This is a genomic window from Bradyrhizobium sp. LA6.1, assembly GCF_040547805.1.
In the GTDB taxonomy this organism is placed as follows: domain Bacteria; phylum Pseudomonadota; class Alphaproteobacteria; order Rhizobiales; family Xanthobacteraceae; genus Bradyrhizobium; species Bradyrhizobium barranii.
Genome location: NZ_JBEPQK010000003.1, coordinates 1 through 452872 on the forward strand (window position 1 = coordinate 1; position 452872 = coordinate 452872).

At 63.8% G+C, this 452872-nt stretch carries 441 protein-coding genes, 2 tRNA genes, 3 pseudogenes and 2 riboswitches (1 of these 448 cut by a window edge); of the genes and pseudogenes, 271 read left to right on the forward strand and 175 right to left on the reverse strand.

Annotated features, from left to right (window positions below; all coding sequences use genetic code 11):
• Positions 1-223: 223 nt before the first annotated feature.
• The 7 genes and pseudogenes from ABIB99_RS07075 to ABIB99_RS07105 form a co-directional block, all read right to left on the reverse strand.
• Positions 224-775: an ATP-dependent DNA ligase gene (locus ABIB99_RS07075; protein WP_354175302.1), complete on the reverse strand. Its 552-nt coding sequence runs from the start codon at positions 773-775 to the stop codon at positions 224-226.
• Positions 776-1364: 589 nt separating this feature from the next.
• Positions 1365-1745: a hypothetical protein gene (locus ABIB99_RS07080; protein ID WP_247302648.1), complete on the reverse strand. Its 381-nt coding sequence runs from the start codon at positions 1743-1745 to the stop codon at positions 1365-1367.
• A gap of 283 nt (positions 1746-2028) precedes the next feature.
• Positions 2029-2280: a hypothetical protein gene (locus ABIB99_RS07085; protein WP_439711427.1), complete on the reverse strand. Its 252-nt coding sequence runs from the start codon at positions 2278-2280 to the stop codon at positions 2029-2031.
• Between the two features lie 14 nt (positions 2281-2294).
• On the reverse strand, positions 2295-2618 hold the full coding sequence (locus ABIB99_RS07090) for a hypothetical protein (protein WP_247302650.1): 324 nt from the start codon (positions 2616-2618) through the stop codon (positions 2295-2297).
• A gap of 70 nt (positions 2619-2688) precedes the next feature.
• Positions 2689-3148: pseudogene (locus tag ABIB99_RS07095) on the reverse strand (Hsp20 family protein).
• Between the two features lie 180 nt (positions 3149-3328).
• A complete protein-coding gene (gene ligD, locus ABIB99_RS07100) occupies positions 3329-4249 on the reverse strand; it encodes a non-homologous end-joining DNA ligase (protein WP_247302654.1) in 921 nt (306 codons plus the stop codon).
• A 2-nt stretch (positions 4250-4251) separates the two neighbouring features.
• The gene (locus tag ABIB99_RS07105; protein WP_354175304.1) at positions 4252-4599 is read right to left on the reverse strand and encodes a hypothetical protein; all 348 of its coding nucleotides are present in this window, start codon (positions 4597-4599) and stop codon (positions 4252-4254) included.
• Positions 4600-4703: 104 nt separating this feature from the next.
• On the opposite strand from ABIB99_RS07105, the gene ABIB99_RS07110 reads away from it, so the two are divergent.
• Complete coding sequence (locus tag ABIB99_RS07110) at positions 4704-4934, forward strand: hypothetical protein (protein ID WP_039151958.1); 231 nt, start codon at positions 4704-4706, stop codon at positions 4932-4934.
• A gap of 8 nt (positions 4935-4942) precedes the next feature.
• Here ABIB99_RS07110 and ABIB99_RS07115 read toward each other — a convergent pair whose 3' ends face one another.
• Complete coding sequence (locus ABIB99_RS07115; RefSeq protein ID WP_247302659.1) at positions 4943-5167, reverse strand: hypothetical protein; 225 nt, start codon at positions 5165-5167, stop codon at positions 4943-4945.
• Between the two features lie 202 nt (positions 5168-5369).
• Here ABIB99_RS07115 and ABIB99_RS07120 point away from each other — a divergent pair.
• The 7 genes and pseudogenes from ABIB99_RS07120 (at position 5370) to ABIB99_RS07150 (ending at position 8614) form a co-directional block, all read left to right on the forward strand.
• Positions 5370-5755, forward strand: a pseudogene (locus ABIB99_RS07120) (DUF1236 domain-containing protein).
• Between the two features lie 439 nt (positions 5756-6194).
• Positions 6195-6401 (forward strand): hypothetical protein, encoded by a 207-nt coding sequence (locus ABIB99_RS07125; RefSeq protein ID WP_038937313.1) that lies wholly within the window; start codon positions 6195-6197, stop codon positions 6399-6401.
• A gap of 38 nt (positions 6402-6439) precedes the next feature.
• Positions 6440-6685, forward strand: a complete 246-nt coding sequence (locus tag ABIB99_RS07130) for a hypothetical protein (RefSeq protein ID WP_014494419.1) — start codon at positions 6440-6442, stop codon at positions 6683-6685.
• A gap of 127 nt (positions 6686-6812) precedes the next feature.
• Positions 6813-7118, forward strand: a complete 306-nt coding sequence (locus tag ABIB99_RS07135) for a hypothetical protein (RefSeq protein WP_247302665.1) — start codon at positions 6813-6815, stop codon at positions 7116-7118.
• A gap of 107 nt (positions 7119-7225) precedes the next feature.
• Positions 7226-7660: a response regulator gene (locus tag ABIB99_RS07140; protein WP_354175307.1), complete on the forward strand. Its 435-nt coding sequence runs from the start codon at positions 7226-7228 to the stop codon at positions 7658-7660.
• A gap of 292 nt (positions 7661-7952) precedes the next feature.
• Positions 7953-8171, forward strand: coding sequence for a DUF6894 family protein (locus tag ABIB99_RS07145; protein ID WP_247302673.1), 219 nt, complete (start codon positions 7953-7955; stop codon positions 8169-8171).
• 170 nt (positions 8172-8341) lie between these two features.
• A complete protein-coding gene (locus tag ABIB99_RS07150) occupies positions 8342-8614 on the forward strand; it encodes a hypothetical protein (RefSeq protein WP_247457575.1) in 273 nt (90 codons plus the stop codon).
• A gap of 54 nt (positions 8615-8668) precedes the next feature.
• On the opposite strand, the gene ABIB99_RS07155 is transcribed toward ABIB99_RS07150, so the two are convergent.
• Positions 8669-8878: a hypothetical protein gene (locus ABIB99_RS07155; protein ID WP_247302677.1), complete on the reverse strand. Its 210-nt coding sequence runs from the start codon at positions 8876-8878 to the stop codon at positions 8669-8671.
• Positions 8879-9599: 721 nt separating this feature from the next.
• Positions 9600-10151 carry a DUF4142 domain-containing protein gene (locus tag ABIB99_RS07160; RefSeq protein ID WP_247302692.1) on the reverse strand — a complete coding sequence of 184 codons (552 nt, stop codon included), beginning with the start codon at positions 10149-10151 and terminating at the stop codon, positions 9600-9602.
• Positions 10152-10351: 200 nt separating this feature from the next.
• Here ABIB99_RS07160 and ABIB99_RS07165 point away from each other — a divergent pair, with 200 nt between their 5' ends.
• On the forward strand, positions 10352-10507 hold the full coding sequence (locus tag ABIB99_RS07165; RefSeq protein WP_247302682.1) for a hypothetical protein: 156 nt from the start codon (positions 10352-10354) through the stop codon (positions 10505-10507).
• Between the two features lie 738 nt (positions 10508-11245).
• Positions 11246-11437: a cold-shock protein gene (locus tag ABIB99_RS07170; protein WP_247302684.1), complete on the forward strand. Its 192-nt coding sequence runs from the start codon at positions 11246-11248 to the stop codon at positions 11435-11437.
• A gap of 706 nt (positions 11438-12143) precedes the next feature.
• On the opposite strand, the gene ABIB99_RS07175 is transcribed toward ABIB99_RS07170, so the two are convergent.
• The 4 genes from ABIB99_RS07175 to ABIB99_RS07190 are packed head-to-tail and all read right to left on the reverse strand — an operon-like array spanning position 12144 to position 15918.
• A complete protein-coding gene (locus ABIB99_RS07175; protein WP_354175311.1) occupies positions 12144-12821 on the reverse strand; it encodes a hypothetical protein in 678 nt (225 codons plus the stop codon).
• Positions 12822-12881: 60 nt separating this feature from the next.
• Positions 12882-13496: a hypothetical protein gene (locus ABIB99_RS07180; protein ID WP_354175312.1), complete on the reverse strand. Its 615-nt coding sequence runs from the start codon at positions 13494-13496 to the stop codon at positions 12882-12884.
• The gene (mauJ, locus tag ABIB99_RS07185) at positions 13459-14271 is read right to left on the reverse strand and encodes a methylamine utilization protein MauJ (RefSeq protein WP_354175314.1); all 813 of its coding nucleotides are present in this window, start codon (positions 14269-14271) and stop codon (positions 13459-13461) included. Before mauJ ends, ABIB99_RS07180 begins: the two co-directional genes overlap by 38 nt.
• Positions 14272-14301: 30 nt before the next feature.
• Complete coding sequence (locus ABIB99_RS07190) at positions 14302-15918, reverse strand: hypothetical protein (protein ID WP_247457578.1); 1617 nt, start codon at positions 15916-15918, stop codon at positions 14302-14304.
• Between the two features lie 38 nt (positions 15919-15956).
• On the opposite strand from ABIB99_RS07190, the gene ABIB99_RS07195 reads away from it, so the two are divergent.
• The 6 genes from ABIB99_RS07195 to ABIB99_RS07220 all read left to right on the forward strand — a co-directional run bounded on the left by ABIB99_RS07195 (position 15957) and on the right by ABIB99_RS07220 (position 19293).
• Positions 15957-16154, forward strand: coding sequence for a hypothetical protein (locus ABIB99_RS07195; protein WP_247457579.1), 198 nt, complete (start codon positions 15957-15959; stop codon positions 16152-16154).
• A 215-nt stretch (positions 16155-16369) separates the two neighbouring features.
• Entirely contained in the window at positions 16370-16975 is a 606-nt protein-coding gene (locus ABIB99_RS07200) for a hypothetical protein (protein ID WP_247457580.1), read from the forward strand.
• The gene (locus ABIB99_RS07205) at positions 16962-17822 is read left to right on the forward strand and encodes an ATP-dependent DNA ligase (protein ID WP_354175316.1); all 861 of its coding nucleotides are present in this window, start codon (positions 16962-16964) and stop codon (positions 17820-17822) included. The genes ABIB99_RS07200 and ABIB99_RS07205 overlap by 14 nt, the downstream gene beginning before the upstream one ends.
• Before the next feature lie 16 nt (positions 17823-17838).
• Entirely contained in the window at positions 17839-18138 is a 300-nt protein-coding gene (locus ABIB99_RS07210) for a hypothetical protein (RefSeq protein ID WP_354175318.1), read from the forward strand.
• 397 nt (positions 18139-18535) lie between these two features.
• Positions 18536-18730 carry a DUF4145 domain-containing protein gene (locus tag ABIB99_RS07215; RefSeq protein ID WP_247457582.1) on the forward strand — a complete coding sequence of 65 codons (195 nt, stop codon included), beginning with the start codon at positions 18536-18538 and terminating at the stop codon, positions 18728-18730.
• A 314-nt stretch (positions 18731-19044) separates the two neighbouring features.
• On the forward strand, positions 19045-19293 hold the full coding sequence (locus ABIB99_RS07220; RefSeq protein WP_247457583.1) for a hypothetical protein: 249 nt from the start codon (positions 19045-19047) through the stop codon (positions 19291-19293).
• A 264-nt stretch (positions 19294-19557) separates the two neighbouring features.
• Here ABIB99_RS07220 and ABIB99_RS07225 read toward each other — a convergent pair whose 3' ends face one another.
• Positions 19558-19818 (reverse strand): hypothetical protein, encoded by a 261-nt coding sequence (locus tag ABIB99_RS07225; RefSeq protein ID WP_247457584.1) that lies wholly within the window; start codon positions 19816-19818, stop codon positions 19558-19560.
• Between the two features lie 460 nt (positions 19819-20278).
• Between ABIB99_RS07225 and ABIB99_RS07230 the strand changes: the two genes are divergently transcribed.
• Positions 20279-20581, forward strand: coding sequence for a hypothetical protein (locus ABIB99_RS07230; protein ID WP_247304867.1), 303 nt, complete (start codon positions 20279-20281; stop codon positions 20579-20581).
• Between the two features lie 67 nt (positions 20582-20648).
• A complete protein-coding gene (locus tag ABIB99_RS07235) occupies positions 20649-21761 on the forward strand; it encodes a hypothetical protein (RefSeq protein WP_247304870.1) in 1113 nt (370 codons plus the stop codon).
• 38 nt (positions 21762-21799) lie between these two features.
• Here the strand turns inward: ABIB99_RS07235 and ABIB99_RS07240 are convergent.
• The 4 genes from ABIB99_RS07240 to ABIB99_RS07255 all read right to left on the reverse strand — a co-directional run bounded on the left by ABIB99_RS07240 (position 21800) and on the right by ABIB99_RS07255 (position 24988).
• Positions 21800-21876, reverse strand: a tRNA-Asp gene (locus ABIB99_RS07240).
• Positions 21877-22035: 159 nt separating this feature from the next.
• The gene (locus ABIB99_RS07245; protein WP_028149044.1) at positions 22036-22239 is read right to left on the reverse strand and encodes a hypothetical protein; all 204 of its coding nucleotides are present in this window, start codon (positions 22237-22239) and stop codon (positions 22036-22038) included.
• 142 nt (positions 22240-22381) lie between these two features.
• Positions 22382-23677, reverse strand: coding sequence for a spinster family MFS transporter (locus ABIB99_RS07250; protein ID WP_354175321.1), 1296 nt, complete (start codon positions 23675-23677; stop codon positions 22382-22384).
• 120 nt (positions 23678-23797) lie between these two features.
• On the reverse strand, positions 23798-24988 hold the full coding sequence (locus ABIB99_RS07255) for a Rieske 2Fe-2S domain-containing protein (protein ID WP_354175323.1): 1191 nt from the start codon (positions 24986-24988) through the stop codon (positions 23798-23800).
• 183 nt (positions 24989-25171) lie between these two features.
• Here ABIB99_RS07255 and ABIB99_RS07260 point away from each other — a divergent pair, with 183 nt between their 5' ends.
• From ABIB99_RS07260 to mtnK, 26 genes are all read left to right on the forward strand, one after another.
• Positions 25172-25687: a MarR family winged helix-turn-helix transcriptional regulator gene (locus ABIB99_RS07260; protein WP_038943030.1), complete on the forward strand. Its 516-nt coding sequence runs from the start codon at positions 25172-25174 to the stop codon at positions 25685-25687.
• Between the two features lie 175 nt (positions 25688-25862).
• Entirely contained in the window at positions 25863-28115 is a 2253-nt protein-coding gene (locus ABIB99_RS07265) for a TonB-dependent siderophore receptor (protein WP_208089450.1), read from the forward strand.
• Positions 28116-28137: 22 nt separating this feature from the next.
• A complete protein-coding gene (locus ABIB99_RS07270) occupies positions 28138-29274 on the forward strand; it encodes a PepSY-associated TM helix domain-containing protein (RefSeq protein ID WP_354175324.1) in 1137 nt (378 codons plus the stop codon).
• Positions 29274-29504 carry a hypothetical protein gene (locus ABIB99_RS07275; RefSeq protein ID WP_063982974.1) on the forward strand — a complete coding sequence of 77 codons (231 nt, stop codon included), beginning with the start codon at positions 29274-29276 and terminating at the stop codon, positions 29502-29504. Before ABIB99_RS07270 ends, ABIB99_RS07275 begins: the two co-directional genes overlap by 1 nt.
• Before the next feature lie 248 nt (positions 29505-29752).
• Entirely contained in the window at positions 29753-30118 is a 366-nt protein-coding gene (locus tag ABIB99_RS07280; RefSeq protein ID WP_007603535.1) for an NADH-quinone oxidoreductase subunit A, read from the forward strand.
• A complete protein-coding gene (locus ABIB99_RS07285) occupies positions 30109-30696 on the forward strand; it encodes a NuoB/complex I 20 kDa subunit family protein (protein ID WP_247304887.1) in 588 nt (195 codons plus the stop codon). The genes ABIB99_RS07280 and ABIB99_RS07285 overlap by 10 nt, the downstream gene beginning before the upstream one ends.
• A gap of 11 nt (positions 30697-30707) precedes the next feature.
• Entirely contained in the window at positions 30708-31319 is a 612-nt protein-coding gene (locus ABIB99_RS07290) for an NADH-quinone oxidoreductase subunit C (RefSeq protein WP_166342015.1), read from the forward strand.
• A 2-nt stretch (positions 31320-31321) separates the two neighbouring features.
• Positions 31322-32518, forward strand: a complete 1197-nt coding sequence (locus ABIB99_RS07295; protein WP_354112915.1) for an NADH-quinone oxidoreductase subunit D — start codon at positions 31322-31324, stop codon at positions 32516-32518.
• Complete coding sequence (locus tag ABIB99_RS07300; RefSeq protein WP_028149051.1) at positions 32518-33480, forward strand: FkbM family methyltransferase; 963 nt, start codon at positions 32518-32520, stop codon at positions 33478-33480. The genes ABIB99_RS07295 and ABIB99_RS07300 overlap by 1 nt, the downstream gene beginning before the upstream one ends.
• A gap of 10 nt (positions 33481-33490) precedes the next feature.
• Positions 33491-34102, forward strand: coding sequence for an NADH-quinone oxidoreductase subunit NuoE (nuoE, locus tag ABIB99_RS07305; protein WP_282523428.1), 612 nt, complete (start codon positions 33491-33493; stop codon positions 34100-34102).
• Positions 34102-34302 carry a hypothetical protein gene (locus ABIB99_RS07310; RefSeq protein ID WP_354175327.1) on the forward strand — a complete coding sequence of 67 codons (201 nt, stop codon included), beginning with the start codon at positions 34102-34104 and terminating at the stop codon, positions 34300-34302. The genes nuoE and ABIB99_RS07310 overlap by 1 nt, the downstream gene beginning before the upstream one ends.
• Before the next feature lie 15 nt (positions 34303-34317).
• A complete protein-coding gene (gene nuoF / locus ABIB99_RS07315) occupies positions 34318-35643 on the forward strand; it encodes an NADH-quinone oxidoreductase subunit NuoF (protein WP_014494861.1) in 1326 nt (441 codons plus the stop codon).
• 5 nt (positions 35644-35648) lie between these two features.
• Positions 35649-37724, forward strand: a complete 2076-nt coding sequence (nuoG, locus tag ABIB99_RS07320; RefSeq protein WP_063982980.1) for an NADH-quinone oxidoreductase subunit NuoG — start codon at positions 35649-35651, stop codon at positions 37722-37724.
• 4 nt (positions 37725-37728) lie between these two features.
• Positions 37729-38796 (forward strand): NADH-quinone oxidoreductase subunit NuoH, encoded by a 1068-nt coding sequence (gene nuoH, locus ABIB99_RS07325; protein ID WP_063982981.1) that lies wholly within the window; start codon positions 37729-37731, stop codon positions 38794-38796.
• Between the two features lie 14 nt (positions 38797-38810).
• Positions 38811-39299 (forward strand): NADH-quinone oxidoreductase subunit NuoI, encoded by a 489-nt coding sequence (gene nuoI / locus ABIB99_RS07330; RefSeq protein ID WP_027529879.1) that lies wholly within the window; start codon positions 38811-38813, stop codon positions 39297-39299.
• A gap of 9 nt (positions 39300-39308) precedes the next feature.
• Positions 39309-39947 carry an NADH-quinone oxidoreductase subunit J gene (locus ABIB99_RS07335; protein WP_028149057.1) on the forward strand — a complete coding sequence of 213 codons (639 nt, stop codon included), beginning with the start codon at positions 39309-39311 and terminating at the stop codon, positions 39945-39947.
• Positions 39944-40252, forward strand: coding sequence for an NADH-quinone oxidoreductase subunit NuoK (gene nuoK / locus ABIB99_RS07340; RefSeq protein WP_008547737.1), 309 nt, complete (start codon positions 39944-39946; stop codon positions 40250-40252). The genes ABIB99_RS07335 and nuoK overlap by 4 nt, the downstream gene beginning before the upstream one ends.
• A gap of 8 nt (positions 40253-40260) precedes the next feature.
• The gene (gene nuoL / locus ABIB99_RS07345) at positions 40261-42339 is read left to right on the forward strand and encodes an NADH-quinone oxidoreductase subunit L (RefSeq protein ID WP_063982982.1); all 2079 of its coding nucleotides are present in this window, start codon (positions 40261-40263) and stop codon (positions 42337-42339) included.
• A complete protein-coding gene (locus ABIB99_RS07350; protein WP_135216787.1) occupies positions 42340-43848 on the forward strand; it encodes an NADH-quinone oxidoreductase subunit M in 1509 nt (502 codons plus the stop codon). It begins immediately after the preceding gene.
• Positions 43849-43870: 22 nt separating this feature from the next.
• The gene (nuoN, locus tag ABIB99_RS07355) at positions 43871-45307 is read left to right on the forward strand and encodes an NADH-quinone oxidoreductase subunit NuoN (protein ID WP_063982984.1); all 1437 of its coding nucleotides are present in this window, start codon (positions 43871-43873) and stop codon (positions 45305-45307) included.
• 1 nt (position 45308) lies between these two features.
• Positions 45309-46115, forward strand: coding sequence for a biotin--[acetyl-CoA-carboxylase] ligase (locus tag ABIB99_RS07360; protein ID WP_063982985.1), 807 nt, complete (start codon positions 45309-45311; stop codon positions 46113-46115).
• On the forward strand, positions 46115-47785 hold the full coding sequence (locus ABIB99_RS07365; RefSeq protein ID WP_354102437.1) for a ribonuclease J: 1671 nt from the start codon (positions 46115-46117) through the stop codon (positions 47783-47785). Before ABIB99_RS07360 ends, ABIB99_RS07365 begins: the two co-directional genes overlap by 1 nt.
• 41 nt (positions 47786-47826) lie before the next feature.
• Positions 47827-48231, forward strand: a complete 405-nt coding sequence (gene mce / locus ABIB99_RS07370; RefSeq protein ID WP_028149063.1) for a methylmalonyl-CoA epimerase — start codon at positions 47827-47829, stop codon at positions 48229-48231.
• 11 nt (positions 48232-48242) lie between these two features.
• Positions 48243-48518: a DUF1467 family protein gene (locus ABIB99_RS07375; protein ID WP_063982987.1), complete on the forward strand. Its 276-nt coding sequence runs from the start codon at positions 48243-48245 to the stop codon at positions 48516-48518.
• Positions 48519-48554: 36 nt separating this feature from the next.
• Positions 48555-48902: a hypothetical protein gene (locus ABIB99_RS07380; RefSeq protein ID WP_014494873.1), complete on the forward strand. Its 348-nt coding sequence runs from the start codon at positions 48555-48557 to the stop codon at positions 48900-48902.
• A gap of 89 nt (positions 48903-48991) precedes the next feature.
• Positions 48992-50278 (forward strand): S-methyl-5-thioribose kinase, encoded by a 1287-nt coding sequence (gene mtnK, locus ABIB99_RS07385; protein WP_354175330.1) that lies wholly within the window; start codon positions 48992-48994, stop codon positions 50276-50278.
• A gap of 13 nt (positions 50279-50291) precedes the next feature.
• Here the strand turns inward: mtnK and ABIB99_RS07390 are convergent, their stop codons facing one another.
• Positions 50292-51167 carry a hypothetical protein gene (locus ABIB99_RS07390; protein ID WP_354175331.1) on the reverse strand — a complete coding sequence of 292 codons (876 nt, stop codon included), beginning with the start codon at positions 51165-51167 and terminating at the stop codon, positions 50292-50294.
• A gap of 252 nt (positions 51168-51419) precedes the next feature.
• Between ABIB99_RS07390 and ABIB99_RS07395 the strand changes: the two genes are divergently transcribed.
• The 6 genes from ABIB99_RS07395 to ABIB99_RS07420 all read left to right on the forward strand — a co-directional run bounded on the left by ABIB99_RS07395 (position 51420) and on the right by ABIB99_RS07420 (position 57259).
• On the forward strand, positions 51420-53009 hold the full coding sequence (locus ABIB99_RS07395; RefSeq protein ID WP_094184000.1) for an ABC transporter substrate-binding protein: 1590 nt from the start codon (positions 51420-51422) through the stop codon (positions 53007-53009).
• 60 nt (positions 53010-53069) lie between these two features.
• Positions 53070-53993 (forward strand): ABC transporter permease, encoded by a 924-nt coding sequence (locus ABIB99_RS07400; RefSeq protein ID WP_063982990.1) that lies wholly within the window; start codon positions 53070-53072, stop codon positions 53991-53993.
• The gene (locus tag ABIB99_RS07405) at positions 53990-54811 is read left to right on the forward strand and encodes an ABC transporter permease (RefSeq protein WP_135216793.1); all 822 of its coding nucleotides are present in this window, start codon (positions 53990-53992) and stop codon (positions 54809-54811) included. Before ABIB99_RS07400 ends, ABIB99_RS07405 begins: the two co-directional genes overlap by 4 nt.
• Positions 54808-55788, forward strand: a complete 981-nt coding sequence (locus ABIB99_RS07410; RefSeq protein WP_135216794.1) for an ABC transporter ATP-binding protein — start codon at positions 54808-54810, stop codon at positions 55786-55788. The genes ABIB99_RS07405 and ABIB99_RS07410 overlap by 4 nt, the downstream gene beginning before the upstream one ends.
• Complete coding sequence (locus ABIB99_RS07415) at positions 55781-56833, forward strand: ABC transporter ATP-binding protein (protein ID WP_354175333.1); 1053 nt, start codon at positions 55781-55783, stop codon at positions 56831-56833. The genes ABIB99_RS07410 and ABIB99_RS07415 overlap by 8 nt, the downstream gene beginning before the upstream one ends.
• 207 nt (positions 56834-57040) lie before the next feature.
• Entirely contained in the window at positions 57041-57259 is a 219-nt protein-coding gene (locus ABIB99_RS07420; protein WP_028149073.1) for a hypothetical protein, read from the forward strand.
• Between the two features lie 1059 nt (positions 57260-58318).
• On the opposite strand, the gene ABIB99_RS07425 is transcribed toward ABIB99_RS07420, so the two are convergent.
• On the reverse strand, positions 58319-58825 hold the full coding sequence (locus ABIB99_RS07425) for a methyltransferase family protein (RefSeq protein ID WP_135217340.1): 507 nt from the start codon (positions 58823-58825) through the stop codon (positions 58319-58321).
• Between the two features lie 258 nt (positions 58826-59083).
• Between ABIB99_RS07425 and ABIB99_RS07430 the strand changes: the two genes are divergently transcribed.
• Positions 59084-59359 carry a hypothetical protein gene (locus ABIB99_RS07430; protein WP_167767920.1) on the forward strand — a complete coding sequence of 92 codons (276 nt, stop codon included), beginning with the start codon at positions 59084-59086 and terminating at the stop codon, positions 59357-59359.
• 108 nt (positions 59360-59467) lie between these two features.
• On the opposite strand, the gene ABIB99_RS07435 is transcribed toward ABIB99_RS07430, so the two are convergent.
• Positions 59468-60094 carry a LysR family transcriptional regulator gene (locus ABIB99_RS07435; protein ID WP_354175334.1) on the reverse strand — a complete coding sequence of 209 codons (627 nt, stop codon included), beginning with the start codon at positions 60092-60094 and terminating at the stop codon, positions 59468-59470.
• A gap of 20 nt (positions 60095-60114) precedes the next feature.
• On the opposite strand from ABIB99_RS07435, the gene ABIB99_RS07440 reads away from it, so the two are divergent.
• The 4 genes from ABIB99_RS07440 to ABIB99_RS07455 all read left to right on the forward strand — a co-directional run bounded on the left by ABIB99_RS07440 (position 60115) and on the right by ABIB99_RS07455 (position 63467).
• Entirely contained in the window at positions 60115-61092 is a 978-nt protein-coding gene (locus tag ABIB99_RS07440) for a VOC family protein (protein WP_244623056.1), read from the forward strand.
• A gap of 1 nt (position 61093) precedes the next feature.
• A complete protein-coding gene (locus ABIB99_RS07445) occupies positions 61094-61480 on the forward strand; it encodes a RidA family protein (RefSeq protein WP_063982996.1) in 387 nt (128 codons plus the stop codon).
• Positions 61481-61521: 41 nt separating this feature from the next.
• Positions 61522-62211: an L-2-amino-thiazoline-4-carboxylic acid hydrolase gene (locus tag ABIB99_RS07450; protein ID WP_354175336.1), complete on the forward strand. Its 690-nt coding sequence runs from the start codon at positions 61522-61524 to the stop codon at positions 62209-62211.
• A 212-nt stretch (positions 62212-62423) separates the two neighbouring features.
• Positions 62424-63467, forward strand: a complete 1044-nt coding sequence (locus ABIB99_RS07455; RefSeq protein ID WP_354175338.1) for a medium chain dehydrogenase/reductase family protein — start codon at positions 62424-62426, stop codon at positions 63465-63467.
• Between the two features lie 250 nt (positions 63468-63717).
• Here ABIB99_RS07455 and ABIB99_RS07460 read toward each other — a convergent pair whose 3' ends face one another.
• From ABIB99_RS07460 to ABIB99_RS07475, 4 genes are all read right to left on the reverse strand, one after another.
• Entirely contained in the window at positions 63718-64746 is a 1029-nt protein-coding gene (locus ABIB99_RS07460) for an ABC transporter permease (RefSeq protein WP_354175339.1), read from the reverse strand.
• A 12-nt stretch (positions 64747-64758) separates the two neighbouring features.
• Positions 64759-66261: a sugar ABC transporter ATP-binding protein gene (locus tag ABIB99_RS07465; RefSeq protein ID WP_071913405.1), complete on the reverse strand. Its 1503-nt coding sequence runs from the start codon at positions 66259-66261 to the stop codon at positions 64759-64761.
• A 6-nt stretch (positions 66262-66267) separates the two neighbouring features.
• A complete protein-coding gene (locus ABIB99_RS07470) occupies positions 66268-67290 on the reverse strand; it encodes a sugar ABC transporter substrate-binding protein (RefSeq protein ID WP_063983001.1) in 1023 nt (340 codons plus the stop codon).
• 139 nt (positions 67291-67429) lie between these two features.
• Positions 67430-67834, reverse strand: a complete 405-nt coding sequence (locus ABIB99_RS07475; protein ID WP_166341995.1) for a globin — start codon at positions 67832-67834, stop codon at positions 67430-67432.
• A gap of 498 nt (positions 67835-68332) precedes the next feature.
• Between ABIB99_RS07475 and ABIB99_RS07480 the strand changes: the two genes are divergently transcribed.
• From ABIB99_RS07480 to ABIB99_RS07530, 11 genes are all read left to right on the forward strand, one after another.
• The gene (locus tag ABIB99_RS07480; protein WP_175618088.1) at positions 68333-68707 is read left to right on the forward strand and encodes a DUF2946 domain-containing protein; all 375 of its coding nucleotides are present in this window, start codon (positions 68333-68335) and stop codon (positions 68705-68707) included.
• Between the two features lie 84 nt (positions 68708-68791).
• Positions 68792-71197 carry a TonB-dependent receptor family protein gene (locus ABIB99_RS07485; protein ID WP_354175341.1) on the forward strand — a complete coding sequence of 802 codons (2406 nt, stop codon included), beginning with the start codon at positions 68792-68794 and terminating at the stop codon, positions 71195-71197.
• Between the two features lie 26 nt (positions 71198-71223).
• A complete protein-coding gene (locus ABIB99_RS07490; protein WP_354175342.1) occupies positions 71224-72435 on the forward strand; it encodes a sialidase family protein in 1212 nt (403 codons plus the stop codon).
• Entirely contained in the window at positions 72432-72929 is a 498-nt protein-coding gene (locus ABIB99_RS07495; protein WP_166341994.1) for a TlpA family protein disulfide reductase, read from the forward strand. The genes ABIB99_RS07490 and ABIB99_RS07495 overlap by 4 nt, the downstream gene beginning before the upstream one ends.
• A gap of 28 nt (positions 72930-72957) precedes the next feature.
• Entirely contained in the window at positions 72958-73479 is a 522-nt protein-coding gene (locus ABIB99_RS07500; RefSeq protein WP_354175344.1) for a copper chaperone PCu(A)C, read from the forward strand.
• Positions 73479-73913: a hypothetical protein gene (locus ABIB99_RS07505; protein ID WP_283016678.1), complete on the forward strand. Its 435-nt coding sequence runs from the start codon at positions 73479-73481 to the stop codon at positions 73911-73913. Before ABIB99_RS07500 ends, ABIB99_RS07505 begins: the two co-directional genes overlap by 1 nt.
• Positions 73914-73933: 20 nt before the next feature.
• Positions 73934-74452 (forward strand): YcnI family copper-binding membrane protein, encoded by a 519-nt coding sequence (locus ABIB99_RS07510; protein ID WP_354175346.1) that lies wholly within the window; start codon positions 73934-73936, stop codon positions 74450-74452.
• Positions 74452-76014, forward strand: coding sequence for a copper resistance CopC/CopD family protein (locus ABIB99_RS07515; RefSeq protein WP_063983009.1), 1563 nt, complete (start codon positions 74452-74454; stop codon positions 76012-76014). Before ABIB99_RS07510 ends, ABIB99_RS07515 begins: the two co-directional genes overlap by 1 nt.
• 151 nt (positions 76015-76165) lie before the next feature.
• On the forward strand, positions 76166-77485 hold the full coding sequence (gene proS, locus ABIB99_RS07520; RefSeq protein WP_354175348.1) for a proline--tRNA ligase: 1320 nt from the start codon (positions 76166-76168) through the stop codon (positions 77483-77485).
• A 73-nt stretch (positions 77486-77558) separates the two neighbouring features.
• Positions 77559-78839, forward strand: a complete 1281-nt coding sequence (locus ABIB99_RS07525) for a lipoprotein-releasing ABC transporter permease subunit (protein ID WP_014494909.1) — start codon at positions 77559-77561, stop codon at positions 78837-78839.
• Positions 78840-78846: 7 nt separating this feature from the next.
• Complete coding sequence (locus tag ABIB99_RS07530; RefSeq protein WP_166096967.1) at positions 78847-79551, forward strand: ABC transporter ATP-binding protein; 705 nt, start codon at positions 78847-78849, stop codon at positions 79549-79551.
• A gap of 130 nt (positions 79552-79681) precedes the next feature.
• Here the strand turns inward: ABIB99_RS07530 and ABIB99_RS07535 are convergent, their stop codons facing one another.
• A complete protein-coding gene (locus ABIB99_RS07535) occupies positions 79682-80761 on the reverse strand; it encodes an alcohol dehydrogenase catalytic domain-containing protein (RefSeq protein ID WP_247305027.1) in 1080 nt (359 codons plus the stop codon).
• Positions 80762-80870: 109 nt separating this feature from the next.
• On the opposite strand from ABIB99_RS07535, the gene ABIB99_RS07540 reads away from it, so the two are divergent.
• Positions 80871-81650: a helix-turn-helix transcriptional regulator gene (locus ABIB99_RS07540; RefSeq protein WP_085400303.1), complete on the forward strand. Its 780-nt coding sequence runs from the start codon at positions 80871-80873 to the stop codon at positions 81648-81650.
• Positions 81651-81733: 83 nt separating this feature from the next.
• Here ABIB99_RS07540 and ABIB99_RS07545 read toward each other — a convergent pair whose 3' ends face one another.
• Positions 81734-82033, reverse strand: coding sequence for a hypothetical protein (locus ABIB99_RS07545; RefSeq protein ID WP_354175351.1), 300 nt, complete (start codon positions 82031-82033; stop codon positions 81734-81736).
• Between the two features lie 206 nt (positions 82034-82239).
• Positions 82240-83673: a DUF1254 domain-containing protein gene (locus ABIB99_RS07550; protein WP_354175353.1), complete on the reverse strand. Its 1434-nt coding sequence runs from the start codon at positions 83671-83673 to the stop codon at positions 82240-82242.
• A gap of 981 nt (positions 83674-84654) precedes the next feature.
• Here ABIB99_RS07550 and ABIB99_RS07555 point away from each other — a divergent pair.
• From ABIB99_RS07555 to ABIB99_RS07570, 4 genes are all read left to right on the forward strand, one after another.
• The gene (locus tag ABIB99_RS07555) at positions 84655-85320 is read left to right on the forward strand and encodes a hypothetical protein (protein ID WP_354175354.1); all 666 of its coding nucleotides are present in this window, start codon (positions 84655-84657) and stop codon (positions 85318-85320) included.
• A gap of 194 nt (positions 85321-85514) precedes the next feature.
• On the forward strand, positions 85515-85976 hold the full coding sequence (locus tag ABIB99_RS07560) for a YybH family protein (RefSeq protein ID WP_247305030.1): 462 nt from the start codon (positions 85515-85517) through the stop codon (positions 85974-85976).
• Positions 85977-86037: 61 nt separating this feature from the next.
• Positions 86038-86553 carry a hypothetical protein gene (locus tag ABIB99_RS07565; protein WP_208071132.1) on the forward strand — a complete coding sequence of 172 codons (516 nt, stop codon included), beginning with the start codon at positions 86038-86040 and terminating at the stop codon, positions 86551-86553.
• A 333-nt stretch (positions 86554-86886) separates the two neighbouring features.
• Positions 86887-87480, forward strand: a complete 594-nt coding sequence (locus ABIB99_RS07570) for a DUF6647 family protein (protein ID WP_354175355.1) — start codon at positions 86887-86889, stop codon at positions 87478-87480.
• A gap of 327 nt (positions 87481-87807) precedes the next feature.
• Here the strand turns inward: ABIB99_RS07570 and ABIB99_RS07575 are convergent, their stop codons facing one another.
• Complete coding sequence (locus tag ABIB99_RS07575) at positions 87808-88809, reverse strand: Bug family tripartite tricarboxylate transporter substrate binding protein (protein ID WP_354175356.1); 1002 nt, start codon at positions 88807-88809, stop codon at positions 87808-87810.
• A 287-nt stretch (positions 88810-89096) separates the two neighbouring features.
• On the opposite strand from ABIB99_RS07575, the gene ABIB99_RS07580 reads away from it, so the two are divergent.
• A complete protein-coding gene (locus ABIB99_RS07580; protein ID WP_354175357.1) occupies positions 89097-90710 on the forward strand; it encodes a winged helix-turn-helix domain-containing tetratricopeptide repeat protein in 1614 nt (537 codons plus the stop codon).
• 51 nt (positions 90711-90761) lie between these two features.
• Here the strand turns inward: ABIB99_RS07580 and ABIB99_RS07585 are convergent, their stop codons facing one another.
• Positions 90762-91184, reverse strand: coding sequence for a hypothetical protein (locus ABIB99_RS07585; protein WP_354175358.1), 423 nt, complete (start codon positions 91182-91184; stop codon positions 90762-90764).
• A gap of 155 nt (positions 91185-91339) precedes the next feature.
• Here ABIB99_RS07585 and ABIB99_RS07590 point away from each other — a divergent pair, with 155 nt between their 5' ends.
• Positions 91340-91552 (forward strand): hypothetical protein, encoded by a 213-nt coding sequence (locus tag ABIB99_RS07590; protein WP_354077690.1) that lies wholly within the window; start codon positions 91340-91342, stop codon positions 91550-91552.
• A gap of 95 nt (positions 91553-91647) precedes the next feature.
• Here the strand turns inward: ABIB99_RS07590 and ABIB99_RS07595 are convergent, their stop codons facing one another.
• Positions 91648-91896, reverse strand: a complete 249-nt coding sequence (locus ABIB99_RS07595; protein WP_354077692.1) for a hypothetical protein — start codon at positions 91894-91896, stop codon at positions 91648-91650.
• 138 nt (positions 91897-92034) lie between these two features.
• Positions 92035-93444 (reverse strand): MocR-like pyridoxine biosynthesis transcription factor PdxR, encoded by a 1410-nt coding sequence (gene pdxR, locus ABIB99_RS07600; RefSeq protein WP_354175359.1) that lies wholly within the window; start codon positions 93442-93444, stop codon positions 92035-92037.
• A 109-nt stretch (positions 93445-93553) separates the two neighbouring features.
• Between pdxR and ABIB99_RS07605 the strand changes: the two genes are divergently transcribed.
• Both ABIB99_RS07605 and ABIB99_RS07610 read left to right on the forward strand, forming a co-directional pair.
• The gene (locus ABIB99_RS07605) at positions 93554-94015 is read left to right on the forward strand and encodes a carboxymuconolactone decarboxylase family protein (protein WP_354175360.1); all 462 of its coding nucleotides are present in this window, start codon (positions 93554-93556) and stop codon (positions 94013-94015) included.
• A gap of 50 nt (positions 94016-94065) precedes the next feature.
• Complete coding sequence (locus tag ABIB99_RS07610; RefSeq protein WP_166341989.1) at positions 94066-94704, forward strand: HD domain-containing protein; 639 nt, start codon at positions 94066-94068, stop codon at positions 94702-94704.
• Positions 94705-94711: 7 nt separating this feature from the next.
• On the opposite strand, the gene ABIB99_RS07615 is transcribed toward ABIB99_RS07610, so the two are convergent.
• Positions 94712-96019, reverse strand: coding sequence for an MFS transporter (locus tag ABIB99_RS07615; RefSeq protein WP_354175362.1), 1308 nt, complete (start codon positions 96017-96019; stop codon positions 94712-94714).
• 665 nt (positions 96020-96684) lie between these two features.
• Between ABIB99_RS07615 and ABIB99_RS07620 the strand changes: the two genes are divergently transcribed.
• The 4 genes from ABIB99_RS07620 (at position 96685) to ABIB99_RS07635 (ending at position 100808) form a co-directional block, all read left to right on the forward strand.
• On the forward strand, positions 96685-98562 hold the full coding sequence (locus ABIB99_RS07620) for an adenylate/guanylate cyclase domain-containing protein (RefSeq protein ID WP_135213824.1): 1878 nt from the start codon (positions 96685-96687) through the stop codon (positions 98560-98562).
• A 49-nt stretch (positions 98563-98611) separates the two neighbouring features.
• Positions 98612-99454, forward strand: coding sequence for a phosphatase PAP2 family protein (locus ABIB99_RS07625; RefSeq protein ID WP_354175364.1), 843 nt, complete (start codon positions 98612-98614; stop codon positions 99452-99454).
• Positions 99455-99567: 113 nt separating this feature from the next.
• Positions 99568-100128, forward strand: coding sequence for a papain-like cysteine protease family protein (locus ABIB99_RS07630; protein WP_063983025.1), 561 nt, complete (start codon positions 99568-99570; stop codon positions 100126-100128).
• Positions 100129-100157: 29 nt separating this feature from the next.
• A complete protein-coding gene (locus tag ABIB99_RS07635) occupies positions 100158-100808 on the forward strand; it encodes a hypothetical protein (protein ID WP_166341987.1) in 651 nt (216 codons plus the stop codon).
• A gap of 72 nt (positions 100809-100880) precedes the next feature.
• Here the strand turns inward: ABIB99_RS07635 and ABIB99_RS07640 are convergent, their stop codons facing one another.
• Together ABIB99_RS07640 and ABIB99_RS07645 are read right to left on the reverse strand one after the other, a co-directional pair.
• Positions 100881-101135 carry a DUF3551 domain-containing protein gene (locus ABIB99_RS07640; protein WP_354175366.1) on the reverse strand — a complete coding sequence of 85 codons (255 nt, stop codon included), beginning with the start codon at positions 101133-101135 and terminating at the stop codon, positions 100881-100883.
• A gap of 1 nt (position 101136) precedes the next feature.
• A complete protein-coding gene (locus tag ABIB99_RS07645) occupies positions 101137-101457 on the reverse strand; it encodes a DUF3551 domain-containing protein (protein ID WP_063986338.1) in 321 nt (106 codons plus the stop codon).
• A gap of 254 nt (positions 101458-101711) precedes the next feature.
• Between ABIB99_RS07645 and ABIB99_RS07650 the strand changes: the two genes are divergently transcribed.
• From ABIB99_RS07650 to fabZ, 15 genes are all read left to right on the forward strand, one after another.
• The gene (locus ABIB99_RS07650) at positions 101712-102431 is read left to right on the forward strand and encodes an outer membrane protein (protein WP_063983028.1); all 720 of its coding nucleotides are present in this window, start codon (positions 101712-101714) and stop codon (positions 102429-102431) included.
• 499 nt (positions 102432-102930) lie between these two features.
• Complete coding sequence (dnaE, locus tag ABIB99_RS07655; protein WP_208073848.1) at positions 102931-106434, forward strand: DNA polymerase III subunit alpha; 3504 nt, start codon at positions 102931-102933, stop codon at positions 106432-106434.
• Between the two features lie 326 nt (positions 106435-106760).
• Positions 106761-107531 carry a carbonic anhydrase gene (locus tag ABIB99_RS07660; protein WP_354175368.1) on the forward strand — a complete coding sequence of 257 codons (771 nt, stop codon included), beginning with the start codon at positions 106761-106763 and terminating at the stop codon, positions 107529-107531.
• A gap of 174 nt (positions 107532-107705) precedes the next feature.
• A complete protein-coding gene (locus ABIB99_RS07665; RefSeq protein WP_354096072.1) occupies positions 107706-110207 on the forward strand; it encodes a caspase family protein in 2502 nt (833 codons plus the stop codon).
• Positions 110208-110426: 219 nt separating this feature from the next.
• Positions 110427-111422: a 30S ribosomal protein S2 gene (locus tag ABIB99_RS07670; protein ID WP_028151700.1), complete on the forward strand. Its 996-nt coding sequence runs from the start codon at positions 110427-110429 to the stop codon at positions 111420-111422.
• 134 nt (positions 111423-111556) lie between these two features.
• Positions 111557-112480: a translation elongation factor Ts gene (gene tsf, locus ABIB99_RS07675; protein WP_028169462.1), complete on the forward strand. Its 924-nt coding sequence runs from the start codon at positions 111557-111559 to the stop codon at positions 112478-112480.
• Between the two features lie 60 nt (positions 112481-112540).
• On the forward strand, positions 112541-113257 hold the full coding sequence (gene pyrH, locus ABIB99_RS07680; protein ID WP_028151698.1) for a UMP kinase: 717 nt from the start codon (positions 112541-112543) through the stop codon (positions 113255-113257).
• 63 nt (positions 113258-113320) lie between these two features.
• Positions 113321-113884, forward strand: a complete 564-nt coding sequence (gene frr, locus ABIB99_RS07685) for a ribosome recycling factor (protein WP_014494937.1) — start codon at positions 113321-113323, stop codon at positions 113882-113884.
• A 10-nt stretch (positions 113885-113894) separates the two neighbouring features.
• Positions 113895-114653 carry an isoprenyl transferase gene (locus tag ABIB99_RS07690; protein ID WP_354096071.1) on the forward strand — a complete coding sequence of 253 codons (759 nt, stop codon included), beginning with the start codon at positions 113895-113897 and terminating at the stop codon, positions 114651-114653.
• On the forward strand, positions 114650-115492 hold the full coding sequence (locus ABIB99_RS07695; RefSeq protein WP_354096070.1) for a phosphatidate cytidylyltransferase: 843 nt from the start codon (positions 114650-114652) through the stop codon (positions 115490-115492). Before ABIB99_RS07690 ends, ABIB99_RS07695 begins: the two co-directional genes overlap by 4 nt.
• Positions 115493-115496: 4 nt before the next feature.
• Positions 115497-116720, forward strand: coding sequence for a 1-deoxy-D-xylulose-5-phosphate reductoisomerase (gene dxr, locus ABIB99_RS07700; RefSeq protein WP_028151695.1), 1224 nt, complete (start codon positions 115497-115499; stop codon positions 116718-116720).
• Between the two features lie 44 nt (positions 116721-116764).
• On the forward strand, positions 116765-117916 hold the full coding sequence (gene rseP / locus ABIB99_RS07705; RefSeq protein WP_028151694.1) for an RIP metalloprotease RseP: 1152 nt from the start codon (positions 116765-116767) through the stop codon (positions 117914-117916).
• 174 nt (positions 117917-118090) lie between these two features.
• A complete protein-coding gene (gene bamA / locus ABIB99_RS07710) occupies positions 118091-120631 on the forward strand; it encodes an outer membrane protein assembly factor BamA (protein ID WP_135213814.1) in 2541 nt (846 codons plus the stop codon).
• A 128-nt stretch (positions 120632-120759) separates the two neighbouring features.
• A complete protein-coding gene (lpxD, locus tag ABIB99_RS07715) occupies positions 120760-121827 on the forward strand; it encodes a UDP-3-O-(3-hydroxymyristoyl)glucosamine N-acyltransferase (protein ID WP_071913468.1) in 1068 nt (355 codons plus the stop codon).
• Entirely contained in the window at positions 121824-122285 is a 462-nt protein-coding gene (gene fabZ, locus ABIB99_RS07720) for a 3-hydroxyacyl-ACP dehydratase FabZ (protein WP_166341978.1), read from the forward strand. The genes lpxD and fabZ overlap by 4 nt, the downstream gene beginning before the upstream one ends.
• A gap of 24 nt (positions 122286-122309) precedes the next feature.
• On the opposite strand, the gene ABIB99_RS07725 is transcribed toward fabZ, so the two are convergent.
• A complete protein-coding gene (locus ABIB99_RS07725) occupies positions 122310-122633 on the reverse strand; it encodes a KTSC domain-containing protein (RefSeq protein WP_166096947.1) in 324 nt (107 codons plus the stop codon).
• Between the two features lie 277 nt (positions 122634-122910).
• On the opposite strand from ABIB99_RS07725, the gene lpxA reads away from it, so the two are divergent.
• From lpxA to lpxB, 3 genes are read left to right on the forward strand one after another with little or no spacing between them, the layout of a single operon-like run.
• On the forward strand, positions 122911-123705 hold the full coding sequence (gene lpxA, locus ABIB99_RS07730; protein WP_166341977.1) for an acyl-ACP--UDP-N-acetylglucosamine O-acyltransferase: 795 nt from the start codon (positions 122911-122913) through the stop codon (positions 123703-123705).
• 19 nt (positions 123706-123724) lie between these two features.
• Positions 123725-124582: an LpxI family protein gene (locus tag ABIB99_RS07735; RefSeq protein WP_049807903.1), complete on the forward strand. Its 858-nt coding sequence runs from the start codon at positions 123725-123727 to the stop codon at positions 124580-124582.
• Positions 124579-125772, forward strand: a complete 1194-nt coding sequence (gene lpxB, locus ABIB99_RS07740; protein ID WP_354175373.1) for a lipid-A-disaccharide synthase — start codon at positions 124579-124581, stop codon at positions 125770-125772. Before ABIB99_RS07735 ends, lpxB begins: the two co-directional genes overlap by 4 nt.
• Before the next feature lie 86 nt (positions 125773-125858).
• Here the strand turns inward: lpxB and ABIB99_RS07745 are convergent, their stop codons facing one another.
• The 9 genes from ABIB99_RS07745 to gltX all read right to left on the reverse strand — a co-directional run bounded on the left by ABIB99_RS07745 (position 125859) and on the right by gltX (position 135634).
• Entirely contained in the window at positions 125859-126626 is a 768-nt protein-coding gene (locus tag ABIB99_RS07745; protein ID WP_063983037.1) for an SDR family NAD(P)-dependent oxidoreductase, read from the reverse strand.
• Positions 126623-127732, reverse strand: coding sequence for an ABC transporter ATP-binding protein (locus ABIB99_RS07750; protein WP_354175374.1), 1110 nt, complete (start codon positions 127730-127732; stop codon positions 126623-126625). The genes ABIB99_RS07745 and ABIB99_RS07750 overlap by 4 nt, the downstream gene beginning before the upstream one ends.
• A gap of 10 nt (positions 127733-127742) precedes the next feature.
• Positions 127743-128600 (reverse strand): carbohydrate ABC transporter permease, encoded by an 858-nt coding sequence (locus ABIB99_RS07755; RefSeq protein WP_014494951.1) that lies wholly within the window; start codon positions 128598-128600, stop codon positions 127743-127745.
• Positions 128593-129513: a carbohydrate ABC transporter permease gene (locus ABIB99_RS07760; RefSeq protein WP_063983039.1), complete on the reverse strand. Its 921-nt coding sequence runs from the start codon at positions 129511-129513 to the stop codon at positions 128593-128595. Before ABIB99_RS07760 ends, ABIB99_RS07755 begins: the two co-directional genes overlap by 8 nt.
• Positions 129510-130796 carry an ABC transporter substrate-binding protein gene (locus ABIB99_RS07765; protein WP_014494953.1) on the reverse strand — a complete coding sequence of 429 codons (1287 nt, stop codon included), beginning with the start codon at positions 130794-130796 and terminating at the stop codon, positions 129510-129512. Before ABIB99_RS07765 ends, ABIB99_RS07760 begins: the two co-directional genes overlap by 4 nt.
• Before the next feature lie 59 nt (positions 130797-130855).
• Positions 130856-132034: an ROK family transcriptional regulator gene (locus tag ABIB99_RS07770; RefSeq protein ID WP_175627358.1), complete on the reverse strand. Its 1179-nt coding sequence runs from the start codon at positions 132032-132034 to the stop codon at positions 130856-130858.
• A gap of 123 nt (positions 132035-132157) precedes the next feature.
• Positions 132158-132658, reverse strand: coding sequence for a GFA family protein (locus tag ABIB99_RS07775; RefSeq protein WP_231142081.1), 501 nt, complete (start codon positions 132656-132658; stop codon positions 132158-132160).
• Between the two features lie 74 nt (positions 132659-132732).
• Complete coding sequence (gltA, locus tag ABIB99_RS07780) at positions 132733-134037, reverse strand: citrate synthase (protein WP_071913479.1); 1305 nt, start codon at positions 134035-134037, stop codon at positions 132733-132735.
• 169 nt (positions 134038-134206) lie between these two features.
• Positions 134207-135634 carry a glutamate--tRNA ligase gene (gene gltX / locus ABIB99_RS07785; protein WP_354175377.1) on the reverse strand — a complete coding sequence of 476 codons (1428 nt, stop codon included), beginning with the start codon at positions 135632-135634 and terminating at the stop codon, positions 134207-134209.
• A 143-nt stretch (positions 135635-135777) separates the two neighbouring features.
• On the opposite strand from gltX, the gene ABIB99_RS07790 reads away from it, so the two are divergent.
• On the forward strand, positions 135778-137454 hold the full coding sequence (locus tag ABIB99_RS07790) for a glutamine--tRNA ligase/YqeY domain fusion protein (RefSeq protein WP_354175378.1): 1677 nt from the start codon (positions 135778-135780) through the stop codon (positions 137452-137454).
• A gap of 13 nt (positions 137455-137467) precedes the next feature.
• The gene (locus ABIB99_RS07795; protein ID WP_354175379.1) at positions 137468-137854 is read left to right on the forward strand and encodes a nuclear transport factor 2 family protein; all 387 of its coding nucleotides are present in this window, start codon (positions 137468-137470) and stop codon (positions 137852-137854) included.
• 4 nt (positions 137855-137858) lie between these two features.
• On the opposite strand, the gene ABIB99_RS07800 is transcribed toward ABIB99_RS07795, so the two are convergent.
• Positions 137859-138311, reverse strand: coding sequence for an ion channel (locus ABIB99_RS07800; RefSeq protein WP_354175381.1), 453 nt, complete (start codon positions 138309-138311; stop codon positions 137859-137861).
• Positions 138312-138510: 199 nt separating this feature from the next.
• On the opposite strand from ABIB99_RS07800, the gene ABIB99_RS07805 reads away from it, so the two are divergent.
• Both ABIB99_RS07805 and ABIB99_RS07810 read left to right on the forward strand, forming a co-directional pair.
• On the forward strand, positions 138511-138744 hold the full coding sequence (locus ABIB99_RS07805; protein ID WP_028149639.1) for a DUF2171 domain-containing protein: 234 nt from the start codon (positions 138511-138513) through the stop codon (positions 138742-138744).
• Positions 138745-138839: 95 nt separating this feature from the next.
• Entirely contained in the window at positions 138840-141134 is a 2295-nt protein-coding gene (locus tag ABIB99_RS07810; RefSeq protein ID WP_354175382.1) for a ComEC/Rec2 family competence protein, read from the forward strand.
• Positions 141135-141143: 9 nt separating this feature from the next.
• Here ABIB99_RS07810 and ABIB99_RS07815 read toward each other — a convergent pair whose 3' ends face one another.
• From ABIB99_RS07815 to ABIB99_RS07845, 7 genes are all read right to left on the reverse strand, one after another.
• A complete protein-coding gene (locus ABIB99_RS07815) occupies positions 141144-141977 on the reverse strand; it encodes a GAF domain-containing protein (RefSeq protein WP_354175383.1) in 834 nt (277 codons plus the stop codon).
• Positions 141978-142309: 332 nt separating this feature from the next.
• Positions 142310-142744, reverse strand: a complete 435-nt coding sequence (locus ABIB99_RS07820) for a hypothetical protein (RefSeq protein WP_063983046.1) — start codon at positions 142742-142744, stop codon at positions 142310-142312.
• A gap of 645 nt (positions 142745-143389) precedes the next feature.
• Positions 143390-144091, reverse strand: coding sequence for a transcriptional repressor LexA (gene lexA / locus ABIB99_RS07825; RefSeq protein ID WP_014494969.1), 702 nt, complete (start codon positions 144089-144091; stop codon positions 143390-143392).
• A gap of 176 nt (positions 144092-144267) precedes the next feature.
• Positions 144268-145479, reverse strand: coding sequence for a molybdopterin molybdotransferase MoeA (locus ABIB99_RS07830; protein WP_354175384.1), 1212 nt, complete (start codon positions 145477-145479; stop codon positions 144268-144270).
• Positions 145480-145710: 231 nt separating this feature from the next.
• The gene (locus tag ABIB99_RS07835; protein ID WP_354175385.1) at positions 145711-145905 is read right to left on the reverse strand and encodes a hypothetical protein; all 195 of its coding nucleotides are present in this window, start codon (positions 145903-145905) and stop codon (positions 145711-145713) included.
• 154 nt (positions 145906-146059) lie between these two features.
• A complete protein-coding gene (locus tag ABIB99_RS07840) occupies positions 146060-146686 on the reverse strand; it encodes an HAD family hydrolase (RefSeq protein WP_354175386.1) in 627 nt (208 codons plus the stop codon).
• A gap of 13 nt (positions 146687-146699) precedes the next feature.
• On the reverse strand, positions 146700-147833 hold the full coding sequence (locus ABIB99_RS07845; RefSeq protein ID WP_071913496.1) for an alpha-hydroxy acid oxidase: 1134 nt from the start codon (positions 147831-147833) through the stop codon (positions 146700-146702).
• A 307-nt stretch (positions 147834-148140) separates the two neighbouring features.
• Here ABIB99_RS07845 and ABIB99_RS07850 point away from each other — a divergent pair, with 307 nt between their 5' ends.
• Complete coding sequence (locus ABIB99_RS07850; RefSeq protein WP_028149630.1) at positions 148141-149478, forward strand: S41 family peptidase; 1338 nt, start codon at positions 148141-148143, stop codon at positions 149476-149478.
• 90 nt (positions 149479-149568) lie between these two features.
• On the opposite strand, the gene ABIB99_RS07855 is transcribed toward ABIB99_RS07850, so the two are convergent.
• Entirely contained in the window at positions 149569-152301 is a 2733-nt protein-coding gene (locus ABIB99_RS07855; RefSeq protein WP_063986344.1) for a bifunctional diguanylate cyclase/phosphodiesterase, read from the reverse strand.
• A gap of 312 nt (positions 152302-152613) precedes the next feature.
• Here ABIB99_RS07855 and ABIB99_RS07860 point away from each other — a divergent pair, with 312 nt between their 5' ends.
• On the forward strand, positions 152614-152778 hold the full coding sequence (locus tag ABIB99_RS07860) for a Flp family type IVb pilin (RefSeq protein WP_028149628.1): 165 nt from the start codon (positions 152614-152616) through the stop codon (positions 152776-152778).
• Here ABIB99_RS07860 and ABIB99_RS07865 read toward each other — a convergent pair.
• Together ABIB99_RS07865 and ABIB99_RS07870 are read right to left on the reverse strand one after the other, a co-directional pair.
• Positions 152759-154015 (reverse strand): MFS transporter, encoded by a 1257-nt coding sequence (locus ABIB99_RS07865; RefSeq protein WP_063983052.1) that lies wholly within the window; start codon positions 154013-154015, stop codon positions 152759-152761. The genes ABIB99_RS07860 and ABIB99_RS07865 overlap by 20 nt on opposite strands.
• A complete protein-coding gene (locus ABIB99_RS07870) occupies positions 154012-155427 on the reverse strand; it encodes an amidase (protein WP_354175387.1) in 1416 nt (471 codons plus the stop codon). The genes ABIB99_RS07865 and ABIB99_RS07870 overlap by 4 nt, the downstream gene beginning before the upstream one ends.
• Positions 155428-155566: 139 nt before the next feature.
• On the opposite strand from ABIB99_RS07870, the gene ABIB99_RS07875 reads away from it, so the two are divergent.
• Positions 155567-156160, forward strand: a complete 594-nt coding sequence (locus ABIB99_RS07875; protein WP_063983054.1) for a CGNR zinc finger domain-containing protein — start codon at positions 155567-155569, stop codon at positions 156158-156160.
• A gap of 12 nt (positions 156161-156172) precedes the next feature.
• Here ABIB99_RS07875 and moaC read toward each other — a convergent pair whose 3' ends face one another.
• Genes moaC through ABIB99_RS07895 form a run of 4 tightly spaced genes read right to left on the reverse strand, consistent with a single transcriptional unit; the run spans position 156173 to position 160445 of the window.
• Positions 156173-156691, reverse strand: coding sequence for a cyclic pyranopterin monophosphate synthase MoaC (gene moaC / locus ABIB99_RS07880; RefSeq protein ID WP_354096066.1), 519 nt, complete (start codon positions 156689-156691; stop codon positions 156173-156175).
• A gap of 1 nt (position 156692) precedes the next feature.
• Positions 156693-157511: an indole-3-glycerol phosphate synthase TrpC gene (gene trpC / locus ABIB99_RS07885; RefSeq protein WP_231142079.1), complete on the reverse strand. Its 819-nt coding sequence runs from the start codon at positions 157509-157511 to the stop codon at positions 156693-156695.
• Between the two features lie 7 nt (positions 157512-157518).
• A complete protein-coding gene (gene trpD / locus ABIB99_RS07890) occupies positions 157519-158532 on the reverse strand; it encodes an anthranilate phosphoribosyltransferase (protein WP_354175390.1) in 1014 nt (337 codons plus the stop codon).
• Positions 158533-158546: 14 nt separating this feature from the next.
• Positions 158547-160445 (reverse strand): SurA N-terminal domain-containing protein, encoded by a 1899-nt coding sequence (locus tag ABIB99_RS07895; RefSeq protein WP_354130219.1) that lies wholly within the window; start codon positions 160443-160445, stop codon positions 158547-158549.
• Between the two features lie 222 nt (positions 160446-160667).
• Between ABIB99_RS07895 and tpiA the strand changes: the two genes are divergently transcribed.
• From tpiA to pyrG, 3 genes are all read left to right on the forward strand, one after another.
• Complete coding sequence (tpiA, locus tag ABIB99_RS07900; RefSeq protein ID WP_354175392.1) at positions 160668-161423, forward strand: triose-phosphate isomerase; 756 nt, start codon at positions 160668-160670, stop codon at positions 161421-161423.
• Between the two features lie 140 nt (positions 161424-161563).
• Positions 161564-161950 (forward strand): preprotein translocase subunit SecG, encoded by a 387-nt coding sequence (gene secG, locus ABIB99_RS07905; protein WP_063983061.1) that lies wholly within the window; start codon positions 161564-161566, stop codon positions 161948-161950.
• A gap of 166 nt (positions 161951-162116) precedes the next feature.
• Positions 162117-163748 carry a CTP synthase gene (gene pyrG, locus ABIB99_RS07910; RefSeq protein WP_014494987.1) on the forward strand — a complete coding sequence of 544 codons (1632 nt, stop codon included), beginning with the start codon at positions 162117-162119 and terminating at the stop codon, positions 163746-163748.
• A gap of 4 nt (positions 163749-163752) precedes the next feature.
• Here the strand turns inward: pyrG and ABIB99_RS07915 are convergent, their stop codons facing one another.
• From ABIB99_RS07915 to ABIB99_RS07925, 3 genes are all read right to left on the reverse strand, one after another.
• Positions 163753-164415 (reverse strand): class I SAM-dependent methyltransferase, encoded by a 663-nt coding sequence (locus tag ABIB99_RS07915; protein WP_354096062.1) that lies wholly within the window; start codon positions 164413-164415, stop codon positions 163753-163755.
• Positions 164416-164524: 109 nt separating this feature from the next.
• A complete protein-coding gene (locus ABIB99_RS07920) occupies positions 164525-165901 on the reverse strand; it encodes a sensor histidine kinase (RefSeq protein WP_354175394.1) in 1377 nt (458 codons plus the stop codon).
• Positions 165898-166572 carry a response regulator transcription factor gene (locus ABIB99_RS07925; protein WP_063983064.1) on the reverse strand — a complete coding sequence of 225 codons (675 nt, stop codon included), beginning with the start codon at positions 166570-166572 and terminating at the stop codon, positions 165898-165900. The genes ABIB99_RS07920 and ABIB99_RS07925 overlap by 4 nt, the downstream gene beginning before the upstream one ends.
• A gap of 184 nt (positions 166573-166756) precedes the next feature.
• Between ABIB99_RS07925 and ABIB99_RS07930 the strand changes: the two genes are divergently transcribed.
• The 5 genes from ABIB99_RS07930 to ABIB99_RS07950 all read left to right on the forward strand — a co-directional run bounded on the left by ABIB99_RS07930 (position 166757) and on the right by ABIB99_RS07950 (position 171504).
• On the forward strand, positions 166757-167083 hold the full coding sequence (locus tag ABIB99_RS07930) for an NIPSNAP family protein (RefSeq protein WP_085404601.1): 327 nt from the start codon (positions 166757-166759) through the stop codon (positions 167081-167083).
• A 127-nt stretch (positions 167084-167210) separates the two neighbouring features.
• Positions 167211-168062 carry a 3-deoxy-8-phosphooctulonate synthase gene (kdsA, locus tag ABIB99_RS07935; RefSeq protein WP_354175395.1) on the forward strand — a complete coding sequence of 284 codons (852 nt, stop codon included), beginning with the start codon at positions 167211-167213 and terminating at the stop codon, positions 168060-168062.
• Positions 168062-169273 carry an MFS transporter gene (locus ABIB99_RS07940; protein WP_354175396.1) on the forward strand — a complete coding sequence of 404 codons (1212 nt, stop codon included), beginning with the start codon at positions 168062-168064 and terminating at the stop codon, positions 169271-169273. Before kdsA ends, ABIB99_RS07940 begins: the two co-directional genes overlap by 1 nt.
• Before the next feature lie 137 nt (positions 169274-169410).
• On the forward strand, positions 169411-169776 hold the full coding sequence (locus ABIB99_RS07945; protein WP_354175398.1) for a hypothetical protein: 366 nt from the start codon (positions 169411-169413) through the stop codon (positions 169774-169776).
• A gap of 108 nt (positions 169777-169884) precedes the next feature.
• On the forward strand, positions 169885-171504 hold the full coding sequence (locus ABIB99_RS07950; protein ID WP_354175399.1) for a methyl-accepting chemotaxis protein: 1620 nt from the start codon (positions 169885-169887) through the stop codon (positions 171502-171504).
• A gap of 73 nt (positions 171505-171577) precedes the next feature.
• Here ABIB99_RS07950 and ABIB99_RS07955 read toward each other — a convergent pair whose 3' ends face one another.
• From ABIB99_RS07955 to ABIB99_RS07975, 5 genes are read right to left on the reverse strand one after another with little or no spacing between them, the layout of a single operon-like run.
• Positions 171578-172483: an HpcH/HpaI aldolase/citrate lyase family protein gene (locus ABIB99_RS07955; RefSeq protein WP_014494995.1), complete on the reverse strand. Its 906-nt coding sequence runs from the start codon at positions 172481-172483 to the stop codon at positions 171578-171580.
• Positions 172480-173742: a CaiB/BaiF CoA transferase family protein gene (locus ABIB99_RS07960; protein ID WP_028156065.1), complete on the reverse strand. Its 1263-nt coding sequence runs from the start codon at positions 173740-173742 to the stop codon at positions 172480-172482. The genes ABIB99_RS07955 and ABIB99_RS07960 overlap by 4 nt, the downstream gene beginning before the upstream one ends.
• The gene (locus tag ABIB99_RS07965; RefSeq protein WP_063983069.1) at positions 173726-174829 is read right to left on the reverse strand and encodes an ABC transporter ATP-binding protein; all 1104 of its coding nucleotides are present in this window, start codon (positions 174827-174829) and stop codon (positions 173726-173728) included. The genes ABIB99_RS07960 and ABIB99_RS07965 overlap by 17 nt, the downstream gene beginning before the upstream one ends.
• Positions 174822-176561, reverse strand: a complete 1740-nt coding sequence (locus tag ABIB99_RS07970) for an ABC transporter permease (protein ID WP_063983070.1) — start codon at positions 176559-176561, stop codon at positions 174822-174824. Before ABIB99_RS07970 ends, ABIB99_RS07965 begins: the two co-directional genes overlap by 8 nt.
• Complete coding sequence (locus ABIB99_RS07975) at positions 176551-177669, reverse strand: ABC transporter substrate-binding protein (protein WP_224517275.1); 1119 nt, start codon at positions 177667-177669, stop codon at positions 176551-176553. The genes ABIB99_RS07970 and ABIB99_RS07975 overlap by 11 nt, the downstream gene beginning before the upstream one ends.
• Positions 177670-177771: 102 nt before the next feature.
• Between ABIB99_RS07975 and ABIB99_RS07980 the strand changes: the two genes are divergently transcribed.
• A complete protein-coding gene (locus ABIB99_RS07980; protein ID WP_063983072.1) occupies positions 177772-178446 on the forward strand; it encodes a GntR family transcriptional regulator in 675 nt (224 codons plus the stop codon).
• Positions 178447-178509: 63 nt separating this feature from the next.
• On the opposite strand, the gene ABIB99_RS07985 is transcribed toward ABIB99_RS07980, so the two are convergent.
• From ABIB99_RS07985 to ABIB99_RS07995, 3 genes are all read right to left on the reverse strand, one after another.
• Positions 178510-179307, reverse strand: coding sequence for a substrate-binding domain-containing protein (locus tag ABIB99_RS07985; RefSeq protein ID WP_354175401.1), 798 nt, complete (start codon positions 179305-179307; stop codon positions 178510-178512).
• Positions 179308-179323: 16 nt separating this feature from the next.
• Entirely contained in the window at positions 179324-179800 is a 477-nt protein-coding gene (queF, locus tag ABIB99_RS07990) for a preQ(1) synthase (RefSeq protein ID WP_041960296.1), read from the reverse strand.
• Positions 179801-179912: 112 nt separating this feature from the next.
• Positions 179913-180890 carry a Vgb family protein gene (locus ABIB99_RS07995; protein ID WP_354175403.1) on the reverse strand — a complete coding sequence of 326 codons (978 nt, stop codon included), beginning with the start codon at positions 180888-180890 and terminating at the stop codon, positions 179913-179915.
• Positions 180891-181064: 174 nt separating this feature from the next.
• On the opposite strand from ABIB99_RS07995, the gene eno reads away from it, so the two are divergent.
• The 17 genes from eno (at position 181065) to ABIB99_RS08080 (ending at position 199343) form a co-directional block, all read left to right on the forward strand.
• Positions 181065-182348: a phosphopyruvate hydratase gene (eno, locus tag ABIB99_RS08000; protein ID WP_085404746.1), complete on the forward strand. Its 1284-nt coding sequence runs from the start codon at positions 181065-181067 to the stop codon at positions 182346-182348.
• A 34-nt stretch (positions 182349-182382) separates the two neighbouring features.
• Positions 182383-183522, forward strand: a complete 1140-nt coding sequence (locus tag ABIB99_RS08005) for a zinc-binding dehydrogenase (protein ID WP_085404612.1) — start codon at positions 182383-182385, stop codon at positions 183520-183522.
• 110 nt (positions 183523-183632) lie between these two features.
• On the forward strand, positions 183633-184628 hold the full coding sequence (locus ABIB99_RS08010) for an MBL fold metallo-hydrolase (RefSeq protein WP_354175405.1): 996 nt from the start codon (positions 183633-183635) through the stop codon (positions 184626-184628).
• A 190-nt stretch (positions 184629-184818) separates the two neighbouring features.
• Positions 184819-185370, forward strand: a complete 552-nt coding sequence (locus tag ABIB99_RS08015) for an NADPH-dependent FMN reductase (protein WP_135213772.1) — start codon at positions 184819-184821, stop codon at positions 185368-185370.
• Between the two features lie 172 nt (positions 185371-185542).
• Positions 185543-185860, forward strand: coding sequence for an FtsB family cell division protein (locus tag ABIB99_RS08020; RefSeq protein WP_028149600.1), 318 nt, complete (start codon positions 185543-185545; stop codon positions 185858-185860).
• A gap of 216 nt (positions 185861-186076) precedes the next feature.
• A complete protein-coding gene (locus ABIB99_RS08025) occupies positions 186077-187036 on the forward strand; it encodes a helix-turn-helix domain-containing protein (RefSeq protein ID WP_167767909.1) in 960 nt (319 codons plus the stop codon).
• A 156-nt stretch (positions 187037-187192) separates the two neighbouring features.
• On the forward strand, positions 187193-188710 hold the full coding sequence (gene adh, locus ABIB99_RS08030; RefSeq protein WP_166096853.1) for an aldehyde dehydrogenase: 1518 nt from the start codon (positions 187193-187195) through the stop codon (positions 188708-188710).
• Between the two features lie 206 nt (positions 188711-188916).
• Positions 188917-190269, forward strand: coding sequence for a glycerophosphodiester phosphodiesterase family protein (locus tag ABIB99_RS08035; protein WP_354175406.1), 1353 nt, complete (start codon positions 188917-188919; stop codon positions 190267-190269).
• 254 nt (positions 190270-190523) lie between these two features.
• Complete coding sequence (gene pdhA / locus ABIB99_RS08040) at positions 190524-191546, forward strand: pyruvate dehydrogenase (acetyl-transferring) E1 component subunit alpha (protein WP_063983080.1); 1023 nt, start codon at positions 190524-190526, stop codon at positions 191544-191546.
• A gap of 29 nt (positions 191547-191575) precedes the next feature.
• On the forward strand, positions 191576-192976 hold the full coding sequence (locus tag ABIB99_RS08045) for a pyruvate dehydrogenase complex E1 component subunit beta (RefSeq protein WP_354175408.1): 1401 nt from the start codon (positions 191576-191578) through the stop codon (positions 192974-192976).
• Positions 192977-192979: 3 nt separating this feature from the next.
• Entirely contained in the window at positions 192980-193282 is a 303-nt protein-coding gene (locus ABIB99_RS08050; protein ID WP_028149595.1) for a DUF5076 domain-containing protein, read from the forward strand.
• Between the two features lie 2 nt (positions 193283-193284).
• On the forward strand, positions 193285-193737 hold the full coding sequence (locus ABIB99_RS08055; protein ID WP_014495015.1) for a nucleoside deaminase: 453 nt from the start codon (positions 193285-193287) through the stop codon (positions 193735-193737).
• A gap of 57 nt (positions 193738-193794) precedes the next feature.
• Positions 193795-195138, forward strand: a complete 1344-nt coding sequence (locus ABIB99_RS08060) for a pyruvate dehydrogenase complex dihydrolipoamide acetyltransferase (protein ID WP_354175410.1) — start codon at positions 193795-193797, stop codon at positions 195136-195138.
• An 8-nt stretch (positions 195139-195146) separates the two neighbouring features.
• A complete protein-coding gene (locus ABIB99_RS08065; protein WP_085404620.1) occupies positions 195147-195380 on the forward strand; it encodes a hypothetical protein in 234 nt (77 codons plus the stop codon).
• A 17-nt stretch (positions 195381-195397) separates the two neighbouring features.
• A complete protein-coding gene (gene lpdA, locus ABIB99_RS08070) occupies positions 195398-196819 on the forward strand; it encodes a dihydrolipoyl dehydrogenase (RefSeq protein ID WP_354175412.1) in 1422 nt (473 codons plus the stop codon).
• A gap of 183 nt (positions 196820-197002) precedes the next feature.
• The gene (locus ABIB99_RS08075) at positions 197003-198244 is read left to right on the forward strand and encodes a threonine synthase (protein ID WP_038933082.1); all 1242 of its coding nucleotides are present in this window, start codon (positions 197003-197005) and stop codon (positions 198242-198244) included.
• A 127-nt stretch (positions 198245-198371) separates the two neighbouring features.
• Positions 198372-199343 (forward strand): tripartite tricarboxylate transporter substrate binding protein BugD, encoded by a 972-nt coding sequence (locus ABIB99_RS08080; RefSeq protein ID WP_354112900.1) that lies wholly within the window; start codon positions 198372-198374, stop codon positions 199341-199343.
• A gap of 79 nt (positions 199344-199422) precedes the next feature.
• Here the strand turns inward: ABIB99_RS08080 and ABIB99_RS08085 are convergent, their stop codons facing one another.
• The 3 genes from ABIB99_RS08085 to ABIB99_RS08095 all read right to left on the reverse strand — a co-directional run bounded on the left by ABIB99_RS08085 (position 199423) and on the right by ABIB99_RS08095 (position 202997).
• A complete protein-coding gene (locus ABIB99_RS08085; RefSeq protein WP_063983087.1) occupies positions 199423-199809 on the reverse strand; it encodes a response regulator transcription factor in 387 nt (128 codons plus the stop codon).
• A gap of 87 nt (positions 199810-199896) precedes the next feature.
• The gene (locus ABIB99_RS08090; RefSeq protein WP_063983088.1) at positions 199897-200574 is read right to left on the reverse strand and encodes a response regulator transcription factor; all 678 of its coding nucleotides are present in this window, start codon (positions 200572-200574) and stop codon (positions 199897-199899) included.
• Positions 200571-202997 carry a PAS domain S-box protein gene (locus ABIB99_RS08095; protein ID WP_354175413.1) on the reverse strand — a complete coding sequence of 809 codons (2427 nt, stop codon included), beginning with the start codon at positions 202995-202997 and terminating at the stop codon, positions 200571-200573. The genes ABIB99_RS08090 and ABIB99_RS08095 overlap by 4 nt, the downstream gene beginning before the upstream one ends.
• 701 nt (positions 202998-203698) lie before the next feature.
• Between ABIB99_RS08095 and ABIB99_RS08100 the strand changes: the two genes are divergently transcribed.
• The 3 genes from ABIB99_RS08100 to ABIB99_RS08110 all read left to right on the forward strand — a co-directional run bounded on the left by ABIB99_RS08100 (position 203699) and on the right by ABIB99_RS08110 (position 204653).
• Positions 203699-204097 (forward strand): hypothetical protein, encoded by a 399-nt coding sequence (locus tag ABIB99_RS08100; RefSeq protein ID WP_014495024.1) that lies wholly within the window; start codon positions 203699-203701, stop codon positions 204095-204097.
• Entirely contained in the window at positions 204094-204282 is a 189-nt protein-coding gene (locus ABIB99_RS08105) for a hypothetical protein (RefSeq protein WP_084795121.1), read from the forward strand. Before ABIB99_RS08100 ends, ABIB99_RS08105 begins: the two co-directional genes overlap by 4 nt.
• Positions 204283-204350: 68 nt before the next feature.
• The gene (locus ABIB99_RS08110; RefSeq protein ID WP_175618423.1) at positions 204351-204653 is read left to right on the forward strand and encodes a hypothetical protein; all 303 of its coding nucleotides are present in this window, start codon (positions 204351-204353) and stop codon (positions 204651-204653) included.
• Positions 204654-204743: 90 nt separating this feature from the next.
• Here the strand turns inward: ABIB99_RS08110 and ABIB99_RS08115 are convergent, their stop codons facing one another.
• Complete coding sequence (locus tag ABIB99_RS08115; RefSeq protein WP_231142075.1) at positions 204744-206930, reverse strand: lytic transglycosylase domain-containing protein; 2187 nt, start codon at positions 206928-206930, stop codon at positions 204744-204746.
• Positions 206931-207255: 325 nt separating this feature from the next.
• Here ABIB99_RS08115 and ABIB99_RS08120 point away from each other — a divergent pair, with 325 nt between their 5' ends.
• From ABIB99_RS08120 to ABIB99_RS08155, 8 genes and pseudogenes are all read left to right on the forward strand, one after another.
• On the forward strand, positions 207256-208992 hold the full coding sequence (locus tag ABIB99_RS08120; protein ID WP_354175415.1) for an adenylate/guanylate cyclase domain-containing protein: 1737 nt from the start codon (positions 207256-207258) through the stop codon (positions 208990-208992).
• Between the two features lie 126 nt (positions 208993-209118).
• A complete protein-coding gene (locus tag ABIB99_RS08125; RefSeq protein WP_166341944.1) occupies positions 209119-209295 on the forward strand; it encodes a hypothetical protein in 177 nt (58 codons plus the stop codon).
• 152 nt (positions 209296-209447) lie between these two features.
• Entirely contained in the window at positions 209448-209660 is a 213-nt protein-coding gene (locus ABIB99_RS08130; RefSeq protein WP_063983092.1) for a hypothetical protein, read from the forward strand.
• Between the two features lie 487 nt (positions 209661-210147).
• Positions 210148-210369, forward strand: a complete 222-nt coding sequence (locus ABIB99_RS08135; RefSeq protein WP_063986347.1) for a hypothetical protein — start codon at positions 210148-210150, stop codon at positions 210367-210369.
• A 75-nt stretch (positions 210370-210444) separates the two neighbouring features.
• A riboswitch (cobalamin riboswitch) is annotated at positions 210445-210658 on the forward strand.
• A 114-nt stretch (positions 210659-210772) separates the two neighbouring features.
• Positions 210773-211852, forward strand: a complete 1080-nt coding sequence (locus tag ABIB99_RS08140) for a TonB-dependent receptor (protein ID WP_354175417.1) — start codon at positions 210773-210775, stop codon at positions 211850-211852.
• Positions 211849-212889: a TonB-dependent receptor plug domain-containing protein gene (locus ABIB99_RS08145; protein WP_354175418.1), complete on the forward strand. Its 1041-nt coding sequence runs from the start codon at positions 211849-211851 to the stop codon at positions 212887-212889. The genes ABIB99_RS08140 and ABIB99_RS08145 overlap by 4 nt, the downstream gene beginning before the upstream one ends.
• Positions 212890-212906: 17 nt before the next feature.
• On the forward strand, positions 212907-213917 hold the full coding sequence (locus ABIB99_RS08150; RefSeq protein ID WP_354096045.1) for a DUF6925 family protein: 1011 nt from the start codon (positions 212907-212909) through the stop codon (positions 213915-213917).
• Between the two features lie 62 nt (positions 213918-213979).
• Positions 213980-214548: pseudogene (locus ABIB99_RS08155) on the forward strand (hypothetical protein).
• Between the two features lie 86 nt (positions 214549-214634).
• On the opposite strand, the gene ABIB99_RS08160 reads toward ABIB99_RS08155, so the two are convergent.
• Positions 214635-215702 (reverse strand): LysR family transcriptional regulator, encoded by a 1068-nt coding sequence (locus tag ABIB99_RS08160; RefSeq protein WP_354175420.1) that lies wholly within the window; start codon positions 215700-215702, stop codon positions 214635-214637.
• Here ABIB99_RS08160 and ABIB99_RS08165 point away from each other — a divergent pair.
• From ABIB99_RS08165 to ABIB99_RS08210, 10 genes are all read left to right on the forward strand, one after another.
• Complete coding sequence (locus ABIB99_RS08165) at positions 215675-217036, forward strand: MFS transporter (RefSeq protein WP_231142073.1); 1362 nt, start codon at positions 215675-215677, stop codon at positions 217034-217036. The genes ABIB99_RS08160 and ABIB99_RS08165 overlap by 28 nt on opposite strands.
• Before the next feature lie 38 nt (positions 217037-217074).
• Positions 217075-218268: an L-talarate/galactarate dehydratase gene (locus tag ABIB99_RS08170; RefSeq protein WP_063983097.1), complete on the forward strand. Its 1194-nt coding sequence runs from the start codon at positions 217075-217077 to the stop codon at positions 218266-218268.
• A gap of 12 nt (positions 218269-218280) precedes the next feature.
• The gene (locus ABIB99_RS08175; RefSeq protein ID WP_231142072.1) at positions 218281-219060 is read left to right on the forward strand and encodes a ribonuclease activity regulator RraA; all 780 of its coding nucleotides are present in this window, start codon (positions 218281-218283) and stop codon (positions 219058-219060) included.
• 1 nt (position 219061) lies between these two features.
• Positions 219062-219511 carry a nuclear transport factor 2 family protein gene (locus ABIB99_RS08180; RefSeq protein ID WP_063983099.1) on the forward strand — a complete coding sequence of 150 codons (450 nt, stop codon included), beginning with the start codon at positions 219062-219064 and terminating at the stop codon, positions 219509-219511.
• Between the two features lie 12 nt (positions 219512-219523).
• Complete coding sequence (locus ABIB99_RS08185; RefSeq protein WP_063983100.1) at positions 219524-219811, forward strand: MerR family transcriptional regulator; 288 nt, start codon at positions 219524-219526, stop codon at positions 219809-219811.
• Positions 219812-219898: 87 nt separating this feature from the next.
• Positions 219899-220116: riboswitch (cobalamin riboswitch) on the forward strand.
• A gap of 122 nt (positions 220117-220238) precedes the next feature.
• The gene (locus ABIB99_RS08190; protein WP_354175423.1) at positions 220239-223142 is read left to right on the forward strand and encodes a ribonucleoside-diphosphate reductase subunit alpha; all 2904 of its coding nucleotides are present in this window, start codon (positions 220239-220241) and stop codon (positions 223140-223142) included.
• 10 nt (positions 223143-223152) lie between these two features.
• A complete protein-coding gene (locus ABIB99_RS08195; protein ID WP_063986348.1) occupies positions 223153-224307 on the forward strand; it encodes a ribonucleotide-diphosphate reductase subunit beta in 1155 nt (384 codons plus the stop codon).
• Between the two features lie 75 nt (positions 224308-224382).
• A complete protein-coding gene (locus tag ABIB99_RS08200; protein WP_063983102.1) occupies positions 224383-224841 on the forward strand; it encodes a GNAT family N-acetyltransferase in 459 nt (152 codons plus the stop codon).
• Positions 224842-225253: 412 nt separating this feature from the next.
• Positions 225254-226978: a dihydroxy-acid dehydratase gene (gene ilvD, locus ABIB99_RS08205; RefSeq protein ID WP_063983103.1), complete on the forward strand. Its 1725-nt coding sequence runs from the start codon at positions 225254-225256 to the stop codon at positions 226976-226978.
• Positions 226965-227795 (forward strand): tetratricopeptide repeat protein, encoded by an 831-nt coding sequence (locus ABIB99_RS08210; RefSeq protein ID WP_063983104.1) that lies wholly within the window; start codon positions 226965-226967, stop codon positions 227793-227795. Before ilvD (ABIB99_RS08205) ends, ABIB99_RS08210 begins: the two co-directional genes overlap by 14 nt.
• 82 nt (positions 227796-227877) lie before the next feature.
• Here ABIB99_RS08210 and xth read toward each other — a convergent pair whose 3' ends face one another.
• Entirely contained in the window at positions 227878-228675 is a 798-nt protein-coding gene (xth, locus tag ABIB99_RS08215) for an exodeoxyribonuclease III (protein ID WP_014495040.1), read from the reverse strand.
• Between the two features lie 133 nt (positions 228676-228808).
• Here xth and ABIB99_RS08220 point away from each other — a divergent pair, with 133 nt between their 5' ends.
• Positions 228809-231139 (forward strand): hybrid sensor histidine kinase/response regulator, encoded by a 2331-nt coding sequence (locus ABIB99_RS08220; protein WP_354175426.1) that lies wholly within the window; start codon positions 228809-228811, stop codon positions 231137-231139.
• Positions 231140-231216: 77 nt separating this feature from the next.
• Here the strand turns inward: ABIB99_RS08220 and ABIB99_RS08225 are convergent, their stop codons facing one another.
• Together ABIB99_RS08225 and erpA are read right to left on the reverse strand one after the other, a co-directional pair.
• Positions 231217-232119 carry a hypothetical protein gene (locus tag ABIB99_RS08225; RefSeq protein ID WP_354112891.1) on the reverse strand — a complete coding sequence of 301 codons (903 nt, stop codon included), beginning with the start codon at positions 232117-232119 and terminating at the stop codon, positions 231217-231219.
• 241 nt (positions 232120-232360) lie between these two features.
• Complete coding sequence (gene erpA / locus ABIB99_RS08230) at positions 232361-232690, reverse strand: iron-sulfur cluster insertion protein ErpA (protein WP_014495044.1); 330 nt, start codon at positions 232688-232690, stop codon at positions 232361-232363.
• 123 nt (positions 232691-232813) lie between these two features.
• Between erpA and ABIB99_RS08235 the strand changes: the two genes are divergently transcribed.
• From ABIB99_RS08235 to surE, 12 genes are all read left to right on the forward strand, one after another.
• Positions 232814-234022 carry a deoxyguanosinetriphosphate triphosphohydrolase gene (locus tag ABIB99_RS08235; RefSeq protein WP_155795184.1) on the forward strand — a complete coding sequence of 403 codons (1209 nt, stop codon included), beginning with the start codon at positions 232814-232816 and terminating at the stop codon, positions 234020-234022.
• Between the two features lie 9 nt (positions 234023-234031).
• Entirely contained in the window at positions 234032-235822 is a 1791-nt protein-coding gene (gene argS / locus ABIB99_RS08240) for an arginine--tRNA ligase (RefSeq protein ID WP_354175428.1), read from the forward strand.
• A gap of 141 nt (positions 235823-235963) precedes the next feature.
• Positions 235964-237565 carry an SPOR domain-containing protein gene (locus tag ABIB99_RS08245; protein ID WP_354175722.1) on the forward strand — a complete coding sequence of 534 codons (1602 nt, stop codon included), beginning with the start codon at positions 235964-235966 and terminating at the stop codon, positions 237563-237565.
• A 46-nt stretch (positions 237566-237611) separates the two neighbouring features.
• Entirely contained in the window at positions 237612-238640 is a 1029-nt protein-coding gene (gene nagZ, locus ABIB99_RS08250) for a beta-N-acetylhexosaminidase (protein ID WP_354175430.1), read from the forward strand.
• Positions 238637-239476, forward strand: a complete 840-nt coding sequence (locus ABIB99_RS08255) for a segregation and condensation protein A (protein WP_063983110.1) — start codon at positions 238637-238639, stop codon at positions 239474-239476. Before nagZ ends, ABIB99_RS08255 begins: the two co-directional genes overlap by 4 nt.
• 21 nt (positions 239477-239497) lie before the next feature.
• The gene (gene scpB / locus ABIB99_RS08260; RefSeq protein ID WP_063983111.1) at positions 239498-240247 is read left to right on the forward strand and encodes an SMC-Scp complex subunit ScpB; all 750 of its coding nucleotides are present in this window, start codon (positions 239498-239500) and stop codon (positions 240245-240247) included.
• A gap of 167 nt (positions 240248-240414) precedes the next feature.
• Positions 240415-240651 carry a twin-arginine translocase TatA/TatE family subunit gene (locus tag ABIB99_RS08265; protein WP_028156107.1) on the forward strand — a complete coding sequence of 79 codons (237 nt, stop codon included), beginning with the start codon at positions 240415-240417 and terminating at the stop codon, positions 240649-240651.
• Between the two features lie 86 nt (positions 240652-240737).
• Positions 240738-241283: a Sec-independent protein translocase protein TatB gene (gene tatB, locus ABIB99_RS08270; RefSeq protein ID WP_354175432.1), complete on the forward strand. Its 546-nt coding sequence runs from the start codon at positions 240738-240740 to the stop codon at positions 241281-241283.
• Complete coding sequence (gene tatC / locus ABIB99_RS08275) at positions 241280-242092, forward strand: twin-arginine translocase subunit TatC (protein ID WP_063983113.1); 813 nt, start codon at positions 241280-241282, stop codon at positions 242090-242092. The genes tatB and tatC overlap by 4 nt, the downstream gene beginning before the upstream one ends.
• 193 nt (positions 242093-242285) lie before the next feature.
• The gene (gene serS, locus ABIB99_RS08280) at positions 242286-243617 is read left to right on the forward strand and encodes a serine--tRNA ligase (RefSeq protein WP_063983114.1); all 1332 of its coding nucleotides are present in this window, start codon (positions 242286-242288) and stop codon (positions 243615-243617) included.
• Positions 243618-243814: 197 nt separating this feature from the next.
• Positions 243815-244177, forward strand: coding sequence for a hypothetical protein (locus ABIB99_RS08285; RefSeq protein ID WP_063983115.1), 363 nt, complete (start codon positions 243815-243817; stop codon positions 244175-244177).
• Between the two features lie 104 nt (positions 244178-244281).
• On the forward strand, positions 244282-245049 hold the full coding sequence (gene surE, locus ABIB99_RS08290; protein WP_063983116.1) for a 5'/3'-nucleotidase SurE: 768 nt from the start codon (positions 244282-244284) through the stop codon (positions 245047-245049).
• Between the two features lie 3 nt (positions 245050-245052).
• On the opposite strand, the gene ABIB99_RS08295 is transcribed toward surE, so the two are convergent.
• Positions 245053-245424 (reverse strand): response regulator, encoded by a 372-nt coding sequence (locus ABIB99_RS08295; protein WP_028152469.1) that lies wholly within the window; start codon positions 245422-245424, stop codon positions 245053-245055.
• 237 nt (positions 245425-245661) lie between these two features.
• Between ABIB99_RS08295 and ABIB99_RS08300 the strand changes: the two genes are divergently transcribed.
• From ABIB99_RS08300 to ABIB99_RS08330, 7 genes are all read left to right on the forward strand, one after another.
• Positions 245662-246312 (forward strand): protein-L-isoaspartate(D-aspartate) O-methyltransferase, encoded by a 651-nt coding sequence (locus ABIB99_RS08300; protein WP_028152470.1) that lies wholly within the window; start codon positions 245662-245664, stop codon positions 246310-246312.
• A gap of 109 nt (positions 246313-246421) precedes the next feature.
• The gene (locus ABIB99_RS08305) at positions 246422-247804 is read left to right on the forward strand and encodes a LysM peptidoglycan-binding domain-containing M23 family metallopeptidase (protein ID WP_135213743.1); all 1383 of its coding nucleotides are present in this window, start codon (positions 246422-246424) and stop codon (positions 247802-247804) included.
• A 465-nt stretch (positions 247805-248269) separates the two neighbouring features.
• A complete protein-coding gene (locus ABIB99_RS08310) occupies positions 248270-249196 on the forward strand; it encodes a formylglycine-generating enzyme family protein (RefSeq protein WP_354175435.1) in 927 nt (308 codons plus the stop codon).
• A gap of 126 nt (positions 249197-249322) precedes the next feature.
• The gene (locus tag ABIB99_RS08315; RefSeq protein WP_354175724.1) at positions 249323-250993 is read left to right on the forward strand and encodes an arylsulfatase; all 1671 of its coding nucleotides are present in this window, start codon (positions 249323-249325) and stop codon (positions 250991-250993) included.
• A 242-nt stretch (positions 250994-251235) separates the two neighbouring features.
• The gene (locus ABIB99_RS08320; RefSeq protein ID WP_354175726.1) at positions 251236-252882 is read left to right on the forward strand and encodes an arylsulfatase; all 1647 of its coding nucleotides are present in this window, start codon (positions 251236-251238) and stop codon (positions 252880-252882) included.
• Positions 252883-253106: 224 nt separating this feature from the next.
• A complete protein-coding gene (locus ABIB99_RS08325; RefSeq protein ID WP_208089440.1) occupies positions 253107-254756 on the forward strand; it encodes an arylsulfatase in 1650 nt (549 codons plus the stop codon).
• A 130-nt stretch (positions 254757-254886) separates the two neighbouring features.
• On the forward strand, positions 254887-255867 hold the full coding sequence (locus ABIB99_RS08330; protein ID WP_404979567.1) for an HAD family hydrolase: 981 nt from the start codon (positions 254887-254889) through the stop codon (positions 255865-255867).
• Between the two features lie 54 nt (positions 255868-255921).
• Here the strand turns inward: ABIB99_RS08330 and ABIB99_RS08335 are convergent, their stop codons facing one another.
• Entirely contained in the window at positions 255922-256134 is a 213-nt protein-coding gene (locus ABIB99_RS08335; protein WP_354118124.1) for a hypothetical protein, read from the reverse strand.
• A 346-nt stretch (positions 256135-256480) separates the two neighbouring features.
• On the opposite strand from ABIB99_RS08335, the gene ABIB99_RS08340 reads away from it, so the two are divergent.
• Genes ABIB99_RS08340 through ABIB99_RS08350 form a run of 3 tightly spaced genes read left to right on the forward strand, consistent with a single transcriptional unit; the run spans position 256481 to position 258692 of the window.
• Positions 256481-257101, forward strand: a complete 621-nt coding sequence (locus ABIB99_RS08340; RefSeq protein WP_354118125.1) for a ParB-like protein — start codon at positions 256481-256483, stop codon at positions 257099-257101.
• Between the two features lie 4 nt (positions 257102-257105).
• Positions 257106-258026: an MIP/aquaporin family protein gene (locus ABIB99_RS08345; RefSeq protein ID WP_354175437.1), complete on the forward strand. Its 921-nt coding sequence runs from the start codon at positions 257106-257108 to the stop codon at positions 258024-258026.
• A 12-nt stretch (positions 258027-258038) separates the two neighbouring features.
• Positions 258039-258692, forward strand: coding sequence for a MarC family protein (locus ABIB99_RS08350; protein ID WP_071913630.1), 654 nt, complete (start codon positions 258039-258041; stop codon positions 258690-258692).
• Positions 258693-258898: 206 nt separating this feature from the next.
• Here ABIB99_RS08350 and ABIB99_RS08355 read toward each other — a convergent pair whose 3' ends face one another.
• Positions 258899-260338: an outer membrane protein gene (locus tag ABIB99_RS08355; protein WP_354175438.1), complete on the reverse strand. Its 1440-nt coding sequence runs from the start codon at positions 260336-260338 to the stop codon at positions 258899-258901.
• An 849-nt stretch (positions 260339-261187) separates the two neighbouring features.
• Here ABIB99_RS08355 and ABIB99_RS08360 point away from each other — a divergent pair.
• Complete coding sequence (locus ABIB99_RS08360) at positions 261188-262306, forward strand: SphA family protein (protein ID WP_354175440.1); 1119 nt, start codon at positions 261188-261190, stop codon at positions 262304-262306.
• 279 nt (positions 262307-262585) lie between these two features.
• Here the strand turns inward: ABIB99_RS08360 and ABIB99_RS08365 are convergent, their stop codons facing one another.
• Entirely contained in the window at positions 262586-263578 is a 993-nt protein-coding gene (locus ABIB99_RS08365; protein WP_063983126.1) for an ATP-binding protein, read from the reverse strand.
• Positions 263579-263759: 181 nt separating this feature from the next.
• Between ABIB99_RS08365 and yajC the strand changes: the two genes are divergently transcribed.
• Genes yajC through ABIB99_RS08395 form a run of 6 tightly spaced genes read left to right on the forward strand, consistent with a single transcriptional unit; the run spans position 263760 to position 269411 of the window.
• Positions 263760-264134, forward strand: a complete 375-nt coding sequence (gene yajC / locus ABIB99_RS08370; RefSeq protein WP_063983127.1) for a preprotein translocase subunit YajC — start codon at positions 263760-263762, stop codon at positions 264132-264134.
• A 47-nt stretch (positions 264135-264181) separates the two neighbouring features.
• Positions 264182-265786, forward strand: a complete 1605-nt coding sequence (gene secD / locus ABIB99_RS08375; RefSeq protein ID WP_063983128.1) for a protein translocase subunit SecD — start codon at positions 264182-264184, stop codon at positions 265784-265786.
• A gap of 11 nt (positions 265787-265797) precedes the next feature.
• Positions 265798-266817 carry a protein translocase subunit SecF gene (gene secF / locus ABIB99_RS08380; RefSeq protein ID WP_063983129.1) on the forward strand — a complete coding sequence of 340 codons (1020 nt, stop codon included), beginning with the start codon at positions 265798-265800 and terminating at the stop codon, positions 266815-266817.
• Positions 266818-266877: 60 nt separating this feature from the next.
• Positions 266878-267261: an Mth938-like domain-containing protein gene (locus ABIB99_RS08385; protein ID WP_028152342.1), complete on the forward strand. Its 384-nt coding sequence runs from the start codon at positions 266878-266880 to the stop codon at positions 267259-267261.
• On the forward strand, positions 267258-268121 hold the full coding sequence (locus tag ABIB99_RS08390; protein ID WP_063983130.1) for a phytoene/squalene synthase family protein: 864 nt from the start codon (positions 267258-267260) through the stop codon (positions 268119-268121). Before ABIB99_RS08385 ends, ABIB99_RS08390 begins: the two co-directional genes overlap by 4 nt.
• A gap of 45 nt (positions 268122-268166) precedes the next feature.
• On the forward strand, positions 268167-269411 hold the full coding sequence (locus tag ABIB99_RS08395) for a threonine ammonia-lyase (protein WP_063983131.1): 1245 nt from the start codon (positions 268167-268169) through the stop codon (positions 269409-269411).
• Positions 269412-269424: 13 nt separating this feature from the next.
• Here ABIB99_RS08395 and ABIB99_RS08400 read toward each other — a convergent pair whose 3' ends face one another.
• Entirely contained in the window at positions 269425-270603 is a 1179-nt protein-coding gene (locus ABIB99_RS08400; RefSeq protein WP_063983132.1) for an aminotransferase class V-fold PLP-dependent enzyme, read from the reverse strand.
• A 201-nt stretch (positions 270604-270804) separates the two neighbouring features.
• On the opposite strand from ABIB99_RS08400, the gene ABIB99_RS08405 reads away from it, so the two are divergent.
• The 5 genes from ABIB99_RS08405 to ABIB99_RS08425 all read left to right on the forward strand — a co-directional run bounded on the left by ABIB99_RS08405 (position 270805) and on the right by ABIB99_RS08425 (position 275976).
• Positions 270805-271761 (forward strand): LysR family transcriptional regulator, encoded by a 957-nt coding sequence (locus ABIB99_RS08405; RefSeq protein ID WP_354175441.1) that lies wholly within the window; start codon positions 270805-270807, stop codon positions 271759-271761.
• Positions 271762-271874: 113 nt separating this feature from the next.
• Positions 271875-273068, forward strand: a complete 1194-nt coding sequence (locus ABIB99_RS08410; RefSeq protein WP_063983134.1) for a CaiB/BaiF CoA transferase family protein — start codon at positions 271875-271877, stop codon at positions 273066-273068.
• A complete protein-coding gene (locus tag ABIB99_RS08415; RefSeq protein ID WP_231142066.1) occupies positions 273065-274006 on the forward strand; it encodes a hydroxymethylglutaryl-CoA lyase in 942 nt (313 codons plus the stop codon). Before ABIB99_RS08410 ends, ABIB99_RS08415 begins: the two co-directional genes overlap by 4 nt.
• Positions 274007-274045: 39 nt before the next feature.
• The gene (locus ABIB99_RS08420; RefSeq protein WP_063983136.1) at positions 274046-275380 is read left to right on the forward strand and encodes an MFS transporter; all 1335 of its coding nucleotides are present in this window, start codon (positions 274046-274048) and stop codon (positions 275378-275380) included.
• Between the two features lie 122 nt (positions 275381-275502).
• Positions 275503-275976, forward strand: a complete 474-nt coding sequence (locus tag ABIB99_RS08425) for a VOC family protein (protein WP_063983137.1) — start codon at positions 275503-275505, stop codon at positions 275974-275976.
• 12 nt (positions 275977-275988) lie between these two features.
• Here the strand turns inward: ABIB99_RS08425 and ABIB99_RS08430 are convergent, their stop codons facing one another.
• The 4 genes from ABIB99_RS08430 to ABIB99_RS08445 form a co-directional block, all read right to left on the reverse strand.
• Positions 275989-276552 (reverse strand): CAP domain-containing protein, encoded by a 564-nt coding sequence (locus ABIB99_RS08430; RefSeq protein ID WP_063986353.1) that lies wholly within the window; start codon positions 276550-276552, stop codon positions 275989-275991.
• 91 nt (positions 276553-276643) lie between these two features.
• Positions 276644-277738, reverse strand: a complete 1095-nt coding sequence (locus tag ABIB99_RS08435; protein WP_354175444.1) for an AMP-binding enzyme — start codon at positions 277736-277738, stop codon at positions 276644-276646.
• Positions 277739-277746: 8 nt separating this feature from the next.
• A complete protein-coding gene (trmFO, locus tag ABIB99_RS08440; protein ID WP_063983139.1) occupies positions 277747-279174 on the reverse strand; it encodes a methylenetetrahydrofolate--tRNA-(uracil(54)-C(5))-methyltransferase (FADH(2)-oxidizing) TrmFO in 1428 nt (475 codons plus the stop codon).
• 126 nt (positions 279175-279300) lie between these two features.
• Complete coding sequence (locus ABIB99_RS08445) at positions 279301-279453, reverse strand: DUF1127 domain-containing protein (protein ID WP_007590701.1); 153 nt, start codon at positions 279451-279453, stop codon at positions 279301-279303.
• A gap of 640 nt (positions 279454-280093) precedes the next feature.
• Here ABIB99_RS08445 and ABIB99_RS08450 point away from each other — a divergent pair.
• The gene (locus ABIB99_RS08450; protein WP_028152352.1) at positions 280094-280420 is read left to right on the forward strand and encodes a hypothetical protein; all 327 of its coding nucleotides are present in this window, start codon (positions 280094-280096) and stop codon (positions 280418-280420) included.
• A 60-nt stretch (positions 280421-280480) separates the two neighbouring features.
• On the opposite strand, the gene ABIB99_RS08455 is transcribed toward ABIB99_RS08450, so the two are convergent.
• Together ABIB99_RS08455 and ABIB99_RS08460 are read right to left on the reverse strand one after the other, a co-directional pair.
• A complete protein-coding gene (locus tag ABIB99_RS08455; RefSeq protein ID WP_063983140.1) occupies positions 280481-281305 on the reverse strand; it encodes a lytic murein transglycosylase in 825 nt (274 codons plus the stop codon).
• 136 nt (positions 281306-281441) lie between these two features.
• On the reverse strand, positions 281442-282350 hold the full coding sequence (locus tag ABIB99_RS08460; protein ID WP_063983141.1) for a DUF2189 domain-containing protein: 909 nt from the start codon (positions 282348-282350) through the stop codon (positions 281442-281444).
• 332 nt (positions 282351-282682) lie between these two features.
• Between ABIB99_RS08460 and ABIB99_RS08465 the strand changes: the two genes are divergently transcribed.
• Positions 282683-283081 carry a DUF3597 domain-containing protein gene (locus ABIB99_RS08465; RefSeq protein WP_028156132.1) on the forward strand — a complete coding sequence of 133 codons (399 nt, stop codon included), beginning with the start codon at positions 282683-282685 and terminating at the stop codon, positions 283079-283081.
• Between the two features lie 56 nt (positions 283082-283137).
• Here ABIB99_RS08465 and ABIB99_RS08470 read toward each other — a convergent pair whose 3' ends face one another.
• On the reverse strand, positions 283138-283407 hold the full coding sequence (locus tag ABIB99_RS08470; protein ID WP_028152356.1) for a GNAT family N-acetyltransferase: 270 nt from the start codon (positions 283405-283407) through the stop codon (positions 283138-283140).
• A gap of 104 nt (positions 283408-283511) precedes the next feature.
• On the opposite strand from ABIB99_RS08470, the gene ABIB99_RS08475 reads away from it, so the two are divergent.
• Both ABIB99_RS08475 and ABIB99_RS08480 read left to right on the forward strand, forming a co-directional pair.
• Positions 283512-284447, forward strand: a complete 936-nt coding sequence (locus tag ABIB99_RS08475) for a tetratricopeptide repeat protein (RefSeq protein WP_354175447.1) — start codon at positions 283512-283514, stop codon at positions 284445-284447.
• A gap of 202 nt (positions 284448-284649) precedes the next feature.
• The gene (locus tag ABIB99_RS08480) at positions 284650-285048 is read left to right on the forward strand and encodes an SPW repeat protein (protein WP_063986354.1); all 399 of its coding nucleotides are present in this window, start codon (positions 284650-284652) and stop codon (positions 285046-285048) included.
• Positions 285049-285097: 49 nt separating this feature from the next.
• Here ABIB99_RS08480 and ABIB99_RS08485 read toward each other — a convergent pair whose 3' ends face one another.
• From ABIB99_RS08485 to ABIB99_RS08495, 3 genes are all read right to left on the reverse strand, one after another.
• Entirely contained in the window at positions 285098-285373 is a 276-nt protein-coding gene (locus ABIB99_RS08485) for a GNAT family N-acetyltransferase (protein ID WP_063983144.1), read from the reverse strand.
• Between the two features lie 11 nt (positions 285374-285384).
• Positions 285385-285900, reverse strand: coding sequence for a DUF3828 domain-containing protein (locus ABIB99_RS08490; protein WP_063983145.1), 516 nt, complete (start codon positions 285898-285900; stop codon positions 285385-285387).
• Between the two features lie 92 nt (positions 285901-285992).
• Positions 285993-286355 carry a hypothetical protein gene (locus ABIB99_RS08495; RefSeq protein WP_014495092.1) on the reverse strand — a complete coding sequence of 121 codons (363 nt, stop codon included), beginning with the start codon at positions 286353-286355 and terminating at the stop codon, positions 285993-285995.
• A 94-nt stretch (positions 286356-286449) separates the two neighbouring features.
• Between ABIB99_RS08495 and ABIB99_RS08500 the strand changes: the two genes are divergently transcribed.
• The 3 genes from ABIB99_RS08500 to ABIB99_RS08510 all read left to right on the forward strand — a co-directional run bounded on the left by ABIB99_RS08500 (position 286450) and on the right by ABIB99_RS08510 (position 289530).
• The gene (locus ABIB99_RS08500) at positions 286450-286947 is read left to right on the forward strand and encodes a hypothetical protein (RefSeq protein ID WP_063983146.1); all 498 of its coding nucleotides are present in this window, start codon (positions 286450-286452) and stop codon (positions 286945-286947) included.
• 105 nt (positions 286948-287052) lie between these two features.
• A complete protein-coding gene (locus ABIB99_RS08505; RefSeq protein WP_063983147.1) occupies positions 287053-288660 on the forward strand; it encodes an acyl-CoA synthetase in 1608 nt (535 codons plus the stop codon).
• A 9-nt stretch (positions 288661-288669) separates the two neighbouring features.
• Positions 288670-289530 (forward strand): PCC domain-containing protein, encoded by an 861-nt coding sequence (locus ABIB99_RS08510; protein ID WP_063983148.1) that lies wholly within the window; start codon positions 288670-288672, stop codon positions 289528-289530.
• A gap of 16 nt (positions 289531-289546) precedes the next feature.
• Here the strand turns inward: ABIB99_RS08510 and ABIB99_RS08515 are convergent, their stop codons facing one another.
• Positions 289547-291619 (reverse strand): DUF1217 domain-containing protein, encoded by a 2073-nt coding sequence (locus ABIB99_RS08515; RefSeq protein WP_231142064.1) that lies wholly within the window; start codon positions 291617-291619, stop codon positions 289547-289549.
• Between the two features lie 265 nt (positions 291620-291884).
• Here ABIB99_RS08515 and ABIB99_RS08520 point away from each other — a divergent pair, with 265 nt between their 5' ends.
• The 3 genes from ABIB99_RS08520 to ABIB99_RS08530 all read left to right on the forward strand — a co-directional run bounded on the left by ABIB99_RS08520 (position 291885) and on the right by ABIB99_RS08530 (position 295133).
• The gene (locus ABIB99_RS08520) at positions 291885-292652 is read left to right on the forward strand and encodes an AAA family ATPase (RefSeq protein ID WP_063986355.1); all 768 of its coding nucleotides are present in this window, start codon (positions 291885-291887) and stop codon (positions 292650-292652) included.
• 955 nt (positions 292653-293607) lie between these two features.
• Positions 293608-294177 carry an SRPBCC family protein gene (locus ABIB99_RS08525; RefSeq protein ID WP_063983150.1) on the forward strand — a complete coding sequence of 190 codons (570 nt, stop codon included), beginning with the start codon at positions 293608-293610 and terminating at the stop codon, positions 294175-294177.
• Positions 294178-294179: 2 nt separating this feature from the next.
• On the forward strand, positions 294180-295133 hold the full coding sequence (locus ABIB99_RS08530; RefSeq protein WP_063983151.1) for a YVTN family beta-propeller repeat protein: 954 nt from the start codon (positions 294180-294182) through the stop codon (positions 295131-295133).
• Positions 295134-295222: 89 nt separating this feature from the next.
• Here ABIB99_RS08530 and ABIB99_RS08535 read toward each other — a convergent pair whose 3' ends face one another.
• The 9 genes from ABIB99_RS08535 to ABIB99_RS08575 form a co-directional block, all read right to left on the reverse strand.
• Positions 295223-296146, reverse strand: a complete 924-nt coding sequence (locus ABIB99_RS08535; RefSeq protein ID WP_063983152.1) for a nucleoside hydrolase — start codon at positions 296144-296146, stop codon at positions 295223-295225.
• Positions 296147-296181: 35 nt separating this feature from the next.
• Entirely contained in the window at positions 296182-296823 is a 642-nt protein-coding gene (locus ABIB99_RS08540) for an HAD-IA family hydrolase (protein ID WP_063983153.1), read from the reverse strand.
• A 144-nt stretch (positions 296824-296967) separates the two neighbouring features.
• On the reverse strand, positions 296968-297300 hold the full coding sequence (locus tag ABIB99_RS08545; RefSeq protein ID WP_187387690.1) for a hypothetical protein: 333 nt from the start codon (positions 297298-297300) through the stop codon (positions 296968-296970).
• Positions 297301-297345: 45 nt separating this feature from the next.
• Complete coding sequence (uvrA, locus tag ABIB99_RS08550) at positions 297346-300324, reverse strand: excinuclease ABC subunit UvrA (RefSeq protein WP_063983155.1); 2979 nt, start codon at positions 300322-300324, stop codon at positions 297346-297348.
• Positions 300325-300628: 304 nt separating this feature from the next.
• On the reverse strand, positions 300629-301384 hold the full coding sequence (locus ABIB99_RS08555; RefSeq protein WP_063983156.1) for an outer membrane protein: 756 nt from the start codon (positions 301382-301384) through the stop codon (positions 300629-300631).
• Positions 301385-301529: 145 nt separating this feature from the next.
• Positions 301530-302294 (reverse strand): outer membrane protein, encoded by a 765-nt coding sequence (locus tag ABIB99_RS08560; RefSeq protein WP_063983157.1) that lies wholly within the window; start codon positions 302292-302294, stop codon positions 301530-301532.
• A gap of 189 nt (positions 302295-302483) precedes the next feature.
• Positions 302484-303230 carry an outer membrane protein gene (locus ABIB99_RS08565; protein WP_063983158.1) on the reverse strand — a complete coding sequence of 249 codons (747 nt, stop codon included), beginning with the start codon at positions 303228-303230 and terminating at the stop codon, positions 302484-302486.
• A gap of 224 nt (positions 303231-303454) precedes the next feature.
• Positions 303455-304144, reverse strand: a complete 690-nt coding sequence (locus tag ABIB99_RS08570) for an outer membrane protein (protein WP_354175450.1) — start codon at positions 304142-304144, stop codon at positions 303455-303457.
• Between the two features lie 233 nt (positions 304145-304377).
• Positions 304378-305139: an outer membrane protein gene (locus ABIB99_RS08575; protein ID WP_028153431.1), complete on the reverse strand. Its 762-nt coding sequence runs from the start codon at positions 305137-305139 to the stop codon at positions 304378-304380.
• Positions 305140-305588: 449 nt separating this feature from the next.
• Here ABIB99_RS08575 and ABIB99_RS08580 point away from each other — a divergent pair, with 449 nt between their 5' ends.
• The 3 genes from ABIB99_RS08580 to gyrA all read left to right on the forward strand — a co-directional run bounded on the left by ABIB99_RS08580 (position 305589) and on the right by gyrA (position 309600).
• Positions 305589-306089 carry a single-stranded DNA-binding protein gene (locus ABIB99_RS08580; RefSeq protein WP_212451249.1) on the forward strand — a complete coding sequence of 167 codons (501 nt, stop codon included), beginning with the start codon at positions 305589-305591 and terminating at the stop codon, positions 306087-306089.
• A gap of 202 nt (positions 306090-306291) precedes the next feature.
• The gene (locus tag ABIB99_RS08585) at positions 306292-306690 is read left to right on the forward strand and encodes a DUF2306 domain-containing protein (RefSeq protein WP_063983161.1); all 399 of its coding nucleotides are present in this window, start codon (positions 306292-306294) and stop codon (positions 306688-306690) included.
• 168 nt (positions 306691-306858) lie between these two features.
• The gene (gene gyrA, locus ABIB99_RS08590) at positions 306859-309600 is read left to right on the forward strand and encodes a DNA gyrase subunit A (protein ID WP_063983162.1); all 2742 of its coding nucleotides are present in this window, start codon (positions 306859-306861) and stop codon (positions 309598-309600) included.
• 88 nt (positions 309601-309688) lie between these two features.
• Here the strand turns inward: gyrA and ABIB99_RS08595 are convergent, their stop codons facing one another.
• The 5 genes from ABIB99_RS08595 to ABIB99_RS08615 form a co-directional block, all read right to left on the reverse strand.
• Complete coding sequence (locus ABIB99_RS08595; RefSeq protein ID WP_063983163.1) at positions 309689-309883, reverse strand: hypothetical protein; 195 nt, start codon at positions 309881-309883, stop codon at positions 309689-309691.
• Positions 309880-311043, reverse strand: a complete 1164-nt coding sequence (locus ABIB99_RS08600; protein WP_063983164.1) for a PepSY-associated TM helix domain-containing protein — start codon at positions 311041-311043, stop codon at positions 309880-309882. Before ABIB99_RS08600 ends, ABIB99_RS08595 begins: the two co-directional genes overlap by 4 nt.
• 4 nt (positions 311044-311047) lie before the next feature.
• Entirely contained in the window at positions 311048-313063 is a 2016-nt protein-coding gene (locus ABIB99_RS08605) for a TonB-dependent siderophore receptor (RefSeq protein WP_187387691.1), read from the reverse strand.
• A gap of 757 nt (positions 313064-313820) precedes the next feature.
• The gene (locus ABIB99_RS08610; protein ID WP_063983165.1) at positions 313821-315674 is read right to left on the reverse strand and encodes a potassium transporter Kup; all 1854 of its coding nucleotides are present in this window, start codon (positions 315672-315674) and stop codon (positions 313821-313823) included.
• 192 nt (positions 315675-315866) lie between these two features.
• Positions 315867-316124 carry a hypothetical protein gene (locus tag ABIB99_RS08615; RefSeq protein ID WP_063983166.1) on the reverse strand — a complete coding sequence of 86 codons (258 nt, stop codon included), beginning with the start codon at positions 316122-316124 and terminating at the stop codon, positions 315867-315869.
• A 250-nt stretch (positions 316125-316374) separates the two neighbouring features.
• Between ABIB99_RS08615 and coaD the strand changes: the two genes are divergently transcribed.
• The 5 genes from coaD (at position 316375) to queA (ending at position 319583) form a co-directional block, all read left to right on the forward strand.
• Positions 316375-316872: a pantetheine-phosphate adenylyltransferase gene (gene coaD, locus ABIB99_RS08620; RefSeq protein ID WP_063983167.1), complete on the forward strand. Its 498-nt coding sequence runs from the start codon at positions 316375-316377 to the stop codon at positions 316870-316872.
• A 37-nt stretch (positions 316873-316909) separates the two neighbouring features.
• The gene (locus ABIB99_RS08625) at positions 316910-317485 is read left to right on the forward strand and encodes a peptidylprolyl isomerase (protein WP_063983168.1); all 576 of its coding nucleotides are present in this window, start codon (positions 316910-316912) and stop codon (positions 317483-317485) included.
• Positions 317486-317494: 9 nt separating this feature from the next.
• Entirely contained in the window at positions 317495-317905 is a 411-nt protein-coding gene (locus ABIB99_RS08630) for a UCP034077 family protein (RefSeq protein ID WP_063983169.1), read from the forward strand.
• Positions 317902-318366, forward strand: coding sequence for a peptidylprolyl isomerase (locus ABIB99_RS08635; protein WP_071913717.1), 465 nt, complete (start codon positions 317902-317904; stop codon positions 318364-318366). The genes ABIB99_RS08630 and ABIB99_RS08635 overlap by 4 nt, the downstream gene beginning before the upstream one ends.
• 143 nt (positions 318367-318509) lie before the next feature.
• The gene (queA, locus tag ABIB99_RS08640) at positions 318510-319583 is read left to right on the forward strand and encodes a tRNA preQ1(34) S-adenosylmethionine ribosyltransferase-isomerase QueA (protein WP_354175455.1); all 1074 of its coding nucleotides are present in this window, start codon (positions 318510-318512) and stop codon (positions 319581-319583) included.
• A gap of 98 nt (positions 319584-319681) precedes the next feature.
• Here queA and ABIB99_RS08645 read toward each other — a convergent pair whose 3' ends face one another.
• The 4 genes from ABIB99_RS08645 to ABIB99_RS08660 all read right to left on the reverse strand — a co-directional run bounded on the left by ABIB99_RS08645 (position 319682) and on the right by ABIB99_RS08660 (position 323828).
• Positions 319682-320719, reverse strand: a complete 1038-nt coding sequence (locus ABIB99_RS08645) for an aspartate-semialdehyde dehydrogenase (protein WP_063983172.1) — start codon at positions 320717-320719, stop codon at positions 319682-319684.
• A 218-nt stretch (positions 320720-320937) separates the two neighbouring features.
• Entirely contained in the window at positions 320938-321540 is a 603-nt protein-coding gene (locus ABIB99_RS08650; protein ID WP_354175456.1) for a PepSY domain-containing protein, read from the reverse strand.
• A gap of 251 nt (positions 321541-321791) precedes the next feature.
• Entirely contained in the window at positions 321792-322538 is a 747-nt protein-coding gene (locus ABIB99_RS08655; protein WP_166353116.1) for a TetR/AcrR family transcriptional regulator, read from the reverse strand.
• A 135-nt stretch (positions 322539-322673) separates the two neighbouring features.
• On the reverse strand, positions 322674-323828 hold the full coding sequence (locus ABIB99_RS08660; RefSeq protein ID WP_354175458.1) for a patatin-like phospholipase family protein: 1155 nt from the start codon (positions 323826-323828) through the stop codon (positions 322674-322676).
• Between the two features lie 243 nt (positions 323829-324071).
• Between ABIB99_RS08660 and tgt the strand changes: the two genes are divergently transcribed.
• Positions 324072-325220 carry a tRNA guanosine(34) transglycosylase Tgt gene (gene tgt / locus ABIB99_RS08665; protein ID WP_354175459.1) on the forward strand — a complete coding sequence of 383 codons (1149 nt, stop codon included), beginning with the start codon at positions 324072-324074 and terminating at the stop codon, positions 325218-325220.
• Here tgt and ABIB99_RS08670 read toward each other — a convergent pair whose 3' ends face one another.
• Positions 325221-325439, reverse strand: a complete 219-nt coding sequence (locus ABIB99_RS08670) for a hypothetical protein (protein ID WP_085404705.1) — start codon at positions 325437-325439, stop codon at positions 325221-325223.
• A 224-nt stretch (positions 325440-325663) separates the two neighbouring features.
• On the opposite strand from ABIB99_RS08670, the gene cysK reads away from it, so the two are divergent.
• Entirely contained in the window at positions 325664-326641 is a 978-nt protein-coding gene (gene cysK, locus ABIB99_RS08675) for a cysteine synthase A (RefSeq protein ID WP_085404706.1), read from the forward strand.
• Between the two features lie 3 nt (positions 326642-326644).
• Positions 326645-326884 (forward strand): BrnA antitoxin family protein, encoded by a 240-nt coding sequence (locus ABIB99_RS08680; protein ID WP_028152108.1) that lies wholly within the window; start codon positions 326645-326647, stop codon positions 326882-326884.
• A 43-nt stretch (positions 326885-326927) separates the two neighbouring features.
• On the opposite strand, the gene ABIB99_RS08685 is transcribed toward ABIB99_RS08680, so the two are convergent.
• The 5 genes from ABIB99_RS08685 to solA form a co-directional block, all read right to left on the reverse strand.
• On the reverse strand, positions 326928-327680 hold the full coding sequence (locus tag ABIB99_RS08685; RefSeq protein ID WP_085404707.1) for an amino acid ABC transporter ATP-binding protein: 753 nt from the start codon (positions 327678-327680) through the stop codon (positions 326928-326930).
• Between the two features lie 11 nt (positions 327681-327691).
• The gene (locus ABIB99_RS08690; protein WP_473316284.1) at positions 327692-328534 is read right to left on the reverse strand and encodes an amino acid ABC transporter permease; all 843 of its coding nucleotides are present in this window, start codon (positions 328532-328534) and stop codon (positions 327692-327694) included.
• Complete coding sequence (locus tag ABIB99_RS08695) at positions 328531-329274, reverse strand: amino acid ABC transporter permease (RefSeq protein ID WP_354175461.1); 744 nt, start codon at positions 329272-329274, stop codon at positions 328531-328533. The genes ABIB99_RS08690 and ABIB99_RS08695 overlap by 4 nt, the downstream gene beginning before the upstream one ends.
• A 98-nt stretch (positions 329275-329372) precedes the next feature.
• Positions 329373-330185, reverse strand: a complete 813-nt coding sequence (locus ABIB99_RS08700; protein WP_354175462.1) for a transporter substrate-binding domain-containing protein — start codon at positions 330183-330185, stop codon at positions 329373-329375.
• A 76-nt stretch (positions 330186-330261) separates the two neighbouring features.
• Positions 330262-331431 (reverse strand): N-methyl-L-tryptophan oxidase, encoded by a 1170-nt coding sequence (gene solA, locus ABIB99_RS08705; RefSeq protein ID WP_354175463.1) that lies wholly within the window; start codon positions 331429-331431, stop codon positions 330262-330264.
• A 125-nt stretch (positions 331432-331556) separates the two neighbouring features.
• Here solA and ABIB99_RS08710 point away from each other — a divergent pair, with 125 nt between their 5' ends.
• A complete protein-coding gene (locus ABIB99_RS08710; RefSeq protein ID WP_063986358.1) occupies positions 331557-332516 on the forward strand; it encodes a LysR family transcriptional regulator in 960 nt (319 codons plus the stop codon).
• Between the two features lie 67 nt (positions 332517-332583).
• On the opposite strand, the gene ABIB99_RS08715 is transcribed toward ABIB99_RS08710, so the two are convergent.
• Together ABIB99_RS08715 and ABIB99_RS08720 are read right to left on the reverse strand one after the other, a co-directional pair.
• Positions 332584-334011 carry a caspase family protein gene (locus ABIB99_RS08715; protein WP_063983182.1) on the reverse strand — a complete coding sequence of 476 codons (1428 nt, stop codon included), beginning with the start codon at positions 334009-334011 and terminating at the stop codon, positions 332584-332586.
• 204 nt (positions 334012-334215) lie between these two features.
• Positions 334216-335091 carry a DMT family transporter gene (locus tag ABIB99_RS08720; protein WP_063983183.1) on the reverse strand — a complete coding sequence of 292 codons (876 nt, stop codon included), beginning with the start codon at positions 335089-335091 and terminating at the stop codon, positions 334216-334218.
• A gap of 147 nt (positions 335092-335238) precedes the next feature.
• On the opposite strand from ABIB99_RS08720, the gene ABIB99_RS08725 reads away from it, so the two are divergent.
• Positions 335239-335637 (forward strand): RidA family protein, encoded by a 399-nt coding sequence (locus tag ABIB99_RS08725; protein WP_038955466.1) that lies wholly within the window; start codon positions 335239-335241, stop codon positions 335635-335637.
• A gap of 58 nt (positions 335638-335695) precedes the next feature.
• On the opposite strand, the gene ABIB99_RS08730 is transcribed toward ABIB99_RS08725, so the two are convergent.
• From ABIB99_RS08730 to ABIB99_RS08740, 3 genes are all read right to left on the reverse strand, one after another.
• Positions 335696-336241 (reverse strand): hypothetical protein, encoded by a 546-nt coding sequence (locus tag ABIB99_RS08730; protein WP_063983184.1) that lies wholly within the window; start codon positions 336239-336241, stop codon positions 335696-335698.
• Positions 336186-336530 (reverse strand): hypothetical protein, encoded by a 345-nt coding sequence (locus ABIB99_RS08735; RefSeq protein WP_014495138.1) that lies wholly within the window; start codon positions 336528-336530, stop codon positions 336186-336188. The genes ABIB99_RS08730 and ABIB99_RS08735 overlap by 56 nt, the downstream gene beginning before the upstream one ends.
• Positions 336531-336726: 196 nt before the next feature.
• Complete coding sequence (locus ABIB99_RS08740; RefSeq protein WP_063983185.1) at positions 336727-337314, reverse strand: formyltransferase family protein; 588 nt, start codon at positions 337312-337314, stop codon at positions 336727-336729.
• A 189-nt stretch (positions 337315-337503) separates the two neighbouring features.
• On the opposite strand from ABIB99_RS08740, the gene ABIB99_RS08745 reads away from it, so the two are divergent.
• Positions 337504-337788 carry a hypothetical protein gene (locus tag ABIB99_RS08745; protein ID WP_063986359.1) on the forward strand — a complete coding sequence of 95 codons (285 nt, stop codon included), beginning with the start codon at positions 337504-337506 and terminating at the stop codon, positions 337786-337788.
• A 337-nt stretch (positions 337789-338125) separates the two neighbouring features.
• Positions 338126-338359, forward strand: a complete 234-nt coding sequence (locus ABIB99_RS08750) for a hypothetical protein (protein ID WP_063986360.1) — start codon at positions 338126-338128, stop codon at positions 338357-338359.
• Positions 338360-338364: 5 nt separating this feature from the next.
• Here ABIB99_RS08750 and ABIB99_RS08755 read toward each other — a convergent pair whose 3' ends face one another.
• Positions 338365-338667 carry a hypothetical protein gene (locus ABIB99_RS08755; protein ID WP_063983186.1) on the reverse strand — a complete coding sequence of 101 codons (303 nt, stop codon included), beginning with the start codon at positions 338665-338667 and terminating at the stop codon, positions 338365-338367.
• A gap of 425 nt (positions 338668-339092) precedes the next feature.
• A complete protein-coding gene (locus ABIB99_RS08760) occupies positions 339093-341138 on the reverse strand; it encodes an acetoacetate--CoA ligase (protein WP_063983187.1) in 2046 nt (681 codons plus the stop codon).
• A gap of 204 nt (positions 341139-341342) precedes the next feature.
• Here ABIB99_RS08760 and ABIB99_RS08765 point away from each other — a divergent pair, with 204 nt between their 5' ends.
• Positions 341343-341843 carry a hypothetical protein gene (locus tag ABIB99_RS08765; protein WP_187387692.1) on the forward strand — a complete coding sequence of 167 codons (501 nt, stop codon included), beginning with the start codon at positions 341343-341345 and terminating at the stop codon, positions 341841-341843.
• A 66-nt stretch (positions 341844-341909) separates the two neighbouring features.
• Here ABIB99_RS08765 and ABIB99_RS08770 read toward each other — a convergent pair whose 3' ends face one another.
• The 3 genes from ABIB99_RS08770 to ABIB99_RS08780 form a co-directional block, all read right to left on the reverse strand.
• Positions 341910-342137 (reverse strand): hypothetical protein, encoded by a 228-nt coding sequence (locus tag ABIB99_RS08770; RefSeq protein WP_063983188.1) that lies wholly within the window; start codon positions 342135-342137, stop codon positions 341910-341912.
• A gap of 152 nt (positions 342138-342289) precedes the next feature.
• Positions 342290-342955, reverse strand: a complete 666-nt coding sequence (locus ABIB99_RS08775; protein WP_231142044.1) for a hypothetical protein — start codon at positions 342953-342955, stop codon at positions 342290-342292.
• Between the two features lie 4 nt (positions 342956-342959).
• The gene (locus ABIB99_RS08780; protein ID WP_063983190.1) at positions 342960-343349 is read right to left on the reverse strand and encodes a hypothetical protein; all 390 of its coding nucleotides are present in this window, start codon (positions 343347-343349) and stop codon (positions 342960-342962) included.
• A gap of 229 nt (positions 343350-343578) precedes the next feature.
• On the opposite strand from ABIB99_RS08780, the gene ABIB99_RS08785 reads away from it, so the two are divergent.
• The 3 genes from ABIB99_RS08785 to ABIB99_RS08795 all read left to right on the forward strand — a co-directional run bounded on the left by ABIB99_RS08785 (position 343579) and on the right by ABIB99_RS08795 (position 346070).
• On the forward strand, positions 343579-344304 hold the full coding sequence (locus ABIB99_RS08785; RefSeq protein WP_063983191.1) for an outer membrane protein: 726 nt from the start codon (positions 343579-343581) through the stop codon (positions 344302-344304).
• Positions 344305-344494: 190 nt separating this feature from the next.
• Positions 344495-345580 carry an AI-2E family transporter gene (locus tag ABIB99_RS08790; protein ID WP_063983192.1) on the forward strand — a complete coding sequence of 362 codons (1086 nt, stop codon included), beginning with the start codon at positions 344495-344497 and terminating at the stop codon, positions 345578-345580.
• 97 nt (positions 345581-345677) lie between these two features.
• Positions 345678-346070 (forward strand): NUDIX hydrolase, encoded by a 393-nt coding sequence (locus ABIB99_RS08795; RefSeq protein ID WP_028152127.1) that lies wholly within the window; start codon positions 345678-345680, stop codon positions 346068-346070.
• Positions 346071-346207: 137 nt separating this feature from the next.
• Here the strand turns inward: ABIB99_RS08795 and ABIB99_RS08800 are convergent, their stop codons facing one another.
• The 3 genes from ABIB99_RS08800 to ABIB99_RS08810 form a co-directional block, all read right to left on the reverse strand.
• Complete coding sequence (locus ABIB99_RS08800; protein WP_063983193.1) at positions 346208-346450, reverse strand: hypothetical protein; 243 nt, start codon at positions 346448-346450, stop codon at positions 346208-346210.
• A gap of 201 nt (positions 346451-346651) precedes the next feature.
• Positions 346652-346894 carry a hypothetical protein gene (locus ABIB99_RS08805; protein ID WP_028152129.1) on the reverse strand — a complete coding sequence of 81 codons (243 nt, stop codon included), beginning with the start codon at positions 346892-346894 and terminating at the stop codon, positions 346652-346654.
• A 671-nt stretch (positions 346895-347565) separates the two neighbouring features.
• On the reverse strand, positions 347566-347736 hold the full coding sequence (locus ABIB99_RS08810) for a hypothetical protein (RefSeq protein ID WP_167541702.1): 171 nt from the start codon (positions 347734-347736) through the stop codon (positions 347566-347568).
• A 213-nt stretch (positions 347737-347949) separates the two neighbouring features.
• On the opposite strand from ABIB99_RS08810, the gene ABIB99_RS08815 reads away from it, so the two are divergent.
• A complete protein-coding gene (locus ABIB99_RS08815) occupies positions 347950-348318 on the forward strand; it encodes a hypothetical protein (protein WP_049807936.1) in 369 nt (122 codons plus the stop codon).
• A 101-nt stretch (positions 348319-348419) separates the two neighbouring features.
• Here ABIB99_RS08815 and ABIB99_RS08820 read toward each other — a convergent pair whose 3' ends face one another.
• Positions 348420-348590, reverse strand: a complete 171-nt coding sequence (locus ABIB99_RS08820; protein ID WP_354175467.1) for a hypothetical protein — start codon at positions 348588-348590, stop codon at positions 348420-348422.
• A 278-nt stretch (positions 348591-348868) separates the two neighbouring features.
• On the opposite strand from ABIB99_RS08820, the gene ABIB99_RS08825 reads away from it, so the two are divergent.
• The gene (locus ABIB99_RS08825; protein WP_354175468.1) at positions 348869-349531 is read left to right on the forward strand and encodes a hypothetical protein; all 663 of its coding nucleotides are present in this window, start codon (positions 348869-348871) and stop codon (positions 349529-349531) included.
• Between the two features lie 1001 nt (positions 349532-350532).
• On the opposite strand, the gene ABIB99_RS08830 is transcribed toward ABIB99_RS08825, so the two are convergent.
• Positions 350533-350820, reverse strand: coding sequence for a hypothetical protein (locus tag ABIB99_RS08830; protein WP_063983198.1), 288 nt, complete (start codon positions 350818-350820; stop codon positions 350533-350535).
• Between the two features lie 188 nt (positions 350821-351008).
• A complete protein-coding gene (locus tag ABIB99_RS08835) occupies positions 351009-351281 on the reverse strand; it encodes a hypothetical protein (RefSeq protein WP_063983199.1) in 273 nt (90 codons plus the stop codon).
• Positions 351282-351716: 435 nt separating this feature from the next.
• On the opposite strand from ABIB99_RS08835, the gene ABIB99_RS08840 reads away from it, so the two are divergent.
• Positions 351717-351953: a hypothetical protein gene (locus tag ABIB99_RS08840; protein WP_085404758.1), complete on the forward strand. Its 237-nt coding sequence runs from the start codon at positions 351717-351719 to the stop codon at positions 351951-351953.
• Positions 351954-352317: 364 nt separating this feature from the next.
• Here the strand turns inward: ABIB99_RS08840 and ABIB99_RS08845 are convergent.
• The 3 genes from ABIB99_RS08845 to ABIB99_RS08855 all read right to left on the reverse strand — a co-directional run bounded on the left by ABIB99_RS08845 (position 352318) and on the right by ABIB99_RS08855 (position 356201).
• Positions 352318-352393, reverse strand: a tRNA-Lys gene (locus tag ABIB99_RS08845).
• A 327-nt stretch (positions 352394-352720) separates the two neighbouring features.
• Complete coding sequence (locus ABIB99_RS08850; protein ID WP_354175470.1) at positions 352721-355390, reverse strand: glycosyltransferase; 2670 nt, start codon at positions 355388-355390, stop codon at positions 352721-352723.
• Positions 355391-355604: 214 nt separating this feature from the next.
• Entirely contained in the window at positions 355605-356201 is a 597-nt protein-coding gene (locus ABIB99_RS08855) for a beta-1-3, beta-1-6-glucan biosynthesis protein (protein WP_166341254.1), read from the reverse strand.
• A 222-nt stretch (positions 356202-356423) separates the two neighbouring features.
• Between ABIB99_RS08855 and ABIB99_RS08860 the strand changes: the two genes are divergently transcribed.
• Entirely contained in the window at positions 356424-358088 is a 1665-nt protein-coding gene (locus tag ABIB99_RS08860) for a glycoside hydrolase family 17 protein (RefSeq protein WP_175627350.1), read from the forward strand.
• Here the strand turns inward: ABIB99_RS08860 and ABIB99_RS08865 are convergent.
• Entirely contained in the window at positions 358048-358428 is a 381-nt protein-coding gene (locus tag ABIB99_RS08865) for a hypothetical protein (RefSeq protein WP_028147889.1), read from the reverse strand. The genes ABIB99_RS08860 and ABIB99_RS08865 overlap by 41 nt on opposite strands.
• Before the next feature lie 146 nt (positions 358429-358574).
• Positions 358575-359945: a hypothetical protein gene (locus ABIB99_RS08870; RefSeq protein WP_354175471.1), complete on the reverse strand. Its 1371-nt coding sequence runs from the start codon at positions 359943-359945 to the stop codon at positions 358575-358577.
• Between the two features lie 171 nt (positions 359946-360116).
• Between ABIB99_RS08870 and glmU the strand changes: the two genes are divergently transcribed.
• On the forward strand, positions 360117-361484 hold the full coding sequence (glmU, locus tag ABIB99_RS08875) for a bifunctional UDP-N-acetylglucosamine diphosphorylase/glucosamine-1-phosphate N-acetyltransferase GlmU (RefSeq protein WP_354175728.1): 1368 nt from the start codon (positions 360117-360119) through the stop codon (positions 361482-361484).
• Positions 361485-361496: 12 nt separating this feature from the next.
• Positions 361497-361682 carry a hypothetical protein gene (locus ABIB99_RS08880; protein ID WP_354118179.1) on the forward strand — a complete coding sequence of 62 codons (186 nt, stop codon included), beginning with the start codon at positions 361497-361499 and terminating at the stop codon, positions 361680-361682.
• Positions 361683-361691: 9 nt separating this feature from the next.
• On the opposite strand, the gene ABIB99_RS08885 is transcribed toward ABIB99_RS08880, so the two are convergent.
• Positions 361692-361910: a hypothetical protein gene (locus ABIB99_RS08885; protein WP_028158733.1), complete on the reverse strand. Its 219-nt coding sequence runs from the start codon at positions 361908-361910 to the stop codon at positions 361692-361694.
• A 219-nt stretch (positions 361911-362129) separates the two neighbouring features.
• Between ABIB99_RS08885 and glmS the strand changes: the two genes are divergently transcribed.
• The 3 genes from glmS to ABIB99_RS08900 all read left to right on the forward strand — a co-directional run bounded on the left by glmS (position 362130) and on the right by ABIB99_RS08900 (position 365779).
• Positions 362130-363956 carry a glutamine--fructose-6-phosphate transaminase (isomerizing) gene (gene glmS, locus ABIB99_RS08890; RefSeq protein ID WP_063983209.1) on the forward strand — a complete coding sequence of 609 codons (1827 nt, stop codon included), beginning with the start codon at positions 362130-362132 and terminating at the stop codon, positions 363954-363956.
• An 89-nt stretch (positions 363957-364045) separates the two neighbouring features.
• On the forward strand, positions 364046-364816 hold the full coding sequence (locus tag ABIB99_RS08895; protein WP_354175473.1) for a DUF502 domain-containing protein: 771 nt from the start codon (positions 364046-364048) through the stop codon (positions 364814-364816).
• 105 nt (positions 364817-364921) lie between these two features.
• Positions 364922-365779, forward strand: coding sequence for an NAD(P)-dependent oxidoreductase (locus ABIB99_RS08900; RefSeq protein WP_038955477.1), 858 nt, complete (start codon positions 364922-364924; stop codon positions 365777-365779).
• Between the two features lie 28 nt (positions 365780-365807).
• Here ABIB99_RS08900 and ABIB99_RS08905 read toward each other — a convergent pair whose 3' ends face one another.
• Positions 365808-366098, reverse strand: coding sequence for a P-loop NTPase family protein (locus tag ABIB99_RS08905; protein ID WP_354175475.1), 291 nt, complete (start codon positions 366096-366098; stop codon positions 365808-365810).
• A gap of 445 nt (positions 366099-366543) precedes the next feature.
• Between ABIB99_RS08905 and panE the strand changes: the two genes are divergently transcribed.
• On the forward strand, positions 366544-367473 hold the full coding sequence (panE, locus tag ABIB99_RS08910) for a 2-dehydropantoate 2-reductase (RefSeq protein ID WP_354175476.1): 930 nt from the start codon (positions 366544-366546) through the stop codon (positions 367471-367473).
• Here panE and recG read toward each other — a convergent pair.
• Entirely contained in the window at positions 367470-369578 is a 2109-nt protein-coding gene (gene recG, locus ABIB99_RS08915; protein ID WP_354175478.1) for an ATP-dependent DNA helicase RecG, read from the reverse strand. The genes panE and recG overlap by 4 nt on opposite strands.
• A gap of 186 nt (positions 369579-369764) precedes the next feature.
• On the opposite strand from recG, the gene ABIB99_RS08920 reads away from it, so the two are divergent.
• The 3 genes from ABIB99_RS08920 (at position 369765) to ABIB99_RS08930 (ending at position 374997) form a co-directional block, all read left to right on the forward strand.
• On the forward strand, positions 369765-370055 hold the full coding sequence (locus ABIB99_RS08920) for an FAD assembly factor SdhE (protein WP_354175480.1): 291 nt from the start codon (positions 369765-369767) through the stop codon (positions 370053-370055).
• Positions 370052-373570, forward strand: coding sequence for a transcription-repair coupling factor (gene mfd / locus ABIB99_RS08925; RefSeq protein ID WP_354175481.1), 3519 nt, complete (start codon positions 370052-370054; stop codon positions 373568-373570). The genes ABIB99_RS08920 and mfd overlap by 4 nt, the downstream gene beginning before the upstream one ends.
• A 296-nt stretch (positions 373571-373866) precedes the next feature.
• Positions 373867-374997, forward strand: a complete 1131-nt coding sequence (locus ABIB99_RS08930; RefSeq protein WP_166353125.1) for an acyl-CoA desaturase — start codon at positions 373867-373869, stop codon at positions 374995-374997.
• A gap of 54 nt (positions 374998-375051) precedes the next feature.
• On the opposite strand, the gene ABIB99_RS08935 is transcribed toward ABIB99_RS08930, so the two are convergent.
• The 3 genes from ABIB99_RS08935 to ABIB99_RS08945 form a co-directional block, all read right to left on the reverse strand.
• Positions 375052-376275 (reverse strand): GGDEF domain-containing protein, encoded by a 1224-nt coding sequence (locus ABIB99_RS08935; RefSeq protein ID WP_354175482.1) that lies wholly within the window; start codon positions 376273-376275, stop codon positions 375052-375054.
• Positions 376276-376359: 84 nt separating this feature from the next.
• Positions 376360-377862 (reverse strand): AMP-binding protein, encoded by a 1503-nt coding sequence (locus ABIB99_RS08940; protein WP_354175483.1) that lies wholly within the window; start codon positions 377860-377862, stop codon positions 376360-376362.
• A 4-nt stretch (positions 377863-377866) separates the two neighbouring features.
• Positions 377867-379714 carry an extracellular solute-binding protein gene (locus tag ABIB99_RS08945; RefSeq protein WP_354175485.1) on the reverse strand — a complete coding sequence of 616 codons (1848 nt, stop codon included), beginning with the start codon at positions 379712-379714 and terminating at the stop codon, positions 377867-377869.
• Between the two features lie 270 nt (positions 379715-379984).
• Between ABIB99_RS08945 and ABIB99_RS08950 the strand changes: the two genes are divergently transcribed.
• Positions 379985-380809: an invasion associated locus B family protein gene (locus tag ABIB99_RS08950; RefSeq protein ID WP_166096620.1), complete on the forward strand. Its 825-nt coding sequence runs from the start codon at positions 379985-379987 to the stop codon at positions 380807-380809.
• Positions 380810-380906: 97 nt separating this feature from the next.
• On the opposite strand, the gene hspQ is transcribed toward ABIB99_RS08950, so the two are convergent.
• Positions 380907-381239, reverse strand: coding sequence for a heat shock protein HspQ (hspQ, locus tag ABIB99_RS08955; RefSeq protein WP_014495177.1), 333 nt, complete (start codon positions 381237-381239; stop codon positions 380907-380909).
• Between the two features lie 106 nt (positions 381240-381345).
• Here hspQ and ABIB99_RS08960 point away from each other — a divergent pair, with 106 nt between their 5' ends.
• Positions 381346-382299, forward strand: coding sequence for an AEC family transporter (locus ABIB99_RS08960; RefSeq protein WP_283016531.1), 954 nt, complete (start codon positions 381346-381348; stop codon positions 382297-382299).
• Between the two features lie 6 nt (positions 382300-382305).
• Here the strand turns inward: ABIB99_RS08960 and ABIB99_RS08965 are convergent, their stop codons facing one another.
• Positions 382306-383490 carry a UbiH/UbiF family hydroxylase gene (locus tag ABIB99_RS08965; protein ID WP_085398991.1) on the reverse strand — a complete coding sequence of 395 codons (1185 nt, stop codon included), beginning with the start codon at positions 383488-383490 and terminating at the stop codon, positions 382306-382308.
• A gap of 87 nt (positions 383491-383577) precedes the next feature.
• On the opposite strand from ABIB99_RS08965, the gene pcsA reads away from it, so the two are divergent.
• The 3 genes from pcsA (at position 383578) to ABIB99_RS08980 (ending at position 386132) form a co-directional block, all read left to right on the forward strand.
• Positions 383578-384345 carry a phosphatidylcholine synthase gene (gene pcsA / locus ABIB99_RS08970; RefSeq protein WP_085399014.1) on the forward strand — a complete coding sequence of 256 codons (768 nt, stop codon included), beginning with the start codon at positions 383578-383580 and terminating at the stop codon, positions 384343-384345.
• The gene (locus ABIB99_RS08975) at positions 384342-385076 is read left to right on the forward strand and encodes a TerC family protein (RefSeq protein WP_063983222.1); all 735 of its coding nucleotides are present in this window, start codon (positions 384342-384344) and stop codon (positions 385074-385076) included. Before pcsA ends, ABIB99_RS08975 begins: the two co-directional genes overlap by 4 nt.
• Before the next feature lie 81 nt (positions 385077-385157).
• Positions 385158-386132, forward strand: coding sequence for a quinone oxidoreductase family protein (locus tag ABIB99_RS08980; protein WP_014495182.1), 975 nt, complete (start codon positions 385158-385160; stop codon positions 386130-386132).
• Between the two features lie 115 nt (positions 386133-386247).
• Here ABIB99_RS08980 and ABIB99_RS08985 read toward each other — a convergent pair whose 3' ends face one another.
• Together ABIB99_RS08985 and ABIB99_RS08990 are read right to left on the reverse strand one after the other, a co-directional pair.
• Entirely contained in the window at positions 386248-387438 is a 1191-nt protein-coding gene (locus tag ABIB99_RS08985) for an acetylornithine transaminase (protein WP_085398992.1), read from the reverse strand.
• 285 nt (positions 387439-387723) lie between these two features.
• A complete protein-coding gene (locus ABIB99_RS08990) occupies positions 387724-388875 on the reverse strand; it encodes a tetratricopeptide repeat protein (RefSeq protein WP_354175489.1) in 1152 nt (383 codons plus the stop codon).
• Between the two features lie 124 nt (positions 388876-388999).
• Between ABIB99_RS08990 and ABIB99_RS08995 the strand changes: the two genes are divergently transcribed.
• From ABIB99_RS08995 to ABIB99_RS09010, 4 genes are all read left to right on the forward strand, one after another.
• Positions 389000-389941, forward strand: a complete 942-nt coding sequence (locus ABIB99_RS08995; protein WP_063986364.1) for a hypothetical protein — start codon at positions 389000-389002, stop codon at positions 389939-389941.
• 81 nt (positions 389942-390022) lie between these two features.
• Positions 390023-390751: an SH3 domain-containing protein gene (locus ABIB99_RS09000; RefSeq protein ID WP_354175491.1), complete on the forward strand. Its 729-nt coding sequence runs from the start codon at positions 390023-390025 to the stop codon at positions 390749-390751.
• A 142-nt stretch (positions 390752-390893) separates the two neighbouring features.
• Positions 390894-391325 (forward strand): MerR family transcriptional regulator, encoded by a 432-nt coding sequence (locus ABIB99_RS09005; protein ID WP_071913796.1) that lies wholly within the window; start codon positions 390894-390896, stop codon positions 391323-391325.
• A complete protein-coding gene (locus tag ABIB99_RS09010; RefSeq protein ID WP_014495189.1) occupies positions 391258-391677 on the forward strand; it encodes a carboxymuconolactone decarboxylase family protein in 420 nt (139 codons plus the stop codon). The genes ABIB99_RS09005 and ABIB99_RS09010 overlap by 68 nt, the downstream gene beginning before the upstream one ends.
• Positions 391678-391915: 238 nt before the next feature.
• Here ABIB99_RS09010 and rimO read toward each other — a convergent pair whose 3' ends face one another.
• The gene (gene rimO, locus ABIB99_RS09015) at positions 391916-393241 is read right to left on the reverse strand and encodes a 30S ribosomal protein S12 methylthiotransferase RimO (protein ID WP_166341298.1); all 1326 of its coding nucleotides are present in this window, start codon (positions 393239-393241) and stop codon (positions 391916-391918) included.
• Between the two features lie 111 nt (positions 393242-393352).
• On the opposite strand from rimO, the gene ABIB99_RS09020 reads away from it, so the two are divergent.
• The 5 genes from ABIB99_RS09020 (at position 393353) to ABIB99_RS09040 (ending at position 399304) form a co-directional block, all read left to right on the forward strand.
• Positions 393353-393943 (forward strand): ANTAR domain-containing response regulator, encoded by a 591-nt coding sequence (locus ABIB99_RS09020; protein ID WP_027559205.1) that lies wholly within the window; start codon positions 393353-393355, stop codon positions 393941-393943.
• Complete coding sequence (locus ABIB99_RS09025) at positions 393940-395103, forward strand: CmpA/NrtA family ABC transporter substrate-binding protein (protein WP_354175493.1); 1164 nt, start codon at positions 393940-393942, stop codon at positions 395101-395103. Before ABIB99_RS09020 ends, ABIB99_RS09025 begins: the two co-directional genes overlap by 4 nt.
• 333 nt (positions 395104-395436) lie before the next feature.
• Positions 395437-397218, forward strand: a complete 1782-nt coding sequence (locus tag ABIB99_RS09030; protein ID WP_063983230.1) for a NirA family protein — start codon at positions 395437-395439, stop codon at positions 397216-397218.
• Positions 397215-398822 carry a sulfite reductase subunit alpha gene (locus ABIB99_RS09035; RefSeq protein ID WP_063983231.1) on the forward strand — a complete coding sequence of 536 codons (1608 nt, stop codon included), beginning with the start codon at positions 397215-397217 and terminating at the stop codon, positions 398820-398822. The genes ABIB99_RS09030 and ABIB99_RS09035 overlap by 4 nt, the downstream gene beginning before the upstream one ends.
• Before the next feature lie 329 nt (positions 398823-399151).
• Complete coding sequence (locus ABIB99_RS09040; RefSeq protein ID WP_014495196.1) at positions 399152-399304, forward strand: hypothetical protein; 153 nt, start codon at positions 399152-399154, stop codon at positions 399302-399304.
• Here ABIB99_RS09040 and ABIB99_RS09045 read toward each other — a convergent pair whose 3' ends face one another.
• The 3 genes from ABIB99_RS09045 to pxpB are packed head-to-tail and all read right to left on the reverse strand — an operon-like array spanning position 399305 to position 401873.
• Positions 399305-400075 (reverse strand): LamB/YcsF family protein, encoded by a 771-nt coding sequence (locus ABIB99_RS09045; RefSeq protein ID WP_063983232.1) that lies wholly within the window; start codon positions 400073-400075, stop codon positions 399305-399307. It lies immediately after the preceding gene.
• A gap of 32 nt (positions 400076-400107) precedes the next feature.
• On the reverse strand, positions 400108-401145 hold the full coding sequence (locus ABIB99_RS09050; protein ID WP_063983233.1) for a 5-oxoprolinase subunit C family protein: 1038 nt from the start codon (positions 401143-401145) through the stop codon (positions 400108-400110).
• Positions 401142-401873, reverse strand: coding sequence for a 5-oxoprolinase subunit PxpB (pxpB, locus tag ABIB99_RS09055; protein WP_063983234.1), 732 nt, complete (start codon positions 401871-401873; stop codon positions 401142-401144). Before pxpB ends, ABIB99_RS09050 begins: the two co-directional genes overlap by 4 nt.
• 258 nt (positions 401874-402131) lie before the next feature.
• On the opposite strand from pxpB, the gene ABIB99_RS09060 reads away from it, so the two are divergent.
• Together ABIB99_RS09060 and ABIB99_RS09065 are read left to right on the forward strand one after the other, a co-directional pair.
• Positions 402132-402830, forward strand: a complete 699-nt coding sequence (locus ABIB99_RS09060) for a ribonuclease activity regulator RraA (RefSeq protein WP_063983235.1) — start codon at positions 402132-402134, stop codon at positions 402828-402830.
• An 18-nt stretch (positions 402831-402848) separates the two neighbouring features.
• Positions 402849-403253: a (R)-mandelonitrile lyase gene (locus tag ABIB99_RS09065; RefSeq protein WP_063983236.1), complete on the forward strand. Its 405-nt coding sequence runs from the start codon at positions 402849-402851 to the stop codon at positions 403251-403253.
• 142 nt (positions 403254-403395) lie between these two features.
• On the opposite strand, the gene ABIB99_RS09070 is transcribed toward ABIB99_RS09065, so the two are convergent.
• Both ABIB99_RS09070 and ABIB99_RS09075 read right to left on the reverse strand, forming a co-directional pair.
• A complete protein-coding gene (locus tag ABIB99_RS09070) occupies positions 403396-403752 on the reverse strand; it encodes a hypothetical protein (protein ID WP_063983237.1) in 357 nt (118 codons plus the stop codon).
• Positions 403753-403931: 179 nt separating this feature from the next.
• The gene (locus tag ABIB99_RS09075) at positions 403932-404807 is read right to left on the reverse strand and encodes a DUF2147 domain-containing protein (protein WP_354175496.1); all 876 of its coding nucleotides are present in this window, start codon (positions 404805-404807) and stop codon (positions 403932-403934) included.
• Positions 404808-405124: 317 nt separating this feature from the next.
• Between ABIB99_RS09075 and ABIB99_RS09080 the strand changes: the two genes are divergently transcribed.
• Entirely contained in the window at positions 405125-406018 is an 894-nt protein-coding gene (locus tag ABIB99_RS09080; protein WP_354102518.1) for an alpha/beta hydrolase family protein, read from the forward strand.
• A 16-nt stretch (positions 406019-406034) separates the two neighbouring features.
• Here ABIB99_RS09080 and ABIB99_RS09085 read toward each other — a convergent pair whose 3' ends face one another.
• Positions 406035-406817: a transporter substrate-binding domain-containing protein gene (locus ABIB99_RS09085; RefSeq protein ID WP_063986365.1), complete on the reverse strand. Its 783-nt coding sequence runs from the start codon at positions 406815-406817 to the stop codon at positions 406035-406037.
• Between the two features lie 114 nt (positions 406818-406931).
• Between ABIB99_RS09085 and ABIB99_RS09090 the strand changes: the two genes are divergently transcribed.
• Positions 406932-407435: a DUF1993 domain-containing protein gene (locus ABIB99_RS09090; RefSeq protein ID WP_028158770.1), complete on the forward strand. Its 504-nt coding sequence runs from the start codon at positions 406932-406934 to the stop codon at positions 407433-407435.
• Here ABIB99_RS09090 and ABIB99_RS09095 read toward each other — a convergent pair.
• The 6 genes from ABIB99_RS09095 to ABIB99_RS09120 all read right to left on the reverse strand — a co-directional run bounded on the left by ABIB99_RS09095 (position 407432) and on the right by ABIB99_RS09120 (position 413570).
• Complete coding sequence (locus ABIB99_RS09095) at positions 407432-407932, reverse strand: hypothetical protein (protein WP_063983240.1); 501 nt, start codon at positions 407930-407932, stop codon at positions 407432-407434. The two genes, ABIB99_RS09090 and ABIB99_RS09095, sit on opposite strands and share 4 nt — an antisense overlap.
• Before the next feature lie 168 nt (positions 407933-408100).
• Positions 408101-409090, reverse strand: a complete 990-nt coding sequence (locus ABIB99_RS09100) for a hydroxyacid dehydrogenase (protein WP_063983241.1) — start codon at positions 409088-409090, stop codon at positions 408101-408103.
• A gap of 34 nt (positions 409091-409124) precedes the next feature.
• The gene (locus ABIB99_RS09105; protein ID WP_063983242.1) at positions 409125-410225 is read right to left on the reverse strand and encodes an ABC transporter ATP-binding protein; all 1101 of its coding nucleotides are present in this window, start codon (positions 410223-410225) and stop codon (positions 409125-409127) included.
• Positions 410226-410231: 6 nt separating this feature from the next.
• Complete coding sequence (locus tag ABIB99_RS09110) at positions 410232-411143, reverse strand: carbohydrate ABC transporter permease (protein ID WP_063983243.1); 912 nt, start codon at positions 411141-411143, stop codon at positions 410232-410234.
• Positions 411143-412081 carry a carbohydrate ABC transporter permease gene (locus ABIB99_RS09115; RefSeq protein WP_063983244.1) on the reverse strand — a complete coding sequence of 313 codons (939 nt, stop codon included), beginning with the start codon at positions 412079-412081 and terminating at the stop codon, positions 411143-411145. Before ABIB99_RS09115 ends, ABIB99_RS09110 begins: the two co-directional genes overlap by 1 nt.
• A gap of 148 nt (positions 412082-412229) precedes the next feature.
• Complete coding sequence (locus ABIB99_RS09120; protein WP_063983245.1) at positions 412230-413570, reverse strand: ABC transporter substrate-binding protein; 1341 nt, start codon at positions 413568-413570, stop codon at positions 412230-412232.
• A gap of 484 nt (positions 413571-414054) precedes the next feature.
• Between ABIB99_RS09120 and ABIB99_RS09125 the strand changes: the two genes are divergently transcribed.
• Both ABIB99_RS09125 and ABIB99_RS09130 read left to right on the forward strand, forming a co-directional pair.
• Complete coding sequence (locus ABIB99_RS09125; RefSeq protein ID WP_354175500.1) at positions 414055-414867, forward strand: Spy/CpxP family protein refolding chaperone; 813 nt, start codon at positions 414055-414057, stop codon at positions 414865-414867.
• A gap of 111 nt (positions 414868-414978) precedes the next feature.
• Entirely contained in the window at positions 414979-415356 is a 378-nt protein-coding gene (locus ABIB99_RS09130) for a response regulator (protein ID WP_063983247.1), read from the forward strand.
• Positions 415357-415451: 95 nt separating this feature from the next.
• Here ABIB99_RS09130 and ABIB99_RS09135 read toward each other — a convergent pair whose 3' ends face one another.
• The 3 genes from ABIB99_RS09135 to glk all read right to left on the reverse strand — a co-directional run bounded on the left by ABIB99_RS09135 (position 415452) and on the right by glk (position 417083).
• The gene (locus ABIB99_RS09135; RefSeq protein ID WP_166096600.1) at positions 415452-415607 is read right to left on the reverse strand and encodes a hypothetical protein; all 156 of its coding nucleotides are present in this window, start codon (positions 415605-415607) and stop codon (positions 415452-415454) included.
• 146 nt (positions 415608-415753) lie between these two features.
• Positions 415754-415957, reverse strand: coding sequence for a hypothetical protein (locus tag ABIB99_RS09140; RefSeq protein WP_014495215.1), 204 nt, complete (start codon positions 415955-415957; stop codon positions 415754-415756).
• Between the two features lie 139 nt (positions 415958-416096).
• Positions 416097-417083, reverse strand: coding sequence for a glucokinase (glk, locus tag ABIB99_RS09145; protein ID WP_063983248.1), 987 nt, complete (start codon positions 417081-417083; stop codon positions 416097-416099).
• A gap of 257 nt (positions 417084-417340) precedes the next feature.
• Between glk and pncA the strand changes: the two genes are divergently transcribed.
• The 9 genes from pncA (at position 417341) to ABIB99_RS09190 (ending at position 428002) form a co-directional block, all read left to right on the forward strand.
• Positions 417341-417967, forward strand: coding sequence for a bifunctional nicotinamidase/pyrazinamidase (gene pncA / locus ABIB99_RS09150; protein ID WP_063986366.1), 627 nt, complete (start codon positions 417341-417343; stop codon positions 417965-417967).
• Positions 417968-417983: 16 nt separating this feature from the next.
• On the forward strand, positions 417984-419099 hold the full coding sequence (locus ABIB99_RS09155) for an alpha/beta fold hydrolase (RefSeq protein ID WP_283016514.1): 1116 nt from the start codon (positions 417984-417986) through the stop codon (positions 419097-419099).
• A 151-nt stretch (positions 419100-419250) separates the two neighbouring features.
• Positions 419251-421284 (forward strand): NAD(+) synthase, encoded by a 2034-nt coding sequence (locus tag ABIB99_RS09160; RefSeq protein ID WP_063983250.1) that lies wholly within the window; start codon positions 419251-419253, stop codon positions 421282-421284.
• Between the two features lie 472 nt (positions 421285-421756).
• Complete coding sequence (locus ABIB99_RS09165; RefSeq protein WP_354175502.1) at positions 421757-422572, forward strand: sugar phosphate isomerase/epimerase family protein; 816 nt, start codon at positions 421757-421759, stop codon at positions 422570-422572.
• Positions 422573-422602: 30 nt separating this feature from the next.
• Positions 422603-424240: an ABC transporter substrate-binding protein gene (locus tag ABIB99_RS09170; RefSeq protein ID WP_208086863.1), complete on the forward strand. Its 1638-nt coding sequence runs from the start codon at positions 422603-422605 to the stop codon at positions 424238-424240.
• A gap of 3 nt (positions 424241-424243) precedes the next feature.
• Positions 424244-425227, forward strand: a complete 984-nt coding sequence (locus tag ABIB99_RS09175) for an ABC transporter ATP-binding protein (RefSeq protein ID WP_354175731.1) — start codon at positions 424244-424246, stop codon at positions 425225-425227.
• The gene (locus ABIB99_RS09180; RefSeq protein ID WP_354175503.1) at positions 425224-426216 is read left to right on the forward strand and encodes an ABC transporter ATP-binding protein; all 993 of its coding nucleotides are present in this window, start codon (positions 425224-425226) and stop codon (positions 426214-426216) included. The genes ABIB99_RS09175 and ABIB99_RS09180 overlap by 4 nt, the downstream gene beginning before the upstream one ends.
• On the forward strand, positions 426216-427145 hold the full coding sequence (locus tag ABIB99_RS09185; protein WP_014495224.1) for an ABC transporter permease: 930 nt from the start codon (positions 426216-426218) through the stop codon (positions 427143-427145). Before ABIB99_RS09180 ends, ABIB99_RS09185 begins: the two co-directional genes overlap by 1 nt.
• On the forward strand, positions 427142-428002 hold the full coding sequence (locus tag ABIB99_RS09190; protein ID WP_354175504.1) for an ABC transporter permease: 861 nt from the start codon (positions 427142-427144) through the stop codon (positions 428000-428002). The genes ABIB99_RS09185 and ABIB99_RS09190 overlap by 4 nt, the downstream gene beginning before the upstream one ends.
• A 47-nt stretch (positions 428003-428049) precedes the next feature.
• Here the strand turns inward: ABIB99_RS09190 and ABIB99_RS09195 are convergent, their stop codons facing one another.
• Entirely contained in the window at positions 428050-429426 is a 1377-nt protein-coding gene (locus ABIB99_RS09195; RefSeq protein ID WP_354175733.1) for a SagB/ThcOx family dehydrogenase, read from the reverse strand.
• Between the two features lie 95 nt (positions 429427-429521).
• A complete protein-coding gene (locus tag ABIB99_RS09200) occupies positions 429522-431768 on the reverse strand; it encodes a TOMM precursor leader peptide-binding protein (RefSeq protein ID WP_354175506.1) in 2247 nt (748 codons plus the stop codon).
• Positions 431769-432673: 905 nt separating this feature from the next.
• Between ABIB99_RS09200 and ABIB99_RS09205 the strand changes: the two genes are divergently transcribed.
• The 3 genes from ABIB99_RS09205 to ABIB99_RS09215 all read left to right on the forward strand — a co-directional run bounded on the left by ABIB99_RS09205 (position 432674) and on the right by ABIB99_RS09215 (position 436142).
• The gene (locus tag ABIB99_RS09205; protein ID WP_247309920.1) at positions 432674-433543 is read left to right on the forward strand and encodes a VOC family protein; all 870 of its coding nucleotides are present in this window, start codon (positions 432674-432676) and stop codon (positions 433541-433543) included.
• Positions 433544-433744: 201 nt separating this feature from the next.
• Complete coding sequence (gene ilvD / locus ABIB99_RS09210) at positions 433745-435595, forward strand: dihydroxy-acid dehydratase (protein ID WP_354175507.1); 1851 nt, start codon at positions 433745-433747, stop codon at positions 435593-435595.
• Between the two features lie 223 nt (positions 435596-435818).
• A complete protein-coding gene (locus ABIB99_RS09215) occupies positions 435819-436142 on the forward strand; it encodes a hypothetical protein (protein WP_014495230.1) in 324 nt (107 codons plus the stop codon).
• Positions 436143-436491: 349 nt separating this feature from the next.
• Here ABIB99_RS09215 and ABIB99_RS09220 read toward each other — a convergent pair whose 3' ends face one another.
• Complete coding sequence (locus ABIB99_RS09220) at positions 436492-437013, reverse strand: GNAT family N-acetyltransferase (protein WP_354175510.1); 522 nt, start codon at positions 437011-437013, stop codon at positions 436492-436494.
• A gap of 151 nt (positions 437014-437164) precedes the next feature.
• On the opposite strand from ABIB99_RS09220, the gene ABIB99_RS09225 reads away from it, so the two are divergent.
• Genes ABIB99_RS09225 through fabI form a run of 4 tightly spaced genes read left to right on the forward strand, consistent with a single transcriptional unit; the run spans position 437165 to position 442384 of the window.
• Complete coding sequence (locus ABIB99_RS09225) at positions 437165-439387, forward strand: DUF3141 domain-containing protein (protein ID WP_354175511.1); 2223 nt, start codon at positions 437165-437167, stop codon at positions 439385-439387.
• Positions 439388-439416: 29 nt separating this feature from the next.
• Positions 439417-440379, forward strand: coding sequence for a phosphate acetyltransferase (locus tag ABIB99_RS09230; RefSeq protein ID WP_354175513.1), 963 nt, complete (start codon positions 439417-439419; stop codon positions 440377-440379).
• Positions 440380-440384: 5 nt separating this feature from the next.
• Entirely contained in the window at positions 440385-441599 is a 1215-nt protein-coding gene (locus ABIB99_RS09235; RefSeq protein WP_354175515.1) for an acetate/propionate family kinase, read from the forward strand.
• Positions 441596-442384: an enoyl-ACP reductase FabI gene (gene fabI / locus ABIB99_RS09240; RefSeq protein WP_354175516.1), complete on the forward strand. Its 789-nt coding sequence runs from the start codon at positions 441596-441598 to the stop codon at positions 442382-442384. The genes ABIB99_RS09235 and fabI overlap by 4 nt, the downstream gene beginning before the upstream one ends.
• Positions 442385-442390: 6 nt before the next feature.
• Here the strand turns inward: fabI and ABIB99_RS09245 are convergent, their stop codons facing one another.
• From ABIB99_RS09245 to ABIB99_RS09265, 5 genes are all read right to left on the reverse strand, one after another.
• Positions 442391-442849 carry a MaoC family dehydratase gene (locus ABIB99_RS09245; RefSeq protein WP_354175517.1) on the reverse strand — a complete coding sequence of 153 codons (459 nt, stop codon included), beginning with the start codon at positions 442847-442849 and terminating at the stop codon, positions 442391-442393.
• Positions 442850-442862: 13 nt separating this feature from the next.
• Positions 442863-443513 carry a 3-oxoacid CoA-transferase subunit B gene (locus ABIB99_RS09250; RefSeq protein ID WP_354175518.1) on the reverse strand — a complete coding sequence of 217 codons (651 nt, stop codon included), beginning with the start codon at positions 443511-443513 and terminating at the stop codon, positions 442863-442865.
• A gap of 4 nt (positions 443514-443517) precedes the next feature.
• The gene (locus ABIB99_RS09255; RefSeq protein ID WP_063983266.1) at positions 443518-444165 is read right to left on the reverse strand and encodes a CoA transferase subunit A; all 648 of its coding nucleotides are present in this window, start codon (positions 444163-444165) and stop codon (positions 443518-443520) included.
• A 93-nt stretch (positions 444166-444258) separates the two neighbouring features.
• Positions 444259-444855, reverse strand: coding sequence for a hypothetical protein (locus ABIB99_RS09260; protein WP_354175519.1), 597 nt, complete (start codon positions 444853-444855; stop codon positions 444259-444261).
• The gene (locus ABIB99_RS09265) at positions 444852-445778 is read right to left on the reverse strand and encodes an alpha/beta fold hydrolase (RefSeq protein WP_354175520.1); all 927 of its coding nucleotides are present in this window, start codon (positions 445776-445778) and stop codon (positions 444852-444854) included. The genes ABIB99_RS09260 and ABIB99_RS09265 overlap by 4 nt, the downstream gene beginning before the upstream one ends.
• Before the next feature lie 132 nt (positions 445779-445910).
• Between ABIB99_RS09265 and ABIB99_RS09270 the strand changes: the two genes are divergently transcribed.
• From ABIB99_RS09270 to ABIB99_RS09300, 7 genes are all read left to right on the forward strand, one after another.
• Positions 445911-448418 (forward strand): alpha/beta hydrolase, encoded by a 2508-nt coding sequence (locus ABIB99_RS09270; protein WP_354175521.1) that lies wholly within the window; start codon positions 445911-445913, stop codon positions 448416-448418.
• Positions 448419-448427: 9 nt separating this feature from the next.
• Positions 448428-449294 (forward strand): alpha/beta fold hydrolase, encoded by an 867-nt coding sequence (locus ABIB99_RS09275; protein WP_354175523.1) that lies wholly within the window; start codon positions 448428-448430, stop codon positions 449292-449294.
• Between the two features lie 27 nt (positions 449295-449321).
• On the forward strand, positions 449322-449672 hold the full coding sequence (locus tag ABIB99_RS09280) for a phasin (protein WP_354175524.1): 351 nt from the start codon (positions 449322-449324) through the stop codon (positions 449670-449672).
• Between the two features lie 49 nt (positions 449673-449721).
• Positions 449722-449898, forward strand: coding sequence for a hypothetical protein (locus ABIB99_RS09285; protein ID WP_354175525.1), 177 nt, complete (start codon positions 449722-449724; stop codon positions 449896-449898).
• A 16-nt stretch (positions 449899-449914) separates the two neighbouring features.
• Positions 449915-450049, forward strand: a complete 135-nt coding sequence (locus tag ABIB99_RS09290; protein WP_354175526.1) for a hypothetical protein — start codon at positions 449915-449917, stop codon at positions 450047-450049.
• Between the two features lie 24 nt (positions 450050-450073).
• Positions 450074-450763 (forward strand): MarC family protein, encoded by a 690-nt coding sequence (locus ABIB99_RS09295; RefSeq protein ID WP_354175527.1) that lies wholly within the window; start codon positions 450074-450076, stop codon positions 450761-450763.
• A 677-nt stretch (positions 450764-451440) separates the two neighbouring features.
• Positions 451441-452872, forward strand: the 5' portion of a protein-coding gene (locus ABIB99_RS09300; protein WP_354175529.1) for an NAD(P)-binding domain-containing protein. Its footprint extends 182 nt past the window's final position; the window shows 1432 of its 1614 coding nt (coding positions 1-1432); the start codon lies at positions 451441-451443; its stop codon lies off the right edge, out of view.

Sequence of the window (452872 nt, forward strand, 5' to 3'; positions counted from 1 at the left end):
AGCTCCGACGACCCGAGCGCTACCAGCAGAGCACGCCGATCAAAGGGGTCCCTTTTGGATGCCGCTAGGGGGTCCCAGTCGAACGCCGATTGACAGCCGATGTCGCCTTGGGGTCAAAAGGGGAAAGCCCGACTGATTTAGCGTAGGTCTGCTTCAGCCCGACAAGCGGCCGTAATCCGGCATTCTAAAAACTCCCTGGACATAGCCGGGTGTGTTCGATTCTTCACCTTGATCCATTCCTTCGTGCGACCAGCAATGTAGCGGCGATCTCGCCGTTTCGAGACCAATCCCTCCAGGCCGATGCCACAGGCTGCCTTGAAGAGGTCGGCCCCATCTCTCCGCCCTCAAATGGTGCGACAAAGATCCCGTCCGGCCGGCCGCGTAACAGGCACGCTAGGTTGGTCTTGCGCATAGTCAACGGCAGCTGGCGCAGATCCTCGCCGCCGAGCGCCAGAATGTCGAACGAACAGAGCTGAACCTCGTCATCGTGCCGGCGCGAGTGCAGGGCGTTGAAGTCTGAGACGCCGTCCACGCCGAGCACTACAGCCTCTCCGTCGATGACGAACTGCTGCTCACTGTTCTTCAGCACTGCCTCGACGATCCAGGGGAAGCGGTCCGTCCAGTTGTGGCCGTTCTTGGTGAGCAGCCGAACGTCGCGGCCTTTGCGCTCGACGCGCAGGCGGTAGCCGTCATACTTGATTTCGTGGATCCAGTCGGGCCCGGCTGGCACCACCTTGGCGGCGGTCGGCAGGCAGAATTCGAACGCGGTACGCATGGGGCTCAGATAGGGGGCGTGAGCGATTTTTGAAGTCCACAAGTCCCGCGTAGGAACCGAAAGCCCACAAACGAATCCTATTGGCAGCTTTACTTGCCTGGGGATTTCCATGCGATATGCTGCGTATGCGGTAGATATCTCCGGCGTCGCTCGCGCAGTCTATGAAATCGATTGCCCAACTGACAAAGACGCCGAAGATCGAGCTGAGAAATTTTTGAATGCACACCCTGTTGTAGAGGGGTGGGCGGGTCCCCGCAGGATTGCCCGGTTGGTCCGTGAGGGTCGTCCAAGTGGACAGGAAAACGAGGGTCACGGAAGGCGCGCGAGCTAGGCGTCTATCCAATGGCCGCGGGCGGTCGTGGTCGTCGGTAAGTCTCTCAGTGCCGCCAGCCGTCCTTGTCGACGTCGACCCGAAAGCCTTCCGGCATGCGGGGCACCTCACCTTCGCCAACAGCGTTGCAGGCCGGGCAGGGCGCGCCAGCGCCGCCACAGGGGCAGGCGCGCGGGCCGTCCCAAGGGCGGTCCGGGTGGTTCTCGCAAACCAGCCGAGATCGTCGCAGTTAACGCACGTCGTGGTCGTGGCACCGGCTTACCCTCGCTGGACATCAGGCGACCCAGTGCAATGGCAGCGCGCTAGCTGCATGTCGAAGCGCCTTGTGGCGTTGGCGGCGATGAAGTCTTGCGGCGCAGATGAGATCTCGGCGTCCGTATCGGCCGCGCGCCGGGCCAACGCATCGGCTACATCGGAAGTCGCATCCCGCGACCACCCCTCGACGGGATTGAAGGATACAATTCGGACCGGATAGGCGTACTGGCCGGACAGCAGATTTTGCAGGATCGTCTCGAGGTCGGTGTCAGCCTCGTCGGTCTCGCGCCAGGCGCAACCGGCGCGCGCGCCGAAGTCTTCAAGCACCAGATAGATGGCGCGGTCGAGGCGGTCGGCCGGCACGATCGACGGCGACGAACGCATACGCTACTCCGATCGACAAGGGCGGAGAGACGGCCCCGGCTGCAGCCGCCCAGATGAGACTTCGGAACATTTGTTCACTTTGATACTTAGGAACATCGACATGTCACGCGGGTGGTTCGATGCTCCAAATGATTTTGATAATGGCAGGGCTCGGTACAGCTCTGATGGGCATCATAGTCATCGCCTTCGAGTGGCGCGCGTTGGTCGGGTACTGGCGCGTCAAGAAGCGCCCGCACACCCGATGGACGTGAAGTAAGACCCCTCGGTTGGCGGCCTCTTTCAGTTAGAGCGTGAAGTCATCCTGCGGCACGAGCAGCAAACCTCTCGTTGGCAGTGGTCGACCAGGCCGTGGCTCCTTGAGGACGATTGGGAAGGTCGAAGCGGAAAGGCTTTGCAGAGCAGCCTCCTCCTCGGAAAGTCGCCGCTCGATGAACTGGCGCTCCAAAGGCGAAAGGTTGGTACGCAGGAGCCGGCGGTAGCGGCTGATGTTGTTGTGATGGGCACGAAGGCGCGCCAGGTTCTCGTCCATCATCATCTGGGCCTCCGAAACTACGCCGCGACGGCCGCTCGTTCCGTCGAACGGAGACGGTAAGGCTTTCCGCCGGGTGGCGTCCGGGGGCCACCGTCCAAGGCGCGCAACGCGTCCAAGATCTCGTCGATCGAAACTGGCTTCTTGAGGCCGGCAGGGGCGCGCATGGACGGGCAAGACGCGATCGCGGATGCGTCGGACGCCCATGATGCCAGGATTGCGCGCTTCTCGGCCAACGTCAGGGCCGGATGATCCAGCACGTCTCTAGGTGCTTCAAACACCGTGCCGGGATGAAGAAGAGCGTTGAAGTCGAAAACATTGTCGTCAGCGGTCGTCGGCCGCATGGTCCTCTCCTTTCATTGACAATGGATGGAGCCGCACGATTTGTCGCGCGGCTCCAATGGGTCTGGGCGGCTAGGCGGCGGCCTTAGCTTCCAGCTTTCGCATGTTGCTGGCCGAGGCATCACCGATGGCAATTCGGCGCGGCTTCATGGCTTCCGGGATCTCGCGAACAAGCTCGATGGTCAGCAAGCCGTTGTCGAACGCGGCGCCTTTCACCTGAACATATTCTGCGAGGTTGAACTGCCGCTTGAAACCGCGGTGCGAGATACCGCGATAGAGGAAATCACGCTCGGTCTTGTCGGATTTGCTGCCTTCGACCGTCACCACGTTCTGCTCGGCGGTGATGACGATATCCTCGGGCGCAAAACCCGCAACCGCCAAAGAGATTTGATAGTGATCGTCCGCCAGCCGTTCAATGTTGTAAGGCGGGTAATTGTCCTCGCTGGCCCGCTGAGCGGTTTCTGCGAGGTCGAAAAGGCGGTCGAAACCAATTGTCGAGCGCCAGAGGGGGGGCGAAATCGTAAGTGCGCATAGCCAAATCCTCCTAAGAGCAAGATGTCTACGAGCGGCACCGGACACAACCGGTGCCCGTCTCTTGGCCCGGGCCCATGAGGCGCCCGGACACCATCGTCAGATGGCGACAAAAAAATTAGCAAAGCCGGTTTTGGTTTCAAGAGGGCGTGGAAAAAAATTTGGCCACCGATCGCCGCCGTTATAGGTCCTCGCGCAACCCCTTGAAGAACGGGTGCCGCACCTTCCCTTCGGCGGACTTGGCGCGGTATTCGATCTCGGCAAGCAGCTTCGGCTCGACCCAGATCCCCCTGTGCGCGATCCGCTTGGCATATGGCTGAGTCTTGCGGACGAGCGGTTGAAGCTTCTTATGCAACTCGGCCGCCGATGTCTTATCGAAGCCGTGGTCGACCTTGCCGGCATAGATCAGGTCGTCGCCCTTGCGCCGTGCGAGATAAATGCCGTCCCATTTGCCATCATCGAGCGCGAAGCCGGCAATCGTCAGCGTCTCGCGTTGGGCGCAGGTCTTCTTGACCCAATTGTTGCCCCGGCCGCTCGCGTAGATGCTGTCACGCACCTTCGAGACCACGCCTTCGAGCCCCACCTTGCAGGCGTGCGTGAACATCTCGCGGCCGTCGATCTCGAAGCTTTCGCTAAATTGGACGTCGCTGCCGGCGATGATCTTCTTCAGCGCGGCCTTGCGCTGGAGCAGGGGGACTTTCCGTAGATCGCGGCCGTTGAGGTAGAGCAGGTCGAATGCGACGAGCACGATCTTGTTCGAGTTGCCCCGCAGCTCGTTCTGCAAGACGGAGAAATCGGTGCTGCCATCGGCGGCCGGCACGACGATTTCGCCGTCGATGATCGCGGCACTGGCCTTGAGGTGCCAAGCGTCGTTGGCGACCTTCCGGAAACGATTGGTCCAGTCGTGACCCCGCCGCGTGAAAACCTTCGCCGCTTCGTTGGCGAGATGCACCTGAACACGATAGCCGTCGAACTTGATCTCATGAATCCAACGCTCGCCGGATGGCACTCGGTCGATCGAGGCTGCTAAGGCCGGCTCGATGAAGCCGGGGAAGGGCGCCTTGACGCCCAGCGCTTCCGGCTTTTTTCGCTGGAATGCCATCGCTACACCAGACGCAGACTGAATTGCTGCAGGTCTTGTGGTGAGTAGCGATCCACAAACTCCTGCAGGTACGACGGCACGTCGCTCAGTTGCAAATTGCAACGACGCTGGATCTCGCGGGCGATGGCCCCGGAAACATCTTCCGACCACCTCTCTGCTGGGTTGAAGGCGACAACCCGTATCGGCTTGCGATATTCTCCGGCAAGCAGATCCTGAATGACGGTTTCCACCGCCCCCTCCAAGTCTGCTTCGCACCAGGCGCTGCCATTGCGGCCGGAGTTGTCAGCGACCAGGTAGACAGTCTCGTCGCTGTTCGGGGCGATCGACAAAAGCCTTCGGAATTGACGCATAAGCAACTCACGCAACGGAACCGGGATTCAATTTGACGAAGGCCGATTCGTTCCTCAAGCTAGGAAGCAGCACGGGTCCGGTTTAGTGGCCTCGGGGAGGAAACATGGCGGTCAATAAGCCCACTGGCGACAATGCGCGCAAGGGTGCGGTCAAGAAGCGTTCGCAGACAAAGACGACGTTGGGCGGAGCTTCGGCTTTCACCAAGCGCGACAAGACGTCCGGCGAGTTCATGGGTGTCAAGAAGCCTGCGAAGGGCAAGAAGGCCGCAAAGAAATTCAAGGGCGTGCGGGTCGAGAAGAAAGCCGCCAAAAAGAAGAAGGCCAAGAAGAGCTAGACGCCTTTTCACGTGCGGCAAGATTTGGACGTTCGCTTAATCCTGATCTCGACAAAGCCGTTCAGAATACTGCGAGCGGACAGCGGGTTGCCGGGAGGAATCGCCCGAACCCATCCTTCTTCAGGATTTGCCGCGGTGTATTCGATTTGCTCCGCACCGTTCAGGAAAACGCGGATCGCGAATCCGTCGAGCAAAAGGTTGCAATAATTGCGAAAGCCTTCTTCGTCGCACATTCTTGCAACCGGCCCATGATACTGCGGCTTTCCAATCAAGAGCTACCCGTCTTAGCAACGCATGCCTGACAGCAACGCTGCGCCGCCGCGGCCTGAACTGTAACGCAGTAACATTCTCCAGACTGCCTTTCATCGGAGGAACCGGAACAATGCTCCGGCCCAGCGGTTGACGGCGCATCAACAACCACTGGAGAGAGTGGACATGAAAACCCGTCTTTCGATTTCATTGGCTGCTGTGTCGCTGCTGGCGGCGTCGAGTGCAGCCTTTGCCCAGTCGACGACCGAACAGGGCGCTAGGGACGGCGCGCGTGCGGGTGGCGAAATCGGTGGCCGGTCGGCGCGATGGTCGGCGGCACCGTCGGTGCGGCCGTTGGCGCCGGCCTCGAAATTCCGAATGCCGTGCTCGGCGGAATTCCGCGCGACGACTCCGTCGTGATCCACGAGCGCGTCGTCGTCGGCGAGCCCTTGCCCCCGACCGTGGTCTTGCGCCCGGTGCCGAACTACACCGAGTATCGCTACGCGGTCGTGAACGACCGCCGTGTCATCGTCGAACCGCGCACGCGCCGGGTCGTGAAAATCGTTGACTGATCGGTCAAGGCGTGTAGGCGTTTAAGAGCCAAGGCCCCGCGGAGTGACGCTCCGCGGGGCCTTAGTTCGTCATTGCCGAATTGGCGCGAACCGCCGGTGCGGTTGGGAGATCAGTCGTTGCGAGAAGGCCGCCAGGCAACTGTGGCGGGCTTCTCGTGCTCGAGGCCGCCGAGCCGGGTGTACGATAATGGCGGAGAGACGGCCCCGGCTGCAGGGGTCAAGGGGGTAGGCCGAGGCCGCTGCGCCAGCTCTGCCGGCCAGCGACGACTCAAATAATTGCCCGCGCTCGTCGTTCCTATTGGGACCATCATTCCAAAAATGGGCACTGGCTTGTGTCCGACCTTAGGCGCTGGCCGTACTTATTTGGTGCGGGAACAAGTGGCAATTCCACGGGTTTTCGAACCGTCTGTGTTGCATGGTTATGCGCGCCGAGGCATCGATGAAGACCAAGCTATCCGGGAAGTTGTCGCACTACGATAAGATGGCCGCCTCCGCTCAGCAATTTTTCACGGAGGCGACGGCCTGTCGCGAGGAGGCGGCTCGGAGCCTCGACCAGGTCGATCGAGAAGGCTGGTTGAAGCTTGCGCGCGAATGGACTGAGCTCGCGCTCGCGGCCGAGCGGGGCCAGATTTTCCGCCGGGATTAGTGGGGCCGTCTCACACCGTTGTCATATCGGAGTAACGTATGCGTTCCTCGCCCTCGATCGTGCCGGCCGGCCGCCTCGACCACAACATTGCTGAGTGCCGCGAACATGCGGATCACTACAAGAGACTTTCTGACCACTACAAGAGACTTTCTTCCGCGAGCGGCATCTCCAAGGACCGCGCCACCGCACTGAGAAACATCGCCCGAACCTATGTCGGTTTGGCCGGCCAACTGGATAGACTGGCGTCTCTCGCGAGGAACGAGCAGACAATGGAGGTGAAGTGAGGCGGCACTGGCCTGCTTGCAACTTCACGGGCGCTGTTCGTATTTCAAAATTGCCAAGTTTTCCCGAATTAGTTACGTCCTCTTAGTTGGTTGGGGATACAAGGCGGGATAGGTTCGGGTTTGCCAAATGCCGACAGAAAAAGAGCAAGAAGGCCGCTGGGTCGCCTTCGAGCATCCATTGCCCGCGCAGATGATGGCTATCGACGGCACTTGGCGTCGCGCCTGCATGCTTAAGGATGTTTCAGACGTCGGAGCCAGACTTCGAGTTGAGACCTCGATTGAGGGATTGACCCTCAACGAGTTCTTTCTTCTGCTTTCCTCCACCGGACTGGCCTACCGCCGTTGTCAGCTCGACCGGGTCAACGGCGAAGAACTGGAGGTCAGCTTCCTCCGTCAAAAAGCTAAGGCCATGAGATCCTCTGACAGGGACTGAACCATCGTCTCTGGAGTTTGCCGAATTTTCCCGGTAGCTCGGGAACTTTCTCCTTGTGTGCACTTTGTAACATCCAGTGCTCGTGCGCCAGGGGAGACTTTGCCGAAATGCTACCTATAGTCCTGGTGATTGAAGACGACGATACGATCCAGGGCATCGTCGAAGATGCTTTGAGCGAGGGGGGCTTTGAGGCCGCCATCGCCACGACCGGCGAGGAAGCGGTGACGCTGCTCAAGGGGCGGCTTGTCGCCTACCGCGCCCTTGTCACAGACATCAATCTCTTGGGAAGGTTCAGCGGCTGGGAGGTCGCGCGGGCGGCACGCGATGTCGATCCCAATTTTCCCGTAGTCTACATGTCGGGCGTAGCAGCCCACGAATGGCCGGCACAAGGTGTTCCCAACAGCATAATGCTCCAGAAAGGGCGCCAGGGGCAGGCTCGCGATCGGCGACAAGAAAGAGATCGACCGCGCCGTGTGGCAAAAGCCACGTGCGGTGCGCCTGACGGCAACATCACGCTTTATTCGCGACCGGCTATTTCCTAGAAAATCGAAACGGTGAATTACGGGCCGAGGCTGGGCGGCCTTTCGAGGAGCAGATAGAGGCAGACGCCGCATTCAATACGACGTTCTGGAGTAGGCCGTACCGGCGGGCTTCTTTTTGCGCACTCTGCACAACATTTGTGCTCAACGATCGGCGCGCAAGGGCGTTCATAGTTCGTGCGGGTCCTTGGTGCGACACCTCGTTCGCGCGAGCCTCGCGCCATCCATCCGCGAGCCCCCGCTCCCTAACGGTGGGCGGGGGCTTTGCTTTGGCATCCGTTGGACATCATGTTCCATGCCCCTGTTTTCGTTCAAGCTCATCAATTCCCACTTTGTCGCGGATTTTGGAGTGCATGACCTGCCGAGCGAAACGGACGCACAGATAGAGGCAATCAGGCTTGCTCGGTCACTGCGCGAAACTCGCCCGGAGCTGGTCGGCCTTCGCTATTCGATCTTCGTCAGTGACGATGATGGCAGAGCCGTGTGCACCATTCCCCTGGATGTTATCTTATGACGGGGCTGATCGGGCCCGCCAGCGTGAACGGGCGGCCGTCTTTAGCCCCTGAAGCGGCCGCTTCCACCTGAATTTGTAGGACAGATTTTTTTCTAACCTGAGTTAGTTTTTTCGATGCCCAGTGTCGACTAACCCCAATTTTTCTGCGCGTAGAGCAAGGGGTCGGCCTGGTGGTTCAACAACTGAGACTGGAGGATTGGGCCTGGCAAATCGCCGCCGACGTGTATCGCTTGAATCTGTATAGCCGACTCACGGGACGAGCGGCCCCGGGGGGCGCCATATCAGACGAACAGCTTGCCAGAGCAATCCGCGAAAGCTTCACTCAAACGAACGACGCTGCTTATCGCGAAATGGTTGAGTTGGCGACCGATGCCGCTATATCGGCCTACGATCGCGTCGTCTCACGCAATGTCAAACAGGCGCGCGCTCAAGTAGCGAACTAACGGCTCGTCGGCGGGCGTGGCTTCTGGTCGCTTGGGAGACGCGCTTTTCATGCGTCAATCCCGCTCCCGACCGGGCCGCTGCGGGTTACTTCGCGCTTGGCTGGACTTCATGGCTTGCTCAACCTGATCGGCGAGCGTGATAAAGTGTTCGTGCAGCTTGCCGTACAAGTCGCGCTTGACGCTATCTGTCGCAAGATCACGGATAAGCGCCGCCTCTGCCGCGTCTTTCCGGAGCTTTTCGAGTGAAGCGTGGAAGTCCTTCATTTCGGTGGTTGCAAGCCGGGAGACCGGGCCCAATCGTCTAAGTGGTTTGCCACCTCGGCTTGTCGCGCCTTCTTAACGAGAACGTCACGCTCTGCACCCGGCGGGAGTTTAGCGGCTCGATCTTCGAGCCGCTTCGCCCATGCGGACAGGCGATCTTGAAGCGTAAGCTGTTGCTTGAAACGTCGCCGCTTTTGCATGGCGCGCTCCTTTCCATGGGGAGGAAGGCGGGAGCGCTGTGATGGGCGATCTCATCACAGATGAAAGCCACGGGTCCGTTCTGTGATGGCGGTAAAACTACAACCTCCCGGCTTCGGTTTCACTATCAAATGTTAACCTTGGATGGGCCCGCCAGCGTGAACCGGCGGGCCTCTTTGGAGCAACCTGAGCAATATTGAACAGCGAGACCTTTCGCGGTGTGCTCGGCTTTTGTCTGGACGCCCTGCGAAGCCTTCTCGCGCTGCGTTCTTCCTCCAAAGGTGGCCCTGGCTCTAGCCCCGGCCGAGGCCACTTTGCATCGACCGGTGTTTCGGTATTTCCTTTCGCTGTTGAAGAGGCCAGCAAAGCCGCAGCAAGCGTCGCGCTTGCCGCGTGGACGACGCGCCGCCGCGATATCGAGGTTTTGGTTTCCATGATGGCCTCCGTGACTTTGCGCAACGCGCGGAGCAAGGCCATCGTTGCTAAAACCGAGGACGCCGGTCCTGCCGACGTCGTTGAAAGATACTTATTTGGACTGACCAACACTCGGCGCCTTGCCGAGCTCCTTGGCCATGTCGAGGTGATGCTTGAGCGCCGGCAGCGTTTTGCCGGCCCAATCCTTCAGTTCGGCACTGTCGCCGCCCTTGGCATAGCGTTCGAACAGCGACACTGCATCTTCGTGCGCGCTGACCTGGTATGAGGCGTAGTCCGAGCTAAAGTCCTTGCCGTTCGCGTTCTTCAGCTTGTCGAGCTTGCTCTGGTGGGAGCCGTCGAGCGTCGTCGGTACGGTAGCCTGAACTTTGCCGTCGCCGACCAGGCCTTTCAATTCGCCGCTGGTCTTGGTGTGGTCGGTCACCATCTTCTGCGCAAAGGATTTTTCCCGCGCGTTGCCCTTTTGTTCGGCGAGCTTGCTCGACTCGATCTCGAACATGTCGCTGATCGCGACTTCCTTCACAAAATCGGCGGTAGTCGGCGCGACGCCCAGCGTCGAATTGACACCAGTCTTTTCACCGAGCGACTGGGCTAGCGCGGGGCCTGCGAGAAGCATGCAAGCAGCGGCGATGATGGTTCGTCTCATGGTTCTGTCCCTCCAGATGGATGGTGGCCCAGCCGATGGGGGCTGCGCGACGCTGCCCCAACACGCCCTTAAGGGCGTTGTTCCAATCGGCTCATTCAAGCTAGATGCCCAGGGGACACGCCTGTTCGAGCCGATTAGTTCCGGCTTCAGGAACGCTTGTGGGCTGAAAGCTTTTCTTTCAGCACACGGGAGAGAGAGACATGAGCAAGGAAACACACAAAGACGATCCGCGGCAACAAGCCGAGCAGACGACGCACAAGCAGACCGACAAGCCTTGGAAGGGCAATCCGGAGAAAGAGCAGCGCAACGAAGCCGACCTCGATCTCGAACATTGGCAGAAGACCAACACACACTAGGCACGCTTATGGCAGTCAACGCGGGAGACTTATAATGAACATACGCCTATCGATAGCAACAGCGGTGCTCGTCTTTTCGACTGCCAGCGCAGTTGCGCAGCCCGCCGGCGCTCCAAGCGGACGAGGGGCGACCACGGGTGACCCCGCGGCAAGCTCGGCGGCGCCAAGTAAAGATCCGCGCGGCACCACGGGCCTGTCCCCTGGTTCGAGCAGCGGAGGTGGTACGTCCACTTCTGGCGGAAAGGACGACAACGGCGATCAGGGTCGCGACAGAATGCCCGACAGCAGCATGACCGTTAGGCCCCAAAACCAGCGGCCGGAACGGCCGCGCTAACGCCTATGAGACCAACGACGGGGCAAAGCATCCGATGGCCGAAAACTTGGGTGTAGGGTTCGGTCCCCGGTCAGCTTCTTCAGTAGTCATCGATCACGGAGTCACCTGCCTTCACTTGTGGGAATCGTCGAAAATGCTATGCTCGGTTCGGCCTGCAAACTTGGCCTTGTACCGCGCTCCGACTAGCGACGAGAAGACCAGGCGAGAGCTCCAGACATCCTACCTAAGCGACAACGGTCCAGGTCGTCGCTCGCTTCCAAGGAGAAGCTCGTTAGATACGAGCGCACTTGGATCTCTGAGCAAGCATTCATCCAGGCACATGAGGGATTTCGCATCATTGAGCGAAGCCCGGATCCCACCGAGCGCGGCACGCAACAGTTCATCTTCGTGCGAGGCTAACTTTCATGTCAAAGTGGTTCAACCCGACGAAGGGCTACGGGTTCATTCAACCTGACAACGGCGGCAAAGATGGGTTTGTCCATATCTCGGCCGTCGAGAGGGCTGGTTTCACCTCACTCGCAGAGGGAGCCAAGGTTAGCTTCGACGTCGTGAACAATCGCGGAAAAGACTCGGCGGAAAATCTGCGCGTCGGTTGATAATCCGACCTTCGTTCAACGCGAATTCCTAAACAGAAAAGGCCGCAGCGGCGAACCACTGCGGCCGGCCGGGTCAAAATGAAGACGTGATGCTCCAGCCCCGGCGAGATGTAGCCTACAGCGCGAGTGCCGGGGCGCTATGTCGTCGAAGTTACACCTCGGGACAATTAAATGCGTCAACTTTACTGACTGAGGAGGGCCCGCCGGGGCTGGCGAAGGCGAGCCCTCAACCCAAGGCCGCGAAAGCTCCGGCAGCCTTGACGGACGCAGTGGTCTGCAGCTGATCGGCGCAGATGCGAGCGTTAAAACAATATCGGAAATTGGCGGCTCCCCCCGACGAAGCCAGCGTCAATTTAACCGCTAATGCCCCAGGCCGATACCCAACACGATCGCCTTCTGACGTAGCGCGCCCTCGGTTCGCTTGGTCATCTTGGCGATTTTGACGACCGTCGTCCGAGCCTTGGAGTGCGCCTTAAGTTCCTTGATATCCGCAACAGTTCACTCGCGACGAACAGTCTTCTTTGTCTTCTTGGCCAAGGCGGCGCTCCATCAATGTTGATGGCGCGGTCTAGCACATGGAAGGTACGACCGTCACGCGGGATGGTGTGACGCAACGCGCGGTGCACACCTGGCCTGAGGATAGAGCGGGAAGGCCGGTGAGGCCGCGACGAGCGGTGAGGGCGAGGAGGGCGGCGCGCAAAGTTGGTCAATCCTGTCGGGAAATTAGGAAAGCCATCGGAACGCTAGCGAGATGGTGCTCGGAGCTTGACATCAGCAGAAGACGATTAACGTTGTTATGTTGTATGCCGCCTGACGGAAACGCGCTGGTGATCTGCGAAGCGATCGGCCATTCCATTTTTTTCCCAAACGATGTTTGTGCGGTCGAATGCAATCGCGAAAACCGCGCAGCGAGGCGATCTTCCACGTTGGGCTTTGGCATGCCGCTATTGTTCGCTCTGAGTAGATATTTGAAGATATCAGCCATCAGAGCCGGATAGGTTGCGGTAGCTCCTTGATCTATCGAGTTTACGGCATCGACTACCGTTGTTGGCATCTGGAACGTGGTGCTTTTGAAGTTGGATGAAAGCTTAGCGAGCCGACCGAACACACCGAGTGGACGGAGCCATCTGCGACGCTTTTCAAGAGCAGCTTGCACCTGCTGCCATTTCCGGTCCCGCTCGTGTGCCGTGTGGTCCTCCGGCAGCGGGAGGTCATTCTCTTCGGCCCAGATCAAGTCCTCCAAGGCCGACCGCGGTATCGGCGGTGGTTGAGGAGGCGGCTGTTTGATGTTGAGCGGGCTATCGCGCTTAGGTCTGCGTATCCCCATCACGAGCAGGATCGCTATCCCCAACGCGATCAGCGTGCCGCCAACAATCTCGATCATGGTGTGCTCCCGGAGATTATTGGCGCCTGTTCACTGGCTGCAACAGCCTATTCGCTCGACTCACGCGAGCCTAACAGGCCTTACGTCGTAGCCCATCGAGTGGCGTGCGATTTCATCCGCATATCGCGCATCGCGCTCGCGACGTTCTGTAGCAAAAGCTTTCCAGCGCGCTATCTCAGCATCGGCGGCTTCGTGGTCCAAATACATGTTCATCGGGAGGAAGGCGTCTTTCCGCGCTATCAGTTCGCCGGTCTCTGCATCCACAATGCGAAGTTGGCCGTTGCCGAAATACTCTTTGTTAAATCGGGAAAGTTCCGCCATTGCTTCGGCACTATCGGCATCGCCCATGTCCTTATGGCCAAGATCCCGCTCCCAATCAAAGACGAGTCTTTCGTTCGGAAAGTCCAATCGAAATCGGATTTGCGTTCGCTTGTCGGGCGACTCGAATATCAAGAGAACGGAATGCAGGGTGTCGCGGTGCATTTCCTTTATTGTTAGATTCGACAGGGGCGCGAACGGTGGGTGCCGCCGGAGTTGAACGCTAACGATGGGGATATCCACCATTGGTGCGCAACTGGGCTCTTCGCCGCGAACGAGATGGTTGACCCGTTCGTGGCCGAAAATGCGCTTGAAACCCTCAAGTTCGTATAGGTGTTTGGAATACTGCGTCGTCATGCGCTCGACGCCAAAAAAATTCCTCGATGGCTATCTCGGCAAGCGTCAGCATAATAGGACGTTCCGACCACAGCCGCCGAGCATCAGCCGGATCGTCGGGATCAATAACGGGGTCGCCGCTCGCGTGTGCCATGGCGCATCGACCCGACGCATAGAGATGCGCACCGATATCAACGATGCCTTGCTTCCGAAGCTGCTCAAGCGCGTCCTTCGCACGATGGTGGAGCCCGCCAGCAATCTTAGTGTTGATCCACGCTACCTGGCGCTGCGAGCCGCGCCCCAGCGCGACTTCGAGAATTCTATACAACGATAGGAAAGAATATCCCGGATGGTTTAGGCCGCGCCCCTCGCGCATCAACGCCAACGCAAGCATCGCTCGGTCGCCGTTTGGTTCTGGGAAATATGATAGGTCGAATTCGTCGCAAATGGAGAAACCGCCTGACTTGTTACGGCCCATGGGCCGCGGCAAGCCGCCTCCGCTCATTTCATCGACTAGAAAGCCTCCCTCCAGCACCCACGATAGCGTGCTGATAAATTGCATTATCAGACGTTCGCATTCCTGTTGAGTTCGTCCGGATGGCACCATCATCGCGACCGCTGGGAAGTGATCGGTCGTAACCGGCATGATCCAGATCGTCTCACCCCGGTACTGAATTTTTTGGGAGTGCACTGGCCACGTCGCACCAGTTTGGATATTAGCTACAAGCCAATAGCCACGGACGGCAAGTTCGCCGACGATGACTTCCTTGACTTCAGGAATTTTCAAATTCAACATTGCAATTCGCTCAGAAGGCCAGTCGTCGACTTATGTCGGCAAGCTGGCGGGGTGGCCCGCCGCAGCGGTGCCAGTGAATGCTGGCTGCGGCTCGAACAAGTTCAGCGTGACCGTTGGTGGCACCAAGTCGAGCCCAGCTTGAAACGTCTTCACGAGCTGCTTCTTTTCCTTGTCGAACGACAACGTGCCGATCAGAACCGCGTCCGCTATTTTGTGCCGCCGTTCAACTAACGCGAGATAGTTCTTTTGCGCAAAAGAGATGACGGCTTTTCGCAGCGGATATTCGTCACGCCGGTGATCTCCCCTGCGGCCGGCATTCAGGCCAAGCACATTGAGGCAGTAGCCAAGATAAACCGCGTTTGCAAAATTGGGATGCTCTTTGACCCCTTTAATTTCTTCGTACAGCAACCGCCGTACCTTGAAGAGCACGATCTTTCTCGTCCTGCTAGAATCCGAATTGAACATTCTGCTCCACACCGAGCTGTAGTGAATCGTCCACCCTTCAAATTCTTTGGTCTTGACCCAAGTCGCGTAACCAATGACTTCGACAATCAATTGGGCGATTTTATCGTAGAAATGTTCGTAATGCCACTTGTACGACTCGCCGCGCCTTCGCAGTTTCGTCTTTTGAACACCGCATTCTTCCATCGCTTCAATTGCATCGTCGATAAATCCTACAACGGCTCTAAGCCGGTCGTGGATGTCGCTCTTTTCTTGGGGGCTTAGCGGATCGTTTAGCTTGTAGAGGTCCGAGCAGCCATGTTCGATGATGCCAAAGGCGCGAGCGAGTGCGTAGGAATGTCGGGAGAAATTGCCCTTGCCAAGCGCCGCTTTGAACGTTGTCAGCGTTGCTCGGCTATAGGCTTCTAATTGCTGGCCATCGAACTTCGATCTAACGTCCAGATCAATATCAAGCGGTGAACTTCCGTTGGCCGCCAAGGCCTCCACAAACTCGAAATCACCAAAGATTGTGTTCGTGAACGGTCGCGCATAACCAAAATAGCCCGAAACGTATCCGGCGTCTTCGTGATACAGCATGGAATCCTTGTTCAGGATTGCTTCAGTCGCGAGAGACGACGCAAACTGCGACATTGGAACGTTGTATTGTTTCCTGTTGGCGACCGCGCGAAAAAGAGCAATCGCCGTGTTCGGCGCGTTTCCTGCGACATGCCGGCAGAACCGTCTATTTCCAAGGATGAGAAGCAGGTGATAGGCGCAGTCTTCCGGTTCCGGTTCGTCTCGGTCGCCGTCGCGGTGTGGACGACGGTTTGGCTCTGAGGCGGCCGAAGCAAACCTAATGATCGGCTCCGCGGAGCGTCGAAGTTCGTCAGCAACGATTGAAAGATCGCTATCGACCCCTTGCATGACGTATTGATAGACCGCGCCGGTGAATCTGTAGGCGTTCCTTTTTCCGAATTTCGGCGGTCGGACGAAAGCATACCAAAGCCACGTCATTGCGAGCGAGAGAAACAGCAGGCCTAGTATGGATTGCCAGTAGGCCTGACTTGAGAGAAACCGCGGTATTGGATAGCGCTGAGCAAACCACAAATCCGAAAGAAGGGCAGCCGAGCCAATCGCGCCTGAACTCCAATAGGTCAATTGCCAGAGCGGGATTGGGGCAGTGTCTACGCGAAACTGGTAGCGCATTCCGCTGACCGTAAGATCAGCACAAGGAGGGCGAATGCTTGTATGAATTCCGCGAAGCCGAATATGCCGCCTTTGCCCTCTGGCGGGACGACGAAGCAGGCTCCGAGAAACGTCGCATAACACTCTTCCGTCGTCTGCAAAGCCGTGGGGGGCGGTGGGCGATGAATGAAGGGCAGCCCTACAAACAGCCACACCGCGAGTGCGAGCAAGCCAACAACAGCAATTCTCTCGTCTGAAAATCTTTTCATGTCACTAACTTGCGGCAGGAATCGGTTGGCCGTAACGTGACACAATGCAGGGTAGCAACGCGAGGATTGGGTAGCTTGTCCCGGTTATTCACAGGCAATAACCGGGACGTGCCCTGTCATGCCATGCCTTTTGCTCGCAAGGCTCACGACGCGGCTTAGCTGACTGCGTAGCCATGTCGGCCGATTGACGGATAGGGGGGCAAATGTTTGGACGGAAAAAGACGACCGCTAACACCGTGGAGAAACAACGGCCCTGTTGGGATGAAAAGACGCAAGCTTCCTTTGCGGAAAGGGACCGCTTCGACGTCTACATCACCAGCGTGACAAAGCGGACCGGCTTCGGCAAAAGCACGACCCACGACCTCGCTGGCACCCGCGGATACGAAATCTCCGGGTTGGTGTTCTACCCACAGTGGCGGGCCGAGCTGAACTTCGACGAGAGCGACGGCGAGTTCGGGGTCTGGTTCTATCACAGCTACGGCCGTCACAATGAAGCCCGGCAGCCGTTTCTTGAAATCTGGGTCAGCGACCGCGACTACAGCATCCGCGAAGCCATCGCGAGCGCTCATCAGGCTGCGCTCGTCAGTGGGCAAAAGCGCTCGCTGGTCAGGTTCTGGAAGCAGAAAGGCCATGGGATTTTCACGGCGGAGGAAGCCGCAGCCGGCTGGTCCTGCGACAACCGCTATCCATTGAACGGCATGTATGTGTGGGAGCAATTTGAATCCGTGCATTTGCCAAGGTGGGCGCTGCCCATGTCGAATGAACGTTTTTCGGCTGACGGAACCCCCGGCTGGTATGATCATTTTTAGCGGCCGACAGCCGCTGGATTCGCGTTTGGGATTGCCTATCTTTCCTGGAATGCTGATATCCCCATTCGAGCCCTGTATTCCGACCCGCGGCGCCAAGGTGCCTACCGGTCCGGACTGGATTCACGAAATCAAGCACGACGGTTATCGCCTCATCGTTCAGCGCGACGGCGACTGCGTGCGGCTGTTCACCCGCAATGGCCATGACTGGTCGGCGCGCTATCCGCGCATCGCCGTGGCTGCGCTGCGGCTGCGCGCTACGTCCTACGTGATCGATGGCGAGGCGGTGTTGCTCGGTGCCGACGGCGTCTCCGACTTCGAAGGGCTGCACTCCAGGAAGCATGACGCCAGCGTGCAGCTCTATGCCTTTGACGTCCTGGTCGCTGACGGCGAGGATCTGCGCAAGCTGCCGCTCAGCCTGCGTAAGACCAACCTTGCAAGGCTACTGGCCCGCCGGGTCGACGGCATCCACCTTGCTCCGTTCGAGCAGGGCGAGGTCGGCCCGGAGCTGTTCTGGCATGCCTGCAAGCTCGGCCTGGAGGGGCTGGTCTCCAAACATCGCGAGTTGGTACCGCGCCGGCCGCAGCGAGCAATGGATCAAGGTAAAGAATCGAAGCCATCCGGCGTTCAGCCGGGTAATGGAAGCGTTCGGCTGAGCCCAAATGAATTGATTGAGTTGAGACAACAGATATACTCGCCCTGGGGTGGGGTACATGTCTCAAGCTGTCGAAGCATTTCGCCAGATTTCCTGGCTGATTTTCAAATGGATTCTCATCGCGAGCGGCTCGCTCATCGGGCTCGCGCTTATTATCTGGGCCGGCATTTACGGATTCGGTTGGTACACGCATGATCGGCACGTTCCGAACGTGCAGTTTATCGTTTCGACAGACCGCAAGGAATGCGTCGACGATAAATGGCCGATACATCTTATCATCGGCAACGGTTCGGAGCGCACCATCGACAAGGTTTCCTTCGCGTTTGTCGCCCGACGCCCGGAGCGGAGCACTGATCTCGCGCGCTATCACTCCTACAGTGATGATCACATCATTCCACCGCAAAAAGGCTACGGCATATGCTGGGCAGCGCCCGAGCTTTCTGAGAAGGTCGACGAGGTGCGAACGCTCGAATGGACCATCGGATCCAAGTCGATCACGTTCCGGGACTGATGTGCCCGCCTTGGGGAATAGAATGGATTGGCTTCAGTTTACTTCATCGATTGTGCAGTCAGTTGTTTCGCTAGCGTGGCCTGCAGCGTTCGTCGCGGCGGTTTGGCTTTTCCGAGAGAAGTTGACGGAGCTGCTGCCGCAGCTTCGTGCGAGATATAAGGATGTGGAAGTATCCTTCAGGCTCGATCAAGCGGAGAAAGAGGCGGCTCAACTACCGCCGCCCCCGCCTGGGGCGGAGCCAGCGAAGGCGTCCCCAGAAGAACTCAGCAAATTCGAGAAGCTCGTGGCCATCTCTCCGCGAGCTGCAATTCTCGACCTCCGCAGTTCCATCGAAGAATCCATCCGTTCACTCGCGGACGCGCGATAGCCAGGAAAGCCATACCGCGGAATGTGGACGATGATTCGCGAACTTAAGAATGTGGAAGCAATCGATTCCAATACTTTCGGGCTACTCGACGACTTGCGTATCATCGGCAATGCCGCTGCGCACCCGAGCAGAACAACATCATTCTCTGCTGAAGATGCGCACCGATTTCGCAAACTGGCGGAGCAGATAATTCCGCGACTACACCTTGCTTTGATGATCAGCTAGGTCTCGCTCTGCAAATGCGGGCAGTAAAGCCGGGGGCGAGAAAAGCCGCGGCCCCAGCTGCTGCCGGGCGGCTGGGGCCGTCGGGTCCGCTCCGGCTGGCAGGGGGACCAAACACCAGAACACAACAACAAACCGGTCATTTGCCACTTGTTCCTACGTACAGAGCGGCCGGCCCCAATGCCTCGATAGTCCAATCCAAAAAGCCGGTCGCCTGACACGATCTTTCCGCCGTAGCGCGCCTCACTCGCGAGAGTGGGCGCTTTACTTGCTCTACTTGCCTCCCGACGCTAACCTGTACCGGCAGGGAACGTCACATGTCAGACAAGGCCCGCGAGTTTATCGATTTCTGGGTGGAGAACAGCATCCACGCTGTGGAGCAGCACCAGACTGCGGGCGCGTCGCAGGATGTGGCAGAACTCACGCGGCGTCTCATCGAGGCTGCCAAGGGGCAGGGCATTTCGGAGGCCGACTTGCGGGAGGCGATTGGCGACATCGCCCCCTACATCGAGGAGCTCTTACGGGCGGCCAACAGGGCTGAAAGCGAGCTACGTCAGCCTACGTAGGCTTCGTCAACCTATACACATCACCAGGCTGAAGGTTAAGCTCTTCGAACATTCGCTGCTGCTCTGCGGTGATCGGGACATCCAACATTCCCGCGGTCCAGCCTTCTGGAACGGCAGCGAGAACCAATGTCAGGGCCTGCCCCGGTTTAGCGAGTGCGATCCAAATTTGCGTTGTTGTGTCGTCCGCCGTCACTTGAACGACCGAAAACGAACTGCCAAACGACTCTGCCATTTCGTTCAATGCGGCAACTAACGCTCGGGTTTCTAATCCGAGGCGACTCGATCTCGCTTTGCCGGTCGTCCTACCTGCATATTATCCAGCGCCTTAGGCGGCTGCAGACCAGGAGAGGTCAACCATTCATTGATGTGCGCGGCAGTATCGGCCTGGCGAGCGCGCCTGAGGTAGAGCTCCCGCTGGGTGCCGGGCGGCAACTGTGCTGCGGCTTCCTTGAAGCGCGCAGCTTCCTCGGCCAATCTCTCTTGGAATGTCTTAGTATGTTTGGTTCGGTTACGACGCTTGATCATGCGCTGCACCTTTCCGTCAGAGGAAGGCGGGAGCGCATTGTCGCGTTCTCATCACCGATGTTTGCCACAATACCGCGCGGTGATGGCATTAAACTAACCAGGGTCCTGGTTGCTTTCTATATCCTTTGTTAAGTAATTGATTTATTTTGAGAACTACTCAATTGTGCTAACTACTCATTTTGCTAGAAACACAACATTACCGCGCCCCACACCGCCCTGGCCCGCTCACGAAAGAGGGGCGGGCGCTCTACTTCCCGCCGTTCATGGCGTGCGCCATAGGGGCTGGGCCGCCTCATAGGGCACCGGCTCTTTTCTTTGGCATCGCCGCAGAAATTTACGGCTTTTGACTGGGATCCAGGCGGAAACGTCGTACAATAATGATGTAGCTCGCCATTTAGCGGCTTGTTCGTCGGTTCAGGCCGGCGAGGTTTGCGATTAGTTCATTCTCAGGGGCCCGCTTTTGCCCAACATCGCCAACGACAACTTTCGGGGAAGCGCCATTCGCTTTCCCGTCGACCCGCGCCTCGTGCCGCCGCAGAAGGCCGCGCGGCGCCTGCACCTAACTGAATCGGACTTCTTCACCAAACTGTCGGCCCTGCAGCGTATCGGCTTTCCGGCCGCTTGCCCGGTGACGGGCCACTACGATCTGCAGGCCATTGACGCTTGGCTGGATCGACGCGCCGGTCTTGGTGCATCATCTGGTGTGGCCGTAGATGCCCGTGTCGTGTTTGAGGAGCGGTTGGCGAGCCTTGGGAAACATTAAGCTCAAGCATTACGTGGTCCGCAAAGGGAAGCATGGGTATTGGCTACCCACCGCGAAGATGCGCGCCATGGGCTTTCAGATCGTGTCCTGCGGGCACGACGGCCCTGATGCTTGGGCCATCGCGCGCGAATGGGAGGACCGATACCAGCGCGCCCGCAAGGGGCTGGAGAAGCCGCCGGCCCGCTTCTATCCTTCTGGGAGCGTCGGCGACGGATTTGAGCGATTCCGTCGAAGCAACGAGTGGAAATCAAAACCGACCCGGACACGTGAGGATTGGGACCGTGGCTGGAAGTATATCGAGCCCGTTTTCGGCGACGTCGATCCAAAGACGGTCACCTTCGAAATGCTGGATCGGTGGTACGGCCTGCTCAAGGCCACGAAGGGCGATGGCGAGGCCGGACGCGCGCTCAAGATCTGGAGGGCGCTATACAACGTCTTGGCTGGCCTTAAGCTCTGTATCCCCGAGGCGGACCCGTCACAGGTCATCCGAAAGACTGGAGTTCCTGGGCGCACCGAGACTTGGCGCGAGGGCGAGGTTGTTCGCCTAGTCAAGGAAGGATGGCGCACTGGCTATCGAGGGCTGGCCTGTATCATCGCCATTGCGTGGGATACGGGCTTTGCCCCGGTGGACGCCCGCACCTTGACACCCGCTCAGGCCGTTACCAGCGGCACCGACATGGCGTTTACCAGCGATCGGGCTAAGACCGGCGAGCCGGCGATAGGTACGCTCACAGCCCGCTCGCAGCGGCTTGTCGAGGCCTACGTTGCCGGGCTGGACTATGACCTGCACGACGATGCGCCGATCTTCCGCACCAAGGGCTTCAAGCCGACTGGCAAGGGCGGCCGTCCTCGCGTCCCGGTTCCGTATACCAAGGACTCGCTGATCGACGATTTCGCGGACCTGCGACGGGCGGTTTTCGGCAAGGGCGAGATGCGGCGGCTGATGGACATGCGGCGGACGGGTGCCGTCGAGGCGAATGCCGGAGGAGCGCCGGTCGAGGCCATTGCCGCGAAGATGGCGAACAGCATCGACCAGAACCGGAGGTTGCAGAAAACCTACATGCCGGTGAACATCGCGGCGGTTAGGGCTGCGGATGAGGCGCGCAGAATCGGCCGGAGGCTGCTCGGTTCGGAACAGAACAAGCTCAGAAAGTTGAAACTCGGTGGCGGAAAAAGTTGAAACTGACGGGGCTACCCACCGCTAAGCCATTGAAACAATGGCGCGAGAGACGGGGCTCGAACCCGCGACCTCCGGCGTGACAGGCCGGCGCTCTAACCAACTGAGCTACTCCCGCGTGGTTCGCTGAAAGCGCGCGGAACGAGGGGGGACTTAAAGGCGGGGCTTGGTGAAGTCAAGGACGTTGCGCTTTGTCAGGACGCATCGGCTAAGCATTGCTCTGGAAAACGAAAAAGGCCGCCAGGCGGCGGCCTCTGTCAGCCCGAAACACGGCGTGTCAGCGAATCTCCGACGTGCCTGCGCTGGTCACGGCCACGGGCTTCCCGGCCTTGATCACGTGGGCCGATTGGGCGGTCTGGCTGTAATCGGCATTGGTGCGGGCTGCTATCCCGAAGCCGGCGACCAGAATACCAGCAACCAGCGCCACCACCACGATCTTCAGGTGGGTGCCACGATCAGCCGAGTGAATTGAGTGGTTCATATAAGCCTCCCGACGGGCTTAGCCGCCGTCTATGGGCTCATGTCTTAAGGACCATCTGTTTCCGGATGGTTTCGCGGGTTCCGCAAAATGGTTTCATTAATACGCCCGCTTGGTTTCGCCGGGCTGGCGGCCGGAACGGGTCTCAGGCCGCCGCTCGGCCGATATCGCCCCTGATCGTGCGGGCCGCCCAGACGAACAGCAGGGCGCCCAGTGTGGTCGTGACCGCCGCCGAGAGCAGGGAATAGCGCACGGCGTCCGCGCCATAAGTGCCCTTGAGGGCGTCGTTGACCATGCCGACGGCAAGCGGGCCGACGCCCTGTCCGAAGCAGGTGGCGGTGAGCGCGATCAGGGCGGAGGCGAGCGCCCGCATGCTCGGCTTGGCCACCGTCTGCGCGATCGCGAAGATCGGTCCGAGATGGAAGCCGACCAGGAACGAGGTCAGCGCCAGCATCGCGACCATCATCGCGAAATCCTGCGTCAGCATGCACAGCGCGAACACCGGGCCGGCCAGCCCTGAGGTGATCGCCGGCGCCCACAGCTTCCAGCGGTCGTCGCGGCGGCTGATCTGCGCCACCACGAAGCCGCCGAGCAGGGTGCCGGCCATGCCGGCGAGCCCCTTGAAGGTGCCGGCATAGGTGCCGATCTCGGCGCTCGACAGATGGTGCACGCGCGCCAGGAACGGCGGGATCCAGGCCGCGGTTGCGTAGTTCGTGTAGGTGGTGAGGCAGAAGCCGATCAGCACGATGATGAAGCTTTGCTGCGAGGCCAGGAAGCGCAGTGTCGGCCCGAGCGGCTCCGGCACGAAACTCTCCTGCATCGCGCCGCGCTTCGGCTCGGAAATCGTCAGCCACAGGATCAATGCGAGCAGGATGCCGGGCAGGCCGGCGACGTAGAACGCCATCCGCCAGCCATAGTGCTGGTTGACGTAGCCGCCGATGAAATAGCCGAGGAAGACGCCGAGATAGGTGCCGATGGCGTAGATGCCGAGCGCGCGCGGCCGCTCGTTCTTGGTGAAGAGATCGGCGACGATCGATTGCGAGGCGGGCGAGCCCGCGGATTCGCCGATGCCGACGCCGATGCGCGCCAGCGCCAGCGAGGTCACGCTCGAAGCCGCGCCGCACAGCGCCGTCATCGCGCTCCAGAACGCAAGGGCCACCGCGACGATGTTGCGCCGGTTGAGCCGGTCGGCGACGCGCGCGATGGGGATGCCGAGCAGGGAATAGAACAGTGCGAAGCCGAAGCCCGCGAGCAGGCCCATCATGGTGTCGCTGAGCTGAAACTCCTTCTTGATCGGCTCGATCAGGACGTTGAAGATCGTGCGGTCGAGGAAGTTCAGCGCATAGATGATAGTGAGCAGGCCCAGCACGTAATAGCGCCGCGCCGGGGGTTTTGCCGCCGCAGTCGTCTGCACCGACATCTGTGACGTCACATCGACCATCGCATCCCCCCAATTTGTCTTTGTTATCGTTGCCGGTCCAGCCCTTCGTGAGGCTGGTCGAGAGCGTTTTCGAGCGAAGTGGATACCGGTTCGCGTGAAGAAAACGCGCCAAACAAAAACTCAGCCTTCGCGGATGTAATTCCCCGCTTCGAATTCGACCGGCGCAGCACTTGCGTCGAACGACACGCCGATCGGATCGCGGTCTGCCTCCATCGCCTCCAGTTGCTCGCTCAGCATGCGCCGGATCATCAGGATGCCGCGGTCGCTCTGGCCGAAATGCTCCTCGGAGTGGATGGTCTGCGGGCCCTGGCCGACCTGGGCCTCGTAATCGCCGGGGAATTGCTGGTGCTCGGCTTCCGTCATGTCCCACCAGAATTTGCCGTTGAACTTCGAGCGCATGCGGCCGATGTCGCCGGAAGCCTTGACGCGGCCGGCGACGTAGATGCGGAACGAGGTGTCGTCGATCGGCAGCGTCCAGCCGATCGACTCGACGCGGGCGAATTGCGCCACGCGCGGATTGGGCACGACGCGCAAGGTGGGAAGGGCGGCTTCGGTGACGCGATAAAACACCTTGCCGTCGTCCTGCTTGCGGATCGAGCGCACGGCGATGCCGCGCGGCGTCTTGTCGAACTTCACCTCCGGCATCGAGGCCATCATGTTGGTGAATTGCGGCCCCGAGAACGAGCCGTGCAGCACCGGCACGTGATAGGGATCGACCACGTTCTCGAAATGCTGCAGCCAGTTGCAGGGGATGATCGCGGGGCCGCCGCCGCCGATCGAGGAATCGTCGGCCTCGACGAACTCGCCGTCGTCCATGTTTTCCAGGCATTCGTAAGCCGGCAGCACCGGGCGTTTCTCGGCCGGTCCCATATAGGCGAAGATCAGCCCGTAGCGCTCCTCGACCGGGTACCAGGGCTGGCGCACCTTGTCCTTGAACTGGCCGCCGTCGGGCTCGCAGGGCTGCTCGAGACAGTGGCCTTCGGCGTCGAACTTCCAGCCGTGATAGCAGCAGCGGATGCCGTCCTCTTCGACCTTGCCATAGTAGAGCGTGGTGCCGCGATGGCAGCAGCGCGCGTGCAACAGGCCGGCGCGGCCGTGCTTGTCGCGGAACAGCACCAGATCCTCGCCGAGCGCGCGGACCTTTTTCGGCGTGTCGGTGGCGTCGCTGACGAGCCCGACCGGATGCCAGTAGCGGCGCAGCAATTCTCCCATCGGTGTGCCGCGCACGACTGAGGTGAGCTCGATGCGCGTATGCGCCGGCTTCATCGCATAGGCGGTGCCGAGATCGCGATCCCGCTGGGTCATCGTCATGCTGTTCCTCCCGCCGCGGGCCTTGGGTGGCCGGGTCGTTTTGATGCGGTGACCCAGTGAAAAATAATTCGATGACAATGTCAACGATATTCCAGAATGCCTCTTAATCGCATTTGGAATCAGGTTGGGGAGGTTGCGCTACCAGCGCTTGGCACGCCCCGGCTTTCTTGGCAGAGGTGGATCATGAGCCAGACATCGAGCAGGGACGGGCACGCATCGCCCGATGCGGACGAAAGCCACTCGCCGGCGCCGATCACCGTGATGCTGTCGTCACGGCTGATGGTGCTCGCCAATTTGCTCAAGCGCGGCGCGATCCTGCGCTACAAGCGCCTCGCCGGATTGTCCTCGGTCGAGTTCGGTCTGGTCGCCTCGCTCGGTCGCCGTCCGCCGATGAGCGTGGCGCGGCTCGCCGAAGCCGTCGGCCAGGACAAGGGCCAGATCAGCCGCGCGCTCGCGGAGCTCGTCTCGCGCAAGCTGATCGCGAAGTCGGCGAACCCGAAGGACAGCCGCGAGGTGCTGGTCGCGCTGACCGCGGCAGGGCTCGCTGCGCATGATGCGATCGTCGAAGGCGCGCAGGAGCGCAATCGGCAATTGCTCGAACAGTTGAGCAAGGACGAGTTCGAGACGCTGCTGGCGCAGATCGACCGTCTCACGGCGACAGCCGAGAAGATGCTCGAAGCCGAGAAAGTTTCACGCTGATCTCTCGGAAATCTCCGGGAATGTTGGATCATTTCTAAGAACCCTTCTAAGAGGTTTTCAATTAGGGAATTCGCGCGCGCTCACCTAAGCGTCACTGCAAGCGCCTGCCGTTGGGGGAACGACGGCATGACGCAAGCAAACAGACATGTTGGGGTGCGCGTTGAACAGTCTTCGTATGCTGCGGTCGGTCGTCTTGGCGACCGCGTCTGCTTTCGCAGTGGTACCGCAGGCATCGCTTGCGCAGTCCTCGGCGCAAGGCGGTGCGCAAAACCTGCCGTCGGTCACCGTCAACGCGCCGGAAGCACGACGCCGCGCACCTGCTGCGGCCGCCCGCCGCGTGGCGCGGCCGTCGGTAGAGACCGCCGCCAGCCGCAGACCGCTTCAGCAGCGCAATGTCGGCTTCGTCGAGACGCCGCGCGGTCCGGTGAACGGCTACGTCGCCAACCGCAGCTCGTCGGGCACTAAGACCAACACGCCGATCATGGAGACGCCGCAATCGGTGTCGGTGATCGGCGCGGACCAGATCCGCGACCAGAAGGCGACCAAGCTCGACGAGGTTCTGCGCTACACCGCCGGCGTGCGGGCTGGCACCTTCGGTGCGGACACGCGCAACGATTGGTGGCTGATCCGCGGCTTCAAGTCCGACGACATCGGACTGTTTCTCGACGGCACGCAGCTGTTCTACACGGCTTATGCGAGCTGGCGGCTTCCGCCGTCCAATATGGAGCGAGTCGAGGTGTTACGCGGCCCGTCGGCGGTGCTCTATGGTGGATCGAGCCCGAGCGGCATCGTCAACGTCATCAGCAAGATGCCGCCGACCGAGCCGATCCGCTACATCGAGACCGGCGTCAACAATTTCGGCAACGCCTATGTCGGCTTCGATGTCGGCGGGCCCGTTGCAACGCAGCCCCAGGACGGCAAGCTGTTCTACCGCGTCGTCGGCGAGATCAGGAACGGCGACACGCAGGTCAACTTCACGCCGGACAACAACTACTTCATTGCGCCGTCCTTCACCTGGAAGCCGGATGCCGATACGACTTTCACGGTTCTGGCGTCGGCATCGAAGACCGACACCCGCGGCATCAACTTCCTGCCTTACCAGGGCACGGTGACCAACGCGCCGTTCGGCAAGATCCCGACCAGCTTCTTCGCCGGCGATCCCAGCGTCGACAAGTTCACGCGCGAGCAGGAGATGCTCGGCTATCAGTTCGAGCGCAATGTCACCGACGATCTAACGTTCCGGCAGAATGCGCGATTTGCGCATATCGACCTGACCTATCGCGGTTACATCGGCAACGGCTGGGACAATATCAATGCGGCCTCTCTCGGTCGCTACAATTGGTATGCGAAGGATACCGCCAACCAGGCCGATCTCGACAACCAGCTGGAATATCGCTTCAACACCGGACCTGTCCGGCACACGATGCTGTTCGGTGTCGATCTGAAGGGCTATCAGATCGACGACTATCAGGCCTTCAACTTCGGCACCGTTCCTCCGATCAATGTGCTCAATCCGGTCTACGGCATTAACATCCCGCTCACAGGCCCGCCGTTCCGTAACTTCCTGATCACGCAGAAGCAGGCCGGCACCTACCTCCAGGACCAGATGAAGCTCGGTAACTTCACGCTGGTGCTGAGCGGCCGCAACGACTGGGTCGAGACGACGCAGGCCGCCCGTGACACTGGGGCGACGCTCGCCAGCAACAATGACAGCCAGTTCAGCGGTCGCGCAGGCTTGATCTACAATTTCGACAACGGCATCGCGCCCTACATCTCCTACGCGACGAGTTTCAACCCGATTATCGGGCTCAACGCACAAAATCAGCTGTTCCAGCCGGAGACCGGCCAGCAGGCCGAAATCGGCGTCAAGGTCGCCCCCAAGGGATTTGATGGCTACTTCACTGCCTCGGTGTTCAACCTGAAGCGCCAGAATGTACCCACTACCGATCCGATCATCACCACGCTGCAGAACCAAACCGGCGAGGTGACCTCGCGCGGCATCGAGCTCGAAGCGGTCGCAAATGCGACGAAGGAGTTAAAGTTCATCGGCGCCTTCACGGCCTATCATCTCTTCACCAGCAGGGACCTGAACCCGGCGCTGGTCGGCAAGACGCCGACCAACACGCCTGAGCTCCTGGTCTCGGGCTGGGCCGACTACACATTCAAGGACGGACCGCTTGCGGGATTCGGCTTCGGCGGCGGCGTGCGCTATGTCGGCGCCTCCTGGGCGGACGCCGCCAACACCCTCGAGGTTCCCGCGGTCGTGCTCGGCGACCTCGCGGTCCACTACGAGTGGCAGAACTGGCGCACGGCAATCAACGTGATCAACCTGACCGACAAGATCTATGTCGCAAGCTGCGCGGCGGCCTCGTCATGCTTCTACGGCGACCGCCGGCGCGTCACCGCCAGCGTCTCCTACAAGTGGTAGGCACCGGCGAGGGGAGGGCCTCGTGAAGGCGCGCACGGTCAGGCTCTGGTCCGTGGTCCACACCTGGACCAGCCTGATCTCGACCGTCTTCCTGCTGCTGCTCTGCCTGACCGGCCTGCCGCTGATCTTCCATCACGAGATCGATGAGCTCCTGGGCTATGCCCCCCAGCCCGAAGCTCATGCGGGCGCGGCGCGTGCGATGACGCAAGCCGTCGTCGACGCCGCGCTCGCAGCCGATCCCGGCCGGGTGCTCCAATATATCGCCTGGGACAAGGACGAGCCCGGGATCGTGACTGCATTCACCAACAGCGCCGTCGACGGGCTGCCTGACAACACGACCGTGCGCGCGTTCGATGCGGTGTCGACCAAGCTGCTCGGACCGGTCGGCGTCGGGCCGATGCTGATCATGCTCAAGCTGCATACCGACATGTTTGCCGGCCAGCCCGGAAAACTGTTCCTCGGCGGGATGGGCCTGCTGTTCGCAATCGCCATCATCTCCGGCGTGGTGCTGTACTGGCCGTTCACCCGCCGGCTGCGCTTTGCCACCATTCGCGGCCACGCCTCGCGCCGCGTGCGCTGGCTCGACTGGCACAATCTGATCGGCGTCGTGACGGTGGCCTGGGCACTGGTGGTTGGCCTCACCGGCGTCGTCAACACCTGGGCCGAGCTGATGCTCAACCAGTGGAAGGCCACCGAGCTTGCCAGCATGGTCGCGCCCTATGCCGGCAAGTCGCGGCCGTCACATCTGGCTTCGCTCGACGACGTCGTGGCGCGCGCGAGGCAGACGGCGCCCGGGATGGAGGTTGCCTTCATCGCGTTTCCGGGAACGCCGTTCACGTCGTCGCACCACTTCGCTGCCTTCATGCGCGGCGACACGGCGCTGACGGCGCGGCTGCTCAAGCCGGTCCTGCTCGACGGCGAAACAGGGGAGGTCGCCGACAGCCGGGCGCTGCCGGTCTATCTCCAGGCGCTCCTGATCTCGCAGCCGCTGCATTTCGGCGATTATGGCGGGTTGCCGCTCAAGGTGATCTGGGCCGTGCTCGACATTCTCACGATCGTTGTGATCGGCAGTGGCCTCTATCTCTGGCTGGCACGGCGGCGCAAGCGCGCGCCCGCCCGGACCGACGCATTCGCCAGACGAACCCCGGTCCCGTCGTGATGCATGGCTCCTCTGACCGCTCGGGCCTGTGGATACGTGTCTTTGCTGCACCCATCCTGCTCGCGGCTGCGACCATCACCGGCCTGCTGGCTGCGCTGCTCTGGGGAACGGTCGGCCAGTATGTCGCCTGGGTGACGGTGGGAGCCCCGGTGCTGGTCATTGCCTGGGTCTGGGTGCGCTGCCGCACCCAAAAAACCGGGCAATTATCGCGGACGACACGCGGCAAATAGCTGCCTCGGCCCATGTGCCGCAATCCTCGAACGGCTGCCCTGCAAAACTGTGGCCGCCCTTGCTGGGATTGGCGATCTGCTCCATACCAGCCGCGGGGCGATTCCGGGATTTCTATCGTTCTGGGGGCGGTAAAGGGCCTAAAAAGAGCGTGTCTTGCGCCCATTGGTGCACTGCGCTAAGGCTCAGAACAATTCCAAACTGGACGAATCCGTGGCTGTTCCGAGGCTGCGGGAAAAAGGGCTCGTCAATGAGCGGCATTCTGCAGAACTATCTTCCACTCGTCGTCTTTATAGGGGTAGCGGGCCTCATCGGCCTCGTGCTGCTGATCGCGCCCTTCATCGTGGCGTTCCAGCAGCCGGACCCGGAAAAACTGTCGGCATATGAGTGCGGCTTCAACGCCTTCGACGACGCTCGCATGAAGTTCGACGTCCGCTTCTATCTGGTCGCCATCCTCTTCATCATCTTCGACCTCGAGGTGGCGTTCCTGTTTCCCTGGGCGGTGGCGTTCGGCAAGCTTGGCGCGACCGGCTTCTGGTCCATGGTGGTGTTCCTCGGCGTGCTCACGGTCGGGTTCGCCTATGAATGGAAGAAAGGAGCACTGGAATGGGATTGAACCCTGCAGCGTCCACGGGTCCGGTCGTCGCGCCGGCCCCCAAGGGCATCCTTGATCCGTCGACCGGCAGGCCGGTTGGCGCCAACGATCCGTTTTTCCTCGAGGTCAACTCCGAGCTGTCCGACAAGGGCTTCTTCGTGGCCGCGACCGACGACCTCATCACCTGGGCCCGTACCGGCTCGCTGATGTGGATGACCTTCGGTCTCGCCTGCTGCGCGGTCGAGATGATGCAGGTCTCGATGCCGCGCTACGACGTCGAGCGCTTCGGCTTCGCCCCGCGTGCCTCGCCGCGCCAGTCCGACGTGATGATCGTCGCCGGCACACTGACCAACAAGATGGCGCCTGCGCTGCGCAAGGTCTACGACCAGATGCCGGAGCCGCGCTACGTCATCTCGATGGGCTCGTGCGCCAATGGCGGCGGCTACTACCACTATTCCTACTCGGTCGTGCGCGGCTGCGACCGGATCGTGCCGATCGACATCTACGTGCCGGGCTGCCCGCCCACGGCGGAAGCGCTGCTCTACGGCGTGCTGCTGCTGCAGAAGAAGATCCGCCGCACCGGCACCATCGAACGCTAAGGTTTTACGTCATGGACGACGCCAAGCTCGACGCCCTGGGGCAGACGATCGTTAGCGCGCTTCCGGGCGCCGCCATCGGTCATTCGGTTGCCTTCAACCAGCTCACGGTGGATGTCGAGGTCAGCAAGATCGTCGAGGTGGTCAAGTACCTCCGCGACGATCCGAAATGCCGGTTCATCAACTTCACCGACATCACGGCCGCGGACTATCCGTCGCGCGAAAAACGCTTCGACGTGATCTATCACTTCCTGTCTCCGACCCTGAACGCGCGGATCCGGCTCAAGGCCCAGGCCGACGAGACCACGCAGGTGCCGTCGCTGATCGACGTGTTCCCCGGCGCGGACTGGTTCGAGCGCGAGGCCTACGACCTCTATGGCGTGTTCTTCGTCGGTCACCCCGACATGCGCCGCCTGCTGACCGATTACGGTTTCGAGGGCCATCCGCTGCGCAAGGATTTCCCGACCACCGGTTTCGTCGAGGTCCGCTACGACGACCAGGAGAAGCGGGTGGTGTACGAGCCCGTCCGGCTCAACCAGGAATTCCGCAAGTTCGATTTCCTCTCGCCGTGGGAAGGGGCGGACTATCCGCTTCCCGGTGACGAGAAGGCGGGACCGAAGGTCTGATCATGAACGAGCAACCCGAACAGCTTCGCAATTTCACCATCAACTTCGGGCCCCAGCATCCGGCTGCGCACGGCGTGCTGCGTCTGGTCCTTGAGCTTGACGGCGAGATCGTTGCGCGCGTCGACCCGCATATCGGCCTGCTTCACCGCGGCACCGAGAAGCTGATCGAGCAGAAGACCTATCTCCAGGCGATCCCTTATTTCGACCGGCTCGACTACGTCGCGCCGATGAACCAGGAGCACGCCTTCTGCCTCGCCGCTGAAAAGCTGCTCGGCATCGAGGTTCCGCGCCGCGGCCAGTTGATCCGCGTGCTCTATTGCGAGATCGGCCGCATCCTCTCGCACCTCCTCAACGTCACCACGCAGGCGATGGACGTCGGCGCGCTGACCCCGCCGCTGTGGGGCTTCGAAGAGCGCGAGAAGCTGATGGTGTTCTACGAGCGCGCCTCCGGCAGCCGTATGCACGCAGCCTTCTTCCGCGTCGGCGGCGTGCATCAGGACCTGCCGCAGAAGCTGGTCGACGACATCGAGGCCTGGTGCGATCCGTTCCTGAAGGTCGTGGACGACCTCGATCGTCTCCTCACCGCCAACCGCATCTTCAAGCAGCGCAACGTCGACATCGGCGTGGTGCCGCTCAAGGAAGCCTGGGAGTGGGGTTTTTCGGGCGTCATGGTGCGCGGCTCGGGCGCGGCCTGGGACCTGCGCAAGTCGCAGCCCTATGAATGCTACGCTGAGATGGATTTCGACATCCCGATCGGCAAGAACGGCGACTGCTACGATCGTTACCTGATCCGCATGGAAGAGATGCGCCAGTCCGTGCGCATCATGAAGCAGTGCATCCAGAAGCTGAACGCAGCCGACGGGAAGGGGCCTGTCGTCGTCGAAGACAACAAGGTCGCGCCGCCGCGCCGCGGCGAGATGAAGCGCTCGATGGAAGCGCTGATCCATCACTTCAAGCTCTACACCGAAGGCGTCCACGTGCCGGCCGGCGAAGTCTACACCGCGGTCGAGGCGCCGAAGGGCGAGTTCGGCGTCTATCTGATCTCCGACGGCACCAACAAGCCGTACAAGTGCAAGATCCGCGCGCCGGGCTTTGCGCATCTTCAGGCGATGGACCACATCTGCCGCGGCCATCTGCTCGCCGACGTCTCGGCGATCCTCGGCTCGCTCGACATCGTGTTCGGAGAGGTCGATCGGTGATGGCGCAGGCGCCAATCCAGTTTGACCGTGCCTCGGGGGCCCTCGAAGGGGCCAACCTGTGGGAGCGGACGGCTGCCTTGGCGCTGGTGACGGGATCGAAGATCTCCTCGCACTTCTCGCACATGGGCTACATCGCCTGCGCGAACCTGCTGCGGAAAACGCTGCCCGAGCGCAACATCGCGATCAGGCTCAATCCCGACGCCGTGTTCGAGTTCCCCTACGGCGACGGCTATTGGAGCAAGCTGCTCAACCGCTCCTACAATTACGAGGACGAGCTGGAGGTCCTGTTCGCCGACTCCATCGACGTCGACTACACGCTGCTCGATTGCGGCGCCAATTACGGCTACTGGTCGGTGCTGGTCTCGAGCAAGCCGTTCGGATCGCACAAGGCGATCGCGATCGAGCCGTCGGGGCAGAACTATCCGAAGCTTGCCAACAACGCCCGTGTCAACGGCAACCGCTTCGAGACGCTGAAATGCGCGATCGGTGCGGCGCGCGGCACCGCGCGGCTATCAGGCACCAAGCATGAGGCCTTCAGCATCGCCGGCGCACCGTCGGCGGGCGGCGAGGACGTGCCTGTTCTCGCGCTCGACAATCTCATCGACGACGGCAAGGTGGCGGCCCACGGCAAGTACCTGATCAAGCTCGACGTCGAGGGCGTCGAGATCGAGGCGATCAAGGGCGGCGCACGGCTGCTTGAGACCGACAGCGTCATCATGTGCGAGGAGCACGGCAGCGACCGCTCTCATGCGGTGTCGCGCTTTATCCTCGAACAGACGCCGCTGAAGCTGATCGTGTTCGATCCGCGCAGCAACCGGATGGAGACCGTGACCGAGCTGTCGATCCTCGACCGCATCAAGGTCTCGACCCACGTCGGCTACAACGTTTTCGGCACCGCAAGCGCATTCTGGCAGGACAGGATCGATGCCCTGAATGCGAAAACCGCGCGCCGTATGCAGTGAGAGATAAGAGATGTCCGTTCGCCGATTAGCACCGAAGGAAGTCCAGCCCGCGAGCTTTGCGTTCACGGATGAGAACCTCGCGTTCGCCAAGCAGCAGATCGCGAAATATCCGGCCGGCCGGCAAGCCTCCGCTGTCATCGCCATCCTCTGGCGCGTCCAGGAACAGCACGACGGCTGGGTGTCGGAAGCCGCGATCCGCGCCGTCGCCGATCTGCTCGATATGCCCTATATCCGCGTGCTCGAGGTCGCGACCTTCTACACGATGTTCCAGCTCGCTCCCGTCGGCAAGAAGGCCCACGTCCAGGTCTGCGGCACCACGCCGTGCCGCCTGCGCGGCGCCGAGGATCTCATCCACGTCTGCGAGCACCGCATCCACCACGAGCCGTTCCATCTGTCCAAGGACGGCAATTTCAGCTGGGAAGAGGTGGAGTGCCTCGGCGCCTGCGTGAATGCGCCGATGGTGCTGATCGGCAAGGACACCTATGAGGATTTGACCAAGGAAACCTTTGGCAAGGTGCTCGACGGCTTCGCCTCGGGCAATCCGCCGAAGCCCGGTCCGCAGAACGGCCGCCAGTTCTCGGCGCCGACGGGTGGGCCGACCACGCTGAAGGAGATCACCTGATGCGCGATCTCCCCGCAATTGGAGGGAACGAGGCCGTGAACATATGGGGCTTCGTCGCCATGCACGCCGCGGTCGCGGCCGCCTTCATGTTCCTGCTGCAGCGCTTCGTGATGAACGCGACGCAGGAGAGCAGCCTACTCTGGGCGCTGACCTTCGCCGTCTGCGCCGCCGGACTCGCCTACAAGCAGTCCAATCGTTGATCGGAAAGCACTGAAATGCTCGAGGACAAGGACCGCATCTTCAAGAACCTCTACGGCCTCCACGACTGGGGGCTCGAGGGCGCGCGGCGCCGCGGCGCCTGGGATGGTACGAAGAATATCATCGACAAGGGCCGTGACTGGATCATCAACGAGATGAAGGCCTCGGGCCTGCGCGGGCGCGGTGGCGCCGGCTTCCCGACCGGCCTGAAATGGTCGTTCATGCCGAAGGAATCGACCGACGGCCGGCCGAGCTATCTCGTCGTCAACGCCGACGAATCCGAGCCCGGCACCTGCAAGGATCGCGAGATCATGCGGCACGATCCGCATCTCCTGATCGAAGGCTGCCTGATCGCGAGCTGCGCGATGAACGCGCATGCCTGCTACATCTATGTCCGCGGCGAGTTCATCCGCGAGCGCGAGCATCTCCAGGCCGCGATCGACCAGGCCTATGAGGCGAAGCTCGTCGGCAAGGACAATGTCAACGGCTGGCCGTTCGACATCTACGTCGCGCACGGCGCCGGCGCCTACATCTGCGGCGAGGAGACCGCGCTGCTCGAAAGCCTCGAAGGCAAGAAGGGCCAGCCGCGCCTGAAGCCGCCGTTCCCGGCCAATGTCGGCCTGTTCGGCTGCCCGACTACCGTCAACAACGTCGAGTCGATCGCGGTTGCGCCCGACATCCTGCGCCGCGGCGCGGCCTGGTTCGCCGGCATCGGCCGTCCGAATAATGTCGGCACCAAGCTCTTCTGCATCTCCGGCCATGTCGAGCGGCCCTGCAACGTCGAAGAGGCCATGGGCATTCCGTTCCGTGAGCTGATCGAGAAGCATTGCGGCGGCATCCGCGGCGGCTGGGACAACCTCAAGGCCGTGATCCCTGGTGGCTCCTCGGTGCGCATGGTGCCGGCCGAACAGATCATCGACACGCCGATGGATTTCGATTCCCTGAGCAAGCTGCGCTCGGGCCTCGGCACCGCGGCGGTGATCGTGATGGACAAGTCGACCGACCTGATCCGCTCCATCGCCCGCATCTCCTATTTCTACAAGCATGAGAGCTGTGGCCAGTGCACGCCATGCCGCGAAGGCACGGGCTGGATGTGGCGCGTCTTGACCCGCATGGCCGACGGCCGCGCCCACAAGCGCGAGATCGACATGCTGCTCGAAGTCACAAAGCAGGTCGAAGGCCACACCATCTGCGCGCTCGGCGACGCAGCCGCCTGGCCGATCCAGGGCCTCATCGCGCATTTCCGTCACGAGATCGAAGCGCGCATCGACCAGTATTCGCACAAGGCTGACATCGACGATATCGGCGTCCGCGATCCCGTGAACATGGTCGCGGCGGAGTAGAGAGAATGACCAAGCTCATCATCGACGGCAAAGAGATCGATGTCCCCGCCGAGTACACGCTGCTCCAGGCGTGCGAAGCCGCGGGCGCCGAGATTCCGCGCTTCTGCTATCACGAGCGGCTGTCGATCGCCGGCAATTGCCGGATGTGCCTCGTCGAAGTGAAGGGCGGCCCGAAGCCGGTCGCAAGCTGCGCCTGGGGCGTGCGCGATTGCCGTCCGGGCCCCAAGGGCGAGCCGCCGGAAATCTCCACGCGTTCGCCGATGGTGAAGAAGGCGCGCGAAGGCGTGATGGAATTCCTTCTCATCAACCATCCGCTGGACTGCCCGATCTGCGACCAGGGTGGCGAGTGCGACCTTCAGGACCAGGCGATGGGCTATGGTGTCGACACCAGCCGCTTCGCCGAGAACAAGCGCGCGGTCGAGGACAAGTATCTCGGCGCGCTGGTCAAGACCTCGATGAACCGCTGCATCCAGTGCACGCGCTGCGTCCGCTTCTCGGCGGAAGTCGCCGGCGCGCCCGAGATGGGCGCCACCGGCCGCGGCGAGGACATGGAGATCACGACCTATCTCGAGCACGCGCTGACGTCCGAATTGCAGGGCAATCTCGTCGATATCTGCCCGGTCGGCGCGCTGACCTCGAAGCCCTATGCTTTTGCGGCGCGCCCGTGGGAGCTCGGCAAGACCCAGTCGATCGACGTGATGGACGGCATCGGCTCGGCGATCCGCGTCGACACCCGTGGCCGTGAGGTGATGCGCGTGCTGCCGCGCATCAACGAGGCCGTGAACGAGGAGTGGATCTCCGACAAAACCCGCCACGTCGTCGACGGCCTGCGCACGCAGCGTCTCGACCGGCCCTATATCCGCGAAGCCGGCAAGCTGCGGGCGGCGAGCTGGCCGGAAGCCTTTGCCGCGATCGCCGCGAAGGCGGCGCGCACCGACGGCAAGCGCATCGGCGCGATCGCCGGTGACCTCGCCGGCGTCGAAGAGATGTTCGCGCTGAAGGACCTGCTGGCCAAGTACGGCTCGGGCAATCTGGCGGTGCAGGGCGGCGACGCCTTCGATCCCGCGCTCGGCCGCGGCTCCTACATCTTCAATCCGACGCTGGTCGGCGTCGAGCAGGCCGATGCGCTGCTCATCATCGGCGCCAATCCGCGCAAGGAAGCGGCCGTGTTCAACGCCCGCATCCGCAAGCGCTGGCGCGCCGGCGGCTTCAAGGTCGGCGTGATCGGCGCCAAGCTCGACCTGACCTACGACTATGATCATCTGGGTGCAGGCACCGACACGCTTGGCGAGCTCGCGGCCGGCAAGCACTCCTTCATGGACGTGCTGAAGAACGCCAAGAACCCGATCATCCTGGTCGGCGCGGGCGCGACCTCCCGTCACGACGGCGCCGCCATTCTTGCCGCCGCCGGCAAACTCGCGCTCGATGTCGGCGCGGTGAAGGACGGCTGGAACGGCTTTGGCGTGCTGCACGAGACCGCCTCGCGCGTCGGTGCGCTCGATGTCGGCTTTGTCGCCGGTAGCGGCGGGCTGAACGCGGCGCAGATGACGACCTTCGGCACGCTGGACCTGTTGTTCCTGCTTGGCGCCGACGAGATCAAGCCGTCGGACGGCACCTTCGTCGTCTATATCGGCACCCATGGCGACCGCGGCGCGCATCGCGCCGACGTCATCCTGCCGGCGGCCGCCTACACCGAGAAGTCCGCGATCTACGTCAACACCGAAGGCCGCGTGCAGATGACCGGCCGTGCCGCGTTCCCGCCGGGCGAAGCCCGCGAGGACTGGGCGATCGTCCGCGCGCTGTCGGAGGCGCTCGGCAAGAAGCTCGGCTATGACTCGCTGTCGGCGCTCCGCCAGGCGATCTTCAAGGCCGTGCCGCACCTGATCCGTCTCGACCAGATCGAAGCCGGCGCCGCCGACCAGATCAAGAAGCTGGCGGGGAAGGGCGGCTCGCCGGAGAAGGCGCCGTTCAAGCCGGCGATCGAGGACTTCTATTTGACCAACCCAATCGCGCGTGCGTCCGCCGTGATGGCGGAATGCTCGCGGCTTGCCTCCGGGCAGATGCTGACCGCAGCGGAGTGAGCCGATGGAATTCTTCGAAAGCGCATTCTGGACCGGTTTCCTCTGGCCGCTGATCATCATGGTCGCGGAGAGCGTCCTGGTGCTCGTCGTCCTGCTGGTCGCGATCGCCTACATCCTGCTCGCCGACCGCAAGATCTGGGCGGCGGTGCAGATCCGCCGCGGCCCGAACGTGGTCGGCCCCTGGGGCCTGCTGCAGTCCTTCGCTGACCTGCTGAAGTTCGTGCTGAAGGAGCCGATCATCCCGTCCGGCGCCAACAAGGGCGTGTTTCTCCTTGCTCCCTTGGTCTCATGCGTGCTCGCGCTCGCGGCTTGGGCGGTGATCCCGACCAATCTCGGCTGGGTGATCTCCGACATCAATGTCGGCGTGCTCTTCATCTTCGCGATCTCGTCGCTGTCGATCTACGGCATCATCATGGCCGGCTGGTCGTCGAACTCGAAATACCCGTTCCTGGCCGCGCTGCGCTCGGCGGCGCAGATGGTGTCCTACGAGGTCTCGATCGGCTTCGTCATCATCACCGTGCTGCTCTGCGCCGGCACGCTGAACCTGTCGGCCGTGGTCGAGGCACAGCATGCCCGCGGCCTTGCCAGCCTGATCGGGTTGCCGCAGCTCACCATCCTGAACTGGTATGTGTGGCCGCTGTTCCCGATGTTCGTCATCTTCTACGTCTCGGCGTTGGCGGAAACCAACCGTCCGCCGTTCGACCTCGTCGAAGCTGAATCAGAGCTCGTCGCCGGCTTCATGGTCGAGTACGGCTCGACGCCGTATCTGCTGTTCATGCTCGGCGAATATGTCGCGATCGTCACGATGTGCGCGCTGGCGACGATCCTGTTCCTCGGAGGCTGGCTGCCGCCGGTGGATCTGCCGCCCTTCAACTGGGTGCCGGGGATCATCTGGTTCTCGCTCAAAGTGTTCTTCATGTTCTTCCTGTTCGCGATGGCAAAGGCGATCGTGCCGCGCTACCGCTACGACCAATTGATGCGCCTCGGCTGGAAGGTTTTCCTGCCGCTGTCGCTGGCGATGGTGGTCGTGGTGGCCGGTGTGCTGCATTTCGCCGGCATCGCGCCGAAGTGAGGGCCGTCATGGGTATCAACATCAACGCCACCGCACGCTCGCTCCTGCTGTCGGAATTCGTCTCGGCGTTCTTCCTCGCCATGCGCTATTTCTTCCAGCCGAAGCCGACGCTGAACTATCCCTTCGAGAAGGGCCCGATCTCGCCGCGCTTCCGCGGCGAGCATGCGCTGCGCCGCTATCCGAACGGCGAAGAGCGCTGCATCGCCTGCAAGCTGTGCGAAGCCATTTGCCCGGCGCAGGCCATCACCATCGAGGCCGGCCCGCGCCGCAACGACGGCACCCGCCGCACCGTGCGCTACGACATCGACATGGTGAAGTGCATCTATTGCGGCCTCTGCCAGGAGGCCTGTCCGGTCGACGCCATCGTCGAAGGTCCGAACTTCGAGTTCGCGACCGAGACCCGCGAGGAACTGTTCTATGACAAGGCCAAGCTGCTCGCCAATGGCGACCGCTGGGAACGCGAGATCGCGAAAGCGATCGAGCTCGACGCGCCGTACCGGTGAGATGAGAGCATGATCCTTCCCGCGCTGTTCTTCTATCTCTTCGCCGGCGTCTGCGTCGCCTCGGCGGTGATGGTGATTGTCTCGCGCAATCCCGTGCACTCCGTGCTGTACCTGATCCTGGCCTTCGTCAACGCCTCCGGCCTGTTCGTGCTCATGGGCGCCGAATTCCTCGCGATGATCCTGATCGTCGTCTATGTCGGCGCCGTCGCGGTGCTGTTCCTGTTCGTGATCATGATGCTCGACGTCGACTTCCTCGAGCTGCGCGAGGGCTTCATCGAGTACCTGCCGGTGGGCCTCGTGATCGGCGGCATCTTCCTGTTCGAACTGCTGCTCACCGTCGGCTTCTGGGTCATCAACCCCGGCGTCTCCAAGACGATCACGGCGGCGATCCCGACCAATGTCAGCAACACCGAGGCGCTCGGGCTCGTGCTCTATACGAAGTACATCCACTACTTCCAGCTCGCGGGCATGGTGCTGCTGGTCGCCATGATCGGCGCCATCGTGCTGACGCTGCGCCACAAGGCGAACGTGAAGCGGCAGGACATCAACGTTCAGAATGCACGCACGCCCGAGATGGCGATGGCGATGCGCAAGGTGGCGTCGGGGCAGGGGCTCCAGGACAGCGACGCGGCGGAGTGGGTGAAATGACGATCGGGCTCGGACATTATCTGGCGGTCGGCGCAATCCTGTTCACGCTCGGGATCCTCGGCATCTTCCTGAACCGCAAGAACATCATCGTCATCCTGATGTCGATCGAGCTGATCCTGCTCTCGGTCAACATCAACCTCGTCGCGTTCTCGACCTTCCTCGGCGACATCGTCGGCCAGGTCTTCGCATTGCTGGTGCTGACTGTTGCGGCCGCGGAAGCCGCGATCGGTCTCGCCATCCTGGTGGTCTATTTCCGCAACCGCGGCTCGATCGCGGTTGAGGACGTCAATCTGATGAAGGGCTGAGCTCAGTCATGGTTCAGGCGATTGTCTTTCTGCCTCTGCTGGGCGCCATCCTTGCTGGCCTGATCGCGCTATTCGGCGCGCATGCCCGCAACCCCTCGGGCGATGAGGTCGAGCATCACGGCGATCATGGCCACGGCGACGCGCACGCGTCGGCGGCCCATGACGACCATGGTCACGACGATCACGGTCATGATGACCACGGCCATGGCCCGGTCGAGCCGCCGGCCGCGGGCTCGCGCGGCGCCGAGCTGATCACGACCGCGCTGCTGTTCGTCTCGGCGGCGCTGTCCTGGATGACGCTGGTCGATGTCGGCTTCATGCACCACGACATGCGGATTCCGCTGTTGCCCTGGATCATGTCGGGCGACCTCCAGGTCTACTGGACGCTGCGGGTCGACACGCTCACCGCCGTGATGCTGGTGGTGGTGACGACCGTGTCCTCGCTCGTGCACCTCTATTCCATCGGCTACATGGACGAGGATCCGTATCGGCCGCGCTTCTTCGGCTATCTCTCGCTGTTCACCTTCGCCATGCTGATGCTGGTGACGGCCGACAACCTCGTGCAGCTGTTCTTCGGCTGGGAAGGCGTGGGTCTCGCCAGCTATCTCCTGATCGGCTTCTGGTACCAGAAGCCGTCGGCGAACGCGGCGGCGATCAAGGCCTTCGTGGTCAACCGCGTCGGCGATTTCGGCTTCGCGCTCGGCATTTTCGCGATCTTCATGCTGACGAGCTCGACCGATTTCGAGACCATCTTCCATGCAGCTCCGAGCCTGACCGGCAAGACCATCGACTTCCTCGGCTGGCACGCCGACGCGCTGACCCTGACTTGCCTCCTGCTGTTCATGGGCGCGATGGGCAAGTCGGCGCAGTTCCTGCTGCACACCTGGTTGCCGGACGCGATGGAAGGCCCGACCCCGGTCTCCGCGCTGATCCACGCCGCGACCATGGTCACCGCCGGCGTGTTCATGGTGGCGCGCCTGTCGCCGCTGTTCGAACTCGCCCCGAACGCGCAGGCCGTCGTGATGTTCTTCGGCGCCACCACGGCGTTCTTCGCCGCGACCATCGGTCTCGTCCAGAACGACATCAAGCGCATCGTCGCGTACTCGACCTGTTCGCAGCTCGGCTACATGTTCGTGGCGATGGGAGCAGGGGCCTATTCGGTCGGCATGTTCCACCTGTTCACGCACGCCTTCTTCAAGGCGCTGCTGTTCTTGGGTTCCGGCTCGGTGATCTACGCGATGCACCACGAGCAGGACATCCGCAACATGGGCGGCCTCTGGCGCAAGATCCCCTACACCTATGCGGTGATGGTGATCGGCACGCTGGCGCTCACGGGCTTCCCGCTCACGGCGGGCTATTTCTCCAAGGACGCGATCATCGAGTCCGCCTACGCCTCGCATAATCCGTTCGCGATGTACGGCTTCCTGATGACGGTCGTCGCCGCCGGCCTGACCTCGTTCTACTCCTGGCGCCTGATCTTCAAGACCTTCCACGGCGAGCCCCATGACGAGCATCACTACGAGGCCGCGCATGAGGCTCCGCTCTGGATACTGATCCCGATCGGCGTTCTCGCGGTCGGCTCGATCGTCGCGGGCTTCCCGTTCAAGGAGCTGTTCGCCGGTCACGGCGTCGAGGAGTTCTTCCGCGAGTCCGTGAAGATGAACCCGCACATCATCGAGGAGATGCACCACATCCCCGAGACCATCGCCATCCTGCCGACGGTGATGATGGTGCTGGGCTTCCTGGTGTCGTATCTGTTCTACATCCGCCGGCCGTATCTGCCGGTCGAGCTCGCGAACACGCAGCCGATGCTGTACCAGTTCCTGCTCAACAAATGGTACTTCGACGAGCTCTACGATCTCATCTTCGTCCGCCCGGCGAAGTGGATCGGCTATCAGCTCTGGAAGAAGGGTGATGGCTTCATCATCGACGGTCTCGGTCCCGACGGTATCTCGGCCCGCGTGCTGGACGTCACCCGCAACGTGGTGAAGATCCAGACCGGCTATCTCTATCACTACGCGTTCGCCATGCTGATCGGCGCCGCCGGCCTGATCACCTGGTTCATGTTCGGCTTTGGAGGCCAGTAAATGACAACCTGGCCAATCCTTTCGGTCACGACGTTCCTGCCGCTGGTTGGCGCGCTGATCGTCTATCTCAGCCGAGGCGATGACGAGGCGGCCCGGCGCAATGCGCGCTGGATCGCGCTGTGGACCACGCTGATCACCTTCGCGGTGTCGGTGATCCTGGTGATGCGCTTCGATCCGTCGAGCGCCGACTTCCAGTTCGTCGAGAAGGCGAACTGGCTCGCCACCGGCATCACCTACCACATGGGCGTCGACGGCATCTCGCTGCCGCTGGTGATCCTGACCACCGCCATCATGCCGTTCTGCATCATCGCGAGCTGGAAGGCGATCACCAACCGCGTCCGCGAATACATGATGGCGTTCCTGATCCTGGAAACGCTGATGATCGGCACCTTCTCGGCGCTCGATCTCGTGCTGTTCTACCTGTTCTTCGAGGGCGGCCTGATCCCGATGTTCCTGATCATCGGCGTCTGGGGCGGTCCGCGCCGGGTCTACGCGTCGTTCAAGTTCTTCCTCTACACGCTGCTCGGCTCGGTGCTGATGCTGCTCGCCATCATGGCGCTGTACTGGAACGGCGGCACCACCGACATCCCGACCCTGATGCACACCGCCGTGCCGCGATCCCTGCAGACCTGGGCGTGGCTCGCCTTCTTCGCGTCGTTCGCGGTGAAGATGCCGATGTGGCCGGTGCACACCTGGCTCCCCGACGCCCACGTCGAGGCGCCGACCGCGGGCTCGGTGGTTCTGGCCGCGATCCTGCTGAAGATGGGCGGCTATGGCTTCCTGCGCTTCTCGCTGCCGATGTTCCCCCTGGCCTCGCACGACTTCGCGCCGCTGATCTTCACGCTCTCCGCGATTGCGATCATCTACACCTCGCTGGTGGCGCTGATGCAGGAGGACATGAAGAAGCTGATCGCGTACTCGTCAGTGGCGCATATGGGCTTCGTCACCATGGGCATCTTCGCCGGCACTATGCAGGGCGTCGCCGGCGGCGTGTTCCAGATGATCTCGCACGGCATCGTCTCCGGCGCGCTGTTCCTCTGCGTCGGCATCGTCTACGACCGCATGCACACCCGCGAGATCGCGGCCTATGGCGGCCTCGTCAACCGGATGCCGCTCTACGCGCTGACCTTCATGATCTTCACCATGGCCAATGTCGGTCTGCCCGGCACCTCCGGATTCGTCGGCGAGTTCATGACGCTGCTCGGCACCTTCAAGGTCTCGATCCCGACCGCGTTCTTCGCGACCTTCGGCGTGATCCTGTCGGCCTGCTACGCGCTGTGGCTGTACCGCAAGGTCGTGTTCGGGGCGCTGGTCAAGCCGTCGCTGGCGAGCATGAAGGATCTCACTTTCCGCGAGTGCGTGACGCTGTTCCCGCTGATCGCGCTGACGATCCTGTTCGGCGTCTATCCGAAGCCGGTGCTCGACATGTCGGCAGTCTCGGTCCAGCAACTCGTCAATAATTACAACACCGCTGTGACGGCCGTGAAGGCCGCCGCACTGCTCCAGTGATCGGGCAGGTCAGGATATCGCCATGAGCTTTGAGACTGCAGGTTATCAACTGGCGCCGGTGCTGCCCGAGATTGTGCTCGCGGTCGGCGCCATGGCACTCTTGATGCTGGGGGCCTATCGCGGGCAGGAGACCACCAAGACCGTCACGACGCTTTCGGTCCTGCTGCTGGTCGTGGTCGGCGTGCTCGTCTACGCACAGCCTGCGGGCAAGCACGTCACCTTCGGCGGCAGCTTCATCGTCGACGATTTTGCCCGCTTCATGAAGATCCTGGCCCTGATCGGCTCGGCGGTGACGCTGGTGCTGTCGACCGAGTTCCTGTCGGACCCGTCGCGCCGGATCTTCGAATACGCGATCCTGGTGCTGCTCTCGACGCTCGGCATGATGGTGCTGATCTCGGCCGGCGACTTGATCTCGCTCTATCTCGGCCTCGAGCTGATGTCGCTCGCGCTCTATGTCGTGGCGGCCTCGAACCGCGACAACGCCAAGTCGACCGAAGCCGGCCTGAAGTACTTCGTGCTCGGCGCGCTGTCCTCGGGCATGCTGCTCTACGGTTCCTCGCTGGTCTACGGCTTCACCGGCACGGTCAGCTTCACCGGCATCGCGGCGGCCGCGACGGTCTCGAATATCGGCCTGGTGTTCGGCCTGGTCTTCCTGCTCGCCGGCCTCTGCTTCAAGGTCTCGGCCGTGCCGTTCCACATGTGGACGCCTGACGTCTACGAGGGCGCGCCGACGCCGGTCACCGCCTTCTTCGCCTCGGCGCCGAAGGTGGCCGCGCTCGCCGTTTTCACGCGCGTCACGCTGACCGCGTTCCCCGGCATCGTCTCGCAGTGGCAGCAGATCCTGGTGTTCGTGGCGATCGCCTCGATGGCGCTCGGCTCTTTCGCCGCGATCGGCCAGTCCAACATCAAGCGCCTGATGGCTTATTCCTCGATCGGCCACATGGGCTTTGCCCTGGTCGGCCTCGCCTCCGGCACGGTCGAGGGCGCGCAGGGCGTCTTGATGTACATCGTGATCTATGTGGCGATGACGCTCGGCTCGTTCTCGGTCATTCTGGCGATGAAGCGCAACGGCCAGGCCGTCGAGAAGATCAGCGATTTCGCCGGTCTGTCGCGGACCAATCCGCTGCTCGCCTTCATGTTCGCGATGCTGCTGTTTTCGCTCGCCGGAATCCCGCCGCTCGCCGGCTTCTTCGCCAAATGGTACGTCTTCGTCGCCGCCATCAAGGCGAACCTGTTCACGCTCGCCGTCATCGGCGTGTTGACCAGCGTCGTGGGCGCCTACTACTACCTGACCATCGTTAAGACGATGTACTTCGACGAGCCGGCCGGTCAGGTCGATCCGGTGCGCGTCGAGGTGAAGACTGTGCTGGCTGTCTTTGGCCTGTTCAACATCCTCTTCGCGCTGTTCGCGGGCCCGGTGGTGAGCGTCGCCTCCGCCGCGGCAAAGTCGCTGTTTTAGGATGGGGTTCGCGCTCGGTCCTCGCGCACTCTCGGCGGGCTACAAGCTCGCAGCTTTCGAACGGACCGGCTCGACCAACACCGACGCCATCGAGCACGCGCGGGCCGGCGAACGCGGCCCGATGTGGTTCGTCACCTCCGACCAGACCGCCGGCCGCGGCCGCCGCCAGCGCGCCTGGATCGCGCCAAAGGGCAATCTCGCCGCCAGCGTCCTCGAGGTCCTGGATATTGCGCCTGCAGTCGCCGCCACCATCGGGTTTGCGGCGGGGCTTGCGGAAGAGGCGGCGCTGGAGAAGGTCAGCCTCGAGGCCGCGTTGCGGCTTGGTCCTGAGCGGCCCAGATACGCCCTGAAATGGCCGAATGACGTCCTCGCGGGCGGCAAGAAGCTGGTCGGCATTGGCCTCGAAGCCGAGGCTATCGGCGATCGTCTCGCCGTCGTCGTCGGCATCGGCACCAACGTCGTGGCGGCGCCGGAGGGGACGCCGACGCCGGCCGTTTCGCTGGCCGCACTCGGCGTCCAGATCAGCGCGGAAGAGCTGTTCTCGGCGCTGTCGGACGCCTGGGTCGAGTTCCTCGGCATCTGGAACAATGGCCGCGGCTTTGCGGAGATCCGCAAACTCTGGCTGGAGCGCGCCTGCGGCCTCGGCGAACGGGTCGCGATCAACACGGGAACGATGACGCTGGAAGGCATTTTCGACACCATCGACGACACTGGCTGCCTGATCGTCCGCACCGTTGACGGCCGACGCCTGCCGGTGGCGGCCGGCGAGGTGTTCTTCGGCTCGGCCGCCTCCGTGGGAGCTGCGTGATGGCGAAGCCTGACGAACTGGTATTTGCGCCGCTCGGCGGCGTCGGCGAGATCGGCATGAATTTGTCGATCTACGGCCTCGGCAACCGCCAGCAGCGCGCCTGGCTGGCGGTCGATCTCGGCGTCTCCTTCGGCGACGAGGAGCATCTGCCGGGCATCGACCTGATCATGCCCGACATCAGCTTCCTGGAGAAGGAACGCAAGAATCTGATGGGCCTGGTGCTCACCCACGCCCATGAGGACCATTTCGGCGCCATCATCGACCTCTGGCCGAAGCTGAAATGCCCGATCTATGCCACGCAGTTCAGCGCGGCGCTGTTCGAGGCCAAATGCGCCGCCGAGCGCAACGCGCCGAAAATCCCCGTGACGGTGGTGCCGTCGGGCGGCCGCGTCGATATCGGCCCGTTCAACGTCGAGTTCATTCCCGTCGCGCATTCGATCCCGGAAGCGCACGCGCTGGCGATCCACACTGACGTCGGCACGGTGCTGCACACCGGCGACTGGAAGATCGACCCGACCCCGACGCTCGGGAGCCCGACCGACGAGAAGCGGCTGCGCGAACTCGGCGAGGAGGGCGTGCTCGCCCTGATCGGCGATTCCACCAATGCCGTGCGTGACGGCCGCTCGCCCTCGGAAGCCGAGGTCGCGCGAACCATCATCGATCTGGTCAAGGGCGCCAAGGGTCGCGTCGCGGTGACGACCTTCGCCTCCAACGTCGCGCGCATCAAGGCCGTCGCTGCCGCGGCCAGGGCTGCCGATCGCGAGGTCGTCGTGGTCGGCCGCGCCATGGAGCGCGTGGTGCAGGTCGCGCGCGAGACCGGTTATCTCGACGGCGTGCAGAACTTCCGCTCGCCCGAGGTCTACGGCCATCTTCCGCAGGACAAGGTGCTGGCGCTGTGCACCGGCAGCCAGGGCGAGCCGCGCGCGGCACTGGCGCGCATCGCCAATGACGACCATCCCGAGATCACGCTCAACCGCGGCGACAGCGTGATCTTCTCCTCGCGCACCATCCCGGGCAACGAGAAGGCCGTCGGCTCCATCATCAACAATCTGGTGCTGCAGGGCGTCGAGGTCCTTACCGACCGCGACCATCTGGTCCACGTCTCCGGCCATCCCCGCCGCGACGAATTGCGCGACATGATCGCCTGGACCAAGCCGCAGCTCCTGATCCCCGTCCATGGCGAGGCGCTGCACCTGAACGAGCATGCCAAGCTCGCGCGCGCCGCCGGCGTGCCGCGCGTCCTGGTCGTTCGCAACGGCGACCTGATCAAGCTCGGCCCGGGTGATCCCGGCATCATCGGCGAGGTGCCCTCCGGCCGGATCTACAAGGACGGCACGATCTTGGAGGACTCCAAGTCCCGCGCCGTGGTCGAGCGTCGCCGCATGGCTTTCTCCGGCTGCGCCTTCGTCGCGGTCGCGATGACGGAGCAGGGCGAGCTTGCCGACGATCCCGAGGTCGATCTCGTCGGCATTCCCGAGAAGAACCGGGACGGCGAGCCCTTCGACGACATCGTCTTCGACGCCGTGGTCTCCACCATCGAGGGCCTGCCGAAGGCGCGCCGCCGCGATGCGGATGCCCTGGCTGAGTCGGTGCGACGCGCTGTCCGGGCCGTCATCAACGAACATTGGGGCAAAAAGCCCCCCTGTCTGGTACACGTCCTGACGGTGTAGTTGAGCATGGTCTTCGGATCATGCGCTGAGGGAGAAGAAACATGCTGGGTCGCCTCAACCACGTCGCGATCGCGACCAAGGACGCCGTCAAGTCCGCCAAGATCTATGGCGCCGCGTTCGGGGCGCAGATCTCGGAGGCGGTCGCGCTGCCCGAGCATGGCGTCACCACCGTGTTCGCGACGCTGCCCAATACCAAGATCGAGTTCATCGAGCCGCTCGGCGAGGCCTCGCCGATCGCGAAGTTCCTCGAGCGCAATGCCGACGGCGGCATCCACCATATCTGCTACGAGGTCGTCGACATCATCGCCTCGCGTGACACGCTGGTGAAGGAGGGCGCGCGGGTGCTCGGCGACGGCGTGCCGAAGATCGGCGCCCACGGCAAGCCGGTGCTGTTCCTGCACCCGAAGGACTTTTCCGGGGCGCTGGTCGAAATCGAGCAGGCGTAGGGCGCCGGATCATGGCCATCCAGATATCGACCGCGCTTGCGATCTACTTCGTCATCTGGTGGATCGCGCTGTTTCTGACGCTGCCGTTCGGCGTGCGCAGCCAGCACGAGGACGGCGTCGGCGCGCCCGGCACCGACCCCGGCGCACCGGTCCTGACGCGGATGAGAGGCAAGCTGATCTGGACCACGATCATCTCGGCGATCATCTACGGGATCGGCATCGCGGCCTATCATGCCGGCTATCTTTCGATCGAGCGCTTGTCCAGATTGATGGGAATGCCGTTCTAGACGTTTTTGCCGACAATATTGCTTTGGGGGAAACGAATGACTTTTCAGCGGATCGTCATCGCGCTTCTGGTGCTGATCGTCGCCGGCCTTGGCGCCATCGGCTATTTCGAGTGGAAGATGGCCGTGCAGGTCCGAACGCTGAAGGCGTTCGTCGAGGGCTCTGTCTTCAACGAAGCCGTGATGGCCTGCGAGCAGGCCAAGAGTTCGACGCCGTTCAAGTGGAACGGGGGCAAGAGCACCTCGGTGATCGGCCTGAACTCGGTCAAGCTGGACAAATACACCGTCAGCGCCAGCTACACGCTGGTGGCGGACAGCGTCTATTGTGATTACGATCCCATCAAAAGAAAGGCCGAGATCGGCTCAAGCTTCCTGGAGCGGGAGTAACGATCCGGCCATGCCAAGAGCATGATCCGGAAACGTGCGAAGCGGTTTTCCGATAAGATCGTGCTCAAATATCATGGGGTGGGATCGTCATGGCCGACGCGGGGGACTACCGGATTCTGCATGAGGCGGCCTTGCGGGACTATCTCGCGGGCATATCCGACCTGAAGGCACTGCTCGGTGGCGAGCCGGCCGCCTGGGAGATCACCGAGGTCGGCGACGGCAATCTCAATCTCGTCTTCATCGTCAAGGGCACGCGCGGCGGCGTCGCCGTGAAGCAGGCGCTGCCCTACGTTCGCCTCGTCGGCGAGAGCTGGCCGCTGCCGCTGTCGCGGGCCCATTACGAATATCTCGCCTTGTCGAAGCAGGCCCAGCTCGCGCCCGGCCTCGTGCCGGCCCTGCTGCACCACAACGAGACGCTGGCGCTGACGGTGATGGAGCTGCTCGAGCCCCACATCATCATGCGCAAGGGGATGGTCGCCGCAACGCAATATCCCGGTTTCGTGGACGACATCACCACCTTCATGGCGCGCACCCTGTTCTTCACCTCCGACCTCGCCCTGTCGGCGGCCGAGAAGAAGCAGGGCATCGCCGCCTTTGCCGGCAACCACGCGCTGTGCAAGATTACCGAGGATCTGATCTTCACCGATCCCTACCGCATTGCCGAGCAGAACCGCTGGACCGCGCCTTATCTCGACGGCCTGGCCGCAGAGCTGCGCGATGACATGGAGCTGCATGTCGCGATCTCCCGGCTGAAGCTGAAGTTCATGGCAGGCCCCGAGGCGCTGCTTCACGGCGATCTCCACACCGGCTCGATCATGGTGACGGAGAGCCAGACGCGGGTGATCGACCCCGAATTCGCGTTCTACGGCCCGATGGGATTCGACGTCGGCGCCGTGCTTGCGAACCTCCTGATTGCCTATTTTGCCTCCGCCGGCCACGAGCGCGCGCCGGGCGAGCGGCAGGCGTTCGAAAGCTGGGTGCTGGAGACGGTCGAGCAGGCGTGGAGCGAGTTCGCCCGCAAGTTCCTCGATCTCTGGCGCGCTGGCGCCACCGGCGATGCCTATCCGGTCACGCTCTTCGCCGGCGAGAAGGGCGCCGCACGCCTGGAAGCCGAGCGGCAGGCTTACATGCAGCGGCTTTTCACTGACACCGTCGGCTTCGTCGCCGCCAAAACCCTCCGCCGTATCTTCGGCCTCGCCCACAACATCGATTTCGAGCTGATCGAGGACCCGCGGAGGCGGGCGATCAGCGAGGCGCGCGCGGTGCGGCTGGCGAGGGCGATGATGGTGGAGGCGGGGGCATTTCCGAACATCTCGGACGTCACCGGCGCAGCGCGAAAACTGCGCGATTGGCAGCCGGAGTTTACGAACGGCTAGAGCCCGATGCGCTTCAATAAAGCCGCATCGGCAGCAGGACGCCGTCCGTGCCGGCCAGCAGACCCCAGGTCTCGTTGGCCGCGACCTCGAACTCCCGGCTCTGCGTCGTGCCGCCCTCGACCTTGAGGGTGACCTTGTACTTGCCGGGCGGCAGATCGATCTTTTGGCCGTCAGGTATTTCGGCTGCGGCGGAGTCGGAGTGCGCCAGTTTCTCGCCGGCGTGCGCCGCCAGCTTGATGGTCTGGTCGGCGACGGTGATGACCGCCGCCTCGTCCGACTTGTTGCCGAGCATCAGCTTTACCTGCCTCGGCCTCGGCAGGAGGCCAGCATTCGCGATACCCGGCTTGCGCAGCGAAAGTTCGGCGATCGTCCTGTCGTCCTGACGGGAAAGCCGGAGCAGGACCGGTCCACGGGCCGTCGTGAAGGTGATCACGGCCCGGTCCGGTTCGACCACCGTCTCGATCCAGCCACGCTTGCCGAGCTCGGCGCGATAGAAGCCGAGCACAGCCGCGAGATCGCGCGGGGTCTCGGCGTAGACCGACGTGATGAACGGCGAATTCTTCGCCGTAGCGATGCTCCAGCTCTCGGGCAGTGGCAGGCCGGTGCCCTGGGAAACCCTGGCTTCGAAACCCGTACCTGCGCCCCGTGCGACCGCTCTGACGGGGATGCTGAGCAGTCGTTCGACGAAATTATCCGGAGTGTCATGGCCCCGGACCGCCCACCACGTTTCGTCAAGATAGTCGTTCACGCCGGTGGTGCGACTCCAGCTGAACCGGATGCTGTCCGCCTCGCTGTACCGGCCGAGGCTGGCCGCGACCGGGCTTGCCAGCACGGCCGTGGCGGCGAGCAGTCCGCCCGCGAGCAAGATACCTAGCGTTCGGCGATTCATTTTTTCCGCAATCCCTGGGGCTCAGATAACGATCCTGAGCTTGGTCGCGTTGATCACGAAAAATGTTCACTGCTCTTGGTCGCTCATGATGCACCGCAATCGGCGGCTTGCACCGCTTGGGACGCAACCTGGCCTCCGAGGGTCTCGCGAGCGCCGCGTTCCGGAACCCGTCGCCATCAAAACGAAGCTTGCGTTCGACGGGCTACGAATGATCAAATCCCTGATCGAAATACCTGCGTTGTTGGGGGACACATGATGTTCAGGATGATCGCGATCGTCGCTGGTTTGGGGCTGGCGCTCGCCACCTCGGCGGAGGCCCAGGCGCCGCGCAAGGGCGGAACCATCCGCATGACGGCGCCCTACGGTTCGAGTTTCACGAGCCTGGACATTCACACCACACAGCGCGCCCAGGACGAGATCTACGCCAAGGCGCTGCACCGGTCGCTCTACATCTGGAATTCCGCGGAGGGCAAACCGGTTCTGGAGCTCGCCAAGGAGGACGTGGTCTCGGGCGGCGGTCTCGTTCACACCTTCAAGCTGCGCGACGACGCCTATTTCCACAACGGCCGCAAGATGACCGCCGACGACGTCATCTGGTCCTACAACCGCATTATGGACGGCACCAAGGCCTATCCCGGCGCGCGCTTTGTCCGCATGATCGAGGGCGCGGCCGCGGTCGAGAAGGGACAGGCCAAGGAGATCTCCGGCCTGAAGAAGATCGATGACTTCACCCTCGAAATGAAGCTGACCGAGAAAGTTGATCCGGGCTTCTATTTCTTCACCGCGCTGACCTCGATCTATCCCGCCGACGAGGCCGCCAAGGAGAGCTTCATCCAGAAGCCGATCGGTCTCGGGCCGTTCAAATTCGTCGAGCACGTGCCGGGATCGCGCATCGTTCTGGAGCGCTGGGACCGGTTCTACAAGCCGGGCAAGCCCTACGCCGACAAGGTCATCGTGTCGATCATGGGTGAGGCCGCGGCGCGCGATGTCGCCTTCCGCAACAAGGAGATCGACACGTCGGTGCTCGGGCCCGCGCAGTATGTCGCCTATCAGTCCGACGCCGACCTCAAGGGCACCATCGTCGAGGTCGCCGAGGTCTTCACGCGCTATATGGGCATGAATCCCTCGTTCAAGCCGTTCACGGACAAGCGCGTCCGGCAGGCGATCAACTACGCGATCGATACCGACCTCATCATCAACAAGCTGGTCAAGGGCAAAGCCTATCGCGCCACCAGCTGGCTGCCGCTGACTTCGCCCGCCTACGACAAGGCGATGAAGCCTTACCCCTACGATCCCGCCAAGGCCAAGCAGCTGCTCGCGGAGGCCGGCTATCCCCAGGGCTTCGAATTCGAATGGACCACCAGCCAGAATGAAAGCTGGGGCCTGCCGATCGTCTCGGCCGTGATCCCGATGCTGGACAAGGTCGGCATCAAGGCGAAGGTCAAGCAGGTCGAGACCGCGGTGCTGGCCGAGGTGGTGCGCAGCGGCGACTACCAGGCCTTCATCTATTCCCAGGCGACCGGCCCGGATCCCCAGGCCGCGCTCAAATGCTTCCACTCCTCGACGCCGCAGCCGGCCTGCAACTACATGAACTACAAGAATGCCGACTTCGACAAGCTGATCGATGCGGCAGGGCAGGCCGACGATCCCGCAAAGCGCACCGAGCTGCTGCAAAAGGCCAATGCGCTGCTCTATGAGGAAGCGCCGGTCTGGTTCTTCAACTACAACAAGGCGGTCATGGCGGTGCAGCCGTGGCTCAAGGGCGTTCAGCTCAATGCGACGGAGCTGACCCATCAGAACGTCGAGGACCTCTGGGTCGACGAGACCTCGCCCGCGAAGTGACACGCGCTCTCGCGCTCCCTCCATCGCGACGAGCGGTGGAGGGAGAGAGGAAAAGCCTGGATGCTCTCGTTCCTGCTCCGCCGTCTGCTGCAAACCATTCCGACCGTGCTCGCTGTCGTGCTGCTGGTCTTTGTGCTGTTCAGCGTCGTTCCCGGCAGCATTGTCTCGAGCATGAGCGACGACAGCGATCCCCAAGTCGAGCTGCGCATGAAGAAGCAGCTTGGCCTCGACGATCCCCTCTATTGGCGTTTCGGCGCCTACATCGCCAAGCTCGCGACCGGTGACTTCGGCACCTCGTTCCGGACCCGCGAGCCTGTCACGACCATGATCGCCAAACGGGCCTGGCCGACGCTGCAGCTCATCTTCACGGCCATGACGTTTGCGATTTTGATCGGTGTTCCCCTTGGTTTCATCGCAGCGCTAAAACCCGGGGGCATCGTCGATACGCTTGCCATGGTGCTGGCGGTGTCGGGCCTTTCCATTGCCAAATTCTGGCTCGGATTGGTGCTGATGTATCTGTTTGCGTTGAAGCTCGGCTGGCTGCCGAGCTTCGGCTATGGCGATGGAGGGCTGAAATATCTGCTTCTGCCGGCCGTGACGCTTGGCGTCTCGCCGATGGCGCTATTTGCCCGCACGACGCGCGCTGCGGTCCTCGAGATCATGACCGCTGATTTCGTCCGCACCGCGCGCTCGAAGGGCATGAGCGAGACGCGTGTCGTGAAGTGGCATGTGATGCGCAATGCGCTCGTCATCATTCTCACCACCGTCGGCCTTCAGTTCGGCGGGTTGATGGGGCAGGCGGTCGTGGTCGAGAAACTGTTCTCCTGGCCGGGCATCGGTTCGCTGCTGGTCGACAGCGTGCTCCAGCGTGACATTCCCGCCGTCCAAGGCTCCATTCTCGTGGTGGTGCTGGCCTTTCTCGCGATCAATCTGCTGATCGACGTGCTCTACGGCGTGATCGATCCCAGGATCAGATACGCATGAAGCTCCGCGCCAATCTCATCATCGGCGGCGCGCTGTTCGCGCTTGCGATCCTGGTCGGCCTGCTCGCGCCCTGGCTGGCGCACACCGATCCCGTCCTCGACGCTAACCTCATGAACGCGGAGGAGCCTCCGAGCTGGACCTGGTGGTTCGGCACCGACGACCAGGGCCGCGACATCTATTCCCGCGTCGTCTACGGCGCCCGCGTCTCGCTGACCGTTGGCATCGTCTCGCAGCTCATCAACAGCGTCATCGGCGTCGCGCTCGGCTTGAGCGCGGGCTATTGGGGCGGCTGGTGGGACGATTTCGTCAACGGCCTGACCAATCTGATGCTCGCGATCCCCTCGCTGATCTTCGCGCTCGCCATCATGGCGGTGCTTGGCCCCGGCCTCACGAGCCTGCTGATCGCGCTCGGCCTGACCAACTGGTCCTTCACGTGCCGGATCGCCCGCGCGTCGGCGCTGTCGCTCCGGAGCCAGGGCTATGTCCAGGCGGCAACCGTGCTCGGCTACGGCGATCTGCGGATCATGATCACGCAGCTGCTGCCGAACATGCTCGGCCCCATCGTCGTCATCGGCACGCTGGGCATGGGCAGCGCGGTCCTGTCGGAAGCCGCATTGTCGTTCCTCGGCCTCGGCGTCCGCCCGCCCTTTCCGAGCTGGGGCAGCATGTTGTCGGACGCCCGCGACCAGATCACGACGGCGCCGTGGCTCTCGGTGTTTCCGGGCCTTGCCATCTTCCTGACGGTGCTCGGCCTGAACCTGCTCGGCGACGGCCTGCGTGACATTCTCGATCCCCAGTCGCGGAGCCGGCGGACATGACCGGCGCGCCGCTGATTGAAGTCGAGGATTTGCGCATCGATCTCGACGACGGAGCAAGGCGCGTTGCGGCGGCCGAGGGCATTTCATTCCGGATCGATCGCGGCGAGACATTCGGGCTGGTCGGCGAATCCGGCTGCGGCAAGAGCATCACGGCGCTCGCCTTGATCGGCCTGTTGCGGCAGCCGTTGTCCATCGGCGGCGGCGTCATCCGGTTTGAGGGACGGGAGATCCAGCACCTTTCCGCGGCCAGGCAGCGGGAGCTGCGCGGCAATCGCATCGCCATGATCTTCCAGGAGCCGATGACGGCGCTGAACCCGGTCTCGCCGGTGGGGCGGCAGATCGCCGAGATGTTCGTGCTGCACAAGGGCAAGAGCTGGCGGGAAGCCAACCAGCTCGCGGTCGAGGCGCTGGCGAGCGTCCGCGTCCCCGCACCGGAGCGGCGCGTCAACGATTACCCGCACCAGCTGTCCGGCGGCATGCGTCAGCGCGTCATGATCGCCATCGCCCTCGCATGCGGTCCGGACCTCCTGATCGCCGACGAACCGACCACCGCGCTCGACGTGACCGTGCAGGCCGAAATCATCGAGCTGATGCGCAATCTGTGCGCCGAGAGGGGGACGGCGATCCTGATGATCAGCCACGATCTCGGCCTCGTGGCCAATGTCTGCCGCCGTGTCGCCGTCATGTATGCCGGCCGCATCGTCGAGGAGCGCGGCTCCGCCGATATTTTCCGGGCGCCTTCGCATCCCTATACGCAGGGCCTGGTCGCCTCGCTGCCGCGGCTGGGCAGTCGGGCCGCGCTTGGCCGCACCAGGCTCAAGGAGATCGCGGGCGTGGTTCCAGCCATCACGAATTTCCCGGATGGCTGCCGGTTCAATCCGCGCTGTACGCAGGCCACCGAGATCTGCCGCACGGTTGCGCCGCAGACGGATTTGCTGGAGGCCGGCGGTTTCGTCCGGTGTTACCACCATGCATGAGCCGCAAGCCATGCAGGGGGAAGCGAGGCCGGACGACGACCTCATTCTCAGCATCGAGGATCTCGCGGTTCATTTTCCGATGGGGGGCGGCTGGCTCGGCCGCGGCCGGCGGGTGCTCCGTGCCGTCGACGGAGTCGATCTCAGGCTGAGACGAGGCGAATGCCTCGGCCTTGTCGGCGAGTCCGGCTCGGGCAAGTCGACGGTCGCATTGTCGATCCTGGGTCTGTTGACGCCGACGCGCGGTCGCATCGTGCTGGACGGGCAGGTGGTGACGAACAGGCAATCCGGCGACCGAAAGTCGCTTGCCCGCACCGTGCAGATCGTCTTTCAGGATCCCTACGCCTCGCTCAACCCACGCCAGACCGTCCGCCGCACGCTGGAAGATCCCCTGCGTGTGCATGGTGTGACCGCAAAAAGCGAGATCGAGGACCGCGTTGCGACGATGCTGCGGCATGTCGGCCTGCGGCCGGAGCAGGCCGACCGCTATCCGCATGAATTCTCCGGCGGCCAGCGCCAGCGCATCGGGATTGCGCGCGCCCTGATCCTCAATCCCAGGATCGTCATCTGCGACGAGCCGGTATCGGCGCTCGACGTCTCGATCCGCGCCCAGATCATCAACCTGCTGCTGGAATTGAAGGACACGCTCGGTCTTTCCTACATCATGATCAGCCACGACCTCGGCGTCGTCGAGCACATGAGCGACCGCGTCGCCGTCATGTATCTCGGCCGGATCGTCGAGAATGGCCACTGGCGCGAAATCTTCGAACGGCCGGCGCACCCCTACACGCAGGCCCTGATCGCCGCCATCCCCGATCCGCTGCGTCATGCGCCGCTAGCAACGACGGGGGGCGACCTTCCCAATCCGCTCAATCCGCCGAACGGATGCGCCTTCAGCCCGCGTTGCCGGTACGCGGAGGCCGTGTGTCGCCACGAGCCCGGTCCGGTGCTGGAAACGCGCGCCGATGGACATGAGGTGAGGTGCTGGCGGGCTGACGAGGTTGCGGGGCAGACGCAATTGGCTTCGACCGAGGGCGGGCATCCCTAGGGATGGAAGGCGCGTCCGTCGCGGTCAAAAGCGTCGCTCCAGCGGCCCGCTAGCCACGTCCGGTTTGTCCTGACAGGCGGACGATTTTTGGGATCCGCCCATGGGCAATCGCCTGGGGTTGATCCTTGGCGCGGTCCAATCGCGTACCGCCCTATTTTCATGTGTGCTACATGGTTGGGTAGCAAAATGTAGCAGGAAAGGCAGATCATGACTGACGATCAGGTCAATCTCGTCGTTCGGCACCTTTGCGAGCAATTGCACTTGGCGCTCCGGTTGAAGGGCAGCGAAGCACATCCACCAAACGCCAAGGATATTGGATTCGATCCGGCCTCTGTGAGAACCGTATTGCTGACCGGCTTGCGTTCGGCGGGTGTCACGACCCACCACGAGGCGGTCGGGAAGAGCGAAGAGCCGCCGTGGTCCTAAACACAAAACGCGGGACAGAGGCCCCGCGCCGATGTCTCAGCTGGGTCAGCAGCAGACAAATCCACGACAGCGTCCATAGGTCCGTTAAGGGCCAACAACCGACGTTCGATATATCGTCCGTTCGCATCTCGGAACCGCGTTGCGGACGCCGTAGTTAACTGCTCGATTGTATTCGCTTGACAAACGGCGGTCTCCACTGACCATCGAGGATATTGCTCTCGCCCAGTGGACGCGGATGTAAAGCGAGAACTGGCCACTCGCAGGCGGCCAGTTGCTCTCTTTGTCTACTTGTCTACGCTCTGTGATTTTGGCACCAGCGCGCAGCGTCAACCAACCGTCCCGACATCGAACGTTCGCTTCGCAGGGAACGTTGGCGGCATCTTGCCGCTCGCCTCAGCGCCAGGTTGCCGGTTCGCAGGGAGGCTTATTAAACGGACCTCCGGCATAACTGCCAACGTCTGGAGCCCGGACACAGTGAACGACGTTAGAGGTGGGGACGACTGCACCGGTTTTGTCGCGCCACGCCGACCTACGCCAGCTTGCCGGTTCGCAGGGAGGCTTATTGAACGGCCCTCCGGCAAAACTGCCAACGTCTGGCGCCCGGATGCAGTGAACAACGCGGGACGGATGGACGGCTGCGCCGTTTTGGTCGTACCACGCGGCCATGGCCGGACTAGCGAACATGGCCGCGGCGATCAATCCTACCGAAGCAAGCTTCCTCATTTGCGCGTCTCCTTATGTGTCAATGATTGAACGACTGACTATCCTTTGCGGCTCATTCCTACCGAAGAGACTGCAAGCAACATTTTGCGGTATCGACTATGCACATCATCAAGGTTGATCTATATCAACTTCGCCCGAATACGGCGGCTGATGACCGCTCTGGGTCAAACTACGAAAAACTCAACCTGAGCAAATTCAGTCCGCTATGCCCTATTTGATCGGACCTCAATGAGGCGTGCCGCCACTTCGCTGATGGGCCCAATTGCAGACAAACTTTGTTGAGGAGCCTTCGAGAAGCTCATCAAAAATCAGCGCCGAGGTCATGCGCTACGGCAGCTACCGACCGCCTCGCCACGCAGTTAGGCGCGGGATCCAACGCGGCACATTGATGCAGAACGCTTCGTATTCCGCGCCGAATGACCTTTTTAGCGTCGGCTCTTCGTAGCCCACGACAAAAAGGTGGAAGGCGAGCCAGACGACTGCGCCGTAGGCGAACAGCCCCCAATCGCCGAACAGGAGCGCCTGGCCGAAAATGACGGCGGCGACCGCCACGTAGATTGGATTGCGCACATAGCGATAGAGGCCGGTAACGACGAGATGTTGGGTCGGGGCGATCGGCGCCGGCGTGCCGAGCCCCTGCAGTGCGAAACGCGCGAATGAATCCACGAGCCCGGCTAAGCCGGCAAGAATTAGCGCGGCGCCGACGAAGCGCGTGAGCTCGACGCCGAGAAACGGCAACCTGAACTCCCAGCGTGAAATCCACCACGGGACCACCCCAGCCACCACGCAGGGCGCGAACACGAAGAAGATGGCGGTGCCGATGACAGCAGCAGTTCTTGGCATAGACACGATCCGTTCCCTGCTATTTTAACACACCGCACCGGGAGCGCGTCAGGTCCGCCTTGGGTCATGAACGACAAAGCTTGAACTGAGCACAATAGGTCTGCTTTCGGGCAAATTGCTACCAATCCGCGCTCGTTGTCCTGACAATGAGTGCAGCTAGCGCGCTACGGCGCGGAAGGCCCGGCGCGGACAACACCGGTGTTTCTGCTATAGTGCGATGTTCGAACTTGCGGGGCGGCTGCTTCAAGGGTTGAAATCATGCACAGAGCATCTGGATCATTACTACTTGCCTTCGTTTTTATTCTATTTGCTCCGCAAGTGCGGGCGCAGCAGATTCCGGCCGAAACCGTTCAGGGAATGCTTGCGGCCCAGATACGCACGCAAGGCTTCACTTGCGAAAAGCCACTCGGCGCAAAGAAGAACACGAAGGCGTCTCGACCTGATCGCGACGTTTGGGTTCTTAGATGCAGCAACGCCATGTATAAGATCACGCGGGTTCCCGATATGGCGGCGAAGGTCGAACCGCTGCCGTGAGCTCGGTGGTCTCTACGGGACCAGCGCCATGATGGACTTGTGCCGGTGTTTTGCCCGACGTCTCAAACGTCCTAGCGGCGAGGGCTCAAGCCATGCCTCACGGTCGCCTTAGCTTCCGCTGATGCCGACCAGACGCGGGCGGCGGTTTGCGAGCGGGTTCTCGGCTGGCAGGGCGCGCAGCCAGTCGCGGAAGCTGACGATCTCGGGGCAATCCGCGGTGCCTTCAGGCGCGATCAGCCAATCACCGAGGCCTGATCCCTCATTGACCCGGTCGCAGCGATAGCCCGGATAGCGGCCGAGACCGCGGGCGATCAGCAGCTCGACCTTGCCCTCGACCAACTCGTGCAGGCCGGCCGGCTGCAGCACCCGCAAACCGATCTCCGCATGCGCGCTGCGAAACTCCGCCAATTCGAGCCGGCGCAGGTCGAAGCGGCCATGGACCCCCAACTGCAGCAGCACCGCGCCCGCCGGCTTCAATTGCGAGGTCGCCTCCGCAATGTGGCGAAAACCTTCGGAGACCCCGGGCAGATAGGCCTGACCGGCCGCGGTGAGAATGAGCTGCTTATGCAGCCGCTCGAACAGCTGCACGCCGAGGCGTGCCTCCAGCGCCTTCACCTGCTGTCCCACGGCGGCAGGTGTCACGTGCAGCTCGTGCGCGGCCAGCTTGAAGCTGAGATGCCGGGCGGCGGCCTCAAAAGCGCGGAGCGCGTTGAGCGGGGGAAGGGCGTAGGTCATCGCACCGCAGTTTGACACCGATGGGCCTTGGCCTTGCAATAGATTTTCTTGCGCTGAACCGCAGCAACAATGCTTTGATCGGCGCCGTCATCGCCGGATACGGTCGGCCCGCAATCCGGAGACCCCCCATGCCCCGTCGTTTAGATCATCTCGTCATTTGCGTCCGCGATCTGGAACAGGCCGCGCTGGATTGGCAGCGGCTCGGCTTCAACCTCACGCCGACCGGTGTGCATCCGTTCGGAACCAGCAACCGCCTGGCGCAGTTCGCCGACAATTTTCTGGAGTTGCTGGCCGTCACCGACAATGCGTTGGTGCCGCCAGCCACGCCGGGCCATTTCAGCTTCGCGGCCCACAACCGCGATTTTCTTGCGACCGCCGAGGGAATGTCGATGCTGGTCTTGCACAGCACCGACGCCCATGCCGATGCAGTGCGTTTTAGGGCCGACCGCATCGGCGACTATGCGCCGTTCGATTTCGGCCGCGACGCGGTGCTCCCGGGCGGAGGCACGGCGCGCGTCGCGTTTTCGCTGGCCTTTGCCACCGATCCCGCCATGCCCGGGATCGCGTTCTTCACCTGCCAGCAGCGTCACCCGCCGGAACTGTTCTGGAAGGCGCAGTATCAGCGTCATCCCAACGGCGCGCTCCGCGTGGTCGAGGTGGTGATGTCGGCGGCGGAGCCGGCGGCGCATCGCGATTTCCTCGAGCGCCTCACGGAAGGCACGGCCGAGCTTGCGCCGGGGCGGCTGACGATTGGTGAGCGCGGCAATCATATCACCTTGCTTGGCCCGTCCGAGCTGGCGCGCCGGTTACCGGGCCTCGCGAACAGCGCTTCGCCGCGCTTTTGCGCGGCGCGTCTGGCGGTCGCTGATCTGGATGCGACAGGGCGAACACTGAAACACAACGGCGTCGGCTTCGCGATGACCGGTGCCGTGCTGTTGGTGCCACCCGCCACCGCGCATGGTCTGGCGCTCGAATTCGTCGAACAGGAGGCAAACTGACATGGCTCACATCGTCAACCACAATCCCGCAACGGTCCATCCTCCCGCCGGCGGTTACAGCATGGGACTTGAATTGACGCAGCATCGCCGCCTGTTGTTCGTCAGCGGCCAGGTGCCCGAGAAAACCGACGGCACCGTGCCCGAAGGTTTCGAGGCGCAATGCGAGCAGGCCTGGCGCAACGTGATCGAGGTGCTCGCCGCCGCGGGGCTTGGCGTCGAGCATCTGGTCAAGGTCACCACGTTCCTGACTGACCGGACTCAAGTCGTGACCAACCGCACCATTCGCAGCAAGGTGCTCGGCGAACATCGGCCGGCGCTGACGGTCGTGGTCGTCGAGACCGTCGACAGCAAATGGCTGCTGGAGATCGAGGCGATCGCCGCGGAATGAAACCGGCTTCGCCAACCCTGCAATGAGCCCTCAGGTGTCCAATGGCTGAGAACATCCATCCCTTCTACCAGACGCATCGGAGCGCCATGGAGACCGCCATGCGCGATCGGCTCGACCTTGCCGAAGCGATGCTGCGCGAGCGCACGCTTCTCACCGACATCGACGGGATCAGGCGGGAGGCGATGGGCGAATTCGAGATTATCCTCACCCAAATGCCCTATGTCGGCGGCGCGGCAAGCCGCATGAGTGATTTCTTCATGCGTCTCATGGGCTTTATGGCCATCAGCCGGGTGCTGCGACGACACGGCGTGCCGGTGCCTGTGATTGGCGAGATCGAGCGAGACACCTACAAGGCGCAATTGCTGACCGTATCAGAAGCGGAGCGTCTCGCCTCAGGGCGGCAATTCATGTCGCCGGAGAACCAGGACTTGCTGCGCGAGCAGGCGGCAGGGAGCGTCACAAAAGCTCATCAGGAAGAGTTTCCGGAAGACTTCGTCTACGATTTCGTAGAGCCGGGTCCGCAAGACAGATTCGAATTCGGCATCAACTACAAGGCCTGCGGCTTCTGCAAGCTCGCAGCGCGCCACGGGGGCAAGGACATCCTGCCGAATATCTGCGGCCTCGATTTCGTTGCCTACGCAGCGCGCGGCATCCGCCTGGAGCGCACACAAACATTGGCGGGCGGCGCGAGCCACTGCAATTTCCGCTTCTCGCGGCACCCCCCGGATTAGGCCTTGAACCCATAAATCGGCTGCGCTGGCGGCTCGCGAAAGTCCGCTATGCCCCGGTAGCGATCAAATTGCGCATCGCATGCTTTGAGCCAGATCAAGGTAGAACTTCAGGCCGGCCATATCCTCAATGCTTGCCGACGTGGCGATGCAAAGTAGTTTGCGGCAGTGTGCCCGTCCTTGCGCTGGATCACGACATTGCAAGGAGATCGCCGATGATGGAGCCGCGCAATCGAGTTGTTCAAGTCAGCCTCTTCGGTGATCCCGAGAGGCTGGAGGTGGTCGACGCTCCCTTGCCGACCGCCAGCCGGGGCGAGATACGGGTCCGTGTACTTGCGTCGAGCCTCAACTACACCGAGGTGTTGATCAGGCGCCATCTATACCCGCAAACGATGGGCCTCCGGCCGCCGTTCGTAATGGGCTACGACGTGGTCGGGGCAATCGATCAGCTCGGTGAAGGCGTGCACGACTTTCAGATTGGCGACCGCGTGGCCGACATGACGGTGGTCGGGTCAAACGCCGACTATCGCACGCTTCGAGCGAACGACGTGGCCCGCGTGCCGGAGGGCGTAGACGCGGCGGAGGCGGCCACACTGATCTTGAGCTGGACGACCGCGTACCAGCTTCTGCACCGCGCGGCCCGGGTCCAGCGAGGCCAGCGCGTGCTCGTGCACGGCGCCGCCGGCGCCGTCGGCCAGGCGCTGCTCATGCTCGGGAGATTGGCCGGCATCGAGCTGTGGGGCACCGCGCGCGGCGAGCACATGGCGCTCGTCCGAGAGCTAGGGGCAACGCCGATCGACTACAAGCATGAGGACTTCACGCGGGTCCTGCCGGGCGGGTTCGACGTTATCGTCGACGGCGTTGGCGAAGACGGCTATCGCCGCTCATACGCGGCGCTCAAGCCAGGCGGCCTGCTCTGTGCCATCGGTTTCTCGGCGAGCGTGCAAGCACAGCGTCGCATGCTCCCTATCGTGATGGAGATCGCGCGCCTTTACCTGTGGAGATTGTTGCCCGGCGGCAAGCGGGCCCGGTTTTACTCGGTAAATGCCATGCGGGCGCGACATCCCACCTGGTTCAAGGAGGACTTGGAGCGTCTGTTCGGGCTTTTGGCAACTGGTGCCATCCGGCCGCGCATCGCCGAGCGGATCTCCTTCGACGAGGTCGCCGATGCTCACCGTCGCCTCGAGACTGGTGGCCTCGAGGGCAAGCTCGTGCTGTGCCCGGATCTCTCGTCGCGACACAACCAGCGCGCCGCCTGAAACGGCGCTCCAGACATGTATCCGCGGATAGATTCCTGGATTGCTTCGCTGCGCTCGCAATGACGGAGTTTGGGTCGCGGTCCTGAGCCCATCGGCCTTAAAGGCACGGCGCCATGATGACGTTGTGCTCCTGTTTTGCCCGACGTGTCAAACGTCGTTGCGGCGGGGCGGCAAGCCACCTCGCGCCAAATTCTTCAATGATTTGTACTGTGCATGGGGTTGTTTTCACGTTTTTTGTTTTGAGGGCCGTCTACTCCGCCGTTTTTTCCCTGAGCCGCTGCGCGTAGACGTTGATGACCAGCGCCGCCAGCAGGATCAGGCCGCGGATCAGGATCTTCAGGAAGCTGTCGATGTTGACGTGGTCGAGGCCGTTATTGAGGACACCGAGAACGAACAGCCCGACGATGGTGTTGCCGATGCCGCCGCGGCCGCCGAACAGGCTGGTGCCGCCGACGACGACGGCGGCGATGGAGTCGAGCAGATAGGTGTCGAACTCGTTCTGCTGCGCGCTGCCGAAATGGGCGACGCCGAGCATGCCGCCGATGCCCGAGCACACCGCTGAGATCACCATGACGGCGCCGAGGATGAGCTTGACGTTGAGGCCGGAATATTCGGCCGCCTCGCGGTTGCCGCCAACCATGTAGACGTAGCGGCCGAAGCGCGTGTAGGTCAGCACCAGATGGCCGCCGAGCAGCATGATGGCCGCGACGATGACGATCCAGGGGATGCCGCCGATCGAGCCCGAGCCGAGCGTGGTGATCAGGCCGGGCACCTTGTAGGCGATCTGGCCGCGCACCAGCAGCGCCGAGACGCCGGCCGCGATCTGCATCATGGCCAGCGTCATGATGAAGGAGGGGATGCCGATCACGGTCAGGCCGAGCGCGTTGACGAGGCCGAGCAGCGCGCAGAGCAGGATCGACAGGATGATCGCGACCGCGCCGGGCAGGGGGATGTTGGCGATGTTGACGTAGGATTCCTGCAGCGTGAAGTAGGCGACCGCGATGCCGGTGACGTTGGCGATGCTGGCGATCGAGAGGTCGATCTCGGCGCAGAGGATCACGAAGGTGAGGCCGACCGCGATGATGCCGGTCACCGACACCTGCGTCAGGATGTTGCCGAGGTTGTCCAGCGTCGCGAAGGAGGGGCTGGCAAGGGCGAAGAAGGCGGAGAGGAAGATCAGGGTGAGGAACGGCGCGATGTTGCGCATCTGCGAGCGCAGGAAGGGCGCAACGCCGCGCGGCCGCCGACCCGCCGCCAAAGCCGTCTCACTGCTCGCCATGGTGCTTCTCCGTCACGCCGCTTCCAGCAGGCGGTCCTTGCTGACCGGCTCGTTCTTGAATTCCCGCACCAATGCGCCGCGCTTGAGCACGAGGATGCGGTCGGCCAGCGACAGCACCGTTTCCGGCTCGGTCGACAGCACGATGACCGCAAGCCCCTTGGCGCGGAGATCGCGGACGATGTTGATGACGTCGTTCTTGGCGCCGACATCCATGCCCCGGGTCGGCTCGCACAGCACCAGCAGCTTCGGCGGATAGGTCAGCCATTTTGCCAGCGCGACCTTCTGCTGGTTGCCGCCGGAGAGCATGCCGAGGTCGAGACCGACCACCGGCGGCCTGATCTGCAACTGTTCGACCTGGCGTTTGGCGATGTCGCGCTCCTGCGCCGGCTTGAGCAGTAGCGACGAGATGCGGTCGAGAATGCTGATCGAGATGTTCTTGTAGACCGGCTCCTGATGAAACAGCATAGCGCGCCGGCTCTCCGGCACCAGCGCCACGCCGGCGCGCCGCGCCGCCGCCGTGCTGGCGAAGGTTTTTGGCTTGCCCTCGACGGCGAGCGTGCCGCCGTCCGGCTTCAGCTTGCCGAACAGGATGCGCGACAGCTCCTGCTGGCCGCAGCCCATGAACCCGTAGATGCCGAGCACCTCGCCGGCGCGCGCCTCGAAGGAGATATCCTTCAGGCTGCGGGCCAGCGACAATTGGTCGACCTTCAGGACCACGGAGCTGTCGCTCGGCCGTGGCAGCATGAGGTCATCGGTGTAGCTGTGCTCGAGCGCTTCGCCGCCGCGGCCGATCATGGCCTCGATCAGCGCGCCCTTGCTGGTCGCAGCCGCGGCGGTCTCGGCGACCTTCCGCCCGTTGCGGAACACGGTCACCGTGTCGGACACGAGCAGGATGTCCTCGATGAAATGCGAGATGAAGACGATTGCCGTGCCTTCCTCGCGCAGCCGCCGGAGCGTCGCGAACAGCCGCTCGACCTCGGGCGGGGAGAGGGCGGAGGTCGGCTCGTCCAGGATGACGATGCGGGCGCCGGAGAACAGCACCCGAGCGATCTCGATCAGCTGCTGCAGCCCGATCGGGAGGTCGCCGAGCCTAGACATCGGATCGACGTCGATGCCGAAGCGGGCGAGTTGCTCGCCGGCCTCGCGCGCCATGCGCCGCCACTGCACGAGGCCGAACCGGTTGGTCGGCTGGTTGCCCAGGAACACGTTCTCGGCGACCGTGAGATCGGGTGCGACGCTCAGCTCCTGATGCACCATGGCGATCCCGGCCGCGTGCGCATCGCGGGCGGAGCGGAAATGCGTCTCCTTCCCGTCGATCAGGAAGCGTCCGGAGAATTCGCTGTGCACGCCGGCGATGATCTTCATCAGCGTGCTTTTGCCGGCGCCGTTCTCGCCGACGAGACCGTGGATCTCGCCGGGTGAGAGCGCGAAATCAACACCACGAAGCGCTTCGACGCCGCCGAAGCTCTTCGTGATGCCTTGCAGTTCCAGGATGGGCGAACGAACCTCAGGCATGGAGGCTCAGATCAGGAAGTGATCTTCCATCCATTGCATGCCGGCGGCGTTGGCCTTGGTCACGACCGGGCCGTCGGTGATGACGTGCTTGGGAATGCCCTGTCCGCTCTTCTCGCCGCCGACCACGGCGGAAACGCCCGCGATGATGGCGCCGCCATGGATGCGGCAGGACGGATTGCGCACGGTCGCGAACATGCGGCCCTCGCTCACCGCCTGGATCGCCGGTGGCATCGCATCGACGCCGCCGATCAGGATGTTGGTGCGATTGCGCGCCTTCATGATGTTGGCGGCGGCGAGCGCCATGTCGTCATTGTGGAAGAACGCTGCGTCGATCTGCGGGTATTTGGTCAGGTAGGTTTCCCAGAGGCGCGCGGTTTTCGACACGTCCCAGTCGGCAGGCTGGGTGTCGAGCACCTCGATGTTCGGGAACTGCTTGACGACCGTATTGAAGCCCTTCGCCCGGCCTTGCGCGCCGGTATGGCCGAGCGCGCCCTGCGTCATGATGATCTTGCCTTTGCCGCCCATGGCGTTGCACAGCGCCTGCGTCACCGAGGCGCCCATGAACTCGTTGTCGGGGGCAAGGAAAGAATGGACGTTGATCTGATCGAGCGGCGCGATCAGCGTGTCCATGTCGATCACCGGCGTGCCGGCATCGATCATCTTCTGCACGGGCTGGGTGAGGGTGCCGATACCGAAGGCCTGGATCGCGACGAAGTCCCACTTTTGCGAGGCCATGTTGTCGATCGCCGCGCGCTGCTTCACCGCATCGAGCTGGCCGTCGAACCAGGTCACCTCGACATTGAACAGCTTGCCCCAGAATTCCGCCGCCTGCTTGCCCTGGGCGCACCAGGTGGCCTGGAGGCCCGCATTGGAGAAGGCCGCCTTCAGCGGCTTCTCGGATCGTCCGACCTCGGCTGCAAGGGCGGGGTTTATGCCCATGCTGCCGAGAAGGGCAGTGGCGGCGCCGGCGGTCGCCGCCGCCTGAAGAAGATCGCGCCTCGTCGTCGAGAAATCTTTCGTCCCGGACATCGCTCGCTCCCATAAAATTTTCGTCGGCGCGTCATTGATTGCGCGACCGATGTTCGAAAGTCTCTCACAAGAGTTCCTGCCACTCAATCTGCAATCGATCGCGAGATCGCCGCAGCTCGTGTTGGTGCAGCGCAAAGCGTCAGGCCGGAATAGTGGCGAAGGCGTCGATCTCGACGAGCAGCTGGTCCCAGGCCTGTGCGATTTCCGGCGACCATTCGTCGCCGAGGAGGTCGCGCAGCGTATCCCTGATGACGACGAAGAACGCGATGAACAGCTCGCGCGGGGTGCCGTAGCCATCGTGCGAGGCGACCTCGCAGGCGATCAGCCTGAAATGGCCCCGACGCTCACCGGCGAAGTCGAGGATCGCCTCGATCGTCAGCGCAAGCATTGATCCCATCACCAGCTCGCTGCCCTGCGAGCGGAACATGGTCTGCGTTTCGGGATGCTGTTCGAACAGCCGTTGGTAGACGAGTGGCGTGAGATCCGCGCAGCGCGAGGCTGCGAGTTCGAAGCTGTTTTCGATTGGATTAGAGGGAGCGCTCATCGGCATCGAAGCCATGCGGGCAAAAGAAGCCTTGCGGGCAAAAAAAGAGCGGGGCCCTAGCCCCGCTCGAAAATTGTGTCGACCCTATTATCCCCGATTCTAAGATTTGCTCTTGATTGACGGGGCGACGCTGCGTTTTGCGCGCCAGGGGCTCCTCCCGAGACTTGGACCACCAGACTTCGACCTCGCGGCCAGCCTGAGCAAGAGGGATGCTAGATCAACTTTTCTCACTTGTCATCATTTTCGGCAACGATTGTTCAAAATTAGAGCAGCTGACGAAATGATCGGGCTGTTTAGCCCGTAAGCATATGACAAATATAAGAAATCTGTGGACGGGGCGGGGTTACCGGACTGCCTCAAATGCCGGACGTCCTAGCCCATGGGGCGGCGGGACCACAGTTTTCGAGAAATTTGCGCTGGGCCAAGAAGCCGGCGGAACTGACCTCGACTCAGGTCTCGCCGAGGTGTTTAGTTCGTAGGCGACGAATGGCTCGGCGGATGCGCGCACGGCTGCAAAAATTCCTACCCCTGGTCCTGCTCGCTTTGGCGATGCAGGTGCTGGCGCCGATTGCCGCCTGTCTGGCGGCCGGTCAGGCCGTGGCCGATCCGTTGTCTGCCGGCGTCATCTGCCACAGCGCCAGCGAGCAGGGCGGTCTGGACGACCAGACCGGCGCGCCGACCGCACATGGCGCCGCGTGCGCGCTGTGCTGCCTGGCTCAGGCAGGCGCATCGCTCGATTCGCCGCCGCACGTTGCGCTCGCCATTCCCTTCCGCCACGCCGCGCGCGTGGTGTGGCATGCGGCGGATGTATCCGCCGTCGCAATCCATAAGGGCACGAGCGCCCAGGCGCGCGCACCACCTCAATTTTCCTGACGACCCTCGTGATTGCCGCGGTCCGTCCGCTGGCGATCGATACTGTCGAAGGGCCGGAGAGAAAGCCGGCGTCAGGAATGCCCCATGTTACGTTGTCATGCCCGCCGTGGCGTGAGCGCCGTCGCGGTTCAGGCCGCGCTGCTTGCGTCGTCGAGCGGAGTCTTTGCCCAAAGCACGAACACGGAGCTGCCGGCGGTGACCGTTGAGGCGCCGCAGACTGCCCGTGCCAAACCAGTCACTCGGCCTGCGCGGCCGCGAGCCGCTTCGGCCGGCCGCGCGGCGAGGCCCGTTGCGCCGAGTGCGAGCGTCAGCGCATCGACCCCAAACGGGGCCGTGACGGCCGGTGCGGCGCGAGACGGTCTCAATCAGGCGCCAACCGGCCAGACCGAGACGACCATCTATCGCAGCCAGTTCGACAACCGGCCGGCGGTTACCGTGGCCGACGTGCTGCGCGAGAGCCCCGGCATATCGGTGAAGCAGGGCAACGGACCCCGCGATATCGGTATCTCGATCCGCGGCTCCAACGCCCGCAACGGCTTCGGCATCCGCAATCTCGTGATCTTCGACGACGGCTTCCCGGTCACGCAACCGGACGGGCTGTCCCGCAGTGACCTGATCGATCCGCGGGCCTACAGTGCGATCGATGTGATCCGCGGCCCGTCGTCGGCGCTCTACGGCAATTACGCGACCGGCGGCGCGCTCAATTTCCGGACACGCCCGGGCGACACGATCGACGGCGTCGAATATGGCGTCGACGGCGGCAGCTACGGCTATCTCAACAATTATCTCGCGGCCGGCAAAAAGGTCGGGAACTTCGAGGGCTCGCTGTTCGCAAGCGACACGCGAGGCGACGGCTATATCGGCAATAGCTGGTTCAATACGCAGACCGTCAACTTCCTCGGCACGCTCAAGGCGACGCCGGACGATCGTTTCACGGTCAAGATCATCAACAACGATCTCAGCACGCGGCTGCCGATCCGGCAGTCGCTGAACCAGTACTATCAAAACCCTTTCCAGCAGGGCTGTGCGACCGGCGTCTCGGCCGCCGCCGGATGCGGCACGGTCACACTGTTCAACAACGGCTTCAATGCAACCGCTGGAACCGACAAGGAGACGGCCGTGCAGGCCGGGCTTGGCCGCAACGACCGCCGCACCATCGTCGGCGGCCGCTGGGAGCACGATTTCGACAACACCACGACCTGGCGCAACCAGTTCGTGTTCGACGACAGGAACATCAATCAGCCGACCGGCACGACCAGCGCGATCGGAGATTTTCCCTCGTACAATTTCATGAGCGACGTCACCAAGCGGGGCGAGATTCTCGGGCTGGAATCGACCACGTTCTTCGGTGCCTTCTACAACACCCTGACGGCCTCGAGCGACACGCGGAACGTCATGCCGGGGGGCAATGCCACACTCGGCAGTCTGTCGAGCAATCTTTATAGCCAGACGACCAATTACGGCGTTCGCGCGCGGGAAGAGCTCAAGCTGACGACATCCTTGACGGCTGTCGCAGGCATCGGCTGGGAAACTACCGTTCTCAAGGGGATCAACACTGCGTATGCGTACGCTGGCCCCACTGGCATTACCACGACGACGCTGACGACCGCGGACAGGCAATTCCAGAACACTGCGCCTGAACTAGCGTTGCTCTATACGGTGAACAACGAGTGGGTGCTGAGGGGGCGGGTTGCTACGGGGTACGGCACTCCGCAGGTTTCGAACCTGTTTGTCCTGCCGAGTGGGCTGTCGGGCAACAATACCCAGCTCCAGGCTCAGAAAAATCTGGGCTACGACCTCGGTTTCGACTGGACACCGAACAACACGCTCAAAGTCAGCGCGACAGGCTTCTACGAGTTCTTTCGCGACGAACTTGTATCGCAGGCAACACCTGTCAATTCACCTAACACGAGCTACACGTTCAATGCGCCGCGCTCGGAGCATCGCGGCATCGAGCTTGCGGCCGACTGGAAGTTCTATCCGGGCTGGCGGTTTATGGCGGCGTACACCTACCTCGACGAGGTCTATACCGAGTATGTCGAGAACATCACCAATGGCGCAGTGTTCAGCTTCAACCGGGCCGGCAACAAGATCCCCGGCATTTCGCCCAACGAGCTGACAGCCCGCGTTGGCTACGACGAGTTTGCGGGGCCACTGGCAGGTCTCGGTGGCTTTGTTGAGGTCCAGTGGAAGGACTCCTTCTACATGGACAATGCAAATCTGTTGAAGGCGCCGGGTTATGAGCTGGTCAATCTGAACGTCCACTACAAGACCGATCTGGTGTCCGACACTTTCAGATCCCTGAACCTGTTCCTCGAAGTCAGGAATGTTTTCGACCGCACCTACGTCGCGTCGGCAAACAACATCGCCAATACGGTGACGGCGGCCGGCCTTCAAAATCCTGCGAGCGTGCTCGCAAACACGACGGGATCGATCTACGCGGGCTCGCCGCGCCTGTTCGTTGCGGGTATGAAGGTGGCATTCAGATGATCCGGGCTCTCGAAGGGAATAGGGCCATGGTCCGAAGTGGCTTGCTTGGGATAGTCGCTCTTGCATTCCTGCAAGGGGCGGCGCTCGCGCAGATGCACGGTCAACATGCCTCCGAAGCGGCGTGCGAGGAGCCGACGCTGCGCTGCGCAACCAAGGTGACGCCCGCATTCGGACCGGACGGAACGCTGTGGCTGGTCTGGATGGCGGGCGGGCACGTGTCGGTTGCGAGCTCGCCGGATGCGGGGCACAGCTTCTCGGTGCCCATCCAGGTCACGACGAAGCGGCTGAACCTTGATTGGGGGCCGGATGCGCGGCCCAAGATCGTGGTCGACCGCAAGGGCGGCATCGCGCTCGCATTCTCGATCTTCAGGGATGAGGCTTTCAACGGCCAAGTGCTCTACACACGCTCGGCCGATGGCGGAAAGAGCTTTGCGGAGCTGAGGCCCATCACCGCCAACAATGAGAGCCAGCGCTTTGAGGCGCTGGCGCTCGATCAGGACGGAACGGTCTTTGCGGCATGGCTGGACAAGCGCAATCGCGTTCCCGCGAAGGAGGCGGGACGGAAGTACGAGGGAGCGGGGCTGTTTTTTGCCTCGTCCCGCGATGGCGGCGCCACCTACGCGGAGGCGAAGCTTGCGCGTGACAACACTTGCGAATGCTGCCGGTTGGGACTGACATTCGCGGCGCCAGGGCGGCCGGCCGTGATCTTCAGAAATATCTTTGAGGGCGGCGTGCGCGATCACGCGGTCATGACCTTCGCCGACGTCTCGACGCCGGGTGAGATCCATCGGGTCAGCAATGACGACTGGCAGATCAACGCCTGCCCGCATCACGGACCGAGCCTCACGGTTGCGCCGAACGGGACCTATCACATCGCCTGGTACACGAACGGCAAGGCGCGCAAGGGACTGTTCTACGCCCACTCGCGCGACGAAGGCCGCACCTTCTCTGCGCCCATGGCGCTGGGGCAGCCGGGCCGCAATCCGACGCGTCCTTACGTGCTCGCAAGTGCTGTGGGAACGGTGATGGTCTGGAAGGAGTTCGACGGCGAGAAGACCTCGGTCCAGATGATGATTTCCCGCGACGATGGCGAGAGCTGGTCGCCGCCGAAGACGATATCGAGCACGACTGACACGTCCGATCATCCCTTGCTCGTCTCCAATGGCCGGCAGACCTACCTGTCATGGATGACGAAAGCGGACGGCTATCGGCTCACAGCAATCGAGGACCAGCCATGAGACGTCGATTTGCAGGCATTCTGGGTCTGGGTATCCTGATCGCGTCAACGGCTACGCTGGGAGCAGCGCCGGCCCTGAAACCGTTCGAGCGCGGCACCTGGCAAGGCGTCCTTAGGGGTCATGCGGGCCGCCCGACGCTCGTGCATTTCTGGGGCGTGACCTGCGGGCCCTGCAAGGTCGAGCTGCCGTTGCTCGGGCAGTTTGCGAAGGACCATCCCGGGATCGACGTGGTCACGATCAGCGCCGATCTCGTGCCGAACTTGCCGGCGGCAACGCAGTCGATGCTTGACAAGGCGGGGCTGTCGTCGACCGAGAACTTCATCTTCAACGACGGTTTTGTCGAGCGTTTGAGGTTCGAGATCGACCCCGCCTGGCAGGGCGACATTCCCCGGACCATGCTCATCTCCCGGGACGGGACAATCACGACGATCGAAGGCTCGGCCGAGATGGCCGATCTCGAAAAATGGTCGGGCCAACAGCTCGCCACACACTGAAATTCAATCTGCAAACGGGAATACTGATATGAAGACCATGTTGAAAGATGTGCTGCTCGCAGCGTTCGCTCTCGCGCTCTGCGCAGCACCAGCGGCGGCCGAGGACGTCAAGGCCGGCGATCTCGTCATCTCGCAGGCCTGGAGCCGGGCGACGCCCGGCGGCGCCAAGGTCGCCGGCGGCTATCTCACCATCGAGAACAAGGGGACAACAGCGGACAGGCTGGTCAGCGTTTCCGCCGAAATCGCGGGGAAGACCGAGGTCCATGAGATGGCGATGGACAACGGTGTGATGAAGATGCGTCCGCTCGACAAGGGGCTCGTGATCGATGCCGGCAAGACGGTGAAGCTCGCGCCCGGCGGCAATCATCTGATGCTCCAGGAGCTGAAGGGTCCGTTCAAGCAGGGTGACAAGGTACCGGTGACGCTGGAATTCGAGAAGGCCGGCAAGGTCGCCGTCTCCCTCGACGTCCAGGGCGTCGGTGCGCAGGCGCCCGGTGACGGCGGGCACATGATGAAGAAAATGCCGGATCATTCGGGAATGAAGATGTGATGAAACAGATCAAGTCTCCGATGACCTCGCGTCGATCCCTCACAGGCCTTGCGCTCGCGATGGCTGCGTTGCTGTCGGTTGCCGCCACACCGCTTGCGGCGGCGACGGACGACGACAGCTTTTTCACGCACCTGCACACCGAGAAGGCCATGGCCAATGTCACGGTCTCGCCGGGCCGCGCCGGCCCGGTCGAGATCGCCATCCAGCTCGAAACCACGGACGAGACGCCACTCACGGCCAAAGCCGTGTCGGTGACGCTCGTGGACACGCAGTCCGGCCGGAAGCTCGCGCCGGTCGAGGCTTCGCGCGACGGCGAGGACGGCTGGCACGTGAAGGTCGCGCAATTGACGCCCGGACGCTGGATGCTGGGTCTCGGAATTTCGATCTCCGAGGCCGATCATGTCAACGTGGAATCGCCGATCCTGATTAAATGACGTTGTCGAAGGGGCCAAACATGTCGAAGAAATCCTGCCTGTTCGTGATCGCCGCGCTGGCCGCGTCGCCTGCATCGGCGCATATCACGCTCGAGACCAAGCAGGCGACGGTTGGTTCCTACTATAAGGCCGTCTTCGCCGTGCCGCACGGCTGCGCGGGTTCGCCCACGGTGAAGATCAGGGTGCAGATTCCGGAAGGCGTGATTGCGGTGAAGCCGATGCCGAAGGCGGGCTGGAGCGTCGATGTCTTCGAAGGCAAGTACGCCAATGAATACGACTATCACGGCAACAAGCTTGCCTCCGGCGTCAGGGAGGTGGCCTGGTCCGGCGGCAAGCTGCCGGATCACAATTACGACGAGTTCGTCATCAGCAGCTTCCTGACCAACAGTCTGAAGCCGAACACGACGCTGTATTTCCCTGTCGTCCAAGAGTGTGAGACTGGCGTCAGCCGCTGGATCGAGATCCCGGCGGACCGGGAAGGGCATTCGCACGAGGGCAAATCGCCGGCACCGGGCGTGAAGCTCCTGCCAAAGCCCTGATGCGCCTGCTCGCCGCGCTCGCGACGCTCCTCTGCGTTGTCGGCTTCACGACCGGCGCGTCTGCGCATGCAGCGCTCGTCGCGGTCGAGCCGGCGAGCGGCAGCATGCTTGCGAGCGCGCCGAAGGCGGTGGAGTTGCGCTTCAACGAGGCGGTGACGCCAGGCGCAATCCAATTGATCGACGGCGCGGGCAGGGCGCGGGACGATGCGCGCGTCAGCGCGTCGGGCGAAACGATCTCGGTCGCGATGCCGCCCGACCTGCCGCAGGGCACTGCGGTCGTCAGCTATCGCGTGATCTCGCAGGACGGCCATCCCGTCGCGGGATCGGTGATCTTCTCGATCGGCATGCCGACGGGGACGCAACCTCCCGCCAATGCCGATCGCGGGTTGAACGTGCTGATCTGGTTGGCGCGGGTTGGTCTTTATCTCGGGCTGTTCGTCGGTGTCGGAGGCGTGTTCTTTGCGCGCTGGGTTGCGTGGTCGACGACGGGCATGACCGTGCCACGCGTCGCGCTCGCCATCGGCATTCCGAGCGCCGCTGTCTCTCTCGGGGTGTTAGGCCTGGATCTTCTCGGGCTGCCGCCAGCGGCTCTCGCGACGGCCGCCCCCTGGAAAGTCGCGTTCGCGACCAGCGCCGGTCCCGCGCTGCTGGTTGCGATTGCTGCGATGCTGTTCGCGTTGATGGCGCTGCGCAGCGCATGGTACGCGCGCGCTCTTGCGATCATCGCGCTCGTCGGCGTCGGCCTGTCGCTTGCCATGACCGGGCACGCCGCAACGGCCCCGCCGGAGGCGTTGACCCGGCCGGCGATCTTTCTCCACGGCCTCGGCGTCACCATCTGGATCGGTGCTCTCGCGCCGCTGGTCGCGCTGGTGTCGAGTCCGACGACTGCGACGCTTCCCGTCGTGAACCGCTTTTCCCGCATCGCTGCGCTGGCGGTCGGCGTGCTGGCCTTGACCGGCCTCGCACTCGCGATCGTTCAGCTCGAAAAGCCGGTCGCGCTGGTCGAGACCCGCTACGGACTCATCCTCTCGATCAAGCTTGCATTGGTCACGGGATTGCTGGCGCTCGCCGCGCTCAATCGGTTCAGGCTGACACCGGCCCTGGCCCGGGACGGGAATGGGACGCCCGCGCTCAAGCGCTCGATCCTGCTGGAAGGCGCGATCGCACTCGCCATCCTTGCCGTCGTCGCCGGCTGGCGCTTCTCCCCGCCGCCGCGGACGATCATTCCCGAGACGCCTTTGGCGATCCACATCCACAGCGACAAGGCGATGTTCCAGGTTCTGGTGTCTCCTGGGAAACCCGGCGTCGACGATTTCGTGCTTCAGCTCATGACCGGCGAGGCCACGCCGCTGATCGCGAAGGAGGTGACGCTGACCCTGAGCCTGCCGGAGCGCGGCATCGAGCCGATGGAGCGGGGCGCCTCGCTCGAGCCGGACGGCTACTGGCATGTGCGCAAGGTCGAGCTTCCCTTCGCCGGCCGCTGGCATGTGCGGATCGACGCGCTGGTGACCGATTTCGAGAAGGTCACGCTGGAGGACGAGCTCGATGTGGGGCTACCTTAAAGCGCGCCGGTGCAGTTCATGCTGAACCTGAAGGCAACGGAAAAATGACAGGAATTTCGCCGCCTTAGCGGCTTTTCCTCATTCCCGGTCTTGTGTTTTCGCTCCCAATCCGCTTTCACTGCAGGCGATCACTGATTCTCAGAGTATTACCATGCGGTTGTCGCGATTCTTTCTGCCCATCCTGAAGGAAAATCCGAAAGAGGCGGAGATCGTCTCGCATCGGCTGATGCTGCGCGCCGGCATGATCCGGCAGGAGGCGGCCGGCATCTATGCCTGGCTGCCGCTCGGCTTCCGCGTGCTGAAGAAGATCGAGCAGATCGTGCGCGAGGAGCAGGACCGCTCCGGCGCGCTGGAACTGTTGATGCCGACGCTCCAGCTCGCGGACCTCTGGCGCGAGAGCGGCCGGTATGACGCCTATGGTCCGGAGATGCTGCGCATCGCCGACCGCCACAAGCGCGAGCTGCTGTATGGGCCGACCAACGAGGAAATGATCACCGAGATCTTCCGCGCCTACGTCAAGTCCTACAAGAACCTGCCGCTGAATCTCTATCATATCCAATGGAAATTCCGCGACGAGCAGCGTCCGCGTTTCGGCGTGATGCGTGGCCGCGAGTTCCTGATGAAGGACGCCTATTCCTTCGACCTCAACGAGGCCGCAGCGCGCGTCTCCTACAACAAGATGTTCGTCGCCTATTTGCGCACCTTCGCGCGGATGGGGCTGAAGGCGATCCCGATGCGCGCCGAGACCGGCCCGATCGGCGGCGATCTCAGCCACGAGTTCATCGTACTTGCGGAGACCGGTGAGTCCGGCGTTTTCATCAATCGCGACGTGCTGGACCTGCCGGTGCCGGGCGAGGACGTCGACTATGACAGCGACCTGACGCCGATCATCAAGCAATGGACGTCGGTCTATGCGGCGACGGAAGACGTCCACGACGCCGCGCGCTTCGAGCAGGAAGTGCCTGCGGACAAGCGGGTGAACACCCGCGGCATCGAGGTCGGGCAGATCTTCTATTTCGGCACGAAGTATTCCGACGCGATGAAGGCACTGGTTGCGGGCCCCGACGGCGTCGACGTGCCGATCCATGGCGGCTCCTACGGCGTCGGCGTCTCGCGCCTGCTGGGCGCCATGATCGAGGCCTGCCATGACGATGCCGGCATCAAATGGCCGGAGGCGGTGGCCCCGTTCCGCGTGTCGATTCTCAACCTCAAGCAGGGCGATGCCGCGGTCGATGCGGCCTGCGAGAAGCTCTACGCCGAGCTCACCGCCAAGGGCGTCGACGTGCTCTACGACGACACCGACCAGCGCGCCGGCGCCAAGTTCGCCGCTGCCGACCTGATCGGCATCCCCTGGCAGATCATGATCGGGCCGAAGGGGCTCGCCGAGGGCAAGGTCGAGATCAAGAAGCGCAGTGACGGCTCCCGCGAGACGATGTCGCCTGCGGACGCGGTCGCCCGGCTGGTCGGCTGAATATTGTTCATCGCGCGATATCGCGGCCGCCAATCCGGCCACAATTGACCCCGAATCATGGGATTATCGAGCGATGGATGAGACCATGACCGAGACCAAGCAAACCGCGCCTTTTGCGCCATTCGAGTGGATGCTGTCGGCGCGCTATCTGCGGGCTCGCCGCAAGGAGGGATTCATCTCGGTCATCGCCGGCTTCTCCTTCCTCGGCATCATGCTCGGCGTGGCGACGCTGATCATCGTCATGGCTGTCATGAACGGCTTCCGCAAAGAGCTGCTCGACAAGATTTTGGGCCTCAACGGCCATATCCTGGTGCAGCCGCTGGAATCGCCGCTGACCGACTGGAAGGACGTCGCCGACCGCCTCAGCCAGGTCCAGGGCATCCGGCTCGCAGCGCCCGTGGTCGACGGCCAGGCGCTGGCGTCCTCGCCGTGGAACGCCTCGGGCGTCCTGGTGCGCGGCATCCGCTCCGATGACCTCAACAACCTCACCTCGATCGCCAAGAACATCAAGCAGGGCTCGCTCGAGGGCTTTGACGACGGGCAGGGGGTCGCGATCGGCCGCCGCCTCGCCGACCAGCTGTCGTTGCATGCCGGTGACAGCGTGACGCTGGTGGCGCCGAAGGGCGCAGTCACCCCGATGGGCACGACGCCGCGCATCAAGCCCTACAAGATCGTGGCGGTGTTCGAGATCGGCATGTCCGAATACGATCTTGGCTTTGTGTTCATGCCATTGGCCGAAGCTCAAGCCTATTTCAACCGCAGCAACGACGTCACCTCGATCGAGGTGTTCACCACCAACCCCGACAAGATCGACGCCTTCCGCAAGGCGGTGACGGAGGCCGCGGGCCGGCCGGTCTTCCTGGTCGACTGGCGGCAGCGCAACTCGACCTTCTTCAACGCGCTCCAGGTCGAGCGCAACGTGATGTTCCTGATCCTGACCATGATCGTGCTGGTCGCCGCACTCAACATCGTCTCCGGCTTGATCATGCTGGTGAAGGACAAGGGCAGCGACATCGCGATCCTGCGCACGATGGGCGCCTCGCAAGGCTCGATCATGCGCGTCTTCCTGATCACGGGCGCCTCGATCGGCGTGGTCGGCACGCTGGTCGGCTTCTTCGTCGGCCTCGTGATCTGCCTCAACATCGAGTCCATCAGGCAATTCCTGTCCTGGCTGACCAGCACCGAGCTGTTCTCGCCGGAGCTCTACTTCCTGTCGAAACTGCCCGCCGAGATCGACGTCGGCGAGACCACGGCGGTCGTCATCATGGCGCTGACGCTGTCGTTCCTTGCGACGCTGTACCCGTCGTGGCGCGCCGCGCGCCTCGATCCCGTCGAAGCGCTGCGGTACGAGTGAGGGCCTGATGGAGAGCCAGCAGGGGGCGGAAGATGTACCGGTCATTTATCTCCACGAGATAAAGCGGCAGTACTTGCAGGGCGAGGTGCCGCTGACGATCCTCGACAACGCCAAGCTCGCGCTGTGGGCCGGGCAATCGGTGGCGCTGGTCGCGCCGTCGGGCTCGGGCAAATCGACGTTGCTGCACATCGCAGGGCTGCTTGAAGCGCCCGATTCCGGCGAGGTCTACGTCAACGGCGCGCCGACCTCGCAGCTGCCCGACATCGAGCGTACCCAGCTCCGCCGCACCGATATCGGCTTCGTCTATCAGTCGCACCGGCTGCTGCCGGAGTTCTCGGCGCTCGAGAACGTGATGATGCCGCAGATGATCCGCGGCCTGAAGAAGTCGGAGAGCGTCAAGCGCGCCAAGGAGATTCTTGGCTATCTCGGCCTCGGCGACCGCATCACCCATCGGCCCGCGGAACTGTCGGGGGGCGAGCAGCAGCGCGTCGCGATTGCGCGCGCGGTCGCCAACGCGCCGCGCGTGCTGTTCGCGGACGAGCCGACAGGCAACCTCGATCCGCACACGGCCGATCACGTCTTCCAGGCCCTGATGCAGCTGGTCAAGGCGACCAAGGTCTCCATGCTGATCGCGACCCACAACATGGAGCTGGCCGGCCGCATGGACCGGCGCGTGTCGCTGTCGAACGGCCAGGTCATCGAGCTCGAATAATAAAAATTGCGAAAACAACCCCATGCACAGTAGCCGGCCTTGGCCGGCTACGATCGGGGTGACGCCTTCCAACCATTTGGCATGTCGGGCCTATCGGCTGCGACGGCGCATCGCCGCAGCGGAGGGGCCATTATGGCCTGATCACCGTCAGCTTGAACGGTCCGCCATTGGCCGCGGCGTGTTCCACCGCCTCGTTGACGTGGTCGAGGTCGAACGCCGTCGCCTCGTATTCGTCCAGCCGTAACAATCCCGCGCGCACCAGCGCGATCAGGCGGCTCGCCGCATCCGGCGGATACATCCAGACGCCGTGGATGCTGATGCAGTTGCGCATGATCCAGGGGTAGGGCAGATCGAGGCCCGCGCCGCCCGCCATGCCGACGCCGCCCATCAGCACGACGCGGCCGTAAGCGCGCACCGTCATGATCGCCGCGCGTACGACGGTCGTGCTGACCGAGGGCGGCATGATGTCGAACACGCAGTCGATCGGTCCCGGTGCGGCGCGCTTCATGCTTTCGCAGTCGTCGCTCTCGTTGCCGGTGAGTGTCACCGGCTTCACCCGATCGCCGAAGCGGCGGACGAGGTCGGCCAAAATCCTGTCGTTGCGACCGGGCGCGACCACGCAGGCCGCGCCCATCGCGAGCGCGACCGAGACGGCCGCGCTGCCGAAATTGCCGGTGGCGCCGCTCACCAGCACGGTCTCGCCGGGCTGAAGGTTGGCGGCGAGGAAGCCGCCATAGGGCACCAGCGCCGTCCCCAGCGCGCACCATTGCGAGGCTTGGTCGGACGTGATCGCGCCAAGCCGCTTCACATTCTCGGTCGGCACGCGCATCCGCTCGGCATAGGAGCCGTGGCGAAAATGCCGTTGCAGGCGCATACCGCCGGGGCCGGCGGCCGTGAGCCCTTGCAGGGCGATATCGGGCGCCACTATGTCATCGCGCGAACGCACCGTCGGGTCGCAGAACACCCAGTCGCCAACGGCGAGCTTGGTCGCGTCCGGGCCGATCGCGCGCACCCGGCCGATGCCGCCGGGACCCGGGATGATCGGCAGGTCGAGCGCGTAGTTTCGTTCGCCGCTGAAAACCTCGTTCATGTAGGACAGGACGCGCGTGGCGACGACGTCGACGATGACCTCGCCGGTGCCGAGCACCGGCTCCGGCACATTCTCGATCACCAGCGGCGATCCGAAGGATTTGAGTACGGCAGCTTTCATGATGTTCACCTCAAAGTCGGGTGAAAGGGCATATGCGCCGCCTAGGAAAGGTCAGGAAGGCCTGGTATTATCCTAGTATTACGAAGGCCCTCCATCGGAGCGCAACATCATGGCCGACCCGCGCCGCATCGAATTCGGCGACTTCCTGCGGTCCCGCCGCGAAAAGCTGACGCCGAAGACGGTCGGTCTTCCCGCGGGCAGCCGCCGGCGCACCGCGGGCCTGCGCCGCGAGGAGGTCGCCCAGCTCGCCGGCATCGGTGTCGACTGGTACATCCGCCTCGAGCAGGGCCGCACCGTCAGCCCGTCGGTCACCACCGTCGATGCGCTCGCCCGTGCGCTGCGGCTGAGCAAGACCGAGCATGCGCATCTCAAGGCGCTGGCGCGCGACGGCGACAAGCGGGCGTTCACGCGCGAGATCGTGCCGCCGCCGATCCTGCGGCTGATCGAGAGCCTGCCGCATCCGGCCTATATCACCGGGCGGCGCTGGGACGTGCTGGCCTGGAACGAAGCCGCCGAGCAGGTTTTTGCGTTCGGCCGGTTGCCGGAGGAGGATCGCAACACGATGCTCCTGATGATGACCAACAAGCAGACGCGCAAGGCTTACGGCGCGGGCTGGGCGGAGGTCGCCAAGCGTATGGTCGCCATGTTTCGCGCCACCCACGACGTCTGGGCCGGCGATCCCGCCTTTGCGGAATTGCTGACGCGGCTGCGGCAGGGCAGCCCGGAATTCGTCAAATGGTGGGAAGCCCACGAGATCCGCAGCACCGCCTCGGGCCTCAAGACGATGTCTCATCCAACTCTGGGCGTGCTGCATTTCGAGCACACGAGTTTTCAGGCCAACGACGATCCCGCGCTGAAGCTCGTGATCTATACGCCGGTCGGGGCGTAGAACGCAGTCATCAGATCGGGAAGGCCACCGGCATATGTCCGGCGGCCTCCGCGCTTATTGTGGTTTGCGGGGCGGCGCCCCGACTAGAGATCGATGCTGACGGCGATGTTGCGGCCCTGCAGTTCGGCAATCTTCATTCCATCAGCCTGCAGCTGCGCGAACTCCGGGTCCTTTGCCACGGCCTCCTGCACCTTGCCGTAGACTTCCCAATTGGAGTAGCGCGTCGTAACCAGCAACTCTCCTGCCCATTGACCGGTGTGGAAACGGGAGAGCCGAAGAAACTCGGCACCGTGTTTTTCAAAGATTTTCTTCGCCTGCCGGATGATCTGGACCGTTTCCTCGACCTTGTCGGTTTTGAAGCGAGTAAATTGAACGATCGGCATGGGCTACCTCCATAGCTGTGTAAACTGTCCAAGAGGCATGTATCGAGCGACGTTTGAGGAGCGAACCTCCCGTTCGATCTCGATGAAGGTTCGTCTTCGGCGGCGTGATCCTGGTTCAGGCTTCGCGAGCGGAATCAACTCTGCCCCTTCTCGGGCGCTTTAAATGCGCCGCGCGTGCCTTGCCCAGCCGGGCTCCCTTGGCATTGTCATTGCTGCCGGCCAACGGTTTCACTATCGACCCGCTTGATGGCGGGTGGATTCCACACGCCGGTCAATGCCTCCGACTTTGGCGCATAAAGACGCATGGTGAGGTTGAACGGGCTTTTGGGCGCGGGCAGCCAGTTGGCTTCGCGATCGCCGCCCGGATTGTCATTCTGGACGTAGAGCGTGAGCGATCCGTCGGCGTCGCGCTTGAACGGCATCCAGCTGCTCACCGCAAAGCGATTGAGTGGATTGGCAACCTGGAAGCCTTCATCGTCATACAGGGTGATTGACCAGAATGCCTCGACCGGCGGCACCGCGTCCTTGGCAAAGCGGACGATGTATTTGTTTGCGCCGTCGAGCGGCTTGCCGTTTTCATCGCCAACACTGTTCGGGTAGATCGCGTCCTCCGGCAGATTAGCGCCGAGTCCGAGCTGCGCGACGATCGCGCGCTTCAAGTAGTAGTTCCCGTAAACGCCCATCGTGTCCGTGTTCATGGACCAGTGATTTGCGACGCGCGCCAGCGTTGGGATTTTCCATGCCATCAGTTTTTGCGCCTGAGCCGGCGCATCCTCGATAGCTTTCCGTACCGTGGCATCGGCTTTGGTCATATCGAAGTTCTTGCCCGGTTCGAGACCTATCCGCGCCATGCGCGCGATGATCGGCTCATCTGTGATGTGTGGCGGGTGGACTTTGGATAGCTCCGCCGCATAGGCAAAAAACTTATCGCCTGCCATCGTGTCGACTTGCAGCTTCGGCGGCGTCTTGACGTCAACGTTGGGATCGATGGTCTGTGTCACTGCGACCGGGGGCTTACCCCACCCAGATAGCGGTGTGATCTTGTACCCCTTCTGCACCTCGTGAACCGGAGCATAGTCGGCAGGACCATCGGTCTTGGTGCGGCCGATGATCCAGACATAAGGCGTCGGCGCGTCGATACGTGCGAAGCCCGCCGGCACGTTTCCGTTCCAGCCCGGCGGCACGACCAGGAAATTCGCTGCCTTGGTGCCTGTCGTACGCCATCCCGGCGACGCGAACACATCGGTCCACATGTCGAGCATCGGCAGCAGGTAGTAGCGGCCACCGGAATCGGGAACCGAAACGACCATGGGTTCGCGGGTCAGGTCGAGCCAGGCGCTCGAATACAGCGTGTCGAAATTGGGCCGCACCACCGCCTTCATGTCTGCGGTCGGGTAGGCCTGGATATTGTCGAACGTGTTCGGAGGACCGCCTATTGCCGCAGTTTTGGGATCGGAATTGATGAGCTGCTTGCGCGTCAGGTCCATCGTCACGAGCGGATAGAAGTAAACATAGGCCTCCGCAGCGATCGCTTGTGCCTCTTCCGCAGAAATCGATTGAGCGGCGCTCGGGGTCGATGTCGACACGATGAGACTCAAGCCCGACAGGATCGCAGCAAGCGACAACAGATGCTTTTGCATAAGGGTTCTCCAGAAATTCGCTGCATTGGCCGAGTGGGGCGATGTAGTGCCGCCACTGCGGGTGTTTTCCTATTCCCTCCAACTCAGGCAAAGGAGGATGAGCCAGCTAAGCGGCGAAGCGCCGCGTTCTGGTTGATCTAGATCAAGGGACGTCCGCCGACGGGTCACGAGCGGCGTTGCTCTGACGGATCGCTGCGCTCCGCTTGGCCCTCAAAAGCTGACGCCAGGCGATCGTGAGCCGACGCCCGAGACCGGCGTTTAGATGACGAGCTTCAGCGCCGGATCGTCATTGGATTGCAACCTCGTGTGCTCGAAATGGAGCAGCCCTTCATCCGATGATTCATCGTCTTGAGGTCGGACGCTGACGATGTGAGCCCATCTGCCGAGAATAGCTCGATGAATACTCCGGCGTCTGCGCGCTGCCGATTGTGATAGGCACAGGGATCGTCACGTTGCCCGGTGAAATACGGAGTGGCGATGCGGGCGAGGGCGCGGCCGACGGACGCGCGACGGCGCGATCGGGCGATTGTCGCCGATGAGCTTGCGGCGAACAGTCGCGGCTTGTGACCTATGACAAACGTCTGCGGCCTCAGAGTGGTGTTCGCGGCGAAGCGCGATCGAGTGATCGCAATGCACGCTGGTGGGCGGAGTTGCTGATTGTACCGAGGGACTCGTGGTGCTACGTTTGAGCACGTCATTCCGTTTCGGTTTGATGCGGCGGGCGATCGGGCTTACGGACCGCCGCCCGTTCATTTGAAGTTGGAATAGTTGAGCCAATCGTGTCCCGCCTCCGGCCCCCCTTTTGAGTGCGGTCGGACGATGTTTTTCATTGGCCTCCGTTCTTCCCATTGACTCGGAGGCGGGCTTTTTTCAGTTGAACTTTGCAGCAAGTCGATCTTCGACATGTGCATTCTGACAAGCCACGCGGATCGTGCCGCACCACATCACCATCTGAACGCGAGGTGGGGCAGCCATTGCTTGATGGTTGCATTGCTCTGTGCCGCTTCTTTGTTTCAGTTCGCGCCCAGGGCGTGGGGACAATGCTCGGCGCGCGACGTGTTACAGAATCAACTGAAACTCGGCAAAGTTCGTGCAGTTGATTTGCCGCAAAAACTCGTCGGGTCCGCCCGCGACGTTCCGACTTGGAAGACGATTGCGGTCGGCACTTTTGGCAACTCCTTCGCGTTGCGCAATGCATTGGATGCCGTGGGTTGCAATATCGGCGGGTTGGCCGCGGAAGTTCTCGCTCGACCGGCATTTACCGTCAGTTCTAACAAGATGGACGTGGAGCTTTTGGCGGTATCCGCGGTCCAGCTCGGCTTCAAAACCGATAGCGTGCCTCTGGCCGTCATTTACGCGCGGGCCCGGCAACTTGGCTTTGAACTTGCGGCAGCGGAGGTCGGTCCGCAATTGCGCCTTCAATATCTCGATCAGCCCATGGGTGAATTCCTCATCGTGGGAATGCAGCCGATCAAGACGTGGAGCGGAGAGCCCGTGGTTCTCAACGTGGCAAATGGCGGAGCCGGATTGATCCTGATCGGCCAGGACGGCCGAGATGACGCTGAAATACCGGCGACCTCCCGTTTTCTTTTCGTGCGGCCGCCTGACCTTAGCGGGGGAATCGCGGCCGCTCTGCTGCCACCATGAAGACGAACAACCAAGTTTCGAGCAGCGCTGACTGCGGAGAAAATTCCTTGCGTCAGATCAAGGGAGACTTCCTGTCCATGGAGAACAACGAGGCTGCCGGCTCAAATGCAGCGGCGTCGGGAGTTCACGGGGGATGGAAGTAAGCCTGGTCTCAAGTCTCGTCTGGAGCAGCGTCAACAGTAGGGAGTGACATCATGCGCGGATTCGGAGCTGTATGTATCTCGCTGTTACTATCGGCAATTCCTGCGACTGCGTCAGATCAAAATCTCAAGGAAGAACTTGGAAAGATAGGTTCAGCATACGAGCAGTACTTCAGCAACAAGGACGCTGCCGGGATTACTTCGCTTTACACCAAGAACTATATGCGTGTGACGGAAGACGGCGTCGTGGACAATGCCAGATACTATGAGAACGCTTTCAAGGCGGGAGTTAGTCGCCTCGAGGTCAAGACGACCGAGGTTCAGTCATTGTCAGAAAGCATGGCTCTGGTCACCGGCGAATCTCGCGTTACCGGCAACAGCGAGACGGGCGCTCCCATAGACTTCACCGTTGTTTGGACCGCTCTCGATGTTCGTGAGGACGGGCAATGGAAAATTCGCATGCTGACGTCGGTCCCCAAACCGCCGCCGCCCCAGCCGCAGCAGGCAGCAAAGTGACGCAAGGCAAAGCCTGCTCTGCTCGCAATCGTTCTCTGCACCACCTCCAAGGGAGCCAACGATGGCCATTTTGCACGCAAGCGTCGCATTGCTTTCAGTCGCATCAGTTCTGGCAACGACGAGTGTCCAGGCTCAGAGCATGCCGCCGGAGGGCCCCGTCTCGGTCATATTCACCGCGACGCCGATTCCTGCTCTCAAGCCGATGGCGATCGGCGGCGGCAGAGAGTTTGTTCTCATGAACCAGGCCATGGCAGCCTCAAACGAAGCGGGAAATCCTGTACTCAACAACATGGGCGGACGTTGTCAGCTCAGCCGCCTGACGGATCCGTCGGCGAAGACCGCCGAGCTTCACGGATTCTGTACTTACGTCGACAAGGACGGCGACCAGTTGTTCGAGCAATGCGACTGGTTGCCCGCATCCCCCAACAATTGCAACATAACGGGTGGGACCGGCAAATTCGAAGGTCTCCAGGCCGCGCTCGTCGTCACCATCGACCCTCTCAAGAGCAACTTCGATGGCATCAGTCAGGTCATTGGCCACAAGAAGGGGACGTACAAGTTCGTCAAGACGAACTAGGCTCGTCCGCCGAATTCCAGCAGCCGCGCACGGCCTCGATTGCTGCAGTTCGGGATGCCAAGGCAGCAACGTCTTCTGAACGGTTTGCCCTGGCGCTCATGTCCGCTGTCACGCCCTAGCGACGTGGTTCCGTCTGCTGAACGGCCGGCCGGTGTCCCGGTGAAGTACGAGGTACGCCGCTCGCCAGCATGTTCGGTGACCGGCGGCGTTGTGAGTTCTTTGGGTGTGAATGGGTTCACAACGACGTCGCCAGGCAAGTGCTATGTTCCAGCCATTCTACTGCCGACTGATTTTCTGAAGAGTGTTTTTCGAACAGCCTCTGAGGAGAGGGTCATGTTCAAGCAATTCCTCATGGTCGCGGCGATAGCCTCCCTAACGTTAGCCACATCCTCTAAAGCCGATTGCGAATATGCTTTGGAGCGCAGCGCGGCCGCCGGGTCGCGTTCGGTTTCGTTGCATTCTGATGCAGCTCAACTTGCGGAAGCCCTGTTGGATGACATTGTGATTTGGCTCTCATCGAATTTCGACCTGCCTGCCATCAAGCAGCGTCCCGTCATTGAATTTGCGTCGAAGATGGAGCTTGCGAGGTTGCGTGCAAGGGACCGTACTTCTTCGCAAGGCTTCATGGAAAGCGATGGGCAACTAGCTCAGCGCGAGGTCGTTGCACTTTACGACAACGAGACGAGAACGATCCTGCTTCCTGATGATTGGGGCGGCACTTCGCCGACCGACCAATCGGTCCTGGTACACGAAATGGTCCATCACCTTCAGAATGTTGGAAGGCTCAAATTTGTTTGCCCACAGGCGCGAGAGAAGTTGGCCTACCTGGCTCAGGATAAATGGCTAGAGCGGTTCGGACTTAGCTTGGAGAACGAGTTCGACGTCGACATGTTCACGGTGCTGATTACTTCAGCATGCATGTATTGATTGTGATCGGTCGATCCCAGTCGCTGTCGAACGATTGCCGTTCCAAAGGAGCGCAAAGCCAAGATCATCTCGTACGTACCAACAAGATCTTCAGCGGATTTGATTGATGGCCAGACTCCTGGCGGTCCTCGCAGTTGCATTGGCAATCCTGGCGATGGCTCCGGGGCAGCAGAACCAGTTTGTGCCGCTGCCAACAGGACTAATGCCAGCGGTGCTTGTTCCCTGAGTTCTCCTGAGGTGACGGGTTCATCCATCGAGCCGGTGGCGCACAGGTCCGCTCCTGGCCCGCGGCGATCTGCAAGGCGGACGGGCGCCGGCATCTGCACGCTATTCAGGCGTCAGCCCCAATGCCTTCACGGCAGCCACCAAGGGAGGCGTTTCGCTGTCGTACAGCTTTCTGAACGCGATATGTCCTTGAGCGGACTCATCGATGCCGTACGCGTCGAGCAGCTTCTGTATCTTGTCAGTCTTGCCGGCTTCTACCATCAGGCCGGAAACACGCTCCACGATGTCCTGCGGCATGCCGATGGGACCGGCAAGAAAGGCGTAACCGGTCATAGCAAAGAGCTCGGACTCGGCACCCTGCTCGAAAAATGTGGGAACGTCGGGAAGCTTTCTGCTCCGCGTCCTCGTCTGCACGGCGATTGCCCTCCCAACTCCGGATTCCAGCGCGTTGACGGCATTGGCGTAGCTCCCCATCGCCGCCTGGAGCACGCCGGCCGCGAGGTCCTGCCACATCGGCGCTTCGCCGCGGTAGTGCACGGCTTTCATCTGCAGCCCGTACTGCTTGTTGAGCTCTGCAACGACGATATGAGGGTAGGAGCCTGCGCCGAAGGTCCCGACGTTGGTCACGTTCCTGCGGGCGTATTCGACGAACTCCTTTAAATTGGTGGCATTGGTCGCCTTATAGGCGACCAATGGCAGATATCCTGCCGACATGCTGGAAATGAGCGCGAAGTCCCTGTCGGCGTCGTATGGCAAAGTCTTAAATAGCACGCGGCTTTGCACCAGAGTTGCGGTGATGGCGAGGAGTAACGTGTAACCGTCCGGTGGCGATTGCTTCACGGCTGCTGCAGCGATCGAACCGCTGGCACCCGCCTTATTCTCAACTATCACCGGCTGGCCGAGCTTCTGGGAGAGGTATTCGCCGTAGACGCGCGCGAGGGTGTCCGCAAGTCCGCCGGCGGGATAGGCGCAAACAATCTTGATCGGCCGGGAGGGCCAGGTCTGCGTCCACCCGCTATCATGATACGACAAAGCGACGGTGGCTGCGCCGGTTGCGATGAAGGCGCGGCGCGTGATCTTCAATGCCATCACGGTCTCCATCATGTTTGTATTCCGAGGACGCGCGTCGTGGCGTTGCTGCCAGTCCTTCAAGCGGACGGCCCTACGTTGAATCCTGAGCCGCTGCTCGGGGCACTGCTGCGCGGTACGGCAAGCCGTTGGTCGTGCTCATGGATTGCTTCCTGAGCAAATTGTGCCGTCCCGAGGACGGTAGCAGGCCATGGGCGGGCGCTCTTGACATTCTGCTTACATTCTCTTCACCGCCGGCTTATTCTTGCGCTGCAACCGGCGCGAGAGACCGACGGGGGAAAGCCACCCAGGGAATTGCCAGCTTGCGGTATCTCTTCGACGAGTACGCATTCGACACCGACCTTCGCGAGCTTTACCGCGGGGCGCACGTGGTCTCGGTTGCGCCGCAGGTGTTCGACCTGCTCGACTACCTGATCCGCAACAGGGAACGGGTCGTAAGCAAGGACGACCTCATCAAGACCATCTGGAACGGCCGTGTCGTGTCCGATGCGGCACTGACGACGCGGCTGAACGTCGCTCGGAGTGTGATTGGCGATTCCGGCGAAAAACAGCGTCTCATCAAAACCCTGCAGCGCAAGGGCTTCCGTTTCGTTGGAACGGTGCAGGAAGTGCAGAGGCCCGCAGACGCGGCGCCCACAGCCGATTCTGGTGAACAGTTTCAGGGTACCGCTGATCCAGATCGGTCCGATGCCGCGACAGTTGCGATGTCGATTCCTGCGCCACGCCTTTCCATCGTCGTACTGCCGTTCGCGAACTTCGGAGGCGATCCCGAGCAGGACTATTTCGTTGATGGCGTGACCGACAGCCTGACCACGGACCTTTCGCGCATCAGTGGCTCATTCGTGATCGCGCGTAACACCGCTTTCACCTTCAAGGGCAAAGCCGTCGATGTAAAGCAGGTCGGGCGCGAGTTGAACGTCCGCTATGTGCTCGAAGGTTCCGTGCAGCGAGGCGGCAATCGGCTTCGGGTGAATGCTCAGCTGATCGATGCCGAAACCGGTGATCACCTGTGGGCCGAGCGGTTTGAGAAACCCGTCGCCGACCTGTTCGACATGCAGGACGAGATCGTATCGCGGCTCGCAAACACGCTAAATGCCCAGCTCATTCAGGTTGAAGCGCGGCGAGCGGAACGTTCAACCCATCCCGATGCAATGGACCTGTATTTCCAGGGCTGGGCTTACGAGAACAATGGGACGACCCCGCAATACATGACACAAGCGCAGGCCTTTTTCCACCGCGCCCTGGCACTCGATCCCGACAATATCGAGGCGCTGGTCGGCTCGGCGCGGGTTGAAGCGGCGCTTGGGGCCAATCTTGTCACCGACGACTGGAAAGCGCACTTGGCGGCGGCCGAGGCAGCCTCAACCAGGGCTCTGTCCCTTGCGCCAAACCATGCTCGGGCCCGTAGCATCCTGGGTCTGGTCCAATCATTTAGCAACCCGGCCCGAGCCATCGCTGAATGCGAGCGGGCGTTGGCACTGGATCACAATTTGGCCGATGCTCATGCCTTCATCGGTCTCGCCAAGTTTTTTCTCGGTCGCAGTAGCGAGACCGAGGCCCATATCCGCGAGGCGCTTCGCCTCTCTCCTCGCGATTCCTACGCCTACCGGTGGTTCATGTTTGTCGGTCTCGCCAAATTGTTTCTCGGCGCCGATGTGGAAGCGGTTGCCTGGCTGCGCCGGAGCATCGAGGCCAACCGAAATCATCCCCTCCCGCATTACTATCTCGCCGCTGCACTGTCGCTGCTCGGCTCACCGGACGAGGCGCGGGCCGCCGCGCAGGCGGGTCTTGTGCTCAATCCGACCTTCACTCTCCGCCGCTACCGGGCCCGCGTGACGAACGACCATCCGGCTTATCTCGCCGGACGCGAGCGTGTGTATGAGGGCATGCGCATGGCCGGGGTGCCGGAGGGATGAACGGCAGGAGGTTGCCGGTGCGCGCCCAACAAGGATCGGGCGCTCCTGGGCTTACGGCGACGGCACGGTCGAAGGCGGCGCGGTGACGTTCGGCAGCGGAGTTGCTGGCCAAGGGCTTGCCGGCCAGGGACCTTTCGGCTTGGCCGCGACCGACGAGCACGCCGCCGCAAGCTGCGTCCGCATCGACGCCAGGCCCGTCAGGTCGATGTCGAATTTCGCGACGTCCACCTTTTCGTCCGGCATCGGCGTGGTCCGCCGGACATGGAGGGAGCGGGACGCCATGATCGCCTTGACCATGTCAGGGTCGATGCTGCCGCTCCACATCTCGTACTTCGCGGCCCGCACCGGAAACCCTCCGGCTTCCTGGTCCTTGTCGGCGTCCGCCGTCATCATGATCGTACTTTTGCCGACGCTCGCCTCGTCGATCTCGCCCGCGAACAGCAGCGGCACGCGATCCCTGGTTTCGCAAAACATACGCCATTCCACGTCCCGAACGAAGAGCCGCTTTCCTTCTTCATCACCGCGATCTTGCTGATGAACGGCCGCGTTGCCTTCTCCAGCCTCCACATTCCCTCGGCAAACGGTCGCGTGTCGATTCCGAAACGATAGAGCTCGGCTCGCGTCAGCATATGCAGGTTTTCGAACTTCACCGTACGGATGAGATTGTCGAACTCGCGGCTGATCCCCATCGCCGCGATGAACGCAGCGCGGTCGCGGTCGGCGTTCGCGATCCGGCGCTGCCTGTATTCCGCGACCGCCTGCGGCGCCGGATGCCCGTGAAAGACGAGGACCAGCCTGGAGTTATGGACCGCCAGGGCGGCGTCGGGAGCGACCTCGCGTGATGTCGCGCCGAGAAACAGATAACCGCAGGCCGAGTTGCACATCGCATGGTAGGTCGTGAGCTCCGCCTCGACCTCGCCGCCGGCGGCCTTGGTCTTCAGGCAATCGGACGCTGGGTGTCCTTGACGCCGGCCAGGAAGCGGCGAATGCGCTGGCTGGCGTCCCCATCGATCTCGCCCTCGATGGCGATCCAGTGGTCGCAGCCGGGCCCGCACGCGTCCGGTGCCCCCTTGGCAAGATAGATCGTCAGCCTGCGCGCAAATCCGGCATTTTCGGCAGGCGTTTCCTCGGCGTGCAGTGCGCATGGAAGCAGCATGGCCACGAGAAACAAAATACGGGCAAGCATGTAACGACTGGGCCACGCGCGGTGAAGATGGACGCTGACGCTACATGATGATCCGCGCGCCTACAACTTTCGGTGGCATGCGGACCCGCGTTTATTGCGCCGGGCGGCGCATCGTGCTTTCTCGAAATACAGCGTTCGTCACGTCAGACGATCGATGATTTCGAAGAGCCTGTCGCAGGACGCCTCGATCCGCTTTTGCGGCGACGTGGCGATACCCAGCAACAGACCGGGGCGCGCCGAAGCCGTGGACGCATACCACAGCGACAGCGGTGTCGGCGCCAGCCCGAACGATGCCGCTTCCCTGGCGATGGCGAGATCGGGCGCTCCATCCGGCAGCCGCAGGACCGCTGCCAATCCGGCAAGCGCAACGTTGGCGGTGCGTGTCCGAAGCTGTTTCAGCAATGCATCGCCTTGCGCGGCGTAGACCCGCTTCGTGCGCCGGAGATGCCGCAGATAATGGCCCTCGCGCATGAAATCGGCGGTCGCGAGCTGCACCGCGGGCCCGGGCGCCGGTGCGAGGCAGGCCGCGGCTTCGGCAAATCGCGACGCCAGAGCCGCCGGCGCAACGACAAAGCCGAGCCGCAGGGCAGGGGTGACGGTCTTGCTGAAGGAGCCGATATGGATGACGCGGCCCGCGCGATCGAGCGAGGCGAGCGCCGGCGTGGCCCGGCCCTTGAGCTGAAGCTCGCTGAGATAGTCATCCTCGATCACCCACGCCTTGCGTCGGGCGGCCCAGTCGAGCAGGCGCGAACGCCTCGCCAGCGACAATGTGGATCCGAGTGGCGCCTGCTGCCCGGGCGTCACGACAACAAGCGCCGCGTCGGGAGCATGTTTCAGGCCGTAATCGACATCGATGCCGTCAGCGTCGACCGGGATCGGCGCGATCGACAGTCTGGCAAGCGCGAGACCGTGCCGCGTGAAGGGAAAGCCCGGATTCTCCATCCAGACCTTCGTCTTTGGCTCGAGGCCGAGGACACGGAGCGCCAATCCGAGGCCGCCGCTGAAACCGCTGGTGATGATGATCTGCGACGGCGTGCACGCGATGCCGCGCGCCAGCGCAAGGTAGGCTGCGATCTCGCGTCGCAAGTCGAGCTCGCCGCGCGGATCCGGATAGATCGCCGGCGCGCTCATTTCGACGCGGACCGCCTGCGCGCGCATCCTTGCGAGCAGCGTCGCAGGAAAGGTCTCTTGCGCAGGCACGCCCATCTGGAAGATTGCCGGCCCCGCCGTGAGCTCCTGGTACATCTCCATGAACGAGCCGGGCGCCGGGGCCTTGTCCTTGCGAACGGGAAAGGACGGCCGATCCGCGACATGCGTGCCGGTCGCGCGTGACGCGACGATCAGTTGGGCGGAGGCCAGCTTTTCATAGGCCGCGCGCACGGTGCCCCGCGCGACGCCAAGCTGGGCTGCCAGGTCCTGCCAGGAGGGCAGGCGCGCTCCGGGTGCGAGCACGCCGTTCGCGATGGCGGCCCTGATGCCCCCATGGATCTGCTCGGCCAGCGGCGTCTTCGCAGATCGATCCAGTTCCAGCCGGAGCGGTTTGGTCATGCCCCTTGGTACACGATTTTCATGCATTCTTGGTGCTTTTTTGTGGACCAGGGCAGGGCCATTTAAGGCGGAGACAAGGGCCGGGCATCGATCATCAAGGAGCAGGACAATGACAGGGCGTCTCGACTACGACCGTATCGCGCCGGCGGGTGTGAAAGCCTTGGGCGGTGTCTACGGCTACATCATGCAGAGCAATCTTCCGGCGGCGCTGATCAACCTCGTCTATCTGCGCGTATCCCAGATCAACAACTGCGCCTACTGCCTCGACATGCATATGCGCGATCTGCTCAAGAGCGGGGTGAAGATCGAAAAGCTCGCTCTGCTGCAGGCGTGGGAGGAGGCCGGCCATCTGTTCGACGCGCGCGAGCGCGCCGCCCTCGCATGGGCCGAAACGGTGACCCGCGTCGCGGATACCGGCGTGCCGGATCAGGCCTATGAAGCCGCGCGCGGGGTCTTCGAGGAGCGCGAACTCGTCGATCTCACCATCGCGATCGGCCTGATGAACACGTATAATCGTATGGCGATCAGCTTCCGTAAGACGCCGCAGGCCGCCGTCGAGAAGACAGCCTGACGGGCCACGAACGGCATCGGCCGACGTCAATGCTAGGCAGGAGTTAGAAAATGACGAGCGTGATTTCCGGCGTGAAAATTCCCGACAGCAAGCTGGCGCGCGAGGCCGCCGAGCTGGTGCGCAGCTACGAAGACGAGATGCTGTTCAACCATTCGGTCCGCGTCTACGTGTTCGGCGCGATGAAGGGGCTGCGTCAGAAGCTGAAATTCGATTCCGAGTTGCTTTATGTCGCGGCGCTGTTTCACGACCTCGGCCTGGTCGATCACTACCACACCGAAACAAAGCGATTTGAGGTCGACGGTGCCGACGCCGCGCGGGACTTTCTCCGGGCACGCGGCATCGCCGAGCCGCAGGCCGATCTGGTTTGGGAGGCGATTGCGCTGCACACCACACCCGGTATTCCGGAATATATGAGACCGGAAATCGCCCTCACGAGGGCAGGAGTTGTGGTGGACGTCGGAGCCGTTGGATATGACGAGTACACGCCGGAGCAGCGCGATCAGGTGATCGCTGCGTTCCCGCGCGGCGATTTCAAGAACGAGTTTTTGAAGGTGCAGACCTGCTCAGCGCTGAAGAAGCCGCAGACGACATTCGGGACCGTCAATTTCGACTATATCCAGGATCACGATCCCAGCTTCCACAAGCCGAACGTGTGTACGCGCATCCGCAACACACCCTGGCAAAGCTGAGCTGCCGCTAAGCCACCGGATCCCTGACGGCATCCGAACGGCTTCGGTCATCCGGCGCCAGCGGTGGCGCCGGCCGCGCGGGAGCGTCCTTCAGCAAGGCGGCGTCGCTCGAGGCGTCCTCGACTGGCGCGGCTCGGGCCTCGCGCGCGGCGACGATCCAGATCAGGAAGCCAAGAAGTGCGAGCGCGGCTCCGACGGGACCGGTGGAGGTCCAGCCCAGCCCCTCGCGAATGGCAAGGCCGCCCAGGAACGGGCCGAGCGCATTGGCGGTGTTGAACGCCGAATGATTGAGCGCAGCAGCGAGCGCTTGTGCGTCTCCCGCGACGTCCATGAGCCGCGTCTGCAGGACGGCGCCGAGCGAGACGCTGGCGCCGATCGCGAAGACGTCGGCCGCGAGCAGCCAGGGATTGCCCGCGGCGAGCGGAAACACCAGGAGCGCGACTGCAGCAAACAGCAGGATGACGCCCGCCGTCGGCATCAAGGCGCGGTCGGCAAAGCGCGGCACGAACAGATTGCCGAGCGTGGCGCCGATGCCGAACACGGCGAGGAAGAACGGGATGACCGCGGTGCTGACCTTGGTGACCTCGATCAGCGTCGTCGCGAGATATGTATAGACGGCGAACATGCCGCCGAAGCCGATGGCGCCGATCGCGAGCGTGATCCAGACGCGGCCGCTTCTGAGCGCCCCGAGCTCGCGCAGCGGATCGGACCTGCCGGCCTGGTCGCGCGGCGCGAACAGCGCGCACAGCAGGACCGTGATCAACGCCAGCACCGACACGAAGCCAAAACTCGCGCGCCAGCCGACCGCCTGGCCGATCAGATTGGCCAGGGGCACGCCGATGATCGTGGCAGAGGTCAGCCCGAGCATCACCTGGCCGATCGCCTGCGAACGGCGATGTTGCGGAACGAGCGATGCCGCGGCCAGCGCGGCGATGCCGAAATAGGCGCCATGCGGCAATCCCGACAGAAATCGAGCCGCGATCATCCAGCCGAAGCCCGGCGCGAGCGCGGTGAGCGCGTTGCCGAGCGCGAACACGGCCATCAGGGTCAGCAACTGGGTGCGCCGGGCGAACCGCGCGCCAAGCACGGCGATCAGCGGCGCGCCCAGCACTACGCCGAGCGCGTAGGCACTGATCGCGTGCCCCGCGGTCGGCTCGTCGATCCCGAGGTCGGCGGCGAAGAACGGCAGCAAGCTCATCGATGCGAATTCGGTGGTTCCGATCGCAAAACCACCCATCGCGAGCGAGAACAGGACGATGGCGAGGTGAGGGGGCGCTGAGGCGCGGGGCGAGGTCGCGTGAGGCGAGGTCGTCATGTGTCCTGCATTGGTGGCGGCAACGGGAATCAGCCCAGCGAACGTCGCCACCCCTGCAAGATTTGTCGTCGTACTTAAACCCGCGCCAGCCCGCGTCAACATCGGAGGCGCGATGCAAGGCATGCCGCATATCAGCGTCCCGATTTAAGTGTGGCGCCATCCGGACGCGTCGCGCACCAGCCTGTGGCTTCATCGGTGCGCTTCGGCCTTCCCGCGACTTTCGCTATCTACTCTACAGACGGGGTCGACACGCCTGAGGGCAAACCAGTTGCATAGCTGCAGCAAAGTGTATTGGCGGTTGAAGCGGTCGGCGCGACCTTTTGCCATCGCGCCCGGCGCGAGGGCTTCCACTTCGGGGCCGGCGCAAGTGAGGAATTCGCGAATGCTGTCGAAATTCAAAAGGAATTCATAAGGAATTCAAAAGGAATTCGAAAGGTAGAGTGCATTGATTGGGTGCCTTATTCCAGTGCGAGCCGCTCATTGCCAAGAGGAGGTAATCCGAAGAACCCCTTTTACTCTCCGCCGCGACTTGTTGTGGCGCTGCCGCTCCGAGCCATTCGGGTGATTTTGGTAGCGCCTCAACCGAATTGCGTTTAGCGTGTTGCAGATTGGTTCAACGACGAGACTCTGCTCGGCAAGAGGCTTTATTCGCCGCTGAGGGATCAATGAAGTCGGAGCCTACGAGCGTCCCCCCGTCGTCGCCGAACACCGCCAACGACAGTGGTGCGAGGTTGGTTGGTGCTGCCGAACAGGACTTTAATTCCCAAGTAGGTACGATCCTCGAATTCGAAAGACCTTTCCGCGCCGTCCTCGTGGCGGACGTCGTCAGCTATACCAGACTTATGGAAGCTGCTGAGGTCGAGACGCATAGTCGCTATCGGGCTCTTCGCGTGAGCGTCATCGATCCGGCCTTGATCGGTCGACGAGGCGAGATTGTGAAGAACACCGGCGACGGCTTCGTCGCGGTGTTCGAGAGCCCGCTCGATGCCCTTCGCTGTGCCTCCGAGTTGCAGCGTGAAGTCACCGGGCTTGAAACCTTGCAACCTCCCGAGCGCCGCATAGCCTTTCGCATCGGCGTCCATTGGGAGCCTGTCATCTTTGATCTGAACGATGTCTACGGCCATGGCGTCAATATCGCAGCACGCTTGCAATCTGTCGCTCCCGCGGGCGGCGTTGTGGTGTCTTCGGCCCTTTTGCGAGTAGTCGCCGATCTGAGCGAATTCAAGTTTGACGACCTGGGTGAGCTTCATCTCAAGAACCTGTCGCGGCCGGTTCATGCCTTTCTCCTGCTCTCGCCGGGAGTGGACCGCCGCACGGTAATCGGCGCTTCCACCAAATCCTCGAGACGAACCAAACTGCCCTCGATCGCCGTTCTTCCGTTTGCGAACAGCTCTTCGGAGGTCGACGATAGCTATTTTGCCGAAGGCTTCGTCGAAGACATCATTGTCAGCCTGAGTAATATTCAGGAGCTCCTGGTGGTGTCTCGCGGGTCGACGATGCCGTTTCGTCAGCGCGAGATCGATCCCGTCGAAATCGGCGAGAAGCTTGGCGTTCGCTATTACGTCAGCGGTCACGTTCGCCGATCGGGCAAGCGATTCCGGTTTTCGGTCGAGCTGGTCGATGTTGCGACTGGCTCCGTGGTGTGGGCCGAGAAATACGACACGGACCTCGCGGACGTTTTCGAAGTCCAGGACGAGATCGCCATTGGTGTCGTTGAGAAGATCGCCGCCTATGTGCGTCGCGCGGAGATCAAGCGGGCGCTGCGAAAGCCGCCGAAGAGCCTCAATGCGTATGACTATCTCCTGCGGGCGCTTGAGCTGCTCTACAAATTCGATTTCGCGAGCTTCTCGCGCGCCAAAGGGCTGCTCGAGAAAGCCAGCGAGGAAGACCCCGAATACGCGGCGCCGTACGCGTTCGCTGCGAAGTGGCACAATTTCAAGATCGCGGAGGGGTGGTCGTCGGATTTCGATGCGGATTCGGCCGACGTGATCCGGTTGTCCAATTGTGCCATCGAAAGAGACCCGCAAAATGCTCTCGCGCTCGCGATACAGGGGCACGGCAAGAGCATGTTCTTTCGAGACTACGACAGCGGATTGGACTTGTGTGAGCGGGCTCTTGCCATATCCCCCAGCAATTCGTGGGCATGGGTGTTCGGGAGCGGGACCCCCGGGTTCATCGGCGATGCTTCAACCGGAATCGCTCGTGCGGAGCGCGCCATCCGGCTTTCACCACTTGGCCAACAGGCCTTTTTCAATTTCTGCCTGCTCGGCCAAAATCATTATCTGAACGGAACGTTTGACGATGCCATTCGCTGGTCGAAGAAGTCTTTGACCCTCAGCCCGCGTTTTGGAAACGCCGCGCGCGTCCTCGCCGCAAGCCTCGTCGCGGTTGGTCGCCTGGAGGAAGCGCGGCAGGTGTCGCAGCACCATAAGAACATCCTGCCCGGCTTCAGGGTATCGGACTATGCGCGCCGTTGTCCGTTCAAGGAGCCCCAGGGGTCTTTGTATGTCGAGCGATTAGGAGCAGCTGGGTTGCCGGATTGATGGGGCCAGGAGCCCGGTTCAAATTATTAGCCCCTCGATGGAGAGCACAATGCCTGGTATTGCAGGAGGAGGAGGCGGTGGCGGCGGCGGTGGCGGCGGCGGCGGTGGAGGCGGCGGCGGTGGTGGCGGCGGCGGTGGTGGCGGAAACGGCGCAGTCAGCGGCGGTTACGTTGGCGGTGGAATTCCCCCGCGTCCTTTCCCGATCTTCGAGAGTTTCGTCGGAGTCCTGCCCGGTGGCTTGAATTACGGGGCGACATTTCCGCTGTCTGCCTGGCGCCCTGACTTTTTTGCTCAAATAGCATTGCTCGAATTTGCCAGAACCGATTGGCAAACCATCACTGTCGCCGGCCCGCCAACGGATCACGATGTCATTTTCGGGGAGATCGACGAACTGCTCGGGGCGTCGATGGATAGTCGCAAGAGGTTGGCAGATGAGATCGTCGATCAGGACGTGAGACTTGTCGGCTATTTTGCGCAGGTCCTCATGCTTTCGCCGTCGGCGCATCCAAATACGATCAAGATTCTGGAGATGGCCGATCATGTTGGGCTGATGGTCGCCGTCTACTACAAGCTCAGGTTCAATCGCGGGCGGCCGCAACAGGTGTGGCCGGGGCTTTTCCCAATGGTCGCTTCGCCCTGGCACGCCTCCTATCCGAGCGGACATTCGCTGGAGAGCCACCTGATGGCACTGGCGCTGGGAGAGATTATCCCCGGTGCCAAGAGTGCGCTGAGGGCGCTGGCCGCGCGGATCGGGAAGAATCGCGAGATCGCTGGCGTCCACTACCCGAGTGACACGGCTGCCGGGAAGGCCATTGCTGAAGCCGTGTTTCCGTACCTCCAGCAATGCGGCACCTTCCATGCGGTGACCGAGGCAGCAAAACAAGAGCATTGAACAATGCCTAATGCCGCAGCCGAGATCGCATCCTTGGATTTTGCAAGGATGCGCTCCGCACGGCCACAAGGAATTGAAGTTGGACCAATCGATCTCAACCACGAGGTATTGCAATGGGTGTGGAAGAAATTTCCGTCATCGAAAGGACACGGATTCAGTTGGCGCCAGATTTCACGATGCAACATCAGTGTCACATCAATTGGTGCTGGGCAGCCGTCGCTTCCAGCATCTCGCGCTATTACGACGAGACCAGCATTTTCACGCAGTGCCACATCGCCGACCTTGAATTGAACCGGCATGATTGCTGTGATTTCCCTTGCGGCACGCCGGGCCTGGAATTCGATGTGACGCATACTCTTGGATCACCGCTCAACCGAGTTCGCTGCCTCGCCCTGTTGGCCTACGACCAACGAGCGACACGAATGGAGGTGCAGCAGGAGATCAGTGCAGGGCGACCCATTTGTGTTCGCACGGTCTGGTCGGGAGACGAAGATGAGGAGGGACCGGCGCACTTCGTCGCGATCGTCGGATATCTGGAGGATACCGACAGCCTGGTCATCGAGGATCCCCTTTTCGGCCTAACACCAGAGATCCAGTTTAATCGATTTTGCTCAAACTATCGGGACGCCAAAGGTGTCTGGACGGACACTTACTTCACCAAGCCCCCGGTCTAGAACCTCGCCACCGTGAAAGGAGAGAAAAGATGGCAATTCATCCCAGCGATCCTCCGGCGGCTGCGGTCGTAGCTGTGAAGCGAGCGGTGGCCATCCGGGTGGGCAACCCGAAATTCCCGCGATCAAGGCTTTCCACTGCCAACCGCGACGCGGTCTTCATTTCCCTGCCGCATCGCATTGCCTATCTGGCTTTTGGCAAGATCCGTCGCGCGGACGACCTCAGAGCGGCTGCGGCGATAGGCAATTGGAGATTTCTTGTGATTGAAGCGAAGCGGCGCACCGCCGCTGATGATGGTGGAGGGGAGGAACAGGAGCCGATCGCTGCCGCGACAATCGTGGAGTCGGCAGCGACGACGTATGAGACGACGTATGAACTGGGTGACCTGAACGAAGGGCCGTTTGTGGCGGCGACGTCGGAGGCGATCCGTCGCGCCGAGAAGCTTCCTGAGGTTCGAAATGGAGCCTTCGAGGCTTTCCTGCTCACCGTGCCGGCGGTCCATGTGACAGCGCTCTGGCTGCAAGATTGTCAAGATTATCGTGGCGATGCGGACCTGCTGCTGACGTTGCCGCCCTCGGACCTCGCCTTGGAGCCGTACCGGCCGATGGCGTCGGCTGCGTTCTTGACTGTCGTGCAAGACCTCGCTCGGAAAGTAACTTCCGAATACGCGACGAGGGGGTGAGCGGGCAATGTCGGCGCGATGGAAAAGCTCGCAAGGGCGTCAAAGTTGGCAAGTCCCGGCATGGGAGCACGCCTAGTCGGCGTGCTTCGGCCGCCGGGGAGCCTTTGACCTCTTCTGCGGAAAGTACGGGTTCACGGCGCAGCTCGCGGAGCGGCCGACGGCGAGAAATCTGCACTGTTCGAGCGAAGTGTAGCGGCAGTCGAAATAGCCGACCGGGCCGTAGATCTGCATGCAGACGGGATAGCTGGGATCGTAGGTCTGCGCGTGCGCCGGCACGCCCGAGAAGAGCAGGCCGGTGGCGACGAGCGCGAAGCGGGCGCGGCGCATCTCAGCGCGGCGGGTAGTAGCCGGGTGAATAGCCCGGTGTCTGCGCGCGCGGACGATTCTGATAGGCGTAGGGATCGTCGCTCTGGCCAGTGAAATACGGATTCGCGATGCAGGTCAGCGCGCGGCCCGACGAGCTTGCCTGACACTGTGCGTAACTGTCGAATGTGCAATTGCTCAGCCCCGGCCATTCCTGGCCGGTCAGGCAGAACGCGTGATGCGTGCCGAATGCGCGTGCGGGCGTGCTTGCACTCAGCGTGAGCGCGAATGTGGCGATTGCGAGCGAAAATGTGGCGACAATGGGGAGGGCAATCTGTCTGCGCATCTCAATCTCCAATCACACAATCGTGCGTGCATCAGGTGTCCAGGCACAGATGCAACATACGTCGTGTAGTCGACATTGGAACTCATGAAAACCCTTGTTTCAAAGGGTTTCCCGCGCGCGCTGCTAAACATTCATTAACGCAGCACAGCCCTTTGGCCCCGACTGTTGCGTCGGGGTTACAGCAATTCCGTCGAGCGCTGATATGACGGCCCTACGGCCCGGGGGCCTAACGACGAAACTGGAACGGGAATCAAATGAACAAGAATCTGTTGCTTGCTGCTGTGAGCCTTGTCGCGCTGAGCGCGACTGCGCCGGCGCTGGCTGCTGACCTCGCTGCGCGGCCTTACACCAAGGCGCCCGCGATGATCGCGACCGTCTATGACTGGAGCGGCTTCTACATCGGCATCAACGGCGGCGGCGGTTCGTCGCACGCGACCTGGGATTTCGTTGGCGTGGGCCGCGAAGGTTCGCACGATGCGACGGGCGGCACGGTCGGTGGCCAGATCGGCTATCGCTGGCAGTCCGGCCAGTGGGTGTTCGGCGTGGAAGGCCAGGGCAACTGGGCCGACTTCTCGGGCGACAACACCAGCGCGCTGTTCGCTACCCGCAACCGCACCAAGATCGATGCGTTCGGTCTGATCACCGGTCAGGTTGGCTACGCCTGGAACAACGTCCTGGTCTACGTCAAGGGCGGTGCGGCTGTGGTCAGCAACAAGTACGAGATCTCCAGCACGGCGGGCGCGCTGCTCTCCTCGTCCAGCGACAGCCGCTGGGGTGGCACGGTCGGTGCCGGCCTCGAGTACGGCTTCGCGCCGAACTGGTCGGTTGGCGTCGAGTACAACCACATCTTCCTGTCCGACAAGGACGTGACCTTCGCTGGCTTCGCCGGCTCGGAGCGCATCCGTCAGGACGTCGACATGGGTCTCGTCCGCCTGAACTACAAGTTCGGCGGCCCGATGATCGGTCGCTACTGAGACTGGTCGCTCATTTCGAGCGATCGTCGAAAAGCCCCGGCCTTGCGCCGGGGCTTTTTTGTTGCGTGAATTCAGCGAGTTAACCATCACTTTTCGAGAAAGCTCACACGGCTTGACTCTCGAGAACGAAATGAGAACAATGTTCTTCATACGTTCTGGTGATGGAGCAAGCCATGTTCAGGATTTTCGTGGAAGAAGCCGCCGCACTCGCCTCGATCTCGCTGTTCGTCGGGATGATCGCAATCTGGGCGCAGGTGATTCCGCAGCTCTAGAGCCTCGGTTTTGTAAGCCGATGCTCGGGAACCCGACTTGCCCCCTCAGGAGTGCCCTTGGGGAAAAGCGGGACGACGCGGCCGTTTCGTGGCTCCGGCGTGGACTCTGAAGCGGTGACGCCCCACCATTGTGAGGCGAGTCGGCTGGGTGGGCGGAAGATGTCCTCATGATCCCCCCTGGAGCCGGCGACCGCTCCATCTCATCTGCAAGAGGCCGTCACGCGACCATGCCGAGCGCCGGATTTGTCCACCTTCACGTTCACTCGGCCTATTCGCTGCTCAAGGGCTCGATCAAGATCGCCAAGCTCGCCGAGCTTGCGAAGAAAGACCACCAGCCCGCACTGGCGCTGACCGACACCGACAACATGTTCGGCGCGCTGGAGTTCTCCGACAAGATGGCGGGCTCCGGCATCCAGCCGATCGTCGGCTGCGAGCTCGCGATCGATTTCGGCGACCAGGATCCCAACGCGCGCAATGCGCTGCTGCCGTCGCGTGTGGTGCTGCTGGCGGCCCAGGAGCGCGGCTATCGCAGCCTGATGCGGCTGAACTCGCGCGCGTTCCTTGAATCGCCTGACAGCCACGCGCCGTTCATCAAGTTCGATTGGCTCGACGGTGAGACCGAAGGCTTGATCGCACTCACGGGCGGCCCTGACGGGCCGATCTCGCTCGCGCTTGCCAGCGGGCAGGCCGAAATTGCGGCGACGCGCTGCGAGCGTCTCGCCGGCCTGTTCGGCGACCGCCTCTATGTTGAATTGCAGCGCCACAACATCGACAAGGAGCGCCGCGTCGAAAGCGGGCTGATCGACATTGCCTACGCAAAAGGCCTGCCGCTGGTTGCGACCAACGAGCCGTATTTCGCTTCGAACGACGATTACGAGGCGCACGATGCGCTGCTCTGCATCGCCGGCGGGCGGCTGATCGCCGAGACCGATCGCCTTCAGCTCACGCCCGATCACCGCTTCAAGACCCGCGCCGAGATGGCGGTGCTGTTCGCCGACATTCCGGAGGCGCTGGCCTCGACGGTGGAGATCGCCGAGCGCTGCTCGTTCCGCCCGATGACGCGCAAGCCGATCCTGCCGTTCTTCACGGTCGGCGCGGCCGCAAGCTCCGACGCCGCGTCAGTCGAGGCGGCCGAGCTCAAGCGCCAGGCGGAGGAGGGGCTCGCCAACCGCCTGCGCGTGCACGGCCTGTCGCAGGGCACCACGGAAGAGGACTACGACAAGCGCCTGGCGTTCGAGCTCGACGTCATCATGCGGATGAAATACGCGGGCTACTTCCTGATCGTCTCGGACTTCATCAAATGGGCGAAGGGCCAGGGGATTCCGGTCGGACCGGGGCGCGGTTCGGGCGCCGGCTCTCTGGTCGCCTGGGCGCTGACCATCACCGACCTCGACCCGATCAAGTTCGGCCTGCTGTTCGAACGCTTCCTCAATCCGGAACGCGTCTCGATGCCGGACTTCGACATCGATTTCTGCCAGGACCGCCGCGGCGAGGTGATCAGGTACGTCCAGGAGCGCTACGGTCGCGACCAGGTCGCGCAGATCATCACCTTCGGTACGCTGCAGGCGCGCGGCGTGCTGCGCGACGTCGGCCGCGTGCTGCAGATGCCCTATGGCCAGGTCGACAAGCTGACCAAGCTGGTGCCGCAGAACCCGGCCGCGCCGGTGACGTTGGCCGCCGCGATCGAGAGCGAGCCGAAGCTTCAGGCGTTCCGCGATGAAGACCCGGTGGTGGCGCGCGCCTTCGACATCGCGCAGCGTCTCGAAGGCCTGACCCGCCACGCCTCGACGCACGCGGCCGGCATCGTGATCGGCGATCGCCCCTTGAGCGAACTCGTGCCGATGTACCGCGATCCCAAGTCGGACATGCCGGTGACCCAGTTCAACATGAAATGGGTCGAGCCGGCCGGGCTCGTGAAGTTCGACTTCCTCGGCCTGAAGACGCTGACCGTGCTCGACGTCGCGGTGAAGCTCCTGAAGCCGCGCAACATCGATATCGATCTCGCGACGCTGCCGATCGACGATGCCGAAAGCTACCAGATGCTGGCGCGCGGCGAGGTGGTCGGCGTGTTCCAGGTTGAAAGCCAGGGCATGCGGCGCGCGCTGGTCGACATGCGCCCCGACCGTTTCGAGGACATCATCGCGCTGGTCGCGCTCTATCGCCCGGGCCCGATGGCGAACATCCCGACCTATTGCTCGCGCAAGCACGGCGACGAGGAGCCGGAATATCTGCATCCGGTGCTGGAGCCGATCCTGAAGGAGACCTTCGGCGTCATCATCTACCAGGAACAGGTGATGCAGATCGCGCAGGTGATGTCGGGCTATTCGCTCGGTGACGCCGACCTGCTGCGCCGCGCCATGGGCAAGAAGATCCGCGCCGAGATGGACAAGCAGCGCGACATCTTCGTCGCCGGTGCGGTCAAGAACGGCGTGCCGAAGGGGCAGGCCGAGACCATCTTCGAGCTGCTCGCAAAGTTCGCCGACTACGGCTTCAACAAGAGCCACGCGGCGGCCTACGCGCTGGTGTCCTACCACACCGCCTATATGAAGGCGCATTACCCGGTGGAGTTCATCGCAGCGTCGATGACGCTCGATCTCAACAACACCGACAAGCTCTCCGAATTCCGTTCCGAGGCGCAGCGCCTCGGCATCAAGGTCGAGCCGCCGAACATCAACCGCTCAGGCCCGACCTTCGAGGTCGGTGACAAGACGATCTACTACGCGCTTGCCGCGCTCAAGGGCGTCGGCATCCAGGCGATCGAGCAGATCATCGAGGAGCGGACCAGGCGCGGGCTGTTCACCTCGCTCGCCGACTTCGCCGCGCGGGTCAATCCGCGCGCGATCAACAAGCGCATCATTGAAAGCCTCGCTGCCGCCGGCGCCTTCGACACGCTGGAGCCGAACAGGGCGCGGGTCTTTGCCGGCGCGGACTCGATCCTGGCCGCCTGCCAGCGTGCGCATCAGGCCGAGACCATCGGCCAGAACGACATGTTCGGCATGTCGGCGGACGCACCGACCATCATGCTGCCGCAGATCGAGCCCTGGCTGCCGGCCGAGCGGTTGCGCCGCGAATATGACGCGATCGGATTCTTCCTGTCGGGCCATCCGCTCGACGATTACGCGATGGTCCTGAAGCGCCTGCGGGTGCAGAGCTGGGCCGAGTTCTCGCGTGCGGTGAAGACCGGCGCCACCGCCGGCAAGGTCGCGGCCACCGTGGTGTCGCGCATGGAGCGGCGCACCAAGACTGGCAACAAGATGGGCATCATGGGGCTGTCTGATCCCACGGGCCATTTCGAGGCGGTGCTGTTCTCCGAAGGCCTCGCGCAATACCGCGATGTGCTCGAGCCGGGCGCCGCCGTGCTGCTCCAGTTGGGCGCGGAATTGCAGGGCGAGGACGTCCGCGCCCGCGTGCTGCATGCCGAGCCGCTCGATGACGCGGCCGCCAAGACGCAGAAGGGCCTGCGCATCTTCGTGCGCGACACCAAGCCGCTGGAGTCGATCGCCAAGCGACTGGCCGGACCCGACATGGCGGCCTCGAACGGCGCCGCGCCAAAAGTCGGCAGTCCCGGCATCGCGCCGCGCTCGAACGGCGACGGCGAGGTCTCCCTGGTGATGATGCTCGACCTCGAGACCGAGGTCGAGATGAAGCTGCCGGGCCGCTTCAAGGTCTCGCCGCAGATCGCCGGCGCGATCAAGGCGGTCGCGGGCGTGGTGGACGTGCAGCAGCTGTAAAGCGCGATGATATCCGGAAGAATCGTCATCGCGCTTGGGATCGGCGTTGGCGTATGACCTCACCACAAACGCGTGCCGCGTTTGTGGTGAGTGAGAATTGCTGCCCTTTTTCCGGATCATGCTTTGGCAGCCGATCTCGAATATATGCAGATGGACGCAGCTCTGTGCGGTCGTTGCGCGTGTGGCGAGCGATCGCTTCGGCTTTGCAGCATGGTTCGCGTTGCAACAATCATCAGTTGCATCATTTATCATTGGTGATTTCTTCACATCGATGCACCTATCATCGCGACGCTTCCATTCGTCCACTGTACTTGGGGAAACGTCACATGTGCGACAAGTGCTCTGAATCTCTGCATCATGAATCTCTGCATCGAGACATCGCGCCGTCGCGGCGATCCGCGATGCTGTTTGGCGCCGCTGCGTTCGGCATGGCCTTCGCCGGCGGAGCTTTCGCGAGCGGCGCCTTGGCAAAGGAGGCCAAGCAGCCACCCAAGCCGCAGAACGTGTTGTCGCCCGACGCATCGCTGAAGCGGCTGATGGAGGGCAATGCGCGCTATGTCGACGGTGTGGCGCGGCGCCACGATTTCAAGCACGAGCGCGAGGCGCTGGCCGGTGGACAGAATCCGTTCGCGGCGGTTCTGAGCTGCGCCGATTCACGCATCGCGCCGGAATATGCCTTCGACAGCGGCCGCGGGGATCTCTTCGTCTGCCGCGTCGCCGGAAATTTTGCCGGCATCGAAACCATTGCCAGCATGGAATATGCGGTGGCCGTGCTCAACGCACCGCTGATCCTGGTGCTTGGCCATGATGCCTGCGGCGCGGTCGATGCGACGCTGAAGGCAATCAAGGACAATACGTCGCCGCCGGGACACATTCCCTCGCTGGTCGATGCGATCGCGCCCGCCGCAAAGGCTGCGATGCAGCAGGGCGGGGACGTGCTCAACAAGGCGATCCGGCAGAACGTGATCGACAACGTCGCGAAGCTGAAGTCGGCCGCGCCGATCCTCAATGCGGCCGTGGAGCAGGGCAAGCTGAAGGTCGTCGGTGGCATCTACCGGCTCACCACGGGAACAGTCGATCTGATCGCGCAGGGCTGAGCGAGGTTCGCGCCACAGCGCGGTCGCGAGGCTTACGCGGGCCTGACGCAGGGACGTGATGGGGCGGGGCGCCATGCCGCCGCCTCAATCCGCGCTTTTCGTTCAAGAGCCATTCAGCCGGCCGCGCGTCTCATGTACGGTGGCAGCTCAACAACGATAGCGGGCAAGCAAGCCATGCGTGGGACCTACAAGGCCTTCATCTGTTTTCTCTTGCCGATCCTGGCGTTCGCTGCGGCCGCGCCCGATCCGGCGCGCGCGCAGCAGCAGGAAAAGCGCATCGCGCTCGTGGTCGGCAACGGCGCCTACGCCAAGTCGCCGCTGGCGACGACCGCGAACGATGCCGGCCTGATCGCGCAGACGCTGCAAGCGGCGGGCTTCGACGTGGTCGGCGCGCGCGATCTCGACGGCGACACGCTGCGCAAGAGCTTGCGCGATTTCATCCAGAAGGCGCAGGCCTCGGGTCCCGGCACCGTCGCGATGATCTATCTTGCCGGCTTTGGCGTCCAGCTCGCGGGCGAGAACTATTTCATCCCGGTCGATTCCAACATCATCCGCGACACCGACATTCCGACCGAAGGCTTGCGCATCAGCGACTACGCCCGCCAGCTCGCGTCCATTCCGCTCAAGGCCAACATCGTCGTGCTCGATGCGGCGCGCGCGCAGCCCTTCATCGAGGGCGGCCAGCAGATCGCGAGCGGACTGGCGCTGGTCGAGCCCGATCCGAACATGCTGATCGCCTTCAACGCCGCGCCCGGCACGGTCGCGCCGGAAGAGCCCGGCCCGTACGGCATTTATGCGCAATCGCTGGCGGAGATGATCCGTACCGGCGGTCTGCCGCTGGCCGAGGTGTTCGACCGCGTCCGCCTCCGCGTCAACGAGGCCAGCAAGGGCGCGCAGGTGCCGTGGAACGAGGCGAAGATATCGGCGCCCTTCTCGTTCTTCGAGCGCGGGCCCGATGCGCCGCCGCCGGAGGCAGCGCCCGACCAGGTTGCCGCGATCCGCAACAAGCCGATCCGCGATCTCGGCGTGCAGGACGCCTATGCGGCCGCGCTCGAGCGCGACACGTTGCCGGCCTACGAAGAATTTCTCGCGGCCTATCCCGGTGACCCGATGTCGAAGCGCGTGATGGCGATCGTCGCGGCGCGCCGCGAGGCGATCACCTGGCGGCGGACCTACCGGAACGATACGCCGGAGGCCTATTGGTCGTATCTGCGTCGTTATTCGCGCGGTCCGCATGCCGGCGATGCACGGCGCAGGCTTGCAATCCTGACCGCGCCGCTCGAGCCGCCGCCGACTTTCGCGATGATGGACTATGACGTGCCGCCGCCGCCGCCGGAGGAGATCGTCTATGTCGACCGTCCCGTGCTGCTGTTCGGCGACCCCGTGTTCGGCTTCGCGCCGCCACCGCCGCCGCCGGTCTATTATCTGCCGCCGCCGCCGCCGGATTTCATAGTGCTGGAGCCGCCGCTGCCCGTGGTCGGCCTGTTCGTGCTGCCGCAGCCGCTGTTCGTGCCGATCCCGGTGTTCGTCAGGCCGCCGGTCTATGTCGCGCCGCCGCCGAACAACATCGTCTTCAACAACATCCATAACACCACGGTCATCAACACCGTGATCAACCGGCCGCCCGCCCCGCCCGTGGGAGCGGGAGGAGGGACCGGGCCTGGCAATCTGAGGCCGGCGATTGCCGACCGCGCCAACCCGGTAGCGCCAATGTTGCCGCAAGCCGCTACGCAGCGCGCCGCGCTGATCCAGCAGGGCAAGGCGCCGATGCCGCCGAGCGCGACGGTCCAGCCGACGGCGAGACCGGGGATACCTCCGGGGACGCCGGCCAATGTCGCGCCGACCGGCACGCCCCCCGCCGCACCGCCGACCAAGCTGCCACAGACCAACACGCTGCCGGTTCCCGGCGCCCAAGGCGGGCCGCCAGCGCCGCCGGCCGGGGCAGGGACGTCGCCTGGCGGCAGGCCCTTGGCGCCGACGGCAAATGCACCCGGTGCGCCCCCGCCGACGCATCCGGGGGCGCCGACCACGGCTGTGCCCGGCACAACGCTGCCGTCCCATCCTGGCGCGCCAACGGCCGGCACTCCGACGACCGTTGCGCCCACCGCGAATCCGGCTGCGCCCGGCCAACCGGCGAAGCCGCCGGTTGCTCAGACCCCGCCTGTCGGCGCGCCCGCTGGCGGCAAGTCTGCAACCCGTGAGCCGGCTGGCGCTGCGGGCACACCGCCCGGCACGCCCTCGGGCGCCGCGGGCAAGCCGGTCACGCCGCCGCCCTCGGCCGCGCGCGAGCCGGTCAAACCGCAGAACTTGCCCGCGACCCCTCCAGCGCAGGCCGCCCGGCCGTCGCCGTCAACTCCAGCATCGCGGCCGCAGGCCGTGGCGAGGCCGACGCCGCCACCGCCCGCCGCTCGCCCGGCACCGCCGCCGCATGTCGCATCGCCTCCGCCAGCCCGCGCGGCTCCGCCTGTGGCCGTTGCACGGCCGGCGCCTCCGCCCATGGCCCGGCCTGCACCTCCACCCGTGGCGCGGCCCGCGCCGCCACCGCCGGTCGCCCGGCCAGCACCACCGCCGCCGCCGCGGATGGCCGTCGCGCCCCCGCCGCGTCCAGCGGCACCTCCGGCGCGCCCAGCGGCGCCGGCGGCGAAAAAGTGCCCGCCGAACCAGCCCAAGTGCTAGGTCTTTGCGGGCTGGCGTGGTCTTTACGGAAGAGGGCCTTCGGGAGGCGAAAACAGCCCCCGAAAGGCCCTTATTTCCTTGCTTCTGGCCGAAATGGCGCTATATAGCGCCCCATCTCACACGGAAACATGGCTCACAAGGCCGTCCGGTGGCAACCGGGGCGAGAACGCTCCGTTTTGCTCACACGTTTCCGGAGGAACCAACCGGAGAATTGAAACTATGGCGCTACCCGATTTCACCATGCGTCAGCTCCTCGAAGCTGGCGTGCACTTTGGTCACCAGTCTCACCGCTGGAATCCGAAAATGGCACCGTTCATTTTCGGCGCCCGCAACAACATCCACATCGTCGACCTCGCGCAGACCGTGCCGTTGCTGCACACCGCCTTGCAGGCGGTCAGCGACACCGTCGCCAAGGGCGGCCGCATCCTGTTCGTCGGCACCAAGCGCCAGGCGCAGGACGGCGTCGCGGACGCTGCCAAGCGCTGCGCGCAGTATTTCGTCAATTCGCGCTGGCTCGGCGGCACGCTGACCAACTGGAAGACGATCTCGGCCTCGATCAAGCGCCTGCGTCATCTCGATGACGTGCTGTCCGGCGGCGACGCCAGCTCCTACACCAAGAAGGAGCGCCTGACGCTTCAGCGCGAGCGCGACAAGCTCGATCGCTCGCTCGGCGGCATCAAGGACATGGGCGGTCTGCCCGACCTAATCTTCGTGATCGACACCAACAAGGAAGACATCGCGATCCAGGAAGCCCAGCGGCTCAACATCCCGGTCGCCGCGATCGTCGACACCAATTCGGACCCGAAGGGCATCACCTATGTGGTCCCCGGCAATGACGACGCCGGCCGCGCCATCGCGCTGTATTGCGACCTGATCGCACGTGCGGCGATCGACGGCATCTCGCGCGCCCAGGGCGATTCGGGCATCGACATCGGCGCCTCGGCTCGTCCGGTTGCCGAAGAGCTGCCGGCCGCTTCCTCGAGCGGCTTCCAGGGCCTCGCCGGTCCGCGCGGCACCGCCGACGACCTCAAGAAGCTCCCGGGCGTGTCGGGCGCGATCGAGAAGAAGTTCAACGACCTCGGCATCTTCCACTTCTGGCAGCTCGCCGAGCTCGATCACGACACCGCGCACAAGATCGGCGAAGAAGTCGGTCTGCCGAGCCGTGCGGATGCCTGGGTGGCCAAGGCCAAGGCGCTGACCGCAGAAGCGGAATAGTCAAAAAGAGCGATGGGTTGGCCGGATATAAGTCCGGCCACCATTTCAGTTGACGCGAATTCCTGAGATGGACCGCGGCGGGGCTGTTTGATGCCACGCCGCGGCAAACCGGCAGGCAAGAAGGATTTTCAACGATGGCAACGATCACAGCTGCGATGGTCAAGGATCTGCGCGAGTCCACCGGCGCAGGCATGATGGACTGCAAGGCCGCGCTCACCGAAAACGACGGCAACATGGAAGCGGCGCAGGACTGGCTGCGCAAGAAGGGCCTGTCGAAGGCCGCCAAGAAGTCCGGCCGCGTCGCCGCGGAAGGCCTGATCGGCGCGCTCACCAAGGGCACCAAGGGCGTCGTGGTCGAGGTCAACTCCGAGACCGACTTCGTCGCGCGCAACGGTCAGTTCCAGGGCCTCGTCAAGATGGTCGCGCAGGTCGCATTCGACGTCGGCGCCGATGTCGAGAAGATCAAGGCCGCCAAGGTCGGTGACGTCACGATCGAAGCCGCGATCAACGACGCGATCGCCACCATCGGCGAGAACATGACGCTGCGTCGCGCAGCTTCGCTCGAAGTGACGCAGGGCGTCGTGTCGAGCTACGTCCACGGCGCCGTCGTCGAAGGCGCCGGCAAGATGGGCGTGATCGTCGCGCTCGAATCGCCCGGCAAGGCCGATGAGCTCGCAGCCCTCGGTCGCCAGATCGCGATGCATGTCGCGGCCACGAACCCGCTCGCGCTCGAGCCGTCCGGCCTCGATCCGGCGGTCGTGAAGCGCGAGAAGGACGTGCTCGCCGATAAATATCGCCAGCAGGGCAAGCCCGAGAACGTGATCGAGAAGATCGTCGAGTCCGGCCTCAAGACCTATTACAAGGAAGTCTGCCTGCTCGAGCAGGCCTTCATCCACGACACCGGCAAGTCGGTGGCGCAGGCGGTGAAGGAAGCCGAAGGCAAGGTCGGCGGCGCGGTGAAGATCGCGGGCTTTGTGCGCTATGCTCTCGGTGAGGGAATCGAGAAGCAGGAAAGCGACTTCGCGGCCGAGGTCGCAGCGGCCAGCGGCAAGAAGTAAGCGCCGGTACGTTCCTTCCGGCTTGCCGCCGGAAGCGGCGCCCGGACGGGGAAAGTGCTCATGACTGATCCGGTCTATCGTCGCGTCGTGATCAAGCTGTCCGGCGAGTATCTCGCGGGGCAGCAGGGTTTTGGCATCGATCAGCCGACCCTCGACCGGGTTGCGGACGATCTGATCGCCGCCCGCCAGCTCGGTACCGAAGTTGCGGTGGTGATCGGCGGCGGCAACATCGTGCGTGGCGTCGAAGTGTCCTCGCAAGGGGTGTCGCGCACCACCGGCGACACCATGGGCATGCTCGCCACCATGATGAACTGCCTCGCGCTGGAGGCGACGATCGAGCGCAAGGGCACGCCGGCACGTACGCTGTCGGCCTTCGTCATGCCCGAGATTTCCGAGCTGTTCACCCGCACCGCGGCGCACAAATACCTCGCCGAGGGCCGGATCGTGCTGCTCGGGGGCGGAACCGGCAATCCGTTCTTCACCACCGATACGACCGCGGTGCTGCGGGCCGCCGAGATCGGAGCCGAGGCTGTGCTGAAAGCAACCAATGTCGACGGCGTCTACTCGGCCGACCCCAAAAAGGATCCGACCGCCACGCGATTCGACCGGCTGACGCATTCGCAGGCGATCGAGGGCGGCTACAAGGTGATGGATGCGACCGCCTTCGCGCTTGCCCGCGAGACGTTGCTGCCTATCATCGTATTCTCGATCGCGGAGCCGGGTTCGATCGGCGCTGTGCTGCGTGGCGGCGGCCACGGAACCGTCGTCGCCGGCTGACGGCTCGTCGGTCGCGCCTGAAGGGCGCGGAGTGGGTCGCCGGGATTTTGAAGGAGAAACGTGATGGCCACGGGTAATTTCGACCTCAACGAAGTGAAGCGTCGCATGCAGGGCGCCGTCCAGGCCCTCAAGCACGAGCTTGGCGGCCTGCGCACGGGGCGCGCGTCAGCCTCGATGCTCGACCCGGTGCAGGTCGAGGCTTATGGCAGCCACATGCCGCTCAACCAGCTCGCCACCGTCAGCGTGCCGGAGCCGCGGCTGATCTCGGTGCAGGTCTGGGACAAGTCGATGGTCAAGCCGGTCGAGAAGGCGATCGTCGATTCCAATCTCGGCCTGTCGCCCGCGACCGAAGGCCAGGTGCTGCGCCTTCGCATCCCCGAGCTCAACGAGGAGCGTCGCAAGGAGCTCGTCAAGGTCGCGCACAAATACGCGGAAGCGGCCAAGGTCGCCGCGCGTCACGTCCGCCGCGACGGCCTCGACGTCCTCAAGAAGCTCGAGAAGAATCACGAGATGTCGGAAGACGATCAGAAGCGTCACGCCGACGAGGTGCAGAAGGCGACCGACGGCACCATCTCCGAGATCGACCAGTTGCTGGCTGCCAAGGAAAAAGAAATCCTCACCGTCTAAGGCTGCCCTCATGTCCAACGCCGCCGCGCCAGTAACCGAAGGACCCGACCGGTCCGACGCGCCTGCGCATGTCGCCATCATCATGGATGGCAACGGGCGTTGGGCCGCCGCGCGCGGCCTGCCGCGGGCCGAAGGGCATCGCCGCGGCGTCGAGGCGTTGCGCCGGGTGGTGCGTGCCTCGCACGAGCTCGGCATCCGCTATCTCACCATCTTCTCCTTCTCTTCGGAGAACTGGTCGCGCCCGGCGAGCGAGATCGGCGATCTGTTTGGTCTCCTGCGTCGCTTCATCCGCAACGATCTCGCGAGCCTGCACCGCGATGGCGTCAAGGTCCGCATCATCGGCGAGCGCGACGGACTCGATAGCGACATCTGCGCACTCCTCAACGAGGCCGAGGAGCTGACGCGCGACAACACGCGCCTGACGCTGGTCGTCGCCTTCAATTACGGTTCGCGGCAGGAAATCGCGAAAGCCGCGCAGAAGCTCGCGCGGGAAGTCGCAGACGGCAAGCGCGCCCCTGAAACGATCGACGCCGAGACGATCGGGGCTCATCTCGATGCGCCCGACATTCCCGATCCCGATCTCATCATCCGCACCAGCGGCGAGCAGCGGCTGTCCAACTTCCTGATGTGGCAGGCCGCCTACAGCGAGCTGGTCTTCGTGCCGATCCACTGGCCCGATTTCGACAAGGCGGCGCTGGAAGGCGCGATCGCCGAATTCGCCAGACGCGAGCGCCGTTTCGGCGGTCTGGTCGCGAAAAACGCCTCGTGAGCGAACCCGACGCCGCATCGGCGGGCGCGAAGCCTGCCCCGAGCAATCTCGTGATGCGAGTCCTCGCAGCGCTAGTGCTGGCGCCGCTCGCTATTGCACTCGCTTATGCCGGCGGCTGGCTGTGGGCGCTTCTCGTCACCCTGGTGTCGATCGGGCTGTTCGCGGAATGGCTGATGGTGGTGGGCGCGGGGTCTGCCGCACTGACCGGGGCGGGGACCATCGTCATTGCCATGATGGGGGCCTGCGTCGCCTTCGGCGCGCTCAAGACCGCAATCATCACCGGCCTCATCGGCGGCGCGATCGTGACGGTGATCGCACGGGGCAAGTTCATCTGGGCGGCCACCGGCTTCGCCTACGCATCGGCGGCGCTGCTGGCCTCGATCCTGGTGCGGCAGGATCTCGTCAACGGCTTCGCCGCGCTGATGTTCGTGCTGCTCGTGGTGTGGGCGACCGATATCGGCGGCTATTTCGCCGGACGCAGCATTGGCGGGCCGAAACTATGGCCGCGCGTGAGCCCGAAGAAGACCTGGTCCGGGGCGCTCGGCGGCTTTGCGGCGAGCCTTTTGGTTGCGGCCGGCTTTGCGGCGTGCGGGATCGGAAAGGCGGTTCCACTGCTGCTCGTCAGCGCCATCCTGTCGGTGGTATCGCAGGCGGGCGATCTGTTCGAATCCGCGGTGAAGCGGCGCTTCGGCGTCAAGGATTCCAGTCACTTGATTCCCGGCCATGGCGGGCTACTGGACCGTCTGGACGGTTTTGTTGCCGCCATCCTGATGGCATGGATTATCGGCTTTCTCCGCCATGGTGTGCATAGCGCCGGAAGCGGTCTTATGGTTTGGTGAGGATATGAGCGCGGTCCCATTGCGTAACAACAAGGCTGCGGCGTCGACCGTCCGCAGTGTCACGGTTCTCGGCGCCACCGGCTCGATCGGCGACAGCACGATGGATCTGCTGCGCGCCTCTCCCGAGCGCTATCGCGTCGAAGCCTTGACGGCGAACGGCAATGTCGAAGCGCTGGCCAAGCTCGCCAAGGAGTTTTCCGCGCGCTACGTCGCGATCGCCGACACGTCCAAGTTCGCCGAGCTCAAGGCTGCGCTCGCGGGAACGAGCACGGAATGCGGCGCGGGCGAAAGCGCTGTGATCGAAGCCGGCGCGCGTCCGGCCGATTGGGTGATGGCCGCCGTAAGCGGCGCCGCCGGACTGAAGCCGGCCCTGGCCGCGGTCGATCGCGGCGCGCATGTCGCGCTCGCCAACAAGGAATGTCTCGTCTGCGCCGGCGATTTCTTCATGCAGCGCGCGGCGAAAGCGGGCGCCTGCATCCTGCCGGCCGATTCCGAGCACAATGCGCTGTTCCAGGCGCTCGGCTCAGGCAACCGCGACGAGCTCGTCCGCGTCATCATCACCGCCTCGGGTGGGCCGTTCCGGACCTGGAAGCCCGCCGACATCGAGCAGGCGACCCTCGAGCAGGCCCTGAAGCATCCGAACTGGAGCATGGGCCAGAAGATCACGATCGATTCCGCCTCGATGATGAACAAGGGCCTCGAGGTGATCGAGGCATCCTATCTGTTCGCGCTCTCGCCCGACGAGATCGACGTCCTCGTGCATCCGCAGTCGATCATCCACGGCATGGTCGAGTTCTCCGACCGTTCGGTGGTGGCCCAGCTCGGTTCTCCCGACATGCGCACGCCGATCGCGCACTGCCTCGGCTGGCCCGATCGCATCAAGGGGCCGGCGGCCAAGCTCGATCTGGCCAAGATCGGCCAGCTGACCTTCGAGGCGCCGGACTTCGAGCGCTTCCCTGGGCTTCGGCTGGCCTTCGATTCGCTCCGGACCGGGAAGGGGGCGACCACCGTCTACAACGCCGCCAACGAGGTTGCGGTCGCCGCTTTCATTGCCGGCAAGATCCGGTTTGGCGCGATCGCGCGGCTGGTCGAGGCGACGCTGGACGACTGGATTCGCGGCGGGAACCAGGCTCCCCTGACGTCCGCCGACGATGCAATCTCTGTTGACCATGTTGCGCGAAATAGAGCTGCCGCCCTATTGCCTCAAATTGCCTTAAAGGCATCCTAGATGGCACGGGGCCAGGGCCTTGCGGCGCTGGATGAGGGAATTCGATGATCGACTTTTTCGTCCATAGTTTCAATACGTTGAGCCATGGGCTCCTCGGCTACGCGGTTCCCTTCCTGTTCGTCCTGACGATCGTCGTGTTCTTCCATGAGCTCGGCCATTTCCTGGTCGCGCGCTGGGCGGGCGTTCGGGTGCTGACCTTCTCGCTCGGTTTCGGACCGGAGCTGGTCGGCTTCAACGACCGCCATGGCACTCGCTGGAAGATCTCGGCGATTCCGCTCGGCGGCTACGTCAAGTTCTTCGGCGACGAGAGCGAGGCTTCGACCCCGTCGGCCGAGACGCTCGCGGCCATGACGGCCGAGGAGCGCGCCGGCAGCTTCCATCACAAGAAGGTCGGCCCGCGCGCCGCCATCGTGGCGGCCGGACCGATCGCCAATTTCATTCTGGGCGCGCTGATCTTCGCCGCCATGGCGCTCTATTACGGCAAGCCGAGCACGATCGCCCGCGTCGACGGCGTCGTCGCCGACGGCGCTGCGGCCACGGCCGGCTTCAAGATCGGCGACGTCGTCGTGCAGATCGACGGCAAGCCGATCGAGAGCTTTGCCGACATGCAGCGAATCGTTGCGATGAATGCGGGTTCGGCGCTTGCCTTCCAGGTCAAGCGGGACGGCGCCATCGTCTCCCTGACCGCGACGCCGGCGCTGCTCGAGCGCAAGGATCCGTTCGGCAACAGCCACCGCCTCGGCGTGCTCGGCGTCGAGCACAAGTCCCAGGCCGGCGAGGCCTCGACCACGCCGGTCGGCGTCGGCGAAGCGCTCAAGATCGGGGTCGAGCAGGTCTGGTTCATCATCACCAGCACCTTCAAGTTCCTTGGCTCGCTGTTTGTCGGACAAGGCAATCCCAACGAGGTCAGCGGCGTGCTCGGCATCGCCAAGATGTCGGGGCAGGCGGCCAGCGCCGGGTTCCAGTTCGTGATCAATCTGTGCGCGGTGCTGTCGGTGTCGATCGGGCTGTTGAACCTGTTCCCGATCCCGCTGCTCGATGGCGGTCACCTGATGTTCTACGCGGCGGAGGTGGTCCGGGGCCGCCCCCTGTCCGAGCGGACTCAGGAGATGGGGTTCCGAATCGGGCTCGGTTTGGTGCTGATGCTGATGGTGTTTGCCACCTATAACGACATCTTGCGGATGGCAGCTTCCTGATACGGGCTTTTTTGTGGCGTTGCTCATGAGCAACGTCTTGGAATGAAATTGAAATTACGGTGTCAGCGGCCGTTTGCGACATCGGGGAAATTGGCTACAAGCGGCTTCGAACTTGGGGAATCTCCCGGACCGGCGTTGGGGTTGGGTCTGGTACTGATAAGGGCGCGTTGCGCAATGAAGTTTGGACTGCGACTCCGGGGGGGCTTGCTCGCATCCCTGATCTTGTTCGGCGCGCCGGTGCTTGCCCCGGTTGGGGCTGGTTTTGTGTCTTCGTCTGCGCTTGCTCAGACCGTCCAGTCGATTTCCGTCGAAGGAAATCGCCGTGTCGAGGTGGAGACGATCCGCTCCTATTTCAAGCCGGGCCCGGGTGGCCGCCTGGATCAGGGCGCCATCGATGACGGCCTGAAGGCCCTGATCGAGACCGGCCTGTTCCAGGACGTGCGAATCAATCGCGGTTCCGGTGGCCAGATCATCGTCTCCGTGGTGGAAAACCCGGTGATCGGCCGCATCGCGTTCGAAGGTAATAAGAAGGTCAAGGACGAGCAGCTCACCGCTGAAGTCCAGTCCAAGGCGCGCGGCACCTTCTCCCGCGCCATGGTGCAGTCCGACACCCTGCGAATCGCCGAAATCTACCGCCGCTCGGGTCGCTATGACGTCCGCGTCACGCCCGAGATCATCGAGCAGCCGAACAACCGCGTCGACCTGATCTTCACGGTCGAGGAGGGCGCCAAGACCGGCGTCAAGTCGATCGAGTTCGTCGGCAATAACGCGTTCTCGTCCTACCGCCTGCGCGACGTCATCAAGACGCACGAATCGAACCTGCTGAGCTTCCTCGCCAGCAACGACCTCTACGATCCCGATCGCGTCGAGGCCGACCGTGACCTGATTCGCCGTTTCTATCTCAAGAACGGTTTCGCCGACGTCCAGGTGGTCGCCGCGCTCACCGAATACGATCCGGAGAAGAAGGGCTTCAACGTCACCTTCAAGATCGAGGAAGGCTCGCAGTACCGCGTCGGCACCGTCGACTTCCGCTCCTCCATTCCGAACTTCGATCCGACCACGATGCGCAACTATTCGCGCGTCAATGTCGGCGCGCTCTACAACGTCGAATCGGTCGAGAAGTCGGTCGAGGAAATGCAGATCGAGGCGTCGCGTCGCGGCTATGCCTTCGCCGTGGTCCGTCCCGGCGGCGACCGCAATTTCGAGGCGCACACCGTCGCCGTCGTGTTCAACATCGACGAGGGCCCGCGCACCTATATCGAGCGCATCAACGTCCGCGGCAACACCCGCACGCGCGACTACGTGATCCGCCGCGAGTTCGACATCTCCGAGGGCGATGCCTACAACCGCGCGCTGGTCGACCGTGCCGAGCGCCGCCTGAAGAACCTCGACTACTTCAAGAGCGTGAAGATCACGACGGAGCCGGGCTCCTCCAGCGACCGCGTGGTCCTGATCGTCGATCTCGAAGAGAAATCGACCGGCGACTTCTCGGTCTCGGGCGGCTACTCCACGACCGACGGCGCGCTCGCCGAAGTCTCGATCTCCGAGCGCAATTTGCTCGGCCGCGGCCTGTTCGCCAAGGCGTCGGTGACCTACGGCCAGTATGCGCGCGGCTATTCGCTGTCGTTCGTCGAGCCGTATCTGCTCGACTACCGCGTCGCGCTCGGTCTCGACCTCTATCAGCGTCAGCAGCTCTCCAACAGCTACATCTCCTACGGTACGAAGACGCTGGGCTTCAGCCCGCGCCTCGGCTTCAGCCTGCGTGAAGATCTGTCGCTCCAGCTGCGCTACTCGATCTACCAGCAGGAAATTACGCTGCCGTCCTACCTGGCGAACTGTAACAACGTCCTCGGTTCGTCGGCCTTCAACCCGAGCCCGGCCTTTGCCGCATCGCAAACGCCGCCGATCGATCTGACCTCGACCGGCGGTCTCGGCTGCTACTCCGACGGCGAAGCCTCGCTGCCGGTCCGCAAGGAGCTTGCCGGCGGCAAGACCCTGACCTCGGCGCTCGGCTACACGCTGACCTACAACACGCTGGACAACAACAAGAACCCCACCGACGGTCTGCTCGTCGACTTCCGTCAGGATTTCGCCGGCGTGGGCGGCGACGTCACCTACCTGAAGTCCGTCGTCGACGCGAAGTACTACGCTCCGCTGGTGTCCGACATCGTCGGCCTCGTTCACCTTCAGGGCGGCATGCTGAACAAGATCGGCAACAACGATATCCGCATGCTGGATCAGTTCCAGATGGGCCCGAACTTGGTCCGCGGCTTTGCTCCGAACGGCATCGGTCCGCGCGATTTGAATCCCTTTGGCACGCAAGACGCGCTTGGCGGTACCAAGTATTGGGGCGCTTCGTTCGAATTGCAGATGCCGTTCTGGTTCCTGCCGAAGGAAGTGGGTCTGAAGGGCGCGGTCTACGCCGACGCCGGCGGCCTCTTCGACTATCAGGGCCCGACGACGTGGTCGCTGACCAACGAAATGACCACGACCAGGAACTCGAACTGTACGCCGTCGACCGTCAATCCGCCCTCGGCGGGAACCTGTACCGGCCTGGTGTATGACAACGGCAATGTCGTCCGTTCGTCGGTTGGTATTGGCCTGATCTGGCAGTCGCCGTTCGGTCCGCTGCGGTTCGACTACGCCGTGCCGCTCACCAAGGGCCAGTTCGATCGCGTGCAGCAGTTCAGGTTCGGCGGCGGCACCTCGTTCTAATTCGATCAGCAGGGCATGAGCCGGCCCCTTGTTGGGGCCGGTTTCCAAAAAGATCGTGCTCAATCCGTGAGATAAGGCATGATGCGGCCTGACCGCTTCATGCCGAAGCCGGACCGCGATGGGGTGGAATGGCGCAGCCGACCTTCTTCAAAAAGCCGCCGGCCTCGGCGCTGGCTGACATTGCAGCGCTGACCAAGGCGCAGCTCGTCGACCCTGCCAGGGGCGGTCACGTCATTACCGGTCTTGCTTCGCTCGACGAAGCCGGCCCGATGCATCTGGCGTTCTTCGACAACCTCAAATATGCCGACGAGCTCAAGGCGACCAAGGCTGGGGCCTGCCTGGTGAGTCCGCGCTTCGAGGCCCAGGTGCCCGCGCATGTGGCCGTGCTGCGGGTGGCGCAGCCGTTCCGCGCCTTTGTCGGGCTCGCCCGGGAATGGCACGGCAATGCGCTGCGCCCGCAGTCCTGGGTCGGTAATGACGGCATCGCCCCGTCGGCCATCATCGATCCCTCGGCCCGGCTGGAGGACGACGTCATCGTCGATCCCCTGACCGTCATCGGCCCTGACGTCGAGATCGGCAGCGGCACCGTTATCGGGGCCGGCGTGGTCATCGGTCCCGGCGTCAAGATCGGCCGGGACTGCAATGTCGGCGCCCGCACGGCCATCCAGTGCGCGCTGATTGGCAACAACGTGCTGATCCATCCCGGCTGCTCGATCGGCCAGGACGGCTATGGCTTCATCTTCTTCGGCCCCGAGGGCCATCTCAAGGTGCCCCAGACCGGCCGCGTGCTGATCCAGAACAATGTGGAAGTCGGCGCCGGCACCACCATCGATCGCGGCTCCCTGCGCGACACCGTGATCGGGGAGGGCACCAAAATCGACAACCAGGTCCAGATCGGCCACAATGTGACCATCGGTCGGAACTGCCTGTTGGCGGCCCAGATCGGGCTCGCAGGCAGCCTGACGATTGGCGACAACGTGGCGCTGGGAGCAAAGGTTGGCATCAACAATCACCTCAAGATCGGCGATGGGGCCCAGGTCACCGCGATGAGCGGCGTCAAGGACGACATCCCGCCGAACGGGCGCTGGGGCGGCTTTTTCGCCAAGCCGACCAAGCAGTGGTTCAAGGAAATTATCGCGGTGGAGCGCCTGGTACGCGACAGCAGGGCCGATCCGAAGAACGAGGGACGGGAATGACGGAGGAATCACCGATCAAATTCGAGCTGGTGGATATCAACGCGATCCTCCGGACTCTGCCGCACCGTTTCCCGATGCTGCTGATCGACCGTGTGATCAATATCCGCGCCGATCACAGCGGCATCGGCATCAAGAACGTCACCTTCAACGAGCCGGCCTTCCAGGGGCATTTCCCGGAGCGCCCGGTCTATCCCGGCGTGATGATGATCGAAGCGATGGCGCAGACCGCGGGCGTGATCGGCATCACCTCGGTCGAGGGCACCGAGAAGCCGCGCGCGGTGTATTTCCTCACCATCGACAAGTGCAAGTTCCGCAAGCCGGTGCTGCCCGGCGACACCATCGAATATCACATGCGTTCGATCGGCCGCCGCAAGGCGATGTGGTGGTTTCACGGCGACGCCAAGGTCAACGGACAGATCGTTGCTGAAGCCGACGTCGGCGCCATGCTGACGGACTGAGCGGCTCAGGCCAGCGGAAATGGATTATGCGCCGCAGCCGTAACGGCCGCCGGCCGTCTCGCGTCCGATATTCCGGTTGAAGAACTGGCCCATGGACGGCGCGCCGAGCAGGCTGTCGACCGTCTCGGCCGCAACCCCGCAATAGCGGTCATATTGGCCGTCGATCGCGACGATGAGGTCCCGCCGCGCGCGGTCGTAGCAGACCCGCTGAAGCACCGTGCTGCGGGTGATGTCGCGGCACTCGAACGTCCCGAGATCGACGAAGCGGCGTTCGCCGGTCTCGACCGTCTCGGAGACGATCGGGGCGGCCGCGAGCTGTGCGAGCAGAACTGCCAGGGCCCTGACCACGATGACTTCAAGCTCCACATGAAGGCGTTGACGAGCTAGAGCATGATCCGGAAAAGCGTGCAGCGGTTTTCCGAAAGGATCATGCTCGAACGATAGCCTGAAGCGCGATGACGATTCATCCCAATCTCATCGTGCTTTAGGACGGCCGGCTCATCCGGTGCCTGAAACAGGCCGAGATGATACGTCACTGGACAGATCGGGCATAGTCGCGCTAACCACCGGAAAACTGAGCGACTTCAACACATAATCAGACCTTCTTGATGAGTCAGATTGCTTGATGAGTAAGATTGATCCCACCGCACGGGTCGCGGACGGCGCCGTGATCGGCGAGGGTACCGAGATCGGACCCTTCTGCATCATCGGTCCGAATGCCGTGATCGGCGCGAACTGCAAGCTGATCGGACAAGTCACGGTCATCGGCCACACCTCGATCGGCGATGGCTGCGTGATCTCGCCCTTCGCGGTGCTGGGCGGCGCGCCCCAGGACCTCAGCTACAAGGGTGAGCCGACCAGGCTGGAGGTCGGTTCCGGCTGCACCATCCGCGAAGGCGCGACGATGAATGTCGGCACCATCAAGGGCGGCGGGCTGACGCGCGTCGGCAACGGCGGCTACTTCATGAACAACAGCCATGTCGGCCATGACTGCATGGTCGGCAACAACGTGATCTTTGCGACCTCGGCGACGCTCGGCGGCCACTGCGAGATCGGCGATTTCGTCTATATCGGCGGCCTGTCGGCGGTGCATCAACTCACGCGCATCGGCCCGCAGGTGATGGTCGGCGGCCTCTCGGGCGTGCGCGACGACATCATTCCGTTCGGCCTCGCCAACGGCCAGTATGCGGCGCTGGAAGGCCTCAATCTCATCGGGATGAAGCGGCGGCAGTTCACCAAGCAGCGGCGCGCGACCGTGCAATCGTTCTACCAAAAACTCTTCCACGGCCCCGGCACGTTCGCCGAGCGGCTCGCGGCGGCCCAGCCGCTCGCGGGCGAAGACCCCGCGATTGCCGAGATCCTCGACTTCATCGGCAAGCGCAAGCATCGCCCGATCTGTCTCCCCGCCATCGAGAAGTGATTTCGGGATGGCCGCGGGCATGACATCGGCGGCTTCGGAGATTTCGTCGCCGGTCGGCGTCGTCGCCGGCGGCGGCGCCATGCCGTTCGCGGTCGCCGACTCGCTTGCCGCGCGCGGCATCACGCCGGTGCTGTTCCCGCTGCGTGGCGCCTGCGATCCGACGCGGGTGGAGCAATTCCGCCATCGCTGGATCTCGGTCGGCCAGCTCGGCCGCGCCATGCGGCTGTTCCGCGAGGAGGGCTGCCGCGATCTGATCTTCATCGGCACGTTGGTGCGGCCCGCGCTGTCCGAAATAAGGTTCGACGTCACGACACTGCGCCTGCTCGGCAACGTCATCCGCGCCTTCCGCGGCGGCGACGATCATCTGTTGTCCGGCGTCGGGCGCATTCTCGAGCAGGGCGGCTTTCGCATGGTCGGCATCAAGGATGTTGCGCCGGATCTGCTGATGCCCGAGGGCTGCATCAGCCGCGCCTGGCCGAACGACAACAGCAAGGCCGACATCGAGCGCGGCCGCGCGGTGCTGACCGCGCTCGGCCCGTTCGACATCGGCCAGGCCGCGGTCGTGATCGACGGCCATGTAGTGGCGATCGAGGATATCGAGGGCACCGACGCGCTGCTCGCGCGCGTGGCACGCCTGCGCGAGGAGGGGCGCATCCGCGCTGCGACAGGACGCGGGGTGCTGGTGAAGGTGCCGAAGAGCGGGCAGGATTTGCGCTTCGACCTGCCGACGATCGGCCCGCGTACCCTCGAGGGCGTCGCTCGCGCCGGATTGGCCGGCATCGCCGTCGTCGCCGGCAACACCATCGCCGCCGAGCCGCAGGCGATGATCTCGCTCGCCGACGCCAAATATCTCTTCGTGATCGGCCTGACGGCATGATGCAGAGCCGCGATCCCAAGCGGAAGATCTTCCTGATCGCGACGGAGGAATCCGGCGACCGGCTCGGCAGCGCCTTGATGAAAGTGTTGCGCCAGCGGCTCGGCGACGGCGTGCAGTTTGTGGGCGTCGGCGGCCGGACCATGGCGCGTGAGGGGCTCGAGACGCTGTTTCCGATCGAGGAGCTGTCGATCGTCGGCTTCGCCGGGGTCGTCCAGCAGTTGCCGAAGATTTTGCGGCTGATCCGCCAGACCGCGGATGCCGTGACTGCGGCCGCACCCGACGCGCTCGTCATCATCGACAGTCCCGATTTCACCCATCGCGTCGCCCGCCGCGTGCGCGCGAAGACGCCGGAGATCCCGATTGTCGACTACGTGGCGCCGCAGCTCTGGGCCTGGCGACCCGGGCGGGCGCGCACCATGCGCCGCTATGTCGATCACGTGCTCGGCCTGCTGCCGTTCGAGCCGGAGGAATACCGCAAGCTGGGCGGACCGCCCTGCAGCTATGTCGGCCATCCCCTGATCGAGCAATTGCCGTCGCTGCGGCCAAACGCGGAGGAGCAGCGGCGCCGCGATGCCGAGCCGCCGGTTCTGCTGGTGCTGCCCGGCAGCCGCCGCAGCGAGATCAGGCACCATCTCGACGTGTTTGGCGCGACGCTCGGACGGCTCCAGGCCGAAGGCCGCGCCTTCGAACTGAAACTGCCTACCATGCCGCATCTCGAAGCCACCATCCGCGAAGGCATCGCGAGCTGGCCGGTCAAGCCGCAAATCGCGGTCGGCGAGACCGAGAGGCGCGCCGCGTTCCGAACCGCGCGCGCGGCGCTGGCCAAATCCGGCACCGTGACGCTGGAGCTCGCGCTGTCCGGCATTCCAATGGTGACGGCCTATCGCGTCGGCGCGATCGAAGCCTTCATCCTGCGCCGCGCGATCCGCGTCTCCTCGGTGATCCTCGCCAATCTCGTGATCGGCGAGGATGTCATTCCGGAGTTCTTGCAGGAGGACTGCGTACCGGAGAAGCTGGCGCCGGCGCTGTCGGAGCTGCTCACGGACACGCCGCTGCGCAAACGACAGGTCGATTCGTTCGCCCGGCTCGACACCATCATGTCCACCGGCAACAAGTCGCCGAGCGTGCTCGCCGCCGACATCGTGCTCGCGACGATGCGCAAGGGGCGGCGGCAACAGACGGCTTCGTAGGGTGGGCAAAGCGAATGCGTGCCCACCATTTCTTTCTCGGTTGCGGAGAGGTGGTGGGCACGCTGCGCTTTGCCCACCCTACGGTCCTAGGCGAGGCCGCCATCGACCCGAAAACACTGGCTGGTGATACGCTGGCTCTCGTCCGATGCGAGAAACAGCGCCATGCTGGCGATGTCCTCGGGCGTCACCGCATCGGGAACGGCCTGGCGGGTGCGCAGCTCGGAGATCTTCTGCTCGTCCGGAAACCAGAGCCGGCGCTGGCGTTCGGTGATCACCATGCCGGGCGCGATCGCGTTGACGCGAATGCGGTCGGGGCCGACTGACCTGGCCAGCGAATTGGTGAAGCCGACGATCGCCGCCTTCGCCGCGGCATAGACCGGCAGCGCCGGCGCACCGCGGATCCACGCCACCGACGACATGTTGATGATCGAGCCGCCGCCGCGCGCCTGCATCTGCGGCACCACCGCCTGGGCCGCGAAGAAGACGTGCTTGAGATTGACACCGATCGTCCAGTCGAATTCGGCCGGCGTCACCTCGGCCAGCACCTGACGCTGGTCGTTGGCGGCATTGTTGACGAGGACTGCGGCATCGCCGAGCGATCCGTGCACCCGCGCCATCGCAGCGCGCAAGGCGTCGATGTCGAGGAGGTCGCAGGGCACAAACAGGGGCGCGGAGCCGGATGTGGCCGCGACGTCCCGCACCAGCGCTTCGCCGGCGCTCGCATCGATGTCGAGGAAGGCGACGCGGGCGCCCTGGGTCGCGAAGGCGCGCACGAAGACGGCACCAATGCCGCTGGCGCCACCGGTGATCAACACCACGCGGCCGGCAAGGCTGGGAAAGATGGTCCGGGTCATGCGATCAGCCGCTCCGTCTCGGGGTCAAACAGGCAAATGCGCCGCGTGTCGAGCGCGAAGGTGGCGGTCGCGCCGGGCGCGGGACGGATATCCGGGGTGATGCGCGCCAGCGCAGTCTCGCCGCCGAGACGCAGCAGCACGATTGTCTCGGCGCCGGTCGGCTCGATCATCTCGACCGGCGCGTCGACGAGGACGGGCGCCTCGCCGGAAAAGACGCGGCTGGCCTCGGCGATGCATTCCGGCCTGATCCCGACGACCACGTCGCGGCCGACATAAGATGCTGCCGCATCGTGTCCATGCAGGCGCAGACGAACCTCGTCCGGTCGCCCCGCGCCGATCACGGCCACAGGTCCGCCGCTATCGGCCTCGAGCCGCCCCGGCATGGTGTTCATCGGCGGCGAACCCATGAAGCGGGCGACGAACAGATTGACCGGATAGCGGTACACCGTGTCCGGATCGGCGAACTGCTGCACCACGCCCCGATGCATCACGGCGATGCGCGTCGCCATCGTCATCGCCTCGATCTGGTCGTGGGTGACATAAATGATGGTGGCGCCGATGCGCTGGTGCAGCCGCTTGATCTCCATCCGCATCTCGACGCGCAGCTTCGCATCGAGGTTGGAGAGTGGCTCGTCGAACAGGAAGAGCAGGGGATCGCGCACCAGCGCCCGGCCCATCGCCACGCGCTGGCGCTGCCCGCCGGACAGCTGCGACGGCTTGCGGCCGAGCAGGGGCTCGATCTGGAGGAGGCGCGCCACATTCGCCAGCGCCTTCTCCTGCTCCGCCTTCGGAACGTGACGGCATTCCATGCCGAAGGTGATGTTCTGGCGCACCGTCATCGACGGATAGAGCGCGTAGGACTGGAACACCATGGCGATGTCGCGATCCTTGGGCGGGACGTCGTTGACGACGCGTCCGCCGATCTCGATCGTTCCGTCACTCGGACGATCGAGCCCGGCGACGATGTTGAGCAGGGTGGACTTGCCACAGCCGGATGGCCCGACCAGCACGGTGAACTCGCCGCTCTCGATGTCGAGGTTGATCCCCTTCAGCACCTCCAGATTGGCGTAGCGCTTGGACAGGGTGCGAATGCTCAGTGCTGCCATGACGACCCCATCATTTCACTGCGCCGGCGGTCAGGCCGCGCACGAAGTACCGTCCGCCGAGGAGATAGATCAACAAAGTGGGTAGCGCCGCGATGATCACCGCCGCGCTCTGCACGCCATGCTGCGGAATGTCCGCAATTGCGGCAGAGAGCGCGATGAGCGCGGCCGTGACGGGCTGCTGCTGGCCGGTGGTGAATGTCACGCCATAGAGGAACTCGTTCCAGATATGCGTGAACTGCCAGATCACGGTGACGATCAGAATAGGAGCCGAGAGCGGCAGGATGATGCGCCAGAAAATACGAAAGAACCCGGCGCCATCGATGCGTGCGGCCCTGATCAGCTCGTGTGGAATGGCGACATAGTAGTTTCGGCAGAACAGCGTGGTGAAGGAGAGCCCCTGGATCGTGTGAATCAGCACGAGGCCCGTCAGCGTGTTGATGAGACCGGTGTCCCGCAGCACGATGGTCCAGGGAAGCAGGCGCATCTGCTGGGGAAGGAAGAGGCCGAGGGTCACGATGCCGTAGATCCAGCTATCGCCGCGAAAGCGCCAGAGCGACACGGCGTAACCGGCGACAGCACCGAGCAGGGTCGAGAAAATCGTCGCCGGGATGGTGACGAGCGCGGAGTTCAGCATGTATGGCCGGATGCCGGCGCAGGTCTCGGCGACGCAGAAACCGCTCCAGGCCTTGGCGTAGTTGCTCCAGGCCAAGTGTTGCGGCCAGCCGATCATCGAACCCTGCGCGATCTCCTCGTTGGTGCGGAGAGAGTTCAGGACGACAACAACGAGTGGCGCGAGATAGGCCGCAGCGAACAATGTCACGACGAGATAGATCAGAATTCGGCTCGGTGCGAAGCTGCGGTCACGCATGGGTGGCCTGCCTTCGCTGGACATAGCGCCACGCTGCATAGGGCAGCAGCACCGCGAGCAGAATGAGCAGCATGAGCACCGCCGCCGCGGCACCCCGGCCGAGCTGGCTGCGCTGGAACATGAGGTCGTAGACGACAAGGGCCGGCAGCTGGGTCGCGATTCCCGGCCCGCCATTGGTGAGCGCACGGACGAGATCGAAGGCCGAGATCGCGAACTGCAACTGGACGACGATGACGGTGATGGTGATCGGCCAGAGCGTCGGCAGAATGACCCGCCAATAGGTTCGGACCGGTCCGGCGCCGTCGATCTGGGCGGCCTTGATGATGTCGGAATCGACGGAGCGAAGGCCGGCGAGGAAGAGCGCCATGGCGAAGCCGGAGGATTGCCAGATCGCGGCAATCACGATCGTCCAGATCGCCATGTCGCGGTCGATCAGCCAGTCGAACCGGAAGGAGGTCCAGCCGAGGTCGTGGACGAGCTTCTGGATCCCGATGCCGGGATTGAGTAGCCAGCTCCAGACCGTGCCGGTGACGACGAACGACACCGCAAGCGGATACAGGAAGATGGATCGCAGCACATTCTCGCCGCGAATGCGCTGATCGAGCAGGATCGCAAGCATAAGGCCGGTGATCAAACTCAGCAGCACGAAAGCACTGCCAAACAGCAGCAGATTGTCGAATGCGATCTGCCAGTTCCGCGATGCCAGGACCGCGTTGTAGTTGCGCAAACCCACCCAGCCCGTAACAGGAACAAGCGTGGAGGGCGTGAACGAAATCCAGATCGTCCACAGCGAAAACGAAATGAGATGCGCAGCCGACAACAGCAGTGGCACCCAGATCATCAGATATTCGGGCAGCCGGCGCACGAGATCAGACGTCGCCGGCCGCGTTGCTGTGGAGACGGTGTCGGTCAACGCGAACCCTCGACGGCCTCGGCGAGGCGGGTGACCGCCTGCTCCGGCGTGATCGTCTTGTTCTTCACATACTCGGTGAGCACGTCGATCATCGCCGCCGTCAGGCCGTTTTCCTGCGCCATGTTGTGCGCAAGACTCAAGACGGCCTGATTGTTGGCGACAGCGTCCTTGAGCGCGGCTGCGGTCCGCCGTTGACCGTCCGACCAGCCCTCACCGGAGAGGTCGACATCGGTGCGCACCGGGATCGATCCCGTGATCTGCGAGTACATGGTCTGGATCGCCGGATCCATGACGAGCTGGGCCATCAACGTCTGACCGGCCTGGAGGTCGGGCTCCTTGCGCTGCCAGAAGATGAAGGCGTCGGCATTCAACAGGAAGACCGGCTTGCCATTGTCGCTCGGGCCGGGCGTGATCATGAAGTCGTCGAACTTGAAACCGGCGTTGCGCAACACGCCCTGCGCCCACCCGCCCATGATCATCATGCCCATGTCGCCGTCGACGAAGCGCTTCAAATTGGTGGCGTAGGGTTGGGCACCGACGTTGGGGTCCATCCAGTTGGCGATCTTGCGGACCTGGACGAAGGCAGCCTTGATCTCGGGGCCCTCCAGGGCCTTCTTGTCGAGATTCATGATGGCCGCACGGTATGCCGTGGGACTGATGCCGGCCAAAGAGGCCTCGAATTTCTGCCCGTCATCGGGGCGGGTGCCGCCGTTGGCGATGGGGTAGGTGATGCCGCCCGCCTTCATCTTGTCGGCGAGATCGTTGAAGTCGGCCCAGGTGACCGGGACCTTGTCGGCCTTTGCCTTGTCCATCGCGCGCTTGGAGAGAAACAGCATGTTGGTGCTGTAGATCTGCAACGGCAGCGCAATCCACTTGCCGCCCGGCTTGTGCAATTTTGCGAGGTCCGGAGCGACAACTTTTTCGTAACCGGCGGCCGCGACGAGGGCGTCGAGATCGACGGTCGGGGCGATCTTCGACCAGGCCGCAATCTCGGGGCCCTTGAGCTGCGAACAGGCCGGCGGATCGCCGGCGATGATCTGAGCGCGCAGCTTGTTCATCATCTCGGTGGTGAAGCCGGGGACGGGCGAGTGCTGCCAGACGCCGCCTTTCTCCTCGAATTTCTTGCCGAGTGCGGTGATCGCCGCCCCATCGCTGCCTGCGGACCATTGCGAGATCGCGGTCAGGCGCGGCTTGGCCGCGCCTTGCGCGCGGGCGAATGCCGGTAATGCGAGTGCGGCCGCAGATCCAGCGAGTAGACGGCGCCTTGTTGTCGTGATCGGCATGGCAGTTCCTCCCGGTGTGAAACTTTCTTGGCGCGTTGAGCCACGCGGCTCAGGGCATGTCAGGCGGCCTCCGTCGAAGCCGCGGGCATCCCGCCGCGGCTGGCGAGACAAAAGGCGGCGAAGGCGAGAGCTGCTTGCGGATCATTGCCGTTCGAGGGCGGCACGAAGGCGAGCGACACCTGCGCCAGTTTCCGCCCGCCGAGGAGGCAGGCGTCGATCCCATCGACCACCGCTTTGCGATCCTCCTCAGAGAGAGCCGACGGCCAACCGCTGACGACGACGCCGCGGCATGGTTTGACGTTGAGCGTGTTGCCGATCGCAAGGCCCAGCCTGAACAGCCGCTGTCGCAATTCCTGCCGCACACGCGAGGTGAGCGGGATCGCGGTCACCCATTCACTGCCGAGCTGGAGCAATTCCGCTTCGGTGGTGCGCAGAAGCTCGGCCAGCGCCGGCAGAGACGTATAGGCTTCGACGCATCCGTGGTGGCCGCAGCGGCAACGCGGTCCATCGTTGCCGAACACCATGTGGCCAAGCTCGACCGGCTGGAGCGCATCCTCCTCGATCGGATCGCCCATCCACGTCCCCGCGACGCCCTGGCCGACGAAGACGAACAGGTGCGCATCGCTGAACGGGTAGTTTTCCGTGCGGCAACGATGAAAAATGGCGTGCGCGACCACCGAATTGGTGAAGACGACCGGGACGTCCGCAAACAGCTCGCCGAACATGCCGCCGATGCGTTCGACATCGCAGGGAATGATCGGATTGCCGAACTCGCTCAAGCGGCCGAGGCCGGGAATGGTGATGCCGATCTGCGCAAGCGTGATGCGGCGGCGGCGCGCCCAGTCGCGCAATAACGTAATCGCCTCGCGAAAGACGCGGCCGACGCTCTCGACCGTCAGCTTGGCCGGCAGCGGGAGGCGCTCGGTGTAATGCAGCTCGCCCGACAGGCCGCCGACGCCGATGCCGAGCCACTGGCCGGTCAGCTCGAGGGCCGCCAGCGCCACGGAGCCATCGAGCGACACGAGGCCTGTCGGACCGCCGACATAAGGGGCAGGGCGCCGGACTTCCTCGATCAGGCCTTCGGCTTTCAGGTCAAACAGGATGCGCGACAGGCTCGCCTCGGACAGGCGCACGGCTTTGGCCAGCGGCGGCCGGAACGAGCCGCCGGACTGGAGCAAATGAGTCAAAATGGCAGCACGTGTCTGCCGCCGACTTCTCGGCTGCTCCGGCATTTCCATCCCTGTCGTCATTCTTACTTAGTGTAAGAATTTGCGCGCGGAGCGTTTCGACTGTCAAGCGATTGCGGACATGATGAGTCGACTTGTTGTTGTGCGTGGCAGCAAGATGAGGCGAAGAACTGATCAGGCTTTCGGTGCGGTGCCTTCGGCCCACTCCGGTAATTCGGCCTTCGGGTCGTACCAGTTGGCAGAATCCGATCGCCAGATGTGCATCTCAGGCCGCTCTGCGATCGGTGTGTCGAGGCAGCCCATCCGCAGCAGGACCGTGTTCTTGCCCTCGCGCGAGGCGACGATGTGCGATCCGCAGTGCGAGCAGAAATAGCGGGTTTTGCCGGGCGAGGATTTGAAGCCGCGCAGCAAGTCTTCGCCCTTGGTCCAGCGGAAGCGGTCGCGTGGCACGTTCGTGACGGTGGAGAAGGCCGATCCGTGCGTCTTCCGGCAGGTCTGGCAATGGCAGTGCATGATGGTGCCCGGGGTCGCATCGACCTCGTAGGCAACGCCTCCGCAGAGGCAGCTTCCGGTCAGCATCGGGTTCTCCGTATCGGTAGGGTGGGCAAAGCGCAGCGTGCCCACCGTTTCTGGCTCGGTCTCGGAGAGGTGGTGGGCACGCTTCGCTTTGCCCACCCTACGGCGTCCTCCAAAACAAAAACGGCGCCATCGCAGGATGGCGCCGTTTCCAAAAGCCGCAATGGCCGATCTTACTTGCGATCCTTGATCGCGACGTAGTCGCGGCGGGTGACGCCGGTGTAGAGCTGGCGCGGACGGCCGATCTTCTGCTGCGGGTCCTCGATCATCTCGCTCCACTGGCTGATCCAGCCGACGGTGCGGGCGACCGCGAACAGCACGGTGAACATCGAGACCGGGAAGCCCATCGCCTTCAGCGTGATGCCCGAATAGAAGTCGACGTTCGGGTAGAGCTTGCGGTCGATGAAGTACTGGTCGCTGAGCGCGATCTTCTCGAGCTCGAGCGCCACCTTCAGCATCGGATCGTCGCCATGGCCGGTCTCCTTGAGAACGGCATGACACATCTTCTGCATGATCTTGGCGCGCGGATCGTAGTTCTTGTAGACGCGGTGGCCGAAGCCCATCAGGCGGACTTCGCTGTTCTTGTCCTTCACCTTGGCGATGAATTCCGGAATCTTGTCGACCGAGCCGATCTCGGCGAGCATCGCGAGCGCGGCTTCGTTGGCGCCGCCATGCGCCGGGCCCCAGAGGCAGGCGATGCCGGCGGCGATGCAGGCGAACGGGTTGGCGCCGGATGAGCCGGCGATGCGCACCGTCGAGGTCGAGGCGTTTTGCTCGTGGTCGGCGTGCAGGATGAAGATCTTGTCCAGCGCGTCAGCGAGCACCGGATTGATCTTGTACTCCTCGCACGGCACGGCGAAGCACATGTGCAGGAAGTTCTCGGCGAACTTCAGCGAGTTCTTCGGATACACGAAGGGCTGGCCGATCGTGTACTTGTAGGCCATCGCCGCCAGCGTCGGGATCTTGGCGATCATGCGCATCGACGCGATCATGCGCTGCTTCGGATCGTTGATGTCGGTGGAGTCGTGGTAGAACGCGGCGAGCGCGCCGACGGAGGCCACCATCACCGCCATCGGATGGGCGTCGCGGCGGAAGCCCTGGAAGAAGCGGGCCATCTGCTCGTGCACCATCGTGTGATGGATCACGCGGTCGTCGAAATCCTTCTTCTGCGCGGCGGTCGGCAGGTTCCCGTAGAGCAGGAGATAGCAGGTCTCGAGGAAGTCGCCGTTCTCGGCGAGCTGCTCGATCGGATAGCCGCGGTATTCCAGCACGCCCGCGTCACCGTCGATATAGGTGATCTTGGACTCGCAGCTTGCGGTCGAGGTGAAGCCGGGATCGTAGGTGAACAGCCCGGACTGGGCGTAGAGCTTGCCGATATCGACGACATCAGGCCCGACGCTGCCGCTGTGGATCGGGAGATCGTAGTTCTTGTTTCCGACCGTCAGCGTGGCGGTCTTATTGCTTGCTTTTGCGTCCATCAGAGGTCCCCGATGTGTGGTGAAACGGGCCGGACCCGGAAGGCCCCAATGACTTGGTGGGGCAGGCCGGATATTCCAGAAGGTACGGGTGAGATGGGTATATTATTGCTGTGTGCGCTGCAAGATCGCCGCACGCATGGTCGACTTACGTCGTAGCCTGGTTCTTGGCCTAGTCCTTGGCCTGGTCCTTAAGCCGGCCCAGGCTTTCCTGGCGTCCCAGCACGTCCAAAACCTCAAATATACCAGGCGATGTCGACCGTCCCGTCAGCGCCGCCCGCAACGGCTGAGCGACGGCGCCGAGCTTGAGACTATTTTCCTCGGCAAAGGCGCGCAGCGCGGCCTCCGCGTTCGCCGCACTCCATGTCTCGACTTTCTCCAGCGCGGAATGAAGCTGGCCGATCAGCTTGCGGTTCTCGGGCGTCAGCAGTGCTGCCGCCTTGGGATCGAGCTCCAGCGGCCGGTCGGCGAAGATGAAATAGGCGCTGTCGATCAGCTCGATCAGCGTCTTGGCGCGCTCCTTCAGGGCCGGCATCGCCTTGAGAAGCTGCGCCCGCGTGGTGTCGTTTAACTTGGCCTTAAGCTCGTTGCGGCTGGGCACGACGTGGTCGAGCACGTCCTCGAACATCTTCACGAGTGATTGATCGTCGGCGTGGCGGATGTAGTGGCCGTTGAGGTTTTCGAGCTTGGCGAAATCGAAGCGGGCGGCGGCGCGGCCGACGCTGGCGAGGTCGAACGCGGCGATCATCTCCTCGGTTGAAAAGATCTCCTGATCGCCATGGCTCCAGCCGAGCCGGACAAGATAGTTGCGGAGCGCGGCCGGGAGGTACCCCATGGCGCGGTAGGCATCGACGCCGAGCGCGCCGTGGCGCTTCGACAGTTTCGAGCCGTCCGGGCCGTGGATCAGGGGGATGTGGGACATGCTCGGCAGCGCCCAGCCCATGGCGTCGTAGATCTGCTTCTGGCGGGCGGCGTTGATCAGATGGTCGTCGCCGCGGATGACATGGGTGACGCCCATGTCGTGGTCATCCACGACCACTGCGAGCATGTAGGTCGGGTTGCCATCGCCGCGCAGCAGGACGAGGTCGTCGAGGTTCTCGTTCTGCCAGACCACACGGCCCTGGACCTGGTCCTCGATCACGGTCTCGCCGGTCTGCGGCGCGCGCAGGCGGATGGTGGGCTTGACGTCGGAAGGCGCCGTTGCCGGGTCACGGTCGCGCCATAGGCCGTCATAGAGGCGGGTGCGGCCCTCGCTGCGCGCCTTCTCGCGCATGGCGGTGAGCTCCTCGGCGGTCGCGTAGCAGCGATAGGCCTTGCCGTTGGCGAGCAGCTGCTCGGCGACTTCGCGGTGACGGGCGGCGCGGCTGAACTGATAGATGACGTCGCCATCCCAGCCGAGCTCCAGCCATTTGAGGCCGTCGAGGATGGCGCCGATCGCAGCCTCGGTGGAGCGCTCCCGGTCGGTGTCCTCGATCCGGAGCAGCATCTTGCCGCCGTGCTTCTTCGCATAGAGCCAGTTGAACAGCGCCGTGCGGGCGCCTCCGATATGGAGGAAGCCGGTCGGCGAGGGAGCAAAGCGGGTGACGACGGAATCGGTCATTCTTGGCAGGGCCTATGCATTGGAGGCGGTGGTATATAACAGGACCGGAGCATAACTAAAGCCCGGCAGCGGACCGCTAAGGTCTTGGCTCAGCCAAGCGAATTTGGCAGAAGGGCCGCTGATTTCCCTACAGGATTTTCGTAATGACAGAACCGGTGGCGAACGAGGTTGGGCGCGATTTCATTCGTGACATCATCCAGGCCGACCTCGATCAGGGCAAATACAGGGAGATCGTGACCCGGTTCCCGCCGGAGCCGAACGGCTACCTGCATATCGGCCACGCCAAGTCGATCGCGCTCAATTTCGGCATCGCCCAGGAGTTTCCGGGCCGCTGCCACCTGCGTTTCGACGACACCAACCCGGTCAAGGAAGAGCAGGAATACATCGATTCCATCCAGGCCGACGTGCACTGGCTCGGCTTCGACTGGGGCAAGAACCTGTTCTTCGCCTCGGATTATTTCGACCGCCTGTACGAATGGGCGGAGAAGCTCATCCGCGACGGGCTCGCCTATGTCGACGACCAGACCCAGGAGGAGATCCGCCTCGCGCGCGGCACGCTGACCGAGCCCGGCAAGAACTCGCCGTTCCGCGACCGCAGCGTGGACGAGAATCTCGACCTGTTCCGCCGCATGAAGGCCGGTGAATTCCCGAACGGCGCGCGCGTGCTGCGGGCCAAGATCGACATGTCCGCGGGCAACATCAACCTGCGCGACCCCGTGCTGTACCGCATCCTGCATGCGCATCATCCGCGCACCGGCACCAAGTGGTCGATTTATCCGAGCTACGATTATGCGCACGGCCAGTCGGACGCGATCGAGGGCATCACGCACTCGATCTGTACGCTGGAGTTCGAGGACCATCGACCGCTCTACGACTGGTTCATCGAGAAGCTGCCGGTGCCGTCCAAGCCGCATCAGTACGAAATGGCGCGGCTCAACCTGACCTACACGCTGCTGTCCAAGCGCGTGCTGACCCAGCTCGTCCGCGACGGCCATGTCGCCGGATGGGACGATCCGCGCATGCCGACTGTAGCGGGGATGCGCCGCCGCGGCGTGCCGCCGGCAGCCTTGCGCGAATTCGTCAAGCGCATCGGCGTTGCCAAGGCCAACAGCGTCGTCGACGTCGGCATGCTGGAGTTCTGCATCCGCGAGGAGCTGAACCGCACGTCGCAGCGGCGCATGGGCGTGCTGCGGCCGCTCAAGGTGGTCATCGAGAACTATCCGGAAGGACAGACCGAAGAGCTCGAGGCGATCAACCATCCCGACGATCCCTCGGCCGGCACGCGCAAGATCACGTTCGGCCGCGAGCTCTATATCGAGCAGGACGACTTCATGGAGAACCCGCCCAAGAAGTTCTTCCGCCTGTCGCCCGGCAACGAGGTGCGGCTGCGCTACGCCTATTTCGTCAAGTGCACCGGCGTGATCAAGAACGACGCGGGCGAAGTGGTGGAGCTGCGCTGCACCTACGATCCCGCGACCAAAGGCGGCAACGCGCCCGACGGCCGCAAGGTCAAGGCGACCATGCACTGGCTGCCGGCGGCGACGTCGGTGCCGGCGGAGATCCGCATCTACAACCAGTTGTTCTCCAATCCGAGTCCGGACGCCTCGAACTTCGCGGCCGATCTCAATCCGCAGTCGCTGGAAATTCTCTCCAACGCGCGGATCGAGGCATCGGTTGCGGAAAGCAATTCGACCGAGCCGATGCAGTTCGAGCGTCAGGGCTATTTCGTGCGCGACAAGGACTCGACGCCGGGCAAGCCGGTGTTTTCGCGCACCATCGGCCTGCGCGACACGTTCGCGAAGGAAGTGGCCAAGGGCTGAGGGGATTGGGCCTATGAGCAGTGAAGCCGACACCATCGTTTCCGCCATCATCGCGAAATGGTGCGCCGGCTTCGCGACGCTCGATGCGGCCGCGCTGTCGTCGCTCTATGCGAAGAACGCGTTCTTCTTTGGTTCGAATCCAAGACTCTATCGGGGCAGGGACGGCGTCGCCGATTACTTCAACGGCCTGCCGCGCTGGCGCCAGCCGAGCGCGGCCTTTTCCGACGTGAATGCGGGACAGGCCGGTCCTGATCTCATCAATATGGGCGCGACCATCACGTTCGACCTCGCCGGCGAGCGGGACGATCTCGTTGTCAAGATGAGCTGGGTCATCATCCGCGAGGACGGCGACTGGAAGATCGTCAATCATCACGCCTCGGCGAAGGCGCCGCTGATTTAGCAGTTTACCTGCGACGTTCCGCATTCCGAAAAGCAAGACCAGCGATTGCGGAGAAAAAAAGCACCGTCATGAAGTAACCGCACAACATCTCGACAATGGCGGCAGCCATAGCGGCCGGGCTTTTCGGGTGGATATCGCCATACCCGGTCGAAGTCATCGTTGCTGCGCTAAGATAAAACACGCCCAGTACGTTTTCAGAGAAGTTCGACACATCGGAGAACGAGAACGCGTCACGGTCGAATTCATAAATTCCAGCAAACGCTACGCCAAAAATGTAGATCAATCCGAGATAGAGCGCTACCAGCAGTCTCACCAGATGGATTGCGGAAGGCAGAGGATTGTCCTCAATGCCGTAGATGTCACGAAATATATTGTAGAGCATTACTACGAAATAGGTGCAAAGAGCGGACGCTATAAGAAGTGTGCCGACAATCAACCACAAGGGGGATTGGTGCATGTGAGTCTCCCTCAATATCTGATCGGCTTAAGCCCCGACTTGGATCAACGATCAGATTGCATATGCAACTTTTACGAGTGCGGCGCCTTTGTTAGCGCCTGTTAGGCTGCAATCGAACATCTTCTGAGTTCGATTTTTCCAACAATTGAAACGAACGCAAACCCGGCACGTTGAGGTGGACCCAAACAAGGAACCCACCATGCAGAACATCGCAGAGCATATGGAAGTCATCGGCGCCGATGGCGTCCACATCGGCACGGTCGACAAGGTCGAGGGCCATCGCATCAAGCTGACCAAGAAGGACAGCGGCGAGGGCAGCCACAAGGGCCACCATCACTTCATCGACAAGGGCCTCGTTGCCGGTGTCGAGGGCAACAAGGTTCGGCTCTCGGCCAAGGCGGACGTCGCCGTGACGATGGAAGAGGAAAAGTAGGGAGCCGTTCGCTCCGTTCCTGATCCGTACCGCTATTCGCGCAGCCGCACGTTCCGGTAGCCTCCTGGCCTGTCGCGTATCGTAAGGTGCAGGGAATGGCGGAGCCGGGCCGGCCAGTTCGGTCCCAGGGGATTGCGGGGACTTGGATCGCGGGGACTTGGCCCGTCGGCCGAGCTGCCTCCGCGGGCGGCCTCGTGCCGGCAGGGTTCGACCTCTGGACGTCGCTGGCCGGGACCCTGCGCGAATGGGCGCGCACCGAGGCCGGCGCCGGGCGATTGTTGCCGTGGGTGCCGGTCGCGTTCGGCGGCGGCATCGCGCTCTATTTTTCCGCCGATCATGAACCGGTGCTGTGGGTCGTTGCCGCGACGGCCATCGCACTCATGCTTGGCGCCGTGCTGTTGCGGCGGAGCCGGTTGTTTGCACCGGCGATCATGATCGCGGCGGTCGCGGCCGGCTTTGCCACGGCGACCTGGAAGACGGCGCGGATCGCGCACACGGTGCTGGCAAAGCCGCTCTATTCCGTCTCGCTGTCGGGCTTCGTCGAGACCCGCGACATCCGCGAGCGCACCGACCGCTTCGTGCTGCGTGTCACCGCGATGGAGGCGCAGCGCAGCGACGTCAAGCTCGAGCGCGTGCGCCTCTCCGTGCGCAAGGGGACTGCGCCCGAGGTCGGCAGCTTCGTGCAGTTGAAGGCGCGGCTGTTGCCGCCGTTGTCGCCGGTGCGCCCCGGCAGCTATGACTTTTCGCGCGACATGTTCTTCCAGGGCATCGGCGCCTCCGGCTTCGTGATGGGCACGATTGCGGCATCGGTGCCGCCGGACGCCGGTGGCTTGCGGCTGCGTTATGCCGCCTTCATGCAGGGTCTGCGCGATGCGATCGACGCGCGCATCCGCGCCACGCTCGAGGGCGACAACCGGGCGATTGCGACCGCGCTGCTCACGGGCCGGCGCGATGCGATTACCACGCCCGTCAACGACGCCATGTTCATCTCGGGGCTCGGACATGTGCTCTCGATTTCCGGCTATCACATGGCGGTCGTCGCCGGCGTGGTCTTCTTCGCGGTGCGCGCGCTGCTGGCGTTGATCCCTGGAATGGCGGCCGGCTTTGCCATCAAGAAATGGTCGGCGGCCGCGGCGCTGGTCGCAGCCGCGTTCTATCTGCTGCTGTCGGGCGCGGAGGTCGCGACGCAACGCTCGTTCTTCATGACGGCGGTGGTGCTGATCGCGGTCATGGTCGATCGCCGTGCTATCACCTTCCGCACGCTGGCGGTGGCCGCGCTGATCGTGCTCGCGGTCGCACCGGAAGCACTTTTGCATCCAAGCTTCCAGATGTCGTTCGCGGCAACGCTCGGACTGGTGGCGCTGGTGCAGATCGGCATGCCGAACCTGTTTGCGTCGCCCGATCATTCCGCGACCGCGCGGATTGCAATGTGGGGCGGGCGCGAGATCGCGATGTTGTTCCTGGCCTCGCTGATCGCGGGGCTCGCGACCACGCCCTATGCCGCTTTCCACTTTCACCGTGTCACCCCGTTCGGCGTGCTCGCCAACCTCGGGGCGATGCCGGTGGTTTCGGCCCTGGTGATGCCCGCGGGCCTGTTGGGCTTGATTTCAGCGCCGTTCGGACTCGATGGTCCGTTCTGGTGGCTGATGGGGATCGGCATCGACTGGATGGTTGCGGTGTCGCGCTGGGTGGCCGCTTTGCCGGGCGCGGTCGGCCGCATCTCGGCTTTCGGCATCGCACCGCTGATCGTTGCAAGCTTGGGAATCATCGTGATGGGCTTGTTGCGCACGCCGTTGCGCTGGGCCGGCGCGGTGGTGCTGTTGGCCGCGATCCTCTGGGGACTGTGTGCGCGGCAGCCCGATGTCCTGATCGCCGGTGACGGCCAGAGTGTCGCGGTGCGGGGCAGGGATGGGCACCTGCAACTCATCAGGTCGAGCAAGGACAGTTTTCTTCTGAAGGAATGGCTCGCCGCCGACGCCGATCCGCGCGACGCCGGCAGTGCCTCACTGGCCGCCGGCGTGTCGTGCGACGAGGCCGGCTGCGTGACGCCGCTCGCCGACGGGCGTCTGGTCGCGCTGGCCTTGCGCATCGATTCACTGGCTGACGATTGCAGCCGGGCCGCGCTGGTGGTGACGGCGCGGCCGGCGCCGCCGGATTGCGCGGCGATGGTTGTCGACCGTCAGCGTCTCGCAAGGCAGGGCGCGCTGGCGCTGACGCGAAGCGGCGACGGCTTTGCGGTTCAGGCGGCGAAGGCAAGGGGGGCAGACCGTCCGTGGTCGCCGGCGGCTGCCGGCGAGGCGGATTTCGGCGCGAGCCTTGGGCCGCAGGCGGCGGCTCCCCGCAACCGCGACGCGACGCCATCGGAGGCCGACCTGCAGGCCGAGGATTGAGCGGACGGGTTACAGATACCAGGCCAGCACGGCGTCGAGCCTGGCGTTGCCGATCACCGGCAGGACGACCATCTGGCTCAGTCCAGAGGCGCTGGCCTGCAAGGCCGCGACCGAGCCGTCACGCGCGAGATCGTCGTTGAGCGCGGGCATGCCGGTGGCCCAGGCCCCGCCGATGCTGCCTTCGCCTTTGGCGATGGATTTCGTCGCATAAAGCGCGGCGAGGTCGGTCTGCCCGCTGCAATCGCCGGCGCGGAAGACCAGCGCCGAACGGGCCTCGTCCGGAACCCAGATCTCGAAGCGTCGCGCGATTGGCGTCGCCTGCGCGGAGAGGAATGTCAGCACCCAGGTCTGATCGGTGCCGGTCCGGTAGGGAACGCCGACGCCGAGATTGATTCCGACCTTGGCGGCGTCCTCCCAGCGCAGAAAACTCCTGGCATCGTGCAGGTCCTTGATGATCAGAGGCAGGCCGGCTTTCCAGATGCGGCCGGGCAGGCCGAAGCCGCGCGGAAATCTGGTGTGGCGGGAGTTGAATTCGAACATGTCGGCGGTGCCGTAATAACCGTCGACGAGCGCCATCTCGTGGGAGGTTTCGGCATCGTTGTGCCAGAGCTCGATCGCGCCGACATGGGCCTCGTCGTCGCCGCAGAACAGCACCATGACGGCTTGCAGGAATTCGCCTGAAAACACGGGCACCGCCACGCCGCAGGTCAGCCCGGCGGCGATGGCCTGATCGGTCCGCTTAAAATAGGAATCGGTGAATCTGGTGAGGATCACGGGGTGGCCGCCGGCCCAGGCCTTGCCGGGAAGTCCCTCGTCATATCCGAAGTGCAGATCCTCGCTCACGTCCCTAAACGCGGACAACCCTTCGCCGTAGAGGCCGCCGCCGAATTTCCAGCCGCATGCGCGTGCGGTCAGGCACCCAGAGTTCAACGACGCGAATGAAGGTCTTCATCGAACGTGCCCGCGGTCTCAAGCCGCACCAAGCATCGGCCATTTGGCTGCGGAACGGACGTTCAAAATTCAGGCAGGACAGCGCAAACTTCGTGCGGTGGGAGACGCCACGGCTTGGTCCGCCCGATGGAGTTTCGCGGGACACAAACGACACCATCTCGCCGGCCTCGGCCGGCGATGGCGATTTCAATCCTGGCCCGACCTGCCGGCCGGGAATGGCTGCATCAGCCGATCGGCAGGCGGGTGATGGTTGTCCGGCTGTCGGTGATGGTCTGCGGCTTGTGCTCGCGCTCGCCGAGCGGCTGGGTCACCGGTAGCTGCAGCACGGTCGCGCGCTGGCCTTCGACCAGCTGCGTCACCAGCACGGATTTGCCGTCGGGGAATTCGATCGCATCATGATGGCGATCGGGAATGTGCGGATCGATCTTGCCGAACTTGCCGACGCGCGAATTGACGGTGCGCGTCCAGATCCAGCGATTGTCGTAGCGGACGTTGTCGGCGAACGCGAGCTCCGTCCCCGGGAGCAGGCAGACCGCGACGGTCGGATCGGCCGCGGAGGCAAAGCCGCGCGTCGAGGTGCCGCGGAAGGTTGTCGTGACGATCGTCTCGCCGACTTCGGCGGGACGCGACGCGACGGCATGCAGGCTGTAGTCACACATCGGGTGCTCCTCATGCAGGGATAGCGACCCACGTCTCTTAATCGAGGCGCAGGCCTCTATCAGAGTGGAAATACCAAACGTTCTGCCGGGTTGTAGGCAAATCTACGGCTCGCCGCCGCAGGCCGCAATCACATTAACTTTCCCGAATCCACCAGGAACAAAGCCCGCCCCTTTGCATTCTGCAGGCGCGTGTCAGCGCCCCGCAGGCGCCGACCAGCCGGAATATTGCCAGCCCGGCCGCGACGGTTGGTCGACGGCGTCGAGGGCCTTGCGGACTTGCTCGCTCATGGCGGTATCCTTGCGGACATGGGGCCGCGATTGCGCGGCCAAGGCTTGCACGGCCAAGGCTTGCACGGCCAAGGCTTGTACGTCCAAGGCTTGCGACGCTGATGCTGCGATCAGCGCCACAGCAAGTGTGCTCAGAACGATCCGGCGGATGACTTCTCCTCGAACCTGAAGGCCGCGAAGCAGGGCTGCTTCGTGCGGCGTGCCGAGGATTTACCGCTGGAGGAGGGGCCGGATAATCTGCGCGAAACCAGAAAGACTATCCAGCGGAAGCGGACAATCGTCCGCTCCAATCTCGGATCGGCGATGCCGATCGAAAGCGCGCGGGGCGCCAAATAACCGATACCGGCACGTCCGGTATCAATACTTCCGGTACAGCCCGATCAGCTTGCCCTGGATCTTCACCCGGTTGGGCGGCAGAATGCGGACCTCATAGGCCGCATTGGCGGGCTCGAGCGCGATCGAGGCGCCGCGGCGGCGGAAGCGCTTCAGCGTCGCCTCCTCGTCGTCGATCAGCGCCACCACGATATCGCCGGTATCGGCGCTCTCGTTGCGCTGGATCAGCGCCATGTCGCCGTCGAGAATGCCGGCCTCGACCATGGAATCGCCGCGCACTTCGAGCGCGTAATGTTCGCCCGAGCCGAGCATGTCAGGCGGTACGCTGATGGTGTGGCTGCGGGTCTGCAAGGCCTCGATCGGCGTACCGGCCGCGATGCGGCCCATCACGGGGACCGCGACGGGGCGCTCGCCCTCGTCCGCCGGCGGGCTCGAAGTCGTGCGGACCTTGCCGAGATTGCCTTCGATGACGCTCGGCGTGAAGCCGCGACGGCTGCCGGCGGCGGCCTGAAGCTCGGGCAGCTTGATCACCTCGATGGCGCGGGCGCGGTTGGGCAAGCGCCGGATGAAGCCGCGCTCCTCGAGCGCGGTGATCAGGCGATGGATGCCCGATTTCGAGCGCAGGTCGAGCGCGTCCTTCATCTCGTCGAAGGAGGGCGGCACGCCGCTTTCCTTCAGCCGTTCGCTGATGAACCGCAGGAGCTCGTATTGTTTGCGCGTTAACATCTCGACCAAAATCCCCCGGTTGATGTCGTTCGATTCCGAGACGCTGAATTCAGCAGTAAGCCGCTACATTCTCGAAACAAATCATGAACGGACACTATATGTTCGATACATGTTCCGCAACTGCTTAATTTACCGTGAACGCGACAAAGTTCGCGGAACGCACGCGAACGAAGCAATCAGACGGGCAGTCGCAAGACCTCGCAAGGCGTGCCGGCTTGGGCCTTCGGCGCGAATGGCGCGCGCACGAGAAGTGCCTGTGCCGCAGCGAGATTCGCAAGCAGCGAGGAATCCTGGTGATTGACGGGGAGGGCGAGGAGCGTGCCGTCGTCGCGCAGCTCGAGGCGTGCGCGCAGATAATCCTCGCGCTGGTCATTGGCGCCGACATCGCGGCCCAGCACCGCGCGTTCGCGGCGGTGATGAATCATCGAACGGCCCGAAAGCGCGCGAATCAACGGCACCATGAACAGGAAGCCGCAAACATAGGATGACACCGGATTGCCGGGCAGGCCGATCACGCGCATCGCGCCGAGCCGCCCGTTCATCATCGGCTTGCCCGGCCGCATCGCGATCTTCCAGAACGCCATCGAGATACCTTCGTCCCTCAGCGCCTGCTGGACCAGATCGTGGTCCCCGACCGACGCGCCGCCGGTCGTGATCAGGATGTCGGCGCCGCTCTCCCGCGCGCGGCCGATGCCGGCCGTGGTCGCCTCAAGCGTATCGGCGGCCACGCCGAGGTCGATGGTATCGGCGCCCTCGCTGCGGGCGAGCGCGTGCAGGGCGTAGCCGTTGGAATAGACGATCTGGCCGTGGCCCGGCGTCGTACCCGGCATCACCAGCTCGTCGCCGGTGGCGAGGATCGCGACCTTCGGGCGTCGCCGGACTGGCAGTTGCGGGTAATTCATGCCGGCGGCGAGCGCGAGGTCGCGCTCGGTGAGCCGGGCCCCTTTGCGCAGCAGCACGTCGCCTTCCGAGAAGTCGACGCCGGCGGGGCGGATGTGCCGCCCCGTTACGGCGGCTTCCTTGATGGTGACGCGCTTGCCGTCCGCAATCGTGTCCTCCTGGATCACGACCGCATCAGCGCCATCGGGAACGACACCGCCGGTGAAGATACGCACGGCCTCGCCGGCGCCGACCGATCCCGCAAACGGGCGGCCCGCCGCGACCTCGCCGATCAGGGTGAGCTGGGAGTCGATCTTCGCCGCATCGACCGCGCGCACCGCATAGCCGTCCATTGCCGACATCGCCTGCGGCGGCTGCGTGCGCCGCGCGGCGACGTCGCGTGCGAGCACGCGGTGGAAGGCTGCGTCGAGCGCGATCATCTCTTCAGGCAGCGGCTCTGCGCCCGCCAGCACCGCGGCGAGCGCGTCGGAAACCGGCATCAGGGCCACGGGTGAAAACTCCTGCTGGGCCCGTTCGGGCAAATCGGCGGCGAGAGTTCTAGCCGAGTGCAGGCGCAGAGGCAAAACAGTGGCCGCGCAGGATGATTTATCCTGCGTCATCCGCTCTGCGATGAAGGGTGAGCATCAAGTCCGCCGCGGCATGATCCAGAAGGCGAGACAGACCGGTACGAGGATGGCCATGGCGAGGACGAGAAAGACGAGAGCCACGGCCAGCATCGGTCAGCCCCCCGGCTGCTTGTACGGACTGACGTCCGGCGCTGCGGGGCCCTGATCCTTGTCAGGCAGCGGGTCGGCCTGGGATTTCAGGTCGGCGGCCTTGCTGATCAGTCTTGCGGAAAGGTCAGAATCCGAGGTGGTTCTGGCGAATTTCATCAGCAGAGAGGCCTGCTTGGTGAGGTAGGTTTTGCCCAACACGACGATAAGCCCGATGTAGAATTCCCAACGGACTCATGAGTCCTGAGAGGGGCAATCGTTCCGGGAACTCTGTATAAAATGCACAAAGGGTTTTGGTTCCTCGCCCCCGGGCAAAATAGTTCCATTCGCGGCCCGTCGGCTTGCCGGTCAGAGATCAGATTCCGAGCGCCTTGAGGGCGTTCCCGACGTCGCGGGGCGAGGTCACGTGGATCGTGGTCAGGCCGCGCGACCGCGCTCCTTCGATGTTCTCGGCAAGATCGTCGAAGAACACGATACGGTTCGCCGGCACGCCGATCGCGGCCACGACATGATCGAAGGCCTCCACATCCGGTTTGCGCAGGCCGATGCTGGACGACAGATACAGCTCGCGGAAATGGCCGAGAAGGCCGGCATATTCCTTCGAGAAGTGGTCCACATGCGGCCGGTTGGTGTTGGAGAAAGCGTAGAGCGGCAACTGCTTTGCCGCACGCGGCAGCAGCTCGGCGATGTCGGGCATCTCGCCGGCGAAGATCGCGTTCCAGCCCTCCAGGAACTGTGCGTCCGAAATGCCGATCCCGAGCGCGACACGCAGCGAGTCAAAATAGGCCTCGTCGCTGATCTTGCCGACCTCGTGCAGCCGGTAGGCTTCGCTGTCCCGCACATAGCGCGCGACGATGGCTTCCGGCTTGCAGCCGGCATGTCCCGCCCAGCAGGCGATCGCCTTGGAGAAATCGATGTCGAGCACGACGCGCCCGAGATCGAACAGGAGCGCGTCCGCGCTACCGGGAGAGAGCGAGCTCATTGCATCCTTTCACTCAATATCGATAGGGGTCGTGGTCGAACAGCGGGAACGCGCTGAACACGCTCGGCGCATTCGTTGCGGTCGCCTGGTGCAGGCAGGACTTGTCGACCTCGGCGAACGAGGTGGCGCCCAAGAGGCCGAGGCAGCGCAGCACCTCGTCCTCGAGCAGCTCCAGCATTCGCCTCACGCCGGCTTCGCCGGCCGCCGCCAATGCCCAGCATTGCAGCCGGCCGATGCCGACCATGTCCGCGCCCGCCGCGATCGCCTTGACGATGTCGGTGCCGCGGCAGAAGCCGCCGTCGACCATGATCTTGGCGCGTCCCTTCACGGCCTCGACGATCTCGGGCAGCACATGCATGGCACCGCGGCCGTGATCGAGCTGGCGGCCGCCATGGTTGGAGACGTAGATCCACTCCACGCCGTGATCGACCGCGATCCGGGCGTCCTCGGCGGTGGCGATGCCCTTCAGGATGAGCGGGATCTTGAACTTGTCCTTGATCATCTTCACGGTCCGCCACTCCAGGCCCTTCTGGTAATCGCCGCCGGTGGCGCGCAGGCGGCTCTCGCGAACATAGCGCTTGGCAATGTCACGTTCGCGACGGCTGTAATGGGCGGTATCAACGGTCAGGCAGAAGGCGGCGTAGGCGTTCTTCTCGCTCCGGCTGACGACATCGGCGACGAAATCGTCGTCGCCGCGCACATAGAGTTGATAGAGCCGCAGCGCATCAGGGGCGGCCTCGGCGGTCTTCTCCAGGCCGGGCTCGGACACCGAGCTCAGCATGTGCGCCGCGCCGAAGGTGCCGCAGGCGCGGGCAACGCTCGCCGCGCCATCCGGATCGAAGATCTCCAGCGCGCCGACAGGGGCCAGCACCACCGGCAGCCGCATCCTGCGCCCGAACAGCTCGACCGAGCCGTCGACCTCGCGGACGTCGCGCAGCACGCGCGGCCGGAAGGCGATCTCGTCGAGCGCCATGCGGTTGCGGCGCATCGTGGTCTCGGTCTCGGCGGCGCCGACGATATAGTCCCAGGCGTTCTGGTTGAGGTTGGCGCGCGCCTTGCGGATGAATTCGTGCAGGTTCTGGAATGGCTCGGCGCTGGCGCCGAGTTCGACGTTCCTTTCCGGCCGGATGCGGGGCGCGTCATTCATTGTTGTCCTCCCGAGAATTTGAAGCGTTATTGTCATCGCGTATCGTGTCCGGCCCTCCAAAACCATCCTAAAATCGCATACCTGCGAGGCGTGGGCCGGCCGGGCCGATTCCCGCCTTGCGCGAAACGGTTTCGGAACGTTGCCAAAAGTTTAGGCCCGGGCGAAGGGATTTTTACGATGTACCCGCCGGCGTGGCGTCCCGGCCTTGAAGAAACCAGAATGGTATTGTGAACAGCGGGCTGGATCGCCATTTGCATGGCGCCTCACAAGCCCAAAGCAAAGCTCCAGCAAGAAGGCCAGCCTATCCATGCGGAAAAACCTGCTGTTCCCCCTGGGCGCGCTCACGGGAGCGTGTCTAACCCTTCTGGTCGCCAGCCCGCACGGTGGAGTATGGGCGGCACGGGCGGCAGCGAGCGCGGATGATGCCTATTCCCGGCTCAATCTGTTCGGCGAAGTGTTCGAGCGGGTGAAGGCGAGCTATGTCGAGAAGCCCGACAATTCCAAGCTGATCGAAGGTGCGATCACCGGCATGGTGACCTCGCTCGATCCGCATTCACGCTACATGAACGACAAGGCCTGGACCGAGATGCAGGAGACCACCTCCGGCGAGTTCGGCGGGCTCGGCATCGAGGTCACGATGGAGGACGGCCTGGTCAAGGTCGTCTCGCCGATCGACGACACGCCGGCGTCCAAGGCCGGGATCATGTCCGGCGACCTCATCAGCAAGATCGACGGCGATGCCGTGCAGGGCATGACGCTCGAGCAGGCCGTCAACAAGATGAAGGGGCCGGTCGATACCCAGACCAAGCTCACCATCGTGCGCAAGGGCGCCGACGCCCCGCTCGACGTCGCGATCAAGCGCGAGATCATCCATGTGCGTCCGGTGCGCTTCCACGTCGAGAACGGCGACATCGGTTATATCCGCGTCACCTCGTTCAACGAGCAGACCACCGACGGCCTGAAGAAGGCGATCGCGTCGATCTCCAAGGAGGTCCCGCCGGAGAAGCTGGTCGGCTACGTGATGGACCTGCGTAACAATCCGGGCGGCTTGCTCGACCAGGCCGTCTCGGTGTCGAGCGCCTTCCTTCAGCGCGGCGAGGTCGTCTCGACCCGCGGCCGCAATCCCGAAGAGACCCAGCGCTTCACCGCGCATGGCGGCGACCTCACCAAGGGCAAGCCGCTGGTGATTCTGGTCAATGGCGGCTCGGCTTCGGCCTCGGAGATCGTCGCCGGCGCGCTGCATGACCACAAGCGTGCCACGATCATCGGCACGCGCTCGTTCGGCAAGGGCTCGGTGCAGACCATCATTCCGCTCGGCGCCGGCAATGGCGCGCTGGCGCTGACCACGGCGCGGTACTACACGCCGTCGGGCCGCTCGATCCAGGCCCAGGGCATCGCGCCCGACATCGAGATCCTCCAGGATGTTCCGCCCGAGCTGAAGGGCCGCATGGACACCATGGCGGAGTCCCAGATGCGCGGCCATCTGCAGGCCGCCGACGGCACCGAGCAGACCGGATCGCAGTCCTACGTCCCGCCGGAAGAGAAGGACGACAAGGCCCTGCATGCGGCCTACGACTTCCTGCACGGCGTGACCGCGAATGCGGTCGCCGCCAAGCCTGCGCCGAAGGCGGCGGTACCGAACTAAGCCTTACGACGTCCAGATATCGCCCGGGAGCGGATGACCGCTCCCGGGCGAATTCGTGCGGTGACGCTTCCAATTGTTGGGAAGACCGCCCTAGCTGGCCTCGCGGTGCCGGCTTTCCTCGCCGCCGCGCTGGGCGAGGCGGCTGCGGTGCAGCGCGAACAGCTCCAGCACCTTGTCGGCCGGTTTTGCGGCACTGAACAGGTAGCCCTGCATCTCCGAGCAGCCGAGCGCACGGAGCAGGCGCTGCTGCTCCTCGGTCTCGACACCCTCGGCCGTGGTGGTCATGCGGCGGGCGGCAGCCAGGTTAACGACGGCCTGCACGATGCTGGCGGAGCCGTCGGGACCGGCGATGTCGCTGACGAAGCAGCGGTCGATCTTGATCTTGTCGAACGGGAAGCGGTGCAGATAGCTCAGCGAGGAGTAGCCGGTGCCGAAATCGTCGAGTGCGATGCGCACGCCGATGGCGCGGAGCTGATGCAGGATCGCAAGCGCGGTGTCGTCGTCGCGGATCAGCACGGCCTCGGTGATCTCGAGCTCGAGCCGGCTCGCCGGCAAATTGGAGGCGGCAAGGGCCGCCATGATCTTCAGCGCCAGCGTGCCGCTCTTGAACTGCACCGGCGAGACGTTGACGGCGAGGCGGATGTCGTCGGGCCAGTTGGCGGCATCGCGGCAGGCCGTGGCCAGCACCCATTCGCCGATCTCGTTGATCAGGCCGGTGTCTTCGGCGATCGGAATGAACTCGACGGGCGAGACCATGCCGCGCTCGGGATGGCGCCAGCGCACCAGCGCCTCGCAGCCGGTGATGCGGTCGTCCTTCAGGGCAAGGCAGGGCTGGTAGTAGACCTCGAGCCCGCCTTCGAGCCCACCTTGGGCGATGGCGTGGCGCAGATCGATCTCGAGCTGCCTCCGCTCGCGGACCTTGGCGTCCATCTCCGGCTCGAAGAAGCGATAGGTGCGGCGTCCGGCGGCCTTGGCGGCATACATCGCCATGTCCGCATTCTTCAGGATCTGGTCCAGCGCGGTGCCGTGTCGTGGCGCCAGCGCGATGCCGATACTGGCGTCCGTGGTGAGATGATGGCCCATGCAGTCGAACGGCGCGCGGATGGCCTGGAAGACCCGCGCGACGAGTTCGTTGACCTCCTCCAGCGACGTCACCGCGCTCTGTACGATGGCGAATTCGTCGCCGCCGAGCCGCGCCACGAAGTCCGCCGGGCCTGCGCAGCGGCTGAGGCTCGTCGCGATCGATTTCAACAGCTCGTCACCGACGAGATGGCCGAGCGCGTCGTTGACGCCCTTGAACTCGTCGATGTCGATGTAATGCACCGCGATCTCTTCGCCACCGGCGATGGCGGCGAGCTCCGCGCGCAGATGCTCGTGGAACATGGTGCGGTTGGGCAGGTCGGTCAGCGCGTCGTAATGGGCGAGGTGGGTGATGCGCTCCTCGGTCCGCCGGCGCTCGGTGACGTCTTCGTGGGTCGCCACCCAGCCGCCGTCAGCGAGCGGCTCGTTGAGGATGTGGATCGAGCGCCCGTCGGAGGTGTCGACCACCATGGAGTTACGCACATGGATGTCGCGCAGCACACGGACGACATAGTCGCCGATGTCGCCACTGAACGAGCCGGTCGCCTTGCGGTGGGCGATGATGTCGTGGAAGCTGGAGCCGGGCTTCACCACCTCGGCTGACAGGCCGTACATCTCGATGTAGCGCTGGTTGCAGATCACCAGCCGCCGCTCGGCATCGAACAGCAGCAGGCCCTGCGTCATGTTGTTGACGGCGCGGTCGAGGCGCTGCTTCTCCAGCGTCAGCCGCTCGCGAGAGGCGCGGTGCTGCTCCAGCAGCTTGCGCACGATCGCGATCAGCACGCCCGCGATGGCGAGCGCGGAGGCGCCGGCAACCGAGATCAGGATGCCGATCTGCTCGCGCCAGTCCGTCAGCGCCGCCGCGCGCGTTGTGGTGGCCATCATCAGGATCGGGAAGTGGGGCAGGGCACGCGAGGAGATCAGACGGTCTTCTCCGTCGACGGGGCTCATGATGCGGCCGGCGAAGTGATCGAGCCCGAAGATCCTCTGCTGCTCGAACGGGCCGGTCTTGAAATTCCTGCCCATCTGCTCGCTGGAATGGGGATAGCGAGCGAGCAGCGTGCCGTCGCGATGCAGCATCGAGATCGTGGCGCCTTCGCCGAGCACGACGGAGGCGAAGAACTTCTCGAAATTGGCCGGTTCGATGCCGCGTCCGACCACGCCCATGAACTCGCCGTTCGGTCCCACGATCTTGCGCACGATCAGGATGGTCCAGGCGCCGGAGACGCGGCTGTGCACCGGCTCGATCAGCACGTTCGGCGAGTAAGGATCGTATTTGAAAGTACGAAAATAGGCGCGATCGGCGACGTTCACTTTGGGGGCCGGCCACGCCGTCGAGGAGTTGATGAGATTGCCTTCGGCATCGATGATGTTGACGCCGCCCATGTAGGGCAGCGCCTCGATCTTCGAGCGCAGCATCCGGTGGACGTCCTGGCCGGAGAGGCGTTTGCGATAGTCCTCGGCGCTTGCGATGCCGGTCGCGCGGACGTGGTCGACGAAATCCTTCTGGATGACCGCGAAATCCTGCAACTGCTGATCGAAATGATGAGCGAGCAGAAGGACGGTGTTTTCCAGCTCGCGCCCGCTGTTGCGCAGCGCGCGCTCTCGGAAATTCTGCGCCATCAGGACCGAGCCAATGGCGATGGCCGCGATCAGCAACGTGCCGCCCACCACCAGCCAGCGGATCGGTCCGCTGCGCACGAAGACCTGGTCAAAGAGGCGACTGCCGTATTTCGTCATCATGTCGATCGTTGCCGCGCACACGTCAGGATCGCTTCTTGATCCCGAGAACATCCGTTGGTTTACGGAAACGATATGGAGGCGAAGTTAGGAAGCGCGGTTAATGCGACATGAACGGCCGCGTACAAAAGCAATCGATGCGCGCGACGCAAGACGTGCAGGAATTGCCGGACGCTCTCGCGATGCCGGTCAATTCCTGCCGGTCGTGCCACGGTCAACCAAGGCTTAACCATCTAAGATGTTGGCGATCCTCGAGTCGGCATTGGCACGTGATTTGCGAACATGCCTGCCGACGACACAGAGAGGACACGAACGATGACAAACACCTTGAAGAACTTCCTGGCCGACGAGCGTGGTGCGACCGCGATCGAATACGGCCTGATTGCCGCCGGCATCGCGCTGGCCATCATTTCCGTCGTGAACGGCATGGGCTCCAAGCTTAACGCCAAATTCGGGTCGATCAGCTCTTCGCTGCGCTGATCGCGTGGGCTCCGCCGCGCGCCAATATCGTCACCACGATCAGCGCCGCGACGACGTTCGCGGCGGCGCTGATCAGGATCGGCAACGTATAGCTGTGGTTGACGTCATAGGCGAAACCGGCCGCACTCGGGCCAACCAGTGTGCCGAACGCCACGCTGGTGTAGAGAATACCGATGATTCCGCTGACATTGCGTCCGCCAAAATAGTCCATGACGACAGCGGGCAGCACCGCGACCCAGCCGCCGTAGAACACGCCGTAGACGAAGGCAAAAGCGGCGAGGGTCCAGACATCGGCGGCGATGGCCCAGATCGCCATCGCCAACGCCATTCCGACCAGGACCATGATGAGCGAGCGGTCGCGGCCCATCCGGTCGGCGAGCGCGCCGAGAAAGAAGCGGCCTGCGGTGCTGCCGGCCCCGATCACGCCGAGCAGCAGCACCGCAGAGGACGCCGTGACCCCGTGGTCGCGCGCGTATGGCACGAGATGGACGAACGGGACGAAGGCGCCGAACGAGCAGACCAGACACGATGCGTAGAGGGCGACAAACCGCGTCGACCGGACGGCCTCGCGCACCGAAGCGCCGCCAGCATTGCCTGCGCCCGCGGCCTCGCGAGGCGGATCGCCGTCGGGTCCGAGGCCGCGGTGCTTCGGATCGTTCTCGATCAGCAGCGACGCTCCGCCGCCCAGCACCAGGGCGATCGCGCCCAGCACCAGATAGGCGCCGCGCCAGCCCACCGATGCGATTAACAATGAGGCGAGCGGCGGCATCGCCAGCGTACCGAGCCCGATGCCGCTCACCGCGAGCCCGGAGGCAAAGCCGCGGCGCTTGACGAACCAGCGTTGCACCGCGCCGATCGCGGGAACATAGGCGCAGCCGAGGCCGAGGCCGACGCCCAGCCCGTAGGCGAGATAGACCTCGACAAGGGAACGTGCGGCGCTCGCGGCCGCAAGTCCGACCGCGATCAGGATCATGCCGGCGATGGCCAGCGGACGCGAGCCGAACCGGTCGGCGAGGGGACCGCTGACGAGTCCGAGCGCGAAGTACAGAAAGCCCGCAATGGAAAACACGAGCGAGATCGAACCGCGCGAGGCGCCGAAATCGTGCTGGAGCGGCTCCAGAAATGCGCTGAACGTGTAGGCGGAGCCGAAGCCGACGAACATGACGGCAAATGCCGCCGCGACGACGAACCAGCCATGGAAAATGCTTCGCTGAGCGAGCGTGGATTGAACGGTCAATGCTGCCTCCGCGAGCTGAGGGAAGGATGGCGACGATGCCAGGACGTGGCACGCTGGAACGCCGCGCCGGCGCGCACGAGCATGGCCTCGTCGAGATGAGCGGCGACGAGCTGGAACGCGATCGGCAGTCCGTCTGCTGATGCACCACCCGGTAGCGCGATCGTGGGATGACCGGTCACGTCGAACGGGCAGGTGTATCGCTGCAGCTTCGCGATCAGATCCGGCTGCTCGCCGAGCGTCTGGGTCATGGCGAGCGTCACCGGCGGGAACGGGTGTACCGGGATCAGCAGTAGATCAATGGTCTCGAACAGCGCGGTGACGCGGCCGCGCAGCGCCAGCCGCCGCAGCAGGATCTTCTGATAATCGAGAGCGGAGAGCGCGCGACCGGCCTCGATCAGCGAGGCGAGCATCGGGCCATACTCGTTCTTGCGGGCAGGATAGGTCGCCTCGTGCGCGACCGCAGCTTCTACCGCACAATTCGGTGTCCAGTCGGCAATCGCCTGCATGACGTCGGGAAATCTGACATCGACGATGCCGGCGCCTAGCGCGCGGAACGCATCGATGGCGTCTGCCAGCACGTGCTGTGTCGTAACGTCCACGTCGTCGCTGTTCCAGGCGGCATCGACGCCGATCCGCAAGCCCCGCACGTCCTGTGCGGCCGCGGCCAGATAGTCGGGCACCGGATCGAATACCGAGGTCGGGTCGTTGGGGTCGTGTCCGGCAAGGACGCCGAGCAGTGCGCCCGCATCGGCCGCGCTGCGGCCGATCGGTCCGACATGGTCGAGCGTCGCGGCCAGCTCGAAGGCGCCGTGTCGGCTGACGCGACCCCAGCTCGGCTTCAATCCGGTCAGCCCGTTGGCGGCGCACGGCCAGCGGATCGAACCGCCGGTGTCGGAGCCGAGCGAGCCGAAGCAAAGCCCGGCAGCGGTTGCGACCGCCGAGCCACTGGACGAAATGCCCGGCCAGTAACTCGCATTCCACGGATTCTCCGGCGGCGTCACCAACGGATGGTGATCGGAATAGGCGCCCTCGGTGAGTTGCAGCTTGCCGAGTATCACGGCGCCCGCGTCCTTGAGCCGGCGCACGACGGTTGCGTCTTCGTGGGGACGAAAGTCGCGATGAAGCATGGTGCCGGCCGCCGTCGGAATGCCCTTGGTCCAGAACAGGTCCTTGAGCGCAATCGGCACGCCATGCAGCGGCCCCCGATACCGACCCTGTGCGATTTCGGCGTCCGCGGCTTTTGCCTCGGCGATGGCCGTTTCTGCCATCACGTGAACGTAGCTGCCGAGATCCCGGTCCATGGCGTCGATACGGTCGAGTTGCGCGCGCGTCACGTCCAGCGCGGAGATGTCGCGCGCCTTGAGGCGTGCTGCGAGCGCGGTGAGTTCGAGATAGTGCAGGGCGTCGGCCATCGGTTCGGGGTCTCCGTTCTGGTGATCGCAATGGGCGCTCGATCCCGAAGGATTCGACACTAGTATAATTAGGATACAGGTGTCGCTTGCTGTCAACCAGTAAATCTGTTTTACTGGTGTTCAAATCTTTGGTGTCCCGATGTCGAAAGAGTCTCGCAAATTCCAGGTTCCCGACACGCTGGCGAACGTCTACGATTTCGCCAACACGCTCGATGTTCGCCACTTCATGCATTTCGGCGTGGAGCACCCGGAGAGCGATGAGCTTGGCGGGCCGAAGGAACTTGCGGACTGGATGCGGGAACGCGGCCTTGGCGCCGAGGGCGGGCGTGTCACGCCCGCGATGTTTGAGACCGCGCTACGACTGCGCGGCGCCTTGCGCGCCTATCTGCAATGTGAGCCCGCCGAGCGGCCCCGGAACAGGAGCGTTCTCGGCACGCTCAATGAGGCGCTCGCGCCGTTTCCGTTGCGGGTGGAGGCGCGCGCAGGCCGTGGCGCGATGCTGTCGGCAGCGCGCGAGGATGCGCTCGCAGGCCTCTCGGCCATCGCGATCGAGCTTCATGACGCAACGCTTGTGGGAACGCTGGACCGGCTGAAGATGTGCGCGTCGGAGGAATGCCGCCGGGTGTTCTTCGACCGCTCGAAACCATCGACGCGGCGGTGGTGCATGTCGACGCTGTGCGGCAACCGGATGAAGACGCGCGCCTATCGCGAGCGGCAGCGCGAGGCGAAATAGATCACGCGGCGTTCAGGCGCGGTAGTGGCCTGACTTGCCGCCGAGCTTCTCGACCAGATGGATGCCCTCGATGCGCACGCCGCGTTCGACCGCCTTGATCATGTCGTAGATGGTGAGGCAGGCGACCGACACCGCCGTGAGCGCCTCCATCTCGACGCCGGTCGGGCCCGTCACCTTCACGCTGGCGCGGACGAGGCAGCCTGGCAGTTTCGCGTCGGGCTCGATGTCGACCGTGACCTTCGACAGCGCGAGGGGATGACAGAGCGGGATCAGCTCCGAGGTGCGTTTGGCGGCCATGATGCCGGCGATGCGCGCGGTGCCGAGCACGTCGCCTTTCTTGGCGTTGCCCGAGACGATGAGATCAAGCGTCGCCTTGGTCATGATGACGTGGCCTTCGGCGACCGCGAGCCGCTCGGTCGCGGGCTTGTCCGACACGTCCACCATCCGCGCCTCGCCGGAGGCGCCGATATGGGTGAGGGCAGGGCCGGCTTTCGTCTTGGATTGCCTGGCCTTGGCGGGCTTGCGCGCCATGTCAGCGCGTACTCGTCGCGCGCGCAGTCTCACGCGCGAGCAGCGTGCGCGTGGCGGCGGTCACGTCGGCCTGCCGCATCAGGCTCTCGCCGACCAGGAAGGTCGACATGCCGACGCGCTCGAGCCGGGCGAGATCGGCGGGCGTGAAGATGCCGCTCTCGCCGACCATCAGCCGTTCCGCTGGGATCAGCGGCGCCAGCGTCTCGCTGGTCGCGAGCGTGGTCTCAAAGGTGCGCAAATTGCGGTTGTTGACGCCGATCATCGGCGAACGCAGCTTCAGCGCACGGTCGAGCTCGGCGCGGTCGTGGATTTCGATCAGTACGTCCATGCCGTAGGCGAGGGCGGCGTCCTCGAGATCCTTGGCGGTGGCATCGTCGAGCGCGGCCATGATGATCAGGATGCAGTCGGCGCCATGCGCACGCGCTTCAATCACCTGATAGGTGTCGAACATGAAATCCTTGCGCAGCACCGGGAGCGACGTTGCCGCGCGCGCCGCCACCATGAAATCGAGATGGCCCTGGAACGAGGGCGTGTCGGTCAGGACCGACAGACAGACCGCACCGCCGGCCTCATAGGCCTTGGCGAGCAGCGGCGGATCGAAATCGGCGCGGATCAGCCCCTTCGACGGCGAGGCTTTCTTGACCTCGGCAATCAGCGCGTAGTCGCCATTGGCGTGCTTGGCCTTGATCGCGCGCACGAAGCCGCGTGGGGCTCCCTGCGCCTTGGCTTTGGCCTCGACTTCCGAGAGCGGCTGCGCGCGCTTGGCGGCTGCGATCTCTTCGCGCTTGTAGGCTTCGATCTTGGTCAGGATGTCAGACATGTCAGGTTCAGCCGTTCGAGATCGCGATCAAATGCTTCAGCCGCGCGCTCGCGGCGCCGCTGTCGAGCGACTTCGCACCGATCGCAACGCCCTCCTTGAGGTCCTTGGCGCGGCCGGCCACGACCAGCGCGGCGGCGGCGTTGATCAGCGCGACGTCTCGATAGGGGCTCGGCTTGCCGTCGAGCACGCTTTGCAAGGCGATCGCATTGGCGTCGGCGTCGCCGCCCCTGAGCGCACCGGGATCGCAGCGCGGCAGGCCGGCGTCCTCCGGCGTCACCTCGAAATTCCGGATCTCGCTATTGTGGAGCGCGGAGACGAAGGTCGGGCCCGTGAGGGTGATCTCGTCGAGGCCGTCGGAGCCATGCACCACCCAGGCGGATTCCGAGCCGAGGTTTTTCAGCACCTGCGCCAGCGGCTGCACCCATTGCCGCGAGAACACGCCGACCATCTGGCGCTTGACGCCGGCCGGGTTCGACAAGGGGCCGAGCAGATTGAAGATCGTACGTGTCGCAAGCTCGACCCGGGTCGGGCCGACGTTCTTCATCGCCGGATGATGGGCAGGTGCGAACATGAAGCCGATGCCGCATTCGCGCACACAGCGGCCGACCTGCTCGGGCCTGAGGTCGATCTTCACGCCGAGCGACGCCAGCACGTCGGCGGCGCCCGAGCGCGACGACAGCGCACGGTTGCCGTGCTTGGCCACCGGCAGGCCGGTGCCCGAGACAATGAAGGACGCGCAGGTCGAGACGTTGACCGAGCCGGAGCCGTCACCACCGGTGCCGACGATGTCGACGGCGTCCGCGGGTGCGTCGACCGTGAGCATCTTGGAACGCATCGCCGAGACCGCGCCGGTGATTTCGTCCACGGTCTCGCCGCGCACCCGCAGCGCCATCAGGAGGCCACCCATCTGCGAGGGCGTGGCCTCGCCGGACATCATGGCGTCGAAGGCGGAAGCCGCTTCGTCACGCGACAGGCTGGCGCCGGTCGCCACTTTTCCAATGATCGATTTCAGGTCGTCCATCGCGTGCTTTCAATTCACTGGTTCGCGCCGGTCACCTGCGCGAAGGCGGCCTGATTAATGGTGGTCCCGATGTCGGTTTCAAGCTTGTTGACGTAGGAGGCGACCTGCTCGTCGGTCAACGCGCGGTCGAGGCTGTCCTTCAGCTTCTTCACCGCGTCGGACGCGGCGTCGACCGCGGGTTCGACGATGTCGGTGACGCGGAAGACGATCACCTCGCTGCCGCCGCTCACCGCGGTCTGTCCGACCCCGTCCTTGGCGGTGCGGAAGGCGGCCGCAACGACGCTGGCGGGCACGCCGGCGGGCGAGTCGTCGCGCTTGAAGCCGGAGGCGGTCTCGACCTTGGCGTTGATCGCGGCGGCCTCGTCAGCGAGCTTGCCGCCCTGTTCGAGCTTCTGCACCATCTCGGTCGCCTTGGTCTTCAGCTTGGCGGCGATCTGGTCCTGGCGCCAGCGCGCCTCGACCTGGTCGCGCACCTCGTCGAGATTGCGGTCGCGCGAGGGCGTGATGGCGAGCACGTCGTACCAGACATAGCCGCCCTTGAACGAGATCGCGTCGTTGTCGACGCCGACATCGGTGTTGAAGGCCTGCGACACCACGTCGAGGCCCTGCGGGATGCTGGTGACTGGCTGGCCGTTCGGGGCACGGCCGGAGCGGTCGACGGCGTCGATGGTCACGGCAGTGAGGCCGAGCTTCTGCGCCGCGTCGATCACGCTGGCGCCGCCGCCGCGCTCGTCTTCCATCTTGTCGCGGAGATCGTTGACCTTGACGCGGGCGCGCTCGGTGGCGATCTCGCGCTTGATGTCGCCGGCGAGGCTGGCGTAGTTCGCTTCACTGCCCGGTTCGATCTTGTCGACCTTGACGATGGAGGTGCCGAGACGGCCCTGGATCGGCTGGCTGATCTCGCCCGCGGGAAGCGCGAAGGCGGCATCGCCGACCGCGGGGTCGAGCGACGATTTGGTCACGAGCCCGAGGTCGACATCGGAGCTGCTCAGCCCGCGCTCCTTGCCGAGGTCCTCGAACGACATTCCGCCGGCGAGACGCTCGCGTGCGGCCTGCGCCTCGGCGACGTTGGGGAATACGATCTGATGGATCTGGCGCTTCTCCGGCGTGCCGAGCCGGTCCTTGCGCTGGTCGAACACTTTCTTGGCGTCCCCGTCGGAGACCTCGCTCCATTTGCCGATCTCTTCCGGCGAGACCACGACAAAGGAAATCTTGCGATATTCGGGCGCGCGGAACTGGACCTTGTGATCCTCGAAATAGGCGGCGAGGGCTTCGGGCGAGGGAGCGTCGATGGTGCCGGCCTGCGCGGCGTCGAGCCTGACGAATTCGATCGCGCGCTGCTCGTTCTGGAAGCGCGTCAGCACGTCGATCATGGCCTTCGGCGGTTCGAGGCCGGCGCCGATCGTGCCGGTGATCTGCCGGCGCAGCGACACCTTGCGCTGCTCGGAGACGTAGCGCTGCTCGGTATAGCCGAAATTGCGGATCACGGCCTGGAAGCGGTTCGGATCGAAGCTGCCGCCGACGCCTTTGAAGTTGGGGTCGTTCATGATGACCTGGCGGATCTGCTCGTCGGACTGGCCGAGCCCGAGCCGGCGGGCTTCTTCGTCGAGGGCGGCTTCCGCGATCGTCTGCTGGAGCACCTGGCGGTCGAGGCCGAAGGCACGCGCCTGGTCAGGCGTCAGCGGCCGGCCGAACTGGCGGCTGATCTGTTGCAGCCGGTCGGTATAGGTCTGCCGGAACTCGTTCAACGAAATCTCGGTGCTGCCGACCTTGGCCACCGTGGACTGCCCGAAGCCTTTGAAGATGTCGGCGATGCCCCAAACGCCGAAACTGATGATCAACACGCCCATCACCACGGCCATAATGGTCTTGCCGAGCCAGTTTGATGAGGCCTTGCGCATTCCTCGAAGCATTTGGTCCAACTTGTTTGGCAGGAGGGGAACGGGAGCGCGTCTTAATGCAGATTCCGCAAAAGCGCGTCACCAAATTGATCAATCATCATAAAGTGGCGGCTTTCCCCCCGCAACCTCAGGCCACGCGGTCCCTCGACGCTGCGGTTAAAAGCCTTAGCTCTCTGGAACTGCCGCGACAGCTCTGCTAGCGCATGCACAAACCTCATTTTGCTGGAAATTGACATGACCGACGCCATCCGACCGCTGATCGCCGGCAATTGGAAAATGAACGGCCTCAAGGGCTCGGCTGCCGAATTCGACGCCATGCTCAAAGGCGCGGCAGAGGTGGCCGCCAAGGCCGACCTGCTGGTCTGCCCGGCGGCGACCCTGATCGCGGCCTTCGCCGACAAGGCGCGCGGCAGCAAGGTCGCGGTGGGGGCGCAGGATTGCCACCCCAAGGCCTCCGGCGCCCATACCGGCGATATCGCAGCCGAAATGCTGGCCGATGCCGGTGCGACCGCCATCATTGTCGGCCATTCCGAGCGCCGCGCCGACCATGGCGAGGGCGATGCCCTGATCCGGCAGAAGGCCGAGGCCGCCTGGCGCGCCGGCGTCACCGCGATCGTCTGCATCGGTGAGACGCAAGGCCAGCGCGATGCCGGCCAGACACTGGACATCCTGCGCGGTCAGCTCGACGGCTCGCTGCCGGACGGCTCGACCGCCGCCAACCTGGTCGTGGCCTATGAGCCGGTCTGGGCGATCGGCACCGGCCTGACCCCGACGGCCCAGGATGTCGAGCAGATTCATGGCTTTATCCGGGAACTCCTGACCTCCCGGTTCAGGGCAGACGGGGCCAGGATGCGGATCCTCTATGGCGGCTCGGTCAAGCCGTCGAACGCGGCCGAGCTGATGTCCGTGAAAAACGTCAACGGCGCGCTGGTCGGCGGCGCCAGCCTGAAGGCGGCCGATTTCCTTGCGATTGCGAAGGGCTGCCCCTAGCTAATCTCAAAGCGCGGCCGTGGCCGATCGGGGGGTGGCAATGCCTCTTCTGATCGTGTAACACCGCGCAACTTCAGGAAAACCCGCGAAGCGCGATCGGCCGCCGTCTCGGCGCTGTCGGCTTGTGACGGAAGGACACTATGCAGACTGTTGTCATCGTCATTCACCTCATGATCGTCGCCGTCATGATCGGCGCCGTCCTGCTTCAGAAGTCGGAAGGCGGCGGCCTCGGCATGGGCGGAGGCGCAGGCTTCATGTCGAGCCGCGGCACCGCGAACCTTTTGACGCGGACCACCGCGATCCTGGCTGGGGGCTTCTTCCTCACCAGCCTGTTCCTGTCCTGGCATGCCGGCTACAACCGGGCGCCTTCGTCGATCATCGGCGCGCCGGCGTCCCAGACCCAGCCGGCCGGAGGCGCCCCGATCGCGCCGCCGACCTCGGGCGGCATCCTGGATTCGCTGAAGAAGGCTGACGAACAGCAGCAGAACCAGGCGCCAGCCGGCCCGCAGGTGCCGCGCTCGCAATAAAGCAGGGGGGCCATGCAGGGCGGCTTCTACCGTCCTGCATCAAAAATCCCCATCAAGGCTCTGTCACCACTCTTAGTTTTGGCTCACCCACAGGCCCGCAAATTATTTGGGGCGGAATACGAATCGCTTTGGCGAATCGAATTCGAGGGATTAGAGGTTAAGTCCCATGGCGCGGTACATATTCATCACCGGCGGCGTGGTCTCTTCGCTCGGCAAAGGTCTGGCTTCAGCGGCACTCGGTGCCCTGTTGCAAGCCCGGGGCTACAAGGTCCGCCTCCGCAAGCTCGACCCCTATCTCAACCTCGATCCCGGAACGATGTCGCCGTATCAGCACGGCGAAGTGTTCGTGACCGATGACGGCGCGGAGACCGATCTCGATCTCGGTCACTACGAGCGCTTCACCGGCCGGCCTGCGACCAAGCAAGACAACATCACCACCGGGCGCATCTACCAGGACATCATCTCCAAGGAGCGGCGCGGCGATTATCTCGGCGCGACCATCCAGGTGGTTCCGCACGTCACCAACGCCATCAAGGAATTCGTCCTCTCCGGCAATGACGATTACGACTTCGTGCTGGTCGAGATCGGCGGCACCGTCGGCGACATCGAGGGCCTGCCTTTCTTCGAGGCGATTCGTCAGCTCAAGAACGAGCTGCCGCGCGATCATGCCGTCTACATCCATCTGACGCTGCTGCCTTACATCCCTAGCGCGGGCGAGCTGAAGACCAAGCCGACGCAGCACTCGGTGAAGGAGCTGCGCTCGATCGGCATCCAGCCGGACATCCTGCTCTGCCGCACCGACCGCGAGATCCCGAAGGAAGAGCGGCGCAAGCTGGGGCTGTTCTGCAACGTGCGCGAAAGCGCCGTGATCGAGGCGCGCGATGTCGACAACATCTACGCCGTGCCCGAGGCCTATCACAACGCGGGCCTGGACGACGAAGTGCTCGCCGCCTTCGGCATCGGCTCGCGGATTCCGCCGGAGCTGCGAAGCTGGCAGCAGATCAACGAGCGCGTCCGCAATCCCGAAGGCAACGTCACCATCGCCATCGTCGGCAAATATACCGGCATGAAGGATGCGTATAAGTCGCTGATCGAGGCGCTCTCGCATGGCGGCATCGCCAACAAGGTGAAGGTCAATCTCGACTGGATCGAGAGCGAGATCTTCGAGAAGGAAGATCCCGCGCCGTTCCTCGAACACGTCAACGGCATTCTGGTGCCGGGCGGCTTCGGCCAGCGCGGTGCCGAGGGCAAGATCCGTGCGGCGCAGTTCGCGCGTGAGCGCGACGTGCCGTATTTCGGCATCTGCTTCGGCATGCAGATGGCGGTGATCGAAGCCGCACGAAACCTCGTCGGCATCGAGGACGCCAACTCCACCGAGTTCGGCCCGACTAAGGAGCCGCTGGTCGGCCTGATGACCGAATGGCTGCGCGGCAACGAGCTCGAGAAGCGCTCCAAGGCCGGCGATCTCGGCGGCACGATGCGTCTGGGCGCCTATCCCGCGGCGCTCAACCGCGGCAGCCGCGTCTCGCAGGTCTATGGCGGCGCGACCGAGATTTCCGAGCGCCACCGCCACCGCTACGAGGTCAACACCGCCTACAAGGATCGCCTCGAGCAGCACGGACTGAAATTCTCCGGCCTCTCGCCCGACGGCGTGCTGCCGGAGATCGTCGAGTACGAGGATCATCCCTGGTTCATCGGCGTCCAGTTCCACCCCGAGCTGAAGTCGCGGCCTTTTGAGCCTCATCCTCTCTTCGCCTCGTTCATTCAGGCGGCGATGGTGCAGTCGCGTCTGGTGTGATGTCTCAGGGCGCGGTGGTGTAGTCGCGCACGAGGTGCATCTGCGCCGGCGCGACCGGCATTGAGGCATCGGGCGCAAGCGTTCCCGTGACGATCTTCATCTGCGGCCGTCGCGTCAGCTTGTAGACGGCGGCCGGCGGCACGTTCAGCAAGGCGCGATCCACCAGCTTTGCCCGCAAGCCCAGCCGGTCGAGCACGGGCCGCGGCACGGGGCAGCTCATCCCGTAGGTGAACTGATAGAACGCGCCTCCCGGGCGGACGTAACGGAACGCACCGCCGATAATGGAGACGACCTTGCGCGTCGACATATTGAGCAGCGGCAGGCCGCTGACCACGGCGCCGACCGGCGCGCCGTCATAGAGCCGCTCCGTCGTGAGCCGTCCTGCATCCATCCACAACACGCGCGCGCCGGGAAAACGGATTTGCAGGAGCTTGGTGAAGTCCGAGCCGTATTCGATCAGCGTGAGGTCCTGCTGGCGCACGCCGCGTTTCAGAAGCTTGTAGGTGAAAGCGCCGGTGCCGGGGCCGAGCTCGAGGATCGGGCCTGTCGTTGCGGTGATCTCGCGGGTGATGAGATCGGCTAGGGCAGCGCCCGAAGGCGCGATCGCGCCGACCCGCCGCGGGGCCGACATCCAGGACAGGAAGAATGAGAGGAAATCGTTGGGCATGCGCACTCCGGCATTTCGATTGCGCCTCGCAAAGCAGAGGTGAGGCGGTCGAAGAGTCGCCTGAGCGCATTGCGACAGCATTGCGCTTGAGACGCAGAGACGAATTGAATCAGCCCTGTTGCAGGGGCGGCAGCGTCATCCTGAAGCACGCACCGCCGTTCGGTCCGTCCAGGACCGAAACGTGACCGCCATGGAGGAGCATGATCTCGTGCACCATGTTGAGGCCGAGGCCGGCGCCGCGATCGAGCGGCGTGAGCCGGTAGAACGGCTCGAAGATCAGCTCGCGCTGATCGGCCGGAATGCCCGCGCCCTCGTCGGTGACCTCGATGCTGGCGGGACGGCTGACGCGAATGACGATCGTGCCGCGGCGAGGGCCGTGCTGGATGGCATTCTGCACGAGGTTGGTCAGCGCGCGTTCGAGCGCGGCCGCGTCGCCGAGCACGTCGATCCGCGCCGCCGGTGCGTCGAAGGATAGCTCATAGCCAGCCGCAATCGCCAGCGGTGCGAGGTCGGCGGCAACGCCTTGCGCGACGGAGACCAGGTCGACCGGCACGAATGGATGCCCGCAACGGTCGAGCCGCTGGATATCCAGCAATTGCTCGGCAAGCGTCGCGAGCCGCGCCGCATCCTCGATCAGGCGGGTCTTGTCCGGTCCCGACGGCAATGACTCCAGGCGCGTGTTCAGGATCGCGATCGGCGTACGCAGCTCGTGCGCGGCGTCGGCAACGAAGCGCTTGTGGCGGGCGTAACCCTGATCGAGCCGCGCGAGAGCGTCATTGACCGCGGCCACGAGCGGCACCACCTCGAGCGGAATCTGCTCCACCGACAGCCGCGCGCCGCGCTGATGGATATCGATACGCCGGGCCTGGTCTGCGGTCGCGTCCAATCCTCTGAAAGCGCGCTGCACGACCATCGGCGTCGCGATGAACGTCGCGGTCCCCATCAACAGCAGGCCGGGGAGCGCGATGCCCAGCAACACGAGCGACGTCGTGAACACCGCCTTGGCGCCGCTGAGCTTCCCCTGCGTCGCCGTGATAACCTGCACGTTGCCGGCGGCCGTGTCGATGCGCTTCAACCGCGCCGCCGGCTTGCGTGGATCGTCCTCGAAGAGCTGCCAGCCGAGCCGCGCCTGGCTGATCTGGTCGAGGGCGCCGCCGATCCCGGCGAATTCAGCCGGCACGGGGCCTTCACTGAGCGAATGCCCCTGCCTGTCGCGAACCAGCAACCAGAGGTCGGGGGCCTCCTCGCGCAACGCTTTCAGCTCAGCCGTCGGCCGCAGCGTCAGGCCGCCGGCTGCGTCGCGCGCGAGCGCGCTCTGCACGACGTCGATCACGCGGTCTTCGTCCCGTTGGACCAGCACGAAGCCCGTAGCGCACAGCGCGCCGATGATGACGACGACCAAAGCGACCAACAGCGCGGCCTGGAGCGAAAGCAGGCGCCAGCTCAGCCGAGAGCGCAGGCAATATGGGTCGGCGTGCCTGCTCACGGCAGTTTCTTCAGGAGATAGCCGACGCCGCGGATGCCGTGGATCTCCACGTGCGCGTCGGCTTCGGCAAGCTTGCGGCGCAGCCGCGAGACATGCGTATCGAGTGCGTTCGACTGGATCTCGTCGTCGAAACTGTAGACCGCTTCCTCCAGCGCCGATCGCAGCACGGTCCGGCCCATACGGCGGACCAGGGCTTCGAGCACAAGGAGCTCCCGCCGCGGCAGTTCGAGCGGAGCCCCGTCGACGCTCGCCTCGCGATGGCCGAAGTCGAAGGCGAGGCGGCCGGCGCGGATGATATCGGGCTGAACCCCGGCGGGCCGGCGCAACACCGCGCGCAGGCGCGCCAGCAATTCCTCGACCGCGAATGGCTTTGCGAGATAATCATCCGCTCCGCTGTCGAGCCCGGCGACGCGATCGGCGAGCTCGCCGCGTGCCGTCAACACGATGATCGGCACACCGTCGGCGCGCGCTCTCAGTTTCGGGATCAGGGCAAGACCGTCGCCGTCGGGCAGCTGGCGATCGAGCAGTACGGCGGCGTGCACGTCGGCGGAAATGGCCTCTTCGGCCTCGGCAAGCGTTGGCACGTGATCAACGATCATGTCGTACCGCTTGAGCGCCGAGGCCAGCGCCCCGGCCATCTCCGCTTCATCCTCGACGAGCAAAATCCGCATGATCCGCACCTGAGCCTCAACCGAGGCGTTGTAGCGGCAGTATCATTGCGGCAGCATTACGGGAACCGGGTGCGATCGGGGCCGGCAAGCCATGCGCCAGACGCCGCGGGCGGTATCGGGCAGCGCCGAAGACACCGTCACGGCCAGCCGTTATAACCCCCGACGTCATCAGGGAGGAACAAGAATGATCTATGAAATGCGCATCTACCGTTGCGTGCCCGGCCGCCTGCCGGCGCTCCTGAAGCGGTTCGAGACGGTCACGCTGAAGCTCTGGGAGAAGCACGGCATCAAGCAGGCCGGCTTCTTCACCACGCTGATCGGTGATTCCAACCAGGAGCTGACCTATTTCCTGGCGTGGGATTCGCTCGCCGACCGCGAAGCGAAGTGGGGCAAGTTCATGACCGACCCGGACTGGATGAAGGCGCGTGCCGAGAGCGAAGCGGACGGCCAGATCGTCGGCAACATCGTCAGCCAGCTCCTGACGCCGACCGCCTTCTCGGCGGTGAAGTAAGGGGCCGCCGGCGCAAGGGCCTCGCACGGAACCCCGGCGCAACCCTGATATTCGGGTGGCCCGGGGCGAATGGGGTTGATCCGACCCTGATGGCGGCTATGGTCGCGGCGAAACGAGGGAATTCGCCTTGAGCTCTTCGACGTCAGCAGCGCCGGTCGTCACCATTGGCACGGTCAAGTTCGGCAATGATCTGCCGATCTCGATCATTGCCGGGCCGTGCCAGCTCGAAAGCCGCCAGCATGCGCTGGAGGTGGCCTCCGCGCTGAAGGAGATCGCCGCGCGGCTGAATATCGGCCTCGTCTACAAGACCTCGTTCGACAAGGCCAACCGCACCAGCGCGTCGGCGGCACGCGGTCTCGGGCTCGCACAGTCGCTGCCGATCTTCGCCGAGATCCGCGCCTCTCTCGGCTTGCCGGTCCTGACCGACGTGCATGACGCCGCGCAGTGCGCCGAGGTGGCGCAAGCCGTGGACATCCTCCAGATCCCGGCCTTCCTGTGCCGGCAGACCGATTTGCTGCTGGCGGCCGCCGCGACGGGCAAGGTCGTCAACGTCAAGAAGGGGCAATTCCTCGCGCCCTGGGACATGGCCAATGTCGTGACCAAGATCACGACCGCGAACAATCCCAATGTGCTCGTCACCGAGCGCGGCGCCTCGTTCGGCTACAACACGCTGGTCTCCGACATGCGCGCGCTGCCGATCCTGGCGCGCACCACCGGCGCGCCCGTGATCTTCGACGCCACCCATTCGGTGCAGCAGCCGGGCGGGAAGGGGACGTCCTCGGGCGGCGAGCGTGAGTTCGTGCCGGTGCTGGCGCGCGCAGCCGTCGCGGTCGGCGTTGCCGGCGTCTTCATCGAGACCCATCCCGACCCTGATCGCGCGCCCTCGGACGGGTCCAACATGGTGCCGCTGCGCGAGTTCGAAGGGCTGATCCGCACGCTGATGGCATTCGACGCGGTGACGAAAAGCACAACGCGCTGATGTCCCAGCCTGCGACCGGGCCGTCGTCCGATCAGAAGTTTCCGCCCGCGATCAATATCATCGCGCTCGCGAGCTTCTCGGCGGCGTTGTCCACGCGTGCGCTCGATCCCGTCCTGCCGCATGTCGCTGAGGATTTTTCGATCAGTATCGCGACGGCCGCCAGCATCGCGGCCGGCTACGCCTTGATCTACGCGCTGGTTCAGCCGGTGATCGGCGCGGCTGCCGATCTGTTCGGCAAGGCGCGGTTGATGACACTGTGCCTGGCGCTGCTTGGCGTCTCCTGCATTCTTGGCGCGGTCGCGACCACCTTCTCGGGCCTGTTCGCGAGCCGCATCCTTGCCGGTATCGCCTCCGGTGGCGTGTTTCCGGTCGCTCTCGGCCTGACCGCCGACCTCGTTGCACCCGCCAAGCGGCAGGTCGCGATCGGCCGCACGCTTGCGGGTTCGATGACCGGCAATCTGCTCGGCGCGACCGCCTCCGGCATCATCGGTGAACTCATCGGCTGGCGCGGTGTGCTCATGATGCTCGGCGCGCTCGGCCTGATCGCGGCCGTTGCGGTGGCCGCGGGCTTTCGCGGCGCCGCGCTGACAGCGCCGCCGAAGACCGATCTGAAGGCCCTGCGGCAGGGCTACCGGACCATCTTCGCCAACCCCAACACGCGCTATTGCTACTCGGCGGTGTTCGTCGAGGGCTGCTGCGTATTCGGCCTGTTTCCGTTCATCGCCGCGCTGCTGTTCGATCTCGGCGAGAAGTCGCCGTCGATCGCGGGCATCGTGATCGCGGGCTTTGCGATCGGCGGACTGTTCTACACCTTCACGGTCTCACGCTTCCTGCCGTGGCTCGGCGTCAAGGGCATGATGATTGCGGGCGCAGGCCTCGTCGGACTGCAGCTCGGCGTGCTCGCCTTCGGTCCCGGATGGAAGCTGCAATTCGCCAGCATGCTGGCGATGGGCTGGGGCTTCTACATGATCCACGGCTGCCTGCAGGTGTTTGCCAGCGAGCTGTCGATCGGGGCGCGGGCAACGGCGATGTCGCTGCATTCGTTCTTCTTCTTCATGGGGCAGACCGTTGGCCCGATCGCCTATGGCCTTGGCCTCCAGCACGGTGGCAAGGTCTCGACCCTGCTCGCGAGCGCCGCGATCATGGTGACGCTTGGTCTCGTCTGCGCCCGGCTGCTCAAGCAGCGGGCACCCTCGGACGCACGGGTCTGAGGGAGTATCGAACTACCGGTTTCCGTATTTTCCCGGAAGAGATTGGTAGCCAAAGCCGTTCAATCTTAAATCAAATCTCATCGTTCGCTCCGTAGATTGTCCGCGAACCGCGTCTTGGCGGCAATATGGATCAGTCGATGCAAAAGCAGCGTTCGGTCGCGCGCATCCTCGGGGCGGTTGTTGGGTCTCTCGGTCTCGTCCTCGTCGTCATCTGTGCCTATGCGCTGAAGCTCGCGGTCACCCGCTACTCGGACAGCAACCGCATCGTCTCGCTCGCGGTCGCCAGCCGCGACCTGACCAATACGCTCGTGATTTTCCGCCTGGAGCGCGGTGACACGCTGAGCTATCTGGCGTCGGCCGCCCCCGCGCCCGACACCGTCATGAACAGCATCGCCGAGCAGCGAGCCACGGTGCAGAAGAATTACGCGCAGGCCTTGCAGAGCCTCGCTTCCGCTGAAGCGCCCGGTCTTGCCGAAAAGCTCGACAAGCTCCGCGGCATCTGAGCGCAGCTCGAGGAGCTGCGGCCGCGCGCGGTCACTGCCCTGAAGCAGGAGAAGGCGGCACGTGACGCGAACCTGCAACCGAGCTGGGCCAAGATCAGCGACGCCTATATGGACGCGATCGGCGACGTCACCGCCCATGTCGACAACGCGATGACGCTGATCGACCCCGTGGTCGATCGCCTCCTGATCGCCAAGCAGGCCTCCTGGCAGGCCCGCGCCAACGCAGGTCAGACCATTCTCGTTCAGTTCTCCTCGATCCTCGCCAACAAGACCTGGACCGCCGCCGATGGCGTAACCTTTGCCGATCTGCGCGGCCGCATCCAGCAGTCCTGGGTGGTCGTGCGCGATCTCAGCCCGAATGTGGCCTCGCCCGAGCTGTTGCAGGCGATCCGTAACGCCGAGCCGGAAATCTCCGGCGCGCTCAGCGACGAACGCAATGCCATTGCGACCAAGCTGCTCGCCGGCGAGCCCGCCGGCGTCGCAGGCATCGACTACCGCGATCGTCAGCTTGTCGGCGCCAACAATGTCGTCATCGTCACGCAAACCGCGCTCGCCAACATGATCTCGCGGGCCGAGGAGGGCGCCTCGCGCGCCCGCTTCAGCCTGATCCTGTTCGGCCTGCTGGTGCCGGCCTCGCTGGCGCTGACCATCGGCGGGCTGATGCTGATGCGCAACCGCGTCACCCGGCCGCTGACCGCGATCACCGGTGTCATGACCCGTTTTGCGGCGCATGATTTCGCCGGCGAGGTGCCGGGTCTCGGCCGCAACGACGAGATCGGCCGCATGGCCGCGGCGCTCCAGGTGTTCAAGGAGGCCATGATCAACGCCGAGCGCCTGTCCGGCGACCAGGCCGTCGAGCGCGCCGACAAGGAGAAGCGTGCATCCGAATTGTCCGGCCTCGTGCGGCAATTCGAAAGCCGCATCGGCCAGATGGTACAGACGCTGTCGAGCGCCTCGGGCGAGCTGGAGACGACCGCGCGCTCGATGTCGGGCACGGCGGCCGAGGCCCAGACCCAGGCCGGCTCGGCCTCGACGCTCGCCGACCAGGTCGGCGGCGGCGTGCAGACCGTGGCGGCTGCGGCGGAGGAGCTCAACGCCTCGATCCGCGAGATCAACCGTCAGGTCGAGCAGGCGACGCGCGCCACCGAGCAGGCGGTCGTCACCGTCAAGGAAACCGACAGCACCATGCGCGCGCTTGCCGACGGCGCCGATCGCATCGGCGAGGTCATCGGCCTCATCACCTCGATCGCCGGCCAGACCAACCTGCTGGCGCTGAACGCGACGATCGAGGCAGCCCGAGCCGGCGAGTCCGGCAGGGGTTTTGCGGTGGTGGCGAGCGAGGTGAAGAACCTGGCCTCCCAGACGGCGAAGGCGACCGAAGAGATCAGCGCCCAGATCACGGAGATCCAGGGGGCGACGCAGAAGGCGGTCTCGGCGATCGACGGCATCGTCAAGACCATCGAGGAGGTCTCGAGCATCAACCGCGTCATCGCCGCCGCCATCGAGGAGCAGAACAAGGCCACCGCCGAGATCGCAAACACCGTGCAGCACACGGCGGAAGCGACCTCGACCGTCACCCGCAACATCGCAACCGTATCGTCAGCGGCGAACGAGACCGGCCGCGCCGCTTCCGGCGTGTTGAAGGCCGCCGCCAACCTGTCGAGCCAGTCGACCTCGCTGACGTCGGAGGTCGACGGCTTCATCAGCAAGGTGAGGGCGGTGGCGTAAGGGCTGCCGCGCGCTCTATCGAATGTCCTTGGCCCCCAGAGACGGCGCTTCGCGCCGCGCTGGGGTGGCACAATCAACGAGGGCGATGCGCGCGGGCGGCGATTGCTTGCGCGCGTTCGAGCAGCGCTTCGGCGCGCTGCACGATCGGAATATCAATCATCTTGCCGTCGATGGCGAAGGATGCGCGGCCCTCGGCAGCCGCCTGCTTGTTGAGCGCAACGACGCGCTCGGCGTCCGCCACCTCCTTGGCGGAGGGGCTGAAACCCTCGTTCAGGATCGGCACCAGCGACGGATGGATACAGGCAGAGCCCACGAAGCCAAAGTCCGCAGAGCGCCTGACGATCCTTGTGTATCCTTCCAGATCGGAGAAATCGGCGACTGAGCCGATGGTGCCGAGCGGCATGATGCCGGCGGCGCGGGCTGCCTGCACGACCTGTTGCTTCGGCATCAACAGGGTTTCCTCCGTCGGCTTGGCGCCGATGGCGGTGGCATAATCTTCCGCACCCAGTGAAATGCCGGCCAGTCGCGGGATCGATCGCGCGATCTCGTGAGCCCTCGAGAGAGGACCGGGCGCCTCGATCAGGCCGACAAACCAGATCTTGCCGATGGGCAATCCGCGCTCGATCTCCAGTCTGGTCACCATCTCGTCGAGCAGGCGCAGATGCTCGGCGCCTTCGACCTTGGTGATCTTGATCGCGTCCACGCCGGCGATGACAGCTGCTTCCAGATCGGGCACCGCCAATTCGAGCGGCTGGTTGATCCGCACCATGACATCCGAACTTCCGGTGTCGCGAAAGCGCTTCACGATGCCCGGGATCAGCTTTCGAGCGTTGGCCTTTTCAGCCAGCGGCACGCTGTCCTCGAGATCGATGATCAGCGCGTCCGCGCCGCGCTCGACGGCCTTGACGACGAACCGCTCGACGTTTGCGGGTACGAACAGCGCAGAGCGCCAGACCGGGAATTTTCGTTCAACTGTCATGTGCTGGTTTCCTTCACAACGCCCGAGGCGAGGGCGGCATCGATGTCGTCAGGGCTGAGGCCGGCTTCGGCCAGGATGGTGCGGCTGTGCTGACCGAGGCGTGGCGCAGGCGTCCGGATGCTTCCGGGAGTCTCGGACAGGCGTACCGGGACGGCGTGCATCGGGAACGTTCCCATGTCCTCGTCGGGATAGTCGGCCAGCAGTCCCCGGGCCTGCACGTGGCGATCGTTCATCAAGCGGACGGTGTCGTTGACCGGGCCGATCGTGACCTCGGCCGCCTCGAAGAAGGCGACGTTGTCGTCGACCGTTCGTGTCGCGATGAAATCGCCGATGATCTTGTCGAGTTCGGCGACATGGACGAGCCTCTGCTCGTTGGTCTTGAACTTTGGATCCTCGCAGAGCTCCGGGCGGCCGATCGAACGCAGCACCCGCATCGCCATGCCTTGCGTGGATGCCGACAGGCAAACCCAGCCGCCATCGAGCGTGCGGTAGACATTGCGCGGTACCGAGCCGCTCGAGCGGCTCCCGCTGCGCGGCTTGACCACGCCGGTCAAACGGTAATTTGCCGCCTGAGGCCCGAGCGAGTTGACGATCGGATCGAGCAGCGGCAGATCGATCACCTGTCCCTTTCCGCCGTTGATCTCGACTTCCCGCAGCGCCGCCATCGCAGCGAACGCTCCGGTGAGACCGGACAGGGCATCGGCCAGATACATAGGCGGCAATACCGGCTCACGATCGGGGAAGCCGTTCATCTCGGCGAAGCCGGAGAAGCCCTCCACCAGCGTCCCAAAGCCGGGCCGGCGATGGTAGGGGCCGGTCTGCCCCCATCCCGATATGCGAACGATCACGAGCTTGGGCTCTAGCCGCAGCAGTTCCTCCGGCGAGAGCCCCATCTGCTCGAGTGTGCCGGGACGGAAACTCTCGACCAGCATCGCGGCGCCGGGAATCATCTTGCGGATCAGCGGCACCGCTTCGTCGTGACGGAATTCCAGGCAGATGCTGCGCTTGTTGCGCGAATGGATCTTCCAGTTGGTTTCGACACCCTTGGTGCGCCAGCCGCGCAGCGTATCGCCTTCGCGCGGCTCGACCTTAATGACGTCGGCGCCGAAGTCGGCGAGATGCTGGGTGAGCAGATTGCCTGCGACCAGCCTCGAGAGGTCGATGACGCGGAGCCCTGTCAGCGGGCCGCGGACACCGGGGGTGTAATCGGCCTGATGCAGTCCGCTTTCGGGAGAGGTGGCGTCAGTGGGATTTGCCATGGTTCCGTTCTGTAAACAGGATGCCGCCGGTGACAGGCAGCCACAGGCGCAACTGGCGGTCAGTCGTTGCCTCCTGGGTTTCGATGCGGATCTGATTTCCGCCGACGCTCAATCCGATTTGCCATCGGCCGCCAACATAGGAATGGCTGACCACGTCGGCTTCGACGATCGAACCTCCGATCGCCTGATCGTTGGCCGCCGCCAGGCGCATCTGCTCGGGGCGATAGGCAAACGTGACCTTGTCGCCGAGGGATGGACGTTTGTCGGACTTGATCAGAACGCGCTGACCATCGGCGAGACTGACCAGTGTCTGTCCATCGCCGTCGGGCGCCCCGACCACGTCGCCGTTGAGGAAATTGGTCGTTCCGATGAAGTCGGCGACGAAACTGTCTGCCGGCCGCGTGTAGATCTCTTGGGGCGAGCCGATCTGGCTGATGCGGCCGCCATTCATGACCACGATGCGGTCGGACAGTGCCAGCGCTTCGACCTGGTCGTGCGTCACGTAGATCGTCGTCAGGCCGAGACGCGTGCGCAGTTCGGCGAGCCAGGTCCGGGCGCGGTCGCGCAGCTTTGCGTCGAGATTCGACAGGGGCTCGTCGAGCAGGAGGATTTCGGGCTGGTAGACCAACGTTCGCGCGAGCGCGACACGCTGCTGCTGGCCGCCCGAGAGCTGATGCGGATAGCGGTCCTGAAAGCGCTCCATCTCGACGAGAGCGAGACTCTCCTCGACGCGGCGCCTGCAGTCGGCGGTCGATACCTTGCGCAGCTTGAGCGGAAACACGACGTTGTCATAGACCGTCATGTGCGGCCACAAAGCGTAGCTCTGGAACACGAGCCCGCAATGGCGCGCTTCCGGCGGCAGGAAGATTCCCTTTTCTCCGTCGAAATAGGTCTTGTTGCCGACGCGGATGCGTCCGCTCGTCGGTTGATCCAGTCCGGCAATGGCGCCGAGCGTTGTTGATTTGCCGCACCCCGACGGCCCCAGCAGCGTGACGAACTCGCCATCGGCAACGTGGATGTTGACGTCGTCGATCGCTTTGACCGGTCCGTACCGCTTATGCAGGTTCTCAATCAGCAACTCAGCCATAAAGCTTCACTCCGAGAAAAGCGCGCGCCGCCGTGACACAGACGCCGATCACCAGGATCTGGATGGTCGCCAGCGCGGACACCAGACCGACCTCGCCCTGCGTCCATGCCTGGAGCAGCGTGGTCCCGATCACTTCGCTGCCGGGTGCGAACAGGAAGATCGCTGTCGTGTATTCCTTGAAGAACGTGATGAAGAGGATGATGAAGCAGGCAACCAGTGCCGGCCGCAATAAAGGCAAAACGATGCGCCGGCTCGTCGTCCACCAGTCCGCGCCCTGCGTACGGGCGGCGCGATCGAAATCCGGGCTCATCTGCAACAACATCGGAGCAACCGCACCGAGCCCCACAGGAATGAAGTGCATCGTGAAGGCGGCAACCAGAATCCAGATCGTGTTTCGGAGGCCGCCCAGGCCGGGCACGAGCGCAAACGCATAGAAGAAGCCGATGCCGGCGACGACGCCTGGCACGGCGCGGGGAAACAGCGCGATATAGTGCAGCGCGCCACGCCAGCGGAAGTCGGACCGCAGCACGATGATGGCGATCAGGGCGACCATCGCAGTGGCGACGACGCCACCGACCGAACTGACGATCAGCGAGTTCCAGATCGAACGCGGGTAGACCGGGTATTCGAGCATGTTGGCGAAGTTGCCGAGCGTCAGCACCTCGCTGATCGGCACCATCGGCGACAGCAGGCTCGTGAAGGCGCGCAGCAGCAGCGCGCCGATCGGCATCACGACAGTTGCGGTGATGTAGATCGCCGAGACGATGCAAAGCGGCCAGCGCAGGTTGTTCAGGCGGAAAGGGCGCGGTCGCGTGGCCTTGCCGCCGAGCGTGACGAAGCGCCTTGTATTGCCGAGCAGGCGTCCTTGTAGCCACACCAACACGCAGACGACGGCAAGCATCAGCGCGGCAGCCGTTGCCACCAGCCCGTGATCGGGGCGGGCCGACGCCACGCCGTTGTTGTAGAGGAACGTGGTCAGCACAGTGATGCCGGCGGGATCGCCGAACACCAGCGGAATCGCGAGGAGCTCCAGTCCCACAGTGAAGTTCAGCACGGCACTATAGGCGATCGCCGGCATGAGGAGCGGCAGCGTGATCCGCCACAAGGTCCTCAAAGTGCCGGCGCCGGTCACGCGCGCGGCTTCCTCCAAAGTCGGATCGGTGATCGAGGCCGACGACATGCAGTAGATGTAGGCGACCGGTGCTTGCGAGACGCCCGCGATCATCGCCATGCCCGGCAGGGAGTAGAGATTCCATGGCGCGCCGTCGAAGATCGACTGAACCAGAAGCGTGAGGTAGCCGGCCGGTCCGTAGATCGTGTACCAGCCGAACGACAGTACCAGCGCCGAGAGATAGATCGGCCACAGGAAGAGCTCGCCAAACAACCGCGCAAACGGCATGTCGGTGCGGCCGAACAGCACCGCCGCCAGCGTGCCCAGCGTCTGCGAAATCACGGTGGTGAGGGTGGCGAACACGAACGTGTTCCAGATGACGAGCGCGAAGCCGTCGGTGCGAAGCAGGCGCCCGAAATTGCCCAGCGTCAGTTGCTGGCCGGAATCGTAGAGCGCACGATCCAGGAAAGATTGATAGAGAACGGGAAGGAGAGGCGCTGCGATCAGGACAATTGTCAGCAGCGCCATGCCGTACTGGATGACGGTATCGCGGCCGGGCAGCGGCTTCGGCAAGGCGTCCGCGACCGACGACCCCAGCGCGCTGCTTGCGTCAAGCGACATTGAAGGTCTTTTTCCAGCGCGCGAGGAAGCTGTCGTAGTCCCGCACCGCGTCCCGATCGTAGCCGATGTAGCAGATGTTCTGCTCGCCGACGGCTTCCACGATCGACGAGTAGGTGTGGCGGATTCCGTCGCCCGGCTTCACACCGGGGCGTGCCGGCGTCAGGCCGCCCCGTCCGAATGCGCGCTGACCGTCCTCCGAGACGACGTAGTCGAGCATCAGTTTTGCTGCGTTGACGTTCTTCGATCCCTTCGGAATCGCGATGCCACGCAGCACGACCGGCTGACCGTCTCCGATGAAGCTCCAGCCGAGGATCTTTGCCCGCGCCGGATCGTTCAGGCGCGGCCAGAAGGTGATGGCCGAAACGAAGAAGCCCATGGTGTATTCGCCGGAGGTGACCTTCTCGGTCATTGGGCCGCCGGAACGCTCGAATCGGGGCGAAAGCTTTGCAAGTTGGGCGAACCAGTCCCAGGCCTTTTCGCCGTGCTTCTTCACGAACGCGTAGCTGATGCCGTAGCCGAAAGTCGTTTGATGCACGCCGTAGCTGGTGATGCGGTTGCGCCAGGTCTTCTCGTTTGCGACCGCAAGCTCGACGAACTCGGCAAGTGTCTTGGGACGCTTGCCGTCGGCCACCAGCGTGTTGTTCCAGATCAGCGCCATGGGGTCGGACGAGACGGTGTAGACGCCGGGAAACGGCTTTGACCAATCCGGCCAGGCCTTCGCTTCAGGCGATACGTAGTCGAGGACTTCACCGCGCTCCTGGAAATCGATCCATCCGCCCGGATCGGCCGTCGCGATGAGGTCGCAGGTGCGACTGTTGGTGCTCCGCTCGGCCAGATATCGCTCGAAGCTCTCGCGGGAGGCGGGGAGATCCAGGGTTTCGACCTTGATCTTCGGGTAGAGCTTGTTGAAGCCCTCGATCACGGGACGCCAGTTTTCTGGCGACATAATCGAGTAAATGAGGAGGCTGCCCTCGTTATGAGCGTCGTCGATGATCTTCTGATAATTCTCGGGATACCCGTTCGGCGCCGCCTGGGCCGTGCCCCGGAGCCCCATCGTGGCGCCGAGAACCGACATCACCATTAAGCTTCTACGATCGATGCCCGACATCTACTGTTCCTCCGGCCGCCGCGATTTGTTATGCACATTTATTGGCGCCAATTTGTGCGCAATAGTATTGGCAAGTCAAGCGCTCCAAAAAGGGAAGCAGCCATGAAAGTACGGAAGGAGCAGAAGAGGCTGTTGGCGGCTGAAATCGGTGCCGCCATCCTGCAAGGCGATTACCGGCCAGGCGAATGGTTGCGCCAGATCGACCTGGAAGAAGCCTTCGCTGCCAAACGGTTTGACGTCCGGAGTGCGCTGACCCAGCTTGCCGCAAGCGGGATGGTGACGCATGTCGAAAATCGCGGATACCGGGTTGCGCAACCCGACTTGAACGTCGTTCGCGAGATATTGGCGATCCGCACGCTGCTCGAAGTTGAAGCGGCAAGGCAGGCGCTACCGAATATCGGCCCCGACGAACTCAAGAAGATCAAGCAGGCTCAGCAAATCTTCGAAGATGCTGTGGCGCGCGGCAGCAAGGCGGATCAGGCAAATACCAACGCAGCCTTTCACGATGAGATCTATCGCCATGCAACGAACCAATCGCTCGCCAGCCTCATCGTGGAAATCAGAAATCGCGCCAGACCAGGGCCGATTGCTTTGTGGCCTTCGAACGCCGAGCTGCAGAGAAGTGCTGCACACCATGTCGAGATCGTCGATGCGATCGAGTCTCGCGATCTCGCCGCGCTCGTTGCAGCAGTGCGACGACACATCGTCGAATCCGGCGCCAACTATCCGGCGCGCGATCTCGGTCCGGTCAAGAAGACCTCGGCAGCCTCCGATTGACTAAGAGTGGCGAAGCCAATCTGTTGAGGGCGTATCAGGAGTAGCGCACGGAGTAGGCCTGCCTCAATTCGCGCCCCCAGCCGGGATCGGCTCCATGCCGCTTGCGATGATCACGTCGCGGGCGGCGGGGGAGGCGAGGAACTTGATCAAGGCACGGCCGGCTTCGGGCTCCTTCGAACCGGCCGCGATCCCGGCCGAGAAGATCGTGATCTTCTGCAATTCGTTCGGCAGCGGTCCCACGATATCGATGCCCTTCACGGGCTTCAGCTCGCTGATCTGCTGGAAGCCGAGCTCGGCCTCGCCGTGTGCGACGATCTCGCCGACCGGCGTTGCCGGAATCTTTCGTGCCTTGTCCTTCATGACGTCGGCGATGTCGAGCTTGTCGAACATCTCGGTCGAGACGTAGACGCCGCTGGCGCTGTCGGAATAGGCGATCGTCTTCGCCGCCAGCAGCGCGCGCTTGACCGCCTCCACCGAGCCGATGTCCGGCTTCGGCGCACCCGATTTCACGGCAACGCCGATCGGCGATCTGGTGAGGTCGACCTGGCTGCCGGCCACGACCTTGCCCTTGCCGGCGAGGTCGGTGAGGGCATAGCCCACCATGATCAGGACATCCGCGGGTTCGCCGCGCTCCAGCCGGACCGGGATCGCATTGGTGGTCGTCCCCATCGACGGCCCATATTCCGTCAGCACTTTGTTGCCGGTGGCCTTCTCGAATTCCGGCACGAGCGCCTTGTAGGCAGCCGTCAATCCGCCCGAGATCATCACATGGACCTCGGCAGCTTCGGCCGCGCCGGTCAGCCACAGGACGGTTAGAACGCCGAAGGCAATGTTGCGGAATGTTGCTGATATCGATGTCATCGTCATTCGTCTCCAACTAACCCCGTCCGCGATACGGCGCGACGCCTTGCTCTGGCACCCACAATCCCTTCGGCACGCGGCCGGTCTGCCAGAACACGTCGATCGGGATGCCGCCGCGCGGATACCAGTAGCCGCCGATGCGCAAGAACTTCGGCTTGATCTCGCTCGCGATGCGCTTGCCGATCATGACGGTGCAGTCCTCGTGGAACGCGCCGTGATTGCGGAAGCTCGCGATATAGAGCTTGAGCGACTTCGACTCCAGCAGCCAGGGGCCGGGCGCGTAGTCGATCATCAGATGCGCGAAATCCGGTTGTCCCGTGACCGGACAAAGCGAGGTGAATTCCGGCACGGTGAAGCGCACCAGATAGTCCGTGCCCTTTTGCGGATTGGGCACGCGGTCGAGCTGGGCTTCTTCCGGTGTGTGCGGCCATTCGACCGCACGGCCGAGCTGGAGGGATTTCTTCGCCATCGTCGTCACATCCTGTTCGAGCATGATCCGGAAAAGTGGGCACCGGTTTTCCGAAAGATCATGCTCAACTAAAAAACCGGAGCGCGATAAGATCGCGCTCCAGAGGGTGCCGGGATGGACGCAAATGTCGCCGTCGTCAACCGGCCGCGATCGTCTGGATCATGACGATCCGGTCGTTGCCGGACTCGCAGCCCCAGAGCTCGCCCGGGCGGCCGTCGAGCTGGCGCACATTGGCATTGGCCTTGTCGCTGGCGAAAACGTTGAACCGCTCCGTCGCGGGATCGAAGCGGACGATGGCATTGGCGGAGAAATCGGTCAGCCAGACCTTGTCCTTGTCGTCGACATAGACGGCATAGGTGCGAGGGCGATCGCCCGGCAGCTTCCAGGTTTTCCAGGAGCCGTTGGCGGGATCGTGCACCGAGACGTGACCGCTGTTCCACTCGCTGACCCAGATCCGGCTTTGCGAATCTGACCAGACCCGCCGCGACCCCTGGCTCGGCGTCGGCGGCTCGACGATGGCAGCATTGCCGGTCGCAAGATCAATCTTCGCGATGTAGCTGCCGGCCAGCGAGGCGTACCAGACCTCACCCCTGGGCGTCACCGCGATGCCGTAGGGGCCAACACCCCTGGGCGCCCTGAACACGTCCATCTCGCCCGATCCCGGCTTGAGCCGGCCGTAATAGCCGGACTGGCCGGTGAACCAGTAGGTACCGTCCTTGTCGAACACGCCGGTGTTGAGATTTGCGGAGGCGAACTTTTCGGGCAGGCGGAACAGCGTGACCTTGAGATCGCCGGGATCGACCCGGGCGATCGCGTTCTGGCCGCCCTCGGTGATCCAGGGGGCACCGTCGGGGCCGATCGTCACGCCGTGCGGTGCGGCGCCCTGGCCGAGGCTGACTGTCTTGAAACTGCCATCCCGGGGGTCGAGCCTGCCCAGCATGCCCTTGCCCTGCGCCGTGAACCAGACCGTGCCGTCGCGAGCGGGGGCGAGGTCGTGCAGGCCGATGCCGGCGCTGATGGGGAAATATTTTGTCCGGAACAGGCCCTCCTGCGCAAAACTTGGGCGGACGGCGAGGAGGGCAGCGCTCGAGGCAAGAAACTGGCGGCGGTTCATGGCGTTACCCCGACTGTTTCAGATTGAGGTTGGACGCGCAGAGCAGGCGACTTCAAGGATAGTCCGAGCCTGCTCGCGCGTCAGTCGAAGCACACCGTCCAAGCGTTCACATTTGCTTGCGGCCCGTGTAAGACCCCCGGCACCGATCAGCCCTAACGAACGGAAGTGCACATCATGACCGCCATCATCGACATCATCGGCCGCGAAATTCTCGACAGCCGTGGCAATCCCACCGTCGAGGTCGACGTCGTGCTGGAAGATGGTGCGCTCGGCCGTGCCGCGGTGCCGTCCGGCGCCTCCACCGGCGCCCATGAGGCGGTGGAACTGCGCGATGGCGACAAGGCCCGCTATCTCGGCAAGGGCGTCACCAAGGCGGTCGGCGCCGTCAATGGCGAGATCTTCGAGGCCCTGAGCGGCCTCGATGCCGAGCAGCAGGCCCAGATCGACCAGATCATGATCGACCTCGACGGCACGCCGAACAAGAGCCGGCTGGGCGCCAATGCCATCCTCGGCGTCTCGCTTGCCTGCGCCAAGGCTGCCGCAAACTCGCTCGACATGCCGCTCTATCGTTACGTCGGCGGCACCTCGGCGCGTCTGTTGCCGGTGCCGATGATGAACATCATCAATGGCGGCGTGCATGCCGACAATCCGATCGACTTCCAGGAGTTCATGATCCTCCCCGTGGGCGCGTCGTCCTTTGCCGAGGGCCTGCGCTACGGCGCGGAGGTGTTCCACACCCTGAAGTCGGAATTGAAGAAGGCCGGCCACAACACCAATGTCGGCGACGAGGGCGGTTTCGCCCCGAACCTGCCGTCGGCGGACGCCGCGCTCGAATTCGTCATGAACGCGATCGGCAAGGCCGGCTACAAGGCCGGCACCGACATCGTGATCGGCCTCGACTGCGCCTCGACCGAGTTCTTCAAGGACGGCAAATACGTCTATGAAGGCGAGGGCAAGACCCGCTCGATCTCCGAGCAGGCCAAGTACCTCGCAGACCTGGTGTCGCGCTATCCGATCGTGACCATCGAGGACGGCATGTCGGAAGACGACATGGACGGCTGGAAGGAGCTCACCGACCTCATCGGCAAGAAGTGCCAGCTCGTCGGCGACGATCTCTTCGTCACCAACGTCAAGCGCCTGGCCGAAGGCATCAAGGCCGGCCGCGCCAATTCGATCCTGATCAAGGTCAACCAGATCGGTACGCTGACCGAGACGCTCGCTGCCGTCGAGATGGCGCACAAGGCCGGCTATACCTCGGTGATGTCGCACCGCTCCGGCGAGACCGAGGATTCCACCATCGCCGACCTCGCGGTCGCCACCAATTGCGGGCAGATCAAGACCGGCTCCCTTGCGCGTTCGGACCGCACCGCCAAATACAATCAGCTCCTGCGCATCGAGCAACAGCTCGGCAAGCAGGCGCTCTACGGCGGCAAGGCGGCATTGAAGGCGCTGGCATAAGCCGGCGCTCCAGCTAGGACAGGGGAGGATCGACATGAGCGACGGCAAGACCGGACTGCAACTGCGTTCGCTGATCAAGAAGAGCGGTGAACTGGAAATCTCGCTCGTCGACGTGCCGACTCCCGAGCCCGCCGCGGACGAGGTCGTCGTCCGCGTCGAGGCGGCGCCGATCAACCCGTCCGACCTCGGCCTTCTCGTCGGCGCGGCCGATATGAGCACGGCGAAGGCGTCCGGCAGCAAGGACGCTCCCGTCATCACCGCGAAGGTGCCGGAGGGCGCGATGCGGGCGATGGCCGGCCGGCTCGACGAAGCCATGCCGGTCGGTAACGAAGGCGCGGGCGTCGTCATCAAGACCGGCTCGTCGGATGCCGCGAAAGCATTGATGGGCAAGACCGTCGCCATGATCGGCGGCGCGATGTACGCGCAGTACCGCACGCTGAAAGTGCGCGAGTGCCTGCCGCTGCCGGCGGGCACCACGCCGGCTGAAGGCGCCTCCTGCTTCGTCAATCCGCTCACGGCGCTCGGCATGACCGAGACCATGCGGCGCGAGGGGCACAAGGCGCTGGTGCACACCGCGGCCGCCTCCAATCTCGGCCAGATGCTGAACAAGATCTGCATCAAGGACGGCATTCCGCTGGTCAACATCGTGCGCAGCAAGGAGCAGGCCGACATCCTGCACAAGATCGGCGCCAAATACGTCGTCGATTCCACCGCACCGAGCTTCCTCGGCGATCTCACCAATGCGCTGGTCGAGACCGGCGCCACCATCGCCTTCGATGCCATCGGCGGCGGCAAGCTGGCCGGCGACATCCTCAACTGCATGGAAGCTGCGATCAACAAGACCGCCAAGGAATACAGCCGCTACGGCTCCAACGTGCACAAGCAGGTCTACGTCTACGGCGCGCTCGACATCCGCCCGATCGAGCTGCCCCGCGGCTTCGGCATGGCCTGGGGCGTCGGCGGCTGGCTGCTGTTTCCGTTCCTGATGAAGATCGGGCAGGCGGACGGAGCCAGGCTGCGCCAGCGCGTCGTCGACGAATTGAAGACGACCTTCGCCAGCCACTACACCAAGGTGGTGTCGCTTCAGGAGGCGCTCGATCCCGCCAACATCGCTGTCTACGCCAAACGGGCCACCGGCGAAAAATTCCTCATCAACCCAAATAAATCTTCGTGATGTGCCACGGCACACCATCCAAAGAAGGACTTGCCTTCTGAGCGAAGCGCGGGAAGATTTGCGCCGCAATTGAAAGCGGGGCAACCGCAAGCAAAGAAGGGGACACTTCCATGACTGATCTGAATCGCCGCGACCTGCTCGCGGGCGCTGCCGCTATGGGCGCGGCGGCCGTAACCGGACTTGGACCGACCACCGCCAGTGCCTCGGTGCCGCAAAGCGGGGCACAGGCGCCCGGCTTCTATCGCTACAAGGTCGGCAGCTACGAGTGCACCTCGATCAACGACGGCGCGCGCACCTTCCCGATGCCGGACAAGTTCGTCGTCAACCTGCCGAAGGAGGAAGCGCTGGCCGCGGGCGAGGCGGCGTACATGCCGAAGGGCATGGTCACGGTGCCGTTCAATCCCCAGCTCATCAACACGGGCTCCAAGCTGGTCCTGATCGACACCGGCAACGGCGTTGCCAATCTCGAGCCGAGCAAGGGCGCGGTCGGCCGCACGCTGCAAAACCTCCAGGCCGCCGGCGTCGACCCGAAGAACATCGACGTCGTGCTGCTGTCGCATCTCCATCCTGATCACACCAACGGCATTCGTCTGGCCGACGGCGCGCTGGCGTTCCCGAATGCGGAGATCATGGTGCCGGCGAAGGATTGGGAGTTCTGGGCGAGCGACGAGAACGCGGCCAAGGCTCCGAACGACATGACGAAGAACTACTTCGCCAACGTGAAGAAGACCTTTGCCGGCCTCGAATCCAAGGTCACGAAGTACGAGTGGGGCAAGGAGGTCGCCCCGGGCATCACCTCGATCGCGACGCCCGGCCATACGCCGGGGCACACCTCGTTCGCGGTGGCCTCTGGCGACAAGAAGGTGCTGATCCAGTCTGACGTCACCAACATTCCGGAGTTCTTCCTGCGCAATCCGGATTGGCACGTGGCGTTCGACAACGACGGCGCGATGGCGCAGGCGACGCGCCACAAATTCTACGACATGGCGGCAGCCGAGAAGGCGACCGTGATCGGCTTCCACTTCACCTTCCCCTCGGTGGGGCATGTCGAGAAGGACGGCGCGAAATACCGCCTGATCCCGTCGGCCTGGAATCCGACGATCTGAACCGAGCCAGGGGTTTGCGAGAAACGTCAGGCCGCCTTCGGGCGGCCTGATTGTTTTTGGATCGTAGCGACCATCTGCTTTCGAGAAACTCAGCGTTTCCAAACAAAACCGGTTCATGCACTTGCATCCATCGACCCGGATCGCTTAAGTGCCGCCCCGGAACTTCCGCTCAAGCCCCCAAGGACAATCCATGGCCTACAACATCGTCGTGATCGCCGGCAGCCTGCGCAAGGACAGCTTCTCGCTGAAGGTCGCCAACGCGCTCGCAAAGCTCGCGCCGGCCTCGCTCAAGCTCGAGGTCATCACGCTGGCAGGCATCTCGTTCTTCAACCAGGACCTCGAGGGCGCGCCGCCCGCGGACTGGCTGGCCTTCCGCGAGAAGCTGCAGAAGTCGGACGGCGTCATTTTCGTCACCCCCGAATACAACCGCGCCATCCCGGGTGTGCTGAAGAACGCCATCGACGTCGCCTCGCGCCCCTACGGCAAGAGCTCGTTCAACGGCAAGCCGGTCGGCATCATCTCGAACTCGCCGGGCCCGCTCGGCGGCGTCAGCGCCGCCAAGACGCTGCAGAACATCCTGCCGGGCATTGCCGGACCGATCCTGCAGCAGCCGGAGATCTATCTGAACGCGGTCGGCGATGCCTTCGATGCGGAGGGGAACCTGACCAAGGAATCTCTGAAGCCCGTCCTCCAGGCCTATATCGACGCGTTTGCTGCGCACGTGGCCAAACACCACGGCTGACGTCTTTCTTCGTCATGGCCGGGCTTGTCCCGGCCATCCACGTCTTGGCTCGTGGTGACGAAAAACGTGGATGCCCGGCACAAGGCCGAGCATGACGGCTGGGGGTAGGGACTGGAACGCGAAGGGGGAAGCGATTAGCACTCCCTTAACCAACCTGCCGCATCTTCCCAAGATGGTCTCCCGCGCGCGCCTGAAATCGATCCTGACCGGCCTTGCCCTCTATGCGATGGCGGCCGCTATCGTCGGCTATTTCGGCGTCAACGCCTACACCGGCAAATACGGCCTCAACGCCCGTCAGGAACTCGACCAGGAGATCATCGCGCTGACGAGCGAGCTGGCCCAGCTCAAGCGCGAGCGCGCGAAGAGCGAGCAGCGGGTGTCGCTGCTGCGGACGTCGCGGATCGATCCTGACATGCTGGACGAGCGGGCGCGCTATCAGCTCGACTATGTCAATCCACACGATCTCGTTCGGATGATCCCGGCGAAGTAGCGTTTGCCGCTGCATTCGAAACCGGCATCGAAAGCCGCTGCCGAAATCCGACAATCGTGTAGCAATTCTACCGAAAGTCTTAGGCTTGGAACCGGGCTGCCGCCTTGACGGCAACGCAGCAACGGCCCCATGGCTTCTGCCGCCGTCTGCCTGAGTTGACGCAGATCAACCGGGCCATGCCGGCGCAGCCTAGACTGCCACCCGGAGGAAACAGTGATGAATGGGCCAATGTCCCGGCATCACGCGGCCCGCGTCGAGGCCGCCATTGCGTCAGGCCAGGCCGCGCGCTCCGCGCTGGTGGCCTCATGGCGCCGTTCGTCCCGATTGCATCATCTCGATCCCGCCGGTCGTAGCGCGCCGATGCGGCTGAGCGATGTCGAGTTGCGGCAGGCGCGCGAGCGCGTCGCGCCGCTGCTCGCCGCCGCGCAAGGCGCGATGGACCGGCTCTATCAGGCGGTCGGCGCGAGCGGCTGCTGCGTGCTGCTCGCCGACGGCGCGGGCGTGCCGGTCGACCGCCGCGGCACAGCGGTGGACGATGCGACGTTCCAATCCTGGGGCCTGTGGACCGGCGCGCTCTGGAGCGAGGATCATGAAGGCACCAACGGCATCGGCACCTGCGTCGTCGAGCAGCGCCCGCTGACGATCGACCGCGACCAGCATTTCTTCACCCGCAACACGCTTCTGAGCTGCACCGCCGTTCCGATCTACGACCACGAGGCGGCGTTTGCGGGCGTGCTCGACGTCTCCTCCTGCCGCGCCGACCGGACCGATACGTTTTCCAATCTGATCGCGCTCGCGGCAGGTGAGGCGGCGAGGCGCATCGAGGCCGATCTGTTTCGCCGCGCCTTCGCCCATGCCCGCATTGTGCTGACGCAAGGCGCGGACGGCCAGGCCGGCGGCCTCGTCGCGGTCGATGCAGATGATCTCGTGATCGGCGCGACCCGGTCCGCGCGGGTGGGACTCGGGATTGCGCCCGGCCGTCCCTTGCAGCCGGTGCCCGCGGCTGACCTCCTCGGCGGCGAACCCGCGCATGACCATCTTGCCGGCGGCCAGCGCGCGGTGTTGCAGCGGGCGCTGCTGCGCGCGGACGGCAATGTTTCGGCCGCCGCCAAGGCCCTCGGCATCAGCCGTGCCACGCTGCACAGGAAGCTCAAGCGGTTCGAGCTGAAGCACTGAGGGCCCTTGCCTTGCCCACGACTGTCGCAGAACTGCGACAGGTTACCCCGGCCATCGCTGACGCCCGGGCTGACAGGAAAACGCTCCCGCGACATCGTTGGCGCAAGTCGTGAACACGCGACGAATTGCGCAAACAGCAAACATCGGGAGTGATCAATGAACAAGGTGGAATTCCTCGGCGTCACCCAGGTTCCGTTCGCCGAACGCTATGACAATTTCATCGGCGGCAAATTCGTCGCGCCAATCTCCGGCAAGTACTTTGACAACGCCTCGCCGGTGAACGGCCAGATCGTCTGCAAGATCGCGCGTTCCGATGCGCAGGATGTCGAGGCCGCCCTCGATGCGGCGCACGCCGCCAAGGCCGCCTGGGGACGCACCAGCGTCGCCGAGCGCGCCGCGATCCTGAACCGGATCGCCGACCGGATGGAAGAGAATCTGGAGCGCCTTGCGATTGCGGAGACCTGGGACAACGGTAAGCCGATCCGCGAGACCCGCGCTGCCGACCTGCCACTCGCGATCGATCATTTTCGCTATTTCGCCGGCGTGGTGCGCGCACAGGAAGGCTCGATCGGCGAGATCGACCACGACACCATCGCCTATCATTTCCACGAACCGCTCGGCGTGGTCGGCCAGATCATCCCCTGGAACTTCCCGCTGCTGATGGCATGCTGGAAGCTCGCGCCGGCGCTTGCCGCCGGCAATTGCGTCGTGCTCAAGCCGGCCGAGCAGACGCCGGCCTCGATCATGGTCTGGGCCGAGATCATCGGCGATCTCCTGCCGCCCGGTGTCCTCAACATCGTCAACGGCTTTGGCCTCGAGGCCGGCAAGCCGCTCGCCTCCAGCCCGCGGATCGCGAAAATCGCCTTCACCGGCGAGACCTCCACGGGCCGGCTGATCATGCAATATGCCAGCCAGAACCTGATCCCGGTCACGCTGGAGCTCGGCGGCAAGTCGCCGAACATCTTCTTCAACGACGTCACCGCCGAGGACGACGACTTCTTCGACAAGGCGATCGAAGGCTTTGTGATGTTCGCGCTGAACCAGGGCGAGGTCTGCACCTGTCCGAGCCGGGCGCTGGTCCACGCCGATATCTATGACCGCTTCATGGAGCGGGCGCTGAAGCGCGTCGCCGCGATCAAGCAGGGCGACCCGCGTGCGGCCGACACCATGATCGGCGCGCAGGCATCTAGCGAACAGCTCGCCAAGATCCTCTCCTATATCGACATCGGCAAGCAGGAGGGCGCCAAGGTGCTGGCCGGCGGCGGTCGTGCCGAGCTCGGCGGCGATCTTTCCGGCGGCTTCTACGTCCAGCCGACGGTGTTCGAGGGCCACAACAAGATGCGAATCTTCCAGGAGGAGATCTTTGGTCCCGTCGTCTCGGTCACGACCTTCAAGACCGATGACGAAGCGCTCGCGATCGCCAACGACACGCTCTATGGCCTGGGAGCCGGCGTCTGGAGTCGCGATGCCAACCGCTGCTACCGCTTCGGCCGGGCCATCCAGGCCGGCCGGGTCTGGACCAACTGCTACCATGCGTATCCTGCGCATGCCGCGTTCGGCGGCTACAAGCAGTCGGGCGTCGGTCGCGAGACCCACAAGATGATGCTCGATCACTACCAGCAGACCAAGAATCTCCTGGTCAGCTACAGCCCGAAGAAGCTTGGCTTCTTCTGATCGGGCAAGATCTGATTGGGCAAGATCTGATGGGGCAGGAGAGGGCGGCGCAATCTTGCGCTGCCCTCTCCGTCGTCATCCGTCTGTCAGAGTCTTGAGACAAGACGACAGAGCCGACCGTATCCGGTTCGGCGCCCGCGGCATTCGAAGCGATGCCGGGCAAAGACGGAGGCTTGGTGATGCGGAACAGTCGTTCAGGACGGACAATGGGTGTCGCAGCGATGCTGTTCGGCGCGGCGGTGCTGCCGCTGTCGATGGCCTTTGCACAGTCCGGCGCGGCGCCAGCTAGCGCCAAGCCCTTCCTGACCGTCGATGGAAAGGCGCCACTGGTCCTTGGACATCGCGGCCTGCCGGGCCTGGTACCTGAAGAGACCGAGGCGTCGTACGACCTCGCCGCGGCGCTCGGGACCGATGCGCTCGAAGAGGATTTGCACCTGACCAAGGATTGCGTTCTGGTCGTGCGTCATAACCCCTGGCTGAGCGACAACACCAACATTGCCGAGGTGGCGAAGACCAATGCGGCCGTCGCCGCCCGCAAGCGAACCGTGCCCGGTGTGCGCGTCAAGGCCCCGTCGGCCACCGGCGTGCCTGCCGACTACCTGACGGATCTGAGCGATCCGGCCGATCCCAAATCGGTGCTGAAGTCGCTGATCGTCGACGGCGAGGATCATACCAACGACTGGTCGATCAGCGATTTCACCATGGCCGAGCTGAAGCAATGGATCGGCGGCACCACCTATGACGCGGCCAACGAGCGGCCGAAAGTCTTCAACGGCAAGCTCCCGATCATCAGCTTCCAGGACGTCATCGACATCGCCAAGGTCAAGAGCAAGGAGACCGGGCGGTCCATCCTCGTCTATCCCGAAACCAAGAACCCGACCTGGAACAATGCCCAGGCGATCGCCAATGGCTGCGGCGCGGCCGGCAGCCGTCCGCTCGAGGATGCCCTGATCAAGATCATCAGGGATAACGGCCTCAACACCAAGGACGCTCCCATCCTGGTCCAGAGCTTCGAACCCGGCAGCCTGAAATATATGCGCAGCCACGGCCTCCAGACGCGGCAGGTCCAACTCGTCGACGGCAACGGAATCGACTTCAAAACCGGCAAGGTTCTCCTCAACAACATCACGAATTCGCGCCCGTTCGACTGGACGGTTGCAGGCGATGCGCGCCTGTACGATGCGATGCTGACGGCCGAGGGGCTTGCCGAGATCAAGACCTACGCCGACGGCATCGGCCCGTGGAAGGCCTATATCGTTCCGCTCAAGATCGCGCCGTGGAAGGACGCAAATGCCGACGGCACGCCCTACAAGGGATCGACGCCGGAGGCTTCGACCCAGGACGCGACCAGCCTTGTCGCGGACGCGCACAAGCTCGGTCTTTTCGTGCATGTCTTCACGTTTCGGAACGAGAAGAAATATCTTGCCGCCGACTATCGCGGCGACCCGAGCCTTGAATATCTCAAATTCTACCGGCTCGGCGTCGATGGGGTCTTCAGCGACTTCACGCATACCGGCGTTGCCGCCCGTGCGGCGTATTTGCGCGAGTTGGGCTGGTAAGGCTGGCACGGCGAATCGGACGCGCGTGGGATTTCGGATACAAGACAGCGTGTCCGATTTCTCTGCGTTGGCTGCTCACGTTCCCTTCGCTGACCGGTGAGCTAAAGTTGCCCGATCGGCGCCAAAGGTTTTGCAAAGTTTCGGTCACGTTGCAGTGCGGCATAATGAAAGTCGCGCCATGCCGCCGCGGTCCTTTCCAAGGGCGTTTGACTTGGGTTAGAGAGGGCTGAAGTTTTCTCTGACCCGGAATTCCCATGGCCGCACCCAAGAAAGCCGCCGCAAGCACTCCACAGGACAAGACCGACGGCGGTTCGCCCCCGGAATTCACCAGAGAGCAGGAGCTCAAAGCGCTCCGCGACATGCTCCTGATCCGGCGGTTCGAGGAAAAGGCCGGCCAGCTCTACGGCATGGGCGCGATCGGCGGTTTCTGCCACCTCTATATCGGCCAGGAAGCCGTGGTGGTCGGCATGCAGATGGCCCTGAAGCAGGGCGATCAGGTCATCACCGGCTATCGCGATCACGGTCATATGCTTGCCACCGGCATGGAGGCCAACGGCGTCATGGCCGAGCTCACCGGCCGGCGCGGCGGCTATTCCAAGGGCAAGGGCGGCTCCATGCACATGTTCAGCAAGGAGAAGCACTTCTACGGCGGCCACGGCATCGTCGGCGCCCAGGTCTCGCTCGGCACGGGTCTGGCCTTCGCCAACCACTATCGTGGTAACGACAATGTCAGCGTCACCTATTTCGGCGACGGCGCGGCCAACCAGGGCCAGGTCTATGAGAGCTTCAACATGGCGGAGCTCTGGAAGCTGCCGGTGATCTACGTCATCGAGAACAACCGTTATGCCATGGGCACCTCGGTGTCGCGCGCTTCGGCGCAGCAGGATTTCTCCAAGCGCGGTGCGTCCTTCAACATCCCCGGGATGCAGGTCGACGGCATGGACGTCCGCGCCGTGAAGGCCGCGGGCGAGGAGGCGGCGGCCTGGTGCCGTGCCGGCAAGGGCCCCTTCATCCTGGAGATGCAGACCTACCGCTATCGCGGCCACTCGATGTCCGACCCCGCCAAGTACAGAACGCGCGAAGAGGTCGAAAAAGTCCGCCACGATCAGGACCCGATCGAGCAGGTGCGCAACCGCCTGCTCGCGGCCAAGGTGAGCGAGGCCGATCTCAAGGCGATCGACGCCGAGGTTCGCGACATAGTCAATGCGTCCGCCGACTTCGCCCAGCATGATCCCGAGCCGGATGCCGCCGAGCTCTGGACCGACATTTACCGCTGAACGCGCGCAAGCTTTCTTTTGGAGTCGATATGCCAATTCAAGTGCTGATGCCCGCGTTGTCGCCCACGATGGAGAAGGGCAACCTTGCCAAGTGGCTGAAGAAAGAGGGCGAGACGATCAAGTCCGGCGACGTCATCGCCGAGATCGAGACCGACAAGGCGACCATGGAGGTCGAGGCGACCGATGAAGGTACGCTCGGCAAGATCCTGATCCCCGAGGGCACCGCCGACGTTGCCGTCAACACGCCGATCGCGACCATTCTCGCCGATGGCGAGACGGCCGCCGATCTCGCCAAGGCGCCGGCCGCGCCCGCGCCGAGCGTCGCGCAGGAAGTCGCCGAATCCCGCTCGCCGGTCGGCGAAGGCAAGCCGATGATCTCGGCGCCGAAGGCTGCGGCTGCCCCTCAGGTCGTTGCCGAGCCCGATCCGGAAGTGCCCGCCGGCACCGCGATGGTGACGCAGACCATCCGCGAAGCGTTGCGCGACGCCATGGCCGAAGAAATGCGCCGCGACGCCGACGTCTTCGTGATGGGCGAAGAGGTCGCCGAATACCAGGGCGCCTACAAGGTGACGCAGGGCCTGCTCCAGGAGTTTGGCGCCAAGCGCGTCATCGACACGCCGATCACCGAGCACGGCTTTGCCGGCATCGGCGTCGGCGCTGCCATGACCGGGCTGAAGCCGATCGTCGAGTTCATGACCTTCAACTTCGCCATGCAGGCGATCGACCAGATCATCAACTCAGCCGCCAAGACGCTCTACATGTCCGGCGGCCAGATGGGCTGCTCGATCGTGTTCCGCGGCCCGAACGGCGCCGCCGCGCGCGTCGCCGCCCAGCACAGCCAGGACTACTCGTCCTGGTATTCCAACGTCCCGGGTCTCAAGGTGGTCGCGCCGTTCTCCGCAGCGGACTACAAGGGCCTGCTCAAGGCTGCGATCCGCGATCCCAATCCGGTGATCTTCCTCGAGAACGAGGTGCTCTACGGCCATACCGGCGAAGTGCCGAAGCTCGATGACTTCGTGATCCCGATCGGCAAGGCGCGCATCGTGCGTTCGGGCAGCCACGTCACCATCATCTCCTGGTCGAACGGCATGACCTATGCGCTGAAAGCCGCCGACGAACTCGCCAAGGACGGTATCGAGGCCGAGGTGATCGACCTGCGCACGCTGCGGCCGATGGACACCGAGACCATCGTCAACTCGGTCAAGAAGACCGGCCGTGCAGTCACGGTGGAAGAGGGCTGGGCGCAGAGCGGCGTCGGCGCCGAGATCGCCGCGCGCATCATGGAGAACGCCTTCGACTATCTCGACGCGCCGGTCGCGCGCGTCTCCGGCAAGGACGTGCCGATGCCCTATGCCGCGAACCTGGAGAAGCTCGCGCTGCCGTCGGCAGCCGAAGTGGTCGAGGCCGCCAAAGCCGTCTGCTACAGGTAGATCATGGCGGGCCCGAAGGAGCAGCCATTGCCACCCGACGTCCTCGCCCGCGACGATGCGGTCGAGATCCTGCGCGTATTCGTGCTGGACGGCGGGCTGTCGATGGCGTTCCAGCGCGCCTTCGAGGAGCCCGACATGTGGGGCCTCCTGCTCGTCGATCTCGCCCGTCACGCGGCGCGCGCCTATGCGCGCGAGAGCGAATACACCGAGGAGGATGCGCTGAGCCGGATCCTCGAGATGTTCCAGGCGGAGATTGAACGGCCAACCGATACGGGCACGACGACACCGCGCGGGAAGGGGCACTGATCGTGGCGATCGAAGCCCATCATTTCGATTTCATGCTGGAGGCGATCCGTGAGGCGGAGGCCTCGATCGCGCAGGGCGGCCTGCCGATCGGCGCCGTGCTGACGCGCGGCAATGAGATCATCGCCCGCGGCCACAACAACCGCGTGCAGGAAAAGAACGTCATCCTCCACGGCGAGATGAGCTGCCTGCGCGAAGCCGGCGTGATCTCGTTCCACGACACCGTCATGTACACCACGCTGTCGCCATGCTCGATGTGCGCCGGCGCACTCGCTCTGTTCAAGGTGAAGCTGGTGGTGATCGGAGAATCCGTCACCTTCCCGGGCTCCAAGGACATCCTCGACAAGTTCGGCATCCCCTGGATCGACCTTGCCGACGACCGCTCCATCACCATGATGAAGAATTGGCGTTCCATCCCTGCCAACGAGCGCCTGTGGCAGGGCGACATCGGCAACTAAACCTGGTCGTCTTCGCTGTCGGAGACGACGTATTGCAAAGTTCTTCTTGAGGTCAGCATGCCCATCAACATCCTGATGCCCGCTCTCTCGCCGACAATGGAGAAGGGCAACCTCGCCAAGTGGCTGAAGAAGGAAGGCGACAAGGTCAAATCCGGCGATGTCATCGCCGAGATCGAGACCGACAAGGCGACCATGGAGGTCGAGGCGATCGACGAAGGCACGATCGCCAAGATCCTCGTGCCGGAGGGCACGCAGGACGTCCCGGTCAACGACGTGATCGCCGTGCTCGCCGGCGAGGGCGAGGACGTGAAGGCGGCTGGTGCCGCCAAGCCCAGTGCCTCGGCCGCACCTCCGAAAGCTGCTGAAGCGCCCGCCGCCGCACCGGCTCCCGCAGCCGCGCCCAAGGCTGCGCCGCCTGCCGCCGCACCGGCGCCGCAGGCCGCAGCTCCAGCCGTGCAGAGCAACGGCCACGGCGGCCGCGTGTTCTCGTCGCCGCTCGCGCGCCGTCTCGCCAAGGATGCAGGCATCGACGTGTCGATGGTGACGGGCACCGGCCCGCACGGCCGCGTGGTGGCGCGTGACGTCGAGCAGGCCAAGTCCGGCAAGGGCCTGAAGGCGCCTGCCGCTGCGCCGTCCGGGGCGCCCTCGATCGCGCCGACCATGTCGGACAAGCAGATCCTGTCGCTGTTCGAGCCCGGCTCCTACGAGATCGTCCCGCATGACGGCATGCGCCGCACGATCGCGCAGCGCCTGACTGCGTCGATCCAGAACGTCCCGCACTTCTACCTCACCATCGACTGCGACATCGGCAAGTTGCTCGCCGCGCGCGAGGAGATCAATGCGGCTGCTCCCAAGGACAAGGAGAAGAAGCCGCTCTACAAGATCTCGGTCAACGACTTCGTCATCAAGGCGATGGCCGTTGCGCTCCAGAGAATCCCGAACTGCAACGTCAGCTGGACCGAAAGCGGCATGGTCAAGCACCACCATTCCGACGTCGGTGTCGCCGTGGCGATGCCCGGTGGCCTGATCACGCCGATCATCCGCAAGGCAGAGACCAAGACGCTCTCCACCATCTCCAACGAGATGAAGGATTTTGCCGCGCGCGCCCGCTCGCGCAAGCTGAAGCCCGAGGAATACCAGGGCGGCACCACCGCGGTCTCCAACCTCGGCATGTTCGGCATCAGCCACTTCACCGCCGTGATCAATCCGCCGCATGCGACGATCCTCGCGGTCGGCACCAGCGAGGAGCGGCCAGTCGTCCGTGGCGGCAAGATCGAGATTGCGCACATGATGAGCGTGACCTTGTCCTGCGATCACCGCGCCATCGACGGCGCGCTTGGCGCCGAGCTGATTGGCGCGTTCAAGCAGCTGATCGAAAATCCCGTCATGATGATGGTCTGAGATGGCGCATGAGGACGCGCTGGCCCTGGATCTCGATGCTGGTCTCGCTGATCCTCACGCTCAGCCCGCTCGGCCGCGACATCGTTGACTCCGCCTTCTTCGCCGGCGAGGCGCTGTCGCGCAACATCTGGGCGCCGATCGCGCTCACCATCTTCGCCGTCATGGCGGCCGCCATTCTCTCGGAATGGCTGATCAGAAGCTACATCCGCAATCGCCGCGCCCGCGGCGCAACGACCGCTTGAGTTGAACGGGAGCCGCCATGGCCGATACATCCTTCGACGTCATCATCATCGGCTCCGGCCCCGGCGGCTATGTCACCGCGATCCGCGCCGCCCAGCTCGGCTTCAAGGTCGCGATCGTCGAGAAGTCCTATCTTGGCGGCATCTGCCTGAACTGGGGCTGCATCCCGACCAAGGCACTGCTGCGCTCGGCTGAGATCTACCACTACATGCAGCACGCCAAGGACTACGGCCTGTCGGCGGAGAACGTGTCGTTCGATCCCAAGGCCGTGGTGCAGCGCTCGCGCGGCGTCTCGAAGCGGCTGAACGACGGCGTCGGCTTCCTGATGAAGAAGAACAAGGTGAGCGTGATCTGGGGCGACGCCTCGATCGACGCGCCCGGCAAGGTCACCGTGAAGAAGTCCAACGTCGAGGGCCCGAAGGGCGCGCTGGGCGAAGGGGCTTACCAGGCCAAGCACATCATTATTGCAACCGGCGCGCGGCCGCGCGTGCTGCCCGGGCTCGAGCCTGACAAGAAGCTGATCTGGACCTATTTTGAAGCGATGGTGCCGGAGAAAATGCCGAAGTCGCTGCTGGTCGTCGGCTCCGGCGCGATCGGCATCGAGTTCGCCTCGTTCTTCCACACCATGGGCTCCGAGGTCACCGTGGTCGAGGTGCTGCCGCAGATCCTGCCCGTCGAGGACGCCGAGATAGCAGGCCTTGCCCGCAAGCGTCTGGAGAAGCAGGGCATCAAGATCATGTCCTCAACCAAGGTCACGAAGCTGGAGAAGAAGGCCGACAGCGTCGTCGCTACCATCGACGACGGCAAGGGCAAGCCCGTCACCACCGAGTTCGAGCGCGTAATCTCGGCGGTCGGCGTCGTCGGCAATATCGAGAATCTCGGCCTCGAAAAGCTCGGTGTGAAGACTGACCGGGGCTGTATCGTCATCGACGGCTACGGCAAGACCAACGTCCCCGGGATCTACGCCATCGGCGACGTCGCCGGTCCCCCGATGCTGGCGCACAAGGCCGAGCATGAAGGCGTGATCTGCGTCGAGGCCATCAAGGGCCTGCATCCGCATCCCATGGACAAGAACCTGATCCCGGGCTGCACCTATTGCCAGCCGCAGGTCGCCTCCGTCGGCCTCACCGAAGCCAAGGCGAAGGAAAGCGGCCGAGAGATCCGCGTCGGCCGTTTCCCGTTCGTCGGCAACGGCAAGGCGATTGCGCTGGGCGAGGATCAGGGCCTGGTCAAGGTGATCTTCGACAAGAAGACCGGTCAGCTCCTCGGCGCCCATATGGTCGGTGCTGAAGTCACCGAGCTGATCCAGGGCTACGTCGTCGCGATGAACCTGGAGACGACCGAAGAAGAGCTGATGCACACGGTGTTCCCGCATCCGACCCTGTCGGAAATGATGAAGGAAGCCGTGCTCGATGCGTATGGAAGGGTTTTGAATATTTGAGGATTGGACGGCGGCGCCGTGCCCGATCCGTCATCCTGAGGTGCGAGCAAAGCGAGCCTCGAAGGGTGAACGGCCGAGATGCAGCAGCCGGGCTCGTCGCCCTTCGAGGCCTCCGCTTCGCTCCGGCACCTCAGGGTGACGAGTTCAATAGCAACCAAGCAGAACAACAAGAGGGGTCAACCCATGCACGATAACGACAACCTGACCATCGAACGCCCGACCTTCGTCACGCATCTGGAATGCGCGATGGAGGGCGATCATTACGCCGCCGACCAGGTCCACAATCTCTCCAAGGCCGGCAAGCCGCTTTTGGTGCGCTACGACCTCGCGGGCGTGAAGAAGGCGCTGACCAAGGACGCGCTTGCCCAGCGTCCCGGCGACATGTGGCGCTACCGCGAGCTCTTGCCCGTGCGCAAATGCAAGGACATCGTCTCGCTCGGCGAGGTCACGACGCCGCTGATCCGGCTACCGAAGCTCGGCGCCAAGCTCGGCGGCGGCGAGATCATCGTCAAGGACGAGGGACGCCTGCCGACCGGCTCGTTCAAGGCGCGGGGCCTCGTGATGGCGGTGTCGATGGGCAAGGCGCTCGGCATCAAGCACATGGCGATGCCGACCAACGGCAATGCCGGCGCGGCGCTCGCGGCCTACGCGACCTCCTGCGGCATCAAGACCACGATCTTCTGCCCGGCCGACACGCCCGAGGTGAACGTCAGCGAGATCGAGCTTCAGGGCGCGACCGTCTATCGCGTCAACGGCTATATCGACGATTGCGGCAAGATCGTCGGCGAAGGCAAGGCGAAAGTCGGCTGGTTCGACACGTCTACGCTTAAAGAGCCGTACCGCATCGAGGGCAAGAAGACGATGGGCCTGGAGCTAGCCGAGCAGCTCGGCTGGGACGTGCCCGACGTGATCTTCTATCCGACCGGCGGCGGCACCGGCCTGATCGGCATGTGGAAGGCTTTCGACGAGCTGGAGAAGATCGGGTTCATCGGCTCCAAGCGACCACGCATGGTCGCGGTGCAGGCGTCGGGCTGCGCGCCGATGGTGCGGGCCTATGACGCCGGCACCGAGCATGCGACGCGCTGGGAGGATGCCCACACGATTGCGTCGGGCATCCGCGTGCCGCAGGCGATCGGCGACTTCCTGATCCTGCGGGCCGTGCGCGAGAGCAAGGGTTTTGCCATCGCGGTCGACGACGACAAGATCTCGGCGGCGCTGAACGAAGTCGCACGCGAGGAGGGGCTGCTGCTATGCCCCGAGGGCGCCGCCACCTACGCCGCCTACAAGGACAGCCTCGCCGACGGTCGCGTCAGCAAGACCGACCGCGTGATGCTGTTCAACTGCGCGACGGGCCTGAAATACCCGCTGCCGCCGGTCACCCGCACGCTCGATCGCCACAAGCCGATCGACTACACGCAGTTCTAGGCACGGCAAGACCGTCGGAGCGCGATGATCGCGCTCTGGCGCGTCATTTCGTCTCTTCACGACCGATCCCTCTTCCCGTACGCGGGAGGGCACAAAAAACAACAAAGACATCGCTGGGGAGAAGACAATGAAGAAGGCCATCTGGGCCGGGCTGCTCGGTATTCTCGCTGTGACCGGCGCCGCGCGCGCCGACGACTATCCTTCGCATCCCATCACCGTCATCGTTCCCTTCGCCGCCGGCGGCCCGTCGGATGCGATGGCGCGCGTGCTCGCCGAGCGCATGCGGGTGACGCTCGGCCAGCCGCTGGTGATCGAGAATGTCACCGGCGCGGGCGGCTCGATCGGCGTCGGGCGCGCCGTGCAATCGGCGCCGGACGGCTACACCATCTCCTTCGGCCATCTCGGCACCCATGTTGCCAACGGCGCCGTCTACAAGCTCAAATACGACCTCGTCGCCGATCTCGAGCCGGTGGTGCTGCTGCCGAGCAATCCGATGATCGTGGTGAGCAAGAACGCGGTGCCCGCGACCTCGCTAAAGGAGCTCATCGAGTGGCTGAAGTCGCGGCCGTCGCCGCCGACCGCCGGCACCGCCGGCGCGGGCTCCGGCAGCCATATCGCCGGTGTCTATTTCGAGAGCGTCAGCGGCATCAAGCTGCAATATGTGCCGTATCGCGGCACGGCGCCCGCGCTGAACGATCTCATCGCCGGCCAGATCGACGTCATCATCGATCAGACCTCCAACTCCATCAACCAGGTCCGCGCCGGCACGATCCGCGCCTATGCCATCACCGACGACAAGCGGCTCTCGTCGGCGCCGGACATTCCGACGGCAGCCGAGGCGGGGCTGAAAGGCTTCAACATGACGTTGTGGTCGGGCCTGTGGGTGCCGAAGGGCACGCCGAAGGAGATCGTCACCAAGCTCAATGCGGCCGCCGTGGAAGCGCTGAACGATCCCGCCGTGAAGAAGCAGCTCGAAAGCCAGGGCCTCGAGATGACGCCCAAGGATCAGCTCACGCCCGAAGCGCTCGGCGCCCGCCAGAAGGCGGAAATCGCAAAATGGTGGCCGATTATCAAGGCCGCCGACATCAAGGTGGATTGAGGCGGATTGCCTCTTCGGACGCGGCCACAACGTCAAGTGGCCGCACCCCGTGGAACAATCAGGTTCACGCGGCGCCGCGTTACGTTTTGGCTTCGCTGTGCTTCGACAGGGCCGCCTCCAGACATTTGATCAGAACCGGCGTGGAAAACGGCTTCGCGAGAAAGCAGATGGCGCCAGCTTTCAGCGCGCGGTCGCGCACGGCATCGTCGGGAAAGGCCGTCATGAAGATGAACGGCGTGCGGTGACCAAGGCCGCGCATATGCATCAGGAGATCAACGCCGCTCATGACCGACATCTGCACATCCGCTATCACGCAGGACGTCGTCCTCAGTTCGGGCGACTGGAGAAATTCGAGAGCGGAGCCAAAGATGTAGACGGTGTATCCCCGCGACGTCAGCAGATTGTTGGTCGCAAGGCGGACGGATGGATCATCGTCAATGACGGAAATGACCGAAGGGACTGACAAGATGATCGCTCCTGATCGGGGAGCGGCCGCGCGCGGCGCAGCCGCCCATCGGAAAATGGGCCCCTGGAGCGACCTTGGAAAGCATACTTAGGTTTGCACCTTTCCCCCCGGGCGTGGAATTCCGAGCACCTCGGTCATTCTGACGAGATCGGCCAATGACTTCGCACCCATTTTCCGCATGATCTGCCCGCGATAGATCTTGACGGTAATCTCAGCCAATCCAAGCTCGGCAGCGACTTGCTTGTTCATCAGGCCGGACGCAACCAGGGCGAGAATGTCGCGCTGACGCGGCGTCAGGCCTTCGAAGCGAGTCCGCACGCTCGACACCGACTTCTCGGCATCGCGCCGCTTGCGATCGCGTTCGATCGCAGCCTGGACCGCGTCCAGCATGTCCTGGTCGCGCACCGGCTTGGTCAGAAAATCGATGGCGCCACTCTTCATGGCCCGGACGGTCATGGGGATATCGCCGTGACCGGTGATGAAGATGATAGGCGTGCGAATGTCGGCCTTCACGAGGTCCGCCTGGAGGTCGAAGCCGCTCGAGCCGGGCAGGCGGATGTCGAGCACAAGGCAACTGGGGACCCCCGGCGGCTTGGCTTCCATGACCTCCGCCGCCGAGCCGAAGGCCTCCACCCTGAGGCCGACCGATTGGAAGAGATTGGTGAGCGCACGCCGCATCGACGGATCGTCATCGACGATAAGGACGATCGGATCATCGGCCCCCGCCTGTGCCTGCGCCTGCGTTGGCTTGGCGTGGTCGGTCACGACGCGGCCTCGTGTGGGAAGGGCAGGGCAATCTGGAATGTTGCACCGCTCCCCTCATTTGGAAATGCCGAAAGCCGGCCCGCGTGAGCCTCGATGATCGATCGGCAGATCGATAGTCCCATCCCCAGGCCGCTCGACTTTGTGGTGAAGAACGGCATGAACATGCGGTCTGTCACGTCGCTGTCAAGGCCGACACCGCGATCCGTCACGGTAAGGAGCAGGTGCTCGTCGCCGTCCCGACTGGAGCGAATTGCCAGCTCGCGCGGGAGCTCGACATTGGCTTGCATGGCTTCGATCCCGTTCATGACGAGGTTGATCAGCACCTGCTGGAGCTGGATCCGATCGCCGCAAATGCTGGGCAGGCCGGACGACAACTCCATCCGCACCGACACGGCATGGGTAGCGAGCTCGCGCCGAACGAGGGCCATCACCTCCCTCACGACCTGATTGATGTCGACTGGAACCATCTCGATCTCGGTCTTTTTCGCGAGCGCCCGGATCCGGCGGATCACCTCGCTGGCCCGATTGGCGTCCTCGACGATCCATTCCACGGAACGGCGCGCAGCATCCAGATCGGCCGGGTCGCGGCCGAGCCAACCGATACAGGCGTCGGCATTGGAAATGACGGCGGCGAGAGGCTGGTTGATTTCGTGGGCAATCGAGGCGGTGAGCTCGCCGAGCGTCGTGATGCGCGTGACATGAGCGAGCTCGGCTTGCGCTTTGCGCAGGGCATCTTCGGCCTGCTCGGTGCGGATCGCCGCCGTCACATCGCTGCTGACGCCCCGATAGCCGAGGAAGTTACCATTCTCGTCATGGAAGGGCTTGCCGCTGGTGCGCACGTAAATCTGAGATCCGTTGCGATCCCTGCTGCGGTAAACCAGGTCGCGGAACGGAAGGTGGGCATCGAGCGCCGCGCGATGCTGCTCCCATTTCTCGGGCTCGAACTCGGCGTCGGGCGGAATGTCCCAACGGGTCAGCCCGATCAAGCCCGTCGGCACCGGACTGGCCGTGTCGGCGTGTTCCGATATCCGGGTGATGCGGTGATCCGGTCCGGTCTCCCAAAACCAGTCCGATGCGGTTTCGGCATAGTCGCGGAAGCGCTGCTCGGATTGCTTGAGCTCGTCAAAGGCCTTTTGCAGTGCTTCTTTTGCGGCGAACTGCTCGGTGACGTCCACGTGCGTGCCGATGATTTCCATCACATCGCCATCGCCGCCTTTCACAGGATGTCCCTCCGTATGGACACGTCGTATCGAACCGTCCGGACGCGCAATCCGAAAGTCGATTTCGAAGGGCTCCCCCTGATGGATTGCGCGACGTTCCACGTCGGCAATTCGTCGAAAGTCATCGGCGAGGATCCGTTGCTGGAAAGCCCGCGCCGGGACATCGATCTGGTCCGGCTCAAATCCGAACAGGCGGTAGAGCTCAGCCGATCGGTAGGCAAACTCCTGACGACGCACGTCCCAGGCCCAGCTGCTCGTATGGCTGAGGCGCTGGGCTTCGGCCAGATAGGCCTCACTGCGGCGCAGCCTCTTCTCTGTTTCCTTTGCAATCGTGACATCGGTGACAGCGCCGGCGAACTCGATGCGCCCGGATGCACGTCTCACCGCGCGTGCCACGGAATGGAGATATTTGATGGATCCATCCGGCATCAACAGGCGATATTCATGGTCGAAATCCTCCGCCTCGCGGAAAGCTCGATCAAGGGTCTTGCGGACCGCATCGCGGTCCTCCGGATGGATGCGCTGAAACACGAAGCCCAGGTTCGGCTGCATGGCCGGGTCACATTGGAAAATGCGAAACGTTTCCCTCGACCAGAAGATCTCGTCGGTCGTGGGGCTCAAGCCGAAGCTGCCGGTGCGGCTCAGTTCCTGAGCCTGGGCGAGGTAGGCCTCGCTCTGCCGCAGCGCATCCTCCGCCTCCTTGCGCTGGGTGATGTTTTCGCAGGCGACCAGCACGACCGGCGTGCCGTCGCCGCGCAGCATCGCCTTGGCGTTTTCACGGACCCAGAGAACCGAGCCGTCCTTGCGGATCTTGCGAATCTCCCAGGTGTGCGACTGGTCCACGGTTTCCAGGCACAACCCTACGCATTGACGGACGAAGTCGCGGTCTTCCTCGAAAAAGACGTTCAGCACGGATTGGCCGGTCAACTCGGTCGCCGTGTAACCCAATTGTGCGGCGCCAAACGTGTTCACGTTGAGCACCGTCCCGGCCGGATCGACCATGAAATACATGACCGGATTATGCTCGAACACCTCGCGCCACTGCTTTACGGCGTCGCGTAGATCGACGATGTCCTGTCGCGAGTCATCACCGTCCGCGGAACTGTCCTTCTCGCCGGTGCCGAAAGATCGAAGCGCCGCGAGGCCGCCGAGCAGCAATTGTGCGGCCGAATTACCAAATTTCGCGATTTGGCCAGGCATCATCGCGGGCGTCCCGGCTCGCAGGGGTCGAAGCAAGTAGAGCACTTTGCAATCAGGGGAGCAATTCCCTCCGACCAAAGTAGACTCCGCGCCGAAACTCGCGGCAGCCGTGCAGCCTGCCGGCCTTGCGCCGTCTCGTTGCGAAGGTGCGGCGAAGGCCCGGAAAACTACGGGACAAACCTACGTATAGCTCGCGCATCCCAAGTCATAGCGCACATTTACCTCCGTACAATTGAGTCGTCCGTTGCATGCGGATTAGTCTCACAACCATCGAAGGGACGCGATGTGCAAGGCCACAAGCCGGCGATTAGCTCGATGTGCTGCCGATAGCTCCGCGTCCATTGCCCGACTTGCCGCACGATTGGCTGGTCGCGATTGAGAGGCCGCATTTCACTAACGAGCGTGGATGGCCGGGCGTCAGCGTACGCGCGAAGCCACGACCATGAGAGCCGGGAGGAGAGCATGATGTGCGATACGCCTGAACACTCCGAGCGTGGCCCTGCTGCAAAGGCCTGCGCTGTCTGTAGCGGCAAGTTTGGCCTGATCCGATATTATTCGTGGCGAGCGCCGCTGTGCTCCAGAAAATGTCTCGATCGCTTCAGGGCGCGCCGCGAACGCGACCGCCGATGGTTGTTTCGATTTCAGGCGGCATGAGGATTAGCCCTTCGATCGGCTCCATTCGGCAATTCTGAACCGGAGGCTGCGTGCTGAACCGTGCTTGCAAGCTCCTCTTGATGATCGCGCTGCCGCTTCCGTTGGTAACGGGGGTGAAGGCCGACGAGCTCGGACAGGATGGTGCACATCGTCATCATCCGCTCCAGGATCAGCTCCTGCACGAGAAGTTCTATTCCAGCTGGCACATGCCCGATAATCCTGTGCTCAGCTGCTGCAACAGTGCGGATTGCTACCCGACCGAGGTGCGATACGTCGACGGCCGGATCTACGCGCGGCGCCGGGAAGACGGGAAGTACATCCTCATTCCATCCCAGAAGGTCGAGCGAAACAGGGACAATCCCGACGGCCGCAACCATCTTTGCGCGCCGCCGCCGTCCGCCTCTCTGGTCGACACGGTCTACTGCTTCGCGTTGGGAGGTGCCACGTGAGATTCATATTGGTGAACGGCAGGACCCCTTTCCGCAAGACGTTCTGTCTATGGTGCTGCGAGGAGATCAGTGGCGGTTATCTGCGCGACGCGAAGACGCTGCTGCCCTATTGCGGCTACGAGTGTTACGCGCTCCATCACGAAGCGGCGCCGTTGATCGAGAGGCGAGCGCAAGCGGCGTCTTGAGCTGACGGGTGGGCGAAGCGCATCGGCCGATGCGACTGCTGGCAGGGGAGGACAGGACGTTGAAATTCATGCTCGTCAACCAGGACCAACCGCGCCATGGCGTCACTTGCAGCGCGTGCGCCCGGCCGCTGGGCTCGAGCTACGTCCGGCATGTGTCCACGCAACGGCAGTACTGCGAGTATGATTGCTACCGCAGATATCAGCAGACGAGCATGGAAGCGCTCTGGCCTTACCGCAGTTCGCTCGAGATGGTCACGGTGTTGGCGGCCATTTCGAGCTGGAGCTGGATGATGCAATTCGGCGCGCTCTCGGGCGCGCTGACGGAAGCATTTCTGCGCGCGCACGAACCTTCTGACCACGGAAGGAGGTGACGGCTAGCCTAACGATGCGGGCCGCGCAGAGTCGGCGGCCGCAGTCACTGCATCCAGCTTCGCGCCGCGTCCAGCCCCGGCGTTGCGAAGCTAGGGCGCGGCGGCTGCGGCCGCTGCCGTGGGTGCCGCGCTGACTTCGTGCGTCGTGACGCGTTGCTCGGACTTCGCCGTGGCTGTGCCGCTGCCCTCGAACCGGGCGCGGTAGACCAGCACATTCTCCATCACGCGCTGGACGTAGTTGCGCGTCTCCGACAGCGGGATGCGCTCGACCCAGTCGACCGGATCGACCTTGGGGTCGCGCGGGTCGCCGCGCGCCTGCACCCATTCGCGCACCCGGCCGCGGCCGGCATTGTAGCCCGCGAAGGTCATGATCTGGTCGCCGCGATATTCCGACAGCAGCGCGCTGAGCTCGGCCGCGCCCATCTGCGTGTTGTAGACGGGATCGGACACCATCCTGTCCCAGTCATAGGTCAGGCCAAAGCGTCTTGCGGTATCGCGGCCCGCCTCCGGGGTCACCTGCATCAGCCCGACCGCGTTGGCGGCAGACTTGTCGCGCTGGTCGAACGAGCTTTCGGTGCGCGCCACCGAATAGATCACGCTGGTCTCGATTGCGGGCGCGACCTGCTTGTGCTCGGGAATGCCGATGGTCGGGAAGGCGTAATGGTCGAGCGCAAGCCCGCGCGCCAGCGCCGACTTGCCGACCTCCAGCATCACGCGCGCATCGTTGCGCCGGCCGGCGAGCTCGCCGAGCGCTTCCAGCGCTGCGACGTCGGTGCTCTCCTTGGCAAAATCCTCGGCGTAATAGAACACCATGTCGCGCTCGCCGATGCCGTAGAGCATCTCGGCGGCGCGGACGCGCTCGTCCGCGGGCTGCGTGTCGGCCGCGGCCAGCACGGGCGAGGGCGGGCGCAGCTCGATCCCGTCGACGCCGAGCCTGGCGCGTGCGAGCTGGCCGTAATAGGCGGTCGGATAGCGCGCCGCGGCCTGATAGCTCATGCGGGCATCCGCCGTCGCCCCCATCGCCTCGGCCGCGCGGCCGCGCCAGTAATGCGCACGCGACAGCGCGATCGGATTGGCCGAGCCTTCGTCGATCGCGGCGAAATGCACCATGGCCGCCTTGGGATCGTCGAGATAGCGCAGCGCGATCCAGCCGCACATGAAGTGGTAGTCGACGCGATAGACTTCCATCGCGGGCACCGCCGCCGCACGCACCACGTCGTAGGCGGTCTTGAACTTGCCCTGGTCGAGCAGCTTTCGCGCGAGCAGGCGCCGCTCGCGCCACCAGGCATCGGTGTCCTGGGCCGCCATCATGTCGGGCGCGGCGGCGAGGATCACCTCGGCGGCGTCGTCGATGCGGTCGTTCTGGAGATGCCACTGCGCGCGGCAGAGGACGTAGCCAAGATCGCGGCGTGCTTCGGTCGAGACGTCCTCAAGATAATCCTTGGCCTTGTTGGCCTTGCCGGTGACGGCCGAGCAGGCCTTGACGATCGCGAGCGCGTCTTCGCCGAGCCGCTTGGCCGCGCGCCTTGCACCGGCGTAGTCCTTGGCGCCGAGGCGCTTGTCCATGCGGGCGCGATGATCGTCAGCGGTCAGGAGATCGCGGAACGCCTCGTAGGAATCCTCCTCGCTGCGCTCGGACAATTCGTCCGTGCGCCAGGCCTCGCGCACCAGGCGCGTAGCCCTGTCATTGTCGCCTTCACCCAGGAGCACGCGGGCGAGCGCGAACTTGCCCTTGGCGCTGGTCGGCCGGTCCATCGTGAATTTGTGCACGGTCGCCGCGTCGCTCTTCTCCTGCCACAGCCGCGCTTCGGCGCGGCGGCGGAGCAGGGCGCTGCTCGGCCAGTCCGGATTGGCGGCGAGGAAGGCGGCGTACCGCTTGAAGGGTGCTGTGCTCTCGGAATGGCGGAGCATGAACCAGTCGGCGAGCTTCTGTCCGGCCGGATCGGCAATGCGGTCGCGCGCGGCGCTCGCATCGTCGGTCTTGCCCTTGCGCGCGAGATCGATGGCGTCCTTCAGCGCGGCGAGGTCGCCGGTGAGCGGCGGCGGCGCCGGCTTGTCCGAGGGCTCGTCGTCCTTCTTGGGCTTGCGCTTGGCGTCGGCATGCTTGCCGTGGCGCGACTTCGCGGCAGCGTGACGCTGCTTGCCGCCGGCTTTCGTCTCATGCGTTTTCTTTGACGCCGACGATTTGTGACTGCTCTTCGCTGCCAACTCGGCAGGAAGAAGGGCCAATGCGGCCACGGCAACGACACACGCGAGCGAGCGTAGGCACTGGTTCATTCGATGGTCCCCCTGCGAAACCACTACAAACCAAGGTCCGCGACGACATGCGGCTTGAGAATCAAAGACGACACCCAAAACGATGCCACGACATCGTTTCGCAGTCCTCACGCTCCTTCAACAATGCGGCAAAATACCGATGGGAACTCGGGAACTTCCGAAATGGCGGAAAGGTAATGCCTTCAACCTTTGTTAACGAATGGGGCTCGCGCGACGGTTGCGCGCGGTCAGGGGCGTCGCGAGGGCCAGATTGCGCGTGTTCCCGCCGCCAAAACCGGTGTATTGAGTTCCCAACCGGTCCTTTCAGCTCTTACCCCCACCGCTCATGCCACTTTTCAACCAGTCGATCAGGCGCAAGATCGTCGGGATCGCCCTCGGATTGATCGTCCTGATGCTGGTCACCGCGATTCTTTCGATGGTGATGTCGAGCCAGGTCGGTGTCCTGCTCGACGAGCTGACCGATCGCTACATTCCGGCCTACGGCCATCTGGCGCGCGCCAACATCCGCTCGCTGGAGCGCTCGGTGGCGCTGCGGCGGATGGTCATGATGAAGATGCAGGCCCCCTCGGAGGAGGAGGCCTATGCGGCGCGCCTGCGCGAATTCGAGGAGGCCGATCGGAAGATCGACGAGGAAGGCGAGGCCGCGCGCACGCACATCAACGCGATCATCGACGACAAGAGGACGCCTTCCGACAATGCCGGGCTGGCGCGGATCGAGACCCGCATCGAAACCGCTCTCACCGAGCTGCGTCACGACATGAATGAGGACCACGCAAAACTCCTCAAGCAGGTCGAAGGCAAGCAGATGACGGAGGCGCGCGGGACCCTGGAGCATCTCGACACCATACGCGACCAGTTCAACCAGAAGATCGACGCGATCCGCGCCGACATGCTGAAGCAGGTCTTCGCCAGTACGGCGACAGTGATCGGTCGCCAGCGCCAGGCGATGATCATTTCGGGCATCGTCACCATCCTCGCGGCGGTGGTCGGATTTGCTTTCGCGCTCCTCGTCTCCAGTGGCATCACGCGACCGGTGCGGCTGTTGCTCGCCGGCACCCGCGAGGTCGAGGCGGGCCGCTTCGACAAGACCATCACGGTCTCGACCCAGGACGAGATCGGCGAACTCGCCGCCGCCTTCAATCGCATGATCGAGCAGCTGCGGCACAACGAGCGGATCCGTGAGACCTTTGGCCGCTATATCGATCCCAAGGTGGCGCAGGGGCTGATCGACCGCCCGGAGGTCGCCATCGACGGCCAGCGCCGGGTGATGACCATCATGTTCTCCGACATGAGCGGCTTCACCTCGATGAGCGAGGGCATGACCCCGCGCGGACTCGTCAAGGTCATAAACCACTATTTCACGGTGATGTCCGCGCCGATCCGGAGCCATCGCGGCGTTATCGATAAATATATCGGCGATGCCATCATGGCCTATTGGGGCCCTCCCTTCATTGAGGAGGACGAGCCGGCGCTGTTCGCCTGCTACGCCGCCATCGACATGGCCGATGAGGTGCCGGCGTTGCAGAAGCAATTGCCTGACCTGCTTGGTATCCGCGCCATGCCAGGCCCTTGCGATCTGCGCATCGGGATTGCCACCGGCGAGGTCCTGACCGGCAGCATCGGCTCCGAGCTGATGATGAGCTTCACCGTGATGGGCGATGCCGTGAACCTCGCTTCGCGGCTCGAACTGGTCAACAAGATCTACGGCACGCGGATCCTGATCGCGCAGGCCACGGCGGACGCGATCGGCTCGAACCTCGAGCTGCGCGAGATCGATCGTCTGGCGGTGGCCGGCCAAAGCGCATCGCAGGCCATTTTCGAGGTGATGAGCAAGGCGCACGGGCTCAGCGTCCCGCAGGAGAGCCTGCGCGCGCGCTACGCCGAAGGCCTCGCCGCCTACCGCGCGCAGCGCTTCGACGAGGCTCGCGCCGCGTTCAATGCAGCGCTCGAAGCCGTGCCCGGCGACGGTCCCTCGCGCACGCTGCTCGGCCGCATCGCGCAGTTCGAGGCCAATCCGCCGGACGCAGCTTGGGATGGTGCCTGGCGGCTGGAGCAGAAATAGCCGTTCTTGCTGGGCTTGCACCGCCCTTGCTGGAAAAAACGTTTCTACTCGATAACGATGTTCGCCGTGACCTATTTCTCAGGCTTAGGTTTGACGTCCCTTGTGGCGTTTGATGGGGACACGCCGATGACAGAACTTCATGACAGGCTGGAACGGTTCGAGACGCTCACCGCCGAATGCGAGCTGATTGCCAAGCTCGCCACCGACAGCACCAAGCGCGAGTTCTATCTGAGACTCTCGGAGCAGTATCGTCAGCTGGCGGTGGATATGCGGAAGGCGATCGCGACCAAGGCCGCGGCCTGACGCCGCCTGCAATCCGTTCTTAATGTTTGGCGCGCATCCTTTGAGGATGCGAGCGTCGCGATCATGATTGCTCGCATTGGGAATGCCGAGGTCCGTTGCGGTGCAGCGCATCTCGCTGACGTCGCTTTGCCGCTCCTCACCAGGGCAATCCCATGCGCCTTCTCGCAGTCCTCATCTTCGCGCTCATGACGGCCGCCTGCAACCAGGAGCAGGACATCACCGGCTCGACCCCGGTCTGTGCGATGCGGAACTACAGCTCCTACAATCCCCGCGACATGAACCAGTGCGTTGCCGCCTGCAAGGCGTGCGACCACGGCAACACCGTCACCTGCACCACGTCATGCACCCTCAAGGGTGCCCACTGAGCGGCGGCGCTGGCTGGAGCTAGCGCTGAGGGTGCTCGGGCACCGGAACGATTCACATGGGTTAGTCATTGAAGCGGCAGGCAGGACGCGGAGTCCTATGGAATGGGTATGCTCGATCCCGGTCGGTTCCTGGTGTCGTGCTCGCATTGCGATGCATGGCCGATGGCGGCCAACGTCAAACGTTCGAGCTGGTCTTCGTCGCCGCACGAGGTCCGCTTCGTATGCCCGCGCTGTCGCCGCGAGGAGACCGCCATCATCTCGGCCTCCGGTGAGCTGACCCCGATCCGGCGCATCACGCTCCGCTGCGCGACGTCACCGCGGCCTGGGCTCAGGCCCAGCGGCCAAGAGGTCGGGCGTAGCCCGCCCGTCACAGGACCAAGAGATCGGGCGTAGTCGGTTCTGCGCAACGCCTTGCGCGGTCCGTTTTTGGAACCCGGCCTACGCCGACGCGTTTCCGCTCCGACATCAACGCATCGAGGCCCTGCGAATGATCAGCGAGCATTTCGACACCCGCACCCGGATCAACATGAAGCTGGCGCTGGATCGGGTCTGCCGCAATCGCCCGGTCGGCGAGGACCATTGCTTTCGCAGGTCCGTTGCCGAGAACATCATCCGCTGCGCGCTCACAGGCCGCACCGGCATCGGCCAGCTCGTCGATGCCGGCGAGCGGGCGATGATCAGGACGCGTTCGGAGCGGGAGCCGGCCTGATTGCGCCGGCTCAATCTCCGGTGCGGCGCTCTGACCGTGATGCAACCGGCCGATTGACTCTTCGCTTGCCCGCCCCGTAGATTGGCCGGTGACGGTTCTCCTCACGGAGATCAAAAGGGAACGTGGTGCGAGGTTTTCCCGATACCGGGATATTCTCAACGCCACGGCTGCCCCCGCAACTGTAAGCGGTGAATCTTTCGTCATATGCCACTGGGAATCTCGGTCCTGGGAAGGCGACGTAAGGTAACGACCCGCGAGCCAGGAGACCTGCCGTCAGCCGTGGTCACACGCGAAGATGTCGGTCGGGGAGTACAGACATTAGCTTCACCGGAGCAATCGAACGCTCCGCCGTGAAACCTCGTTCGCTGTGACGTGCCACTGACGTCATACCGAGGTTACAAGAGTGTCCCGTATTGTCTTTGCCGCCAGGCGCTTCCGCGCCGGCGTTGTCGCGTTCGTTTCCCTGTATTCGCTCGATCTGTCCATCGCCCGGGCCCAGCAGTCGGCATCGCCCGATCTGCTGCCGCCGGTCGAGGTCGCGCCGACCGAGCGTGCGGCCAAGCCGCGAGCCGCGCGGCCTGCGCCCGACCAGCCCGAGCAGCGGCGCGTCGCTCGGCTGCCGAAGCCCGAGCTGGTGCCGGCGTCGTCTCCGGTTGCCGGGGTATCCGCGGCCAACCTGTTTCCGACGGTCGTCGTCAGTCCGACGGGCGTTGTCACTCCGACCAATCTGGTTGCGAGCTCGGTGACGGTTCTGACCGCCAGAGACATAGAGCGCGATCAGCGCCGGACCGCATCCGATGCGCTGAGCGCGGTTCCTGGCCTGAACCTCGTGCAGACCGGCGGTCCGGGCGGACAGACGTCGATCTTCATGCGCGGAACGAATTCCAACCACACCAAGGTCCTGATCGACGGCATCGATGTCAGCGATCCCGGCAACCCGAACCGTTCGTTTGATTTCGGCCAGTTGCTCACCTCCGACATTCAGCAGATCGAAGTCCTGCGCGGTCCGCAGGGCGGTCTCTACGGCGCAGACGCGCTGGGTGGCGTGATCTCCATCGTGACGAAGAAGGGCGACGGTCCCGCCCGCGCCACCGGCTCGGTCGAGGGAGGCTCGTTCGGAACGTTCAATCAAACTGCAGGTCTGAGCGGCTCACAGGACCACTTCAACTATGCCTTCAACGTCGCGCATTTCCACGCGAACGACGTGCCGGTGACACCGGTCGAATTGCTGCCGCCGGGGCAGAAGGCGATCGGCAACTATTACGACAACATGACCTATTCGACGAAGCTTGGCGCCGAATTGAGCGAAAACCTCACGCTCAACGGCGTGGCGCGGTACACCGACGCCACCCTGCGCTTACCGGAGACACCTTCGATCCCGTCACATCCGCGAGCTTTCCCGCGGCCGCGCAAAGCACGCAGACGGTGCACCAGCTCTTCACGCGCGGGGAGGCGGTCTGGTCCGCTCTCGACGACCGGATGAAAAGCTATTTCGGCGTCAACTACACCAATCACTGGAACTACAACATCTCGCCCGGCGACGCGATGGCCACGATCACGACCGGCGACCGCGTCAAGTATGATTGGCACACCACGACCCAGCTCGCGCCCAACAACAATGTCATCATTGGCGCGGAGCATGAGACCGAAACACTGCAAACGGCGACGGTTTCGGCGCAAAACGTCAACAAGGCCGGATATATGGAGCTGCAGTCCCAGTTCCGGGATCGCATCTTCTTCACGGCCAATGTCCGGCAGGACGACAACGAGCGGTTTGGAGAGCATCCGACCTTTCGTCTGGCGTCTGCCGTGATCGTGCCGGTCACGGATACGAAGTTCAAGGGAAGCTACGGCACGGGGTTCAAGGCGCCGACGCTCAACCAGCTTTACGTCAGCTTTCCCGCGTTCTTCTTCTTTGCAAATCCCAACCTCAGGCCCGAGGAAAGCGTCGGATACGACGCCGGCTTCGAGCAACCCTTGTTTGGCGATCGTGTCCGCTTCGGGTCGACCTACTTCCGTAACAACATTACCGACCTGATCCAGAGCACGTTCGATCCCGTGACGTTCACGAGCACCAACACCAATATCGGCAAGGCGATCACGGAGGGCACGGAGAGCTTCGTCGCGGCTGCGATCACCGACCGGCTTCGCGTTCGTGCCGACTACACTTTTACCCGCGCAGTGGATGCAACGGCGGGACTGGAGCTGCTGAGGCGTCCGAAGGAGAAGTGGAGCGCAAATGTCATCTGGAATCCGATCGACCCGCTCACATTGTCCGCAACAGTGTTGCGCGTCGGGAGTTTCGTCGATGGCAACCGCGACTTCAGCATTCTGCGTCTGCTGGCTCCGGCCTACACTGTCGTCAACGTCGCAGCCGAATATCTGGTCACCGACCAGGTGAAGGTGTTCGGCCGGGTCGATAATCTCGCCAATGTGCACTATCAAAATCCGACCGGCTTTCTGCAGCCGGGACTGGGCGTCTATGGCGGCATTCGCCTGGCGAATTACGACGTCAGATAGTGAGAGAGAGAAGCCTCATGACGACGGCCGATCCGCTCATGGACCCGATCGCAAGCCAGCTTGCCGACGCTGAGGCCGGCTGGAGCGTCGGCACGTTCGGTGCCATTGCCGAGTTCACACGCGAGCCCGGTGAGGCCTTCGATATGGAGCAGTCTCGCAACGGGATCAGCGCCGTGACGCAGAAGGGTGGGATACGCGTTGTCTCCCACCCGGATCTGCGCCTGATCGCATCGGAATCGCCGACCACGGAGAGCTGGAGCCACCGCATCGCGCTGTGTCTTCCGCATGAAGCCAGCGCCATGAGTGGTCGTACCGTGTTGACCGAGCTCGGTCCGGATGTCGAGGCGCTCCTGACGAGGGATCGCAGCGGCATCCTGTTCGACCTTGGTCTCGGAACGTTGCAGATCGACGCCTGCATCCGCGTCAGCGATGCCGATGCCGTCGCCGCACTCAGGAGCCGCACGGGCCAATCCGTGTTCGCGCCCGAAAGCGATGCCATGCGGATCATTCTGGCCGCCAATCCGCACCGCGTCTTCATCAGCCGCATCGGGCGCGCCGAGGTATTCCAGCGGATCCCGCCGCCGGGTGGGCGAAGCCCTGACGGCCCGCACACCCACGTTCTGCCAAAGCTGCTCGCGCATCGCCGCACCCATGCCGCCACCGAGCCGCTACCTGAGGGGTGGATCCCCTGCGCGCATCTCTATCCTGCCCATCCGCTGCGCGATCAGCTCGGCCGCAAGCGCGCTTTCCGGCCGGATCATCACGCAGCCTTCCAGGCGCTGCTCGAACTCTATGGGCTGCCGGAGCTAACGGTGTGCAAGAGGGCCGTGGTCGAGGCGGTCGCGAAGGGGCGGGGACCTGAGATGGTGACGCTTCCGCCCGATCGCACGGCGCGCGCCACCGTTCGCGTGGCCTTGCGCCAATTGGCGGCCATGGAGCCGCACACGGCGGCACTCGCCGCCTGGCTTGCCGCCTACGACCGGCGCGATCCAGCCGAGACTGAAGATCCCATGGAGGCTCTTCACTGAGTCAGACGTGATGCCGCGTTTCAGCAAAAAATGTGCTACAAATCCCACAAGGAGATCGTTCCATGACTGTCACCATCCTGCCGCCCCACGCCGACCGTTTCCGCCTTCATCCGGTCGCGTCGCGCCTCGCGCCGATGTTCTGCTTCGCGCTGCTGACGGTGTCATGCGCGCTCGCGAGCTTCGCGCTTGCCTGCGCGACGCCGTTTGCGTCGTTGCCGCCGCGATGCTGCCGATGCGTCCGGCGCTGCTCGTCGTCACCGGCGCCTGGCTCGTGAACCAGACCATCGGCTTCGGCGTGCTGCATTATCCCATTGATGGCAGCACCATCGCATGGGGCTTTGTCATCGGTGCTGCCGCGTTGCTGTCGACCGCGGCGGCATCGACCGTCCTCCGCCTGCTGCCGCAGGGCCGCACGCCGCTGATGCTGGCCATCGCGCTCGTCGCCGCCTACGCCGCCTATGAGCTCGCGCTGCTTGCCGCGACGCCGTTCCTTGGCGGAGAGGGCGCGTTCACTGCGGCCATCGTGACGCGCATCGGGCTGACCAGCGCCGTCTGGCTCGCCGGCCTCGTCGCCGCCTGCGAGATCGTCCGCCTGGTCGATCCGTTCGGGCGCGCGATGCGGAACGCGTAGGACGCCTCCGGAGTCTCCAGGTCCGGTCGTTGCGATGACCGGACTTAGTGTCCCACCACCGCAGGGCACCGCGCTTCAGGCTGCGCTCAGCGTGCGGTCCGGAACGCAAGTTCGCGCAGCCGAGGCAGGGCGGTGTTGCGGTTGTCGCTGCGCCAGATCGCATGGAGCTCGGCGAAGACCGATGGTCCGAGCCTGATCGGGCGAAACACGACGTTGTCGAAACAGGCGTTGCGTGTTTCGTCCGGGACGATCGCAAGGCCGAGACCTGCGCTGACCAGCGACAGGATTGCCTGTGCCTGACTCATCGATTGCACGACCTGGGGCCGGATGCCATTGGCGTCGAACGCCGCCGTCAAGAGCGCGCGCATATATGGACCGCCCGACGAATACATGATGAAGGGCTGGCCCTCGAGATGCGACAGCTCCGGCCGGCGTCGCACCGCGAGCGGATGGTCAAGCGGCAGCGCAAGGGCAAGCCCTTCACGGAAGACGCTGGCGCTTCTAATTGGCTTCTCCGTCTCGATCGGCCGAACCAATCCGAGATCGATCCGGCCCGACCTCAGTGCATCGAGCTGCTGGCGCGATGTCAGCTCCTCAAAGGTGATCTCGATATCCGGCAGTTCATCGCGAACTCGCGTTGCGAGCCAGGGCAAATAGCCGTACGTCGTCGCGCCGACGAACCCGATTGACAGCGCTCCACCGGCGAGCGACGCGGCCTGCCGGGCCGCTTTGACCGCATGCTCGCGCTGCTGAAGCATCGTGCGGGCCTCGCTCAGGAAGGCGCGTCCGGCCGCGGTCAGCCTGACCGATCGGCTGGTGCGCTCGAGCAGCTTGACGGCGAGCGTTGCCTCCAGGATCTGGATCTGCCGGCTGAGCGGCGGCTGCGTCATATTCAGCCGCTTGGCGGCACGACCGAAATTCAGCTCATCGGCCACCGCCACGAACGCGCGTACCTGTCCGAACTCGATCATTGATACCTTTTCTGGATCAATTAAATCCAAAAATGAGTTTAGACCTGAATTGATCGCTGATCTAGCTTTCTCGCGTCCGGTCGTCGCTGGCGTTCCGGACATCCACGGTCGCCGAAGGCGGCCGGGCAAACAAAATCGGGAAAGAGGGGAGCAGCGTGGCCACGGAGCAGAAGCCGTCCGCACGGACGCATTATCGTTTCGTCACCCTGGCGTTGATCACCGTCCTGCTCGCGCTCAGCAGCGGCGACCGGGCGACGCTATCGATCGCCGGGCCGAACATGTCGAAGGCGCTCGGCATCACGCCGGTCGAGCTCGGCTGGATGTTTTCGGCGTTCGCGTGGGCCTATGTCCTTGCGCATCTTCCCGCTGGCTGGATCGCGGATCGGCTCGGTGCGAAGCAGACCATTTTGGGCGGATTGATCCTGTGGTCGCTCGTCACCTTCCTCATGAGCTGCGTCGGCTGGGCCAGCTACCCGTTCCTGGTGATGCTGATCCTGCGCTTCATGCTCGGTGTCTTCGAGTCGCCTGTCGGCCCGGCGGCCGGGCGTATCATCGCGGCGTGGTTTCCGTCCGCGGAGCGCGGCGTCGCGGGCGCCATTTTCAACAGCGCCCAATATGTCTCGCTCGTCCTCTTCACGCCGCTGATGGGCTTCCTCGATCATCGCTTCGGCTGGGAGCACATCTTCGCCGTCATGGGCGTATTGGGCTTCGCGCTCGCGGCAGTCTGGGCCGTTGCGTACTATCCGCCGACCCGGCACCCGAGGATAGGTGCTGCGGAGCTTGCTCATCTGCATGATGGAGGCGCGCTGGTGGATCTCGGCGGCGCTTCGCCGACGGCAGCAGCGGTGCAGGGGCCGCGATGGTCCGACCTCGCCGAGCTGTTCAGGAGCCGCATGCTGGTCGGCATCTTCCTGGCGCAATACGGCATCTCGTCCATCACCTGGTTCTTCGTGTCCTGGTTTCCGACCTACCTCGTCAAGGACCGCGGCCTGTCGGTGCTCGATGCGAGCCTGATCGCGACCATCCCCGCCATCTGCGGTTTCGTCGGCGGCGTTACGACAGGCTTTTTCACCGACTGGCTGTTCAAGCGCACCGGTTCGCTCAGCATCGCGCGCAAGACCCCGATCACGATCGGCCTCGTCATGACGGTCCTGATCATCGGCTGCAACTACACGAACTCCACGGTCCTGATCACCGTGCTGATGAGCGCGGCCTTCTTCGGCAAGGGTTTTGGCTCGCTGGGCTGGACGGTCGTCGCCGACACCGCGCCCAAGGAGGTGATCGGACTCACTGGCGGCGTCTTTAACGCCGTCGGCAACACCGCCGGAATCGTGACGCCTGTTGCGATCGGCTACATCCTCTCCGCCACCGGATCGTTCAACGGAGCGCTGCTGTATGTCGGCCTGCATGGGCTGCTGGCCGTGCTCTGTTACTGGGTCATCGTCGGGCCCATCGAGCGTCTCGTCATTCGCGAAGGCAGCGGGCTGATCCGCTCCGCGTCGGTCGCTGCCGAATGACATCATTTCCCGCAAATCCACCTCGATAGGAGAAAGCCATGAACTACCAGATCAACACGCGCATTATCGCCAACCCGCTCGCGGCAGGGCTCGCAGCCGGGGAAGCGACGACGGACCGGATCGCATGGGTGAGGACGTCGCTCGTCTTCCTGCCGCTCGCCCAGGCGATCAGCGATGCCAAGGTTCTCACCGGCCGGCAAAAACCCCTCACCGAGATCGCCTTCCTGTTTGCCGAGATCGAGACCGAGAACGGCCACAGCGGCATCGGCTACAGCTATTCGAAGCGCGCCGGTGGTCCGGGGCAGTTTGCGCACGCCAGGGAGATCGCCGGCGAGCTGATCGGCGAGGATCCGAGCGACATCGCGCGTCTGTGGGACAAGCTCGTCTGGGCCGGCGCCTCGGTCGGCCGCAGCGGCATGTCCACGCAGGCCATCGCCGCCTTCGACATCGCGCTGTGGGATCTCAAGGCCAAGCGCGCCAAGCTGCCGCTGGCAAAGCTGCTCGGTGCCCATCGTGACTCCGTGCGCTGCTACAACACCTCCGGCGGATACCTTTCGATGCCGATCGAGGAGGTGAAGGAGCGCGTCAGCATGGCGCTCGACAGGGGCATCGGCGCCATCAAGCTGAAGGTCGGCCAGCCCGACCCGATGGTCGACCTCAAGCGCATCGAGGCGGTTCGCAACCACATCGGCGACGTTCCGCTGGCGATCGACGCCAACCAGCAATGGGACCGCACCACGGCTCTGCGCTTCGGCCGCATCGCCGAGCAATTTAACCTGACCTGGATCGAGGAGCCGCTCGACGCCTACGACTACGAAGGTCATGCGGCGCTGGCAGCCGAGCTTGCGACCCCGATTGCGACCGGCGAGATGTTGACCAGCATCGACGAGCATTACGAGCTGATCCGCAACAATTCGGTCGATTTCATCCAGCCGGATGCGCCGCGCGTCGGCGGCATCACGCCGTTCCTCAAGATCCTCGCGCTCGCCGACCACAAGAAGCTCCAGCTCGCGCCGCACTATTGCATGGAGATCCATCTGCACCTGACCGCGGCCTATGCCCGGGAGCCCTGGGTCGAGCATTTCGAGTGGTCGGAGGCGATGTTCAACGAAAAGCTCGAGGTCGTGAACGGCCGCATGATCGTGCCGAACCGGCCGGGCCTCGGCTTCAGCCTGTCGGAGCAGGCGCGCGCCTGGGCCCGTGACGTCCACGAGGTCGGAAAGCGCCGCTGAGGGAGGATGGCCATGTACGAACCAAAGACGAAGCTTAGTCCCCTGGATCCGTCTGTCATCCGCCGGCTGAAGGATGTCTCCTCGGGTTCGCTGACCACCGAGCTGTTCAAGAAAGGCCTGCGCCAGTGCTTTCTGGTCGGGCTGGTGCCGATGAACAAGGACGCGGTCCGCTTCGCCGGTGAAGCTTTCACCATGCGGATGATCCCGGCGCGAGAGGATCTCGATACCATAGAGACACTCACGCCGTATCCGAACGCGGACAATCTGCAATGGGAAGCGGTCGAGAACATTCCGCCCGGCCATGTCCTGGTGATCGACAGCCGCAACGATCCACGCGCAGCATCGGCGGGCGCCATGCTGCCGACGCGGATGAAGGTGCGCGGCGCAGCCGCGATCGTCACCGATGGCGCGTTTCGTGACGGCCAGGAGCTGGCGCGGCTCGATTTCCCGGCCTATGCGCGGCAGGTCACCGCATCGACGCGGTTGTCCTATCATCGCGTCGCGGACCTGAATATCCCGATCGCCTGCGCCGACGTGGCGGTCTACCCGGGCGACATCATCGTCGGTGACGGTGACGGCATCACGGTCGTGCCACGGCATTTGGCCGCCGAAATGGCCGACCTCTGCGAGAGGCGGGACCAGCTCGAGAAGTACCTGTCGTATCGTATCAGTGCCGGCGAGCCGCTCTACGGCGTCTATCCGCCCACACCTGCCGTGCGCGCCGACTTTGAGGCTTGGAAAAAGGCCGGTGCGGATCCGGCGAGGGCCACGACGATCCGGGCGGGAGCCTGACATGAGCAAGACATCGCCCGCCGCCATGGAGGCGACGATCCGTCGCTATTTCGACGCCTGCAACGCCGCCGACTACGATGCCTTGATGGCCTGCTTCACGGCGGACGCGGTTCACTACTTCCCGTCCGGCTTGCCGGACATTCCATGGCGTGGCGCCGATACCATCGCGCGCAAATGGATCTGGTGCGTCGAGAATCTCGGGTCGCAATGGACGATCGAAAAGATTCTTTGCTCGTCGACGTCGCCGGAAGCCGTGATCGAATGGACGCACTGGAAGCGCAAGCAGGGCACGGCGCTTCGCGGCGACGAATGGTACGCGTTCGAAGGGGCGAGCGGTCGCATCAAGGAGATCAGGGCTTATTATGCGGCGCCCGCCGATCCATCGGCCCGGATCTGCGAGCTCGTCGATTTCGACTATCGCGATCGCGGCTATCACCTTTCGTCCGAATAGCATCGGGCGTCCATGCCGTTCCTGGGCGGCGTGGGCGCCTTCACCGCCGTCATCGTGACGCGCACCGGGCTGACCAGCGCGGTCTGGCTCGCCGGCCAGCGATGCGCGCCGTGCAGCGAAACGAGGACCTTTGCGGCGAAGCACCTCGGTGCGATCAGGGCGAAAATTGCGGAGCTGCGTGTGCTGGAAGCGAGAGTGGCGTCGCTGGTGAGCGGCTGCGAGGCGACATGCAGCGGCAGCGTCGCGCCGGACTGTGTGATCTTGCAGTCGGGATGCGGACCTCATAGCGCGCCAAGCTGAGGCGCGATCCAAGTGCGAATTCCCGCATTCCACAGGGCACAGGGCTCATGACCCGCAACGAATCGTTGACACCCGGCTGCATATGTCACCACATGTGGGCGTCACGGTTCCGCTGGATCGCAAGATTTAGTGGCTAAGAGGGAAGCCGGTGAACCGCGCGAGAGCGCGGAATTCCGGCGCTGCCCCCGCAACTGTCAGCAGCGAGCTGCTTCCGAACAATCGTCACTGGCGCCTTTCGCGCCGGGAAGACGGGAAGTGGGCGACGACCTGCGAGCCAGGAGACCTGCCGCGACAATCTGAACGTCCACGGGCGGGGTGTCCGGCGGTCGCTTGCATGCACCGCCCGGCAACTCTGCTGCCGGCGTTTCTGCAGCGTCCTTCCTTACAGCCCCGTTCAAACACAACGCGCGCATCACGGGGCCCATTGATGTCACTGAACCTGCACGACGCGGACACCGCCTCCGCACCCATCGTTCATTTGCGTCCACAATCGCTTGCGCCTGCTTCGAGCGAGCCGGCTATGCAGATCATCCGTCGCAACGGCAAGGTCTCGCCGTTCGATTCCGCCAAGATCGCGGTCGCCATGACCAAGGCTTTCCTTGCGGTCGAAGGCACCAGCGCGGTCGCCTCGCGTCGCGTCCATGAGAGCGTGGAGCAGCTCACGGCCGAAGTCGTCGCTGCGCTGATGCGGCGGGCAGGCGAGGGACGCACCTTCCATATCGAGGACGTGCAGGACCAGGTCGAGCTCGCCTTGATGCGGAGCGAGCACCACAAGGTCGCACGCGCCTATGTGCTGTACCGCGAGGAGCGGTCGCGCCAGCGCGCCGAGGAGGCGGCCGCGGAAGCGACGCCCGCTGTCGCGCCGGTCCTTCATGTCACGCTCGCCGACGGTTCGCGCGTTGGTCTCGACACCAAGCGGCTTGCGCTGATTATCGGCGAAGCCTGCGCCGGTCTCGACGGCGTCTCCGCGGCACCCGTGCTCACCGAGACCACCCGCAATCTCTACGACGGCATCAGCCAGGACGAACTGGCGCTGGCCTCGATCATGGCCGCACGCACGCTGGTCGAGCAGGAGCCGAATTATGCTTATGTCAGTGCGCGCCTGCTGCTGGACAAGCTCCGCGGCGAGGTGCTGTCCTACGTCCATGGCGTGCCGACGTCCGCCTCGCAGGCCGACATGACGATGCGCTACGTCGAATACTTCCCGGCCTATCTGAAGACCGGCATCGCCGCCGAACTGCTCGATCCTGAACTCGCCCGCTTCGACCTTGGCCGGATCGCGGCCGCGTTGAAGCCGGAACGCGACCTGAACTTCCAGTTCCTCGGTCTTCAGACGCTCTACGACCGCTACTTCCTGCACGTCCGAGGCAAGCGGATCGAATTGCCGCAGGCCTTCTTCATGCGTGTCGCGATGGGCTTGGCGGTGCGCGAAATCGATCGCGAGGCCAAGGCGATCGAGTTCTACGATCTGCTGTCATCGTTCGACTTCATGGCCTCGACGCCGACGCTGTTCAATTCGGGTACGCTGCGTCCGCAATTGTCGTCCTGCTTCCTGACCACAGTGTCGGACGACCTCGACGGCATCTTCAAGTCAATCAAGGACAATGCGCTGCTCGCAAAATATTCCGGCGGTCTCGGCAACGACTGGACCCCGGTTCGTGGCCTCGGCGCCCACATCAAGGGCACCAACGGCGAAAGCCAGGGCATCATCCCATTCCTGAAGGTCGCCAACGACACCGCGATTGCCGTCAACCAGGGCGGTAAGCGCAAGGGCGCCGTCTGCGCCTATCTGGAGACATGGCACGTCGATATCGAGGAATTCCTCGACCTGCGCAAGAACACCGGTGACGACCGCCGCCGCACCCACGACATGAACACCGCCAATTGGGTGCCGGACCTGTTCATGCAGCGCGTCGATGCCGATGGCGAATGGACGCTGTTCTCGCCTGACGAGACGCCCGATTTGCACGATCTCTATGGCGAGGCGTTCAAGACGGCTTACGAGGCCTATGAGGCCAGGGCGAAGGCCGGCGGCATGCGCGTCTTCAAGACCGTGCGCGCGAGCGACCTCTGGCGTCGCATGTTGACCATGCTGTTTGAGACCGGTCATCCCTGGATCACCTTCAAGGACCCCTGCAATCTGCGTTCGCCGCAACGCCACGCGGGCGTGATCCATTCCTCGAACCTCTGCACCGAGATCACGCTGAACACCTCGGGCGACGAGGTCGCGGTCTGCAATCTCGGCTCCGTCAACATGCTCAACCATGTCGGGCCTGATGGTGTCGACCAGGCCAAGCTGAAGCGGACGGTGACCACCGCCGTCCGGATGCTCGACAACGTCATCGACATCAATTTCTACACGATCCCCGAAGCGCGCCGCTCCAACATGCGTCATCGTCCCGTCGGGCTCGGCCTGATGGGCTTTCAGGAAGCGCTTCAGGTCCAGCGCATTCCGACCGCGTCCGACGCGGCCGTGGCGTTTGCCGACACCAGCATGGAGGCAATCTCGTTCCACGCGATCGAAGCGTCGTCCGATCTCGCCGCGGAGCGCGGACGCTATCCGAGCTTCGAGGGCTCGCTGTGGTCGAAGGGCGTCTTGCCGCTCGACTCCATCCAGCTTCTCGCCGACGCGCGCGGTGGTCTCGACGTCGATCGCTCCGCAACGCTCGACTGGGACCGCCTCCGCAAGAAGGTCACGTCCAGCGGCATGCGCAACTCGAACGTCATGGCGATCGCGCCAACGGCGACGATCTCCAACATCTGCGGCGTCTCGCAGTCGATCGAGCCGAACTATCAGAACCTGTTCGTGAAATCGAACATGTCCGGGGACTTCACGGTCGTGAACGAGTTCCTGGTCCGCGACCTCAAGGCGAGGGGGCTTTGGGACGAGGTCATGATCTCCGACCTCAAATATTTCGACGGCAGCGTCGGCCAGATCGACCGCGTTCCTGACGATCTGAAGGCGCTCTACGCCACCGCCTTCGAGATCGACAGCGCCTGGCTGATCGAGGCGGCCGCGCGCCGGCAGAAATGGATCGACCAGTCGCAGTCGCTCAACCTCTACATCGCCAATCCCTCCGGCAAGAAGCTCGATGCGCTCTACCGGCTGGCCTGGCGACGCGGGTTGAAGACGACCTATTACCTGCGCTCCCGCAGCGCCACGCATGTCGAGAAATCGACGCTGAAGGGCACTGACGGAAAGCTCAATGCGGTGTCCGCGTCAGTGGCAGTGTCGCACGCGCCGATCATGATGCCGACCGCAGCAACGCCGGACCTCGACGGCATCAAGGCCTGCCGGATCGACGATCCCGAATGCGAAGCGTGCCAGTGAGGAGATGACGATGCTCGACTGGTCCGATACCGAAACCACAGCGGCCGCTCCTGCCGTCTCAAGTCTCGCCACCGCACTGCGTCCGCAGACCCAGCTCAAGCTCGAGCCGGCCGACCCGACCGGCCTAGGTGCGATCGACCGCGCCGGCGGCCGCGTCTCCGTCGACGAGAAGCGGATGATCAACTGCCGCGCCGACGTCAACCAGCTGCTTCCGCTGAAGTACAAATGGGCCTGGGAGAAGTATCTCTCAGGCTGCAACAATCACTGGATGCCGACCGAAGTTTCGATGCAGGCCGACATCGCGCTATGGAAGTCGCGGGACGGGCTGACCGAGGACGAGCGGCGCGCGATCAAGCGCAATCTCGGATTCTTCGCGGCTTCCGAATCGCTGGTCGCCAACAACATCGTGCTGGCGATCTACCGTCACCTCACCAATCCGGAGTGCAGGCAGTACCTCCTTCGGCAGGCCTTCGAGGAGGCGGTTCACACCCACACCTTTCAGTATATCGTGGAAAGCCTCGGCCTCGACGAAGGCGAGCTGTTCAACATGTACCGCGAGGTGCCGTCGATCACGGACAAGGCGGCCTGGGCGCTCAAGCACACGCAGCACCTGGACGATCCATCGTTCCAGACGGGGACGCCGGATAGCGACCGCGCCTTCCTGCGCGATCTCGTCGCCTTCTACGTCGTGTTCGAGGGCATGTGGTTCTACACCGGCTTCGCGCAGATCCTGTCGCTCGGCCGCCGCAACAAGATGGTCGGCATCGCCGAGCAGTATCAATACATCCTGCGCGACGAGAGCATCCATCTCAACTTCGGCATCGACGTGATCAACCAGATCAAGATCGAGAACCCACATCTGTGGACGGCAGCGTTCCAGGACGAGATCCGCGGCATGATCCGCGACGCAGCCGAATTGGAGGCCGCCTACGGACGGGACACGATGCCGCGCGGCTTCCTCGGCCTGAATGCTGCGCTGTGCGAGCAGTACATGCACTTCATCGCCAACCGGCGCTGTGCGCAGATCGGGCTCGCTCCGGTGTTCGCCGAGGTCGAGAACCCGTTCCCGTGGATGTCCGAGGCAATGGATCTGAAGAAGGAGAAGAACTTCTTCGAGACCCGCGTCATCGAATACCAGAATGGTGGTGCGCTGACTTGGGAATAGCACCGATCATGACTATGCCGCGGGCGTGCCACCTGTGCTTAAACGGTGGCACGCGTACGACTGCAGGGGGATGAGGTGGAGATCCGACGAGACGATCCGACGGCGCCCTATGTCGCCGACTTGTTGGCACATCATCTCGAGGAGCTGCGCAGCGTCATGGCCGAGCGCGCCTTCGCTCTCGATGCCACCGGCCTTTCGGCTGCCTCCGTGACCTTCTGGACGGCTTGGCAGGACGATGTCCTGCTCGGGTTCGGTGCGCTGAAGGAGCTGGATCATACGCATGGCGAGGTGAAGTCGATGCGTGCCGCTCCCGCTGCACGGGGCACCGGGGTAGGGCGCGCACTGCTGAGCCATATCATCGCCGAAGCCCGCAGGCGGGGTTACGTGCACCTCAGCCTGGAGACCGGCACGGCAGCCCTGCACGCGCCCGCCATCTCGCTCTACCGCAGCGCCGGTTTCGTCTCCTGCGCGCCGTTCGCCGACTATGAGGCGAGCCCGCACAACCAGTTCATGCGGCTCGACCTGACGGATTGAGCTGGGCGCTTGGCGCTCATCAGTCCCGCCTCAGGATGACGGTGTTGGTACTGCGGGCCGCCGCGACTCAGGTGAGGCACACTCCGTTCCTGAGACCCGCGCTGGGGTGCGCCGAAACAGATTTAAAATCTCAAGTTGTGGATTGTCATAATCACGAGGGTATCGCAGTAAGCCAACCCGTGTCTTCCCGGTAACGATTGTGCTGTCTCTGCAACACCCATCTTGGATTAAACCCTTATCTCCGTCCGTTCGCATCAGCGCCGCTTTTTAGCCACACCCGAACATGAATAAAATCGCTCTAAAGTTTGAAGGGCATCGGCGGTCTTCGAAGGACGGGAAATCCCAAGGTCGATTCAAATCTTGGCTCTGATTTTTCGGGTCTGAAAAGGTTGGCCGGGGAAACTGGTTTGCGATGGACGCAAAGACCGACATCAAGCAGAGGCTGCCGAGCCGTCACGTGACGGAAGGCCCGACGCGCGCGCCGCACCGGTCCTACTTCTACGCCATGGGTCTGACCACCGACCAGATCCACCAGCCCTTCGTCGGCGTCGCCTCCTGCTGGAACGAGGCCGCCCCCTGCAACATCTCCCTGATGCGCCAGGCCCAGGCGGTGAAAAAGGGCGTGGCATCCGCCGGCGGCACCCCCCGTGAATTCTGCACCATCACCGTCACCGACGGCATCGCCATGGGCCATGACGGCATGCGCTCGTCGCTGCCGTCGCGCGAGTGCATCGCCGATTCCGTCGAGCTGACCGTGCGCGGCCACGCCTATGATGCGCTCGTGGGCCTTGCCGGTTGCGACAAGTCGCTGCCGGGCATGATGATGGCGATGGTCCGTCTCAACGTGCCCTCGATCTTCATTTACGGCGGCTCGATCCTGCCCGGCAATTTCCGGGGACAGCAGGTCACCGTGCAGGACATGTTCGAGGCGGTCGGCAAGCACTCGGTCGGCGCCATGTCGGACGAGGACCTCGACGAGATCGAGCGCGTGGCGTGCCCCTCGGCGGGCGCCTGCGGCGCACAGTTCACCGCCAACACCATGGCGACCGTCTCCGAGGCGATCGGCCTGGCGCTGCCGTACTCGGCCGGCGCCCCGGCACCGTATGAAATCCGCGACGCTTTCTGCATGACCGCGGGCGAGAAGGTCATGGACCTGATCGCCTCCAACCTCCGGCCGCGCGACATCGTGACACGGAAGGCGCTGGAGAACGCCGCCGCCGTGGTCGCGGCGTCCGGCGGCTCGACCAATGCTGCGCTGCACCTGCCGGCGATCGCGCATGAGTGCGGCATTAAGTTCGACCTGTTCGACGTCGCCGAAATCTTCAAAAAGACACCATATGTCGCGGATTTGAAGCCGGGTGGCCGTTATGTCGCCAAAGACATGTTTGAAGTAGGTGGCATACCGCTTCTGATGAAGACGCTGCTCGACAACGGATTTCTCCACGGCGACTGCATTACGGTCACCGGTCGAACGATCGCCGAAAACCTCAAAAGCGTTAAGTGGAATCCGCACCAGGATGTGGTGCACCCGGCAGACAAGCCGATCACCGTCACCGGTGGTGTGGTTGGTCTGAAGGGCAATCTGGCGCCAGAAGGTGCGATCGTGAAAGTCGCGGGAATGTCTAACCTGAGGTTCACCGGTCCGGCGCGATGCTTCGACCGGGAGGAGGACGCCTTCGAGGCCGTCCAGAACCGCACCTACAGGGAAGGCGAAGTCATCGTGATCCGCTACGAGGGCCCCAAGGGCGGTCCCGGCATGCGGGAAATGCTCCAGACCACCGCGGCGCTGACGGGCCAGGGCATGGGCGGTAAGATCGCGCTCATCACCGACGGCCGCTTCTCCGGCGCCACCCGCGGCTTCTGCATCGGCCATGTCGGGCCGGAAGCCGCCATCGGCGGCCCGATCGGGCTGCTCGAGGATGGCGACATCATCGAGATCGACGCGGTCGTAGGTACCCTTAACGTAAAATTGAGCGACCAAGAGCTCGCCCAGCGCAAGACCAAATGGAGCGCTCGCGCGACTAACCACACGTCGGGTGCGCTCTGGAAGTATGCTCAGCAGGTTGGACCAGCGGTCGGTGGGGCAGTAACCCATCCGGGCGGCGCGCACGAGAAACAGTGCTATGCGGACATCTAGGCGTGCCATAGTTGCGTTTGTGTTGGGGGTCGGTGCGCTGGCCGCGCCGGCGCTCGCCTTTGACGGTTCGGCCAGCAAGGACGCGGCCCTCCCGGTCGTGACCGCCTTGCCGGGCGCCGCGGGTGCCGTGCGCAGCAAGGTGGCGGCACCGGCGACCACGCCCCAGGAAACCTCGCTCAGCGCCCTGCAATATGCCGCCGAAGGCGGTCATCCCGGCGCTCAGTTCAAGCTCGGCCGCATGTATGCCAACGGCGACGGCGTCGCCCAGGACGATGTGCGCGCCTTCGAATATTTCAGCCGCATCGCCAATGCGCATGCCGAGGACAGCCCGTCGGCGCCGCAGGCGCAGGTCGTGGCCAACGCCTTCGTCGCGCTCGGCCGCTACTATCTGAGCGGTATCCCGAACTCGAAGATCAAGCCGGATTCGGACCGGGCGCGGGAGATGTTCTCCTATGCGGCCTCCTATTTCGGCAATGCGGATGCGCAGTACGATCTCGCCCGGCTGTATCTGAAGACCCCGGACGCCTCGCGCGAGGATTTCCGCTATGGCGCGCGCTGGCTCGGCCTTGCCGCCCAGAAGGGCCAGCACGAGGCGCAGGCGCTGCTCGGCCAGATGCTGTTCAATGGCGACCGCCTGCCGCGGCAGGCCGCGCGTGGCCTGATGTGGCTGACGCTGGCGCGTGACAGCGCCGGTATCGAGGAAACCTGGATCAAGGAAAGCTACAACCGCGCTTTCGCCAAGGCCTCGGACGACGACCGCGCCATGTGCCTGCAAATGCTGGAACAGTGGGTGCAGGGCGTTCAGGGCCGCCGGTAGTAGGTACCCCCGCCGGGTAGGTTAGCCCGCGGCTGCGCAAAGCGCAGTCCGCCGGCGCCATCCAGCACCTCCAGGCATCGGCTCAAGCCGCCTCCAGATCCAGATCCGCCCATACCGGCACGTGGTCCGACGGCTTCTCCCAAGCCCGCACATAGCTGTCGATGCCGACATTGGCGAGCCGGTCGCTGGCCTGCGGCGACAGCAGCAGATGGTCGATCCTCAAGCCATGGTTCTTCTGCCAGGCGCCGGCCTGGTAGTCCCAGAAGGTGTAGAGCCCGGGCTCGTCGGTGACCGCGCGCAGCGCGTCGGTGAGGCCGAGGCCCAGCAGGGACTGAAAGCTCTCCCGCGTCTCGGCCTTGAACAGGGCGTCCTCGGTCCAGGCGGCGGGATTATGGACGTCGCGGGCATGCGGGATAACGTTGAAGTCGCCTGCGAGGATCAGCGGCTCCTCGGCCTTGAGGCGCTCCCTCGAATACTCAAGAAGCCGCGACATCCATTTGAGCTTGTAAGGATATTTCTCGGTCCCGACCGGATTGCCATTGGGCAGATAGAGGCAGGCGATGCGCAGCACGCCGTGCTTGAGCGTGACCACGCCCTCGAGGAAACGGGCATGGGCATCCTCGTCGTCGCCGGCGAGGCCCGACTTGGTCTCGTCGAAGCGGAGCTTCGAGAGCAAAGCGACGCCGTTGAAGGTCTTCTGACCGTGGGTGACCACGTTGTAGCCGAGCGCCTCGATCTCTAGCCGGGGGAAGGCTTCGTCGACGCATTTGATCTCCTGCAGGCAGACGATGTCGGGCTGGCACTCCTTCAGCCAGGTCAACAGCAGGTCGATCCGCTGCCGGACCGAGTTCACGTTCCAGGTAGCAACTCTGATGGGCATTGGTGGGGCTCCGGGCAGGGGCCATGGTTAGAACAAACTGCAAACGCGCCCGTCAAGGACGCCGCAAAATCTCCCACAAAATTAACCCGGCTTAAGCCGGGCTCGGGCCACTGATACCGAAAAGGTTTTTCGAATGGGATGGCCGGACAAATCCATGAAGCAAGCTGAGCCGCGCGACGGCCTGATCGGCGCGTTCCTGTACTGGCTCGGCGGCTTCGAGATCGAGGACGGCCTGACCGCCGATCTCAGCGAGCGCGAGCTGCGCCGCATCCGCGCCAAGCAGATCGACGCGGTGATGCGCGCGATCCCGGTGACCATGGCCGTCACCATGCTCAACGTCGCCATCGTGCTGATCCTGTTCTGGGGCAGGGGCTGGAACGATTTCCTCGCAATCTGGGGCATGACCCTCGCCGTCACCGCCTCGCTTGCCGTGCGCGCGTGGCGGCGGTCGCATCAAAGCCCGCCGCAGGAAGCGTCACCGCGCGCCGCGCGGCAAATGCTGCGGCAGGCGTTCTTCCTCGCGGCGATCTGGGGCACGCTGCCGCTCGCGCTGTTCAGCCGGGTCGAGCCGACCAGTCAGCTCATCCTGGCCTGCCTGATGGTCGGCATGATGTCCGGCGGCGCCGTCACGCTGTCGACCTTCCCGCGCGCGGGCCTCGTCTATCTCGCGACCGTGACGATGGCCTGTGCCGGCGCGCTGTTCCTGTGCGGCACCGGGCCGTATCTGCTGATCGCGGTGTTCCTGCTGCTGTTCGCGTTCTTCATGGCGCGCAACATCGTCTCACAGGGCAATCTGTTCCTCGGCAATCTCAAGGCCCGGCTCGAGCTCGAACGTCAGACCGAGATCATCTCGCTGCTGCTGAAGGACTTTCAGGAGAACGCCAGCGACTGGTTGTGGCAGACCGACGCCGAAGGGCATCTCGTCGACGTGCCCCAACGCTTCGCCGAAGTGGCGCAGCTTCCGCTTCCGCTGCTGAAGGGCTCGCATTTCGTCGACGTGCTCGACATGCTCTGTCCCGACGACAAGAGCGCAGCCTACAACGTCGTCGGCCTGATGGAGCAGAGCGAGCCGCTGCACGAGATGAACCTCAAGGTCGTCGCCGGCGGCGAGGCGCGGCTGTGGTCGCTGACCGCGAAGCCGGCCTACGACCGCGACGGCCAGTTCCTCGGCTATCGCGGCTTCGGCCGCGACGTCACCGAGCGCTGGCGCGCGGAAAAGGCGGAGGCCGAGAGCCGCGCGAAGTCCGACTTCCTCGCGGTGATGAGCCACGAGATCCGCACGCCCATGAACGGCGTGCTCGGGCTTGCCAGCATGCTGCTGGAAACCAAGCTCGATCCGGAGCAGCACGAGGCCGTCACCTCGATCCGCGAGTCCGGCGACAATCTGCAGCGCATCCTCAACGATATCCTCGATCTGTCAAAGCTCGAGGCCGGTCGCTTCGCGTTCGAGGCGATCGACTTCGCCCCGCAGGCGCTGGTCGAGACGGTTGCGACCGTCGTGCGCGCAGGCGCCAAGAGCAAGGGGCTCGCCGTCAAGGTCGAGCTCGATCCGAACCTGCCGCCGACGCTGCGCGGTGATGTCGCGCGGATCCGGCAGGTGCTGCTCAACCTCGCCTCCAACGCGGTAAAGTTCACCGACGAAGGCGAGGTGACGATCAAGGCCACCTGCCAGGCGCGCCGCGATCTGCTTGCGACCGTCGAATGGACCGTGACCGACAGCGGCATCGGCATTGCGCCCGAGAAGCTCGGGGAGCTGTTCTCCGACTTCGCGCAGGCCGACGCCTCGATCAGCCGCCGCTTTGGCGGCACCGGACTAGGGCTTGCGATCTCCCGGCGCATCATCGAGCAGATGGGCGGCACCATCGGCGTCACCTCGACGCCGGGCGAGGGCTCGACCTTCCGCTTCACGCTGGTGCTGCCCTGGAGCCAGGCGCAGGCCTTCGACCAGGCCGCGGGCAGCGATGAAGCCGACGAGCTCAAGGCGCGGATCGCGGGGCTCGACCGGCCGCTGAGGGTGCTGGTGGCCGAGGACGATGCCGTCAACCGCATGGTCGTGACCAAGATGTTGGGGGCGTTCGACGTCGAGCTGCGCGTCGTCACCGACGGCGTCCAGGCGGTCGAGGCTGCATCGGAGAGCGATTACGATGTCGTGCTGATGGACGTGCGCATGCCGGACATGGACGGCCTTGCCGCGACGCGGGCGATCCGCGCTCAAGGCGGGCGTTTCGAAGCCTTGCCGATCGTCGCGCTGACCGCCAACGCCTTCCCCGAGGACGTCAAGATCTGCCGCGAGGCCGGCATGTCGGATTTTTTGGCAAAGCCGCTGCGTAAGCCCGCACTCGCGGCCGCCTTGTTGCGCGCGCTCGACGGCCACATGATGTCGGAGGGCGCGCCGCTTCAGCCGGAGCTGACGCCGCTCGACGTCGAGTGGACGGACGAGGAAAGGCAGATGACCGGCGTCTAGCCGGTCAGATCGAGAAGCTGGTCCCGCAGCCGCAGGACGGCTACGGGCGCGTGCGCCGGCAATGTAACGCGGCGCCGTTACAGTTTTCCATAGACGCGCCCGGCGACCGCCCTCAGGCGCTCGACCGAGCCGGACTCGGGATGCGGCTTGACCGGCGCGAACAGGATCGAAGCCTGCCTGCCGTTCTTCCAGACATAGATGTTAACGGCGTTGCCGTTGCCCTTGGTGCAGGAATGCTCGCCGAACGCTTCACTGCCGAGCTCGGGTATCGTCAAATGTTTGCAGGGGCCCGCGCGCTTCATCATGCCGATGACCGTGTCGCGCGACATCGCGATCACCGCGACGGTCATGGTATTGGCCTCGCGATCGAACATCATGCAGCTGCCGGCGCCGGTCCGCTGGACCGTCAGCGTGCTCTTGTCGAGAAAGCCGTCGGCATCGGCGGCCGTGAGCCACTCGCAATTGCCAAACCGCTCGCTGCTCTTGCTCACGTTGGCGATGGCAACGCGCGCGGCATCTGTGAGCGGTCCGAGCAGCGCGTCGTCGGCACGCCGGCCGATCGGATAGACGCTGATCTGCAGAATGTAATCGCCGGACAAGGCGACGACCGAGGCTTCCTGGCGTTCCGCGCCGGCGGCGCTCGTTCCGCCCTGGCCTTCGTCGCCGGTCCCCGCGACCGCGTTCAGCGGCATGCGCTCACCAAGCGTCTTGACGAAGGTCGCGTACAATTCCCTGGCGCGGTCGTTGTCGGGATTGCGGAACACGGTCAACATCATCGTGTCGCCGCGCCCGCCCTGGTAGATGCAGCCGCGGCCGTCCTGATTTGAAATCAGTGACCATTTGAGCGCCGGCATCGCGCGGGCGAGCTCCTGGGCGCTGATGAACGGGCAGGTTTCGGCCGCGCGCGCGGGAAGCACCGGGACGGCTGCGATTGCAAGGAATAGAGCGAGGCAACAGAACAGACGATCGAAAATGCGCATTGGATAATTTAATACCGCTATTGGCGCCGCTGACGAGATTTAAGCTTTCTAGAATGATTGGACAGGGGCCGCTTCGGCGTCAGACTGTATCGGACCCGCCGAGCCCCCTTGGGGACCTCGCGATGATCGCAACTTACCCCTGATTTGCCCGACGCGTCAAACAGTTTTCGTAAAGTCCGAAATGCATCGCGCCGGCTCCCGGCTACTTTGCATGGGGTTGTTTTTCAGATTTTAAGTCGGGCTAGATCGAGAAGCTGGTCCCGCAGCCGCAGGACGCCGTCGCATTGGGATTGTTGACGCGGAACGAGGCGCCGATCAGATCGTCGACAAAATCGACCTGCGAGCCCGCCAGGAACGGCTGGGAGGCGGAATCGACCAGCACGACCGCATTCTCCTGCTCGATCACAAGATCGTCGTCGGTGCGGTCGCGGTCGATGTCGAACTTGTACTGGAAGCCCGAGCAGCCGCCGCCCTCGACGGAGATGCGCAGCATCGCGCCAGAACCTTCGCCCTTGAGGATCTCCCCAATCCGGCGTGCGGCGCGGTCACTGATGGTCACGTCAGTCGTCATAGTTCATCTCCGATAGTCCCGCGGTCATACCAAGTTCACTTGCCCAATTCATTTGGTATCCCGCGTCCGGCATAGTTAAGTGCAAGCATACGCAGAATCAAATGGATAGGGACTAGATTCGTCGTGTCCGTCGGAATGGCAGCCCCCCGTGCGCCCTATGCCTGCGACCCCGACCGCAGCCGCGGCCGGCTGGTCGTGGAGCCGCCGAGCCGGACCCGCAGCCCGTTCCGGCGGGATTGCGACCGGGTGATCCATTCCACCGCGTTCCGCCGCCTGAAGTACAAGACCCAGGTCTTCGTGTTCCACGAGGGCGACCACTACCGCACCCGGCTGACCCATTCGCTGGAGGTGGCGCAGATCGCTCGCGCCCTGGCCCGGCAGCTCGGACTGGACGAGGACCTCACGGAAACGTTGGCGCTGGCTCATGATCTCGGCCATCCGCCGTTCGGCCACGCCGGCGAGCGGGCGCTGGATGCCTGCCTGAAGGATTTCGGCGGCTTCGACCACAACGCCCAGACCTTGCGGGTCGTTGCGTCGCTCGAGCACCGCTATCCGGAGTTCGACGGTCTCAACCTGACCTGGGAGTCGCTGGAGGGCATCGTCAAGCACAACGGCCCGCTGACGGATCGCAGCGGCGCGCCGGTCGGGCCCTATCGCGAGCATGGCATTCCGGTCGGCATCGCCGACTACATCAAGACCTACGATCTCGAATTGTGGAGCTTCGCCTCGCTGGAGGCGCAGGTTGCCGCGATCGCCGACGACATCGCCTATGATGCCCACGACATCGATGACGGTCTGCGCGCCGGCCTGTTCCATCTCGATGATCTCAAGGTGATGCCGCTGACCGCGGAGATCATTGCCGAGACCTCGGCGCATTATCCCGCTCTCGAAGACGTCAGGCGCGGCGCCGAGCTGGTGCGCGAGCTGATCTCGCACCTGATCGGTGCGGTGTATTCGGAGGCGCAGAAGAACCTCGCCGCCGTGAAGCCGCAATCGGCCCAGGACGTGCGCCGGCAGAGCCGGGCGCTGGTCACGTTCCCGGCGGCGGTTGCCGAGGAGGAGGCCGCCATCAAGCGCTTTCTCTATCAGCACATGTACCGCCACAAGCGGGTGATGCGGGTGATGGGGGAGGCGGAACAGATCCTGTTCGACCTGTTCGCAAAATACCTGACATCGCCCGGAGAGCTGCCACCGGAATGGCTGCTGGGGGCGGAGGCGGACAATGAGGGCGACCGGGCCCGCCGGATCGGCAATTTCATTGCCGGAATGACCGACCGTTTCGCCCTGACCGAGCACCAGCGGCTCTTTGACTCGACCCCGGATTTGCGTTAGGCGGCGGCCATGCCCGACACACCCTCAGCACTGCACCTGTTCGCCGACGTGCTCGCACGCGTGCACGCCGCCTGCCGCGCTCTCGCGGCGGACGCCAACTGGCCCGAGGGTATCGATTTCTCGCGCGTGGTGGTCGAGCCGCCGCGCGACGCCTCCCATGGCGACATGGCGACCAACGCCGCCATGGTGCTGGCGAAAGAGGCAAAGGCAAAGCCCCGCGACCTCGCCGAGCAGATCGCCGAGCGGCTCCGTACCGACGCGCTGATTGCCAAGGTCGACGTCGCCGGCCCCGGCTTCATCAATTTGACGCTGAAGCCGGCCGCCTGGGCCGAGGCGCTGCGGACGGTGCTGCGCGAGGGGGCTGACTACGGCCGCGTCCGCGGCGGCACCAAGGTCAATGTCGAATACGTCTCGGCGAACCCGACCGGACCGATGCATGTTGGCCATTGCCGCGGCGCCGTGTTTGGCGACGCGCTCGCGAGCCTGCTCCAGTTCGGTGGCCACGACGTCACCCGCGAATACTACATCAACGATGCTGGCGCCCAGGTCGACGTGCTCGCGCGTTCCGCCTTCCTGCGGTACCGCGAGGCACTCGGCGAGAACATCGGCGCGATCCCGGAAGGGCTGTATCCCGGCGACTACCTGAAGCCCGTGGGCGCGGCGCTGGCGAAAGAGCACGGCGACAAGCTCCTTGCGATGAGCGAGGCCGAGTGGCTGCCGACGGTACGCGCCAAGGCGATCGCGATGATGATGGACGAGATCAAGGACGATCTCGCCGCCCTCAACATCCGCCACGACGTGTTTTTCTCCGAACGCTCGCTGATCGAGACCGGCAACAACAAGGTCGCCGAGACCATCGACTTCCTGAAGGCCAAGGGTGACATCTATGAAGGCCGCCTGCCGCCGCCGAAGGGCGCGCCGGTCGAGGACTGGGAAGACCGCGAGCAGCTCCTGTTCAAGGCGACCGCTTACGGCGACGACGTCGATCGTCCGCTGATCAAGTCGGACAATTCCTACACCTACTTCGCCTCCGATATCGCCTACCACAAGAACAAGTTCGATCGCGGCTTCGCCGAGATGATCGACGTCTGGGGCGCCGACCATGGCGGCTACATCAAGCGCATGCAGGCGGCGGTGAAGGCGACGACATCAGGCAAGGGCGCGCTCGACGTCAAGATCGTCCAGCTCGTGAAGTTGCTGCGCAACGGCGAGCCGGTGAAAATGTCGAAGCGGAGCGGGGACTTCGTCACCTTGCGTGAGGTGGTGGATGAGGTCGGTCAGGACGCCGTCCGCTTCATGATGCTCTACCGCAAGAATGACGCGGTGCTCGACTTCGACCTCGCCAAGGTCATGGAGCAGTCGCGCGACAACCCGGTATTCTACGTCCAGTACGGCCACGCCCGCGGCCACTCGATCTTCCGCAACGCCCGGGCCGAGGTGTTTCCGGAACTGCCTGAGGATACCGGCAAGCGCATCGCGTGGCTCGGCGAGTCGGCGGTGGAACGACTGTCGGACCCGGTCGAGCTCGAGCTGCTCAAGCGCCTCGCAATTTTTCCGCGCATGCTGGAGGCTGCCGCCGCGGCCCATGAGCCGCACCGAATTGCCTTCTATCTCTATGACTTAGCGAGCGAATTTCACGCACTTTGGACGAAGGGGCGCGATTTGCCCTATTTACGCTTCATTATCAATAATGATGCAGATCTTACAAAGGCGCGACTGGCCATGGTCCAGGGCGTCGTCTCTGTCCTGGCATCGGGCCTCGCCATCCTCGGCGTCCATGCTCCGGACGAGATGCGGTAGTTTGGGGCGAACTACTTAAGGGGAATTTTGGGGGTAACCGGCAGAAGCCGGACCGCTTAGACTTGGTTGAATGCCTTGTGGGTCGAAAGCCGCGCCTTGGTCGAGGGGCGCGCGGCTTTCCCGAAGGGACGCATCATCACGATGGCCGAACGATATCAGGACAGAACGTTTCCTTCCGATGGCTATGGTCGCGGTGGCGATCAGCATGGGAAGGCGGACAACGATCCCTTGGCCGAACTCGCCCGCCTGATCGGACAGACCGATCCATTCGCAGCGCAGGGACGGCCGAGCGCGCAGCCGTCGGCACCGCCAACGCAGAGCTATCAGGACCACGACTATCCGCAGGACGACTATCGGCAGGATTATGCCGAGCAGGCGCCGCCGGCTCAGCCCGGGCCGCCCTCATGGATGCGGCGCGCCAACGTGCAGCCGCAGCCCGCGCCCGAGCAGCCCGACTATCCCGTTTCTGTGAACCCGGTTCATCCATTGCACCGCTATTCAGCCCAGCCGACCGCGCCCGAGCCTGATTTCCATCAGCCGCAGGCCTACCAGGACCACGCTTACCAGGATCAGGCCCATCAAGCGCAGGCCTATCAGGATCAGGCCCATCAGGGCCGCGCTCACCAGCAGCATGATCAGGCTTACCAGGAGCAAGCCTATCAGGAGCCGCATCAGCCGCCCGATCCGGCGCGCTACGACGACGCGCTCTATGGACGGCTGGAGGGTGGCGAGCAGGATTATCAGCGCGATCCCGCCTATCCGGACGATCCTTACGCGTTCCAGAGCGACTATCCCGAGGCCGATCTCGACGAGCCGAAGAAGCCGCGCGGCGGCATGATGACGGTCGCGGCGATCCTCGCGCTTGCCGTGGTCGGCACTGGCGCGGCCTTCGCCTACAAGACCTATGTCGGTTCGCCTCGCAGCGGCGAGCCGCCGATCATCAAGGCGGACAACACGCCGACCAAGATCGTGCCGGCGCCGACCGACTCCTCGGCGAAGGTGCCGGATCGCATGGCGAGCGGCGATGGCTCCGAGAAGATCGTGCCGCGCGAAGAGGCGCCTGTCGACGTCGCGGCCAAGGCGGGCGGTCCGCGCGTGGTGTTCCCGCCGCTGAACCAGAACGCGAACCCGCCGTCGGTGGCGAGCGTCGCGCCGTCCACGATCCCGCCGCCAAGCGCGGGTCCGATCCCGAGCAACGGCACGCTGCCGGCCAATACGCCGCGCTCGATCAGGACTGTGGCCGTGAGAGGCGATCAGACCGATAGCACCGCGCCGCAATCCGTGGCCGCCAAGCCGGCGGCAGCCGCGCCGAAGCCCGTTGCCGCGCCCGCCGCACCGCCTGCGCCGCGCAATCCGCCGACTTCGGCCAATGCCAGTGCCAACCAGCCGCTCTCGCTTGCGCCGCAATCGACGCCGGTTGCGGAGGTGCCGCAGCGGATGGCTGCGACCAACCCGACGCAAATCACGCCCGCCAGCAATGGTGGCGGCGGCTACGTCGTGCAGGTCTCCTCGCAGCAGAGCGAGGACAGCGCGGCCGCGTCCTACCGGGTGCTTCAGAGCAAATATGGCAGCGTGCTTGGATCGCGCTCGCCGGTGATCAAGCGGGTTGATCTGACCGACAAGGGCAAGGGGGTCGTCTATCGCGCTTTCGCCGGACCCTACGGTTCGGCCGAGGAAGCGACGCAGGCTTGCAACAGCCTGAAGTCCGCTGGCCTGTCCGCCTGCTTCGTCCAGAGGAATTAACGGCCGTTTCCTTGACCCCCTCGCGGGGCAGGGTTAATCGGCCGTTATGAGCACGCGGGCCTTCATTACCGGTGTATCCGGAACGGAACTAACCGCCGCGGAGCGGGAGTTTATCCGTGCCGAACGCCCATGGGGCTTCATCCTCTTCAAGCGCAATGTCGAGGCGCCGGCTCAAGTTGCTGCGCTGGTTGAGGAATTGCGGGCGGCTGCGGGCGCAGCTGACGCGCCTGTCCTGATCGACCAGGAGGGTGGCCGGGTGCAGCGGCTGGGCCCGCCGCACTGGCCAGTCTATCCGCCGGGCGCGATTTTCTCGACTTTGTACGACACTGATTCGGTACTTGGACTGACGGCTGCGCGCCTCAGCGCCCGGCTGATTGCGTCTGATCTCGCCGATCTCGGCATTACCGTGGATTGCCTGCCGCTGGCTGACGTGCCGGTGCCGGGTGCCGATGCCGTCATTGGGAACAGGGCTTACGGCACCGAGCCGGGCAAGGTCGCCGCGATCGCGCGCGCGGTCACCGAGGGCCTGGAGCAGGGCGGCGTGCTGCCGGTTCTGAAGCACATTCCCGGACATGGACGCGCCACCGCCGACACCCATTTCAAACTGCCGACGGTCGATGCTCCGAGGGACGAACTCGACCGGACCGACTTTGCGGCATTCAAGCCGCTGGCCGACCTGCCGATGGCCATGACTGCACATGTTGTGTTTAGCGCGGTCGACCCCGCCCATCCGGCGACGACTTCTGCGACAATGATCACTCAGGTGATTCGCGGCGTGATCGGGTTCCAGGGTTTGTTAATGAGTGATGACGTGTCGATGAACGCGCTGTCGGGGAATATCGCCGAACGGACCCGCGCCATCTTCGCGGCCGGCTGCGACATGGCCCTGCATTGCAACGGCAACATCGAGGAGATGCGCGAGGTCGCCGGCCAGACACCTGAGCTGTCCGGCACGGCGCTGGCGCGCGCGAAGGCCGCACTTGCGTCGCGCAAGGCACCGCAGCCGTTCGAGCGGGTGGCCGCACGCGCCGAACTGGACGCATTGATCGCACGGGCAAACACGGCATCCGCATGACCGCAGAAATCCTATCGTTTGAAACCGGGCGGCCTGCAGAGCTCGCCGAGGGTGAGCCGGCGTTGGTTGTGGACGTCGAGGGCTATGAGGGCCCGCTCGACCTGTTGCTCGCGCTGGCGCGGCAGCAGAAGGTCGATCTCGCCAAGATCTCGATCCTGGCGCTGGCCGACCAGTACCTCCACTTCATCGAAGCCGCGCGAAAGATCCGGCTGGAGCTTGCTGCCGATTATCTCGTGATGGCTGCCTGGCTTGCCTTCCTGAAGTCGCGCCTGCTGCTGCCGGAGCCGCCGAGTGCGGAAGGCCCGAGCGCCGAAGAGATGGCGACCGCGCTTGCCAACCGCTTGCGCCGGCTGGAAGCCATTCGCGAAGCCGCCAACCGGCTGATGAACAGGCAGCAATTGCTGCGCGACATCTTCCCGCGCGGCGAGCCCGAGCAGATCGCCGAGATCAAGCATCCGAAATACACTGCGACGCTGTATGACCTGCTCACCGCTTATGCCGCGCAGCGCCAGTCGCGCGTGCTGGCGAGCGTGCATCTGGCCAAGCGCACGGTGTGGTCGCTCGCCGAGGCGCGCGCCACTCTGGAGCGGCTTGTCGGCAGCATCAGCGAACAGGACGACTGGGGCGTTCTCGACGACTTTCTGCTCCGGCACGTTGCCGATCCGACGCAGCGCGCGACGGTGCTCGCCTCGAGCTTTGCGGCTGCGCTCGAACTGGTGCGTGAAGGTCAGCTCGAGCTGAACCAGAAAGAGGCGTTCGCGCCCATCTATTTCCGGAAGGGGCGCCCGAAACCGGTCGTGGACGCAGCTCCTGCGCCTGATGCGCCGGTCGGTTAAGTGCAAGAAGGAGAAGCTACCATGGCAAGCCTGGCTGAAGTGCGGGTAGAAGAGGCCGAGCCGATGGAGAACGAGTCCCAGGCACGTCCTGAAGAGCTGCGGCTGCTGGAAGCGCTGCTGTTTGCTTCGAACGAACCGCTGGACACCGCGACGCTGGCCAAGCGCATGCCTGATGGCGTCGACGTCAAGGCTGCGCTCGAACAGCTCCAGGCCGACTATGCCTTGCGCGGCGTCAATCTCGTGCGCGTCGCCAACAAATGGACCTTCCGCACCGCCGGCGATCTCGCCTGGCTGATGACGCGGGAGAGCACCGAGACCCGCCGCCTGTCGCGCGCCGCGATCGAGGTGCTGGCGATCATCGCCTATCACCAGCCGGTGACGCGCGCCGAGATCGAAGAGATACGCGGCGTTGTCACCTCGAAGGGTACGCTCGACGTGCTGCTGGAGACCGGCTGGATCAAGCCGCGCGGTCGTCGCAAGACGCCCGGCCGCCCCTTGACCTTCGGAACCACCGAGGACTTCCTGTCGCAGTTCACCCTGGAACAGCTTGGCGATCTGCCGGGCCTGGAGGAACTGAAGGGCACGGGCCTGCTGGATTCGCGCCTGCCGACCGGATTCAGCGTGCCGACCCCGTCGGATGACCCGCAGCTGCGCGAGGACGAGGATCCGTTGGAACCGGGCGAGGACCTGGATCTGGCGCTGGCGCCTGCGGTCGAGCCCGAGACGCCGGAAGGCGGCAATGAGGGCGGCGAGGGTGGCAGCGAGGACTGACGTCCCGGCCGTTTAGAGGCTCCCTGCGACCAGTTAACACTGGCAAGATTACGTAGCGCCAACAGCGAATTGGCGCTGCCTTGGTCCTTGTTTTTGAGGCCTGCCAAGCCTAGGTTTCCGGGAAGATCGGCCGGGTCCCCGGCCAGGTGTGTTTGGAGGGTTGCAGGATGGGTTCGCTTAGCATTTGGCACTGGATCCTGGTGATCGCAGTCGTCCTGCTGCTGTTCGGCCGCGGCAAGATTTCGGATCTGATGGGCGACGTGGCCCAGGGCATCAAGGCCTTCAAGAAGGGCATGCAGGACGACGACAAGGTCGCCGACAAGCCCGAGCCGGCCAAGTCGATCGAGCACGCCGCCGCGCCGCCAACCGCGGCCCGGTCCGACGTCGGCAGCAAGGCCGTCTGAGTAAGCGTACGCGAGACGCGGGTGACGGCGCCGATCCTAAGCGCGAAGGATTGGGCCGGTCGCGGCTGGCGTGAACGGAAGACCTCATGTTCGACATCGGGTGGAGTGAACTGGTCCTGATCGGGGTCGTGGCCCTGGTTGCCATCGGCCCGAAAGAGCTGCCGGGCGTGCTGCGCATGGTCGGGCAGTGGATAGGCAAGGCCCGCAAGATGGCTGCCGAATTCCAGGGCCAGTTCCAGGAAGCGATGCGCGAGGCCGAAATGGCCGACCTCAAGAAGAGCTTTGACGAGGTCAAGGAAGCCGCTTCCGGCTTTGCCGGCAACAATCTGATGACCTCGCTCCAGAAGGACGTTAGCGACGCGCTTCGCGTCGATGCGCTGGACAAGCCGGCCGAGGCCTCCACGACCACCGCCGTCGAAGCGCCGGCGACTTCAAGCGAAGCGCTGGCGATTTCAAGCGAAACGCCGGCGACACCGACCACGCCGGAAGCGCCGACGCCCGAGACCTTCGTGGAAGCCGAGGCGCATGCGGCCGTGAACGAGCCGCTCGCGATCACCCGCGAGGTCGAGCAGGCCCAGGTCATTCAAGACACTGCGCCACCCGAGGCGATCAAGGACGTCAAAGCGTCATGAGCGACGCCGATATCGAGGCCAGCAAAGCCCCTCTGATGGACCACCTGATCGAGCTGCGGTCGCGGCTGATCAAGGCGCTGCTTGGCTTTGGCGTGGCCTTCATCTTCTGTTTCTTCTTCGCCAAGCAGATCTACAACGTGCTGGTCTGGCCGTTCGTGTGGGTCGCGGGTCCCGAGAATTCGAAGTTCATCTACACGGCGCTGCTGGAATATTTCATCACCCAGCTCAAGCTCGCGTTGTTCGGCGCCGGCTTCATCTCGTTCCCGATCGTCGCGACGCAGATTTACAAGTTCGTCGCGCCCGGGCTCTACAAGCACGAGAAGCAGGCCTTCCTGCCGTACCTGGTCGCAACCCCGTTCTTCTTCGTGCTGGGCGCGGCGCTGGTCTATTTCGTGGTGCTGCCGATGCTGGTCCGCTTCTCGCTCGGCATGCAGCAGGCCGGCAGCGACGAGACCGCGCAGATCCAGCTGCTGCCCAAGGTCGGCGAATATCTGTCGCTGATGATGTCGCTGATCTTTGCCTTCGGCATCGCGTTCCAGCTTCCAGTGATCCTGACGCTGCTCGGGCGTATTGGGATCGTGACCTCGAAGATGCTGCGCGAGAAGCGCCGCTATTTCATTGTCATCGCCTTCGTCATCGCGGCCGTTCTGACGCCGCCCGACGTGCTGAGCCAGTGCTCGCTGGCGATTCCCCTGCTCCTGCTCTACGAGGGCTCGATCATCGCGGTCGGGATGGTGGAGAAGAAGGCGGCGGCGTCGAAGGCCGCCACCGGCACCGACGTGTCGACGCCGGCCAATCCGGCAGAGTAGGGCGCCACGTCCACCGGTGTCATTCCCCGCGAAGGCGGGGAATCCAGTACGCCGCAGCCTCTCGGGGAATCACGGGCGCCTCTGGAATACTGGATCGCCCGCTTTCGCGGGCGATGACAGCTGTGCTAGGGGGAACGCGCTGACGTACAACGTTCGCCGTTGCAGGTTTATGCGCTGATCCAGGACCACCGCCATGCACGACATCAAATCGATCCGCGACAATCCGCAAGCCTTCGACGCAGGCCTCGCCAGGCGTGGCCTGAAGCCGTTGTCGGCGTCGCTGCTCGCGATCGACGAGAAGCGGCGGGCGGCGATCCTGGCCTCGGAGCAGGCGCAGGCGCGGCGCAATGCGGCCTCCAAGGAGATCGGCGACGCCAAGAAGGCGAAGGATGACGCGCGCGCCGCCAAGCTCATGGCGGAGGTCGCCGAGCTCAAGACAACGATGCCGCAGCTCGAGGCCGTTGCGAAAGCCGCCGACGAGGAGCTTGCCACGGCGCTGTCGGCGATCCCCAATCTGCCGCTCGGCGAAGTGCCCGACGGCGTCGACGAGCACGGCAATGTGCAACGCCATGTCTTCGGCAACCGTCGCAACTACGCGTTTGCGCCCAAGCCCCATGATGATCTCGGCGGCGCGCTCGGTGACATGGATTTCGAGACTGCGGCAAAGCTCTCCGGCGCGCGCTTCGTCGTACTGAAGAAGGGGCTGGCGCGGCTCGAACGCGCGCTCGGGCAGTTCATGCTGAATCTGCACATCGACGAGCACGGTTATACCGAGATCAATCCGCCGCTGCTGGTCCGCAACGAGATCATGTTCGGCACGGGACAATTGCCGAAATTCGAGGACGACCAGTTCTGGGCGATCAAGGGCGAGTTGCTCGCCGCACCCGATCTGGAGCGGCTGCGGACCGAGCGTCTCGGCATCATTCCGACAGCGGAGGTGGCGCTCACCAACCTCGTTCGTGAATCCATCCTCGATGAGAAGCAGCTGCCGATGCGCTTGACTGCGCTGACGCCGTGCTTTCGCGCGGAGGCGGGCGCCGCAGGACGTGATACCCGAGGCATGATCCGCCAGCACCAGTTCACCAAGGTCGAGCTGGTGTCGATCACGACGCCGGAGACCAGCAAGGACGAGCATGAGCGGATGCTGGCATGTGCCGAGGAAGTGCTGCGCCGGCTCGATCTGCACTACCGTGTGATGACGCTTTGCACCGGAGACATGGGCTTTTCGTCGCAAAAAACCTATGACATCGAGGTCTGGATGCCCGGGCAGGGCGAGGGCGGCGCGTTCCGCGAGATCTCGAGCTGCTCGGTCTGCGGTGATTTCCAGGCCCGTCGCATGGACGCCCGCTCGCGCGGTCCGGACGGCAAGCCACGATTCGTGCACACGCTGAACGGCTCCGGCACCGCGCTCGGCCGCGCGCTGATCGCCGTGATGGAGACTTATCAACAGGAGGACGGCTCGATCGCCGTCCCCGACGTGCTCCAGCCCTATATGGGCGGGCTGAAGGTGGTCGCGCGTGAGTAGGGCGTTTTCGAGCGAAGCGGATACCGGTTCGCGTCGAGAAAGCGCGTCAAACAACATAAAAATCTGAAGTCCCGTTCCGATTCTATCGGAACGGGAGTCCGGGGCGCGTTGCCCGGCTGTCACGCAGAAACGTTTGGTTGCGAAGATCGGTCGGCTGGTTATTCTGCCGACCACCCGACAATGCGAACTCAGTGTTCATGGCCTTGCACCGCGACATCTTCTGGGTCGGCAGACAATGGGCGGTGACAGGTGCCGGTATCCAGGCCGTCGATCAGCGTCTGCGTGGTGTGCTCGACATCGCGATCGCGCGGCTCTGGGATGACGATCTCGTGTGCAGCCGGCGGGCCAAGCCCGGCGTGAATGCTGCGGATTTCGACAAGGCGCTGACGGTGGCGCGCGAACGCTTTCCGCAGACGCTGGAGCCGGACCCGATCCTCGCGCAATTGGAGGCGCTCGGGGTCATCGAGGCTCCGGTCGTGAGCCTGGTGGTGCCGGCGATGAAGCTGCGCGCGGAAGGCAGGCTCGCACGCTTCCTGCCGCAATGGCGCATCCGCAGGTAGCAGGACCAGGCTGGGAACCCGCCCCCGGACCCAGTCGGCCGGTTTGCCTGATCGGCCCCGGCCGGATAAGACGGCTCAGACCCGCTTCAGGAACGATTTTTAATATGCGCATTCTCTGCACCAATGACGACGGCATTCACGCCCCCGGCCTCAAGGTCGTGGAGGAGATCGCACGCGCATTGTCCGACGACGTGTGGGTCGTGGCGCCCGAGCTCGACCAGTCCGGCGTGTCGCATTCGCTCTCGCTGAACGATCCGCTGCGCCTGCGCGAGGTCGGACCAAAGCACTTCGCGGTGCGCGGCACGCCGACCGACTGCGTCATCATGGGCGCGCGCCATATCCTCGGCACCAAGCCACCGGACCTCGTACTGTCCGGCGTCAACAAGGGCCGCAACGTCGCCGAGGACGTGGTCTATTCCGGCACCATCGCCGGCGCGCTGGAGGGCACCATCCTGGGGCTGCCGTCTTTCGCCCTGTCGCAGGAGTTCAGCGTCGAGACGCGCGAGCGCCCGCTTTGGGACACCGCGCTCAAATTCGGACCCGACATCCTGCGCAAGGTGATCGCCGCCGGCATCCCGAAGGACACCGTCATCAACGTCAATTTCCCGGCCTGTACGCCGGAAGAGGTGCTCGGCATTCGCGTCACCCGCCAGGGCAAGCGCAATCTCGGCTTCCTCAGGATCGACGAGCGCAGGGACGGCCGCAACAATCCCTATTTCTGGATCGGCTTCGAGCGTGCCGCGATGATGGATACGCCTGCCGAAGGCACCGATCTGGCGGCGCTGCGCGAGCGCTACGTCTCCGTCACGCCGCTCCGGCTCGACCGCACCAATGAGGCGTTTTCCGAAGCGCTGAGCGCGACGCTGAAGTAATCGCTAGCCGCCGCGAAGGGCGGCTTCGATGGTCTTGCCGAGCGCGTCGAGCTGGAACGGCTTCTGCAGGGCCGGCCGGTCGCGGTACTGCTCGGGCAGGCCGGAGGAGCCGTAGCCGGTGGCGAAGATGAACGGGCAGCCCTTCGCCCTGATGACATCGGCGACCGGAGAGATGACCTTGCCGTTGACGTTGACGTCGAGGATGGCGATGTCGAACTCGGTCGCCTGGGCGAGCCGCAGCGCCTCGGTGATATCGCCGGCCTCGGCAGCCACCTTGTAGCCGAGCTCTTCGAGCATATCCGCGACCATCATCCTGATCATCACCTCGTCCTCGACGAGGAATACAGAGCGGCCCGAAGGTCCGGTCGCGGTCATAGTCGTTGAGTCCTTGCCCATTTGCGGAAAACGTTCGCAGATAACGCGAATCGACGCAATGCGCGTTTCGGCGAGCGGACACCCGAAAATGGTCTTTGCAGCCAACCCGTTGCAAGCCGATTTATGGTCCAATACCGCGCCCGAACGGCTATCATGGGTTCCTGGGTAGGAACAGGATTCCTGCCCCGGGTCTTAACGAGACACGTGGCCCCGGACCCGACGAGACGATAAGCAGCGATGACCTCCGATCAGCACCCGCCGGAAAAGATGATGTTTCAGCTCTCGCTGAGGCGCCGGGGCATCAGCGATCAGGCGGTGCTGCGGACCATGGAGGAGGTGCCGCGCGATCTGTTCGTGGAGGAGACCGATCGCGACGCCGCCTATCGTGACAGCGCGCTGCCGATCGCCTGCGGGCAGACCATCAGCCAGCCCTTCGTCGTCGCCTACATGACCGAGCAGCTGCAGCTCCAGAAGAAGCACCGCGTGCTCGAGATCGGCGCCGGCTCGGGCTATCAGGCCGCCGTGCTGTCTCGGCTCGCGGGCCAGGTGCTGACCGTGGAGCGCTACCGCAAGCTCGCGGAGGCGGCACGCGCCCGGCTCGAAAAGCTAAACTGTCACAATGTCGAGGTGATGCTCGGCGACGGCCTCAACCTGCCGGCCAATATCGGCCCGTTCGACCGCATCATCGTGACCGCCGCGATGGAGCAGCTTCCGGAGAACCTGGTCGAGCGGTTGGAGGTCGGCGGCATCCTGATCGCGCCCATCGGCCCGCACCATGGTGTGCAGACGCTGGTCCGCTTCAGCCGGACCGAAGCCGGGATCGAGCGCAAGGAACTCGTCGAGGTCCGCTTCGTGCCGGCGCTGCCCGGGGTGGCGCGGGAGCTGTAGATTTCCGGATCGGCTGTGCCGCCAACATCTTATTGGGAGGGTTAAGCCGTTATTTACTCGCGACGTGTTTACTTAAAAGACCAGTTCTGTTGCGTACGAGTGAGTAACCATGTCTGTAGTCGCCGAGTTGCTTTACTCGCGCCGCGTGCCGCAGGTTGCGGTCTTGGCGCTGATCTCGTTCAGCTTCGCAGGGTGCAGCGCCGACATGCAGTCGCGGCTGTCCCAGTCGAATTTCTCCAATCCTTTCGCGTCTGAGCAGACCGGCTCGGTGCAGCAGGCGCCGCCGCCGCAGCGTGAGCTGCCGCAATATTCGCGGCCGCAGACGCAGCCCGGTTATTATCAGTCGCAGCCCTTGCCGCCGCCGGCGGTCTCCGCGCCGCAATCCTATCCGGTTGCGGCGGGTGGCGGGGTGTCCGGAGGCGGTCGCGGCGTCAGCTCCTACGCGCCCCCGGCACAGCCGCATCTTGAGACCACGGCCACCGTGCCGCCGCGCTCGGTCGCGGCCGCCCAGCCGGCCGGCGGGACCAAGATCATCGTCGGCACCAGCGACACGCTCGACGTGCTCGCCAAGCGCTATCGCGTCACGCCGCAGGCGATCCTCGCCGCCAACGGCTACAAGGGCCCGCGCGCGCTCTCGCCCGGTCAGCAACTGATCATCCCGCATCCGGCCACAGCGGCTGCGCCCGCACCGGCGATGGCTCCTGTCGCGGCGGCTCCCGCGATGGCGCCTGCTGCGAAGCCGGTTGCAGCCGTCGCCGCGCCGCCGAGCACGCACTTCGTCAACCACGGCGACACGCTCGCCAGCATCGCCCGCAAGAACCATATCTCGCCTGTCGAACTCGCCCGCGCCAACGGTCTTGCTCCGTCGGCCAAGCTCAAGCTCGGCACCAGGCTGACCGTGCCGGGTGCCAAGACCGCCGCCGTCGCGGCGCCGGTTGCTGCGGCTCCTGTCGCGGGCACGCTGCAGCCCGTTGCAGTTGCTCCCGCGCCCGCCACCAAGATGGCCGCTGTCGCCGCACCCGTGCAAAGCGCGCGTCTGGCCCAGGCCACGGCCAATGTCGAAGAGAAGGCCGCGGAGGCTCCGGCGAAAGCTGCGGAGACCACCAGCGCGCTGCCGACCTTCCGCTGGCCGGTGCGCGGCAAGGTGGTCACGAGCTACGGCGCCAAGACCAATGGCAAGTCCAATGACGGCATCAATCTCGCGGTGCCCGAGGGTACGCCGGTCAAGGCGGCAGAAGACGGCGTCGTCGCCTATTCCGGCAACGAGCTCAAAGGTTACGGCAATCTGGTCCTGGTTCGGCACTCCAACGGCTACGTCACCGCATATGCCCATGCGAGTGAGCTGATGGTGAAGCGCGGCGATACCATCAAGCGCGGTCAGGTCATTGCCAAGTCGGGTCAATCCGGGGAGGTGGCGTCGCCGCAGCTCCACTTCGAGATCCGTAAGGGATCGAGTCCGGTTGACCCGCTTCAATTCCTGAACGGGGCGTGAGGCGCGGGCCCGCAGAGTAGGGCACGCAATCACCACGAGTATGCTGTCATCGCCCGCCTTGTGCGCATTGCGCACTGGTGCGGGCGATCCAGTATTCCAGAGGCGGCGGTCGCCAAGCCGAGAAGCTGCCTCGAACCGTGGCGTACTGAGGCTTTTGTGTCCGGACAATCAATTTTCGAAAAACAACCCCATGCAAAGTAGCCGATGGCTGCCGGTGAAATGTCCTAATGTCCTGAAGCTGCTTCGGTTTCGATGGCGCAGCGGACATGGCAGGCCGGACCCGGCAACATCGCGAATAACCCGACCGGGACACCCCTTGATTTAGATCAACCTGGAAGCCTCGCGTTCCGTGTCCGTAGCAGCGCAGGCCAATGACGCACGGGTCCGGAGTTCGGCATGAAGCTGGCTGATACGAAATCGCCGCCTGATTCCGGACAATCGTACCAGCATCCAACAGGTGAGGGGATGCTGTTCGTGCCGGGTGGCACGTTTCGCATGGGTTCGGATCGGCACTATCCGGAAGAAGCGCCGGTCCACCGTGTCACCGTGGATGCGTTCTGGATGGATTGCCATCCAGTGACCAACCGGCAATTCAAGGCGTTCGCGAAGGCTACCGGCCACGTCACCGTTGCCGAGATCGCGCCCGATCCAAAGGACTATCCGGGAATACTCCCGCACATGGTCTATGCGGGCTCGCTGATGTTCTCTCCGCCCGCGCATCCGGTCAGTCTCCGGGACTTCAGCCAGTGGTGGACCTTCGCCAAAGGCGCAAACTGGCGGCATCCCTACGGGCCGGGCAGCGACATCCGTGGGCTGGACGATCATCCCGTCGTGCATGTGGCCTTCAGCGATGCGCTCGCCTACGCGAAATGGGCCGGCAAGGATTTGCCAACCGAAGCGGAATGGGAGTTCGCGGCGCGTGGTGGACTGGATGGCGCCGAGTTCGCATGGGGAGATGAATTTGCGCCCGGGGGCCGTCACATGGCCAACACCTGGCAGGGCGAATTTCCGCGCCAGAACACCAGGGACGACGGATACGAACGGACATCGCCGGTCACCGCATTTCCGCCGAACGGTTACGGGCTGCACGATCTGATCGGCAACGTCTGGGAATGGACGTCCGACTGGTACTCGCCTCGGCATGAGGCTGACGCAGCAAAAGCCTGCTGCATTCCAGAGAACCCGCGCGGCGGCCGCGAGGCCGATAGCTACGACCCCAGAACGACCAACGTCAAGATTCCACGCAAGGTCATCAAAGGCGGCTCGCATTTGTGCGCGCCGAATTACTGCAGACGCTACCGGCCGGCTGCGCGGCATGCGGAGCCAATCGACACATCCACGAGCCACCTTGGATTTCGGTGCATCAGGCGAGGTGTCTCTATCGCATCATAATGGGAGAGCGAGGCCATGTTGAATTGCATATTCAATGACAAGCCACCCTTTGCCGCAATTCCACCGTTCAAGACGTCCAGTTGCCACAAGAGGTCCTGCGCCTCGCTGCTTGGCGCGACGATATTGATGTCGCTGTCCGGGGCAGCCAGCACGCCGGCGACCGCACAGCCGGCACCGAAACCCAATATCCTCTTCATCATGGGCGACGACATCGGCTGGATGCAGCCGAGCATCTACCACCGCGGCCTGATGGTCGGCGAAACGCCCAACATCGATCGCATCGGCAACGAAGGCGCGATCTTCATGCACTATTACGCCGAGCAGAGCTGCACGGCGGGCCGCAATGCCTTTTTCACCGGCATGAATCCGCTGCGCACCGGGATGATTCCTCCGCAACTGCCCGGCAGCCCGTCCTATCTGCGGCCCGGCACTCCATCGCTCGCCAAGTTCCTGCTCGATCTCGGCTACAACACCGGCGAGTTCGGCAAGAACCATCTCGGCGACCACACCGACGCGCTGCCGACCGCGCACGGCTTCCAGGAGTTCTGGGGTTATCTGTATCACCTCGATGCGATGCAGGGCGTGAGCTTCCCCGACATCAACAAGTCCCCCACCCAGCAGACAGTTGCCCCGCCATGCAAGAATACGCCGATTCCCGGTATCCCGGAGGTACCGGGCGCGGTCGATCCGCAGACGACGGTTTGCCTGACGCCCCCGCGCAACGTCCTGTCGTGCAAGTCGGATGGTACATCCAGGACTCAGCAGTGCATCGACCAGGGCCCGCTGACGCTCGAGCGATCAAAGGGTGTCGACGAGGAAATCTCGGCCAAGGTCATCGACTTCATCGATCGCAACGACCCGAAGACGACGGGCAAGCCTTTCTTCGTCTGGTACAACCCGGCGCGCATGCATGTCACAACCGTGCTGAACGACAAGTACATGGCCATGGTCGGCGAACCGGGCGGTAAGGACTGGGGCGTCAACGAAGCCGGCATGAAGCAGATGGATGACAACATTGGCTACGTGCTGAAGAAGCTCCAGGACATGGGCCAGCTCGACAACACGATCGTCGTGTTCACCACCGACAACGGTGCCGAGACGTTCACCTACCCGGACGGCGGCACGACCCCGTTCAAGGGCTCGAAGATGAACACCTGGGAAGGCGGCATGCGCGCTCCGGCGGTCATGCGCTGGCCGGGCGTCATCAAGCCCGGGACCGTCAAGAACGACATCTTCGCGTCGCTCGACTGGCTGCCCACGCTTGTCAACATTGCCGGCGGAGCCAAGGGCGATGCGCTGAACAAGCGGATCATGGCCGGTGCCTATCCGGGCATCGTCAAGACCAAGCTCGATGGCGTCGATCAGACCGAGTACCTTTCCGGACGTTCGGAAAAGTCGGCGCGCGACACCTTCTTCTACTATTCCAGCAGCCATCCGTCGGCTGTGCGCTACAAGAATTGGAAGATGTATTTCGCGATCGCGCCCGAAACCGCGACGGGCTTCCTCTCGCCGGGCGTCCAGACCCAGTTCGCAGCCGGCATGGTTAACCTCAAGCGCGATCCATTCGAGACGTCGTGGGGCGATGAGAAAAAGGCGAGTTTCTGGATGAGCGGCGCGCTCGCCGGACCGGTCAGCGCTTACATATACGACTGGAACCTGCTGCCCATCGGGCAGGTGCTGTGGCTGAAGGAGCTGGAATCCTACAAGGAGTTTCCCCCCCTTCAGGATCCGGCGAGCTACAACCTGGATCAGGTCATGGAGCAGCTCAAGAAGGGTCAGGGGCACCCGAGCCAGTAGTTCGGATGCTTGTGGGTGATGCGGGCGCCCGACATAGGGCGCCCGCCAACGGAATAGCGAGCAAAGTGATCAAAGTGATCAAGGAGGCCGCGCCGGGCCGGTCGCCACCTCCACAAGCCACGTCCGCTTCCGGTGCATCAAGCGAACAGAGCCAATTGCATAACAAACAGGAGGAGCACGTCATGAGTAGCAAGCTTCCGCCAGAAGAATCCCACGACGTTGCGCCGCAATCGGGCGGCGGAATGAAACGCCGCGATCTGCTGCTGAGCGGCAGTTCGCTTGTGGCCGCTTCGGCGCTCTCGGCCGTCGGGCTGACAACGCCGGCACAAGCGCAGCAGCCGGCTCCAGCCCCCGCAGCGGCCGGCCAGCGGCCGAATATCGTTTTTATCATGGGTGACGACATCGGCTGGTTCAATATAGGTGCCTATCACCAGGGGATCATGGCGAGCCGGACACCAAACCTCGACAAGCTCGCCGCAGAAGGCATGCGCTTCACCGACTACTATGCCGAGGCCAGCTGTACGGCCGGACGCGCCAACTTCATTACCGGCGAGCTGCCCATCCGCACCGGCCTTACTACGGTTGGTCAGGCCGGCTCCCCGATCGGAATGCCGGCGCAGGCACCGACGATCGCGACCGCATTGAAATCCATGGGGTACGCCACGGGGCAGTTCGGCAAGAACCACCTCGGCGACCTCAACGAATTCCTGCCGACCATGCACGGCTTCGACGAGTTCTTCGGCTATCTGTACCACCTCGACGCCATGGAAGACCCGGCCCACCGCAACTATCCGCAAGCGCTACTGGCCACCGTCGGTCCGCGCAACATGGTTCATTCCTGGGCGACCGACGTCGACGATCCGACGGTGCAGACGCGCTGGGGCAAGATCGGCAAGCAAAAGATCGAGGATTCCGGACCGCTTTATCCAAAGCGGATGGAGACGGTGGATGACGAAATCCTGAAGATCACGTTCGACTTCATCGACAAGGCCAAGCGGGACAACAAGCCGTTCTTCGTCTGGCTCAACCCGACGCGCATGCACGTCGTCACGCACCTCTCCGAGAAGTACGAGAACATGCGCAATTCTGACAACGGCTGGTCGGTTTCCGAGGGCGGATTCGCCCAGCTCGACGACATCGTCGGCGCCGTCATGAAGAAGCTCAAGGACGAGGGCTTCGACGACAACACGATCGTCGCGTTCACAACCGACAATGGCGCGGAGAACTTCACCTGGCCTGATGGCGGACAGACGCCATTTGCAGGCGGAAAGGGAACGGCCATGGAAGGCGGTTTCCGCGTGCCCTGCATGATCCGCTGGCCGGGCAAGGTGCCGGCGGGAAAGGTCGAGAACGGCATTATATCCGGACTCGACTGGTTCCCGACCTTCGTCGCCGCAGCGGGCAATCCGAATATTGCCGACGAGTTGAGGAAAGGAAAGCAACTCGCCGGCAAGACCTACAAGGTCTACCTCGACGGGTTCAACCAGATGGACCTGATTACCGGAAAGGGCCCGTCTGCCCGCCACTCGGTCTTCTATTTCACCGAGGGCACACTGAGCGCGGTACGCATCGACGACTTCAAATATCGCTTCACCGATCAGCCGAGCGGCTGGTTAGGCGGCACGGTCAAGGTTGATTGGCCGATCCTCACCAACATTCGGCTTGATCCGTTCGAGCGCACGAACTTGCCCAACGGCGCGCAGGGGTCGTTGGCATTCTATAACTGGTTTGTTTTCGAGTTCTGGCGGTTCCAGTTCGTGCAGCAGGAGGTCGGCAAGCTCGCCCAGACGGCGATCGAGTTTCCGCCGATGCAGAAGGGCGCGAGCTTCAACCTCGAAGCCGTCAAGGAACAGATCGAGAAGGCCATGCAGTCGCACGCTGGCAAGTAGAATGTGCGGTGGGCGGGCGCTCCGCGTTGGGGCGCCCGCCCACAGAATAGCGAGCAAGTGATCAAAGAGGCCGCGTCGGGCCGGTCGCCACCTCCACAAGCCACGCCGGCTTCCGATGCGTCAAGCGAACAGAGCCAATTGCGTAACAACGGGAGGAGTACGTCATGAGCAATAAGCTTCCGCCTGGAGATTCCCACGACGCTACTCCGCAATCGGGCAACGGAATGAAACGCCGCGATCTTTTGCTGAGCGGGAGTTCGCTTGTCGCCGCTTCGGCACTCACCGCGGTCGGGCTAACAAGTTCTGCGCATGCGCAGCAACCAACACCGTCACCCGCGCCAGCCGGGCAGCGGCCGAACATCGTCTTCATCATGGGCGACGACATCGGCATGTGGAATATCGGCGCATATCACCGCGGCCTGATGGCTGGGCGGACACCCAATCTCGACAAGCTCGCCGCCGAAGGCATGCTGTTCACGGATTACTACGCGGAGGCGAGTTGCACGGCAGGTCGCGCCAACTTCATTACCGGCGAGCTGCCGATCCGCACTGGTATGACCACGGTCGGTCAGGCCGGCGCTGCCATAGGCATACCGGCGCAGGCCGTGACCATCGCCACGGCGTTGAAAGGAATGGGCTACGCCACCGGCCAGTTTGGCAAGAACCACCTTGGCGACAAGAATGAATTCTTGCCGACGGTGCATGGCTTCGACGAGTTCTTCGGTTACCTCTATCACCTCGACGCCATGGAAGACCCCGCGCACCCAAACTACCCGCAGGATCTGCTGAACGTCGTCGGTCCACGCAACATGCTTCATACTTATGCGACCAACGTGGATGACCCCACGGTGGACCCGCGTTGGGGCAAGGTTGGCAAGCAGAAGATCGAGGATGCTGGAACGCTCTATCCCAAGCGAATGGAGACCGTGGACGACGAAATCCGCGACCTGGCGATCAAGTTCATCGAGAAGGCCAAGGCCGACAACAAGCCGTTCTTTCTATGGCTCAACCCGACCCGGATGCACATCGTCACGCATCTTTCACCAAAGTACGAGGCAACGCGCAACTCCAAGAACGGCTGGTCGATACATGAAGCCGGCATGGCGCAGCTCGATGACGACGTCGGCATGGTGATGCAGAAGCTCAAGGATATGGGCGTGGACGACAACACCATCGTGGTCTTCACCACCGACAACGGCACCGAGGTCTTCACCTGGCCTGATGGCGGGCAGACGCCTTTCGCGCAGAGCAAAGGCACCGTCATGGAAGGTGGCTTCCGCGTGCCCTGCATGATCCGTTGGCCGGGCAAGGTGCCGGCCGGCAAGGTCGAGAACGGCATCATTTCCGGTCTGGACTGGTTTCCGACCTTGCTGGCGGCCGCCGGCAACCCGAACATTGCAGAGGAGCTGCAGAAGGGCAAACAGATCGGTGACACGACCTATAAGTGCTATCTGGACGGCTATAACCAGATGGACATGATTACCGGCAAGGGGCCGTCGAACCGGCACGAAATCTTTTACTTCGGAGAGAGCGAACTCGGTGCCGTGCGCATCGACGACTTCAAGTATCGCTTCATCGACCAGCCAAAAGGCTGGCTCGGCGAAAAAACCAAGGTTGACGTGCCCTATTTGACCAATCTTCGCCTCGATCCATTCGAGCGCACGGGCTGGCCCGATAACGGGAGTAAAGAAGGCGCGCAGCAATACTTCGACTGGTTCAAATACGAATTCTGGCGCTTTGTATTTGTTCAGCAGCAGGTGGAAAAGCTGGCGATGACGGCGATCGAGTTTCCGCCGATGCAAAAGGGCGCGAGTTTCAACCTCGATGCCGTGAAGGCGAAAATCGAGGCGGCCCGGGCGGCGGTGGGCAAGTAGCGCCTGGCATCGACTGGTTTCATGGCGGGCGCACCGAACTCCTGTGCGCCCGCTTGGCAACGGAAAGGAGTCGACCTTGAAACCGATCATCCGTTTTCCTGCTATCGATCGCCGCATCCTGCTCTCGTCACTGGCCGTCCTTCCCTTGCTCTCCGCCTCACTCCGCTCCACCTCCGCGCTGGCACAGGCACGCGATCCACTCCCGTCCTGGAACGAGGGGGCGACCAAGGCTTCGATCCTCGATTTCGTCGCGCGGGTCACGACGCAAGGCGGGCCTTTCTTTGTGCCGGTCGAGCAGCGCATCGCGACCTTCGACAATGACGGCACACTATGGGTCGAGCAGCCGATGTATGTGCAACTGGCCTTCGCCCTCGACCGCGTGAAGGCCATGGCGCCAATGCATCCGGAATGGAAGACCAAGCAGCCGTTCGCGGCGGTGCTGGACGGCGACCTGAAGGCGCTTGCGGCTTCAGGCGAAAAAGGATTGGTCGAAATCATCGCGGTAACTCATGCCGGCATGACGACGGCAGAGTTCGAGAAGATTGTCACGGATTGGTTGGCGACCGCGCGCGATCCCCGCTTCAAGCGGCCGCATACTGAACTGGTCTACCAGCCGATGCTCGAACTGCTCGCCTATCTCCGGGCCAGCGGCTTCAAGACCTTCATCGCGTCGGGCGGCGGCATCGAATTCATGCGGCCCTGGACCGAGCGGATCTACGGAATACCTCCGGAGCAGGTGGTCGGATCGTCGATCAAAACCCGATTTGAGATCAAGGACGGTGCGCCAACGCTCTTCCGGCTGCCCGACATCAATTTCATCGACGACAAGGCGGGCAAGCCGATCGGCATCAACGAGCACATTGGCCGGCGTCCGATCGCCGCCTTCGGCAACTCCGACGGCGATCTCGAAATGCTGCAATGGACGACGCTCGGCGCCAGTGGCGCGCGGTTCGGCCTGATCGTCCACCATACCGATGCGGAACGCGAATATGCCTATGACCGCGACTCGCATTTCGGGAAACTCGACGTCGCGCTCGACGCCGCGGCCGTCAACAAGTGGGCGGTCGTCGACATGAAGAAGGACTGGAAGCGCATCTTTGCCTTCGACTGACATCCTCTAAGGACCCATAAGTGCCATCTGGACGGCAATAGCCAGTGGACATGGTTACCGGCAAGAGGCACCCAACGCATTCCGGACTTGCACACCGACCATCTTTGTCGCCTGCGGCACCGCGTTCGAGGCGCGGACGTCCGCTGTTAACGCAAGGAGGACATCAGCCGGCGTTCCCGAGATCTGCTGGGCGAAGGTCGGACCAATTGTGAGAGCCAGAACGGAGGTCGACCATACCAATGCGCGCATGGTGGGAGTGATGTTCATGGTCAGACTCCCTCGAATTGACTATTCGAAGCTAAACCTGCGAACAGCATGCGCCATACGCTTCAGGATGGCCGCATCGTCATCGACCACAATCACGAAGCGCCATCATGTCCGTGTAGCCCCGGTACGGGCGCGCGCCAAGAGTCTTGGCCGACCGTTGATCCAGATCAATGGAATAGTCCACCGTGAGCACAACGAAGGGTCGTTGTTATAAAAGGCGGGCTTTGCCGACGGGCGCTGAGAATGTCCGGTGATCGGGACCGACCGGACGCGGCTGGCCCTGACGAGGCGACGACGACTTCTAAAAGCGAACATTTCCGGACTAGTGATCAAAGAAGTCTGCACGATGTCGGACCGTGAACCCATTCTCAAGCCCGTTGCGATCGCAGACCTGCGCCCGACCCAGATGACGGTCGGCATTCGGGAGGTCAAGGAGAAGCGCAAGCGCTGGCGCGACGAGAGCAAAGAGAAAGGAGCCGAGTTCCTGGGCAAGCACATGATCCCGGTCGTGCTTGGCCCGAAGGACCGCCACTACGTCATCGATCATCACCACCTGGCGCGTGCGCTCCATGAAGAAGGGGTCGAAGAGGTATTGGTTACCGTGGTGAAAAACCTCAGGACGCTGGAGCCCGATTCGTTCTGGTTCGTCCTGGACAATCAAAGCTGGATGCATTCGTACGACGACGAGGGCCGTCTGCGCCCTTACAAGGATTTGCCGAAGACCGTGGCCGGGCTTATTGACGATCCGTTCCGCTCGTTGGCGGGCGAACTGCGGCGCGCCGGCGGGTACGCCAAGGACACGACGCCGTTCAGCGAGTTCTTGTGGGCGGATTTTTTGCGTCGCCGGGTCAAGCGCAAAACCGTAGACACCCACTTCGAGGAAGCCCTCGAGCAAGCCCTGGAATTGTCCAAAAACGAGGAGGCGAGCTACCTGCCCGGCTGGTGTGGTCCCGTCTTGGAGGATTGAAGGCATGCCTATCCCGCTCGAAAAATCCGCAAGCGCGCCGATGACCCGACGAGCCGTGCAGGCTTGGTGCGAGAGGCTAACGGACAGCGGCATCGACCAGAGGAAAGAGCAACTCATGGCGCAAACAGTGGCCGACAGAACACTGAGCCATCTGGATCACGAGCTTGTCGCGTCGCTAAACGACTTCCACGATCCGAACCAAGAGTGGCGCCGCCTCTTCTCGGAGCTGCTCGGAACGTTCTTCCTCGTCCTCGTGGCCGCCGGTGGCGGCATGATGGGGCAGGCCTTTCCCGGCACGATCAGCCGTGCCGCTGCGGTCGTCGCACCCGGTCTGATGGTGATGGCGATCATCCTCTTCATGGGCAAGGTGTCCGGCGCTCATCTCAATCCCGCGGTCAGTATCGCGTTCTCGGTGCGTGGCGACTTCCCATGGCGTCGCGTACCGGGATATATCGTCGTGCAGTTGATCGGGGCGACGCTCGCGGCACTGTTCCTGCACGCCGTGATCAACGTGTCGGCCAGCTACGGGTCGAACTATCCCGCGTCGGGATACTCCGCGTCCGATGCGTTCCTGATGGAGGCCGTGCTGACCCTCGGTCTCGTCAGTGTCATTCTCGGCACGGCGTCAGGCGCTCAGAACATCGGGATCATCGGCGCGATCGGCGTCGGCGCGTACATTGCACTCGCCGGGCTGTGGGGGAGCCCTATCTCGGGAGCGTCGATGAACCCAGCGCGCACGTTCGGCCCGAACTTAATCGCGACCGACTTCACGAGCTATTGGGTGTATGTCGCAGGTCCACTCGTGGGTGCAGTTCTCGCAGTGGGTGCAGCATGGGTGCTCCGCGGTGCCGGCGGCGGCCGCGCAGGCTCAGGTGCGGCACAGGGGAGCCTTTTCACCGAAGTCGAGCACCCGGAGAAAGGGTGAGGCGCAGGCATAATGGGTCATGAACTCTCGCTGTTCGTGGGTACGTTCGCGACTTTGCTCGCGATAATAAATCCGTTCGAGGTCCTGCCGGTCTATCTGAAGATGCTGGAAGGCAAGGACGCCGCCACACATCGCAAGGTGGCATGGAAAGCTTGCCTCTATGCGCTGCTTCTATCTCTCTTTTTCTTGATCTTCGGAACGCTGATCCTACGCTTGTTCGGCGTGCCGCTGAGCATGGTCCGCATCGTCGGCGGGATCATCCTGATGAAGATCGGCTTTGAACTATTTTCACCATCCGCTTCCGGTGGCGTGATTCCGGCCAGCGGCGCGGATCAGAGCGGTAACATAGCTTTCGTGCCGCTTGCGATGCCGCTCATGTGCGGACCAGGCGCTATCGCCACCATCCTCGGCATGACTGCCACGATTAAGCGATCATCAGCGGAACTGGCCTCCTTCGTAGCGATCGTCGTGGCTATTTTCGCGACGATGGTCGTCACCTACCTGTGTCTGGCATATGCCGGGAAACTTTTCGACAAGCTCGGCGCAATGGGGATCGATGCTATCACCCGAATAGTTGGCTTCTTCGTCTCTGCGATGGGCGTTGCGCTGATCTTCGACGGTATCATCGAGGCATTGCAGACGCATGGTGTGACGATTCTGCGTTGAACTAGCTGTTGGTGGCGCCACGCAAATTCCGGGGCGATCTTGACCTCGGATGTATTCTGCCAATCGGAGATTTGTTCTGAACCGAACCGAGTCCGAGGTGGACCGTATTACGCGGCGTCGGGAAGTTGTCGGCCCACAGTACAAAGGACGCGATCATCCACTTCGGACACCGAGACACAAGTCTCGTTGCGCGCCAGGTTGCCGTGTCAATTAACCGGGAACAGCAACGCGACAGTAGTTCGCAGGGACCAGGCCGGAGCGCCGGTCGGACGTATCACGTTGTAATAGGCTTGAATCGATGCGTTGATCGGTTGATCACCCACTCTGAAAACCCGACCGATACCGCCGCCGACCGGCACTGTCCACCGCTCCCCCGACGCCGCGAGCCAATCCGCGGTGATGATGGGTGATGTGTTCAGGTACCAGCCGTGCGCCATGTTGTAGTTGGCGAAGGGCTGGGCGAGGAAGGCGTTGACGGGCGGTCGCAGTGGATTGCCGCCGACCGACCACTGGTTATTTAGCAATACACCGATCACCCAATGTGGCGGCGTGACCAGTAACACGGCCGTTGGGCCGAACAAGAATTTACCGGTCCCGAGGATGGGATCGTTTGCGGACGGAACGGTGAAGACTGGTCCCACGCCCCAGATCAGCGGCCCGGGATGCACGGGGGACACAAACAACGATTGAGTAATGTCGCCAATCCCGTTGGTGCTACTGTCGAAGAACGGACTCGGCTGGCTCACCAACGGAATGATGGTACGTGAGATTACGTTCCAGTCATCGTTTAAATGCATGGGCACGACGGGTTGAATGTTGAGTACTTCCTGGGTGCGATTGAATGGTCCGGTATTGAAATTGGTGTTGCTCTGAAACGGCACGCTGACCAAATCCGCGATCGGGTTTTGTGATTTCTTCTGTAGATCTTCGTCGTCTGAAGGTTCGTGGGAATGCTTCGGCGCCTCGGCCACCGCAGGAAGGCCGCTTTCGAATTTATAATTGATGCCAGCTTTGACCATTTGTAGGTCGCGGTTCAAAGCGACCGAGGGGACGGTGGGAGAACTCCAGTTCGATAGCCCAAGATAATCGTATTCGAGTTTGACGGTCCAATGCGACTTGAAGCCGTATTCGATGCCAGCGCCCGCCAACCAGCCGGTGTTCGTGCTGGTCCCGTTCCAAGCGGCGCCGGGGAGGTTCAAAGTAGCGCTGCTGTTGACCCAGCCGCCGCCAAGCTTGGCGAATACGAGCCATCGATCATCCACGAGGCCGACACGGCCCGCCACGGTGCCGATCCAGTGTTGATCTACAAAGGCTAATGTCGGAGCAGGAAAGACCGGATGACCGAAGCCGGCTCCATCGAACTCACCTTCGACACCAAACAGAAAGTGGCCGGCCTGGAAGTTATAGCCCGCCTGCACGCCTCCAACGAATTCGGTCAGGCCGCCATACAGATTGTTGCCGGGAATGTTCAGGCTGCCGTTGGACCATCCCCCACCGAAGTTGGCACCAACATAAAACCCTCCCCAATTATACAAAGGTGCCGCGATTGGTGCTTTGTATATCGGAGCTTTGACAGGCAGGTCGGACGCAAGAGCGGGTCCGCTCAACAATCCTGCCGCGATGCAAATGAGGAAAACTCTCTGCACTGTCGCCTCCTCAAGGTCGGCCACAACTCGCAAACATATGACCAAGAAGGTCTCTGACCAATCAACTTGTTTGATCTGCATCAAGCCTAGCTTGCAATGTCGATGCAGGTGACATTTCGGCCACAACGAAATTGAGTCTTCGTGCCGCTTCGTGTTCTTTAAGTGAACATCGTTGTCTGACTTTGCGATCGTCTCCTGTTTGAGAACGCGCTGGGCGATCTGGCAGTGATGCATTGGAATTTGTGCACATGGCGGTCATCAGCACCGCAATAGAAGTTTCGGCCAACGAGGAGGTTGCTGCGTAGCCGGCTTCCCCACGTCTTGGCCGTACAGGGCCTTGGCGTAATCGCCTCTGGCGTGAGCATCGACGGCATCCTCGAATGGGCCAGCGGCCACAGGTGCGGCGAAGGCTGACGCTAGAACGACGCCGACGAGCGTGAGCTTGAGGTTCATCGTCTGGCAACTTTGCTCTTGGTCACACTCGATTACCAATAAGCAGTCGTGAGGCTCAATATGCGACCTAGCAACGGCTGGCATCGCGTTGCAGCAAGAGACGCCGGCGAACGGCGATGCGAGCTTGTTGTTTTTCTCACTCGTTGGTGGGGGTCCGAAAATAGAATCGGTGGCACAAACTGCATACCCAACATTTCCAGCTATGAGAGGGTTGCAGTAGATCTGCTGTGGCGCCCGATCGGACTTGGGTTACCGAATGTGGCTCTTTGGTCGCAGCATTGATCTTTCTTGCGATAGATCTATCCCCGTTGAATTTTACATGATGAGCCCCGATCGCCTCGGGGGTACGCTGTCGCCGGATTGTATTCGGAGGTAACACATCTTACGAGGCACGACATGACAGTGAGCATTGCACTGGCGGCGGGGCAGAGTGAGCGATCGAAATCAGCACGTCCACGCAGACTTGGCGTTGCTGCATTCGTCTTGACGTCCGCGATCGTTGGTTTTTCCCATTGTGCTTTGGCCGATGAAGGCGGCGTCAGCTTCTGGGTCCCCGGTTTCTTTGGAAGTCTGGCGGCCGCGCCGCAGCAGCCGGGTTGGTCGCTGGCAAACATTTACTATCACACCTCTGTCTCCGCCGGCGCCGACGTCGCGCGTGCGCGCGAGTTCACGCTCAACAGGGTTCCGGCCAATGTTACCCTCGACGCAAAACTGAATTTGAACGTCAACGCCACGGGCGATCTTGGCTTTGTGATCCCAACCTATGTATTCGCGACGCCGGTTCTCGGCGGCCAGGCGTCGGTGTCCCTGTTAGCAGCCTACGGCGTCGTCGGCACCAGCCTGGCAGGCACCTTGTCAGGCGTGCTCACGGGCCCTCTCGGCAACAACGTCCCCTTCGCGCGGTCCGACACCATCAGCGACACCACGTGGGGCTTTGGGGATGTAGCGCCGGTATTCCAATTGCGCTGGAACGCCGGGGTCCACAACTACATGACCTATATCATGGGCGACATCCCGGTTGGCGCTTACCAATCCGATCGCCTGTCGAATATAGGCATCGGACACAGCGCGATCGACGTCGGCGGCGGCTACACCTATTTCAATCCGCAGACCGGCCACGAATTCTCCGGCGTGCTCGGCTTCACCTACAATTTCAAGAACACTGCAACGCAGTATCAGAATGGCGTCGACATGCACTTCGACTGGGGTGCATCGCAATTCCTGTCGAAGCAGGTCATGGTTGGACTCGTGGGGTATGTCTATAAGGAGCTCGGCTGCGACAGCGGTTCAGGCGACCGCGTCGGCTGCTTCCAGTCCCAAGTGGTCGGCATCGGCCCCCAGATAGGATTCCTGTTTCCGGTCGGCGACATGCAGGGCTATCTCAATTTGAAAGCTTACGGCGAGTTCGCTGCGGAAAACCGGCCATCGGGCTGGAATACCTGGGTCACCTTCTCTATCTCGCCGCCCGCGCCCGGAGCACCTCCGACGACAAAACCCATCGTCAGAAAATATTAGCAGCAACCAAGCTGCGGCTTGTCAGCTTGCTGATCATTCTTTGCAACACGCGGGCAACCGGTGGCACCTGGTCCCCGTCGAAGCTCGCTCCGGTGACCACCACCGATGCCGTAGTGCCGGCGCGTAGCAGGCGTCGCCTTCGCGCACGATTTGCGATCTCGCCCGCCGCGCCTGAAAGTACCGTCACGCCGACCCGGCACATGGTGACGAAGCAAGGCACGCGCCCTTGACCCCCGCCTTCGGGGAAGGGCGGCACGTAGGCGGGTTGCGATCCGACCGCTACTGCACCGTCAGCTTCACGCCGAGCCGCCCCGCAAGCTCCTGCACGAACTGCCAGGCGACGCGGCCCGAGCGGGAGCCGCGCGTGGTCGACCATTCCAGCGCCTCGCGCTCCAGCGCCTCGTCATCGACCTCAATGCCGAAATGGCTGCAATAGCCTCGCACCATGGCGAGATATTCGTCCTGGCTGCAGCGGTGGAAGCCGAGCCACAGGCCGAAGCGATCGGACAACGAGACCTTCTCCTCGACCGCTTCGCCGGGATTGATCGCGGTCGAGCGCTCGTTCTCGATCATCTCGCGCGCCAGCAGATGGCGGCGGTTGGAAGTGGCGTACAGGATGACGTTCTCGGGCCGGCCCTCGATGCCGCCTTCGAGCACGGCCTTGAGCGACTTGTAGGACGCATCATTGCCGTCGAAGGAGAGGTCGTCGCAGAACACGATGAAGTAGAAGGACGAGGCGCGAAGCTGTTCCATCAGCGCGGGCAGGCTCTCGATGTCCTCGCGATGGATCTCGATCAGCTTCAGCTTATCGGCGGCCTTGCGCTCCGCGTTGATGCTGGCATGCGCCGCCTTCACGAGCGACGACTTGCCCATGCCGCGCGCGCCCCAGAGCAGGGCATTGTTGGCCGGCAGGCCGTTGGCGAAACGCTCAGTGTTCTCCATCAGGATGTCGCGCATCCGGTCGACGCCTTTCAGCAGGAACAACTCGACGCGGCTGACCCGCGGCACCGCAGCGAGGCGGCCGTCCGGGTGCCAGACATAGGCGTCCGCCCGCTCGAACGATTCGCGTTCGACGGCCGGCTTGCCCTGGGCGGCGAGGTGCGCCGCGATCGTCTCCAGCGCGCGGACGATACGATCCTGGGAGAGGTCCGGGGCTGCCTTGTCAACTGCCTTGGGGGTTGCCTTGGGACGTTTTGCCGCGACGCGGGCTGGCATCCTGGCAGGGGTACGGGGGCCTTTGCCGGCCGGGCTTTTGCTTGGTTTTTTGGGCATGTCCGAAGTTCCTGAGAATGCAGCCTTATCGGGCCTGAGGCCGCGCCGCAAGATGGCCAAATCGACGGTCTGGCAGCGTTGCAATTGGGGCAATGGCCGCTATAGTCCGCGCGAATTTGACCGAACCGGTCGCCTTTGAGGGCCTGACCGGTTTTCCCCCGTTTCCACGAGGATCGTCCGAATGTTCATTACCCCTGCGTATGCCCAGGCCGCGGGCGCCGGCGACACCAACAGCATGTTGATGTCGCTGCTGCCGTTCGCCCTGATCTTCGTGATCATGTACTTCCTGATTCTGCGCCCGCAGCAGAAGAAGGTCCGCGACCATGCCGACCTCGTGAAGAACATCCGCCGGGGCGACACCGTCGTGACCACGGGCGGCCTCGTCGGCAAGGTCACCAAGGTCGTCGACGACGACCAGATCGAGTTCGAGATCGCCGACGGCGTGCGCGTGCGGCAGATGCGTTCGATGGTCTCCGGCGTGCGCGCGAAGGGCGAGCCGGCGAAGGAATCCAAGGATAGCAAGGAAGCCGCCAAGGACGACGCCGCGTCGAAGTGAGCGCTTCCGCGAGCATCCCAAGTCTCCCGATCTGACAGGTCCAGTCGATGTTGTATTTCACGCGGTGGAAGGCGCTGGGGATTATCCTGACGGCGCTGATCGTGTGCCTCTGCGCGGTCCCGAACTTCTTTCCCGAAGCGCAAGTCAAGACCTGGCCCGCCTGGGCGCAGCGGCGGCTCGTGCTCGGCCTCGATCTCCAGGGCGGCTCCTATCTGCTGCTCGAGGTCGATTCCGCCTATGTGAAGAAGGAACGGCTCGACCAGGTCCGCGACGACGTCCGCCGGACGCTGCGCGATGCCAAGATCGGATTCACCGGCGGCGTGACCGTGCGCAACGACGCGGCCGAGGTTCGCATCACCAAGGAATCCGACGTGCAGCCGGCGCTCGCCAAGCTGCGCGAGCTGTCCCAGCCGCTGGGCGGACTGATGGGGTCCAGCGGTCAGCGCGACCTTGAGGTGACCGACGCCGGCGGCGGCGTGATCCGCCTGACGATCCCGCAGGCTGCGATGCTCGACCGCATGCGCAAGACCATCGAGCAGTCGATCCAGATCGTCGAGCGCCGCGTCAACGAGCTCGGCACCGTCGAGCCCGTCATCCAGCGCCAGGGCAACGACCGCATCCTGGTGCAGGTCCCCGGTCTTCAGGATCCGACCCGCCTGAAGGAATTGCTGGGCAAGACTGCGAAGATGGAATTCCGCATGGTCGATGCGTCCGTGCCGCCGGATCAGGCGCAGCAGGGCAGGTTGCCGCCGGAATCCGAGCTGCTGATGAGCGCCTCGCCGCCGCCCACGCCCTATGTGGTCAAGAAGCAGGTGCTGGTCGCCGGTGGCGACCTGACCGACGCCCAGGCGAGCTTCGACCAGCGGACGGGTGAGCCGGTCGTCAGCTTCAAGTTCAACACCTCGGGCGCGCGCAAGTTCGCGCAGGCCACGCAGGAAAACGTCGGGTTGCCCTTCGCGATCGTGCTCGACAACAAGGTGATCTCGGCGCCCGTCATCCGCGAGCCCATCACCGGCGGCCAGGGCCAGATCTCCGGCAATTTCACGGTGCAATCGGCCAACGATCTCGCGATCCTGTTGCGCGCCGGCGCGTTGCCGGCGCCGCTCACTGTGGTCGAGGAGCGCACCGTCGGTCCGGGCCTCGGCCAGGACTCGATCGAGAAGGGCGAGCTTGCGGCCTATGTCGGCTCGATCCTGGTCATCATCTTCATGCTGCTGACCTACCGGCTGTTCGGCGTGTTCGCGAACATCGCGGTGGCCATCAACGTCGCCATGATCTTCGGCCTGTTGTCGCTGCTCAACGCCACGCTGACGCTGCCCGGCATCGCCGGCATCGTGCTCACCGTCGGAATCGCGGTCGACTCCAACGTGCTGATCTACGAGCGCATCCGTGAGGAGCTGCGGGGTGGCCGCAATGCGATTTCGGCGATCGACGCCGGATTCAAGCGGGCGCTTGCGACCATCCTCGATTCCAACATCACCACCTTCATTGCCGCCGCCGTGCTGTTCTACATCGGCACCGGTCCGGTGCGCGGCTTTGCCGTGACGCTCGGCATCGGCATCATCACCACGGTGTTCACCGCCTTCACGCTGACCCGGCTGATCGTAGCCTGGTGGGTGCGGTGGAAGCGGCCGCAGAGCGTGCCGATCTAGGAGCTAAGACCGTGACTCACTACGTTCTCGTCGGGCTTGGCATTCTCATTGCCGTTCTCACCGTGGTCGCAGCGCTCGGGCTGCTGCCGTCGCTGCGCATCGTCCCGGACGATACGCATTTCGACTTCACGCGCTTCCGCCGGATCAGCTTCCCGATCTCGGCGGCGCTGTCGATCGTCGCGATCACACTGTTCTTCACCCATGGCCTGAATTTCGGAATCGACTTCCGCGGCGGCACGCTGCTGGAAGTGCAGGCCAAGTCCGGCGCCGCCGACATCGCCGCGATGCGGACGACGCTCGATGCCTTGCATCTCGGCGAAGTCCAGCTGCAACAGTTCGGCGGCCCCGAGAACGTCCTGATCCGCGTCGCGGAGCAGCCGGGCGGCGACGCTGCCCAGCAGGAAGCCGTGCAGAAGGTGCGCGGTGCGCTCGGCGATTCCGTCGAATATCGCCGCGTCGAGGTGGTGGGGCCGCGCGTGTCCGGCGAGCTGCTGGCCTACGGCATGCTCGGCCTGATGCTCGCGATCGTCTCGATCCTGATCTACCTCTGGTTCCGCTTCGAATGGCAGTTCGCGCTCGGCGCCATGATCGCTAACGTGCACGACATCGTGCTGACGATCGGCTTCATGTCGATCAGCCAGGTCGATTTCGACCTGACCAGCATCGCGGCCCTTCTGACCATTCTGGGCTATTCGCTCAACGACACCGTCGTCATCTACGACCGTATCCGCGAAATGCTGCGCCGCTACAAGAAGATGCCGATGCCGCAGCTGCTCAACGAGTCGATCAATTCGACCCTGTCGCGTTCGATCATCACCCACTTCACCGTGACGTTGGCGCTGCTGGCTCTGCTGCTGTTCGGCGGCCATGCCATCCACAGCTTCACCGCGGTGATGATGTTCGGCGTGGTGCTGGTCGGCACCTATACCTCGATCTTCATCGCGGCCCCGATCCTGATCTATCTCGGCGTCGGCGAGCATCGCGAAGATGCGCCCGATACGGCTACGCCGGCGAAGAAAAACAAGGCATGATCCGAACCGCATGCCCTCGCAGGCGTTTGCGAGGGCAGTAAGCTCATTCGGACGAAGCACATGGCCGGCGATCCCAACGCACCGCATTTTCCCCGCTCGGCGCCGATCGAAGCCTATGGCAAGGGCGGCTTCGCCTTTGCCGGCATGTCGCATCGGGGATCGCTGCTCTGCCTGCCCGACGCGATCTGGGCCTGGGACGTGACGGACCCGACGAAGATCGACCGCTATTCGCTGGATCGCGTCTTCACGGCGGCCAACAGCATCGACACGCTTCTGATCGGCACCGGAACCGGCGTCTGGTTGCCGCCGCCGGACCTGCGGCAGGCGCTGAAGGCGGTGAGGGTGGTGCTGGATACGATGCAGACCGGTCCCGCCGTGCGCACCTACAACATCATGATCGGCGAGCGGCGCCGCGTCGCGGCCGCGCTGATCGCCGTGCCATGAGCAGCGCTGCGCCTCCGGCCGATTCCGTCGCCTTCTGCGCCGGCCTCGTGCGCAGCCATGACTTTCCGCGCTATGCCGCAACGCTGTTTGCGCCGGCCGCCGAGCGCCAGGCGCTGCTGGCGCTCTATGCCTTCAATGTCGAGATCGTCCGCGTCCGCGACCAGGTGAGCCAGCCCTTGCCCGGCGAAATCCGCCTGCAATGGTGGACCGACATGCTGTCGGGCCACGTCCACGGCAGCGCCGAGGGCAACCCGGTGGCGGCGGAGCTATTGCGTGCGATCAGCGATTTCGACCTGCCGGTCGAGCCGTTGTCGCTGCTCGCCGACGAGCATCAGTTCGATCTCTACAACGATCCGATGCCGACCATGGCGGCTCTGGAGGGCTATCTGGACGCGACCTGTTCGGCATTGTTTGGCCTCGCGGCGCGGGTCATGGCGCCACCTTCGGAGGCGGCCGAGCATGTCGCAAGGCATGCCGGGCTCGCCCAGGGCATCGTGCAGGTGATTGCGAATCTGCCGCGCGACTCGGCGCACCGGCAACTGTTCCTGCCGCAGCAGCTGCTGGCGGCCCATTGCTGCGAGATGGAGGACGTGTTCGCCGGCAAGGAGACGCCGAATCTGCATGCGGTGCTGGGCCAGCTCGTGGGCGAAGCTGAGCAGCATTTGACGACGGCCTTGTCGTTGTTGCCGGAGGTGCCGGCGCCGGCACGGCCAGCGTTTCTGCTGCTGAGCCAGGTGCGGGGTGACCTCAAGCGCCTGTCGCAACCCGGGCGCAATCCGTTTGCGCCGCAGCCCCCGTCGCGGCTGCGCACGCTATGGACGCTGTGGCGGGCTTCACGTTCCCGGGAATTTACCAAATAGCGGCCGGCTTATCGCCTCAAATGGCCAAATGCTCTATGCTGTCCTATGGCTGAGTTGTCCCAAAATACATCCCCCGATCTCAGTGGCTTGCCGGTCGCTCTGGGCGACATTCATGCCGCCGCCGACACCATCCGCGGCGCCGTCGTCGAGACGCCGTGCAGCTACAGCCGCACGCTGAGCAACATCTGCGGCTGCGACATCTGGCTGAAATTCGAAAACCTCCAGTTCACCTCCTCGTTCAAGGAGCGAGGGGCGCTCAACCGGCTCACCGCACTGACGCCGGAGGAGCGTGCGCGCGGCGTCATCGCGATGTCGGCGGGCAACCACGCGCAGGGCGTCGCCTATCACGCCAAGCGGCTCGGCATTCCCGCCACCATCGTCATGCCGGTCGGCACGCCCATGGTGAAGGTCGAGAACACCAAGCACCACGGCGCCGAGGTGGTGGTGACGGGCGCGACGCTGGAGGAGGCGGCCGTCTATGCGCGCAGCCATGGCGAGGCCCGCGGCATGATCTTCGTCCACCCCTACGACGACCCGCTCGTCATCGCGGGGCAGGGCACTGTCGGGCTCGAGATGCTGAAGGCGGTGCCGGAGCTCGATACGCTGGTGGTCCCGATCGGCGGCGGTGGCCTGATCAGCGGCATCGGCATTGCCGCGAAATCGATCAAGCCGACGGTGCGGATTCTTGGAGTCGAGGCCTGGCTCTACCCCTCGATGTACAACGCCATCCATGACGGCAATCTGCCCGCGCGCGGCGACACGCTCGCCGAAGGCATCGCGGTGAAATCGCCGGGCAAGATCACGACCGAGATCGTCCGCCGCCTCGTCGACGACATCGCGCTGGTGAACGAAGCCGAGCTCGAGCGCGCGGTCGCGACCCTGATCTCGATCGAGAAGACGGTCGTCGAGGGCGCCGGCGCCGCCGGGCTTGCCGCGCTGATGTCCGATACGTCCCGCTTTGCCGGCCAGAAGGTCGGCCTCGTCCTGAGCGGCGGCAACATCGACACGCGGCTGATCGCCTCCGTTCTGACGCGTGAGCTAGCGCGCGAGGGTCGGCTGACGCAGTTGTCGCTCGATATCCCCGATCGGCCGGGGCAATTGGCTGCCGTCGCCTCACTGCTGGCCGAGGCCGGCGCCAACATCATCGAGGTCTCGCATCAGCGGACCTTCTCGGATCTGCCGGCCAAAGCGACGCTGCTTCAGCTCGTCATCGAGACCCGCGACAGCGCGCATCTCGACGAGGTCATGGCCAAGCTCGGTGCATCCGGCTTGAGCGCGCGCTGCACCTGAGTGGCGCGCGCCGCTATCGCGGCGCCAAACCCACGAGGTGGCCGATCAGCCGGTCGATCTCGGCTTCCGTGTTGTAGTAATGCGGGGAGGCCCGCACGACCGGTGGCAGCGAGCGGATTTCGGCATCGATGCGAGTACTCGCCGGATCTGAAGCGCCGATGGTGATGCCCGCCGCAGCGGCGCTGCTGACGATGGCGTCCGCCTCATACCCATCCAGCGTGAAGCTGACGATGGCGCCCGGTGTGCGTCCGAGGTCGCGAATGGTCACGCCGCGAACGGAGGCGAGGCCGCCGCGAAGACGGTCCGCAAGCAGACGGCAGCGCTGTTCGATCGGGCCGAGACCGATCGCGAGGGCATAATCGATGGCCGTGCCGAGACCGAGACGTGCCGCGTAATTGTTCTCCCATGTCTCGAAACGGCGGGCATCGTCACGGAGCCGATATTCACCTCGCGAGACCCAGGGCGCGGCGAAGTGATCGATCATCGGCGGCTCGAGCCGTTGCAGCATCTCGCGACGGACGTAGAGAAAGCCCGTGCCGCGCGGGCCGCGGAGGAATTTGCGCCCCGTCGCCGACAACATGTCACAGCCGATGGCGTCGACGTCGACCGTCATCTGGCCGACCGCCTGGCAGGCGTCGAGCAGATAGGGAATCCCGTGCGCCCGCGCGATCTTGCCGATCGCCGCCGCGGGATTGACCAATCCGCCATTGGTCGGAACCCAGGTGATGGCGATCAGCTTCACGCGTTCGTCGATCATGCGCTCGAGCGCATGGACGTCGAGTTCGCCGCTGGCATCGCTCGTCACGACATCGATGATCGCGCCCGTGCGCCTTGCGACCTGAAGAAACGCGACGTAGTTGGCAGCGTATTCCGCTTCGGCAGTCAGGATCCGATCGCCCTGGCGAAACGGAATCGCGTAGAACGCCATCTGCCAGGCAATTGTCGCGTTCTCCATGAGGGCGATCTCGTCGGGGGCGGCATTCAGCAGGCGCGCTACGGAGCCGTAGACCGCATCGAGCCGATCGGACTCGCGGTCGGCAGCGGCATAACCTCCGATCTCGCCCTCCAGATCGATGTGGTCCTTCATTGCCGCGACGACGGCAGTTGGCATGAGGGCCGCGCCGGCATTGTGGAGATAAGCGAGGCGGGAGGCGGCCGGGGTGTCGGAACGTATCCGGTCGATGTCGATCAATGCTGGTCTCCGCCTCTGCTGTCCCGATCCCATGAATTAGGCGCGTTGACGAGCGCGAGCAAGCTTATGTGCTGCTTGGAACAAAATGGCGGATTATTGCCTCGTCTTGGTATCGGATTCCAAATCGGCGGCCGTTCTCCCCGGATTTTGAGAAACCCGGTGACTTCGGACGTTATATCTTCCCGGATCGGGAAACAGACCATGCAAGAGAAGACGCAATCCCGCTCAATGACCGGGACGCCCAGGACCAACATCACCCGACGGATCGACCTAACGACCCTGCGGCTGTTCATCGCCATCTGTGAGGAGGGCAATTTGACGCGCGCCTCGCAGCGCGAGGCCATCGCGCCCTCTGCTGTCAGCAAACGCATGCACGACCTCGAGGAGGTACTCGAGGTCGCGCTGTTCGAGCGGCATCCGAACGGCATGGCGCTGACGCCGGCCGGTGAATCGCTGCTGCATCATGCGCGCGTGACGCTGCTCAACGTCGAGAAGATCGCCGTCGACATGGCCGAGCATGCGCGCGGCGTGCGCGGGCATGTGCGGATGCTGGCCAATCTCTCGTCGATCGTCGAATTCCTTCCCGACGATCTGCCCGGCTTCTTTCGCTCGCACGTGCTGGTGCGGCTCGATCTGCAGGAGCGTCCGAGCGCCGATGTCGTTCGCGGCGTCGAGGAGGGCGTGGCCGAAATCGGCATCTGCTCGGCAGACGTGTCGACGCGCGGGCTGGAGCGGTTCTCCTATCGGCGGGACCGCCTCGTCATCGTGGTGCGATCCGATCATCCGCTTGCGTCGGCAAGAGACGTTTCGTTCGCCGACACACTCGACTACGACCATGTCGGCCTGTTTGCGACCAGCTCGATCTATCTGCGCTCGCAATACACCGCGCAGCAGATTGGCAAGTCGATCCGGTTGCGGGTCCACGTCCCGGGTTTTGATGCGGTGTGCCGGATGGTGCAGGCCGGTATGGGGATCGGCCTCATTCCCGACCGTGCGTTCGAGGTCCTCAGTCACGGCATGAATCTGACGGCCGTCGAGTTAAGCGACGACTGGGCCGATCGCGAACTGGTGCTGGTGGCCAGGGATCCCGCGGGATTGTCGGCCACGAGCCAGTTGATGCTCGATCATCTGCGATTGCCCGGAACCAAACCTCACTGATGGCGGCCTTCGTGTCGTTCGTCATCCGCGAACGCGTGTTCATCAAAGGATATTGGACTTAGGGCCCTGCGCTCGGCGACACCACGATCAAAGACGATCGAGGAGCGCCAGACGTGGACGGACCATTATCCGGAATACGAGTCGTCGAGCTCGGAACTTTGATCGCGGCACCATTTGCCGCGCGGCTCTTTGCCGAGTTCGGCGCCGAAGTCATCAAGATCGAACAGCCGGGCAGCGGGGATCCGTTGCGCAGATGGCGTAAGCTGCATCAGGGCACCTCGCTCTGGTGGTACCTGCAATCCCGCAACAAGAAGTCGATCGCGATCGATCTGAAATCGCCTGACGGGCGGGACGTGGCGCTTCGGCTGGCCGCGCAAGCCGACGTCGTGATCGAGAATTTCAAGCCAGGGAGCCTCGAGAAACTCGGCCTCGGCTGGGATGTGCTCTCAAAGCTCAATCCGGACCTGACACTGGTCCGCATCTCCGGCTACGGGCAGACCGGCCCTTACCGCGATCGCTCCGGGTTCGGCGCGATCGGCGAAGCTATGGGTGGGCTGCGCTTCACCACCGGCGATCCCGACAGCCCGCCGGCCCGGGTCGGCATCAGTATCGGCGACAGCCTTGCGTCGCTTCATGGCGTGATCGGCGCGCTGATGTCGCTGCTCCGAGTCAAGACGGGGCAGGGGCGAGGGCAGGTGGTCGACGTCTCGCTCTACGAGAGCGTGTTCAACCTGATGGAGAGTCTCGTCCCCGAATATGACCTCATGGGTCATGTCAGGACCCGCACCGGCGGCGCCCTGCCGGGCATCAGTCCATCCAATACATATCCCAGCTCCGACGGGCGCCATGTCGTGATCGCCGGCAACAGCGACGCGATCTTCAAGCGGCTGATGCAGGTGGTCGGCCGACCGGACCTTGCCGACGATCCGGCCCTTTCCAGCAATGACGGGCGCGTCCGCGGCAACGCCTTGCTCGATTCTGCCATCACGGCATGGACCTCGGAGCGAACGATGGACGAGATCCTCGCGCGTCTTGATGCGGCGGATGTTCCTGCAGGCCGGATCTATTCTGTCGCGGACATCGTCGAGGACCCCCATTACGCCGCCCGTGACATGATCCTGCCGACCGAGCTGCCGGGCGACGTCACCGTAAAGATGCCGGGCATCGCGCCAAAGCTCTCCGACACCCCGGGCGCAGTCAAATGGGCTGGCCCGACGCTGGGACAGCATACCGACGAGGTGCTCGCGGGCCTCGGCTTGCAGGCAGGCGATATCGCGCAGCTGCGCCGGAGCGGAGCGGTGCAATGACGGCAACGGCACCGGACATCCTGATCCAGGAGGTCGCTCCGCGCGACGGCCTTCAGATCGAAGCGAAATGGGTCGAAACCAGCGAAAAAATCCGGCTGATCAATTCGCTCTCTGCGATCGGCTTCAGCCGCATTGAGGTCTCGTCGTTCGTGTCAGCGGCGGCCGTGCCGTCGCTGCGCGACGCCGCGGACGTCTTCGCCGGCATCGAGCGGCGGCCCGGCACGATCTATACGGCACTGATCCCGAACCGGAAGGGCGCCGAGCTGGCGCTGGCCGCACGCGCCGACGAGCTCAATTTCGTGATGTCGGCGAGTGAAACGCACAACCGCGCCAACATGAACATGACGCATGCGGTGTCGCTGGCGTCGCTCAGCGAGATCGTGAAGCCGGCCCATGCAGGCGGCGCGTTGGTCAACGCGACGGTTGCGACCGCGTTCGGCTGTCCGTTCGAAGGCCTGCAGCCTTTCGAGAAGGTGCTCGATATCGTCAAGCGCTATCTCGATCTCGGGGTCGATGGCGTCACGCTCGCCGATACCACGGGCATGGCCAATCCTAATCAGGTCTCGCAGCTGGTTGCCGAGGTCTTGATGCTGGTCCCTGCGGACATGCTCACGCTTCACTTCCACAACACGCGCGGTCTTGGGCTGGTTAACGTCCTCGCGGCCTATGACACCGGCGCGCGCCGCTTTGACGCCGCACTGGGCGGCCTCGGCGGATGTCCATTTGCGCCGGGTGCCACCGGCAATGTCTGTACCGAAGACCTCGTCAATCTCTGCCACGAGACGGGCTTGCGGACCGGTCTCGACCTGCAGCGCTTGATCGATCTCTCGTTCCGGTTGCCTGGACTGGTCGGACATGAGGTGCCGGGACAGGTCGCCAAGGCCGGCCGTCCCCTCGATCTGCATCCCATACCCGAGCGGCTGCGACGCTCGGGCTGATCGACCGCTATCAAAATTCAAAACACTTTGGAGGAAACCATGACGATTGCCACGGCGGCGACTGCTGACCTCGATACTGGACTCACAGAGCATCAGGTCATCAAGAAGATTGCGTGGCGGCTGATGCCGCTGATCATCGTCTGCTACTTCTTTGCGTTCTTCGACCGCGTCAACATCAGCTTCGCCAAGGCCGCGCTGCAGGCCGATCTCGGTCTCAGCAACACCGCCTACGGATTTGGCGCCAGCCTGTTCGTCGTTGGTTACGTCTTGCTGGAAGTGCCGAGCAACATGCTGCTCTATCGCTTCGGCGCGCGGCGCTGGATCGCCCGCATCATGATTTCCTGGGGGCTGGCGACGGCGGCGATGGTCTTCGTTCATGGCGAGTGGCAGTTCTATGCGCTGCGCTTCGTGATCGGCGCCATGGAGGCGGGATTTGCGCCCGGCATTCTCTATTACCTGACACTCTGGTTTCCAAAATCGCATCGCGGCCGCATGACGTCCGTGTTCTTTCTCGCCACTGCATTCTCGGGGATCATCGGCGCGCCGATCTCGGGTCTCATCCTCAACTACCTGAACGGGCTGCACGGTCTGGCCGGTTGGCAATGGCTGTTTCTGGCCGGCGGCATTCCCTGCGTTGCGCTGGGCTTCGTTGTGCTGCTGCGCTTCGACGACGGGATCGAGCAGGCCGAATGGTTGAGCGACGACGAGCGCCGGTTGATCTCGGTTCAGCTAGACCGCCAGAAGAGCGAGATCGGCGAGCATTCGGCATGGCGCTCGCTGCTCATGCCCGGCGTGCTGCTGCTCGGATTCATCTACTTCCTGATCCAGATCGCCTCCTACGGCCTCAATTTCTGGGCGCCTGACCTGATCAAAGCGGCCGGCGGAGGCAGTGCAGCCGCGATCGGTTTCCTGACCGCCGTACCCTATATCTGCGGCGCCATCTGCATGATCGTCGTAGGCCGATTGTCGGATGCATCGGGCGAGCGCCCGAAATTCGTCGCGGGTCTGGCGCTGACGGCGGCGGTGGGCTTCTTCGCCTCGGGCGTATTCGACAGGAACGTCGTCACGCTGGTTGGCGCGCTCGCCATTCTTGGTGCCGGCGTAGTTGCGGCCATTCCGACATTCTGGACGCTGCCTCCGAAAATTCTCACCGGTGCGGGGGCAGCGAGCGGGATCGCGCTCATCAACACGCTGGGGCAGGTCGGCGGCATCGTCAGCCCGGTCATGGTTGGCTCGGTCAAGGATGCGACCGGCAGCACGACACCCGCGCTCTATGTCATTGGCGGCTTGTGCGTGCTCTGTGCGTTGCTGCTGCTGACGGTGCTTCCGCGAGACCTGAAAGCCAGGGACGTGGCGGAACCCCGGGTCGCATAGGCCGCGGCATTGGCGCGCCTTGGTGAGGCGCATTCAAGAGGGTATCTAGGCGAAAGACATCACACCACCGTCCATTCTCAATGGAGGGCGGTGTGATGGCCTGGAACCGAAGGGGACGCGCAATGGCGAAAAACACGATTTGCCTCTGGTACGACAAGGACGCCGAGGCGGCCGCCCGCTTCTATGCCGAGACATTTCCCGACAGCGCCGTAAGCGCCGTCCATCACGCGCCCAGCGATTACCCCTCCGGCAGGGCGGGCGACGTGCTCACCGTCGAGTTCACCGTGGCCGGCGTCGCCTGTCTCGGCCTCAACGGCGGTCCGATCTTCAAGCACAACGAGGCTTTCTCGTTCCAGATCGCGACCGACGATCAGGAGGAGACCGACCGCTATTGGAACGCCATCATCGGCAATGGCGGGCAGGAGAGCGCCTGCGGCTGGTGCAAGGACAGATGGGGCCTCTCCTGGCAGATCACGCCGCGGGTGTTGACCGAGGCACTGGCGGCCGGCGGTGCCGAGGCAAAGCGCGCCTTCGATGCGATGATGGGGATGACGAAGATCGATGTCGCCGCGATCGAGGCCGCGCGCCGCGGCTGAAATTATCTCGCCTCAGATACAGAGGCCGAGCAGCTTGACGTGGCAGCCGCTGGATTTGGGCTTGCTGGCGGGCGCGGCCTCGCGCTTCACGGCAACCACCGGCTCCTCGTCCTTCTTGCCTTTACCTTTGCCCTTGCCCTTCGGCTCGTAGTCGCCCGCGATCACCATGGCCCAATAGGTTCGCTTGCCGCTGGCATTCTTGGCGCTGGCGATGCCGACGCGCGAGGCGTTGTGCAGCAGCAGGTTCTTGCGATGCCCGGACGAGTCGATCCACTGTCCCAGCGTTTTCTCGAAATTGTCGTAGCCATAGGCGATGTTCTCGGCGGCGCGGCCCGCGCCGGCCGGTGCGACGCGCCGGTTGAACGGGCCGAGCGCGTCGTGGCTGAGGTCGTCCTTCGCCGCCATCGCGCGGGCCTGGTCCATGGCGATGCGGTCGAGGGTTGAATCGCGGACGACGCGGACCTCGCCGTTCTTGAGGCGAAAGCCGGAGATCAGCTCGGCCGGGGATTCGGCCATCGCGGGTGCAGCTGCAAGCAGCAGAAGGCCAGCGATCACGCCGCCAACCACACGATGCATCATCGTCCCCCGAATGCCCATGACCCGCCGCCCGAATGATCCGATCGGTTCTCTATCGCCAATGTGGACGCTTCAAGGCGCGCGCAGCCCGTCAGCTCGCCGGCAGGTCCGCCTCGAAATTGAAGCGGTCGCGCAGGTTCTTCCGTTGTTCCAGGATGTCCTTGAGGAAGGCGCGGTCCTGGTCGTTCTTCATCATCGGCTCGATCAGGTCGAGCTGGTTCATGGCGACCAGTTGCAGGATCTCGGTCCGCGGCTTGCCGCTGGTATCGCGGGGCAGCGCGTGTACGACCTGGATGTGCTCCGGCGGCTTGGGACCCTTGGCGGCCGAAAGCTCGCTGCGAAGCTCGCCTTCAAGCGTGGCCTGATCGGCTTCGACGAAGGCATAGAGCCCGACGCCGGAGCGGCGGTCGGCGAAGGCGACGATGGCGGTGTCGCGCACGGCCGGGTTCTTGCGGATCAGCTCGGCCAGCACCGGCGCGTCGTTGACCAGCCGGCGGCCGCCGCCCTCGCGGTCGGTGAAGTTGAACAGGCCGCGCGTGATCGCGCGGTAGACCTTCTTGCCGGTCGCGAGCCACAGGCTGGCGGCGAATGACTTCTTCGCCAGGATTTTTCGCTCGCGCGGCGTCAGCGCCTCGGGTGCGTAGGAACGCTTGTGCTTGAGCAGATGCCGCAGGTCCTCGTAGGCGAGGATGCGGTAGAGCCGGCCACGTCGGTTGAAGCAGGCGGCGAGCTGGAAGTCGGTCACGTAGGCGCGGCCGTCGCGGCCGACCAGCCAGTTCTGCTCCTTGGCGAGATCGTTGTGGCAGATGCCGGCGCGGCGCAGCCGGCGTAGCGCCGCCTTGGCCGAGCGGAAATAGGCGAGGTCGCCATGTGGCTTGGCGAGATGGAGCGCGACGCCGTCGACAAAGCCGCGCACGAGCACCCGGCGGCCGGCCCACAGCAAATCGGGGCCGACATTGAGGCCTTTGGCCAGCGCCAGCGCGTGCTTCTCACGCGCGAACAGGTGGCGCGCCAAGGGGAATGACCACCACGGCACTTCGTCGAGCCGGCGCAGCACGGCGTCGACCTCGCCGCTGTCACCGCGGAAGCGGCCGCGCTCGACGGTCGAGAACACGTCGCGCTTGAGCAGCACGCCCTCGGTCCAGCGCGCCGACAGTGTCGCGGCGTCGTCTTTGGGAAGACTCATCGAAAAACTCACGCGGCTGCGGCGATGCGCAGGTGATCGGCGATCCAGCGATCGAGATCGGCGAGCGCCAGCGCGCTCATCGCCTGCTTCTTGGCCACCGTTTTCTCGTTGCCGCGCAGGCGGGTGCCGTCGGGCTTCTTCGTCGGGGCACTCGCAAGCGGCGGGAACAGGCCGAAATTGATGTTCATCGGCTGGAACGAGCGCGTACCGGGCTCGATGGTTTCGATATGGCCACCGGTGATGTGACCGAGCAGCGATCCCAGTGCCGTCGTAGCAGGCGGGCTCGCCAGTGTTTCGCCGCGCGCATCCGCTGCCGCATAGAGACCGGCGATCAGGCCGACGCTGGCGGATTCCACATAGCCCTCGCAGCCGGTCATCTGACCGGCAAAGCGCAGCCGCGGCTGCGCGCGCAGGCGCAGCTGGCCGTCGAGCAGCTTTGGCGAATTGAGGAAGGTGTTGCGATGCAGGCCGCCGAGGCGGGCGAATTCGGCCTTCTCCAGCCCCGGAATGCTGCGGAAGATGCGTTGCTGCTCGCCGTATTTCAGCTTCGTCTGGAATCCGACGATGTTGTAGAGCGTGCCGAGCTTGTTGTCCTGGCGCAGCTGCACGATCGCGTAGGCCTTCGTGGTGGGATCGTGCGGATTAGTGAGGCCGACCGGCTTCATCGGGCCGTGGCGCAACGTCTCGGGGCCGCGCTCTGCCATCACCTCGATCGGCAGGCAGCCGTCGAAATAAGGCGTGTTGGTCTCCCATTCCTTGAACTCGGTCTTCTCGCCCGCGATCAGCGCGGCCACGAAGCCGTCATACTGCTCCTTGGTCATGGGGCAGTTGATGTAGTCGGCGCCGGTCCCGCCGGGGCCGACCTTGTCATAGCGCGACTGGAACCAGGCCACTGACATGTCGATGGACTCGCGATGCACGATCGGCGCGATCGCGTCGAAGAAGGCGAGCGCGTTCTCGTCGGTGAGCTCGCGAATGGCGTCGGCGAGTGGCGCGGAGGTGAGGGGGCCGGTCGCAACGATGACGTTGCTCCAGTCGGCCGGCGGCAGGCCTGAAACCTCGCCGCGGGCGATCTCGATCAGGGGGTGGTCGTTGAGCGCCTTGGTGACGGCCGCCGAGAAGCCGTCGCGGTCGACCGCGAGCGCGCCGCCGGCGGGCACCTGGTTGGCGTCCGCCGCGCGCATGATCAGCGAGCCGAGCCGGCGCATTTCGGCGTGCAGCAGGCCGACAGCGTTGTTGGCGGCGTCGTCCGAGCGGAACGAATTGGAGCAGACGAGCTCGGCGAGCCCATCGGTGCGGTGCGCTTCGGTCATGCGGTCCGGCCGCATCTCGTGCAGCACCACGGGCACGCCGGATTTGGCGACCTGCCAGGCGGCTTCGGAACCGGCAAGGCCGGCGCCGATCACGTGCACAATGTTGGATTGGGGTCCTGTCATGGGGCGGACAGGTAGCGCTTTTCGGCGGTCAGTGGAATCGCCGAGATGGAGTTTTCTGCCATCAGAAACGACAACGCCCGCACGAGGCGGGCGCTATCGGTTCGTCCGGTGAAGGGCTGAACGAAATCAGCCCTGATACTGACCGGCGGCAACGCGCGGGATGTCCGAGCGATCGAGGCCGATGTCGGCCAGTTCGCGATCGCTGAGCTGGGACAGCTCGGCAACATTGCGCTGATAGTCCCGGAAAGCCTGGATCATGCGGATGAGCGAGAGCAGCATTGGTAGTCTCCTGTAGTTCGATTCAGCCCTTGCCCGGGCCTCATCGTTGAAATGAATATAGGTGAGAGTGGTGCAGTGCGAAAGTTCCGATGTTGCGATGCAGCTAAGCGCGAGGTGCATAGCGGTGGTAACGGACGATTAACCCGGGAGCACTCTCGCCCAAAGGGTAGGCGAAATAGGGAATGCTTTGCCATAAATCACCGTGAATTCACGGGTTTACTGCAACCACTCTCGTTACCGGTGAAATGGAAATAGGTAGGGTTCCAACTGTTCTCAAGGCGATCAGTCAGCGTCTGCGCCCAAGTCTCGCATGCGAGAATCGCATGATAGTGGAACTATAGAGATGAATATATATTCATTTATATGAAAGATACCATACGACCGGGTCCACACGATCCGACTCGCTCTGGGCTGGCGGATCACCAGACAAGCGGGCAAGGAGCCTGCCGAAACTCATCCTGACTCGTTTCAGACCGCGACCGCCTCCGTGGTGCGGTGCACACACGCCGAACGTGTGGCGTTCATTACAAAGGTGTAATGAAAATCAGAAATTTCGCATGGTGCCTCTGCGCCGCGCGCAACATCACGCAATTCTCGCGAGGAATTTATTGCGGCAAGTTGCCGCGCCCGGAGGAAAGTCATGTCGCAGATTCTGGCAATGTCGCTGGTTCTGTCCCAAGAACAAGAGAAGGAAAGTAACATCATGACGAAGTTACTCGGGGTTATCGCAATTGCCGCCGTCGCGTTCGCCGTCGCGCCGGCCCAGGCTGCCAAGCACGCCATGGGCGGCTGCAGCTCGGCCAATCTGGAGAAGACGGAGACCGCGATCGAGAACATGGCTGACGGCGACAGCAAGTTCGTGGCGCAGAAGGAGATCGCGGCTGCGCAGGACGCGCTGCTCAACGGCAAAATGGGTGTGTGCGGCGCGCACCTGAACAAGGCGATGAACGCCACCATGGGGAAGTAAGCGCACCAAGAGAGGGCCGATCGCCGGGCGATCGGCCCTACGCGTCCTGTCGGGCGCTATTTAAGGGGCGCGTGCGAGCTGGGTCGCGAAATAGGCGACGGTCTTGGAGTAGACTTCGCTCTTATTCCATTGCTGCAATACAGCAAAATTCGGACTGCCCGGCTGCCAGTCCTTGCCGCGCTGCCAGCCGTAGCCCGCGAGATAATTGGCGGTGGAGGCGAGCACGTCGGGCGCGTTGTGCAAGAGGTCGCGCTTGCCATTGCCGTCGAAATCGACGGCGTATTTCATCCAGGACGACGGCATGAACTGGGTCTGACCGAGCTCGCCGGCCCATGCGCCCTTCATGTCGGCGGGGGCGAGGTCGCCGCGCTGGACGATGCGCAGCGCATCCAGCAGCTCGGCACGAAACTGGTCGGAGCGACGGCAATCATAGGCCAGCGTTGCCAGCGAGCGGATGGTGGCGAACTTGCCGGTGTTGACGCCGAAATCGGTCTCGAGACCCCAGATCGCGACCAGCACCTCGCCGGGCACGCCATAAGTCTGTTCGATGCGGGACAGCACTGAGCCGTACTGCTTCATCATGTTGGAGCCGCGCTGCATGCGCGGCGGCACCATGCGGCCGGAGAACTCCTCGAAGGTCTGGGTGAAGACTTTTTGCGAGCGGTCCCGGTTGAGCACGCTCTGATCGAGCGTCACGCCGGCAAGCCCGGCGGCAACGGCCTGCTGCGAGACGCCCTTGGCCGCGGCGTCGGCTTTGAAGTCCGCGAGCCAGGCGTCGAAATTGCCCGAGCCGCAGGCAACAGCGGCGAGGGCTGGCTGGGCGGTTAGGATTGACGCGGAGAGGGCGAGGGCTGCGAGAGCGAGACGAGAAATCGTCGGGGTCATCAGATGAAATGGATTCCGTGAAGTGATCTGACCGGCGGGCGCAATTTCGATTGTAACCGCGGCCAAAGCAAGGCGTATGACAAGCACGTAATCCTGCCCGAGCCGAGCCCGGGCAGGATAGCATGTCACGATATCGTCAGGCGTCCGTCCGATTGCGCCAGGGGAAGAGGTTGGCGGGGAAGTCGGCGGCCGGCTTGCGCGGGCGATGCGGTGGGGGCGGCACCGGACGTGCACCGGGCTCCGAGACGATCACCTTGCGGTAGAGGTGCCAGGTGGCGTGGCCGAGCAGGGGGATCACCACGGCAAGGCCAAGGAACGCCGGAATCGTACCGAGCGCCAGCAGCACCGCCACGATCAGGCCCCAGGCCGCCATCGGCACCGGGTTCTTGGCGACGACGCGTAGCGACGTCACCATCGCCTCGAACGCGCCGGCATGGCGGTCGAGCATCAAGGGGAACGACACGGCGCTGATGCAGAGCGCGGCAAGCGCAAACAGGAAGCCGGTGCCGCAGCCGACCAGGATCAGCCACCAGCCTTGCTGGGTCGTCAGCACGCGCGTCATGAAATCAGAGATCCCGGTCGCGCCCTCATAGCCGAACGCCGCGACATAGATCGCCTGAGCGGTCGCAACCCAGGTCACGAACAGAGCGAGCAGCAGCGTGCCGAGACCGAGCATGGCGCCGAACGAAGGCGAGCGCAGCACCTCCATGGCATTCCAGGCGCTGGCCTCCTCATAACGTTCGCGCCGGCTGGAGAGCTCATAGAGACCGAGCGCGGCGAACGGGCCGATCAGCGCGAAGCCTGCGGCCAGTGGGAACAACAGCGGCAGCACCGAATAGCCCATCACCGCGCGGGCGAGCACGAGGCCCAGCACCGGATAGATCACGCAGAGGATGATGGCGTGGCTCGGCACCGCCTTGAAATCTTCCCAGCCGCGCCTGAGCGCGTCGTGCAGATCGGACAGTTGGATGGTTCGGATCACCGGTCCAGCCGCATCCGCGGGCTGGGCCACAGTGGGGACATTGCCCGGGTAGAGTGTGGCCATGGTCGCTAGCTCCCTTGCCATGCAGCCGAATTCGGCGCCGGCAACGGCGCAAGCGGCCGCTTTTCTGAGTTTCGCGATTCCGGCCAGACGCGAATTCCGGACGTCATCGCGAACTGAAAGTGGAGCGTACGCCCATTTCCGAGTCCTGTCCCACACGCTTGGTTGAGATTCGATGCCGCACCGCAACCTCAACGATGTCATTCGGTCGTCATTTCGCCGCAGATAAGCTGATGCTGGTTGTCGGTTCGCAGAACTTCGCGGGCGTAACGCCGTAACTTCGTTTATAAGTGCCACTCAAGGCCCTTCCAACGGATCCTATTCGGGGAGAAGACATGAGCATTTTCGGGAAAATCATGGGCGCGATCTTCGGCAGCCATCCGGCTTCCGCCGCGCCCGCAGGTGGCGCACCCTCGGGTAGCGCACCCGCCAGCGCCGCGCCGGGCGGATCGGCGCCTGCTGCCGCGCCGATGGCAACCGTGGACGTTGCGGCCATCGTCGACAAGCTGGTCGCTGCCCAGAAGGAGAAGCTGGAATGGCGCACCTCGATCGTCGACCTCATGAAGGCGCTCGACATCGACTCCAGCCTTGCCGCGCGTAAGGACCTCGCCAAGGAGCTCGGCTACAGCGGTGACATGAACGACTCGGCGAGCATGAACGTCTGGCTGCACAAGCAGGTGATGTCCAAGCTGGCCGCCAATGGCGGCAAGCTGCCGCCGGAGATCAAGCACTGACCGATTGCTCGGTCGTAAGCCAGGGGGGCCCGCGATCTCGCGGGCCCCTTTTGCATTCAGGCGACGAGGTCTGCTTCCTCCGGATGCCTGTCGAGATAGTCGACGACGAAGCCACAGCCGGCGATCACCTTCTTGCCGTCGCGGCGGATCAAGTCCAGCGCACCCTTGATCAGCTCGGACGCAATGCCGCGGCCGCGCAGCGCGCGCGGCGTCTCGGTATGGGTGATGATCACGGCCGACGGCGTCAGCCGGTAATTGGCGAAGGCGATTTCGTTGCCCGCATCGAGCTCGAAGCGACTCCTGTCCTTGTTGTCCCGTACCGCCATGCCAGATCCCTTCGAAGCGCTGCGTGTTCTCTGATCTAGGCGCCTGAACCGGCCCTTGCCAAGGTGCGACCAAGGGAGGTTGCCGCAGGGGAGATATCCGGAAAATGCGTGTCCCGCTCAGCCTCTTGGCGCTGCTTGCGGCGCTCGTCTCGACCTCGCCGGTGTCGGCTGCGGCCGAAGGCGCCCCGGCCTGGGAGGCCTGCGTCGGGCTGACCAGCACGCCGGACGCGCGGATCAAAGCCTGCTCGACCGTGATCGATACCAGGAGCGAGGGCGGGCAGAGGCTGGCCGGCGCCTATTGCAATCGCGGCCATGGGCTCACCGAGAAACGCGAGCTCGACGCCGCGTTGTCCGATCTCGACGAGGCGGTCCGGCTCGATCCCGGCTATGCCTGCGCCTACAACAATCGCGGCCGCGTCTACAGCTTCAAGCGCGACTATGATCGTGCCATCGCCGAATACGACCAGGCCATCAAGCTCGATCCGTCGCTGGCGCTGGCCTATAGCAACCGCGGCGAGGCCCGTTTCAACAAGGGCGACCTCGACGGCGCCATTGCCGATTTCGACGCGGCGATCGAGCGCGATCCCAACTGTGTCACCGCCTACGCCAACCGCGGCTTCGTCTATGCTCGCAAGCACGACGCGGCGCACGCGCTCGCCGACTACAGCATGCGGATCAAGCTGGCACCGGATCTGATTGCCTATATCGACCGCGGCAACGTCTACCGCGACAGCGAGCAGCTCGATCGGGCCGCCGCCGACTACGGCGAGGCGATCCGCGTCGCGCCGACCGACGCACGCGGCTGGCGCAATCGCGGCATGATCCGGCTCTATCGGGGCGACAACAAGGGCGGCCTCGCCGACTACGACAAGGCGCTGCAATACGATCCCTCCGACGTGTTCTCCTGGAACAACCGCGGCCAGGCCAGGCTGCGCCTCGGCGACAGGCAGGGCGCGATTGCCGATTTCCGGAAGGCGCTGGAATTGCGTCCAGGCTTGCCGTCCGCCCATGATGCACTGCAGAAGCTTGGGGCTCTGTAGCGAGCGTTCGATCAACGCGTGAGCCATAATTCGCTAACGCCGCCTCGCTGGCAAAAAACATCAGTCCGTCTTGCAATCGTGCACCCGGTTCCCCACGTCTCGTTACAGGACATACGCCCGAATGCGGCCGGCACGGTCGCTAGACATTCGGAGTGTCATGATCGCCAGCCGCTGACGTATGCCTCTTTTGGAGGAGGATACGATGTCGGACTTTAGTTTCATCAAGACTCATCGAACATGGGAAGATTGGTGCGGGATGCTGCTCGGCGCGCTGATTGTCGCATCGCCGTGGTTCCCCATCCAGGATCACTCGCCGATCGTCGAACGCCAGACGATGATCCTGAACACGGTCGCAATCGGCCTCGTCGTATTTGGCCTGAGCCAGCTCGAATATGTCGCGTTGCAGCGCTGGCAGGAGGTGGCGACGATCCTGGTCGGGCTCTGGCTCATCGTCTCGCCCTATGTGTTCGGCTATTCCGGCGAAGGTTTTCTCCGGATCTACCATACGAGTCTGGGAGCGGTGGCGGTGATCCTCGGCGTGCTCCAGCTGTGGCAGGACTGGGATCTGAGTGACCAGGATATGCTGAAGCATGGGCAATAGGCGGTAGATTTGAGCAGGCCCGCCGCGCGCTCGGCGGGCCTGCGCTCGCTTAGCTCTTCACCAAATCCGCATACTCCGGATGTTTCTCGATCCACGCCTTCACGAACGGACATTGCGGGATCAGTTTCAAGCCGGCCGCGCGGACTTGGTCGAGCGCGCCTTGCACCAGCTTCGAGCCGACGCCCTTGCCACCGAGCTCCTTCGGCACGTCGGTATGCTCGAAGGTGATGACGTTGCCGTCGAGCTTGTAGTGTTCAGTCGCGAGATGGCCCTCCACCTCCAGCTCGAAGCGATGACCGGCCTTGTTATCGATGACGTCGCTCATGGTGTCTCCCGTCAGGTCTTCAACGAGTCCGCCAGCATCTTGCGGATCGACCAGGCCTCGCCGTCGGACGAGCCCTTGATGTCGTCGATCCGCCAGCTGTTGGCCTCGCGCACGAAGTCATAACGCACGATCTGGTCGGCGGGTTTGCGGTCGTTGCGGTGGCCGGTGATGGTCACCGCGATCGTCGCCTTGTCGGCCTCCATCTTCTCTGCGTCAACCTTGAAGGATTTCACGTCCGGTTCCTGCGAGTTGGTGACAGGATCGAAATCGACCGGACCAACGTCGCCCTTCGGCGTATGCGCATCCGCCCTGGCCCACAGCGCGACCAGCGCCCTCGAGAGATATTTTGTTTTGGCCGCCTTGTTCTCGATGACGAAGGCGCCGCCGCTATCGCCTTTGCCCTTGGCTACGCGCGTGTAGATGGCGGTCAGGATCGCGACGGGGTCGCTGGAGGCAGGCATCACGGCGAATGCCGGGGAGGCGGTGGCAAGCAGAGAGGCGGCGACGAAGGTCCGACGGGTGAGCATGAAATGTCCCTGAGATAATGACGTGCGACCGCAGGGCCGGAGCGGCCGGCGTCAGCGCGTATCTCTGTAGACCGATGGCGCGGCCGCTCGGTTCAATCGGTCGCTTTGGCGAGCCTGGAATCTTCAGATTGCGGCTGCGGGCGGAGGCAACCCTGGCAGATGACGAGGGAGCGGGTGACCTTGGCGTCCTGCTCGGCCTCGATGCCGTCCTGGGCCTGCCACCATTCCTTCGAATAGGGCTGAAGTCCGGCTTGCGACCTGTTGCGCTCGGAGCCGGCGTCGGCGCGCGTGGCACGCGGAGCCCCGGAACGTGGCTGGTTGGGATCCTCGCCGGCGCCATCCCAGGCATAGCGCGCAGGCTTGAAGGCGGGGTCGGCGGAGAGGTGCGCCTGAGGCGCCACGGCACATCCGGCGAGCGCCAGCGACAACAGGAGGAAGGCGGGCGCTTTGACCATGATGCGGCACTCTGTACGCGAGAACTGGCTGAGGTTGCGCCGATCATGTTTAAAATTCCCTGAACGGTCGCGGCCGCGCCGGCGACAAACGCGAATGCGATATCTGATCCTCCTGCTCACACTGCTCACCACCGCTGCGCGCGCCGATGATGCAAAACCGTTCAATCCGGCCGATTATCCGCCCGGCGTGCAGCAGGCGCTGCGCTACGCCAATGAGGAATGCGACAGCCAGGATGGTAGCTTGGTGACCTTCGCGCCGGACACCGTGCGCAAGATCGACCTGACCGGCGACGGCCGTGAGGACTACATCGTCGATTTCCGCGACACCAAATGCGGGGAGCGCGAGACCACCTATTGCGGAACCGGCGGCTGCGTCATGAACGTCCTGGTGACTTTGCCCGACGGCAGCGTGCGCCCCGTGTTCGACGGCTATGTCCGCGGCTACAAGATTTTGCCGCCGGCGATGAAGCGTGGCGCGGCGCGCACCATTCGCTTCGATCTGCACGGCAGCTATTGCGGCGGTTTCGGTGCGCAGGCCTGCCGGAAGGAGAAGGCCATCACGGCGACGCCGTTTGCGTTCAAGCAGCCGTAGGGCAGATGCGCGACCGACGGCCTTGCTACACCGCATTCGATGGCGATAAATGGGCTGCAAGGAGCGGGCGGCTCGTGCGCCGTCCGCCGTCGAAGAGGAAGCCCGATGCAGCCCCTGCGCATGTCCCGCCGCGTCATGAATCTCGCTCACATGCTGACCCAGAATGCGCGGCGGCATGGGTCGCGTCCTGGTTTCGTCTGGGGTGACAAATCCTGGACCTGGCGCGAGATCGATGCGCAGGTCTCGGCGCTGGCCGCCGCACTCGCCGCGCGCGGCATCGCCAAGGGCGACCGCATCCTCGTCCATTCCAAGAACGGCGACGAGATGTTCTTCTCGATGTTCGCCGCGTTCCGGCTCGGTGCGGTCTGGGTGCCCACCAATTTCCGCCTGATACCGGATGAGGTCACCTATCTCGCGCAGGCCTCCGGCGCGAAGGCGTTCCTGTGCCACGTCGATTTTCCCGAGCACGCTGCAGCCGTGAAGGGCGGTGCGCTGGAGTTCACCTGGAGCGTCGACGGCAAGGGCTCGTTCGGCGAGCGCTCGGTGGCGGAAGCCATCGCCTCGCAGGCCGGTGCAAGCGTTGCGAACGTCGCCGTCGAGCACGACGATCCCTGCTGGTTCTTCTTCACCTCCGGCACCACCGGCCGCTCCAAGGCCGCGGTGCTGACCCACGGCCAGATGGGTTTTGTCGTCACCAACCATCTCGCCGATCTCACCCCCGGCGTTACGGAAGCGGATGCGTCGCTGGTGGTGGCGCCGCTGTCGCATGGCGCCGGCGTGCATCAGCTGGTGCAGACCGCGCGCGGCGTGTGCACCGTGCTGCTGCCGACGGAGAAATTCGACATCGACGAGGCGTTCCGCCTGATCGAGGCGCATCGGGTCAGCAATCTCTTCACGGTGCCGACGATCCTGAAGATGATGGCGGAGCATCCGGCCGCCGACAAATACGATCATTCCTCGCTGCGTCACGTGATCTATGCCGGCGCGCCGATGTACCGCGAGGACCAGAAGGCCGCGCTGAAGAAGCTCGGCAAGGTCATCGTGCAGTATTTTGGCCTCGGCGAGGTCACCGGCAACATCACCGTGCTACCGGCGGCGCTGCATGATCCCGAGGACGGACCCTATGCGAAGATCGGCACCTGCGGCTTCGAGCGCACGGCCATGCAGGTCTCGATCCAGGACGACGAGGGCCGCGAGCTGGCCGCCAACCAGAGCGGCGAGATCTGCGTGATCGGGCCTGCCGTGCTCGCCGGCTACTACGACAACCCCGAGGCCAATGCGAAGGCGTTCCGCGACGGCTGGTTCCGCACCGGCGACCTCGGTCACATGGACGAGGAGGGGTTCGTCTACATCACGGGACGGGCCTCCGACATGTACATCTCCGGTGGCTCCAATATCTATCCGCGCGAGATCGAGGAGAAGATCTTGACGCATCCCGCGGTCGGCGAGGTTGCCGTGCTCGGCGTGCCCGATGCGACCTGGGGCGAGGTCGGCGTCGCCGTCTGCGTCGCGCGCGAAGGCGAGAAGCCGGTGAGCGAAGCCGAGATGGCGGCGTTCCTCCTGCCGAAGGTGCCGCGCTACAAGATGCCGAAGCGGTTCTTCTTCTGGGAGGCCTTGCCGAAGTCCGGCTATGGCAAGATCCCGAAGCGCATGGTGCGCGATGAGCTCGAGGCGCGCGGGCTGCTCGATCTCGACAACAAGCAGGCGGGCTGAGCATACGCGATGCGAAGTATCAAGCAGCCGGGCGCGCCTGTCGCCGAACGCATCCAATGGGTCGAGGCGAGGGGGCGCGCATTCTCGTTTAGGGTCGAAGCGGGTCTGCCGCTGCTCGAAGCCGCGCGGCGTGGTTTTGCGGCAGAGGGGTTTGCCAGTGGCGTGCTGAATTTTGGCAGCGCTGCACTCGGACCATTCGCATACGTGATGCCGGCGCTGTCGAAGACAGGTGAGAACGCGGCGTTCTACAGTGACACTTTTCGCCCCAGCGGCGTGACGCGGACGAAACTCGGCTGCATGACGCTCGGAATGCGCGATGGCGCCCCGTTCTTTCATTGCCACGGGCTCTGGACGGAGGCGGACGGCAAGGCAAGCGGCGGCCACATGCTGCCGGACGAGACTGTTGTCGCCGAGCCGTTCGAGGTTGAAGCGTTCGGCATCGACGGTGCGATGTTCACCGCGGAGCCCGATACCGAGACCAATTTCAAGCTGTTCGGGCCGGTGTCCGCTGCGAGCACCGGCGCGCGTACGACAAGCCGCGCCTTCGCGCTGCGGCTGCGGCCCAACCAGGATTTTGCCGGCTGCCTCGAAGCGTTCTGCCGCACGCATGGCATCGCGCGTGCGAAGATCCACGGCGGCGTCGGTTCGACCATCGGTGCACGCTTCACCCATGGCGGGGTGACCGAGTCGTTCGCGACCGAGCTCGCCGTGACAGCGGGGACGATCGTAGAGGGCAGTTCGGGCGCACCGGAGGCGGCGCTCGACATTGCCTTGATCGACTACACTGGCGGCATCGCGGAGGGCCGTCTGATCCGTGGGCACAATCCCGTGCTGATGACCATGGAGCTGGCGCTCGAGGTGTTGGGCTAGTATCGGCGAGCGATCATCAGTGAGCACGTAGCTTGGCGATGGCCAAGAACGTGGATTCACTTATCCCTGATATGCCCGAGCTCGATCCTTGAAAGAGGTTGAGCAAGGGAGATTGACCCTGGCCGATGCTCTCGCCGTTTCTGACGTCATACATGGCGGAGAACCGGCTCAACAGTTTTTCAACCTTCGCCGGATCGGAAAGATCCTTGATCTTCATGAATTTATCCACGACCTTGGCTTGCTGATCGATCTGCATCGAGGCCATCGAGTCAGGCAAATCGAAGGTGGTCCTGAACACCTCCGAAAGAGCCTTGTCGGCAAGGATGTCGTATGCGGACGTGATTTCTCCCGCCTTTCGCTGGAAATAGAGCGCAAGGCGTACGCCGGGATTCGTATCCCCCTGCTGCTGCTCCAGGCTTTGCTGGAGATAGTTCGCCTGTGTTTCCCGGAATTGATCTCTCTTCTGAGGACCCATCATCGGGAGGCGCGCGACGTTACCCTTGCTGTCGAAGTTGAACGATGCCACGATTTCGGCAAAGCGAGGATCGCTCTGCGTGTTCGCGAAGCTCTTTGGGTTGTTCAGGTCGGAGCTGAAGATCTTCTTGAGAAATTCGGTGCTGACCTTCTTAGGGTCCAAACCCTTGGCCAAGAGAATGAAATCGACCATCGGCCTGTTTGCGAGAAGCTCGGAAACGCTGTCGATGCCTGCGATTGCCTCTTGATAAGCCGTCGCATCTTTCGTGGCTAGTGCCCGAATTGCCTTCTCCTGCTGAGGGCTTGCCTGTTTCAGCGCGGCAATGACGTATTCCCTCGCGATCTGGAGGACCTGAGCCGAGTCTTGAGCCACCAAGGGGGTCGTCAGATTGCCTTTTGCGTCGAAGTTGAAGGCGCGTGCGAGCTCTACGTACCGATTGTCCTTGAGGGTATAGACGTAGCTCTTGGGGTCGTTGACGTCGCTTTCGAGGACTGCCTTGATCGTCGCCTTCGAGACCATTCCGGGATCGAGGCCGACGGCGCCCAGCGCAAAATCATACACGCCAGGTGTCGATACGAACGCCTGGACTGAATTGATCTTGCTGAGGTCCGTTCTGAATTGCTTGATCGCCAAAGCTTCGTATATCGGGCTTGCCGCCGAATAGACGGCGGCCTTGCTGTCGTCGAACCGCTTTTTCGTGATCGCGACATTTGCGGCAGTCTGGGCGGACACGCCTGACGGAAGCGACCCGTCGGGCGAGAACTCGAACGCGCCGGCCAGGTCTACAAACCCGCCAATCGTCGCTATCTGGTCACTGAGGCTGGAAATGCTTTTCGTATATGACTCCAGGTGACTTTTTTCGACCAGGATCTGGATGTTCAACTGGGTCACGTCGGCGCCCGGTTGCGATAGTTGGGCCTTGTAACCGGTTATCTTTAGATCAGCGGCGCTGGCGTCCGATTTGGCTTGAGCAAGCTGGGCGTTGAGGCCGGTCAACTGAGAAGTGAAGGTGGTGTTGACGTAGCTATTTGGATCGGACGGATCGCTGCGCAAGACCTGACTTATCGTGTCACCCGGCCACTTGCTTTGATCGATCCCGTATGCCGAGTAGACATAGTTGCGAAGACGGTCGTTGTTCAGGAGTTGGTCTGCACTGCTGATCTTGCCGATTTCAGCGCTGTAGTAATTCGAGTCTGCGGCAAGCGCATCGACCTGGCTCTTCTTGGTCGTCGTGTACAGACCGATCATCTCGTCGGTCTGGTCTCCCGATTGCGCAACTGGCGTGGCACTGCCATTGAAGGAGAATGCCGCGGCAAACTCCCGGTAGCGCTTGTCTACCAACTTGTTGACGAAGCTCTTTGGGTCGGAGAGGTCGCTCTCCAGCACCTTCTTCATGAAAGCCTTGGCGTAGGCCATGTCTTCCAGGCCATATGCCTTCATCGCATAATGATACAGGCGATAATCTTTCATAAGATCATCGACGGTCCGCACCTTGCCGATGTTGGCTTTGTAATAGGCGGATTCTCGCGCGACATCGGGTTGCTGTTCAACCCGCGTCAGGGACTGCTTGAGATGGTGCGCAATGTAGTTGTAGCTGAAATACGTTGATACCATCGCGCATTCCTCGCGGCTCTACGGTCCTGGACTTCCGTCAATCATTGCCGGGTCGCGGGGTGGGGGCTGGCCTCATGCCAGCAAGCTGTCTCGCAGCAACGTTTTCTTAAGGCGATTCTTTGCTGCAATCTTAGGTTTTAATTTGCGTCCAAGTGACGCATGCCGGGTTTTGTTGCTGTATGTTTCTCAGGTGCTGCTTTCGCGAGGATTGTGTTCCTAGTATGTTCCAGTCGAAATATCGACCGGAGTGGGTTGGAAGCAGAGCATGAGCCGACGAAGCAATCGCACCATCAACCTGCCGGCGCCGTATCTGAAGCGGGTCTGGCTCGATCCGTCGCGAGTTCACGATCGCGAGGCATATCCGTTTTGCCTGCCCATCTTCCCGGATGATTTCGAGCTCAACTTCGACGCCGCCATCACGATCATCGTCGGAGAGAATGGCACCGGGAAGTCGACGATCCTCGAGGGTATCGCAGCGCTTGCCGGCTACGACGATGCGGGTGGAGGCAAGGGCTACATGCCCGTCGACCATTCCGAAGCGCGGGAGAAGATGGGCGGCCAGCTTTCCAGGGCCTTGCGCGCAAGCTGGCTGCCGAAGATCACCAACGGCTGTTTTTTTCGCGCCGAGAGTTTTTTCTCGGTCGCGCGATATCTCGACAAGGCCGCACGTGATGCCGGCCAGGCCGGCCCCGACTTCCTGTCGCATTCTCATGGCGAAGGTTTTCTGCGCTTCTTCGAAGAGCGCTGCCAGCGCCAGGGCATCTTCATCTTCGACGAACCGGAATCGGCGCTGTCGCCGGCGCGTCAGATCGAATTCCTGAAGCTCTTGCGACGCATGGACGAGTCCCGCATCTGCCAGGTCATCATGGCAACCCATGCGCCTCTGCTGATGGCCTATCCAAACGCGAGACTGTTGCGGTTGGGCAAATACGGCCTGGAGCCGACGACGGTGGAGCAAACCGATCATTACCGGGTGATGCGCGAATTCTGTGACGATCCGCGCGGGTTCGTGGAGGCGACACTGGCGGAGTAGGCGAGGGCGCGCTCCCACGGCACTCGCTCTTCTCGTGTCCCGGACGCGCTGCAGCGCGTAGCGGTGCGGCGCAGAGCCGGGACCCACGCAGTCACACGCTCGCTGCAGCATGGGCCCCGGCTCTGCAGCGCATCGCCGCACTGGACGATGCTGCGCATCGCCAGGGAAGCGCTGCGCTGCGTCCGGGGCACGAGAGCAGATTCTAGCTTTGCATTCGAATTCAAATCGCACGCACGGTTTCGCATCCTCGCGGCAAGATCTGCCCGAGCTTTGCTGTAGTCACCACCCTCGAAAGTGCCGAGGGCGCAGGGAAGGCCGGGTGCCGGCTGGCACCCGCGGTCCACTGTGCGGAAATTGCGCTACGAAGTTTGCACAGCGGCATACAGGTGAAGCCAAACATCCGGCCTTCCCTGCGCAGTGGTTTTACGGCTTATGCCGAGCTCTCCCCGGGGAGCGATGCACTATTGCCCCCGTCGCCTTGCGGATGACTGATGCGCGCGGCCCGGTCGGGCCGCCACATCACCGCGAGACTTGGCGCACAGGCTCCGGGCGCCAGGACGGCACGGTTTTACCGTACACAGGCTGCACCGGTCGTGTGCGCGCGGCGTTCGCTCACGGTTGCCCGCCCTGCAAACCACCTTCGCGCCGACGCCGCCTGCGTCCACCACGTCCCATCCCGCGTGTCGTGACGATCGCGATAACGCCCCTCGGCCCGGGGTGGGATGGCTTTCTATATGATAATCCGAAATGCGGATAAAGAGAATTATTTCTGCGTGGTGCGGTTGACCCGCCCATTGGGTGTTTTGCCCGACGGGCGGCGCAAGGGGTTCTGGGACGCGCGAGCGCGCGCCGCAACGCCGCCATGAACAGGTCTCCCCACGGCCGCAAAATGCGCTACCATGATCGCAGCGCGCCTCAAGTCGCGCACGATCCACGAGACGCATGAGGAAACGAGATGAGGGTGACGATTGGACGGCGCATGGTCATGGGCGCGGTGCTGACTGCCGCGGGCGCGGTGGCTTTGACGGCGGCGTTTGGCCCGGCTTGGGCACATGGGCCGACCCGGCAGAAGGTGCGCGAATCCATCGAGATCAACGCGCCGCCGGCCAAGGTGTGGGCCGCGATCGGCAATTTCCAGGACATGAGCTGGCTGCCGCCTGTCACCAAGACCGAGGGCGAGAAGGGCAATGAGATCGAAGCGACGCGGCGGCTGACCCTGACGGGAGGCGCCACCGTCGATGAGGAACTCTACAAGTTCGACGCTGCCGCGATGACCTATTCCTACCGGATCACCAAGGTGGACGTGAAGGTGCTGCCGGTCACCAATTATTCCTCGACGCTGACGGTGACGCCGAGCGCCGACGGCAAGGGCGCGACGCTGGAATGGGCGGGCGCGTTCTACCGCGGCTTCCCCAACAACGATCCGCCGCCCGAGCTGAGCGACGAGGCCGCTGTGAAGGCGGTGAAGGGGCTCTATCAGGCCGGGCTCGAAGCGCTGAAGAAGAAGATCGAGAGCGGAAGCTGACCGTGCGGGCGCGGGTCCTGGCGGCGCTCGCCGCCAGCCTTTGCGCTGCCAGTATTGGCAGCGCGTCCGCCGAAGAGGCGTTCGTCACCAACCAGCTCAGTGACGATCTGATGGTCGTGGACCTCGCAACGTCGCGCAGCGTTGCGACCATTCCGATCGGCGGCAAGCCGGCCGGCGTGGCCGTCAGCGCGGACGGGCGCTTTGCCTATGTCACGAGCCCCGACGCCAAGGCGGTGACCGTGGTCGACGCGGCAACGCGGCAGGTCTCGGGGCGGATCGAGGTCGGCGGCGGGCCGCTCGGCATTGCCGTGACGCCCGATGGCAAGACGCTCTACGTCGCCGACTGGTATGCCGCCGCGGTGCGGGTGATCGATACGGCCACGCGCAGCGTCACCGCCAGCATTGCGGTCGGCGCCTCACCGTCGGGGCTCGCGGTGACGCCTGACGGCAGGCTGCTGCTCTCGGCGGACCGTGACGACGACAGCGTCTCGGTGGTGGATACCGCAACGCGTGAGCGCAAAGCGACCATCAAGGTCGGCACCCGTCCGTTCGGCGTCACCATCGATGCCGAGGGAAAACGCGCCTACACCGCCAATGTCGGCTCCAACGACGTCTCGGTGATCGACATCGCCGCGAGCCAAGAGATCGGCCGCGTGCCGGTCGGGATGCGTCCCTACGCCGTGGCGCTGACGCAAGGGCGCGGCTTCGTCACCGACCAGTATGGCGGCACCGTCAGCGTGTTCGACCTGGCGACGCTGAAGCCGGTCAAGCGGATCAATGTCGGCGACTATCCCGAAGGCATCAATGCGACCGCCGACGGCAAGCGCGTCATCGTCGCCTGCTGGGAGAGCAACACATTGAGCATCATCGATGCCACCGAGCTGAAGGTGATCGGCGAGGTCAAGACCGGCGACGGCCCGCGCGCGTTCGGGGCGTTTCTCAGGCGGACGGAGTAGGGGGCGTAGGGTGGGTTAGCCGAAGGCGTAACCCACCACTTTAGTCGCTGCGGAAAAAGAAGCGGTGGGTTACGCTACGCTAACCCACCCTACGATCTCGATCCGGCAAACGCCTTCAACTTCAGGAAAAAGTCCTTCAGGATCGGGTTGCGATCCACATAGGTCACGTAGCGGATCGGATGCCGCCGGCGGTCGACGCTCCACGTGATCTGATCCGTGAGGACCGGGGCCGGGATGATCACGCTCGGCGCCCAATCGGGATTGAGAAGCCAGCCGACCGGCGCCATGTCCCAGATCTCCTTGGCCCAGCCCAGATGGTCGGACGAATAGTCCTTGAAGCGCATGGCGAGGAACGCGCCGATGCTGCCATGCGGTTCGATGTAGCGCTCGATCTCCGGCACCGTGCTGTGAAGGTGCGAGGTGACGCCCTTGCATGGCACGAGCACGAGCGGCACGCCGCTGTCGAACAGCACCTGCGCGCCGCCGACGTCCTGCTTGAGATTGAACTCGATCGTGTGCGGCCATTCCAGCGCGTGACCGCCAAGCCAGACCACCACCACGCGGTCGATGATGTCGGGGGCCTTGAGCAGCGCCGAGGCGATATTGCTGATGGCGCCGATGGCAATGATGTAGAGCGGATTGTCAGGGGAGCCTGCGCGCGCCCGGGCCACGAGGTCGTTGACGGCGGGGGCCGCCTGCGCCGTCTTGCCGGGGCCGACATAGTCGGTGACGCCGCGATGGACGAGGCCGTCCGGCGCGACGTCGAGGCGCTCCAGCAGGCGAAGGATTTCCTGGTAGCTCAGCTCCATGCCGTGGCCGGGATTGTCGGCGCGTGTGTTGAAGAACGGCGCGGCGTAGATCGCCTCGACGTCGAACCGGTCCTTCGACAGCAGCATCTGCACCAGCGCGAACTGATCGTCGATCTCGTTGTAGGTGTCGGTGTCGAGCACCACGCGCACCTTGCCGACCGGCGGCTCCAGGAGTTTGAGGCGGGCTGCGTCCGAGAGTGTCATCACCGTCTCCTTGGGCCGGGCGTGCCGATTGCGGATCAGGCCTTGAGCGAAATCCGGCAGACTACGTCTGCGATCTCATCCATCTGCGCGAACATGTGATCGGGCGCAAGCGCCCGCAGCGCCGCCGGCGCGGCGTAGCCCCAACTCACCGCGCCGCAGGCAATCCCCACCGCGCGCGCCGCCTCGATATCACGGACCTCGTCGCCGATCGCGATCACGCGGCCTGGCTCCACGCCTGCGCGCCGGATCACGCGGCGGAATTTCGCCGGCTTGCCGAACAGCGATGCCGCGCAGTCGAAATGCGCGAACAGGGCGGCGGACTCGCCAAGCTTCTCGCGTGCATTGGCTTCGCTATCCGACGTCACCAGCGCGAGTTGCACGCCGTTATTGGCCAGCGTCTGCAGCATCGTCTCGACGCCCGCAAACAGCGGAATCTCCGCCGCCGCCTCCGCCTTCAGCCGCCGCGCATGCCGCGCGATCGCCGGCAGCTTCCACAGCGGTACCTCGAGCCGGGTGAGGATCTCGCGCGACGATGCATGCCGCAGCGCTTCGATTTCGTCATCCGCGACGCGACGAAAATCGAAGCGATCGGCGACATCGTTGATGGTACGCAGGAACCAGGGAAAGCTGTCGGCCAGCGTGCCGTCGAGATCAAAGATGGCGAGGGAGTAGGGCATGGAGGAGGGTTTCGAGTTCGCTGACAAACGAGACGTGGCGGCTATTATTTAGAAGAATTCGAGGACACCCATGCGACACGAGCGCATTGAAATCAACCCTGCGATCATGGCCGGCAAGCCCGTCAGCCGTGGGACGCATGTGCGTCACCGCAACCTGCGCACGTGAACATTGATGTCGAGATCGATGTTGCTGACGCAGGTCTGAGTAGTCCGGTGAGAGCCGCCCTCGTGCCAGGGGCCATCGCGCGTGCGGGCGTTGGTGATATTGGCGAGCTTCAGGCATCGCCATTGCGGCAGCGGTCCGCTGCTCTCGCCGCCAAATTGCCAGGCGAGGACGGCTTCCTCACCCATCTTGTTGGTGCCGATGATGTGGGGGCAGAGCTCGCGATAACGCCCCTCGTAGATGCAGGTTGCCTGCTGCTCGGCGAGGATTGCCTTGCGGAAGAGCATGTAGGTGCGGCTGGGCATCGCGGACACTTGCAGCCTTTCCCCGATGATCCCGCGGACGAGGCGGAATGAACTCTACTCCGCCGCCTCGCTCGTGCTCCTCCGCTTCGGCTTCCGCGCCTTCTTCAACACCGGCTCCAAGAACTTGCCCGTGTAGCTCCGCGGCGCTTTCGCGATATCCTCCGGCGGGCCCCAGGCGACGATTTCGCCGCCGCCGTCGCCGCCTTCGGGGCCGAGGTCGATGACCCAGTCGGCGGTCTTGATGACTTCGAGATTGTGCTCGATGACGACGACCGTGTTGCCCTGCGCGACCAGCTCGTGCAGCACCTCCAGCAGCTTCTTGACGTCGTGGAAGTGCAGGCCGGTGGTCGGCTCGTCCAGGATGTAGAGCGTGCGCCCGGTGGCGCGCTTGGACAGCTCCTTCGCCAGCTTGACGCGCTGGGCTTCGCCGCCCGACAGGGTTGTGGCCTGCTGACCGACATGGATGTAGTCGAGGCCGACGCGGTGCAGGGTCTGGAACGTCTCGCGCACGCGCGGGACCGCCTTGAAGAAGTCGGCCGCTTCCTCGACGGTCATGTCGAGCACGTCGGCGATGCTCTTGCCCTTGAACAGGACCTCCAGCGTCTCGCGGTTGTAGCGCTTGCCCTTGCAGACGTCGCAGGTGACGTAGACGTCGGGCAGGAAGTGCATCTCGATCTTGATGACGCCGTCGCCCTGGCAGGCCTCGCAGCGGCCGCCCTTGACGTTGAAGGAGAAGCGGCCGGGCTCATAGCCGCGCGCCTTCGCTTCGGGCAGGCCGGCGAACCATTCGCGGATCGGCGTGAAGGCGCCGGTATAGGTCGCGGGATTCGAGCGCGGGGTGCGGCCGATCGGCGACTGGTCGATGTCGATGATCTTGTCGATGTGCTCGAGACCCTCGATGCGATCGTGGGGGGCGGCGCCTTCGCTGGCGTTGTTCAGCTTGCGGGCGATGGCCTTGTAGAGCGTGTCGATCAGCAGCGTCGACTTGCCGCCGCCGGAGACGCCGGTGACGGCCGTGAACAGGCCGAGCGGAATCTCGGCCGTGACGTTCTTGAGGTTGTTGCCGCGCGCGTTGACCACCTTGATGGTGCGGCGATGGTTCGGCGGGCGCCGCTCCGGCACCTCGACCTCGAGCTCGCCGGTGAGATATTTGCCGGTCAGCGATTTCGGGTTGCGCATGATCTCGGCGGGCGTGCCTTCGGCGACGATGTTGCCGCCATGCATGCCGGCGCCGGGCCCGATGTCGAGGACGTAATCGGCGAGCAGGATCGCGTCCTCGTCATGCTCGACGACGATCACGGTGTTGCCGAGGTCGCGCAGGCGCTTCAGCGTGTCGAGCAGGCGGGCGTTGTCGCGCTGGTGCAGGCCGATCGAGGGCTCGTCCAGCACGTAGAGCACGCCCGTCAGTCCCGAGCCGATCTGCGAGGCGAGGCGGATGCGCTGGCTCTCGCCGCCGGACAGCGTGCCGGAGGAGCGGGACAGAGTGAGGTAGTTGAGGCCGACGTCGAGCAGGAAGGTGAGGCGCTCGCGAATCTCCTTGAGGATGCGGCCGGCGATCTCGTTCTGCTGCGTGTTCAGCGCCTCGGGCACGGTCTCGAACCATTCGCCGGCCTTCCTGACCGACAGTTCCGAGATCTCGCCGATATGCTTGCCGCCGATCTTGACGCAGAGCGCCTCGGGCTTCAGCCGGAAACCCTTGCAGCCCTCGCAGGGGACGTCGTGGAAATACTTTGCGAGCTCCTCGCGCGCCCACTCGCTCTCGGTCTCGCGATAGCGGCGGTTGATGTTGGTGATGACGCCCTCGAACGGCTTCTTGGTGTCGTAGGAGCGGACGCCGTCCTCGTAGGAGAACTTGATCTCGTCCTCGCCCGAGCCAAGGAGGATCGCGTTCTGCGTCTTCTTCGGCAGATCCTTCCATTTGGTGGTCAGCGTGAACTTGTAGTGCTTGCCGAGCGCGGTCAGCGTCTGAATATAGTAAGGCGACGACGACTTGGCCCAGGGCGCGATCGCGCCCTTGCCGATGGCGAGCTCCTTGTCGGGGATGACGAGGTCTTCGTCGACATGCTGCTCGACGCCGAGGCCGCCGCAGGCCGGGCAGGCGCCGTAGGGATTGTTGAACGAGAACAGGCGCGGCTCGATCTCCGGAATCGTGAAGCCGGAGACGGGGCAAGCGAATTTTTCCGAGAACAGGATGCGCTCGGGCCCGCTCTTGTCGTGAATTTTGGCGGTCTTCTTCTTCTCCTCGGCGGGCGCAGCCGCTGCAGCCGCATCGGCGAACTCGACGACGGCGAGGCCCTCCGCGAGCTTCAGCGCGGTCTCAAAGCTTTCGGCGAGGCGCTGGCCGATGTCGGCGCGCACCACGATGCGGTCGACCACGACGTCGATGTCGTGCGGAAATTTCTTGTCGAGCGTGGGCGCTTCCGCCAGCTCATGGAAGGTGCCGTCGATCTTGACGCGCTGAAAGCCCTTCTTGAGCCATTCGGCGAGCTCCTTCCGGTACTCGCCCTTGCGGCCGCGTACGACGGGGGCGAGCAGATAGAGGCGGGTGCCCTCGGGCAGCGCCAGCACGCGGTCGACCATCTGCGAGACGGTCTGGCTCTCGATCGGCAGACCCGTGGCGGGCGAATAGGGCACGCCGACGCGCGCCCAGAGCAGGCGCATGTAGTCGTAGATCTCGGTGACGGTGCCGACGGTCGAGCGCGGGTTCTTCGACGTGGTCTTCTGCTCGATCGAGATCGCCGGCGACAGGCCGTCGATCTGGTCGACGTCAGGCTTCTGCATCATCTCCAGGAACTGGCGCGCATAGGCCGACAGCGATTCGACGTAGCGGCGCTGGCCCTCGGCGTAGATGGTGTCGAAGGCGAGCGAGGATTTGCCGGAGCCTGACAGCCCGGTGAACACCACCAGCTTGTCGCGGGGGATCTCGACGTCGACATTCTTGAGGTTGTGCTCGCGCGCGCCACGGATCGTAATTGCGCGCAGGCTGGATCCCGCGTTCTGCTGTTGGCGCTTCGCCTTGATCACTTCATCCATCCGAGTTGCCCTCAAGGAATCCCAAAGGTGCGCGATCGCGCCAACAAAAAAGGCGCGCGTCGCCCGGAACCGGGATCGGCGCCGATGGGTATGGCAGCGAACGTAGGAAGAACGGGAGCGGATTTCCAGTGGCGAGTGCGAATCGTCAACGGATTGTTGGCGCGCTGGCGGCATCTGGCAGGAGCAGGGCCCCCAGAACATGCGAAGGGCCGGCGCGAGGCCAGCCCTTCGTTCGCGTTTGAATGCGGATTTGGGGCAATCCGCACATGATCAGGACTTGGAGGTTCCTGTGGGAAGCTTTGTCTCAGTATTTGGCGACGACCGGGCCGCCCCAGCGGTAATTGATGCGGATCAGGCCCATGTCGATATCCTGGCCGATCCGGTCGGTGCGCGGGGCGAAGCCGCCGACGAGCGTTGCGAAGTCGGCGCTGTGATGGCCGAGGAAGACATGGTTGTACTCGCCGCCGACCGACCAGTTCTCGGCAAAGCCCCATTCCACGCCGATGCCGATGGTGTAGCCCCAGCGGGTCTGGTTGACGCTGTTGAACACCGCGGCCGGGACGCCGGGGACGAAGGTGTCGTACTTGTCGTGCGCCACCGCGGCGCCGGCCTTGCCATAGAGGAGCAGGTTGTTGACGGCGTAGCCCATCTGGCCAGTGAACAGGCCGAAGCTGTCGATCTTGGTCTGGTTGGTGAACAGCGGCAGCGCCACGCTGACATTGCTGCCCTTGAAGTCGGCCCAGTTGCCCTGGCCCTCGATGCCGAACACCCAACGCGACTTCTGCCAGCGATAACCGAGCTGTCCGCCGACCGTGCCACCGCCCGCATTGTGACAGCCTTCGCCAACGGCCGGATCGACAGCGATGCCGAGCGCGCGGGTCACGCCCCAGCAGGCATGGGCCAAGCCGCCGCCGCCGTTGATGCCGGCATAGATGCCGCTCCAGTCATAGACGGGAACGGCGGCCGCCTGCGCCTTGTAGATCGGGAGATCGGCGGCGGTAGCCGGCGCGACCGCACCGAGTGCGAACAGGCTGACCGCAGCCAGCATCCACGTCTTCATGTCACGTCCCCAACTCGCCAAAGCCATTAGCGGACGCCTTGCGCGCGCCTCACGACTCCAAGACGGTTGGGTGCACCCTCGCGCGAAAACAAAAAGGCCGGCGCAAGGCCGGCCTTTCGTAACGCGATGGCGTCGGAGGCGAAGATCAGTATTTGGCGATGAGGGGGCCGCCGAACCTGTAACTGACGCGGGCCGTTGCAATGTCAACGTCCTGGCGGATCCGATCGGCGCGCGAGAACGTGCCGTTGTTGAACGTAAAGCGGTTGTCGCGCGATCCCATGATGCCGTGCACATAATCGACGCCGACCACGATGTTGGGCGTTACGCCGAAATCGAGGCCAGCACCAACCGCTCCGCCCCAGCGCGTTTCATTCGCCCTGTCGAACACGAAGCCGGTGGCCGTGGTGAAGCCCTCGTATTTGTCGCTCACAACCATCGCACCACCCTTCGCGTAGAACAGCACATTGCTCCAGGCGTAGCCGACCTGGCCGGTCACGAGACCGAAGGCGTTGATCTTCGAGCGGTCTGAGCCGACGCCGCCCGCAGCCAGGCTCGGTCCATTGGAGCCGCTAAGGTGAGCCCAGTCGCCCTGGCCTTCCACGCCGAACACCCATGACGCGCTTTGCCAGCGAAAGCCGGCCTGGCCGCCAGCCACGCCGCCGGTCGCGGTGTGGCAGCCCTCCGATGCGGGGGGAGTGACCGGCGCACCGAGGATGTTGGCGACGATGTCCCAGCACTTATGGCTCCAGCCGCCACCACCGTTGGCGCCGATGTAGAAGCCGCTCCAATCGTAGACCGCGCCGATCATCGGGGCAGGAGCTTTGGTGTAGGGGCTCGCCGCCAGATCGGCCGCCGAAACGGACGTGGTCATCGCGACTATGCCGGCGGCGGCAAGCATAAACTTGTTCAAGACGGACCCCCCAAGGGCAAAGTTGTTGCGATCTTCGATACAACCTTCGAGGTGCGACAGTCTGTCACCGGAGGGTCACAGCGCGCCGAAAAATGGAACTTGTCCGCAAGCGCTCGCGCCGTGCGCGCGAAAACAAAAAGGCCGGCGCAAGGCCGGCCTTTCGTAACGCGATGACGTCGGAGGCGACGCTTAGTACTTCGCCACGACCGGGCCGCCGAACGTATAGTTCACGCGAACAGTGCCCATATCGACGTCCTGCTTGATACGGTCGATGCGGTCGTTGATGCCGAGAATCGTGAACGAGTTGTTGCGCTTGCCCATGAAAAGATGGTCGTATTCGATCGCAACGGACCAGTTCGGCGCGAAGCCGAATTCGAGGCCGGTGCCGACCGCGCCGCCCCAGCGCGTCTCGCTTGCGCTGTCGAGGACCACGCCGAACGCCGAGCCGTTGTACTTGGCATGCGTGACCGCCGCGCCACCCTTCACGTACCAGAGCACGTTGTTCCAGGCATAGCCGACTTGGCCGGTGAACAGGCCAATCGCGTCGATCTTGGTCTCGTTGACCAGCGGAGCAAGCGCCACGCTCGTATTCGAGCCCTTCAGATTGGCCCAGTCGCCCTGGGCTTCAAGGCCGAACACCCAGTTGGCCGACTGCCAGCGATAACCGACCTGGCCACCGACGACGCCGCCTGTCGCATTGTGACAGCCTTCAGCCGTGTCCGGACCCGCAATGCCGAAGATGTTGTTGACATCCCAGCAGTTGCGGCTCGAGGCGCCGCCGCCGTTGATGCCGAGATAGAAGCCGGACCAGTTGTAGATCGAGGCCACAGCAATGGGCGCCTTGGTGTAGGGGCGGGCCGCCAAATCGGCCGCCGAGGCGGGAGCCAACGCGCTGAGTGCGAACAGACTGGCCGAGGCCAGCAAAACCTTCTTCATTTCAATTCCCCAGTTTCGTTTCTCTTTGTCGGCGAAAAACGGCCGACCCAATGACCCAATCGATGTCATTGCTCTACACCATTGAAGCCGAAGGTTGTGTCACCGGGATGCCACAGCTCTCCCCGAAAAACGTTGGGAATCGGTTGGCCTGGATCTGGACGCGCGAAAACAAAAAGGCCGGCGCAAGGCCGGCCTTTCGTAACGCGGTGCGTTGGAAGCGAAGCTCAGTACTTCGCGACCACCGGGCCCCCGAAGTGATAGTTCACGCCGACCTGCACGGTGTGGAAGTTGAGCGTGCCGGTGGGCAGGGCGCCCGAGAAGTAGGTCTCGCCGCCGAGGCTGCGATAGAGGTACTCGCCCTTGACCGACCACTGCGGAGCGAAGAACGCCTCGACGCCCGCACCGACGGTCCAGCCGGAGTGCCACTTGCTGTCCGACGCGGTCAGGCCGAGAGCGGAGAGGGTGATCTTGTTGTCGATCCAGGCGTAGCCGCCGGTGCCGTAGAACAGGACCTGATTGACGGCGTAGCCGATACGGCCGCGCACGGTGCCCATGGCATCGGTCTTCGAGCTCGCCGTTGCGGTCACAACGCCGAATCCGGGAACAACAGTGGCGCCGGTCACCGAAGCGCTGACGTCAGCCCAGGAACCATCAGCCTCGACGCCGAACACGATGTTGCCGGTCTGCCAGTTGTAGCCGGCGGTGCCGCCGACGAAGCCACCCTTCATCTTCGGGTCGCCGGAACCGTTTTCCCAGGCGCCGCCGCCGACGATACCGAGGTAGAAGCCGGTCCAGTTGTAGACCGAGGCCACCGCCACCGGAGCCTTGGTGTAGGGGCGCGCCGCGAGATCAGCGGCCGAAGCCGGAGCAGCGAGAGCGAACAAACAGGCCGAAGCCAACAAAACCTTCTTCATTTTCAAACTAATCCCAGTCCCGGTTTCTGTTTTTGCCTTCCGTGCGTTCGGAAGGACATCGGACGCCGTGGTCCAACTGATGTCGTGCTTACATCAGCAAAGCCGCAAGTTGTGTCTCCCAAAAGCCACAATAATCGCAAAACGTAACGGTGACTGACCTATAATTCCCGTTGCCCACGCAAAAAGGCCGGCGCGAGGCCGGCCTTTGATCTCCAAGCGATCTCAGAGGGATATCAGTATCTTGCGATCATGGGGCCGCCCCAGCGGTAGTTCACGCGGACGAGGCCGATATCGACATCCTGGCTGATGCGATCGGAGCGTGTGGCGACGCCGAGCGGGGCGAAATTGCCGGATCCGGTGAAGCCGATGGTGCGGTTGCCGAGGAAGATGTGGTCGTACTCGAAGCCCACGGTCCAGTTCGGGGCGAATCCGAACTCGACGCCCGCACCCACGGTGCCGCCCCAACGGGTCTCGTTGGCCCGGTCGAACTCGAGGCCGCTGGCGACGTCGAAGCTGCGGTAGCGATCGCCGACGACGGCGCCGCCGCCCTTCACGTAGACCAGGACGTTGTTCCAGGCGTAACCGACCTGACCGGTAATCAGGCCGAAGGCGTTGATCTTCGAACGATCGCGCAGGCCGCTGATCGCACTGATGTTGTCACCCGAGAAATCGGCCCAGTTGCCCTGGCCTTCGAAGCCGAACACCCAGTTGGCTGACTGCCAGCGGTAGCCGACCTGGCCGCCGACCGTGCCGCCGGTCGCGTTGTGGCAGCCTTCGCCTACGAGAACGCCACCGCCGATATCGACGTCCCAGCACTTGTGGCTGGTGCCGCCGCCGCCGTTGATACCGATGTAGAAGCCGCTCCAGTCGTAGATGGTCGCGATCATCGGTGCCGGAGCCTTGGTGTAGGGACGCGCAGCGAGATCTGCCGCGCTTGCGGGAGCCGACAGCCCCAACGCGATTGCACCAATAGTACCAATCAAAATCTTATTCATTGCAGTCCCCCCAGTTTCTGACCGCTTTTCGAAGTCCCCGAAGCGGCTGATCAGGCGCGACGCCTATAAGAATCTAATTCCGCGGCAAGCGTAGCTTAGGCGGGAGGCGGAGTCCGTCTCCGGAATGCAACAGTCGGGCGGCATCTGAACTGCTTCTAACTTGATGAATGTTAAGCTGTTTCGCCGTCCTCAGGAATTCGGGGAAATTCCATTTGGCGCAGGCCGTCTTTGTGCCGCGCGGTGTCGTCTTGCCAACGCAACAAGGTGAGGGGTGTCATAAGAACAAATCTGGAACGAACCCGCCAGGGGTGCTATATATGGGGATAAGTGGAGGGGTGACGGGCCGATCCGTCCGCGCAAGCGTATAGGGTCGCGTCAACAGGTTGCAGAGGACGCGGGCGCGTCCCGGGCCTTCTAAAATTCAGTGGCATTCGGAGTGGAGAGCGGCGATGGCGGGAAGCGTCAACAAGGTCATTCTGGTTGGAAATCTCGGCAAGGATCCCGAAATCCGCCGCACCCAGGACGGGCGGCCGATCGCGAATTTGAGCATCGCCACCTCGGAGACCTGGCGCGACAAGAATAGCGGCGAGCGCAAGGAAAAGACCGAGTGGCATCGCGTCGTGATCTTCAATGAAGGGCTCTGCAAGGTCGCCGAGCAGTACCTGAAGAAGGGCGCGAAGGTTTACATCGAGGGCGCGCTCCAGACCCGCAAATGGACCGACCAGAGCGGCGCCGAGAAGTACTCCACCGAGGTCGTGCTCCAGGGCTTCAACTCGACCCTGACGATGCTCGACGGCCGCGGCGGCGGCGGTGGAGGCGGCAGCTTCGGCGACGAGCCGGGCGGCGATTTCGGCTCCTCCGGTCCCGTCAGCAGCGCGCCGCGCCGCGCTGTGGCCGCCGGCGGCGGCGGTGGCCGCAACAGCGACATGGACGACGACATCCCGTTCTGAGACGGGCGGGGGCGCTTCGCCCCTGATGTCACCTTGCTCGCGTAGAGCGACAGGTTTCCTTACGAATTGACGGGCAAGGCTCGGTTTTTCCGGGCTTGCCTCATGTGCTGCCTCAAGCCTTTGACGAGGCGTGATGTGAATGGTATTAACTTGATGTTAATCCTGTTCACATGGGTTGGCCGTCGATCGGAGAGACCCCTGTATGAGCGTTGCGCCGCTGCTTGAGGCCGCTCCAGCGATCCCGCTGCACGCCTTTGCCGCCATGGCCGCCTTCGTGCTCGGCCTTGTCCAGTTTGCTGCCCCCAAGGGAACGCTGCCGCACCGGACGATCGGCTGGATCTGGGTGGCGCTGATGGCGGTGGTGGCGGCCTCGTCGTTCTGGATCCACCAGATCCGTCTGGTCGGGCCGTTCAGCCCGATCCATCTCCTGTCGATCTTCACGCTGGTGATGCTACCGCTCGCGGTGTGGCGGGCGCATACCCATCGGGTCGCCGATCACCGGCGTATCATGATCATGACGTTCGTCGGCGCGCTCGTCATTGCCGGGCTGTTCACGCTCGTGCCTGGACGGATCATGCACCGGGTGATTTTCGGAGCCTAGGACGTGGTTCCCGGCGGCTCATTCCGGCTTCGCTCGAGGCAGTGGTGCTGAGCTCGTAAGTCTCTGGAAAAACAGTCGGAAAAACCGCTTCCCCAGACCTCGCAAGGGTGGTTATCAGGGGGGCGATGCGCTATATGATTCCCAGATAAAATCTCACCGGATTTCCCCTTGGCTGACGACGACAACAAGCCCGGCGACCAGCCGGCGCAACCCTCGGACATTCGTCCCGTTTCCATCTACGAGGAGATGAAGAAGTCCTACCTCGATTACGCGATGAGCGTGATCGTGGCGCGTGCGCTGCCTGATGCGCGCGACGGGTTGAAGCCGGTTCATCGCCGCATCCTCTACTCGATGAACGAGCAGGGGCACACGCCCGACAAGAAGTACGTCAAGTCGGCGCGCGTGGTCGGTGACGTCATCGGTAAATATCATCCGCATGGCGACCAGTCGATCTACGACGCCATGGTCCGGATGGCGCAGGACTTCTCGATGCGCGTGCCGCTCATCGACGGCCAGGGCAATTTCGGCTCGGTCGACGGCGATCCCCCGGCCGCCTATCGGTACACCGAAGCGCGACTGACGAAGGTGGCGTTGGCTCTGCTGGCCGACATCGACAAGGACACCGTCGACTTCCAGCCGAACTACGACAACAACGAAACCGAGCCGTCGGTCCTGCCGGCCAAGTTCCCGAACCTCCTGGTCAACGGGGCGGGCGGCATCGCGGTCGGCATGGCCACCAACATCCCGCCGCACAATCTCGGCGAGGTCATCGACGCCTGCGTCGCGTTGATCGACAATCCTGCGCTCACCATCGAGGAACTCATCAACATCGTTCCGGGACCGGATTTCCCGACCGGCGGCGTCATTCTCGGACGCGCGGGCATCCGCGCCGCCTACCACCTCGGCCGCGGCTCCATCGTCATGCGCGGCAAGGTCGCGATCGAGACCATCCGCAAGGAGCGCGAGGCGATCATCATCACCGAGATTCCCTACCAGGTGAACAAGGCGACGATGGTGGAGCGCATCGCCGAGCTGGTCAAGGAAAAGAAGATCGAGGGCATCGGCGACCTGCGCGATGAATCCGACCGCGACGGCTACCGCGTCGTCATCGAATTGAAGCGCGACGCCGTGCCGGATGTGGTGCTGAATCAGCTGTACCGATTCACGCCGCTGCAGACGAGCTTCGGCGTCAACATGGTGGCGCTCGACAGCGGCCGTCCGCGGATCATGCATCTGAAGGACCTGCTGGCGATCTTCGTCGACTTCCGCGAGCGGGTCGTCACGCGTCGCACCAAGTTCCTGCTCGCCAAGGCGCGCGATCGCGCCCACATCCTGGTTGGTCTGGCGATCGCGGTCGCCAATATCGACGAGATGATCCGCGTCATCCGGACCTCGCCCGACCCGACCACTGCCCGCGACACCCTGATGTCGCGCGACTGGCCGGCACGGGACGTCGAGGACATGCTGACGCTGATCGACGATCCGCGCCACCGCATCAGCGAGGACGGCACGATCCGGCTGTCGATGGAACAGGCGAGGGCCATTCTCGACCTGCGCCTTCAGCGCCTCACCGCACTCGGCCGCGACGAAATCCGCGACGAGCTCGACAAGCTCGCCGGCGAGATCGCCGACTATCTCGACATCCTGCGCTCGCGCGCCCGCGTGCTGGGCATCATCAAGACCGAGCTCGCCGAGGTGAAGGCCGAGTTCGCGACCCCGCGCCGCACCGTGATCATCGAGCAGGAGGGCGAGGTCGAGGACGAGGACCTGATCCAGCGCGAGGATATGGTCGTCACCGTCTCCCACGCCGGCTACGTCAAGCGCGTGCCGCTGTCGGCCTACCGGGCGCAGCGCCGCGGCGGCAAGGGCCGCGCCGGCATGCAGACCCGCGACGAGGATTTCGTCAGCCGCCTGTTCGTGGCGTCGACGCACACACCGGTGCTGTTCTTCTCGTCGCGCGGCCAGGTCTACAAGGAGAAGGTCTGGCGCCTGCCGATGGCCGCGCCGAACGCGCGCGGCAAGGCGCTGATCAACATCCTGCCGCTGGAGCAGGGCGAGCGCATCACCACCATCATGCCGCTGCCGGAGGATGAATCGACCTGGGGCAACCTCGACGTGATGTTCGCCACCACCGGCGGCAACGTCCGGCGCAACAAGCTGTCCGACTTCGTCGACGTCCGCCGCTCCGGCATCATCGCCATGAAGCTCGATGAGAATGAAGCGATCGTGGACGTGCAGATCTGCACGGAGCGCGACGACGTGCTGCTGACCGGCGCCGGCGGCCAGTGCATCCGCTTCCCCGTCCCCGACGTGCGCGTGTTTACCGGCCGCACTTCGATGGGCGTGCGCGGCATTGCGCTTGCCGAGGGCGACAAGGTGATCTCGCTGGCGATCCTGCGCCACATGGAGACCACCTCGGACGAACGTTCGGCCTATTTGAAGATGCGTCGTGCGGTGGCCGGCGAAGCCGTGGTCGACGAGGCTCCGGCGGATGCCGAGGCCGAAGAGACGACCTCCGGCAGCTTCCAGCTCCCGCAGGAGCGCTATGTCGAGATGTCGGCGGCCGAGCAGGTCGTGCTCACCGTCTCCGTCAACGGCTACGGCAAGCGGACCTCGTCCTACGAGTACCGCACCACTGGCCGCGGCGGCAAAGGCATCGTCGCCATGAGCGTCAACAACCGCAACGGCAATCTGGTGGCCTCATTCCCGGTGGAAGACGCCGACCAGATCATGCTGGTCACCGACAAGGGCCAGCTGATCCGCTGCCCGGTCGAAGGCATCCGCATCGCCGGCCGCTCGACGCAAGGCGTGATCGTGTTCGACACCGCCGAGGACGAGCACGTCGTCTCGGTCGAGCACATCACGGAAGAGGCCGATAGTGGGAACGGCGAGAACGGGAACGGTTCGTAGATCGAGCCGATCCCGTCAGGTGTCGTCCCCGTTGACGGTTGCAATCAACCGGATAGGTCCGGCACGGCACAACGCGCCGGTGTCCGGCCTATGATCCTGGAAGATGCGGCCGGCGCGATGCCTTCCAGCCGAGCACGGCCAGCGGAATTGCCAGTGCTGCCCAGGACAGCGCGTCCCAGCCATCGTCGCCGAACAGCGCCGACGCCAGCCCGACAAGGATGAGCCCCGCGAGCAGGAGCGGCCAGCGAAAGATCTCGTCCATGGTGTGGCGCTCGCGCTTCATGGACGGATCCCGGATGTCGCTACGACAGGCGGCCCGTCCTGCGCGCGCGTGGTGGCGCGAGGCGATTTGCGCTTGCCGAGCCAGAGATAGACGCCGCTGGCAAGCACGACGATGGCGGCAAGATCGAACAGCGCCCAGATGATCTTCAGCGGTAGGCTGCCGTAGTCCCCGAAATGAAGCGGGCGCGATACCTGCAACGCCCTGAGATACCACGGCAAGCCACGCGCGGTGACGAGCTGCCCGGTTTCGGCGTCGAGCATCGCGGGCGTGAACAGGCGCGAGGTGATCGGCGTCGTGCCCTTGGTCCAGACGATGAAGTGCCGTGGTGTCCCGAACCGTGCGACCGTCGGAAAGATGATGCTGGCCGGCGTATTGCCGTCGAGCGCGCGACGTGCTGCGGCCATGACGTCGTCGACGTCGGCCCATTTCGCAAGCGGCGGCTTACCCAAGTGCGGCGCGATCAGCTCCGGCATCACCTCCGCGCGCCAGGCGGAGAACAGCGGCAACGATATCGTGTTGATGACACCGGTGACGCCGACGGCAAGCAGCCATATGAGAGTCACTCCGCCGATCAGATTGTGCAGGTCGAGCCATTTGACCCGCGACGCGCCGATACGACGCACCGTGCCGAAGTTGAGCCGGCGCATGAAGGGCGCGTAGAGCATGATGCCGGAAACGATCGCGATGACAAACAGCAGGCCCATGACGCCGAGAAACAGTTCACCCGGCAACCCCAAGAACATGTCGCGGTGGAATATGCGGATGGCGCTCATCAGGCCGCCCTGCTGCGTGTCTTCGCCGATCAGTTCCGCGGTCCTGGAATCGAATGACAGCTTCAGGAAACGTTGGCCGGGGGGAGCTTCGGGCGTAGCCGAGAGGAATACGTTGACGATGTTGGCGCGATCGTCGTCCCAGCCGAGCACCTGGAGGTAGCGCTGCGGATAGCGCGCCTTGGCGGCGTCGACCAGCCGGCTTAGCGGAGCCTGCGGAGTATCCGCCGGGAGCTCCCGGGCCGAGGCTTCCGACTTGAAGAGCTCGTCGATCTCGTCATGAAAGATCAGTGGGAGCCCGGTGATGCAAAGCATCAGGAGGAATAGCGTGCAGACTAGGCTGGTCCATTTGTGGACCAGCGACCACCATTTGACTGACTGTGCTGTCATCCTCTCACCACCGGTAGGTCAGCGTCGCCAGCACCGTGCGCCCCAGCGCCCAGCGGCAGCCGCCGGCCGTGCATAACGAGACATAGGTCTTGTCGAACACGTTGTTGACGTTCACCGCCGCACTGAGGCCCTTCCACTGCTGATACCGCATCCCGAAATCATAGGACAGCACCGCATCGAACACCGTGCTGGCCGGCACCGTGGCGGCGGGCAGGAAGACGCCCGGCACGATGGTCGGAACCGTCAGATTGTTGGCGTTGGTCGTGTACATGTCGTGGACGTAGCGGACGCCGCCGCCGAAGCCGAAGCCGGTGGCGGGACCGCCCTGCACCAGATAGTTGGCCCAGAGCGAGGCGGTGTGCATCGGGACGTTGGCGAGCCGCTTGCCGAAATTCACGTCCTGGGGCGAGCTGATCCGGTTGTCGAGATAGGAGTACTGCCCGCGCAGGCTCAGGCCGGGCAGGGGGCTGCCGACGACGGATCCTTCGAACCCGCGCGAGCTGACCTCGCCAACCTGCGCCGTGGTGTTGGCGGGAATGCCGGGGCCGCTGATGACCGTTGCCACGTTCTGCTGCTTGAGATCGTAGACCGCGGCAGTGAACATCAGATTGGTCCCGACCGGCTGATACTTCACGCCGCCTTCATACTGCTCGCCGGTGGTCGGCTTGAACGGCTGGCCGTTCAGCAGCGTGCCGACCGAGGTCGGCTGGAACGAGGTCGAGTAGCTGACATAGGGCGCGATGCCGTTGTCGAAATTGTAGATCGCGCCGATGCGGCCGGTTGGCTTCTGGTCGTCGTTCAGGACGCGAACGCCGGTGTTCTGCGCCAGGGTATTACCCTCGGCCCAGTCGTAGCGGACTCCGCCGAGGACGGTGAGCCGGCCAAGCCTAGCCTCGTCCTGGACGTAGAGGCCGCGCTGCGACAGGTGCTGGTCGAGGTTCTGGAAGAGCGCCGTGGGGACGGCGATGTTCTGCGTGTAGTTCGGCGCCAGGATGTCGAGCGTGTTGGTGGCAGCGAAACGGGCGAGATTGTTGAAGTCGAACCGCTGGTAGTCGAGGCCGGCAAGCACCGTGTGCTGCAGCGGTCCCATGTTGAACTTGGCCTGGAGCTGGTTGTCGGCAGCGAATGTGTCGAGGTTCTCGTTGGTCGAGAAGTAGCTCCGGTTGATCGTGCGGCCGTCGACCAGCCGGAGCGTGCCGCCCGCGCCCGTCGTCGTGAACCCGCCGGGCTGCACCTCGACATAGCTGAGCTCATTGTGCAGGTAGCGTACGTTCTGGCGCACCGTGAAGACGTCGTCGAAACGATGCTCGAACTCGTAGCCGGCGGTTGCCTGCTTGTATTTGAGAGTCTCGTAGTTGAGATCGCCGGCAAAGAAATTGCGCGGGATCTGCCCGAACGTCCCCGGCACCAGCGTGCCCTGGATCGGCAAGAGCGCGAAGGCACCACCCTTCGGGTCCTGCCGGTAGCTCGTCAGGAAGGTGATGGTGGTGTCGATACTCGGACGCCACGTCCAGGCCGGCGCGATCGAAAATCTTTGCTCGCCGATATTGTCGACCTGGGTGTCGGCGTTGAGGCCGATACCGGTGACGCGGTAGAGCAGCGTCTTGTCCTTGTCGACGGGGCCGCCGACATCGAAGGCGCCCTGGATCCGGTTGAACGAGCCGGTTTGCAGGGAGACTTCTCCGAACGGATTTTCAGTCGGGCGCTTGCTGACGAGGTTGAGGATGCCGCCGGGCGATGCGGCGCCGTAGAGAATTGATGCCGGCCCGGTGATCACCTCGGCGCGCTCGAGCAAATAGGGATCGACCCGCGGCGCACCGAACGGTCCGCCCTGGAGCCGCAGCCCGTCCAGATATGTTTCGAGGCTGAAGCCGCGCGCGCTGACGTTCTGAAAGCGGAAATCGGTATCGTTGCTGAAATAGATTCCTGGCGCGTAGCGCAAGAGGTCGCGGATGCTCTGCGCCTGCCGCACATTCATTTCGTCGCGAGTGATGACGGCGATCGATGCCGGCGTCGACATGATCGATGAATCCGTCTTGGTCGCGCCAGAGGCGCGCGTTGCGACGAATCCGTTGGTCCCGGCATTGACGCGTGCTGCTGTTCCCACCAGCGCTTGGGGCTCCGGCTGTACTGTCGAACGGTTGGCCTGTTGAGCGGACCGCTGGCTCGCACTGCGCCGCGCCGATGCGTTGCGCCGGACCTGGACCGGACGTTGCGCGCGCTGAACGGGTGCGTCGACTGTCACCGGCGGCAACGCGGATGCACCGGATTGGCCAGTGTTCTGCGCGTTCACCGGCGTGACGGCCATCAGCAAGCAGCCGAGCGTGAGTGCGCTGGCTGTGCTCTTGAAAGTGTTCCTTAAAAAATAGTCCGCACGACCACGCAGGCCGTGTCCATCGCATTCCATGTCAGCGCCCCATCCGGCGATCGCCGCGCCGGCGGGATGATCCTTCTGACCTCACGCGACTTCGCACCCGCGCGCGTGTTAGATGGCGACATTGCGAGCGTCGAGTTGGACGAATTTTGAATCACTCGAAACGTCATAATTGGAGACATTCTTAGAACTTCTAAAAAAGCGAAGCTAACTGATCGACAAAACATTGGAATTTGTTGCTGCGTATGTCTGGTGATGGGCCAGACAAGATTGAGGTGCGCGCGAATGTCGCACACTCCCGGGTAAGCGGAGCGTGACGAGCTCTACCTGTCGGTGATCGGCATCTCATCGAGACGCGTGGTGCGAAGCCTGCCTTGCCCTGAACGGGCGATCCGCACGACGATCAGATCTCCAGCTCGGTGCCGAACTCCACCACCTGCCTCGTCGGCACGCCGAAGAACGCGGCGGAGCGTTCGGCGTTGCGCTGGAGGAAGGCGAACAGGCCTTCGCGCCAGACCCACATGCCCGGAATGTCCTCGCTCGGGATGATGGTCTCGCGGCCGACATAGTAGGTGATGTCGGAGAGGTCGATGCCGGGCAGCTTGCCCTGGCGGCAGGCGAGCGTCAGGCCGGCATAGATCGTCGGATTCTGCATGAAGCCGTAGTGCAGGACCACGCGGGTGATACCGGGGATGATCTCGATCACCTCGGCGCGGTCTTCATCGGTGATGTGCGGGGATTCCTCGATCAGCACGGTGACGAGGACGATGCGCTCATGCAGCACGTGGTTGTGCTTGACGAATTGCGTCAGCGCCAGCGGCACGCCGCGCGGCGCGGATGCCAGGAAGACGGCGGTCCCGGGCAGTCTGGCCCTGCACTTGTTGACCGCGGTCTCGATCAGGTCCTCCTCGGGCTGGCGCAGCTTCGCGCGCGCCGCCTCGACCAGCCTCACGCCGCTGCGCCAGGTCAGCATCATGAAGGCGACGAGGGCCGCGAGCAGCAGCGGAAACCAACCGCCCTCGAACAGCTTGATCGAATTGGCGGAGAAGAAGATCACGTCGATCACGAAGAAGAAGCCGTTGACGGCGACCACGATCCACGGCGAATAGCCCCACTGGATCGCGACCAGGGCCGCGAGCAGCGTGGTGATCGCCATCAGCAGCGACACCGCGATGCCGTAGGCGCCGGCGAGTGCTTCCGAGGTGCCGAAGCTCAGGACCGCGCCGAGCGTTGCGGCAGCGAGCAGCCAGTTCACCAGCGGCACGTAGATCTGGCCCATCGCGTGGCTCGTGGTGTGGCGGATCTGCATGCGCGGCAGGAAGCCGAGCTGGATCGATTGCTGGGTCAGCGAGAACACGCCGGAGATGATCGCCTGCGAGGCGATCACGGTCGCGAGCGCCGAGAAGGCGACCAGCGGATAGTGCAGGGCGTCCGGGCAGAGCTGAAAGAAGGGGTTCTCGATCATCGCGGGATCGGTGATCAGCAGCGCGGCCTGCCCAAAGTAGTTCAGCACCAGCGCGGGCAGGCAGATCGCGAACCAGGCAAGCCGGATCGGGAAGCGGCCGAAATGGCCCATATCGGCATACATCGCTTCACCGCCGGTCACCGCCAGGAAGGCGGCGCCGAGGATCGCGAAGGAGATGTGGAAGTCCTGGTGGATCAGGAAGTTGAAGGCATAGAGCGGGCTCAGTGCCGCGAGCACAGCCGGGGCCTTGACGATGCCGTGGACGCCGAGCGCGGCCAGCACGAAGAACCAGGCCAGCATCACCGGCCCGAAGATGCGGCCGATGAAGCCCGTGCCCTGCTTCTGGATCATGAACAGCCCGATCAGGATGGCGACGGTGATGGGCACGACGACCGGCGCGAGCGAGGGCGCATCGACCTTGAGGCCTTCGATGGCTGAGAGCACCGAGATCGCCGGGGTGATCGCGCCGTCGCCATAAAGGAGAGCAGCGCCGACGAGGCCGACCACCAGGAGATGCGCGCGCCAGGTGCCGGGCTGGGCGTGGCGGGCATGCAATAGCGCCAGCAGCGCGACGATGCCGCCTTCGCCGCGATTGTCCGCGCGCAGGATCAGAAGCGCATATTTCAGCGAGATGATCAGCAGCAGCGCCCAGAGGATCAGCGAGGCAACGCCCAGGACAGCTTCGGGAGTCACCGTAGCGCCATGGGCGGCCGCCTTGGCGGCTTCCTTCAGGGCGTAGAGGGGGCTGGTGCCGATATCGCCATAGACAACCCCGAGGGCGCCCATGGTCATGGCAATCGGCAGAGGGTCAGGGTGATGGCCGGAAACGACTGCGGGCGTACTGGACAAGGTCGACCCCCCGATGGGATCGCGCCCGCCGGGCCATTCCGACGGGCGCGAGCATCAGACAGTCTGCGACGGGACGTCGCAAATATCCATGGGATTCATCTCGGGGTTTATATGACGCGAAGCTGACAGCCCCGACTACGGGGTCCGGTCGGCGGTCACGAGGCGGGCCTCGCGGATATTGGCCTTGGTGCCGGCCTGCCGCAGGCAGGATGCCTCGAAGTTCGGCCAAGCCTGCTGCGAGCAGTCCCTGCCGACGGTGCGGATATCGAGGCGGTCGCTCTTGGCCAGCGGCTGCGGGACGCTTGCTTCGACGGACGGAGCGAAACCGGGAAGGACGGTGAGAGCGGCGGCAACAAACGCAGCAATAGCGATGGCCGAGATGGTCTTGATCATTGACGGTCCCCTGTGATGCGGCCGCTACGCCCAGTTGTGCGGCCCGTCATTCGTTGGGTGGATTAGTAACCATGGCCAGTTTCCGGACGTCTTCGCGGACGCCCGAAATGGTTTCGGTTCGCACTTCGTTTTGTTTCATGGTCGTCCCGAGGACGAAACAATTCGGGGAATTCCGACTCGGCGCCGCCGAAAAACCGGCAGGGAACCCGTCTGGCTTGCCGGACCGGGCCGGGCGCGGTAGGACGGGGACATGCCGCGTATCGCCTTCTATCCGGGTTCCTTTGACCCCATCACCAACGGCCATCTGGACGTGGTCCGGAACAGTGTCCCCCTGTGCGATCGGCTCGTGGTCGCGATCGGGGTCCATCCCGGCAAGAAGCCGCTGTTCTCAATTGAGGAGCGGCTCAAGATGCTCCATGACGTCTGCGGGCCGGTCGCGGCCCAGGTCGGCTGCACGCTTGATGCCGTGACCTACGACGATCTTGCGGTCACTGCGGCGCGCCGGCACGGCGCGACTGTCATGATTCGGGGTCTGCGCGATGGCACCGACCTCGACTACGAGATGCAGCTCGCCGGGATGAACGGCGCCATGGCGCCCGACGTCCAAACCGTGTTCCTGCCGGCCTCTCCGGCCGTCCGCCCAATTACCGGCACGTTGGTGCGTCAGATCGCGGCCATGGGCGGAGATATCTCGACCTTCGTGCCGCCGCTCGTCGCCAACCTGCTCAAGGCCAAATTCGCCGGATAACGGCGCAGTTCTTCATCCTACCTGATCCGGAGTTCTCATGATCCGTCGTCTCGCAATTCTTGCCACGATCTTTGCCGCGCTCTTCAGCGCGGTCCCGGCGGTGGCGCAGCAATTGCCGGCCAATCTCGACAAGGCCAACGCCATCGTCATCGACACCACCAAGGGCCGCATCGTCATCAAGCTGCGGACCGACATTGCACCCCAGCATGCCGAGCGCATCAAGCAGCTCGCGCGCGAGGGCTATTACAACAACGTGCCGTTCCATCGCGTCATGGACGGCTTCATGGCCCAGACCGGCGACGGCGAGAAATTCAACGGCACCGGCGGCTCGAAATATCCGAACCTGAAACAGGAATTCTCCAAGGTTCATTTCGCCCGCGGCATCGTCGGGATGGCGCGGCGCGGCGACAGCGTCGACAGTGCCAACTCGCAGTTCTTCATCATGTTCGCGGACGGCGGCAGCCTCGACAACCAGTACACCGTGATCGGCGAGGTCGTGCAGGGCATGGACGTCGTCGACAAGCTGAAGAAGGCACCGCCCGGTTCGGCCGGCGGTGCCGTCACCGATCCCGACAAGATGGTGAAGGTCCAGGTCGCTTCCGACATCAAATAGGATGGGGCCATGGCGCGCTATGGCAATAGGCTTCTGCTGGCTGCCGCGCTGCTGCTTTCAGGCGTTTCCGGCGCGGCCGCCGGAGACGCAGAGGTCAACACCATCCAGGACATCTTCCAGCACTTGCGGACCTGCTGGAAGCCGCCGCCGCCCAGCAAGGCTCGCCCTATCGACATCACCGTCGTCGTGAGCTTTAACCGGGCCGGAAACATTTTGGGCCATCCGAGGATTACCTATGAATCCGCGGAGGCCTCCGACAATGACCGGCTGCAATACCGGGTCGCCGTGATGGAGGCGCTGCAACGCTGCACGCCGATGCCATTTACCGATGCAATGGCCGGCGCCGCCGCGGGACGTCCATTCGCGATCCAGTTCCGTAACCGGAAGACTTCACCCCCAACGCAAGAGAGACGAGCATGAGCGTCACCGAAAACACCCTGATCCTCGAGACCACGCAGGGCCCCGTCACCATCGAGATGCGGCCCGATCTCGCGCCCGGCCACGTTGCGCGCATCAAGGAACTGGTCCGCGAGGGCTTTTACGACGGCATCGTGTTCCACCGCGTGATCGAGGGCTTCATGGCGCAGACCGGCTGCCCGCAGGGCACCGGCACCGGCGGCTCCGGCAAGAAGCTGAAGGCCGAATTCAACAAGGAACCGCATGTGCGCGGCACCACCTCGATGGCCCGCGCCGCCAGCCCCGATTCCGGCGACAGCCAGTTCTTCATCGTCTTCGACGACGCCCGCTTCCTCGACAACCAGTACACGGTGTGGGGCAAGGTCACCGAGGGCATGGAGAACGTCGACAAGATCAAGCGCGGCGAGCCCGTCCAGAACCCCGACAAGATCGTCAAGGCGCGGATGGCCGCGGACGCGGAGTAACCGCTCAACCCTCATCCTGAGGAGCGCGGAACGCGCGCCTCGAAGGATGAAGGCCCCGCTGTTGCAGCTCGGCCTTCATGGTTCGAGACGGCGCTACGCGCCTCCTCACCATGAGGGTCTGACTGCGTGGCGCTGAGCCCGACATGCGCACTGATCTCTTCGATTTCGATCTGCCCGCCGAGCGCATCGCGTTGCGCCCGGCGAGCCCGCGCGACTCCGCGAAGATGCTGGTCGTGGAAGGCGGCGCGCTGCGCGACCAGCTCATTTCCGAGCTGCCGCAATGGCTGAAGGCGGGCGACCAGCTCGTCGTCAACGACACCAAGGTGATTGCGGCGCAGCTCAAGGGCCGCCGCATCGGCCGCGAGACCGAGCCCAAGATCGAGGCGACGCTGATCAAGCGCCTCGACGGCTCGCGCTGGCAGGCACTGGTGAAGCCGGCAAAAAAGCTCGTGGCAGGCGACCGCATCCGCTTCGGCAACGAGGGCAAGGTTTGCCTGCTCGGCCATCTCGACGCCGAGGTCGAGGCCAAGGGGACCGATGGTGAAGTGACACTGTCATTCTCGTTTCACGGCCCGGCGCTGGATCAGGCGATCGAAGATCTCGGCAGCCCGCCGCTGCCGCCTTACATCGCCTCGAAGCGTACGCCCGATGATCAGGATCTCGCGGACTACCAGACCATGTTCGCGGCCAATGAAGGCGCCGTCGCGGCGCCTACCGCCGGCCTGCATTTCACCCCGGCGCTGGAGCAGACACTGCACGCGCGCGGTGTCGGCATCAACCGCGTCACGCTGCACGTCGGGGCAGGGACCTTCCTGCCGGTGAAGGTGGACGACACCGAAGGCCACAAGATGCATGCCGAGTGGGGCACGATCTCGTACGAGACGGCCGAGCGGCTCAACACCGCACGGCAGAACGGCGGCCGCATCGTCGCCGTCGGCACGACGTCACTGCGGCTGCTCGAAAGCGCGGCCGGCGAGGACGGCACCATCCAGCCGTTCGCGGCCGAGACGTCGATCTTCATCACCCCCGGCTATCGCTTCCGTGCCGTCGATATCCTGCTGACCAATTTCCATTTGCCGAAGTCGACGCTGTTCATGCTGGTGTCGGCATTCTCCGGGCTCGAGGCGATGCAGCAAGCGTATGCGCACGCGATCGCGAAAGGGTACCGGTTCTATTCGTACGGGGATGCGTGCTTGTTGTTTCGCGCCGAGCCGTAGGGTGGGCAAAGGCGCGTAGCGCCGTGCCCACCATCTATCCGCATATTTCAGGTCGATTGGTGGGCACGCTTCGCTTTGCCCACCCTACGATTCCCGCGTTACGCCATCACCCGCTGCGGCAACAACTCCGCGATCTGCACCGCGTTCAGCGCGGCGCCCTTGAGCAGCTGGTCCGCCGCCACGAACATCGAGATCGAATGCCCTGAGGGATCGCTGAGATCCTTGCGGATGCGGCCGACCAGGACGTCGTCCTGGCCCGAGGCGTCGATCGGCATCGGGAAGTAGTTCTTCACGCGGTCGTCGACGAGCTTCACGCCGGGCGCCTGCGCCATGATGGCACGGACCTGGTCCTCGCCGATCGGCTTCTCGCATTCGAAGGTGATGGCCTCGCAATGGGCGCGCAGCACCGGCACGCGGACGCAGGTGACGCCGATCGCGATCTTTTCGTCCTCGAAGATCTTGCGGGTTTCCTTGATGACCTTGGTCTCTTCGTCGTTGTAGCCGGTATCAGGATCGACGGCGGTGTTGTGGTTGAAGAGATTGAAGGCGTAGGGGTGCGGCATCACCTTGGGCGTATAGACCTGCCCGTTGAGATTGGCGCGGGTGGACTCGACGAGCTCGTCCATCGCGGCGGCGCCGGCGCCCGAGGCCGCCTGGTAGGTCGAGATGATGACGCGCTTGATGCGGTTCTTCTGGTGGATCGGCCAGAGCGGCACCAGCGCGGTGATGGCGGCGCAATTCGGGTTCGCGATGATGCCCTTGTGGTCGCGGATGCGGTTCGCGTTGATCTCGGGGATCACCAGCGGCACGTTCGGGTCCATGCGGAAGGCGGAGGAGTTGTCGACCACGACGGCGCCGGCCTTGACCGCTACAGGCGCGAACTTCTTGGAGATGCTGCCGCCGGCGGAGAACAGCGCGATGTCGACGCCCTCGAAGGCGCGCTCGGTAAGCTCCTCGATGACGACGTCCTGCCCGCGGAACGACACCGTCTTGCCGGCCGAGCGGGCGCTTGCGAGCGCCTTGAGCTTACCGACGCGAAAGCCGCGCTTGTCCATGGTGGCGATGAATTCGGCGCCCACCGCACCGGTGACGCCGACAATCGCGACGACGGGATCGTTACTCACATTCTCCTCCATTGCATTGAGCTGAAGACAACAAAAAAGCCCCGGACCAGAGGTCGGAGCTTCGGTAGAGTGGATTGCGTTTAAGTCGACGACCTACGCGCGCACGCCTCCCCGGGCCCCGAAGGCCGTGGTGGTTTTAGTCGTGCGTTTGGTGGTCGTGAACATGGCGGCGACTTATGCGGGAGAGTTTCGCACCCGTCAATGGCTTTTCGGCGGGATTGTGGCCGCCGCTATTTCGTCCGGGCGCCCGGCGGCTCCAGGATGACCTCCTTGAGGTTGTCGCCGCTGATGACGACGATCGCGAAATTCAGCCGGCCGCGTTCGCGGACCAGTCCGCCGCTGATCGCCTTGCCCGAGGCCGCACGTTCGGCGACGTGCACGGCATCCGCAAGGCGGTGCTTGATGGCGCCAAGCGCTGCGAGGTTGCTGCGATCGTCGAGATCGAGTTCGGCGAGGGGGAGGGCGGCTTCCCCGCCGACGAGCTCGCCGGTTGCGGCGTTGATGGTGTGGCGCCAGATACGGTCGTTGTGCAGGGTCTTCACCCGGTAGACCGGCACGCCGGAGGCTCCGTCGAAACTCACATCCGCCGTCGTGGCGCCGGCATGACGGGCTTCCGCAATCGCCATGGCCTGGCCGATCGAGATCGACGAGCTGCGGAATCGTTCGATTTCGCGGCTGACCGCTTGGCGGTCTGCTTCAGCATCACCATCTGTGTCGCCGTGAAGCGCGGTCGGCGTGCCCGCGGCCACGGTCGCCTGCGCCGGCGCGGCAAGGAGCAGCGCGGGCAAGGCGATCGCAAGTAATCGCGAGATCAATCGTTTGGTTGTCGTCATGCTCGAAACCCTCGGCCAGCGAGTGTGCCGGATGATCGTAAAGAATTCGCGGCCGGCCTTGGGCATCGGCCGGCCGCGGAGCGTCGCAGCGGGCTGGACCCGGCACGGCGATCTTGGGCGGGACGGACCTCTTTGGGGCTGGTGAAAAAGCGGTCCGTATCGCTTATAACTAAACCATACCGTATCGTTTTGTTTTGGTCAACGACGCGGGCGTAACCTCGAAGGGGAAACGTCGCGACCTCACGGAATTGTCAGCGGGACGGGCGCCGCCGCTGTGTGCCCTTTGCGGCGCTCTGGATGCGGTCCGCGGGTCCCAACGCACCGGCCAGGAACAGCTTGATCGCCGCGCGCATGCGCTTCTCGGCGGCCTTCAATTCCAGCGCCGTTCCAAACGTCGCCAGGCGGTGGGTGTGACCGACGACGACGTCGAGGAACACCTCTGCCGCGATCGTGGTGTCGTCGACGTCGAGTGCGCCCTGCGCCACCAGACGGTCGAAGAAGCGGGCCGTGGTGGCGACGGCCTTCAGCCAGCCTTCCTCCTTGCCGAGCTTGGCGATGTCGGGGAAGTTGATGGCCTGTGACGTCATCATGCGGCTGAATGCGACAGCATCGGGCCCGCAGGTGAAGGTCAGCATCTCGCGCCCGATCTCGACCAGCCGCTGCTCGACCGAAATGTCCGAGGCGCTGGAGAGCTGCGTCTCGGCGGCTGCCGATAGCGGCGCAAGCCAGCGCGCGATTTCGCGCCTCAGCACGGCGGCAAACAGGCCGCGCTTGTCCCCGTAACGGGAATAGACGGTGGGTTTGCTGACCCGGGCTGCTTCTGCGACGGCATCGAGCGAGGTCGCGTCGAAGCCGCGATCCAGGAACAGGCGGGTGGCAACCTCGATCAGCCGCTGATCGCGCTCGATCGCGGCGGTTTTCGTCGGGCGGCCGCCGCGTGATTTCGGCAACTCGCGCCGTGGCGCTGCCGGTTTTGTCCTGGTCGCAGTCAATCCCATGCCCAATGATTCCTGCGCGCTTCTAATCGTCGTCATTTGCTCTATATCGCGTGGGAGCGGGGGCGTCATCGCGAATCTGGCCGAATTGGCCATATCGTCAACGGTTTCGGCACGGTCTCGTTCCGTCACGAGAGGTCACGGCAGCTTCGAAGTCCAGGCCTGGCCGGAGGCAGCCTTCTCGTATCCGTACTGATACAGCGCCCGCATATAGGCGGTGTCGAACCCTTCCGAAGGCGGCGCGGGGTAATCGCGCGCGATGTAGGAGAGGTGGAAGCCGAGATTGTTGCGCTTGGCGAAATCATAGGTCGAGAAGATGATCGAGCGCGTCTGCGACTGGGTGATCGACGACAGGCTGCGCGAGGCGACGTCGATGGTGCTGTTGGACACGAGCTCGAAATTGCGTTCGATCTTCTTGTTGACGAGGATGTAGATGTTCATCCGCGCGTTGCCGGGCAGGCGGTCCTGGGAGAGCAGGGCTTCCGGCAGCGTCAGCACCGGCGCCGTCACGCCGCCGTCGACATGCATCTCCTGAAATCTGCGGCCCTGGCCTTCGGCGTCGATCATGATCGGCGGAAACACCAGGGGAATGCTGGCGGAGGCCGCCATCACGTCGCGAAACAGTTTTAGCGCCTCGGGTGTTGCGACCGCTGCGATCTTGCCCATGTCCCAGATGGCGGTCCGCTGGGTGTCGAGATCGGTGGTCACCACCAGCAGCTTTCGGCCCTTGGCATTTTCACGCGCGACCTGCGCCATGATCTCCGGCCCGACATAGCGGGCGACGAGCTCGCGCAGCCGCGTGTTGCCGAACAGGCCGGATCCGAACAGCACACGCATGATGCTGGGATCGTTCAGGAGGCTCTCCGCGATGCCGCTGGTGTAGAGCTCCCTGAGCGTGTCGTCATATTGCGAGCCGAGGAACGCAAAGGGTGCGATCAGACCGCCGGTGCTCACGCCCGAGACGACCGAGAAGGTGGGACGGGTTCTGGCAGCGGTCCAACCGCTCAGCACGCCGACGCCATAGGCGCCATCGGCGCCGCCGCCGGAGAGCGCCAGATAGGACTTCGTCGCGGTGCTGGTGTCCTTCTCGAAGCTGAATTTCGTGACGGGCTCGTCGGCGTAGCGGCGCAAGCCGTCGATATCGAGCACGCGCGACGTGCTGGCCTCGGCGGCCGTATAGGGCGTGCGGGGCAGGGAGGTGCAGGCGCCGAGTGCCAGGCTGCACGCCAGAACCAGGAATCCGGTCAGGCGGGCGCCTGTCTGTCTGATCCAGCCGCGCGAGGGGCCGGACATTTCGGTCGAACATGAAGCGGAGGGCATTGTCGGTGGCTGGCGATCACGCAAATACTGCCGCCGGCAAAATTCACCGCGGCATCTCGTCCAGCCCCGCGCAAAAACTACACTGTATCGTTTTGTTTGGCAAGCGCGCCGGGCGATCAAGTCGGCGTCAAATGTGTCCCGCTCTGAGCCACAAGCCGGCTCTGGCGTCGTCCGGGCGGGTTGATCAGCCTCTTCCGACACGCAATAAGCACGACCATGAATCTTCCTGACACCGGCCTACCCAATCACTTCGAGCTGCTCGCCACCGATGGCGCCGCGCGCACCGGGCGCCTGACCACGCCGCATGGCGTGGTGCGGACGCCGGCCTTCATGCCGGTCGGAACCGCCGGCGCCATGAAGGGCATGCACTGGCGCGAGGTGCGCGAGGCCGGCGCCGACATCGTGCTCGGCAACACCTATCATCTGATGCTGCGTCCCGGCGCCGAGCGGATCTCGGCGCTCGGCGGCCTGCAGCGGTTCACCGGCTGGAACGGGCCGATGTTGACGGATTCCGGCGGCTTCCAGGTGATGTCGCTGTCGGACCTGCGCAAGGTCACCGAGAACGCCGTCACATTCCGTTCGCATATCGACGGCGCCAAGGTCGAACTGTCACCGGAGCGCTCGATCGAGGTGCAGCGCTTCCTCGGCTCCGACATTGCCATGCAGATGGACGAATGCGTGCGGCTGCCGGCCGAGCGGGACGACATCGAACGGGCGATGCGGCTGTCGCTGCGCTGGGCCGAGCGAAGCAAGCGCGCCTTCGAGAGTGCGCCGGACGGCTACATGCTGTTCGGTATCGTGCAGGGCGGCGACGTGCCGCAGCTTCGTCACGCCAGCGCCGAAGGCCTCGTTGCAATCGGCTTTCACGGCTATGCGATCGGCGGCCTTGCCGTCGGCGAGCCGCAGGCGGTGATGCTGGCGATGATCGACGAGACCGCGCCGCTGCTGCCGAAAGAGCGGCCGCGCTATTTGATGGGGGTCGGCACGCCTGATGACATCCTCGAAGCCGTGAAGCGCGGCATCGACATGTTCGATTGCGTGATGCCGACGCGCAATGGCCGTCACGGCGTCGCCTTCACCCGCTTCGGTCAGGTCAATCTGCGCAACGCGCGCCACGCCGACGATCCGCGTCCGCTCGACGAAGAGAGTTCCTGGCCGTCGGCGCGCAACTACGCGCGCGCCTACCTGCATCATCTCGTCAAGGCGGGCGAGACGCTGGGCGCCATGCTGCTCTCCGAGATCAATATCGCCTATTACCAGTTCCTGATGCAGGGCATCAGGGACGCGATCGCACACGGAACGTTCGACGAGTTCTACCAGCGTACGCGCCAAGACTGGGCGAGGGGCGACATCGCCCCGCGCTAGTCAGTTGCAGACGATCCGCTGCTTGACGGCGTGCTTGGTCACGAAGCCATAGCCGCAATTGTCGCAGGTCCAGAGATAGCTGATCATATGGTCAGAGATGTAGGCGGATGCTTCGGCGGCGACCATCGAGTCGGCGCAGACCGGGCAGGTCGGCAACTCGCTGCAACGCGGGGCGCGGTGATGTGCGACGGTCGACAACACTTCAGCGACTGCTGACATCGTGGTGACCTCTCTGGCTTTGAGACCTAAGTCTAACATAGACCGAATCAGTTGACGAGGTCGCAACACAAATGCGTTGGTTTTCTGATAATTACAGCTCACGCGATTTTGCGATGCAGCGTATTTAACATGTGCCGCATTGTCGCTTGCGTGTCGTCCCAAGCTGTCCGTTACTGCACAAGAGACGCTGCAGAAACAGAAATTGTCGTCACAGGGAGTTCATCATGGACGCATCGTCCAACACGGGTGCAGCGCACCAGCCCGGCCGCGGCCGGATCTACTCTTCGATCGTCGAGGCCTTTGGCGACACGCCGATCGTGCGCTTGCAGCGGCTGCCGGGCATGCACGGCGTCAACGCGACGATTTTGGCAAAACTTGAATATTTCAATCCCGCCGCGAGCGTGAAGGATCGCATCGGCGCGGCCATGATCATCGCGATGGAGAAGGCCGGCATCGTCAAGCCCGACACCGTGCTGATCGAGCCGACCTCGGGCAACACCGGCATCGCGCTCGCCTTCGTCGCGGCCTCGCGCGGTTACCGGCTCAAGCTGGTGATGCCGGAATCGATGTCGATCGAGCGGCGCAAGATGCTGGCCTTTCTCGGCGCCGAGCTGGTGCTGACGCCGGCGGCACAGGGCATGAAGGGCGCGATCGCGACCGCCGAGGAGCTCCTGAAGACGACGCCGAATTCGGTCATGCCGCAGCAGTTCAAGAACCTCGCCAATCCCGAGGTGCACCGTCGCACCACCGCCGAGGAGATCTGGAACGACACCGGCGGCAACGTCGATTTCTTCGTCGCCGGCGTCGGTACCGGCGGCACCATCACCGGCGTCGGCCAGGTGCTCAAGCCGCGCAAGCCGTCCCTGCGGGTCGTGGCGGTCGAGCCGGAGGAAAGCCCGGTGCTCTCAGGCGGCCAGCACACGCCGCACAAGATCCAGGGCATCGGCGCCGGCTTCGTGCCCGACATCCTCGACCGCTCGGTGATTGACGAGATCGTGAAGATCAACTCGACGACCGCGATCGAGACCACCCGGGCGCTGGCGCGGCATGAGGGCATTCCCGGCGGCATCTCCTCGGGCGCGGCGATCGCGGCTGCGCTCCAGATCGGCAAGCGGCCGGAAGCTGCGGGAAAAACCATTCTGGCTATAGTGCCGTCCTTCTCCGAGCGGTATCTTTCGACGGCTCTGTTTGAGGGAATCTAGGACATGACGGATCAACCGAGGCGGCCGCGCACGCTTGGCGATGCGCGGTCGGAGGCCGAGGCGGCGTTCAAGAAGGTGACCGCCAAGGTCGCCGTGGCGCCACCGAAGCCGAACGTGGCGCCGGGAATCAAGGAGCAGGTCACGCTGCGCATCGACCAGGACGTGCTGGAGTTCTTCCAGCAGGGCGGTCCCGGCTGGCAGGACCGCATCAACGAGGCGCTGCGCAAGGCGGCGGGGAAGTAGCGCCTCCTGCCCAGGGGCGCCGAAGGGCGGCGCGCCGGCGAACTCAGAGGACCTGCGACAGAAACCGCTGCGTTCGCTCGTCCTTGGCCGCCGTAAACAAGGCTTCCGGCGGCCCGTGCTCGACGATCACACCGCGGTCGGTGAAGTAGACGTGATCGGCGACCTCACGCGCGAAGTTCATCTCATGGGTGACGAGGAGGCATGTCATGCCATCCTCGGCAAGCTCCCGGATGGTGACCAGGACCTCCTTGACCGTTTCCGGATCGAGGGCGGCCGTGACTTCGTCGAACAGCATGATGTCCGGCCGCATCGCCAGCGAGCGGGCGATGGCCACGCGCTGCTGCTGTCCGCCGGAGAGTTCGCCGGGATAGGTATCCTCCTTCCCCGCGAGCCGAACCTTGGCAAGCAGCGCCCGGGCGCGCGCTTCGACCTCGGCACGCTTTTGGCCGAGAACATGGATCGGCGCCATCATCACGTTCTGGAGCGCGGTCTTGTGCGGGAAAAGATTGTACTGCTGAAACACCATCCCGACCTTGCGGCGCAGCGCCAGCTTGTCGAGCCTGGGATCGGACACCTCGATGCCTTCGATCTGAATGCTGCCGGACGTGATCGGCTGGAGCGCATTGATGCAGCGGATCAGCGTGGATTTTCCTGATCCGGACGGCCCGATGATACAGATCACCTCGCTCTTTTTGACCGACAGGCTGATGCCTTTCAGAACCTCGAGAGCTCCGAACGACTTTCTGACGTCGACGCATTGGACGATGGGCTGATCCGGAGTCCAGCTCGTGGCCATGCTCTGCTTCCTCAGCGTATGCGGAACCGACGCTCGAGACGAGCGGTCCAGAGGTTGATCGGATAACAGTAGAGAAAGAAACACAGCAGCGCGAAACCGTAGAGCGGCGCGAACAGCTCCGGCCTGCCGCCTTCGGCGGCATGCACCTGCGCCGTCAGCGTGAGCATCTCCGAAACACCGACGATCGATGCCAGCACCGTCGACATCGCGACCAGCGCATAGACGTTCATCCAGGGCGGCAGCATGCGCTTGATGCACTGTGGCAGCATGATCAGCCACATCGTCTGGCGCCGTGTGAACGAGAGCGATTCCGCCGCCTCCCATTGCGTCGACGGAATGGAGCGGACGGCACCGCGCACGACCTCGGCGACATTCGCCATGACAGGCAATGCGAAGCCGACCGTTGCCTTGATCCAGTCCGGCAAGGGGATGGTCGTCTTGAAGAGGGTGACCTGGAAGGGCACCAGAAACATGACGAAGAACAGCAGCACCAGCCAGGGCGCGTTGCGGAAGAATTGAGTCAGGAGCCAGCTGACGGCGGCGAGCGGTCGAAACTCCGACAACAACCCCAGACCCAGGCCAAGCCCGGCGACGGTCCCCAGCAGCATGGCGAGCAGGGAGATCAAGATGTTGAAGGCGAACCCGCGCAGCAGCAGCGGCGACCACTTCACGATGACTTGCAGCGGGGACAGCACCGCCGGACCGGTCTGCGCCCACGCGGTGGACGCGGCCATGATGGCGCAGAAACAGAGGATCGCGGCGGCCAGCGGGCCGATCCGAATGGACATCCGGGTCGGCACGGGACGATACGGCAGAAGGACGGCAAGCCTGTGCTCGGGCTGGGCGCCTTTCATCGGGCATATCCCGGGATGCGCATCGCCCGCTCCCAGCGATGCATCAGCCAGACGAGGACGCCGACAAGGATGCCGTAGGTCGCCAGCAATACGACCATCATTTCGAAGACGTTCTGCGATTCCGACCAGATCTGCTTGACCGCATACAGCGTCTCGGGAACGGCGATCGCGTAGGCGAGGGTGGTCGTCTTGAGCAGGTTGACGAGGTTGTTGTTCAGTGCGGGAAGGCAGACGCGAATGGCCAGCGGAAGGACGATATGGATGTAAGCCTTGAGGCGAGTGTATCCGAGCGCCTCCGCGGCTTCCAGCGTCGTCCTCGGCACAGCTTCGATGCCGGAGCGGAAGATTTCGACGTTGAAGGCGCCCGCGAACAGCGACAGCGAAATGATGGCCCATTGGACGTTGCTCAGCAGCGGAACGCGCATGCCCGCCGCCTCGACGGCTGGGAGCATGGTGCCGAGGCCGAAATAGAAAAAGAAGATCTGGACCAGCGGCGGCGTGTTGCGGAACACCACCACGAAAGCATTGACGGGCAACCGCAGCAGCATGGACGGACTGCCTTGCAGCAAGGCGCCGACCGCGCCGATGATGAGGCTCAGCAGGATGGTCGTGACGCTCAGAAGCAACGTCATCTTGAGCCCGCCGAAATAGCGGTCCCAATCGTAGGCATCGTAGAATACGGAGAAATTCAGCCCCGTCGTTTCGTAGAGCCGTTGAAACCAGTCGCCGATTGCGTGCATTTTGCGCGACACCAAACTGTTGAGGCGATGCCTCGTATCAGTGCATTGGCTCGACCTGTTCGGAGCGCAAGACGGATCTGGCGCTCCGCCTTACGCGTCTATTTGTCCTTGTATTGCTCGTGCATGAGCAGCGAATACTCGGTCGGCGTAATGCCCCACTTCTTTTCCGCTGCCACGATGAAGCCGGTCTTCATCCAGTCCTTTGTCGCATCTTCGAGCAGCTTCTGAAGGCTGGCATTATCGAGCGCGACAGCGATCATCCATGGCGATGGCAAAATACCTTTCAGGGGCAAGTCGTAGTCCGCCTTCCACTCGTCCTCGAGCAGCTTGCCCTGCAGGAAGGTCTGATCGTAGACATAGCCGATGCAGTTGCCCTGCTTCATGGCGAACAGAGGCTTCTCCGAGCCGTCAAACGCAACGATTTCGGGGCCGTAGGATTTGGCAACGTCCTTGTTGTACCAGGCCCCCGACGTGGCACAGACGGGTTTTCCCTTGAGCTCGGCCCAGTCCTTGATGCCGGACTTCTTGTTGAGAAGGATGTTCACATAGTCCGAATAGTATAGCGGTTCGATGGCTTGAACCACGCGACGGCGTTCCGGCCTGTCCGACATGGTCGCTATCAGCAGGTCGACCTTTCCCTGCTGAAGAAATTCGATCCTGTTGGAGGCCGCGACCGGAACGAGTTCGAGTTTGACGCCGAGGCGCTTGGCAATGTCTGCGGCGAGATCCGGCTCGATGCCGACCACGTTTCCCGTGGGATCGCGGAAACCGAAGGGCTTGTAGTCAGCCTTGACGCCGACATTCAACGTGCCGCGCTGCTTGATGGCATCGACGCCATCGGCGGCTTGGGCGCTGCCAAGCATCAGCAGCGCCGCGATGCCTGTCATCATGGAACGGACAATGTCTCTCATCGGATGACGCCTCCAGGATTGTGATCACGACGCGCGTTGCGCGCGCTTGTTCAAGATACAAGGCTCGTGCCAAACGTCACGAAAAACGGGAGATGGAGAATGGGCTGAGGTCGATCGCGCTTCGACCGTCGGTCACCATCCCGGCGACGACGTTGCCGATACCTGCCGAGTGCTTGAAGCCGTGGCCCGAGCACGCCGAGACGACACAAATCCGGTCCTGGTCGGGATGGCGGTCGATGATGAAGCCCCGATCGGGCGTCACCGTGTAGATGCAGGCGGCCGCCTGCGCGACGCGCGGCGTGGCGCCGGCGAGCCGCCCCGCGACGTGCTTCCGGTACATTTCAGCCGATTCCGCGGGATCGACGGTGCGGTCGATGGCGTCGGCCGTCGTGTTGGTCTCGTACTGCTCGGTCGCGACCTTGAGACGACGATCGCCAGGCAGCGGCGGGAAGCCGTAGAGGTAGTCGACATCCGTCGCGCCGTGCATCCAGATGAACACAGGGGCGTCGGCGCGATACGCGCTGGTATCCTCGAGCTCGTACCAATGCAGCACCTGCCGCTTCACCGTGAGCACGCGATCAAACGGCGCGCCGAGCAGGTGGGAATTCCAGCCGCCTGCCGACACCACCACCTGGTCCGCCTCGAATGTGCCCGAGGACGTTTCCACCCGAACGGAGGAGCCGCGCTGCGCGATCGAGAGAACCTCAACTCCCGTGCGGATCGTTGCGCCGAGCTGCTCCGCGCGCGTCAGCTGCGCCTTGATGCAGCGCTCCGGAAAAACGTATCCTCCGCCGGGCTCGTAATAGGCCTTCTCGTTACCCTGGAGATTCAGGAACTGCGGGAAGCGATGAGCCACCTCTCGCCCGTCGATCACTTCATGCGCGATGCCGAAGTCACGCGCCGCTGCAATCGAGCGCGCGACGAAATCCGGCTTGCCGTGGTGTGACGTCTCGCCGACACCGGGCGCCATGACGACGAGGCCGCATGGGTTCAGCAGCTCGGCAGACGTCTCGGCCTCGAGCTCACGCCAGATCCGGTGGGTATCCAGCACCAGGGGCACGTAATCGCGGCCTTCGCCGACCGCCTGCCGGGTGATGCGGGTTTCGCCGTGGCTGGATCCCATCGTGTGGGGCGGGGCAAAGCGATCGAGGCCGACCACCTTTACCCCTCGCTTGGCCAGTTGATAGAGGGCCGCGCTGCCCATGGCACCGAGGCCGATCACCAGAATATCCGCTTGCTCGCTCATGGATCGGGACTGCTTAATTGTTAGGACGATCCGAAGTCTGCTTTCGGATGCGGCTCTCCTACAAGGATAATTCATATAATGAAGGCAATTTGCATGTTAATATGACTTCTGCTTAAGTTATGGATATGACGCCACCTGTTCCAGACTTGCGAAGCTTGCAGATTGTCGCTGCCGTCGCGGAGTCCGGCAGCATGCTTCAGGCGTCCCGTCAGTTCGGGATGACGCAATCAGCGGTTTCTCAGGCTGTGCGGCGGGCCGAGGCCTCGATCGGCGTCGCGTTCTTCAACCGTAGCCGGAGGCCGCTTACACTGACGCGGGCGGGCCGCATCCTTGCTGGCCGTGTTCGCGATCTGAATCGCGACTTTGACACGTTACTCAGCGCACTCCGGGACGCAGCGAAACTGCCTGAGCGTGTCGATCTGAGGCTCGGCCTCATCGACTCCTATGCCGCCACGGTCGGCGCACACCTCGTCAAGGAGCTCATGACGGGCGAGGTCGCACTGAGCCTGTCCGTTTGGTCGGGCCTTGCTCACTCGCATGCCGAGGCGCTGGTCCACCGAACGATCGACGCGGCGATCACATGCGATGCGATGGATGACCTGTATGATATCGAGCGCTTCCCGTTTTACCGCGAGCCAAATCTGCTGGTGGTGCCGCGCGGATTGGAAGCCGAATTTGCTGACCTTGATTTGCGGGAGATCCTGACCCGGCATCGCCTGGTCCGGTACAGCGAACGCTCCTATGCGGGCGCTCAGGTCGAGCGCCACCTGAGCCGTTTGGGCATTCGCCCACCGCGGGCCTTTGAGTTTGACACCTCGGACAGCCTGGTCGCCATGGTCGCCACCGGGATGGGCGTGGCGATCACCACGCCGCTGTGTCTGTTGCAGGGGCTCGCTCACGCTGGTCAAGTCAGCGCTCTCCCTCTGCCGGGCCCCGGATTTTTTCGTGAGCTGCTTCTGGTGACCCGCCGTGGCGATCTCTCATCACTGGCGCCGCGCATCGCGGAGATGGCTCGGACGAGTATTACGATGCAGGCGATGCCGCGGATCCGGACGCTCGTGCCTTGGTTCACCCAAGACTACTAGCCATTGCCACCACGAAAAAGGCCCGGCTCTCGCCGGGCCTTTTTGCGTTTTGGAGCCGGGTCTCGCCTCAGCGGCGGAACATGCCGCCCATCATGCCGCCGACGACACCGCCGACGAAGGCCGCGCCGGCATCGCCGCCGCCGCTGTTGCGATGCTGAACCGGTGCGCTGCTCTGGGCCTGGGCCGGGGCAGCACGCCGGGCCGGCTTCGCGCTGTCGTCGCTCGCGGTGGCCGGCGCGGCCGCCACGATCTCGGACAGCAGGGCCTTGTGCTGGAGCTTGTTGAGGTAGCCGGTCGACGGATAACCGCGAGCGGCCTGCCAGCGCTTCAGCACTGAGCGGGTCTCGTCGGTGAAGGCACCGGTCACCTTGGTGTCGAAGCCGAGCCCGGTCAGGCGGCGCTGCACGTCGCGGCGCTGGCCCTTGTCGAGGCCGATCTGGTCCTCGGTGAGCTGGGTGGAGTCATCGGTGAAGGTGGCGGGATCGATCCCGGAGTTCAGATTGCGGGTCGCCGTGGACGGGCCGCTCTTGATCGCCGCAAGCCGCGCCAGCGCCAGCGCCTTGAACTGGCCGTTCGGATAGGCCGAGAGATAGGCGTTGAGCTCTTCCGGCTTGTTGGATTCCTTGACCGAGCGCCAGTATTCGAGCTCGACACCGTCGGAGCTGCTCGCTGCCGCCGGCACGTTTCCGGAAGCGGTCGGGGCTGCGTTGGCAACCTGCGTCTGCTGCGACGGGTTGAGATAGACCGCGCCGATCAGGTTGGTGTGGCCCCAGGGAAGCTGGCCCTTGCGGGTCTCTTCGTTGACCTGGGCGCGCACCGAGGTCATCGCCTGCTGGATCTCGACGCCGGGCTTGGTGATGTTGTCGATCAGCGCGCGGGTGAACGGGCTGTTGTTGCCCTCCTGGCCGTCGAGCGCGGTCTGGCCCGGGCCGGTGGCGAACGCGATCAGCGTGCCTTCGCCCGACTTCATCTCGGCAAGACCGCTCTGCACGTTGACGCTGCGCGTTGCCGAGTTCGACTTGATCTTGGCGGCGAACGGATTGTCGCGGCAGGCGTCGAGGAAGACGAGCTTGACCTTGGCGTCGCCCATGGTCTGCTCGAGCGTCAGGTCGATATTGATGGCTGCGCCGAGCTTGACGTCCATCTCCGACTTGATGTCGGCGTCGACAGGCAGGAGGTAGTTACTGCCGCTGACGGCGATGCCGTGGCCGGCATAATAGAACACTGCGACATCGGAGCCTTGCGCCTTGCGGCCGAAGTCCAGGAGCTTCTCCGTCATCTGGTCGCGGGTGAGGTTGGATCCTTCGATCACCTCGAAGCCGACATTGCGCAGGGTCGCCGCCATCGCCTTGGCGTCGATCGGCGGGTTCGGCAATTGTGCGACGTTCTTGTAGGAGCCGTTGCCGACGACGAAGGCGACACGGCGGTCGGCCTTCGCGGCACTGACCGACAGCGCCATGCACATCAGCGAAGCGAGCAGGGTGAGAGTGCGCATCTGAAATCCCCAACAGAATCGAATTGCAGGCAGCAACAAATTGGCAACGAACCTACACGAAGTGCCCGACTTCGCGCCACCAAAACGGCAGTACGTCGTATTCAACCCGCTGCTGTGTGGCCGAATGTGCACGATGGAATGCCCCTCCAACGTGATCCAGATCACACGGCCACTTCGTTTTTGTCGCGCGAGTCAGCGCGAGGTTCACTGCGCGCGGGCGGGAACCGGGGCGGTCGGCTTCAGGTTCAGGAGATTGCCGCACAGGATCAGCGTCGCGCCGAGCACGGTCCAGGCGTCGAGCCGCTCCGAATACAGCAGCCAGCCGACAGTCGCGGTGAGCGGCACCCGCAAGAAGTCCATCGGCACCACGATGGTTGCATCCGCGTAGCGGAGCGCGCTGGCGAGGCAATAGTGCGAGAATGTGCCGCAGACCCCGATGACGAAGAGCCAGCCCCAGAGAGTGGTTGACGGCCAGGTCCAGACATAGAGCGTCGGCAGCAGGCCCACGACCATCTGCACCACGATCATCCAGAACAGGATCGACAATGCGCTCTCGGTCCGGGTCAGCGATTTCGCCAAGATCATGGAAATGCTGAAGCCGATCGCGGCCCCCAGTGCGATCAACTGGCCCGGATTGATCTCGCCGGTGGCGGGCCGCACGATCATGACGACGCCGACGATGCCGAGCGCGATGGCGGCGATCTTCCAGACGGTCATGCGCTCGGACAGAAACGTTGCGGCCAGCAGCGCAGTCCAGATCGGCATGGTGAATTCGATCGCGACGACCTGGCCGATTCCGATCAGCGTCAGTGCGTAGAACCAGCCGAGCTGCGCGAAATAATGGACCCCGTTGCGCGCGAGGTGCTGGGGCAGGCGTTTGGTCGCGACCGCCTTGAAACCGCCGGCCCGGTAGATGATCGGCAGCAGCAGCGTGAAGCCGATCACCGAGCGCACTTCCATGATCTGGAAGACGTTCAGCTCGCGCGTGGTCTCGCGGCCGGCAACCGCCATGACCAGCATCAGCGCCAGCCAGCCGGCCATCCACAGTGCAGCCATCGTTTTGGACGGTGTTGCGGTCATCGTTGCTGGTGCGGGCGATCGAGCCTGAGGGGAGGGCCGGTATCGGCGACATCGCCGGCGTTTGCAACGGCCAAAACTGCGGATGCAGCGATGCAGGGCGGCGTGCTAAGGCATCATTGAACAACAAGAAAAGGGAGATCTTCGCTCATGCAAATCTTGCAGCCGGCCGAATGGAAGAAACCGCGGGGCTTTTCTCACGGCGTGGTTGCCGAAGGGCCGGGCCGCTGGGTGGTGCTGGCCGGGCAGACCGGCGGCGACGAGACCGGCAATTACGCGCCTGACATGGCGGCGCAGGTCGCAACCGCGCTGAAGCGGATCATCAAGCTCCTTGGCGAGGCCGGAGCCGGTCCGGAGCATATCGTCCGCCTGACCTGGTACCTGACCAGCCGCAGCGAATATGAGGCCGCGGGCGCCGGCATCGGCGCGGCCTGGAAGGAAACACTGGGGCGCAATTTTCCGCCCTCGACGCTGCTCTACATCGGCGGTCTCGTGGACGAGCGGGCCAAGGTCGAAATCGAGGTCACGGCGTTCGTGCCGAACGCATAAGACGCATAAAAAAGCCCCGGCGGAATCGCCGGGGCTTTTGGCTTGAACGCGGTCCGCCTTAGCGCGACAGCGAGATGTTGGCGCCGCGGAACTGGCTGTCCGCGCGCATGGTGACGCTCTGCTTGTTGCCGGACGTCTTCAGCGAGATGTTGGCGTTGAAGCCGGCGGTCGAGGCGACCAGGTCGTAGTTTCCGCCAGCGCCGCGGCCCTGGAGGGAGCCGCTGATGTTGCGGCTGGCTTCGGACCAGCTGCCGGCGATGGCGCCGCCTTCAGCCCTGACGTTGGCGCCGAGATTGAACTTGTAGGCGTCGCTGGCGCAGGTCAGCGACATCTCCATCGTCGGTCCGATCGGGGCGTATCTGGCCCGGCAGCGGATCCGCTCGGTCGAGCCGTCATCGAGCGTGACGGTGCCGGCACCGCTCCAGCTCCCCGCCAGCGGGGCGAACGGGCCGGACTGGGCCTTGCTCTCAGAGTTGGCGATCCCCGCCGCAAACAAAACGGCGGCCGCGATCAGCAGCCGCCGGCTTACGACGCGGGTCCCGAATTTCTTACTGGCGCGATGCTTCCCACCGCCCGCTGCACGGTATGCCTGCAGATGCTCCATTCCACTTCCCCGATCCGGCGTTGCCGCTGAGTTGACCGTTGGCATATGCACCATTGATCGAAACTTTCACAAGTCCCCCGCTGCCGATGGTGCCGGAAACGTTAGCGCCGGGCGCGGTGATCTTGCCGTCGGCAACCGTCAGCATGGAGCTCGCGGTCGGCTCGCAGGTGCCGCTCTTGGTCACGATGGTGACATGCCAGTTGCCGTCATAGGGGGTCTGGGCGAAAGCGGGAGCGGCGAGGGTGATAACTGAAGCGGCACAGAATGCCGTAATGCGACCAAAACGCATGAATTCCGTCCTTGAATCTGTCTGATATGCTGACGCTTATTCGGCCTAAATGTGACGGAAATTTGTTGCATTGCCAAAGCGAAAATTGTTCCTGTGGAAACAATGGTTTATTTGTGTTTCCGGCTCCAATTTTCGAAGCAGAATCAACGCGCCTTCACGTTAAGGGTAAACGTCAGGACAGGACTCAGGGAAGGACTCACGAAAGACTTGGCGCCAAGGTGGCGAACTGCTCGTCCTGAACCTTGGAGGGCAGCGCCTTGTGGACCTTGACGTAGTCGATCACGTCGGCCAGCAGCTTGAGGCCGAGCGGAGCGAGCGCACGCTCCCAGAGCTCGCGAGCCGTCTCGCCCTTCCTGACGAAGCACCAGTCCTGGGCGGCGATGGCGCCGGCGTCCATGCGGTCGGCAAGATGATAGATCGTGCCGCCGGCGATCGGATCGCCTTCCTTGATGGTCCATTCCACGGCGGCTTTGCCCCGATGACGCGGCAGCAGCGAGGGATGATAGCCGATCCCGCCGTACTTCGCGGCGGCCAGGGCGTCCTTGCCGATCCGGGCGTGGCTGTGGGCGGTGATGATCAGGTCGGTGTCGGGGCCGATTTCAGAGGCGACCACCAGCTTCGGATTGGCCTGGACTGTCACCTCGATGCCGGCCGCCTTGGCGCTCGCGGCGAGGCGATCCTCGGCGTCGGCCACGACGACCCGCACGATCGGGACGCCGTGCTCCCGGAGCATGTTCAGGGTGGTCACGCCGAAATGGCGGGAGCCGACGAGGGTAATGCGCATGGGTGTCCGATCCGTCTCGCAACTGCGTCATCCCCCGATAACACGTCGGTGCGTCCTGTCACCAGCCGCGGGCGGTTTGTGCCGGTTATCAACAATGCACCGGGCGCGGGGCGCGACGGGCTCCGCGATTGCGCAGCCGGCCGTTCCGGTGCTTCCATGCGCGTATTGCACCGTATCAGGAGCGAGCGCATGCGAAGCGCGTGGTTTTTCCTTCTCGCGGCACTGAGCGTAGCCACGCCCGCGCGCGCCGGCGGGCCGTACCCGGCGGTCCCGCCCGAGGTCGGGGTGGCGCCGTTCATCGGTCCGACGTGGGATGCCTATCGTTGCGTCGAAGGGCCGGTCTATAATTTCTACCACGACGCCTATTACGGCGAGGAGCCGCCCGCACTCTATCGCGGCTACGCCTACAGGCCGTACTACCGCTACAGCGCCTACCGCAGGCTGCCGCGCAAATATTTTTGCGTCACCGACTAGCGTTGCCGGGCGGCCACATCGACAGCAAATGATGTATCCGCCGGTTCCTCTGTTTCATTTCTAACATAAGCAGCCCCCGTGTGCCGCTAGAATGCACCAACCGGGGCTGGCCAAATTTGATTCCGAATCCGTTTTCGAACCCGGCTTTGGCCGCTGGCGAGTGATCGCCAGCGGCTTTTCATGCCGGCGCCATCACGAAATCATCAAACGGTAACGCGTTCTCAACCTGCCTGTCGTATCGACGAATCCGTCGCGGATTTGTATTGCGTACCGCGACACCAAAAATGTCCCGCCGGCGTGGGTGCGCCGCGTGGGCTTTTTTGCCGGGACCGATTTCATGCCGAGCGCAATTGAGCAGATCGTGGACGCCTATGTGCGGCTGAAGAACCGCCGTGGGCTCGACGAGCTGATGATGCACAGGCAGCGGCTCGCGGTCGATCTGAAGAGCAGGTCCGGCTATGATTTCAGCCTGCCGATCGGCAAGATCGACGAGGAGATCGCGATCATCGAGGAGGGGCTCAGCCGGCTGAAGGCTCAGTCTCCGGATTCCCGCGGGATACGTCCGATCTGACGCGCTCAGTCGCGCCGGCCACCGTCGATGACGGTGAACAGCGGCCGTGCCTGGGTCGGCTCGACCAGAAGTTCCTCCACCAGCGCGGTTGCCGCATCGACATATTTGCGCGTCGGTTTGTCTAGCTCACGTTTGGCCTCGTCGTCGAGCGCGACCTTTGCGGCCTCGACCAGCTTGCGCATGCGCGCCGCATGGTCGTCGCCCGCCGTCAGCGTCGCGCGCGCCAGCGAGCGCAGCACGAACAGTTCGCCTTCGAGGCGGAGCAGGCGGTCGTTGAGCCTGGAGAGGACTGCGTTGAGATCGGCCATAGCTGCTGTTCGTCGCGGAGGATCCATCCTGATCTAGCGGCGATCGGTGAACGGAATCCAAACGCCATTGGCGCAATTGGGTTGATCTCCGGCGTCTCCTGGCAGCAGCGATGCCGCCGATGTGAGACATCGTGACGTTGCGACGCATCGTTCCAGCGTGGTTCCCGCACCACATGGTGCCCGGGTGGACGTCTGGAGCACGTATGATGCGGTCTATCCTGGCTTTGGTCCTCCTAATTTCAACATGCGCATGGGCGGCTGCCGCGCCGGCGCATCATGCCCGCCCGCGCCACCACGTCGTCGTCCATCTGCCCGAGGACGCGCCGGTCCCGCCCGGCTGGTACAAATTTCCCGGGTGGCCGCCGATCCCGCCGTCGGAGAACAGGAATCTCGATCCCTCCAATTTCGGCGGCGGTTGATCGAAGCTACGATGCGGTTCGGGCGAGATAGTCGCGGGCGAAGGCGAGATACCAGTCGAGGCAGGCGGGATTGGCCATCGCCTCCTTGTTGATGACCTTTTCGACGGGCTGGCCGAGCAGCAGCTTCTTGATCGGCAGCTCCTGCTTCTTGCCCGAGAGCGTGCGCGGGATCTCGGCGACGGCAAAGATCTCGTTCGGCAGGAATCGCCGGGACAGGCCGGCCTCGATCGCCTTGTTGATCCTGGCCTGCATCGCAGCGTCGAAGGCTGTGCCCTCGCGCAGCACCACGAACAGCGGCATGTAGCTGTCGCGGCCGAGATATTCGAGGTCGACGACGAGGCTATCCAGCACTTCCGGCAGCGCTTCGATCGCGGAATAGAGCTCGCTCGTGCCCATGCGCAGGCCGTGCCGGTTGATGGTCGCATCGCTGCGGCCATAGATGATGCAGGAGCCGTCCGGATTGACCTTGAGCCAGTCGCCGTGCCGCCACACCGGCCCGCGGCCGCTGCCGTCGAAATTGTCCAGATAGGTCTCGAAATAGCTGGCGCGATAGCGCGCATCGCCCTTGTCGTTCCAGAAACGGAGCGGCATCGAGGGCATCGGCTCGGTACAGACGAGCTCGCCGACCTCGTCGATGACGGCGCGGCCCTGCTCGCTGAAGGCTTCGACCGCCGCGCCGAGCAGGCGGCACTGCATCGCGCCCGGGGTCTGCGGCAATTCGCGGTTGCCGCCGATGAAGGCGCCGGCGAAATCGGTGCCGCCGGAGATGTTCGCCCACCAGATGTCGGCCTGCGCCTTGCTGCCGTTGATTTTCGACAACGCCGCGAAGCGATCGTTGAACCAGGCTTGCGTATCGGCGCTGAGCGGCGAGCCGGTCGAGCCGAGGCAGCGCAGCCGCGACAGATCGCCGGCCGCAGTGAGATCGATCTCGGCCTTGGCGCAGTTGGCGAAGAACGCCGCGCCGGCGCCGAAGAAGGTCGCCTTCGACTGTGCCACGAACCGCCACAGCGTGGTCCAGTCCGGCTTGTCCTTGGTGCCGCCCGGGCTGCCGTCGAAGATGCAGCAGGTGGTGCCGCTGAGCAGGCCGCCGACCTGCGAATTCCACATGATCCAGCCGGTCGAAGAGTACCAGTGATAGCGCTCGCCGAACGAGTTCTTGTGGTAGGAGCAGCCGAGGTCGTTGTGCAGGCCCAGCAGCGCCAGCACCACGATGACGATGCCGCCATGACCGTGCACGATCGGTTTCGGCAGGCCGGTGGTGCCGCTGGAATAGACGATCCAGAGCGGATGATCGAACGGCAGCCAGGCCGGCTCGAACGCGTCGATCGCGGCGCCTGTCCTTGCGACGATGTCGGCGAGCAGGGCGTCCGGCGCTGCGGGCGCGGCCTCGCTGTGCAGGATGACGTGCTCGACCGTCGGCAGCGACCGCCGCAGCTCCGCGACGACGTCTTTGCGATCATGCCGGCGGCCGGCATAGGTGACGGCATCGCAGGCGATCAGCACCTTCGGCTCGATCTGCTTGAAGCGGTCGATCACGGCGGGCGCAGCCATATCGGGCGCACAGACGCTCCAGACCGCGCCGATGCTGGCGCTCGCCAGGAACGCGATGATGGTTTCGGGGATGTTGGGCAGATAGGCCGCGATCCGGTCACCGGGCTTGATGCCCTTCCCCTTCAGATGCAGCGCGAGCGCCGCCGCCTTGCGCCGCAGCTCCGGCCAGCTCGTTTCGTTGAGCTTGCCGTCCTCGCCGCTACTGACGATCGCGGGCAGGCCGGCGGCGTCGGCGGCCTCAACATGCCGGAACACCTGCCGCGCATAGTTGACCTGCGCACCGGGAAACCACACCGCGCCCGGCATCTTGCGCTCGGTGATCACGGCCGCAAACGGCGTCGGCGATTGCAGATCGTAATAGTCCCAGATGCTGCGCCAGAAGCCGTCTAGATCGCACACCGACCACTGCCGCATCTCCTCGTAATTCGCGAAGGAAAGGCCACGCTGCTCGGCGAGCCAGTTGCGGTAGAGAGCGATCTGGGGAACGAAGGGTGCGGTCATTGCGTGTCGGATTCTGTTGCGGGGAGGGGAGTCTAACCGGTGTCGCGGCTGAGCAGAAGCGTCAGTTCCTCATCCCTGCGTCACGGCAAAGCGCTCGCCGCCGATCCCGGCCTGATGCCGCGCGGCCGGCGCTGAAGCTGGCGTTCAAACGCCCTCAAAGCAAAAGCTGAAAAACAACCCCATACACAGTAGCGGGGCTATTGAATGCATTCGTCGTTTTCAGTTGGTGCCAAGCAGGTCCTTTTCGGACTTGTCCAACGCGAACAGCCTACCGATATCTCGATGGCGCGACGCATCGCCTCGTCCGGATTTGACACGTCGGGCAAAACACTGGCAGAGCGGCATCATCGGAAATTCGTAACACCCGCGCGGGGAAACCTGCCGCGGGTTTTTTATGTCGTAGCAGTTGCCATGATAAAAGGATCGCTATTGTTCCGCACAGCGGCAGGGCTGACAATCGCAGTGGGAATTTTGCGTGAAGTGTTTTGCCCGACGACGGGCAAGGTGTCACTGCGAACTCCGTCGATGCATTGTGCGTCGTTGCTTCAACATCGTCATTGCGAGCGCAGCGAAGCAATCCAGAATCCCTCCGCGGAGGCGCTCTGGATTGCTTCGTCGCAAGAGCTCCTCGCAATGACGGCGAGAGTGGCGATGGGGTTTGGTAGCCCGGATGAAGCGAAGCGCAATCCGGGGTTCGTGCAATAAAGCGACACTGGTCCCGGATTTCGCTTCGCTCCATCCAGGCGACGGCAGTGAGAACCTTGCCTCGGCCTACCAACCCACTCCCGCCCACCGTCTCCCGAACACCGGCGGCTTGGTCTTCACCGCGGACCAGCCGAAGAAGTGATGCTTCCCCGACCAGGAGTGCACCACGCCACTGCAGATGCTGCATTTGAAGTGGCCCGAATGCGGCTCGGCGTGCTCTTCCCTTGTCGCAATGTAGTTCATGCTGCAACCGGGGCAGGTGAATTCTTCGATCGTCCAGATGCTGTTGGCCATTGCACCGCAATTACAGGTTAGGTCACGCTGACCAGCGTAGGATTCAGCATTTGCTTCGAAGTAAACCGAATGACGCAAAATCCGTTAATTCCGATTAGCCAAGTTGGCGACTTGCCGTCTGCCACGGAAATAGGACTGGCACGATGGCAAGGCTATTTGCAGTTGATCGCGAGCGGGCCGCTAGTTGGTGAGTTCGGCGGCAGTTTTAGCTCTTGGTTTCCTGCCGTTTTTAGGCGCAGTTCGGTCCATGTTCCGTCGATCATGAGGGGGCCCGCTGGCAGCGCGGACTGTGGAGTGCCGGGGATCGTGAGGCTCAGTCCCGGTGTTTGTGTACTGTGCGCCGAAAGTCCTAGCCCGATCAGCAAGGCTAGAAGAGCAAAAACCCCCGTTAGAGACTGCACGTTCAAGCGTTTCGAGACGGGGAGCGTTGACCAAGCGGTTTCGGTTGGGAACGTTCGTCCGTCGGCACGCTTATAGACCCCGCTGATTGCAGAGAGGCCGGCGCTCATGCTGATGAACAAGAGGATCACGCTGAAGGTGAAGAAGGCGACGGTCCAAGACAGCCACGGAACGCCATTAGAGCGCGTGAACTGAAGCAATGTCCCTGAAGCAACCAGAAGCGCGACAGCAATTGTGAGAAGCGTCTTAGCAGTCTCGACCGCCAGCTTCGTCGCTTCCTTCTTGTCGTCCGAACTTCGGCCGCCAAGGCGAGCCTTCGCCTCCGATAGAAAGGCATCTTGCGTCGTGACGTCGGGCCAAATCGTCGCTTTGTTGGCCTCCAAATGTGCAATTGCAGTCAGAGGATCGAAAGCTGGCACGGCGTCACCCCCACAAAAGATAAGTTGAGATGGTACCCCAGGCTGCGTCGATCGCTTTGATGACGTCGTGGGAAGATGCAAGTGACTCGCGCTTGTTGTTGTTCGTTGTTTTTACCAACTCATAGAAGCTATCCATCACCTGGGCATCCAGGTTCTGTGCTGTGAGAACGACGGTGCTATTTGGAGACGAGAGATTCCCCTGGCTCAATCGATCCTGGTAGGGTTGAACGATCATCTGGTCGAAAAGCGACAGCACGCAGAGCAAAGCGTCAGATCGAAATGTGGACATTTGGTTTTGCAGTAGGGCGGCTTTGATTTGATCGAGAACAGCTATGTTCCTCGTGTCGTAATTCATGAACAATTTGAAGTATGACTGCGCGAGTAAAGGATCCACGGTATCCTCTCCTTTGGAAATGTCCGAGTATAATATTTACCTTTAGTTGTATCAATGGCGTCTATCCCGCGCGAAGGCCTGGCCCCCCAGTGGAGCCGGTTAAGCTTGCGACGAGCGCCCGTCAGTCCAAATCGCGCCGCCGGTCGGTCCAAGCGCCCCCTTGATCGGACAGCTAGATTTCACCCCATCGCCCTGGTCGAGCAGGGCAAAAGTCATTGGGGGTGGGATCATGAGCAAGAAACTGATTTTTACAGCTGCGCTGTTGTCGCTGGCAACTCCGGCCTTTGCGGCCGACATCATCGAACCTGCGCCGGTGGTGAAGGCGCCGATCGTGCCGGCCCAGATCTTCAGCTGGACCGGCTTCTACATCGGCGCGCATGGCGGCGGCGCCTGGAGCAAATGGACCGGCATCGACCCGACCGATCCGACAGCGACCTGGAGCTCGGCCACGGCCAGCGGCGGCATCGTCGGGGGCCAGATCGGCGGCAACTACCAGATCAGCAATTTCGTGATCGGCCTCGAAGGCACCGGCGCCTGGTCCAGCGTCACACTCAATGCCGGCGGCCCGTTCGGTGGCGGTGCCGGCTTCAACCTGTCGCTGAAGAACGACTACATCGCCACGGTCGCCGGCCGTTTCGGCGTCGCCTTCGACCGCGTGCTGCTCTACGCCAAGGGTGGCGCGGCCTTCACCCGCGACAAGTATAGCGTCAACAACGGCCTTGCCGGCCCGCTCGCCGGTTCCGCCTCGGGCAGCTTCAATCGCACCGGCTGGCTTGCCGGCGGCGGCATCGAGTGGATGTTCGTGCCGAACTGGTCGGTGCGGGCCGAGTACAACTATATGGGCTTCGGCACGATCACCGAGCAGCCGGTGACGACAGGCAATCTGGTGGCGACTCCAGCCAACGTGAAGCTGAACATCCAGACCGGCACGGTGGGCGTGAACTACCACTTCTGAGCGGACGGAGCGCCACCGCTTGGCCGACTGGACCAACCCGTTCGGCGACAGCTGATGCCGCGCCGGGCGGCGCAGCGGTCCGATCCCTTGCGCCGCCGCGGGCCCGGTCGTCTTGACGCCGGATGCGCGGCTGGCAATAACGCTTTGCCGCGCAAGTGCCGGAACCCGCGTCAATGCCGCAAGGAAAGGCGTGCCCGTGAAAAGTCTCCGTCAGCTCCTGACGGGAGAGGACATCATCCAGCTCCTGATCCGGGTCGGCCTGCTTGGCCTGCTGATCATCTGGACCTTCCTGATCATCCGCCCGTTCGTGCCGATCCTGGCCTGGAGCGCCGTGCTCGCGGTCGCGTTCTATCCGGCCTTCAGCTGGGTCGCCAAGATCCTCGGCGGCCGCCCGAAGACCGCGGCCGCGATCCTCACCCTGATCACGCTCGGCATCGTCATTGGCCCGGCGACCTGGCTCGGCCTCAGCGCGGTGGACGGTGCGCGCGAACTGGCGAAGCAGCTCGGCACCGGCGATCTCGCGCTGCAGTCGGCGCCGGAGCAGCTCAAGTCGTGGCCGGTGGTCGGCCCTTGGCTCTACGATCTCTGGGATCAGGCTTACAACAACATCCGTGCGGTGCTGCGCGAGGTCGCGCCCTATCTCCAGCCGCTGGCGGGACCCCTGTTGTCGCTTGCGGGCGATGCGAGCCTCGGCACGCTCCAGTTTCTGGTCTCGGTGTTCGTCGCCGGCTTCCTGTTTCCGCATGGGCCGCGGCTGGTTGCGGCCGGGCGCGGCTTCCTGTTTCGCATCGTGCCCGAGCAGAGCGAGCATTTTCTCGAGCTTGGGGGCGCCACCATCCGCGCCGTGGCGCAAGGCGTGATCGGCGTCGCCATCGTGCAGGCGCTGCTCGCCGGCATCGGCTTCAAGATGGCAGCCGTGCCGAGCGCCGGCCTGCTCGCCTTCATCGTGCTCCTGCTCTCGATCGTGCAGATCGGCGCGTTCCTGGTGATCCTGCCGGTGATCATCTGGATCTGGACCGCCAAGGACGTCACCACGGCGCTGCTGCTCACGGTGTTTCTCGTCCTCGTCGGCTTCATCGACACCATGTTGAAGCCGCTGGTGATGGGGCGCGGCCTCACCACGCCGACCATCGTGATCTTCGTCGGCGTGATCGGCGGCACGCTCGCCCACGGGATCGTCGGCCTGTTCATCGGGCCGATCATCCTGTCGGTGGCCTGGGAGTTGATGATGGCCTGGATCAGGACCGAGGACCGGGCGGCGGCGAGCGAAAGCTGAGCTGCTCGCACGGGCTGTGGTCAAAGCGCCCCACGAACTTGTCTATTCAACTAGACAAGTTACGATAGGACGATTCTGTTTTCGATCTACGGCAGTAATGGCGAAGTCTTCCAAGCTGGTTGCCGCAAAACGCGGCAAGGTATTGTTGGTCAGACGGCGGTCGGACGGCCTGTGGATGTTCCCGGGCGGCCGCAAGCGTTCGCGCGAGTCCGACAAGGACTGCCTGCGGCGGGAGATCAAGGAGGAGCTGCCCAAGCTGAAGCTCGGCCGGATCAGCCTGTGGAAGGAAGTGACGGCCAGGAATAAGCGCTCCGGTCGCAAGATGAGCGACGCGATCTTCATCGCCAAGGGTGCCAAGGGCAGGCTCGAGATCGGCGACAAGAAGGAGATCGACCGGGCCGCCTGGCAGAAGCCGCGCGGCATCCGCCTGACGCCGACCTCGCGCTACATCCGCGATCGGCTGTTTCCGAGCAAGCCGCGGCGCCAGTGAGGAGGGGGGCCGCGTCTTCGCGGCGCCGGTGCGACAAATCGCCCGCTGGTCCACAACACGAGCCCGAAATCGACAGATGATCGTGCGGTCAGGTCGGCCTACGGTCGTGGTCTGATCGAGACGGCCCCAGCCAGCCGCTATTGCTTGACCGCCAGCGTGTCCAGGCAGTGGTTGAGATAGACGGTGCGATCCCTGGGCAGCACCTTGTCGAGATCCGCCTTCAGTGCGCATTCGCGTTGCCGCATCTGCTCGGCCCGGCGCTTCTCGGCCGCCTCGCGATATTCGGGGGCAACCTTGTTGGGATCGACCAGCGCCTGCGCGCGGGCGGGAGCAGTCACGGCGAGCGCGATGGCGGCGATGATGATAATGAACTGCTTCAAATGAGCCTCCGTAAAAGGGCTCATGCTAGCGCGAGGGTAGCGAGGGCTCAAACGGCAAGTACGGCGAGGCGACCGATCGCGCAGCCTGTCCAAGCTGCGTCCGAGAGGCTGTCGGCGGAGTCGGTTTCGACGACCTGACGTCGGCCAAGTGAAGTGGGGTAAGTGAAGTCGGCCAAGCGAAATCGGCCAAGCGAAGTCCATTCACTTCGAGGCGTGGTCGATCTTGTGCCCGAGATGCCCGGTGTCGTGATCGCGACGCAACTGGCTCAGCGAGGTCTCGTTCAATTGATGCAAGACCTCGCTGAGCGGGGTCGCATCGGGATAACCGGCCGCAAATGCCTTTCCGTAGATCTTCCGCAACGTACCGACCAGCGTGTTGCCGTGCTTCTTGCTGATCGCGCCATCCTTGTCCCGATGGCGGCCGTCCAGGCCCGGTTCCTTCATGTGGTTCTCCCTGTGCGGCGTCTTAAGCGCCTGGAGAGAGCGTGCTCCCAAACGAATTGGTTGGCAACGGTGCGGCGCGCGGGAGTTGAGCGGCGGTCCGCTCGATCGCAAGAACGTCGCGTTCGCGCTTCGCTCTCCTAGCTGTGAAGCCGCGTCAGATCGCGGTGGGTCGGTCGGCGTATTACATGAGCGGGAACGGACTCGATTGGAGCCGATACGATGCGTGTTGTTTTGGCCCTGGGCCTCCTGATCGTCTTGTGTACGTCTGCGGACGCCGCGCACCACGCTCGTGCGCACAATCCTGCGACACGCCATCCTCCGGTTGATCGTTTCGGCACGGAAGTGAATCCTCGCGTGCGCTTCGCGGTCCCCGGCTGGAGCGATGAAGCAACGGCGCGCTGGCTCAATAATGCCTCGTCCAACGTCGGCCGAGGCGGATAGCTATACCCGGACGCGGTACGCGAAGATCGGCGGAGCCGTGTGAACCAGTTCACACTCGCGCTTCGAGACCGGTGCTATCAAGGCCTCATTGCTTTTACCGATTGATATTTTGAAAACGCCCCAGCGCTCCCTACCAGGCGCTGGGGTTTTCATTTCGATCACGATCACCGCTCGCGAAGCGTGATCGGACCGGACGGGTGCTTTCTGAAAAGTGCCGAAGGGCGGGGCGGCTAAGCGGCTTGCTCCTCAAACGAGGTGTAGACCTGCCCGGCCGGATCGACGATCTGAACGTCCCAGCAGCCGTCTTCGACGAGCTCTCGGGCCTTCTTGAGGGCGGCCGCGAGTGACAGCCGCTTGAGGCTGACGACGCCTGCCGTGTCGAAACCGCTGATTTCAAACATGCCGTTCCTCCGGTTCTCCTGAATCTTACACCTTTCGAGGGCGTTGTCTCCCGGCTTTTGTGGCAAGGCCCATGGAACCGCAGCTGCAGTGTCCAGTGCAGCGCGGTGGCCGCCATCGTGCCATCGGCCGACCCTGATGGTCGCGGCGCTCCCGTCGCGTTCAGGCGTCATTCAGAGGGCTTGTCTATCTTGCGGCCTTGGAGGACCGCTTCGATGTTGATCACCACTATTGCGACAATCCTTGCTCTTCATGGCGGTGCAACTGCGCCTGCCGCAGCTGTCGAACGCCCGCTCGAGGTGCAGTATCGCGGCGTGCCGAGACATCCGCCGCCGTGCGGTGATCATTGGGATCAGAGCGCCCGCGACGGGATGTGCTATCCCAACGGCTATCTCCGTCCCGAAGACCAGGCGGCGCTGCAGGGATACTATCAGGGCCCGCGGCCTTACTATGGAATGCGCCGGCGTCCGGTGCCATGCGGCCACGGCGCTGACGTCGATATCCGCGACGGTGTCTGCTACCCCAACGGCACGGTTCCACTACAATTCCAGGACCGGCCAGAGAATTATTATCGGCGGTACTGAGAGACGGGCCGTCAGGCGTGAGACCGGGTGTGCTCCGGATCAGTGTGCTCCTGATCAGCGTGCTCTTGATGAGCTAGCCGCGGAGCCGGTCCAGCGCTACGCTAAGCGGCCTGCTCCTCAGACGAGGTGTGTACGCGCCCGGTTGGATCGACGATCTGAACGTCCCAGCACCCGTCTTCGACAAGCTCTCGGGCCTTCTTGAGGGCGGCCGCGAGTGACAGCCGCTTGAGGCTGACGACGCCTGCCGTGTCGAAACCGCTGATTTCAAACATGCCGTTCCTCCGGTTCTCGTGAATCTTACACCTTTCGGGGGCCTTGTCTCTCGGCTTTGGTGCTTCGAAGCAGGCGGCCGCGTGACTCATTCGGTCGCATAGCCCCCCGTAATCGGCCGGGGCGGCTGGGCCTGCCAGGCGGCCACGTCGCTAACGTGGAATTAATCCAAAATGCCCACAATTTTAGGCAGTTGTAGGTGGGTGCTGCGTAGAGGAGCCGTCGCGAGGACGTTCCGGCGTCGGCTTCCTGTTGCTCGCTCATTTGAGGTCAATGGACAATGACCACGACATCCGAGGCGCAAGGCCTCGTCGAACAACTCGACCCCGCGGCGCTCGCGCTCGCAGTCGCAGCACTCGAGCCCGCAGCCCCGGAAGCTCCAGCACCGGCCAAGCGGCCCAGCCGGAAATCGGTCCTGGCACTGTCGGTGTGTGCCTTGGCCATCAATGGTGCGGCGGCGATCTATACATTGCCGGCTGATCTTCCGTCGCCGAATCTCAGCAGTCTGGCTGAACTGCTTCCGCGCCGGGAAGCTTCCGCGCCAAAACAGGATCCGGTTGCCGCTGCCTTGAAGGACATTCAGTCGGCTCAGCAGCAACACACGGCTTCGCTGCAGGAAAACAATCACGCCTTGCAGCAAAATGCAGCCCTGCTGCAGCAGGATTCAATGGTGCTGTTGTCTCTGCGGCAGAGCATCACGGACGAACGGGTCGATGTGAGGAAGATATCTTCGCAGCTGTCCACGCTCATCGCGAAGGTCGATACGCTGCAGAATGCAATGATGTCGGACGTCACGTCCTCGATCCGAAAAGCAAACGCGCGCTATGGACTGTCGGCAGCGATGCGGAAACGGATGGTCCGGCAGTCGAAGTCTGTTGGGCCGGTTTCGGTTGGAGGAGCGCCGCTGAGCGTGCCGGCCGTGGTTTCGGCGCCGGAAAGCTGAAGACAGGTCAGGCAAATCACCTGACACTACTGGCCCTCGAACTCACGCTGGCCGGTCTTCTTGTCACGCCAGGCAGGACACGATGGCAAGCACGACGTCGGCGCCCAGGTCCCCTGAGTACATCGTGAAAAGGACGCCAGCGCCAAGAACAACAGCAAAGACCTTGAGAATAATCATTTTGAGATCCCCTCGTGGGTGACGAGAGACTGGACGCGGATTGTTTCCTGAGTGCTTCGCGTAATGCGGTGAACGGTTTCATTCACCGAGGCGTTATCCGTGAAGGGCCGCTCGACTTAGAGGCAGCAACAGGGGCTGCTGCGCCCCGATGCATTTTCGAGATCAAGCCCGAGGGGCATCGCAATCGAACTGGCGCGCGCCAACGGTGACTTCAAAACTCTCTCGCAAGAGCGAGCGCAAGGTCTCAGTTGCTCCGTTCCGACCTCCAGCCGGTTTCCCGATGTGAAATGGTGGCGGTAATATCGGCATCTCTGCCGGCCGACTGGCGCCAGGCAGCCACGCCGAAACACACGGTCAGCGTTAGTGTCGTCAGCAATAGCAGCACGGACAGAAACTGGCTCACGCACACCCCCGGCAAGATCACGCGCGAACGCGCGCACATCTGGTTGATTCGGAAAATGCAGTCCGACTGACCTAGGGTGCGTTTTCCCCAAGGTTGCAGACCCTTGGACCAACACTCGTAGCCCTTGAGCCACCGCGCTCAGGAGCCGGCTCCGCACGCACCAGGCTTCTGCGCTTCACAAGAATTGGCCGGCTATTGCCGTCGCCACGGCATAAGCTTTGGCTGGATGCTCGATGGCAGCCTCGCCGGCCGTCGCTCTATGATAGAGGCGATTGTTGGAGGCGGTGACTCTACAGCGCTGCAGATCCCGTCCGACCGACCAAATTGGAATCGCAGCCCTAGATCTCGCGATGGAATTAGCTGGCAACGCAACGAAGCGCTGACCGGCCGGTTCGCGCTGGCGGCCCCCCTTTAGAATTCGCTAGTTGGGGGGGCTGCCGCTCTTGGCCTTGGACGAATGTTTCACTACCGGTTTGGCCGGCGTGGCCGGCTTCTTCGCTTCGTCGCCGCGGGCAGTTCCCCACGGATCGACTGCCTTCTGGTTGGGAACATTGCCGAGGGAGCGTTGATAGGCGCGCTCGGCCCGAATGTCGTCCGCCTTCTCGGCCTCCGTCTTGTCCTTGGACTCGCCGTACATTGGAACATGGTCCTGAGCCAATGCGGTCTGTCCGATCAGGGCAAACATGACAGCGGCGGCGATTTTGCGCATCGAGAAACTCCCGGTTCTGCGACTAGCATAACATCGCGCCGATTGCGGCATCAATGCATCGGAGTGGCGTCCGGTAACGGCTGATGACGCATCGCCGCCGGTTGAAGCGGTAGAGATAAGCCCGCCGGCTCACAAGGTCGGCGGGGTTCTCTTGCGGGGCAGGCTAGTCATCATCCGCCGACGAACCGTTAGTTCGCTAGTTGAGCGCGCGCCTGTTTGACATTGCGTGAGACGACACGATCGTAGGCCGATAAAGCGGCATCGGTCGCTAACTCAACCATTTCTCGATAGGCGCCGTCGTTCGTTTGAGTGAAGCTTTCGCGGATTGCTCTGGCAAGCTGTTCGTCTGAAACGGCGTCTCCCGGGGCCGCTCGTCCGGTGAGTCGGCTATACAGATTCAAGCGATACACGTCGGCGGCGATTTGCCAGGCCCAATCCTCCAGTCCCAGTTGTTGAACCACCCGGTCGACCCCTTGCTCTACGCGCAGAAAAATTGGGGTAGTCGACGCTGGGCATAGAAAAAACTAACTCAGGTTAGAAAAAAATCTGCCCTACAAATTCAGGTGGAAGCCGCCGCTCGAGGCGCGCACCGGTTCAGGCACCAACAAATACGCCGCCGGGCACTAATACATTGTCCCGGCGGCGGTGTTCATTTCCAGCCCCGAGATGGGAACTAACAAAAACCTCGGATAGAGATTTTACGTACGAAACCTGGGAAGGTTTCAGGCTGCCGGTTCACGCTGGCGGGCCTTGGCAGGCCCTGCAAACGCCTGTTGATGTGGCCGAGGAAGCTGTCACATTACTTTGACAGACAGGTGCCAATTTGGAAGGCGCTGGGATTTCAGAGCCCAGACCGGAATACGCGGCGAACGCTGCCAAGCGAATATATTCCGCTTGTGCAGCGTTCAGTATCCTCTCAATTTCGGGAGTTCGGCGTGTTTGATGCTGAAATGACTGCGCTGCTCAGGGCGGTGCTCGATGAAGTTTGCGAAAATATTCCTGTAAGCGAGACGGGCGCCAGAGCGTACGTTGCTTCGAAGCTGCTCGATGCCGCGGCACATGGACAGTTCTCAACCGACGCGTTGAAAGCAGCGGGTCGCGAGGCCTTGAACCCACCAACGATGTGGCGCTGATTATCCGCTCCACATCACTCGATCACATCGTATTCGAAGGCGACGCCCTCCGGGTCGTTCTCCTCAAACCATCGTTCCGCGGCGCCCACCGTCGCGAAGACCTTGATGTGATCGATGTCGCCGACCTGCTTGGGGTGTTGCGCCGGCCCTAGTGGGGCTCTTTCGCGCGCATGGAGCGCATCTGCCTGGATCTGGCGGACGGAGAGGGCGTGCTGCCGCTTGAGCGCGCCGGCCTAGTGGCGATCGCGAGCAACTACCGCGCCGCCATCCTCGACGCCCAGACCGGCAATCGATTTGCAGACACGGTGCAGACACAAGGGATTTTGGATCGGCTTGTTTATTCGCTTAAGTCTTTGATTTGGCTTGGTGAGCGCGCTGGGGCTCGAACCCAGGACCCCGTGATTAAAAGTCACGTGCTCTACCGGCTGAGCTACGCGCTCCCATGGCCGCTGATGGCTTTCAAGATCGATCGCCATCGTCTTCGGACATTCGAGAAGCATGTCTTGCCGCTGCCTCAACTGGCGTCGCGGGGAAAAACCGGCTGTTTCCGGATCATGCTTTCGGCCCGCGCTGTGTAGGGGGACGGGGCGCTGAGGTCAATAGTGCGAGTGGCGGCCCAAACTCTTGGCGGAGGCGGGGATTCGCTCGCGGTATCCGCCGCTTAGGCCAGAATTTTCAACTCGATTGGCGGCCCGCTATCCACGCCGAACAGCGCCGGTGGCTTGCCGGCGCGGAGGTTTCACCCGCGCCGAGAGGCCGTTCGTCCGTCAGTTCGCTTCCCGCCGGACCTCGCTCGGCACTGGCTGCGGCGTGCCGGCGGGGGTCGGCAGGGCCACGGGGCGCAGGCCGATCAGCTCGGCGGTGCGGATCGCGCTGTCGCGCCAGAACTGGAACGAGTTGATGCGGCTGAGCTCGAGGATCGCGATCGCGACCGCGGCCAGGAACGGCAGGCTTTGCAGCACCAGGACGCCGGCGAAGATGTAGATCTCGGTGATCTGGCGATAGCTGTTGGAGGCGATCAGCACGCCGGCGCCGATCACCAGCAGGGTGCCGATCACGGCCTCCCAGAATGCCTGGAACTCGATCGACATCCTGGACAGGCCGCCCTTGGAGGTGCGCGCGAACGCGATGTGCTCGGTGATGAGACCTTGTGCCACCGCGCGCGACACCGTCCATTGCACGCTCATCGCGGCGATCATCGCGCCCATCATCTGGCCGGGCTTGATCGCGACGCGCGCGCGGTACATCGACAGGAAGTGCGCGAGCGAGACGATGAAGGCGCCGATGATCGGCAGCGTCAGAATCTTGTCGGGGATGGCGATGTCGGCGAAGGCGACGATCGGCACCCAGATGAGATTGAGCAGCGCCACCACCACGCCGAGGCTCTCGGCGCCGAGCCAGTTCAGCCAGCCCAAGCCATATTCGCGCTTCTGGTCCGGCGTCAGCCGGCTGCGGCCGGGCAGGAAGTGCCGCCAGTGCTTCTTCACGATCTGGAGGCCGCCATAGGCCCAGCGGTGACGCTGCTTCTTGAAGGCCTCGTAGGTGTCGGGGAGCAGGCCCTGGCCGTAGCGGTGATTGGTGTAGTGGGTGGTCCAGCCGAGTTCCTGGATCGCAAGGCCGAGATCGCTGTCCTCGCAGATCGTGTCGGATGACCAGCCGCCGGCCATGTCCATCGCGGCGCGGCGGATCAGGCACATCGTGCCGTGCACGATGATGGCGTTGGCCTCGTTGCGCTGGACCATGCCGATGTCGAAGAAGCCGGCATATTCGCCGTTCATGATGTAGTGCATGATCGACAGGTCGCCGTCGCGATGCTCCTGCGGCGCCTGCACGAGGCCGACGCGCGGGTCGGCGAAAGCCGGCACGAGGTCTTTCAGCCAGTCGGGATCGACGGCATAGTCGGCATCGAGGATGCCGATGATCTCGGCATCGACGGCGGTGCGGTCCATCGCGATCCGCAGCGCGCCGGCCTTGAAGCCCTGCACCTTCTCGGCGTTGATGAACTTGAAGCGTTCACCGAGCGCGCGGCAATGGTCCTGGATCGGCTGCCAGAACGCGGGATCGGGCGTGTTATTGATGATGACGACGCATTCGTAATTCGGATAGTTCAGCCGCGACAGCGCATCGAGCGTCTGCTTCAGCATCTCGACCGGCTCGAAATAGGCGGGGATGTGGATCGAGACCTTCGGGTAGTAATTCTCGGGAACGTTCTCGACCGGCTTGCTCTTGGAGAGCAGCCGCTGCGGCGGCCGGCCCAAGGCCACCGCCGCGATCTCGTCGACGCGCGCCATCGCGATGAGGACAAGGGGAACAAGCAGGATCATGCCGAGCGTGAGCGCGAAGGCCGAGCCGAAGATGAAATAGTGGTCGTTCCAGAACGCGAACACGGTCGCGGCCCAGGCGCCGACGCCGTTGGCGGTCGCCGATAGCAGGAACGCCTGCCTGGCGGTCGGCTGTTCCAGCCGCAGGATCGGCAGCGACAGGAGGATGCCGATCAGCAGCGCAATTCCCATCAGCTTCCAGTAGTCGGGATTCTCGACCGGGCCGGTCCAGGCGAATTTCGGCTCGCGGCTGGCGTTGAGGATGCCCCAGTACGGGCCGACGCCGCCCTCGAAATATTTCCAGGGCTGATCGATGGCTTCGACGATGTTGTATTCCATGCCGATGGCTTCGGCGCGGCTGACGAAGTTGCGCAAGGTCAGCGCCTGCTGGAACGGACCTGGGTCGGCGTTGCGAAGGTTGTAGCCCTGGCTCGGCCAGCCGAATTCGGCGATCACGATGCGCTTGCCCGGGAACAAATTGCGCAACAGGTTGTAGCGATCGACGGCCTGGTCGACGGCCTGGTCCGAGCGGAAGTTTTCCCAATAGGGCAGCACGTGGGCGGCGATGAAGTCGACGTTGGAGGCAAGGTCGGGATTGTCGCGCCAGATGTTCCAGATCTCGCCGGTCGTGACGGGCACGCGGACCGAGCCCTTGACCTTCTTGATCATGTCGATGAGGTCTTCGACCTTCTGCTCGCCGCGGTAGATCACCTCGTTGCCGACCACGACGCCGACGACGTTGCTGTTCTTGCGGGCGAGTTCGATGGCGGCCTTGATCTCGCGCTCGTTGCGATCCTTGTCCTTGTCGATCCAGGCGCCGACGGTGACCTTGAGGCCGAACTCTGCCGCGATCGGCGGCACCAGCTCGACGCCGCCGGTGGACGAATAGAGACGGATCGCGCGCGTCATCGTCGACAGCGTCTTCAGGTCGGCGCGGATTTTCTCGACGGTGGGGATGTTGTCGATGTCGGGGTGCGCCGCGCCTTCGAACGGGGCGTAGGAGACGCTGGGCAGCAGGCCCTTGAAGTCGGGCGCGGGTTCCTTGTCGCGCAGGACTCCCCAGATGCCGGCGTGAAGCACGGACACAAGCAACAGAACGGCGGCGACAACGCGCATCGCGGCTAAACCAAAAGGGGCTGAGGTGGCAGGGAAGCGGATCCGACCCCGAGATCCGACCGAGTCCGCGGCAAATGGAGCATACCTCTGCCGCGCGGTTTCACAACTGTCATGGCCTCATGACCGTATGAGGGCATGACAGTTTTGGAATGTGCGGCAGTGCCAACCGCTTCTATCGCCGATCGTTCCTGAACGGCGGCTGAAACGATCGCGGCTATTTCGAGGGCGCCGGTGTCGGGCTTGCCGCAGGCGCGGGGCTCGCGGCCGGCTGCGGGGCCGGCGAATTGCCCGTGGTTGGCGCCGCCGGCTGGGAGGCGCTGGCTGACGCCTGCTGCGGCTGGGATGCCGGGTTGATCCAGCAGGCGTGCACGCGGCTGTCCAGGGTCTCGGCGACCTTGGGATCGATCTGGCCGCCAAAGCGGGTCAGGCAGCGGAAGGCGGCCTGGATGTGGCCGCCGGGGCAGCCGAAGCGGTCGTAGAGGTCGAGATGGCGGAACGCGGTATCGAGGTCGTCGCGCCACATCAGCCGCACCACGCGCCGGCCGAGCCAGACGCATTCGGGGTTGCCGGCCGGGCCGTTGATGACCTGGGCTGCTTCGGCGAACTCGTCGGTGCGGCGCTGGTTCTGGGCGGCGTCCTTGGCGGCGGCATCGGCGGGCTGGGTGGTTGCCTTGCCCTGGTCCGGGGCGGGCGTGCCGCTCTGGGCGGAGGCGCCACCGAGACCGACCATCACGACCAGGGAGGAGACGGCCAAGGTGGCGGCGAACTGCCGCAGGACCGCATTTCGTAACTCGAACACCCGTTGCCGCATGAATTCCCCAATATATCAGCTGACCGCCCGCGCCAGGACCTCGCGGACTCGCCGGTGATGGCGTCCAAATGGGTCCCCAATGCGGCGGCAAAGTCCTGCCGAGTCCATGACCTGAATTTGAAATTTTGTCCAGCAAAGTCACGATCCTAGGCCTCTGTCGAACGGCCGCAGGTAAATTCCTCGGGGGAGGGAAGGATCCATCCCGGACACACCCCTTGGCAGATGGCGCGTGAGCAGGTAATCGACGGCACCTCGCGGAGGACGGAACCGATTTCTCTTCGTACGCCACTGGCGCTTCTGCTCGTTTCACTGGGTGCGATTGCTGCCGTGTGGTGGTGGCTGGCCACGCCAATCACGCTCGCGCGCGCCCCGATCGACCCGGCCGACAAGGTCCAATGCGTCTCGTATGCGCCGTTCCGCGGGGAACAGTCGCCGCTGAACGCGTGGACCCATATCGAGGCCGACCAGATCGAGCAGGATTTGCGCCAGCTCAAGGAGATCACCGACTGCGTCCGCACCTATTCGATGGAGAACGGGCTCGACCAGGTGCCGGCGATCGCCGCCAAGGTCGGCGGGCTGAAGGTGCTCCAGGGCATCTGGCTCTCCAGCAACCGCGCCAAGAATTTTGAGCAGGCCGCGCTCGCCGTCCGCCTCTCCAAGGAATTTCCCGGCATCATCACCAGCGTCATCGTCGGCAATGAGGTGCTGTTGCGCGGCGAGATGACGACCGCCGACCTCGTCTCCATCATCCGCTCGGTGAAGGCGCAGGTCAGCGTGCCCGTCACCTATGCCGACGTCTGGGAGTTCTGGCTCAGGAATCGCGAGGTCTATGACGCCGTCGACTTCGTCACGATCCACATCCTGCCTTATTGGGAGGATGTTCCGGTGAAGGCGAAGTTCGCAGCGAGCCATGTCGAGGCGATCCGCGAGCGCATGGCTGTCGCGTTCCCCGGCAAGGAGATCCTGATCGGCGAAACCGGCTGGCCCAGCGAAGGGCGCATGCGCGAGGGCGCGCTGCCGTCGCGCACCAACCAGGCACGCGTCGTCTCGGAAATCCTGGGCCTGGCGAAAGCGAACAAGTTTCGCGTCAATCTGATCGAGTCCTATGACCAGCCCTGGAAGCGCAAGCTGGAAGGCACCGTCGGCGGCTATTGGGGCCTGTACGACTCGGTGCGCCGGAACCTGAAATATCCGCCGGGCCAGCCGATCAGCAATTTCCCGTACTGGAAATGGTACATGGGCGCCGGCATGGGTCTCTGCGTGCTGGTGTTCGCGGTCGCCGGCCTCACGCTGCGCAGGCGGCCGTGGACGCCGCGCTTCTCGGCCTGGCTCGGCGTCGCGATCTCTGCGACGTCAGCGGGCACCTTGCTCGGGATCGGCGCCGACAAGATGTATTATGAGAGTTACGGCATCGGCGGCTGGCTGCACTGGGGCGCGCTGCTTCTGGCCGGCATCCTGTCGCCGATCTTCTGCGCGCAGGCGATGGTGATCGGCCGCAGCCTTCCGACCTTCCTCGATCTGCTCGGCCCGCGCGAGGGCCGCAAATGGTCGAAGCTCACCGCCGTGCTCGGCCTGACGCTGGCGGTGACCGCGGTGATCGCGGCGCAGACCGCGCTCGCCTTCGTGTTCGACTCGCGCTACCACGACTTCCCCTACGCCTCGCTGACGATGGCGGTGGTGCCGTTCGCGGTGCTGATGCTGAACCGGCCGCAGATCGGCCAGCGTCCGATGGCGGAATCGGTATTCGCGGGCCTGCTCACGCTGGCGGCCGCCTATGTGCTGTTCAATGAGGGCCGCGAGAACTGGCAGTCGCTGTGGACCTGCGCGATCTACTTGCTGTTCGCGTTCACGCTGTGGCGGGCGCGGGCCGAGCAAATCCAAGAATGAACAGGCCGATCGCAAGGCCCGACAGCACGACATTGTAGAGCACGATGCCGAGGCCGGCGGCGACGATGCCGACGGTCAGCAGCACGATCGACGGCCGCATCAGGTTCAGCGTCGCAACCACCAGCGCGACGATGCCGAACACCGAATTCTTGAACAGCACCGTCGAGACCGTGCGCGCCTTGCAGATCAGCGTCTGCAGGCCGGCGTCACAGGCGAGGCCGACGGTCGAGTTCTCGATGCCGAGATAGCGCAGATAGATCGCATAGCCGACGGACACGAAACCGACGACGATCAGGAACTGCACCTGGTAGGGCGTGAGGCGGAAGGGCTTTTTTGTCATGGGCGCAATATGGTCGGGATGACGGGAGGGGGCAACAGGCGAGGTGGATATTTCTGATCGCTTGCGCTGTTCGACGAGTCATTGGTCAACGGCCATTGACGCCCCAATTTGATGAGAGGCCGCAGTGATCTAACTCGTGCGCGTTCCTACCGCCTGAAGAACGACGACAGCGTCGATCCCGCCGAGGCCGTCTCCGGCTTCGCTGGTGCGGCCGGTGGCTGAGGTGCGGGGGCAGGCGCGGGCTCCTCGCGCTTCGACGAGCGTTTTGAGGAGTAGCTGCGGCGGCGCTTCTCCGGTTTGGCGGCAGGAGCGAGCGCCGGCGCGGTCTCGGCTTGCGGCACGGCGTCCTGGGTCTTGTCCGCGTTCTTCTCCTGAACCCGGTCCTGAGTCTTCTCTTGGCCCTTCTCCGATCCGCCGCGCATCGACAGGCGCTGGCCGTCGAACACGGTGGTCTCGCAATGGCGGTCGTTCTCGGCAAGGCCTGCGCAGAGCTTTGCGGCGGCGGCCGCATTGATCAGCGGGCCGGCGCCCAAACGGAGCTGCATGCCGAGGCCGGCATTGCCTTCCTTGATCATGATGATCGGCCGCAGCGCCGCGATCTCGGGATTGGACTTGATCAGGCCGCGCCAGAGCGCGCGCAGGCCGTCGAGCGAGTTGGCGCCGCCGAGGTCGATGGCGAAGCGGGTCTGCTGGACCGCGATTGCAGGGGCCTCGCTCTCGGCCGTCTCCGGCGGCTTGGCTGGCGCCGCTGCGACCTCGGTCGTCGCCGGCGCCTGCTCGGGCTTCTTCTCGGCGGCCTTCTCAGTCGTCTCGGGCTGCGTCAGCTTCGATGCGGCGGGATCAGGTGGCGCCATGATCGACTTGGATGGCACCAGCGGAAGCATCGGCAGTGCCGACGTTGTCAGCGGCGACTGCGACACCAGCGACGCCATGGCGGCGTTCTGCGGCGGCGGGATCAACTGGTCCTTTGCGACCTCCTTCACAGCGTCCTTTGTCGGCTCCTTCGCCTGGTCCTTCGCGGCTGCCGCGCGCGGCTTGTCACTCGAGGGAGCCGGCGTCGAGGCGACCGGCGCGACGGTCGGCGCCGCGGGCTGGGTGTCAGGCGCCGGCGCGTCCTGCGGCTTCGCGCTCTGCTTGGCGATGGCGCCGGTGACGGAATCCATCCCTTGCTCGAGCACGGTGACGCGCGAATAGAGCCGGTCACGATCGGTGTTCAGCGTCTCGATGGCCGAGGCGAGGCGGCGGGCCTCGTTCTGGCTCTCCTTGGTCAGCATCTGGAGCCGGTCGGCCTGGCGCGACAGATCGGCCGACGCAACCTGGTCACGGCGCCAGCCGAGCTGGGCCTGATTGGCCATCACGGCCATCACGACGGCGCCGACGGCAACCACACCCCACGCGCCCAGCCGCCACATCATGCTGCGGTCGACCGCGCTTTCCTCGGCCAGAAGTCCGGAGAACAGCCCGCCGGTCTCCTTGGTCCCGAAGGCGTCCGCCAGTGGGTCGGAATCCTTTGCCATGAACGTTAAGTGCCCAGCCCCGAACAGCTTCCCCGAATCAATCAGGGAACATTAACAGGAAAACCCCGTCGCACTTGAATTCCGGGCGTTTGCGGGGGTAGCAAGGCGACAGCTCATGACGGCATCGGCCTGCCGCCGCCCGTTGATTCGGCCATGTTTGACAGGATTTCGATGACCGCCCGTTCCAGCCTCACGATCGTGCTCGCCGCCGGCGAAGGCACGCGCATGCGATCGAACCTGCCGAAAGTGCTGCATCCGGTCGCCCACCAGAGCCTGCTCGCGCACGTGCTCGCCGCCACACCGAAGGGAACCGGCACCTCGCTCGCCGTCGTGATCGGCCCCGACCATCAGGCGGTCGCGGACGAGGCGAAACGCATCCGTCCCGATGCGCTCACCTTCGTGCAGGCAGAACGGCTCGGCACCGCGCATGCGGTGCTGGCGGCGCGCGAGGTGATTGCGCGGGGCGCGGACGATCTGCTGATTGCCTTCGGCGACACGCCGCTGATCTCGGCCGAGACCTTTTCGCGGCTGCGCGCGCCGCTAGCGAAGGGCGCAGCAATCGCCGCGCTCGGCTTTCGCGCCGCCGATCCCACCGGCTATGGCCGCTTCATCGTCGAGGGCTACCGTCTGGTCGCGATCCGCGAGCATGCCGATGCCAGCGCGGACGAGCGCAAGATCGATCTGTGCAATGCCGGCCTGATGGCGATCGACGGGCGCCGTGCACTCGCGATCCTCGACAAGATCGGCAATGCGAATTCGAAGGGCGAATATTATCTGACTGACGCGGTCGGCGTCGTTCGTGAACAGGGATGGGAGTCCGTCGTGATCGAGACCAGCGAGGACGAGGTGCGCGGCATCAACACCAAGGCGCAGCTCGCGGAGGCCGAAGGCGTGATGCAGGCGCGCTTGCGCAAAGCGGCGATGGAAGCAGGCGTCACGCTGATCGCGCCCGAGACCGTTTATCTGTCCGCCGACACCGTGTTCGGCAATGACGTCACCATCGAGCCGTTCGTGGTGATCGGTCCGGGCGTGTCGATCGCCGACGGCACGGTGATCCATTCCTTCTCGCATATCGTGCAGACCACGCTCGGCAAGAACGTCTCGATCGGCCCCTATGCGCGGCTGCGACCCGGCACCTCGCTCGGCGACGGCGCGCGCATCGGCAATTTCGTTGAGACCAAGGCCGCGACGCTGGAGGCCGGCGTCAAGGTCAACCATCTCTCCTACATTGGCGATGCCACCGTCGGCGCCAATTCCAACATCGGCGCCGGCACCATCACCTGCAACTACGACGGCTTCAAGAAGCACAAGACGATCATCGGGCAGGGCGCCTTCGTCGGCACCAACTCCTCTCTCGTCGCGCCCGTGAAGATCGGCAACGGCGCCTATATCGGCTCCGGCTCGGTGATCACGCGCGATGTGCCCGACGACGCCATGGCGCTGGAGCGCAACCAGCAGACCATCCGGGAAGGCGGCGCGGCGCGCTATCGCGAGATGAAGACCGGCGGCAAGAAGCCGGAAAAGAAGCCGGAGAACTGAGCGCCAACTGCCGTGTCCTCTCGCTTTGTGCGCGATCTCTTCAGTTTTCTGATCGACACATTCGTCACGGGGATGGGGCGACGGCTGCTGCGGGAAGTGAACGAGTACGATCCGCCCGAGATTCTGGCCCTCGTCATCGGGCTGGCGTTCTGGGCGCTCCTCATTTCCCTCGTCTGGGCCGTGACGCTGGGGTGGTAAGGCGCGCCGCTATTCGTCGTCGGAGAATTCCGAGAAGATCGCGCGCGTCAGGCGCCAGCCGCGCGGCTTGGCGCGTTTCGCAGGTTCTCCGGCGGCGTGCTTGACGAAGACGGGCTTGCTTTCCTTGCCGCGCTGGGGCGGCGGCCAATGCGCAAGGTGCGTGCCAGTGGTCTCGCTGGCGTGGGCATACATCGATGACAGGCCTTTGCGGCCGGACGAGCTTTTCATGACCTTACTCCCTGGCCGAGAATCGTTGGTCAAACTTATTGACAACAAGTTAATTCGCGCGGTTTAAGGCCGGCCAATTCGACGCAGTCGAAGCCGGATGCGAAACGGTGCTGTCTCAATCAGCAATAATTATTGAGTATCTGGTACCTTAGGAACTTCGCTAAAGACCGAGCGGATCGTTTAGGCGATTTTTCGACGATTTGGGGGATATTGATCCGCATGTGCGGGATTGTCGGCATTCTCGGGCGCACGCCGGTTGCAGAGCAATTGGTGGATTCGCTCAAACGTCTTGAATATCGCGGCTACGACTCCGCGGGCGTCGCCACGCTCGAAGGCAAGCATCTCGCGCGCCGCCGCGCCGAGGGCAAGCTGAAGAACCTGGAGAAGCGCCTCGAGGCCGAGCCGCTCAAAGGCACAACCGGCATCGGCCACACCCGCTGGGCCACCCACGGCAAGCCGACCGTCAACAATGCCCATCCGCACGCGACCGAACGCGTTGCCGTGGTCCACAACGGCATCATTGAGAATTTCCGCGAGCTGCGCGAGGAGCTCGAGAAGAAGGGCACGGTGTTCCACACCGAGACCGACACCGAGATCGTGCTGCATCTCGTGGACGATCTGCTCACGCGCGGCAACAAGCCCGTGGAAGCGGTGAAGCTGACGCTGGCGCGGCTGCGCGGCGCCTTCGCGCTCGGCTTCATCTTCGCCGGTGACGACGACCTCATGATCGGCGCCCGCAACGGCCCGCCGCTCGCGATCGGATATGGCGACGGCGAGATGTATCTCGGCTCCGACGCCATTGCGCTCGGCCCGTTCACCGACACGATCAGCTATCTCGAAGACGGCGACTGGGTCGTGCTGACGCGCAAGGGCGCCACGGTCTTCGACAAGGACGGCCACGCCGTCCAGCGCGAGAAGATCAAGCACGCCGCCTCGACCTCGCTGGTCGACAAGGCCAATTACCGCCACTTCATGGCGAAGGAAATTCACGAGCAGCCGGAAGTGGTCGGCCACACGCTGGCGCGCTATGTCGACATGGCGACCGAGCGCGTCTCGCTGCCGGTCAAGCTGCCGTTCGACTTCAAGAGCATCCAGCGCATCAACATCACCGCCTGCGGCACCGCGAGCTATGCCGGCTTCGTCGCCAAATACTGGTTCGAACGCTTTGCGCGCGTGCCGGTCGAGGTCGATGTCGCCTCCGAATTCCGCTACCGCGAGGCGCCGTTGCGCAAGGGCGATCTCGCCATCTTCATCTCGCAATCGGGCGAGACCGCCGACACGCTGGCCGCGCTGCGTTATGCCAAGGCCGAGGGCGTGCACACGGTGGCCGTCGTCAACGTGCCGACCTCGACGATCGCGCGCGAGAGCGAGACCGTGCTGCAGACACTCGCCGGTCCCGAGATCGGCGTCGCCTCGACCAAGGCCTTCACCTGCCAGCTCATGGTGCTGGCAAATCTTGCGATCGCGGCCGGCAAGGCCCGCGGCGAATTGTCCGACGAGGACGAGACCAAGCTCGTTCATGGCCTCGTCGAGATCCCGCGCCTGATGTCGGACGCGCTCACCACCGAGCTCCAGATCGAGAAGCTCGCGCGTGAGATCGCCAAATCGCGCGACGTGCTCTATCTCGGCCGCGGCACCAGCTTCCCGCTCGCGCTCGAAGGCGCGCTGAAGCTGAAGGAGATCTCCTATATCCATGCCGAGGGCTATGCCGCCGGCGAGCTGAAGCACGGGCCGATCGCGCTGATCGACGAGACCATGCCGGTCGTCGTCATCGCGCCCTATGACCGCGTGTTCGAGAAGACCGTCTCCAACATGCAGGAGGTTGCCGCCCGCGGCGGCAGGATCATCCTGATGACGGACGCCAAGGGCGCGGAGGAGGCGACCGTCGAGTCCCTCGTCACCATCGTCATGCCCGACATGGCGGCCGCGTTCACGCCGATGGTCTATGCCGTCCCCGTGCAGCTGCTCGCATATCATACGGCGGTCATCATGGGCACCGACGTCGACCAGCCGCGCAACCTCGCGAAATCGGTGACCGTGGAATAGGCAGAAGGGATCAGGCCGGAACGCTAGGTAGTCTTCCAAAACCTGCTAGAAGACCCTAGCTTGAGTGCAGCGACCGACCTGGAACCCGAATGACCCCCCGCGACGACGCGCCTGCGCCGCTTGATCCCATCCCGGAACCGCATACCGGCCTGATGGGCCGCTTCCGCAATTATTTCCTCACCGGCCTCGTCGTGACGGGGCCAATTGCCATCACGCTGTATCTGGTCTGGTGGTTCGTCACCTGGGTTGACGGCGTGGTGCGGCCGTTCGTGCCGTTGGCCTATCGGCCCGAAACCTATCTGCCGTATGTCATTCCAGGTTGGGGACTGATTGTCGCATTCTTCACGCTGACGCTGGTCGGCTTCCTCGCCGCCAACCTGATCGGCCGGACGCTGGTCGATATCGGCGAGACCTTCCTCGGCCGGATTCCGGCAGTGCGCGCCATCTATCGCGGCCTGAAGCAGGTGTTCGAGACGCTGTTCTCGGGCAAGGGCTCGAGCTTCCGGAAGGTCGGCCTGGTCGAGTTTCCGTCGCCGGGCATGTGGTCGATCGTGCTGATCTCGCAGTCGCCGAACGAAGAGGTCGCGCGCAGCCTGCCGGGTCAGGAGGAGCACGTCTCCGTGTTCCTGCCGTGCTCGCCGAACCCGACCACGGGCTTCTTCTTCTACGTGCCGAAGAGCAAGATCGTCGAGGTCGACATGAGCACCGAAGATGCCGCGACCCTGATCATGTCGGCCGGCGTGGTGCAGCCGGGCTCGGCGCCCGACCCGAAAAAGGCCGCCGCGCTCGCGGGCATGGCGAACGCCGCGCGCATCGCCCATGCGTCCGCGCTCCAGCCCCAGCCTGCGAAGGTGGAGTAGGGCCATTCCCGTTTCGGATGGCCGCATTCGCGCAAGCACTTTCGTCCTCTGCTAGTCTTCCGGTTGAATTGAGCGCCTCGCTCGGAATTCGACCTGGAGTGCATGATGACGAAGACCATTGCGATCCTCGCGCCCGGCGCCATGGGCAGCGCCGTAGCCCGCCGCCTTGGCGAAAACGGTGCGCGCGTGCTGACGTCGTTGAAGGGGCGTAGCGAGGCGACGCAAAAGCGCGCCGCTGACGCCGGTATGATCGGCGCCGAGGACGACGCGATCGCGGAGGCCGACATCATCCTTTCGATCGTGCCGCCGGGCGAAGCCGTGGCTTTGGCCGAACGCCTGGCGGCGCTGATCGTCCGGCGCGAGAAGAAGCCCATCGTCGTCGACTGCAACGCGGTCAATGTCGATACCGTCCAAAGAATCGAGGAGATCATCGGCTCGGCGCAGGCGCCGTTCGTCGATGGTGGCATCATCGGCTTCCCGCCGCAGCCCGGCGGCAAGAGCCCGGCTTTCTACCTGTCCGGCGAGTACGCTGGGGATCTCGCGGTGCTGAAGGATCTCGGGCTCGACGTGCGGATTGTCGAGGGACCCGTCGGCGCGGCCTCCGCGCTGAAGATGTCCTATGCAGGTATCGTCAAGGGCCTGGCCGGCATCGGCTCGGCCATGGTGGTCGCGGCCACGAAAGCGGGCGCGGCCGATGCGCTGCGCGACGAGCTCGCGCTGAGCCAGCCCGCGGTCCTGGCCCGGCTCGAAGTCGCGCTGCCGGACATGATCCCGAAGGCCTATCGCTGGGTCGCGGAGATGCGGGAGATCTCGGGTTTCCTCGGGCCCGACCATCCGGCGAGCCAGATCTACGAAGGCTTTGCACGCTGGTTCGAGCACCTCGCCGCGGACGCGAATGGCGAAGCGGTGGATGCGGCACTGCTGAAGGCCTTCGCAGCGCGTGTCGCGCAGAAGAAGGCCTGACCGTCCAGTCTGAAGTCACGGCGATGGATCACTCGCCGTGCACTGAAACCGACTCCAGAAAACCCTGGATGTCCCGGTCGCGTCTCAGGCGCACGACCGGGACATCGGGGCCATATTGAAGGCGCTCGGCCTCGATGACGGGCACGCGCTCGGTGTCGTAGCGCCACGCCTCCTTCATCAGTTTCCAGTCGAACTGTTCCGGGCATCCCTCGGGCAGATCGGGTCGCGTCGTCGCGATCGAACGCGGAGCGCCAGAGAATGCGCCACTGGCAGAGCCAGCGTGGGCGGTCGATGACGACCAGGGTGTCGGCACGCGCAAGCGTGAGATCGAAGGCGAGCCCCGAGAAGCTGCCGTCGATGACCCATGCGTCGCCCGCGATCTCCTCCGCGACGCGTAGACGGAAGCTGGCCTTGTCGGATGGCTTCCATCCCGGCCGCCAGTAGAGCACGTCGAGATGCACCACGGGCAGTCCAAGCTTCCGCCCGAGACTTCGGGAGAGGCTCGTCTTTCCGCTTCCCTGAGAACCGACGACGATGACCCTGCGCATGAGCGCAAGGTTTCATAAAGTCGACCGCGGCGAAAGGGTGAGTCTTCTGAAGCGGCTCTATCCACTTCGTCGTTGCGAGCGCAGCGAAGCAATCCAGCCTGTCTCCGTGGGAAGATTCTGGATTGCTTCGCTGCGCTCGCAATGACGGGGAGGAGACGCCGCACGCCCCGTCTGCTATTGTTTCTGCGGAGACAGATGGATGCAATCGGAGTTCGAATGAGAGTGCTGGTGATCGGCGCAGGCGCGCTTGGAGGCTATTATGGAGCTCGCCTGGCCCGAGCCGGCGGCGACGTGACCTTTCTGGTGCGGCCCGGACGGGCGGAGCAATTGCGGCGGAATGGACTGCAGGTCGTGAGCCCGCATGGCGACTTTGCCGTGCAGCCGAAGATCGTCCTGGCTAACGATCTCAAGGAGACGTTCGACGTCGTGCTGGTCGGGGTGAAATCCTACTCGCTCGACGATGCGATGGCCCAGTTTGCCCCGGCCGTTGGCGCCAACACGATGATTCTGCCGATACTCAACGGATTGAAACATATTGACGCTCTGACCGCGAAGTTCGGTGCTGCGCGCGTCCTCGGCGGCCTGGCGAACGTCAGCGCCGGGCTCGACGCGGATGGTCGTGTCGTTCAGTTCATGGCCAATCAGACCATCGTCTTCGGCGAGACCAACGGGGCGCTGAGCGAGCGTGCGCTCGCGCTGGAAACACTGCTCCATGTCCCCGGCATCGACGTGCGCGCCAGCGAAGCGATCATGCAGGACATGTGGGAGAAGTTCGTCCAGCTCAGCACGCTCGCCGGCATCACTTGCCTGATGCGCGCAAGTATCGGCGACATCCTGGCGGTGCCGAACGGCGAGCAGTCCATTTTCCGGCTGTTCGCGGAATGCTGTGCCGTTGCAACGGCGTCGGGTTTTGAGCCACGCGCCCCGTTCATCGAGTTCGACCGGAAACTGTTCACCACGCTGAACTCGCCGCTCAAGGCTTCGATGCTGCGCGATATCGAGCGTGGTTCGGTCACCGAAGCGGAGCATATCCTGGGCGATATGGCCAATCGCGCCCGCACGCTCGGTATCGATACGCCGCTGCTGGATCTGGCCCGCGCGCATGTGGCGGCTTATGAGGTCGGGCGCCGAAGAGCAGCAGGCTAACCCGCCCCGATCAGCGGGATCGCCTCGTCCCGCTCGTAGAGATACAGCAGGCACCGCAGCGCCTCGCCGCGCTCGCCCTTCAGCTTCGGATCGTCCTTCAGGATCCGCAGCGCCTCGTCTCTAGCCTGGGTGATGAGCTGGCCGTGCACCTCCGAGCGCGCGATGCGGTAGCCGGGCAGGCCGCTCTGGCGCACGCCGAGCACGTCGCCTTCGCCGCGCAGCTTCAAATCTTCCTCGGCGATGCGAAAGCCGTCGGTGGTCTCGCGGATGACCTTCAGCCGCGCCTTCGACATCTCGCCGAGCGGCTCGCTGTACAGCAAGAGGCAGGTCGAGGCTTCCGAGCCGCGCCCGATGCGGCCGCGGAGCTGGTGCAGCTGGGCCAGTCCAAAACGTTCGGCGTTCTCGATCACCATGATGGTCGCGGCCGGCACGTCGACGCCGACCTCGACCACGGTGGTCGCAACCAGAAGGCCGATCTCATGGGCGGCGAACTGGCCCATCACGCGGTCCTTCTCGGTGCCCTTCATCTGGCCGTGGACGAGGCCGACGCGGTCGCCGAAACGCTTTTGCAAGCTCTCGAAGCGTTTGGTCGCATTGGTCAGGTGCTCGGTGCCCTCGGCCTCGGATTCCTCGACCAGCGGGCAGATCCAGTAGACCAGCTTGCCCGCCTCCAAGGCCCGGCCGATGCTGTCCGTGACCTCATTGAGGCGGCTCATCGATATGGTGCGGGTCTCGATCGGCTGGCGGCCGGCGGGCTTCTCGCGCAACTCGGAGATGTCCATGTCGCCGAAATAGGTCAGCACCAGCGTGCGCGGGATCGGCGTCGCACTCAGCACCAGCACGTCGACGGCGGCGCCCTTCGAGGTCAGCGCGAGGCGTTCGCGCACCCCGAACCGATGCTGCTCGTCGACGACGGCCAGGGCGAGATCGCTAAAGATCACGTCGTCCTGGATCAGCGCGTGGGTGCCGACGAGGAGATTGATCTCGCCGGCTTCGAGTTGCGCCAACAGCTCGCGCCGCTCCTTGCCCTTCTCGCGGCCGGTGAGGATGGCCACGCGCAGCCCTGCGCGCTCCGCGAGCGGGGCGATGGTCTTGATGTGCTGCCGCGCCAAAATTTCCGTCGGCGCCATCAGCGCGGCCTGCTTGCCGACCTCAGTGACGGCGGCGGCCGCCAGCAGCGCCACCACGGTCTTGCCCGAGCCGACATCGCCCTGAAGCAGGCGCAGCATGCGCACGGGTTGTTGCAGATCGTTCGCGATCGCGGCGGTCGCTTCTCGCTGCGACGACGTCAATGCATAGGGCAGGGCGTCGATGATCTTGTTGCGCAAGTGACCGTCGCCGGCGTTGCGGACGCCGGCGGGGCGGCGCAATTGGGCGCGGATCAGGGCCAGCGCGAGCTGGCCGGCCAAGAGTTCGTCGAAGGCGAGGCGCGACCAGTAGGGCTTTTCGGGCAGGATGTCGGTGAGCTCGACCGGCTGATGCACGCGGCTGAGCGCCTCGGTGACCGTCGGAAAACTGCAGCGGCGCATCACCTCCGGGCTGATCCATTCCGGCAGGGCGGGCAGCTTCTGCAGCGCTTGCGCGACCGCGCGTCGCAGCGAGCCGAGCGCCAGACCCGTGGTCAGCGGATAGACCGGGTCGATGCCCGAGAGCTTCGAGATCGCCTCTTCATCGAGCACGCGGTCGGGATGCACGATCTGCGGGATGCCGTCATACATCTGGAGCGTGCCCGAGACGTAGCGCTTCTCGCCCATCGGCAGCAGCTTTTCGACATAGCCGGGCTTGGCGCGGAAGAAGGTCAGCACGACGTCGCCGGTGTCGTCGCTGGCGTAGACGAGATAGGGCGCGCGGGCGTTGCGCGGCGGAGGCGGACGATGGCGATCGACGGTGACCTCCAGCGTCACCATGGTTCCCTGGACGGCGTCGCGGATCTTTGGCCGCGCGCGGCGGTCGATGACCTGGCTCGGCAAATGCAGCAGCAGGTCAACCAGGCGCGGCGTCTCATTGCGGCTGAGCAGGTACTGCAGCAGCTTGTCCTGCTTCGGACCGACGCCGGGCAGGCTGGTCACGGGAGCAAACAGCGGATTGAGCAGGCTGGGGCGCATGAGAGCGAATCTAGGATCGTTTCGGCCCGTCATGCCCGGCTTTATGGCGGGCATCCACGGCTTTTTTCGCGGCGCTCGCGCGGGCAGCGGGCCATGCCAAATCGAGGGCTGACAGGGGCGGTCCGAGTGGCTATATCACCCCGGCCCGGCACGTCCGGGCTTTCTGCGTTTGACTGGATCTGAGACATGACGGGAACGACACGATCGAGCAACGGGCTGGACGATCGCCGCAAGCGGCTTCTGTTCCGCTGCTGGCACCGCGGCACGCGCGAGATGGACCTGATCCTGGGCCGCTTCGCGGATGCCGAGATCGGCAATCTGTCCGGCGACGAGCTGACCGAGCTCGAGACCCTGCTCGAAGAGTCCGATCCCGATCTCTATGCCGCCATCACCGGTGACAAGGTGCTGCCAGCTGATGTCACCGGCGCGCTGTTTGCCCGCATCAAGGCGTTCCCGATTACGGACGGCGATTTATGAAACAGGGGATGAAGTCGCCGGCCGAGCTGCTTATGCCCGGCCGCGCGCTGACGCTTGCCAATGTTGCCGAGGGCGCCGAGGGCCTCGTCATCTCCGATCTCGCCCGCGCCATCGCCGCGCGGCCGAAGAAACCGGCCGTCAGCCTCGCCGTGGTCTGCCGCGACGGTGGGCGAATGCAGCAGCTCGAGCGCGCGCTGCAATTCTTCGCGCCCGATTTGCCGGTGCTGACCTTTCCGGCCTGGGACTGCCAGCCCTATGACCGCGTCTCGCCGCATGGCGGCATCCTGGCGCAGCGCCTGACCACACTGGCGCGGCTTGCGCCGCTGACCGGCAGCGACAAGCCGCTGATCGTGCTGACCACGGTGAACGCAATCGTGCAGCGCGTCCCTGCACGCGAACTCGTTGCCGCGCAGGCGCTGTCGGTTGCGCCCGGCAATGTGGTGCCGATGGACACCATCGTCGCCTGGCTGGAGCACAACGGCTACAACCGCTCCTCGACCGTGCGCGAGCCCGGCGAATATGCCGTGCGCGGCGGTATCCTGGATCTGTTTCCGGCCGGCCTCGACCAGCCGGTCCGCTTCGACTTCTTCGGCGACAGCCTGGAATCGATCCGCTCCTTCGACGCCGAGACCCAGCGCACGATGCTCGACATGCGCTCGCTCGATCTGGTGCCGATCTCGGAATTCCAGCTCGTCACCGACACCATCCGCCGCTTCCGCATGGGCTATGTCGCCGAGTTCGGCGCGCCCGAGCGCGACGACGCGCTGTACGAGGCCGTCAGCGAGGGCCGCCGCCATCCCGGCATGGAGCACTGGCTGCCGCTGTTCCAGGACCGGATGGACACGCTGTTCGACTATCTGCAAGGCGCAGCCGTCGCGATCGAGCCGCAGGCCGAAGACGCCGTCCGCGAGCGTTTCAAGCAGATCCAAGATTACTACGAAGCCCGCCGCGACGCGATGGAGCATCCCGGCGGCGGTGCGATCTACAAGCCGCTGCCGCCTGACAGGCTCTATCTCACCGACGAGGAATGGACCAGGCGCGAAAGCGAGATGTCGCTGGTGCGGCTGACGCAGTTTTCGGTTCCGGCCGATGGTGCGACGATCGTCGATGCCGGCGCGCGCAAGGGCCGCGACTTCGCACCCGAACGCAACGACGCCACCGTCAACGTGTTCGAGTCCGTCGTCAGCCACGTGATGGCGCTGCATGCCCAGCGCAAGAAGGTCGTGATCGCACTCTGGAGCGAGGGATCGCGCGACCGCATGACCTCGATGCTGCGCGACCACAAGCTGACCCATGCCACCAGCGTCAACGCCTGGCGGACGGTGCAGGCGACCCCGCGCAACGAGACCATGCTCGCCGTGCTCGGCCTGGAGGCCGGGTTCGAGACCGATGAGATCGCGCTGATCAGCGAGCAGGACATCCTCGGCGACCGCCTGGTGCGGCCGCGCAAGGCCAGCCGCAAGCTCGACAATTTCATCTCGGAGGTGACGAGCCTCACCGCCGGCGACATCGTCGTCCATGCCGACCACGGCATCGGCCGCTTCATCGGCTTGCAAACCCTCGACGTCGCCGGCGCGCCGCATGACTGTCTTGAGCTGCATTACGCCGCCGACGCAAAACTGTTTCTGCCGGTCGAGAACATCGAGCTGCTGTCGCGCTACGGCTCCGACCAGACCGCGGTCGAGCTGGATCGTCTGGGCGGCAGCGGCTGGCAGACCCGCAAGGCGAAGCTCAAGAATCGCATCCGCGAGATCGCGGGCGAGCTGATCAAGATCGCCGCCGCGCGCCATTTGCACGAGGCGCCAAGGCTGCCGGTGCAGCCGGGCCTCTATGACGAGTTCTGCGCGCGCTTCCCCTACGACGAGACCGAGGACCAGTTAGGGGCCATCGAATCCACGCTGAAGGACCTCGAGCTCGGCCGTCCGATGGACCGGCTGATCTGCGGCGACGTCGGCTTCGGCAAGACCGAGGTGGCCTTGCGCGCGGCCTTTGCCGTCGCGCTCGAAGGCAAGCAGGTCGCGGTCGTGGTGCCGACCACGCTGCTCGCCCGCCAGCACCACAAGACCTTCACCGACCGCTTCAAGGGCTTTCCGGTGAATGTGGCGCAGGCCTCGCGCCTGGTCCCGACCAAAGAGCTGAACCTGGTCAAGAAGGGCATTGCCGACGGCTCGGTCGACATCGTGGTCGGCACCCACGCGCTGCTCGGCAAGGCGATCAAGTTCCGCGATCTCGGCCTCGTCATCGTCGACGAGGAGCAGCATTTTGGCGTCACTCACAAGGAGCGGCTGAAGGCGCTTCGCTCCGAGGTGCACGTGCTGACGCTGTCGGCGACGCCGATCCCGCGCACGCTGCAGCTGGCGCTGACCGGCGTCCGCGAGCTCTCGATCATTGCCTCGCCCCCGGTCGACCGCCTCGCGGTGCGTACCTTCGTCGCCCCGCATGATCCGCTGATGATCCGCGAGGCGCTGCTGCGCGAGCGCTATCGCGGGGGCCAGGCGTTCTACGTGGTGCCGCGCATCGACGACCTCGCCGAGGTCAAGGACTTCCTCGACAAGAACGTGCCGGAGATGAAGGTCGCGGTCGCGCACGGCCAGATGCCGCCCGCGGTGATCGAGGACATCATGACCGCCTTCTACGACGGCAAGTTCGACATCCTGCTGTCGACCACCATCGTGGAATCCGGCCTCGACATTCCCAACGCCAACACGCTGATCGTGCACCGTGCCGACATGTTCGGCCTGGCGCAGCTGTATCAGCTGCGCGGCCGCGTCGGCCGCTCCAAGCTGCGGGCGTACGCGCTGTTCACGCTGCCGGCGCAGCAGAAGATCACCGCGCAGGCCGAGCGCCGGCTCACCGTGCTGCAATCGCTGGAGACGCTGGGCGCGGGCTTCCAGCTCGCCTCGCACGACCTCGACATCCGCGGCGCCGGCAACCTGCTCGGCGAGGAGCAGTCCGGCCACATCAAGGAAGTCGGCTTCGAGCTCTACCAGTCGATGCTGGAGGAGGCGATCGTCAACCTCAAGGCCGGCGTGTCCGAGCCCGCCGCCGACCGCTGGTCGCCCTCGATCACCATCGGCATGCCCGTGCTCATTCCGGAAGACTATGTCGGCGACCTCTCGGTGCGGCTGTCGCTGTACCGGCGGCTCGCCGATCTCGACACCGAGGAGGAGATCGAGAACTTTGGCGCGGAGATGCGCGACCGTTTCGGCGTGCTGCCCGACGAGGTGCGCTATCTGTTCAAGGTCGCCGCGATCAAGGCGTTCTGCCGCACGGCCAATGTCGGGAAGATCGACGCCGGCCCGAAGGGTGCCGTCATCGCCTTCCGCGATAATTCGTTCGCCCATCCCGACCGCCTGGTGTCGTTCATCCGCAGCTACGGCCAGGCCGCCAAGGTGCGGCCCGACATGAAGGTGGTGTTCCTGCAAGACTGGGAGACGCCGGAAGAGCGTCTCGCCGGCACCACGGAGATCATGCGGCAGCTGGCACAGCTCGCGCAGAGCAAGAAGGCGGCGTAATTGTTCCGAGCGCCACCGGAGCGGTACTTGGATACAAGACAGCGGCATATGGCCACTTGCGGAATGATCGAACGACAGCCATGTTCGATTCGTCGAGTTTGGCCGACGATTTGGCCTCGCCGCTGATAGCGTGCCCGACTGATGACCTGATTCGTGTGACCCGCGACTGGTTTACCGGCCGCGGGTTTTTTGTACCGCAAAGCGGGGCTGCCCCGCCCATTGAAACTTCTGAGGTCGCGAGCGTGTCTATCAATATCGATTCAGGCCAGGAACACGGTGACGAACACGACGACGTCATGTATCCGCAGGTCCTGCCGTTCATATTGGTCCACGCGGGATGCGTCGCGGCGATCTGGTCGGGCGTCTCGTGGCAAGCCGTTACCATTTGCGCGGTTCTGTACTGGTTGCGCATGTTTGCGATCACCGCCGGCTATCACCGGTATTTCTCGCATCGGGCTTACGCGACCAGCCGGGTGTTTCAGTTCATCCTGGCCTTCCTGGCCCAGAGCAGCGCTCAGAAAAGCGTCCTCTGGTGGGCTGCCAAACATCGCCATCATCATCTTCACTCGGATACGGCGCAGGATGTGCATTCGCCCCGGCACAAGGGCTTCCTCTACAGTCATCTCGGCTGGATCTTCTACCGGCAGCACGATGCAACCGACCTGGTGAAAGTATCGGATCTGGCGTCGTATCCCGAGTTGATGTGGCTGCACAAACTGGAGCTTCTGCCGGCGTTCGTGCTCGCGGGCCTCTGCTTCCTCATTGCGGGGTGGTCAGGGCTCGTGGTCGGCTTCCTCTGGAGCACGGTGCTCGTGTATCACGGCACGTTCTGCATCAACTCCCTCGCACATGTTCACGGCCGCAGGCGGTATGTGACCGGCGACGATTCCCGCAACAACTGGCTGCTCGCTCTCGTCACGATGGGTGAGGGGTGGCACAACAATCACCACGCCTATCAGGCCAGTGCTCGACAGGGCTTCCACTGGTACGAGATTGATCTCACCTATTATATCCTGGTGGCTTTGTCCTGGCTCGGGATTGTCCGGGATCTGAAGATGCCGCCCAAGCAGGTCCTGCGCAATGAGCATCGGTTGGGATCACGCGCGATCAAGCAAGCGGCCGAGCAGCTCGCCGCTCGCTTCAATCCTGAACACATCGCACAGGCGATCAAGACGTCGATCCATGAGACCGAATTGTCGGTCCGGGACGCGATCATTCTGTTGCAGCAGCGTGCTGATTTGCGTCTGTCCAGCATGCCGACTCGCGACCAGTTGCTGGCCGAAGCGCAGCGCATGTTCGCAAAGACGATGTCGCTGGACGACATCGTCGACCGGGCCCACGAGCTCCTGAACGAGACTGTTGGCTTTCTCCTGGCCACTCCCGCTCTGGCGGCCGCCCCGAAATCGGGCGCGAATGGTGGCGCTTAGCGCCACGTTGCCCGTACAAGGGGCGCGCTCGTGATCAGGGATTTTGACGCGCAATTACGAAGCCGCGCGCGACGCGTCGGCTGAGAGACGCCCGAGCAGTGACCGCGCCGTATCCGAGGGCGACAGCGAGTCCACGCTGACGACGGGATCGCTGCGCATCTCGTGCTTGCCATTGGAGGTGTGCCGCATCACCGCCGACAGGCGGCGGGCGATCATGTGGGCGGTGCGGAAGTCGGTCTCCGCGAACACGACGATGACGGAACCGTCTTTCTGCGCCACGCCAAAATCCATCTGCCGCATCAGGCGGCTCAGGATCCGTGCGGCGTCGAGCTGGGCGCGGGAATTGCCGGGCTCGAAGGCGAAGCGCGCCACGGAGAGGCCGCCGCCGCGGGCAAGAGCCTGCTCGACCGCCTTGGCGAAATCGCGGGCAAAAGCTTCCACCGTGAGCAGGCCGCTGCGCGGGTCGAGCCAGCCGCCGGCATCGATCGAGCGCAGCGTGCGGCTCAGTTGCGCTTCCATCGCGTGCTGGCGGATCAGCGGCAGCGCGTTGGCGGCGACCTTCGCCGGCTCGCCCGGGATCAGCTCGAGATTGGGCAGGTCGTAAGTCTGCGCGAGCTGGTGCGCGGTGACGACCACGGGCAGGCTGCGGAATCGGGTGTCTTCGGCGAGCACCGTGAGGAAGGCGTCGGTGACGCGCGCGGTAAAGCCTTCGGCGAGCACGACGCCATCGATATCGCGGGTGTTGAGATGCTTGGCCGCGGCCTCGATCGAGAGCGCGCCGACGACCCCGACGCGTTCGCCGAGTGCGACGGAGAGCGCAGGATAAGCTGCGCCGCGGCCGATCAGGAGCACCGTCGCATCGCGTGCCGGATCCCCCTCCGGCAACCCGACTTTCGCGTCCGGCAGCCGGCGCAGAACCGTCGCATGGAGAGTCCGTACGCGCAGCGCGGCGCGGAGCCGCGCGACGAGGCGGTCGGAATTGCCGCCGCGCGAGGAGAAGGGCAGGGCGTTCTGCGGCAGCGTGCCCGCAGCATCGAGCGCCACGAACGGCAGGTAGGGCGATTGGTCCGCGATCTTCCTGGCGAGCGTCGCCAAATGGGGCTCGTGCCCGGCATGCATCGCGGCGAGAACCGCGGCCGGCTGCACCTGCTCGACCGCGCGCGCCGCGCTGGCCCAGTCGGCGTCGACGACGGGAAACAGACGGGCCTCGTCCAGTGCCGCAATGAAAGGCGGCCGCTGGGCGTTGGACACAAACAGGATCGGGCCCGCCTGGGACATCGCAAACTCTGATCGCGCAACAGATGCTGCGCAATCTAGTCCGGTTGCCTTAATGCAGCGTCAATGGATGGGTCGAAACTGCGCTTAAACCGGCCCGGAGCGGTCGCGAAAAGCCTCGACCATCAGGGGGTTAAGCCCGAGTTCATTGAGCGCTTCGCGGGCGCGGCCATTGTCTTGTGCCCGTCCTGCGAGCCGGTGACCCGAGAGCCGGTCGGGCAGCGCGGTGAGCAGCGCGCCCTGGCCGAGCCGGCGCGCCCATTCCTGGAGATCGTTGGACAGGAAGCGGTAGCCGCCGACGGCCATGATGCCGGAGGGCGGTGCGGTGATGCAGATCGCGCCGCTCGGACGGTCGAGCCGCGCGGCATAGCCGGTGTCGACATAATCGCGCGGCGGCTGCGCCGTCAGCGTGTCGCCGACCGGCTGCGGCGGTGCGTAGGCCGCGATCGGCACCATCGCTCCGCGCAGGCCGAGCGTGCCCCTGGGCGTCAGCAGGATCTCGCCGGCGATGGAGGAACCGGACTGCTCGCGCGGGGCGCCGTGCGGCCCGGGCATCACCGCAACAGGCATGCCGTCCTCGCCGCGGCGGGCGCCGAACAGCCCGGCCTCGCCGAACAGATAGACGTCGGTCAGCGGTGCATGCGGCGCGATCCAGGCATCGCTCGCCGCCACCTGCTCGGGCGCGCGCCAGAGGCCGATGACGTTGCGCAAGCTCGGCATCCGCGCCGCGAGATCGGCATCGCCGAGCCGCAGCGCGAGCTGCGCCGGGGCGATCAGCACCTCGCATTCGTGCTCGTTGATTTGCTGCTCCAGCACGTCGTTCTCGAAGGGATGATGCAGCGCCAGCGTGCCGCCGCAGAGCAGCCACACCGCGAGCGAGGAGGCGAGGCCTGCGAACGACATCGGCGTGAACGCCGCCATCACGGTCGCGCCCTGCTTGATGTCGGCCTCCAGCGACATCGCAAGCCCGCCGGCGATCAGGCTGAAATGCGGCCGCGGCACCGGGCGAAAGCCTTCCGCGGTGACGTCGAAGGAGATCATCGCCGCCTTGCGGCCGTCCTGGATCACCGCGCGCGTGGTGCCCGGCGGGCGGGCCAGCACGTCGTCGAGCGAGGCCATGCCCTCGGGCAGGTCGGCGCCGAAACCGCAGACGTAGCGGATCGAGAAGGCCTCCGCGGCGGCGTGCATGGCGAGGTCGGAATAGCTGACGCCGTCGACCTTGCTCATGGTGACGATGGCGCGCGCCGCGGTGCGGTTCAGCGCGGCGGTCAGTTCCGCATGGCGCCAGAGCAGCGGCAGCACCGCGACGACGAGCCCGGCGCGATGCGCGGCGAGCACTGTCAGCACGAACTCGACCGTAGCAGGCAGCTGGATCGCGATGACGGAATTGGCTGGCAGGCCCGATTCGACGAAATGGGCCGACAGGGCCTCGATGGCGGTGTCGGCCTCGGCGTAGGTCATCCGCCGCGGCTGGTGGCCGGTCACGCGGGCCTTGTTGAGGGGGTCGAGCAGAGCGGGCGCGTGCGGTTGCCGCATCAGCGTGCGCTGAAACAGCGTGTCGAGCGTCGGCGATACGGCTGGCTGATTCACGGCGTCACTTCGCTTGCGGCTGCCCCTTCGACCACCAGGTCTCCGGCAGGTAGCCGGACAGCGCGGTGGCCTTTGGCCGTTCTATCCGATTCCAGCGCGCGATCCATTGCTCGGATACGTTAAACAGGGGGATAGTATAGAAACCGGAGATCAAGGCGCGGTCGAGCGCCCGCACCGCCGAGACGAAGGCCGTGTGATCACGGGCCTCGAGGAGAGCGTCGATCATGGCATCGACGGCGGGATCTTTGGCGCCCATGTAGTTGCGGGTGCCCGGATTGTCGGCGGCAGCGCTCCCCCAATAGAAATACTGCTCGTTGCCGGGCGATAGCGACTGGTCCCAGCGGTTCTGGATCATGTCGAACTCGTAAGCGAGCCGGCGCTGGTCGAACTGCACGGGATCGACCGCGCGAACGCTCGGCTCGATCCCGGCGCGCTTGAGGTCGCGCTGGAACGCGAGCGCGATGCGCTCCTGGTCGCGGGTCGTCACCAGCATCTCGAAGGTGAAGGCGGCTTTTGTCGCGCGGTTACGCAGCACGGTGCCGTCGAGATCGTAGCCGGCGTCCGACAGGAGCTTGAGTGCTGCGCGCAGCGTCGTCCGGTCGCGTCCCGAGCCGTCGGTGACGGGCAGGCGGTAGCTGCCGTCCATGACGTCGGGCGGGATCTGCGCGGCGAAGGGTTTCAGCAGCTCGCGCTCGCGCGCATCCGCGGGCCGGCCATAGGCCGACAGGTCGGAGCCGGCGAAATAGCCGGCAACGCGCGAATAGAGTCCGAAGAAGTAGTTGCGGTTGACCAGCTCGAAATCGAACAGCAGCGTCAGTGCCCGGCGCACGCGGATGTCGGCGAAGATCGGACGGCGCGTGTTGAACACCAGGAATTCGGAAGGCTGCGGCACGCCGGGCTTGATGGTGTCGCGGATCACTTCGCCGCTTTTGGCGGCTGGAAAGTCGTAACCGTCGTGCCAGCGCAGCGGCTCGTGCTCGACGCGGAAATCATAGAGGCCGCGCTTGAAGGCTTCGAACTGGCCGTTGGCCTCGCGAAAATAGTCGAGCCTGATCTCGTCGAAATTGTAGAGCCCGCGATTGATGGGCAGGTCACGGCCCCAATAGTCGGGATTGCGGATCAAGGTCACGCTGGCGCCGGGCTTCACCGCCATGATCCGATACGGGCCCGAGCCGATCGGGCCGGTCAGCGTCGTCTCCTCGAAGGTCGCGACATCCACTGCATGCTTCGGCAGGATCGGCATCAGGCCGAGGATCAGCGGCAATTCCCGGTCGTTGGCGCCAGCCAGGTCGAAGCGGACGGTGAGAGGGTCGGGCGCCTCGGCCTTGGCGACCTTGGCGTAATATTGCCGATGGTTGGGGCGGCCGTGATCGCGCAGCAGCTGCCAGGAGAACAGCACATCCTCCGCCAGGACCGGCTTGCCGTCGGAGAAGCGGGCGCGGGGATCGAGGCGGAACGTGACAAAGCTCCGCGCGTCATCGGTCTCGACCGATCTGGCGAGCAGGCCGTAGAGCGTGAACGCCTCGTCATTGCCGCGTGCGAGCAGGCTCTCGACCACGTAGTTCCGCACCGGCTGCACGGCCAATCCCCTGACGATGAAGGGATTGAGGCTGTCGAAGGTGCCGAGAATGCCCCAGGTCAGCCGGCCGCCCTTGGGGGCATCAGGGTTGGCGTAGGGCATGTGGGTGAAATCGGCCGGCATCGCCGGCTTGCCGTGCATCGCGATGGCATGGGCTTCCCCAGCCCGTGCGCCGCTTGCGGAGAGCGCGGAGGCGACGACGAAGGCGAGAAGACAGAGGCGGCTGCCAAGGCCCTCAGGAAGGCCCTCGAGAAGGCGCTGGAACATGGACATCGGCACACGTTGATTCGAGGACCTGCGGGCCTGAATCCTATCACAAGGAATTTCACGGATAGCAGGCCCAGGAGCGGTTCAAGGCGTGGCCAAAGACGCTTGTCGGCATTGATCTTTTCGTCGGCCACGTTAAGAAGGCACGCAATCGCGCAAGAGCGTCGAGCCCGTCACTTATCCGCCTCAATTGACGGGGAGAGAGCCGCGCCAGGCGGCTCGGTTCGGCGCTTCGGAGCGGTTCGGGCACTTCCCGTTCAGAAAGGGTTTTCCGCAATGAATTTCCGTTACTTGGCCGCGTCCGTCCGGCCGCGCGGGCGACTTTTCGCCCTGTTGACGGCGACGGCGTTGGTCGTCCCGTTTGCTGCAGAGGCCCAGGCTCCCGCGCCGGCCCCCGGCGCGCCTGCCGCGCCCAAGGCGGCCCCGAAAGCTGCTCCGAAGGCTGCCCCCAAGGCTCCGGCGCCGGCTGCCCAGGCTCCCGCCCAGCCGGCTCCCGCGCAGGGCGCTCCGGCGCAGCAGGGCGCCGCGGCCCAGCCGGCCGATCAGCAGATCCAGCTGATCTACGCCCCCTGGACCAAGTTCTGCCTCAAGGGCCAGGACGCCAACGCCAAGCAGGTCTGCTTCACCGGCAAGGACGGCCGCATCGAGTCGGGCCAGCCGGTCATCGCGGCCGTGATCATCGAGCCGGAAGGCGAACCCAAGAAGATCCTGCGCGTGACGCTGCCGCTCGGCATGCAGCTCGTGCACGGCACCCGCATCATCGTGGACAACAATGCGCCGTTGCAGAGCCCCTACGTGATCTGCTTCCAGAATGGCTGCATGTCCGACTACGAGGCCACGCCCGAGCTCATCGGCAACATGAAGAAGGGCCAGAACCTCGTTGTCCAGGCGATCAATGCCAACGGTGCGCCCTTGACGTTGCCGCTGCCGCTCGCCGGCGAATTCCAGAAGGCCTATGACGGTCCGCCGACCGATCCGAAGGTGTTCGAGGAAACCCAGAAGAAGCTTCAGGAAGAGCTTCAGAAGAAGGCCGACGAGCAGCGCAAGAAGCTCGAGCAGAACGGTGGCGCGCCCGGCGCGGCTCCGGCCGGTCAGAAGTAAGCGGGCTAAAATCCCGGACATGAAAAAGGCGCTCGGTTCGAGCGCCTTTTTTGCTGGCCGCTTGATGGCGGCAAAACTCACTTCAAGCGCGGTCGGCTCAGTTCAGCGACGGATTGCGCGGGCGATAGCCGCCGGTTTTGTCCTTGATGAAGATCTCGGCGACCTGGGAATGGCGGATCGGCTCGCCGGAATCGTCCGGCACCAGGTTCTGCTCGGAGACATAGGCGACGTATTCCGACTCCGCGTTCTCCGCGAGCAGGTGGTAGAACGGCTGGTCCTTGTGAGGCCGCACCTCTTCGGGAATCGACAGCCACCACTCCTCGGTGTTGTTGAATTCCGGATCGATGTCGAAGATCACCCCCCGGAACGAGAAGATCCGGTGGCGAACGACCTGTCCGATCTGGAATTTGGCGGTCCTCGCTTTAATCATTCCCCGTCGATAGACCAGGATTGTGGCCGATGCTAGTGCCCTGATCTGTAATTGACCTTCGGCTAAGGGGCAGATAGCCCCCAAATCTTCAGAAAACACTTCATCAATGGTCGATATCCTCAATCTGGCGCTACCTTATTTCGGCTTGATCTTTGTTGGATTCGCTTGCGGCAAGGCCAAGTCGCTGCCGGAATCAGGCCTCGCCTGGATGAACTTCTTCCTGCTCTACGTGTCGCTGCCGGCGCTGCTGTTCGCGATCATGTCGAAGACGCCGTTTGCGGAATTGAACAACCCGCCGTTCCTGGTCGCGACCACGCTGTCCACGGTTGCGGCGTTCACCCTGGCGCTGGTCGTCGGCAAGGTTTTGGGACGGCTGACGCTGCGCGAGGCGACTCTTGCGGGCCTCTCCGGCGGCTATGGCAATATCGGCTACATGGGGCCGGGGCTGGCGCTCGCCGTGCTTGGACCGAAGGCCTCGGCGCCGACCGCGCTGATCTTCTGCTGCGACAGCATCTTCCTGTTCACGATCGTGCCGCTGCTGATCGAGCTCTCCGACCGCGACCATCCCTCGCTGGTCCATGCCTTCGGCGTCGTGCTGAAACAGATCGTGCTCAACCCGCTGATCATGTCGGCCTGCTTTGGCGCGGCCGTGGCGGCGCTTCATATCGAGCTACCGGTCGCACTCGATCGCACCATCACGTTCCTTCAGAACGCAGCCGCACCGACCGCGCTGTTCGTGCTCGGCGTGACCGTGGCGCTCCGCCCGTTCAACCGGGTGCCGTGGGAGGTGCCGGGCGTGATCGCAGTGAAGCTCTTGATTCACCCGCTCGCCGCGTTCGGCCTGATGCTGGCGTTCGGACCGTTCGCGCAGCCCTGGGCCGCGACCGCCGTGCTGATGGCCTCGCTGCCGCCGGCGCTCAACGTGTTCGTGATCGCGCGGCAGAACGACGCGTGGATCGAATCCGCCTCTGTCGCGGTGCTGCTCGGGACCTTCGCGTCGGTGGTCACGCTGACCGGCGTGATGTGGGCGATCCAGACCGGCCGGCTGGCGTTTCCGTAAGCGAGCCTACCGCCGCCACGTCGGGGTCAGGCCCTCGCGCATGGCGAAGCGCCGCAGCGGGCCGATGGCGCCGAGCAGGTGCATGCCGACCGCGCGGACCGGCTGGAGCGGCAGGAAATCGTTGAGCAGGGAGCGGTTGGCGATGTCGATCGCAAACGTGCGGCTCAGAATGTCCGGACGCCGCGCCCGGTCGTAGCGCTTGAGCACGTCGGGTGCGCCGGGATCCTGGCCCGCGGCGATGGCTTCGCCCGCGAGCCTGGCGATGTCAGCGGCATCGCGCAGACCAAGGTTGAGGCCCTGGGCGCCGATCGGCGGGACCACATGGGCGGCTTCGCCGACCAGCGCGATGCGGTCGCGCCCGAAGGATTTTGGACGTTCGATCGCCAGCGGGAATAGGTTGCGGCCCGGCTCGACAGTCATGCGTCCCAAAATGGAATGCGACTGCTTCTCGATCGCGGCGGACAGCTCCGCGTCGCTCAATCCGCGAAGCCGCTCGGCCTCGGCGGGGGCCGAGACCCAGACGATGCTGGAGCGGTCGCCGGGCAGGGGCACGAACACGCAAGGGCCATGCGGCGTGTGGAACTCGGTCGAGACGTTGCGATGCGGGCGCGCGTGGCCGACGTTGAAGGTCAGCGCGGTCTGCGTCAGGTCGCGTCGCGTCACCGCGATGCCGGCGGCTTCCCGGCACAGCGAGTGCCGGCCGTCGGCGCCGACCACGAGCTGGGCCGTGAGGAATTGAGCGGACGCCGTGCGGATCGCGACGTCGTCGGCTTCGATGACGACGCTTTCGGCCTCGTCATCGCAACGGACGAGGTTAGGCAACTCGGCCGCGCGTTCTTCCATCGCCAGCATCAGCGAGCGGTTGTCGATATTGTAGCCGAAGGCGTCGAGCGCGATTTCGTGGCAGGAGAACCGGACCTCCGGCGCCCGGAACAGCCGGCCGGTGTCGTCGACGAGGCGCATGATTTCGAGCGCGGCCGCCTTGCCCTTGCAGCGCGGCCAGACGTCGAGGCTCTCCAGGAGATCGATGGAGGCGCCGAGCAGGGCGGTGGTGCGGTTGTCGGCGTAGGGCATGCGCCGCGCCACCAGCGCGGTCCGCGCGCCGGCCTGCGCCAGTGCGATGGCGGCCGCCAGTCCCGCCGGTCCGCCGCCGATCACGGCCGCGTCATGGAGTGTCGATGCATCTGTCATGGAACGACAATTGACATGCTGCGCGGCAAATTCAAGCCCGGCTATATTTCCTTGATTTTGTGGCGAATTGTGCGACCGCGCGCCGCAATGGCGGATGTGCAAACCGGTCTCATTCTGATAGCAGAAGCCATGGATACCCAAGAGGATTCCCTGAAGCCGAGACCGGCGATCCGCGCCGCGGCCTTCTCGGTGCACATCTTCACCGCATTCGGCGCGGCCATCGCGCTGCTGGCGATGCTGGAGGCCGTGCGCGAGCATTGGGCGGCGATGTTTCAGTGGCTGGGCGTCGCCCTGATCATCGATGCGATCGACGGGCCGATCGCCCGCCTGCTGAAGGTCAAGGATGTGCAGCCGAACTGGTCGGGAGACGTGCTCGATCTCGTGGTCGACTTCGTCACCTATGTGTTCGTGCCGGCCTATGCGATCGTGGCGAGCGGGCTGTTGCTGCCGGTGGCCGCGCCGCTGCTCGGAATCGCCATCATCGTCACCAGCGCACTATATTTCGCCGATCTGCGCATGAAGGCGGACGACAATCATTTCCGCGGCTTTCCGGCGCTGTGGAATGCGGCGGCGTTCTACCTGTTCCTGCTGCACTGGCCGCCGCTGGCATCGACGCTGCTGGTCGCGGCGCTTGTCGTGCTGACCTTCGTGCCGTTCCACGTGCTGCATCCGGTCCGGGTCGTGCGGCTGCGCTGGCTGACGATGTCGCTGATCGCGATCTGGGCCGTGCTCGGCCTCTATGTGCTGGAGATGGATTTTCGCGTCGGCACCGGCGTGACCATCGTGCTCTGCGCCATCGCGCTCTGGATCAGCTTCAGCGACGCCTTGATCCGCCTGGCAAGATCCTTCGCATGATGCACCTCCTCACTAGTCCTGAAGCCTGGGCCGCGCTGCTCACCTTGACCGCGCTCGAGATCGTGCTCGGCATCGACAACGTCATCTTCCTGTCGGTGATCGTCTCGCGCATCCCCGAGAAGCAGGCCCACCGCGCCCGCCAGATCGGGCTCGCGCTGGCGCTGATCTTCCGCATCATCCTGCTCAGCCTGCTGGTCTGGCTGATCGGCCTGACCGCGCCGGTGTTTTCGTTTTCGGGTTACGGCTTCTCCTGGCGCGATCTCATCCTGATCGGCGGCGGCCTGTTCCTGATCGCCAAGGCGACGCACGAGATCCACGCCGAGGTCGAAGCCGATGACGGCGAGGGCGACCGGGAGTCCGGCGGCAGCGCGTTCTTCTGGGTGATCGTCCAGATCATCGTCATCGACATCGTGTTCTCGCTGGACTCGATCATCACCGCGATCGGCATGGCGCAGGACATCGAGATCATGATCGCGGCGGTCGTGATCGCCTGCCTGATCATGTACATTTCGTCGGGGCCGGTGTCGCGATTCGTTGCCGAGCATCCGACCACCAAGATGCTGGCGCTGGCGTTCCTGGTGCTGATCGGCGTCGCGCTGGTCGCGGACGGATTCCAATTCCACATTCCGCGCGGCTACATCTACTTCGCAATTGCGTTCTCGGCGGCGGTGGAATTCTTCAACGTGCTGGCGAAGCGCAACCGCAGGAAAGTCCGCAAGTCGTCCGTTTAGCCGTTCCAATCTGGGTCGAGTTGACAAGGCGGGCGCGATGTCTTTCGTTCAGCGGCGAGAAGACCGAGAGGAGGTCAGGTGATGACCAAAGCCGTCCGTGTGCACAAGGTCGGAGGCCCCGAAGCCCTGGTCTATGAGAGCGTCGATGTCCCGGCGCCGGCTTCCGGCGAGGTGCGCATCCGCCAGCATGCGGTCGGGTTGAACTTCATCGACGTCTACTATCGCACCGGCCTCTACAAGGCGCCGGGGCTGCCCTTCATCGCCGGCAACGAGGCGTCGGGCGAGGTCATCGCCGTCGGGCCCGGCGTGACGCATTTCCATCCCGGCGATCGCGTGGCCTACTACCACAATCTCGGTGCCTATACCGGCGAGCGCAACATCCCCTGGGAGAAGCTGGTCAAGCTGCCCGACCACATCACGCACGAGCAGGGCGCCGTGCTGATGCTGAAGGGGCTGACGGTCTGGTATCTCCTGCACAAGACCTTCAAGGTCGAGCCGCATCATCGCGTGCTGATCCATGCCGCCGCCGGCGGCATCGGCTTGCTCGCCTGCCAGTGGGCGAGGGCGCTCGGGGCCCATGTCATCGGCACGGTCGGCTCGCGCGAGAAGGCGGAGCTTGCGGAGGCCAATGGCTGCGACCACGTCATCCTCTACAACGAAGAGGATTTCGTAGCGCGCGTGAAGCAGATCAGCCGCAACGAGGGCTGCGACGTCGTCTATGACGGCGTCGGCAAGGCGACCTTCCCGGGCTCGCTGTCCTGCCTGAAGCCGCGCGGCATGTTCGTCTCGTTCGGCAATGCCTCGGGGCCCGTGCCGCCGTTCTCGATCGCCGAGCTCAACAATCACGGCTCGCTGTTTGCGACGCGGCCGAAGCTCAATGACTACGTCGGAACGCGCAAGGAGCTGCTGGAAGGCGCCGACACGCTGTTCGCCGCCGTCATCAACGGCAAGCTGCACGTGCCGATCAACCACGCCTACGCGCTCAAGGACGCCGCCAAGGCGCATATCGATCTCGAAAGCCGCAAGACCACCGGCGCGTCGATCCTGAAGCCGTAGCAAGTTGCTCCATCAAAGTCGTCATGCCCGGGCTTGTCCCGGGCATCCACGTTCTTTGTGCCGCGCCTCAAGGCGTGGATGGCCGGGACAAGCCCGGCCATCACGGCGAGGGCGTTTACGCCACCCGCCGTGCCGCGCCGGCCCTGGTCAAAATCCCGTCAAGACAATCGATCATCTCGGCGATCTCGGCCCGCGCGACGTTCAGCGCCGGCATGAAGCGCAGCGTGTCGAGCTGCGGCGCGTTCAGGAGCACGCCGGCCTCGAACGCCTGCGCGACGATGCCTGGCGCGATCGGCAGCTTGAGGTCGAGCGCGAGCAAGAGGCCACGTCCCCGCACGCCGCCGAGGCCGTGCCGGGCCGAGACCTTCTGCAACTCGCTTTCGAGCAGCAGGCCGGTCTCGGTGACCGACTTCAGGAAGTCGGGCTTGCAGACCTCCTCGAGCACTGCCAACCCCACCGCGCACATGATCGGGTTGCCGTTGAACGTGCCGCCCTGGTCGCCGTGCTCGAAGCAGGAGGCACGTTCGGTCGCCAGCAGGGCCGCCAGCGGCACGCCACCGCCGATGCCCTTGCCGAGCGTCATGATGTCGGGCGCGATGCCTGTGTGCTCGTAGTGGAAGAGTTTTCCGGTCCGGCCCATGCCGGTCTGGATCTCGTCAAAAATGAGCAGCAGGCCGTGCGCGTCGGTGAGCGCGCGCAGTTCCTGCAGGAACTGATCGGTCGCGGGCCACACGCCGGACTCGCCCTGGATCGGCTCCAGCATCACCGCGACGGTGTTGTCGTTGATCAGCTCTTCGACCGAGGCGATGTCGTTCAGCTTCGCCTTCTTGAAGCCGGCGACCTTCGGCTCGAACAGCGGTTCGAACGCCTTCTTGCCCGAGGCTGACATCGTCGCCAGCGTCCGGCCGTGGAAGCCGCCTGCGAAGCTGATGATCTCGAACGCGCCGTTCCTGTGCAGGCTGCCGTATTTGCGCGCGAGCTTGATCGCGCCCTCGTTGGCTTCGGCGCCGGAGTTGGCAAAGAACACCTGGTCGAACGCGCTGTTTGCGACAAGCCGCTCGGCAAGCTTCAGGCTCGGCTCGTTGTAGAACGCCGGGCTCGGCGTCAGCAGCCGCTTGGCCTGCGCGGAAAGCGCATCGGCGATCGCGGGCGGGGAGTGACCGAGGCAGTTGACGGCCCAGCCCTGCACGAAATCGAGATAGCGCTTGCGGCTGTCGTCCCAGAGGTAGGAGCCGGCGCCGCGGACGAACACGGCCTTGGGCCGTGCGGTGATCTCCATCAGCGCGTCATACGGATGCGTGGTCATGTCGAACTCCTGTGGGGACGGGGTGGAAAAGGGGCGCAAAAAGCCGAAAGGCCGCACCTTGCGGGTGCGGCCTTCTCGAAAACTCGGCTGAATTCAGTGGTTCAGCGGCGTCGTCGGACATGGCGCACCCTCTCGTCGTCGCGGAAGCGACGGCGGAGCATTTCGGTGCGCTGATGGGTCCGAGCGTTGATCATGGGGCGGGTCCCTACAGCCGAAGGGCAGGGCTTGTCAAGCGGGCGTTTTGAAGAACACCCGTCCGGCGTGCATCGGCGAGATGGGAGAACGTCACTGAACGCCGTAGCGCGCAAAACTGTCCGCGATGCCGGCGTTGATTGCCTTGGCGGCCGCGATGTCTTGCTCAGCGCCTTCGTTGTCGCCCTTCTTTCGCTTCGCCAGTCCGCGGCCGTCGAGGGAGCCGTCGAGCTCAGGCTTTGCGCTCAGCGCCGCGTCGTAATCCGCAATGGCCGCGTCGAGATTGCCGAGCTTCAGATACGTGAGGGCGCGGCTGTCCAGCGTATAGGGGTCGTTGGGAGCCATCTGCAGCGACTGCTCGCAATCGGCCAGCGCCTCCTGCAGGCGGCCAAGGATCGCACGCGTCATGCAACGCGAATTGAACACGCCCGGATAGCTCGCATTGGCCTTGATCGAGCGATCGTAATCCTCCAGCGCCTGCGCATAGTCGTGGGTGTCGAAATACATGTTCGCGCGCGCAAAGAAATCGCGATCGTTGTTCGGACTGAGCTGAAGCGATTTTGCGAAGTCGGCCAGCGCACGCGCACGGTCGCCGCGGTCGCGGAAGACGCGTGCGCGGTTGCCGTAGGCCGGGCCGTAATTCGGGTCGAGCTTGATCGAGAGATCGAAATCCGCCAGTGCGCGAGCGTCGTCGCCATGGTTGCGATAGGCAGTGCCGCGATTGAAATAGGCCAGCGCAAATTTAGGGTCGAGCTTGATGGCCTGATCGTAGTCGGCCATCGCATGCTCGTAGTCGTTCTTGTGGATGTGGGAATTGCCGCGGTTGTTGTAGTAGAGCGCGTCGCGGGCATTCAGCCGAATCGCGCGCGTGTAGTCGGCAATGGCGTGGTCGGTGTCGCCGAGATCGTCATGGGCGATGCCGCGATTGTACCAGAGGTCGGCGTCTTTCGGATCGAGATCGACGGCACGGTTGAAGTCCGCCAGGGCACGCTCCGTGTCGCCTTTTCGCCGAAACATCTCGCCGCGATTGGCCAGCGCCCGCACATTCGAGGGATCGGCCTTGAGCACGGCCGAGCAGCCGGCGATGCGCTGATCCTCGTTTCCCCCGTCGTCGTCGCCATAGCACCATTGGCGTGCCTGCGCGGCTGACGGCGATCGCGCGGCGGCGGACAGGGCGAACACGGCCATTGCGATGCCGATCGCAGACAGCTTGAAGAGAATCCTTGACGTTTCAGTGTGTTTCATTGTTTTCCACATCGAAACCATTGCGCCTCTAGCGCGTTTGTGATCGAAGGACGCGACTTGGTTCGAACCGAATGCATCACGGATCAGACCAAGAAGGCGGGACCAACCAGATAGTTTGAAGACCTTGTCCGATACGCCTTATCCAATCGACCTCGACAGCATTCGCGGCGCGTTTCCGCCGGGCATCGAGGCGCCATCCCTGCTGGTCGACTTTGCCGATTGGCTGAACGGGCGCCCCTGGGGCAGCGTCGGCCGTTTCTCGCTGCAAGGCCAGTTCTCCGATCAGGCGCCGATCTTCGACGGCAGTCCCTTGCGCGACAGGTTTTCACTGTTCATGCGGCTGCCGGATGGCTCGGCCGTCGGCGGCTGGTATGGCGCGGGTCTTGATCGCGACAATCCGCCGATCGTGGGGCTGGGCTCCGAGGGCGACTACGAGCTGCTCGCGCCGAGCCTCGACGGCTTGCTGGCGAAGCTGACGTCGCAGCAATTTGACAAGGCCTGGAGCGATCTCAAGCCGCATGACGAGGTCGAGTGCCAGACCGACGAGCTCGCGAAATGGCTTGCCGGGCAGCCGATCGGCGACAAGGCGGCGTGTGACGACGGTGCCGCGGAGCTTCCCGATTTCCGCGGCTTCGTGGAAAAATGGAGCCGGGATCGCGAAGACTATTGGGCCAATCATCGCTTGATGGCCGAGCTCGGCTGGCGGCTCGCCGCGCATCTGCCCAAGGGCAAGAAGCCCTGGGACAAGACGCGCTTCGAGGTCGCGATCGTCGGCAAGCAGTATGAGGCCCGCGTCCTGACCCTCGGCCCGCAGCCGTTCGAGGAGGCCGCCTCGATCGAATCGCTGCTGCGCGATCTGCGCGAGGAGATGCGTAAGGCACAGCCCGAGCTCGGGCTGTGGCACGCGATGAAATTCGGCCTCTATGTCGACGGCCGCGTCATGCCGAACTTCGAATACGATGTGCGTCCGATCATCGGCGGCGAGCCGGCGCAGCTCTCCGAAGCAAAGGCCGATCTCGCCCGCGCCCCGCGCCCGGAGCGGTGGGTGCCGAAATGGCTGGCGTGACGGAACACCGTCCGAATCCCGTCACGGAGCCGTGCAATCAGTTTGCTGATTGAATTAGCTTCTCGTCGGGGTAGTTCGCTGATGCGCGGCCTTTGTCACCGGTTGATTGTCGCGATCCTGCTGATGTCAGCGGCCTCGGCCGCAAACGCGCAAACCGAGCTCGTGGAAAGCGCTGTTGCCGACCTTCCGATCGTGCTGGCTACCGATCCCGCGCTCACGCGGCCTCACGTGATCACACCGGACGAAAAGAAAAACAGCGATGAGGCCGATGCTGGCGGCGTTATTCTCACCTACGTTTTTGAAACGAAGCTTCGCCTTCGGTCGGAGAGGTACTTCCTGGTTGTCTGCAGCTCCGGCGGTAGTGCCGACTACAATTGCGTATTTAACCTGATTGGAGGCGCGGGCGATCTCTATCAAGACCAGATCGAAGGCCTCCGATTCGAGATACCCGGCGACGGGTGCGTCTACGCCTCCGGTCACGTCAATACGATGTTCAACCATCGACGCAAGTACTGCCTTGACGGCGATCGGTTGAAGGAAGTCAGCCAGCCGTTTCACTACGTCGGCCTCAAGTCAAAGACGCTGCATGACCTGACGTTCTATTTCGATAAGGCTGCGACGAATGCGGTCGGCACCATTCCGAAAGGTGAGTTCGTTGAGGTGCTCGTCGCAAGCGACCGACGTGAGGAAGACTCGTCCGAGCGCTACCATTTCCTCGTTCGGGACAAGAACGGACTGACTGGTTGGGTCAGTCTGGCCGGAGGTCAGCAAGCGGAAGACATCGAGGGAATCTTTTTTGCCGGCGACTAGTCGCGTCGAACCGGTGTTCTTCTGCTGTCGCGCCGTCTTGACCTCGCGGGAACGGCACCTTCGATCCCCCTTGCGATCCCCCTTGACTTAGAGTGCGCTCGAAGGGGTATCTGTACGTGCGTCAGTACGAGAACGGGCACACATGAAGATCGGCGACCTCGCAAAACGAACCGGCTTGTCGACGCACACGTTGCGTTATTATGAGCGCGTCGGGCTGCTGCCATACGCAGACCGGGATCGTTCCGGCCAGCGTGACTTTGACGCATCGATCCTCACCTGGATCGCATTCCTCGGTCGGCTCAAGACCACGGGAATGCCGATCCGGGACATGTTGCGTTATGCGGCGCTTCGTGATGAAGGCGATGCCACCGGGCCAGCCCGGCGGCAGATGCTGGAAATCCACCGGGAACAGGTTCGCACGCAGATTGCCGAACTCCAGGAATGCCTGCTCGTCCTTGATACCAAGATCTCCGGTTATGCCGGCGATGAACAGAGGACGAAGGAAAATGACGCACGCCCAAACACAAGCCGAAAGCCGCTTCGATCGCGGCCAGCGGGCCCTGTCACGCATTGACGGCAGAGCCGGCGAAAAGGTCGTCGCCTCACTCGCCGACATCGCTCCGGATTTCGCACGATACGTGATCGAGTTTCCCTTCGGCGACATTTACAGCCGCCCGGACCTCGGCCTGCGCGATCGAGAGATCGCGACGATCGCCGCGCTGACGGCGCTCGGAAATGCCGCGCCTCAGCTCAAAGTGCATATCGAGGCGGGTCTGAACGTCGGGCTGTCTCGCGACGAGATCGTGGAGATCATCATGCAGATGGCCGTCTATGCGGGCTTCCCGGCGGCGGTGAACGGGCTGTTCGCAGCCAAGGAGGTGTTTTCCGCGCATGACGGACGGCAGGCGTCGGGAGAAGCGACGTGACGTCATCGCGAGCGCGGCAAAGGCGATAGCGGACCCGTCATCCCCGCGAGCGCGTAGCGCTCGTCGGTGAAGGTGCGAGGCATGGGACGCAAGGCGTCCCATGGGGAGCCTCGAAGGATGAGCGGCCGGGATGCCGGGCCGTCGTCCTTCGAGGCTCGCTCTACGGCGCGGTTGCGCCGCAGAGCGAGCGCCTCAGGATGACGGTGATGGTGCGCTGCGCTCGCAATGACAGAGGGTTTCAGAATCCCGCGACGCTGCCGTGCAGGTCGTATTGGTCGGCTCGCTCGATCTTCGCGGTGACGATCTCGCCGACGCGCAACGGGCGGCGGCTGGAGAGATAAACCGCGCCGTCAATCTCCGGCGCGTCGGCCTTGGAGCGGCCTTTTGAAACCGTCGGGCCGACCTCGTCGATGATGATCTGCTGGCGCGTGCCGACCTTGCGCTTCAGCCGGCGCGCGGAGATCTTCTGCTGGCGGGCCATCAGCGCGTTGTAGCGCTCCTGCTTGATCTCTTCGGGCACGGGGTTCTCGATCGCATTCGACGTCGCACCGGCAACCGGCTCGTATTTGAAGCAGCCGAGGCGATCGATCTCGGCCTCATCCAGCCAGTCAAGCAGATAGGCGAAATCGGCATCGGTCTCGCCGGGGAAGCCGACGATGAAGGTCGAACGCAAAGCGAGATCGGGACATTCCTCGCGCCAGCGCTTGATCCGCGCCAGCGTCTTGTCCTGCGCTGCAGGGCGCTTCATCGCCTTCAGCACCTCGGGGCTCGCATGCTGGAACGGGATGTCGAGATAGGGCAGCACCTTGCCCTCGTTCATCAGCGCGATGACCTCGTCGACATGCGGGTAGGGGTAGACATATTGCAGCCGGACCCAGGCGCCGAGCTCGCCGAGCTCGCGCGCGAGGTCGAGGAATTTGGCGCGGACCTGGCGATCCCTCCACGGGCTCTCGGCGTATTTGAGATCGACGCCGTAGGCGGAGGTGTCCTGCGAGATCACCAGCAGCTCTTTGACGCCGGCGCTGACAAGGCGCTCGGCCTCGCGCAACACGTCGTTGGCCGGACGCGAGACGAGATCGCCGCGCAGCTTCGGGATGATGCAGAACGTGCAGCGGTTGTTGCAGCCCTCGGAGATCTTCAAGTACGCGTAGTGGCGCGGCGTCAGCTTGATGCCCTGGGGCGGCACCAGATCGAGATGCGGATTGTGGGCGGGCGGCAGCGCGCGGTGCACGGCGTCCAGCACGCTCTCATATTGCTGCGGGCCGGTGATGGAGAGCACGCCGGGATAGGCTTGCTCGATCTGCTCGGGTTCCGCGCCCATGCAACCGGTCACGATCACCTTGCCGTTCTCGGCCATGGCCTCGCCGATCGCCGAAAGCGATTCCTGCTTGGCACTGTCGAGGAAGCCGCACGTATTGACGATGACGATGTCAGCCCCGTCATGCTTGCGGGCGAGCTCGTAGCCCTCGGCGCGCAGGCGCGTGATGATGCGCTCGGAATCCACCAATGCCTTGGGACACCCGAGCGACACGAAGCTGACCTTGGGCGCAGCCGTCTGATCCATATCTGATCTGCCTGATTGACAGGCCTGAGCTAGTCCCAATTGCCCATAATTACAACCCTTTGCATCGCCCTCCGGCATGCTATGGATGAATCGCCGGGTGGTGAGTGAGCTATGAGCGCCGAACAGTCGCCTAAAATCGTGATTGTCGACGAAAGCCCGATCCGGGCTGCGATCCTCGAGGAAGGGTTGCGGGAGGCCGGATTCACGCAAGTCGTCCATATCCGCGAGATGCAGAGCCTGCTCGCCCGTATTTATGCGGTGGATCCCGACATCATCCTGATCGATCTGGAAAACCCCAGCCGCGACGTGCTTGAGGCGATGTTCCAGGTCAGCCGCGCCGTGAAGCGGCCGATCGCGATGTTCGTGGACCAGAGCGACTCAGCCTCGATCCAGGCGTCCGTGGAGGCGGGAGTATCCGCCTACATCGTCGACGGGTTGAAGAAGGAGCGCATCAAGCCGATCCTCGACCTCTGCGTGTCCCGCTTCAACGCCTTCGCAAAACTCCAGGAGGAGCTGGAGCGCACCAAGTCGCAGCTCGAGGACCGCAAGATCATCGAGAAGGCCAAGGGAATTTTGATGAAGGTCAAGGGCCTCACCGAGGACGAGGCCTACGTGCTGCTGCGCTCCACGGCGATGCGCGAGAAGAAGAAAATCGGCGAGATCGCGCAATCGATCATCACCGCGTCGGAGATGCTGAAATGACCGGTCCCCTCCGCATCGGGTTCATCCCGCTGGTCGACGCCGCCGCCCTGATCGTCGCCGTCGACAAGGGCTTTGCTGCCGCCGAAGGGCTCGAGGTCGAGCTGGTGCGCGAGGTCTCCTGGTCCAACGTGCGTGACAAGCTCAATATCGGCCTGTTCGACGCCGCGCATCTGCTGGCGCCGGTCGCGATCGCGTCCTCGCTCGGGCTCGGCCACGTCAAGGTGCCGATCGCGGCGCCCTTCAACCTCGGCATCAACGGCAACGCGATCACGGTCTCGCCTGCGCTTCACGCCGCGCTGATGGAGGAGATCGACGGTGACCGCTTCGATCCGCTTGTCACGGCGAACTCGCTGGCGAAGGTCGTCGCGAAGCGGCGCAAGCTAGGTGCCGATCCGCTGACCTTCGGCATGACCTTCCCGTTCTCGACCCACAATTACCAGCTGCGGTTCTGGATGGCGGCGGCCGGCGTCGATCCGGACGAGGATGTGCGTCTCGTGGTGCTGCCGCCGCCCTACATGGTCGATAGCCTCGCCAATGGCCATGTCGATGCGTTCTGCGTCGGCGCGCCCTGGAACTCGGTCGCGGTCGATCTCGGCATAGGCCACATCCTGCATTTCGTCTCCGACATTCTCGTGCGCGCTGCAGAGAAGGTGCTGGCGGTTCGTCAGGTCTGGGCCGACAAGCATCCGGATGTGGTGGCAGCGCTGGTGCGCGCGGCCGTGAAGGGCGCCGAGTTCATCGAGAACCCCGCGAACCTGTCTGAAGCGGCGCGGATCCTGGCGCAGCCGGAACGGATCGGCGTCGATGCCGAAGTCATTCAGCGAACCCTCACCGGGCGCCTGAAGATTTCTCCCGACGGCACCCTCCGCGAGAGCGGTCGGTATCTCCTGGTCGGACGCGAAGGGGCAGGGCGCCCCGATCCGGTCCAGGCGGCCTGGCTCTATGCGCAGATGGTGCGCTGGGGGCAGACCGCACTGACGCCGGACGGCGTCAAGACCGCGATGGCCGTGTTCAGGCCCGATCTCTACGACGCAGCCCTCGGTCAGCCATCGCCCGCTGAAGCCCCCGCGGCGTTCGGGGCATTTGCGGGCCCGGCCTTCGATCCCGGTAACATCCGCGGGCATCTGGAGGCCTTCGATGTCGGACGCTGGAAGGCCTGATTCGGTTCTGCATCGTTTTTAGGCGGAAGAGATCATCGGCTAAATTTTGGGCCGCCTGCTCGAATTTCATGAGAGTTCCAGACCGCGATTTTCCGGGCTCGTCTGTATCCATCTGAAATCAAAGCAATTTTCATTTCATCGAAGCTGGCACGCAACTTGTATGTTGCAGTGCGGCCAGCTTGTCACAGACGCCTGCTGAGCCAAGTCCCGCAGCAACGAAGCTGACCGGACCGTTGGGTGCGCAGCCGGCTTCTTGAGCCAGCCGAGTTCCTCGCGGGTCGCGCAATTTTCCGTCGATGCCACCCGGTGGCCGCAGGAGCTTCGTTACCGACCATGAAAATCGATACGCTCTCAGTCGACTTTTCCGACGAGCAGAAACGCTATCTCGAAGGCTTCACGACCGGTTTGCAGATCAGCCGGGTCGGTCGCGGTCTCGGCGGCAGCGCCGGCAAGGCCAATGCCGAGCCCACGGGCCCCGACGCCGTCCACATCAAGGCGCAGGACAAGGTCATCGCAGCCGGCAAGAAGCTCGCCGACCAGGAGAAGTTCAAGCGCGACGAGCATCCGTTCGATGCCTATCCGCGACTGCGGCAGCAGGCGCTCGACAACGCGCCGCCGAGCCCGGCGGACAATTTCCGCTGGCGCTATTACGGCATCTTCTACGTCGCGCCGACGCAGGACTCCTACATGTGCCGGCTGCGCATCCCGAACGGCATCATGAAGCACTGGCAGCTGTCCGGCCTTGCCGATCTCGCCGACGATCTCTGCGGCCCGTACAGTCACGTCACGACGCGCGCCAATCTCCAGCTCCGCGAGATCCCGCCGAAGAATGCGATCAGGCTGATCGAGGGCATCCAGGACCTCGGCCTGTGCTCGCGCGGCTCTGGCGCCGACAACATCCGCAACGTGACGGGGACGCCGACGGCCGGCATCGACCCGCAGGAACTGATCGACACGCGCCCCTATGCGCGTGAGTGGCACTACCACATCCTCAACGATCGCTCGCTCTACGGCCTGCCGCGCAAGTTCAACGTCGCCTTCGACGGCGCCGGCAGGATCGCGGTGCTGGAGGAAACCAACGACATCGCCTTCACCGCGTTCGAGGTGAAGGATGGATTTGGCGTCGAGCCCGGTGTCTGGTTCCGCCTCGGCCTCGGCGGCATCACCGGCCACAAGGACTTTGCAAAATACTCCAACATCATCGTCAAGCCGGAGCAGGCCACCGCCGTCGCCGACGCCATCGTGCGCGTGTTCATCGATCATGGCGATCGCACCAACCGCAACAAGGCGCGGCTGAAATACGTGCTCGATGCCATGGGTCATGACGGCTTCCTCAAGCTTGTCGAGGAGCGGCTGAAGACGCCGTTCACGCGCGTGCCGGAAGAGGCGTTTGCGCCGCGGCCAGCCGCGGACCGCATGGCGCATATCGGCGTGCACAAGCAGAAGCAGGACGGCTTGAACTGGATCGGCGTCTCGCTGACGCTCGGCAAGATCAGCTGCGATCAGATGCGGGGTTTGGCCAAAGTGGCGCAGGACCTCGGCGACGGCGAGATCCGCCTGACCGTCTGGCAGAACCTGCTGATATCGGGCGTGCGCGACGAGAATGTCGAGCTCGCCATCGCGGCGATCAAGCAGATCGGGCTCGCGGTCGAGGCCTCGCACATCCGCGCTGGCCTGATCGCCTGCACCGGCAGTGCCGGCTGCCGCTTCGCGGCTTCCAATACCAAGCGCAATGCCGCCGAGATCGGCGACTGGTGCGAGCCGCGCGTCGCCATGGACAAGCCGGTCAACATCCACGTCACCGGCTGCCATCATTCCTGCGCGCAGCATTACATCAGCGACATCGGCCTGATCGGAGCGCGCGTGCCGATCAACGACGAAGACACGGTGGACGGCTATCACCTCTTCACCGGCGGCGGGTTCGGTCCCGATGCGGATGTCGGGCAGGAGGTCTATCACGACCTCAAGGCCGAAGACGCGCCGAAGACGGTCGAGGGACTGCTCAAGGCCTATATCGCCCACCGCTCGTCGCCCGACGAGACCTTCCTGTCCTTTGCGCGCCGCCATGATGGCGAAACGCTGCGCAAGCTTGCCGATGCACAGGTGTCCGCATGAACCAGATCACGCCCCCGCCGAAACTCGACATCATTCCCGCCAGCGCGCCGTTCTCCGACGCGCAGCGCTCCTGGCTCAACGGCTTCTTTGCCGGGCTGCTGTCGCCTGATGTGGCCACGCCGTTGTCGGCGGAGCAGGGTGCCGCCGTCATGCAAGCCGGTGACGGCGACGACGGTGAAGCGCCATGGCACGACCAGGCCATGCCGATTGCGGACCGGATGAAGCTCGCCGAAGGCCGTCCCGTGCGCCGCAAGATGATGGCCGCGATGGCGCAGCAGGATTGCGGGCAGTGCGGCTACAATTGCCACGACTATTCGGAGGCGATCGCGGGCCGTAGCGAAGCACGGCTCAATCTCTGCGTCCCCGGCGGCAAGGAAACCGCGCGGATGCTGAAGTCGCTGTACGAGGAGCTGGACAAGGCGCCGGCGGCCAAGGCGGCCGACAAGGTGGATGCGGTGGCGGCGCCGGCCGTGACGGTGACGATCGCCGAGCCCGGCCGCTCGCGCGACAATCCGATCGCGGCGACGTTCCTGTCGCGGCGCCTGCTCAACAAGGGGAAGTCTGAGAAAGAGACCTATCACGTCGAGTTCGATCTCGCCGAGAGCAAGCTCGACTATGTCGTCGGCGATAGTTTTGGCGTGTTCGCACGCAACGAGGTCGGCCTCGTCGATCAGATCATCGCGCTGCTCGGCGCCTCCCACACCACCAAGGTCAACGGCAAGACGCTGCGCGAAGTGCTGATCGACGACGTCTCGCTGTCGCCGGCGCCCGACACGCTGTTCGAGCTGATCTCCTTCATCACCGGCGGCGCGCAGCGCGAGAAGGCGCGGGCGCTGGCACAGGGCGAGGATCCCGATGGTGACGCCGCCACGCTCGATGTCATGGCGGCGCTCCAGAAGTTTTCGGGCACGCGGCCGCATCCGGAGGCCTTCGTCGAGGCGCTGGAGCCGCTCCAGCCGCGGCTGTATTCGATCTCGTCCTCGCACAATGCGACGCCCGGAAAGCTGTCGCTGACGGTGGACTCCGTGCGTTACGTCATCGGCAAGCGCAAGCGGATCGGCGTGGCCTCGACCTTCCTCGGCGAACGCATCGCCGAGGGCGAGAAGCTCAAGGTCTATGTGCAGAAGGCGCACGGTTTCGGCCTGCCGCAGGATCCGAAGACGCCTGTCATCATGATCGGCCCCGGCACCGGCATCGCGCCGTTCCGCGCCTTCCTGCTCGACCGCAAGGCGACCGGCGCGCCCGGCAAGAACTGGCTGTTCTTCGGCCATCAGCGCAGCGATTGCGATTTCTTCTATCAGGAAGAGCTCAACGCGATGAAGACCTCGGGGCTGTTGACGCGCATGTCGCTGGCCTGGTCGCGCGACGGCGAGAAGAAGTTCTACGTGCAGGACCGCATGCGCGAGGTCGGCCGCGAGGTGTGGACCTGGCTTGCCGAAGGCGCGCATCTGTACATCTGCGGCGATGCCAAACGCATGGCCAAGGACGTCGAGCGCGCGCTGGTCGACATCGTCGCGCAGTTCGGGGCGCGTTCGACGGATGAGGCCGTCAGTTTCGTCGCCGAGCTCAAGAAGACGGGCCGCTTCCAGGCTGACGTCTACTAAGGCGCGAGCCGATCAGCGCAAATCGTCCCGGCGGCGCAACCGCCGGACGTCGCGCCGTTGGCCGCTTCTACTGTGCATGGGGTTGTTTTCGATAATTTTGTTTGGAGGGGGCTGAAGGCCTCCGCCCGGCTGTCATCCCACCGTCATCCGGGCCGGTTCCAGCTGGCTCGGATCTTAACGAATAAGATTCTCGGAACCCTTGGGTGCAGAGAATTTGCACCTGCGACGGGGCGCCTTCAGAGAACCTCCATCGCTATTTTCTCCGCCATCTTGCCTCCCGCCAGGGTTGATCCTTCATACTCCCACAAATGGGGCGTTGGAGATCGACCATGCGCGAACTATCGGCGGAAGCCAGGCTGCACTTCTACGCGCGCTCGCTCTCGCGTCGGACCGGGGCGAGCATGCATCACGTTGGGCTCTACAGCGCCTTCGCGGTCATCGCGGCCATCGTGTTCGGCACGCTCTCGGTGCATCCGTTCTGATTACGCCCCGCGCTTGAACGGCGCGACCTCGATTCCCGCATCCTTCAACGCCTGACGCAGGCCGCGCGCGATGTCGACTGCGCCCGGCGTATCGCCGTGGATGCACACCGTGTCCGTGCGCATCTTGATCACCTTACCAGTGACCGAAACCACCGCACCGTCCTGCACCATGCGCACCACGCGGTCGGCGATGGCCTTGGCATCGTGCAGCACCGCGCCGGGCTTCTTGCGCGAGACGAGGTTGCCGTCGTCCTCATAGGCGCGGTCGGCGAACACCTCGTGCACCATCGGCAGATTGGCCTCTTCGCCGGCCTTCACCAGCTTTGAATTGGCGAGCACGACGAAGATCAGGCTCGGGTCGACCGCCCTAATGCCGGCGGCGATCGCCTTGGCCGTCATGTCATCCTCGCAGGCGACGTTGGAGAGCGCGCCATGCGCCTTCACATGCGTGACCTTGTGCCCGGCCGCGGTCGCGATAGCCTGCAGCGCGCCAATCTGGTAGGCGACGAGGTTCTCGATCTCGGAAGCCTTCAGGCCCGCGATCGGATGGCGGCCGAAACCGTGCAGGTCGCGGTAGCCAGGGTGGGCGCCGACCGAGACGCCGCGCGCCTTCGCGAGCTCGACCGTCCGGCGCATGATGTCGGGGTCGCCGGCATGGAAGCCGCAGGCGACGTTGACCGAGCTGGCAAGCTCGATCATCGCGGCGTCGTTGCCCATCTCCCACGCGCCAAAACCTTCGCCGAGGTCGCAGTTGAGATCGATCGTCTTCATGGGGTGCTCTCCGCCTCTGGTCGTCTTGTCGCTTACGGCTCCGCCGTGACCTGCCAGGTCCCGGCATCCATGGCGCTCACCGCATAGCCCGCGACATTAGCATCGCTGAGCGCCTCGATGTTCAGCTCGACGGTATCGGAAGAGCGCAGGCGATCGGGCAGGTTGCGGATGAGTTGCGCGAACTTGCGCGCCTCCTCCTGCGCCTCGGCCATGGTGACCTCAAGGAAGCGGAACGCGGTTCCCGCCGAGGTCTGTGCGAGGCGGCCGACATCGGCCGTGATCACGGTTGCGATCTTCGGATAGCCGCCGGACGTGCCGCGATCCATCATCAGAGCGATCGGCGAGCCGTTGCCGGGGACCTGGATGCTGCCGTTGACGGTGCCGTCGGAGACGATGTTGTGGCCATGCAGATGCTTGATCGCCGGGCCCTCGAGCCGGTAGCCCATGCGGTCGGAGGTCGCCGAGATCTTCCACTCGCTATCGAGGAACAGCGCCTTGTTGGCGTCGTCGAACTCGTCGTCCTGCGGTCCGAGCAGGACGCGGATCGGACCTGTTGCAGGCTTCGGCAGCTCGATGCGCAGCTCGGGCGCGCCGCTTGCGGCATCAACTGTGAATTCATCGCCGGCCTGCAGCGGGCGCGGGTAGGGGCTGCCGAGGCCCGCGCGGGCGTTCACCGCAAGGCTGCCGAACACCAGTTCGCCTTTGATCCCGCCTTCGATCGCCAGATAAGTGAACGCGCCGCCGCGGGCAAAGCCCAGCGTCAGCGTCTCGCCGTCCTTGAGCGTCACTGACGTGTCCATGGCCACCGGCTTACCGGCGACGTCCGCATTGCGCGGCGCGCCTGATATCGCGACGCGCACGGCGCCGTCTTTGGCAGTGAACGTGGCGCCGAAGGGGCCGATCTCGACGACGGCCGCGAACGGCGCGTTGCCGACCAGCGTGTTCGCTGCCGCCAGCGACAGACGGTCCATCGCCCCGCTGACCGTCAGGCCGTAGCGCTGCGCGCCGTGGCGGCCGCCGTCCTGAACGGAGCTTGCGGGACCGATGCTGGCGATCACGAGCCGGCTCATGCGACCACCTGCTCGGCGATGATCTCGCCAGCCTCGGCGGCGCGATCCTGTTCCTCGAAGGTCTTGTGGTCGATGGCAAAAAACGTCACGCGATCACCGGGTTCGGTGAGAAAGGTCGGATTCCGGTGGAGTTGATAGGTTCTGACCGGCGTGCGGCCGAGCAGGTGCCAGCCGCTTGGCGCGGCCAGGCACTGGATTCCGGCCTGGATACCGCCGATCGAGATCGTGCCGGCGGGCGTGAACAGCCGCGGGCTCTGCCGCCGCGACATGTGAAGGGATTTGTCGAGGCCGCTGAGATAGGACCAACCCGGGGTGAAACCGATCATGGCAACGCGGTAGTCGCCGGCGATGTGACGGGCGACGATGTCGTCGGGCGTGGTGTTCAGCGCCTTGGCGACATCCTCGAGGTCGATGCCGTGTTCGCCGCCATAGGCGACGGGAATGCGCCAGCGCCGCGCCTTCGTGGCCGGCGGCAGCGGCTGGCTGGCGAGTGCAAGCAGCTTTTCGCCGAGCGCGTCGAAGCCGATCTTGCCGGGGTCGTAATGCACCAGCAGCGAGCGATAGGTCGGAACGGTCTCGGTGATGCCGTCGATGGGGCTTGCTGCGAGCGCCTTGTCGAGCGCGAGCACGCGCTCGTTGGCGGCGTCATCGATGGTGCGGCTGAATTCGACCGTGACGGCGCTGTCGCCACTGGGCAGAAGGCGGGGCGGGGGAAGCGTCGCGGCCATGAGCTGTCGAAGGGCTGTCGAAATCGGGCTTCTCAGGAAATGCGGGCTCAGCCTTGAGTTCCGCTTTTCCTTGCTTCGCGTAAATGCGCCCGCAAGTCCAATAAATTAATGCAAGGGGAAACGATAAAGCGTTGTTATCGCGTCGCATAACAGCCCAGCGGCCCTGCGTTCTTGCTGGCCCTTTGGCCCTTGACGCAAGGGCTGCGGCTCGCAAGATGCCCGCGTTCTTTCCCGCCCATCCGGAGCTCGTTCTCGTCCATGTCGCTGTCCCCCGAAGCCCGCAAGACCCTCGCCGCCATCACCACTGCCACCATCACCACGGTCCTGCTGAAGAAGGGCCTGCGCAACGTGTGGATGCGCGGCGCGCGTCCGCTGCGTCCGGGCCTGCCGCGGCTGGTCGGGCCGGCCTTCACGCTGCGCTTCGTGCCGGCGCGCGAGGATCTGGCGACGCCGGAATCCTGGTCCTCGCCGATCTCGACCCGCACCGCGATCGAGGCGATGCCGGACGGCTGTATTGCCGTGGTCGATGCCATGGGCATCACCGATGCCGGCATCTTCGGCGACATCCTCTGCGCGCGCATGATGAAACGCGGCGTGACCGCACTCGTCACCGACGGCGTGGTGCGGGACGTCGAGGGCGTGCTCGGCACCAATCTTCCGGTGTGGTGCGACGGCTATGCCGCGCCGCCGTCGGTTGCAGGCCTCACCTTCGTCGGCTGGGGCGAGCCGATTGGCTGCGGCGGCGTTGCGGTGTTCCCGAACGACATCGTGGTCGCCGACCAGGACGGCTGCGTGCTGATCCCGCAGGCGATGCTCGATCACGTGCTCAATGAGGGCGTCGAGCAGGAGCGGATGGAAGCCTGGATCGTCAACGAGGTGAACAACGGCGCGGTGCTGCCGGGCCTCTATCCCATGAACGCCGAAACCAAGGCGCGCTACGCCGCCAGCAAGAAGTAACAGGAAACGAGGTATCCCATGGAAATCACCGTCGCAGGCACGCGGCCGACCCGCCGCGCGCCGAAGGAAAATTTTACGGGCACCGTGTTGCAGGACCCCGTGATCATGGCGCCGGCGCCGGCGCGGCTGAACTGCTCGCGCGTCGCCTTTGAGCCGGGCGCGCGTACCAACTGGCACCACCATCCGCTTGGGCAGACGCTCTACGTGATTTCCGGCGTCGGCCGCGTCCAGACCAAGGGTGGCCCCGTCAAGGAGATCCGTCCCGGTGACACCGTCTGGATTCCGCCGGGTGAACTGCACTGGCATGGCGCTTCGCCAAACAACAGCATGTGCCACATCGCCATGCAGGAAGCGCTCGACGGCGTCTATTCGACCTGGCTGGAGCCGGTGACCGACGCGGAGTACGGCGCGGCGCTGGGCTAATCTCTCGTGCCCCGGATGCAATGCAGCGCGTAAGCGCGGCGTTGCTGATCCGGGGCCCACAAGTCTCCTCAAAGCAAGAGCCCTTGGGTCCCGGCTCAGCGCAGCAACGCTGCGCGTTGCAGCGCGTCCGGGACGCGGCAAATCACATCCGCTCCGCCGTCCACGTGCCCGTGCACAGGGGGCCGCGCCATGTGCCGGAGCCTGAAGTGCCGCTGAGCCGGCCGAAGCCGACGGCGCGTTTGATCCCGGTGCTCAAGGTGACGTTGATGCTGCCGGCATCGGCCACGCGGCCGGATGCTGAAACCACGGCGCTGCTCGACGCGATCTGACCGTTGCTGATGCCGATCGAGACCGTTGCGCCGTTACCGCAGGTCTCGCTCGAAGATGAGATGCGTACATTCCATGCGCCGTCGAAAGTGGAGGTCGCCGCGCCCGCCTGCGTCAGCGGGACGGCGATGGCGACAATGCTGGCGAAGAGACCTCTGCAAAATCCGTTCATGACACGCCCCGTTGGTTGACCATGGGGGGATCGTGGCATGAGCGCGGAACCCGCGATGTGAGGGCTGTCACGTGCGCAAGGGGCTCTGTGAGGTGGCGCACCTGCCATGACGCAGCGTGCAAAAGCAAAGGGGCCCGCATTGCGGGCCCCTTGTCTTAGTCAGAACGTCATACCCGAGGTCAGTTCACGCGCGTCCAGGTCTGGCCGCCGCAGAACATGCCGCCGAAGGCGCAGCCCTGCACGCGCAGGCGGTCGGTGCCCTTCATCGCGATCGTGGAATCGTAGGTCGAGCCGGAGTTGGGATCGAGGATGCGGCCGGACCATTTCTGATCCTTGTTCTGGTCCTTGGCGGGTTTCATGTTGATGAGGACCTGTTCGCCGTTCTGGTTCGATTTGCTGTCGACCGAATAGCCGCAGAGATTGCTGCCGCATTGCTCGATGCGGACCTTGCCTTCCTTCTCCTCGGTCAGCCAGATGCCGAGCGGTGAATTGAGATCGCGCGCGGGCGCGGCTGTGGGAGCCGGGGGAGCGACGGCGGCGGCCTGAACGGGTGCGGGGGCTGGAGGCGGCGCCGGGGGTGCAGCAGCCACAGTCGGGGCCGGCGGCGGCGCCACGGTGGGCGCTGCCTGCTGCCCGACCGGAGCGGGCGCCGGAGGCGGTGCAGGTGGCGGCAACACGGCCGCCTCAGCCGGCGCGTTGCTGGCGGTTGCGGACGGCGGCGGAGCGGGCGGGGGCGGAACTGGCGGCGGCGCTGCGGCGGCCGTCGCCTGTTCGGTTGCGGGCGGCGCTGCGGCAGGGGCGGGAACTGGCGCCGGAGCGGCCGGTGGTTGCGGATCAACCTTGGCCTGTTGCGGCGCCTGCTGGCCCGGGGTCGTCTCGTTCTTCTTGGCTTTCTTCGCCTTGCCCTGGCCGGTGTTGTCGTAGACGCCGGGGATCTGCACCGTGCCGCGGTCCGGATCGATGCGGATGGTGCGCCCGCCATATTCGAAAGTGTACTGCGCCTGCGCAGCGGTGCTCGCCAAAAGGAATGCGGCCGTGGCCAACAGCTTCCTCATTTCCGTCTCCTGAACAGCTGGTCCCCGTACCAACGCTTACGCGCCGGTTCGATCGCAAAAAGTGATCTAGATCACTGTCACCGTATGAGTCGTGGTCCGGCGGTTCCGGGTTCAATAACGCTGAACTCCGTCCAGAGTTGGACGGCGGCGCGGCGCAGCTCTGGACGGGGTATGGGATGGGCAATTAAAACCGTTGTGGTTGAAGCTTCCGAAAGCACACGCAAATGCTATGGCCGCGACTTGGCGAACTTGTTCTGATCGTAGTCGCTTGCCTTACTGCGACACTGGCGCACGCGGCGGGGCTCGGGTTTATCGAAGTGCCGGCGGACGCCGGCGGCCCCGCGCTCACGGGCATGGTGTGGACACCTTGTGCGGCGCCGCCCTCCGAGGTCGTTCTGGGCGGCGGTGTCGTCCTGCCGGGTGTGAAGGATTGTCCGGTAGCGGGCAGTCGACTGCCGCTGATCGTCGTGTCGCACGGACGGCGCGGCTCGTTTTTGGGGCACGTCGACACGGCGACCGCATTGGCCGATGCCGGCTTCGTGGTCGCTGCGATCAATCACCCGGGCGACACTGCCAGGGACAGCAGCCGGACCGATGAGTTCTCCGTCCTGGTCGAGCGTCCCGCCGACATGAAGCGGCTTACGGATTTCATGCTCGGCGCCTGGAAGGAAGCGGCGGTCCTGGACCCCAAGCGGGTTGGTTTGTTCGGGTTCTCGCGCGGCGCCTATACCGGTCTCGTCGTGATCGGCGGCAACCCCGATTTCGGCGCGCTCGCTCCGCTTTGCGACGGAGATGCAGCCAAGACGCCAAAATGCCAGGCCATTCGCGATGGCCTTGTGCCAACAGAGGCGGCCGTACACGACTCCCGCATCAGAGCCGCCGTGCTGGCGGATCCGCCGCTTTATGAAGGCCTTTTCAACCGGGAGCGCCTCGCCAATGTGACGATCCCGATTCTCTTGTGGCGTTCGGCGCTCGGCGGCGACGGTGTCGTGCCCGCTTCAGTCGATACGCTGGAACAAATGCTTCCCGCGCGCCCTGACTTCCGGATCGTGCCGAACTCGTCGCACTTTTCCTTTCTTGCGCCATGTCCGCCCAAGCTGGCCCAAGCCGCGCCGATCCTGTGCACTGATCCGCCCGGGTTCGACAGGAAAGCGTTTCACAGCGCCTTCAACGACGCGGCCGTGAGCTTCTTCCGCAAGCATCTGGAGTGACGGACAAGATCGGTCGCTAGTCGAACCAGGCGGCGTAGATCTTCCTGTAGCTGCCGTCCTCCATCGAGATGTGCAGCCACTGGTCGACGAAAGCCTTCAGCGCCATGTCGCGCTGGAGCCAGTAGGCCTTCTCCGAGAAGTCGAACGGCTTTTCGGGATGCACCGCGCAGAGCACGCCGGAATGCTGCTTCTGCTGGTAGCGGGTCTCGGAGGCGTCCGTCATCATCAAATCGGCGTTGCCCTTGGCGATCTCGTCGAAGATCACGGTGTTGTCGGGGAAGACGTTGATCTCGGCGTCCTTGATGTTGGCGCGCGCGAACCGCTCGTTGGTGCCGCCGGGATTGACGATGACGCGGGTGCCCTTCTTGTCGATGTCGGAGATGGTCTGGTACTTGCCGACGTCGGCGCAGCGTGCGATCGGCGTCTTGCCTTCACGCATGATCGGCATCGAGAAGAAGCCCTTCCTCTGCCGGTCGAGCGTGACCGAGACGCCACCCATGGCGATGTCGAACTCGTCGGCCTCGAAGTCCTTCATGAGCTTCGGCCAGGCCGTCGGCACGAATTCGACCTTGACGCCGAGCGCCCTGCCCAGCGCCTCCGCCATGTCGACGTCGAAGCCGCTGAACTGCTGTGTCGCCTTGTCCAGGTAGGTGAAAGGCTTGTAGTCGCCGGTCATGCCGACGCGCAAAGTGCCGCGCTTGACGATCTCGTCGAGGCGCGACGGCGCCGGCTGCTGCGCATATGCTGAAAAGTTCGCCAGCAGGACCGCGGCCAAAGCCGCCACGATTCGAACGATCATCTCTTTTCCACCCATGCCCGAGCTGTCATTGTGCAGCTCTTGAAACCTGGATTTAGACCAGATGCCCGTCGCTGGCGAGGCGGAATTGAAGGGAATTTTGGGGTGACGATCTCGATGTATGACGCCTCGGTCGGCGTCTTCGTGCCGTATCTGCGCAACCTGTCGGCACTGCTGGACAAGGGCGTCGCCTATGCGGAAAGCCGGAAGTTCAATCCGGCCGTCCTGCTCGGCATGCGCATGGCGCCGAACATGTACGATCTGGCGCAGCAGATAGGGGAGGCGTGCCGCCATGCCACGGTCGCGCCAGCCTTGCTGGCCGACCAGGAGCCGGTGGCGCTGCCGGCGCTGGAGCACGACATCGCCGGGCTTCAGGCGCGCATTGCGACGTCAATCGAGTTCATCGAAAGCCTGTCGCGCGCCGAGATCGATAGTGCGGCGGAGCGGAATGTCTTCTTCAGGCTGAAAAACGGGACCGAGCTGCCCTTCACCGGGCGGACGCTGCTGCTGACGTTCAGCGTCCCGCAATTCTTCTTCCACGTCACGACGTCCTACGACTTGCTCCGGCATGCCGGCGTCGAGCTCGTGAAGCGGGATTTTCTCGGCCCCCGCGAGCGCTAGGCTTCGCCCTTGCGCTCGTAATCGGCGAGCGAGCTGCGGCCGGCGATCTCGCTGCGCAGCTCCTCGAAGCGCCGATGTGCCTCGTCCTCGTGCGCGTCGACGAAATGCACCGCGGCTTCGCTCGTCATCGGGCCGCTGACCACGGGCGCGGACTGCTCGCCGATGGTCTCGTGGACGTAGAACTGGTCGTCATCGCCGCGATGGACCGTCCATTTCAGACGGATCGCCACCATCGGCCCCGGACCGACCTTGCTGTAGCCATCGGCATCGGTGTGCTCCGGCACCAGCGGCTGCTCCTCGACCACAGGATGCTCGTGCTCGTCGACCATCGCATGCTCGTCGACCACCACATGCTCGTCGGCGATCGGATGCTCGTCGGCGACGACCTGCTCACCGTCGACCACCATTTCGGTCTCGGTCTCGCGGACGGGCTCGGGGTGCTCCAAAATGCTGGCGATGGTTGCCAGCGCGTGGTCGGTCGGGTCGATCTCTGACAAGGGTTCATCCTCCAGCTCGACGCGGCCGGCAAGTCTGTCCCACTGCCGCCGCGGCCGGACTTATTACGCGGGTTTGATTAAGGCTGAGTTGGGGCTCGATCTGCACCAAAATGGGACGCATTCTGGCGTTCCGGAGGCGGGCGGATAACCGCCCGCCCGGAGGTCGGCTCAGCCGAGCACGTCCTGGTTGATGATGTTCTGCCGGATGGGATCGCCGTCCAGCACACTCAGGATATTGCGAGCGGTCTGCTCGCTCATGCGGCTCACCGCCTCGACGGTGACGCCGGCGACGTGCGGGGCCATGATGACGTTGGGCAGCGCGAACAGCGCGTTGCTGACCGGCGGCGGCTCCACCTCGAACACGTCGATCCCGGCACCGGCAATCCTGCCGGAGACCAGAGCGTCGTACAGCGCAGCCTCTTTCACGATGCCGCCGCGTGCGGTGTTGATGAGGTAGGATTTCGGCTTCATCCGGCCGATCCGCGCCGTATCGAACAGGCCGACGGTTTCCGGCGTCTTCGGGCAATGGATGGTGACGAAGTCGGCGTTGGGCAGCGCGGCGTCGAGATCGGCGACGGGCTCGCAGCCCGCGGCCTTGATCTCGGCGGCAGGCTTGTAGGGATCGTAGACCTGCACCTTCATTTCCATCGCTTGGCAGCGCTTGGCGGTGCGACTGCCGATGCGGCCGAAGCCGATGATCAGCACGGTCTTGCCGTAGAGGTCGAACGGCAGCATGCCGAGCCGGTTGGCCCATTGGCCATCCTTGACGCAGGCGTGCATCTCATTGGCGCGCTTGGCCAGCGTCAGCATCATGAACAGCGCCTGCTCGGCGACCGAGGGCGAGTTGGCGCTGCCCGCCACCATCAACGGCACCTTGCGGCGGGAGAGGGCGGGCACGTCGACGGCGTCGTAGCCGACACCGATGCGGGTCACCACCTTCATGTCCTTCGAGGCCTCGAGCTCGGTCTCACCGAAGGCGGTGGCACCCAGCGCCACGCCGTGAACCGGCGCGTGGTTCTTCAGCAAGGCTTCGAAATCCTTGGCCGAGATCAGGTTCGGAAACTCGACGAGCTCGATATCGTCTCGCTGGGTGAGGAGGGCGCGGGCCCCTTGCGACAAAGTTTGTGTAACGAAAATCTTCTTTTTGTTGGTCGCCATCGCTCCCCGCCTGCTTGCATTTCTTGGACCTGCGTCACAACACGACGCCGGTGTCTTCGTTTAGCAGGTGCATATTGTTGAGGTCCATCGCCAAACGCATGGGTGCCCCGTCCTTGGCGCCGGCGTTGGGATCGACGCGGCCGCAGACCGGCGTGCCGTCGAGCCCGAAATAGACCAGGGTCTCCATCCCCATCGGCTCGGTGACGTCGAGCACGGTGTCGAAGGTCTCGACGCCCGGCCCCAGATGCGCGTGCGACTCGGTGAGGTGCTCGGGCCGGAGGCCGAGCAGCAGCTTGTCGGTGCGCGGCAGCGCGTTGTAGCGCGTGGCGCGGGCCGGCGGCAGCGCAAAGGCGATGCGGTCGGTCAGACGGATCTGAAGCGCGCCACCGACGTCCTCCAGCCGGCACGGGATGAAATTCATCGCGGGCGAGCCGATGAAGCCGGCGACGAAGCGCGTCGCCGGCTTGTGGTAGAGCTCGTTGGGCGTGCCGATCTGCTCGATGCGGCCCTTGTTCATCACAACGACGCGGTCAGCCAACGTCATCGCCTCGACCTGGTCGTGGGTGACGTAGACCGTGGTGGTGCGTACCTTCTGGTGCACCTTCTTGATCTCGATCCGCATCTGCACGCGCAGCTTGGCGTCGAGATTGGACAGCGGCTCATCGAACAGGAACACTTTCGGATTGCGCACGATGGCGCGGCCCATCGCGACACGCTGGCGCTGGCCGCCGGAGAGCTGCTTCGGCTTGCGGTCGATCAGGTCGGTGATGTCGAGGAGGCGGGCGGCTTCCGTCACCCGCGCCTTGATCTCGGCCTTGGGAAAGTGCTTCAGGCGCAGCCCGAACGACATGTTCTCCGCGACCGTCATGTGCGGGTAGAGCGCGTAGTTCTGGAACACCATGGCGATGTCGCGATCCTTCGGCGGTACGTCATTGACGACGTCGCCACCGATCATGATGTCGCCGTCGCTGATGTCCTCGAGGCCCGCGATCATGCGCAGCGTCGTCGACTTGCCGCAGCCCGAAGGCCCAACCAGCACGATGAACTCATGGTCGGCGATGTCCAAGTCGATGCCGCGCACGGCTTCGACATCATCGTAACGCTTGACCACCTTCCGCAATGCAACGTCAGCCATGAGACATCAACCCTTTGTCGCGCCGGCGGTCAGGCCGGCGATGTAGTAGTCCATCAGGAAGGCGTAGATGACCAGCGGCGGAGCTGCACCGAGCAGCGCGCCGGTCATGATCTGGCCCCAGTTGAAGACGTCGCCCTTGATCAGGGTGGTGGTGATGCCGACCGGGAGCACGAGCTGGTCGATGGACGTCGTGAACACCAGGGGATAGAGGAACTGCGCCCAGGACACCGTGAAGGCGAAGATGGTCGCGGCAATCAGGCCCGGCAGCGCGACCGGAATAAAGATCCGCGTCAGGGTCTGAAGCCACGAGGCGCCGTCGATGATCGCGGCCTCGTCGAGCTCCTTCGGGATCGAGGCGAAATAGCCGATCATGATCCAGGTACAGAACGGCACCGTCAGCGTCGGATAGACGAATAGCAGAACGTACCATCGGTTCAGGAGCGTGATGCCGGTGATGTCCTGAACCAGCGCCAGCATCTTGAACAGCGGGATGAAGAGGAGGCTGTCCGGAACCAGGTAGGTCAGGAACACGCCGGTGGCGAGCGTCGTCGAGCCCCAGAACTTCATCCGCGCGAGCGCGAAGGCGGCAGGGATGCTGATCAGCATCGTGACGAGCACAACCACCAGCGACACGATGGTCGAATTCCAGAAGAACCGGAGGAATTGGTTCGACGTCAGTAGTTCGACATAGTTCGCCAGCGTCGGGTGGAACACCCACCACGGATTGGTCGCAGCCGAGATCTCCGCGCTGCTCTTGAGCGAGGTTATCACCATGTAGAGCGGCGGCGTCAGAAAGAAGATCGCAAACAGCACCAAGAAGAAATAGGACCAGCGCAGCGCCCAGGTACGGTCGCGGCTCATGCTGCCATATTTAACCTTGCGCCGGGGGCCGGCCTTGTCGATCGCTATTGTGCTCATCAGGATTCGTTCCCGCGTTTATTGACGTCGCGCAGGATGAAGATCGCTGCGACGGCGAGGATCGGGACCATGAACAGCGAGACGCTGGCGCCGAGCGGAATGTCGTTGCTCTCGATGCCGACCCGGAACGCATAGGTGGCAAAGATCTGGGTCTGGTCGAGAGGCCCGCCTGAGGTCAGGATGCGGACGATGTCGAAATTAGCGAAGGTGACGATCAGCGAGAACAGCGTCGTGATCGCGATGATGTTGCGCATCATCGGCAGCGTCACGTACCACATCTTCTGCCACCAATTGGCGCCGTCGATTGCGGCGGCCTCGTAGAGCTGGTCCGGCACCGATTTCAGCGCCGCCAGGTACATGATCAGGAAGAACGGCGCGCCGTACCAGACGTTGACGAGGATGACGGAAAAGCGCGCCCAGGCGGCATTGCCGAGCCAGTTGATGGGACCGATGCCGAAGAAGGAGAGCGTGTAGTTGAAGGCGCTGTAGGAGGGGTCGAACAGCCACAGCCAGGCGAGCGTGCTCATCGCCGGCGGGATCACCCAGGGCACCAGCAGCATGCCGCGCCATTTGCGCTGGCCCTTGGCCGGTATGTTGTGCACCAAATGCGCGACGATGAAGCCGATCAGCGCCTTGAAGAACACGGCGGTGATCGCGAAGATGCAGGACTGCTCCACCACCATCCAGAACGTCTCGCGCTTGAACAGGAAGGTGAAGTTGCCGAAGCCGACGAATTTTTGCATCGACTTGTTCAGCGTCGCGAGGTGGATCGAGAACAGGGCAGGGTAAAGCACGAACAGCGCGATCAGCAGGATCAGCGGCAGCGTCAGGAAGAACGCCACGGTCGATTTCCGCTTCAACGCATTGTGCAGACCCGTCCGTTTGCGCGCGCTCGCCGTGCGGGCGACGCGACCGTCCTCAACGACGACATCGGCCATGTCAGTGTCCTTGGGTCAAGCTTCCTTGCGGAATGTCCAACGGCGGAGCCGGCACCCGCGTGTCGGCTCGATCTGCTCATTCCATCGAACGGTGGGGTGCCCTGGCGGCTCACGCGGGGATGCGTGAACCGCCGTGGCACACCCCGGCTTAGGTTCGCATGAAGCCTTCACACTCGCCTTCGCCCCAGGCGAGTGCGGTCTCCAACTTTTCGCCCTGCGCAAAGCGCAGCGCCATCTTGGTCAGCGTGGCCTGCGCGTAGATCTGCTGGGCGATCTTCGGCGGCGCCGGAGAGGCCGCAATCGAAAGTGTCTGATGATTGTAGGGATTTGGATAGTGATAGAGCGTGCCCTTCGGCGGGCCTACCTCGGCCCAGGTCTTCAGCGTCGTCATCTTCGCATAGGCCGGCAAATCGTATCCGCCGCTCGCCGCGACGAACTTTTCGATCGATGATGGCTGTGACAGAAAAGCCAGAAGGCTCTTGGCCGATGCCTTGTTCTTGGAGAAATTCCAGAGACCCCAGAAATAGGGCAGGAACGGCGCATACCGGCCTTTAGGACCGGAGGGGAAGCCGTGCGTCCAGCATTGCTCGGCGACCTGCGGCGCGTCGCGCCTGGCGACCGCCCAGGCGCTCGGCGGATTCATGATTAGGGCGCCGCGGCCGGAGATCAGCCATTTGTTGTTCGAGGCGTCGTCCCAGGACGGAGCGTCCGGCGGCAGGAAGGCGATCAGCTTCTTGTAGTATTCGAGCGCCTGGCGAACCTCATCGGTCTTCACCGTGACATCGCCCTTGGCGTTGACGAGTTCGGCGCCGAACGACTGGAAGATGGCGCCCGCGGTATCGACGCTGTCGGTGGTCTCGCCGAGACCGATTCCGAATGGGAAACCTGCCTTCTGGCACGCTTCCGCCGCCTTCAGGAATGTATCCATATTCCAGCTATCGGCCTTGGGCGGCGCGCCGACGGGGTACAGTTCCTGGACGTCGATCCCCGCATGCTTCTTCATGAGGTCGATGCGCGAGCAGGGCCCCTTGATCTGGCTCCCCGGGGTTGCCGGGACCGCAAGCCATTTGCCGTTGGCCTTGCCGAGATATTTGACCGTGTCGTTGACCTCACCGTTCTGCTTGATCGCCTCCTCGACCACGTCGTTCACCGGTTCAAACTGCTCGGCATACGCATGCGGCCACCAGGTGTACATCTGAAGAATGTCGTGACCGGATTTGGCCTGCGCTTCGGCCGCGACCGTCAACTCGATCTTCTTGTTGTTGCTGGTGATGTAATCGATGGAGACTTCGACCTTCTCCTTTTCAGCCCATTCCTTGACCATGGCGGTGGAGGCGTCGTTGGCACCGGGCACCCAGTGGTCCCAGAAGCCGATCGAGAGTTTGCCGGCGGCGTAAGCGCCGCGGACGTAGGGCGCTGTGATCAGCGCGGCGGAGGACATTGCAGTGGCGGCTACAAATTGACGTCGCGTCAGTGTCTTGCGTGACATCTCGTTTCCTCACCTGGATGTTTTATTGTTTTCGCGTTTCCTCTGGCATTCCGAGTTTTGTTTTTGATTTTTGTTCGCGTTTCTTGGTGCTACCGCCTCGCCGTGAAATCGCGCGAAGCGCAGCAAATTGGTAGCGCGATCAGATCATGATTGATCCCGTCTGTCGAGGAAGCCGAACGACTCGCCGTCTAGAACTAACGTTGCGTCCGGGAACGCGGCGGCGCCGTCTCGCGAAGCGCACCCGGAGGTGAACCTCGGAGGCGCATTTTGCGACGCACACTTCGGGGCAAGGAGCGTGGGACATCTCGTGCGCAATTACGCCGCAGTTTCGAATAAGCCTTCATAACCGCTTCGCGCCAAACAGTTTTCGGGCGTGGACAGCAATTGGCTGCGGCTGGACCGCGAAGCGGCGAAAACGATAGAGTTGCAACCGGCGGGTGGCCCCCACCCGGACAGGACAATCGGATCGACGATGGAGACCAGAATGATCAACCCGGCGCCGCTTGCGCGGCTTCACCTGCGGCGATGGTTCGCGCTGGGCTCCGTGCTCGCGGTGCTGCTCGGCGCCGCCGCGGTTGCGCAGGCGCAAGGCCTGGTCAAGGGCGTTCAGGATGGAGCCGCGGCCGGCAACAAGGCGGCCGGACCCGTTGGCGGCGTGCTGGGCGGTGCGATCGGCGGCGTGGTCGGTGTCTTCACCGGCGTGCTCGGCGTCAACAACCAGCCGGCTCCGGCTGCCAAGGACGCGAGCAAGGATGCCAGCAAGGACGCGAGCAAGGATTCCAAGCAGCCGGGCGCCGGCAAGGACAAGGGCGCCAAGGAGACCGCCAAGGCGGCCAAGGGCGCCAAGGGCGCCAAGGCGAGCAAGGAAGCCAGGAATGCGCCGCAGGACAACAAGGACAATAAGGACGTCACCGTCCTCACCCAGCCCGGCGCGCCGCAACAGAGCGCCGAGCAGATCGTCGCCAACAGCGATTCCTATATCGAGCGGATCAAGACCGAGTTGAACCTGACGCCCGATCAGGAGAAGCACTGGTTCGGCTTCTCGAGCGCTATGCACTACCTGGGGCATAATGGCGCGGAGCGGCTCAACCTGCGGATCGCTCGCGCCAAGCGGGATCCGCCTGACGACATCATCGAGCAGATGCGCAACGAATCGCAATTCTTGATCGACCGCGCCGCCGACCAGCGCAACGTCGCCGATGCCGCCGAGCCGCTTTATTCGAGCCTCGACGACAAGCAGAAGCAGGTCTTCATCCAGGAGATGGTGCGCCTCAGTCACGAGCGCGGGCTGGATTAATCAAGTTGAATCCGATTGCGGGCGCCTGAATTAACGGCGCCCGCCACGAATTCGTGAATCCTCTCCGCATTTCGGGTATGGTTAGCTTCGTAAGCTGACTGCGGGGTTGATATGGCGGACGGACTCTCCGTTTTCCTGGTCGAAGACGAGGCGTTAATCCGGATGATGATGGCCGACATGGTGGAGGAACTCGGCCACCATGTCGTCGCGGAAGCGGACAATGTCCGGGACGCGAGCGCCTTTGCGATGACCGCGCAATACGATTTCGCCATCCTCGACATCAATCTGAAGGGCCTCTACGTCGATCCCGTCGCCGACCTGATCGAGCGCCGCGGCAAGCCGTTTCTGTTCGCCACCGGCTACGGGCCGGAACTGCTGCCGTCCTTGCTCCGGCGGCGGCCGATCCTGCGCAAGCCGATTTCCCTCGACCAGCTCAAGGTGATGATCGATTCGCTGTTTCCGGGCGCGGTCGCCAAAACTCCTCACTGAGAAGGCTCCTCACCGAGAAGGCGCCGTACCGAGATCGCCAACGAAAATGGCCGCCCGTGAGGGGCGGCCATTTGGCGAAAGAATGTCTCGTCGTCTCAGATCAGGCCGGCGCTGAGGTCGATGCCGCGCGCCATCACGCCGAACGAGGCGACCAGGCCCATGCAGCAGAACAGCAAGATGATCTTGAACGAAGAATCGGCAAAACGGGTTTCGACGGCGACCGGGATCGCGGCAAGCGAAATCATGCTCATGTTCATTCCCCCCTTTGTTGACCCCTGAATTGCATCAGGTAAGGGAAGCTCTTAGAGCAAAAAGTTTGACGCGAGCTTGCGAGGGATCGTTAACGGAATCGCAATCGCTCGCGTGTTTTCGCGAGCAGCGAGCGGTCCCGCAAGTCTCAGTTGCGGCCGTTCTTCAGCACGGTGGCGATGGTATGGGCCGTCATGGCGGCGCGATCAGAGGCGCGCTGCGCGGCCAGCCGGTCGCGGGCCTTTTCCTCGATCAGGAGCTCGATCAGGGCCAGCCGCTTGTCATCGTCGTCCGCCTCGGTCAGCAGGCGGTGATAGCGGTGATAGTCGAAACCGAAGTCCTGCTTACGCATGTCACGCCCCCGCAACTACGGGAATTGTTTCCCATCGGACACAGTCGGGCAAGCACGATCCTGCGTGGAACCGCGCCTTGGCTGCAATCAGCTGTGTATAGTTAACGGACTGGACGGCGTCGGAGCCGATCGCGGCTCATCAATCCGGATTGTGGTCGGCGAACATCTTCAGGCCGACGAAGCTCGCGTCGGGTTTCGTCACCAGCCTGGTCGGGATACTGCGCAAATAGTCCTGGAAGCGTCCCTTGGCTTCGAAGCGCGCCCGGAACGCGGAAGCGGCAAGGAACTCCGGAAAGCGCGGCACGATCCCGCCGGCGATGTAGACGCCGCCGCGGGCGCCGAAGGTCACCGCGAGATTGCCCGTGACTGAGCCGAGGATGGCGCAAAACATCTCCAGCGTCGCGCGGCTCAGTTCGCAACTGCCCTCCAGGGCGGCCTTGGTGATGGCGGCGGCGTCGCGGTGCGGCACCTGGGCGCCGTCGACCTCCGCCAGCGCCTCGTAGAGGTTTTGCAGGCCGGAGCCCGAAAGCGCGCCGCGCTCGATGGAGACATGACCGAGACGTCGGCGCATAGCCGCGATCACGCGCTCCTCGCGCTCGGTCTCCGCCGGCAAAGTCGCGTGGCCTGCCTCGGTGACGACCGCCAGCCGGGCGCCGTGGCGTTCGACCAGACAGGAGACGCCGAAGCCGGTTCCAGGCCCAACCACCAGCAGCGGCTCGCCCGGGAGGCCGTCCTGGCCCCCGAGCGGGATCAAATCGGCAGGCTTCAGGGCGGGCAGGGACCAGGCCACGACCTCGAAATCATTGAGCACATGCACGCTCTCAAAGCCGAGGGCCGGCTGGAGCTCGTTGCCGTCGATGACCCACGGACTGTTGGTCATGACGCAGCGGTTGTTGGTCACGGGACCCGCGACGGCCAGCACGGCTCGTTTGGGCTGCTTGCCGCCGGACCGGCGCGCAAGGACGTCGGCGATGGCTTCCCGGACGGTCGGGAAGTCAGCGACCTTCACATACTCGATGGGCCCGGCCTGGTCGCCGCTGACGGATGCGCTTTCGCTCAGCGCAAAGCGCGCATTGGTGCCGCCGATATCGGCGAGAAGAATCTGTCCTGTCTTGCCGATACTCATGATCTTGTGGCTGCCGCGTCCTGCAGGCTCGCGGGAACCGTTCCCTCCGCTCCATCCGATCCGCAATTTGCGAACGTCTCTAGAATCCGTCCTCGGGTGAGCCTAGTCAACTCGGACAACGCCAAACCGTTGCATCCCAGGTACGACGGGCGCGATATCGCCGCATGTGTCGATGGTTGCGAAGCCGCGCGGGAAGATCGACATTGGACGGAGCGTTCGGCGCCCGTCGCGCCGAACGGCTGGAACGGGACCTTGCGATGCAGATTTCCGACCGCGACGTGCTGCTGGTGATCGACGTGCAGAACGACTTTTGCTCCGGCGGAGCGCTCGCCGTTCCCGGCGGCGAGAAGGTTGTCCCGGCCATCAACCGAATTGCCGCGAAATTCACCAATGTGGTGCTGACCCAGGACTGGCATCCGGGCGATCACGTCTCGTTCGCACCGAACCATGCGGGCAAGCAGCCGTTCCAGACCATCGAGCTCGACTACGGCACCCAGGTGCTGTGGCCGACGCACTGCGTGCAAGGCACGGTGGGCGCTGAATTCCATGGGGAGCTCGAAATTACCAGGGCAAACCTCGTGGTGCGCAAAGGCTTTCGTCGCGGCATCGATTCCTATTCGGCGCTGTTCGAGAACGACCATCGGACGCCGACGGGCCTGCTCGGCTATTTGCGCGAGCGCGAGCTGAAGACCGTCTTCGTCGCCGGTCTGGCACTGGATTTCTGTGTTCGCTTCTCGGCGGAAGATGCCCGCAAGGCGGGGTTCGAGGTCGCCGTCATCGAGGATGCATGCCGCGGCATCGATCTCGACGGCTCGGTGGCCGCGACCCATCGGAGTTTTCGCGAGCGCGGTATTTCGATCGTCAGCCTGGAGGCCTTGCTGTGAGGACCTTGAGATAGTCATGGTGGAGAAGGGCGGCAAACCGCTGGGTGGATCGGATCGTCCTCCGAATGATCCGCTGCTATGGCCATTTGCGGCGGCGCGGCTCGCGATGGACGCCTGCTTCTGGTGGCTGGAGCGCGATCCGCCGGAACAAGACGCGAGCAATCTGCCGTGGACGACGCCCAACACGGTCGCCTTGGAGCTTGCGACCATGCGCCTGCGCGATTGCACGCGGACGCAATCCGGCCAGCCGGCACTGGTCTGCGCGCCCTATGCGCTGCATCGGGCCCTGATCGCCGACTTCGCACCGGGCCACAGCGTGGTGCAGTCCCTGCAGAATGGCGGCATCGATCGGGTGTACCTCACCGACTGGCGCTCGGCCTCGCCGGACATGCGCTATCTCTCGATCGACAGCTATCTCGGCGATCTCAACGTCGCCGTTGACGAAATCGGCGCGCCGGTCGATCTCGTCGGCCTGTGCCAGGGCGGCTGGCTGTCGCTGCTCTATGCGGCGCGCTTTCCCGCCAAGGTGCGGCGGCTGGTGCTGGTGGGGGCGCCCGTCGATCTCTCGATCGATTCCGCGCTGTCCCGGCTCGCCCGCAATGCGCCTGAGGCGCTCTACGACCAGCTCGTGGCGCGCGGCGGCGGCAATGTCAGCGGCGACGAGATGCTGCGCTTCTGGACGAAGGCGCCGAGCCGCGACGACATTGCATCGGCATTGCAGAGGGATCTCTCGGACGAGGAGGGCGCGGCACTGCTCGCGCGTTTCGATCGCTGGAATACCGAGACGCTCAACCTGCCCGGCACCTATTATCTGGAGATCGTCAACCGAATCTTCCGGGAGAATCGGATTGCCGGCGGCAACTTCACGGCGCTCGGCCGCGAGGTTGATCTGAGGGACGTCAAGGCGCCGGTCTTCCTGCTCGCCGGGCTCGATGACGACGTCGTGCCGGCCAGACAGGCGCTTGCGACCGCCGGTCTGCTCGGAACGCCGCCGGCCTTCATTGCCGCGGCCTCCGAGCCCAGCAATCATCTCGGCCTGTTCATGGGGGCGCGCACCCACGCCCATGCCTGGCCCCGGATCGTCGAGTGGCTGCGCAACGACCTCTCCGGAGTGCTGGCCCGCAGCGCCTGACCTTGTCAGGTGCCTTGGCCCGGCCGGGCCGGCGAACACGCAAATCCGTTATGCATGACGGCGGATGGCCTGCACGGGGCCCGGTCGATGGGTTACATATCATCCGGAACTGGCGGCTGCGGCCGCGACAAGATTAAGGGTACCGCGCTCGATGAGCTTCCACTCGATCTACGCCCACGGATTTGCGCGCGTGGCGGCCTGCGTCACTACCTCCCACGTGGCCGATCCCACGGCCAATGCGAAGGCGATCCTGGCGGCGGCCAATGCCTGTCAGCAGCAGTCGGTGGCGGTCGCCGTGTTTCCGGAGCTGTGCCTGTCCGGCTACGCGATCGAGGATCTCGTCAAGCAGGACCCGCTGCTCGATGCGGTCGAGCGCGGGCTCGCCTCAATCGTCGAGGCCTCCTCGGCCTTGATGACCGTCCTGATCGTCGGCGCGCCGCTGCGCTTCGGTCATCGCATCTACAATTGCGCCGTCGTCATTCATCGCGGCAACGTCCTTGGTGTCGTGCCCAAGTCTTATCTGCCGACCTATCGCGAATTCTACGAGGGACGGCATTTCGCCTCCGGCGCCGGCATGGCCGGAGAGACGATCGCGTTTGGCGGGCTGCACGCACCGTTCGGCGTTGACCTCCTGTTCGCGGCCGAGGATGTTCCAGGCCTGATCATCGGCGTCGAGATCTGCGAGGACATGTGGATTCCGGTGACGCCAGCTTCCGAACTCGCGCTTGCCGGCGCCAGCGTGCTGATCAATCTATCCGGCAGCCCGATCACGATCGGTCGGGCGCGCTCGCGCGCACTGCTGTGCCAATCGACGTCGGCGCGTTGTCTTGCGGCCTACGTCTATTCAGCCGCCGGAGCAGGGGAATCGACCACGGATCTGGCCTGGGACGGCCAGACCTCGATCTATGAGAATGGCGTGCTGCTGGCCGAGGGCGAGCGGTTCCGCCAGGACGGCCAGATCACGCTGGCCGACGTCGATCTCGATCTGCTCAGGCAGGAACGCGCACTGATGGGCACGTTCGACGATAATCGCCGGCAACGCGAAGCCTTTTTCCGGAGGATTACCTTTGCCCTGAAGGCGCCGGCCACCGACATCGGCTTCCTGCGCAAGATCGAGCGCTTCCCGTTCGTGCCGAGCGACGAAGCCCTGCTCGAGCAGGATTGCTACGAGGCCTACAACATCCAGGTCGCCGGCCTCGTGCAGCGCATGCGCGCGACCGGAACCAAGCGCGTGGTGATCGGCGTCTCGGGCGGGCTCGATTCCACCCACGCCCTGATCGTCGCCGCCAAGGCGGTCGACCTGCTCGGACTGCCGCGCAGCAACATCCTGGCCTACACGATGCCGGGCTTTGCCACCGGCAGCGAGAGCAAGACCAACGCACTGGCGTTGATGAAGGCATTGCAGACGGAGTGGCAGGAGCTCGACATCCGCCCCACGGCGACGCAAATGCTGAAGGACATCGGCCATCCCTTCGGCAAAGGCGAGAAGGTCTACGACATCACGTTCGAGAACGTGCAGGCGGGCCTGCGGACCGACTATCTGTTCCGGCTCGCCAACCATCATGGCGGCATCGTCATCGGAACCGGCGATCTCTCGGAGCTCGCGCTCGGCTGGTGCACCTACGGCGTCGGCGACCAGATGGCGCATTATAATGTCAACGCCGGGGTGCCGAAGACGCTGATCCAGCACCTGATCCGCTGGGTGATCGCTTCAAAACAGTTCAGCGACGACGTCAACCGGACGCTTACGTCGATCCTGTCGGCCGAAATCTCGCCCGAGCTGGTTCCAGTCAAGCCCGGCGAGAAGCCGCAAAGCACGGAAGCCTCCGTCGGGCCCTACGAGCTGCAGGATTTCAACCTGTTCTACACGCTGCGGTTCGGCATGCGGCCGTCCAAGATCGCCTTCATGGCGCAGCACGCCTGGAATGATGTCGCCAAGGGCGAATGGCCGCCGGCGTTCCCGACCGATAAGCGCAGGGCCTATGATCTGCCGGAGATCCGGCGCTGGCTGGAAGTGTTCCTGCGCCGCTTCTTCGCCTTCAGCCAGTTCAAGCGCTCGGCGATGCCGAACGGGCCGAAGGTTTCGGCCGGCGGCTCGTTGTCGCCACGCGGCGACTGGCGCGCGCCGTCGGATTCCAGCGCGGCGGCATGGCTCGAGGATCTCGAGCGGAACGTTCCGAAGTGATTGAGACGGCTGATCGGGCAGGGTAGCTCCGAAACGAATTCGCGCCGCGCGGCTCATAAAGCCGGCGGCGCGAAATTACGTTCAATCTAGAAAGTGCCGAGGTCCGGAGTGCCTAGGAGTCCGGACCTCGTCACCTTGCCCCAGCCTTTGATCCCCCCGCCCCATGCGGTCCCCCAACCCCATGTAGCGCGATCAGAGGGTGATGCCCCTGGAAGGCCGCCGATCGATGCGCGCGATGTACGCGAAGTATCGTTAGGATTCCATTCCGTGTCACTACGGACACGAACACGCTTGATGCTGCACACTGGTGCATTTGTCCGCATCTGCTGCGATCGCTGCTGCCTGAATTCGATGCAGGCGATCGGCGGGGATGTCCACATCAGCGCATCGCCGCGGCACCTGCATTTCACGGGCCTGTCACTTAACTGGTCTAGCGCTGCTCCCGTCATCGCTGACGGTCAAGGAGCAAGCCATGTCGAAGCCGGTGCTGGGCGCAGCATTGTCCATCAAATCGATCCCTGCCCACCGCGACTGGCTTCTGGAACGGCAGCGCGATCTCGAAATCCAGGATTTTTTCCGTGCGGATTTGCTCGACGGCGATTGGCGGAGTGCGGCCAGCGAGATCAAGCAGATGCTCTCGGGCCATACCGGCCGGCTCGGCATTCACGGCCCGTTCTGGGGCTTCAAGATCGACAGCCATGATCCCCTGATCCGCAAGGCGGTGACGAAGCGCCTGCTTCAGGGCCTCGATGCCGCGGAATTCCTTGGCGCGACGCAGATGGTGATCCATTCGCCGTTCACGACCTGGGACCACAACAATCTCGACCTCTATCCTGATAACCGCGGCAATCTCGTCGAACGCGTCAAGACGACGCTTGCCGAGGTGATCGCGCGCGCCGAGACGATCGGCTGCCAGGTCGTCATCGAGAACATCGAGGACAAGGATCCGCGCGACCGCGTGCGCCTCGCCAAGGCGCTCGAAAGCAACAAGGTCCGCGTCTCCCTCGACACCGGCCACGCCAACTACGCCCACATCTCCACCGGCGCGCCGCCGGTCGATTACTACGTCGAAACCGCCGGCGACATGCTGACGCATGTGCACCTCCAGGACACCGACGGCTTTGCCGACCGGCACTGGGCGCCAGGCGAAGGCAACATCCCGTGGGTGGCCGTGTTCCGCGCGCTGGGCCGGCTGACCTCCAACCCGCGGCTGATCCTCGAACTCCGCAATCACGACGACGTTCGCGCCGGCGCAGCCCATCTGGCCGCGCTCGGTCTCGCTGAATAACCGGCATCACAAAGATCAGGGCTTATCGTCATGAGCAAACTCACCCGTCGCACCATCCTGAAGTCCGGCGGCGTTGCCGCGGGCACGCTTCTCCTGCCGCGCTTTGCGATCGGGCAGGCCGACAACCGCCCGTCGGTGACGATCGCCGTGCAGAAGGTGACGAATTCGAACGTGCTCGACGTGCTGCGCGAGCAGTCGAACGTCGGCGAGCGCGTGTTCTTCTCCTCGATCTGGGAGGGCCTCATCTCCAAGAACTGGCGCGGCAGCCTGGAGGCCGTGCCGGGCCTCGCCACCGAGTGGCGCCGCATCGACGACCAGACCGTCGAGGTGAAGCTGCGCCAGGGCGTGAAGTTCCACAATGGCGACGAGCTGACGGCCGAAGACGTCGTCTTCACCTTCAGCCGCGAGCGCATGTTCGGCGAGACCGAGGCCAAGAGCCGCTCCACCATTCAGGCCTTCGAGAAGATCCCGACGCCGCGCCCGGGCAAGGAATTGCCGCCTGACGTGCCGGCGGTCGCCCGCCGCATCTGGCCGGACCTCGTCCGCGTCGATGCCGTCGACAAGTACACGGTGCGCTTCTACAACGCGACGCCCGACGTCACGATTGAGGGCCGGCTGTCGCGCTACGGCTCCGACATTATGAACCGCCGCGCCTGGGAGCAGTCCGCGAGCTATCTCGACTGGGCGCGCAAGCCGATCACGACGGGCCCGTACAAGGTCGTCGAGCTCAAGCCCGACGTGTCGCTGACCCTCGAGGCGCATGACGAATATTGGGGCGGCCGGCCGCCGCTCAAGCGCATCCGTTTCCTCGAAGTGCCCGAGGTCGCGAGCCGCATCAACGGCCTGCTGTCGGGCGAATACCAGTTCGCCTGCGACATCCCGCCGGACCAGATTGCCGGGATCGAAAAGAACGCGGCGTTCGAAGTGCAGGGCGGCACCATCCTCAATCACCGCCTGACCGTATTCGACAAGAACCACGCCCAGCTCGCCAATCCCCTAGTGCGGCGCGCCTTCACCCACGCGATCGACCGCCAGGCGATCGTCGACAGCCTGTGGGCGGGCCGTACCCGCGTGCCGAAAGGCCTGCAGTGGGAGTTCTACGGCGACATGTTCAACGCCGACTGGAGCGTGCCGGCCTATGATCCGAAGCTCGCGCAGGATCTGTTGAAGCAGGCCAATTACAAGGGCGATCCGATTCCCTATCGCCTGCTCAACAACTACTACACCAACCAGGTCGCGACCGCGCAGGTGCTGGTCGAGATGTGGAAGTCGGTCGGCCTCAACGTGCAGATCGAGACCAAGGAGAACTGGTCGCAGATCATGGAACGCGCGCCGACCCGTGCCGTCCGCGACTGGTCGAACTCGGCCGCCTTCAACGATCCCGTCTCCTCGCTGGTCGCCCAGCACGGCCCGAACGGCCAGCAGCAGCAGATCGGCGAGTGGACGAACGCCGAACTGAACAAGCTTTCGGAGTTCCTGGAGACCTCGACCGACCGGGCCGCCCGCAAGAAGGCGTTCCGCCGCATGCTCGAGATCGCCGAGCGCGAGGATCCCGCCTATACGGTGCTGCACCAGAACGCGACCTTCACCGCGAAGCCGAAGTCGATCAAGTGGAAGGCGTCGCCGGCATTCGCGATGGATTTCCGCGCCGGCAATTTCGAGGCGTAAGTGGTGACGCCGCTGGTCAGCATCCAGAGCCTCAGCGTCGCCTTCAACGGCGTCCCGGTCCTGCGCGGCGTCGATCTCACCTTGCAGAAGGGCGAGGCTCTCGGCCTCGTCGGCGAGTCCGGCTCCGGCAAGTCGGTGACGTGGCTTGCTGCGCTCGGCCTCTTGCCGCGGCATGCAAAAGTCTCGGGCTCCGTGCGGCTCGACGGACGCGAAATCCTCGGCGCACCCACGGGTGAGCTTGACCGGGTGCGGGGCGGGCGGGTCGCCATGATTTTTCAGGACCCCGCAAGCGCACTCAATCCGGTGCTCACCATTCGCAAGCAGCTCTGCGAGGCTTTGGCGCTGCATCGCGCTCTCTCGGGCGAGGCGGTGAGAGCCGAAGCGCGGCGGCTGCTCGATCTCGTCGGCATTCCCGATGCGGCGCGGCGGCTCGAAGCCTATCCGCACGAATTCTCGGGCGGCCAGGTCCAGCGCATCATGATCGCGATGGCGCTGGCCGGAAATCCCGATCTCCTCGTCGCGGACGAGCCGACCACGGCGCTCGACGCCACCATCCAGGCGCAGATTTTGGAGCTGCTCTCGACCATCCGCCGCGAGATGAGCATGGCGATGGTGCTGATCAGCCATGATCTCGGCGTCGTCGCGGAAAACTGCGACCGCGTCGCCGTGATGTATGCCGGCCGCATCGTCGAGCAGGCGCCCGCCAACCAGCTCTTTGCCGATCCGGTGCATCCCTACGCGCAGGGCCTGATCGGCGCACTGCCGCCGCTCGACGGACCGCGTCGACGTCTCACGGCCATTCCGGGGACCGTTCCCGATCCCGCGCACATGCCAAGCGGCTGTGCCTTCGCGCCGCGCTGCGTGCTGGCGGCCGAGCCGTGCGGACTTGCCGTGCCGAGCCTGGCGCCGATCGCGAACGATCGCGTGGTTGCCTGCATCCGGGCTGAAGCTTCGCGCCGCGCGCTGCTCGGGATCGCCGCCGAATGAGCGCGCCGCTCGTCGAGGTGTCCTCGATCTCGCGCAGCTACGCGATGCGCTCCGGGATGTTCGGCCGCAGCACAGCGGTGCACGCGGTCGATGGCGTGTCTCTGGTGATCCCCAAAGGCGAAACACTGGGCCTCGTCGGCGAGTCAGGCTCGGGCAAGTCGACCACGGGTCGTATCGTGCTTGGCCTCGAGCCGCCCGATCGCGGCGAGGTGCGGTTCGACGGCAAGGCGATGGCCGCGCCAGGCACGAAGGCGTGGCGCGCGCAGCGGGCGCGCATGCAGATGATCTTCCAGGATCCGCTGGGGGCGCTTGACCGGCGGTTACCGGTCGCCACCCAAATCCGCGAACCTCTGGATATTCACGGTCTCGGCACGCCGGCCGAACGCGAGGAGCGTGTGCGCGAATTGCTGCGCGCGGTCGAGCTGACGCCGGCGCATGGCGCGCGCTATCCGGGCGCGCTCTCCGGCGGCCAGCGCCAGCGTATCGTGCTGGCGCGGGCGCTGGCGACGAAGCCGGATTTCCTCGTCTGCGACGAGCCGGTCAGCGCGCTCGACGTCTCGATCCAGGCGCAGGTGGTGAACCTGCTTTGCGATCTCCAGGTGCAGCTCGGGTTGACGCTGCTGTTCATCAGCCACGATCTGCGCGTTGTCAGGCAGATCAGCAATGTCGTCGCCGTGATGTATCTCGGCCGCATCGTCGAAATCGGCAGCGCCGACGATCTCTTCGCGCGTCCCGAACACCCCTATACGCAGGCGCTGGTCTCGGCGTCACCCGCGCCCGGCCGCCGCAGTGCGGGCCGCATCGTGCTGGCAGGCGATCCGCCGAACCCGGCGGCGCGGCCCCAAGGCTGTGCCTTCCATCCGCGCTGCCCGCGCGCTATCGCGCGCTGCGCGAGCGAGGTGCCGGCGCTGTCGGCCGTCGGTGGTGACAGGCAAGTCGCCTGCCATCTCGTGACGGGGCCGCAGGCCGAGACGCGGGACGCGGCCTGATGGGACGCTACCTTGCCATTCGGATCGGACGCGCGGCGCTGACAATCGTGCTCGTCGTCACCTTCGCCTTCGTGGTGCTGCGCCTCTCCGGCGATCCCGCACTGATGATCCTGGGACCGGAGGCGCCGCCGGAAGTGCTCGCTGCTTTCCGCAAGGCCTGGGGGCTCGATGATCCCATCTGGTTCCAGTACCTCGACTACTTCGGCGCCATCGCCAAGGGCGAACTCGGCCGCTCCATGCGCGACGGGCGACCGGCGATCGAGCTCGTGCTGGAGCGGATTCCGGCAACACTGGCGCTGACGCTGCCGGCGTTCTTCTTCAAGGTTGCCCTCGGCATTCCCGCCGGCATCTACGCGGCGCTGCACCGCGGCTCGGGAATCGATCGCGCCGTGATGATGACGGCGGTCGCCGGCTTCACCGTGCCGAGTTTCGTCCTTGCGCTGCTGCTCGTGCTCGTCTTCGCCGTTCAGCTCGGCTGGTTGCCGTCGGGCGGGCAGGACAGCTGGCGTCACGCCATCCTGCCAATCGTGACACTCAGCCTCGGCGGCGCCGCGGTGCTGGCGCGCTTCACTCGCAGCGCCATGCTGGAGGTGCTGGGCCAGCCCTATATCCGCACCGCCTCGGCCAAGGGCGTGCCGTGGCGCAAGGTGGTGACGTCGCATGCGCTGCCGAACGCGGCGATCCCCACCGTCACCATTCTCGGCTTCATGGTGGGCACGCTGATCGCGGGCGCGGTCGTGGTCGAGAGCGTATTTGCCTGGCCGGGAGTAGGGCGCCTGCTGGTCGTCGCCGTCGCCAACCGCGACCTTGCCGTCGTGCAATGCATCCTCTTGCTGGTCGCGATGACCATGGTCACGTCCAATCTGATCGTCGACTTCCTCTACGGCTTCCTCGATCCGCGCCTCCGCGCCAAGGGAGCCCACGCATGACCGATGCGACGCTGAAGGATACGGCTGTCCGCCGCCGCATCAGCCTTCCCGCGATCCCTGTCTCTGTCGCACTCGCGATCAGCTGGATCGTCGCCATGTTGGTGATCGCGGCATTCGCCGAGAAAATCACGCCTTACAGCTTCACCCAGCTCGACCTGCGCAACCGGCTGGCTGCGCCCGGCAATGTTGCGCACTGGCTCGGCACCGACGAGCTCGGCCGCGACGTGCTGTCGCGGCTCCTCGTCTCGATCCGCATCTCGCTCCTGATCGCCTTCGGCGCGACCGCGATCTCGGCGATCGTCGGCACCACGCTCGGCTTCCTCGCCGCGCACTTTCGCGGAGCCGTCGAGCAGTTCGTGCTGATGCTGACCGACTTCCAGGCCAGCATGCCGTTCCTGATCATGGCGCTCGCAGTGCTCGCCTTCTTCGGCAATTCGCTGCCGCTGCTGATCGGCCTGATGGGCCTGTTCGGCTGGGAGCGCTATGCCCGCATCGCCCGCGGCCTCGCCATCTCCGCCAATGCGCAAGGCTATGCCGCCGCCGTCCGTCAACTCGGTGCGACGCCGTCGCGGATTTACCTTAGGCATATCCTGCCCAACATCGCCTCGACCCTGATCGTCTCGACGACGCTGGTTTTCCCCGAGGTGATCCTGATGGAATCCGGCCTGTCCTTCCTCGGCCTCGGCGTGCAGCCGCCGATGACCAGCCTCGGCAACATGGTCGGCTATGGCCGGGAGTACCTGACCCGGGCGCCCTGGATCATGCTGGCGCCGGCGACCACTATCGTGATCACCACGCTGGCCGTCTCCGTGATCGGCGACTGGCTGCGCGACCGGCTCGACCCGACCCTGCAATAGGGCGACTGGCCTGACGCGTGCGCCGATTTGCCGTCGGACACCCGCTTCTAGCCTTGGAGCTCCGGCGTCCTGCCGCGCCCGAGCGCGAATTGACCGACCGGGCCCTCGATATGGAATTCCAACTCCGTCATTTTCGCGAACAGATCGATGTTGGTGCTGCCAATGGCGCAGCCGCCGAGGCCCATATCGGTCGCCGCCAGGTAAAGCGTCTGAATCAGGCTGCCGACATCCTTCAGGATCAGCGAATATGCGATTGAGCTGTATTTCCAGGAGACCCGCCCAAAACGCGCCGCGATCGTGATGAGGATTTGCGGCTGACCCGGCGCGTCCATGGCGAACTGGGCAGCTGCCAACTGCGCCTGGAGTTGTTGGGGGGAGGCGCTGATCGCGACTAGAGCGTGGCTCCCTGCATCGTAGTGGTAGAGTCCGCGCGCAAGCCCGTCGCAGTTCGCGACGGTAAGGTACAATTCTAGCTCGTACGCGCTGCCCGCCGACGGATAAGGCCTTGTGCTGTAGGTGACGTCGGAACCGCCTTCGAAATACGGCTCGCTCTTCCATTCGGACAAGACGCGCGCGCTGGTGTCGAGAAACTGCGCGAGTTCGCCGAGCGTGACCGGATTCTTGTCGTCGAAATCCCGTGTTGAATGGCGTTCGCGCAACAGCTTCGGGAAGCGGGAGTTCGGCTCCGGGGAGGAGAATTTGCGCAGGTCAATCTTGCTGCCGGCCCAGGGCGGACGCACTGCCGGCGACGGCGGAACGACGCCGGCATAGGTGAAGGCGGCGCCGACCGGATTGGCTTGCCGACCCTCCGTGCTCCGCGTGTGAAACACCAGATCGTGGAAATCCCAGAGTACGAGGTTGCCGTCGCCTTCGTTCACCCGCAGGCCTTGTCCGTCTTTCGCATCGAGCTTGAGCAGGATCTGGCTGTCCAGCAACAGTTCGAGCAGATGGAGGGTGGAGGGAGCTATCTTCTGGTTGAGCTTGCCGATCTTCCGAGGGTGCGACAGCGCCGCAAGGGTGGCGGCGATGGCGGGATCGCCAATCCGGAACAATGCGCCGGCGCGTGGCGATTCCAGCACCAAATCGTTGCCGCGCCGGCGCAGAAAGGCAAAGCGCGATAGCACAATGGTGTCACGACTGCCCAGCTTCGCGCGCCGCGGCCAGTATTCGGGGACTTGGGGTTCGATGACCACAAAGTCCTGCGTGTTACGCGAAGAGGAGAGGCGGTATTCCAGAAGCCCCTGCCGGGCCAGGCGACGCACCAGGGCGTCGACCTCTCTCGCGAGGGCGCTCTTGCCTGCAAAGGACGCGAGCGGAAGGCCGGTGCTCAGACGTCGCGCGCAGTCCATCGCGGCCGCGCTGAATTGTCCGAGGTTGACGGAATAGTCGCCCAGAATGGCGGTGATGTTTCCGTCCGGCTGCATCTGGAGGGAGAAGTTATGGCTCAACCGGGCGGCAATGTCTGGCGCGATCTTCCTGGTCGGCTTTTTCCGGGGAGCGCGCACGAAAGAGCAGCCCTTCAGGTGTGTGGAAGGAATGAAGTCAGATCGCTTTCCGGTCGCGGCCGGTCCAACAATCCGAGCTTCACCGGCACATCGTAAAGGCGACCCGGTGCGAAACGGCGATAGAAGTGACGCAGGCCGGGAACGAGCACTCTGACGACCGGAACCTCGACGTCGGGACGTGTCTGGTCGAGGACGAGGAAATCGTAACCTGAACGGGCGGCGATCTCGACGCAGGCAATGACCTGGTCACGCGTATTGTCGTGAAGCTTGAGGCTCGGCGCCGGGGGAACGATCGGGTGGTCGCTCGGTGTCAGGAACGGGTAGTCTTCCAGGCGCAGCGGCGTGACACCGTCGAGGGTCGGCTTCTCGCCGCTTGCGCCGCCCATCATGCCGACGGACATAAATTGGGTCAGTTCGGTGAGGGATCGCAGCAGCGCTATATGGCGGTCGAAATGCGCGCCGGAACCGAACTCGATATTCTCGTGTCCATTCTGCATCCAGTGCATGATCGCCACGTAAGTCGGAATGCCGAGATCCGTGGTGATGTCGAGCACCCACAGCTTGCGCCCGGCTTCCGCAAATTGAGCCTGGAGATCCCGAACATAGAAATCGTCGAATTGCCCGAGATCGACCTCGGCGCGTTGCACCCGGTTGTACCACCAGATCGCGTAGGCATCGCGCTCGATCAGTTCGAGGAAGCCCTGAACGATGGCTTCGTCGCGGGTGTTGCCGGCCGCACAGCCGTTGGAATCCGTATGAAAGCCGCCATAGAAGAAGTACAGGAGGCCGGTCGGCAGATATTTGAAGCGTTTGTCGCGCAACGACGAGACCGGCGACCACTCGCTCCTCGTCGAGGGATCGAACGGCTCGGGCACGGGATGGGGATCGTCCGGCTGCTGCAGAAACCTGGTCTTGAACTGCGTTTCGCTGAAGAGCTGGACGTCGTTGGGAAGAAGCGCGTCGCCAGGCGCGAAATCGACGAAGCGGCGCGTCGTCCTGATCTCATCGCCTTGGAAAATGCCCGAATAGCGTTCGATCGATTCCATCAGCGCGCTGGCTTCACCCTGCTCGGCGGTCGAGCCCTTGCCAAAACTGCCCCCGCTCAATCCGGACCTGAGCTGGTCGATGCTGTGGGCCGGCGCGGAGAAATTGTGCTGGGCGAAGTAGTTGGTGTTCATCGGCAGGTCGACGTCGATCCGCTCGAGCCGGGTCACCACCCCTGTCAGTGGACTCACATGCTTGCGGAAGCGCGACACCGTCGACCGCGACGTCACGGTGCGATATCCACCGCTGGTCATGACGAGCCTCTTGCCCTCGGCAATCTCGACCAGGGCCGGAGATCGGCGCGGGTTGTTCAGCTTCCTGCTGCCGCAGGTCGGACATTGCGGACGTCGTGTCACGTAGTGCTTGGCGATGGCGGCGCCGGTCAGGTCGAAGCTTGCGATGTGATCGCACAAATCGGTGCGAAAATCCGAGGCAATTGCCTTGGCGATCTCGACAGCCGCAAAATGGATTCCAGTCTTGCCGACGCTTTCTCTGACGAGAGGCGACATGGCAACCGCACGCGCCGGTCCCCGGTCAAGAAACCCCTTGATCTCCCGGTTGCGGATCATGCGATCGAACAGGCAGGTCCAGCAGGCGCTCTCGCCCGGTTTGAACATGGGCCCGACCAGCGGAAACGCGCCGGACGGCTGTACCAGCAGCCATGGCGTCTTGCTGGCTACGCGTTCGTGGTTCAATTCGGCGAGCCGCCGGTCAAGATAATCGTTCACCAGGGTGATCGTGAGCTTCGGCGAACGCTTGGCGATTTGAACGCCGAGCTTACCCAAGGCCGCGGTCAGCTCCTTGGCGCCTTTGACGTCAATCGACTCGACCTGAACGGGGCAATTGCGAAGATTTTGTTCGGCGATCTCCAAGGGCATGCCGAGGCTTGCCAGGAAACCGCCGACGGCGTCGTCGAACGCTTTCGGGGTCCGCGCAACGACATATAGGCGATCGAGCAGCCGCTTGATTGCTTCCTCGATCTTGTCGGCCGGGAAGCGCTTCGAAAGCTGGCGAATGATCTCCGACCTGGCCTTGCCGTGTTGCCCGATCGCACTGGCGAGGGCGCAGTAGAGCTCGCCGTGCAGGAAGAATTTGCGGTTCTCGGAATAGAGACAAACCGCATCGGGAGGCAGCAAGTAAGCGGTGAAATTCGGTGCAAATCGGAGAATGTCTTTGCGGGTCTGCCGCGCAACGCGGGTCTTGCGAGTTGCAGTCATTGAGTCAGCACGCTGATCCTGTTGCCGTCACGCTAGATCCCCGGCGCAAGATGGATCGTCGCGACCGCGCGCCGGCATTTTCCCAGAGAATTGAAACGAATTCAGCCGTCACCCGCAAGCCGCCGATGCAAGCGTCGTAGCGAATTCAAGCAATTGGCCGGGCCCTTTCTTGAGGCCGGCCAATGACCTATCAACCCGTGAATTTGACATTCGGAATGCGCCGGGGTCTAGCACACGCGGCAGCGGCCCCACGATGCGCAGCAACCCGCGCATGATACGGCGCATCCCACCACACCAACGCCACAGCCGACAGCACAGCCAACTGCACAACCCGCACATCGGCAACCGACGCCACATCGACAACCACGGCAAGCCCGACAGCCTCCGCAGCCGCGGCAACCGCCGCATCCGCGCCATGCCAGCTGCACGCGGCTACCGGCGTTTTCCTTGTCGAAGAGATGGAAGGTGGCCAGGCTGACGTCAGCCATTTCCTCTTCATCGAGCGTGATTGCCTGGCCCGTTCCAAGGTGCGGCAATTGTTGTACGTCGGGTGTCGGCACGGCGGACGCCGATACGCCTCCCGCCAGCGAGAACGTCAACCCTGCGGCTCCGAACGCCGGCACGGCGACTTTGCTTACTCGCTTCTTCCCTTTAGAAGTCTTCTTCGCCTGCCGCATGGTCCAACCTCCGAGCATTGCAAGAAGTATCCCAGCCGCGGTAAGTCTACGCCCAGGAAATAACGCGGGCAACAATTACGCGCACAAAAGCGCGGCGCTGCACGTTCGGGATGTATTCATCTTCATGAACGGCAATCGGCACGGCCGCGTCAACGATCCACGCTCTCGGTGCGCGTGCAACTTGGTGCAGTGCCGCAATCGCTTCCAGGTTTGAACGGAGAGATCGGCGTGGCGGATCAACTCGGACGTTTCGCTTGGTACGAGCTGCTGACCACGGACGTCGCGGCGGCGGGCGCATTCTATCGCAAGGTCGTCGGCTGGGGCGTGACGGATGAATCGACTCCGGAACTGCCTTACACGGTGCTTCGTAGCGGCGGCACCCCGCTGGGCGGCCTTATGGACATCCCGGAAGAGGGGCGGAGATCAGGGGCAACGCCGAGATGGATGGGTTACGTCGCTGTCGACGACCTGGACGGGGCTGCCGCGCAGATCAGGCGTCTCGAAGGCACGATCTTTGTGCCGCCGACCGACACCAATATTGGCCGAATAGCAGTCGCTGCCGATCCGCAGAAAGCGACGTTCGGGCTGATCGAGAAACCGACATATGGCCGATGGAAACCGGGCCGGCTGGACGAGCCCGGGCGCGTAGGCTGGCATGAGCTATTGGCCGCCGACCGGACCGTGATCTTCGATTTCTACAGAGAACTATTTGGTTGGCAGAAGGCTGACGCTCAAACCGATCCAGCGGACTGGTATCAATTGTTTTCGGCGGGGGGGCAAACGGCCGGCGGCATGCTGACGAAACTTTCGAGCGTAGCGCAGCCATGTTGGCTGCATTACTTCAATGTCGACGACATCGGCGCTGCGACGAAGCATGTGAATGCTGGTGGAGGCCGGATCCTCCAGGGTCCGATCGAATTGCCTGATGGCTGCTGGATCGCACGATGTGTGGATCCCCAGGGCGCCCTGTTTGCACTGCAGGGTGCCGGGGGGCATGCAGGCATCGAGCCATTCTCGGCCTCGGAAGTCGGGTGGTCCGCCAAGTGGGGCGGCATTGCCTCCCAAGGGAGAATTGTGCTGCCAAAGCCGAAGCGCTAGCTACGGCAGCGTCCGTCCGGCGCTGGCGCGACACTGCAATAACCCGCGCCGCGAGCAGGGGAGGCCTGCGCGGGGCCGATCCGGGCCGTTTCGGGGCAAGTTCCCGTTGCGCGCGCCCAGCCCGTGCGCTATCCGGCCGGAAAGGCCTGAGGCGGCTTCCATTTTTCCGCCCGGCTGACCCAACCGAGGACGGAAACCGCCATGCCAGCCTATCGCTCCCGCACCACCACCCACGGCCGCAACATGGCGGGCGCCCGCGGCCTCTGGCGCGCGACGGGCATGAAGGATGCCGATTTCGGCAAGCCGATCATCGCGGTCGTCAACTCCTTCACCCAGTTCGTGCCCGGCCACGTCCACCTCAAGGACCTCGGCCAGCTCGTGGCGCGCGAGATCGAGCAGGCCGGCGGCGTCGCCAAGGAATTCAACACCATCGCGGTCGACGACGGCATCGCCATGGGCCATGACGGCATGCTCTACAGCCTGCCGTCGCGCGAGCTGATCGCCGACAGCGTCGAGTACATGGCCAACGCCCATTGCGCCGACGGCCTCGTCTGCATCTCCAACTGCGACAAGATCACGCCCGGCATGCTGATGGCCGCGCTGCGGCTCAACATCCCCGCCGTGTTCGTCTCGGGCGGCCCGATGGAGGCCGGCAAGGTCACGCTGCAGGGCAAGACCAAGGCCGTCGACCTCATCGACGCCATGGTGGCGGCCGCCGACTCCAAGGTCAGCGACGAGGACGTCAAGGTGATCGAGCGCTCGGCGTGTCCGACCTGCGGCTCCTGCTCGGGCATGTTCACGGCCAATTCGATGAATTGCCTGACCGAAGCGCTTGGCCTCGCATTGCCCGGCAATGGCACGGTGGTGGCGACCCATGCAGACCGCAAGCGCCTGTTCGTCGAGGCCGGCCACACCATCGTCGATATCGTGCGCCGCTATTACGAGCAGGACGATGCCTCCGTGCTGCCGCGCAACGTCGCCAACTTCAAGGCGTTCGAGAACGCGATGACGCTGGATATCGCCATGGGCGGCTCGACCAACACCGTGCTGCATCTGCTGGCGGCGGCCCATGAAGGGCAGGTGGAGTTCACCATGCAGGACATCGACCGGCTGTCGCGCCGCGTGCCCGTGCTCTGCAAGGTCGCGCCGTCGGTCGCCGACGTCCATGTCGAGGACGTGCATCGCGCCGGCGGCATCATGGGCATTTTGGGCGAGCTCGACCGCGCCGGCCTGATCGACACCTCGGTCTCGACCGTGCACGCGCCGACGATGAACGACGCGCTGGAGCGCTGGGACATCAAGCGCTCCAAGAGCGAGTCTATCCGCACGTTCTTCCGCGCTTCGCCCGGCGGCATCCCGACGCAGGTCGCCTTCAGCCAGGAGCGCCGTTACGACGAGCTCGATAGCGATCGCGAGAAGGGTGTGGTCCGCAACCTCGAGCATGCCTTCAGCAAGGATGGCGGTCTCGCCGTGCTCTACGGTAACCTCGCGCAGGACGGCTGCATCGTGAAGACCGCGGGCGTCGACGCCTCGATCCTGAAGTTCTCCGGCCCGGCACGCGTGTTCGAGAGCCAGGACGCGGCCGTTGAAGGCATTCTGGGCGGCAAGGTCGTCGCCGGCGAGGTCGTGGTCATCATTTACGAAGGTCCGCGCGGCGGCCCCGGCATGCAGGAGATGCTGTATCCGACCAGCTATCTGAAATCGATGGGCCTCGGCAAAGCCTGCGCGCTCGTCACCGACGGACGCTTCTCCGGCGGCTCGTCCGGCCTCTCGATCGGCCATCTGTCGCCGGAAGCGGCGGAAGGCGGCAACATCGGTCTGGTGCGCACCGGCGACCGCATCGCCATCGACATCCCGAACCGCAGCATCAGCCTGGAGGTCTCCGATGAGGAGCTCGCCAAGCGCCGCGCGGCGGAAGAGGCCAAGGGCGATGCCGCCTGGCAGGCGACGGGCCGCAAGCGCAACGTCTCGACCGCGCTTCAGGCTTACGCAGCACTCACCACCAGCGCCGCACGCGGTGCGGTGCGTGAGGTAAAGCGGCGCACGAAGTAAGCGCTGTACCGTCCGCGCCTCGCGCGCATGGTCAACAAGTTCTGAACGGCCGGCGAAAGCCGGCCGTTCGCATTAAGGATGCCTCGACGAAGTTCGGCAACTCGGGATGTTGCAGCGTATACTGCTCGCGACCTTCGCAAATCCATTTTTGGGCAATTGGGGCACTACCACAATGTCTCGTACTCTCGCTGTCGCTTTCTCAACAGTCGTCGCCGCGATTTCCATGACGAGCGCGGCCTCCGCCGGCTGCTACAATTGCTACGCGCCGCCGCCGTGCCAGACCTGCTACCAGCAGCAATACGTGCAGCCGCAATACCGCACCGTCGACGAGACCGTGATGGTTTCTCCCGGCGCGACCGTCGCGCATCGCACGCCGGCGCAGTACCGCACCGTGATGGTGCCGCAGACCGTGATGGTGGCACCGCCGAGCGTCCAGTACGAACGCATCCCGCCGCAATACGCCACGCGCCAGCGCGTCGAGATGGTTTCGCCGGGGTATTCCTATTACGCACCGGTGCAGATGGGCTGCGCGTCCTGCGGCTACTGAGCCAACGCAGCGACGAAGAGTTTCGGGCGGCGCTCCTTTGGGGGCGCCGTTTTCTTTTGAGGCAGCAAACGAGGCCCGGAAATGGACGCGAATCCAACCGGGCCTCGCAACCGGCGACGCCCTGGGCGGTGTCGCCAGTGTCCGGGATTGCTGAGGGGCGGCGTGTGTCGGCGGCCGACATGTTGCGAAGCTAGACGAACAGGCTGACGCTCGCCTGACAGATCACGTGCGGCAGAAAATTCAGGCTTGGGGTGAGGGCGCGCGTTTGGAGGTGCCGGTACCAACGGACGGTGGCGCGACGCGCCGCCGCCATTTCTCTCGATGCTGGAGCTCTCGTGCCGGCCGCGTATTAGGACAGCTTCAATGCCATGTGAATTACACCGGGTTCGCGGATCGTTGCGGGCTTGAAGCCAAACTTGTCGAAGACGCGGAGCATCGCTGCGTTCTCCGGTAGCACTTCCGCGGTCAACTCCGTCAATCCGGCCTCGCGGGCGATAGCGATCAGATGGCGCGTCAGCAGCCCGCCAACGCCACGTCCTTGCCAGGCATCGATCACGACGAAAGCTGCTTCGGCCCGTCCAGGCTCGAATATGACATAGCGACCACCGCCGATGATCATGCTGCGGGTCGCCTCTTCCGTGCACGCAACCAGCGCCACGTGGTTTCTGAAATCGGGTTCCATGAAGAAAGCGCGCTCCCGTTCGGAAAAATGGCGCTTCGTCACAAAGAAGCGGCGTTGGAGCGATTGAGCGCTGGTCTTCTCGAGTGCGGCAAGCATGTCGGGCTCGTCCTCGGGACGAAGCGCCCGGATATCGACCAATTGTCCGTCGCGTAGTCTCTCCTGGCGGCTGTAATTTGCTGCATCCGGCACTTAAGCTCTCCCGCGGCCCGATTGCGGCGCGCCCCCGCGGGGCGGCTGGTCGATCCCGATTGACGCGAACACCGTCGCCGACCGTTGACCTAAATCAACGTCGGCGACCGCCGACCTTTTTGAATGACCTCGCGCGACGACGAGGTCGAACATGGCGATCAAAGACTTAAAGCTGCCTGATGGCCCGATGTCGGGGCTGGTCGCCTCGGCCGTGGAATACATGGTTGATGCGGGACAGCGCAGCGTCCTGTTCCTGGACATCATGCGCCAGCGTGGCGACCAGTATCGCGAGCACGTCGCCCAGACCGCACCGCATGTGCTGCAATATGCTGCTGAATTGATCACGGACGGCCGTAAGCTGGACGAACCGGTCAACTACGCGCTGGTGCGCATCATTCCGCCGAAGGATGTTGAGATCGACATGAGCCGGCGTCCGTTCGTCGTGGTCGATCCGCGCGCCGGCCATGGACCCGGCATCGGCGGCTTCAAGGCCGATAGCGAGATCGGCGTCGCCATGAAGGCGGGTCATTCCTGCTACTTCATCGGCTTCCTTCCGGAGCCTATGCCCGGGCAGACCATCGAACGCATTGCGCGCGCGGAAGCCATCTTCATCGAGACCGTCATCAGCCGTCATCCGGACGCCGACGGAAAGCCCTGCGTGATCGGCAATTGTCAGGCCGGCTGGGCCGTCATGATCCTGGCGTCACTGCGGCCGGAATTATTCGGGCCGCTGATCATCGCCGGTGCGCCGCTGGCTTACTGGGCAGGCGTGCATGGCAAATACCCCATGCGTTATTCCGGCGGCCTGCTGGGCGGAAGCTGGCTCACGGCGCTCACGAGCGATCTCGGGGCCGGCAAATTCGACGGCGCCTGGCTGGTGCAGAATTTCGAGAACCAGAACCCGTCGAATACGCTCTGGACCAAGCAGTACAACGTCTACTCCAAGGTCGATAGCGAGGCGGAACGCTATCTCGATTTCGAGCGCTGGTGGGGCGGACACGTCAATCTCAATGCCGAGGAAATCCAGTTCATCGTCGACGAACTCTTCATCGGCAACAATCTCGCCGCCGGTCGGATCGAGATGTCCGATGGCCAGAAGGTCGATCTGCGCAACATTCGCTCGCCGATCGTTGTGTTCTGCTCCAAGGGCGACAATGTCACCCCGCCGCAGCAGGCGTTGGACTGGATCCTGGACTGCTACGCCGACGTCGACGAGATCAGAGCTTATGGCCAGACCATCGTCTATACCGTTCACGAGAGCATCGGCCATCTCGGCATCTTCGTATCCGGCGGTGTGGCGAAGAAGGAGCACGCTGAGTTCTCCAGCAACATTGACCTGATCGACGTGCTGCCGCCAGGACTCTACGAGGCCACGTTCGAGGCCCGTGGCAACGAGACGCTCAATGCGGATCTTGCGACAGGCCAGTGGGTGATGCGCTGCGAGGCCCGCACGCTGGATGATATCCGCGCGATGGGCGGAAATTCGCCCGAGGACGAGCGGCGCTTTGCTGCGGCCAAGCGTGTCTCGGAGCTCAATCTCGCTGCTTATCAGAAATTCATGCGGCCGTGGGTGAAGGGCATGGTGACGCCCCAACTCGCGGAATGGGCCCGCAACATGCATCCGCTGCGGCTGCAATACGAGGCGTTCAGCAGCCAGAACCCCTGGATGTCCACGGTCAAATCGGCTGCCGATCGTGTCGAGACAGACCGCAAGCCGGTTTCAAAGGACAATCCATTCCTGGCATTCCAGGAACAAATGTCGAAGCAGATAGTGCACGCGCTGGATAGCTGGCGCGATGCGCAGGAGGCGCTGAGCGAGGCCGTCTTCCTCAACCTCTACGGCTCGCCGCTGCTCCAGGCCGCGGTCGGCGTCGACCCTAATTCCGTGCCCTCGCGCCACCGGGAGATGTCGCCGGAGCATCGCGCCATGCTCGCGGCACGGATCGCCGAGCTGAAATCGCACATCGCTGAGGGCGGGCTCCGCGAAGCGGCGCTCCGCGCGCTGCTTTATGTTGGCTCCGCACGCGGCATGGTGGATGAGCGGAGCATCGAGGCGTTGCGGCAGGTTCGGCGTGACCATGCCGGCGCCCGCATGACGCTGTCGGAATTCAAGAAGCTGGTGCGTGAGCAGTTCTTCATGCTGCTTCTCGATCGCGAAGGTGCTCTCGCTGCGATCCCGAAATTGTTGCCCGACGACACCAACCAGCGGCGTGCGGCCTTCGTGGCGATGCGCGAGGTGCTGTCGGCGAGTGAGGACATCACCGGCGAGCGGGCCAATCGCCTGAAGCGCGTCGCCGCGCTCTTCGGTCTGGACGGAGAGGCGGAGTTGACATCGAACGTCGCCCCTTTCGATCCCAAGGCACGGGCGTCGTAACGCGGATTGGCAGGATCGGGAGTGACATCATGTCGGCCGACACGACGCAAACCCAGCCCGGTAGCAAGTACGATCGCTTAATTGCAGCGGCGAAGGGTGCGCCACCAACGCCGACCATCGTGGTGCATCCTTGCGACGAGACCTCGCTGCGCGGCGCCATCGATAGCGCAAGCGCCGGAATTATCCGGCCTGTGCTCGTCGGGCCCGAGAGGAAGATCAAGGATACTGCCGCCCGGTGCGATCTCGATGTGTCCGGCTTCGAGATCGTTGATGCCGCGCACAGCGACGAATCCGCGGCCAAGGGCGTCGAGCTCATCCATGCCGCCAAAGGCGAGCTGTTGATGAAGGGCAGCCTGCACACCGACGAATTGATGCGCGCCGTCACCGCCAAGACCGGAGGCTTGCGCACCGACCGACGTATCAGCCATGTCTTCGTGATGGATGTGCCTGCCTATGCAGAGACCATCTTCGTGACGGATGCGGCGATCAACATTTTCCCCGATCTCGACGCCAAACGCGACATCATTCAGAACGCGATCGACCTCTACAACCAGGCAGGGTTCGGCAAGACGCCGCGGGTGGCGATTCTGTCTGCCGTCGAGACGGTGACCTCGAAAATCCCTTCGACCATCGAAGCCGCTGCCCTGTGCAAGATGGCCGATCGCGGCCAGATCACCGGCGGCATCCTCGACGGCCCGCTGGCTTTCGACAATGCCATCGATCTGGAGGCCGCGCGGATCAAGGGCATCACATCCGAGGTCGCCGGCCGCGCCCAGATCCTGATGGTTCCGGACCTTGAGTCCGGCAACATGCTCGCCAAAAATCTCGCCTATTTCGCCAAGGCCGATGGCGCCGGCATCGTGCTCGGTGCGCGCGTGCCCGTCGTGCTGACCTCGCGCGCGGATTCGCCACGTGCGCGGATGGCGTCCTGTGCCGTCGCCGCTCTCTATGCTCGTGCCCGGCGCCAGAAGGCGCCGACGGTTGCCGCGTGATCGCCATGGATACGATCCTCGTCGTCAATGCCGGCTCGTCCAGTGTGAAGTTTCAGGTCTATGCGATCGAAGGCGACGGTGCGCTTCGTCGTCAGATCAAGGGACAGATGGACGGTATCGGCAGTCGACCGCGGCTGCGGGCAAGTGGTCCGAGCGGCGATCCGATGGCCGATCGGGCCTATCCGATCGAGGCTGTGCCTGATGTTCCGGCGGCGATGGCCGTTGCCGGCGACTGGCTGCGCGACGAACTTCGCGTCACGCCGATCGCGGTCGGTCACCGGGTCGTGCATGGTGGGCCGGACTATTCGCGGCCGGTACTGATCGACCACGGCGTCGTGGCCCGTCTCGAACGATTTGTGACCTTGGCGCCGCTGCACCAGCCCCACAATCTGGCGCCGATCCGTTCGCTGCTGGCGAACTTCCCGACGCTGCCACAGGTTGCTTGCTTTGACACCGCATTTCACCGCACGCATGATGCCGTCGCCGACCATTATGCTATTCCGCATCAACTTCATGCCGAGGGTGTCAGGCGCTATGGCTTTCATGGGCTGTCCTACGAATATATCGCCCGGACGCTGCCGGGCGTGGCGCCCGATATCGCGAAGCGGCGCGTGATCGTTGCCCATCTCGGCAGCGGCGCGTCGATGTGCGCGCTCAAGGACGGGCGCAGCGTCGAGAGCACCATGGGTTTCACAGCGCTCGATGGCCTCCCGATGGGAACGCGTCCAGGGCAGATTGATCCCGGGGTGGTGATCTATCTCATCTCCGAGAAAGGGATGTCCGCCTCAAACGTGCAGAACTTCCTTTATCGCGACTGCGGATTGAAGGGGCTCTCCGGTGTCAGCAATGACATGCGCGAGTTGGAGGCGAGCGCCGACCCCAAGGCGAAGCTCGCGGTCGACTATTTCGTGTACCGGATCGGTCTCAGTGCCGGCATGCTCGCGGCGGCCTTGCAGGGCCTCGACGCCTTCGTCTTCACGGCCGGGATCGGCGAGAATTCGGCGAACATTCGCGCGCGCGTGGTCGAGCAGCTCGGATGGCTCGGCGGCACGCTCGATCCCGTCGAGAACGCGCGTAATTCCAGGCTGATCTCGCGTTCCGACAGCCGCATCCCCGTCTACGTCGTGCCAACCGACGAAGAACTGATGATCGCGCAGCATACGCTGTCGCTATTGATGAACGGACAATCGACCAATCCAAGGCAAGAGAGGGTGTCATGATCCCCGTGTTCCCGGATGCAAAGGTTGCCTTGAAGGGCAAGAAGGGCCTCGTCGTCGGCATCGCGAACGACCAGTCCATCGCCTGGGGGTGCGCGAGGGCATTTCGTGCGCTTGGGGCCGATCTGGCCGTCACCTACCTCAACGATCGCGCCAAGAAACACGTCGAGCCGCTCGCGCTGGCGCTGGAAGCGCCGATCTTCATGCCGCTTGACGTGATGACGGAGGGGCAGACCGAGGCGGTGTTCGAGCGGATTACGAAGGAATGGGGACAGCTCGATTTCCTGCTGCATTCGATCGCCTTCTCGCCGAAGGAGGCGCTCCATGGCCGCGTGGTGGACGTCGGCCGCGATGGCTTCCTCAAGACGATGGACGTCTCTTGCTGGTCATTCCTGCGCATGGCGCATCTCGCCGAGCCGCTGATGAAGAACGGCGGCACGATGTTCACCATGACCTATTATGGCAGCCAGATGGTGGTGGAGAACTACAATATCATGGGCGTGGCGAAAGCGGCGCTTGAAGCGGCCGTCCGCTATGCGGCTGCGGAACTTGGCCCCAAGGGGATCCGCGTGCACGCGATCTCGCCCGGCCCGCTCGCCACCCGCGCGGCATCAGGTATCCCGGAGTTCGACGAGCTCATGGACAAGGCGCAGTCCAAAGCGCCGGCGCGCAGCCTGGTCAGCATCGACGACGTCGGCAATGCCACCGCGTTCCTGGCGCTGGATGGCGCCAAGCTGATCACCGGGGGCGTTCTCTATATCGATGGCGGGTATCACATCATCGACTGAGCGCCCTCAGCGATAGTGCAGGGCGATCAGCTCGGCGACACAAGCGGGCTTCTTGCCGCCCTCGATCTCGATCACGAGATGATAGTTGACGCGCAAGCCGTCCGGCGGCACGTCCTCGGTTTCAGCGACGGTGACCCGGCCGCGGAGCTTTGAGCCGGCCGGCACCGGCGCCAGATACCGGATGCGATCCGCGCCATAATTCAGCGTATTGCGCAGCCCTTTCAAGCCCATCACGGATCGAATGAACAGTGGAGCAAGTGAGAGCGACAGCAGGCCGTGAGCGATGGTGGTGCCGCCGGGCGCTTCCTTCCTGGCGCGGTCCTGGTCGACATGGATCCATTGCTGGTCACAGGTTGCTTCGGCGAATTTATTGATCCGATCCTGGGTCACTTCGATCCAGTCGCTCGCGCCAATCTCGGTGCCGACCGCGGATTTGATCTCGTTGAAGTCGCTGAATATCCGCATGGTCGTGACCTCGTCAGATCGTCATTTCCGGGATGCTGTCAGGAACGACCAATTCGGCCTCTGTCACCGCCATGACCTCGCCAACGCTGACGCCTGGAGCGGTCTCGAGCAGCGTCGCCTTGCCGTCGGCAAATCCGATAACCGCCATGTCGGTCACGACCAGATGCACCGGGCGCGCCGAGGTCAGAGGCAAGTTGCATGTCCTGACGATCTTCGACTTGCCCTTCGCGGCATGTTGCATGGCGACGATGACCCGCTTGGCGCCGCTGACGAGGTCCATTGCCCCGCCCATGCCCGGGACCATCTTGCCCGGGATCATCCAGTTGGCGAGAAGCCCATGCGCATCGACCTGGAGGCCGCCGAGCACGGTGACGTCGACATGGCCGCCGCGGATCAGTCCGAACGACATCGCGCTGTCGAAGGTTGCCGCACCCGGCAGCGCGCTGATCGGGCGGCCGCCGGCGTCTGTCAGTGTCGGATGCGCCATGCCTTGTTCGGGAATCGGCCCGGTGCCGATCAGTCCGTTCTCCGACTGAAAAAAGACTTTCAAATCGGCCGGAACGTAATTCGCAACCAAGGTCGGAATGCCGATGCCGAGATTGACGAGGTTTCCGCTCTTCAACTCCCTGGCGACGCGTCGGGCGATGATGATCTGCGGGTCCATGATCTCACCCGTTGGTAATGAGGTAATCGACGAGCGGCGCCGGGGTCACGACGTGATCGGGCGCGATGACACCGACGGGCACGATGTTCTCTGCAGTGACGATGACCGTGTCGGCAGCCATCGCCATGACCGGGTTGAAGTTGCGGGAGGTCAGTGCGTAAGCGAGATTGCCGAGATAGTCGGCGAGAAACGCGTGAACCAGCGCGTACTGCGCCCGCAATGCCGTCTCCAGCAGGAACGGCTTGCCATCCACCTCGATCTGACGCTTGCCTTCGGCAACCAGCGTTCCGACGCCCGTCGGCGTCAGCACGCCGCCGAGGCCACATCCGCCCGCGCGGATGCGTTCGACGAAGGTGCCTTGCGGCACGAGATCGACGGCGATCTGGTTCGCGAGCATCTGCTGCTGCGCCTTCGGATTGAGGCCGATATGCGTTGCCGTCAGCCTTGAGACCAGCGCAGCGTCGAACAGCTTGCCGACGCCTTTGCCGGGGGTGGCGGCGTCATTGCAGATCAGCGACAGGCCGGTCTTGTTCTGCCGCACGAGTTCGTCAAGCAGGCGCTCCGGGGTTCCGACGCCCATAAAGCCGCCGACCATTACGCTCGCACCGGCCGGGATCATCGCAACGGCTTCTTCGACGGAAACGGCCTTCATGGGCGGAACTCCGGTCGGCAGGCGCAGGTGAATAATGGATCGATGTTGGGGGCGGGCAGACTCTCGGCTTTGATCTGCGTCAAGGTTGCAAGGTCATTCGCGCGGGCCAACGCCGACGCCTGCAAGGGTCTCGTGCCAGAGCCTGCGCACCTCGGCATGCCGCCGTTCGAGCGTCGCGGTGACGGCATCCCGGAAAGGTAGGAGGTCCGGGCCCTTCAGGAACAGAATCTGCGCCTGCAACAGCCGACCGCTCTCGAACTCGATGCGGCGCAGTGCCATCACGAAGGGATCGTTCGCGTTCGCTTCCGTCGGCAGCAGGGCCGCCGGCCGGATCCCGGCATGGACCGCATGTGCGAGCGTCGCGAGGTGAATGGTCTGCGCGCGGGTGTGGTCGGCGATGCCTTCGATCGGGGCGGGGAGCCAGGCCATCTCCCAGGATGCCGCCATGGGGCCCAGCGCGAGGTCCGGGACCCAGGCGGTCGCGCGCATGAGAAGCGAGACGATCTCGCTCTCGCGATAGAGCTGTGCGTTCAATTCGGTCTGCCAGGCAGCATCGAATCTCGCGGGCAGGGCGACCGCGAATTGCCGTGCCAGCGCACCATGCGCAGAAACCAGGAACGCGGCGACCCGCGTCTGCTGGCGCGGCGGCACGCGCCCGTCCGCTTGCAACGGTCCGAAGAACGCGCTCATGTCGCTGGCCTCTGCACCGGGATTGCGCGCAGATGGTCATAGCCGGCGGGAAACGGCGAAAAGTCTCCGCCGGCATCTTCGGGCGCGATCAAGACCTGCTTGTTGCCCTGCCAGCGGCCAGCCAACACGTCCTCGGCGAAGCGCGCCAGCAGGTCGGCTGTTAATGCAGCCTTTTCGAGCGTGAAGGCGTGATAGGCCCTCGGGATGATGACGAGCGCACTGTCGGGAATCTCCACACGCAACGTCTCGTGCAGCGCCCGCGGCGTGAGGAAGTCGAACTCGCCGTTCAGGATCATGGTCGGGACGGATATTGAGGAAAGCCGCGGCGTCAGCGGTTTGAAGTCGAGGAAGGACTCCATCAGGTTCTGAAGGGCGTAGACGTCGTTGACCAGCCAGCCCTGCCGTTTCACGTTGTCGAGCTTGTCCAGCAGCGGCTTCAACCACTGATCAGACAGGTTCATCGGCAGCAACAGATCCTGGAGGTAGCCGGTGCCGCCCAGAATGAGGCCGGTGCGCAAGGCGTTGCCGATCAGTAGCAGTTGTGGCGAAAGCTCGGCGAAGCAGCTCATCGGTACAAGGCCCGACAGCCGCGCGCCATGCTCGATGGCATAGCGCAACGCGATCAGGCCACCGAAACTGATGCCACTGAGGAAGACCGGACCGTCGCCAAGCTCGCCGATCAGGCGATGCAGCACGGCGATGTGGTCGTCCTGATCGATGAACAGCGCGGGCTTGTCGGAGACGCCCTGGCCGAGCAGGTCGAACGTAGCGACCCGGAACCGACGTGCGATCAGCGTGTCGCGATACGTGCCCCAAAGCTCGGAATACTGCGTGAGACCGTTGACGAGCACATAGGCAGGCGCATTCGCCGGTCCGTCGAGCTCATAGCGGATACGATATGAGCCATGACTGAGGAAGGGCATTGCGGGGACCGGCCAGCGTGACGATGACCACGATCCTCAACGCAGGCCTGAGGATTCCATTGAGCTAAATCAAACCTCAGGAGGAGGTCCAGCCTAGCGTTCGCGCAAAATACCGCCAGGAGGGAGTTCGTCATGAACGGGAGAAGCGCACTCAAGCGTTGCTTCGTCAGCCTGTTCCTGTTGCTGGTCGGCACCGCGCTCGCGGTCGCCCAGCCGTTCACGCGGCGCTCGTCGCAGATGCAGCATGACGGGCTCAAAAAGACCTATGAGATCGCGAACTTCCGGCTTGGCGGCAAGTACGACCTGGCCAATCCCTCCAAATGGGAGAATGGCGGCGAGGGCGGCGTGACGCTGGAATCGCTCGGGGCAGGCAAGCTGCGTACCGGATTCATCGCGATCGGCAACGCGCGGCGCAATGCCGCCGGTGAGATCACCAACGCGGTCGTGATCAATTCCTATTATTCCGGCGATTCCACCGATATGTACGAACAGTGGGTCAAGGGCGCGGCCCTGTCGGGCGGCGTCCCGATCATCGGCCCCGGACGGCCGATCGACACCGACCGCTACTACGTCATCATGGTCGACCCGCTGGGCACGTGGGGCGCAAGCAAACCGTCCGACGGCCTCGGCATCAAGTTTCCGCAGTACAGCTACTACGACATGGTGCAGGCGAACTACCGCCTGCTGCGCGACGAGTTGAAGGTCGCGCGCGTCGCGCTTGTCACGGGCGTCTCCATGGGCGGCACCCAGACCTATGTGTGGGGGGTCATGCATCCCGAATATATCGGCGCCCTGATGCCGATCGGCGGCACCACGCAGTCGGACGGTGAAGACCCCGTCGGCAACTGGACCTTCCAGATGATGACGGCCGCGATCGAGGGCGATCCGGTCTGGCAGGCGACCAAGGGTGACTACTACAATCTGCCCAAGGAGAAGCACCCGATGCCGGGTGTGGCGTTCGGCTGGTCGATCCTGGGCATGACGGGCTACGACTTCGGCTTCCGCACGACCCAGAACTGGGCCGCGGTCCAGCCCGAGATATTCTACTGGGATCCGCCGAACGAGAAGGCCGGTCTGAGCGTCACCAACCGTGCCAAGCTCTATGACGCCGTCGATCTCGTCTGGCGCAACCGGGTCGGTGAGACCCATAACGTCAATCCCTATCTCGGCCGCATCCGGTCGCGCACACTGGTGATGCACATCACCAACGATCTCTGGCTGAACTTCAAGCTGGCGCAAAAAGCCGTGGATCGCGTGCCGGGCGCGGACCTGATCGCGCAGGAGAGCCCGGTCGCCCATTACGGCGTGTTCCCGATCATCAACCAGCGCAAGAACGATCCGAAGTTCGTCGCCTTCATGGACGACGTCGCGGCCCTCGATCGCGCGGGGATGTTCGTCGACAAGAATTATCGTGTGCCGGGCGTCGCCGAAAACATCGATCCGAGCAAGTCCTTCTGGAAGGACTTCGTGACCTATCCCTATCCGGTCAAATACGCCAGCGCCAAGGACAAGATCGGCAACACCTGGCAGATCGGCTACATGGATGAGTATGCCGGCACCGACAAGGATCCCAAGGTCCTCGTCATCATCCACGGCAAGGGCGCATTCGGCGGGCACTATGGCAACATCATGCAATATGCGCTGCGGAGTGGCTTGCGTGTGATCGTGCCAGACTTGCCGAACTACGGAATGTCCGGGCCCGGTAATCTCGATAAGAGCCCGGCGCGCATCATGCAGGATATGCGCGAGGTCATCTACGATCTCGTCGTAAACCAGCTTGGCGTCAAGAAAGCCTATTATCTCGGCCACTCGCTGGGCGGTCAGTTCGTCACGGGGTACGCCCTGACCTGGCCGGATGCGGTGCAGGGCCTCGCGCTCGAAGCACCGTCCGGACTCGAGGAATACCCGCGCGACATTACGATCGCGAAAGACAAGAAGGCACCTCTGTTCCAACCGGGACTCGGTCGCGACTTCGACAAGTGGAAGCAGATCTGGGACCAGACCGGCATCCTGGCGGCGGAGAAGGCCCGCGACGAGCAGGGCATTCGCGACTTCTTCTATTTCAAGAAGCGCAACCCCGACACCGGCGTGGTGTCGGCGGCGAAGAGCGGCTACTTCTTCAGCGACAGCGAATATGCGCGCTTCCATACCGAGCAGCGCGTCGGGCTTACCAAGGGCAACCCCAAGGAGCTCGAACAGTGGTGCAACGTCTTCATCTTCGACATCTACACGATCGGAGCCGAGCTCCAGCAGGATGATCCGAAGAACCTTTACGAGCGGGTCACCCAGATCAAGGCGCCGATCTTCCTCGCTTTCGGTGACAAGGAGCCGTTCATCCCGACGCCGGCTTTCAACGGGCTGACCGATCTCGGACGCGACGTCATCACGCCGTTCATGACGCGCATGACCAATGTGGGCAACCGGCCGATGCTCAAGATCTATCCGGAGACCGGGCACTTCATCCACACCGACAATCCGGTGGAGTATTCAGCGGACGTCGTGGACTTCGTCACGAAGGGAACGGTCGACACCTCATCGCCCCTCGGCACAGATCGCATGATCAAGGGTTCCGTGGTATCCGCCCTGCCAGTGGCGCCGACACCTCCCGGCGCGGCGCCAACCGCCGGTCTCAACAAATAGGATCGGTCTATGCCACGGGTGCAGGCGGGTGAAATCGAGCTTGGCTGGCGGGAGTGGGGCCGAGGCGAAGTGACCGTCGTCTTCATCCATGGCAATCTCGCCAGCAAGGACTGGATCGAGCTGGCTGCGCCCTTGTTTCCAACGGGCCTGCGCGTCATCGCCATCGACTGGCGCGGCTGCGGGGACAGCGACCGGCCGAAGCCTGCCGCCGATTATTCGAACTACTCCATGCAGCAGCATGCCGAGGACATGCTGGCGGCACTCGATATGCTCGACATCGGCTATTGCCATCTCGCGACGCATTCGACGGGCGGCATCATCGCCGCCCGCATGCTCTTGATGCAGCCGCAGCGTTTCGGGCGGGTGTTCGCACTCGATCCTGTGACGCCGCTCGGCATCATGGCTTTCAATGCCGACCAGATCGGCTTGTTTCGGGCGATGATGGCGAGCAAGGACCTGACACGGACGATCATGGCGAGCGCGGCGTCCTCGCTGTTCGTCCCGGAGAGCATGGCGCCGAACGCCGTGCCTCGATTTCGGGAGGGATTGAAGGAGATCCAAGCGTTGTTCGACCGCATCATCGAGCAGACCTTTGGCGTCTCCGAGGGCATCTGGATCGGAACGCCGGTCAACCTCACGAAGGAAAGAGAGAGCAGAGAGCTCGAGCGCCGCATGCCGGAGCTGAAGCATCCGCATCTGGTGCTATGGGGCGAATGGGACGGCTGGATTCTGCCAGCCGATCTTCACGTCATGGCCGATGCGATGCCGGATTGCCGTCTCGTGATCGTGCCTCGCGTCGGGCACTCGATGAATCTCGAAGTACCCGCGCTCTACGCCGGCTATTTCGGCGCCTGGTTCGGAGGACTTACCGCGTAACTGCTAACACCTGAAGGGAGAGACGTCATGGCAGAGATCAATCTATCCGCAGAGAACGTCCGTGCGGCGCTGACCGAGGCACTTGGCCGCCTGCGGAAGGCCAACGCCGACTATTTCGAGATGCTGGAGAAGGGAATCAGTTCGTCGCCTCTGCCGATCGCGAACCAGGCGAAGGAGTTTTGCAGTTTCATGCAGCGCAATGTCACAGCGACCCTGGACCTCAGCGACAAGCTGATCCATGCCAAGGATGTCCAGGACGCGCTCAAGCTTCAAGCCGATTTCTTCCAGGAGCAGATGCGGGCCCTGACCGACCAGACCAAGACCATGGGTGAGGCGGCGATGAAGGCGGCCGGCGGCATGTTCAGTCCGAAGAGCTGAGACTGCAACCACGGCACTGACAGACGCGGTAGCGTCAGAAAGGTCTGGTATGGCCGAGACCAAAAAGCTTTCTGTCGAAAAGGCACTCCAGAAGTTGCTTCGCGACGAACCCTTGGAAACGGCAAGCGAGCAACGAGACGAAAAAGCCGAGGCGCTCAGGGAGGAGATCAAGCGCATGCGCGCGCAGAGATCGCGTCTTGAGCGATCACCCGGCAAGGACAAGTGAGATCCGGTATCATCGGATGATGCCCCGTTTTTTCGTCGGCATGCTGGCCAGTGTCGCCAACAGCTGGTCGTTGGCCGTGCTGTGCGAGGTTCTGCGCAAGACGCTCGACAATCTGGCCGATTTTAAAGCGCCCGGCTTCACATGCCCGTAAGCCGAAGAGCGGAGTGGGCGCAGCATGCGTGATATCGCCACATCGGGGCTCGTTGCCGATTTCCTGTTCGGCTTCGGCGCGCTGTTCGCGATCATCAATCCCTACGGACTGGCCTTCATCTTCCTCGACAAGACGAGAGGTCTTTCTGAAGACGAGCGCGCGAGCCTTTCGCTGCGGGTTGCCGGATATGCCTTCGTGGTCCTGCTGGTGTCGCTGTTTCTGGGCAGCCAGATCCTCAACTTCTTCGGCGTGACAATCCCGGCGCTTCGGATCGCCGGCGGCCTCGTGGTCGCAGCGACAGGCTGGTCCATGCTCCACGCGCCCTCGGGCCCGGCCGGGCCTCACGAGGTCTCGTCCCCCGATCATGCGACCATGAAGCGCATGGCCTTCTTTCCTCTCACAATTCCGCTGACGACCGGGCCGGGAACGATCGCGACAGCCATCGCGATCGGAATCAGCCGGACCAGCAGCCTCGATGCGATGTTCCAGTCATCGATCGTTTCGCTTCTGGTGGCGTTTGCCGTGACTGCCGCGATCTATCACGCCTACCAGAAATCGAGCGCAATGGCGCGCTTGTTCGGCGAGGAGGGCACCAGCGTGGTGACGAAATTGTCAGCTTTCCTGCTGCTCTGCATCGGCGTGCAGATCATCCTCACCGGCGTTTCCGAGGTCGCGCGGTCCATATTGGACAGCGCTTCGCGCGCTATTCAATAGGTGGAAGCACGCCGACCGCACAATCGGCCAATGCGACTCCGAGGTTGGTCCGGTGATGATCAGGTAGAGTCCGTCTCCATCGGCGTTTGGCGCTCTACCTCGAGCGGTTTGAGCCTTCCAGCCATTCCTCAGGAAAAACCGTCCTCTGAACCTACGGTCAAAAGCCGCGGTCAGTGATCTGTCACCGCTCCTCCAAACAACGCTAGCCAAGAAGTTGAACTCATTGCAAATTCTGACGATCCGCGCGGAGCTCGCGTACAATGCTACGGTGACGAGCTACGAATGGACCCTCGCAAATTCGGCACTACGCCGATTGGGCGGGCAGGGGACTTCGTCAGGAACGCGGCTAAGCGTGCCGCTATGAGGCTACCTGATGGGCGAGCTAGCCTGAGTCTTTCAGTCGATTGACGCTCAGATCGTCACCGATAGGCGCGTTGATTGTCGATGTTGCGTGTCTCGCGATCGGAGGCAACTGATGGCTCGATCGTCGAGCGGACCAGCATTTGAGTGAGCGCTAGAATAATAGCCCGCTGTCTTGCGGGCCAAAATCGCTCTGTGCGAAACCCAATGGCGGTCGAGCGGTCGATTTTTCTGCAATCAGACCTGTGGTAATGGGACAGAACTAAGCCGAATGGCAAAAGTCATTTCTAACAAGAGCGCAGCGGCAGGAATGTCCCATGAGCGTCTCCCAACTCACGAAGCGCGTTCGACGCGAGCTGACTTATTTGGACTATCCGGCTCGGGCGTGGACCGTCCCGCGATTTATGGACGGAGTGCCGGTTCTGGACGTGCTGGTTGTCGGCGCTGGACAGAGCGGACTGGGTATCGCGTTCGGCTTGAGGCTTGAGCGCATAGCAAACTTCAGGATCATCGATCGTTGCCAGCGCGGTTTCGAAGGACCTTGGCGCAGTTTCGCTCGGATGGAACGGTTGCGGACTCCGAAGGAGGTGACTGGGATTGATTTCGGCGTCCCGAGTCTAACGGTGCGTGCGTGGTACGAGGAAAAATTTGGGCGGCGAGCATGGGGTCGCATAGATACCGTCCCTCGGGAGGTGTGGCGCTCGTATCTGGATTGGTACCGAGACGTCCTGGACCTCCCGGTTGAGAACGAGGTCGAACTAATGTTGATTGAGCCGGCGAATGGCATCTTCCTTGCCCATCTCCGTCGTTCCGAAGGAATTGAGCGGGTGTATGCAAGAAAGATTATTCTTGCGACAGGCTTTGAGGGAAGTGGAAGGTGGGGCGCTCCTAAGTCTCTGGTCGCCCATTTGTCGGCAGATCTTTACGCACATTCGGCCGATGATATCGATTTTCGCAAGCTTGCAGGAAAGCGCATTGGTATCCTTGGTGCCGGGGCATCCGCCTTTGACAACGCAGCTCTCGCACTTGAGGCGGGCGCCGCGCGAGTAGACCTTTGCTTCCGCCGTTCGGAGATGCCGCGGGTCAACCCACTCACTTGGATGAATTTTGCCGGTATGTTGGGCCACTTCGGCGATCTGACGGACCTGGACCGCTGGCGGTTCATGCGTCACATTCTTGAGGAGCTTCCGGTCCCGCCTACACAGGACGCTTATTGGCGATGCCGCGAGTTTGAGAATTTCGCCTGGCACCCCGACTGCGGATGGAGTTTCATCGACGAAGCTTGCGGTATTGCAAGGGTTCAAAGCAGCAATCGTAGATTCGAATTCGACTTCATGATTTTTGCGAGCGGCGTTGAGGCGGATCTCTCGGCGCGTCCCGAGCTCGCCCTATTCTTTGAACAAATAGCCCTTTGGCGCGACCGCTTCACGCCTCCATCGGGCGAGGAAAGCGAGGCCCTCGCGCGCTATCCCTATTTGGGCCAAGCCTTTGAATTCACGGAGCGGCACCGCGGCACTGCTCCGTTTCTGCGAGGGCTACACAACTTTACGTTCGGAGCGATGCTGAGCCATGGAATATCAGGAGCGGCCATCACGGGGATAAAATATGGAGTGCGGCGGCTCGTAAATGGCATCGCGCGTGATCTGTTTTGCGAGGAGTCGGCAACTTATTACCGAGATCTGCTGTCATACCAGACGCCTGAGTTGCGCACCTTGGACAGTGCATTTGTCTGGTTGAGCCAGCTTGGTA

Coding starts and splice junctions, on each gene's coding strand:
- ABIB99_RS08395 (WP_063983131.1), top strand. CDS start 268,167: ATGGCTGAGTTGTCCCAAAATACATCCCCCGATCTCAGTGGCTTGCCG.
- nuoF (WP_014494861.1), top strand. CDS start 34,318: ATGCTCGAGGACAAGGACCGCATCTTCAAGAACCTCTACGGCCTCCAC.
- ABIB99_RS08145 (WP_354175418.1), top strand. CDS start 211,849: ATGAAAAGCTATTTCGGCGTCAACTACACCAATCACTGGAACTACAAC.
- ABIB99_RS07375 (WP_063982987.1), top strand. CDS start 48,243: ATGGCCATCCAGATATCGACCGCGCTTGCGATCTACTTCGTCATCTGG.
- ABIB99_RS08805 (WP_028152129.1), bottom strand. CDS start 346,894: ATGAAGGAACCGGGCCTGGACGGCCGCCATCGGGACAAGGATGGCGCG.
- ABIB99_RS07200 (WP_247457580.1), top strand. CDS start 16,370: ATGTTTGGACGGAAAAAGACGACCGCTAACACCGTGGAGAAACAACGG.
- ABIB99_RS09160 (WP_063983250.1), top strand. CDS start 419,251: ATGAGCTTCCACTCGATCTACGCCCACGGATTTGCGCGCGTGGCGGCC.
- ABIB99_RS08465 (WP_028156132.1), top strand. CDS start 282,683: ATGAGCATTTTCGGGAAAATCATGGGCGCGATCTTCGGCAGCCATCCG.
- ABIB99_RS07090 (WP_247302650.1), bottom strand. CDS start 2,618: ATGCGGCCGACGACCGCTGACGACAATGTTTTCGACTTCAACGCTCTT.
- ABIB99_RS07620 (WP_135213824.1), top strand. CDS start 96,685: ATGAAGTCGGAGCCTACGAGCGTCCCCCCGTCGTCGCCGAACACCGCC.
- ABIB99_RS09120 (WP_063983245.1), bottom strand. CDS start 413,570: ATGTCACGCAAGACACTGACGCGACGTCAATTTGTAGCCGCCACTGCA.
- pxpB (WP_063983234.1), bottom strand. CDS start 401,873: ATGGCCGCGACGCTTCCCCCGCCCCGCCTTCTGCCCAGTGGCGACAGC.
- ABIB99_RS08770 (WP_063983188.1), bottom strand. CDS start 342,137: ATGGCCAACAGCATCTGGACGATCGAAGAATTCACCTGCCCCGGTTGC.
- ABIB99_RS07160 (WP_247302692.1), bottom strand. CDS start 10,151: ATGAGACGAACCATCATCGCCGCTGCTTGCATGCTTCTCGCAGGCCCC.
- ABIB99_RS07290 (WP_166342015.1), top strand. CDS start 30,708: ATGGACGACGCCAAGCTCGACGCCCTGGGGCAGACGATCGTTAGCGCG.
- frr (WP_014494937.1), top strand. CDS start 113,321: ATGGCCACGGGTAATTTCGACCTCAACGAAGTGAAGCGTCGCATGCAG.
- ABIB99_RS07510 (WP_354175346.1), top strand. CDS start 73,934: ATGTCGAAGAAATCCTGCCTGTTCGTGATCGCCGCGCTGGCCGCGTCG.
- ABIB99_RS08930 (WP_166353125.1), top strand. CDS start 373,867: ATGTATCCGCAGGTCCTGCCGTTCATATTGGTCCACGCGGGATGCGTC.
- ABIB99_RS08125 (WP_166341944.1), top strand. CDS start 209,119: ATGACAGAACTTCATGACAGGCTGGAACGGTTCGAGACGCTCACCGCC.
- bamA (WP_135213814.1), top strand. CDS start 118,091: ATGAAGTTTGGACTGCGACTCCGGGGGGGCTTGCTCGCATCCCTGATC.
- ABIB99_RS09235 (WP_354175515.1), top strand. CDS start 440,385: ATGGATACGATCCTCGTCGTCAATGCCGGCTCGTCCAGTGTGAAGTTT.
- ABIB99_RS07430 (WP_167767920.1), top strand. CDS start 59,084: ATGCACAGAGCATCTGGATCATTACTACTTGCCTTCGTTTTTATTCTA.
- coaD (WP_063983167.1), top strand. CDS start 316,375: ATGCCGCGTATCGCCTTCTATCCGGGTTCCTTTGACCCCATCACCAAC.
- secD (WP_063983128.1), top strand. CDS start 264,182: ATGTTGTATTTCACGCGGTGGAAGGCGCTGGGGATTATCCTGACGGCG.
- ABIB99_RS07625 (WP_354175364.1), top strand. CDS start 98,612: ATGCCTGGTATTGCAGGAGGAGGAGGCGGTGGCGGCGGCGGTGGCGGC.
- ABIB99_RS08265 (WP_028156107.1), top strand. CDS start 240,415: ATGGGTTCGCTTAGCATTTGGCACTGGATCCTGGTGATCGCAGTCGTC.
- ABIB99_RS08210 (WP_063983104.1), top strand. CDS start 226,965: ATGCGGACATCTAGGCGTGCCATAGTTGCGTTTGTGTTGGGGGTCGGT.
- ABIB99_RS08425 (WP_063983137.1), top strand. CDS start 275,503: ATGGCGAAAAACACGATTTGCCTCTGGTACGACAAGGACGCCGAGGCG.
- ABIB99_RS07955 (WP_014494995.1), bottom strand. CDS start 172,483: ATGACAGTTGAACGAAAATTCCCGGTCTGGCGCTCTGCGCTGTTCGTA.
- ABIB99_RS08645 (WP_063983172.1), bottom strand. CDS start 320,719: ATGGAGGAGAATGTGAGTAACGATCCCGTCGTCGCGATTGTCGGCGTC.
- ABIB99_RS09195 (WP_354175733.1), bottom strand. CDS start 429,426: ATGCAGCCGGACGGAAACATCACCGCCATTCTGGGCGACTATTCCGTC.
- ABIB99_RS08480 (WP_063986354.1), top strand. CDS start 284,650: ATGTCGGACTTTAGTTTCATCAAGACTCATCGAACATGGGAAGATTGG.
- ABIB99_RS07235 (WP_247304870.1), top strand. CDS start 20,649: ATGGGCTTTCAGATCGTGTCCTGCGGGCACGACGGCCCTGATGCTTGG.
- ABIB99_RS08820 (WP_354175467.1), bottom strand. CDS start 348,590: ATGTTTGAAATCAGCGGTTTCGACACGGCAGGCGTCGTCAGCCTCAAG.
- ABIB99_RS08735 (WP_014495138.1), bottom strand. CDS start 336,530: ATGCGTTTTGGTCGCATTACGGCATTCTGTGCCGCTTCAGTTATCACC.
- ABIB99_RS08605 (WP_187387691.1), bottom strand. CDS start 313,063: ATGTCGACGCCGGCATCGATCGCCGTCATCACTCGCGACGAAATGAAT.
- hspQ (WP_014495177.1), bottom strand. CDS start 381,239: ATGATTAAAGCGAGGACCGCCAAATTCCAGATCGGACAGGTCGTTCGC.
- ABIB99_RS09285 (WP_354175525.1), top strand. CDS start 449,722: ATGGCCGAGACCAAAAAGCTTTCTGTCGAAAAGGCACTCCAGAAGTTG.
- ABIB99_RS08795 (WP_028152127.1), top strand. CDS start 345,678: ATGGCGAAGTCTTCCAAGCTGGTTGCCGCAAAACGCGGCAAGGTATTG.
- ABIB99_RS08685 (WP_085404707.1), bottom strand. CDS start 327,680: ATGGCCACGAGCTGGACTCCGGATCAGCCCATCGTCCAATGCGTCGAC.
- ABIB99_RS08600 (WP_063983164.1), bottom strand. CDS start 311,043: ATGACAGCACAGTCAGTCAAATGGTGGTCGCTGGTCCACAAATGGACC.
- ABIB99_RS09290 (WP_354175526.1), top strand. CDS start 449,915: ATGATGCCCCGTTTTTTCGTCGGCATGCTGGCCAGTGTCGCCAACAGC.
- lexA (WP_014494969.1), bottom strand. CDS start 144,091: ATGTTAACGCGCAAACAATACGAGCTCCTGCGGTTCATCAGCGAACGG.
- ABIB99_RS09090 (WP_028158770.1), top strand. CDS start 406,932: ATGTATGACGCCTCGGTCGGCGTCTTCGTGCCGTATCTGCGCAACCTG.
- dxr (WP_028151695.1), top strand. CDS start 115,497: ATGAGCGCGGTCCCATTGCGTAACAACAAGGCTGCGGCGTCGACCGTC.
- ABIB99_RS08335 (WP_354118124.1), bottom strand. CDS start 256,134: ATGAACATCACTCCCACCATGCGCGCATTGGTATGGTCGACCTCCGTT.
- ABIB99_RS08740 (WP_063983185.1), bottom strand. CDS start 337,314: ATGCGCATTACCCTCGTCGGCTCCCGCCATTTCGGCGTGACCACCCTG.
- ABIB99_RS07275 (WP_063982974.1), top strand. CDS start 29,274: ATGCATGGCTCCTCTGACCGCTCGGGCCTGTGGATACGTGTCTTTGCT.
- recG (WP_354175478.1), bottom strand. CDS start 369,578: ATGCGCCCCAGCCTGCTCAATCCGCTGTTTGCTCCCGTGACCAGCCTG.
- ABIB99_RS07105 (WP_354175304.1), bottom strand. CDS start 4,599: ATGCGTCAATTCCGAAGGCTTTTGTCGATCGCCCCGAACAGCGACGAG.
- ABIB99_RS08525 (WP_063983150.1), top strand. CDS start 293,608: ATGAGGGTGACGATTGGACGGCGCATGGTCATGGGCGCGGTGCTGACT.
- lpdA (WP_354175412.1), top strand. CDS start 195,398: ATGGCCGATACATCCTTCGACGTCATCATCATCGGCTCCGGCCCCGGC.
- ABIB99_RS07605 (WP_354175360.1), top strand. CDS start 93,554: ATGACAGGGCGTCTCGACTACGACCGTATCGCGCCGGCGGGTGTGAAA.
- ABIB99_RS07225 (WP_247457584.1), bottom strand. CDS start 19,818: ATGATCAAGCGTCGTAACCGAACCAAACATACTAAGACATTCCAAGAG.
- ABIB99_RS08295 (WP_028152469.1), bottom strand. CDS start 245,424: ATGACCGCGACCGGACCTTCGGGCCGCTCTGTATTCCTCGTCGAGGAC.
- ABIB99_RS07550 (WP_354175353.1), bottom strand. CDS start 83,673: ATGCAAAAGCATCTGTTGTCGCTTGCTGCGATCCTGTCGGGCTTGAGT.
- ABIB99_RS07640 (WP_354175366.1), bottom strand. CDS start 101,135: ATGCGCCGCGCCCGCTTCGCGCTCGTCGCCACCGGCCTGCTCTTCTCG.
- ABIB99_RS07515 (WP_063983009.1), top strand. CDS start 74,452: ATGCGCCTGCTCGCCGCGCTCGCGACGCTCCTCTGCGTTGTCGGCTTC.
- ABIB99_RS07075 (WP_354175302.1), bottom strand. CDS start 775: ATGCGTACCGCGTTCGAATTCTGCCTGCCGACCGCCGCCAAGGTGGTG.
- ABIB99_RS08700 (WP_354175462.1), bottom strand. CDS start 330,185: ATGAGAGACATTGTCCGTTCCATGATGACAGGCATCGCGGCGCTGCTG.
- ABIB99_RS07735 (WP_049807903.1), top strand. CDS start 123,725: ATGACATCGGCGGCTTCGGAGATTTCGTCGCCGGTCGGCGTCGTCGCC.
- ABIB99_RS08300 (WP_028152470.1), top strand. CDS start 245,662: ATGACCTCCGATCAGCACCCGCCGGAAAAGATGATGTTTCAGCTCTCG.
- ABIB99_RS08405 (WP_354175441.1), top strand. CDS start 270,805: ATGCAAGAGAAGACGCAATCCCGCTCAATGACCGGGACGCCCAGGACC.
- ABIB99_RS08475 (WP_354175447.1), top strand. CDS start 283,512: ATGCGTGTCCCGCTCAGCCTCTTGGCGCTGCTTGCGGCGCTCGTCTCG.
- ABIB99_RS08025 (WP_167767909.1), top strand. CDS start 186,077: ATGAATGGGCCAATGTCCCGGCATCACGCGGCCCGCGTCGAGGCCGCC.
- ABIB99_RS07915 (WP_354096062.1), bottom strand. CDS start 164,415: ATGCCCAACGATTTCCTCTCATTCTTCCTGTCCTGGATGTCGGCCCCG.
- ABIB99_RS09075 (WP_354175496.1), bottom strand. CDS start 404,807: ATGAGGAAGCTGTTGGCCACGGCCGCATTCCTTTTGGCGAGCACCGCT.
- ABIB99_RS08005 (WP_085404612.1), top strand. CDS start 182,383: ATGAGCGACGGCAAGACCGGACTGCAACTGCGTTCGCTGATCAAGAAG.
- ABIB99_RS07180 (WP_354175312.1), bottom strand. CDS start 13,496: ATGACGACGCAGTATTCCAAACACCTATACGAACTTGAGGGTTTCAAG.
- ABIB99_RS08435 (WP_354175444.1), bottom strand. CDS start 277,738: ATGAGTCTTCCCAAAGACGACGCCGCGACACTGTCGGCGCGCTGGACC.
- ABIB99_RS07505 (WP_283016678.1), top strand. CDS start 73,479: ATGAAACAGATCAAGTCTCCGATGACCTCGCGTCGATCCCTCACAGGC.
- ABIB99_RS08195 (WP_063986348.1), top strand. CDS start 223,153: ATGCTCGACTGGTCCGATACCGAAACCACAGCGGCCGCTCCTGCCGTC.
- ABIB99_RS08120 (WP_354175415.1), top strand. CDS start 207,256: ATGCCACTTTTCAACCAGTCGATCAGGCGCAAGATCGTCGGGATCGCC.
- ABIB99_RS09170 (WP_208086863.1), top strand. CDS start 422,603: ATGAGCAAACTCACCCGTCGCACCATCCTGAAGTCCGGCGGCGTTGCC.
- ABIB99_RS08065 (WP_085404620.1), top strand. CDS start 195,147: ATGAGGACGCGCTGGCCCTGGATCTCGATGCTGGTCTCGCTGATCCTC.
- ABIB99_RS07875 (WP_063983054.1), top strand. CDS start 155,567: ATGTCGAAAGAGTCTCGCAAATTCCAGGTTCCCGACACGCTGGCGAAC.
- ABIB99_RS08130 (WP_063983092.1), top strand. CDS start 209,448: ATGCGCCTTCTCGCAGTCCTCATCTTCGCGCTCATGACGGCCGCCTGC.
- ABIB99_RS09165 (WP_354175502.1), top strand. CDS start 421,757: ATGTCGAAGCCGGTGCTGGGCGCAGCATTGTCCATCAAATCGATCCCT.
- ABIB99_RS07410 (WP_135216794.1), top strand. CDS start 54,808: ATGACCGGCGCGCCGCTGATTGAAGTCGAGGATTTGCGCATCGATCTC.
- ABIB99_RS07995 (WP_354175403.1), bottom strand. CDS start 180,890: ATGAACCGCCGCCAGTTTCTTGCCTCGAGCGCTGCCCTCCTCGCCGTC.
- ABIB99_RS08865 (WP_028147889.1), bottom strand. CDS start 358,428: ATGACAAAAAAGCCCTTCCGCCTCACGCCCTACCAGGTGCAGTTCCTG.
- ABIB99_RS08950 (WP_166096620.1), top strand. CDS start 379,985: ATGAATTTCCGTTACTTGGCCGCGTCCGTCCGGCCGCGCGGGCGACTT.
- ABIB99_RS07985 (WP_354175401.1), bottom strand. CDS start 179,307: ATGACATCGATATCAGCAACATTCCGCAACATTGCCTTCGGCGTTCTA.
- ABIB99_RS08340 (WP_354118125.1), top strand. CDS start 256,481: ATGTCGGACCGTGAACCCATTCTCAAGCCCGTTGCGATCGCAGACCTG.
- ABIB99_RS08745 (WP_063986359.1), top strand. CDS start 337,504: ATGCGAAGCGCGTGGTTTTTCCTTCTCGCGGCACTGAGCGTAGCCACG.
- ABIB99_RS08490 (WP_063983145.1), bottom strand. CDS start 285,900: ATGCTCACCCGTCGGACCTTCGTCGCCGCCTCTCTGCTTGCCACCGCC.
- ABIB99_RS08430 (WP_063986353.1), bottom strand. CDS start 276,552: ATGCATCGTGTGGTTGGCGGCGTGATCGCTGGCCTTCTGCTGCTTGCA.
- ABIB99_RS07170 (WP_247302684.1), top strand. CDS start 11,246: ATGTCAAAGTGGTTCAACCCGACGAAGGGCTACGGGTTCATTCAACCT.
- glmU (WP_354175728.1), top strand. CDS start 360,117: ATGACCGCCCGTTCCAGCCTCACGATCGTGCTCGCCGCCGGCGAAGGC.
- ABIB99_RS07465 (WP_071913405.1), bottom strand. CDS start 66,261: ATGCCTGAGGTTCGTTCGCCCATCCTGGAACTGCAAGGCATCACGAAG.
- ABIB99_RS08655 (WP_166353116.1), bottom strand. CDS start 322,538: ATGGGATTGACTGCGACCAGGACAAAACCGGCAGCGCCACGGCGCGAG.
- ABIB99_RS07805 (WP_028149639.1), top strand. CDS start 138,511: ATGCAGAACATCGCAGAGCATATGGAAGTCATCGGCGCCGATGGCGTC.
- ABIB99_RS07770 (WP_175627358.1), bottom strand. CDS start 132,034: ATGGAAATGCCGGAGCAGCCGAGAAGTCGGCGGCAGACACGTGCTGCC.
- ABIB99_RS07300 (WP_028149051.1), top strand. CDS start 32,518: ATGGCGCAGGCGCCAATCCAGTTTGACCGTGCCTCGGGGGCCCTCGAA.
- ABIB99_RS07670 (WP_028151700.1), top strand. CDS start 110,427: ATGGCGCTACCCGATTTCACCATGCGTCAGCTCCTCGAAGCTGGCGTG.
- ABIB99_RS07945 (WP_354175398.1), top strand. CDS start 169,411: ATGCAAAAGCAGCGTTCGGTCGCGCGCATCCTCGGGGCGGTTGTTGGG.
- ABIB99_RS07615 (WP_354175362.1), bottom strand. CDS start 96,019: ATGACGACCTCGCCTCACGCGACCTCGCCCCGCGCCTCAGCGCCCCCT.
- ABIB99_RS07365 (WP_354102437.1), top strand. CDS start 46,115: ATGGCGAAGCCTGACGAACTGGTATTTGCGCCGCTCGGCGGCGTCGGC.
- ABIB99_RS09200 (WP_354175506.1), bottom strand. CDS start 431,768: ATGACTGCAACTCGCAAGACCCGCGTTGCGCGGCAGACCCGCAAAGAC.
- ABIB99_RS08660 (WP_354175458.1), bottom strand. CDS start 323,828: ATGTCCGGCCCCTCGCGCGGCTGGATCAGACAGACAGGCGCCCGCCTG.
- ABIB99_RS08670 (WP_085404705.1), bottom strand. CDS start 325,439: ATGTCAGCAGTCGCTGAAGTGTTGTCGACCGTCGCACATCACCGCGCC.
- ABIB99_RS09270 (WP_354175521.1), top strand. CDS start 445,911: ATGAACGGGAGAAGCGCACTCAAGCGTTGCTTCGTCAGCCTGTTCCTG.
- nagZ (WP_354175430.1), top strand. CDS start 237,612: ATGAGCACGCGGGCCTTCATTACCGGTGTATCCGGAACGGAACTAACC.
- ABIB99_RS09230 (WP_354175513.1), top strand. CDS start 439,417: ATGTCGGCCGACACGACGCAAACCCAGCCCGGTAGCAAGTACGATCGC.
- ABIB99_RS08035 (WP_354175406.1), top strand. CDS start 188,917: ATGGGTGTCGCAGCGATGCTGTTCGGCGCGGCGGTGCTGCCGCTGTCG.
- tgt (WP_354175459.1), top strand. CDS start 324,072: ATGAATCTTCCTGACACCGGCCTACCCAATCACTTCGAGCTGCTCGCC.
- ABIB99_RS07295 (WP_354112915.1), top strand. CDS start 31,322: ATGAACGAGCAACCCGAACAGCTTCGCAATTTCACCATCAACTTCGGG.
- nuoG (WP_063982980.1), top strand. CDS start 35,649: ATGACCAAGCTCATCATCGACGGCAAAGAGATCGATGTCCCCGCCGAG.
- ABIB99_RS07135 (WP_247302665.1), top strand. CDS start 6,813: ATGCCGACAGAAAAAGAGCAAGAAGGCCGCTGGGTCGCCTTCGAGCAT.
- trmFO (WP_063983139.1), bottom strand. CDS start 279,174: ATGACAGGACCCCAATCCAACATTGTGCACGTGATCGGCGCCGGCCTT.
- ligD (WP_247302654.1), bottom strand. CDS start 4,249: ATGGCATTCCAGCGAAAAAAGCCGGAAGCGCTGGGCGTCAAGGCGCCC.
- pncA (WP_063986366.1), top strand. CDS start 417,341: ATGCAGATTTCCGACCGCGACGTGCTGCTGGTGATCGACGTGCAGAAC.
- ABIB99_RS08255 (WP_063983110.1), top strand. CDS start 238,637: ATGACCGCAGAAATCCTATCGTTTGAAACCGGGCGGCCTGCAGAGCTC.
- ABIB99_RS08730 (WP_063983184.1), bottom strand. CDS start 336,241: ATGGAGCATCTGCAGGCATACCGTGCAGCGGGCGGTGGGAAGCATCGC.
- secG (WP_063983061.1), top strand. CDS start 161,564: ATGCAGACTGTTGTCATCGTCATTCACCTCATGATCGTCGCCGTCATG.
- ABIB99_RS08460 (WP_063983141.1), bottom strand. CDS start 282,350: ATGGCCACACTCTACCCGGGCAATGTCCCCACTGTGGCCCAGCCCGCG.
- ABIB99_RS08710 (WP_063986358.1), top strand. CDS start 331,557: ATGACGCCACCTGTTCCAGACTTGCGAAGCTTGCAGATTGTCGCTGCC.
- ABIB99_RS08785 (WP_063983191.1), top strand. CDS start 343,579: ATGAGCAAGAAACTGATTTTTACAGCTGCGCTGTTGTCGCTGGCAACT.
- ABIB99_RS08980 (WP_014495182.1), top strand. CDS start 385,158: ATGACCAAAGCCGTCCGTGTGCACAAGGTCGGAGGCCCCGAAGCCCTG.
- ABIB99_RS07130 (WP_014494419.1), top strand. CDS start 6,440: ATGCGTTCCTCGCCCTCGATCGTGCCGGCCGGCCGCCTCGACCACAAC.
- ABIB99_RS08365 (WP_063983126.1), bottom strand. CDS start 263,578: ATGCCCAAAAAACCAAGCAAAAGCCCGGCCGGCAAAGGCCCCCGTACC.
- queA (WP_354175455.1), top strand. CDS start 318,510: ATGCGCACTGATCTCTTCGATTTCGATCTGCCCGCCGAGCGCATCGCG.
- ABIB99_RS07415 (WP_354175333.1), top strand. CDS start 55,781: ATGCATGAGCCGCAAGCCATGCAGGGGGAAGCGAGGCCGGACGACGAC.
- ABIB99_RS08175 (WP_231142072.1), top strand. CDS start 218,281: ATGTACGAACCAAAGACGAAGCTTAGTCCCCTGGATCCGTCTGTCATC.
- ABIB99_RS08385 (WP_028152342.1), top strand. CDS start 266,878: ATGGCCGGCGATCCCAACGCACCGCATTTTCCCCGCTCGGCGCCGATC.
- ABIB99_RS08610 (WP_063983165.1), bottom strand. CDS start 315,674: ATGACCATGGGCGCCCTCGGGGTTGTCTATGGCGATATCGGCACCAGC.
- ABIB99_RS08540 (WP_063983153.1), bottom strand. CDS start 296,823: ATGCCCTACTCCCTCGCCATCTTTGATCTCGACGGCACGCTGGCCGAC.
- ABIB99_RS07455 (WP_354175338.1), top strand. CDS start 62,424: ATGATGGAGCCGCGCAATCGAGTTGTTCAAGTCAGCCTCTTCGGTGAT.
- ABIB99_RS07665 (WP_354096072.1), top strand. CDS start 107,706: ATGCGTGGGACCTACAAGGCCTTCATCTGTTTTCTCTTGCCGATCCTG.
- ABIB99_RS08760 (WP_063983187.1), bottom strand. CDS start 341,138: ATGACCGCACCCTTCGTTCCCCAGATCGCTCTCTACCGCAACTGGCTC.
- ABIB99_RS07220 (WP_247457583.1), top strand. CDS start 19,045: ATGTCAGACAAGGCCCGCGAGTTTATCGATTTCTGGGTGGAGAACAGC.
- ABIB99_RS08900 (WP_038955477.1), top strand. CDS start 364,922: ATGACGAAGACCATTGCGATCCTCGCGCCCGGCGCCATGGGCAGCGCC.
- ABIB99_RS09040 (WP_014495196.1), top strand. CDS start 399,152: ATGCGCGAACTATCGGCGGAAGCCAGGCTGCACTTCTACGCGCGCTCG.
- trpD (WP_354175390.1), bottom strand. CDS start 158,532: ATGGACGACCTGAAATCGATCATTGGAAAAGTGGCGACCGGCGCCAGC.
- ABIB99_RS08975 (WP_063983222.1), top strand. CDS start 384,342: ATGATGCACCTCCTCACTAGTCCTGAAGCCTGGGCCGCGCTGCTCACC.
- ABIB99_RS07895 (WP_354130219.1), bottom strand. CDS start 160,445: ATGCTTCGAGGAATGCGCAAGGCCTCATCAAACTGGCTCGGCAAGACC.
- ABIB99_RS07395 (WP_094184000.1), top strand. CDS start 51,420: ATGATGTTCAGGATGATCGCGATCGTCGCTGGTTTGGGGCTGGCGCTC.
- ABIB99_RS07565 (WP_208071132.1), top strand. CDS start 86,038: ATGGCCATTTTGCACGCAAGCGTCGCATTGCTTTCAGTCGCATCAGTT.
- ABIB99_RS09070 (WP_063983237.1), bottom strand. CDS start 403,752: ATGAACGGATTTTGCAGAGGTCTCTTCGCCAGCATTGTCGCCATCGCC.
- ABIB99_RS08815 (WP_049807936.1), top strand. CDS start 347,950: ATGTTGATCACCACTATTGCGACAATCCTTGCTCTTCATGGCGGTGCA.
- xth (WP_014495040.1), bottom strand. CDS start 228,675: ATGCCCATCAGAGTTGCTACCTGGAACGTGAACTCGGTCCGGCAGCGG.
- ABIB99_RS08310 (WP_354175435.1), top strand. CDS start 248,270: ATGCTGTTCGTGCCGGGTGGCACGTTTCGCATGGGTTCGGATCGGCAC.
- ABIB99_RS07560 (WP_247305030.1), top strand. CDS start 85,515: ATGCGCGGATTCGGAGCTGTATGTATCTCGCTGTTACTATCGGCAATT.
- ABIB99_RS09245 (WP_354175517.1), bottom strand. CDS start 442,849: ATGCGGATATTCAGCGACTTCAACGAGATCAAATCCGCGGTCGGCACC.
- nuoN (WP_063982984.1), top strand. CDS start 43,871: ATGAGCTTTGAGACTGCAGGTTATCAACTGGCGCCGGTGCTGCCCGAG.
- ABIB99_RS09115 (WP_063983244.1), bottom strand. CDS start 412,081: ATGGCCGATGTCGTCGTTGAGGACGGTCGCGTCGCCCGCACGGCGAGC.
- ABIB99_RS07840 (WP_354175386.1), bottom strand. CDS start 146,686: ATGAGCTCGCTCTCTCCCGGTAGCGCGGACGCGCTCCTGTTCGATCTC.
- ABIB99_RS08570 (WP_354175450.1), bottom strand. CDS start 304,144: ATGAAGAAGGTTTTGTTGGCTTCGGCCTGTTTGTTCGCTCTCGCTGCT.
- ABIB99_RS07335 (WP_028149057.1), top strand. CDS start 39,309: ATGATCCTTCCCGCGCTGTTCTTCTATCTCTTCGCCGGCGTCTGCGTC.
- ABIB99_RS07860 (WP_028149628.1), top strand. CDS start 152,614: ATGACAAACACCTTGAAGAACTTCCTGGCCGACGAGCGTGGTGCGACC.
- ABIB99_RS07155 (WP_247302677.1), bottom strand. CDS start 8,878: ATGAAGGACTTCCACGCTTCACTCGAAAAGCTCCGGAAAGACGCGGCA.
- ABIB99_RS08635 (WP_071913717.1), top strand. CDS start 317,902: ATGAGCGTCACCGAAAACACCCTGATCCTCGAGACCACGCAGGGCCCC.
- solA (WP_354175463.1), bottom strand. CDS start 331,431: ATGAGCGAGCAAGCGGATATTCTGGTGATCGGCCTCGGTGCCATGGGC.
- ilvD (WP_354175507.1), top strand. CDS start 433,745: ATGCCAGCCTATCGCTCCCGCACCACCACCCACGGCCGCAACATGGCG.
- ABIB99_RS08315 (WP_354175724.1), top strand. CDS start 249,323: ATGTCGCTGTCCGGGGCAGCCAGCACGCCGGCGACCGCACAGCCGGCA.
- ABIB99_RS07145 (WP_247302673.1), top strand. CDS start 7,953: ATGCCCCTGTTTTCGTTCAAGCTCATCAATTCCCACTTTGTCGCGGAT.
- ABIB99_RS08965 (WP_085398991.1), bottom strand. CDS start 383,490: ATGACAGATGCATCGACACTCCATGACGCGGCCGTGATCGGCGGCGGA.
- ABIB99_RS09010 (WP_014495189.1), top strand. CDS start 391,258: ATGACGCACGCCCAAACACAAGCCGAAAGCCGCTTCGATCGCGGCCAG.
- ABIB99_RS07085 (WP_439711427.1), bottom strand. CDS start 2,280: ATGATGATGGACGAGAACCTGGCGCGCCTTCGTGCCCATCACAACAAC.
- ABIB99_RS07965 (WP_063983069.1), bottom strand. CDS start 174,829: ATGGCTGAGTTGCTGATTGAGAACCTGCATAAGCGGTACGGACCGGTC.
- ABIB99_RS09100 (WP_063983241.1), bottom strand. CDS start 409,090: ATGGCGACCAACAAAAAGAAGATTTTCGTTACACAAACTTTGTCGCAA.
- panE (WP_354175476.1), top strand. CDS start 366,544: ATGAGAGTGCTGGTGATCGGCGCAGGCGCGCTTGGAGGCTATTATGGA.
- ABIB99_RS08445 (WP_007590701.1), bottom strand. CDS start 279,453: ATGCTGCTCTCGCTCATCCGCATGATCCAGGCTTTCCGGGACTATCAG.
- ABIB99_RS07970 (WP_063983070.1), bottom strand. CDS start 176,561: ATGTCGCTTGACGCAAGCAGCGCGCTGGGGTCGTCGGTCGCGGACGCC.
- ABIB99_RS09140 (WP_014495215.1), bottom strand. CDS start 415,957: ATGCGTAAGCAGGACTTCGGTTTCGACTATCACCGCTATCACCGCCTG.
- ABIB99_RS09065 (WP_063983236.1), top strand. CDS start 402,849: ATGGAAATCACCGTCGCAGGCACGCGGCCGACCCGCCGCGCGCCGAAG.
- ABIB99_RS07975 (WP_224517275.1), bottom strand. CDS start 177,669: ATGTCGGGCATCGATCGTAGAAGCTTAATGGTGATGTCGGTTCTCGGC.
- ABIB99_RS09085 (WP_063986365.1), bottom strand. CDS start 406,817: ATGATCGTTCGAATCGTGGCGGCTTTGGCCGCGGTCCTGCTGGCGAAC.
- ABIB99_RS08500 (WP_063983146.1), top strand. CDS start 286,450: ATGCGATATCTGATCCTCCTGCTCACACTGCTCACCACCGCTGCGCGC.
- adh (WP_166096853.1), top strand. CDS start 187,193: ATGAACAAGGTGGAATTCCTCGGCGTCACCCAGGTTCCGTTCGCCGAA.
- tatB (WP_354175432.1), top strand. CDS start 240,738: ATGTTCGACATCGGGTGGAGTGAACTGGTCCTGATCGGGGTCGTGGCC.
- ABIB99_RS08515 (WP_231142064.1), bottom strand. CDS start 291,619: ATGGTATCAACGTATTTCAGCTACAACTACATTGCGCACCATCTCAAG.
- ABIB99_RS07795 (WP_354175379.1), top strand. CDS start 137,468: ATGAGCAGTGAAGCCGACACCATCGTTTCCGCCATCATCGCGAAATGG.
- ABIB99_RS07440 (WP_244623056.1), top strand. CDS start 60,115: ATGGGCCTTGGCCTTGCAATAGATTTTCTTGCGCTGAACCGCAGCAAC.
- ABIB99_RS08350 (WP_071913630.1), top strand. CDS start 258,039: ATGGGTCATGAACTCTCGCTGTTCGTGGGTACGTTCGCGACTTTGCTC.
- ABIB99_RS09280 (WP_354175524.1), top strand. CDS start 449,322: ATGGCAGAGATCAATCTATCCGCAGAGAACGTCCGTGCGGCGCTGACC.
- ABIB99_RS09045 (WP_063983232.1), bottom strand. CDS start 400,075: ATGAAGACGATCGATCTCAACTGCGACCTCGGCGAAGGTTTTGGCGCG.
- ABIB99_RS08830 (WP_063983198.1), bottom strand. CDS start 350,820: ATGCGCAAAATCGCCGCCGCTGTCATGTTTGCCCTGATCGGACAGACC.
- ABIB99_RS07485 (WP_354175341.1), top strand. CDS start 68,792: ATGTTACGTTGTCATGCCCGCCGTGGCGTGAGCGCCGTCGCGGTTCAG.
- nuoH (WP_063982981.1), top strand. CDS start 37,729: ATGGAATTCTTCGAAAGCGCATTCTGGACCGGTTTCCTCTGGCCGCTG.
- ABIB99_RS07630 (WP_063983025.1), top strand. CDS start 99,568: ATGGGTGTGGAAGAAATTTCCGTCATCGAAAGGACACGGATTCAGTTG.
- ABIB99_RS08320 (WP_354175726.1), top strand. CDS start 251,236: ATGAAACGCCGCGATCTGCTGCTGAGCGGCAGTTCGCTTGTGGCCGCT.
- ABIB99_RS08285 (WP_063983115.1), top strand. CDS start 243,815: ATGGCCTTGCACCGCGACATCTTCTGGGTCGGCAGACAATGGGCGGTG.
- ABIB99_RS07545 (WP_354175351.1), bottom strand. CDS start 82,033: ATGCCGATCGTTCAATTTACTCGCTTCAAAACCGACAAGGTCGAGGAA.
- ABIB99_RS07610 (WP_166341989.1), top strand. CDS start 94,066: ATGACGAGCGTGATTTCCGGCGTGAAAATTCCCGACAGCAAGCTGGCG.
- ABIB99_RS08885 (WP_028158733.1), bottom strand. CDS start 361,910: ATGAAAAGCTCGTCCGGCCGCAAAGGCCTGTCATCGATGTATGCCCAC.
- ABIB99_RS08585 (WP_063983161.1), top strand. CDS start 306,292: ATGAGCGTTGCGCCGCTGCTTGAGGCCGCTCCAGCGATCCCGCTGCAC.
- ABIB99_RS07500 (WP_354175344.1), top strand. CDS start 72,958: ATGAAGACCATGTTGAAAGATGTGCTGCTCGCAGCGTTCGCTCTCGCG.
- ABIB99_RS08725 (WP_038955466.1), top strand. CDS start 335,239: ATGCAAATCTTGCAGCCGGCCGAATGGAAGAAACCGCGGGGCTTTTCT.
- glk (WP_063983248.1), bottom strand. CDS start 417,083: ATGAGTATCGGCAAGACAGGACAGATTCTTCTCGCCGATATCGGCGGC.
- gltA (WP_071913479.1), bottom strand. CDS start 134,037: ATGGACGCAAAAGCAAGCAATAAGACCGCCACGCTGACGGTCGGAAAC.
- lpxA (WP_166341977.1), top strand. CDS start 122,911: ATGAGTAAGATTGATCCCACCGCACGGGTCGCGGACGGCGCCGTGATC.
- ABIB99_RS07525 (WP_014494909.1), top strand. CDS start 77,559: ATGGATGAGACCATGACCGAGACCAAGCAAACCGCGCCTTTTGCGCCA.
- glmS (WP_063983209.1), top strand. CDS start 362,130: ATGTGCGGGATTGTCGGCATTCTCGGGCGCACGCCGGTTGCAGAGCAA.
- ABIB99_RS07540 (WP_085400303.1), top strand. CDS start 80,871: ATGGCCGACCCGCGCCGCATCGAATTCGGCGACTTCCTGCGGTCCCGC.
- ABIB99_RS07870 (WP_354175387.1), bottom strand. CDS start 155,427: ATGGCCGACGCCCTGCACTATCTCGAACTCACCGCGCTCGCAGCACGC.
- ABIB99_RS07755 (WP_014494951.1), bottom strand. CDS start 128,600: ATGCGTGACCGCAGCTTCGCACCGAGCCGAATTCTGATCTATCTCGTC.
- ABIB99_RS07425 (WP_135217340.1), bottom strand. CDS start 58,825: ATGCCAAGAACTGCTGCTGTCATCGGCACCGCCATCTTCTTCGTGTTC.
- ABIB99_RS08855 (WP_166341254.1), bottom strand. CDS start 356,201: ATGCGGCAACGGGTGTTCGAGTTACGAAATGCGGTCCTGCGGCAGTTC.
- uvrA (WP_063983155.1), bottom strand. CDS start 300,324: ATGGATGAAGTGATCAAGGCGAAGCGCCAACAGCAGAACGCGGGATCC.
- mfd (WP_354175481.1), top strand. CDS start 370,052: ATGAAACAGGGGATGAAGTCGCCGGCCGAGCTGCTTATGCCCGGCCGC.
- pdxR (WP_354175359.1), bottom strand. CDS start 93,444: ATGACCAAACCGCTCCGGCTGGAACTGGATCGATCTGCGAAGACGCCG.
- ABIB99_RS08945 (WP_354175485.1), bottom strand. CDS start 379,714: ATGTCCATGTTCCAGCGCCTTCTCGAGGGCCTTCCTGAGGGCCTTGGC.
- ABIB99_RS07570 (WP_354175355.1), top strand. CDS start 86,887: ATGTTCAAGCAATTCCTCATGGTCGCGGCGATAGCCTCCCTAACGTTA.
- ABIB99_RS09060 (WP_063983235.1), top strand. CDS start 402,132: ATGTCGCTGTCCCCCGAAGCCCGCAAGACCCTCGCCGCCATCACCACT.
- ABIB99_RS09135 (WP_166096600.1), bottom strand. CDS start 415,607: ATGAGCATGATTTCGCTTGCCGCGATCCCGGTCGCCGTCGAAACCCGT.
- pyrH (WP_028151698.1), top strand. CDS start 112,541: ATGACTGATCCGGTCTATCGTCGCGTCGTGATCAAGCTGTCCGGCGAG.
- ABIB99_RS09260 (WP_354175519.1), bottom strand. CDS start 444,855: ATGAGCGCGTTCTTCGGACCGTTGCAAGCGGACGGGCGCGTGCCGCCG.
- ABIB99_RS07635 (WP_166341987.1), top strand. CDS start 100,158: ATGGCAATTCATCCCAGCGATCCTCCGGCGGCTGCGGTCGTAGCTGTG.
- moaC (WP_354096066.1), bottom strand. CDS start 156,691: ATGGCGCGCAAGCCCGCCAAGGCCAGGCAATCCAAGACGAAAGCCGGC.
- pcsA (WP_085399014.1), top strand. CDS start 383,578: ATGGCGGATGTGCAAACCGGTCTCATTCTGATAGCAGAAGCCATGGAT.
- ABIB99_RS07420 (WP_028149073.1), top strand. CDS start 57,041: ATGACTGACGATCAGGTCAATCTCGTCGTTCGGCACCTTTGCGAGCAA.
- ABIB99_RS08485 (WP_063983144.1), bottom strand. CDS start 285,373: ATGAGCGACGTCATCGATAACAAGGCCGGTCATCGCTTCGAGCTGGAG.
- ABIB99_RS07380 (WP_014494873.1), top strand. CDS start 48,555: ATGACTTTTCAGCGGATCGTCATCGCGCTTCTGGTGCTGATCGTCGCC.
- ABIB99_RS08095 (WP_354175413.1), bottom strand. CDS start 202,997: ATGATGCCTGGCCAAATCGCGAAATTTGGTAATTCGGCCGCACAATTG.
- ABIB99_RS07125 (WP_038937313.1), top strand. CDS start 6,195: ATGAAGACCAAGCTATCCGGGAAGTTGTCGCACTACGATAAGATGGCC.
- ABIB99_RS08535 (WP_063983152.1), bottom strand. CDS start 296,146: ATGACACTCTCGGACGCAGCCCGCCTCAAACTCCTGGAGCCGCCGGTC.
- ABIB99_RS08750 (WP_063986360.1), top strand. CDS start 338,126: ATGCCGAGCGCAATTGAGCAGATCGTGGACGCCTATGTGCGGCTGAAG.
- nuoE (WP_282523428.1), top strand. CDS start 33,491: ATGTCCGTTCGCCGATTAGCACCGAAGGAAGTCCAGCCCGCGAGCTTT.
- ABIB99_RS07645 (WP_063986338.1), bottom strand. CDS start 101,457: ATGCGCAGACAGATTGCCCTCCCCATTGTCGCCACATTTTCGCTCGCA.
- ABIB99_RS08990 (WP_354175489.1), bottom strand. CDS start 388,875: ATGAAACACACTGAAACGTCAAGGATTCTCTTCAAGCTGTCTGCGATC.
- pdhA (WP_063983080.1), top strand. CDS start 190,524: ATGGCCGCACCCAAGAAAGCCGCCGCAAGCACTCCACAGGACAAGACC.
- rseP (WP_028151694.1), top strand. CDS start 116,765: ATGATCGACTTTTTCGTCCATAGTTTCAATACGTTGAGCCATGGGCTC.
- ABIB99_RS09130 (WP_063983247.1), top strand. CDS start 414,979: ATGGCGGACGGACTCTCCGTTTTCCTGGTCGAAGACGAGGCGTTAATC.
- ABIB99_RS09185 (WP_014495224.1), top strand. CDS start 426,216: ATGGGACGCTACCTTGCCATTCGGATCGGACGCGCGGCGCTGACAATC.
- gltX (WP_354175377.1), bottom strand. CDS start 135,634: ATGACCGATTCCGTCGTCACCCGCTTTGCTCCCTCGCCGACCGGCTTC.
- ABIB99_RS07080 (WP_247302648.1), bottom strand. CDS start 1,745: ATGCGTTCGTCGCCGTCGATCGTGCCGGCCGACCGCCTCGACCGCGCC.
- ABIB99_RS07745 (WP_063983037.1), bottom strand. CDS start 126,626: ATGACCCGGACCATCTTTCCCAGCCTTGCCGGCCGCGTGGTGTTGATC.
- ABIB99_RS07690 (WP_354096071.1), top strand. CDS start 113,895: ATGTCCAACGCCGCCGCGCCAGTAACCGAAGGACCCGACCGGTCCGAC.
- ABIB99_RS09125 (WP_354175500.1), top strand. CDS start 414,055: ATGATCAACCCGGCGCCGCTTGCGCGGCTTCACCTGCGGCGATGGTTC.
- mauJ (WP_354175314.1), bottom strand. CDS start 14,271: ATGTTGAATTTGAAAATTCCTGAAGTCAAGGAAGTCATCGTCGGCGAA.
- ABIB99_RS07470 (WP_063983001.1), bottom strand. CDS start 67,290: ATGTCCGGGACGAAAGATTTCTCGACGACGAGGCGCGATCTTCTTCAG.
- ABIB99_RS08520 (WP_063986355.1), top strand. CDS start 291,885: ATGAGCCGACGAAGCAATCGCACCATCAACCTGCCGGCGCCGTATCTG.
- ABIB99_RS08720 (WP_063983183.1), bottom strand. CDS start 335,091: ATGACCGCAACACCGTCCAAAACGATGGCTGCACTGTGGATGGCCGGC.
- ABIB99_RS08765 (WP_187387692.1), top strand. CDS start 341,343: ATGCATTCGTCGTTTTCAGTTGGTGCCAAGCAGGTCCTTTTCGGACTT.
- pyrG (WP_014494987.1), top strand. CDS start 162,117: ATGGCGCGGTACATATTCATCACCGGCGGCGTGGTCTCTTCGCTCGGC.
- ABIB99_RS08595 (WP_063983163.1), bottom strand. CDS start 309,883: ATGAAGCGCGAGCGCCACACCATGGACGAGATCTTTCGCTGGCCGCTC.
- ABIB99_RS08895 (WP_354175473.1), top strand. CDS start 364,046: ATGACCCCCCGCGACGACGCGCCTGCGCCGCTTGATCCCATCCCGGAA.
- rimO (WP_166341298.1), bottom strand. CDS start 393,241: ATGGATCAGACGGCTGCGCCCAAGGTCAGCTTCGTGTCGCTCGGGTGT.
- ABIB99_RS07260 (WP_038943030.1), top strand. CDS start 25,172: ATGAGCCAGACATCGAGCAGGGACGGGCACGCATCGCCCGATGCGGAC.
- ABIB99_RS08495 (WP_014495092.1), bottom strand. CDS start 286,355: ATGGTCAAAGCGCCCGCCTTCCTCCTGTTGTCGCTGGCGCTCGCCGGA.
- yajC (WP_063983127.1), top strand. CDS start 263,760: ATGTTCATTACCCCTGCGTATGCCCAGGCCGCGGGCGCCGGCGACACC.
- ABIB99_RS08580 (WP_212451249.1), top strand. CDS start 305,589: ATGGCGGGAAGCGTCAACAAGGTCATTCTGGTTGGAAATCTCGGCAAG.
- ABIB99_RS08045 (WP_354175408.1), top strand. CDS start 191,576: ATGCCAATTCAAGTGCTGATGCCCGCGTTGTCGCCCACGATGGAGAAG.
- ABIB99_RS07490 (WP_354175342.1), top strand. CDS start 71,224: ATGGTCCGAAGTGGCTTGCTTGGGATAGTCGCTCTTGCATTCCTGCAA.
- ABIB99_RS07265 (WP_208089450.1), top strand. CDS start 25,863: ATGCTGCGGTCGGTCGTCTTGGCGACCGCGTCTGCTTTCGCAGTGGTA.
- ABIB99_RS07810 (WP_354175382.1), top strand. CDS start 138,840: ATGGCGGAGCCGGGCCGGCCAGTTCGGTCCCAGGGGATTGCGGGGACT.
- ABIB99_RS08050 (WP_028149595.1), top strand. CDS start 192,980: ATGGCGGGCCCGAAGGAGCAGCCATTGCCACCCGACGTCCTCGCCCGC.
- ABIB99_RS07310 (WP_354175327.1), top strand. CDS start 34,102: ATGCGCGATCTCCCCGCAATTGGAGGGAACGAGGCCGTGAACATATGG.
- ABIB99_RS07165 (WP_247302682.1), top strand. CDS start 10,352: ATGAGCAAGGAAACACACAAAGACGATCCGCGGCAACAAGCCGAGCAG.
- ABIB99_RS07450 (WP_354175336.1), top strand. CDS start 61,522: ATGGCTGAGAACATCCATCCCTTCTACCAGACGCATCGGAGCGCCATG.
- ABIB99_RS07460 (WP_354175339.1), bottom strand. CDS start 64,746: ATGGCGAGCAGTGAGACGGCTTTGGCGGCGGGTCGGCGGCCGCGCGGC.
- ABIB99_RS08390 (WP_063983130.1), top strand. CDS start 267,258: ATGAGCAGCGCTGCGCCTCCGGCCGATTCCGTCGCCTTCTGCGCCGGC.
- ABIB99_RS08150 (WP_354096045.1), top strand. CDS start 212,907: ATGACGACGGCCGATCCGCTCATGGACCCGATCGCAAGCCAGCTTGCC.
- ABIB99_RS08985 (WP_085398992.1), bottom strand. CDS start 387,438: ATGACCACGCATCCGTATGACGCGCTGATGGAGATCACCGCACGGCCC.
- ABIB99_RS07765 (WP_014494953.1), bottom strand. CDS start 130,796: ATGCCGATCACGACAACAAGGCGCCGTCTACTCGCTGGATCTGCGGCC.
- ABIB99_RS08850 (WP_354175470.1), bottom strand. CDS start 355,390: ATGCGCGTTGTCGCCGCCGTTCTGTTGCTTGTGTCCGTGCTTCACGCC.
- ABIB99_RS09190 (WP_354175504.1), top strand. CDS start 427,142: ATGACCGATGCGACGCTGAAGGATACGGCTGTCCGCCGCCGCATCAGC.
- ABIB99_RS07535 (WP_247305027.1), bottom strand. CDS start 80,761: ATGAAAGCTGCCGTACTCAAATCCTTCGGATCGCCGCTGGTGATCGAG.
- ABIB99_RS07360 (WP_063982985.1), top strand. CDS start 45,309: ATGGGGTTCGCGCTCGGTCCTCGCGCACTCTCGGCGGGCTACAAGCTC.
- tsf (WP_028169462.1), top strand. CDS start 111,557: ATGGCAACGATCACAGCTGCGATGGTCAAGGATCTGCGCGAGTCCACC.
- argS (WP_354175428.1), top strand. CDS start 234,032: ATGCCCGACACACCCTCAGCACTGCACCTGTTCGCCGACGTGCTCGCA.
- ABIB99_RS07845 (WP_071913496.1), bottom strand. CDS start 147,833: ATGAATGACGCGCCCCGCATCCGGCCGGAAAGGAACGTCGAACTCGGC.
- ABIB99_RS07530 (WP_166096967.1), top strand. CDS start 78,847: ATGGAGAGCCAGCAGGGGGCGGAAGATGTACCGGTCATTTATCTCCAC.
- surE (WP_063983116.1), top strand. CDS start 244,282: ATGCGCATTCTCTGCACCAATGACGACGGCATTCACGCCCCCGGCCTC.
- ABIB99_RS08060 (WP_354175410.1), top strand. CDS start 193,795: ATGCCCATCAACATCCTGATGCCCGCTCTCTCGCCGACAATGGAGAAG.
- ABIB99_RS07480 (WP_175618088.1), top strand. CDS start 68,333: ATGCGCGCACGGCTGCAAAAATTCCTACCCCTGGTCCTGCTCGCTTTG.
- ABIB99_RS09005 (WP_071913796.1), top strand. CDS start 390,894: ATGAAGATCGGCGACCTCGCAAAACGAACCGGCTTGTCGACGCACACG.
- queF (WP_041960296.1), bottom strand. CDS start 179,800: ATGCTCGAACAGGATGTGACGACGATGGCGAAGAAATCCCTCCAGCTC.
- ABIB99_RS08325 (WP_208089440.1), top strand. CDS start 253,107: ATGAAACGCCGCGATCTTTTGCTGAGCGGGAGTTCGCTTGTCGCCGCT.
- ABIB99_RS07475 (WP_166341995.1), bottom strand. CDS start 67,834: ATGAGCGCTCCCTCTAATCCAATCGAAAACAGCTTCGAACTCGCAGCC.
- ABIB99_RS08695 (WP_354175461.1), bottom strand. CDS start 329,274: ATGCACGCAATCGGCGACTGGTTTCAACGGCTCTACGAAACGACGGGG.
- ABIB99_RS07925 (WP_063983064.1), bottom strand. CDS start 166,572: ATGCGGATTTTGCTCGTCGAGGATGAAGCGGAGATGGCCGGGGCGCTG.
- ABIB99_RS08345 (WP_354175437.1), top strand. CDS start 257,106: ATGCCTATCCCGCTCGAAAAATCCGCAAGCGCGCCGATGACCCGACGA.
- ABIB99_RS07750 (WP_354175374.1), bottom strand. CDS start 127,732: ATGGCAGCACTGAGCATTCGCACCCTGTCCAAGCGCTACGCCAATCTG.
- ABIB99_RS07140 (WP_354175307.1), top strand. CDS start 7,226: ATGCTACCTATAGTCCTGGTGATTGAAGACGACGATACGATCCAGGGC.
- serS (WP_063983114.1), top strand. CDS start 242,286: ATGCACGACATCAAATCGATCCGCGACAATCCGCAAGCCTTCGACGCA.
- ABIB99_RS07445 (WP_063982996.1), top strand. CDS start 61,094: ATGGCTCACATCGTCAACCACAATCCCGCAACGGTCCATCCTCCCGCC.
- ABIB99_RS08935 (WP_354175482.1), bottom strand. CDS start 376,275: ATGTCCCAGGCGGGCCCGATCCTGTTTGTGTCCAACGCCCAGCGGCCG.
- ABIB99_RS07590 (WP_354077690.1), top strand. CDS start 91,340: ATGCAGGTTTTCGAACTTCACCGTACGGATGAGATTGTCGAACTCGCG.
- ABIB99_RS09105 (WP_063983242.1), bottom strand. CDS start 410,225: ATGGCTGACGTTGCATTGCGGAAGGTGGTCAAGCGTTACGATGATGTC.
- mtnK (WP_354175330.1), top strand. CDS start 48,992: ATGGCCGACGCGGGGGACTACCGGATTCTGCATGAGGCGGCCTTGCGG.
- ABIB99_RS08135 (WP_063986347.1), top strand. CDS start 210,148: ATGATCAGCGAGCATTTCGACACCCGCACCCGGATCAACATGAAGCTG.
- ABIB99_RS08690 (WP_473316284.1), bottom strand. CDS start 328,534: ATGAAAGGCGCCCAGCCCGAGCACAGGCTTGCCGTCCTTCTGCCGTAT.
- ABIB99_RS07285 (WP_247304887.1), top strand. CDS start 30,109: ATGGGATTGAACCCTGCAGCGTCCACGGGTCCGGTCGTCGCGCCGGCC.
- ABIB99_RS07255 (WP_354175323.1), bottom strand. CDS start 24,988: ATGACGATGACCCAGCGGGATCGCGATCTCGGCACCGCCTATGCGATG.
- ABIB99_RS08630 (WP_063983169.1), top strand. CDS start 317,495: ATGGCGCGCTATGGCAATAGGCTTCTGCTGGCTGCCGCGCTGCTGCTT.
- ABIB99_RS07110 (WP_039151958.1), top strand. CDS start 4,704: ATGGCGGTCAATAAGCCCACTGGCGACAATGCGCGCAAGGGTGCGGTC.
- ABIB99_RS08810 (WP_167541702.1), bottom strand. CDS start 347,736: ATGTTTGAAATCAGCGGTTTCGACACGGCAGGCGTCGTCAGCCTCAAG.
- ABIB99_RS07930 (WP_085404601.1), top strand. CDS start 166,757: ATGATCTATGAAATGCGCATCTACCGTTGCGTGCCCGGCCGCCTGCCG.
- ABIB99_RS07175 (WP_354175311.1), bottom strand. CDS start 12,821: ATGATCGAGATTGTTGGCGGCACGCTGATCGCGTTGGGGATAGCGATC.
- ABIB99_RS08555 (WP_063983156.1), bottom strand. CDS start 301,384: ATGAAGACGTGGATGCTGGCTGCGGTCAGCCTGTTCGCACTCGGTGCG.
- ABIB99_RS09180 (WP_354175503.1), top strand. CDS start 425,224: ATGAGCGCGCCGCTCGTCGAGGTGTCCTCGATCTCGCGCAGCTACGCG.
- ABIB99_RS08615 (WP_063983166.1), bottom strand. CDS start 316,124: ATGATCAAGACCATCTCGGCCATCGCTATTGCTGCGTTTGTTGCCGCC.
- ABIB99_RS08625 (WP_063983168.1), top strand. CDS start 316,910: ATGATCCGTCGTCTCGCAATTCTTGCCACGATCTTTGCCGCGCTCTTC.
- tatC (WP_063983113.1), top strand. CDS start 241,280: ATGAGCGACGCCGATATCGAGGCCAGCAAAGCCCCTCTGATGGACCAC.
- ABIB99_RS09025 (WP_354175493.1), top strand. CDS start 393,940: ATGACCGGTCCCCTCCGCATCGGGTTCATCCCGCTGGTCGACGCCGCC.
- ABIB99_RS08190 (WP_354175423.1), top strand. CDS start 220,239: ATGTCACTGAACCTGCACGACGCGGACACCGCCTCCGCACCCATCGTT.
- ABIB99_RS08715 (WP_063983182.1), bottom strand. CDS start 334,011: ATGCGCACTCTCACCCTGCTCGCTTCGCTGATGTGCATGGCGCTGTCG.
- ABIB99_RS08470 (WP_028152356.1), bottom strand. CDS start 283,407: ATGGCGGTACGGGACAACAAGGACAGGAGTCGCTTCGAGCTCGATGCG.
- eno (WP_085404746.1), top strand. CDS start 181,065: ATGACCGCCATCATCGACATCATCGGCCGCGAAATTCTCGACAGCCGT.
- ABIB99_RS07205 (WP_354175316.1), top strand. CDS start 16,962: ATGATCATTTTTAGCGGCCGACAGCCGCTGGATTCGCGTTTGGGATTG.
- lpxD (WP_071913468.1), top strand. CDS start 120,760: ATGGCGCAGCCGACCTTCTTCAAAAAGCCGCCGGCCTCGGCGCTGGCT.
- ABIB99_RS07405 (WP_135216793.1), top strand. CDS start 53,990: ATGAAGCTCCGCGCCAATCTCATCATCGGCGGCGCGCTGTTCGCGCTT.
- ABIB99_RS08360 (WP_354175440.1), top strand. CDS start 261,188: ATGACAGTGAGCATTGCACTGGCGGCGGGGCAGAGTGAGCGATCGAAA.
- ABIB99_RS08080 (WP_354112900.1), top strand. CDS start 198,372: ATGAAGAAGGCCATCTGGGCCGGGCTGCTCGGTATTCTCGCTGTGACC.
- ABIB99_RS07790 (WP_354175378.1), top strand. CDS start 135,778: ATGACAGAACCGGTGGCGAACGAGGTTGGGCGCGATTTCATTCGTGAC.
- trpC (WP_231142079.1), bottom strand. CDS start 157,511: ATGTCTGACATCCTGACCAAGATCGAAGCCTACAAGCGCGAAGAGATC.
- ABIB99_RS07950 (WP_354175399.1), top strand. CDS start 169,885: ATGGACGCGATCGGCGACGTCACCGCCCATGTCGACAACGCGATGACG.
- ABIB99_RS08245 (WP_354175722.1), top strand. CDS start 235,964: ATGGCCGAACGATATCAGGACAGAACGTTTCCTTCCGATGGCTATGGT.
- ABIB99_RS08305 (WP_135213743.1), top strand. CDS start 246,422: ATGTCTGTAGTCGCCGAGTTGCTTTACTCGCGCCGCGTGCCGCAGGTT.
- ABIB99_RS09215 (WP_014495230.1), top strand. CDS start 435,819: ATGACGAGCGCGGCCTCCGCCGGCTGCTACAATTGCTACGCGCCGCCG.
- ABIB99_RS07190 (WP_247457578.1), bottom strand. CDS start 15,918: ATGCGCTACCAGTTTCGCGTAGACACTGCCCCAATCCCGCTCTGGCAA.
- ABIB99_RS08870 (WP_354175471.1), bottom strand. CDS start 359,945: ATGGCAAAGGATTCCGACCCACTGGCGGACGCCTTCGGGACCAAGGAG.
- ABIB99_RS08505 (WP_063983147.1), top strand. CDS start 287,053: ATGCAGCCCCTGCGCATGTCCCGCCGCGTCATGAATCTCGCTCACATG.
- ABIB99_RS08860 (WP_175627350.1), top strand. CDS start 356,424: ATGGCGCGTGAGCAGGTAATCGACGGCACCTCGCGGAGGACGGAACCG.
- ABIB99_RS09030 (WP_063983230.1), top strand. CDS start 395,437: ATGAAAATCGATACGCTCTCAGTCGACTTTTCCGACGAGCAGAAACGC.
- ABIB99_RS08680 (WP_028152108.1), top strand. CDS start 326,645: ATGACGGATCAACCGAGGCGGCCGCGCACGCTTGGCGATGCGCGGTCG.
- ABIB99_RS09255 (WP_063983266.1), bottom strand. CDS start 444,165: ATGAAGGCCGTTTCCGTCGAAGAAGCCGTTGCGATGATCCCGGCCGGT.
- ilvD (WP_063983103.1), top strand. CDS start 225,254: ATGGACGCAAAGACCGACATCAAGCAGAGGCTGCCGAGCCGTCACGTG.
- ABIB99_RS09035 (WP_063983231.1), top strand. CDS start 397,215: ATGAACCAGATCACGCCCCCGCCGAAACTCGACATCATTCCCGCCAGC.
- ABIB99_RS07245 (WP_028149044.1), bottom strand. CDS start 22,239: ATGAACCACTCAATTCACTCGGCTGATCGTGGCACCCACCTGAAGATC.
- ABIB99_RS08420 (WP_063983136.1), top strand. CDS start 274,046: ATGACGATTGCCACGGCGGCGACTGCTGACCTCGATACTGGACTCACA.
- ABIB99_RS08575 (WP_028153431.1), bottom strand. CDS start 305,139: ATGAATAAGATTTTGATTGGTACTATTGGTGCAATCGCGTTGGGGCTG.
- dnaE (WP_208073848.1), top strand. CDS start 102,931: ATGCCGAGCGCCGGATTTGTCCACCTTCACGTTCACTCGGCCTATTCG.
- ABIB99_RS08220 (WP_354175426.1), top strand. CDS start 228,809: ATGGGATGGCCGGACAAATCCATGAAGCAAGCTGAGCCGCGCGACGGC.
- ABIB99_RS07585 (WP_354175358.1), bottom strand. CDS start 91,184: ATGTTTTGCGAAACCAGGGATCGCGTGCCGCTGCTGTTCGCGGGCGAG.
- cysK (WP_085404706.1), top strand. CDS start 325,664: ATGGACGCATCGTCCAACACGGGTGCAGCGCACCAGCCCGGCCGCGGC.
- ABIB99_RS09020 (WP_027559205.1), top strand. CDS start 393,353: ATGAGCGCCGAACAGTCGCCTAAAATCGTGATTGTCGACGAAAGCCCG.
- ABIB99_RS08650 (WP_354175456.1), bottom strand. CDS start 321,540: ATGACGACAACCAAACGATTGATCTCGCGATTACTTGCGATCGCCTTG.
- ABIB99_RS07960 (WP_028156065.1), bottom strand. CDS start 173,742: ATGGCAAATCCCACTGACGCCACCTCTCCCGAAAGCGGACTGCATCAG.
- ABIB99_RS08115 (WP_231142075.1), bottom strand. CDS start 206,930: ATGAACCAGTGCCTACGCTCGCTCGCGTGTGTCGTTGCCGTGGCCGCA.
- ABIB99_RS07940 (WP_354175396.1), top strand. CDS start 168,062: ATGTCCCAGCCTGCGACCGGGCCGTCGTCCGATCAGAAGTTTCCGCCC.
- fabI (WP_354175516.1), top strand. CDS start 441,596: ATGATCCCCGTGTTCCCGGATGCAAAGGTTGCCTTGAAGGGCAAGAAG.
- nuoL (WP_063982982.1), top strand. CDS start 40,261: ATGGTTCAGGCGATTGTCTTTCTGCCTCTGCTGGGCGCCATCCTTGCT.
- erpA (WP_014495044.1), bottom strand. CDS start 232,690: ATGACGACTGACGTGACCATCAGTGACCGCGCCGCACGCCGGATTGGG.
- ABIB99_RS09050 (WP_063983233.1), bottom strand. CDS start 401,145: ATGAGCCGGCTCGTGATCGCCAGCATCGGTCCCGCAAGCTCCGTTCAG.
- ABIB99_RS07400 (WP_063982990.1), top strand. CDS start 53,070: ATGCTCTCGTTCCTGCTCCGCCGTCTGCTGCAAACCATTCCGACCGTG.
- ABIB99_RS07850 (WP_028149630.1), top strand. CDS start 148,141: ATGCGGAAAAACCTGCTGTTCCCCCTGGGCGCGCTCACGGGAGCGTGT.
- ABIB99_RS08960 (WP_283016531.1), top strand. CDS start 381,346: ATGGTCGATATCCTCAATCTGGCGCTACCTTATTTCGGCTTGATCTTT.
- ABIB99_RS07595 (WP_354077692.1), bottom strand. CDS start 91,896: ATGCTTGCCCGTATTTTGTTTCTCGTGGCCATGCTGCTTCCATGCGCA.
- ABIB99_RS09225 (WP_354175511.1), top strand. CDS start 437,165: ATGGCGATCAAAGACTTAAAGCTGCCTGATGGCCCGATGTCGGGGCTG.
- ABIB99_RS09155 (WP_283016514.1), top strand. CDS start 417,984: ATGGTGGAGAAGGGCGGCAAACCGCTGGGTGGATCGGATCGTCCTCCG.
- ABIB99_RS08225 (WP_354112891.1), bottom strand. CDS start 232,119: ATGCGCATTTTCGATCGTCTGTTCTGTTGCCTCGCTCTATTCCTTGCA.
- ABIB99_RS08020 (WP_028149600.1), top strand. CDS start 185,543: ATGGTCTCCCGCGCGCGCCTGAAATCGATCCTGACCGGCCTTGCCCTC.
- ABIB99_RS08170 (WP_063983097.1), top strand. CDS start 217,075: ATGAACTACCAGATCAACACGCGCATTATCGCCAACCCGCTCGCGGCA.
- ABIB99_RS08110 (WP_175618423.1), top strand. CDS start 204,351: ATGCTCGTCAACCAGGACCAACCGCGCCATGGCGTCACTTGCAGCGCG.
- ABIB99_RS08185 (WP_063983100.1), top strand. CDS start 219,524: ATGCCGTTCCTGGGCGGCGTGGGCGCCTTCACCGCCGTCATCGTGACG.
- ABIB99_RS09110 (WP_063983243.1), bottom strand. CDS start 411,143: ATGAGCACAATAGCGATCGACAAGGCCGGCCCCCGGCGCAAGGTTAAA.
- ABIB99_RS07495 (WP_166341994.1), top strand. CDS start 72,432: ATGAGACGTCGATTTGCAGGCATTCTGGGTCTGGGTATCCTGATCGCG.
- ABIB99_RS07390 (WP_354175331.1), bottom strand. CDS start 51,167: ATGAATCGCCGAACGCTAGGTATCTTGCTCGCGGGCGGACTGCTCGCC.
- ABIB99_RS08010 (WP_354175405.1), top strand. CDS start 183,633: ATGACTGATCTGAATCGCCGCGACCTGCTCGCGGGCGCTGCCGCTATG.
- scpB (WP_063983111.1), top strand. CDS start 239,498: ATGGCAAGCCTGGCTGAAGTGCGGGTAGAAGAGGCCGAGCCGATGGAG.
- ABIB99_RS07800 (WP_354175381.1), bottom strand. CDS start 138,311: ATGCACCAATCCCCCTTGTGGTTGATTGTCGGCACACTTCTTATAGCG.
- ABIB99_RS07250 (WP_354175321.1), bottom strand. CDS start 23,677: ATGGTCGATGTGACGTCACAGATGTCGGTGCAGACGACTGCGGCGGCA.
- ABIB99_RS09265 (WP_354175520.1), bottom strand. CDS start 445,778: ATGCCCTTCCTCAGTCATGGCTCATATCGTATCCGCTATGAGCTCGAC.
- fabZ (WP_166341978.1), top strand. CDS start 121,824: ATGACGGAGGAATCACCGATCAAATTCGAGCTGGTGGATATCAACGCG.
- ABIB99_RS08825 (WP_354175468.1), top strand. CDS start 348,869: ATGACCACGACATCCGAGGCGCAAGGCCTCGTCGAACAACTCGACCCC.
- ABIB99_RS08755 (WP_063983186.1), bottom strand. CDS start 338,667: ATGGCCGATCTCAACGCAGTCCTCTCCAGGCTCAACGACCGCCTGCTC.
- ABIB99_RS08455 (WP_063983140.1), bottom strand. CDS start 281,305: ATGACCCCGACGATTTCTCGTCTCGCTCTCGCAGCCCTCGCCCTCTCC.
- ABIB99_RS07855 (WP_063986344.1), bottom strand. CDS start 152,301: ATGATGACGAAATACGGCAGTCGCCTCTTTGACCAGGTCTTCGTGCGC.
- ABIB99_RS09250 (WP_354175518.1), bottom strand. CDS start 443,513: ATGGACCCGCAGATCATCATCGCCCGACGCGTCGCCAGGGAGTTGAAG.
- nuoK (WP_008547737.1), top strand. CDS start 39,944: ATGACGATCGGGCTCGGACATTATCTGGCGGTCGGCGCAATCCTGTTC.
- ABIB99_RS08075 (WP_038933082.1), top strand. CDS start 197,003: ATGCACGATAACGACAACCTGACCATCGAACGCCCGACCTTCGTCACG.
- ABIB99_RS08180 (WP_063983099.1), top strand. CDS start 219,062: ATGAGCAAGACATCGCCCGCCGCCATGGAGGCGACGATCCGTCGCTAT.
- ABIB99_RS07820 (WP_063983046.1), bottom strand. CDS start 142,744: ATGTGTGACTACAGCCTGCATGCCGTCGCGTCGCGTCCCGCCGAAGTC.
- ABIB99_RS08510 (WP_063983148.1), top strand. CDS start 288,670: ATGCGAAGTATCAAGCAGCCGGGCGCGCCTGTCGCCGAACGCATCCAA.
- lpxB (WP_354175373.1), top strand. CDS start 124,579: ATGATGCAGAGCCGCGATCCCAAGCGGAAGATCTTCCTGATCGCGACG.
- ABIB99_RS07980 (WP_063983072.1), top strand. CDS start 177,772: ATGAAAGTACGGAAGGAGCAGAAGAGGCTGTTGGCGGCTGAAATCGGT.
- ABIB99_RS08415 (WP_231142066.1), top strand. CDS start 273,065: ATGACGGCAACGGCACCGGACATCCTGATCCAGGAGGTCGCTCCGCGC.
- ABIB99_RS08015 (WP_135213772.1), top strand. CDS start 184,819: ATGGCCTACAACATCGTCGTGATCGCCGGCAGCCTGCGCAAGGACAGC.
- ABIB99_RS09275 (WP_354175523.1), top strand. CDS start 448,428: ATGCCACGGGTGCAGGCGGGTGAAATCGAGCTTGGCTGGCGGGAGTGG.
- ABIB99_RS08450 (WP_028152352.1), top strand. CDS start 280,094: ATGTCGCAGATTCTGGCAATGTCGCTGGTTCTGTCCCAAGAACAAGAG.
- ABIB99_RS07555 (WP_354175354.1), top strand. CDS start 84,655: ATGGTTGCATTGCTCTGTGCCGCTTCTTTGTTTCAGTTCGCGCCCAGG.
- ABIB99_RS07350 (WP_135216787.1), top strand. CDS start 42,340: ATGACAACCTGGCCAATCCTTTCGGTCACGACGTTCCTGCCGCTGGTT.
- tpiA (WP_354175392.1), top strand. CDS start 160,668: ATGACCGACGCCATCCGACCGCTGATCGCCGGCAATTGGAAAATGAAC.
- ABIB99_RS07575 (WP_354175356.1), bottom strand. CDS start 88,809: ATGATGGAGACCGTGATGGCATTGAAGATCACGCGCCGCGCCTTCATC.
- ABIB99_RS07660 (WP_354175368.1), top strand. CDS start 106,761: ATGTGCGACAAGTGCTCTGAATCTCTGCATCATGAATCTCTGCATCGA.
- ABIB99_RS08920 (WP_354175480.1), top strand. CDS start 369,765: ATGACGGGAACGACACGATCGAGCAACGGGCTGGACGATCGCCGCAAG.
- ABIB99_RS07280 (WP_007603535.1), top strand. CDS start 29,753: ATGAGCGGCATTCTGCAGAACTATCTTCCACTCGTCGTCTTTATAGGG.
- ABIB99_RS07115 (WP_247302659.1), bottom strand. CDS start 5,167: ATGTGCGACGAAGAAGGCTTTCGCAATTATTGCAACCTTTTGCTCGAC.
- ABIB99_RS07650 (WP_063983028.1), top strand. CDS start 101,712: ATGAACAAGAATCTGTTGCTTGCTGCTGTGAGCCTTGTCGCGCTGAGC.
- proS (WP_354175348.1), top strand. CDS start 76,166: ATGCGGTTGTCGCGATTCTTTCTGCCCATCCTGAAGGAAAATCCGAAA.
- ABIB99_RS07215 (WP_247457582.1), top strand. CDS start 18,536: ATGATTCGCGAACTTAAGAATGTGGAAGCAATCGATTCCAATACTTTC.
- ABIB99_RS09295 (WP_354175527.1), top strand. CDS start 450,074: ATGCGTGATATCGCCACATCGGGGCTCGTTGCCGATTTCCTGTTCGGC.
- ABIB99_RS09000 (WP_354175491.1), top strand. CDS start 390,023: ATGCGCGGCCTTTGTCACCGGTTGATTGTCGCGATCCTGCTGATGTCA.
- ABIB99_RS08565 (WP_063983158.1), bottom strand. CDS start 303,230: ATGAAGAAGGTTTTGCTGGCCTCGGCCAGTCTGTTCGCACTCAGCGCG.
- mce (WP_028149063.1), top strand. CDS start 47,827: ATGCTGGGTCGCCTCAACCACGTCGCGATCGCGACCAAGGACGCCGTC.
- ABIB99_RS07435 (WP_354175334.1), bottom strand. CDS start 60,094: ATGACCTACGCCCTTCCCCCGCTCAACGCGCTCCGCGCTTTTGAGGCC.